Source organism: Candidatus Hartigia pinicola, assembly GCA_020541205.1.
In the GTDB taxonomy this organism is placed as follows: domain Bacteria; phylum Pseudomonadota; class Gammaproteobacteria; order Enterobacterales; family Enterobacteriaceae; genus Hartigia; species Hartigia pinicola.
The window spans coordinates 1,326,441-1,739,588 of sequence record CP048208.1 but is presented as its reverse complement, the minus strand read 5'-3'; the positions used below and the strand labels follow the sequence as shown (position 1 = coordinate 1,739,588).

At 26.1% G+C, this 413,148-nt stretch carries 138 protein-coding genes, 6 tRNA genes, 1 rRNA gene, 8 pseudogenes and 1 other annotated feature (2 of these 154 running past the window's edge); of the genes and pseudogenes, 93 read left to right on the top strand and 60 right to left on the bottom strand.

Features of this window, described 5'->3' with window-relative positions:
• Positions 1 to 362: a sequence feature (mutual gap in cmsearch alignment for this rRNA model is longer than 100), on the top strand; it begins 2,294 nt to the left of the window's first position.
• A gap of 120 nt (positions 363 to 482) precedes the next feature.
• A 5S ribosomal RNA gene (rrf, locus tag GFV14_RS03240) occupies positions 483 to 598 on the top strand.
• A gap of 2,405 nt (positions 599 to 3,003) precedes the next feature.
• Here the strand turns inward: rrf and GFV14_RS03235 are convergent.
• Positions 3,004 to 3,576, bottom strand: a complete 573-nt coding sequence (locus GFV14_RS03235; protein WP_457914235.1) for a UbiX family flavin prenyltransferase — start codon at positions 3,574 to 3,576, stop codon at positions 3,004 to 3,006.
• 4,152 nt (positions 3,577 to 7,728) lie between these two features.
• Here GFV14_RS03235 and GFV14_RS03230 point away from each other — a divergent pair.
• The 4 genes from GFV14_RS03230 to sbcB all read left to right on the top strand — a co-directional run bounded on the left by GFV14_RS03230 (position 7,729) and on the right by sbcB (position 34,024).
• The gene (locus GFV14_RS03230) at positions 7,729 to 8,118 is read left to right on the top strand and encodes a helix-turn-helix domain-containing protein (RefSeq protein ID WP_457914234.1); all 390 of its coding nucleotides are present in this window, start codon (positions 7,729 to 7,731) and stop codon (positions 8,116 to 8,118) included.
• Between the two features lie 1,903 nt (positions 8,119 to 10,021).
• On the top strand, positions 10,022 to 11,044 hold the full coding sequence (locus GFV14_RS03225; protein ID WP_457914233.1) for an FAD:protein FMN transferase: 1,023 nt from the start codon (positions 10,022 to 10,024) through the stop codon (positions 11,042 to 11,044).
• Between the two features lie 3,198 nt (positions 11,045 to 14,242).
• Positions 14,243 to 15,559: a glutamate/aspartate:proton symporter GltP gene (gene gltP, locus GFV14_RS03220; protein ID WP_457914232.1), complete on the top strand. Its 1,317-nt coding sequence runs from the start codon at positions 14,243 to 14,245 to the stop codon at positions 15,557 to 15,559.
• A 17,037-nt stretch (positions 15,560 to 32,596) separates the two neighbouring features.
• Complete coding sequence (gene sbcB, locus GFV14_RS03215; protein WP_457914231.1) at positions 32,597 to 34,024, top strand: exodeoxyribonuclease I; 1,428 nt, start codon at positions 32,597 to 32,599, stop codon at positions 34,022 to 34,024.
• A gap of 1,418 nt (positions 34,025 to 35,442) precedes the next feature.
• Here the strand turns inward: sbcB and ligA are convergent.
• Positions 35,443 to 37,458, bottom strand: coding sequence for an NAD-dependent DNA ligase LigA (gene ligA / locus GFV14_RS03210; RefSeq protein ID WP_457914230.1), 2,016 nt, complete (start codon positions 37,456 to 37,458; stop codon positions 35,443 to 35,445).
• Between the two features lie 7,874 nt (positions 37,459 to 45,332).
• Positions 45,333 to 46,922 carry a peptide chain release factor 3 gene (gene prfC / locus GFV14_RS03205; RefSeq protein ID WP_457914229.1) on the bottom strand — a complete coding sequence of 530 codons (1,590 nt, stop codon included), beginning with the start codon at positions 46,920 to 46,922 and terminating at the stop codon, positions 45,333 to 45,335.
• Positions 46,923 to 47,867: 945 nt separating this feature from the next.
• On the opposite strand from prfC, the gene ygfZ reads away from it, so the two are divergent.
• Positions 47,868 to 48,851, top strand: a complete 984-nt coding sequence (gene ygfZ / locus GFV14_RS03200) for a tRNA-modifying protein YgfZ (RefSeq protein ID WP_457914228.1) — start codon at positions 47,868 to 47,870, stop codon at positions 48,849 to 48,851.
• A 7,126-nt stretch (positions 48,852 to 55,977) separates the two neighbouring features.
• On the opposite strand, the gene arnT (GFV14_RS03195) is transcribed toward ygfZ, so the two are convergent.
• The 4 genes from arnT (GFV14_RS03195) to GFV14_RS03180 form a co-directional block, all read right to left on the bottom strand.
• Complete coding sequence (gene arnT / locus GFV14_RS03195) at positions 55,978 to 57,639, bottom strand: lipid IV(A) 4-amino-4-deoxy-L-arabinosyltransferase (RefSeq protein ID WP_457914227.1); 1,662 nt, start codon at positions 57,637 to 57,639, stop codon at positions 55,978 to 55,980.
• Positions 57,640 to 62,114: 4,475 nt separating this feature from the next.
• Entirely contained in the window at positions 62,115 to 65,729 is a 3,615-nt protein-coding gene (recB, locus tag GFV14_RS03190) for an exodeoxyribonuclease V subunit beta (protein WP_457914226.1), read from the bottom strand.
• Positions 65,730 to 70,426: 4,697 nt separating this feature from the next.
• Positions 70,427 to 73,801 (bottom strand): exodeoxyribonuclease V subunit gamma, encoded by a 3,375-nt coding sequence (gene recC, locus GFV14_RS03185; protein ID WP_457914225.1) that lies wholly within the window; start codon positions 73,799 to 73,801, stop codon positions 70,427 to 70,429.
• A gap of 1,193 nt (positions 73,802 to 74,994) precedes the next feature.
• Positions 74,995 to 75,216 carry a SlyX family protein gene (locus GFV14_RS03180; protein WP_457914224.1) on the bottom strand — a complete coding sequence of 74 codons (222 nt, stop codon included), beginning with the start codon at positions 75,214 to 75,216 and terminating at the stop codon, positions 74,995 to 74,997.
• Between the two features lie 3,038 nt (positions 75,217 to 78,254).
• Between GFV14_RS03180 and fkpA the strand changes: the two are divergent.
• A pseudogene (gene fkpA / locus GFV14_RS03175) lies at positions 78,255 to 79,003 on the top strand (FKBP-type peptidyl-prolyl cis-trans isomerase).
• Between the two features lie 7,204 nt (positions 79,004 to 86,207).
• On the opposite strand, the gene folE reads toward fkpA, so the two are convergent.
• Together folE and metG are read right to left on the bottom strand one after the other, a co-directional pair.
• The gene (gene folE, locus GFV14_RS03170; RefSeq protein ID WP_457914223.1) at positions 86,208 to 86,867 is read right to left on the bottom strand and encodes a GTP cyclohydrolase I FolE; all 660 of its coding nucleotides are present in this window, start codon (positions 86,865 to 86,867) and stop codon (positions 86,208 to 86,210) included.
• Positions 86,868 to 96,395: 9,528 nt separating this feature from the next.
• Positions 96,396 to 98,045 (bottom strand): annotated as a pseudogene (gene metG / locus GFV14_RS03165) (methionine--tRNA ligase); the annotation flags it as partial.
• Between the two features lie 1,120 nt (positions 98,046 to 99,165).
• Here metG and lgt point away from each other — a divergent pair.
• From lgt to GFV14_RS03105, 12 genes are all read left to right on the top strand, one after another.
• On the top strand, positions 99,166 to 100,065 hold the full coding sequence (gene lgt / locus GFV14_RS03160) for a prolipoprotein diacylglyceryl transferase (RefSeq protein WP_457914222.1): 900 nt from the start codon (positions 99,166 to 99,168) through the stop codon (positions 100,063 to 100,065).
• A 60-nt stretch (positions 100,066 to 100,125) separates the two neighbouring features.
• A complete protein-coding gene (locus GFV14_RS03155; RefSeq protein ID WP_457914221.1) occupies positions 100,126 to 100,977 on the top strand; it encodes a thymidylate synthase in 852 nt (283 codons plus the stop codon).
• Positions 100,978 to 106,990: 6,013 nt separating this feature from the next.
• The gene (pgm, locus tag GFV14_RS03150; RefSeq protein ID WP_457914220.1) at positions 106,991 to 108,625 is read left to right on the top strand and encodes a phosphoglucomutase (alpha-D-glucose-1,6-bisphosphate-dependent); all 1,635 of its coding nucleotides are present in this window, start codon (positions 106,991 to 106,993) and stop codon (positions 108,623 to 108,625) included.
• A 1,079-nt stretch (positions 108,626 to 109,704) separates the two neighbouring features.
• Entirely contained in the window at positions 109,705 to 110,793 is a 1,089-nt protein-coding gene (gene serC / locus GFV14_RS03145; RefSeq protein ID WP_457914219.1) for a 3-phosphoserine/phosphohydroxythreonine transaminase, read from the top strand.
• A 756-nt stretch (positions 110,794 to 111,549) separates the two neighbouring features.
• Positions 111,550 to 112,230 carry a (d)CMP kinase gene (gene cmk / locus GFV14_RS03140; protein WP_457914218.1) on the top strand — a complete coding sequence of 227 codons (681 nt, stop codon included), beginning with the start codon at positions 111,550 to 111,552 and terminating at the stop codon, positions 112,228 to 112,230.
• A gap of 173 nt (positions 112,231 to 112,403) precedes the next feature.
• Positions 112,404 to 114,077 (top strand): 30S ribosomal protein S1, encoded by a 1,674-nt coding sequence (gene rpsA / locus GFV14_RS03135; RefSeq protein WP_457914691.1) that lies wholly within the window; start codon positions 112,404 to 112,406, stop codon positions 114,075 to 114,077.
• A gap of 56 nt (positions 114,078 to 114,133) precedes the next feature.
• Positions 114,134 to 114,418 (top strand): integration host factor subunit beta, encoded by a 285-nt coding sequence (ihfB, locus tag GFV14_RS03130; protein WP_457914217.1) that lies wholly within the window; start codon positions 114,134 to 114,136, stop codon positions 114,416 to 114,418.
• Between the two features lie 3,806 nt (positions 114,419 to 118,224).
• Positions 118,225 to 119,970, top strand: coding sequence for a lipid A ABC transporter ATP-binding protein/permease MsbA (gene msbA, locus GFV14_RS03125; RefSeq protein WP_457914216.1), 1,746 nt, complete (start codon positions 118,225 to 118,227; stop codon positions 119,968 to 119,970).
• Positions 119,967 to 120,965, top strand: coding sequence for a tetraacyldisaccharide 4'-kinase (lpxK, locus tag GFV14_RS03120; protein WP_457914215.1), 999 nt, complete (start codon positions 119,967 to 119,969; stop codon positions 120,963 to 120,965). Before msbA ends, lpxK begins: the two co-directional genes overlap by 4 nt.
• Positions 120,966 to 121,668: 703 nt before the next feature.
• Complete coding sequence (locus tag GFV14_RS03115; protein WP_457914214.1) at positions 121,669 to 121,848, top strand: Trm112 family protein; 180 nt, start codon at positions 121,669 to 121,671, stop codon at positions 121,846 to 121,848.
• A 6-nt stretch (positions 121,849 to 121,854) separates the two neighbouring features.
• Positions 121,855 to 122,598 carry a 3-deoxy-manno-octulosonate cytidylyltransferase gene (kdsB, locus tag GFV14_RS03110; RefSeq protein WP_457914213.1) on the top strand — a complete coding sequence of 248 codons (744 nt, stop codon included), beginning with the start codon at positions 121,855 to 121,857 and terminating at the stop codon, positions 122,596 to 122,598.
• 4,437 nt (positions 122,599 to 127,035) lie between these two features.
• Positions 127,036 to 127,662, top strand: a complete 627-nt coding sequence (locus GFV14_RS03105; protein WP_457914212.1) for an MBL fold metallo-hydrolase — start codon at positions 127,036 to 127,038, stop codon at positions 127,660 to 127,662.
• A 917-nt stretch (positions 127,663 to 128,579) separates the two neighbouring features.
• Here the strand turns inward: GFV14_RS03105 and GFV14_RS03100 are convergent.
• Positions 128,580 to 129,770 carry an amino acid aminotransferase gene (locus GFV14_RS03100; RefSeq protein WP_457914211.1) on the bottom strand — a complete coding sequence of 397 codons (1,191 nt, stop codon included), beginning with the start codon at positions 129,768 to 129,770 and terminating at the stop codon, positions 128,580 to 128,582.
• A gap of 5,148 nt (positions 129,771 to 134,918) precedes the next feature.
• Between GFV14_RS03100 and asnS the strand changes: the two genes are divergently transcribed.
• The 5 genes from asnS to arnT (GFV14_RS03075) all read left to right on the top strand — a co-directional run bounded on the left by asnS (position 134,919) and on the right by arnT (GFV14_RS03075) (position 146,842).
• On the top strand, positions 134,919 to 136,319 hold the full coding sequence (asnS, locus tag GFV14_RS03095) for an asparagine--tRNA ligase (RefSeq protein ID WP_457914210.1): 1,401 nt from the start codon (positions 134,919 to 134,921) through the stop codon (positions 136,317 to 136,319).
• A gap of 4,998 nt (positions 136,320 to 141,317) precedes the next feature.
• Complete coding sequence (gene arnC / locus GFV14_RS03090; protein WP_457914690.1) at positions 141,318 to 142,301, top strand: undecaprenyl-phosphate 4-deoxy-4-formamido-L-arabinose transferase; 984 nt, start codon at positions 141,318 to 141,320, stop codon at positions 142,299 to 142,301.
• Entirely contained in the window at positions 142,301 to 144,283 is a 1,983-nt protein-coding gene (gene arnA, locus GFV14_RS03085) for a bifunctional UDP-4-amino-4-deoxy-L-arabinose formyltransferase/UDP-glucuronic acid oxidase ArnA (RefSeq protein WP_457914209.1), read from the top strand. Before arnC ends, arnA begins: the two co-directional genes overlap by 1 nt.
• Positions 144,283 to 145,182: a 4-deoxy-4-formamido-L-arabinose-phosphoundecaprenol deformylase gene (gene arnD / locus GFV14_RS03080; RefSeq protein ID WP_457914208.1), complete on the top strand. Its 900-nt coding sequence runs from the start codon at positions 144,283 to 144,285 to the stop codon at positions 145,180 to 145,182. The genes arnA and arnD overlap by 1 nt, the downstream gene beginning before the upstream one ends.
• A 1-nt stretch (position 145,183) precedes the next feature.
• A complete protein-coding gene (gene arnT, locus GFV14_RS03075) occupies positions 145,184 to 146,842 on the top strand; it encodes a lipid IV(A) 4-amino-4-deoxy-L-arabinosyltransferase (RefSeq protein ID WP_457914207.1) in 1,659 nt (552 codons plus the stop codon).
• A gap of 1,824 nt (positions 146,843 to 148,666) precedes the next feature.
• On the opposite strand, the gene GFV14_RS03070 is transcribed toward arnT (GFV14_RS03075), so the two are convergent.
• Positions 148,667 to 149,296, bottom strand: a complete 630-nt coding sequence (locus tag GFV14_RS03070) for a riboflavin synthase subunit alpha (protein WP_457914206.1) — start codon at positions 149,294 to 149,296, stop codon at positions 148,667 to 148,669.
• 405 nt (positions 149,297 to 149,701) lie between these two features.
• On the opposite strand from GFV14_RS03070, the gene GFV14_RS03065 reads away from it, so the two are divergent.
• Together GFV14_RS03065 and GFV14_RS03060 are read left to right on the top strand one after the other, a co-directional pair.
• Positions 149,702 to 151,075 (top strand): MATE family efflux transporter, encoded by a 1,374-nt coding sequence (locus tag GFV14_RS03065; RefSeq protein WP_457914205.1) that lies wholly within the window; start codon positions 149,702 to 149,704, stop codon positions 151,073 to 151,075.
• A 146-nt stretch (positions 151,076 to 151,221) separates the two neighbouring features.
• A tRNA-Val gene (locus GFV14_RS03060) sits at positions 151,222 to 151,298 on the top strand.
• 2,733 nt (positions 151,299 to 154,031) lie between these two features.
• Here the strand turns inward: GFV14_RS03060 and sufE are convergent.
• From sufE to sufA, 6 genes are all read right to left on the bottom strand, one after another.
• Complete coding sequence (gene sufE / locus GFV14_RS03055) at positions 154,032 to 154,448, bottom strand: cysteine desulfuration protein SufE (protein WP_457914204.1); 417 nt, start codon at positions 154,446 to 154,448, stop codon at positions 154,032 to 154,034.
• 387 nt (positions 154,449 to 154,835) lie between these two features.
• Complete coding sequence (locus GFV14_RS03050; protein ID WP_457914203.1) at positions 154,836 to 156,074, bottom strand: SufS family cysteine desulfurase; 1,239 nt, start codon at positions 156,072 to 156,074, stop codon at positions 154,836 to 154,838.
• A gap of 7 nt (positions 156,075 to 156,081) precedes the next feature.
• Positions 156,082 to 157,386, bottom strand: coding sequence for a Fe-S cluster assembly protein SufD (sufD, locus tag GFV14_RS03045; RefSeq protein WP_457914202.1), 1,305 nt, complete (start codon positions 157,384 to 157,386; stop codon positions 156,082 to 156,084).
• The gene (gene sufC / locus GFV14_RS03040; RefSeq protein WP_457914201.1) at positions 157,361 to 158,107 is read right to left on the bottom strand and encodes a Fe-S cluster assembly ATPase SufC; all 747 of its coding nucleotides are present in this window, start codon (positions 158,105 to 158,107) and stop codon (positions 157,361 to 157,363) included. The genes sufD and sufC overlap by 26 nt, the downstream gene beginning before the upstream one ends.
• 177 nt (positions 158,108 to 158,284) lie before the next feature.
• On the bottom strand, positions 158,285 to 159,787 hold the full coding sequence (gene sufB, locus GFV14_RS03035; RefSeq protein ID WP_457914200.1) for a Fe-S cluster assembly protein SufB: 1,503 nt from the start codon (positions 159,785 to 159,787) through the stop codon (positions 158,285 to 158,287).
• Positions 159,788 to 159,803: 16 nt separating this feature from the next.
• Positions 159,804 to 160,184 (bottom strand): Fe-S cluster assembly scaffold SufA, encoded by a 381-nt coding sequence (gene sufA, locus GFV14_RS03030; protein WP_457914199.1) that lies wholly within the window; start codon positions 160,182 to 160,184, stop codon positions 159,804 to 159,806.
• A gap of 3,714 nt (positions 160,185 to 163,898) precedes the next feature.
• Here sufA and ydiK point away from each other — a divergent pair.
• Entirely contained in the window at positions 163,899 to 165,014 is a 1,116-nt protein-coding gene (gene ydiK / locus GFV14_RS03025) for an AI-2E family transporter YdiK (RefSeq protein ID WP_457914198.1), read from the top strand.
• Between the two features lie 6,063 nt (positions 165,015 to 171,077).
• Here the strand turns inward: ydiK and epmB are convergent.
• Positions 171,078 to 172,094 (bottom strand): EF-P beta-lysylation protein EpmB, encoded by a 1,017-nt coding sequence (gene epmB, locus GFV14_RS03020; RefSeq protein ID WP_457914197.1) that lies wholly within the window; start codon positions 172,092 to 172,094, stop codon positions 171,078 to 171,080.
• A gap of 36 nt (positions 172,095 to 172,130) precedes the next feature.
• On the opposite strand from epmB, the gene efp reads away from it, so the two are divergent.
• Complete coding sequence (gene efp / locus GFV14_RS03015; protein WP_457914689.1) at positions 172,131 to 172,700, top strand: elongation factor P; 570 nt, start codon at positions 172,131 to 172,133, stop codon at positions 172,698 to 172,700.
• Positions 172,701 to 176,285: 3,585 nt separating this feature from the next.
• Here efp and gpsA read toward each other — a convergent pair.
• A complete protein-coding gene (gene gpsA, locus GFV14_RS03010; protein WP_457914196.1) occupies positions 176,286 to 177,293 on the bottom strand; it encodes an NAD(P)H-dependent glycerol-3-phosphate dehydrogenase in 1,008 nt (335 codons plus the stop codon).
• The gene (gene secB, locus GFV14_RS03005) at positions 177,293 to 177,766 is read right to left on the bottom strand and encodes a protein-export chaperone SecB (protein ID WP_457914688.1); all 474 of its coding nucleotides are present in this window, start codon (positions 177,764 to 177,766) and stop codon (positions 177,293 to 177,295) included. The genes gpsA and secB overlap by 1 nt, the downstream gene beginning before the upstream one ends.
• A gap of 8,013 nt (positions 177,767 to 185,779) precedes the next feature.
• On the opposite strand from secB, the gene GFV14_RS03000 reads away from it, so the two are divergent.
• Positions 185,780 to 185,856, top strand: a tRNA-Met gene (locus tag GFV14_RS03000).
• A gap of 2,366 nt (positions 185,857 to 188,222) precedes the next feature.
• On the opposite strand, the gene gyrB is transcribed toward GFV14_RS03000, so the two are convergent.
• The 3 genes from gyrB to dnaA all read right to left on the bottom strand — a co-directional run bounded on the left by gyrB (position 188,223) and on the right by dnaA (position 194,232).
• The gene (gene gyrB / locus GFV14_RS02995) at positions 188,223 to 190,637 is read right to left on the bottom strand and encodes a DNA topoisomerase (ATP-hydrolyzing) subunit B (protein ID WP_457914195.1); all 2,415 of its coding nucleotides are present in this window, start codon (positions 190,635 to 190,637) and stop codon (positions 188,223 to 188,225) included.
• Between the two features lie 1,094 nt (positions 190,638 to 191,731).
• Positions 191,732 to 192,832: a DNA polymerase III subunit beta gene (gene dnaN / locus GFV14_RS02990; RefSeq protein ID WP_457914194.1), complete on the bottom strand. Its 1,101-nt coding sequence runs from the start codon at positions 192,830 to 192,832 to the stop codon at positions 191,732 to 191,734.
• A gap of 5 nt (positions 192,833 to 192,837) precedes the next feature.
• Positions 192,838 to 194,232: a chromosomal replication initiator protein DnaA gene (gene dnaA / locus GFV14_RS02985; protein WP_457914193.1), complete on the bottom strand. Its 1,395-nt coding sequence runs from the start codon at positions 194,230 to 194,232 to the stop codon at positions 192,838 to 192,840.
• Positions 194,233 to 195,753: 1,521 nt separating this feature from the next.
• On the opposite strand from dnaA, the gene rpmH reads away from it, so the two are divergent.
• From rpmH to GFV14_RS02805, 36 genes and pseudogenes are all read left to right on the top strand, one after another.
• On the top strand, positions 195,754 to 195,897 hold the full coding sequence (rpmH, locus tag GFV14_RS02980) for a 50S ribosomal protein L34 (protein ID WP_457914192.1): 144 nt from the start codon (positions 195,754 to 195,756) through the stop codon (positions 195,895 to 195,897).
• Between the two features lie 22 nt (positions 195,898 to 195,919).
• Entirely contained in the window at positions 195,920 to 196,279 is a 360-nt protein-coding gene (gene rnpA / locus GFV14_RS02975; protein WP_457914687.1) for a ribonuclease P protein component, read from the top strand.
• Between the two features lie 225 nt (positions 196,280 to 196,504).
• Positions 196,505 to 198,166: a membrane protein insertase YidC gene (gene yidC, locus GFV14_RS02970; protein ID WP_457914191.1), complete on the top strand. Its 1,662-nt coding sequence runs from the start codon at positions 196,505 to 196,507 to the stop codon at positions 198,164 to 198,166.
• Between the two features lie 117 nt (positions 198,167 to 198,283).
• Positions 198,284 to 199,648, top strand: a complete 1,365-nt coding sequence (gene mnmE / locus GFV14_RS02965) for a tRNA uridine-5-carboxymethylaminomethyl(34) synthesis GTPase MnmE (RefSeq protein ID WP_457914190.1) — start codon at positions 198,284 to 198,286, stop codon at positions 199,646 to 199,648.
• A 1,274-nt stretch (positions 199,649 to 200,922) separates the two neighbouring features.
• Positions 200,923 to 201,234 (top strand): 30S ribosomal protein S10, encoded by a 312-nt coding sequence (gene rpsJ / locus GFV14_RS02960; protein WP_457914189.1) that lies wholly within the window; start codon positions 200,923 to 200,925, stop codon positions 201,232 to 201,234.
• A gap of 52 nt (positions 201,235 to 201,286) precedes the next feature.
• A complete protein-coding gene (gene rplC / locus GFV14_RS02955; RefSeq protein WP_457914188.1) occupies positions 201,287 to 201,916 on the top strand; it encodes a 50S ribosomal protein L3 in 630 nt (209 codons plus the stop codon).
• Positions 201,917 to 201,932: 16 nt separating this feature from the next.
• Complete coding sequence (gene rplD / locus GFV14_RS02950) at positions 201,933 to 202,538, top strand: 50S ribosomal protein L4 (protein ID WP_457914187.1); 606 nt, start codon at positions 201,933 to 201,935, stop codon at positions 202,536 to 202,538.
• On the top strand, positions 202,535 to 202,837 hold the full coding sequence (gene rplW / locus GFV14_RS02945; protein WP_457914186.1) for a 50S ribosomal protein L23: 303 nt from the start codon (positions 202,535 to 202,537) through the stop codon (positions 202,835 to 202,837). The genes rplD and rplW overlap by 4 nt, the downstream gene beginning before the upstream one ends.
• A 19-nt stretch (positions 202,838 to 202,856) precedes the next feature.
• The gene (rplB, locus tag GFV14_RS02940) at positions 202,857 to 203,681 is read left to right on the top strand and encodes a 50S ribosomal protein L2 (RefSeq protein ID WP_457914185.1); all 825 of its coding nucleotides are present in this window, start codon (positions 202,857 to 202,859) and stop codon (positions 203,679 to 203,681) included.
• Positions 203,682 to 203,695: 14 nt separating this feature from the next.
• Positions 203,696 to 203,974 (top strand): 30S ribosomal protein S19, encoded by a 279-nt coding sequence (gene rpsS / locus GFV14_RS02935; RefSeq protein WP_457914184.1) that lies wholly within the window; start codon positions 203,696 to 203,698, stop codon positions 203,972 to 203,974.
• 14 nt (positions 203,975 to 203,988) lie between these two features.
• Entirely contained in the window at positions 203,989 to 204,336 is a 348-nt protein-coding gene (rplV, locus tag GFV14_RS02930) for a 50S ribosomal protein L22 (protein WP_457914183.1), read from the top strand.
• A 2-nt stretch (positions 204,337 to 204,338) separates the two neighbouring features.
• The gene (gene rpsC / locus GFV14_RS02925) at positions 204,339 to 205,040 is read left to right on the top strand and encodes a 30S ribosomal protein S3 (RefSeq protein WP_457914182.1); all 702 of its coding nucleotides are present in this window, start codon (positions 204,339 to 204,341) and stop codon (positions 205,038 to 205,040) included.
• A gap of 12 nt (positions 205,041 to 205,052) precedes the next feature.
• A complete protein-coding gene (rplP, locus tag GFV14_RS02920; RefSeq protein WP_457914181.1) occupies positions 205,053 to 205,463 on the top strand; it encodes a 50S ribosomal protein L16 in 411 nt (136 codons plus the stop codon).
• Entirely contained in the window at positions 205,463 to 205,654 is a 192-nt protein-coding gene (gene rpmC, locus GFV14_RS02915; protein ID WP_457914180.1) for a 50S ribosomal protein L29, read from the top strand. Before rplP ends, rpmC begins: the two co-directional genes overlap by 1 nt.
• Positions 205,654 to 205,908 (top strand): 30S ribosomal protein S17, encoded by a 255-nt coding sequence (rpsQ, locus tag GFV14_RS02910; protein WP_457914178.1) that lies wholly within the window; start codon positions 205,654 to 205,656, stop codon positions 205,906 to 205,908. The genes rpmC and rpsQ overlap by 1 nt, the downstream gene beginning before the upstream one ends.
• Before the next feature lie 173 nt (positions 205,909 to 206,081).
• Positions 206,082 to 206,453 (top strand): 50S ribosomal protein L14, encoded by a 372-nt coding sequence (rplN, locus tag GFV14_RS02905; protein ID WP_457914177.1) that lies wholly within the window; start codon positions 206,082 to 206,084, stop codon positions 206,451 to 206,453.
• A 12-nt stretch (positions 206,454 to 206,465) separates the two neighbouring features.
• Complete coding sequence (rplX, locus tag GFV14_RS02900; RefSeq protein ID WP_457914176.1) at positions 206,466 to 206,780, top strand: 50S ribosomal protein L24; 315 nt, start codon at positions 206,466 to 206,468, stop codon at positions 206,778 to 206,780.
• A 14-nt stretch (positions 206,781 to 206,794) separates the two neighbouring features.
• The gene (gene rplE, locus GFV14_RS02895) at positions 206,795 to 207,334 is read left to right on the top strand and encodes a 50S ribosomal protein L5 (RefSeq protein WP_457914174.1); all 540 of its coding nucleotides are present in this window, start codon (positions 206,795 to 206,797) and stop codon (positions 207,332 to 207,334) included.
• Between the two features lie 12 nt (positions 207,335 to 207,346).
• Entirely contained in the window at positions 207,347 to 207,652 is a 306-nt protein-coding gene (gene rpsN / locus GFV14_RS02890; protein WP_457914173.1) for a 30S ribosomal protein S14, read from the top strand.
• Positions 207,653 to 207,686: 34 nt separating this feature from the next.
• A complete protein-coding gene (gene rpsH / locus GFV14_RS02885; protein WP_457914172.1) occupies positions 207,687 to 208,079 on the top strand; it encodes a 30S ribosomal protein S8 in 393 nt (130 codons plus the stop codon).
• A 14-nt stretch (positions 208,080 to 208,093) separates the two neighbouring features.
• Positions 208,094 to 208,627 (top strand): 50S ribosomal protein L6, encoded by a 534-nt coding sequence (rplF, locus tag GFV14_RS02880; protein ID WP_457914171.1) that lies wholly within the window; start codon positions 208,094 to 208,096, stop codon positions 208,625 to 208,627.
• Between the two features lie 9 nt (positions 208,628 to 208,636).
• The gene (gene rplR, locus GFV14_RS02875; RefSeq protein ID WP_457914170.1) at positions 208,637 to 208,990 is read left to right on the top strand and encodes a 50S ribosomal protein L18; all 354 of its coding nucleotides are present in this window, start codon (positions 208,637 to 208,639) and stop codon (positions 208,988 to 208,990) included.
• Positions 208,991 to 209,008: 18 nt separating this feature from the next.
• Positions 209,009 to 209,509 carry a 30S ribosomal protein S5 gene (rpsE, locus tag GFV14_RS02870; RefSeq protein WP_457914169.1) on the top strand — a complete coding sequence of 167 codons (501 nt, stop codon included), beginning with the start codon at positions 209,009 to 209,011 and terminating at the stop codon, positions 209,507 to 209,509.
• Positions 209,510 to 209,515: 6 nt separating this feature from the next.
• Positions 209,516 to 209,695 (top strand): 50S ribosomal protein L30, encoded by a 180-nt coding sequence (rpmD, locus tag GFV14_RS02865; RefSeq protein WP_457914168.1) that lies wholly within the window; start codon positions 209,516 to 209,518, stop codon positions 209,693 to 209,695.
• A gap of 3 nt (positions 209,696 to 209,698) precedes the next feature.
• Entirely contained in the window at positions 209,699 to 210,148 is a 450-nt protein-coding gene (gene rplO, locus GFV14_RS02860; protein ID WP_457914167.1) for a 50S ribosomal protein L15, read from the top strand.
• Entirely contained in the window at positions 210,141 to 211,466 is a 1,326-nt protein-coding gene (gene secY / locus GFV14_RS02855; RefSeq protein WP_457914166.1) for a preprotein translocase subunit SecY, read from the top strand. Before rplO ends, secY begins: the two co-directional genes overlap by 8 nt.
• Positions 211,467 to 211,515: 49 nt before the next feature.
• Positions 211,516 to 211,632, top strand: a complete 117-nt coding sequence (gene rpmJ, locus GFV14_RS02850; RefSeq protein ID WP_457914165.1) for a 50S ribosomal protein L36 — start codon at positions 211,516 to 211,518, stop codon at positions 211,630 to 211,632.
• A 146-nt stretch (positions 211,633 to 211,778) separates the two neighbouring features.
• Positions 211,779 to 212,135 (top strand): 30S ribosomal protein S13, encoded by a 357-nt coding sequence (rpsM, locus tag GFV14_RS02845; protein ID WP_457914164.1) that lies wholly within the window; start codon positions 211,779 to 211,781, stop codon positions 212,133 to 212,135.
• A gap of 19 nt (positions 212,136 to 212,154) precedes the next feature.
• Positions 212,155 to 212,547, top strand: a complete 393-nt coding sequence (rpsK, locus tag GFV14_RS02840) for a 30S ribosomal protein S11 (protein WP_457914163.1) — start codon at positions 212,155 to 212,157, stop codon at positions 212,545 to 212,547.
• A 32-nt stretch (positions 212,548 to 212,579) separates the two neighbouring features.
• The gene (gene rpsD, locus GFV14_RS02835) at positions 212,580 to 213,200 is read left to right on the top strand and encodes a 30S ribosomal protein S4 (protein ID WP_457914161.1); all 621 of its coding nucleotides are present in this window, start codon (positions 212,580 to 212,582) and stop codon (positions 213,198 to 213,200) included.
• Positions 213,201 to 213,226: 26 nt separating this feature from the next.
• On the top strand, positions 213,227 to 214,216 hold the full coding sequence (locus GFV14_RS02830) for a DNA-directed RNA polymerase subunit alpha (protein ID WP_457914160.1): 990 nt from the start codon (positions 213,227 to 213,229) through the stop codon (positions 214,214 to 214,216).
• Positions 214,217 to 214,256: 40 nt separating this feature from the next.
• Positions 214,257 to 214,631 carry a 50S ribosomal protein L17 gene (rplQ, locus tag GFV14_RS02825; protein ID WP_457914159.1) on the top strand — a complete coding sequence of 125 codons (375 nt, stop codon included), beginning with the start codon at positions 214,257 to 214,259 and terminating at the stop codon, positions 214,629 to 214,631.
• A gap of 3,608 nt (positions 214,632 to 218,239) precedes the next feature.
• Positions 218,240 to 220,135 carry a DNA topoisomerase IV subunit B gene (gene parE / locus GFV14_RS02820; protein ID WP_457914158.1) on the top strand — a complete coding sequence of 632 codons (1,896 nt, stop codon included), beginning with the start codon at positions 218,240 to 218,242 and terminating at the stop codon, positions 220,133 to 220,135.
• Positions 220,136 to 220,172: 37 nt separating this feature from the next.
• A complete protein-coding gene (gene parC / locus GFV14_RS02815) occupies positions 220,173 to 222,431 on the top strand; it encodes a DNA topoisomerase IV subunit A (protein ID WP_457914157.1) in 2,259 nt (752 codons plus the stop codon).
• 66 nt (positions 222,432 to 222,497) lie between these two features.
• Positions 222,498 to 223,228 (top strand): annotated as a pseudogene (locus tag GFV14_RS02810) (1-acylglycerol-3-phosphate O-acyltransferase).
• 661 nt (positions 223,229 to 223,889) lie between these two features.
• Complete coding sequence (locus GFV14_RS02805) at positions 223,890 to 224,939, top strand: multicopper oxidase domain-containing protein (RefSeq protein WP_457914156.1); 1,050 nt, start codon at positions 223,890 to 223,892, stop codon at positions 224,937 to 224,939.
• A gap of 6,532 nt (positions 224,940 to 231,471) precedes the next feature.
• Here the strand turns inward: GFV14_RS02805 and dapD are convergent.
• The 3 genes from dapD to pepA all read right to left on the bottom strand — a co-directional run bounded on the left by dapD (position 231,472) and on the right by pepA (position 238,350).
• The gene (gene dapD / locus GFV14_RS02800; RefSeq protein WP_457914155.1) at positions 231,472 to 232,296 is read right to left on the bottom strand and encodes a 2,3,4,5-tetrahydropyridine-2,6-dicarboxylate N-succinyltransferase; all 825 of its coding nucleotides are present in this window, start codon (positions 232,294 to 232,296) and stop codon (positions 231,472 to 231,474) included.
• Positions 232,297 to 235,169: 2,873 nt separating this feature from the next.
• On the bottom strand, positions 235,170 to 235,328 hold the full coding sequence (locus GFV14_RS02795; protein ID WP_457914154.1) for a hypothetical protein: 159 nt from the start codon (positions 235,326 to 235,328) through the stop codon (positions 235,170 to 235,172).
• Between the two features lie 1,507 nt (positions 235,329 to 236,835).
• The gene (pepA, locus tag GFV14_RS02790; RefSeq protein WP_457914153.1) at positions 236,836 to 238,350 is read right to left on the bottom strand and encodes a leucyl aminopeptidase; all 1,515 of its coding nucleotides are present in this window, start codon (positions 238,348 to 238,350) and stop codon (positions 236,836 to 236,838) included.
• A gap of 266 nt (positions 238,351 to 238,616) precedes the next feature.
• On the opposite strand from pepA, the gene lptF reads away from it, so the two are divergent.
• Complete coding sequence (lptF, locus tag GFV14_RS02785) at positions 238,617 to 239,714, top strand: LPS export ABC transporter permease LptF (RefSeq protein ID WP_457914152.1); 1,098 nt, start codon at positions 238,617 to 238,619, stop codon at positions 239,712 to 239,714.
• 4,493 nt (positions 239,715 to 244,207) lie between these two features.
• On the opposite strand, the gene map is transcribed toward lptF, so the two are convergent.
• The 13 genes and pseudogenes from map to GFV14_RS02720 form a co-directional block, all read right to left on the bottom strand.
• Complete coding sequence (map, locus tag GFV14_RS02780) at positions 244,208 to 245,005, bottom strand: type I methionyl aminopeptidase (RefSeq protein ID WP_457914151.1); 798 nt, start codon at positions 245,003 to 245,005, stop codon at positions 244,208 to 244,210.
• Between the two features lie 5,436 nt (positions 245,006 to 250,441).
• On the bottom strand, positions 250,442 to 251,740 hold the full coding sequence (locus GFV14_RS02775; protein ID WP_457914150.1) for an adenylosuccinate synthase: 1,299 nt from the start codon (positions 251,738 to 251,740) through the stop codon (positions 250,442 to 250,444).
• A gap of 196 nt (positions 251,741 to 251,936) precedes the next feature.
• Positions 251,937 to 252,947 (bottom strand): protease modulator HflC, encoded by a 1,011-nt coding sequence (hflC, locus tag GFV14_RS02770; RefSeq protein WP_457914149.1) that lies wholly within the window; start codon positions 252,945 to 252,947, stop codon positions 251,937 to 251,939.
• A gap of 2 nt (positions 252,948 to 252,949) precedes the next feature.
• Positions 252,950 to 254,149, bottom strand: coding sequence for an FtsH protease activity modulator HflK (hflK, locus tag GFV14_RS02765; protein ID WP_457914148.1), 1,200 nt, complete (start codon positions 254,147 to 254,149; stop codon positions 252,950 to 252,952).
• Between the two features lie 1,432 nt (positions 254,150 to 255,581).
• Positions 255,582 to 255,875: an RNA chaperone Hfq gene (gene hfq / locus GFV14_RS02760; protein ID WP_457914147.1), complete on the bottom strand. Its 294-nt coding sequence runs from the start codon at positions 255,873 to 255,875 to the stop codon at positions 255,582 to 255,584.
• 233 nt (positions 255,876 to 256,108) lie between these two features.
• Positions 256,109 to 257,068, bottom strand: a complete 960-nt coding sequence (gene miaA, locus GFV14_RS02755) for a tRNA (adenosine(37)-N6)-dimethylallyltransferase MiaA (protein WP_457914145.1) — start codon at positions 257,066 to 257,068, stop codon at positions 256,109 to 256,111.
• Positions 257,069 to 258,989: 1,921 nt separating this feature from the next.
• Positions 258,990 to 260,282 carry an N-acetylmuramoyl-L-alanine amidase gene (locus tag GFV14_RS02750; RefSeq protein ID WP_457914144.1) on the bottom strand — a complete coding sequence of 431 codons (1,293 nt, stop codon included), beginning with the start codon at positions 260,280 to 260,282 and terminating at the stop codon, positions 258,990 to 258,992.
• A 26-nt stretch (positions 260,283 to 260,308) separates the two neighbouring features.
• A pseudogene (gene tsaE / locus GFV14_RS02745) lies at positions 260,309 to 260,759 on the bottom strand (tRNA (adenosine(37)-N6)-threonylcarbamoyltransferase complex ATPase subunit type 1 TsaE).
• A gap of 1,933 nt (positions 260,760 to 262,692) precedes the next feature.
• Positions 262,693 to 265,488, bottom strand: coding sequence for a DNA polymerase I (gene polA, locus GFV14_RS02740; protein ID WP_457914143.1), 2,796 nt, complete (start codon positions 265,486 to 265,488; stop codon positions 262,693 to 262,695).
• A gap of 357 nt (positions 265,489 to 265,845) precedes the next feature.
• Positions 265,846 to 266,469, bottom strand: a complete 624-nt coding sequence (gene dsbA, locus GFV14_RS02735; protein WP_457914142.1) for a thiol:disulfide interchange protein DsbA — start codon at positions 266,467 to 266,469, stop codon at positions 265,846 to 265,848.
• Positions 266,470 to 276,977: 10,508 nt separating this feature from the next.
• A complete protein-coding gene (locus tag GFV14_RS02730; RefSeq protein WP_457914141.1) occupies positions 276,978 to 277,115 on the bottom strand; it encodes a hypothetical protein in 138 nt (45 codons plus the stop codon).
• Positions 277,116 to 280,809: 3,694 nt separating this feature from the next.
• A tRNA-Lys gene (locus GFV14_RS02725) sits at positions 280,810 to 280,885 on the bottom strand.
• A 26-nt stretch (positions 280,886 to 280,911) separates the two neighbouring features.
• Positions 280,912 to 280,987, bottom strand: a tRNA-Val gene (locus tag GFV14_RS02720).
• 560 nt (positions 280,988 to 281,547) lie between these two features.
• Here GFV14_RS02720 and gltX point away from each other — a divergent pair.
• The 3 genes from gltX to GFV14_RS02705 all read left to right on the top strand — a co-directional run bounded on the left by gltX (position 281,548) and on the right by GFV14_RS02705 (position 287,972).
• Positions 281,548 to 282,972, top strand: coding sequence for a glutamate--tRNA ligase (gltX, locus tag GFV14_RS02715; protein ID WP_457914139.1), 1,425 nt, complete (start codon positions 281,548 to 281,550; stop codon positions 282,970 to 282,972).
• Between the two features lie 331 nt (positions 282,973 to 283,303).
• Positions 283,304 to 283,376, top strand: a tRNA-Ala gene (locus GFV14_RS02710).
• 3,891 nt (positions 283,377 to 287,267) lie between these two features.
• Positions 287,268 to 287,972, top strand: coding sequence for a Bax inhibitor-1/YccA family protein (locus GFV14_RS02705; RefSeq protein ID WP_457914138.1), 705 nt, complete (start codon positions 287,268 to 287,270; stop codon positions 287,970 to 287,972).
• Positions 287,973 to 296,554: 8,582 nt separating this feature from the next.
• Here GFV14_RS02705 and ptsI read toward each other — a convergent pair.
• Together ptsI and ptsH are read right to left on the bottom strand one after the other, a co-directional pair.
• Positions 296,555 to 298,276: a phosphoenolpyruvate-protein phosphotransferase PtsI gene (gene ptsI, locus GFV14_RS02700; protein WP_457914137.1), complete on the bottom strand. Its 1,722-nt coding sequence runs from the start codon at positions 298,274 to 298,276 to the stop codon at positions 296,555 to 296,557.
• Positions 298,277 to 298,416: 140 nt separating this feature from the next.
• Positions 298,417 to 298,674 (bottom strand): phosphocarrier protein Hpr, encoded by a 258-nt coding sequence (ptsH, locus tag GFV14_RS02695; protein WP_457914135.1) that lies wholly within the window; start codon positions 298,672 to 298,674, stop codon positions 298,417 to 298,419.
• Between the two features lie 3,752 nt (positions 298,675 to 302,426).
• Here ptsH and sucA point away from each other — a divergent pair.
• Positions 302,427 to 305,234, top strand: a complete 2,808-nt coding sequence (gene sucA, locus GFV14_RS02690) for a 2-oxoglutarate dehydrogenase E1 component (RefSeq protein WP_457914134.1) — start codon at positions 302,427 to 302,429, stop codon at positions 305,232 to 305,234.
• 15 nt (positions 305,235 to 305,249) lie between these two features.
• Positions 305,250 to 306,458, top strand: a complete 1,209-nt coding sequence (gene sucB / locus GFV14_RS02685; RefSeq protein WP_457914133.1) for a dihydrolipoyllysine-residue succinyltransferase — start codon at positions 305,250 to 305,252, stop codon at positions 306,456 to 306,458.
• Between the two features lie 7,175 nt (positions 306,459 to 313,633).
• On the opposite strand, the gene GFV14_RS02680 is transcribed toward sucB, so the two are convergent.
• Positions 313,634 to 314,263 (bottom strand): lysoplasmalogenase, encoded by a 630-nt coding sequence (locus GFV14_RS02680; RefSeq protein WP_457914132.1) that lies wholly within the window; start codon positions 314,261 to 314,263, stop codon positions 313,634 to 313,636.
• An 838-nt stretch (positions 314,264 to 315,101) separates the two neighbouring features.
• Complete coding sequence (gene rsmD / locus GFV14_RS02675) at positions 315,102 to 315,695, bottom strand: 16S rRNA (guanine(966)-N(2))-methyltransferase RsmD (RefSeq protein WP_457914686.1); 594 nt, start codon at positions 315,693 to 315,695, stop codon at positions 315,102 to 315,104.
• Positions 315,696 to 316,048: 353 nt separating this feature from the next.
• On the opposite strand from rsmD, the gene ftsY reads away from it, so the two are divergent.
• The 3 genes from ftsY (at position 316,049) to GFV14_RS02660 (ending at position 324,355) form a co-directional block, all read left to right on the top strand.
• Positions 316,049 to 317,611: a signal recognition particle-docking protein FtsY gene (ftsY, locus tag GFV14_RS02670; RefSeq protein ID WP_457914131.1), complete on the top strand. Its 1,563-nt coding sequence runs from the start codon at positions 316,049 to 316,051 to the stop codon at positions 317,609 to 317,611.
• Between the two features lie 5,275 nt (positions 317,612 to 322,886).
• A complete protein-coding gene (livG, locus tag GFV14_RS02665) occupies positions 322,887 to 323,651 on the top strand; it encodes a high-affinity branched-chain amino acid ABC transporter ATP-binding protein LivG (RefSeq protein ID WP_457914130.1) in 765 nt (254 codons plus the stop codon).
• A 2-nt stretch (positions 323,652 to 323,653) separates the two neighbouring features.
• A complete protein-coding gene (locus GFV14_RS02660) occupies positions 323,654 to 324,355 on the top strand; it encodes an ATP-binding cassette domain-containing protein (protein WP_457914129.1) in 702 nt (233 codons plus the stop codon).
• A gap of 3,345 nt (positions 324,356 to 327,700) precedes the next feature.
• Here the strand turns inward: GFV14_RS02660 and pssA are convergent.
• The 3 genes from pssA to tal form a co-directional block, all read right to left on the bottom strand.
• Positions 327,701 to 329,056 (bottom strand): CDP-diacylglycerol--serine O-phosphatidyltransferase, encoded by a 1,356-nt coding sequence (gene pssA, locus GFV14_RS02655; protein ID WP_457914128.1) that lies wholly within the window; start codon positions 329,054 to 329,056, stop codon positions 327,701 to 327,703.
• Positions 329,057 to 333,021: 3,965 nt separating this feature from the next.
• A tRNA-Leu gene (locus GFV14_RS02650) sits at positions 333,022 to 333,103 on the bottom strand.
• Positions 333,104 to 336,783: 3,680 nt separating this feature from the next.
• Positions 336,784 to 337,737: a transaldolase gene (tal, locus tag GFV14_RS02645; RefSeq protein WP_457914127.1), complete on the bottom strand. Its 954-nt coding sequence runs from the start codon at positions 337,735 to 337,737 to the stop codon at positions 336,784 to 336,786.
• 2,670 nt (positions 337,738 to 340,407) lie between these two features.
• Here tal and dnaK point away from each other — a divergent pair.
• Positions 340,408 to 342,321: a molecular chaperone DnaK gene (gene dnaK / locus GFV14_RS02640; protein WP_457914126.1), complete on the top strand. Its 1,914-nt coding sequence runs from the start codon at positions 340,408 to 340,410 to the stop codon at positions 342,319 to 342,321.
• Between the two features lie 109 nt (positions 342,322 to 342,430).
• Positions 342,431 to 343,552, top strand: coding sequence for a molecular chaperone DnaJ (dnaJ, locus tag GFV14_RS02635; protein ID WP_457914125.1), 1,122 nt, complete (start codon positions 342,431 to 342,433; stop codon positions 343,550 to 343,552).
• A gap of 3,093 nt (positions 343,553 to 346,645) precedes the next feature.
• Here the strand turns inward: dnaJ and rpsT are convergent.
• Positions 346,646 to 346,906, bottom strand: coding sequence for a 30S ribosomal protein S20 (rpsT, locus tag GFV14_RS02630; RefSeq protein ID WP_457914124.1), 261 nt, complete (start codon positions 346,904 to 346,906; stop codon positions 346,646 to 346,648).
• A gap of 4,233 nt (positions 346,907 to 351,139) precedes the next feature.
• Here rpsT and GFV14_RS02625 point away from each other — a divergent pair.
• The 4 genes from GFV14_RS02625 (at position 351,140) to tyrS (ending at position 361,451) form a co-directional block, all read left to right on the top strand.
• Positions 351,140 to 351,586: a DNA polymerase III subunit chi gene (locus GFV14_RS02625; RefSeq protein WP_457914123.1), complete on the top strand. Its 447-nt coding sequence runs from the start codon at positions 351,140 to 351,142 to the stop codon at positions 351,584 to 351,586.
• 19 nt (positions 351,587 to 351,605) lie between these two features.
• Positions 351,606 to 354,500 (top strand): valine--tRNA ligase, encoded by a 2,895-nt coding sequence (locus GFV14_RS02620; protein WP_457914122.1) that lies wholly within the window; start codon positions 351,606 to 351,608, stop codon positions 354,498 to 354,500.
• A 4,866-nt stretch (positions 354,501 to 359,366) separates the two neighbouring features.
• Positions 359,367 to 360,020 carry a pyridoxamine 5'-phosphate oxidase gene (gene pdxH, locus GFV14_RS02615; protein WP_457914121.1) on the top strand — a complete coding sequence of 218 codons (654 nt, stop codon included), beginning with the start codon at positions 359,367 to 359,369 and terminating at the stop codon, positions 360,018 to 360,020.
• Positions 360,021 to 360,176: 156 nt separating this feature from the next.
• Positions 360,177 to 361,451, top strand: coding sequence for a tyrosine--tRNA ligase (tyrS, locus tag GFV14_RS02610; protein ID WP_457914120.1), 1,275 nt, complete (start codon positions 360,177 to 360,179; stop codon positions 361,449 to 361,451).
• An 11,075-nt stretch (positions 361,452 to 372,526) separates the two neighbouring features.
• On the opposite strand, the gene GFV14_RS02605 is transcribed toward tyrS, so the two are convergent.
• From GFV14_RS02605 to mnmA, 3 genes are all read right to left on the bottom strand, one after another.
• Positions 372,527 to 372,850, bottom strand: coding sequence for a hypothetical protein (locus tag GFV14_RS02605; protein WP_457914685.1), 324 nt, complete (start codon positions 372,848 to 372,850; stop codon positions 372,527 to 372,529).
• Positions 372,851 to 373,927: 1,077 nt separating this feature from the next.
• Entirely contained in the window at positions 373,928 to 375,298 is a 1,371-nt protein-coding gene (purB, locus tag GFV14_RS02600; protein WP_457914119.1) for an adenylosuccinate lyase, read from the bottom strand.
• 559 nt (positions 375,299 to 375,857) lie between these two features.
• Positions 375,858 to 376,964 carry a tRNA 2-thiouridine(34) synthase MnmA gene (gene mnmA, locus GFV14_RS02595; RefSeq protein WP_457914118.1) on the bottom strand — a complete coding sequence of 369 codons (1,107 nt, stop codon included), beginning with the start codon at positions 376,962 to 376,964 and terminating at the stop codon, positions 375,858 to 375,860.
• 2,339 nt (positions 376,965 to 379,303) lie between these two features.
• Here mnmA and GFV14_RS02590 point away from each other — a divergent pair.
• From GFV14_RS02590 to fabI, 5 genes and pseudogenes are all read left to right on the top strand, one after another.
• Positions 379,304 to 380,271, top strand: a pseudogene (locus GFV14_RS02590) (ABC transporter permease subunit).
• Positions 380,258 to 381,139: pseudogene (gene sapC, locus GFV14_RS02585) on the top strand (putrescine export ABC transporter permease SapC). The pseudogenes GFV14_RS02590 and sapC overlap by 14 nt, the downstream one beginning before the upstream one ends.
• Positions 381,117 to 382,113 (top strand): annotated as a pseudogene (locus tag GFV14_RS02580) (peptide ABC transporter ATP-binding protein). The pseudogenes sapC and GFV14_RS02580 overlap by 23 nt, the downstream one beginning before the upstream one ends.
• Positions 382,113 to 382,948, top strand: a pseudogene (locus tag GFV14_RS02575) (peptide ABC transporter ATP-binding protein). The pseudogenes GFV14_RS02580 and GFV14_RS02575 overlap by 1 nt, the downstream one beginning before the upstream one ends.
• A 949-nt stretch (positions 382,949 to 383,897) precedes the next feature.
• Positions 383,898 to 384,674: an enoyl-ACP reductase FabI gene (gene fabI, locus GFV14_RS02570; RefSeq protein WP_457914117.1), complete on the top strand. Its 777-nt coding sequence runs from the start codon at positions 383,898 to 383,900 to the stop codon at positions 384,672 to 384,674.
• A 418-nt stretch (positions 384,675 to 385,092) separates the two neighbouring features.
• Here fabI and rpsI read toward each other — a convergent pair whose 3' ends face one another.
• A complete protein-coding gene (rpsI, locus tag GFV14_RS02565) occupies positions 385,093 to 385,485 on the bottom strand; it encodes a 30S ribosomal protein S9 (RefSeq protein ID WP_457914116.1) in 393 nt (130 codons plus the stop codon).
• Positions 385,486 to 385,500: 15 nt separating this feature from the next.
• Positions 385,501 to 385,929, bottom strand: a complete 429-nt coding sequence (gene rplM / locus GFV14_RS02560; RefSeq protein ID WP_457914115.1) for a 50S ribosomal protein L13 — start codon at positions 385,927 to 385,929, stop codon at positions 385,501 to 385,503.
• Between the two features lie 2,914 nt (positions 385,930 to 388,843).
• On the opposite strand from rplM, the gene GFV14_RS02555 reads away from it, so the two are divergent.
• Together GFV14_RS02555 and GFV14_RS02550 are read left to right on the top strand one after the other, a co-directional pair.
• Positions 388,844 to 389,218 carry a ZapG family protein gene (locus tag GFV14_RS02555; protein WP_457914114.1) on the top strand — a complete coding sequence of 125 codons (375 nt, stop codon included), beginning with the start codon at positions 388,844 to 388,846 and terminating at the stop codon, positions 389,216 to 389,218.
• 515 nt (positions 389,219 to 389,733) lie between these two features.
• The gene (locus tag GFV14_RS02550) at positions 389,734 to 391,128 is read left to right on the top strand and encodes a Do family serine endopeptidase (protein ID WP_457914112.1); all 1,395 of its coding nucleotides are present in this window, start codon (positions 389,734 to 389,736) and stop codon (positions 391,126 to 391,128) included.
• Between the two features lie 1,664 nt (positions 391,129 to 392,792).
• Here GFV14_RS02550 and murA read toward each other — a convergent pair.
• From murA to mlaF, 7 genes are all read right to left on the bottom strand, one after another.
• Positions 392,793 to 394,055, bottom strand: coding sequence for a UDP-N-acetylglucosamine 1-carboxyvinyltransferase (gene murA, locus GFV14_RS02545; protein ID WP_457914111.1), 1,263 nt, complete (start codon positions 394,053 to 394,055; stop codon positions 392,793 to 392,795).
• 54 nt (positions 394,056 to 394,109) lie between these two features.
• A complete protein-coding gene (locus GFV14_RS02540; RefSeq protein WP_457914109.1) occupies positions 394,110 to 394,367 on the bottom strand; it encodes a BolA family protein in 258 nt (85 codons plus the stop codon).
• Between the two features lie 287 nt (positions 394,368 to 394,654).
• Entirely contained in the window at positions 394,655 to 394,945 is a 291-nt protein-coding gene (gene mlaB / locus GFV14_RS02535) for a lipid asymmetry maintenance protein MlaB (RefSeq protein ID WP_457914108.1), read from the bottom strand.
• A 4-nt stretch (positions 394,946 to 394,949) separates the two neighbouring features.
• Entirely contained in the window at positions 394,950 to 395,576 is a 627-nt protein-coding gene (mlaC, locus tag GFV14_RS02530) for a phospholipid-binding protein MlaC (RefSeq protein WP_457914107.1), read from the bottom strand.
• Between the two features lie 50 nt (positions 395,577 to 395,626).
• Entirely contained in the window at positions 395,627 to 396,109 is a 483-nt protein-coding gene (gene mlaD, locus GFV14_RS02525) for an outer membrane lipid asymmetry maintenance protein MlaD (RefSeq protein WP_457914106.1), read from the bottom strand.
• A 3-nt stretch (positions 396,110 to 396,112) separates the two neighbouring features.
• Positions 396,113 to 396,895 (bottom strand): lipid asymmetry maintenance ABC transporter permease subunit MlaE, encoded by a 783-nt coding sequence (gene mlaE / locus GFV14_RS02520; RefSeq protein ID WP_457914105.1) that lies wholly within the window; start codon positions 396,893 to 396,895, stop codon positions 396,113 to 396,115.
• A 6-nt stretch (positions 396,896 to 396,901) separates the two neighbouring features.
• The gene (gene mlaF, locus GFV14_RS02515) at positions 396,902 to 397,705 is read right to left on the bottom strand and encodes a phospholipid ABC transporter ATP-binding protein MlaF (protein WP_457914104.1); all 804 of its coding nucleotides are present in this window, start codon (positions 397,703 to 397,705) and stop codon (positions 396,902 to 396,904) included.
• A gap of 1,262 nt (positions 397,706 to 398,967) precedes the next feature.
• Between mlaF and kdsD the strand changes: the two genes are divergently transcribed.
• The 6 genes from kdsD to rapZ all read left to right on the top strand — a co-directional run bounded on the left by kdsD (position 398,968) and on the right by rapZ (position 406,532).
• Complete coding sequence (gene kdsD / locus GFV14_RS02510; protein WP_457914103.1) at positions 398,968 to 399,936, top strand: arabinose-5-phosphate isomerase KdsD; 969 nt, start codon at positions 398,968 to 398,970, stop codon at positions 399,934 to 399,936.
• Positions 399,937 to 399,952: 16 nt separating this feature from the next.
• Complete coding sequence (gene kdsC / locus GFV14_RS02505; RefSeq protein WP_457914101.1) at positions 399,953 to 400,492, top strand: 3-deoxy-manno-octulosonate-8-phosphatase KdsC; 540 nt, start codon at positions 399,953 to 399,955, stop codon at positions 400,490 to 400,492.
• 37 nt (positions 400,493 to 400,529) lie between these two features.
• Positions 400,530 to 401,111, top strand: coding sequence for an LPS export ABC transporter periplasmic protein LptC (gene lptC, locus GFV14_RS02500; RefSeq protein ID WP_457914100.1), 582 nt, complete (start codon positions 400,530 to 400,532; stop codon positions 401,109 to 401,111).
• A complete protein-coding gene (gene lptA, locus GFV14_RS02495; RefSeq protein ID WP_457914099.1) occupies positions 401,108 to 401,674 on the top strand; it encodes a lipopolysaccharide ABC transporter substrate-binding protein LptA in 567 nt (188 codons plus the stop codon). The genes lptC and lptA overlap by 4 nt, the downstream gene beginning before the upstream one ends.
• Positions 401,662 to 402,387, top strand: coding sequence for an LPS export ABC transporter ATP-binding protein (gene lptB / locus GFV14_RS02490; protein WP_457914098.1), 726 nt, complete (start codon positions 401,662 to 401,664; stop codon positions 402,385 to 402,387). The genes lptA and lptB overlap by 13 nt, the downstream gene beginning before the upstream one ends.
• Positions 402,388 to 405,680: 3,293 nt before the next feature.
• Positions 405,681 to 406,532, top strand: coding sequence for an RNase adapter RapZ (gene rapZ / locus GFV14_RS02485; protein ID WP_457914097.1), 852 nt, complete (start codon positions 405,681 to 405,683; stop codon positions 406,530 to 406,532).
• A gap of 6,202 nt (positions 406,533 to 412,734) precedes the next feature.
• Here the strand turns inward: rapZ and GFV14_RS02480 are convergent.
• Positions 412,735 to 413,148, bottom strand: partial view of a single-stranded DNA-binding protein gene (locus GFV14_RS02480; RefSeq protein ID WP_457914096.1) — the 3' portion only. Its footprint extends 108 nt past the window's final position; 414 of the gene's 522 nt are visible here — the last part of the coding sequence; the start codon falls outside the window, past its right edge — the gene reads right to left on this strand; the stop codon is at positions 412,735 to 412,737.

Below are 413,148 nucleotides of genomic sequence, written 5' to 3'. Positions count from 1 at the left end.
GGGTATGGCTGTTCGCCATTTAAAGTGGTACGCGAGCTGGGTTTAGAACGTCGTGAGACAGTTCGGTCCCTATCTGCCGTAGGCGTTGGAAGATTGAAAGGGGCTGCTCCTAGTACGAGAGGACCGGAGTGGACGCACCACTGGTGTTCGGGTTGTCATGCCAATGGCATTGCCCGGTAGCTATGTGCGGAAGAGATAACCGCTGAAAGCATCTAAGCGGGAAACTCGCCTTAAGATGAATCTTCCCTGACTCTTTAAGAGTCCTAAAGGAACGTTTAAGACTAAGACGTTGATAGGCTGGGTGTGTAAGCGTGGTAACACGTTGAGCTAACCAGTACTAATGAACCGTGAGGCTTAACCTAACAACACCAAAGATGTTTAATAGAGAAAAAGTTGTTTTAACATTAAAGAAACTTATAAAAATAAAAATTTAGTTTAGTACAAACATATAATGTTAAGTAAATAAAGATAAATAGAATTTGTCTGGCGGCAATAGCGCGGTGGTCCCACCTGACTCCATGCCGAACTCAGTAGTGAAACGCCGTAGCGCCGATGGTAGTGTGGGGTCTCCCCATGTGAGAGTAGGACACTGCCAGACATTACATTAGTAAAAAGCCACTAATTAAGTGGCTTTTTATGTTTAGAGAGAATTAATAATTATTTTATTTAAATAGAAAGTTTTATTATATTAGAATATCTTTGCAATAGCATCTCAATTGTCTTGCAACGTTACATAACTGGTTAAGTAAGTTTTATGTTAATTAGATTAGGTGATAAACTTTGTTTTTGTGATACTAAAAACAATAGTTAATTTGTTAATAATCTTTTTTTTAATTGTCTTTAGTGCGCTGAAGTCGACTGTCTTTGTCAATTTACTTTATTTTTCTATAATTTTCTACGTGATAAAATGAAAAGTTTCCTTTTAATAAAAATATTTTCAATATTCCATAGACATTAAATTAAGTTCTTGATATGGGTTAATTTTAGATTTATTTAAGCATTATTAAGCTCTATTACTTTTTTTAAAACAACAGTTAGACATTGAATCATGGACATAATTACTTTAATTTTGACTAGAAAAAAGTAATAATTAATGCAGTTTCATTAAGAAAACATTATTTCAAATAAATACTTATACTATATATAAGAATTAATAACTTTAAAAAATTGACATAAACTTTTCGTTAATTAATTGTTCAGTCAATCTAAGAGCGTTTTTATTTAAATAGAACAAATTTTAAAAGTATATTAAATAAGACAAAATAAACACTTAATAAAAAAAGCAGTTTGCCTAATATTTCCAGCTAAGCGAAATGATAAAACTCAAAATTTTCTCTGATAATTTCACATGGAATTAATAGATGAGTGTATAACATATGTAGATTCATTAGTTATTTCATTACATCAAATACACTAGGTCTAGTAATTAAAACTTATTTTAAATTAAGTTACACGGCATGTATATGTACAGTTAAGTAAGAAGATTAGATTTTGGTTAAATAAATTATTTTATAAAAAGAATACGGTTATTCTTATATAAAGTGTATGTTCTAAAATGCATATTTCTTGTATACTAGCATTATTGACTGCTAAATAATTAATCTACGTAAATTATTATTATTTTCACTAATTTTCGTATGATAATTATGTTGATTTACTTTTTTATCAAAGTGCGGTGATAATATGATGTTAGCGTCTGTAGTGTCAATCAAGATATTAAAATCATGTATATCAGATATGTATGAAATTTGTATCATTTAACCTAAAAAAATAAAGTGTAAGAAAAAAGTTTTAAAGTATATCGAAATATTATATTTTCTTGAGTAAGAAATCTAGGCTTTCAATATATTAAGTTCATAATAATGACAGTAAGAAAATTTTAGACGTTATTCAATAATTTTCATTACAATTATTTTAATACGAGTTTTTGTATTATTAAAACCATCTTAAGTAAGGTCATAAACTGTTTTTTTAACTAGTTTTATTCATGAACAACCAATATAAAAATTAATGTTTAGTTGAGTATCAGAAAGAATATTAGTATCTGGTTCAGTACAAACTAGCTATTTTAACTTTATTAGGATAATATTATAATAGTTTAACTTTATGGTTTGATAATAAAATGTACATGAAATAACATCAATTTTCCTTGTTAATTTTAGTTTCTGTGTAGTTAAGTATTGAAAATAATATAAATTATTATTTAAATTTTCACTGTGTTTTTGTGATAGTTTATAGTTAAAGTATAATTATTGTCGTATATATCTCATGAATAAATTGATAATGTAGATTAAAAGTGTTGAATATTAAACGATATTCTTTTCAAGAAATACTTCATTTTTATACAACAGAATTCATGAATAGTGATATCATGAATAGATACAACACTTTAGTAGTTATTAGTGAAAAAGATCATTAGAATATATGAGTATGTTAATAAATTGTGTTGATATTAGTGAAATATTTTAGCATATTAAATATGTTACACTCCAAAATTTGTCGTTAAGATAAATTCATGTAACGAACTCTGTGTTTTTAAAGTAATCTATAAATATAGTTGCATAAAAAGTAGATTATTATATTCAAAATAATCACTCAATCTAGAAAAATTACAAGATCGATTTAAATACCACTCTGTAGTTTATTTATGTATTATTTATTTTCTTATTTTTTTACGTACTAAAATATTTAATAAGTTCTTAGATAACTCTTATTAAAAATAAGAGCGAAAATATATTTTTCTTATAAAATAATTTAAGATTTTTTAAATTAAAAAATACATATGCTATTATATAATATGAACTAAATAAACATGCTATTAATGAATTATTAATGGATGTTTGAATATCAACACTAATGTTTAGTGTTTATATAAAATCTTATTATTAATCTTTATTGTAAAATTCATTTATATACAATATTAAAAAATTTTACCTAAAGAGTCAAATTTTATAGCATTGTAATTATTATTAATGAAAGCAATAATTATAAACAATGTAAATATTACCCTTCTCCCTTCCAACGGCAGAATAAATCTTTTTGTAGTTTAATATCAAACTGATCTAGGACGCGATTAATAGTTTGGTAAATAATATCTTGGATAGTTTTTGGTTTGTGGTAAAACGCTGGCATTGGTGGCATAATAACAGCGCCGATTTCTGCAGCTTGAACTAATAATCGTAAGTGTCCAAGGTGTAATGGTGTTTCTCTAACACCTAAGATGAGTCTTTTATTTTCTTTTAGAACTACATCTGCAGCGCGAGTCATGAGAGTATCAGTATAACTATGTGCAATTCCTGAGAGCGTTTTTATTGTACATGGCATAATTATCATACCTACTGTATGAAAAGAGCCAGAAGAAATAGCAGCAGAAATGTCACGATTATCATAAGTATAGTCTGCTAGTTTTTGGATATCTTGAACATTATAGCTCGTTTCTAATGATAAAGTTTGATAGGAAGAAGGACTCATTATTACATGAGTTTCTATATATTTTACTGATTGAAGTATTTCTAATATTTTAACACTATAGATAGCGCCACTTGCTCCAGTGAATCCAATGATTAGTTTTTTCATTTACCCCTCCATATTAATAAATTCTTTCTAGGTTAATGTGGTAATGATATTTTAAATTCTTGCTTTATATATTAAAATAAAATTATTATTGATATAGATAAGAACTATTGTAATGAGATCGTTCCTGAATTTATTAGTTAAAATTACAGCTATAGAAATATTTTAAGAATTTTTATTCTTAAAATTATTATGATATATTTAAAATTACTGGCTTTAATATTGTATTATAAATTCTTTATGTATCATTTTATACATCTATATCAAGAATACCATAACCTATGAATATCTTTGTGGTTTTATTAAGATCGTGTTGAATATTTACATTATCGACAATATTCTTTAAAAGAAAAAAGAATTTCAAGTTTAAATATTGTTATAATCTGTATTATATAAAATATTATCACTAATAAAAATTATAATAAATTTTTTATGGATCATCCTTTTAAAGTATATTATGAAAAGTTAATATGAATAAAAATTTGTGAGGAACTTTTTCTATCAAAAAATCATCATTAAGTAATAAAGAAGGTATATCTCCATACTCTAGAAAGTAATGTATTTATATTATAAATAGCTTATTTGATTTAATATACAATGTTACTGTTGCTATAATTTTCTTTAAAAGATATCGCAAATATTTTAGTATTTCGTATATAAAAGAATTTTTTATCATAGAGTGAGACAATCTAATCAATAAACATCGATCTTATAATATGTTTTTATTAGATATATTTGATATACAAATAAGAAACGAATTATAATTATTTGTTAAGTTATATGCAATTACTATGAATACAATATATATATCAATTATTTTAAGCATACTAATTTTATAATAAACCCGGTATATAGCTAAATGTAATATTGTCCTCATAAGAAAAAGATCGTTAAGATAATTATTCATTATTTGTTTTTCCCATTAAGGAAATAGATAATTGACAATTTCGTTTAAAATAATTATTAGAGAAATGCACTGCTATTTCTAATACTGACTTTATTAATTAAGAATGTGTGACATATTTATATATTTTAGAGCGTATTTAACATTTTCTGTGTAACAATAAAACAGTAAATAGTTCGTTTAACAAATGCTAAGTGAGTATTTACATTATCATTACTGTTCTTGCATATTTGGCGAAATTTTCTAATCAAAATCAGATTAAAAAACACAATCTCATTCTGAAGAGTGATCAAGACAGTCTTAAGTATATTATTTTGTATTTTAAATATAATATTTAGTATATAATTACAATCATTTAATGATCACAATCATTTCAAAATCTTTTTTTATAATCTTAATCTCCTAAGACGTTTTTAATGTAAAAAAGCGATCTAAAGTACTTTTAGGAAATGTTTTATTATTCTAATTTTATAAGACATGATTAGCATACCACTGATATATATTATTTGGTATTGTAATTATTTACGTATATCATGATTTTCATAATTTACGTTCGTATTATTCATTCGTCGCTTATTAATAAGCACTAAAATTGTATTAGAGTTATAACATTAGATCAGAAAATCTAACTAATAATATTTTATAAGGTTTTTCTATTTAATAGAAGGTGATTTCTTTTTAATAATTTTATTTTTAACAGTATATAATAAAGATCCGCGGTACATCTATGCTAGAGAAATCTTTTCGTGATTTATAATAGTAATCATTTTAAAGAATAGATAGAAAAATATTATAACGATTTAAGGTTTAGAATATCTACCTGTTAGGTGCTGAATAAAAAAGAATTGTATGTTTTGATATATTTCTCGATGAATATTAGTTTCGTTATGATCACGAATTTTATTTAATTATATAAAATAATTATATTTAAAATTTTAAATAAACTTTTATTCTTTTTTATGTAGATAAAAAATTTATTTTCTACTAAAAAAAGTTTTTTAGCTAATTAAGTCCATAATAATATATGACTATATTTATCATTGCAATATGATAATATTTTATGTATTATAATTAAGAACTTCATGATAACAATATAGAATCGGGATAATTAAAGATAATATTATGCATATTAAAATACATAGAAAAAACGAATAAAAGCATTAATATTTCTTTATTGTATAGCGTGACAAAAGTAATATGTTAAATACGTCAGTACTTATCACAGAATAGTGATTTACTTAATTGAAGTTTATGTTATATATAGAATAATGTTATTGTAAAAGTTGTTATGCAGTTTGAGCTGAAGTTATTCAGTAAATTAGCCATGGAAATAATAATAAAGCTTGATCTTATTAATATTTTAACTTTTCAGAAAACTGAAATGATTAGAAATATCAATAATTGCTAATTAGGAAATGTAATATTGAGTTTTTCAATATTAATTTATAGTTATTAAGGTTGTTTTAGCGACAGTATTGTTGATTTTTAGAGAATTATCATCATAAATATTACTGATTGTAATGTTAGTTAAATAAATCTTTGACAATTTCATTATGATCAAGTCATATCCAAAATTTTTTTTCGGTAATTATCGTTAAGACTTAGCGTTGCTATACTAACTCTTTCGTTACATGTTGTTGACCTTATAATTATTCTCTAACGTATATGTGTTTACCTTCATATAGCTGATGAATATTTCTTATATAATATTACAGAAAAAATCTCAAGATTTACTTGTTCAATATAAATGAAAATGAAATAAATTTTGTTGATTTAAATTTATACTTCAATAAAGCCTGAATACCATTATTTTGAACCACTTAGTTCATTTTTTTTGGGATATTTATTCCTAAATTATGACTCATTTTGAAATAATTTAATTATACATTAATAAGAGACAATGGTATTTTATTCACTTTCATAAAGCTATTAGAATAGACGATACAAATAGGATGCCCTTGTAAGATTTATATTGTATTTTAATGCACTTTCACTGTTTAAAAGTAGATAAAAATTGAAAACATAGTAATAATTTTAATAAAATTAATAAATAAAAATTATAATTAAATTGTATTATAGGAATATGTGTTAATTAAATTATATGGCGTTCAAAATAATAAATAAAATGGTAAAAGAAGCTAAAATATATAGTTCTAGTATTAACGATATGCATATTGTTTACTCCTGCCAGTGTAATCATTTTTAAGAAGAATAAGAATAAATCAATAGATTTATAAACAATACTTTTGTCTGTTTGATAAAATCTTAGAAAAAACAATAAAACTATATAATGTATGTTTTAATTGTATTAACAATCTGCTAATTAAATCGTTATTTCGATTCTAAAAATCACTTTGTACTATTGGGAGCTGTCTAGGAATTTCTAGAAAATACACTGAATATATCTTTTTAAAATTCACGATTTAATAATTTTTGTTTTTATTAGTACTTTATCTTTACTATATGATTGTGTTTTTCATAGATCTTTTAATATAAAAATAAATTTATAACTTTATTTGAAATTTATGATATACATTGCTTAAATCCTTATATTATTTTTATATTATTTTTATTTTATTTTATTTTGATGATACATCATTAATAATAAAAATTTTACAATTAGAGTCTGACATATTAAAAGAATAATGTTAAATAATAAAAATTTAATTGTTTCAAATCATATATAAAGATTATATCTTTATTGTTTTCTAAATGAAATATTTATTATATATATTTGAAGATACAACAATACAAGATAATAATAAAAAATTATCGTTTTTACTAGTAGTAAAAGATATCTCATATATATTTTAATTATTATTGAGTATTGAGTCGATAATAATTAAAACTTTAAGAGTTTTATCTATTATTTTTATCGATTATAATCATGACGTAGATCTTTGAAAATAAATGTTGTATAATTAAGTTATATATGCGTATTGTTTTTGATATCGAAATGTAATGATGTATATTATTAATTTTTAATTAGATAGTTATCTTTGAAGATAATATTTTTATAACAATTTAGATATATAAATGCTATATCACAACGTTAATAAATATACCCAATCTTTAGTGATTTATACTTAATTGAACTGATATGAGTTTGGTTAGAAGTGGTGTGATAGATTTTTAAAATTTATATTGAGAGTTCTTATTGAGTATAAGAAAATTTTTTCTTATACTCTATACTTCTCTTTTAAACAAAAATGTAAATTAAAAGTTTTAGTATACTCCAGTAATTAATTAAGATGCCACAAGATAACTATTTAGCACTTGTCTATGCTTTGAGTAAATTAATTGAAGAACATTTAGGTCGTGTGATTCTTTTAGAAGAGCTTGCTACTTATTCAGGGTATTCACTCTGGCATATGCAAAAAATTTTTAAATCAGTGACAGGAATGTCACTAGGAAAATACATTCGTCGACGTAGATTATCCAGTGCTGTTAACCTTTTAAGAAATAGCAATCGATCTATCTTTGATATAGCATTAGACTTTGGGTTTGGATCGCAATCACATTTTACTTATATGTTTCGTAAAGAATATGGTATCACACCATACGATTTTAGGCAGAATAATCAAAGTATTGATTTAGATATGAAAGAACCTCTACATGTAATTTTTTGTAATTCTGAATAATCTATAAAACTAAAAAGAAATGAGTTCCTCAACTATTTTTCAATTATCTAAGGGGAATATGTAAGAGAACAAGAATAAATTTTACATGGTTAAAATATTTTTTTACTTTATGCTTTTTATATGTTGAGTAAAGTTAATGTATAAAATTTTATTATTTAGAATCAATTTTAATGTGTATTCAACTAAGTAGGGAGAGATTGAAATTATATGTTACTTAAATATTAGAAATAAAATCTCCTGCTATCTAGGCAACAGATAGCTATGACTTAATAAATCATTATAGATTTTATGTTGTTTTTTAAATTTTTTTAGAGAATTATCTTTACTTTATGACCAATGAAACTAATTAAATGATACAGTGGTACTGTATTAGTAGTTATGATGGTATACATGCGTACGTTTCTAAAATAACACTATCAGTGCAGTGTATATATTTCATGTTTATAAAGAGATAATAATTTAAATTCTTACTCATCGTTATCGATTATATTAAATATTACAGGTGTTTGGATTTTATAATGTTTTTAAGATTCTATTGAAAGATGCTTTGTGTTTGAGGGTGCGTGTTACTTTCTGGTCAAGTTCAAGTAAAATTAGATATCAAAAAGAAATTATTAAATAAACAATATCTAGATCCTTTAATACAATAATTGTCTTATTAATACAGCTGTGGAAATTAACAATATTATTTTTTATAAAATGCCTATTAGTATTGCATTATATGAAAAGTAGAAATAAATACTATATTAACAATGCAATATGAAAAGATATTCAACTGATTTGAAAGTTATTTGTACGCAGTTATGTTTTTGTAACTCACATAATTTACGATTAAACTTCGTTTTGAGATTGTATTGAAATATAATAGTATATTCCTGTTACGCTGTTTCAAAATAGTTCTAAGCGTATATTTTGTATGATGTGTAAATGTTGTTATTTGTATTATTTCTATTGTTTTATATTATTTATTTAAGTAAGTAATTTTGTATTACTTACAAACTTATTAAAATTCTTTTTTGTTTTGGATACTTTTAGTTGTTTCTGCAATTATATTAAGTAAAACGTTACTATCTATAAAACATATTTTTAATCCTGAACGCTTGTAAAGAATATTATTTTTATCAGTTCTTTCTCTTGTTTATCCACATTTTTTATAATGAATGTATTATGTATTAATCATCAGGAAAGTTATTTTAATATTCTGATTTCTTCTAATATAAATTTCTACTAACGTTTGTAGTGTGATCATTTAAAAGTTTTGGTTTTATTTTAATAGGTTTATTTTTTAAATTGTGTATAGTAATATTACTTTTCTAGAAAATTATTCTAAATCAGTATCTTAGTATTTTTCATTGATAAACAATTTTTAGGATATACGAAAATATAAAAAAGATCTTATAGACAGCGATTGTATTTTAGAATTTGTGTTTTATATTTCTAAGTAATCAAGTTTTAATTTCTTAAAATATTTTGGACCACATTAACTTCCGTATGTGTTTATAGTGTTAATAATACATATACAATCATTACTTGTTAAAAAATACAAAAAGCTTGCAAGGTGAAATGTGCTGCACAAAAAATTGTAATCAACTTACTCTTGAAAATTTACTTGTCATGTTCTATTTTGTGATTGGATTTAAAAGAATCGTTGAGATAATTATAGATAAGTTTGTATGTAATGTTATATGAAATTATTTTAAAGATTATTCAAAACATAAAACATTGACTTACATAGGTATGATGTCTTGTTATAAACATTCTATTATTAAGATGTGTTAAGATTCTAATATAAAGGGAAAGATATTTATTTGAATACTTCAGTGGTTGAGTAAGTTCGATAGGTGTTTACTCATTTTTATATACAATGCTTCCTTATTACTGATGATGAATAACTGAGATAATAATGCTAAAAACAGTAATAATCCCAGTCATATTTTTTACGGCAATTTTTTTATTAGTTTCTTGTAGTGAACCTAAACAAGTCAACCTACAAGGACAGACTATGGGAACTTATTATTCTATTAAATATGTCACTAATTTTTTATCTCCTACTCAAGAATATATTAAATTAGAAATTAATAATCTCTTAAAAGAAATTAACCATCAAATGTCTACTTACCGTCAAGATTCTGAGCTCAGTCAATTTAATCAATTCAAAAAGGTGAACATTCCCTTCCCTGTTTCAGCAGCTACTGCAAAGGTTGTTAAAGAGTCAATTAAGATTAACAAACTTACTAATGGGGCATTAGATATAACAGTTGGGCATTTTGTTAATTTATGGGGTTTTGGTCCTGATGGTCGTATAACTAAAGTTCCTAGTCATGATAAATTAGCAAAGTGTCGCGCTTGGGTTGGTATTGAAAAACTTTCTGTTCAAAATAATAATTTGTTTAAAACAATTCCTCAGCTATATGTTGATCTTTCGTCTATAGCAAAGGGTTATAGTGTTGATGTTATTTCAGAATATTTAGAATCAATCAGTATTAATAATTATATGGTTAATCTAGGTGGAGAGGTTCGTACAAAAGGGAGAAACGGCCAAGATATTCCTTGGCGTATTGCAATTGAAAAACCAATATCATATGAATTATGTCAAATAGCACAAAAAGTTATTTCTCTTGGTGATATGTCTATTGCGACTTCAGGTGATTATCGTAATTATTTTGAGCAAGATGGCATACGTTTCTCTCATACTATTAACCCTCAAACAGGAATACCGATTAAACACAATTTAGCTTCTATCACTGTCATTGCTTCACAATGCATGATTGCTGATGGTTTATCCACAGCGTTTAATGTACTAGGAGCTGTTGATGCTGTTACGTTTGCTGAAAAAATGGATATTCCTATTTTTGTAATAGTAAGAACTGGAAATGGATTGAAAGAATATTACTCTAAAGCCTTCAAACAATTTTTAAAAAAATAAACTGTAATTCTAAAATACTAAGATATTGCATGTTGTTATTATGTATTTGGTATTTTATTTATATTCTGATTTTGAATGCGTATTGGTATTCAAAGGTTTCTATCACTGCATCATCTAGTGAAAATTGATTTTATTAAGTTTAATATAATACCTCAGATTTTCAGGATGGTGAAAACATTCTTTGGTTTTTTTAGGAATATTTAAATACATAGGAGAAATTATAGAAATTAATCTTATTCGTACAAAAGATTGCTAGAAAATAAAAAAATGTTAATGCGTATGGTAATCTATTTTTCAAGATAAAAGGGCGACATTTGGTTTTTTTTAAGTTTATCTAGTGATGCTTATGGTTCATTGAGTGATAGCTAAATAGTAGAATTATATTTTTTAAATTTAATAATTTTACGTGTTTTTTAAAAAGAAAGATGTTTATAGTAATGTAATAATATGTATCACAAAATATTTTAATAAATGTAATTTTTTATTTGAAAACTGAAAGTTTACATATGCGGACATGAATGTAAATAAGATTTTTATATTTCTGTATATATGTAAGTATTCAACAATCTCTAATTTAGTTGTCAAACTTCATTCGAATGATACTATATTTTATAAATAGGAATATTAGTATCTAATAAAAAGTCTAATATTAGACGAATATTTATATATAATACTTATAAATAAATTAATTTTGACATTTTAGTACAATGTAGATTAAAATGAGTATTTTTCTACTAGAAATAAAAATCTTATGTCATTTATTTCTCTCAAAGAGAGTTGCTTGTTATTTTTTAATTAATATTTGCATATCTTTAGGTAATCAACTTGTTATATAAAATTTATTTTTTAGAGAATTGGACTAGTTTTCTAAAGTCTTTCAGTTAAACAACTAAAACTAGCTGTATGTGATTTTATATTAATATATAGTTTTAGTAATGGATTCATTTTTGTTTGTGATAAAATCTAAAGTTCTATACATCTTTTTTCTTAAGTATATTGAATGTTCTTGACGTTATTTTCGCAGAAAAGATTAATTTATTTTCTGTAATCAACCTTGCCATACAATTTCAATCTTTTTAAAACGCGAAAAGTTTAATTGAATGCACTTGAATTGAAATTAGTTTTAATAGTTTTTAAAAACTACAATTAAACTATGTATATTACTAAATTTTAGCTATATTGATTATTATGACCTAATATTGAAAAGAATGAGTTTTATGATTTATTTTTAGCTTGAAAGTTCGATAATTCATTCTCATTTTATGTGATTTACTAGGATGGAATTTTTCATATGTTAAACTATTGATATAATATTAATAATATCGATAGATAATAATTCATTTAATTATAATATTGAATAATTAAAAGAAATATTCTTAGAGCTAACTAAGAAAATAGTATTTTCAATTAATGTTTCATACTAATACTAAATAAATAATACTTCTCAATAGCATTATTAGCTTTTATTAGAATAACATAATTGCAGTAAAGTAAAATATTTTCTATGTAAAATAACAGGTCTAAGATACATGTTAACAATTTTCAACGATCAATAATTTGTTTACAATTTATTAAATGGATTTATAAAAACTATAAATTTTTTTAGAAGTACATTATTTTGACTATATCATTTAGTGTACTACGTTTAATGTTATAAGAAATTTTAGCAACATTGCAATTATCTTAAAAAACATACGTGCATGTTTTATAATTTTACAAAATATTCTTGTTGTCATCGTAAAGTTATAAAACTTCACAGTAAAATCCTCATATTATTTAGATCATTAGTTTAATAATTACAAGTTTAATACTCTAATAAATGTATTACGGTAAAATTAGTATACATTTTTAAAATGTCGTTCTTTTTTCTCTAATGTAAAACATTATGGGTGAGAACATTGTATTTACCTATGGTATGTTGATTAACTTGATTCATATAGCTAAATATAAAATATGGATCATTTTATAGTGAATAGGAACGATTCACTAGTATAAGCAATTCTTTTCATGAATAAAATACAACAAAATGCTTTAATAAACTTACTACAATAGTATAGAATAATTTTCTATTACGCTTGATTTCATGAAAAGTTTGAAGTTAATTTTATTATTTAACTTATAGTGGTTAATTGCAGTGAATAGATCCCATTGCATGCACCAAATTTTTATACATTATAATATTGATTACTTATCGATAATTACTAAAGTTATAATAGTTTGAAATTAATAATTAAGAAGTTGTTTGAGAAAATATAGGTTTACAATTTTCTTAAAAATAAATAGACTGAAAAGAATAAGTATATAAAACTGAGTGAGATAAAAATCTTTATATGGTTATTGAATAAAAAATTTAGCATTTAATATAGACAATTAATAAAGATGACAAATAGATATGCTTGTTATAATTTGATAAAGTGTGTTAATTAATACGAAAATTAAGATGTTAGTATTATTGTAGTTGTTTTTTATTAAGGTTATAATTATTTGTTTCATTATCATTAATATGCCTTATCTGTCATAATAAATAGTAAAATAAATATCGATAACAATGTTAATAAATAAAAATATCAGTCATGCAATAAGGATTGTGAGTAAATATTTTTGATTTTTTAAAAGAATGCAGAATAGGAGTTAATTGTTATAGTTTTCTCATGAGTAGTATATGGAATAATATTAATTGCTACTATTGTTTTCCTAGCTGTTTAGAGAATTATTGAAGTAAATATCAGATCAGATGATAATTTATCAAATCTTTTTTAGAATATTGTATACGACATTCTTGAGTAAAGTTATATTAAAGGGTAGCGTTTTTACATGCATAATGTTTTTAGATTTTTATTTTATATTGTACTTTTTTACTAAACACTAATTTTTATTAAGTTATATAATATATTTATATTACAGTATTTATTTAATTCTCATGTTATTGTTAATGATTAAAGTACATAATACAAATAATCAATTAACAGTGATTGTTGAATTGTTATAGAACAATATCGCTTAAACTTCTAAGTTATGTTTGATAATTTTGTATCATTACTACATACAAAGCCAAAATACATAGTTTTATTCAGTCTGGACTTATAGAAACAATTTTAGTGTATTAAGCTAATAACTATAGTTTTAACAAATATTCGATATAAAATTTATGATATAAAAATACAAATATAAAATTATTAATACAAGAGAGATAGCATTATGACTGCAAACTATACTTCGACGAAGAAATTATTTAAGTTTGGCCTAGGCTGGCAAATATTATTAGCACTTATTTTAGGAGTTATTGTTGGTGGATGTCTTAATGAGAATGCTGAGTATAAAAATTGGTTAATATTAAATTTTTTGTCGCCTGCGGGTCAAATATTTATTCAGTTAATTAAAATGATCGTTATTCCAATTGTGATTTCAACACTTATTGTTGGAGTAGCTGGTGTAGGGAATACGAAGAAACTTGGATCGTTAGGTTTTAAAACTATTGTTTATTTTGAATTTATTACTACTATTGCTATAATTGTCGGGATTAGTTTTGCTAATATATTTCAGCCTGGCGTTGGTATTGATATGTCAAAACTAACACAGTTTAATATAGTACCATACGAAAAAATAAACCAAGAAGTTGAAAATCATCCTTCAGGAATTATTAATACTATTTTAACTATGGTTCCCAGTAATGTCTTTTCTGCCATGGTTAGTGGTGATATTTTACCTGTTATTTTTTTTGCTATCATATTTGGTTTAGGACTTTCTGCATTATCAAAAAATAAAAAACAACCATTGCTAGATATAATACAAGCATTTTCTGAAACCATGTTTCGTGTAACTAATATTATTATGATGTATGCGCCTATTGGAGTGTTTTCGTTAATCGCTCTTACTGTAGCAAATTTTGGTTTTGAATCATTAGTACCATTATTAAAATTAGTTTTCTTAGTTCATTGTGCTATTATTTTCTTTATAATCGTGGTACTAGGGCTTGTTGCACGCTACTTCACAATTAAGATTTTCACTTTAATGAAAATTTTGAAAGAAGAATTACTATTAGCTTATTCAACCGCAAGCTCCGAAACTGTATTACCTCGTATTATGGATAAAATGGAAAGATATGGAGCATCAAAATCAGTAACTAGCTTTGTAATTCCAATTGGTTATTCTTTTAATCTCGATGGTTCAACTTTGTATCAAAGTATCGCTGCAATCTTTATTGCACAACTATATAATATTGAATTGTCTATTTGGAGAGAGATAATTTTAGTATGTACTTTAATGATTACTTCCAAAGGGATTGCAGGAGTGCCTGGAGTATCTTTTATTGTTTTGCTTTCTACTTTAGATAGCGTAGGTATCCCACTTGAAGGATTAGCTTTTATTGCTGGAATTGACCGTATACTAGATATGGCACGTACTGCATTAAATGTTATTGGCAATGCTCTTGCAGTGTTAGTGATTGCTAAATGGGAGCGGAATTATGATGCTGAGAAAGCGCGTGCATATGAAAAACATTTTCATTGTTTATAAACTATAATTGCACTACCACATTAAGTAATGAATCGGATTGTATTTTAAATATTATTAAATAATAAATAAATATCAGTTCAGTTATTACATTTTTTAGAAGTAGAAAATAGTGAGTTACTACAATAAAGAATTAAGATAATTTAAAATTATAAAATGTTTTTAATAAAGAGAAAATTATATATTACTATCATAATGATACAATAAAATTAATGAATTATTAAGATTTAATAACTAATATTTAAAGCTTGTTTGATATTATTTCTATATTAATATCATTAATAGTGATGTGACTAACTGGAATAGAAAATAGACATATAGTGCAATGTATATGCTTAATAATACTTCTCTACAGTAAAATGCGTGAGCAATAATTAATCAAGTAAAAATATTTAAATTTACACTATTAAAAGTAACTGAATTTTTTTATTAATATATTGAAATTTTTTATAGGGACATTACTTCTGTCCACCGTATCTAAGTTATATTTATATGATAATGCCTTCTACTTTAAATATCTTAAAAAAATCAGCTAATCTTCATTATGTTTACTATACAGATGGCGCATGTCTAAATAAAAATCATTTATGATTTATTAAGACGTTGCTTATGTAAATTTTTATTTTTTATGCATACAGTTTTAGGATAAAAATCCTACAAATAATGAGAGAAATCTAAAAATATTTTAATAAATGAAACTATAATTATTTAGTTGCTAACAACGAATATGCTATTGCAAAACTAGTTTGTATGTACGCTTGTGTTTTATTACACAAAATTTGTGTTACTGAGAAAATTGATGTAGTAATTTTAAGTAATTCTAAAAAAAAGACTACAGAATATTATTATAAATTTTAAAAACAAAATTTAAAAATGAAATTCTTAAAATTCTCAGAAGAATAGTTAGGTCTGTTGTAGAAAAAATTCAAAGATTTAATTGTAGAAGTTAAAATTTAGTAGTCATGATAATGTTATTATAATTATTTTGATAGTTGAGATAAAAAATATTAACATATTGATATGATTCATGAAATAGAAGTGGATGTGGTTAAAAATATTTCTAGGATTATAAGAATAATCGGTGTGCGCTTAAAATCTTCGCCATATAGTGCTAGAAATTAACTGCTCAAATCAGCAAGAGAAAAATTTTAATAGTTTTTAGTCAATATAAAATAGCTTTTCTGTATGAAAAGGTATGTTACTAGATGGTGTTCTTATATGATTAAAACATTATGGATATTGTGCATCATGTACTGACTAAAATTATTAAGATAGATGAACGTAATAAATTTATATATTTGATATTTTTATAAGCAAGATTTATTGAACATGAATTCAGTCGTTAAAAATATCATGCATGTACTAAAACTGTCGAAAGCATTCAAATTTTTTCTTATATATATTTGTTGCTATATTGATGAGTTTGATTAAAAAAAGAGTACTCTGAATCAGTTTTTAGATACAGTGATTGTTTTAAATGATATATTTTATTTGAGACATAGCATAAAAAATTTTTGAAATGCATTTTATCTAAACTATTTAAACTCTTTATTAATACATTATCAATAATAAGACAAATATTTTCTTTCTATAAAACACCGTTTGTTGAATATTAGATCGATATATTCAAGTTATATTTCAAACCTAAAGGATGATATTAATAATACTGTCTTAGTAGAGACCTGCAAAATATGTTAATTTCTTTGTATTAGAAATAGGGAAAGATCTTTGTGTGACTAATGATAAAAAATTAACTAAAATAAGCATTTGTATTGACATCAGTTAGATGCTTTAAATATTTATCGATTGACTATTTTCTAATTACATCTCAGTGAATCAATCACAAAAAGTAAGTATTGTTTACGACCCGTATTAAAAATTGTCATGCATAAAAGATTATAGACTACCTGCAAATGCTCTATAATCTATACTTAAGTCATTTATAACACTTATCAAAGGTTGTGTGATTTTTTAGACAGCGTTAACCTTTTATCAATGTCTAGAGATAGTATTAACTTCAGTATTTACGTATGGTTAAACTAATAAAAATTAAGAATAACATTCACTTATTTTGATTATAATAAATAATGCAGTGTTGAATGTTGTATTCTCTCTATAATATTTTATTAACCTAAAATAGCATTTTCTGTGTTGTTATTATTCGCTAAAAGTTTTATATCTCTTCAGAACATGCAGTGACTCAGAATTCTATAGCCGTAGAAAAAACTTTTAATGCATTTCATTTATAATGATTGAATAATGAAGAAATTACTAACTTTTCTCATTGAGGTGAGAGCTGTGATTAACACACCTGACTGATCACTTAAATTTATTGAAATATAATCTATATTATAAGTTTATAAACTAGAGAGTTGAAAATTTATCACTTAATTATAGATGAGAAATTTATAGCTTTATAGCTATTTTTATCAATTAATTTTAGTATACGTTAAAGATTATAATATTGATGTACTTATGTGCGTTGTATTTTGGTTTCTTAAAATTTCATATATCAATCTTATTGAAGATTTTTGTATTTTCTAATATATAATACATTTATTTTAGGTAAATATTATCAAGAATATCTTATAGACAATAGAAAATATAAATTTACTTTATTATTAATATATGCGTGCTAGTAATTTAAAAATTAATTCTTTCATATAATGCGTGCAAACTTTAATTAAGAGTTTACTTAGTGAAATGGAATCATATCTTTCTAGAAAAGAGATTGATTCTTTATACTAAATTCAAAAATTATTTTTTAATTTTTATTCTTTATTTATTAAAATGATTACATTAGTATATGAAATAAAAATTATTATATTTAATACTAAAAGTGTATACAAATCAATTATGATAAGTGCTTATTATACTTCTATTCACGTTTCTTAAATATGAGACAACTGTAATAAAGCATCTCAATATAGTCACGTGTTAATTTTCATAGAAAACTCTATTAAAAAGTTTTACGAGAACAATAAAGCTATAATATCAGTTTGAAGTACTTGAGGTTAAAGAGGTAAAACAATAAATAGTTAGAAACAATGTGTTGTTTATCGTATCACAATGTTTTAATAACTTCAGAATTAATTTTAATTGAGCTAATTATTATTTTTCTTCAATATATATAGCTATAGTTGTTTATTTTCTTTTCTATTCTTGATCGTCTCATTGTTTTATTTACTAGATAAATCAAATCTTACAGAGTAACGGGTTATTTTAATTGGAAAATATAACTTTGTTTTTTATTTTTAGTATAATATAGGTCATAACATCATTATTTTAAACAGATAATCTTCACTGAGTAACACATTCAATTCAGGGTGATGCAGTATGAATATGATGAAATGTGCAACAATTAACATTACTTTAAAGAAATGAATAATCTGTAGATAGATACTTATAAAAGATTAAATTAAATTTGAACGTTATCTAGTAATATTATATTATCTTTTAAAGATAAGTATTTAAAGATATCTTACATTTTTTTATATTTTTGATATTTCTTTTAAAAATAAGAAATGTTTGATGAAAAACGATTAGATATAAAATCACATATATAGTATTTATTATCACCGTGTTATTTTAATAATTCGATTCTGTATACGTGATACAGACCATGCGTAGAATTTCATATATGACAATAGCTTTATTAAGATAATTTTTATTCGTAACATCATTTATTATGATGAGAATTGCATATTATAATCTCAAAAGTGTATCGTGATATGTGTTTCATGTCACAACCTTTTTTATTGGAATGATAAAATTTTTAATGACCATTATTTGTATTCTTAAAGTTTTATGTATTATTAACAATAAAAATATTATTTTATTTTAAGGGCTACTGATAGACACTGAACTCAGCATTGTCGTTAGATTTTTTTTCAGAAAATTTAGTTTTACTTCCGACTGTTTATGTCTTACGCTTAGAATAGTAATATACTTCACTCTTTCTAAAATTTTTTTTAAGAAACTTCTAATCAGAATATTTTATTGAAAATTACTTTTAAAAATATATCAAAGTAAAGAAAATTCTCCATATACATCATCTGTCTAATGATGTGAATATATTGCCCCTGAGAAATTACGTTTAATTTATTAAAATATTTTTATTAATATCAATAAGATCAATTTTTTTTAAAAGATATATAAAATAATAACATTGAAAATATATTCTGAAGAGCTTTTAAAATATTTCATTTAGTGATATTTTATTAGTGACATTATCATGGTATTAAGTCTAGATTTTATAAAGATTTTACCAAGAATAATCTCTGAAAAGTTGTTTTTATTAGCTAATAGTAATGAGTAATAGTGTACTAGTGATTACTCTAGTATGACATTAGGTATGGAGTATTCTCAAGGAATTTAAAAATATTGATATAAAATTTGTTGTATGATTTTAATAACAATAGCAGGGTAGATTTTTTTAAGATTGATGCTATAAATATTTGCAATTGGAAAAATTGTTTATATTTGTTTTTGAGCTATATTAAATGTAGTCTTCTATTTATGCATTAATATTATTGTAGGTAATTGTTTTCTTTATTACAATGATTATTTATCTTTTATATTGTTGATGAGATGTTATCTAGGATAATGGCAGACATGTACTTTAATGCGATATTCACTTTCATTTAGAAGCATTCTCTTTCTAATACTGCAACTAAAGATACGTTATATTAGTGTAGCTTATTTAAGCATGAATATAGTGATGTGTTCAAAAGCATACTCTACTGATTTGACCAGAGAAGAAACAGTATTTATGCCATTACTTAGTAGCATACATTTCAAGACGTAGGTATAGGTAAGAAGAATGTACTTTCGAAAAGATTAATTCATTTTTGAGGTAAGGATTCCCACGACTAGTATGTTTAAGTATTGATTATCTTTTAGGTAGTATCATTAACTCTCTCGAGTAAAGTAAACTTATAAGTTAGTTCCTAGTTGACTGTAGGATTAACATTCATTTTGAGGATGTCGTGTATTTGGTAAAGGTATATAATTTTCTTCTGATTTTTTAAAATATTTTATTGTATCTCTTGATTTTGTCTATTTAACATCATTAACAGTTTCTGAGCATATTTATTTTATCATGCTTAAAAGATAATTGATATACGATCTAGTTTCAGATAAATAGTATAAATAATCATATTCATCAATAGTTATTTGTCTTTTTTTTTGATGCTTAATTTTTCTTTTAACCTTTTGATGTTATTTTATTTTTTAATGATTATAGCTTTCCGTATGGGTATTCAGAAAATTGTTTTTACTCATTTAATAAATAAATAGTATTTCTGTGCATTATTAAAAAACGTTACTAGTTATTAGTACCGCTATAGTCAGATATGTTTTTCGATCTTGTGTTGAAATTAATGAATTACATTCTGAATTCACAGAGGGTATGTTCTTATTTATTTTTTTGATTAGATTAAGCATAGTTAAGTTAACATCTATTTAGATTTAACAAGTATAAATTCTATCAAATCTAGTTTATGAAATATGCAGAACAATATGTAAATAAAATTATGTTGATAAATTTCTTAATTTAGTTTTTTGTAAAATATTTTTGTAGAGATGATTTAAAAAATCTTAAAATAGATATTATATAATATATTGCAAATATTTGTAGTGTACCTGCATTAATATGAAAAATTTACTTAAGTAATGCAACGCTTAACATTTTTATTGGTTCTGGATATTGACTAAGCTATTTATTAATATTTTATCTATCTTTTTAACAATGTTACGTGATAAGTTACTATTTTAGAATCATTTTGACAATCGTAAGAGTATTAAAATTATTAATTATGAGGATTTTACTTGCTTTTAAGTTGTGTTGATATCTAGAACATTATATTAATATGGGTCCTAATAATGAAAGTCTATATTATATTTCTAACTATTATCGCGTAATTTTTTTTAGTTATTTTTAATAAAAGTGGCATCAGTTTAGTGACTACATAATGATTAATATATATAATTATAAGAGTGAATTAATCAGTTTATACCTGCTCGATAAATACTTATCTGTAGTTAATTTTTTTATTTTGACGCGTTTCTTTGTAGTGCTATGAATTAGTTTTTAAATATATTATCTAAGTGTTTGTTTAATTGAAATTTTCGTATTATTTTACTTAACTTAGTATTTGGATATACATTTAACATAATTTATTATCTTGAGAAGTAAATTTCTTTTCTATTCTGCGTCAATACTTTCTAGAAGCTGCTTTACTTGCAAGTAAAAAGTTTATTTGTTAGTTGTTTTTCGTTTATTTTGACTAGTAATAAATATCATCAAGTAGTGTTCACTTAGAGATATAGTTGTTTTATTTGTTAAGATCCTGAGACATATAATGTAATTAATTACATTTCTCATAAACAATGCAATTTTGATAATTACACTGTGATGTTTTTTAGTGTGGTAAAATAGTCATTTTAATATCTCCTTACTTTTGTAGTATTTTTTAGGTAGATGATAAAAGTGCTGACTAGTAATCTTATTGCAGGTACTTATCTGTTTTATGTATTTAGATTATGTTAATTAATATAGCAATCGTATCTGTTTTTTAATTTAAGTATTATCATTATTTAGCATTCTATTATTTATCAATATGATAGAATTTGCTTTCTAGGATCAGTGTTCTCACTATTTCTGGTGTAGTGAAGATTTATAATACTAAATTTAGTATCTTGTTAAAAAATACTAGTATCTTACCTGTTTATCTTAACAGGATACTCTTTCTTACGTTTAAGATAGATAATAAATTTTATTGTATTATATAATCCTTCAAGTGTTAAATGACAGGACATTTTCTAAGAAAGATGTTTTGTCATTTAACAGGAGATAAGTTAGGAGTTTGATGGTTATCTATTTATTAGTTACTACGTAATGCAATAAATGTGTACAAACTAATTTGATAAGCTTTGTTATTACTCGCCGCTTAGTAGGTTGAAGTTTTAAGTTTATAAATAGACAGATATATTTTATGCTGATATATTTTTAGTTAAATTTAGTTAGTGATCTTTTTTAGAGAGAACTTATATTTCCAATGACTATCGATCTTGTTTTAAAAAAATTTCATCATATAGCGATGGTTAATTTAACTAGATCGAATATTGCGTATGTCAGATAAATAAATTACTTAAAGTATCATTTAATACTACCTTCTACAGTTAACTTAAGAAGTAGGATAAATGATACTATCAGTGAATACAATTTGTATAACTAGTTTTTACTAAAGCATAAAGAGTAGCTTGTATTATATTTTAACAGATAGATTGAAAATATTGAATTATTTGCTTTTTTTAAAAGAAAGAGTGCCCTTATCAAGGATATTGTAATTGATAATATAGCTGAATATGATGAATATCAATTATGCATTTTAGTTTGTAGTTCAGAAGAAAATTAACAGTGTGCATTAAGTATTGTATTTAATACTTGTAATTATTTACTTACTTATTCTATGAGTTTATCAATTTTTTTAGTAATAGTGAGTTAGGATTAAAATCCTATTAGTTATAATGAGCGATTTTTTTATTTTATTACAGTTTGAATAAATAAAATTTTTCTAACATGCGTCTGAGCAGTTTTTATAATTTCCAATCTTTATTATTTTTTTATGATACTCATGATACGAATAATATTTAAAATATACTATTTTATCTATTAAGAAATTATAAAATCTCACACTAAATTATTATCTGAATAATGTTATTACTTACAATGTTAATGTGAGTTCATTAAAGTTTTATTGTATGGTTTAAATATTATAAAGAAACTGTTATTATGTTGATGATGTCATATGTTAATTCAAAGATATCAAGTAGTTTATAAAGGTATTTTTTTAACAATCAGTATGAGATATTAATTAAAAACTTTATTAAATAATATAATTCTATAAAGTTTATAAACAGCTCTTTCTTTAATACTAAAAATTAATGAAATTCTATACAGACTCGGTAGTGTAATTAATCCTATTGTATATATAAGGTAAAATTATTACTATAAAAATCTACGGATTATAAATAATGATAAACATGGGGTCATATTATCTTTAGGCGATGTTGTTAGAAATTATTTGTTAGGTAAATTTTTAATATTAATTTTAATGTGGAATTAAAATCAGAGCTGATAGTTATAATTTACTGAGGTTTGTGTAATTTAAATATTATTTACTTAACGTATTTTTTAGATACATGTCTTATTTCTTGTAGTTTACTTGATGTTTCACGATGTTCTTTAGAGTATTCTGTATTTTTATAACATAGTTATTAATACGATGATCGTGATTACTATATATATTCATAATAATTTCTTTAAGTTTTTCTATGAAAAGTCTAACTTACTGTGATGACTTCGGTTATGTAGTAAGAAAACTTATTTTGGTTATTCAGATCGTTTCATGATTAGGAATTTCACGATGGATTTTATTGCTATAATAAAAGATACGTATAAGTTCTAAGATCTTGTTGAAAAATTTCTTATTTATGTTTTCCATGTTTCACAGGTTTTGATTAGGGTTTTGATTAGAAGTATATAACTTATTGATTTATATATTTCAATAACTGAATTTGACATTCAGCATAAAGAGTAGTTATTTTTTAGAAAATTCCAGTAAGAATAAATAACGCTATAATTACAATAGTTAAGTGTAATATTTTGTTTAAAATATCATATATATAACTTAAAGTATGATGAGTGTACTTAATATTTTTAATACTAATATGTTATAAGTTTATTAAACATATTTATTAATTTAATAATAGAAATAATATGTTTTATTGATTATGTTCAATATTTAAAATATAATATGTCATTTAATATTTGTATTCAATTCATTCTTCAATTTTATGCATGTGTTTTTTTAGTTCTTGGGATAAATAATTATGCACTACAATGTTATTGATTGAATCGTTACGAAAATACAACAAGCATAAGATTATCATTAAAATAATAAATATTCGTATGCTCAAAAAGTATTAAGTAAATTGATTTTAATTATATACTTAATGAGGTAACAGAATAAAGATGCCATTAAATTATGTTGTACAATTAAACTAATAAGATAAGTACTAATGATTAACATTGAGAAAATTATAGTTATTAGATTGAAAATCTTATCATGATAAAACTTATTAATTCAATCAAATTAATAAGTTTTATAGTAAAAATTATTATTATACTTTTTATTAATATAGAAATTTTTACTTTAAGCCTTATCATTCTGTTAGAAAGTAGTAATTATTTTCGCATAATAAAATTAAAAATATTAGAAATTAAAAATATATTACTTTATAAAAGCACTTTTAATAAATTAATATATTTATAAATTTTATTAATTATTTTTTATTTTAATATTAAGAAGAAAATATATTATAATTAATAGACAAGGTAGAAATATGACGACTAATAAATAACATTAATACTGGAAGCTCTAGTAACATCAAGAGATGTAATGTTACTCTTAAGGATAAGATATGATCATTAATCATGTTAATAAATTTATTATCAAATTAAGAAAATATAACACAATAAACAGTTTCTTTAATTCAAGTATAGTTAGTATTAATATTTTTCTTTTAAAATATTACTATAGAAAAACTAAATACACTATATATTTTCCTTTAGTATATTTTAAAGTATTAAAGCTGATTAATATGTTTTATAAGATTTAAATAAACTAGTTTCTTTATATAAAATTATATTAATATATAGGCGGTGACTAGATTGTTTGTTAATATATTAAAGTATAATAGAGTATTGAACAATGAAAATAGCTCTAGAAATGTTAGTAAGATTAAAATAAATTAATAATAATTTTTGACGATAAAAAAATTTTGTAAAAATATATTAAATTTGTGTGTAAAAGTATTTATAAAAATACAATAATTATTTTTTATGACTTAGTCGCTCATTTGATAAATATTTAATATAAATTATAATACTGAAATATTAATCACTAAGAACATAATGGTATTACTCAATGTTGAGTAATGTGTTAAAGTCATTATTTTTATATGTAATCATGATTTTTATAAAGATTTTATAATAATCAATATTACTCATAGACTAGAATATTACTTTTAATGTCTAATATCAAATGCAACAGTTAATGTAAGAAATATTTTATATCATTAGTATTACCTAAAATAACGATTACAATAGCATGACATGAAAGATCTAAAGTCTCATTAGCCTTTCTGGTGATTTTTAGTTTTTTTAAAGTATATAAAGAATGAATATTTGAGTGTAGTTATATATTTGACACTAAAAAGTAATTATTGCTTCACATGTTTTTATGCACTTGTCAGATATCTCAAGTAGATAAAATATAAATTTTATTTTATAAAAAATATTGCATAAGTTAGTATCTTTAGTACATTAAGTTAATATTTTATTTTCATCAAAGAGGTTGCAGTTTTGTTACTGTATTAATAATTTTACTTTTACAATAAACGCATCAGTCGAGTAGAGGAGTACTTTTCTGCCTTCACACAATATAAAAATTTAAAAATCAATAAGTTTAGCAGGAGAAGTGTTAACAACTTAAGTTATTAAATGATTTTTTCTCTATTTTATATTATGTTAGATAAATATAGATGTAATAAAGTTTATTCAAAATTTTTTATAGATATTATAATTTTATATGTAATTCTTAAAATGATATCATTTTAACTGATCATTACTGTTTTCTTAAAATAGTTACAACATTATACTAAAAAGTACTGAATGTATATTTAGTTTTTTTATGAACTTACTGTATATTCTTTAAAGTGTTTATCATTAGAAGCATTATCTCAGTGATCTTCTGAGTAGAGTTGTTGCGTATCACGATTGTAAATTTTAAAAATAGAAAACGTTAGAAAGAAAACGTTTACTAGAATAGCTGTGAAAGTGTGTTGTTGAGATCTATGCTAGGAGTAATAATATCAAGATTGTATTTTTACTCTTCATTAATAAAGTGTGAAAATATAAATATATCTAGTGATGAGTCTGTAATTTAGTTAAAATTTTTAGCATTCAATTACATATCGTAGTAAATACTTAAATAGTTATTATTATATACTCATTAGTAAGATAGATAATTGTATAGACATAAAAACGTTATGCATATAACTATTATATATATAAAATATTTATAGATAAGCATATATTATATACTATTTAAAATTTTTGTAATAGCAATATATAATATACTTTAGGTTTTTAATATATTTACAAGTATTGTATTATTTAATGTGTATTTAATTAGTCAAAAAATATACTAAATTTATAAGAATGATGCAAAGATTTGAATATTAATTTATAGTCTATCAATTTAGCATTTGTGTTCTTTTTATTTTTTAAAAAAATACTGAAATCTTTCATAGTTTTTGCATGTTTTCCTATATTGTAGTTAAATACAGTAGATTATTACTCAACGCTTTAAGTTTAGTAAAAATAAAAATGTGATTAGTTTTATTTCTTTATTAATATTTTTTATTATAATTTTATTTTATTTTATTTTATTTTATTTTAGACATATAAATTTAAATCATTTAATGACGTGTTAGTTATCTAGATCCGATCAAAAATCTTGCAGGATAGAAAATTTTTAGACCATTTTAATCTGAGTTTTAGCAATAAACTTAATTAATATAATAAGTAATAGTAAGTTATTTTGATATTATTTAATTAGAAAAACATCAATATATTATAAATTCGTATTTTTGATAGCTCATACCTAACAAATGCAAAAATAATCTTATTTTAAATTTTTTAAGTAATATGCTTGTTGATACTTATGAGATAATTAGTAAGAGAGAATACTTCTGTTGTCTGTATATTAAAAAAATAGTCAATGAATTCACCTCAGGTATTAGTTAGTCATACTAATGTTTAGTTGCAAATATTAATGAATTTAATTTATTAAGTAATGACCGGAACTTTTATTGATTTAATATATTTAAATTTTAGCTGTCTAATTTTAATATATTTTATAATAGTTCAATATGATTAAAAGCTTTTGTACGCACTCTTCCGTTTCTTTAGTGAGAGAATTGTGATTTCAATAAATTTCTGATGTAGACATTTCTTAATGTGTTTCTTACGTTAAAAATGCAAAATTATTGCAGTTTAGTTGAATGTTAAGCAGTTAATAATTCTAATTATTACCTAAAAATTAGATCCAACGATCTTGTTAATTTTATTAATAACTATTATTCGTGATAAAAATAACTTTAAATTCATTAATGCGATAGGCTAAAATATCAGCGTTCATTGAGTATTTTTTTATATAATAGATAAATCAAATATTGTATTCACGATTTAAATTTGATTAGTTAAATATTTATAATTGCCTTTTCCACATTCAGAAATATTTTTTCAGATCAGTCAATGTAATTTTAGCGATGATACTCCTAAAAGAGACATTAAAATATATAATGGATTGTGTTTTTTATTTAAATAATTGCAATAAATATATTGTAGACATAATTTAAAATATTTAATCTACATAACTGAAATTTATTAACACTTGTTTTATGTATATTAGTAATATTTCAGATTAAAAGTATTCATTTGATTGTTTATTTGTTATATTACTTCTTATTGAGAATAGAAAAATTATGATTATTAAGTATTTAGTTTTATGCATTATTCAATGTTGGAAAGATTTTAATTGGAATTGTAGGTGTAAATAATAGTATCGATTATTTTAACGAGTTATTTATCTAATAGAGAAAAATTAATGTTGGTATTCTGAACATTGTTAATTCGGATTTTATTAACCGAATTCTTTAAATTTAGTTTGAGTAGCTTTATCTTTATTTCTGACGGTGTTTATTGTCAGAAGCTTAACATAGTTTTATAGAAGATTTTTAATGCAAAATCATTTCGGAGTATATTGCAATAAACATTGTTGTTATACTATATTATAGTATATGAATATTCTCATAGATTAATTTTTAGTAGTATATCTGCAACTGATTGGTAACAATTCTTTGATTTGTTCAAACGATTTTATACATGTAACTATTATAGTTGTGTATTATTTTAACAGAAAACGTGTAAAATAATATAACTTGAAAATATTTTTAACACCATCTAAGACTTAGTTTTTCTATTGTAATTAGTGTATTTAGCATTTTTGTTATAGTTCTATCTTTATAGATGAAATTTAATCATAGGTTTCAGCGTTAATCTTTCTCTGAATAACTATCATTTTTATTTATACATACACATAAGTTTTTAGTATATTGCTACTGACTTTTAATATTGTTAAAATTAAATGTATTTCATTTTTTATAAATTAACAAAATATTTACATATTTTATAGTAACTATGATACTTAATATTTTTAACTAACATAGTTTAATTAGAAATTATATTTTTGTTTTAAGTGTGTGAAGTGTGTGAGGAATTTAAGTATGATGATTTATGTCTTCGTAGTAATGAAAAGAGCGTTTCATATCACTATCTGAATCAGACTAGTTTTTTATGAATACTTTTAATTTCTGTAGATATTTATAATAATATTGATTTAGTTTATCATTGTATGGGTCATAATAAAGTCAATTTAAACTATGCATTGAGATTGTAAATTTTAGCGTGTTAGTAAAACAATTGTAGGCTGTTTATTATGTCGACTCAAAAGTTTTAGCTAAACTATAATATTATTTAGTCTTGTTCATAAGTGCTTATGTGACTTATTTATTTGAAGTATAAAATACTTAAGTTTATTAAGATTCATTTTTTAAATTTCAAGAAGATATTATTTTAGTGATATAGTCTTTTTATTTGAAATGCACTAATCTATTGAATGCACTATTTTTTTATAAGGTTATAGTACTATAGGTTTTCTTGTTAATATTATTGTCAGAATCTGTTATAATTTTTTTGTCTGATTAATGTTAAAAAGATTCTTCTGTAAGTAAAGTCTGCTGTAAGTTAAACGTTTAGATTAGTATTATTTTTTTGTTTTTTTAAAACTTTAATTTCTCACAGGAATATGAAACATTAATATTTAATTCTAATAATAAAAAGCGAGCTAAGATAAAATAATATAAATATCTTTATTTAGTTGACTGAAATGATTTAAATTTTTTTATTTTATAACATAAAAGTTATAAGTCTATAGTTATGTTAAAAGATATCAATTTTATTGAGATACTGATTTTAGAAAATCGATAAAGATTTATTTCCTGGTTTAATTTAAATCAGATCCGAGAGATTGTTTTGAATACTATTATTAATATATTTTCATATATTCAGTAAAACTAGAAATAAAGGAAATAATGCGTTGCGTGTTATATAAGATATAATTTCACTAGATTTAGTGATTTTACAGAATAATTTAAAGAAATTTACTGACGATTCAAGAAAGTTAATTTAATGTAATAACATGACTATGAAAATGCAGTTTGATTTAAAATACACACAGGAAGTGCTATTGAGAGTAATTGACGTTTTTAAGAATATATTGCTAGTAGTATAAAAAATTGATTATTATATATTTATTAACGTCTCAATAGTTATTGTTGACATTCGTTTGATCAATATTATGTAATATACAAAATGAGAATAAATATTTAGAGGGCATTATAAGACCTTTAAATAAATTAAGTACTATGTTAATACGTGTATTAAGAGTTAGATAAGGTATTTTGCGATTTACTAAAGAATATAGTGATATTTTTATAAAATTACTAATTAAAAATCGATTTAAATAGTTGAAATAGTATATCAAGCAAGATTATATGAGACATAATATAATAGTAACCAAAATATTATTTTATATAAATAGATGGATAAATTATTAGTAGCATTATTATACAATCATCGGTAAAAATTTCGCTAATGATAAACATCTAACTTGAAAATTATTAAAGTTTGATGAGGTAAGACTATATTTTAAAGTTAGTAGTATATTGATACTAATATGATTATTGATATATTTTATATTAAAATATAATAAAGAATAAGATAAATAAATATCAATATAAATATAAAAAATATTAAAATCAGCAGCATTGAGGTTAAAATTAAGGAATCAATAATATTTATATTGGAGTGAGTTATGATCGTATTGCAAGCAGCGTAATGTATTAAATGAAGGTAAAATTATACGTGTCAATTTTTTATCTATCTAATTAGTGTTCAAAAAAATTATAACATTTTTTATGTACAAAGTACTGGTTAAATATAATATATTTTTAGTTCATCGCTGGGTATTGAAAATAAAATTTATAAGAATTGTAACATCTAGCGATGAGTAGTACAGAGATAACGAATATGTGGTAATAGTTATCTTAATATTGAACTATGTTAAAAATTAAGTAGGCAGTCTAAAGGTATGCTAATGTTGTAGCTGAATCAAATATTACTAATATTATGACAAAATTCTATATTATTATCGATAGTAACAGTACTTTTGATCATAATTGACTATATAAGTTATTGTATATGTTTGACATGTTTTATAAAATCATGCATTCTATTAAACATGTTTATATTATATGATATTGAGTATAATTTTAAATCTACATTAGAATTCTTTAAAAAGAATAATTGTTTATATAAAGTTATTAGTATTGTATTATTAAAGTCAATGAGATTATCTCTATGTTTTTGATTGCGTCAATTTTATCAGAAATAGTAATAATACAAATCAGTTTATTTGAAGATTAATTTTTTAAAACACTATTTTCTATATGAAAAAACATCACTGAATAACAATCGATGTTAATCATTATTTTTTGAAAGCAGTAATAGAATTTCATTGCATAATTTCATTACTTATTATGAGCTCTTAAATATCCTTTTATTATAAAGGTTATATATATTATAAAAATTTGAGTTATGTAGATATATCAACCATTTTCATAAAATGAGTGTTTATGCTGTTATCAAAAAAACAATGTAATTTTAAATGCGCATGATTCATTTTCAACTAGTAAAAGTGATATAGAATATATTAAATTTAAATCAATATGATACTAGTACTAATATTGTATAGAATTAATATTCTATTACTAAAATAATTTATAGAGATATTTGAAGATAATAGTTTTATTTAATCATAACGATATCTCCAACAAGAATTAATAATCACTGCATTTAGTTATTGCAAATAACTTCTTGTATTACCTTGAACACTTTTCGTACAAAGTTAAATATTGTCTTCCATAATTTTTGTAGCTAACTTTAATATTAAATTAATTATTGCATACTTAGCAAAAATTTTTAGTGTAAATCGAGATATCTCGAATAAAATTACACGACTTTGTTCATTCTCTATACTTATGCTATCTTTTATTTTATATTATCTTATCTATAGTTTATTAGTTTATTAGTTTTTATGATAAATATAATTTATAAGATATAAAAAATAAATTCTAGTTGTATCTGAACTATCTTTGCTATTGTTTTATAATAAAATAATCAAGATAATTACTGATAGATAACAATAGAAAAGATATAAAGCGTTATCACTAAGTAGAAATGTTTGTATTTGTGTGTTAATTAAAATATTATTAAAGATATTATGTACGCGTAATTACTTTGATTTTTTGGAAAATTTTATCAGAAGTAATGACATGTGTTCAAATAAAAGATTATTTTAATAAAAAATATACTGAGTTTGAAAATGTTTGCATGAATTTTATAATAATGTACTTATCTTCATTCTAAAATATTTTTTAAAATATAATATATTTAAAATTTTTAAGTGTGTTTCATTGAATGAAAATTACATAAATTAGATCCAGAAAATATTAAATAAATATAAGTACAATATACTTTTCATGTCATGTTGTAGGTTATCCTCTTTATTGATTCAATTATGAAGAAAGATTAATAATCATCATATGTAATGAGTTTAGATTGTTTAATATATTAGATATAATTAAAATAAAGATTTTGTATTACGTAAAGTTACTTGAATAATGATATCTATAGAATATTTTTTGCTTTTATTTTACTTTAGTTATTTTATATTAAAGAATTATTAAAATGTCATTTATTTTATTAAAAATACTTTATGGAGAATCACGTTGGAATACACTAAAAATCACCCTACATTTTTTATTTATGATTACGAAACTTTTGGAAAATCCCCTACACTTGATCGTCCTGCACAGTTTGCAGGGGTTAGAACTGATCTGAATTTTAATATTCTGGAAGAACCTGAACTTTTTTACTGTACGCTTTCTGATGATTATCTACCACAACCTGAAGCAGTAATGATTACTGGTATTACCCCACAAATTGCGTTAAAGCATGGTGTTAATGAATCTGAATTTGCTAAACGCATTCAACATGTCTTTAGTCGACCTCATACCTGTATTATGGGTTATAACAATATTTCTTTTGATGATGAAGTTACTAGAAATATTTTTTATCGCAATTTTTATGATCCTTATGCTTATAGCTGGAAACAAGGAAACTCACGCTGGGATTTGCTCGATGTTTTAAGGGCTTATTTTGCTTTGCGTCCGGAAGGGATTAATTGGCCAAAAAATCAGGATGGACTACCTAGCATGCGTCTTGAACATATTACCAAGGCTAATGGTATTTCGCATGAAACTGCACATGATGCAATGTCTGATGTATTGGCGACTATTCACGTAGCTAAATTGCTAAAATCTACTCAACCACGCATGTTTGATTATTTTTATCAGTTGAGAAAGAAAACTAATATTAGTCAGTTAATTGATATTGTCGAGATAAACCCATTAATTTATGTGTCTAGTATGTTCGGAGCGGTGCGTTCTTATATTAGCTTAATAGCTCCTTTAGCATGGCACCCGTATAATGGTAATACATTGATTATTTGTGATTTATTTTCTGATCTTTCTCCTTTAATACATTTATCCACTCAAGAATTACGTGAACGCTTATACACTCCGAAGTTAAAATTAGTTAATATATCGCCTATTCCAATTAAATTAGTACATATCAATAAATGTCCTATTCTTGCGCCTGAGAAAACATTACGTATAGAAGACGCAGAACGTATTGGGGTTGACCGTGATCTTTGTTTATTTAATTTAGAAATGCTACGTAAACATCCTAATATTCGAAACAAAGTTATTAAAATTTTTTCAGATTCTTTTCATTTTGAAGAGCCTAAGGATGTAGATGAAAAAATTTATAATGGCTTTTTTAGCAACTCAGATCGTTTAAGTATGGACATTATTAAAGATACATTACCAGGACATCTTTCTGAACTCGAGTTAACGTTTCAAGACTCACGTATGCAAGAACTTTTTTTTCGTTATAAGGCGCGTAACTTCCCAAAGATTTTATCGCATGAAGAAAAACGGCGCTGGTTACAACATCGTAGAGATTATTTTACGGAAAGTCGATTAACGGAATACATGAAAAATATAGCGTTATTAATGATAAAGTATCAAGAAGATCCTGAGCGTTCTAACCAATTAAGAGAATTGATAAAGTATGCTACAGAATTATCTAGTTAATATTATTTAACAGCAATTATTACTAAAATATGTTATGTTTTTTTATTTCTCAATCGAAAATCTTACATGACTGCAAAAGAAAAAAATTTTTTATTTATAATAGTATTTTCTATCATCTCTATGTAAGATATGATGAAATAATTTATAGAAATAATAATCATAGCTATCAAGACTATCAATATAACCTATTTTCATTTTAAATTTTATTGGTGTAGTGATATTACAGTATCCAGTATTTTCTAAATCAGTCTCTTTATAAAAGAGCTTGCAATTGTAGTTTTGTATAAAAATAAAATTATTATATTTTTTTGAGTAAAGCTCATAGCACTGCTTTAGGAAAGTGTGAACTATATTTTTGTATATTATTTAGTATCGTAAAAGTTAGATTGAGACATTGAAGGTTTATATTTAAAGAGTTATCAGACTACCTCTGTATTTTCTAATCATTTTCTAGTTAGTTTTATGTAATTTTAATAATCATATATTTCAGATGATATTATAAGTATAGAATTTATTACTTTTAGCTATCTCAATGATCGAAAGTATATGGGAGATCTTGTCTAAAAGTATTGTATTTCTATAATTTGATATTTGATACAATATTTTTTAGGAAATCTACTGCATATTATACAATCTAATAGATATTAACGTATTTTGTATACGTGTAATATATTCTTTATAACTAAAAGTATATAATGTTACTTTTAAGTCCTTTATTTTAAGTTATGAGTGTATACGAAAGATTTTTATTTTTATTATAATCTTTTCATAATTTTATTCGTAGTTTAATTCTTGGTTTATTAATCATTACAAAGTGGGTATGATTTTTAATCAACGCGATTAGGAATTTCGATAATTATATTGTTTTATATAAAAAACTAAAAAAGCGTAACGTTCTTGCAATCTTTAAAAGTTTATAATAGTAATCTATATAAATAGATGTGTGTAATATTTTACTAAAATTAATTGTTGATATATGTAGCTGTGTAGATATATCAATATATATTGATTATCTTAAGGAAAATATTGATTGTAGCTAATGCATAATTAAGGTCCAATATGTTGAAATGTTTTTTGACTGATGTTACTATTTCGTATTTAATTATATTAATAGTATAGATAAAATTATTACTTATTACAATTATAGATAGATTCTAAAAAACTTATAGTGATCTTAAAATATTATAAACCAATCTTGATTGATTGTTTTGTAATATAACGACAATTTTATAACTTTATAAGGAAACATGCAATAAATAAATATAAAATAAAAATGTTATTTGATAAATAGTTATATATAATGAAAAACATTCACTAAAATATAATTTAATACAATTTATATACAAATAATATCTTTCACATCAATTAGTTATTTAGTATATTTCTAATATCAACAATGAATTAATTATAGTAAAAAATTAATATTCTAGGAAATGAATAAATGCCTCTTCATCCATTACTTGAATGCCAAATTGATGTGCTTTTATTAATTTATAGCCGGAAGATTTACCAGTAATTAGTATATCTGTTTTTTGAGAAATATGTCTAGAGACTTGTGCGCCAGCAGAAAGTAGCTTTCTTTTTGCTTCATCACGGGTTAATTTTTTCATAGAACCTGTTAATACTACTGTTTTTCCAGAAAATAATTTATTAGCACCAGTAATATTGACTGAAACAGCTTTCGGCCAATGAATTTTTACTTTGTCTACTAAATCTTGAATTATAGATAAGTTATGTGGTTTATTGAAAAAGTTAATAATATTTTTAGCTACTACATGGCCTATATCTTGTACTGTGTTTAGTGACTCTGAATTTGCTGTTATAACTGCGTCTAATGTTTTATAAGATAAAGCTAGATTAGATGCCTTTACTTCGCCGACTTCAGGAATCCCTAAGGAATAAATAAACCGGGAAAGTGTAGTAGATTTAGATTTTTCTAGTGCATCAATAAGATTTTGAGCTAACTTAGGTCCGATGTTATCTAACTTAGTTAAAATAGTAGCACTCAATTGATATAACTCTACTGGAGTATGTACGTATTTGTATTCCACTAGCTGATCAATAATTTTATTACCCATTCCATTGACATTCATGGCCTGACGTGAAACAAAATGTTTGAGAGCTTGTTTACGTTGAGCACTACATATTAAACCACCTGTGCAACGTATAATCGCGGAATGCTGAACACGTTCAACATCAGAACCACAAGCTGGACAAACAGTTGGAAAAACAATGTCACGGATATCAGAAGAGCGTTTTGAATTCATGACACTAACAATTTGTGGAATTACATCACCTGCACGACGAATAATAACAGTATCACCAACATGCAAACCTAAACGTTTAATTTCATTATAATTATGCAAAGTAGCATTACTCACTAACGCTCCTGCAATTTGAACTGGTTCTAATCGTGCAACGGGTGTAATTGCTCCTGTACGACCAACTTGAAATTCAACATCTTTTAAAATTGTTTTTTGTTCTTGAGCAGGAAATTTAAAGGCCGTAGCCCAACGAGGTGCGCGTGCAGCAAAGCCTAACTCTTCTTGTGTTGCAATTGAGTTTACTTTAATTACAATACCATCAATATCAAAGCCTAGTGTTGGACGTATTTGTTCTATTTTGTGATAAAAGTCTAAAACTGCTTGATGTCCAGTACATATCTCCACATACTTACTGACAGGCAAGCCCCAATTTTTAATTTTCATCAAACGCTCATAATGAGTTTTGGGCAGTGTGTTATCTTCTATAATCCCAATACCATAACAATAAAATGATAGTGATCTTGTTGCAGTTATACGAGGATCTAACTGTCGTAAAGAACCCGCAGCTGCATTTCGTGGGTTAGCAAAAACTGTACCGCTAGTACGACGAGCTATTTCATTGAAAGTATTAAACCTTTTTTGCGGCATAAATATTTCACCACGAATTTCTATGCGTGAAGGAATATTTTCACCAGTTAGTCGTAACGGAATAGTTCGAATAGTACGAACATTTGCAGTTATATTTTCACCACATGTACGATCACCACGGGTTGCTGCTTGAACTAACTCTCTATTTTGATACAACAAGCTTACTGCTACACCATCTAGTTTTAACTCACAACAAAATATCAGGTCTTCATGGTTTTTTAGTCTATCGCGAATACGTTGATCAAATGCAAGATAACTTTCTTTATTGAATACGCTATTAAGAGATAACATGGGAATTTGATGACGTACAGTAGAAAATTTTGTTAATGGTGTAGCTCCAACTCTTTGTGTAGGAGAATCAAGAGTTATCCATTCCGGATGTTCAGATTCAATTTTTTTTAGTTCTTCTATTAGTTTGTCATATTCTACATCAGGGATTTTTGGTGAATCCAATACGTGATATTGATATTCATGATGGCGTAATTGTTCTTTGAGTGTATTAAGATATTGTTTTTTAGTCATGGTGTTACCAATCAAGATACGAATCTTTAGTAAAAATGCATTAAAAGTATAAGAATACAAATCTAATAATATATATCACTAAGTTATAGTTTATCATATAAATGATAATGATAAGTTATTAGAGCTTGTCAGTGTGGATGATATATAGATATTTTCAGTAGATTGTATAGAATAACTTTATTTTAATAATTTAGAGAACATAATGATATATTATTTTTTAAAAATAGCTTATCTTATTATTTTAGACAGCATTAATATATACACTCTAGACTAATGATACAATTAGTGTAAACATATTTTTATAAAATTCATTTCATATTTTATATAATAGACAATAATCTATTTTAGATGAAGATACTTTAGATTAATATTCATGTATTCTCATGATTCTTCTATATTTTCAATAGATTTTTAGTTAGATTCACACGAATTATATAATTATTTTTAGGATTAAATTAAAATGATAGAGTTAATGATAACGCGTTATCTTCATGATAGTTGTAATGATATGGTATATATTATTTATAAATACCAATTTATATTAATATAATTTTACAATCTTTTTATTTATGAAAGTTATTTTCTAGAAATTTATAGCTATTAAGATGCTTTGTGTCTCCTAATACTACCTTGTATTATATTTTATACCATGAAAAGAACCTTGCCGTGTCTCATTTAATATATGATTGTATTCTGAAATTTTTTAATGCAATTATAAGTTTTTTCATAGATTGAATTCGTTTTTTAACGAATATATATAAAAGATTATAAAAGTACTGTTAGGTTCTTATGTTTTTTACACGTTTTCATTAAACAGATTTATTACAGTACTTTTTGAGTAGGTGTAGTTCGGTTAGTGATAATTGTATTTTTTTAAAATTATGCAATAGGATAATATAAAAATGTTTTCTAAAAAAATTAGTTGAAGCTATCAATACTCTTGATAATGATATTCAAAATACATAGTAATGTATGTGAGCTTTATTTATATTATCTTTTTTAGAGATATGTATTTTAGTTTTTTTGAGCAAAGAGATCTCAATTTATTGAAAGATTTTTTTATATTACTACGGAAATGTTAGATTGAAACAGAATTGAATATATATAAAATTATTATTTTTAAAAAAGATTGAAAATTAATGATTAGATTAGAAAAAAAGTTTTATATGCATTACTTATATCAGTTTACCTTAAGAAATAAATTACTTACATTCAATGAAGAGAAATACTACTTCATAATTAGATAGTGGTAAGTCAGTTATTAATTTATTTTTAATTTTCTGAAACTGTGTGAGATAATATATGGATTAGGTACTTAATTTTCCATATTATCACTTAATGGTTATAATGCACGACTCATATGAAATAAACATTATTCCTTCATAAGCAAGCTGATGAGAGATAATTTATTAATATTTATATTGAATTAATTGTTTGAAGAGGAAAGACGTTTATCTCTGTTTTAGATTATTGGAAATAATATTTTTAATTATTTATACTAATTAGTATCAAGAAAAATTTTTACGATTGTTATCGGTTAGATAATAATGCTAACTTCAATAATCTTGATTTATGTACTTAGCATTAATCTATTTAGATACATTCAAAAACAGATCTATTACTGAAATTTATAAATATATTCTATTTACTAACTTAATAGTATATATAGTATTATAATGTACTAGCAGTAATAAGATCACGATAACATTATGGAAATTTAACTAGGATGTATTACGTTTTTATTCAATCTTCTGATGGATATCACTCATACCTAAGTGATCGCTTATGTAATTTTATTTGACGTAACTTTTAAATATTCGAATAATTATTATGTTTCTGTTATTTGATTGAAAGAAGAAAAGGATGATATAAATACTAATGTTAGCTTTATAGGGTAGTGATTATGACTGTTATAGTTTAATTTGTAGACATAAATGCGTTTTACGGTGATTATTTTGTTTATAAATAATCAAATAGCTCCGAAAAATTTAAAATATTAAGAACATGAATTTTAAAGCGATGAGAGTGAAAAATAGTAAAAAACTGAATTTTTATCATTATCAATGTCATGATAGACTTAATGTACTTATTTTAATCTTGTAAAATTTTAAAATTCTTTTTTAATGATAGCCAAAAGTTCATCTTCACTATAAGCGTTAAATGATGTAGTAATAATCCTCACATATATATAGTTGATTCATCTTTTTCTAAAATGTTAATCTTAATAATATAATATAGATGAAGGTTTTCAAATCCTAAAAAGAGAAAAATTAATACATTTTGAAATATTAGTTAATTATTCAGACTTTCAATACTCTAAAATGAAAGGTTTTGTATTTCGTGAATTTAAGTTAATATAAAATTAGTTTGTTTTTAATATATAAATAAAAATATAAGATAAATTTTTTGCAGGTTATATGAATGATGCTATTTATTATTTATGATATTTTATAAAATGTCTATTATATGATTTCTGAAATGTACAACTTATTATGACGTATCTATGTAATGAAGTTATTTATAGAATATCTACTTTATCAAAAAAAATTACTAATAACAAAATATAGTTATGACGCACGTAATTCTAAAGAATATTTCAGTAATCATTTATAGTGGTTTAGTAAGAAACAATTAAACTGAATCTAAGAAGAGAATTTCAGAGCCAAAAGAAGGTGCAAAATATCATATATGCTAAATATTATAACAAATGCTCAAAGTAGTGTTTTTGATATTTTTTGAATGTATAAAATATATTTTCAACTCTTTCTCAAGAGGTAATCTGCTATTTAGTGTGATTATTTTCAATATTTAGAAAATTTTTCCTAAATACATCATGTAGTTATGAGATTAATTTTAATAAAATAGTAGATTGGATTTTGTCTAAGGAACTGCTAAATCATACCAACTTGTTGTATTGTTTTATAGTCACACATGTAAGTGCATTGAGTAACAATTAAGTGTTTATTATAATTTCTTTGAACTATTTTAAATGCCCTTCGGATTTTTTTTGAATACTATATCATGTTCTAATAGAACTCAATGCTTGTTCTAAGAGCTGTATCTTTTTATTTTTTTTAAACAGCACATTTAAATAAATTTTATTCTACACAAGTTTAGCATATTTCTGGAGTGATAAAGATAAATAATAGCATGATACAACTTACGAGATTATTGGTAAGTAAAGTATTTCCTTAATAATTATAAATGATTAAATTTAAAAAATTTTCAGACTAATTAGTTATCGGTACACTTATTAGATTAATGGAATATTCGCTATTATAAAATATTAAAATTTAATAGCTTGCTTAGTATTTTGTATATAAAATAGAAAGACGATGAATTTTAGAGTGATATAAATTTAGGTGGATATTTAAAGATTTTGAGAATTTATTTATAATTATTTATATATTATTATTTTTATGTATGTTATTAGTGAAAGTTAAAAATTAATAATAATATTAGTCAAGAAATATATTAATATAATTAACTTTATTTTAAGATTTGAAAACTTAACACCTCTGAAATTTCTATTTATATAAAATATTATATTACTTCTATATAAATAACAAAATTATTTGTAATAAAAAATTTTTTCTAAACATTTTTCCAGACAGAGTACTACGAACTATATTATTTCATATTTTAAAAAATGGAAAACGCTAAAAAATAAAGAAAAGCTTCCCGAAATAGATTTTAAATATCTCTGACTAGGTCTATATTATTACTGATGATAATGCATATATTATATTTATAATAATAAAGTCGAAAAACATAACAATACAAATATTTTCGTGATAATATTATTTTTTGATAAAAAAGTGTTTAGGATCAAATTAGATATTGCGGTAGACATGTAAGACTTATTCTATGAATGATAGTCAATATCATCAATAACAAACAGTACTGTTGTAGTTTTAGTTTGCATACAATGTTTAACATGAGTAAAATATATTAGCTGATGCAACTGTTATATAGGTGAAATATTGATGTATAGTATGTTATTATACATGTATTATAATTATCTAACATTGCACAAAATAATAAAGTTTATAATTTTATGTAATTCCAAATAACTTTGGTCTTTTAATGTATATATGGGTTGGCTGTAAAAATATTTATAAATTTAGAACACTACTTAAAATATTAAAATATTTAATTTTAGTCTATGAATTTAGTTTTTATTTGTTGATTATTCAAAAGTACTAAACAGACCGTTACATTACATTGAGATATTTTAGTTCTTTTTCTATAAGAGATTCATAAGATGGGGTAATCTTCTATAAAGTATATTTAATATAATGTATTCATTGTGTACTAATTGTTGGTTTTTAAAACCATATGTAGACTTTCTTTATGATAATTTAAGGTTATTGATATTTTATTATTAAGTGATTAAGTGATTAAGTGAGTAAGTGAGTAAGTTATTAAGTTATTAAGTTATTAAGTTATTAAGTTATTAAGTTATTAAGTTATTAAGTTATTAATATATAATATAATTTTAAATTCAAAAAGATACTATTATGTACTTTTATTACAATTACTTAAAATACACTCTTTATGTTAGTTTGTATTAAATATTTTGATACTTCTAAGCACAAAGTATTACCGAATTAATCATGCTAAATAAATGATGTAATGAAATAATTTCACTAAAATAATTGCAAGTAGTGTTTTATAAGTTCCTGGAATTGCATTAAGATGTATCAAAATAATGAAGGAGTTTATATTAATTAACTCCACTAAACACTCAATGCATATTATAGAATTTAAAAGTATGCACTGTTGTTGAGTGATAATCGGCAAGTTTATGACTTGGAAAAAGTTTTATTGAAAGTCTAATTTAGTGAGCTTAACTGTAGTGATCATATATTAATTATGTTGACTCAATTTGTGGATAGAATTAGATTGTGTCTTTATTTTTAGAAAAGTTCACTATGTCTGTTTATATAACGTGTTTAATGAGGTTGATTAATAGTCTTCTTGAAATGTGAATTTTCTAATAAGTTTTATTTATAAAGTATAGCTTTTGAAGCTTTACACGATGATTTATCAAATAGAGTGATTTTACATATTTTTTTTAGTGTAAATATTTTTGTTGTTTTGTTATGGGGTTTAACTTAGCCAGAGGATATTTAAGAACTGATTTTAAGTTTTTTGAGGTGTAATAATTTTATGTGTTTTTACTAAAAATTATTAAATTAGAAAAATTTAATATACACTTTTTATTTTTAATCTAATCACTACATATTTAGCAGTTAAATGTTAATTAAAGTTACAAAAAAGATGTCACGGAATATTTCATAGTCATAAAAAAAGTTAAACGTCTATTGTAAATTTTTACGCTATAATATGTTGTTTTATGTTTATATCATAACAATGATATAAATATGTTCTGATTAATTATTAGGTAATCCATTGATTGCAATTAATACAAGTAAAACATTAAATATTAAATATTTACTTTTAGTTGCGAAATTTAATTTTAGTACATAAATATGTTTTCTGTATAGTAATAAGTCTTGACAAATCTCTTTAATTAATTTCAATAAAAAAATTTTTAAAATTTTTGATTCAATACCACGAATACATTAAAAACATTATGTCTTGTTGTAAAATGAGAGGTGAAGATATTATAATTTTAATGCATCTTTCTTGGAACATAGAGATTATGTAATGTATTAATATGATTAAGAAACTTAAAAAAGTAAAATCGTTTTCTAAAATTAACTCGATACATATATCAGCGTATATGTACTTATTGTTATTGTATAAATTTTTATAGATAATTTTAAGAGTATTAAAATAATTAAAATTATTAGATAAAGTATCAACTTCACTAAGAAATGTTATACTTATAGTATATTAAGAAATATACACATTCTATTTTTTTTAATATCTCTCAATTTTTATTCTAAAGCGTTGCAATATTTCACTAAGTTTTGATAGGTTTTTTACAAGTAGTTCGCATGAATTGCATAATACATTATATACTTTCATGGAGCGAATAAACATTATTTATTATAATCAATTATTGTTTCGTATATAAAATTATAGTATAATTTTAGAATGAATTAGATAAAACATTCATAAGAAAATCTTGTATATTAGCGTATTTTAGCAGTGAATTAAGTATTTGTTGTATTGTGATTTCGGTTGCTAATAGATCGGATGACGTGTATTGTATCTAGTAAATTCTAGGTAATTATTATTATTATGCATTTATTAATAACTTACAAAGTTAGTCAATTGTTTTTTTGATGAAGTCAGAAAAAAAATTGCGCAATTTTGCGTCAAAAATTCATTCAAGTTAAATTAGTTAAAACAAAGAAAAGAGAGGTTTCTTAAAAAAAGTTTTTAGTTCTATATCGGAATGTTATACAGTATTGAGTATAAAAGCTAAATTTTAAATATAAAAACTTACTAAAGAATTCTGTCAGGAATAATCTTAAATGTTATTTCATAATATGAATTAATAGTTATTTGAATATTAGATGTTAGTGTTACTAACATGTTCTTTTAATAAAGCTATCAACTATTTTAATAAATGAAGTTATTAATTTTTTAGTTATGAATCTGAAGTGTGAATGGCAACATGTACTACATAGTGTATTTGTTTTTTAACCATATTATTAGGGTGAATTTTGAGCGGTAATTTTCATGAAATTATCATATCTGCAGCGTGAATGATATTAATCCAGACTATTACTTTTGTATCTATTTAGCTTTATTACTAAAAATAGGAAATAATGATCTAAATTATCTTCTTTTTTTTGAAGGATAGTATTAAATTTGTTTCAATAAAAGATTGCTAAATAATCGAATATATATAATTCATTAGCAATAGATAACTATAAAAATTAATTTATGATTATCAGTATGTATATTATATGTTTCAAGAAAAATCCATAAATAAGTCCTTCATAGTGTGATATAATGCTATTAATTTAAATAAATATTAATGCTTAAATACTAAAATTTTTCATGTATTAATTGAATGACTTACGTTAAATCATTCGAGACGCTTCTTAAATTATTCATTTTTAAGTACAGGTAACTCAAGAAAGGTTAAGGGTATATAAGGCAAATTTCAATTTCAACATAATCTTGAATTGAAACATTAACTATAAAATAGTTATTTATTTATTTTTATAAAACAGAATGGAATGTCTTATGCTGAACTGTTAGGGAAATAATAAATATACATGCATTAGTCATTTAAAAATACAAAATCTATCACTAAATAAATTATTTTGTTTGCTAGATAATTGTTTAAGAATTGAAGTTTTTAATGATTTAATGTTATTTATAACGTGAGATTTTTAATACATCGTAGAAATTTAACCGTCTATACTTGAATATTAGAGAAATAAAATAATTCCTATAACTATTTAAATAGAAAACATTGCAATCTATACAATTTGTTATGAATAGTTTATTATACATTATCAAAATAGATTCTCTGGAATTGTAAATTATGATATACATAGCTTGCTTTATTCTTTTTAAGTTAGAGATACTGGTTTTCTTTAATTCTACATCAATTTAGTTCAAAAAAAAATAAAAAATATTGAATTAATAACGATAATAGCATGTAAGCATATTTAATTTTTATAAATTTATTTTTTAATGTTTTAAGTGTTAATTTAATTTTATTATATTCTCTTCATATTTTAAGTTTTTTGTGTGTTTATATACTTGCAATTCGAATAATTTTAGGTGTGAGTTATAAAAGAATCATTCATTAAGCAGTAAAATGTAAAAGACTTGGTAATCTGTAGTTGTTAGATAAAATGTCAGAAAGTATTTAAAATTACAATTATCGCGATATCTTCTATTGAACACAATTATAAAAGCGTGTCAGTATAGAGAGAAAATTAATGTTCACGTATTTTACGGAATTTTACATCTGGGTAGCGTTCATTTGTTAAATTGAGATTGACTATAGTTGGCGCAAGATAAGATAAGTTATTGCCACTATCTAGTGCTAAATTTGATTTATTTTTATGTTTAAACTCTTCAAATTTTTTTATATCGTCGCACTCTACCCAGCGCGCAGTTGAAATATTAATGGTTTCATAAATTGCTTCTACGTTATACTCATTTTTCAGGCGAGCAACAACAACTTCAAACTGAAGTATCCCAATCGCTCCAAGGATCAAGTTATTATTTTCTAATGGACGGAATATCTGCACTGCACCTTCTTCTGATAATTGTATTAACCCTTTAATGAGTTGTTTTTGTTTCAATGGATCTCGGAGACGAATTAACCGGAACCATTCAGGAGAAAAGTTAGGTATACCTATAAATTTTAAATTTTCACCTTGTGTAAATGTATCACCAATTTGAATTGTACCATGGTTATACAATCCTATTATATCACCAGCAGAAGCATGTTTAACATGTGCACGATCTCCTGCCATAAAGGTTAACGCATCTGAAATCACAAGATCTTTTTTGATTCGAACTTGACGTAATTTCATATTTTTTTCATATTTTCCTGAAACAATACGCATAAATGCAATGCGATCACGGTGCTTTGGATCCATATTAGCTTGAATTTTAAATATAAAACCGGTAAATTTTTCTTCATTAGCTTTAACTTCGCGAACATTGGTTTGCCGAGGTTGTGGTGTTGGTGCCCATTTTACTAAACCGTCCAGTACATGATCAATACCAAAATTACCTAATGCAGTACCAAAGAAAACGGGTGTTAACTCACCTTTTAAGAAGGAAGTACAATTAAATTTATAAGAAGCGCCTTGCACTAATTCTAATTCGTTACGTAATTGCACTATTAATTCGTCATTAAATACTTGATCCATATCAAGAGTAGCTAACCCTTTAATGATATGAACTTTTTGGATCGTATGACCCTGTCCTGTTTGATACAAAATAGTTTCATTACGTAATAAATGATAAACACCCTTAAAAAATTTACCAGAACCGATAGGCCACGTGATTGGACAACAATGTATTTTTAGTTTATTTTCTATTTCGTCTATTAATTCTATTGGATTACGAATATCACGATCAAGTTTATTCATAAAAGTTAAAATCGGCGTGTTACGTAGGCGAGTAACGTTCATCAGTTTACGTGTTCTATCCTGAACTCCTTTACAGGCATCAATCACCATAAGACAACAATCTACTGCTGTCAATGTACGGTAAGTATCTTCTGAGAAGTCTTCATGTCCCGGAGTGTCAAGTAAATTAAACAAACAGCCATGATATGGAAATTGCATCACTGAGGTAGTAATTGAAATACCTCTCTGTTTTTCTATATCCATCCAGTCTGATTTAGCATGCTGATTTGAACCACGACCCTTTATAGTTCCAGCACGCTGGATAACCTCTCCAAATAATAAGACTTTTTCTGTAATAGTAGTTTTACCTGCATCAGGGTGAGAAATAATTGCAAACGTTCTGCGTGACTTTATTGCATGTAGGAAATTTTGATTTGTCATTTTTACATTTTCTTTTATATATAGATTGCTATATACATTATGAGATAGAATAAGTGACTACTAGCTCAGTAAAATTTGTTTTGTCAATTGTAATTAATAATTATTGTTACAAATGTTAAGGATGTAAATAATTAAAGTATTACATCAGCCAACTTTTATAGAGAGAAAATATTAACCAGATTAGTTAGGATGAATTTTATTTTAGTTAAAAAATATTATTTTATATTGTTATTTTAATAATGCGAGTTTACAATAGTGATATACTTTGAGAAATTTTGCAAGAAATTACCTATTTTGTTTAATGCTCACTAACACATGTTGTTAATATATTATCAATGTTTATGTATGATAAAATTTTTTAACAAAAAATACATCATTTTAATTCTGAAAACTTTTTACCGATACTATAAATTTTAATAAGCTTTACTCGTTTATTAATACTTAGTTAAATTTATCATTATGAAAATAGTGAATTGATATTATGATTATGAAGTGCTGAAGCGGATCTTATAAATTGTATTTCACCGTTTCTACAGAAAGCTTAGCTTTTTTTTGACAATAATTGTTTTAGAAATAACATAAAATTCTTTATTTAGGAGTAACAGGAAAGTACTGTGGTTTATATTATACTCTTAATTAATTTTAAGCATATATAGTGGCGTGAAACTCTAATATATATGAATTTTTTATAGGCGTATGCATTTTAACTATTAAGAAATAAGAATTCAATTTATTACAATATTTAGTAATTAATATTATTGATAAATATTCGTTTCATTGAATATAATAATATTATAGCATTATATATTTAAAAATAATGAATAGATTCTCAGTGTTAATATTATGATATTGAATCATACATATGCTGTGATAATAATTATTTATAACATTTTTAGTGTTTTTACCATACATTCCTTTTAATATGAAAGGATAGCAGGTGAAATTATGACAACTGCACTAGTTCATTCAGAATTACTTCCACTTGATTCTCAGTGTTTATCACTTACATCAATGTCATTAAATAATTGGGGAATAGTACATGTACATGGCTTTGATGCAGAGAAATACATTCAAGGGCAAGTTACTGCAGACGTTGTAGCATTGAAAGCGAATCAACATATATTAACGGCTCACTGTAATCCACTAGGGAGAATGTGGAGTAATTTGCGTTTATTTCATCATTTCGATGGATTTTCTTACATAGCAAGAAAAAGCTTGCTTCAATCTCAATTATTAGAACTTAAAAAATATGCTATTTTTTCTAATGTTACTTTTGAATATAAATCTGATCTGAAGTTACTTGGCATTGCTGGGAGCGGGGGTCGTGAAGCTTTATCTATGTTTTTTGGTATATTACCTGATTGCAATAACCAAGTTATTGTTGATGGTAAATCATGTTTATTACACTTTAATTTTCCTAATGAACGATTTTTAGTTATTACTAACAGTATAACGGCACAACAAATAATAAATATGTTGAATGTACCTCAAGTTTCAGATGAGCAATGGTTATCTTTAGATATCGAAGCTGGCTATCCAATTATTGATCAAATAAACAGCGCAAAACACTTCCCACAAGCAACTAACTTACAAGCATTACCTTTCAGTATAAATTTTAAAAAAGGATGTTATATCGGCCAGGAAATGGTAGCGCGTGCAAAATTCCGAGGAGTAAACAAACGTGCTATGTATTGGCTAAAGGGAACTGGTACGTTTATACCAGCTTTGGGTCATTCCGTTGAATATCAATTGAGCAATGCATGGCGTCGTACAGGGACTGTACTGTCTGCTGTAAAATTAGCTAACGGTGAAATAAACGTGCAGATTATTATGAATAACGATATAAAAAAAGATAGTATTTTTCGTATTATAGGGGAGAAAAAGAGTGAACTTATAATTCAATCTCTTCCATACTCTATTGAAAAATAAAATAATTTTGATTTTTATTTTATTTAGAATAATCTTCTTTGAAGCAGTATACTTGAGTGTGATTAATGAAGTTGTTTTTATTGTTATGAAGATAGATAAATTTAAAAGTATTTATCAAAAAATAAATTACTTCACGATGAAAGAGAATAAAAGATAATTAATGGATTTTTAAATGATCGATAAACTTTACGTACTAAGTTCAGTACGTACCTGTAAATAATAAAATAACTTAGATAACTATCTTATAGAGATTGATGCCTATCTCTATATTAGTTTACGTGATTAAAACGTGTAAGCACTCAGTCAGAAAGAAATCAGTCTTATTGTATGCATTTAGGATTACTTTTCTACTAAAACGAAATAATTTGAAGTGTTATTACATAAATATCATATTAGTAGAATTTTAAATTTCAAGTATGAAATTTTATTAAAAATCATGACTATATTGCTAAATACAGACAATTAAAACTAAGCTAAGTAAAAAGTAATATTTTAGAAAACAGTGATTAGTTTAAGTTAGTGTATCTATGTATTTTAAAATATATCTAATATCAGTTGATTGTAAGGATATTGTTACTTTTCATTAATGAGAAATAGTCTTAAGTATTGCCACTAAAAAGATGTCAGTAACAGACTGTATTAACATTATTTAAATGTTTAATAATGGGCTAATATTTATTTGATTGTGCTGTTTGTTTAAGAAAAGATGTCTTAACTTACCAGCAGTACACATCCTTAGATTACTTAAATAATATAATTTTTAAATATGTAGTGAATAAACGGGATTGTTTTCTAAAACTGATTTATCATTATTGATATTTTTAATATCACTAAAGCGTGTTAGTATAGCCTCCAGAAGTTGATTTATTTTAATAATCTTTCCTAACTTTTGAGTTAGATTATTAAACGAGTCGCTATAGCGAATAACATTATTTATATATAGACTTTATTGTTGATTAAAGATTTTGAAATCTGTAATATATGTAAATTTCTTCTTTTATTGATGAGGTATAAGTCAATAATTTTTTCATGTCATGTAGTTTGACAAGATTTTACAGGAGATTATACAGTCAATTTTTAATTGCAAAGATATAATACGCGTTTAAAATTATAAAATAAATTATACTACTTCAAATTTATTTAAAAAAAATCTTTTGCAATTGTAATGTTTTTGATATTTTAAACTACAATTTCTTGTTAATCAAACATTATCTGTATTCATTAAATCAATCTATATAAAATGTTTTTTATTTTTTTTATGTATCCGATAATCAGTTTTTAGTTAGAAATATTTAAAAAAGTTTTTACCGTGAAGAGTATTTTGCAATAGAAATTATCAGCAATGTTATCAAGCTTGTTAAATAAGAAGTTAAAAAAACATTAGCATATTTTGCTTTTATAATTTTAGATATATTCATATCAAAAGTATGAATAGATATTATAAAGCACTATATGACATGGTAAATATTTTATATGTTAAACAACATATTTTGCAAGATTCAAGTTATATTTTATATAACTTAACAGTAAAAACAGATATCTTACAAAAAGATAAGACATTTAATCTACTTAAGATTACACAAAAAAACCATTAATATCCATAAAGAATTTATGAGAAAATTATAGTAATGTTACTAGGAATATGTGAATAATTATACATTTTATAAACTTAAATACGATCGTCTAGATAGTAAAATATAATGAAGTTTAATATTTAAAATCGTTTAATACACGTAGAGTGAATTAGAGTAGTATTACTGAATATGAAATAACTGTGAAAGGTATTAAAATTTTCGTTTTAAGTTGATTATATTTAAAATTTATTGTTTTACTGTTTTTTAGTAAGTAAAAATACTGCATAAAATTTTAAGTTAAATTATGTTTCTAATATTCTTATAGAAACTTATATATTCTTAATGATGTTTTAAAATTAGTTTTATATAATAAGACGATATTAGGTTTCAGTGTTATTCTCTATATTTCTGTGTGTGAAAATTATATTTTGTGTGTTAAAATATTATAACCTACTTTATCATGAAGATTGTGATACACTGTAAAGATCTTCAGTAGAGTTACAAGTAGTTATATATTTTTTGTGATATGAATATATTTTAAAGTAAAATTTTTTTTGATCTTATCTCGATTGTATTATAAAATAATTAACACAATTACTAAGAAAATAAAATATGAGTATATAATGTAGTACATCTATCTTAATACTTATACGATTAATATAGATGATTTGTAAGATGTCGTGAATTGTAATTGTGGAGATAATGTATAGTCTATGCGCGTGACCTATAAATTAATATATTGGGTATTATATTAATCTCAATTAGTGCTTTGATAAATAGTGAGTATTTTATTTATTCAAACTAGTTTACGATATTATTTTATAATTTTGGTTATTTTGTCAGTGTTATGCAAATAGATATTTTAGATTATGAACTCTCATGAAACTAAATATTAACGTTAAAATAGTATTTGAAACTTGCTCTTTTGTCATGGTTTAATTAATGAAGCGTTTACAATATAATTAAATTTTTATTAATTATAATCGTGTTGAGATTATTGTGCGTGTAATAATATTTTTATAGACCTAGTGGTGTAATGTTGCAGTCATAATGAAAATTTTCTAGTATTCTACTATTAGACAGTAACCTTGATGATTAACAGGATTAATGAATAATTTGGAGGTATTAGAATCTATTGTGTTCTATTTTCATGTTTGTCATGCTAGATGAAATCTATATTAATGTTACTTTGATTTTAGGTTTAACAGTTTTATGTATAAATAAAGTACATTTGAGACTTATATTTTCCGTGATTTTTTCTGGTATTTTTGTGTTTAAAGTAATCTTGTTTTAATTAGATCATTTATTTTGAACTGAAAATAGAACACGAAAGGAAGTACCGAATATAGTAAAAAAATCTTTACTATTCTTTCTAACGAGCATATAAAAATGTTTTTTTTCTAAACATGTTTTTCAGTAGTATTATTATATCTTTTCATTAATCAGATAATTGATTTTCACTCATTTATAATTTATTAATTATCTTTAGTTTAAAATAAATATCTTTTTTTTAACAGCGATTAAATTATTATAATATGTTAAGATAAAATATATTGCATGGTGTTATTCTATAATTTCTAAAAACCGAAAGTACTTAAAAATTAGCATGCTGGATAAGATAACAAAGAGTTTTTTGAGAATTATCTAATATAATGAAAATAATCAGAACAGACAAGTTATATTATTGAATCTGATTTGTAAAAAAGTGTAGTTATGAAAAAGATAATAAAATTTTTTAGTTATTAGATTTTTTCAGTCTAATAAACATACTATTAATGTAGTAGTAATAAAATCTAAAATATCTAGATTGTAGATAACAATAAAAATGTAAAATACCAAGCATGTGAAAGTGTTTGTTGATGGTGATGATGATTATTTTAATGATAAAAATCCTATGAACAGGATATGAATAGTTAATTGTTTGAAAGAAAATACTGTAGGAGAGATATAAAAGTTTGTTTAATAATTTAATTTGTTAGTTGATAAAATCATATTAATTAATTCTAACGAAAACACTTTTTTTATTATGTGATTATATAATAATATTGAAAACTAAAATTTTGAATGCAGTTTTGCTTTTTATTATTTATAAAAGCATAAATTTTCTAATAAGTTTTCTATTAAAGTTTGTGAGTATAAACATAAAGATTACAAAACTAGCTGATATATTTGAAGTGTACAGCCTGGAAACATTTTCACTTTTCCTCGTATTAAAGTTATTGCAGAGAAAATTATTAAATATTTAAATGAAATTATTAGTAAATTACTGATTTGTTTTATCTTATCTCTGTCAATAAAGTGTGAGTTTATAAATATAAAAAAGTGAGAACTTAATCATCTAGCTCATGAGATTTACGTTATATTATCTTGTAATTCCAGAAAATGTTAAAATATAGAGTATATTATGTTTTATTATTTAGCAATTATTTTAGTATGTAATATATTAAAATCCAAAATATTTTACTTGTATAATCTAAAGTAATCGATATATTTATGTATACAAGTGATTTTATGCAGTCTCAAAGTTATTAAAGTATTTTTTGTTTATAATATTGCTCTTGTAACTGTAAGATTATAGGGTGACTTTGAGTATTGACTACGATATCCAATCTTTGATACGATAAGAATTTTACTATATTATAGTATATGGAATAAGCTGTATTCATTTTTTTTATGTTTCCTTATTGACCATTTAAAAAATTGTCTTTGTATTTTTGATTAGAATAGATATTAATCTTTTTTATTATATTTTTTAATGCTTATTATAAAATATTTTTTATTTTTACTATTTTTTATTGTTGATTTCAAAATAATAATTGAATTTTTTCTAAAGAAATGTATATAATTTGTCACCACGTTAATACTTAAGTTTATGATATATATCAGTAAATATTTTATTAATATTAATTTTGAATGCATTTAAAAAATATGTGTGGAATTTCTAAGAAATAAATTTCATTTGTGAAAACATTTTTTAATTTCTATATTCTAATATGTTTTTCATTTTATACGTGTATAAAAATAGCGAATTTTGAAAAAATTCTAAATTTGTTTTTTGTTTAATTACCTTTTATATTATTCTACATAGTAGTAGAGTTGTTAGAATATTTATGATGTTTACTTTAATGTTTTTTAATAGATATTAAATAATAATAAAAGTTTATATAATTTACATGAGAGATATAACGCTAAACTATAAAAATATTAATCTTGATTCAATCATTTGATAAATTAAGAATAGAATATAATTTTTGGGGTTTTGATAACAGGATAATATTATTGTTCAGTGATATTATTTAAATATTTAGCGATTATAACTAGAGATAAATTATTAAATTTTATCATTAATTATATAATATTTTAATAGTTTACCCTATAAATTTCTTATCAATTTTGCAATATCTCAGTTTTTATTAAACATTTATTTAAATAATTAAATAATAGTTAATACTTTATTATTACAATAGTTTTTAACTATTCTAATCTAAATCTAATTTAATTAGATCATATTATATAATTTTCTAATATTATTTAAAATCTTAATCAAGTGCTGACTTTTTCTTTGCTTACTTAGTTAGATTTCAATGCATATTCGATGTAGATGTATACAATAATTTTCTTGCTTGAAATAGGTTAACGTAACCAAGTTAGTTGACTATTAGTAATTAAAAATATTAATAATTAGTTAAAAATTAATCACTTTTAGAATTTGTGTTTCTTAGTTGGTAAGTTGTTAATAACACGATCCAATAACGTAATATGTACTATTATGATACTATTTATGTAGAGTGTTTACTTGATTGTACTATCATTGATTTATGTATAACTTATGATTTACTTTTCTAGTTCAGACAAAATATTTTAATATTAAATGATGTTTAATTACTACATAATAATTTTTATTGATAATAAATATAGCCTGTATATTTATAATATATCATGTTAATTTTTATAGATATTTGAAAGTGTTCTAAAAGCTTTGAGTTAAGTTTAATGCTCTTCATGACTGCAGCTATAGTACTGACATACATTCAAAGTATTTTTTAAATTTTAATTTTTAAAAAATTTACAAAGCAGGCTTAGAAGCATATTTATTATGCTAACTTAAATTCTTCAGATAGGTAATTTGATTATATATCTTTTTAAATATATTATTCGAAATTTTTTTACTTTATCTGGAAAAATGATTTGTGATACTAAAACTAAATTTTTTATTTTTAAACTGATATTCATATTTTAATGTTGCTATTGTTTGATTCAGTCCTAAAACTATCCTTGAATATACAACATTTATGATATGTTGAAAATAAAATGACTTTTTATTCATCTAAAATTATCAGAAAATTTATTATTATTGTTGTATTTCATGACTATTATTCTCATTATGTAATAGGCGATACAAGTACTGACGTTTCACCATTGATATCAGTATTACACGTTACATTTTTTGATTTTAAAAGAAGATATGAAATTACTTTTGTTTACTACTAAGTTTTAATAGTAGTTATATCGCTAATATTTAGTAACGTAAAATAGCATCACATACACTAAATTAAGGGTTTACACTATTTTCCAGTCGAAAATAGTTTAGTGACAATCTTTATTTTAAAATAATATTTGAATTTCATGATTACATCATGGGAAATATATCATATTCACTGAATGACTTAGTTAAAAAAATTAATAGTAATTATCGAAAGTCATTATTAGATTTTTGTATTTTTCTAGAAATTTTAATAAGGTAAATTTTTTGATCTATAGATAAAAATCAGATCGGATATAGTGAGTTTTGAGCTTGAAGCGATGAAATTACAGATTACTACATTAATCCTTTAAAGGTAAAATTAATGTAATATTTCAGTATATAAAGATGGATTGTTTTATGTAATGCTTTAATGTTGTTGAGTTTTTTCTGTCTTCGTAAAAGTTACTAAATATTTGATTGTTTTAAACGAAAATCTCAATATTATTTTTAGATATTTGAATATTTTATAAAATATACGTTAAGTGTTGATATTTTTGTGATGTCATAATATCTTTAAGTGAAGATAGTTTGTCACTCAGGAAACAAAATCACTTTATGTAATCAATGAAATGATTTTATCTATTTTTAATTCTATAATATGATATCTTGATAGTGTAGTTTGATAATTTGTTGCAATTCTATAAAATAATATATCAACGTTGACTGTTCTTAAAAATTATATAAATGTATTTTGTAATTTATATGATTATATTGATAATGTAATGAGCTTATTGATATTGTGATTGTAGTAGGTGTGTAAAAAATAGTTTTTGATACGTTTAGTTAATTACAAAAGTGCATTCGTCAGTATAGTATTTCTTTATACGTTATTAAAAAATCATTTATTTATTATTTTAAGAATTTATAATTTAATCATATAAATATTTAAGCGTAATACCCTTAGATATGGATTTTTTTTAAAAATATACAGAATCTTCATAAAAAAAAGACATGATACATTGTTATAAATAGCGGTAATTTTAATGAAAATTAAAGTACTGTAATAAGTAGTAATTTGATGATATGTTTATTTTTTATTTTTAAAACATTCAATCTTGTCATATAAAACAAATACTAAATTTCCTTCTGTAATAATTTTTGGCCTTCCAGGTAAAGTTGACAATATTCGGTCTTGAGATCTTTCCACTATCAGTGCTACATCTTGATAATTATGCTCCTCTAATAACGCAGGGAGTTGATTTAAACGATAAAAACGATTTGAAGAATCTGGGTATTTTAATCCATATCCCAGTTCACCAGTTTGATGCAACATATAAATATCACTACGTTTTAGTACCCAAGCCAATGCTGTGCCTAATCCAACATTATTTGTTAATAAGTAAGGTTTATCTAATAATTTAGATTGATATTTTTTAATTATTTTCTCTGGTGTGTTGTTGCTAATAATTTTTTCAGGGATTACATACCCAATACTTAAACTTAATATAAGGGTGCAAGCAGCAGTAAGCATCCAATATCGGCGACTCAATGAAATGATTCCAATTAATGCCCAAAAAATAAATGCGCTCATCGCTAATAATAGTTTATTGTTCTCATGAGCCTGATAGACATTCAGTATTTTAAAATTTTTTGAAAAAAATATCATCCCTGCTGTTAGCAGGCCAAAACTGATATTAATGAATGCATTAATACGAATGATGTTAACGTTTTTTTTTTCTAACGCTTCATCAAGATAAGTTGCTATTAAAATTGCTAAAGGTGAAATACATGGTAAAATATAAGTGAGCAGCTTCCCTTTTGCAATACTAAAGAAAAGGAATGGTATTAAAAACCACAATAAAAAATAGATATTTTGCCCTTTATTGCGAAAACTATTGATTAACGATGTAAGGAGATAGCCTAACCAAGGTAATACTGCAAGAATTAATATTGGGATGTAAAACCAAAATGGTGATTTATTTTGAGCATTATTAGACATAAAACGTTGTATATGTTCTATCCAGAAAAAATAATGCCAATAATCAGGTTCGCACTTTGCAATTATAATAGCCCAAGGCAAACATATGATACACATCACACATAATGAGATAAGAAAAAAAGGGAAAATTTTTTTAAATTGCTTGTAGTAAATCGAGTTAAAAAAAACAAGTAACATAAATAAAACTAAAACTAAAAAACCTTTTGTCATCAAACCCAAGCCGCAAGATATACCTAGAAGAGTAAAGGCGATTAGTTTTTTGAAAAATTTTTTAGTTTTCATCCCCCATTGCAAGAAGAACATAGTCATGGTAATAAATGATGTTACAATAGGGTCAAGGATATTATAAGTGCCTACAGTGAGTACTATTAACATAGAAAGATAAATGAATGCAGCATTAAATGCAATAATTGTTTTTTCCCACGCCATTTTTGCACTAAGATAAATAAATAATGCACTTGTTAGTGTACTAAAGACAACTCCAAGTCTTACAGAAATATTATTTTCACCAAATAGTATTTGGAAAAATGCATTTACCCAGTAACCAAAAATAGGTTTTTCAAAATAACGAACATTAAGAAGAGTAGGCACATTAAAGTTACAGCTTAAAATTAATTCTCGACTGATCTCAGCATAACGCAATTCATCAGGTTGCCAAAGAAGACGCCCATTAAGAGGTATAAAATAAGTTATTAACACAAAGATTAATAACAAGCACCACTTTAAATAAGTAATTTTATTATTTATCATAGTCAGTTTATCCTAATTCATGTTGTAATAAAAATTAATAATTAGAAATTCAACTGCATTTACGTGAAATTCCATATTACTCTCATAATTATTATGTTAGTCGAGTTAGAATTTTATAGTTTTCGTTTGGTTGTGAAAGCCGGTCTAACATCAATTGAAAGTATGTTGAAATTTTATATTATTTACAAAAAGTTAGCTGCATATTGATGAGTAAAAATTTTTTATTAATTAGCCATAATGATTTATATCTATATATCAATATAAAAGAGAAGGTATAAAAGAGTTGATTGTAATTGTAAGACTATACTCAACAGTTTATTATAAGATAATAATTATTAATTAAAAATGAACGTTCATATAAGATGAGTTATTTATAAATATAGTGCCGTATTAATTATTTATTAAGTTATAAATTTTGGTTGTCTATACTATAAAACTTAATAAAGAAAACCTAAAATCATCCATACATAGATAATGCTTACAATAACCTATAAGTATAATTTGTTTGTTTGTGATATTTTCATTCAACTTTTTTAAGAATTTAATGAATATGTAAGATATTTTGAGTGCGTATTTAATATTATTTATGCATAGTAGTTAGTAATATATACTAAATTAATGAATTAAATAAAGATATTTTAAAACTTATTGTAGTTTTTGATATTTAGTGAGATTTTTTTAGTAAATAAAGTTTACGTTATAAAAACTAATCATTGGAAATTATAATGACAGTATACAGTGTATTTGTATTTTTTTTATCTGAATGATCAAGCTTCATGTATTATACATGATATCTGAAAATATGAGATCATAATAATGATCAGATTATGAATTTCTCATACTTGTAAATAATTTTTAATATCAACGACATAATCAAATTGACTTTTTTTATAATATTTCGTTTTCAACGATTGTGAAAGAAGTTTGTTATTTTTTGATTAAGTTTTGGATTAATCACACCTGACTATTAATGACGATTGAAATTATGATGATACTTAATAAAGTTATTATACTTAAACAAAATCTTAACGCTCTAAAATTATTGCAAAGTACTTAATGTCGTTTCGTAAAAAGATGATTTGTTTTATATGGTAAAATTACTACATCACATTTTCACTTTAAAATATTTATACTAAATTTATTTAGTCCATCCTAGTATATTTTTTGAAATGTGCTTTATGATAAAGATTATTTTTTAAGATAACATTATTTTTGTAACTATAATAAATTAAGAAAAGATAGTTTAAATATCTTAAATTTATTGAAAATTATACTTTTATATGAGTAAATTTTAGCTTTATTAACTATTATTAGGATTTAATATTGAACATATCTTTATTTATTTTTAAAGGTAGAAAATATGATAATGAATAATTCATTCGTGCTTGTAATTTTATGTTGCTTATTACTTATTATATTGTATAAATTATTGTACATTTTTTCACAACATCACATTATAAAAAATGATGTTCTTGCGGTTTTATGCAGACAATATGTATGTAAGTAGTTTTTTGAGTTTAAAGAAAAAAGATAAAATCGCTATAATTAGTATGAAATTTTAATTGATAGATTGTATTAATACAAGAATTTTATTCTTGTAAGTTTAGTTAATAAATTTGTCATGTATTTTCAAGATGCTAAAATAAAATGCCTTTTTTAAAACTGCTGTTGTAATTTAACTTTAAAACAAACTTTCTTTCTACTTTTCTAAACATAAATTCTAAATATTATAACCTTCAATATACCTTTCTCGTCATGTGTTGAGGCATAAATTTTATTAATCTGATACAGAAATTTTGAAAGAATTAACACGGATCCTGAAGAATTAGTAATTATATATTACGAGTGTATCTGTGATGATTTTTGGTGGACTAAGTTTCAAGAAAATTCTTACTTTACTTAGGTATATAAGCGTAAGACTCACAGTCATAGGTATTTAAAAACTTCACAGACGTGGTTGTCATAAAATATGTGGATATACTCTTGTTCTGTCTTGAATTCGACGCATAAAAACTTAGGAATATTAAATTTAACTTTGTTAAATTAGTAAAATTATATTTTTATTATCCGAGTAATAAAGTTAAAATGATCTTTAAGCTCATGATAGATGTTTTCTTCTAGTGGAGATTTTTACTTAAGAGTATAAAAATATGGTACCAGAGAGCTGAAGAAATTAAATATATGCTATAAATTAATGCTTATTTTCAAGCAGTTTTACATTTCTCAGTATAAAGTTGGTCTTATCTTATACGTAATTATAAATTTAGTCACGTCATTTTTTAATTTGTTATTTTTTATAATTGTAATGGTTATTGATTTACTAGCGTTACTTAGTTTATAAGATTGTGATTTCTATTATGTTAATAAAAATTTAGGCATGTTTATATTAGAAATTTATTGAGACCTAATCATTTTCACTTCAATAAAACAATTAAGACACTTGTAAAGATTTGTTCTGTATTAGAAAAGTTTAGATGTGTTGAGTAATATAGTTATTATGCATATGTACAAGGTGATAATAATAGTAAAAAATTTGAGTATTATTAAAATAAAATAATTAATTTTTTCTATAAATGTATTTGTTAATGTTATTGTTCAGCTTTTGAGTTATAGTCATGAATCATCTAATAAATATATAGTTTAAATAACTTGTATATCTTAAAAATGATTTAACTATCTTTTGAAGAAAACATAAAAAATAATTAATAGACGAATCTGCACAACTAGATTAGGTCATTAATAAATGGAACATTAACATTTCACAATACTTCTTGATGTTCAATAAGTTTTGAATTTATTACATCATATAACGAAATTTTACATACTATAATCTTAGTATAGCGTAATCTTTTTTAAAACATTAATTCTATATTTATCTCTATTAATAATTTATTTTAGAAAGCAATTACTGTTTGAATCACTTTGCATAGTATGTTACAGTCAAATACAGAGATAATACCTTTTTTATTATTATAATATGTATAAAATAAATAATGATTTCAGAGGAATATATTTTTTAAACTAATATGTATAGATAATTTTTAAATTTTATAATGGACGTTTTTAAAAAATCATCTTTTTTATAAAAAACAAGATGTTGATTGCGCATCTCTTGTTGTAACATTAAAGATTAAAATGTGCTCGAATTGATCTTTATTATCAGTGACATGAGTCGTGATATCGTTCAATTTAAAAATCCTAATTAGTTATCATAACAGCAGATTGTAACACATTGATTGCAGAATATATTTATTAAATATTTTCTTAGAATATTATCTGATTTATTAAGTTAATTTTTAATTTTTTGTTTTATTTTCTGAGTTTACAAAGTCATTATACTAAATAGTGAATTAATGGTATTAATTAAATTTATATATCATTTCTTCAGATAGGGTATTAATTTCAATTTTCATGAATTATAATTTTAGAATTTTATGTTGTTTATTAAAACCTGAATATCATTATTTTTTAATATTTTAAAATAAGTATGCAGATTAATGGAGATATTAAATCTTAATAATTATTATCTTTAATTGATATTTTATCATTAAAGTAAACAATTAAATAATTAAATTGTTAATTGTTAAAGAAGACTAAAAATAATAATTTTAAATATATACAATATCTCTACTTAGTTCATCATTCTACAATCTCAACTCACTGAGTTGATAAGTTGTTCAATGAACAGGTTATTGAAGATTCTGCAAGAATGTCTCATATTTGTAAATTAACATATATCTCTGATGATATTATTTTTTACAGAAGTGACCTATTTTGATAAGCTATAAAAGATCAGTATTATATTAATAAGACATTTTTAACTATAAAATAATTTCTTATTTTCTCATTTTTTCGGATGCATTTATATAACATTATGACTTGATTAGGGAGAGTTTTAATTTTTCATTTGGTAATGATAATTAAATCAGATCGTTTCTTGAAATTCTATTAAATAATCTATATATTTACTTTTTTAGTAATAAATTAATTTTGATATGTTATTGTTGCTTATTATTGCTTTAATGAAAGTGAGTTATATTTGTTCAATGGAAGTGATTTTCTATAATTACACAGCTGAATGTTACAAATATTTAACTATCACTAACAACAAAATTAGTTATACGTTTTACGTATTCTATCATTATCAAGTAAGTAAAAATATTTAGAGACTATTTTCTTATCTTACTAAAAATATTTAATATATAAAGTTTATACTGCAACTGTTAATGTATAAAATAATATATTATATTTATTTCAAAAATTAAAATATTATTACTAATTTAAATAATGATTAGACAATTATTTTTCTGAATTAATATTAATTAATATCAAATATATATTAGTTTTTGTGTGTAAACTTGATAGCACCATCATAATAAAGGATGCTAAATTTTTATGTTTTTTGATATTGTAGGAAAATAGAAGAGAGAATCAAATAAACAAATATTATTTTATTGTTTTCTGAATAAGATTTTTCATAACTGTATACTATTGTTGTTAACAGTACGGAACAATTGATCAAATTTATCAAGAAATATTTCTGTAGGGCGATAAAAAAAAATACCGTTTTTTGATTGATTTTGTTCAATTCCGCGTAAGAAAAGATAATAAATACCACCAAAATGATTATCATAGCTATAATTCATTAACCGCTGGTTGAGGTAACGATGTATTGCTAATGAATACAGTTGGTATTGTAAATCATATCGATGGTTAATCATTGCTTCATACATAATTTCTTGAGTATAACTTTTTGCATCATCACCTAAATGATTAGATTTGTAGTCTAATATATAAAATTTATCATTCCATAAAAAAAATAAATCAATGAATCCCTTTAAGATTCCTTGAACCTTTTCAAATTTAAGAGGCTGACAAGATGCTGATAATGGATCATGATTATGCGTTATTTGATCAATAGATTGTGAATCTAAGAAAGGTGTAATAGGTATATGAAACTGCATTTCATGAAGTTTGTTATGAGGTTGTATCGCTGATAAGCATAATCCATTATTTGATAAAGGTGCTTGAAAAACATTTTTTAACCACTCCTGAAGCATTTTTGCCCATTTTGTATTTAGATTATTTTCTTGTAACTGTTGCACTAACCATTCGTTCGTAATTTCTTTTGAAAAATTAGTATTTTTTATCAAGTGATGTAAAAATATTCCTGAATCAGTTCCTTTTGGAAACTGATGTTGAGTAAAAATTAGTTCATCTATTTCTTGGGAAGTAACTGCGGTGCTAGGTACAATGTTTATATTTTGTGCGAGAAAACTGGAAACTTGCTCAGATGAGAGTGTTGAGTAATTATAACTATTGTCTCTACTACTATGACTTAGCTCTGAATAGCTAGTCACTCGCCAGTAGTCATTAAATACATGCGTAATCTGTCTTGCAGAAAGCTCGTTATTATCAGTATGATTAAAAGATAGCGGTTTTGAGTCTGTTAGTTTTACAATAATAAAATTAATAACCTTGCTATTGAGTGCTTTCAAATTATCATATAGAAGTGTGCTATTCCCTGCTTGACCCTTTTGAATTAAATAACCTAGTGCTGATAAATGTACATCTGTTTTGCCATTTTTCTTGCGATTCCCTCTAATTATTGGTGCAATTCCGACACTGCAGTGATATATAGCTCGAGTTAATGCGACATACAACAACCGTAGATCTTCAGCTAAACGCTCTTTATCAGCTAATGCTAAATTTTTCTCGTGATTTGTTAAATCTAGACAAAATTTATAATCTGTTCTGTTGTGATAAATTGCTTGTAATTGTGGTATAAAATTGCTAGCAAAAGGTAGCCAAACAATTTTATATTCAAGCCCTTTTGATTTATGGATAGTACTAATTTGCACTAGGTTTTTATCGTTTTCAAGACGAATTTTTTGTGTAGTTGATTGGTAATCAGGGTGCATGATTTGTTGTTTCAACCATTGTACCAATGTGCATTCTCCTTCTAATTGAAGCGATTTTTCTTGAAGTAGTTCGCTGATGTGCATTAAATCTATTAACCGACGTTGACCTTCTGAAATTGAAAGTAACTTTTTGGCAATGTTGCGTTTTCTCATAAATACCTTTATCATTGGCAGTATACCGTGTTGATGCCAGATTACTGAATATTCAGTGAATTCATCGACTAATTTTCCCCAAGATTTTTCGTTATAATTTAGTGTATCAATATCTTTCGCATGCAAGCTAAAGATACCTGATGCCAGTGCAGTACGTAAAGTTTGTGCTTTGTTAGGGGATAATATCGCTTGAAGGATCCATAAGAGATCTTTGGCTTCTTGTGTTTCAAAAACATTGTCTTTATTAGACAAGAATAAAGATGGAATATTTAGTTGATTTAGCGCATTTTTTATTAATTTTGCTTCACTTAAAGTTCTGACTAGTATGGTTATATCAGAAGCTGAGAGCAGAATACGTTCATCATCTATATGTTGAAAAAATGTGCTATTTTGAAAACCACTTTCTAGCCATTGGCTAATTTGTTCTGCACACTTTAAGGCCATGATTTTTTTATATTCTACCACTGAGATAACATCTTTATTGATTAGCCAAAATGTTATAGCTTCTACTTTTTTCTTATTATGAAAAAATGTTTTTCCTACATTTTTAGTTACACAATTGACGGGATGAAATGGTATTTGTTCAAAAATAAAAGGATTATTACAATGACTAAAGATACAATTCACTGCTTTAATCATATCTTCAGAAGAACGATAATTAGTGATTGATGTATAATGATTACGTACTTGTTTTTTAGCTTGAATATAAGTAAAAATATCTGCACCACGAAAAGCATAAATGGCTTGTTTAGGGTCACCGATAAATAATAAAGCGTTGTTTTTTCTTTGGTGATAGATACTGTGGAATATATGATACTGTTGCGTGTCTGTATCTTGAAATTCATCAATGATCGCCACTGGAAAACGTTGGCTAATAATCTTAGCTAAATAAGAGCAATTATCATCTTGTAATGCATTACGTAAGCAAGTTAATAAATCATCAAATCCCATTTCATTTCTGTTATATTTTTCATGCTTAATAGATTGCCTAAGTTCAGTAATTGCGAGAGGAATAATAAGATCTTTGATAGTGAATGATTGAGCAAGAAGTTCATCTATCTGTCTAAATACAATGCACTCAGGTCCTATACCATTTTTTGATTTTTCATTTAATACTCCCTGAGAGAACCGTTGTATTTCTTTTGGTAATTGATAATCTTGTGTATCTTTTTCTGCCCAGTTTAGAATTTTATCTAGCCAATTAGGCAAAAAATGTGAGCTATAGCTGCGTTTATCAACATTAGAACTAGTAATTAATTTTTCAAATTTACTGCATTTATTAAGCCAAGAAGATTTCACATTTTTTATTAACGAAATTAAGCGTTGATGACGTTCTTCAAATGTTTCTTTATTTTTATTGGTGTTAATATGCGGTATCTTACCTTGTAAAAAAGGTTTTACATCAGATAATAATGCTAATGGTTCGCTCCAATGTGATAATACAACTTTCGTCATTGAATAATTTAAAGGGTAAAAATGTCGTCGCCAAAAATCAGCGCAGGCTTGTTTTTGAATTGTGTATTCATCTTGGATAATTGTTTGTTCAAATAAAACGCCAGATTCAAATGCGTTATTCATTAATATCCTCTGGCAAAAACCATGAATAGTATAAATAGCTGCTTTATCCATCTGGCGTTCAGCGGTCAATAATAAACTTGCGGAAACCTCCAATTGTTCCTTTGTGTTAATTTGTTCAAGTAATGTTAAATATTCAGGGTCGATTTTAAAACCTAATCCTTTACGGATACAAACAAGACGCATGTTATGAATCCTTTCACGAATACGTCTGCGTAATTCATTTGTTGCAGCTTCTGTGAAAGTTACGACAAGAATATTTTCTACTTTGAGGGGTTTGGAGATAGCATTATTTCCTCCGAGCCCTAATAATAGACGTAAATAGAGAATCCCTATTGTATATGTTTTACCTGTACCTGCTGATGCTTCAATTAACCTTTGTCCTTGCAAAGGTAATAAAAAAGGATTTAGTATTTTAGAAGTTATTGGAATTTTATTCACTCAGTATATTCCTTTATGTGAAATTTTTTATCACTCAGAAGCTTGATGATAAATACCACTGTCACTTTGGTTTTTATCCTACTGTTTATTTACATATTGCCTTCTTCATATTAAAATATTTAGGCTAATATTTTATATTTCATTATTTTTTAATTCATGACAATTACTTATTAAAGACTTATTCTATGAAATAGAAATAATATTCTTAAATATATCAAAAACAAATTGTGATTGTTATTATGCGTCATGAGTAATGAATAATTTTTGATAGACAATAAGAAGCAATAGTTTGAGTTTAAAAATAATAAATTATTTATCTTTGCCTGAATAATTTCGTTAGTATTTTTTTAATTTATTTAAAATAGTATTATAAACTTTTGATAAAAAATATTAATATAATATATTTTAGAATTTTTTTAGCTAGAACCTAAATTTTCATTGATTATTTAAATTTACTTACATCAAGATCTGCATAGCTACATTGTTTATTATTTTTAAAGTTAAATAAAATGCACTAAAATTAACATTATTAGATAATATACTATATAGTGTAGTATATGCTATATAATGTATCTATTTTAGATAAAACTTTAGATAATATATTATTAGTATTTTATTTTTAAGAAAAATTAATTTAATAAGCCTTTCAGTGAATAAACAATCACTAGCCTATTTAAGGTTAACGATTATTTATTCAGTAAATTGTGCACATGTTAGATAATCTGCAATACTATCAAAAATATTTTTAATATAATTATTTTAAGAATGTTTTCCAAATTAGAAAAAGTTAAAGTAGTGACATCATTCTCAAATAATTTGAGAAATGAAAATTTTTTTATTGAGTTAAAATTAAAAGACCATTAATTATTAAGTTTAATTTAATACATAGTGTTTTTTGAGAGATATTGATAAGATATGATATAAGATAGTAATCACTAAATGTATATTGTAATATTTTTAATAGATGCATATTAATGCTAGTTATTGTAATGACTCTCAGTTATATCATTATCAGTGATCACTGCTGCGAATCATAAAAAACTAAAAAAAAGTTGAGGAAATGTAGAAAATTTTTCTTATATTTTCAAATATTAAAGTGCACTTTTAATATACTCAAATTATTAAATTTAATATGCTTTTAAGCACTGTACGGAAGATTGTCTGTAGTATTTTTTACAAAACTATTAAAATAGGTGAAATATGTTCTTATTGTAGTCTTATTGTAACGATGATTTTCTTTTCGGTTGTTTTGCTGCTTCATGCAATTAATTAATGTCTTTTCCTTATTTCTCTCTGGGTATTTATGAAATAAATCTATTCAGTGCAGCTTGGTTTATTTTTTTAGTAGGCTACATGATAAAGTGTAAATTTTTTTCTGATATACTAATAAATATTTTGATTGTTTCAGTACAGATATTTTCAATCAGTATAACTTATAGAAAATTAGGCTATTTATATTACTAATTTTAGTTAAATTAGCTATGATGACTATTTAATATTAAGCATACATAAGCGTATTAAGTATTGAAATGTTTAACAGCTTAAGGATTAGGTTGTTTTATGCTATTGATGTATAATATTTCTTGATAGATTATAGGAGCAATGTAAAATTAGAGAGATAGATAATCATAAATTTTATACTAATAGTTAACAACTGAAAGTTAGGATATTTTATCTGCATACATGAATATGATATTAAATGCATTATTTAATTATTAAATAGAATAATAATAACCCTAAATAATTAAGATAAATTTATTTAAAAATTTTAACATCATGAAAGATTGCGGTTTTTAAAATAGTGTGAAAGTGTTACAGTATTTTAAACTAAGCTGAATAGTAATATAATTTTCTAAAATGTTCTGATTATCTTAAACATGAACGCTTAAATGTAATACCTTTAATAATATCACATTGCGTTTGATTATGATAGTTTATAAATTATATGAATTTAATAAGAAAATTTCGTAAGTTATTGAACTATTTTTTAAAAATTTTTTGTTATATATGATGAATTTATATAAAATGCATTTTTTCCTGTAATTATAGATAGAAGTAAAGTAATATCTCATTTTATCGGATGACATCGTCGATGTATGCTCTTTAGAAGTTTAGACTATTTAAAATTTTTTTGATTGTGTCGTAATACAACATTAGATCTATAGATTTTTATTATTAAGTGAATATTTTAAAGTATCGTAGTCTTAAATTTAATCATTATATATTAGGAAATGGATATATATTTCTGATTGATTAAGTCAGGATTTTCTAAGAGAAAATGTAATATTATATACTGCTGAAGCTAATTATTTACTTAGATAAATAAGGGTGACAGTATTGAGTTCACTGGGTAAAAATATCATAAAGGAAATTTTATATATTAGTGAATTTTAGCATATTTACCTAGGTGTGATATTGTTTTGTCGATTATAAATAGATACATATAAGAATATATGTATGAGAAATTTATTAACATTTAATAAACCTAAATCACGACAAATCAGAGCGTGAAAAAAGGTGCAGACATGTTTAGAAATTTTATAAAATGAACTGAGAAAACTATGATGAAAATATGGGTTAGGTTTTACAATGATTACGATAAAAATCGTACAGGTTTTACTGCATGAGCTAAATTAAGAGTCTTTATTTTAATCAAGTTCATAGTGTTCTTATAGCTTATTTGGTAAATTTATTACTTTTTTGATTAACGAATAGTTTCAATACGTAATTTATATGAGTCATTACATGCTAAATATTAATAATACTATCACTGAATCAAAGGTTAGTCATTGTACTATATATCTAAGAAATTAGAGATGTCTAATCTTTGATGTGACCACTTATTAAGAAATAATGTGATAGGTTTGAATGATTGTTCATAATAATTATATTAAATTCCTATAATTATTTTTATTTTTTTTGATGAACTTACTGAAGCAAATATTCAATAATAATCTAAACAATTTTTCTATTAAATTATTTGTAATTAAATAATATGAAAACTCAATTTTTAAGCGTTTACATGAAAACTACTTTCTTTAATATTTAAGAATTTAGGCCGAACATATTTATGTTTTAAAAATAAGATTTTGATTTTGTTATTAATTAGATTACAATATAAACTAAACTTATTTAAGTAATTTCATTGCATTAATATACTAATATCATAAATAAAAACTATTAATCATAGAATAGGCATGTTTCCGAGTTAGATATTATATTGAAATGTCTTTATGGAGTGTTTAAGTGTTTGTGGTAGAAAGTTTCAGACAATTCAGTAGATATTTTAGTGAATCATTTTAACTGAATCACTTTAGTATGTAAGAATAAGTGTTATGTTATAAAATTAAACGAAGTTGTTTTTTTTAGGAACATTTAATATAGTTAAATTTTGTTGATAGTTAGTGCTAAAAGTGATAGAGTGAATCATAATTTAAAATATAAACAACATTGTTAATTAGTGTTGTTGCTTTTATATAAAATATATACTCAGTATTAGTGTATTTATTGAAAATTGTAGTATTTCTGCATAAAATTCGTTATATATTACAAATGAATTTAAATATTTAAATGGGTTCATTTAGTATTTAGATCTAAATTTAGTATATGATTAACAGGAATATTTATTATTAATTGAAACTGCATTCAATTTAGTTTATTTTTTACGTGAAATCCACTGTGAAAATAACAATGTAATGCTTCTCCTATTTCATTAAATAGTTTTTTTATTAATGTTGTTTTGTTTAATATATTCAAGTTTACGAAAATAGACAAAGCAATTTTCTTATGATATTAAAAACTTTATTTTTTAAACTAATATCTAATAAGGTATCTGTAGTAATTTTAGTTTGATGAGTCATCATAAATCATCAAATCTTGTTAAATAATTTTTTAAGATATTAGTAAATTTTTAAATATATCATAACTAGATTGTTATTAACTACTTAATATATTATTATATATCTTTCTTATTTTTAATTAGAGCTGAAATATTAGTTTTTAATGATTTTATTTGAAAAATTAAAAACCATTTTAATGTTCATCATAATTGTAGCGATATTACTAATTAATTAATTATAATAAATTATACGGTTCATTAAATTTTTAGAGTAGTAATATTTAAAAGTCTCATAAGTTTACTTTGGTAGCTTACTGTTTAATTTTTATTCTAAAATAAAAAATGATTTTATCAGAAAATAAAGCAGTATTTTCATAAAAATATATTTTGATTTTTTTGAATGATTATTTTTTCTCTGAAACGAACTTTTTTCAGTTGGTGTGAATAGGCTGATGTTTTTTATCAAGGAAACTTAGTGTGAGTTGCTTAACTAATAACATTAGTTAATCTATTGATTTCTATTTTTAAAATACTGTTTTAATTTAAAGACAGTAATTAGTTTGATGTACTGTAATAATTTTTTGACAGGGTAAATGTATATATTTATAAAAATTTTAATAAAGAATCTTGTTTAAGTACTTTTTTTTAGTGCCCTATTAAAATATTAAGTTATAAAAACTCTAGCTATTAAATTATTTTTTAACTTTTGATAAGAATTAATATTAATATTAATGATTATTTTGTTTTTAGCTAATTCTCCTATCGTGTCATGATTAGTTCGTTATTATTTTTTTATAATTTTTAATAAGATCTACAAAAGTGGTTTAACCAACATAGCAGATTTCAATATTTTTCTATTTTATTTTAAATATTTTACCATCGGTAAAAGGTAACGCCGAGTATTATGTAGGAGTGTTTGAATCAATGTTGTGTTAACATTACTATAAACACGTAATACATAATCATCTTGCATTTCCCCTCGCTTGTTTGAAGAGCCTTCAAGACTGTGTAGTAGAATAGATAGTGCTTTTTGTTGAGTTTCTTTAGAAATAAAATCATATTGTTTAGTGTTTTTATCAAAACACGCTGACAACCAATTCCAGCCGCTGTTATTTAACAACAACAAAGGTGAATTTTGTCCTTCACAATAACCTGATATTAACTGCTCGAGATACTTTAGCGCATCTTTTTGTGTTATAATAGAAAAACTCCATATGCTGTTATTACAGCCAAGTGTAGTACTTTCACCTTCACCAACTAATAAGTTAAACATTAAATGTTCTATCCATAACTGAATAGCATCATATACGGTTAAATTAGCAGGTCGATAATGCAATATGCCTTTTACATTCACATCTTTTATTATACCAGTTATCTTAATACCGATAATTTGAGTGTCAATAATATAATTATATGATTTCGTATAATGTTCTTTCACTTTTTCTGCAAGTGGTATTATTGCATTAATTTGTTGCTCCCAAATTAGCTGACCAAATTTCTTAGCAGGTAACTGTCCTGTAGTTCTTAATTTTTGATATAAAGGAGTCAAATCTTTATTATTCACTAACAGTGATAAAACTCGCTCATTTATTTTATAACGCTGACCTTTATCTAAAATAAAGGGTTCATCTTCTGGTAGTGCAGTTTCTTCTATATCAAAATAAACTTTTAAACGTTGTTGAAAAAAATTTCTAATGGGATGACGATAAAAATATAACATTTGTTCGATCGTTATTTTAGTTACAGGCTCACGAATATCTAGTACAGATAAAAATGGTGTTTTTTCTTTAAGTATTGTTTTTGCTACTGGTAGCCACTCACTTGAAAAACTTTGACAAGAAATATTAGGAGTAAAATTTTCTTTGGAAAATGGAACTCTACTATGTTGCATAACAATGTGATGTTTAATTCGTTGTGCACTTTTATCAATATTATATTGTATATCGCTCTCTAGACAGAAACTTTGGCAGATATAATTTAATAGTTCTGTTATAAGAACAGAAGGGTTGTATAGTTGATTATTTTGAATTGATAATCCAATATAACTGATATAGAGTTGTTGTGTTGCTGCATTTATTGCCTCTAAGAATATGTAGCAATCATCTTCTCTACGTATTCTATCTCCTTTCATTTTTTTTTCTGCCATTAAATCAAAACTTAATAAAGGAAGACTCCGAGGATATATACCGTCATTCATACCAAGCAAGCACACTACTTTAAAAGGAACTGAACGCATAAGTGTTGGTTTGCAGAAATTAACACCTCCTGTAAGAAAGTTTTGGCATATTTTTTTATTATTAAAACTCATAGCTAATTCATTACGAATTATATCTAAAGGTACTTCTTCATTATAACCTGAGTTAACTCCATTTTCAATAATTTTATTCCATTTTTTTAAAACAACAGAAAGGATTAATTCTGAATCATGATGAATTTTAAAAAAGCGAGTAATTAGCTCTTGACAGATCTCTTTCCATTCACTCAGTGAACGTTTAATTGTTAATTGAGCACGCCATTCCCTTAATGAATTTACTAAGCATGCTAGTTTTCCTACTAAGTGCGCTGCTAAGCCGCTACATTCATCATAAGGTAAAATATCCAGCCAAGGACCATATTGACTATTCATCGCATAACCTAGTAACATGCGGCTTAAACCAAATTTCCATGTATTTTGTCCTGTTACCGGAAATGACAATGAGCGGATATTGTCATCGTCTAGTCCCCAACGAATCCCGGATTCATTTATCCAACGTCGTAGTAACCCTAATTCGTTTCTATTAATTCCAAAACGATCAGAAAATGAAGATACTTCAAGTAATTTAATTATTTGCTCTGTTGAACAGCGACTATATTCTAAATCAAGTAAAAAAATACATGACTGAAAAATAGGATCTGTTTTTAAGACTTGTTGGTCTGAAATAGAAAAAGGGATATAATGTTTTGAATCTGTATGACCAAAGACAGATTGAATAAACGGTGTATAACTATCAATATCTGGAATTATTACAATAATGTCTTTTGGTGTTAATTCAGGATTTTTTTCGAATAATGCTAATAGCTTATCTTGTAAAACCTCAATTTCTCTTTGAGCACTATGACAGGAATGAAAAGTTATTGATTCATCTAGTAATAATAATGGACGTTTACCTAAGCTTGAATCATAATCTTTTAATGACCTTCCTAGTTTAGCGTTGTTCTCAAGATCTAAAATATCTTGTTGTAGATTTTGTAGTAAGTTATCTCGATTTGTATCTATAAATGCTGAAACTTCATGCGCGTTATCTATCTGAGAAATATAATAGAGGTTATCTTTTCCCAATTGACCATATGATGCAAGTAATGGGTTAATAATATTTTGTTCGCCATTAGTATTAAATAACTGTAAGATATGTTTATCTGTTTTAAAGCGAGATATTTTATGTTTATGAACATAATGAACTAATTTACGTTTTTGTAGTTTTTTAAGAAAGGAGTGACTATGGATATCTCCCCAATAGTAACGGCAAGGATTAATACACATAAAGTGAATGTTGCTATGTTGAGAAAGTGCGTGAAAAATTTGTATATATAAAGGAGGCAATGATGAAATTCCACAAATAAAAATACGTTTTGGTAATACTTTATGTGAATGAGTGCCATTTAATAACTTATTGATAAAATTTTTGTAGATATTTGATCGATTGTATGATGCTTGACCGAGTGTTTTTTCGTGGGCTACTAACCGTAGCCATAATTTTTTTTGCCATAATTGATTGATACCAAGTTCTGTAACCAGTTGGTTTTTTTGCCATGTTTCAATCCATTGAGGACGATACAGTAAGTATCGGTCAAATAATTCAGCAATACGTGCGGATAATTGATAAAATTTTCGTTTATCGAAATCTTTCTGAAGATAATGCTTTAATAATTTAAATTCTTTCTCATCAATAACTTCTGGTAAAATTTTCATTAACTTCCAAGTGGTAGCCTGTTTAGTATATACACTTTCGTTAGGAGCATTTGGTAGTATTTGATAAAGAATGTTCCAGATAAAAGTAGAGGGTAAAGGATAATCAATATTAGCTTCTATTCCAAAATATTTAGATAATTCAATTTTTAACCACTGGGACATGCCGGAATTTTTTACTAAAATTATCTCTTTTTCAAATGGATTATCGAGTGGTGTATGCTCCATTACATGAGCCATGAGATTTTTTAATAGTTCTAGTTTATTAGAATAATAAACTTGAAACATTATTGTCACCTATTTTGTAATATGAGTGATGTTAATAACATTTTTGAATTAATGTTGATAAAACAATAATTTATTTATAGCATTATCAGGGATAATAAATATCTAGAAGTGTATTTGTTTATAAAAATAAAAGATACTTAGTTTTCAGGTTTAATTTTGATTCTGAACATATTATATTCTATATGAAATTATAACTATGAAATTATTTTTGATTTTTGCAGCGTTTAATAAAAATATAATATTTTTATTAAAGCTGAATGAAGTGACTGGAAAGATAGCAAAGAAATTATGGTAATTATTTATTTTGTTAGTTAGAAGATTTTCTGTTAATTTTTTAACAAACTTTTTCTACTGGGACAATAAGTTAACTATTCTCTCTTACTTGATTGTTTTTGTATGTATGATATAATTTATACTGAGAAGTAATGATAATATAGTGTGACTGTCATATTTTTGTTGTCTTCATAAAATAAACAAAGCTTCTCTAATACTAACTCAGAATCTTTTTAAAATATAATAATTTTTATATAACACTGTACTGAAAAAAAATTATAATAGTGACATCAGTTGAAAAAATATTTTAATCTAACAAACACATTAGAAAAGCTGACGCTTGCTTTAAGTTAGAATTCAATATGTAGTTAACGAAGTTAATGTAAGCTTCTGTGTAAATGCAAAGATTATTTCTGTGATGATTAAAGAAAATGTTAATTATAAGATATAGCTAATAAAATAGTTATAATATGACTAAAAATGCTCTGGAATTAGATAAGATATCGTGATAAATATTTTATGTTTCCTTAGTTCTACTATATTGTAAATTAATAATGTCATGTTCAAAAAAAATGTTTGTGTGAAGTTATGCTACACAAAATTATTTTAGGCGTCAAGATGTGTCACTAGTACTTATTATATAAGTGTAATATTTATGAATGATGTCACATTATATACTTAGAAAGTATTAAAATAATGATATGGAATATACTGCATTTTTAATGAGATTTAAAAAATGTAATTATCTAACGTGTATGATCTCGGACCGAATTTAAAAAATAGTTATAAATGTTTTCATGTTATATTTTAGTTGATTAATTGTATGTATATTATGCTCTAATTGTATACACAATACTGAATATATCTTCAGTATGAAAATATATAAAAATTTTTTTGTTAACTAGTTCAGAAAGAAAAAATTAATAATGTGGTGGTAACTTTTCTTCTTCTTGTCTGGCAAGATCATAAATCTGAGATGCTGTCAATCGTTTAACTATAATACATATTTGTTCTTGTATTTTCATTAATAGCATTTCCTGCTTAGTAATAATCTGATTAAGTTGTTCGATCGTACGTTCTTGAAAAGCGGTTTTACTTTCTAATAGCTCAAGTCGTTGTTCAAAATCACTTGATACATTCACGTGGATACTCCTGTATGGTTTTATTATAAATAAACTATAACAATAACTGCATATTATAAATTAATAGTTAAATTTTAATTAAATAAACAGGTGTTAAATCTCTTTGTTAAAATAGATTAAATAATTATTATATGGGTGATTAGCGTAGTTATTGTGATAAGCATAGCTACTCAATAGTTAAGTATTTCAATAGAGTTAATGTTTATATAATTTAACGTATATACAATACACTATTTAAATAAAAGATTCATTTGCAAATAAAATTATGATAATACGTTATAATAAAAATTTAGCATGATAACATGCTAATCGAAGGTTAATGTAAGCCAGGGTATAAAATAATCAATTAATTAGTTGTCAATAAAAATTAAAGTCGAGAGCACGGTGAAATATATAAATAGAAAGAGGTTAGTCAATAAAAAATCTGCGCTATGATACAAAATGACACAAGACACTAGGTAAAACTTACAGGGAAAATAATATGATCGTTAATTATAAAATATACTAAGTTATAAGATTGAATGTGATAAGAAAATTTAAATATTAAGTTATTATTAACAGCTAGTCGAAAGCCAATTAATATAAACTAGTAGTAAATCTTTAGTCAAGGGTAAACTTATGCATTTATAGTATTTAGTTAAATGATTTTCAATCTTAAAAGTAAAATTAATCAATAATTGATTTTTATTAAATTATACTTTATTAATTTTACATGTTAAATGTAATAGTCTTGGACTGAATAGCAGTATAGAAAAATAAACGTATATCTATATCTGCAATGTAAAGTGGTCGTCATGATGTAGAATAATGCAGCTTCATTGATTAACTCAAGTTTTTAATTTTAGGGTATACAACTGTAATATAACAAGTTTGTTGAATAAACTAAGTCCAACAGTAACAATTAGCTTTTTACCTTTACAAAACATGTAGATATGTTTGAAGTTTATTTTATTTTCATTAACAATTATTAATTTAGTTATGAAAATTGTTACATTATTAATGTTTGTTTTAATATTAAAATTATGTGTTTGCTAATAGCAAAATAGTTTATAACATTGTGATTAATATTACGTAATAAGATCTTAAGTGCATCTATGTTGAAAATATATTACAACTTATCAGTTTACTCAAAGAGAAAGGTTATTGTATAAAAATAAACTCTAACCTATGTCGTCAAATCTTACGGTATTTAGTAAGAGAGATAGAATTTCAATATGGACAATGGATAATGATTATATTAATAAAATCTTCGTTAAGATTTAAAGATTGTGCAATTAATCACTACCTAAATTAAACTTGTAATATTAATAAAAAGTGTTTAGGTCAAATGAATTGATTATTTTACTGAACTAGTAACTTCAATGACTGATCTATATTAGTGACAGTCGACTGAGTATCGATAATAATTCTATTTCACTATATATTTATCTTTTATCACAGACAGGAACACATGTGGGAAAAGTTTATATTTTATAAATTTTTAGATTTAAGCATTTCATTGCAAATTTTTCTATTTTGATCATGCTTCATAAAGCAATATTGATATTTACTATTGTTTTGTATCTATTTAAAAAATTATTTAGATACATGAAAAATGAAAATCTTAACGAGTTTTATTTTGGATCTAGTATTTGTTCCTTCGATTTAGTAAAATATTAATAAATTATTAGTGTTTTATAGTTATACTATTTTCAATAGTTTATAGTCAAAACTAACAAGCTAAAAAACTATTAAATGATAAAAAAATTTTTATTTTCAATGTCAAGGCTTTCGTGTATAAAATCAACTAGCATGTATTCAGTGACTGAGTTTAAAAGAATATGAAAGTATCTGAGATGCTAGCGTATATTATTGTTTGAAATTTAAACAAATAACTCGTGAGAAATACTCTTATTTTACTTTAGCAGACATTCAAAATTTAGTTAATACATTTTGCACCTAAAGTAGTCTGTATACTAATCATGTTATGTGATTCTGAGTGTATAATACTATAATGCATACATCGTTAATCACAAAAATGTAGTATGTAAAAATACTGTCATTTCAGTAGCGGTTTTCTTAGATTAAATAATGGGTTACGGAAGAATATACTCAAAGTTTATTTATATACTATCAGTAAAATCGTAATATAATAAATAAATAAAGTATTGTTTATAATTTTTAATATTTAAAAAAATAAGTAAATATATAACTTATGTATTTTTAGAACATAGTTATGTATTCATAAAAATATTTTTATATTGTTATATTACATATCAATTTAAGTAATTAAGTAGTTTTATCTATTTTAATTTTTTAAAAAATAAATTTTACTATAAAAGAACAACTGATATTATATAGAATATCCTCATACAGTTTTTAAATCTAGTATTTATGGTCTCTCTATTGTATAAAAATACTGAATATATTTTAAATATTATAACATTAAAATAGGAAAATACTTTTTATTTTGTAAGTCCATGAAGATTAATGATTTGTTGGTGGTATTCTTTTTTATGGTTTTATAATATAAGATATTTGAAACATCTTGATGTTGTGAGCTAAAATATACACATGCACACTTGCATTGTTATTAATGGTATCTGTTGTGTTGGTGATGTTTTTGATTAAGTGAAGCAATAGAAACTTATTCATAAGATATTTTTTAATGCTGCAAATAATTGTTTAAAGTTACTTAATAAAGTTATTGTGATACTTCTCTATAGTTTGCATCATAAAACTATTATGATAATCAAATCTTATAAATTAATAGGTAAATTTTATCCAAAGAGACGGGTGTTATAATCTTTTTATTAATATTGACTGAGTCATTATTTTATTGCTTAGTATGTTTTATAATGAATATAATTTCATTTATATGTATGTAAATAATCATTTAGACTATTTAAATAGGCATATAGATTGAAGAAGTTTTAGCATCTTTTAGTCGCGTAATAAAAACTAGAAATTATATAATTTAACGTATAAAAGTACATGCTAAAAGCGATTATCTATAATACGACATTAGTTAATAACTTATAATAAAATTGGGGATTAAGATGAAATTACTGTTTAAAGCAAGTTTTTTAATAACAATATTAACAATGACTTTTCATACTTCAGAAGTTATAGCTACTACAATCACTAAAACAATACCAACAAGTAGCGCGTTTAAATCAGTGCAAGAACGTAATGCTTATGCATTAGGTATGTCTTTAGGTCGTTATATGAAAAACTTATTAGACGAACAAAAAACAATTGGTATTAATTTAGATAAAGTACAGTTATTAACTGAGATTCAGGAAGCGTTTAATACAACAAGTAAAATGACGGATGCAGAAGTTGAAGAGACAATACGTCAATTTGAGGTTGAGGTTAAAGAAGCTGTAGAAAAAAATGAAAGATGAATCTGCGGTGAATAAAAAAGTTGGTGCGGAATATCGTGAAAAATACGTAAAAGAACAAGGAGTTCTAAAAACTAAGTCTGGTTTATTATATGAAATCGTAAAAGAAGGGACTGGTATCAAACCTAAAGTAGAAGATACTGTTATTGTTTATTATAAAGGTATGCTGAGCGACAGCAGTGAATTCGATAACTCATATTTACGTAATATGCCATTGACTATTTCTTTAAATTCAGAAATTAAAGGATGGACTGAAGGTTTAGTGCATGCTAAAAGGTAGAAAAATTCAATTAGTAATTCCTGCTGAATTAGCTTACGGTCCTAACAATATTCCAGGTATTCCAACAAATTTAACGTTAGTGTTTGATATTGAATTATTAGATATCAAACTTGCTACAAAATAATTTTTACTTTTAAAATAAGAACTAGGTTGTTTAAGTTTGGTGTTGAAAGTATTTTAATTGTTATGTTAAAATGACTGAATAATTGATTTGACTAAAATGTATTTAATTAAAACATATCTAGCTTAGATTATTGTCTAATAAAATTATTTGTTATTTTATATATATCTCTTTCAGCTTACATGTGATTTTTTATTTCTATATTAATATTCTAAAGTCTTACAATATTCCCTGAGTCAAGAGATTTATTTTTAAAATCATGAATACTAGCGCCAACTGAATTTAGTAAAATAGCATCCAGTCAGTTTGATATATAAGTTTATAGTAATTATGAATGTAAATTGATTTTATTGTTATTAATAATTATTTACTAATCTGTGTAAATTTTGTGTAGATTACTTTCTGAGGTCAGTTTGTGATGATTATTTTACTAATTAATGACGATGTATTTGTGATGGCTTCAGATTTATTATATTAAAGATGGTAAAGAATATGTATGCTGGAAATTTATTAAAAGCTAGTAATACTAACTGAAGAAAAGTATGTACATAGAAAATCCCTAAATTATATTGGTATATCATGCAACTTTAAATCAGAAAATTAGTATTAATATATAGAAGTTTAACAATAATTATATTAATAAAATTTTAGTCGTTGCTTGATATGCGTTATTTATGTAATAAAATAAATAACTTGTAGTATTAATAAAATACCTTGAGTCAAAATGCAACTATTTGTTTAGTTCATAACTAAACGTGAATAACTTAAAATATTGATAAAATCATTTAGTGTCAATTACAATGTTACTAAATAAAATTGTCTATTTTTTAATGTAAGTTAAAAAAGAAATCTTTTCAATCTATGACAGGATTTTACTATCTTAAACTATAATTTGTGTAATTGAATCATGATTGATTTCTTTAAATTAAATACAAGATTTTAACACACGATCTTTTTGAGAAATATTTTAAATATAAGAATTTAATTAATAATAAACATTTTCCAGTGATTGATTAAAAATCTATTCTATTTGTATATTGTTTATCCGTAACACAAGTCTGTAAGTATCTTGATTTATCAGGATAAATTAAGATAAAAGCTTTCAGATATGATTTCTATTATTAATGATTTATGTGTCAGAAGCATCTCTGTTTTTTGAGATATCAAAGTAAAATCTAATACTATACATTCATTATAGTTTAACAAAACAATTAGAAAAACATAAATAACTATGTAATTAATTCACTTTGTTAATGCAATAATTTTTTAATCATTTTACTGACATAATCGTGTTTATTATATCAGCATCGAGTGAATTATTCTTTCAAATCGAATTCTTTCATGGTATTTTATAAAAAAGTCTCTTGATAGATTATGATATAAAATATTTTTATTCAAGATTTTTAAAACTAAAGACGATAAACCCTTACTGCTAATGAAGATTTTTTTAAAAATCATTATATTTAATACATTAAATTAGATTATAATTATATGTAATTAATAGTAATTAAGATATGCGTTTAAGAAATCATATTTTATTTTTAGAAACATACTAGACGCATATGTTTGTAGGTAATGTATATGTATAAACTATTCCGTGTTTTAATGTGTATTTTCAAAGTATTCAACAGTAAGAGATTCACTGTAGTATTGTTTAAAAAAATCACTATATCTTATGCAATATTAAATGATAGAAAAATTATAGAAATAAAATAATTCTTTAGTTTTTTGTTAGAAGTATTTTGAGGACGGATGGTGTTTTATGATTATTAATGTGTAAAATATTAATTTATAAATTTTTAATCGTATAAATATGGGTTTTGAAATATTATGATGGGAATAAAAATCTCTAAAATTACATAATATATCTTGATGGATATTTCAAGTGTTTTGTATTTTATTTTAGTCAAAATGTGTAGTATGATAAATAAACAAGCATTGTTATAACTGTTGTCCTGAATAACATTATTTTCATGTGTAATGTATGTGTTAGACACGATTATTTGCAGAGAGTATCTATCACAACACTAGACTTGATCTTCATGATAGTATTATGAAGATAAATTATATTGTGATATAGTATTTGATTATTATGTGCAATATAATTGAATTAATGAGAAAAATGTCGTTAAATATCGTAAAATAAAACAGAGTGATAGCTACTATAATATATGCTATAAATTTATTCATCTCGTATTTATTTTCTTTCTGTGAGGAAGAAAAGACTAATAAATTTAAGTTTTTAAGAATCAAAAAGAAAGTAAACATATTTTTTGTTATGTTTAACAATCATTCAAATGATTAATGGGGTGGTTGTATGAATTTGAATTAGTAGAATTTGTTCTTTAATAATAATTTTAGTTCAGTTTCTTGATAGTGAATTCTTAAAAATTTTTATTTTTATACATGCAAACTATTTTTTAAAAACTAGTGAGTAAATTTTTTGTTTTTCTGTATAGTTTAAGCATAACGATTATAATGTTTATTTAGTAGTTATAACGATAGCGAGAATATTTATCTAGATATTGTAGTTAATTACACTTATAATTTTTTTATCAGTTCAGATTGAGATATTATATTTACCTCTTTGAGGTTATCCAAAGATTTTTGATGATCTTTTGTATTCTTTCATAAAGACAATAAAAATTACTTATTTTAATAGTACCCGGTCGGCATTGGCTTGCTAACTATTCTAATTTTTTCAGAACTACTGTATACTTATTAATATTTTAAAAAAAACATTACTATCGTATCTAACGATCTGCTATTGTTGTTATATAAGTAACACGTTTAGAAATTTGGGTGTATTTAAACTGTTTTTAGTTGAAGGAGTTTAAATTAAAATTTTTTTATATTTTACATAATATTTTCTTAGAAGGCTTATCGCAGAAAAAGCTAGACTTTACTAAAATCTGTTAACGTCAAGTATATATAAACAAGTAAAGAAAAACTATTAATGAATTTATGTATATTTGTACAAAAAAGATATCAGTATATTGCTAAAATTACTATTAATATTAAAAGTGCATATAGTAATATATTCAGTTTTTTGACAGTAAATCTATAAATAATGAAATAAATACTCCAGTGTATAAAGTTAATGTTAACGAGTTAATTATGTAATAAAAGAGTTCTTTTTACTTCATAGAGAGAATTTTTTTATATTATTTTACAAGATCATTAATATTTTATTGAGAGTTGTTTTAATTTTTAATGACAATATTGTTTCAGTCAAAATAGTTATCGTTAATTCGATGTTGTAATTTTATTCAAAATCGGATTTAAACGTTAATATTATTCATAAGTTATTCTGATATTTTTAAGTACAATAAGAAGTGTGCATTTCATAGAATTTCATTATTAAGTGGTGTGAATTAGGATGATTACTTGATGACGATGAGAAGACTACGTGATTTTTAAAAAACGAAGTGACTAGATAGTATTACAGCTCTTAAAGAGAGGTGAAAATAAGAGAATTTTATTTAAATGAACTCTTTAAGTAATACTTTATATATTAGAAAATAATATAAGTACATGTATAATGTCACATCACATAATAAACTGGAAATATTATATTATAACAACATTTCAATTGATGCTTTTTCTATATTAATTTCCTCATACGCAGTTCTTGCTACATGTTAATATATAGAAAATAATAAAGTATTTTTAAAGCTAATTTCAAAAATGTAAATGGTAAAGATTTTTATAATCGCGTTAGAGTTATTACAAAATGTATAATCTATCGATGATTAATATTAAATATTTTATTTAAAATTGTTTCTATAAATTATTGAGATAGTCAATGTGACTATAACCATATTTCTCAGAATTTTCTATATTCTATTAGATCTTATTGTAGTGCATTCTGTATGCGTTTGACTATTTCATGTTTTAAAAATGTATTAAAATATAAAATTTAGTATTTTTTAATTGTATGATTAAGCTTAGTATACAATATTATGAATTTTTATTTATATAAAATTTTATCTGATAATATGTTCTTTAGGTATACTATTGTTGTTAAGCCACCATCTAGAAGATAAAATGTTTTGTTTTTACATTTCTTATTGTTACTGAACTTGCATGTCGTAATCCTAAATTTTGATTTAGATGTATTGTGTATGTTAGAAATCTGTTGACTGCCTTATAAATTTTCATGAGTAGCATTTTGTTCTAAACAATTTTGCATATTAAAAAATTATAAAAATTTATTATTGCTTCGATTACTGTTTATATGAATTTTCTTACTATACTTGTAAAATATGCTCGAGTAAATTAAGCTATATTTTTAAAAATTTCTTTTGTAATTATTAATAATATACACATAGTTTTTCTAGAAAGATTACTAAGAAATAGAGGATGCGAAAACTGAAAATTAGTTTTCAGTATATATAAGTAGTTTATAAAATACTATATATTCTGTAGGTTTCTGTCATTTTGATAAAATATATGAAAACTAGTATTGACGATTGAGAGTTAATTCATAGCACAGTAGTGATTATTTTTCTATTTAAGATAGTAATTTCATATAGATTTATGTTTTATATATTAATGTATGCAGTGATTTCAGTGTCGTTTGAATTTTTTCTGAATACTTATCTTGCTTATAAAAAATAGTTTAGATTTGACTTCATAGACTATAGTGTATCTAGATTTGATTTTTTAATAATTAGAGTTGTATATAAAAATAAAAAGCATGTATAACCAATATTTATTGCACACCGTAAAGGCATTAATCCTCCGTGTTGAATCATACTAATACTAAAATATTTACAGTGAGAGTTTTTGAGATTTTTACATGACTAAGTACATTTACTAATATGTATATATTGAATTGTAAACCATGATTTTTGGATAAGAATAAGTCTATTTTTGCATTTATAATGCAGATAGAATATATTACACAGTATCTTATTCTTTCTATTTAATAAAATGATTCAATGATGTTAAAATTTAAAATTAAGAGTTTTTTTTGAGGATATGATGAAATGAATTTATATTTTAACATAAACTAGTTTAGTTATCTATATCAAAATCATTTAATTGTTTTGTAAACATTATAATAATAGAAAAATAAATATTATTATCATATCAGTATAAAAATTTAAGTAATGTAATATATAAGAAGTTATTAAGATGTCTTAAGTCATAAGAATGTAATCAACATCAATATTAATAGTAAGTTATTATATACAATAATCTGCTTAGTACATTTTTAGATTTTAGTTATTGAATAATTTCAATACTTTCAATAATATGATAAATTCAAGATGTATACAATGTTATAATACTATAATTAGATTGTTAATAATATCATTAAGAATTATAGTAGAAAATTACTTAGATTTTACATATTTTGAACATAAAGAAATTTTTAATGAGTTAGAAAATCATAACATAGTTTCTATATGTAGATTGTGTTTTTAGTTTAAAATATGATGCTTATTTTATTTATAGGAATAATGAACTCTAACAAAGAACGTTAATACTGACTGTGTATATTATATAGCTAATAATATATCTTATTGATAGTGCTTTGTTTCAAAATAATATTACAGTTAGTAACTACCGCTATTTAGTATAAAAGATCAACGATCTTAAATTCATGTAAAAGTCTTATTTTTAGGTAAAATAATAGTTACTTGAATATAGTTCAGTCATTAAATGCACTTTATATATCGGAGTGTTTACTCAATTATCTAATGATCAATGTAATAAATAATAACTGGGATATCAAATAATGCTGTCACTCAACTGGAGATGTACTCTTTTACTATACGCTGATAAATTAGATGTTGTTAAAGTTCTGTGACAGATCTATTAAAATTCTTAATCTTTATGTTATAGTTATAACTGATTTCGCGAATAAAATTATTTTCTATTGTTAATTGTTACTCTTTTTGAAAGTATTACTGATTTTTTTAGATATATGATACCTTAATAATTTATTTTTTTAGAGTAAGGTGTTCCACTGAACTGAGTAAGCGCATGACTAGATCATTGCGAGCGTATGGATAAAAGCATATACATTATATGCAGTCTTGATTGAAGCGATATCTTTTGGTTACTCTACTAGAGATGCATTAGTAATAAGTGTAGTAACATTATTTATTAGTCAATAGAAATAAATACGGGATTTACTATAATTTTAGTACTATATTAAATATTCGCTCTTAATAAAAAAGAGAATATATTTAAAACACCCACATTAAAAATTGGTATTTTACATACTGCTTACAGTCTATTGATATTTAGTAATATTTTTTTAGGAAACTTAATTTGTTAATTTTATTAAATTTTTTCTTTTCATTATCACTCTTAGTATATCATATACGTTATCTACTAATATATATCTACGTATATAAGTAATTTTATTCAGGTTAAAATCTATATAAAGTTTTTCTATTTTTACAATATTTATCGTGACTGTAAGTATATAAAAGAAATGCTACATTTCTCTATTGTAATGTGTATTTTAGCTTTGGAAACTATTGATATTTTATTGTAAAACTTTTATCAGTGATATGCATATTTGTAATATTATTTACATCATGATTATGCTAGTTATATTAACGTTCTAGCTATTTTATATACAGATTGTTCTTAGTATACTTTAATAACTTCTTTAGTGCGTCGAACTATTTTTAATGATCTCTTTTTTGAATTTTAAAAGAGTGACTTATTAACTTACTGAGAAGTTATTGTGTAGTGTTTTTCATTAGAAATCACTTGTTGAAGATATAGAACAGAATATAAAAATTTTATGTGTATTATTCATACCTAGAGACATATATTGTAGATATGTAGTAATCATGAGCTTATATTTGAAATATTTCCTTCTTAAAGTATTATGATAGATTTTTTATTCTTAGAATATATATAAATAATTAGGACTAATAATATTCTAAGCAAAATAGGAAAAAAAATCAACTATCTAATACATATTTTATCATCGTTGATGCTTAATTAATAATTCTAATCTCATACTGAAAACAAATAGAAAAGACAAGAATTTAGCTTAACTCAATCATAATATCTTATAATTATACTTATAGCGAGTATATGTCAAGTTTACATCAATTATTTTCTAAAAAAAATCTAAACAACATTATCAATGAAATATATTCAGATTACTAAATGTTAGTTGAGTCATTCGTATAAATACAAATTTAAATTATATCGAAGATTACATAACTATTGTAAATTATTGATGCTGAATAGCGCGTAAGAATTCTTGTCGTGTATTTTGGCTAGATTTAAATAATCCTCCTAAAGAGGTGGTTGTTGTCGCACTTGTTGCATCATGAACACCCCTAGCTTTTACGCAGTAATGAACAGCATCAATCGAGACAGCTACATGGCGAGTATCTAGTATTGTTTGTAAAGCAACAAGTATTTGTTGTGTCAATCGTTCTTGTATTTGAGGGCGTCGAGAAAAAAATTGGACAATTCGATTTATCTTCGATAAACCGATCACTTTATTTTTTGGAATATAAGATACCATTGCTTTTCCATCAATAGTGACAAAATGATGTTCGCATATACTAGTTAACGTAATATTTCGTACAGAAACCATTTCATCAACATTCATTTTATTTTCAATAACAGTGATTTTTGGGAAATTAATATAATCAAGACCTGAAAAAATTTCATTAATATACATTTTAGCGATGCGTTTTGGTGTATCTATTAAACTATCGTCGGTAAGGTCTAAATTTAGTAGCTTCATGATTTTTATCATATGCTGCTCAATTAATTGTTTACGTTCTTCATCTGATTTTTGTTGAACATGTAACGGGGTTTCAAGCCCCTTAGTTTTTAAAGCTAGATGAACAAGCTCTGCTTCTGTGCTTAGAAATGACATTAAATTCTCCACAAAGATATATATTAAATAATAAATTTTTTATACTAAAATCATGCATTGTGCAACATCATATGTAGAGCATATTTTATAAAAAACAGATATGTTCTATGCTCTAAAATAGCCTATAAAGATAATACTGTGTTATATCCGTGGAATATGTAAAATTTTTAGATATATAAATATTTAATTTCTTAGTATAAATTTTGACATATATAATTAGATATATCATTATGTAATAATAATTAAAGCTATTATCTGTTTTTTATTTATCTATAACAAATGATGTTTCCATTATATTTCAAATCACTATGAATTTTAGTAAATATTTTTCAAACATATTCATCTATCTTTCATGGTGTCTTATTTGATTGATTTTTATTTTTAATTTTTTATATATAAAAACAAAAATAATATATACAACATATATTAGAGATAATTAATTTTAAATTTAAAATTAAAGTATAACGGGTTTATATAAAATAATAACAATTGATTTTTATGTTACTATTTTAGTAGATTGTATGTTGGTATTTTATATCAATCGTTTAATTAGAATTGTTTTATTCATTTTTATACAATGATTTATAGTTATTTCATTTCGTATCGTAATGTAGTGTTATATATAATATTTTCTGTATTAAAACAACAATATAAAAAATATAATAATAAATTTTTATTATATTTTAAAATAGCCTTCTCTTTGAGAAGAACTGAGAGAGCGCTTAAATATCTTTTTAAATCTAATAAATTTTATGTATTTTTAAAGAATAAACGTGGTTTACAATATTGATATCAGATGAAATATATTTTAACATATTCAGAATCTTATTCCTAATGTGTGGCAATATTACACTCTAGTGATTTTTTATTAAAAGTACTTTCTATTTTTATTTTAAACTTTTAAAAAAAGAAATCTAACGAGACATCTCTATTTCAGCTAGTAATGGTAAAGCTAATATAACTATTTCCATCATGCATGAATTAATAATGAAATATAAATATAACACGATTCGTGAAACAGTTTATTATGTGGTTAAAAGAGTTTTGTGATAAAACTATAGATCGTAGAAGATAGATTGAGGTATAATTTATAAAATTAAAATTATTATCATAATGTTTAAGGTAAAAGATCTCTAAATTTCTTGTAATCTACACTAAAATAACTGATAAACATAAATAATGTCTTATCAGAAATTAGTTGCATAAGTGAAAGATCTATAGCTAATTCATACTGAGTGTTAAGTGTTGTCAGTGAAATAATGTATGTAATTCACTTTATGTTTTGGTCTGATTGTAAAATATTCAGTTGTTGAAAGTAGATTTAATTAATGAAAAAAATTTTTAGAATATAAAAGAATTATAATAATTATTTAAATATTTAGAGTACGGTTGGGATTGTTAATTATTTTTAGTTGTGTAAAAATTGAATAGGAAGTCTTATAGCTTAAAGTGATTTAAAACTTATCATTGATTCTATTGAGTGATGACGTTCTCACTGTATTTATAATGACTTTTTATTTAGAGCGCATATGATGTCTAATAAAAATGTCAATAATGAGCGTGTATTTATGTAACGCTAACAAAAAATATGATTAATAGCGTTTTTTCGCTCAAGATTATATCTTGAGTTAATAACTATTACTGCTGGTAACGGTAGCACAAATTTAACGTTACTATATGAACACAGAAAGATACGGTTTCTAGTTTTGAGGTGAAACTTTACCTTGATATAATTAAGTTTTTAGATCTAATTTATTTTAATATATTTGAGTTATTTCAATATTGTTTAATATAAAAATTAAAATTAATCCAATAATCTTGCATATTAATGAATATTTTTAGTATTTGATATGATTTTACATATATCGAAATATGAAACTTTATTAACAGTTTTCCACTAATTATCTTCAATTTTGTTAAAATTATTTTTGTTTAGTGAAGTCATTCTTATCTTTTTTAATCAGATGAACGATAAAATTAATATTCTTTATTATCTATTGTGATAATTATAATTTTTCTCGAATCATCGTTAATTCTTAAAAGACAGTATCAATATTCTTATACTTACTAAAATCACACTATTTATATTATTAAAGTTCATTGATCCTTAATATGATTCAAAGTGAATATTCAGTATAAATAAGCTTATTTTCTTTAAGTAGGAAAAAAACTAATCATTAACAATAAACTGTATATTTACTTTATAATAATTTTATTCATGATACTGTTATCATAATGTTAATTACACAGAAAGATAATAATAGATTGTTTTGATATTATTGAATAGCTGAAATACAGTAGTATCTAAACTTTCTTAAAGATCAGTACATTAAATAATCATATAACACTTAAGAAAAATAATTATTCTCTATAAAATTAATATTAATTGTTAATTAAGAATATTAATTGTAATAACAATAAGAATTGTTCATATAAATCAGTTGGTTTACAGTACATTTGTTAGTAAGTGCTCATGAAAATAATCTGATTAAAACGTTAGACTAACTAGAGTAATGATAAATCTATATAGTATATTGAATAATATTAGAAGCGAAGTTTCAATATATATCTTGAATGTGTTTATTATGACTATATTATTTATATAATACATGAATGTATAAAGTAGAAATTTTAGAATAATTTGAATTATTTTAAAAACTATTGTAATATATTATATATAGAGAGATGTATACAAAATCTTTAATATATGCAGATCGTTCATGACAAGACTGATTGTTTTATAAAACAACTGATAAATGTGGTTAAGTAAAAAATATAGATCCACTAACAATTGAGTTCTAAGTGAGCATATTAATAAAATGTAATTTCGTACTGAGTGTTAATGTATGGATCAATAGGCATTTCACTTAGTTAGTCAGTGGGAGTGTTGGGAATTAAAGACAACGATGTAGTAAGCTGTTAAATACAATAGGTTAAATGGAATAAAGTTAGTGTTATTTATGGGTATTGTAGTATGATAAAAAGTTTGACATTCATTTCATTTTTATTTATAAAAATTTATCTAGGCTTTCTGGTTCTTGTGTCTACTAATTTTCAGAAATTATTCGGTGTTTTTATTTTTACGAAGTTTATGTGGTGACGAGACATTTATATATCCCAGATAACATCTCGGTATACAGACATCAGAATTTTATTTAAGTCAAGTAACTTATTCTGAAGAATAATAAGATGAGTATAAGATTTTTAAGTAATATTTATAATTTTTAGTTATTTAGTAAGATATTCAGTATTGAAATAAAGTAAAATAATAGTTACAAGAAGAACAATTTTAGATGTGACTCTATACATTTTATCAATAGACATTTTCAATAGCAACGTGTAGAATTTCTCAAAGTGCTTGCAGTACAAATTATAAACTTTTTTAAATAATAGTTACGCTAGTAACTGATTTGGTTTATAGTTAGTTGAATACTGATAGTCATGTCCTTAAACTAAATGTTCGTTACTTTATTCTATGTTAAAAATTACTCTTTCTTCATTGTATTACTAGAAAAATTTTAAATGTTAATCGTTAAAAAATTAGGCGTCAAATACTATATGGATTCTATGCACTCACTGCTATTTTTTTCATCTATTCAGTTAATTAAGAAGTGAATATCGAATAACAATCTACATAATTTTTTATTTAGAAAATATAAGACTACTATAAATAAGATTTAGCTGTACAACAAAGCCCGTGTATTTAATTTTATTAGCATTCTTATATTTTTATTGAGAGATGTTATTGCTATTGTATAGTGTAACTTTGATTTAATTGTTCATGGAGGTAAGAATCACGTGTTTCTATATTTTATCTGTAGTATTTCTTTATTATGAAGATAAAAAATTTTTAGATTATATGTTATTTTATTCATACGTTTTAAATTAATATACAATATTAAAATCAATAATTTGATTACTTAAGAAAATAAAAGTTTCCTTTAAGAAATAAAAGTAAAATATTATTTAAAATAAATAATCTATCAATCTCAACTAAATGACGTTAATTACCTATATTATCTTTGTAAGCCAACAATACCTACACTACTCAGATCAATTAATATATAAATTTTTATTACTAACTAAAATATCACTCTAACTATTACGTTCTAAATTAATGTTTTTAATATTTAAGGTATTAATACTGTAAAGTTAATATGTAGAGTTTTTTATTATAAATTTATTTTTTTAATAACACTCTATATGCTTGTTAAATATAGTTTTAAATTAACATTTAATAATATATTATTGCATATAATCATAATAGGAAAAATAAAACTCTCCTGAAAATTATACGAATAAATAATTTTTAAAATTGATATGATAATATTCAACAAAATGACGCATAATAGATTGAGAAATATGTTCAGTATTAAAAGAACTACATTAACACTTAGTACATTTCAGTGTTATTTCGTAGTAGTTAAAAATATAAAAGATAGGTAAATAACTAATAATTATTATTATATGTTAAATAAAATTATAATTAATATTGCCATTAATCAATATCTTATGCAGTGCATCGAATTTAAACTATACAAATTTAGCCAATATATTAATATATAGATAATTTATGGTCATATCTATTTCATAGATAGTATTTTAAAATAAATTCATTTATTGTACTTATTAATATTTTCAGAAATTCATAAATTGATTAAAGTAAAATATAACATAAAAGAGTGTACTTTACTATTTTTATAACTTAAACTTACTTGAATAATAAATATTATTTAATGTGTTTTACAATTTCTCTTAATTCTAGGTATTTGTTTACTTTACGATATATTTCTTTGAATGATAATATTTTAGTTATTTGTTAAATACGAAACTAATCTATTTTAAAATTTTTTATTAATCTTTATATGTTTATACGTAATGTTTTTCTTAACTTTATTGTATTACTGATTAGTATAATAGCAATATAAAATAGAGGATTAACGTGTATCAAAAAAATACTAACAATCTTATCTTTTTATAAATTAATCTTTATAAATATTAATTTATATTTATCTATTAAATTTATTAATGATATTCAATAGTATTTTGTGTATTAATATTTTTAATTATTTAAATTTATAATAGAAATTTATATTATTTAAAAATAATAAAATATCATAATAATGAAATATTAAAAATGTCGCATCTATCTATTGAAAAAAAATTTAAATTTTATTTTATTAACATTGGGTAATGTTCCTAGTAATCACTTATTATTAATTTTTAAAATAATTTAATTAACGAATTAATCTATTTTATTCATTATAATTCATTACTTTTAAAGTATAATTAGAAATCGTGAGATTAATATTATTAATATTTATTACGTGTTATTATATTTAAGATACTTTTTATATATATAAAACATAAAAACTATTTAGAATTTTAAACGTTGACAAGTATAACAGATAAATTAGTATTAGTTTTTATAAAATAGTAGACATGTTAATACTACTATTGTATGACAGCATTCATTTAAAAAGATTTTTATTGATATTTAAGAAATTAAATGATTTATATATTTTATTTTAGTAAGAAATCTATTTTAATTAAAATTAAAAAATAAATAGCATTATTATTTATTTTTGTTATTTATTTCGAATAAGACTAAAGTAAGATAATGATTTTTATTTATCTAATTTTTATAGTATGATGCATGATATTAAAATAAATAAGATCTTACTTATTCTTAGAAAGTGCATGTTTATATTCTTAAATTAATCTCTTAAAATTTTCAAAAAAAACATTTTAATAAATTCAAAAATTTTATTAAAAATATATTTAAAAAATTAGAAGATGAAACTCAGATATTACTAAATCATCGTAATAAAGTAATTCGCTCAAGGAATAAGAATATGCATAGTAAATGTACAGTAATGCACTCTTTTTAGTAAGAAATATTTTATTTTTAAATCACATGTATGATTTTTTTAAACGAAATTATTTTTATATTACACTATTAAAGTGAGAAAAGTTTACACTAACGGCATGAATCAAAAAATTTTTAATAAATGTACTGTTTTTGAGGTGATTCTTTGAAAATCTTCTTTCACACAAAGTGAATACATATAAGGTTTTATACTTGATTCTATATCTTAAAAAAGATTGCTAGTAGGCATACTTTAAATAGTTTTTACGAGAGTATTATATATTGCTATTTTAAATTTGGAAAATTGTTAAAAACATAGTGAAGTTTTTAGATGAAAAGTTAAAAAATCTAATTAATAAGGTTTATGTGAGTAATAGTGAGAACGTTAATATAAGCATTATAATAATTGATGTTAAAATAACGAATAAACGATCATGCTTATGAAAAGATTATTATATGAATCGATTAAGTGTTCAGCATTACATAATATATTATCATAGATAATAAAAATTTATTTCATAAAAAGAAATTTTGATAAGGTATTTGTTATAGAAAAAATACTTTAATAGTTTCAATTTACACCGAAATGACTTACATATATAACATATAGTTTAAAATATATTTATTATTATAAGCTTAATGCTTTATATAATCTATATTATATACTGTCTGTATATTTTTTAAAATAGTTACAATAATAAATTCTACGCCTTGAATGTAAGAAATATGAGAAAATTTAGATTTTTAAATGAATATCAAGTTGACTAAAACTATTATTGAATTTAGAAAAATTGTAAGATGTATTTACATACCTGATTTTATTTTTAGTTTAGTTTTTTATCTTTTGATTGCACAGAAGAATACTGAATAGGTTATGTTTATTGACATTTTAATACTTATAAGTTATTTCAACAATATACTATTATGTAAAATAGAATCTTATTCTTAATAGAAATTATTCTATTTAATAGTTTTTATATTTTCAATGATTCACTTTTTTGCATGTAACTCAAGATTCTTTGAAGAGAAGCCATGTTGGATTAAACTCTATTTATTTTTCATATTATCTTATAAAATATTCGTTTTTAATTACTATTTATTTTTTTGAATCAAACAGTTATGTGAAACTGTATATGAATCTCTTATTACCACTAAAATCACGCAGCATAACATCACCATCTTTCATAAAAAATTATCTCGTATTATAATGTTATGTGGTGTTTGTGTTTAGTTTGATAACACTGAAACTAAATATGGTTGATTTAATTGCTAGAATAGTACACAATGGTTTAGATTGAAGTTTTTAAAATGCATTGTAAGTTGTCATTTCTTATATAATTTATTTTAACTTAAAAAATATATTTATATGATGTATGTCACATAGTGAAATACACTAATTTTATTGGGTTGTTAATGTAAAGAGATCATTTCAGATTATTCCTTTGAATATTTTGAGTAAAGTAATTTTGCTAAACTTCGTGTGAACTTAAAGTAAGGTGTATGATTGATTTCACAAATAATTTTAACGAGATTACAATCTAAAATTTAATGATAGTTTAAGAAATAGTAAAATGTAATAGTATAATACGTAGTTTTTAATAGTTTTATAGAAAAGTTTTATTTGATTAGTGTCATGAGTGCGCAGCATTATTAGAAAATTTAGTTTGTCCATTATGACTCTAAATAAAGATATTCATTTTGTTAATTGAAAAACAAATGTACAAATTTCAACTTTAATACACAAATTGTTTTCTACTAATTTCATCATAAAACAGAAGACTACTCTTTTAATAAAAGAAATAAAATTATATGATTTATGCAATGAATATCCTGTAGATTTCATGTATATTTTAAAAGGATAGATATAAAAGTGTTTCTATGTAATAGCTAGTATTAGTTGTAGTTGAGTAGTTGTTTTATAACTAAATTTATAACTATCTAAATAATTATTTTATGCAGTTTCCATAAAAGTAATTCTATATACATGAGAATATTACACTATGATCATTAAAAAATTAATTTAAGATATTCAGCGTTTCTTTGAGATTAATATTAATCTTAAATTTTATAATTAGAAAAAATGTATAATGTAAGTAAAGAACGCATGATGTTACTAATGAAAATATAAAATAACATTAATGAATGAGATAAATTTTTTAGAACATGATGTCTTAAGGAGAAAATAATAAGTTTTTAAAATAGTGAGTTGTAGTGAAATGTGAATAGGAATCCATAAGGTATAAAATTGGGAATAGTAAAGTATTCTCTCTAATATTCTAGATATTAAAATATATTGGAACTTATAATAAAAATTCTTCAAATAAAATCAGTGATAGTGATTATTATGAAAATTCTGCCTTGCATGAGTAAAATTAGTGCTAAAATCTTAAGTATCACAATTAGTTATAGCAGTAATAGAAATGTTTTAAACATCATTATTGAGCTTTATTTAATGTGAAAGACTAAAAATATTTACATTGTGTGTCTTTAATATCTTTCTCGATACAATAAAGATATAAATCTAATTCTTTTAAACTGAAAGTAAATGATATTACATTGTATTACATAGTTATGTGTGTTGATAAAATTTTAGTATAATAATTCGCGGTATAATAATGGCAATAGTAATAAAGAATATTGCATTTAATAGTAATGATTAATTTATTTCATTATTGTGTGCTATAAAATATAGTAGATGTTAATAGTAATAACTCTTAAATATATTTTTAATATTGATCGTTTGTTTATTTGTTTTGATGTTTGTAAGTACGTTAATATTCTATTTTTAAGGAAAGAATCGTTGATCTAGCTGTGTGCATATGTATCGTTCTTGTTATGTATATAAGTGAGCGCTAAAAGTACTGATCATAACAATGAGACAACGCTGATACGAAACAAACGAGAATAGGAGAAAAAGGTTGATTAAACTATTTCTAGTACATTATACTATTAATACTAATTGATAGAAATAAATAGTATCATATTTATTTAGTAGCAATGTTTATAAGTATTTTCTGAATAAATGAAAGCAATCTATGAAGATAATAACAAAAAGGCTTAACATGTTAATTATCTTCACTAGAACAATAATATCGAGATAGCGTTAGTAATAAATATTAATGATGATATAAGTAATTAAATCATATAAAAGCAGATAAGTATTGCGATTTGATTATTATATCTTGAGCAATCTCTAGACTTTTGGTTACGAAAAATATATTTACGTTGTAATTAATTAGTTTTTTATCTTATAAACAATAAGATAACAGTTTTAAAAATAAAGAATGATGCCTTTTATATTTTTTATGAAATCATAAAAAATTCTGCTTATAAGTTTTGGTCAGTCTATTTTAGACACATATTTTATTATGTGTTATTATTAAGATAAGATAGAAGATGTTTTGTATAATATAAAATCGTTATTTTCATACCCAATCAACATTTTATGTTTTTTGATTGTGAGAGTATGTAGTGTATTTTTAGCATAAATTACACTTACGTTTCTGCTAATATCTAATTATAATTGAGGTATTTATTAGATTCTGCAAAATTAGTTTATTTAATAAGTCCAATGTAAAAGTTGATTGCAGAAGCATCATCAAATTATAATTTTTAAATTAAGTATTTAGAGATGGCGCTAATTAATACTCTTCTAGAGTAATGTTATTTTTTGATCTTTCAATAATAGCGTCTACATTAGCCATTTCGATACGCGTACATAATGTTTGAAATGATCTAATTGTATGATGAGTTAATGGGACTAATATCGAATCCCATGTTAACTCAACATTAAGAAATATTTCAGCACGTCTTACTAAATTCGGAAGGACTGGTTTCAAGTAAATCATAATTAAACGAAATAGATTGATACCCATTGAACAGATAGCTTGCAAATCTTGTTCTTTGTTTTTTTGTTTAGCAACAATCCACGGTGCTTTTTGATCGACATAACGATTAGCTAAATCTGCTAAAGTTATAATTTTACGCATTGCCTTACTATATTCTAGTTTGCTATAAGCATCACCGATGAATTGCGCAGCGTCAATAAACTTTTGATTAAGATCAATATCTTCTAATTGATCAGACAATTGACCAGAAAATCGTTTAGAAATAAAGCTTGCATTACGTGAAGCAAGGTTTACAACTTTATTCACGATATCACTATTAAATCGTTGAACAAAGTCTACTAAGTTTAGATCGATATCATCAATGCCTGATGATAGTTTAGTAGCATAGTAATAGCGTAAGCAGTCTGCATCAAGATGTTCAAGATATGATCTAGCAGTGATAAAAGTACCCCGTGATTTAGACATTTTAACACCATTAACAGTAAGGTGACCATGCACAACTAAATTAGTTGGCTTGCAATATTGACTGCCTTCAAGGATTGCTGGCCAAAATAAGCTGTGAAAATAAATAATATCTTTACCAATAAAATGATAAATATTAGTTTTTGAATTGTGATTCCAAAACTCATCAAAATTTAAGTCACTGCGTTTGTTACATAGATTTTTCAATGAACTCATATAACCTATAGGTGCGTCTAACCAAACATAAAAATACTTACCTGGAGCATCTGGAATTTTAAAGCCAAAATAGGGCGCATCACGTGTAATATCCCACTGCTGTAAACCAGATTCAAACCATTCTTGTAGTTTATTTACAACTTGTTCTTGTAAAGTTCCAGAACGAGTCCATGCATACAACATGTTGCTAAATATAGGTAGATCAAAGAAAAAATGTTCAGTATCGCGCATCTCAGGAGGAGTATCTGAGAGTACTGATCGTAAGTCAATTAACTCTATTGGGCTATAAATTGCACCACATACTTCACAATTATCACCGTATTGATCTTTGGATTTACAAGTTGGACAGGTACCTTTGATGAAACGATCAGGTAAAAAAATTTTTTTTTCAGGATCATAAAGTTGTGAAATTATACGATTTTTAATAAAACCATTTTTTTTGAGTGTATTATAAATATGTTCTAAAAATTCTTGATTTTCTTCACTATGTGTGGAATGATAATTGTCATAGCTAATAGTAAAGTCATTAAAATCTTTTTGATGCTCTTGCTTTACCGAGGTAATCATCTCTTCAGGTGAAATACCTAGTTTCTGAGCTTTAAGCATGATTGATGTGCCATGCGCATCATCCGCGCAGATAAAGTACACCTCCTTACGACGCATTCTGTGATAACGTACAAAAATATCAGCTTGAACATGTTCTAAAATATGACCAAGATGGATTGGTCCATTAGCATAAGGCAATGCGCATGTGACCAGTAATTTATTTTTGACTTGATACATAGTAATGATCTGAGTTCCATGATGAAAAAGAATTCATATCTTAACTGATCAAATCGTTCCTTGCTACAATAATTAAGGATGATTTAAGTGATTAATCATCATTGTATTTAGTTTTTCATATATTATCTACCTCATATCATGCGTTATGATTCTTAAAAAGTAAGAATGTTATGGTTTTGAGTCGTTTTTTAAAGAAAATCTTTACGATTTATTAAATTTTAAGCAAAAAATGTTGTATCTTAATAGCTGTCAAAGATTTTTTAATCTTAGTTATTTTTATGTATTATGTTTAAAATAAAAAGTTTACAGAATTGAGGTGAATTGAGCTATCTTCTAATAAATTATATCTTCGTTGCTAAATAAGTAACAAGTGCTCTTAAACATAGCATATAAGAGCAGTCTTTATGTTTTAAATATATTTAAAAGTGGTTTCTAGTGTCACATCTCACTTAGAGAGTATCTGAAAATCTCAGTAAGAAGATTTGATATACTACTTTTGAAATTTTAAAAGAAACCATTATAAATAAAGTTCAGTTTAGTATAAACTTATATAAGTAGCACTTAAAATTACAAGATAATTTGTCTCAATATTTCTTCTTAAAAGCATTAAACATATAGATATGTGTAATCAAAATATTATACAGTAAAATATTTCCAAAATTAAATGACCGATCAAATTCAAAACTCGATTAAGTATAACTATTAAAATTTCAGAAAAACAGATAACTGTTATGAACAGAAAATTATTCTAATATTTTTTTCTTATACAAAAATATTGTTTATGAATAAAAATATGTTAATAGATCTAGGTCATACCGGCATAATATTTTAGAACAGTATTTAATATAACATTAAGTTTAGTGATTGAGATCACAACGAGAAATAAAATTCATAGTTTTTATATAATATTGACGTTTGAAATGGTTCGTGCATTAATTTTAGTTAAAAAATTGCTGAATGAGAAACTTATAGTAGATATTAAAATATTATTTGCCTGCAATTTATGCATTTAGCTCTTATTGTTTTACTTTTTACAAAAAATCACAAGTTTTATACATTTATAAAAGATATATATTCTGATATATATTAATTTTATCTGAAAAATTAAAGAGGAGAACCAATGAGTAATAATTACTTGGCTTTTCCTAAAATTAATCCTGTAATGTTTTCAATTGGGCCAGTATCTCTACATTGGTATGGTTTCATGTATCTCATAGGGTTTCTTTTTGCGTTATGGCTAGGGGGCCGTCGCGCAAACAAACCTAATAGCGGCTGGAAAAAAAATGAAGTGGAAAACCTACTCTATTTTGGTTTTTTAGGTGTCCTGGTAGGAGGCAGGTTAGGTTATGTTTTTTTTTATAGCTTACCTTTATTTTTTGATCATCCCAGTTACTTATTCAAAATTTGGGATGGTGGTATGTCATTTCATGGCGGATTAATTGGTGTTATCATTGCTATGATGTGGTTTGCACGTCATACGCTTCGACGTTTTTTGCAAGTTTCTGATTTTGTTTCTCCTTTAATTCCTTTTTCGCTTGCTATAGGTCGTTTAGGCAATTTTATTAATGGTGAATTATGGGGGCGTGTCGTATTAGACATACCATGGGCTTTTTTATATCCTAATTCACGCAGTGAAGATATTCAAATTGTATCACAAAATACTTCATTAATACCTATTTTAAATCACTATGGAATGTTGCCTCGTCACCCATCGCAGCTTTATGAAATGTTTTTAGAAGGTGTGGTACTATTTTTTATTTTAAATGTATTTATACGAAAACCTCGTCCAATAGGAAGTGTATCGAGTCTATTTTTAATTGGTTATGGTGTATTTCGTATTATAGTTGAATGTTTTCGACAACCTGATCCTCAATTAGGTTTATTTTATGGTATTAGCATGGGACAAATTCTTTCAGTACCAATGATTGTTGTCGGTGTTTTTATAATTATTTGGTCATATAAATATGGTAAAGATATTTCTAAAAATCAATATGACAAAACGCAAAAATTTAGTAAGTAATTTAATATATTGAGATTATTGTTGTCATATATTTCTAGTTTATAGAGTAAGAGAGTATTTATGAAGCAGTATCTTCAGTTATGTAAAAGGATCATTAATGATGGAGAGTGGGATGAAAATAAACGCACTGGTGTTCGTTGTTTAACTGTGATTAATGCCGATTTTGAATATGATGTTGCTAATAACCAATTTCCTTTAATTACAACCCGAAAAAGTTTTTTTAAGTCTGCTATCGCTGAATTACTCGGGTATTTACGTGGTTATGATAATGCTGCTCAGTTTCGTCAAATTGGTTGTAATACTTGGAATGCTAATGCTAATGATAATCAAGCTTGGTTAAATAACCCTTATCGTAAAGGTAAGGATGATATGGGACGTGTATACGGTGTTCAGGGTCGTTCTTGGCAGAGACCTGATGGTTCATTTTTTAATCAATTTCAAAAAGTTGTGAATAACTTAAAACATGACATTGATGATCGTGCTGAAATTATCGCTTTTTATAATGCTGGTGAATGTGAAATGGGTTGTTTGCGTCCTTGTATGCACACTCATACATTTTCTTTATTACAAAATACGCTTTATCTAACATCTTACCAACGTAGTTGCGATGTTCCTCTTGGTTTAAACTTTAACCAAGTACAGTGTTTTGTTTTACTTGCGTTAATGGCTCGCATAACTAGTCATAAAGCAGGTAAAGTTTATCATAAAATTGTAAATGCTCATATTTATGAGAATCAGTTGCCACTTATGTGCGAGGTACAGTTAAAACGAGAACCTTTTCCTTTACCTTCATTGTTGATAAATAAGCGAATTAAAACATGGAAAGATATTGAGACCTGGGTGAGAACTGATGATTTTGCCTTGGAAGGGTATCAATATCACCCGGCTATTCAGTATCCCTTTACTACATAAACATAAGAGTGAAATTTATTTCATATGAGTTATTTATTATTATTTAAGGCACATATAATGTTGTAGTTACTTAAGATTGTTTGAGATCAGATAAGATAATATCAAAACTGAATATATGTTACTTTAGTAACACTAATAAGCGAAATAATAATAATCGTTTTATGATGAAACTGAAATTTAATGCATTTATTTCTACTGTTCACACTACAGATCAAGGATGTTAAATTAGCTAAAATTCTCTTGTATAGTTTTTATAACAACTAGTACGCCTTATACAGTTAATTTCTTATATGAATTATAAGATTTTAAGTATTTTAGTTTTCTAAAGTTTTTCTATTTCCTAGTAAATAACTGGTTAAATGTTTTTATATTAACGTTTAGATCGATACTTTGCGTTCTTTGTGATTGTACTAACATGCATAAATCAATTAATGATTTTTATTAACGTTTGTACTATGATTAAAAATAGAGCTTATTAGCGCATGCTGAGCATATCTTCCGCAATTACTTGAAGATGAAATTACACTATATATATGACTAACTGTTAGCTTCATTATCAGACATAGTATGTGTTATATACATAGGGCCTATTAGTTATTAATAGTTTTAAAATTATAACAGATGAATATTAATTTATATTTAAATTTACATCATTCTTTTTTCTTTCCAAGTTGGTTGGTAGTAGAAATAAAAAATATAATAATAGATTTATCTGAGAATTTTTAAAAAGAAAAGTGATGCTTTGATAACTGTATAAAGAAGTAAAGTAGTAGATTACATTAAAGATAGCGATAAAAATTAAGATTAACTGTTAGTTGAATAATTTTATTTTATTAAATTTAATTTTCTTGTCCCGTGCAATGAATAATCCTTGAAACAGTGTGTAATTATGTTAAACAAAATAGCTTATCTAAAATTAATGATTTACTCTAACACAAATTCTAGAATCTATAACTGACGTAATAAAATGTTTAATCTACAAAAAAACACTTTGCGTTTATATTAATATAACTTTTCGTTGATGTATTGTGTGAATGTGGAAGTTAACATTGTTTCGTAAAATCTAGTATCATATATAATGAGTGTAGAAAAATATAATTTTGTTATTCTACACATATAAAATGTCATAGTAAAAATTTATAGGTTTGAAACTATTAAGTATAATTTTTAATAGTTTATACCTCTTAAAACTTTTTTAACCCTCGTTATTAAAACATAACTGAATAAATCGTTATTATATTATAATAAATTGATATAACTCAAACCAGTGATATTAAAAACATTTTAATTTTAAATGAATGAATCTATGCATGTGTTATACTAAATAAAATTAGGTTTTTATAAAGAAAAATGAAATATGAAGAATAAATGTGTTCAGCAATCGTTTTAACAGAAAGATCAGTTGTATTTTTTAACAGTCTATTGTAAAAATGATTGTAATAGATCATCCTATTATTATTTAGGATTAGAAATTTAGTGCGTTCTATTGGTGTATTTACTAATTTAAGTGATGTTCGTAGTTACTGAATCACTAAGGGCTATACGGGATTATAAGATTTTAAGAGATTGAACATATCAATGTCGCAAGCATATCAAAAATTTTATACGACAGTATAAGATATAAGTAGAACGGAAAATTCTTAAGAGATGTCAAGATATTATATAGAATTACACTAGAAAGCGAGAATTGATATGTAGAAAATTACTAATGATACGATGATAAAAATCAAAAATATTATTGAGTATTGTGAACAATAATAAGACAATCTAAAATAGATAGATCTCGATAAGAGTAGTATTTATATATTTACATTTTTACATACCTAGAAATATTACTCTTATTTATTACTTTTATATTAAAATAATAATTAATATTTGAGAATATATTGAAACGTATGGAATTAGTTATATTTTATTACTTTCATAAGTGAATGGAGTATATAATATATATGTTTAAGATATTTTATCTATATCATAACTATTTATTAATGTATGCTTGATGTATTCAACTAAATATTGCGCAGTATAAAATCTTTTAAATTGTCTTTTTATTTGTAAAAGTGCTGATGTATTATTAAAGTATATGGAATCATACTTTGCGTATTTATAGTCAGATTATATGAGTTTATGTTTGATTTTTTTACTTATATCATAAAATTTTATGAGATTTATTAATGCTCTTCAATGTTTTATGTTAATAATTCTAAATATTCTATTAAGTGATCAACCATAACTTAGATAAATTGTTCTAACTATATTTTCTCTGTTTCAGCAGAATGAAATTTTTGAACTGTTTATCTTTTTGAGTTTTTGTGTTATTAGTATGTGTGATTTTAATAATTGACTATCAAGCAATATCTTATAGAAAAATATTTTTAATGACGCTGTTGTACCTCATATACATTAATTGCGTGAGTAATGTGCGTCGTAGTTGTTGAACTAATAAGAATTCCATTTTTTGAAATATTTCTTCAATAATATTACACTGCTATAAATATTATATTTCGAAAGAAATCTAACAAGTTAATTATATTTAAAAATCTAAATAATTTCTGATTAGTCACAGTAATTAGATTCGTGTTACTTTCATAACGCATATGGAAAAATGTTTTTCATATAGGCGATTATTATTGTAAATACAATACTGCTTTTTATAATTATAAAAGTGTTATTAATTAATATGATCATGCACTTATTGTCTTTAGTGAGTTGTGCGTACAGAAATTATTTCAACAGTTACTAACTTTATACGATAGTTTTAGTTCAAACTTGTATGAAAACTTGCAATTTTTTACAACTTATCAAAATATTTTTATTATATGCGGAATTAAATTTTTTATCATATTTATCATACTTTTTACACAAAAAGTAAAACCTGAAAGTGTGTACTGATAATAGGCATGTTTAGTAGTTTCCTTAATCTTTATTTTGAAATACATTCTTTATATCAAAGCGAAAGTAATGTATTTTAAAGATGCATAAATTAAAAAATCATCTTATATTTTTCTGGATCAGTCAAAATTATGATTTAGTCTCTAATTACTTTTAGATGCTAATCGTAGTATCTTCTAGAAAAATTCTTACTTGTTATCATGGTATAAAACGTTTATTGTTTGTCTTATTGAATCATATGCATATATACATTATAAAATATCATTAATTTAATATTGTTCATGACTAAAGGCGTATCTTTTTGATATTAGGTGGTATCTTTGGTCAGATTATTATTGTATTTTTAACCTATATTTATAGTAAGTAGCATTTAAATACAATCTTTTATGTGCTAGATGCATTTTGTCGTTGTGTACTTTTGACTGTCTTAACTATATAATTTTCTATTTTTCTAAGCATCTTTTTTTTAATAATTATTCAGTTTATTTTGAGATTCTTAAGTTTAAATTATTTAATAGTTTTCTAATTTGTATTTTCAGGGAGAAGCGCTTTTAATACGTGTTATCTTAATGGCTTAAAATATTATTTAACTTGAAATACTTTATAAAAGTTCATGCTCGTGTTAATTCGTTTTTACTACCTAGTTGCCATTTAATATAATACTTATTGTAAGTATATTATACTTCACTATAGTCATTTCAATTAATTTAGTTATTAATAAATCATTACTGGTTTATTTTATATCCCTCAATCTAAAATGAGATATAGATTATTCTCTGCAATACAATTCTATTAATTTGAAACGACTAAAAATTTTAATAGTAGCTACATAGATAGATATTTATTCATTCTATTATAAGTCATATTCTCATTGTGTACAATATTAAATTAATACAAATGTATTAAAGATCTATAAACTGCGTTATTTTTGTTTATTATAAAACAATACAAGTCAACTTATAGCTTTTGTAATATATTAGAGCACTCTATCTGAGTGTGTGGTTATCTAGTTTATTGATTACATGAAAAATGTGATAGTAGTAAGATTGTAATACAAAACTTAATGCTATTAAAAATAAGATAGGTGGAGATGTATACTACTAAATATGTCAGTTTAATATTATACTGATCACAATCAAAATAATTTAAGCAAAAGTAGTTTAAATGTATCAATTTTAATATTTCATTATGACCTAGAAATTAAATGTTTTAGCATACGTTTAAGATTTTCTATAAACAGTCTTAAAATTAGTTAGTAAATGTTCGTTTTCAGTAGTAAAGTTTTAATATATAGATGATTTTCATCAATATCACAATGAGATATAAAAGATAATGTTTTGTAACTAAAAATAATGTAATTTCAATTTGATATAATGATTGTAATAAATAATTAATATTTTATTTCACATAAGTTTGATTAATTTTTAATTACAGGAGTTATTTTAAAATCATGATATAAAAAATCAAATGTATTTTTTGAGTATATCTATTTTATATATGAGTAGTATTGTTGTATCTACTTATAAGATTACCATGCTTATTCTTTAATAATCAATGTTTACTAAAAAAACACTGATTATCATACTGCAGTGATCATAGTTTTTCTAATGATTTTTAATTTTCATCAATTCTTATACATTAAAAAGAATGGTTTATTAGATTTTTAATAGCCTACTAAAACTTTTCATATATTTTTAAAAGAAGAGCAATGAATTTCATAAAAATATTTGAACAAATTTAATGTTATCTCGTTCAGATAACAAAATATATATTTTATGAGTTCGTAATGTGCATGAGCTGTTTAGACTGTTTATATTAAATAGTGGTTTTTAGTAACACTTTCTTTTCAATAACGTTTCTAGAAAGAGTTACCTGAGAGTATTGTGTACTTTACAATGATAAAGTATCACAAAGAAAGATCAATTTATTTAGAAAAGATATAAACAAGTGTAGTTAGTGAGGTCTATATTAGTTGTGCTGATAATTTTCACATAACTTTTAACCTATAATATGAAAAGCGTTAAGAAAAGGAATACTAGTTGTAAAAAATCTATGTTGTAGTGAAGATTCGTGTAATAATAATTCGTAATATTTTGGATAGATAATAAGTCTTGAGAGTTTTCATCTTTAAGCAAAATTACTTTTCTGTTTGACATATGTTTCAAGCAATCTTTATTATATATTTATATTTTCTTTGAGAGAGGGAAATATAATGACCTTTATATTGTAAATATGATCGCTAAGAGTTGGTTTATTGAAGTTGAATGCGGTTATTTAGAATAATATTTTCTAATAAAGAGTAATTATGAGAGGTATCTAATATTCACTTTTAGTTTGTCAAGATATGATTTGTTATTTTTATATTTTATAAAAAATCCTTAAGCAGGTTTCGAAAGTTAATGCTAATTTATCACTGTTCTGATATTGCTATCTTATATAAAAATGAATAGAATAATCTTCACTTATTGAAAGATGAAGAGCTGTAACTGGTTTATATTTTAATATATTGAAATTTTATTTTTTAGGCAATCATCTTTTAATTTCAAAATAAGTTTTATCTCAACTGTTTAGACAAAAATGACAGTAGAGAAATTGATAAGAGGTTTGACTGTTGCATAACTATCGAAATATAGAATGTTAATAAAAGTATATCAGATGTTTTTTAGAACATGTTACATTTTAAATTGCGTCAATCAGTATAAAGACAATTTTTCAGAAAACGCATATAAAAATCTAGTAAAACACTGTTCTTTCTGACACGTATGAAGAAAACAGTAAAACATTTAATTATATAATATTTACCTCATAAACAATGTTATAGTTGATATACAATTATTTTGTTAAAATAATATATTCAATGAATGGTGATATTTATATTGATGTTATTAATGATTAATGAATATTATAAAATGTATGAAAGCAACTCGGTTTTCAGCATGTCCCAGTAGGTTATATTAGCGCATCACTAAAATAAATTCCAATTGAAAATGTAATATGTTTAATATCATTTTTTATAAAATGTCGTTTTTTATTAAGTGGGTTGAAAAAATTTATGACACTATCTAATAATTGAGGTAGTAGAGGTGTTAGTAATAAGATGCTAGTACTTTAGGGATAGTAAGTGACAATACATGAACGCGCAGGGCAGCTACCGTTTCAAACTGATTTGATTTATGTTGAAAAATTGAAAGCTCAATACTATCAACTACAACCATTGGCATATAATCTAAATCACTCTGTCAAGTTTGGTACCTCAGGGCATCGAGGTAGTGCGGCTCGAAAAAATTTTAACGAACATCATATTTTTGCTATTTCTCAAGCTATTGTTGATGTACGGAAAGAAACAGGGATAACAGGACCATGTTTTCTTGGTAAAGATACGCATGCACTTTCTGAATCTGCTTTTATGACAGTAATTGAAGTATTAACTGCTAATCATGTTAATGTTATTGTTCAAATGAATCATGGTTTTACACCCACTCCTTCTGTTTCTTATGCAATTCTTAATTACAATCAATCCCATCAAGATATGGCGGATGGGATTGTTATTACACCTTCGCATAATCCACCAGAAGATGGAGGAATTAAATATAATCCATCAAATGGTGGGCCAGCTGATATTGATCTGACATCAGTTGTGGAAAAAAATGCTAATCAGTTATTAGCTAATAATCTTGTCGGGGTTAATCGTATTGCTTTTGCAGATGCATTAGTAAGTGGCTATGTTACTGAAAAAGATCTTGTGATGCCCTATGTGATCGCGTTAGATGAAGTTATTAATATGAAGTCAATTCAAAAAGCTAGATTAAAAATTGGTGTAGATCCACTGGGTGGTTCAGGTATCGAATATTGGCGAAAAATTGCTGAATATTATCAACTAGACCTTGAGTTAGTGAACGATACAGTGGATCAAACTTTCTCTTTTATACCACTAGATCATGATGGTGTGATTCGTATGGATTGTTCATCTCATTGGGCGATGTCGGGTTTATTAAATATGAAAGAAAAATTTGATTTAGCTTTTGCTAATGACCCTGATTATGACCGACACGGAATTGTTACTCCAGAAGGATTGATGAATCCAAATCATTATCTTGCTGTAGCGATTGATTATTTATTTCAACATCGGCCTCAATGGGGTAAAGAAGTGATAGTAGGAAAAACACTAGTATCAAGTGCTATGATAGATCGTGTAGTGGCTGATTGTGGACGTAAGCTTTTGGAAGTCCCTGTTGGTTTTAAATGGTTTGTTAATGGTTTATTTGATGGTTCCTTGGGATTTGGTGGTGAAGAAAGTGCAGGAGCCTCTTTTTTAAAATTTGATGGGACACCATGGTCAACTGATAAAGATGGTATTATATTGTGTTTGCTTGCAGCTGAGATTACTGCTGTAACTGGTGAAAATCCTCAACAGCGTTATAATAAGCTAGCTGAAAAATTCGGTTCTCATGTTTATAGTCGTATTCAAGCAGCAGCAACTTATGAACAAAAAGTAAAATTAAGCAAGCTTTCTTCTGAAATGGTGTCTTCAAATACATTAGCAAATGATAAAATTACTCATTATTTAACTACGGCTCCAGGTAATGGTATTGCTATTGGTGGCTTAAAAATCATGACTGATCATGGCTGGTTTGCTGCCCGTCCATCAGGAACTGAAGAAGCTTATAAAATATATTGTGAAAGCTTTCGAGGTGAAGAGCATTTACAGAAAATTGAAAAAGAAGCTATTGAAATCGTAAGTAAGGTAATTTCTTGATTACTGATTGTGGATTTTTATTACTTGATTAGGATATATTTTAAAGCTAGCTTATAATGAACGTATTATAATAAAAAATTATCACTTTTTATTTATTTATTTATAATATTTAAGCATATCTAGTTAGTATAATTTGATTCACAACATTTTTTATTGTAAATATAATTTTGATATATCGTATTCTTGATTCAATTAATAAAATATATTGTAAACAATAGTGAGTGATACTACTGGAGCAGTTACTGCTAGTTAATTTATTTTATTTGCAAGATATCGTTATGGTTATGTGTTGTATCACAAATTCATATGATATTAACAACGGGGTGTAAGGTTTTTATGGTTTGTTTTATAATATATACAGCATATAATTTAGTACGATTTTTTTTAGAGATTTTTGAAAGACGATAACGTATATACCTCTGTTAAAATTTCTAAAGAAAAGCGCTTTAAAGTACTATACTTACTTGAATGATTTTTTGCAAATGTTATTAGCGAGGTCTTTTCCATTAATAGCGGAAAGATTAAAATAAATTTTTCGGTTATTAGTGTGTAAAAGTTTAAAATAGTGATGCTGGTTGTGAATAAGTGTATAATATGAGTAACAGTTTTTGCAATTAATGATAAATCGTGCTGATCTTAAGTTTTTCCTGTGTCATTTAGTAACGGATTAATAATATTTTAGATATATCATACATCTTTATAATTTGTAGCCGACACAAAACATTGATATAAGTAAAAGGCTTTGTTAGGAGATGGAGTGTATATGCATGCAATATTTTGAATGATATCTATAAGATTATGAGCATGTAATTGAAGTGGTAATCTATAATTAACTTATACTTTCAACGCAATGAGCAAGTTTTATACTATACTGATATATATTTTTTATTGGTAAGAATGTTACAAAATATATAAGAATGTTGAGATATATTTTAGTTTTAGTTTCTTAGTTTTATAAAGCTATTATTTATTATTATCATTGTGAAATATTAAAAATATTAAATATCTTCACAATATCTTTAAGTATTCAATATCTTCTAATTAACTTCATAGATAATATTAACAATATGGTGATGTTAATGAGTCAGGTTTATAATTTTAGTGCAGGTCCTGCAATGTTGCCTTTTGAAGTCATGCACCGTGCAAAACAAGAATTTCACAATTGGAATGGTTTAGGGGTGTCTGTTATAGAAGTTAGTCATCGTAGTAAGGATTTTATTGTTGTAGCAGAAGAAGCAGAAGCAAATTTACGTGATTTACTAAAGATTCCTCAAAATTATAAAGTATTATTTTGTCATGGGGGTGCTCGTGGTCATTTTTCTGCATTACCAATGAATTTATTAGGGAATAAAACAATGGCAGATTATGTCATTGGGGGGTATTGGTCAGTACTAGCAGAAAAAGAAGCGAAAAAATATTGTATACCAAATAGCATTCAAGCTAAACAAGAAAAAGAAGGTATAATTAGTATTAAGCCAATGAAAGAATGGGAATTACATCAAAATGCAGCTTATGTTCACTATTGTCCTAATGAAACTATTGATGGTCTAGCAATTCATGAAGTACCTGATTTTCCTAATGAAACAGTACTTGTTGCAGACTATTCATCTTCTATTCTCTCTCAACCTATTAACATTAAACACTATGGCGTAGTCTATGCGAGCGCTCAGAAAAATATTGGTCCAGCAGGTCTTACTATTGTGATTATTCGTGAAGATTTGTTAGGTAACGTATCAAAACAAACCCCTTCTGTTTTTGATTATACTGTCCTTGCTAAATATAATTCTATGTTTAACACACCATCTACATTCGCTTGGTATTTGTCAGGTATGGTTTTTAAATGGTTAAAATCATTAGGCGGATTACAAGAAATAGCGAAATGTAACTATGAAAAATCTCAGTTATTGTATAATGCAATTGATCATAGTAAGTTTTATATTAATCGTGTTTCCGTAACAAATCGTTCTTGGATGAATATACCATTTCAAACACAAACCCCGATGTTAGATGAAAAATTTATTCAAGAAGCTAAGGCAGAAGGTTTATTATCACTAAAAAACCATCGCATTTCCTCTGGTATGCGCGCATCTATTTATAATGCGATGCCTTTAGAAGGTGTGCAAACGTTAGTTAATTTTATGGAAGATTTTAAACGTCGGTACATATAAATTTTTATTTGTTCTATATTAATACTAATTTATTTAGTATTATTTTTTTGATACCACAATCATTTATCATATAGTATTGGAATATTAGTTATTAACCCGGATTTATAATATTATAAGTTATGTTTTATTGACGTTAACAGCAATAGTTTTCAAGTTGATACTTAATATTTTTATATTAAAATTAGCATAATAAACTCTGCAAGTCCCTTTCTTGTGACAATGAGAAAGGCTTCTGGAGTGCTGCTTTCTGTAGGAATAAGATAATATATAATATGTGGAATTATTGAGCAAAAGAGACTATTCAATTATATATTTCTGATTAAATTATGCAGGAAATTTTGAATAATATATTGCAGGATAGCAAAAGTGTAGTTATTTTTTAGATTTTATATAATGATGATATATAGAAATTTAAACTTTAATCCTCATTAAAATGCAATTTGTCTTCCATGAGCTTCATTGTGTGGTATCTATGTTATACTTTTAAAATCAAGTTTTGTGTATAATATTTTTAAGTTACTGCTCAGAATAGTATCGTATTTTGTATATTTTACATTTTCAAGTTAGCTAATATAAATATTTTTATAATAGTTAACTAAATAGTTTATAGTTTATGTTTTTTATAATTTTTACAATCAATATTGTATTGATTATATCAAAACGTATATAGTTAAACAACTGTTAGTAAATAGAGTATTAATCAAGAGTGTTATTGCAGGTAGCTCACTTCTTTTTTAGAAAAGGAAAATTTTTATTATGGATATTGCCCCTGTAATAAGTATTGATGGACCAAGTGGTTCTGGCAAAAGCACACTTTGCCAAGCACTGGCAACTAAATTTAAATGGAAAATTTTAGATTCTGGTGCAATTTATCGTGTTCTTACATTAGTCGCATTGCGTCATCATGTAGATATTAAATCTGAAGATGCTTTGGTTCCTCTTGTAGCTACATTAGATGTTTGTTTTGTGCTTAAAGAGAATCAATTACAGGTAATTTTAGAAAAGGAAAATGTCTCACATCACATTCGTACTGAAGTTATTGGTAATGCGGCTTCTAAAATAGCTACTTTTCCTCGTATAAGAAAGGCTTTATTATGGCGGCAACGTGATTTTCGAATTATGCCAGGATTAGTTGCAGATGGTCGAGATATGGGAACTGTCGTTTTTTTTGATGCACCTGTTAAAATTTTTCTTGATGCCTCAGCTGAAGACCGAGCTTATCGACGCATGAAACAATTACAAAATAAAGGGTTTGATCTTAATTTAAAACGCCTATTAATTGAAATACAAGAACGTGATAATCGAGATCGTTATCGTGCTATGGCACCTCTGATTCCTGCAAAGGATGCTTTAATGCTTGATTCGACAAATATGTCAATTAACAAAGTAATTGAAATAGCACAACTCTATGTAAAAAAAATTCTACAATTATCTTAATAATTAGTTGTATTTTAACTGATAATATAGATAGTATATATATTTACATGTTATGTTAACATTTATGTTATCATAGCTATACTTTATGATATAAATAATTGTAAAGCATGTGAAACAACCCCATTTAGCTGGAAGCTAAATAGATGTTAATTAAACTCTTGAAGATCATTAATATGACAGAATCTTTTTCTCAACTCTTTGAAGAATCCCTACAGAATATTGAAACCCGACCTGGTTCTATTGTCCGTGCTACAGTTGTTGCTATCGATAAAGATGTTGTTTTAGTTGATGCAGGTCTGAAGTCTGAATCTGCAATTCCAGTAGAACAATTTAAAAATGCTCAAGGTGAACTAGAAATCCAAGTTGGCGATACAATCGATGTAGCTTTAGATGCAGTAGAAGATGGTTTCGGTGAAACTATTCTTTCTCGTGAGAAAGCTAAACGTCATGAAGCTTGGCTAATGCTAGAAAAAGCTTACGAAGAAGTTAAAACTGTCACTGGCGTTATTAACGGTAAAGTGAAAGGTGGTTTCACAGTAGAATTGAATAGTATTCGTGCGTTTTTACCAGGTTCATTGGTTGATGTTCGTCCAGTTCGTGACACTACGCATTTAGAAGGTAAAGAGCTAGAATTTAAAGTGATTAAATTAGATCAGAAACGTAACAACGTTGTGGTTTCTCGTCGAGCTGTAATTGAATCTGAAAGTAGTGCAGAGCGGGATCAATTGTTAGAAAATTTACAAGAAGGTATGGAAGTTAGAGGGATCGTTAAAAATCTTACTGACTATGGTGCATTTGCTGATTTAGGTGGTGTTGATGGTCTTCTTCATATCACAGATATGGCTTGGAAACGTGTTAAACATCCAAGCGAAATCGTGAATGTTGGTGATGAAATTACAGTTAAAATTTTGAAATTCGACCGTGAACGTACTCGTGTTTCTCTTGGGCTGAAACAATTAGGTGAAGATCCTTGGGTAGCTATTTCTAAGCGTTATCCAGAAAGTACTAAACTCACTGGTCGCGTTACTAATCTAACTGATTATGGTTGTTTTGTAGAAATCGAGGAAGGTGTTGAAGGTCTAGTGCATGTTTCAGAAATGGATTGGACTAATAAAAATATTCACCCATCTAAAGTTGTTAATGTTGCTGATATTCTTGAAGTGATGGTTTTAGATATCGATGAAGAGCGTCGTCGTATATCTCTAGGCCTTAAACAGTGCAAATCTAATCCGTGGCAGCAATTTGCAAAAACTCACAATAAAGGCGACCGTGTTGAAGGAAAAATTAAGTCAATCACTGACTTTGGTATTTTTATTGGATTGAAAGGTGGGATTGATGGTTTAGTTCATTTGTCTGATATTTCATGGAATATTGCAGGCGAAGAAGTTGTTCGTGCATACAAAAAAGGTGATGAAATTCCAGCTGTTGTTCTTCAAGTTGATGCAGAACGCGAGCGTATTTCTCTAGGTATTAAGCAGTTAGAAGAGGATCCATTCAATAACTATTTAGCAACTATTAAGAAAGGTACAATTGTTACTGGTAAAGTGCTCTCGCTTGATGATAAAGGTGTGACAATTGACCTCAGTCTAGGCGTAGAAGGTTATCTTCGTTTGTCAGAACCTCCAAGTAGCCATAAAAACGATGCAGCTTTAATTATAAATGTTGGTGATAATATTGAAGTTAAATACGTTGGTGTTGATCGTAAAAACCGTCTTATTCATTTATCTATGCGTGAAAAAGATGAGACTAATGAAAAAGATGCTACCGCTACTGTGAAAAAACAAGAAGAAACTAATTTTAGTAATAATACAATGGTTGAAGCGTTTAAAGCAGCTAAAAGCGAATAATTTAGTTTAGGAATAATTAAACTTACTTTCTCGTAACTTTAATTTAGGGAGGTGTTATGACTAAGTCTGAATTAATAGAAAAGCTGACGACTCAGCAATCCCATATTTCCGCACAAGTTGTTGAGGCAGCTGTTAAAGAAATTCTTGAACATATGACTAATACACTGGCTAGTGGTGAACGTATAGAAGTTCGTGGATTCGGGAGTTTTTCTATTCACTACCGTTCTCCTCGTGTTGGGCGTAACCCAAAGACTGGTGAAACAGTAGAATTAGCAGGAAAGTATGTTCCTCACTTTAAGCCAGGAAAAGGATTACGTGAGCGTGTAAATATTTACGGTTAATCATTTGATTGTAAATTGTAATGATTATTTTAAACGGTGCTGATATTATACGGTACCGTTTTTTATTTTTTGTGCGTAAGTATTAAATTATTTAGTGAATTTTATTTAATTTAATCTCATACTTTCTTCTAAAGAAATGATAATTAGATCATCTTGATTTTATAATCTGATTAAATAGTTAACTATTTTATATAAGGTTGTTAGTGTATTTATAATTTTTTTTAAGCAGTTAGTAATATATATGATCAAGTAATAATTAATCTTTTATTATTATAATCTTCGATAATGTTTTGGCATGCAAATTTTTATTTTTTAATAAAATTCTGTATAATATTGCAATATTAATTACGTTTTTTAGACTTTTTAATTTTCCTTTGGTATAATGTTTATTTAGTGTTAATAAATTTTTGAGATGTATTGTATTTAAATATCTAGTTTTATATGATATAAGCGTTATACAGAGTGACTTATGTCAGTTATTATTTAAGTAATAATATTTATTATGATGAAAAAATAGTGAATGATGTTCATACGTTTTAGCGAGGTTTATATTATCTTCAATAAGGATAATATTAATTTTTCACTGACCTTTGTAATATTCTAATGTATTAGACTTATTTTTTAATTCGGTTGATTTAGTATTAATGATATATTTATATATGATTCTAAAATGCTATTTTAGCTAGCTGTATGTGTATAAGTTTTTTTGAAATACGTATTATTATCTGTTTAATATAGTACCATTTATTATCATTACTTAATGACATATAGTGATAAGTACATATAGGTATTTTATGAGATATTGTTAGGGATATTTTTAAGCAGTCTAAGATTGTTTTGGATAATATTACCAAATTAAGTATCATAATTTTAGTTATAATTTTTTATATTTTTTAGACTAATCGAGAGAGATATTTTGTATGTTAATAATGTCTTATATTATTTTGTCGGGATTATTTTAATTCTTTTTAGTTTGTTTACTATATAAGTATAGTGTGTAAAAGAAAAAGGATTTAGACTAAATGAAATAAAATTTCTGAATTGAAAATTACATATTGATTTTAGTTTCATTATTTCTTTTGAATGAAGGATTCAAGCTGTGTGTAAAAATTGTGGTTTAATAGATACTTAATAGTATTATTTTAAATTTGTGGCTTCATAAGGAAAATCAATTATGATTCCGTTTATTTTATTAATATCAGAGTATAAATATGTAAGATATAATAATACAAGTACAAAATATTAATCAATATGACTTAATATATTTTCATTTTTTAAAAACGACATAGCTTATTTATATTGTATATTTAGTTTTTTTGATTATAGATTAATAGATCTTAGATTTAGCAATAAAATTATATTATTTTATATGAGTTCAATTTCAGTCTAAAAGAATAAAATATAATACTTATTATCCGCTAAAGAGAGAAAAAATTTTTTTATAACATTGCTTAAAAAGATAAATTTTTTGTGATGTTTCACTTAATTTTACGTACATTTGAGATAATTAGCGACATACTATCAAGAGATTTTATCTATGTTATAGTCGAACTCGAAAAATACAAATTCTTCATATTGATATTATAATAAAATCTAAGTTAGTGAACGTTTCAGCTTTATGATATTGACTCTATAGGTAACTGAACGAATGCTTGCGAGAGTAAATGAAATGTAATTATTTGATTTCTTAAAGGTGAAGCGTTTTGTTTTAAAAAATAGAGTTAAAGCTTATTTTGAGTGATTTAATATCATTTGTATGTTGTTACTATTAATATAACTTATTAATTATTAAATAATTTTAAACTTAAAAAATATTACTGTTACTTTTTCATTAATATTTTAAATATATGAGATGAAGTATTAATGTTTTTAACAGATATTATAAGACCTTTTAGAAAAAAGATTTGATTACTTACATTTACTTGGATAATTAATTGGTATTATTCACGAAGTATGTATTCTTATATTTTGATTACTTACTATAATTTGACATTTAATAGCGTTTCTAATGATTTTTTGCATATACAGCACGTTATATCTATCATTATAAGATGGTAATAAAAATTATATTTTTAGAGTTATTTTCATACTATATTATAATATTATAATATGATAGTAATCATTTAAAGCATATTATTTTAATAAGAATAATATTATTATAATATTTACAATTATTTTGATAGAGATCAACTTATGTATAGCATATATAATATTAGAAATAATGTATTGGTAGCGTATTCATTCATCTAAATAATATTGTTTTTATGATAGTCAGAGATGTAAATATGTATAAATTTTATATTTTATTTTGTATGAAATGATAAAATCAATAATTAGTTAATAACTTGTTGTTAATAGTTAGATTACTGTACTACATTATTAAATTTTAAAAATTTAATTATTTAAAAATTAGCATTTCTAAATAATGATTATTAGTATCACGCTATTTATTTAATTAAATAAAAATATAAAATATAATTAGTAATATTTTAATATAAAGAGATCTATATATTATAATTTTATATATTAAATATTTAATATAATTTATTAAAACTATTTAATTTTTTAAATTAATAATGTAATTATTAAAGATTTTATATTTGTTACGTATAATTTTAATATTTAAATATATCATCTTACTAATAAATTTTGAATGTTATTTTAGGAAATAAGTTATAAAGTTTTATATTAAAATTATACTAACTATATTAGTAAATCGTTGATATTTTTAAAATAGATTATGATTATATTTTATATATAAATATATATAAAATATAATCATAATCTATTTTTTATTTTGTAAATTATTTAAAGAATTTATGATTAGTTAATAATTCTCTATTAATTTTAATATTTTATTATTTTTACTGAAATATATAAAATTTTATTTTAGAATTTTAATTGTGTGATAGATTATTTGATTTATTATATCATGTAATTGTAAATTAGATATAAATATTATGTTTTGGTAATATTTTTGTGTAAGTAATTAAAATTTTATAAAATACTCAAAAGAAATAAATTAGAATTTAATAGCAGTTTTTACTAAACATAAACGTTATATTTTTTAAACAAGAGAATTTAATACATATAATATTATGAATAATTAGGTTAAAAATAATGCTCAATAAAATTATTTATTCTTTAAACTAAAATGATATTACAATTATTAATATTATTTTAACTCACAACTATTTAATCATACAGTGGTATCTTTATTTTTATTCGATCAATGTACATAGCGTAAAGAAGATTGGTAGTATGAATAACACAGTTAAATTTTTTATTATAAAAATCAAGAAGAACTATAAAAATCTTAACATTAAAATATTCTAACTAAAAAATTTTGTTAAACTAGTAGATAAAAATAATTCTTATATATTTGAGGTGAGCTATAAATATGATAAATATTGATTATAAAATGCAGAAAAATAAGAAAAAATTCTATTATTGATTTGTATAAATCTCAATTTAAAAAATGTTTTCATTTTATTACCATTATAGTAGTTAGACTTTATTAAAATTATTATTTATTATAATGCTTGAATGAAAAATTACATTTTACTTTTTGAAGATTTAATTTCTGAGAGATTATTATCAAATAAAGTGTATTTTTGATATAAAAGCAGGAATATAAAATAAATGAATACAATTCAGTCATGTTATATAGCTATTTTCTTTAAAAAAAGAAAATATAAAATACTTTCGTTATAGAAATAAAATAAAACATCGTTAGTATCATCTCTGGATTGGTAATCTGCTACCCAGCAGAATAGCTTGTTTAAATTCAGTTTGGTAACAACAACATGAATGATAAAAATCTTTCGACACTACAAACATTTCGCCGCTTATTACCTACGATTGCACTTTTTAAAATAGGTTTAATTGTTGCTACTATTGCTTTAGTGATTAATGCAGCAGGTGATGCGTTTATGATTTCTTTATTAAAACCTTTACTTGATGAAGGTTTTGAGAAAGCTGATAATGATGTTCTAAAATGGCTTCCTCTTGCGTTGTTAAGTTTAATGATTATGCGTGGTTTATCTAGTTTTGTCTCAACTTATTGCATTTCATGGGTATCAGGGAAAGTCGTAATGAGTATGCGGTGTAAACTATTTAGTCATATGATTGGCATGCCTGTTAGTTTTTTTGATCAACAATCTACAGGGATACTACTGTCAAGAATTATCTATGATTCAGAACAAGTGGCTTCATCCTCCTCAAGTGCATTGATTACAATTATTCGTGAAAGTGCTTATATTATTGGTTTATTTTTAATGATGTTTTATTATAGCTGGCAATTATCTCTTATTTTGATTTTTATAGCGCCAATTGTGTCTATTACCGTTCGCATAGTCTCTAAACGTTTTCGCAAAATTAGTAAGAGTATGCAAACAGGAATGGGTCATGTGACTTCGAGTGCTGAGCAGATGTTAAAAGGTCATAAAGAGATCTTGATTTTTGGTGGAAAAAAAGTTGAAACTGAACGTTTTCATAAAGTTAGCAATCATATGCGTAGTCAGTCTATGAAGATGGTGACAGCTTCTGCGATTTCTGATCCTATTGTTCAATTAATTGCTTCATTTGCATTAGCATTCATATTATATGCGGTCAGTTTTCCTGAAATTCGTAATGAGTTGACATCGGGTACTACCGCAGTTGTTTTTTCATCTATGTTTGCTTTAATGCGACCATTAAAATCATTAACAAATGTGAACGCTCCTTTTCAACTTGGTATGTCTGCATGTCAGACATTGTTTACTATTTTAGATAGCGAACAAGAAAAAGATTTAGGGACAAGAGTATTATTGGAGATTAAAAGAGAAATTGAGTTTAAAAGTGTTACTTTTACTTATGCGACTAAAGAGCACCCTACCTTAAATAATATTTCATTCAAGTTACCTGCAGGAAAATCAGTAGCATTAGTAGGGCGTTCAGGTTCAGGTAAATCAACTATAGCTAATTTGATCACCCGTTTTTATGATATAGACAAAGGGAGTATTTGTATTGATGGTCATGATATTCGGGAATATACTCTTGAATCATTACGTAGTCAAGTGGCAGTAGTTTCACAATATGTTTATCTATTTAATGATACGATTGCAAATAATATTGCTTACGCAACTAATGGTTGTTATAACCGTCAGCAAATTGAAAAAGCAACAGAAATTGCTTATGCAATGGACTTTATTATTAAATTAGACAAAGGTTTAGATACTGTTATTGGTGAAAATGGTGTCATGTTATCTGGTGGACAACGTCAACGTATTGCTATTGCGCGAGCACTATTACGAAATTCACCTATTCTTATATTAGATGAAGCAACATCATCATTAGATACGGAATCAGAACGTGCTATTCAAGCTGCTTTATATGAATTGCAAAAGAATAGGACTTCTTTGGTAATTGCTCATCGATTGTCAACAATTGAAAATGCTGATGAAATTTTAGTAGTTCAAGATGGTAGTATTATTGAGCGAGGCAGTCATAAGTCATTACTTTCTGATCATGGGCCTTATGCTCAGTTATATAAGATACAATTTCGTCAATGATAGAGCGAATCTGGTCTGGGAATTCATGGTTGTATATTTTATTACTTCCTTTGTCATTCCTTTATGGTTTTAGTGTATTAGTTAGACGTATCAGTTATAAAATTGGATTATTTCGTTCGTGGAAAGCATCTGTTCCTGTTGTGATTGTTGGTAATTTAACAGTTGGCGGTAATGGAAAGACCCCTGTTGTCATTTGGATAGTGGAATCTTTGACGAAAGCAGGCTATCGAGTTGGTGTTGTATCTCGTGGATATGGTGGAACAGCAAAGCGATATCCCCTAGTTTTAACTCCAACGATAACAACTATTCAAGCAGGTGATGAGCCTGTTTTAATCTACAACAGAACTAAAGTACCAGTTGCTGTTGCACCTAAACGTACTGATGCTATTAAAATATTACTTAAAAATTATGCATTAGATGTAATTGTTTCAGATGATGGCTTGCAACATTATGCCCTTTCAAGGGATTATCAAATTATTGTGATTGATGGAAAACGTCGTTTTGGTAATGGTTGGTGGTTACCAGCAGGTCCTATGCGTGAGCGAGAAAAACGTCTTAAGACAGTGAATGCAGTGATTATTAATGATGGATCACCACGAAAAAATGAAATTCTTATGGTTCTTGAGGGCAATATTGCTGTTAATTTACTGAGTGGTTATAAAACTCCAGTTACTGAACTAAAAACTATAGTTGCTATGGCCGGAATTGGTTATCCATCTCGTTTTTTTACTGTATTAGAAAATAAAGGACTGCAACTTATTCAAACGTACGCTTTTTCTGATCATCAATCCTATCAAAGACAAAAACTTATTTTATTAACACCAAATAATGAGATTTTATTAATGACAGAAAAAGATGCAGTAAAATGCCAGTCTTTTGCTCAACCAAATTGGTGGTATTTACCTGTTCAAGCATCTTTAAATGTTTTTGATGAACAGAAGATATTAAGTGCAATTAAAAATATAATAAATAATTATAAAAATATTTGCCGTTAATTATTGATAATATTAATAATGTACTCAATGTAATATATATTGATTATATTTTATAGACGGATATAATATATTAATAAATTATTTTATTTTAGATTAAAATAACCAATGGTGATCTTGAGCTAAAATTTTATATTTTTAAAATTTTGAAATTATTTATTACATGTAATATCTTAATATCAATAATACTGTGAAGTTTAAGCAAACAATTAATATATAACAATTATATATAGCGTGTGAAATTTTTATAATAGTATGTCCAAATAGTACATATACTTACTTTTAAATTTTTGAATAATTTATAAAAATTATCATAAGATATTATGTATCAAAAGTAACAATATCACTATAAATAAGAATTATCATTATTTATAATAAAGGGAATTTTAAGATGCATTTTCAATTACATATGGGTCGAGTAAAATAATTAGATGTAAATAGAGATTATGGTTTATTTTAACCACCAATGGTGGTGATGATGTCTTTTTTATGCGTAAATTAATTGCAAATAAAAAATTAGATTATTCTTTGAAGGTTAAAACGTCGAGTTTTCTATTACTCAACATTCTTATGGTATCACGGCTGCTGATGTTATCAGCTTATGAATTTAAATAATAAACATGTTTATTTAAAAAATTAAAGTGAACGGTTGTATTTTCTTGTGGTACTCTTATCAAAAGTTAGTTAAATTCACTCAGGAGAAAATATGCATCACTGTTTACTTGAAATTATTGTTTGTCCTGTTTGCCATGGTAAATTAAATTATAATAAAGATAATTTTGAGCTTACTTGTAATTTTGATCATCTTGCTTATCCTATCCGTAATGGTATTCCTGTTTTATTAAAAAATGAAGCGCGTCAACTTCCATTAGATGATAGACAGTAATCATTGATGTTTATTGTTATTATTCCTGCTCGTTACGCGTCTACTCGTTTACCAGGTAAACCTCTCGCGGATATTCATGGTCAAATCATGATTGTGAGAGTGATGCGTCAAGCGATTAAATCAGGAGCATTTCGTGTAATCATCGCAACAGATCATAGAGATGTATTTTCTGCTATTGTTGAAGCTGGTGGTGAAGCCTGCATGACGAATGTAAATCATCAATCAGGCACAGAAAGGTTGGCTGAAGTTATTAATATATACGGTTTTTCTGATAATGAAATTATTGTTAATGTACAGGGTGATGAACCTTTAATTCCACCTGAGATTATTAGCCAAGTGGCTCATAATCTTCAAGTTAATAATGCTCAAATGGGTACATTAGCAGTAAAAATTCGTCATCCCTCGGAAATATTTGATCAGAATATTGTAAAAGTTGTTACAGATCATGCAGGGTATGCTTTATATTTTTCTCGTGCGACTATTCCATGGAATAGAGATGAATTTGTATTAAGGAAAAAAACTATCAGTAACTATTTTTTACGTCATATAGGTATTTATGCTTATCGTGCTGGTTTTATTCGTCGTTATGTAACTTGGAATGTAAGTCCTTTAGAAAAAATTGAAATGCTTGAACAATTAAGGGTGCTTTGGTATGGAGAAAAAATTCATGTAGATCTTGCTAAAAAAATACCAGGTATAGGTGTGAATACGTCTAAAGATCTTGATATAGTTCGGAAGTTATTTACCTAACTGTGGAGTAGATGTATTATTCACGAAGGTGTACTTTTATATAAGTTATATTTTGTCTCTATGATCTTTCAATGTTTTTTATAAAATATCTAATGTAAGTGTAGTTTATAGTTTGAATAAAATAACTATTAATATTTAAAAATTTTTAAAAATAGTTTATTAATTTATAACATGTATCGTCAACTATTGTTAGTTGTATATAATTCTATCTTATTCTTTTTGGGCTGTCATATGGGACTGTATATCATATTTAAATACACAACTGATTACAAACACTGTCAAAGATAACCGATCTATTTGATTCAATACGTATTCATTGTAATTTTTAGTAAAATGCAGAAAGAATATATCTACTTTATAATATAAATGCCTTAAAAGATCAATGTCTTAAATGTTCTATACTTTATTAGGGGAAAAATAGACTTGCATGCTTCTTCATGTAAACAATCTAATTTCTTTTGAAATGATTAAAAATCATTCGCTAATAATAAGAAAGTATTACTAAAAAATTGTTAATTACAAAAGTTTGATGTGGATATTCTCAGTTCATTTAAAGAGTATTTCTCTGCAGAGGACTCTTGAGTGCCTAAGGATATATTGACAAAAACTGCATCTTATTTGTAGTAATATTTTTATATTTTTAATAAAATAATTTTTACTGAGAAGGTATTTAATATATCAATATATTTATTTAGTTACCATCGGTAAAATCATTATACCAGTGGGATGGAAGTGGAGATTTTATAAATAAATAAAGTCCTGAAATAATACTAATAAAACTGAGTGTTAGTAGTCAATAGTTAACGTTAAAAAAACATTAATGTATTATTTTTTAAAAAATGAATACAAGCAATCTACTTCTTAACACATATTATCAATTAGTTTCTTAGTATTGTTTAGTATAATATCTGTATTAGCTTAAATTAAGCTATAATTTATTATGATGTTATAGTGAGTCACTTGAAGTATTTATAAGCCATTGCGTTTTTCATAACAAAGCATCATATAATTAGAGTAATAAAAAAAATAAAATTTCAATATTTCTTACATTGTCTTCTTGTTTGATTATATTGTTGAAACTGACAAGCATCTTTTCAGAGACTAAATATTTGTATAAGATATAAAGAATCTAAAAATATTTTAACTTGTATCATTGTTGTGTATTAAAATGTATGTTATAATTTCCTTTTTTATATAAGTTATATGCTTATTGATATATTTTTTTATTCATAAGATTATTAGTTTGCATTATTATCGTATAAGATTAATCTGAATTTTTTTCATGACATCTATTATTTAATTCTAGCGTTATTCTGATAATTTTTATTTAAATCATGGAACTTTTAAAATTAGTATCTGTATTTTTAATAGATGAAATATTAATATTAAAACATAATGCTGTCATTTTGTTATTACTTAACAAGAACTTTCACAACTATACTATTAAATATATATGTAGCAGAATTAGATTTGATTTTTAGGGTTTTTAAAATAATAAATATTAATATTAATATTAATAATTTTAAATTAAAAATATATATTATACCGTTAATTGTCTGTAATGATATTTTTCAGTAAAAATATTTTACACAGAGATTCTCATTTTTTTATTAATCGAAAAGGGTGTGATGTGTTTAATTTTTTAATTAATTCCAGTGTTTTAAGTTTTTTATTCTTCAAGGGTGCGTCAATCATTATGTTGAAAAAATTTTCAATACTGACCGTAACACGCTTTCTTAATTTCTTAATAATATACTTGAAATTATTTTAGATTTTCAGTTTACCGTTTAAAGATTATTTCAATTTTAAAATATTAAAAATTCAATTCTATACTGAAAATGAGTTTATTATAAATTAAGAAGTAGCATTATAATTAAGTTTATAATTATTGTAATAATAATATATTTTGATTATACATAGACTATGTTTAACACGGAAGATTATAAATATCTCATCTATAATACTGTAATGAATTATAATAGTAATTAAATAAAAATTAAATCAGTGATTTATATTTCATTACATATTAATTTATTTAATTTATTTATTTTTAATAAATAATATGTGATATTATTGTATAATTAATTGATGTTTATAAAACTTAATTACTTTATATGATTTTAAAATAATGAGTCAATTTATATGAATTTTTATAAATTTAAATAAAATAAATATATTTTGATACTTAAATTTTTAGTGCGATAGTAAATTATGAAAGAATAATATTTAGTATAATTAATAAATAAATAATTTTTATTTATTAATTAATTTAAGATAGATGATAATATTAAAATAGTAAAATTTTATAAATAACTATAAGTTCTTTCTTAATATGTTACAGGGTATTATTGTGAGTTTCAAATAACAATTATATAGCTTGATCCATCGTTTTTCTTCAGAAAAATTAATAATATTTATGCCAGGTATTGTGGAGTAGCAGGATAAACAGAAAGTCTATTTTAAATTACATGAGTTTAATAGTATTATTTAAATAATATTCTTTATACAATTTTTTAAATTTATGTCGATAAATATATGTAATGAATTTAAAAATATGAAATCTTTTTATATAATTTGTATCGAATTTAAATAAACTGACATAGTAGATATTTAACATACACTCAATGATTAGCGATGATTTATTAAAAATATTAAATGCATTAAATTAGTTCAATGTATCATTTTATTTTATTTTTATGTTTTAGACATAAATCTAATATTGTATAGAAGTGTTAATGAGTATTAACATTCATGATATCTAAAAGTAATTTACATATACTGGATTTAATAGAAGTAGACATAAAGTAATCACTAGAGTCTGTTATGGTCGATTGTCTCAGTGAATTTATAAGAGTTTTTTCATATCCACTGATGAATAGAGAAATTCTTAAAAACTAAAAAGTTCGACAGTAGAATTAGCGAAATTAATACTAAGCTTGAGTTATTTTAAGACTATCACCATGATACTTTGTAAAGTTTTGTATTAATAAAGAGCATTTAATTATATTAAAATTTATTGATATGTTGATTATAAAATAATAATCAATATGAAAAATTATAAAAGTATTTTACATAGTAATAAATGATTGAATGTATAAAATATAAATTAGAAGAATTGAAAGTATAATAAAAGTTAATAGTCAACTATTACGTATGATTTCAGGAATAAATAAAACTAGCATGCTATTTTATAGCTTTAGTAATTTATTAAATTTTTATTTGAATATTTAGTTAGTTTTAAAATTAAAAGTTATTGTTAATTATTTAGATAACAAGATTTATCATGAGTTATGTATGGTCATTATATATAACTCAATAAAATGCAGATTACGTTGAGTGGAATAAATGTAATACATTATTTTAAAATAAAACACACTATTTATTTTAACGTATAAGTTAAAAAAGTATATGTAATATGTGACAAAATTTATTTAAATTTGATCCATATCTGATGAATATTTTTATGATTCCTAAGTGAATTTTTGTATTAGCAATGTAACCCTAGGTAAAGATAGCAAGTTTTCTAAGTTATTATAATTTAAATGTTAAGTTCAGTGTATTGCAATGCATGAAGAAAACGTATTGATAAGTATTTTATTAAATGATGTATACTATTAATAAAAATATTGATAGTAAAATAAAAAATTGATAAAATATACGTATATCTCTAATAGTATTTTATTGATCTTTAATAGAACATCTCTGAAATGGATCAAGATTAATAAGATCAATATTAAGTCAATTTTTACCAGCGTGGTAAAATTACTGATAACACTACTGAAAAGTATACAATGTCTTTCTAGAAATAAAAAATTTCGTATGAATGACAAATGAGTTCATTAAAATTTAATTTCTCTGATTCTTATTGTGAGTTTTGTCAATATTTTCTAATTATTTTTAATGCTTTGTATGAGGAGAGTGAAGTATTAATGATTTTATATTTTTTGATTTAGTTAGGATATAATTATACTAATTTATATTTAGTTATAAAAATAAATATTTTCATTAAATATCATTATTTTTTTATTTAAATTACTTAAAACGAATTTATCATTGAGATATATATTTTATTAAAAGATCTCTTTCGTAATGATTATCATAATAAATTTTAAAATATTAAACCGGAGTTATTTGATTGAATGTGTTTATTATAGATAATAATAGCGTTAAATAAAACAGTGTAAGTGATTTTAGGTTATGATCTCATTAAACAAAAAATATATTTGCATTAGAAATAGTATTCACATTGTTAAAATATCACACTTGTATTATGCAATAGATATGTATATTAAATTTTTTAGTTTAATAATATTTAGAAAAATTTTTAAAAGTACACGCTAGTATTTACTAGCGAAAAAACTTTGTTTATGTTAATATAGATCAGTGAAAATATGAGCAGACTTATATAGATGATAAAGATTATGGAGTAATGTTTTAATGCAGTATATTATTATCCCAGTCACTACTTTTACCCAGAACTGTCATATTATTTGGGATGAAAGCTCAAGAAAAGCTGTAGTTGTTGATCCAGGTGGTGAACCTGAAAAATTGATTACAACCATTGAAGAGGGTAATTTTAAACTCACGAAAATTTTTCTAACACATGGACATTTTGATCATATCAATGCTTCCGCTATTCTTGCGAAATATTTTAATATACCTATTTATGGTCCGCAAAATGAAGATGATTTTTGGATTAAATCACTAGAAGAACAAAATAAAATATTTAATATTTTTGAATATTATAACTTTACTCCTGATTATTGGTTAGAAGAAGGAGATTCAGTGACTTGTGGTTCGATAAAATTTGATATTCTACATTGCCCAGGTCATACACCAGGCCATATCATTTTTGTTAATCATGCGGATAAATTTATTTCAATGGGTGATGTATTATTTAAAGGTAGCGTAGGTCGTAGTGATTTTCCTCGTGGGAATTATCAAACTTTAATTAGATCTATTAAAGATAAAATCTTACCTTTAGGAGATGAATATCAATTTATTCCTGGGCATGGCCCAATGTCAAACATTGGACACGAGCGTAAAAGTAACCCTTTTTTATAAAATTAGCAGAAGAAAGTCTGATAATTATGCTTGTTGCTCTAATTAATTATAATGATTTCAGTAAGTTTATCTGCGTGATTTACTCCACTTCTTTATATTCTAAAGAAGTGTTATGCATGTTATACAAGCTCAATTATTATTGAGTTTATTCAGTATTTTATATCCGTTTATACGAAAAGAAATTTTAGAATTAAAATTATAGGAAGATATGAAAATAACTTAGTATAGTTTTTTAGTATTTAAGTACGTTGTAAGGTTAATAAATATATATTGAGATATCTAAAATTTAATATATTTATTTATATAAGTGTCATTAATTCACTTACGCTTAGAACAAAAATAATTTTGCATAAGATTAAAATTATTAAAATTACTTTTGACTATATTCTTCCTAATATGTATTGTTACTGTATATGGTTAGATTCTCAATATCTATAAATAATAGTTTTTTATTACAGAAACAACTTTACTCATATTAAAAGTGCGTTTACTCTTTTGAATCTGCATGTACAATAATTAATATATATTAATTAAGTATGAAAATTGTTGTAAGGTTATTATGAATACTGACAAGTACTTTGCTAAACATATTTTTAATGTGATTATTGTCAGTATGGCCTTTATTTTTGATATTTTCTCTTTTCAAAGTTTGAAAAAGTAATATTGTGATATTTTTATTTGAAAGTCATAATTGAAGAGAGGACTATTTTATCAGGTGTTGTGAAAAATATTTAGTAGAAACATAAATACCTAATACATATTAACATCTAAAAACTTCTAAGTTTTTAATTACTAAAAAAATACAATATTATTTTATAAAAAATTTTAATTTCTATGAGTCTACTATCTTTTTATCCCTAGAAGATGCATGACAATTATGACGTGTTAATAATCATCATCAATAGATGATTAAGTGACTAGATCACTTCAATGATTGCTTCGCATAAAGGAAAGATATTTTTATAAGTTAATCCAGAAATGTTAATACGACCAGAGTTTATTGCATAAATTCCAAACTCGCTACGTAGACGCTCTACTTGTTTTTTTGTTAATCCACTAAAGGAAAACATACCATTTTGATTCTTTATGAAGCTAAAGTCCTGCTTAGCACCTTTTACTTCGAGAATATTTACCAAGAGATTTCGCATGCGTTTAATTCGTTCACGCATGGACGTAAGTTCTAGTAACCATTCAGTTTTTAGGGTTTTATCAGATAAAATTGTAGTGACTATTTCTGCCCCATGTGCTGGTGGGTTTGAGTAGGTTGCACGAATAATCGTTTCAAGTTGACTAAATGCACGTTCAGTATTATCAGCATCTTTAGTTATTATCGTGCATGCACCTACACGTTCATTGTATAAACTAAAGTTTTTTGAGTATGAATTTGCTATAATTATTTCTGGGTTTTCTTTAGTGAAAATTCGCAAGCTTTCAGTGTCTTCTTCTAAGCCTTTAGCGAAACCTTGATAAGCAAAATCAAAAACAGGTAGTAGATTTTTTTTAGCACATAGTACAGATAGCATCGCCCATTGTTTAAGTGTTGGATCAATTCCTGTTGGATTATGACAGCAACCATGCAAAACGATAACATCACCTGCCACTGCAGAAGATAAACTGTTTAATATGCTGTTAAAATTAATACTGTGATTAGCGGTATCATAGTAATTATAAGGTAGGATTGTAAAGCCAGATAATTTAAAGATATTTTGATGATTTGGCCAAGTTGGATCACTTATCCAAACACGTTTAGTGTTAGTCTGGTAAGCGATTAAGTCTGCAGCAATACGTAATGCAGCAGTTCCTCCGGGAACTTGTGCGGTACGTATGCGTTTAGAAGTAATAATTTCATGTTTTTTACCAAATAGTAATTCTTGAGTCACAAGATTAAATTCTGGTATACCTCTAATAGAAAGATAGTTTTTAGTATTTTCATTTTCCAGTAGAAATTTTTCTGCTTTCTTGACAGTGTTTAAAATAGGAGTTTTACCCGATTTATCTTTATAAACACCGATTCCAAGATTAATTTTATTTTTACGAGGATCTGCATGAAAACTATCAGTAAGATTTAAGATAGGATCAGGCAGGGCAGCGGTAATTTTTTCAAACATGTTATTAATTCCACAATGTAGTTTTCAGACTGAGGTATCCCCGATTAGATTAACGCGCAGAAAATAATTTGCCAATTTATTTCTTAGGTGTGAATTACGTACGTATTAAATATAGCATTTATTTGAGAAAATATTAGAATTAACTTTGAATAGTATTTATATGTAACTTGACATTCCTTATTAGCAGAAAATAATGTCTTCAGTAAGAGTAAAAGTTAATATATATAAGGTATTTACCGACTTAGTATATATCTTTAAAAAATTTTCTGGGATAGTATTTATTTTAGTTATCACTTTCAATAAAATAGAATAATATTATTATTGCAAATTTTGAAAAAAGAAATAGACAGAAATAGAAGAAACTGTGATAGTGTTCATATTCGAGCATGTGTTTAGCAAGATTTTGATTAAAATTTGTTATAACTTCAATATAACTTTCGACATAATAGATGCGTCAAATGTTTCGCATATAGATTCAGTTTGTTAAAATTTTTTTATACAGGTGAAATTTTTTCATTAAATAACCTATCTCTGTAATACTTTTTGAATTACTTGAATATGTAGTAATGATATATAATATGATATAAATAGTAAATCATAATTGATACTTTTGAGACTGCAAAAAAATACCTGTCTAAGTTAACGATATATTACTTAACGATTTTGACGCGAAAAAGTGATATATTAGTGAAAGATTTTAAATACTATATATGTAAATACTAGATATTTTTTGTAAAAGTAGAGTGTAACGGAAAGAATATTGCATTTGATGTCTAAGAGTTAAGTATTTAAATATACTGTTGTTAAATTGAAGGTATTTTAAAACCTAGAGTAAGTGCATGAAGTATTTCAATATCTGTTGCAGTATATAAAGCTAATATTTTTATTGACTATTCTTTTTTTTGGGAATCCCTTAAGTTTTTAACAAGCAGAAATATGAAACTACATTATTATATTGAACTAACATATTTTAATGGATCTCTCTTTTTCTATAACAATATTATAGTTATAATGATGCATATTATTTGACATCTTTCTATTATTATAATTATGTTAGTGCATATTATTGTCTGTGCTATTTTATAGAAAACAATACTGAAAGAATTATGAAACACAGTTTGGTGTATGTGAATATAAGATATTCAATCAAAATATTGTTTATTATTTTTCATATTTCTTCATTGAAATGTGTTTAAAGATAATATATTGTAATGTTTGTCAAATACTATAAAAGATGATATCTTGCGTTAGATGATATAATTGTCTTAATGCACAAGAATTTTAGTTTAATATTTAATGTAAAATCTTTCATGATTCTTCTTTAGTACTTGTAGGATCTTGTTAGTTAAATTTTCAAGTTGAATTAATTGAGTATTAAAATACGTTTATTAAGAGATAATAAATTTATATTTAAGATAGAATATAATTATGTGAGTTATAAAACTATACAAATAGATATATAGTATTATATTTTAGATGTATAGTTTTCTTTCTATTTTATTAAATAATATAGACAATCTTATGAGATCTATTCATGAAATAAATATACTAACATCTTTAATTATTAGAACACAAAAAAGTAAAGAGTTCAATATTTTTATTAGGGTAAGATAAATTTGTTTATAATATATCAAAATATTTTTAATATTTTTATTTAATGAGTGCTTAATAAGAATGCTAGGTAACTTCGTATTCGACATAACATCACAAATGCATTCATAATATCAAAAGTATTTAGTATAAATACTATCAGATGATTTAAAATTTGTATATTAATACAATGCTTAAGATAATAATTAACATTATTAGTTTAATTATTAGATGAAGAATTAATAATTGATTATATTATATTAATATCTTTAGTTTCTTTAAAAATACATTGCACAATTCTTTATTATTTTTAGACTGAAATTTATATGAATGGTGTTTTGAATAACAATAAATTCTTAATTAATTTAATTAAAATAATTCCCTACATATTTTTGAAATATTTTTACTTATATTGACATGTATTTGAAATTATTTTTTAGGTATTTGTTTTAAACGATCGTAGAAATTTAGATGTGTGATTTTAAAATTAACTGTAAATATATTACTTGTAGAATATTTTATTTTTTAAAATAAGATTTATTGAAATTATTGTATTGTTATCATTAATATTATACTCATTATCACTTGTATACTTTCTCTATATTTTATATAGGTTATAAAGGGTATAAAATAGAAAATGAAAGTTTAATACCCCGTCATTGAGTGTAAATGGTGTTAAATTGATAAAATCTTACCTCAAACATAATATAAATTGAATGGTTTCATGTTGTACTAAGAAAAATTATTTTTAGAAACATATGCTGGTTTTATTATTTAGAATTAATATTTTTAAAATATTATATTATGATAAAAAATTTAAATAAGATTACATATTATAGTATTTTAAAACTTCGTATAAGAGTAATTATACGCATTGTGTATTGAGAGTTTAAAGATTATGTAGTGATATTATAGTTTATTAAAATCCACTGGATTTAATTTTATTAATTTGTGGTTGTTCTTATTGATGCGATTATCTTTTTGTAGCATTATTACTGTTATTTATTCCTATACATGTATTGTTTTATTTTTTTGTGTTTATTTTATACTGTGATAACTGCTATCGTTCTAATAATCTTATTTTTATTTGTTAAAATTAGGTATTTAACATTAGCGAGATGTTTCTGTGTTTTTATAATGATATTATTTTATATGATATTCTAGATATATTCTGTTTATTAAGTATAGATAAATATTAATTTATTCTATAATCACATTAAATTATTGTTTCTGGATGGAAATTAATTTCTTTAGTAGTAAGAATTTAGCTGAAGTTTATTATTTGGTGTTTAATATTATTAAGCTTTAATTTTTTTTGATAGTAGAATATACTACTGTGTAGTATGATGATTTAATACATATTACTTAAAAATAGATTTTTAATCTAAGTGACTTTTTTTGATATTTATTAATGTGATGCTTTGTTTTTAGTATAAATCACTTAATTACTAATAACGCTTTAAATATTATGAGCTATACTAAACATTGGTTCTTTAAATTTTCAGTTGTCTCTATTTGTTTGTTTTAATTTATTTATTAGGTTTCTTCATTGGTTGTATAATTCTCTTTAAAATACAATTTTTGAATTAGTGATTCTGATATTGTTATTTTAACTGGTTTACTTGGAGTATGAGCTCATACTGCTAGTAGATGTTTAATGTCATATTTAGATAATGTAAAAGCAATATTGATTAATTTAATTATAATAGCAATTTTTTATTATCACCTTAATAAATACACAATATTATTTTAAATATTACCATCAGAACTATTCTGATGGATAAGGGGTCATGCTTAAATATTCACGATGATTTTGAAGATAGCTATTATCATAGTTAACAATACGATACATTGATCTTTTAGCTTATGTTGCAAATTACATAGGTTGGTGTATTGCGATATTTATTTTACAATTTATTATTCACATAAAATACTCAATAAGCGAAGTTTGAATGTATACGCTAAGATTTAACTTAATTATGAAGTAAAACTTTGTACATGTAATGAAAATTATTGTTGATATTTATAAAGATTAAAGTAGATTAAGTATTTAATAAAATTATAGAAAGAAGAAAATGCTAAGTAATCTATTTTTGTTTAAGTGTAGTACTTTATTATTAATAATTTATATAACTTAAAAAGTTATAAACAAGCATGTGATTGTAGTAAATGTATACATTTAAGCTAAATAGAAGTGGATGTATGAATTTTCATTCCAATATCTCAAGAATTAAATATTTTCTGCTAATAAAAGTATTAATTTTTACTGATTTTTGCATCTTAATGATTGTTTATTAGACAGGTGCTTTCTATAAAATCATTAATTTGAGATCTTCTTAGAAATGTTTATGAATATTGTTTAAATTGACAGGATGTTTTCCTTAATGACTAATAGATCAGTAAAGTCAGGTACTATAATGCACGTGGAGTATATAGATTTTTAAAACTTATGCACTTATTTCTTAAGATAAAAATATAAATAATGCTAGATGTAAAATCTAAAATAAATTATTTAAATATATTTATATTTTTCAAGATTCAGCAATATTTTATATCAACTCATTTTTATTATTTTAATGATAATTTCTAGTATACAATACATACAATTCATAAAGATTTTTTCACGTATTATCACTCCTCTTCTCACATATTTTATGAATTAAGTATATTTTATATAACCTAAACAATATTTTATTCGTGATATTACGTGTTTGACTAAAATTAAATAGGTAACTTTTAATAGTTACTTCAATGCGTAGTTTTATACTGAAAACTGTTTTAAGCTGTCTCTATTTTTTAAAATTGATATTAATGTTCAAGACTGTTACTGAATGGTTCTACTGAATATCTATTCTTTAACACCTTCTAACTAGTTTTGACTTATTGATCAATAAAAGGATTAAATTTTTAAAATACTTTTACACTACTATACTAACTCAACACTATGTATTCTAATATTCTCTATGAAAATAATTATATTTACACAAATAGTCCATGGCATCGAGATGTGAAAATCACTTGAGTTCTATGATTATTTTCATAAGTGTATAAATTTTATATTGAGCATTTCTATTTCATTCACTTGTAACATTGATGCAAGCATACACTTGAATATTATTTGACTTATTTAATATACACAGGACTTTATATTATAAAAGTTGCTTTCTAGATTAAGAAAGTAATGTATTAATATTACCAGTTAGCAATAATTAGGTAAAATGTGTGATCTATCAAAAATAGGAAAAGTATGTTAATTTCAACAGATTTTTTTTGCACATTAGGTGTAGTCATCTTGCGTGATGATAGAAGAAATACGTTTTGATTAATTTTGTATTTATTTCTAAAATGAGATTATAGAAAAGATCATTAGTTTATTATAGTTTTACAGTTATAATTTTTATTTATTTATTTTATTCGGAAATAAGATCAAAAGTTATTTTTAAAATGTAAAATATTAGAAAAGAACTATTTTATAAATCTTATTGACGCTTATGATCACTTATTAAAGTAGTGTATACAAAATCATTAATTATTATTAACATAACAGAGAGTGATTTTATGATTATAGCACCTGTGGTTAATATATTAAAAGGTCGAGTAACAGTTGGCTCTGAGGTCATTGTACAAGGCTGGGTACGTACAAGGAGAGATTCAAATTCTGGTTTTTCTTTTCTTTCTGTTAATGATGGCTCTTGCTTTCACCCATTACAAATTATTGTTAATAATACTTTATTAAATTATAATAATGAAATTTTACATCTGACGACAGGTTGCGCTATTAAAGTTACGGGTATAATAAAAGAGTCTCCAGGTAAAGGTCAATTTTTTGAACTGGATGCCATGGCAGTGAAGGTAATTGGTTGGGTTGCAGATCCCGATACTTATCCAATAGCTGCAAAACATCATACTGTTGAATACCTTCGTGATGCTGCACACCTTCGTCCACGAACAAGCTTAATTGGTGCAGTTAGCCGGGTGCGTCATACTTTAGCTCAATCACTACATCGTTTCTTTGATGAAGAAGGTTATTTTTGGGTTTCCACACCGATTATTACTACATCAGATACTGAAGGTGCAGGAGAAATGTTCCGTATTTCAACACTAGATTATAATGATCTTCCTCATAATGAAAAAGGTGAAGTCGATTTCAGTGCAGATTTCTTCGGTCGTGAAGCATTCTTAACTGTATCAGGTCAGTTAAATGGTGAAGCCTATGCAACTGCTTTGAGCAAGATATATGCTTTTGGTCCAACTTTTCGCGCTGAAAACTCAAATACTAGCCGTCATTTAGCTGAATTTTGGATGGTTGAACCTGAAGTGGCATTTGCAAATCTTAATGATATTTCGTACCTTGCAGAGAAAATGCTGAAGTATGTTTTTAAAGTTGTATTAGAAGAATGTGTTGATGACCTGATGTTCTTTGCTAAGCATTTTGATAAACAAGTTATTAAGCATTTAGAAAGTTTTATTAATTCTGATTTTGCTCAAGTTGATTATGCTCATGCAATTAAAATTCTTACAAATTGTAAAAAGAAATTTGAGAAGCCTTTATTTTTTGGTATTGATTTATCTTCTGAGCATGAGCGTTATTTAGCAGAAGAATACTTTAAAGCACCTGTAGTTATCCAAAATTATCCGAAAGACATTAAAGCTTTCTATATGCGTCTTAATAAAGACGGTAGAACTGTTGCTTCAATGGATGTTGTAGCTCCAGGTATCGGTGAAATAATTGGAGGTTCTGAACGTGAAGAGCGACTTGATAGATTAGATGTACGTTTTGAAGAAATGGGCATGAATAAAGAGGATTACTGGTGGTATCGTGATCTTCGTCGTTATGGAAGTGTACCCCACGCAGGCTTTGGCCTTGGTTTTGAGCGATTAGTTGCTTATGTAACTGGTGTAACCAATATTCGTGATGTTATTCCATTTCCACGTATACCAAAAAACGCAGCTTTTTAATATACCTAGAGCAATAAATATCGGATCTAAGTAGCGATCCGATCTTATTTGAAATCATACACTTATCATTGTGTGATTAGATATTTATTGTGTAGAATATTTATGCATGTAAAAATCTTTTGATTACTATATGAAAAACAATGTTTATTTTATTAAATATAATTTAAATAAGATTTATTTAGTATTTTTCATAACACCCAGAAAATTAATGTTAAAATAATAAATTTACGGCTATATCGAAATGTTATGTATTATTTTTCTATTTTTTTAATATTTCTTTGTTCATTGATATATAATTATCAATCTCATAATTTAAGATCATATTCAAGGTGTAATGTTTGTTGTTTTGATTTATCTCAGTGACTAAAATATATGTACTGATAAATAATCTGTAATATTTATTTTAGTCACTTACTATTCGTTAATAATGTGTTTATGTAAGTAATGATTGTGTATAATCTAAAACTATTCAAGCTATTTTCTATTGGTAATAATATCTACTATTAGTAAACCTGGATAGGTACAGTCTTATTTTTTATTTAATTTTAGTTTTAAATGTGAAAATGTTTTATTTGTATTATAGATTTGTGTGAGTCGCGTTTTAAATATGCTATGTATTAATATTAAGTAAATTATGTTTGGTGTATCGATCGTGCCTGACAAGGAACTTTGATAACTAAATTTTTACTACTATGTTAAAATATTATTCAAAATGTCTGAGTGTTGATCTCTTCATATTTTTGATGATAATATATAGTGCTCTATATTGCAAAAGAACTGATAGCATCGCTTACTCATAATTAATTTTAACGAGATCCTTCAACTCAATCCTCTAGTATTATTTGATGTAATAAGAGTTTCTCCCTGATTTTAGAGTATTAAATCGTTTAGAATATTGCGAAGTTTTGGTTATTTTCGTTAACTAAAGAGATGACAGTAGTGATAGCAGAAGTTATATCCACTACGATATATTGATATAGTCATTACTACTTAAATATCGATAACTTATAATGAAAATAATAGTTAATCATTAACTAAAATAAAAAATTCGTTCTACCGATAGTTTTGAAACAATTATTAATAGATTTTATCAGGTAACATTTGAAATTTTTATTGCTTGATTTTTATCTATATTGCGAATTTAATTTTTGATTATCTTGTTTAATACTATAGATATCTTGATATTTTTAGGAGCTCGCTTGTAATATCACCTTTTCTGAGAGAATCATTAAATTTTTAATAAATTTCTATTGTATGTTTGCTCAATATACTGATTGTGTAATGGATGTTAAAATATTATGATCTTTATAGATATTATAAGATAAATAATATGATAATTAAAGAATGAGTACATTACACTATTTAAAATTATTTTTAATACCTATAAAATGCAATAAGATAATTGGATGCTCACCATTTTGATATAGTCAAATATATAACTGACGTTGTATTATTATATCTAGTTTGTTTGATATTTTTAACGTAGTTTTATCCTTATAGGTAATAATTTTGATAATAAATAATTTTATTTTTACAATAATATCTACGCTATATCACCTAGTGATATATACTAGGTATAAATACTTTATGACCACTTCATGCAATATTTTACTTTTTATTATATTAATGTAAATATAAAGAATGTGCACAGACTTTATATTTATGTTGTTCGTAGTTAAAATAGTGTATGAACGACCTAAATTTTAGATTGTAATTCACTGCATAAATTTCATGAACATTTTTAGGAAAATATATCCTACAATGACGACAGGCGTATTTTTTACGATTGTAATATATCAAATTGTTTTTTATTAATAAATGTAATTATTCTGACATTTCTGTTTTACATAGATATAATACATAGAGGTTATAATTATCGTTTCGTCAATTGAAGATATTTGTTTTAATTTTAGGTTTAAAGGAGAAATAGAAAAGTTGTAACTGTTTTATTGCACTGCGCCAGACAACTTATTTAGATAAGATTATTGATTAGATTTTTTAGAGATTCCGTACAGAATTGGATTTTTCTGGAAAGTTCTAGGCTGTATTAAGATTAGTTGCGTAACTAAAGTTGATATTAATTTTAGATGATAATCTCTATCGTTTAAATTTTAAAAAATTGTTTTAAAAGACTATTATTGTGATGACGTTATTATAGAATCAATTTAATCATATGTGAGATTTTTAGTGAAATATTATTAATTTATTGATGTAGATTAATAAAAATGAAAAAATGTAAATTGCTTAGTCATGTATTAATATAAAAATATATTAAAACAAGTATTGTTGAATTGTTTGTACGGAACTATATGAAAATATTAACGAAATAATCTAGACACTGAAATGATTATCAAATTTTATTATCTAGATGCAAATGACAATTCTTAATACTGTAACACTTTTTTCTAGCTCTTCAAAGAGTTTGCATCCTTCAGATAACACTTAAGAAATAGAAATTTATTGACTTTAATATAATATGAGTAAAAAGTAACTATTGTTATTCACTGTTATTACTATTATGAGACTATTTGTGTTTTATGAGTATTTTTACTCAAGATAATAATATGTATTAAGTAGTAAAATAAGAAAATCTACTTATATTATATAGAAAATTATATGATATTTAGAAAGAAATCTGATATTGAAATACGTAAGGATAAATAAAAATTAAAACAACAGAAATTTTAGATGTGATTTGATAAGATCTATTAACAATTTCTTAAAATTATCAATATAACTCATATTATCGTGGTCAGTGATTCACTATTGTTTTTTATTAGAGCTCCATATAAACTAACCTATATTAGCGATGGTTAGTCTGAGCAAGAAGAATTATATTAATGTATAGAGTGATATTAACTTTGTGATTACAGAGCTCAAATAGATTTTTTACTTCCTTAGAAGTCCATTACTAGTGGTAACTTTAGATATTAGTGATGATTTCTTATATAAATGAGATGTGTTTCTGTCATTATAGATTTTATCTCTTTAGTTAACAAAAAATTATTAAATCTAAATAATATTCTGATAAGAATTTCCTTGCAATTTGTTTCTAGTAAGAAACGGTGCCAGTATTTTTCCAGTAAAATACTATATGTTATTACAAACTATAGCAAGCTAAACACTGAGTAATATTAAATAATTTTCTGGAGAGTCATTAAAATTTCGTTAATATTTTCTTTGCTAGAAACAGTCTGTATGTTAATGCTATTTTTTTTATTATTTGTGCAACAAGCTTAAAAAATATAGTTTATAAAACATTATGATACAGGAAGACAATTTCATCATTAAGGGATACATTACGATATATGTTTAATATTACTGTGTGCAATATTACTAATGATGCCATTCTTTATATATAGAAAAGTGTTTTAATTATTTTAGGTTATATACAGTGATGTTCATGAGTGAAGATTTGTTAGTGAAAAGTATTTGATGTAAATACAGTTTTTATATGTAGTTGCGTATCTTATATTAGACGGAACCATTGAGACAGTTAATTACAATAAACGTTATATTTTCATGTGAGATTCTTGAGTGATAGTTTATCAAACTGTATATTAATTAGTTAAAAACTACTACTAACTCTAGAAAACTGTAAAAGGTATTTTACGCCAGTGTAGTTTATTACTCTAAAATTTATTATATGTCTGTTGTATAGCTAAGATACTGAATAAGTTTTTCAGTAATTATGTGAGTGAGTGTGAATATTAACAATAAATTATGAGTCTAATTAATTTTAACGGCTAGTTGAAAAATTACTTTAATTCATCATTTATAAACATATAAGGTTTTAAGTATGATGTGAAGTTAAATAATTTTAATGATAATACCTAATTTCAATCTCATCATTACTTATAAACTATATAATATTTTATTTGAGTGTTTAAAACTGTTAATGATCATAAAGAGATCAAGGCAGTAAAGAATATGATGGATTTAGAACTAAATTATACAAGAGGTTTAAAATTATGAGTTCAAAACTAATCTTTGAGATATTACGGATATAAATATGCTTTAGCTTTTTTTGCTATAAAAGACATCATGTATTTTATATTTAATGAAGTGTGTATTGTTTTTGATGATACAGATGATCATTATCTTGATCAATTTGATATTTATAATAAATATAGTGAAATTGTTAGCTTTTATATTCTTCATAATAGATTTTAATAATGATATGATTATATATATGAATGAAAAATTCGTAAAATAAATTATTACTGATAAAAGCAAATTAATAATTTCTTCTTATGATATGGGTGCATTTTTAAACTTTAACACGTTATGTGTGTTTATGAAACTAAGGTATATTGTAAGTGACGGTTATTTCTTTAAACTTGGTTTCAATTATAAATATTGATATATCTATTAATATAGACATGCTAATTTTCCTATATAATTACAAAACGCTATTGCTGCTATAGTGGATTTAGTGATCAATACGAATAATTAGTTTAGCGCGTTTATATATTGAACCTTTGTTAAATTGAGTTAAGATCCTTCATAGTTAAACGCAAAATTATAAACGATTAACTAAATTTTTTAAAGAAGAATGAAAATATAATTCCTCTGATATTATGTACAATAGCTGTTATGCAACTATCTTACATTCATAAAATAAAATAATAGAATTATGAATAGCTGATTTTTTGTTATTTTTTCAAAAATGTAAGAGTAGATTGTACGGCTATTATTAATTTTTATGTATGAAGATATAGATTATAAATATTTTTTATTATGTGTTTATAAAAATGTATTATTTATTATTACAGATTCTTTTATAAGAACACTTAAAGCGAATAGCATTAATGCTGTTTGTGTTTTTGTGTCGTTCATATCACAATGTCATTGTGGAAACATTGAGTAGTCTCATGTTTGGAGAAAAAAAATGCTATAATACTTTGTTGATTACTTATTTGTTAAATATTTCTAATATAAATATTTGTTGGTTATAGAGGAAATACAAAATTTTTTGGAGTTAAAATAGTGTCATTTATAGATAAATGTGAAGAGATTAAAAAAGTTTCTGTGGTGATACCTGTTTATAATGAAGAACAAAGTTTGGTTCAGTTATTAGATCGCACGATTAGGTCTTGTAAACAATTAACACAGGATTATGAGTTAATTTTAGTTGATGATGGTAGTAGTGATCATTCAACAAGCATTTTAATAAAGGCAGCAGAAAATCTAGATAACAATGTTATTGTGATTATTTTAAATCGTAATTATGGACAACACTCCGCAATTATAGCTGGCTTTAATCAAGCAGATGGTAATCTAGTGATTACATTAGATGCAGATTTACAAAATCCACCAGAAGAAATTCCTCGTTTAGTCCAGACTGCATCAGAAGGTTATGATGTTGTAGGTACTTATCGTACTTATCGCCAAGACTCTTGGTTTCGAAAAAAAGCATCTAAAATAATTAATGCAATGATCACAAAAGTAACTGGGTGTTCAATGGGTGATTATGGCTGCATGTTACGTGCATATCGTCGCCATATTATTGATGCGATGCTGCAATGTAATGAGCGAAGCACATTTATTCCAATTTTAGCTAACATCTTTGCACAGCGTATTATTGAAATTGATGTGATTCATGCTGAGCGTAAGTTTGGTAACTCAAAATATAATTTGATGAATCTAATTAATTTAATGTATGACTTGTTGACTTGTTTAACTACAACACCTCTACGTTTGTTAAGTGTAGTTGGTGCCATGATTTCAGTCGGGGGTTTTTTACTAGCAGTATTGTTAATTGTTGTACGTTTGGTCTTTAATGTAACTTGGGCTGATAACGGTGTATTTACACTCTTTGCAATACTTTTTATGTTTATTGGTGCACAATTTTTTTCTATGGGCCTGTTAGGGGAATATATCGGCAGAATTTATAATGATGTACGTGCGAGACCCCGTTATTTTATTCAAAAAGTTATTAGTATAGGTATTAAAGACGACATAAAAAAGGAAGAAAAATAATGCAAACCATTGTTTTTTCATATCATGATATTGGTTGTGTTGGGTTGCAATCGCTTAAAAAAGCAGGTTTTAAGATTAAAGCTGTATTTACTCACATCGATGATATTAATGAAAACCGATTTTATTCTTCAGTAGCACGCCTTGGTGCAGAGATGCAACTGCCGGTTTTTGCTCCAGAAGATGTTAATCATCCACTATGGATTGAACGTATTCGGGCATTAAAACCTGATATAATTTTCTCATTTTACTACCGTAAGTTGTTAAGTAACACAATGCTCGATCTAGCGCCAAAAGGTGCATTTAACCTTCATAGTTCTTTATTACCAAAATATCGTGGTCGTGCATCAATTAACTGGGTGTTGCTTAATAATGAACGTGAAACAGGCGTGACCTTGCACAAAATGGTTGCTAAAGTAGATGCTGGCGACATCGTTGCTCAAGAGAAAATTATGATCAGTAATACTGATACTGCACTGACATTGCATATTAAAACATGTAAATCTGCAAAAGTGCTATTAGATAAAATACTCCCCTTAATTCAATTAGGTAGCTATAAGACTATCATTCAAAATGAAAGCCAAGCAAGTTATTTTGGTCGTCGTACTGCGGAAAACGGTTTGATTGATTGGAATCGTTCTGCAAAAGAAGTTGATTGTTTGATTCGAGCAGTTACCGAGCCTTATCCAGGTGCATTTACATATTTAGCTGAACGTAAAATGTTTATTTGGCGAGCTAGCATACTAGATGATAATAAGGGTAAAGACGCAGGAACTGTTTTGTCTAGTGATCCACTATCTATAGCTTGTCGTGAAGGAGCGATGAAAGTTATTAGTGGGCAAAGCGAAACTGGTCTATATTTGCAAGGAGCGCATCTTGCAACTGAAATGGGTATTGTAGTCGATGTTCGTGTTGGATCGAACCCTATCTCACTAATTAAGCATCGTACAAGTGTTCTGATTTTAGGTGTTAATGGTTTTATTGGTAATCATTTAACTGAGCGCTTATTACAAAATGAAAATTATGATATCTATGGTATGGATATTAGTTCTTCTGCTATTGATCGTTTTATTGGTAATATACATTTTCATTTTATTGAGGGTGATGTCAGTATTCATACTGAATGGATTGAATATCATATTAAAAAATGTGATGTAATATTGCCATTAGTAGCAATTGCAACACCTATTGAATACATCCGTAATCCATTGCGTGTATTTGAGTTAGATTTTGAAGAAAATTTAAAAATTGTTCGTTACTGTGTAAAATATAATAAACGTATTATTTTCCCTTCTACTTCAGAAGTTTATGGAATGTGCGATGCTATAGAGTTTGATGAAGATGAATCTCGCTTAATTGTTGGTCCAATTAACAAACAACGTTGGATCTACTCGGTATCTAAACAATTGCTTGACCGGGTTATTTGGGCATATGGTGCGAAAGAAAACTTGAAATTTACACTATTTCGTCCATTTAATTGGATCGGACCTCGTCTAGATAGTTTACAATCAGCGCGTATTGGTAGTTCTCGTGTAATTACTCAGTTAATCTTGAGCCTAGTTGAAGGTTCACCAATTCAGTTAGTTGACGGTGGTGAACAAAAACGTTGTTTTACTAATATTAAAGATGGTATTGAAGCATTATTTCGTATTATAGATGATAAAGAAAATAAATGTAATGGTCAAATTATTAATATTGGTAATCCAAATAATGAAGTAAGTATCCGTCAGTTAGCGGAGATGTTGCTTGAAAGCTTCGAAAATCACCCGTTACGTAGTTATTTTCCGCCATTTACAGGTTTTCGTGAAATTGAAAGTAGCAGTTATTATGGTAAAGGTTATCAAGATGTTGAGCATCGTAAGCCTAGTGTTAAAAATGCACGTCGTCTTCTTAAATGGTTACCAACAATTAATATGAAAGACACTATTGAAGAAACATTAAATTTTTTCTTGCAAGGTATAGTGGAAGAATTAGGTAAAAAATAATGCAAATAGTTGGTTTAAGAATTGATGTGGATACTTATCGAGGTACATTAAAAGGTGTGCCAAGGTTACTTAAACTAATTAAAAAGCATAACGTTCAGGCTAGTTTTTTTTTTAGTGTAGGACCTGATAACATTGGACGCCATTTGTGGCGTCTTTTTCGTCCTAAATTTTTAAAGAAAATTATAAGATCAAATGCTGCTTCTCTTTATGGATTAAATGTTTTATTGGCAGGAACATTTTGGTCTGGAAAAAAAATTGCTAAAGATTTAGGCTATGTAATGAAACAGACTGTAGATGCAGGTCATGAAGTAGGTTTGCATGCATGGGATCATCAAGGCTGGCAAGCAAAAGTAGCAAAATGGAGCGAAGATCAACTAATTGAACAGGTAAAATTAGGGGTAGATGCTTTAAAGCAAGCTATCGAACAACCTGTTTCGTGTTCAGCTGTTGCAGGTTGGCGTAGCGATAAACGTGTTCTTGAAGTGAAAGAAAAGTTTGGGTTTAGTTATAATAGTGATTGTCGTGGAAAATATCCGTTTAGACCAGTGTTACAAGATGGTTCTATAGGCACTGTTCAAATTCCGGTTACTTTACCAACTTACGATGAGGTAATTGGTACTGAAGTAAATGACTATAGCTTTAATGATTTTATTTTGCGAGCAATGAAAAATAATGATGGCATCCCTGTCTATACTATTCATAGTGAAGTTGAGGGGATGTCAAAATTAAAACAATTCTCAAAACTATTAGAAGCAGTTGAACAAGAAAAAATACAATTCTGTCGGTTGAGTGATTTATTACCAGAAAACATCAATAATCTTCCTATAGGAAGAGTAGTGAGAGGATTTGTTCCCGGTCGTGAAGGTTGGCTAGGCTGTCAAAAAGAGGAATCACATTAGTATGTTGTACAACCAAGCGAGAAAAATAAATATCTCTTTGCTGGTTCTTTTTTTTATTTTAACATATTTATTGCCATTGAATAGCAGATTATTATGGCAACCCGATGAAACGCGATACGCTGAAATTAGTCGAGAAATGTTACAGAGTGGTAATTGGATTGTTCCTTATATGCTTGATATTCGCTATTTTGAAAAGCCAGTTGCAGGCTATTGGATGAATAATATTAGCCAGATAGTTTTTGGACACACTAATTTTGCTGTTCGTTTTAGTTCAGTATTCTGCATGGTACTTAGTGTATTAGTTATTTATCGTATAGCAAAAAAAATGTGGAATAATAGCCATGTTGCTTACGTTGCTAGTTTTATCTATATGTCAATGTTCTTAGTATTTTCTGTGGGAACATATAATGTTCTGGACTCTATGTTATCTCTTTGGATAGCTGTGAGTATGTATTCTTGTATTTTGGCAATGAAAGCTAGAGGTATTAAAGAAAAACTGTCAACATGGGGAAGTGTCGGGTTCGCTTGTGGTATGGCATTCATGACAAAAGGTTTTTGTGCATTAGTTATCCCTGTCATTGTCATGCTTCCTGTGACACTTTATCAAAAGCGCTTTATTGAAATGCTAAAATATGGTCCAGTAGCCATTATTTGCGCAATGTTTATTAGTTTTCCTTGGGTGTTAGCTGTAGCACAGCAAGAGCCTGATTATTGGAGTTATTTTTTTTGGATAGAGCATATAAAACGTTTTGTATCCGATGATGCTCAGCACGTTGCACCCTTTTGGTATTATATACCAATTATTTTTTTAGGCAGTATTCCATGGGTAGGTTTATTGCCGGGGGCATTATTTAAGAATTTGAAAGAGTGTAAATCTAATGAAAATATGTTTTTTTTGATGTCTTGGTTTATCCTTCCTATATTCTTTTTTAGCATCTCTCGCGGAAAATTGCCAACATATATGCTACCATGCATGTCTCCACTAGCTTTGATTATAGCAAAGTATGGAGTAGATTGTGACTGCAATGGTAAAATGAAGGTATTAAAAATTAATAGTATTATTAATTTAACGATCGGGGTATTGGCTATCATTGCTATGATTATATTCGGTCTAGTAATTCAGAAACCTCTATATGAACGAGACGAATTGTCTAAAATAGCACTAGGGGTTTTTGTTTTTTGTATTTGGGTTATTGTTAGTTACTTATGCACTTTATTAAATGCTAAATATTGGCTTTGGGTAGCATTTTGTTCGTTACCAGTAAGTTTATGCGTTGGTAGTATAGTACCAAACAATACTGTTAACTCTAAACTTCCGCAACATTTTATTAATCAACATCATCATTTATTAATTAATAGCCGTTACTTAATGGCGAATAATGTTGGGATTGCCACAGCGCTAGCGTGGGAGGCTCAAAATTCAAATATTTATTTGTACAATACTACAGGTGAGCTTGCTTATGGTTTAGAATATTTAGATAGTCAATATCGTTTAGTGAGGTCAGAGCAATTCATAACTTGGTTGAGAAAAGTACGTAAAAAAGGGCAGGTTTTAGTATTTTTTTTACTAAGATATAAAACAGATTTACCTAATATCCCCAAACCGGATGAAATCATTAGTAATTCACGTATGGTTATCGCCGTTTATCATCAACAATGAGTATATAATTATTATTACTTTTAGTAGTCAGTGTACTTACTAGCATTGGATCAGTAGCTTAAAAAGCAATGGTAGTATGCTGGGACACTGATAAAAAATACAATGGTATTAGTTGATTTTTTTTTGGTTATTTTTAGCTGTGTTAATGCTGGAGTTAAGCATGTTATTGTGGTTAAAATTACTGATAAACATGGCGATAAGTGTTATTTATTAAATTCTTAGTATTAATTTTTTATTGGCAACGTTAACTAGACAGTGCATTGATCATGAAAAAACTAGATTTCATTATTGGCTTTCTGTTTCAGAAATACTGTTTGGTTTTTTTTAATAAGTGTTAGTGTATGAATAAAATTTATTTATAATCGCTTATCAGTGTATTTTTAGTGACTGTTGCGCAATTAAGTTTGCAAGGTGGTGTTTTCTCTAGGTTACCATTTTTGCAACTAAATTGCCAATGGATACAATATCATTGGTTACGATCTAATGTTGTTAGTTTAGTATAGTTTTTACTGGTTTAGTCTTTTATGTGTTATCTATGATATATTAAGCACTTGTATTAAGTTTAATTTTTTAAATAAATCGTATCCACTAGTTAGTGAAGTTGTGTATTTATTTATTGGCGGTAATATTGCCTTGGTTTTTTTTGAACTTGCAATATTGTTAACAATAAGCAGTATAATATTTATTATATTTCGTATTGTACTTATTGAGTATCTAGAATAAGAAAAATCTATCAAAAATACAATAAATTAACAGCAGTGTTATTTTTGTATTTTCCATCTTATGATAATTACTATATATAAAACAATATTTAAGATGTATATAAACGATAAATGCATATCATGTATATATGAAGGAAAATACAATGATACATGATGTATAAGTGTATTGATGAATTATTTTATATATATGATTTTATTAAAGCATAGTAAATTTATTCAAGTGAAAAATTTTAGTGTTTTATTTAAATAAAAGATTTTTTAATACCGAATGAGTAAAAACATTTTTATCGTTATTTGTATCAACTAATTATTTATAAGAAGAAAATATTACGAGTTTCTGATATAGTTATGTGATTTGATATAAGAACTATTGATGATACATCAAATATGATATAGTATAATAAGACTATCTTATTACCTTATAATCAGATAGGCTATTATACAGACAAACTTAAAATTATTATTCTTATCAGTATTAATTTCGCATTCGTACATATCAGTAAAAATACAAATTTTATTATTACCTCAAGTGCAATTATCTCATGACATAATAATAAAAAATAACATAGTTATTATGAAATAATAAGAATATTGCTTATCAAGTTTTTATACATATATTTAATAGCTATATTTCTATTTAAATACTATTCATCACTTATCATCAAACATGATAAGGCATGCAATTTAATACACTACATTTAATGTTTAGTAAAATGGTATTATTACAATAATTTTAAGTGTAATAGATGACATATAGTTTTTTCTGATACCGGTAATATATAAATTCATATTTTAATCAGGAAAAAGATTATTTTTTAATAAATAACATTGCTCAATGAAAAGCATTTTACTAGATATGTAATATCTGATATAATCAATTCCGTATTATTTTCGTATATGTTTAGTATTCCTAATAGAAAATCATGAATTTATTTATCTAATATTTTATTATATTACTATTTTTGTAAAAATCTATACTGAAGAGGTATTTAAAGTGTTTCTAAGTCCTACATCTATCAGATTTATTTTTTTAAATTATTGAATAATATAAATAATTTTTCTAAATTTCTTAATTTACGTCTTGATTATCTTGGTAAATCATTTATAAAATAACTAGTTTCTGTTCTTTCTGCAAGATAATTCGTTCCACTGTATTGACTATTATTTGAGTTTGTAAATCAATTTCAATATTTATTTGATCATTTAAACGTTTTTTGCCTAATGTTGTACTTGCTAAGGTCTCTGGTATGAGATTCACACAAAAATCATTATTAATCACATTTCCTATAGTGACACTAATACCATCTATCGTTATAAATCCTTTATGAAAAATATATTTCATCTGTGATTTATCATAGATAGATAGCCATAATTGATAATTATTTTCTGATGTAAAGATTTTACTTATCTTTGCGGTGGTCATAACATGACCAGAAACAATATGTCCGCCGATTTCATCACCATATTTTGCAGGTCTTTCAATGTTAACACTATCTCCAACTTGTAACATTCCAAGATTAGTTAACTTTAGTGTTTCTTTAATTAAATCAAAACTGACTTTCTCATTATCGATTTTTGTCACTGTTAAGCAACAACCATTATGCGCAACTGAAGCGCCTTTTTGTAATTTAACAAGAAGTTTTGGTGTAAACTGCATTATATGAGTACGAAAGTGAGTTCTTTCTATAATTGAAAGAATGATTGCTGTTTCTTGAACAATGCCTGTAAACATGTTGACTCTCAGTATAGTAATTTTATTACATTTAGTGTACTGAATTTTTTTTTAGAGATCTATCTAATGTAAGTAGTTTATTCAAGATAATTTCATAAGTAATTACAATAATAATCGGAGCCTTTGAAAGTATTAATATGTATTAATGTTGGCTAAAATTATCAAATAAGATACAATACAATATTACTAATAAGCATTTGATTTATCGAAAATTATTATTCTTTTCAATACTACAATTATCTGAGTGTTATGTAGTTGGAAAAGAACGACAGTTTAACCAGTATCGAAATATCATAACTGTAAATTCAAACTATGTTTGTATATGTTACTCAAGAGTAAACTAGAATATTTTCGGGTATATAGCTATTGTATTCAATATTAATTATTTATTTAAAAGGTGTATATGTGCAGAAATATTTTATAGAAGCACGTAGTTTGCTAGTTCTCGGTGTTCCGATAATTCTTGCTCAATTTTCACAAACAGTGATGGGTTTTGTCGATACAGTAATGGCAGGAAGTATCAGCGAAATTGAAATGTCAGCAGTTGCAATAGGATTTTCAATCTGGCTTCCTGCTATTCTTTTTTGTCAAGGAGTATTAATGGCTTTGACACCAATTGTTGCTCAGATGAATGGATCGGTGCGTCGTCATTTAATTGGTAATCAAATTCAACAGGGCTTATGGTTAGCATTCTTTTTATCACTTGGTGTGATTGTTATACTGTATAACAGTAAGTTAGTTATTGGTAACATGCTAGATATTCATGGAGAACTTACTGATAAATCAGTTCGTTTCTTACATGCTATTATGTGGGGTGCTCCGGGATATTTATTCTATCAAGTTTATCGTAGCCAATGTGAGGGACTATCAACAACAAAACCAGGAATGATAATTGGTTTTTTAGGACTAATGATTAATGTTCCAATTAATTATATCTTTATTTATGGACATTTTGGTGTCCCTGCCTTAGGAGGGGTTGGTTGCGGCGTTGCAACTGCATCTGTTTATTGGGTCATGTGCATAATGATACGTTGGTATATAAAAAGAACACAATCACAACAAGATATTTGTTCAAATCAACGATTGTATTTTTTTAATTTACTGATAATTAAACGTATTTTTATACTAGGGTTACCTATAGGGTTAGCCTTGTTTTTTGAAGTTACTTTATTTTCAATTGTAGCATTATTAGTGGCACCTCTTGGTATCACTGCTGTTGCAGGCCATCAAGTGGCTCTTAACTTTAGCTCTGTTATGTTTATGTTTCCATTATCGTTAGGTATTGCGGCAACAATTCGTGTTGGTTATAATCTCGGACGACAGTCTACAAAAGCCGCAAAAATATCGTCTTATACTAGCTTAGTTGTTGGTCTATTAATCTCTTGTATAACTGCGATACTAACAGCAACATACCGTGAATCTATCGCGCTAATGTATAATAAAAATCCAGAGGTTATTGTGTTATCTTCAAGTTTAATGCTATTCTCAGCTATCTATCAACTTTCAGACTCTGTTCAAGTTATTGGCGCAGGGATTTTGCGTGGTTATAAAGATACTCGTTCTATTTTCTTTATTACTTTTACCGCTTATTGGTTATTAGGGTTACCAGTTGGTTATATTTTAGCATTAACAAATTCCATTCTTCCTGCAATGGGGCCGAAAGGTTTCTGGATGGGTTTTATTATTGGTCTTAGCACTGCAGCTATTGGTATGGTGACTCGTATTTGGTGGATTCATAAACAACCTGATAGTATTGTTTTAATGCGTTCCATGCGTTAAGTCACGACAAACGGTGCAGTTAAACAGATTATATTGTGGTTTTATCGATTTAAATACAAAAACTTACATAAAAACACATATTACTTATTGTTAATATAATAAGAAAGAACAATTCTTTCTTTGTTTTAAAAAAAAGAGTTTAAAATGCGTTCGTAGCTCAGTTGGTTAGAGCGCCACCTTGACATGGTGGAGGTCGGTAGTTCGAGTCTACTCGGACGCACCATTGTGTTTTATAAATTTTTATTTATGTTTTTATAAAATTTGATATATCTCATATTGTTTTTTATGATAAAAAACGTCTTAAATAATTTTATTACACATTAATGAGCTAGATTAGATTTATAGATTAGATAATGGATAATAGCATTTATAATAAAATCAAATTATAATTTATTATAAAATTATATTAAACATGCTTGTATTTCTTTTTTTAATATTATATAGAATTGAAAAAACTTTATCTTAATAGTTTCTTTTAAAATAAAAAAAAGAATATGTGTAGATTTTATTTATTTATTGTAGATATATAATTGTAATAAATTAAAACTTTACTATATTCTTACATTAAAATAAGAAGAAAAATTAAGTTAAATAATTAATTTAAGTATAAATATTATTTATTTTAATTTTTCTTAAGATTACTATAACGAGTGTGATTACGTATTAAAATATTTATATAATCTATAGAAAAAACAAAAGAAAATATTATTATATTTGACAATCAATCACTCAAAATCAATTTAATAACATTTATGAGCGATAAATGTGTCTCTATTTTTTCTTATCTATTTTTTCTTTCAAACATACATATTTCTTCAATTAGCTATTAATATAAAATAATACTATCAAAGTTTAATTTCTCTCGTTTAACGATGCTTTTTTATGTAGAAAAGAGTGCTTATTTTATTCAAAAATATTTTATTATCTAGTTATTTAATCGAGATTAATTTAATTACATCTTAAATATTTCTTTGACGGAGGGAAGTATTTTTTTAGATTTATCATTGATGATGTTTTTTAATTTTACATAGAGAGAAGAAATAATATTAAATGCTGATATCATGCATGTGACAATTGATTATTGAACCGCAAAATTAATACTTGAATGATTCTTATCAAATATCAAAAACATAATATTTTTTTGATATTTCGGTACAATTTTAACATTCTATTAAATATAAATGACATATTTTACTAATTTTAGCTGTGATAGTTAAGAAAATAGTTAATAATTTTTACTGTAACTGTTTTACAGTTATACTGATGAATCAATAGTAAGTGTCTGTTCATATACAGGTTATTAAATGATGAATTGAGAGTATTAGTACTATAATTGTTAGTAATCTTCTATATTAAAATCTTAAGTTTTGTTTAATATCGTGAATTTTTTAGATATAACTTCAAATGCTTTAAGAAACTTTATTTTTTTGAAAGTTATTGGCTATGATACATATTAAATGCATATCTTTCTAAGATTTGCATTTTATTATTGATCTTCAAATATCATTTATCAAAAAATGTATGTATAAGTAACTAAACGTAATAATTATTTACAATTAGTTGATGTAATAATTTTTTAGTTCACTTGTTAGTATTTTAGGAGCAAAAAGATGAACGTTGATTAGTTTTTTTACGACATATTTTAATATACAATTTACTTTGTATATTATATTTGTTTGTTTAGTATTTTTTAATTTTTGTATTCTCCTAACGATGAGAAATACTTTTCGCATGATCATGATCTATCATGCTAACTTTGCTCAATATTTTGATTGTTATAATTGATGTTAAATATTTAATTTTAGTAAAAAATTCTATGAAGATGAGATTTTTATATAACTAATATAATTATAAACGGATTATAGATTTTAAAACTGTTTTTTTAATCAACAAAAGCTGAGTCAAAATGCATTAATATCTTACAAAGATGACTCCAATTTTATTGGAAAGAAAATTGAAAATGATACACTAAGATTCACTCAGTAAATTTACTGGAGTGAATAATTAAGACGAGCAGTAAAACTATTAATATATGTGTGTACAAAAGTATCACTAAAAATAAAGTGAATTTCTGAATTTTGCATAACTATAAAAGGAATGCGGATAATTTTTAATTGATTATAGCATTGTGTAGTACTTACGTACAACTATATATTATAAAGAAAGGTTAGTTTACTGAATCACTATTTTTAGTTAATGAATATAATAAACATGTATGACATTTCAGTTAAGTAGACTAACAATGCTGCATTGAAAATTTTATACAAACATAATGTTAATAAAAATCTCTAAGAACTTATTTATATATGTATCCTTTAATTATCAGGACATTTATAATAGAAGCTAGTGATAAATTAAATTCTAGTTACCTAAAAACTAAAAAGATCAATGTTACCAGGTAGTCGATATACATACTGTATTATAATGCATGAGTTTTATTTTAAACTGCTGGTGTTGGTAAAATATTTTTTCTAGTAATTTTTACTAAAAGAACATGGTATAAATTTAAAAAGATGAACTTGTCAGAAATAAAAATTAGTTTTTGAAGTTATTAAAAACAATAGTTGTTAAAGTGTTTTTTTGAAGTATCATGAAAATGCTAATCTATGATAACATATTAATATTTATCTTAACTATTAAATTATACATATATAATATAAGGTATATGACATATCTTTTATGCGTATTTAATATTTTCGATAGTACTAGTCATGACTCAATTTTAAATCCGTATATTTTAATCTATATTGATTATTTTATTCTTTGAGATCAATATTTTATATTTATAAAATAACATATGTTTCTAATAATTAAATATAGCATTTTGTTTTAAAAATGATCCATATTACTTGAAATATAATCAATGTACTTTTTAGTGAAATAAATAATGTAATATTAAAAAGTTGATAAAAATAAAATAACAATCATAAAATAATATTATTTTCTATTGGGGGATTTATTTCAGATCACTAGCTTTAACAAGAATAGATCTGATCATTGCATTTAAGCCTTGAGTGCGAGAAGGTGTTAAATGCTGTTCTAAAGCCAGCTTGGATAAGAAAGTATTTACATTTAACGATAATATTTGTTCAGCAGTTTTTCCTTGAAAAAAAATAATCACGATCGCTATGAGACCTTTAACAATTGCTGCATCGCTACTTCCGGAAAAAGTAATAGTCCCATCTGATTGCTTTTTCATATCAATCCAAACTTGGCTTTGGCAGCCTGAAATGAGATTACTTTGTTTAAGCTGTACTTCTGTTAATATTGATAAACGTTCACCAAGTTCTATTATATATAGATAACGTTCCTCCCAGTTTTGACAACGCGCGAAATTGTGCATTAATTTATGTTGATTTGGTAAATCTATCATGTTTATGTCCTTACTAAAGAAAATGCACCAAGACTTGTTAGATAAGTATTATTTTATTTTTATATGAGTTTTATTAGCTAATCTTTTATTGAAGTAGGTAATATTTATTCATGATTCTATCAGCTATTGATATTAACTGTGTTATAGTTTATTTACGTAAAATAATTATTTGTACCTGAGTTGTGATACGGTAGAATTTTTTAACTATTCCATCATCTAACTACAATTATTTTAATAAAAACTTCTTAATAAACGACGATATTAATTTAATTATTTTCATAGGTTTAATGAGTAATCTTAATAAATTAAGCAATATTAAATATTAATATCTATATTAGATTCATTTAATAAGTTTGATAAAATTAATAAGGTATTTTAAAAAAATATTTAGCCTAGCAATGTATTGATGCGCTTTAAGGCATTAAATAAGACATCGATATCATCTTGTGTTGTATATATACCGATAGAAGCTCGACACGCTGCAGATATATTTAGACGATTCATCAATGGTAAAGCACAGTGATGACCAGTGCGAATTGCGATCCCATATTGATCTAAAAATAATCCTACATCATAGGAATGATGTGTTCCTAAATTAAAAGAAATCACTCCTTTACGTTTATCATTTCCAAATAAGACTAGTGCAGGAATATCTTTTAATTTTTGTGTAGCATAAGTCATAATCTTTTCCTCATGAGAGAATGCTTTTTCTTGGCCAATTTCACTAAGATAATCAAATGCAGCACCGAGCCCAATAATGGCAGTGATATTTGGTGTTCCTGCTTCAAAACGCCATGGCGCATCAGCATAAGTAATACCATTTTTAAAGCTGACGTTCTGAATCATAGATCCACCACCTTCCCATGGAGGCATTTGGTCTAAGATCGTTTTTTTAGCATAAAGAATACCGATTCCTGTTGGTCCATATAATTTATGCCCTGAGAAAGCATAGAAGTCACAATCTAAATCTTGCATATTGACAATACTGTGCATTGCTCCTTGCGCACCATCTATTAAAACATGTAGTTCTGTACCATAAGATGCTGCTAGTGTTTTTGCTTGTTGAATGATTTCTTTAACTGGGTTAATTGTGCCGAGAACATTAGAAATATGAGTAAAACTGAGTAAACGAGTCTGAGCGTCAATCAGTTTATTTAGTTTTTCTAATTTTAATTTTCCAGTATCAGATATAGATAAGATTCTAATTTCAAAACCAATAACTTTTGATAACATATACCATGGAACAATATTAGCGTGATGTTCCATTTCAGTAATAATAATATTATCGTTTTTACCAATAAATTTTCGTCCAAAGCTGTTGGCAACTAAATTAATAGCTTCCGTTGTACCTTTAACAAATACAATTTCTTCTGCTGAGCTAGCATGAATAAAATTCGCTGCTTTTTGACGCACTTTTTCCATCATTGATGTTGCTTGTATGCTAAGCGTATGTATACCGCGATGCACAGCAGCATATTGATACAACGTAAATTCACTTTCTTTTTTAAAAACTTGTAATGGTTTTTGTGTGCTTGCTGCACTATCAAGGTAGACTAACGGATGGTTATTAACTTTTTGATGTAAACCAGGAAAATCTTGTCTAATTGATATAACATTGTAGAACATACAAGTATTAAACCTCTGTTAAGCGCTCGTGAATATTGATCATCACTGCTTGTTTCAGTTCTTTCGGTGAAATTACTTCAGTAAGTTCTGCTGTAAAAGCAATTATGATCATATATTTTGCAGTTTTATATTTGATACCTCTTGAGCGAAGATAAAAGATCTCTTCGTCATTAATGTGACCCACTGTAGCTCCATGTTTACATTTAACGTCATCGGTATAAATTTCTAATTGAGGCTTAGTATTAATTTCAGATTTATTACCTAATAACAAAGTGTTATTAGTCATTTGACTATTAGTTTTCAATGCATTTTTTGAAACTTTAATCATACCATTAAACACTGATATACTGCTATCCATACCAATAATTTTATGTAATTGATGGCTTTCACAGTTCCTTATATTATGTTCAAGGTAAGTTCGAACATCTATTATTTCAGTATTTTTTGGTGATAATAAGCTATTAAGTAATAAAGTAGAATTTTCACCTTCCATTTTTATACTAGTTTGATTTCTAGTTAACTTAGCACCTAATAAAAAGCTGTTACTTAAGACTTTACTATCACGACCAATCAAGATGTCATTATGTGAAAAATACTGAGCTTGGCTATTCTCATGATGTAATTTAACGTGTTGATATTTACTATTATTACCGACTTTAACTGTTAAACGGCTTCCTGTAAAATGAGCTTGATCATTCAGACTAACAAAGTGCTCAATAACTTGAGCTGTACTATTTGTATCTAACGTCATGTGATAACGATATTGACTGATATTCATTTCTTTACTATTATTGCCACTACTAATATTTAGAAGATAAAGTGGTTTTTTTGCGATTGTATTTTTTGGAAGATAGATAATAATTGGTTGTGTTGCTAAGCTTTCAGTAATGTGTAAAAATATTTCACTTTTAATTTCATATGGTAATATATCCTGATTCTCTAATAATGTAACTTGAAACGGCCCTGTATCAATCGAACTTAATATTGTATTATACCATCCATTAACAAGGACAATTCGATAAGCATCAATAGATAAAGCTAGCGATTTACACGTTGTTTCATTAATATTTTTTTTAGCAAAATTATACTGAGTCATGAGTAATGACTGTAATGGTGTATAGCGCCAATCTTCATGACGAAAAACAGGTAAGTTTACCTGTTTCGCTTTTTCCCAATGAATTGCTGCATGACGAGATTTAGACCCAGATCTTTTTTCAAAAAGTGTTGCAAAATGTGCCATGGCTTTCTCATTCAATGCAGAGAACTTAGCTTGTTGATTTTTTTTTTCATTGTTGGTTAATAAGCCAACCATAACCTTGTTCCTCCAGTTTTTTTGCTAAGCTAAAATCACCTGATTTGATTATTTTTCCTTGAGATAGCACGTGAACATAATCAGGTGTGACGTAGTCAAGTATACGCCGGTAATGTGTCACGATAATAAACGAACGTTCTGGGGAACGCATTAAATTTATGTTATTTGCGATAATTTTTAATGCATCGATATCTACACCGGAATCAGTTTCATCTAATATACATAACTGTGGTTCCAGTGCTGCCATTTGTAAAATATCATTACGTTTTTTTTCTCCACCTGAGAATCCTACATTCACGGAACGAGTTAATAAATCTTGTGGCATCTCTAGTAAATTAATTTTATTTTTAATAAAATCTTCAAAATCAAAACGATCTAAAATTTCTTGCTGACGATATTTACGTACCGCATTTACTGCGGTTTTTAGAAAAATTTGATTGCTGACTCCTGGAATTTCAACTGGATATTGAAATGCTAAGAAAATACCTTCACCAGCGCGTTCTTCAGGATTTAATTTAAAAAGATCTTTACCTTTAAAAATAATTGTACCACTATCAATTCTATAATCTTCACGACCTGCTAATGTTGCAGATAGTGTACTTTTTCCTGAACCATTTGGACCCATAATGGCATGTACTTCTCCGGGTTTGACTTTTAATGATAAACCTTGTAAGATTTTATTATTTTCTGCACTTACATGTAAATTCTTAATACTTAACATATCAGTATGCCTTTAGCGCATCTGCGCATATATAAAAATAATCTGCATTTCATGTAAGCAGGAAAGTTTAAATACTTAGAGGAAGATAAGTAATTATGTGAACTGAGTTACGGATTTTACCTATAGACAGAGCTAATTACAATTTTGAAGTATAATGGATATATATTCTAATCATATTCAACCCACACTATTCTCTAAGCTGATTGCTAATAATTTTTGTGCTTCTACTGCAAATTCTAATGGAAGCTTGGAGAAAACATCCTTACAAAAACCATTTACTATCATTGAAATGGCATCGTCTTCGTTCATCCCACGCTGGAAGCAGTAAAAAAGCTGATCTTCCCCGATGCGGGATGTTGTTGCCTCATGTTCGAGTTGTGCAGTCTTATTTTTTATTTCTATATATGGAAATGTATGTGCACCACACTGAGTACCTATTAACATTGATTCACATTGCGTAAAATTACGCCCATATTGAGCACTAGGTAATATTTTTACCAAGCCACGATAACTATTTTGGCTTTTTCCAGCAGAGATACCTTTAGAAATAATTGTTGATCGGGTATTTTTTCCAATATGGATCATTTTTGTTCCGGTGTCAGCTTGTTGGTTACCATTTGTCAAGGCAATAGAAAAAAATTCGCCTACAGAATTATCGCCTTTTAATATTACACTTGGATATTTCCAAGTAATAGCTGAGCCTGTTTCTGACTGGGTCCAAGACATTTTAGAATTTTTTCCTTCACAGAGAGCTCGTTTAGTTACAAAATTAAGAATACCTCCTGCTTCACTGTTTTCACCTGAAAACCAGTTCTGAATTGTAGAGTATTTTACTTCAGCATCTTTATGAATGATAACTTCAACAACGGCAGCATGCAGTTGGTAGCTATCACGAATCGGTGCAGAACATCCTTCAATATAGCTGACATAGCTATTTTCATCCGCAATTAAAATTGTACGTTCAAATTGTCCGGTTTTAGCCGAATTAATGCGGAAATATGTGGAGAGTTCCATGGGGCAATGTACTCCTTTAGGGATATATACAAAAGTTCCATCTGATGCAACCGCGGAATTTAGTGCAGCAAAGAAATTATCGTTACTAGGTATAACAGTACCTAAGTACTTTTTTATCATTTCAGGATATGTTTTTATAGCTTCGCTAAACGAGCAAAAAATAATACCATGTTTAGCAAGATCGTTACGGGATGTGGTGGAAACTGATACTGAATCAAAAATTGCATCAACCGCAATAGATTTTCCGTCACGGACAGGAATACCGAGTTGGTTAAAAGCTTCTTCAACTTTTTCTGTTAAATAGTGATTTGTTTCTGTAATACAATCGGTTTGTGTTGCTTTCGATTCTGCACTGCAAGTATGATTATTAGAACCACAAAAAGCAGGCGCTGAATAATAACTGTACTCTTGATAATTTAAATTAGGATAATGAGCTTTTAACCAATGTGGTTCTTGCATTTCCTTCCATTGATGATAAGCATTCATACGGAATTGTAGCATCCAATCAGGTTCTTTACGTTTTTCGGAAATAGCGCGAATAACATCTTCGTTTATTCCTTGTTGCATTTCATCTGTGGCTACATTAGTAAAAAAACCTTCTTTATAACGCCTCTGATCAAGCCAGAGTTGCACTGTATTGTCAATTTTCATATTACTTTGAGACATAAGCTAACTTCACATGTTAAACGCTGAAGCTTTCACCACACCCACAGGCGTGTTGGGCTTTAGGGTTGTTAAATTTAAACATACGATTAAGCCCTTCCTGGACATAATCAATAACTGTACCATCAATAAATGGCATTGATTCTTTTTGTATATAAAGATGCGCACCATTATGTTCGAAAAATAGATAGTTCTCTGTTGGGTTTTCTATCATGTCAAAAATATAACTAAAACCAGCACAACCTGACTGTTTAATACTTAGCGCAAGTCCTTGAGTGTTAGGGTATTGTTTCATTAATTTTTTAATTTGCTTTGCAGCGTTATCTGTTAAATTAGCGCCTTGCCAGGTATTTTGATCTAGAAAAGAAATTTTTAGACTATCACTTATTTTTTTAGTCATTTTTACACCACATTTTAAGAGATTTTTAGTTAGTTATTAGAAAATTGACTCAGTTTGTTTATATGTTATGATTATTATAAATTTTGTTGCTTAATTATTTTTTAATATGTGATATTTAGTATAATGCATTGATTTCTTCTATTGTACTTAATTACTCATGAAAACTAGAAAAGTTATGTTAAACGATCAACATGTTCATAACGGTATCAATAAAAAACAGAACAAATTAATAATAATATATATTATACAACTGAATTAAAATGGAAGTATTAAAATTAAAACGAAACAAATCAAACATTCTGAGCCACAAGTATTTCAAGATCGGAAATGTTAATCAAAAAATACAGTGTCATTAATTAATAGGTATGATGTTATTGTCTTTTAAAATAAAATATATCAATATATTAAAATATAATGCTTGGTTAGTACAAATTAGCTTCATAACAATATAATAATTCTTTTCGTTTCGGAATAAAAATATTTTTAATTTTAAGCTTAAGACATGTTGTTTATCTACATAATATAAAGATTGTAAAATTGAACGGAATGCTTTCATCAGGATAGTAAATTGCCTATAATGTTATTAATGCAGCACAAAGTTATTGTGTTTTCTTATTAATAGGCGTGCTGAATTTAAAATATTCATTACTAGATCCTGCTATGATCATGCTAATATGTTTGAAACTATATATTCTTTCGTAATTAATGCCAGCTTTTTAGGTGAAATTTATCTTAAAAATTATTGCGTAATTCTTGATATAGTTTTAAGTATTTGATTAATTTGTATATTTTATATATATTTGATTTTCGCTACTACAATTAGTTATCAGAGTCCTAACAAGTAAAATTGATTAGTTTTCTCTGTGTTAGATTTTTAAGATAAATTATAAATGTTTAAAGTGTTTTATATTAAGTACTAATGTATAAACAGATCTAAGGATGTTCTAATAATTTAGCTGAATTTTTTTGAAATGGCTATTTATAGTACTTAAATAAAATTGTCTACTGTGTATTATTATTTAATTAGTATGTTTATTTATGCATCATGATTAACACATTAAATGTGTTGTTTTAATTTAGCTGTGTTATTGTAATAGTTGTTAATCATTAATAGATAATATGTATGTGGTACACTGCTATTGTTAGTAATTACATCATTTATAGTATTTATTGATGTCAAGTAGGAATAAAGTGAGTGGATATTTCAACTATTAACTATTCTAGATTTATTTTTAGATGAGATAATTTGTGATTTTTATATTATTTTAGTAATGTGCACAAGAAAGTTTATAATATATTACGTGTTATTATGAAATAACAATAGTAATGATATATTTTATATTTAAATTTTTCAATCAATACAATAAAATTAGCAATTATTACTTTTTGTAATGATTAACAAACTAGCTATTTGTATTTTAAGGTTAAAGTTGAAATTATCTCATATCTATTATAGAAGTAATTTATTTTTTTAAATTTTGTATCTCAAACTATGATAAAGTAGTTTGACAATTATTATTTTTTAATCATAATAGGAAAGGTATATTAATTTCAGTATGTGGAATATAATAACAGATGCTTTTTAAGTAATAGTTATGTTACCTCATTAAATATTGAACTTTAAATGTAAGAATATTTATTTTTATTTAGTTTGTATTAATTATATTATACATACTCAAATATTAAAATTTATTTTTTAAATTTTATTGAGGCAATTATTATTTCTTTCTAAATATATTGCGTCAGTATTTTAGTATTAATCATCAATAATTTAATTGTGAACTTATTAAAAATTTTGTTTAAACTGAATAATGATTGATTTATTATTCTCAGAATAATGCAAATTTACTAAGTGTTATATATTGATATATATTTTAATAGATTAAACTTTTGTTGTGTAAATAGAAAATATATATATTATTTCTGGAAGTGAATATGTATAAATATTTTTATTTTTGTTGCATTTTTAAATATTAGCTTCTAATAAAAAAAGTTTTAGTAATTTTATCGTCAAGGTGAATCTTAGATTATTATTGTATTTTTTAGTAAAAGATATTATTTAGAAATAACAGTCACTTTTCTAAATCAGGTATTAACAATATGGTTACTAAAGTTCGTATGAGTGGTAGTTTAACAGCGTTAATACACATTGTATGATCTTTGATATATCAATTGTTAAAAAATGGGTGGTAGAGAATGTAAAAAATATATGTGCATAATAAAATGCAATTTTAAAGACATGTAACTAAAGTTAATTTATGTAATTGCAATCATAATTCAACAAGTATAGATAAAAAGATCTTGATAATTTTAACATATATGATAATTACTGTTATTTGTAAATAGTTTATTGCCGGATAACATAAATATATATGAAGTATTTTGGCTAGTGTATGCTTATACATAGTTGTAATTATTAAAAAATCCTAACGCGCTAAATTTTACATTTTTAATACAATTACTAAGAGTAAGGTCCACTAAGAGAGAGTTTATTTAATGTGTATTAAATTGATAGAAAATATCAAATCAATATAAGAGATATTTAAACATCTAGCATTATTTATCATAAAAAATGTATTGTTTTGTGATTATGTAGAAAATATTTAATACGCTTGAATGTTAAATAATAACTGAAAGATTTAATACAAGGAAGAGTTGATGCGTTTGAACCAGAAATTTTACTGAAAGTGCTTTTCTTTAAATAGTGACAGAGTTTGCAGATTTTTTTTGTTAAATTATAGTTGTGTATACGTTAATTAAAGTATTTTATTATATATTAAATATATTGCAGTGTGAATAACTCACTAAGAATCCTTTAAATTTCAATAATTAAAAATTTTGCATAATCAGTATTTTAATATTATATTATGATCATGAGTTAAATCTTTTAACACAATTATTTATACAATTCTAATAGGAATGACGTCGTATACTTATGAATTTGTTATTTATTTAATTAAGAGATTTTATAGTTATTATATCATAAAATATTTTATCATTATAGACTAAATAGATAGTTGTAATAACAAGTATTAGTGTTAATTATTTTATTTAATTTAGCTGGATTACTATTTATTAATTTTAGTGAAAATATATTTAAGATCTAATAAATTATTGAATTAATTTTAAATTAATACTAGTTTTAACTTTTAAGTTAGTTGTGTTCTCAATGATTTTTGAGAAAGCAATTAGTTTATATAACATATTAACGATAATGTTTTGTTAGATGACATTTCCTTATTTTTGCTAATCCACCTAGAAGGTACGAAAAAATCGTTTATAAACTATTTTAGTTGTGTAACATATGAAATCATTTATTTATCTTCATCGGATTGAAGAAATACAAAGCAATGAGATAAGACATAATAAATATTTAGCTCTTTTATTATGTTTACTATTCTAATTATTTAGATATATAATTTTGAGCTTATTTAAATAATATTTCTTCAATTACATGTAAAGCGCATTGTTAATGATGACTTTTTTTGTATAGTATTGATATTATTCGTTATATACTTTTAATTCAAGTAATATAATAGTGTGTAATGTTTTTACGAGAATTTAGGTTCAATACTTTATGTCCAAACGATCTATGAAAAAGAGTAAAAAGACTGATTATGTGATTAGCGAAAATTACATCACAGTATTATTTTTTTGCTTTTGAAAATATAACACATATATACAGTGTTATTGTTTATTAAGGAACATTTCTTGATGGAAAAATTGCAAAAACAGTTTGATTTACCGAAATTTATTTTCGGATTTTCTTTTATTATTTTAATGATAACAGTTTGCTTTTGGGTTTTACACCCTTTTATTTTAGGTTTTGTTTGGGCTGGTATGATAGTAATTGCAACTTGGCCTTTATTGCTAAGAATAGAGATAAGATTGTGGAATAAACGCTGGCTCTCTACTTTGATTATGGTATCTTTAATATTGTTATTGTTTGTAATACCACTGGGTCTTCTTATTGGCAGTGTCATTCAAAACAGTGCTCCGTTTATTGAATTAGTTAAATCTACTAATAGCGTATATTTACCAGATTTAGAATGGTTGAATAGTATCCCCCTTATAGGAGAAAAAAGTTATTATGCTTGGCATAAGTTAATCGCAAGTGGTGGTAACGCACTACTTGCAAAAGTTCAACCTTATTTTGGACAAGCTGTAGCCTGGTGTATTGCCCAAGCTATTAATGCAGGAAGATTTATGTTTCATTTAATGTTGATGTTACTATTTAGTGGATTACTTTATTTGAAAGGTGAATTTGTTATTTTAGGCATACGACATTTTGCTGTTCGTTTAGCTGGTATTCGTGGTGATGCTGCTGTGATTTTAGCTGCGCAATCAATTCGAGCTGTTGCTCTTGGAGTTGTTGTAACAGCACTAATCCAAGCGATTTTGGGAGGTATTGGTCTGGCTTTATCAGGACTTCATTATCCCGCTATCCTTACTATATTGTTATTTATTTGTTGTGTTGCACAACTTGGTCCATTGCTAATTATGGCATCCTCTGTTATTTGGCTTTTTTGGATAGGGAATACAATATGGGCTATTATCCTTGCACTGTGGACTGCAATTATTGTTACTATGGATGGTGTTTTACGCCCTTGGCTTATTAAAATGGGCGCAGATCTTCCTATGGTCCTGATTCTTTTTGGGGTAATTGGTGGAATTTTATCTTTTGGTATGATCGGTTTATTTATCGGTCCTGTTGTTTTAGCTGTTTCATATATTTTATTCAAAGCGTGGATGAATGAAGTTTCTGTGCCTGATGAAAGTCTTGAAGAAACACAACGCTTTCTTAAAGAGGAGTTTATGATTAAAAAATAAACGTAATATTAAACTTACTATTAACATGCTTAATGTTCAGTATATAAATAATAAATATCTCATGATATGTTTAAACATTTTTTTGAACAAAAATGATTCAACTTAGCTTTATTTTAATGTTACATTTTTATTAAAAATATTATCTTTAAGCAATCACAAGTAAGCATAGCATTAAATAATTATTATTTGAGATAATTATATATTCATATATATTAACGTTAATATAATTTATATTATAATATTGTTTTTGTTGCACTGTAAGGTGCTATTTTAAATAAATTTTTGTATTAATGTTAATATATTAGTTTATAAAATATTTTTAAATTTATTTTAATAAATATTTTATTGAATTTAATTTGTACATATATTTTATTTATTATTTGATGAAATGTTAATTATTAACAGGTAGTTATATAAATTTAGTTAATGGTAATCTAATAGTATAAATTAATGGTGTATAATAAAAAATAATATTTATCATTGTAATTTTTTAATAAATTAAATGTTTTATTTTAATATTTGAAAGAATTAATATAAAACATAGTAATTGCAACATGTTTTATAAGTAATGATAAATCTATATCATGTATGTTAAATTATTTATTTGTATTATCAGCTAATAGTCATTTAAAGTATGAATGGTATATAATTTATATATCATAAATGATATATAAATTTCTTACATTACTAGAAATTTTTTAAAATATATAATTTTATGAGTAGATTATAATTGTTAATTAGCTCTTTATAAATTTTGAAAATTCATATTTTCTTAAATCTTTTATCTTAAATTACCTATTGCAATATTATCAATTGAGTAATGATATATATATTATTAATGATAAGATCTTGGTTAAGAGTTAGGTTTTAATTCGTATTTTAACTCACCGGTATAAAATTTTTATTTTAATAATAGAGATTTTTATAAAGATAGTCAGATATTTTCTTTAATTTTTAAAGGGGGGTATTAATAGAAAATTTTTTTCGTTTTATTTTACAGGAGTTTTTGATGATAATATGCTAGGTTTATCTTGGGTTTTCTAATTATATCGTTAAATTTGAGAAGAATAGATATTTAAACTATTATTTTAATAAAAGTATTGGTATTTTTAATCTTTATTTATTAAAAGATGAGCGTTCAATCAATATTGAAGTACTTTTATTATGAGATTTATAAAACATTTCTAGCTATTATGTTAATGCAGTCATTTTTATTTTAATAGTTGTGACTTTAGGAAATAGCATAATTTGTTTATTAATTAGTTTAAATGGCTACTGATTATTTTAATAGTGATAAAAATAGTAATAGTAACAGTGATGTGCATTCAAGTTATTGTATAAATAGTATACTTAAAATGGTCTAATTATCCTTGCTATTGTATAATTTTGACCTTTTTAAGATATAGCATATCTATCTGTATCTTAAAATAAAAATATGAGATTGCAAATTTTCATACAAGAAAATAAAATAATAAAGTATTAATACATGCTTGGATTTATTAATAGTGTTTTTAAATGTTTATTTTAAAATGACCATTGCTACAATGACTACTAGTACAGAATATAGCTATTTTCATGTTTTTATGCTTAAGAATCTGATAATTCATAAGGGTTGCGATCTTCTTATGTTATTTACTAGGTCTAGTAAATATTTTAATAATAGTCCAATACAAGAAGAACCTGAGATAGGTAGTATATTTTTATATGTATACTATCAGCTCAATGATAGTAGCTAAAATAGATTCTGCAAAAAATCTTATAGATTTTTGATTAATACTAAAAGTAATTCTCGTATCTTTATTATAAACAATAAAGATGATTATACTTATTTGATGATAACTTTATCAGATATAATCAATTTTATACTTTACTGAAAATTGTACTAGATAATTTAGTTGTTGTTATTTTTTTATTATTTTCAGTATTTCTGAAAGCTATTTTGTTTTTATATGGATAGCGAAAAAGATTTTGATATTATAATTATATAAGTTATTTATGTTTTATTTTTTTATTATACAGTAAGTAATTTTAGAATATCAAGCTAAAATAAACCAATATTAAAAATTAACTCTATATGCTTAGTTAAATAAAATTAATAGAGTGGAAGCATTATTCTAACTTATTTTTGTCATATATTTAGATTAAATCAATAGGGCTATGAGTTGAATGTAGAGTTTATATATTGTAAACATAATATATGATATTAGTCATAGACTATATTAAAACAGTTAAAATTAATTAAAGTGATATGCAGTAAAATAAAGTAAAATATAGGATAATATAGTTATTTTGTAATTATCGTAATAAATTATTATCAATATATCTTTCTTAATTGTTAAACCACATTTCTTTACATGATAAAAAATTGTACATGTTAAAATAGCATGTAAATACCATTTATAGTTTTTCTACATTATGCAGATTGTTTTGGCTAATAATACATGTTCAATGAGTTAAGTTGTTAGGATCAATTTAAGAGTAGAGAACGCATTGAGTTTATTTGATTTATGACTTTATTTAGTAGAATAAATGGACTATTCTTTTTACTTGAGATCCCCTAAACATGCGAAAGGTTTTTATATAAGGATAATATTTCATAAGATGTTTTATGATGCTATTTTAACGTATTGGTATTTTATTAAAGTAAATTTTAGTGTTTACTAAAATATAGTCTTTAATATTTTACAAGTTTTCTTTTATCATATTTTCTGAATTATAACGATATTTTAAATCTTATTTTAAATTAGGCATCGTTTTATTTTTATAATTTCTTTTCTAAAACAATTTAGATAATAACATGATTATATTGAAGTTTTGAAAATTAACAAAGTGTATATTTTACGGGAAAGTATTTTTCACGGATATACAGTACATGTATAAAACATCTAATTAAGATTGATTTATTAGAAGAATTTATTTTTCAATCTCTAAATAATAAAGCTTATTTGATATTTAAGCACTTACATGTAAGTATCTTACTTATTTGAAGTTTGAAGTGCTGAATTTATTAAGAGAAGGTTAAAATTGGAATATTTAGAAAAACTATTGCTTGTATATACAGGATTTATAGTATAATGCATATTTATCATGATGAATTTTAAAATTATATTTTATTTATTATGTTTAATAAATTGTATTTTCTATAACGTAATGATAGCATGTAAGCATGCAGAGATTGTTAATGTATCACTTTATTTCAGTGTTATTTTTTTACTTTTCTAATAGATATTAAATTATCTGCTCACTTTTTAATAATTATATTAAATAATGTTATTAAATCTTCTGATGTATTCATTTTGAATATCATAGTTTTGTGCTTTATTTTTTTATTACAAATTAATTTAACTATGATTATAACTATATCCTATTTTGTAAGAGAATTTATAAAATTTCAATTTTATCTCATGGTACTATTTTATAGTGTTATGTTAAAATAGTTTGAGTTGTTATTATTCTCAAAGTAAGAAATGTTAGAAGTAAATAGATAAAAGTAATTATCTTAGTATTTGCATTTAACCATGGCTATATTATGTAAAATGGTATAGGTATATATGTAGAGTAATCATAGTAGATTATTATATATTATATTATAATTTAAAATTATTTCTGCGTGAATGTCAAAACATAAAGTAACATATTTATCTCATAGAAAATATATAGTTTATTAACAAGTGTTGTAGTAAAACTCAGTTGAATCATCGTTATATTTATATTATATAATGCATGTTCTTACTATGATTAGCATGATATTAAGTGAAAATTTCATTATTTACTTTAATTTAATGAGAAAGCTATATGATCATAATATTATAAATTTTATGATTTGAGTAGTAAGAAAGATCAAATTTTCTTCTTTAGTAATTTTTGAAAATTATTTTGAGGTCACTCAAGTATAGTTATTGAAATAACAGCTGATTTATTTAGATTCACATAAAGGAAAATTTAGTTACGCAGTTTTAATACTATATGAGCTTCAAGTAAAAAGTTCTGCAGTGTTTTTGTACAATATTAAGATTATATTGCTAGCTGGAGAAGTTGAAAACTAGCGTTCTAATACTTCGCATTATTATTTATATTTGTGATGCTGTATAATGTGTTTAATGCAGGCTTATAGATGTAATATTTAGTGATTGATATAAAATATTGAGCGTGTCGTGGTTTTATCTTAATTGTTTAACTCAGTACATAATCTTTGATGTCACTAAAAATTTATTAATTGTATAGTCTTTTTATTAACAGATTTTTTACTTATCTAAGTAATGTTTTGTTTATGCTCAAATCTATTAGATGTTTTTATTTCTATAATATTTTATATTTTATTATATTGCTTATATATATTAAATTGTAAGTATCTTTTTTGATATTTCTTATGATGCAAGAGGTTTGATTATTTTCAGTACAACTTTCAAGTTGTACTGATTTTTTTTAATTTTTTTTGAATCCATAATCGCATAAATATTATAATTTTAAGTAGTGCCAATATAAACATTTCTAATCAGAAGGTTGCTTTTTCTTCATTACACTGAACTCTATTTCAAAGTTTATCTTGCTAAAAATACTATAATTATACACGGTATCTTTATTAAAATTATTAATGAATGTAATTGTAAATATCTAAGTATGACTATGAAAGTAATGCTTCTTAAAAGTTCGCTTGTAATGATTATTATAAAACAACGCTTCAAATATATTACTATTTTAAGTGATATGATGTCCTTCTATAAAAGGAATAAATATAAAGATATTCATATGTTTCAGTCAAAAAAATGTATTGTGATTAATGAAGATATTATACTTAATATTTATAATATTGCTAAAAAGTTAAAAATTACTTATTGCGTAGCTTAAATTTTTCAAATTCTCACTAACGTAGATAATATAGTAAAATTATTTTTAATATTATTAAAGAAATTAAAAATTATTAATGCATTATATATTTTTGCAGTATTATGATTAAGATAATTATTGTTAATCTTACTAAATAACTTGTTTAATAGTATGATTTTAGTCTTGAGAGATGACTGTAATAATTTTGATTAAGATTATACTTCATCATCTCTTAAGATCACGTGACTTATATAGAGGTAAAAGTCAAGTATTTTTGAATAGAGAGGGAAGTTATTTAACTACTCTCTCGTTCATTCAGTTAAATCTATAAAATTAGATACTATTAGCATATATATTCTAATGCTTTCTATTTTTTACAACTAATGTAAATGTTTATTGTTATGAGTAGCAATAGAAAAATCTTTGATTGTTTATCTGTAAATATATATTTATCTGAGATAAAAAGTAAAAGAGTAGATTAAAGATTTTTATTTTTAGCTGTATTTTTTATAAAAAGATGATGTTACTAAGTTTTTAGTATACAAGAGAATGAGTTGATAAGGTATACATATGAAAATTATTCCTATAATTTTATGCAAAACTTTATCTTGCATAGCAAAGATCTTTATGTGTTTGTGCATATTTTAATTAATATTTCGAATATATATTGAATAAGATAGAGTATATACAATGTTTTTAAAATGTCTTCAAATCAGTCATAGTGTTATATATATTTTGTAATTATTGAGGTTAATGACACTTAATGTGACAAAATAGTATCTTCAATGTGAAAAGAATTAACAAATCCTCAAGTCACTATAATGCATTATAAAAATGAAAGAGCATATATAAAAATAAAATATTGTTGTGGTGTTGTGGTGTTGTTTATAGCGGATAATTTAAATAATTAGTCATTAAACAACTGAAGGTCGCAAGTGTTTTTATAAAAACCTGGTGTAATTACCAGGTTTTTAAGTGTCTAAAAGGAAAATAATTTTTCTGTTTGAATAATATTATACTGATTCAAAATTTATATGTAATACTGAAAAAAAATAATTTCTATCATAAAGAAAATGAAATAAATAGAATGTATTTTGCAGGGTAACTAGATTAAATAAAATATTATTTTGAGTTGTGTGATTAAAATACAATACTTAATGAGTTTTATTAACGTTCGTAAATAAATATTTAATGTATGTTTTGTGTTATTTTAATATTTAAATGTTAGCGCTCTTTTTAGTTTAAGTCGAGTAATGTTTTACTTGGTTTACCATAAATTTCTCTTACCAGCTTGGGGACTAAATAACCTGAGATTTTCCCTAATAATTCTTGTATTAATTTCTGAGCGTCTTGATCACTAACTAAGAAATGAGCAGCTCCTTGAACTGTATCTAAAACATGCAAATAGTAAGGTAAGATACCCACATCGAAAAGAATATTACTTAAGTTTGCCAAAGTTTGTGCATCATTATTTACACCACGTAAAAGCACACTTTGATTGAGTAATGTGATATTGTTCTTTTTTAATTTTTGTATTGCAGTCTTAAAAAGATCGTCAATCTCATTAGCATGATTAATATGCATAACCATAATAATCTTTAAGTGAGAGCGAGCTAGTCTTTCACATAATCTATTAGTAATACGTTCTGGTATTACAACAGGTAAACGAGAATGAATCCTTAAGCGTTTAATATGAGGGATAGATTCTAGCTTACCGATTAACCAGTCAAGCTCACTATCTTTTGCCATTAAAGGATCTCCTCCTGAAAATATCACTTCATTTAGTTCTCTGTGATTCTCTACATACTCTAAAGCCTTCAACCAATTTTTTTTATTTCCTTGGTTATATTTATATGGAAAGTGTCGACGAAAGCAGTAACGGCAGTGAATGGCGCAATCTCCTTTGATCAGTATTAATGCTCGGTTATGGTATTTATGTAATAAATTTGGGATCTGATTATTTTGTTCTTTTAATGGATCTGTAGAAAAATTTGGATAAATATCGCATTCTGCTTTTACGGTTAATACTTGCAACAGCAAAGGGTCTTGTGGATCACCTCTTTTCATGCGTGAAATAAATTGTTTTGGTACACGTAATGAAAATAATTTACGAGCTTCGTTGTCATATTGAAATGATAAGTTATTGTTTAGTCCCAGAATTTTTAGTAATTCATCTGGCTCAGTGATGACTTCAGACAGCTTCTGTATCCATATATGTCTGGATGAGACGTTATGAGTTACAATATCGACCATTTTGTTTATCTTATTGAGTATATGTTAGAGGTTGTTATGGCTATATATAGTATCAATGAATTTCGACCAGGTCTTAAAATTATATTAGATTGTGAGCCTTGTGTCATTCTTGACAGTGAATTTGTCAAACCAGGTAAAGGTCAGGCGTTTTCACGTGTTCGTCTTCGTAAATTAACTTCTAATCAACTGCTAGAAAAAACATTTAAGTCTATTGACGCTATTGAAGGTGCTGAAGATGTTATAGATATGAATTTAATTTATCTGTATAATCACAGTACATTTTGGTATTTTATGCATAACGAAACATTTGAGCAGTTTTCAGCTGACGAAAAGGCAGTTGGTGATAAAGCTAAATGGCTTATTGAACAATCTCAATGTATTTTAACGTTATGGAATAGTCGACCAATTTCTGTGACTCCACCTAACTTTGTTGAGTTAAAAATTATAGAAACTGATCCAGGTCTTAAAGGTGATACAACAGGTTCTGGTAGTAAGCCAGCTACGTTAAGTAATAGTGCAATTGTTAAGGTGCCTTTGTTTGTTCAAATTGGTGAAGTGATTAAAGTTGATACTCGTTCAGGAGTATATGTTTCACGTGTGAAGTAATAATCATTTTAGTAAGGTTTAAAACCGTAATTTATTAATTATTACGGTTTTTATAAGTTTTATATTAAAGTTACTATGACTATATCAGTAGTATTTCAACGATTATTCTTTTGATATTTTGTTTTTGATTTTCTTTAAAGATATTTTATGCGTCATGTGTATTTAATTAAATTGATTAACTGGTGTATATCAATATAGTAATTATGATTAGGTGTATGTTTGTTATTATTTTTAGATTCCTTAAGATTACGAGTATTATTATAGTAATAAGAAGCACTTTAACACTTTGATATATTTTATATTTTTAAGTGTAGAGCCCTTAACTTCATTGTCAAATTTTAGTTTATATACTTATATTCTTAGGGTTTTATTAATTTTCTATTTAGTTATATTCGAACTATTTCAAAGATTATCGTTCCTACTGATATAGCAAATTAAATAAAATATATTGTGTGGTTTTGAGGTGTCCAATTAATAATAATGTACATTAGGAGAGTAATATTCGAATCATTTCAACATGAATTAAACTCGTAATTTATTTTTTTAAATTTTAAAATGTTACTGATTTCAACTCAGTCAAAATAAAATAGCATAATGTAATTTAGAAGAATAATACAAAAATCTTTTATTTTATATCTAATCGGTGATTAAAGATTATTTTTTGTTAATGTTAATGCAATATATTGTGATGAAATATTTGTTTTATGAATTATAGATTGAATGCATTTTTATAATCTCAGTTGTTATTTATATTTTTTGAGAGATAGTGAGATTATACATATTAGATTTACACAGTGAAGATAGATCTTTAAAATTTTTATCATTTTCTATACTTGGAATTATTTTATAGAATCTTCTAATTCTTTTATGACCTTTTAAGGTATAGAGATGATATTGAAAGTATAGAGTTTATTGTATATATCTGTCTTAACAATTGTCGACAATACCTAGATAATACAATAATATTATCTAAAATGTTTTACATACCTCACTGTGATTTAATAACATATTGATGTATAAAATTGATTTTTTACGAGCTAAAATTAGCGTTATATTATTTTCTGCACTATTGCTCAACTAAATTTAATGACGAATCTAGGGTAAAGATTATTGATATTATCATTCTAGTTTTATGTTATATTATTTTAAATAAATAGAGGAAATCATTAGATAGGGATGAATATTATTTACCAGACAAGTTATCACTACCACTATTAAGATTAGTGATCGAAATATTTTGTGTACCACTGGTCTAAAACATGAAATTTTAACTCAAGCTTAAAAAGAAGAAATGTCACGTTAAGTAAGATTATTATTAATACTTACTCAATGATTACTGACATATATTATTAATTTTGAACAACTAGTCAAGTATGTCATTGATAAATTCATTATTAATTACGTGATAATAACTTTTTTAATTAAACAGTGATATAGCATATAAAGTAATAGATAAGATTTTTATTGTATATAATTTTATAGATCTTATGCATTTACATATTAGATTTTTTACTTAATATCATGTCATTGCTAAATATATCGTTGGCGTAATACATATCAAAGTATTATCATTTTTATATTTATTCGTATGTAGATAACTGATATAATAAATTAATAGACGTAATAACCTTTTTATCTCGGTTATTAATCGCACATAACTATAGTATTAATTTTACAGTACATCGTGATAATTTATTTTATATCATGAATAATTTTTATTTGATTTTTCTTTATATATGTATGTTTTACTATCAAAATAAGATGTTTGGTTGTAAATAATCTTGTATTTTTGTGTAATGATTTCAATTTTTACTTTTCTATAGGAAATGATGAAATCATATATTTTTTAGCTTAATGTTATAATGATTTAGTGTATTTATGTATGGATAGAGTGTTACTATATGTTAGTTACTATCGTAAATATTTCTAATTAGTTCATATTTCGTTAAAAATCAAATGATTTTATTTCACTATCATGAAGATTTTCTATTAGGATATATGTATTCATAATAAATAAGTATATTTTACATGATCATGTAAGTGTCATAATATTTTATAGATTATATTTAACTTTTTGTAGATTTTTATTCCATATCAATATAGTATATATATAAAACAAACACAGTAAAATACATTAAAGATGTATGTTTTATGACATGTTAAATGACGTTGCAGGACTTGTATATTATATAAGGAAAAGACTTAAAGTTTATTTATAATTTTATGTATGTTATTGGGATTTAAAAAGCATACAGAGTAATATTAATAGAAAAGTATTTAATGAATTTAAACTATTCTTATGTAGCATAAATACGATTTTCTAGAAAAGATCGCAGATATATGAAATTTTATGTGTATTGATGTATATCTTTACAAGAAGATATTAGTAAAATTAATTTTCAATATTTATTATAATAATAAGAATATATTATTGTGTTAAAATGTATAAATAACAACTGTCATAAAACAGCTAGCTTTGTTAAAGAAATATAGATAATGTGTTTAGTCGTGTTTATCTAGAAGTGTCAGAAACGATGTACAGTACTGTAAACAGTAAAATTATTTGATTTTTTATTTGTCTATAAAATAATTTTCCTTTTTTAAAGAATATGTTAGAAGAAAGGTTACATAGATAAAACATTTTTAAATACAGTATATGATATATTTCTCGTAATATTGAGATATAGTAAAATCTAATAGATTCTATACTTTGCATGTTAATCTAAAGACATGTTATTATTTCGCGTTCATTCAGTCTAGTTTTTGAACCTAGTATTTATTATCTTGCTGTTGTGTAAAAAAATATTAATAATCTTTAATTATGATATATATTGTTATATATGGTTGAGAAAATTTATTTTTATTAATGGATTCAACATTATAAACTATATTATTAAATTTTTAATTTGTGCAGTATAATATTGAATAGATGTTCACTTTACTAATAACTTTATAGGCATATCACATAAATTTCTATGTAGGTTAATTGCATACAAGATGATAAAGCCTATTTGAATTTTTCGTCGTAACTCAATTTTAACATTCCTAAAAAATGTAACGCTTGATCTGATCATCATACTTTACATGTCTTAACTGATTATTGTCATAATGAGTAGTTGTTTAAATATCCATGCGTAAAAACTGTGATTTAATTTTATAGATAAATCGCTAATGTTTTCTGTCTTTTGTCTGGTGGCAAGCATTCATTTTACATGTTTATAGTTTCAAAATAATTTTTAGATGCAAAGATAGATCTATTAGATATTTAGTAGTAAGCTAGTTAGAAACATAGTATGTACATTAATAGCATTAGAAAAGTTATTTTCTCTTGATGAGAATATATTTTTAAGATATTTTTTTACTTTTATTATAGTATAATATAATTGCTTATTTATTTGTAAAGATCTCGCTAAAATCAGGTGGAGAATTTTTATTACATATTATTGTATACAAACTAACTAGTAGTCTAGTGGAAATTTATAAATAATTTGTTTAGTTTAAATTAACTACTACATTTGATTTTTCTCTTTCAGTAACAATAACAACTGATGTAAAATTTATTTATTAGTTCTTCACATTATTATATTAACTATACTCATCTTTCACCGTACATTCTAATAAAGCGTTTGCTGCTTCTGACACATCTTTATGACAATAAAGTATTTGATAAATTTGTTCAATAATGGGCATCTTAACGCCAGAACGTGCAGCTAGCGCTTTTACTTCCTTCGCATTACGATAACCTTCCACTACTTGACCAATTAGTTTCTCTGCTTCTGTAATATTGATGCCGCGACCTAACATAATGCCAAAACGGCGATTGCGTGATTGGTTATCGGTACAGGTTAATATTAGATCACCCAAACCCGCCATACCCATAAAAGTAGCGGGATTGGCTCCTAAAGCTGAGCCAAGACAGATCATCTCAGTAAGACCTCGTATAATTAAGGCTATTCGAGCATTTTCGCCAAAACCTATGCCATCTGACAGACCTGCTCCAATTGCGATAACGTTTTTAACTGCGCCACCAAGTTGCACTCCCACCATATCGTCATTTTTATAGACCTGAAAACTTTTTCCGCAATCAAATAGTATTTGTAGTTCATTACTCAATTGACGATTTGTCGCCGCCACTGAAATGGAAGTTGGTAAGCCCGCTGCTAGTGCTTTAGCAAAAGTTGGGCCAGATAACACGGCAAGTGGAATTTTATCACCTAATATTTCACATGCTACATCTTGCAATAATCGTCCTGTATCTCTCTCGAGTCCTTTTGTCGCCCAAATAATACGTGAGCCCGCTTGAAGATAAGATTGAATTTTCTTGAGTACGTCACCAAAGACATGGCTAGGTACTACAATTAAGATATTAAGACTTGATTCTACAGCATATTTAAGATTTGTTTCAAGCGATAAGCTATCAGGAAAACAAACTCCAGATAAAAATTCTTGATTGCTACGTTTTTCTTTTAATTTATGCATGTGTGCAGGATTGTGTCCCCATAAGACTACTTTACGGCAGTTACGAGCTAAAGTGACTGCTAAAGCAGTACCATAAGAGCCTGCGCCGATCACGGTCATTTCAGCAGTATTCATTAAGCATCCTGTTGAGTGGTTTTTCTTTGATCTTGTTCATTTTGTTTCTGTAAATAGTTCATAAACAGAGCATCAAAATTTACTGGAGCTAGGTTTAGTTGAGGGAATGTTCCGCGCCATACAAGACTGGTTGTTAATTCACGAGCATATGGAAATAAAATATTTTGGCAATACACGCTATGGCAATGTACCATTTGAATACCTTTTATACCTTGAATAGAGAAAAGACCTGCTTGCTGAACCTCACACAAGAATGCGATATCTTCATTTAGTTTTGCTGTTGTTTTAACACGTAAAATAACTTCATAAAGATTTTCAGTTAACTGAGTAGAAGAAGTGTCCAAATCTAATTTTATCTCTGGTTCCCATTTCTTTTGAAACATATACGGAGCATTCGGTGCTTCAAATGAAACATCTTTTATATAGATCCGTTGGATTTGGAATACTATTTTTGAGTTATCTTTTTTTGATATCATTTCGCACCTGTTAACTTCCATATAAATTTTAGCTATCTGTCCTAATTGTATTTTAAATTGCTAATTAAAAAAATATCTAAGGAAATTGTTAATTGATATAATATATCTATGTTGACAGTAAAAATACTATTATCTGTTATATTTTTATACTTTAATCTAGCGTCTGCTTTATTTGAGTTCAGGAAAATATCTAACTCATATTTCTATATTAATATGTTTTACAATATTATCAGAATTCTGTTTATTTATAGTTTTCACTTTTTACATCTACATTAATATAATTTATTTCTAATATATTATATGTTGTATCTTAGATATATGACTTTTGTTATGAAATAATTGGTTAAATTTTCATTTAATTAGCTCGTCATGTCTTTTTTTGAGAATAAAAATTTTTAAAACTGCATGAGATTAAATTTTCGGAAGGATTATCTGATGCAATTTTTTATGTAAAAATAATGATAACTAAAGTGTATTGATAATGAGTTCAATTAAATAAATGATTATATTTTATTTTAGACGACGTTAAATTAATAGAATTAATAAAGCAATTAAACCTTAATTAAGAAGGTAGTCAAGAGCATATAACATATAATAACTACTTATTGTATTTGTTAATATCAATTGCATAAGATTGAGTAACGTCTTGTTAGAAAAAGATTGAAGTGTTCATTTATAGGTAATGCGATTAGTAGCGTAGTTTAAGTGAAATTTAATCACTATATTTAGCTCATGTGTTTCATAAATTTTTGTTATCAAGTGAAATTTTTAGTTTTATTAACATTTGTCTCAAACGAATTAAAATATATCTTTATATTGAAATTATTATAGCTAATTAGCTTAGGGTAAATTATCGATTTTAGCGTTATAATGTTAAAAATTGCTATTTTTTTTATAAAGTAGAGTTAATCAAGAGTTAATCATTTTAAATAAAATATATCTAAAATAATTTAGATTGTATATAAAAAGATAATCCAGGTACATTTGAAGATTATAGATGAACTATCTGACTTAGCTTGTTGAGTCAATTACTATGTTGATAGTATCGGTTGTATTATTAATAGGAGATAGAAATAAATGTAATTAATATTTCACAAAACAGTAATAATATAAAGAAAACTTGTCATTAATAAAATATTATAATATTTTATTTTATCATATAAAATTATGCCACATACTAGATACCTAATACAATTCAAGCATAATATGCATGAAAGTTAAATATTAAGCAAAACTATTTATCAAAAAATAGATGCTATCAGCATTTTTCAGATAGCATTTAAAAAGCTAGGTTATATTCAATTTATATATCTTCAATGGTAACGATATACATTAATAATGTATGAGTCAAGATAGATTTTATTTATCATTTTTTTCAAAAATACTAGTAATGGAGTGTAATAACTTAGTCTTTTAGGTAAAATAATTCACTTTTATATTTATTTAAAGTTTTGCATTAAAAAAGTTATCAAACATAACTTAATAAAATAATCTTTATTCGTCAGTCTATTGTTTAATACTATTTATTACTAGTATGAGTGCACTATTGTCTATTCAAACAGTAGCTGATAATAAAATTACTAAAAAATAAATATTACTACAATAACTTACCACAAAACATTATAGAAAAAAGAAGTGTAACAGTCTAGAAAAGCAAAAATCATTATTACTGACTTAGTTTGAAAAAGAAAAAATATTTTTACAACTTCACGCAGGTTGCGTGAAAATGACATTCAGCTTAAAAAATTTGATAATTTTTTGTTAACTAATAATATAAGTAAATTAAAAAAATAAAAACCTATATAAGAAATACGATTATTTAAATTCTGTGTTTAAATAAAGTGAATATCAAAATGTAGTATTTTTTAGAAGGTGAAAAATAACGTAAAGAATGAATCTTAGTCTAGCATAATTGTCTTAATCAAGATCGTGAAAAATTATTACAAAGATTATAATATAGCAACAGAGTTAAATTAAAAAACGTAACTAAAAAAAGAAATAGATTAAACAAAAATAGAAATTACTTATCAAAAACAAGATAGATAGAATCTAGATAATCAAAGGTTTTACTTAAAAACACTTACAGTACTTGAAAATACATCAAAAGAAAATCAAAAAAATCTCTTTAGTATCAAGTGGAATAAATCTAGATTGTGAAATAAAATCATTAGTCCTGAGTATGAAGCGAAGGACAGAGTGAAACTAAAAAACATCTAAACCTGCATGGATTCAGGCAAAAACTTTCAAAAAAAAGAATAACCAAAGTAAAGACGTTATATCTATACATTACTTCAACATGAGCGCTTGTTGATATCAGGAACTAGTCGTCTTAGTCTCTCTGTTCGCAAATAGTATAGTATGTTCGTGCAAAGACTCTGAATAATTATAGTGAATTAATTTCTACTAATTATGTCGGAAAAATATTGTGATTAGTGCTAATAAAAAACACACGTTATAGTTATCTCAGATGGTCGAGTATTATTTTCTCACTGGCTACACGGATTGTCTTTATTATCGTTGTTGTTGAACATGATAAAGGAGATTGGAATTTGTATGGCTATAATTAAAATACTCTGATTAATGTTAGGTAAGCGGGTTCGTGCGGAATATCTATTAGGTTAGTTAATAAGAATTGTGGAAAGCGTGAATTACCTGTACTTTTAGATGTGATAGAAAAGTAAATCTCTTAACCCTTTTATGTGGTTAGGTAAATTACTCACCATAACACAATAGAAAAATATTTATGTTTAAATACTAGTCTTTAAAAAAATATTTATTGGTTTATATTTGTTTATCATTCGTTTTAGACTAGTGCAGTAAAATCAGTCATCACCATTAATGATTTTAGTTATCACTCTAGAGAAGAAAAAGCAGATTTTTGTTTTGTCAATAAGCGTTATAATAGCAATCTTCTCTGATTATCCCTATGGTCAGTTATGTCTAAAAAAGTTTATTAATAAGGATGAGAAACTTTAATTTATATGCTAATAAAAGTCGATTAGTCAATAACGGTTAGAATAAATATACTAGCTGTATTAATGACCTTAGAAAAAATCGAATGAATAATTCCGAGAGTTAATAGTTAAGTTCTTTATGCAATAGGAATGAGTAACTATATAGACATTATAATAATATCTCATCTGAATAGGATGCGCTATTTTTAATTATGTCGTTGTTTTATCTAAAATTTTTATATAATGTTATTATTAGTAACGCTCAAATAAATAAGACGTTAGTAATGTTTAGCGTATTTTGTGTTTGTCAATATCTTTTCTTGATAATCATCAGTCTGAAAAAGAAACATTAGCGTAATTAAATAAAGAATTTTTTCTTTTGAGTATAAAAATGTTGTTTCTATTGGTCCATCATTGTATCAACTATATGTGTGCTATAAAATATTTACCGATACTTTTTGTATGAGATTCAATTCTTTATTTTGAGATTTTTATAAAATCACTATAAACAAGCTAAAGATAGATAATTAAAAAAATTACTATTAAACATACAATCTGAATGGTTTAGTAAATGCTAAATAATACAGTCATAATGTTTTCAAGCAGAACTCATAACTTATTTTATTTTAAAAGATCGTGCAGATTATTATACGGAATTTACTTGAGAGTGTATTGAAAAGAAAGTAAAGTTAATGGCACTATTTTAATATCATTTTCATATCATATTTATTTATTATCAAACGTTAACAATAGAGCTCATAATAGTTTTTAGAGAAATTAAAAATAGTTAATTTTTTAGATTTTTAGTTAAGGAAGAATGTTTCTATGAAGTAAAATTATTATTTATACTTATCTATCATTGATATAGATCGCTACTTTTACTATTAGCTAGATAAATATTTAATAATTTTATTTAAAATGTCTTTTACAATACTACTAGATCAGTTTGGTGTGATGATATATACAGATCATCAAGTAAATTTTAAGATGTTTTCTTTTAATCATTAATGGTTTTCGTTTTTAAATTTAAATTTAGGTTTTAAGCTAAGTATTTTACAACATCTTGATATAATGCAACAATTTTTGAAAAAAAATTTTATTTTTTTATTCAGCTTGTTTGAGATGTAGATAATGTTTAACATATATATGAATTCAGATTACTAATTATATAGTAGATATTATAGTATTGTAATTTTCATCGTTGAAAGTAAGTGGATAATTTTTATTCATGAATATATGTTATAAAAGAAATTGAAAACTCAGTGCTGTGATGTACACGCAGATAAGATTTATTTCGTTCTTTTTAGAATAATTTATACGGAATTTATACTGTTATTTATACTACAAGATAACTCTTATTGACGATATACTATGTTTTATTTACTTATATTATAATGTTAATTTTCCAATTTATACATTGTAATTAATATAATGTATTTTGAACTAATTTTAATACTTCTATATTGTAGAATATAAATTATTCAATAAAGCAAAACATTATATTCACATATTTTATGTTGATTACTTTAGTAAAAATATGTTATTATTTTAAATTTTAGGTATTACACTGCGTGATATTTTGTTGTTAAAAATTTCTATAAATTTTGCATACTGATAGTAATGGGTGGAATATTTTGTATTGTTATGGCGTAGCATTATTTAATAAGTATTTTAAAAAATTTTAAGGTTCTATGTTATACTACTTTAGTTTATAATTGCAACAATCACAGCGACGCGCATTTTAGATAGTAGTTTAAATTTTATATTACAAGCATGATTTTGAATGATTCTAGTTTATTTTTGCTAAGTAAGAATTTTAGCAGATTTTGTTCAGTGTTATTAAAAAAGATTTTAATCATACATAGAACATTCTTGATATTTAATACGATTTATTCTCTTATCTAAAATCTAATATTGATTTCTAGCGTTATTATTTTTTGTGTTTGAGTATAAATTTATTTTAATACATTATCATTATTACATAAATCGACGATAGTAGAATTCTCATGTTTTCAATCTTATTATGAGTCTTTGTTATGATCTTTTTTAATATGATCTCAAAAGCGTAATAAGAGTAAGAATCTTATGTATTAAAAATGCAGATCAGTATTAACTATTATATTTTTTTTGATATTCTACGACTTTATTAGCTTTTATTTTAAATATTCAGTTATAGTAATCGCTAAAATAACTGAGATTGAGTGAGATAATGAAACTAATGATTAGTGTGTTTGAACTGTTGTGATTATTTTCAGTGGACGATGTTTAATCTAACATCTATTTATATTTTAAATAAAATTTTTTATTTAGATATTGAATCTAAATATGAACTAGGGCTTACAAAGTTTTTCTACTTTAATAACATCTGCAATAATCAAAGAAAAGATATTTATGTATTTGTATTTCTTTTTGTTAATGAACATGAGATAAATCACTAAGTATAATGTTAAGATAACAACATCTTTAGTTAATTAATTTTTAGTAGAAAATTTGCATATAACTCAGAAGAGATTGAAAGTGATATATATAATATACACACTTAATTGTATAATTGTTTTTTGTGAGTTTTAACATCACTGAAATGCATCTAAAGTATTTCACCTAATTGAAATTTTTCTAATACTAGAAGTTTATTATTATAATATGATTTTGAATAGACAAAATGTTTAGCGTTAATTCACTTTATTGATATCATTACAGAATATAGGATTAGTATTTATTTTGTTTTTTTATTTAGTATAAAATCTCCTAGAGTAAAAGAAGTATGATTTTTTTTATATTTTATAATGAGAGTAAAGGATAAGTAATGACAGACTTATATATTATTGTATTAGTCTCAGTTGAAAATATAGATGATAAATCGTAAATATTTTGTTTGTAAAGATATTTTCAATAAATTTAGATTAAAGAATCTATTCAGGTAATACAGTCTTAGTAAGAGATAAATCTTTATTAAGGCTATCAGTATATAGTGAACGAAATAAATATAGTAAATAAAGAGATTGCGATTATTATAAGAAGTGGTAATTTTTAAGATTTTTCCTATTTTATTTTTAGAATCATGTTAATCGCATAAGCGACTGAACAACACTGAAATTGGTTTTGATAATCATCGTAGGAGTAATTATGAATCTAAAATTATTTTTTAAAATATCTGTTTTATATTTATATATGTAAATTAAATCATGACATATAGATATGTTAGTTATTTGTACAATATGCAAGTAATGCCTGATTTTTTTTAGTTGTTGTTTTTTTTGATATGAAAATTAAGTTTTAAATTCTTTTTTAATATAAATTTTGAAAGTTTTTGAATCATTTGAAAAAATTAACAATCTCAATCTAAGTTAAGTTGGTCTGCTAATTAGAATCAATTGTACTAGCAATAATAGAAATAAACATAGTATAACGTCAGAAAAATTGAGTAATATTGATTTTTGATAAAACTATCAATAATCACATTAGTAATATATTTTAGACTAATTTTTAGAATACATGATCTTGTGACATATTTATTTTTTTTGGGTACAAGATCAATCTTCGTGAATCTTATTAATAATTAGAAGCAGTCATATAAATATTATTTATATTAATAAAGTTGATAAGATCAATATCAACATGCGCTAAAGCGTATAGGAATAAAAGCAACAATAATACTAATAATGTAAATGCATATGTGAGAAAATAAAGGCTGTACTTTTTGAACATCAAGGGGTTTAAGTTTTATAAAATTCTATATTTATGAATTAAAAAGTGAAGTGTATATAAATATATGCACAACTTTAGTTAACATTATGAATGAATTAGTATTGCAATATGATTTTTTAAAAACCCATATTCTTTTCTAAGGGTTATAAAACCAGCTATTTTATCAACTTTATGATATATTTTATGGTAAGTACCATAAATAGTAACCATTAATTTTTCTAGACAAATTAAAAAATAATTATTGTATATATTTACAGTGTCCTGTAAATTGACTATGATACATTTAATATAATTACTACTTGCAAGTAGTGAAGATGCTTTTTAGTATCAGTGAGTGATCTGAGTTAACAGCAGTTTTTTGTAATTCATGGTATCGAACTAAATACTTTAACTGATATAAATTGTGAGGGTTTAAAAGAATAAAAAAGCATGTTCTTTTAATAATTAACGCATATTTTCTTTACGATGCTTATATAGTCAATTCAGGATTTCTTGTCAAAATATCTTTTCTAATAATACCGCATCACGATCTATTTATGGTTTGACTATACTAGTATAAGGATGTTTATTGTTACTTGGTTAACAAAAATGTAGTGCATTTTTATTACCCAAGTGCATACAATGACTGCTTTGTATTTTCATTATCAATTAATTAATAGTAGAATTACTATAAGTTAACATTTAAATATCATTTGAAGCTTCATTATAAATAATTTCTTGATTTAGTAAAACTGACATTGTAGTGGAATTTTGTAAGTTGGTAAGGCAATTTACCTTATTTTATGTGAGGAGCTGTAATAATAAAAGTATATGAACTTGTAAATTGCATGGGTTACTATGACTATCAGTACTTTTTATCTGGAACAGCTGTTAGATTGAAGTTAGGAAGACATGTAGAGTTAACACCAGACTCTTTACTTATTTTTAATTGAGTAGTAATTGTCATGCTGATTTTAATTGAATTAATTGAATGATTGATATCTTAGTATGTATTAAATTGTTTTGAATAGTTACTTACCTTTTTGAAAGGTATAAAATCAATTAAACATTTTGATATTGCTGTTTTCTGGTTCGATCAGACTGATGACTAATAAGAAAAAAACACATACATTAGCTGTATATCATTTCACGAGTTTATGTTATATTGTCTAGAATTATTCTAGAATTTTAGCATTATACAAACTTAAATTGATCATGAAAATTATAATATATAATTTATTATATTACTATTATTACTTATCATAATAATACATTAAGGAGAAAAAATTATTTATATATACTAAAATTAAAAAAAAGATAAAAAAAACTTGCAACAGATCTTATATCAAGTATAGTGCTTTCTATCGATCGCGGGGTGGAGCAGTTTGGTAGCTCGTCGGGCTCATAACCCGAAGGTCGTCGGTTCAAATCCGGCCCCCGCAACCATTTCTTTTTTTGAATTCCAAGAAAAGAAATGTAAAAAAGAGTTAAATTTTTTCTTTAATTAAAAATTATTTATAAAAATTTTAATTCATTTGATTTCTATTGACAGTTTCTTTGTATTGTTCACTATTATCATCATTATGATATTTTGTTATAATGATCATATTATATAATAATAATGTCAATTAAAAAAATACTGTAAAGATCTTTCACTCTTATAACTTGGTAGTAGAGAACGTATACGTTCTTAAAACATTTAATATGTATAATATGTTTTATTTATTGCTATATATTCTTAAAAGCATTTTTAAATGTTTATATATTTTTTAGAACTTGCTTTATAAGAAAAATGTCTATGATTATTTTGATTATCTAAAAAGAGAAAACTGTATTAATAAAATGCCAATCGCTAAAAATAGCATTAATATTATTAGTTAGATTTGTTCTCATAGTTATAAGAAAGATAACAGAAATTGTATCCTATCAATACATGCGGAAAAACGTTGAGAAAATAAATATATTTGGTGGAAAGGCTGTAAACGCAGTAATTAGATATTGAAGATTACTCGATATGATTTTAGTTATATATAGTAATATAACGGCACAATTTCTTGATGATTTTGAGTTTATACACAAGATGATTATAATGCTGTAAGGATATATTAATAAGAGAGTAAAGTGATATAGGTAAATATTTACGATCGCGTGTAGTATAAACTAAGTATCGTTTTAAACTAGAAAAATATAATGATGTTATAATACTATTAATATAGTCTACTAATTATAGTTCAATTAAAGTGAATTAAGTTAATTAGAAAATATTGTTAGATCTAGATAAACTTTAAATAGTATTATAATACCCATCTTTATTTTTTGATTAACTATTCGTTATTTTGACATTTTACAGAAAATATATCGAATAAGATTTTAAATTCTAATTAGTTTATTCATTTCTAATTTTTAATATTGACTACTGATAGTAGATAATGGAGCATTATTTTTAATATCAATCGCTTTGTTTCATTAGTTTTAAGTAAGTATCATTCACCTCGATTTAGATGACGATAAAAAACTAAAATTTATTAATATGTTCACAGAGTATTTAATGTTATAGCGATTGCGATTACAGAAAATTCAGTAGTATTTATTGAGTGAATGAATTTTAAATATATCCTGAGGCACAAATCCGAGAAAGAGTTTCAATCAATAAGTATATAAGATAAAACTAGATATGAGATGTTTTTCATTAGTCTATATGAAGAGAAAACTGTTATTATAGTATTTTGAGTGAAAATGTAGAGATAATTAATTAGATAGTATAAGAGGTAAGTTTAATATAAAAATGGTTTTATAAATAAAGACTATAGAAATGTAAACTATGTGATAAGTTTTTAGTTGAGTCAATCTTAATAAGATTTTTATTAATCACAAAACGATCATTATTCATCAGTTTGTTGAAACTAATAATAAAATATATATACAATATTAATATTTATTTATTAAATATTAAGTATTATGTTAAAAGCACTTAAGTTCTTATATGTTTATCTTTAGTTATTTTCTAGTCCTAGTTATTATTAAGATTTTATTTAATATTTTTATAAATATTAAAATAATAATAAATACTAAATTTATAAAATGATAGGGTGTATTAAAAAATTTTTATAATTCTTTCAACTTTGACAATATTTTTTTGTTAATCCCTAAGTGTATTTATTATCTTAATATGGTTAAATGATATTGCAATATAAACTTCGTATGGAATATTTTTATTTTCATAATTTGAATAGAGTACGTAATAGATAATCATGGCTGAAATTATTTTCTAGTGAAATTATTATATACAACACGTATTAAAAGTATGATAATTATGCTATCTTCAGGTTCAATAGAATTGAGTTGTTTGTTTTTTTTGGCTATATACTCCGTTTTAGTTATAATTGTATAATACTTTTTAGGTATTTATCTATTATCTATTATATGTTATTTTATGATTAAATTTTTATAATTTTATCATCGTCTTTTGCATTAGATATATGTATATTCTTAAAGTTTTCTCTATTTATGAAAGCAGAATTTTTATTGTCTTCACGGTAGATTTCATTTTTTCTCATGTTTTCTCTTTGCAAATATCGCAATAATAAATAGTTTTTCTTGCCAGAAAACTCACTGAACAGAATTAGTTAGTAAGGAGCATTTTTATAGATATATACTAGTCTACAAAATATTATAAATCGATTTTAAAGTGATAACATAAAAATAAACAATTAATTTTATGGAATCAGCTGACACACACTAGTATAATAAAAAAAATCAAACCTCTTTGTTTTGTAAGAGTTGTTATTTAAAATATAATTATGAACAATAACTTAGATATCAATATTGATAGATTTTAGAGCATTCTCTTCAATAAATGCTCTACGTGGTTCAACTGCATCGCCCATTAAAGTAGTAAACAGCAAGTCTGTTGCAATTGCATCTTTAATTGTAACACGCATCATACGCCGAGTATCTGGATTCATGGTAGTTTCCCATAATTGTTCAGGATTCATTTCACCAAGACCTTTATAGCGTTGTATAGATAAACCACGGTGTGATTCATTGGTTAGCCATGTTATTACTTCTTCAAAGTTTTCAATATTTTGACGTTGTTCGCCACGTTTGATATAAGCACCTTTTTTTATAAGGTTGGCAATCATATTATTCAACTGTGTGATATGACGGTATTCACTACCATGAATAAAGTCAAAATTTAAATTATAATCGGTATCAACGCCATGAGTACGAATATGAATGATAGGTTCAAATAGCTGACGTTCACGATTTTTTATGATTGTATAGTTGTAAATACTATTAAATTTCTCATTGTTTTCTAAACGGTTCACTAATTTTTTTGCCCATTCTTCAACCTGTATACAATTTTTCAGTGCATCTTCTGTTAAAATCGAATGGTAAATTAAGCTATTAAGTAGTGCTAGTGGATAAACTCGCTCAAGACGACGGATAATTTTATTTGCCGTATTATACTTAACAACTAATTGTTTTAACTCTTCAACTTTCATAACTGGTGCGTCAGCACTTAAGTGCAGTGCAGCACCATCAAGTGCAATAGATACCAGGTATTCATCCATTGCGTCGTCATCTTTAATGTATTTTTCTTGTTTACCTTTTTTGACTTTATATAGTGGTGGTTGCGCGATATAAACATGACCACGTTCAACAATTTCTGGCATTTGACGATAAAAAAAAGTTAGTAGGAGTGTACGAATATGAGAACCATCAACGTCAGCATCAGTCATGATGATAATGCTATGATAACGTAGTTTGTCTGGGTTATACTCATCACGACCAATGCCGCAGCCTAATGCAGTGATAAGTGTAGCTACTTCTTGTGAAGAGAGCATTTTGTCAAAACGTGCTTTCTCAACATTAAGAATTTTACCTTTCAGAGGTAAAATAGCTTGGTTTTTACGGTTTCGTCCTTGTTTTGCGGAGCCGCCTGCTGAGTCTCCTTCTACAAGATAAAGCTCAGAAAAAACTGGGTTTCGCTCTTGACAGTCAGCGAGTTTACCTGGTAGATCAGCAAGATCTAATGCGCTTTTACGGCGATTCATTTCACGTGCTTTACGTGCTGCTTCACGAGTACGTGCAGCAGCAATAATTTTGCCAACAACAATTTTAGCATCATTTGGATTTTCTAGGAGGTACTCAACTAATTTTTCATTCATTATAGTTTCAACTGCTGTTTTTACTTCTGAAGAGACTAATTTTTCTTTAGTTTGTGATGAGAATTTAGGATCAGGTACTTTAACTGAAATTACTGCAATTAAACCTTCACGTGCATCATCGCCAGTGGCATTAACTTTAGTTTTTTTCTGATAGCCTTCTTTATCCATGTAGTTATTTAGTGTGCGTGTCATAGCTGCACGGAAGCCTGCCAAATGCGTACCTCCATCCCGTTGTGGAATATTATTAGTATAGCAATAGACATTTTCTTGAAAGCCGTCATTCCATTGCATTGAAATTTCGACACTAATGCTATCTCTCTCAGTAGAGAAATAAAATATTGTTGGGTGAATTGGTGTTTTATTACGACTTAAGTATTTCACAAAAGCTTGAATACCTCCTGCGTAATGAAAGTAATCTTTTCTACCGTTACGTTTATCAAGTAATTTAATTGAAACGCCAGAGTTTAAAAATGAAAGATCACGAAGACGTTTAGCTAAAATATCATACTCAAATTCAATAATGCCTTTAAAAGTCTTTAAACTTGGCCAAAAACGTACATGCGTACCCGTTAAATCGGTTTCACCGATAGCAGTTAACGGTCCTTGAGGTTCACCATTGATGTAGATTTGTTCATTGACTTTACCATCACGACGGATAATCAGTTCTAGTTTTTCAGATAAGGCGTTAACAACAGAAACTCCAACTCCATGCAAACCTCCAGAAATTTTATAAGAGTTAACGTCAAATTTTCCACCAGCATGAAGAACAGTCATAATCACTTCTGCTGCTGATATGCCTTCTTCTTGATGGATATCAGTTGGAATTCCGCGACCATTGTCTTGAATAGAAACGGAGTTATCGATGTGGATTGTAATGATAATGTTATCACAATAACCGGCGAGAGTTTCATCGATAGCGTTGTCAACAACCTCAAAGACCATGTGATGAAGACCTGTACCATCATCGGTATTACCGATATACATTCCTGGACGTTTACGTACGGCATCTAGTCCTTTTAATACTTTAATGCTTGAAGAGTCATATATGTTTGACATCAACATTTCTCGCTATATTTATTCTTGTGGTTTAATTTCTATTTTTATGTTTGAAGTAAAATATTTTTCTGTTTATATGAATTACATCTTTTACTATCTTAGGTGTTATTGTATTCACAAAGATTTGAGTTATTTAGCTTTAAATTAGATTCCTCAGCACTAACAACAAATTAAAATCAAATACTAATGTATATTCTTTAATAGATTAAGACATATTAATCTAGCTGATAGGATAAATAATTCTATATTTATATTAATATATATTATAGGTTTTACCTCATTACATAAAAATACATTTTTAGTGAGATTCAATTTATTTTCATTTATTAATCTCGTCAAACATCGATGTAGGTGGACATATCTTTTTTTAAAATTCTAGCTCTAATAGCTTTAAATTATTAATTATTTTGTTTGAACTTTTTGAAAAGAAATCAAAATAAAAAAATTTAGGTAAAATAGTGAACTACTTTGTTGAATAGGCCTCAGAAATATTTATGATATATTTTATTATATCATGAGAGAGTTTATTTGGAGAAAAATATTACCTTTTATCCTGATAGAATTTTCTTTTATAGAGACGAGTATTTTTTAAGGCGACATCGTATTATTTTAAAGATTTTTTTAGATCTAATTGAATGAGAAAAATAGTGTATAATATAATTACTCTCAGTTAATATAAGATGGGTTGTTATTGAGGATAATCATTAAGTAATATAAATTTTTTATAGTTGATTAACGGTATCGGTATTAATTGTATTAGTTTTCTGACACTGTTGAGTTCTTTAGCTATCTATCCTAATAGGACTGGTCACACCAGTATCTCGTTTCTTACTTAAATATATTATAATATTATCGTAGCAAATCACAATACATTAATTTCTTGTTTAAAATGTGGGTTATTTGTTTTTTATAACGGAGGAATCTATTTTTTTGAATATTAAAATAATATAATAATGACTCATGTTATTATAATACCAAGCTGGTTAATATATTATTTATTTTTAAATTTATTTCATTATATTCAATAAGAGATTAGTACCTTTCGTGTTAAAAAGATCACATATTTATAAATGAAAAAAAATCATATAAAATAACTATAACCGCATTGGCATAATAACATAGATAGAAGTTTTGTTTGTGGAGGCGGTAATTTTCATACTTGATATTGGATCAGTTAAAAACAGTGTGACATTTTCACTCTTTAGTGCGTTCAATACATCTAAAATATAGCTAACGTTAAAGCTGATTTCTATTTCAGTTCCTTCATACTTAACATCAATAATTTCTTCTGATTCTTCCTGCTCAGGATTGTTAGCTGTGATGCATAGTTGATTCTCACTAAAATACAGACGGACGCCGTGGAATTTTTCATTTGATAAAATCGCAGCACGAGAGAAAGATTGTTTTAATAAATCGCAGCGTGCTTCTAATGTTTTATCTGAGTGTTTTGGTACGACACTACGATAATCTGGGAAATGACCATCTACTAATTTAGAGGTAAAAATAAAGTTACTAACATGTGCTCGTATGTTAGTTTTACCAATTTGTAATTGTAAAGGTGAATCCACATAATCTAAGAGGCGCATTAATTCAATCACACTTTTACGTGGTACAATTACAGAATGAGAAGGAAGATTTTGGGCAATATTCATGGAAGAAATTGCAAGCCGATGCCCATCAGTTGATACAGTTCTTAATAGTTGATCTTCTGTTTCAAATAACATACCGTTGAGATAGTAACGCACATCTTGGTGTGCCATTGAAAATTGTGTTGCTTCAATTAAGCGTTTGAGTACCGATTGTGAAAGATAAAATGACACTTCGCTTTTCCAATTATCTAAGTTTGGAAAATCTACTGCTGGTAATGTTGATAGAGAAAAGCGGCTACGACCTGAACGGACAATTAATCTGTTATCATCGAGTTCTACATGGATGTTAGAATCTGTTGGAAGCCCGCGCCAGATATCAAAAAATTTACGTGCTGGAACAGTGATTTCGCCAACTTCATGCTCTTGATGTAAAGAAACATTAGCCATCATTTCCATTTCTAAGTCTGTTCCTGTCAATAATAACATGCCTTCTTTTATTTGAATAAGAATGTTTCCTAAAATTGGTAGTGCAGGACGTCCACCTACTGGACCACTAACTTGTTGTAATGGTTTTAATAATTTTTCACGTGTAATAGTAAATTTCATAGCAATTAAGATGATAATATTTTGAGTAAGTTAGAAAAATCTTCTTTTATGTCATGGTTTTCTTCTCGTAATTTCTCAATTTTACGACAAGCATGCAATACTGTTGTGTGATCACGACTACCAAAAGCATTCCCTATTTCAGGTAAACTATGATTTGTTAGTTCTTTTGCTATAGCCATTGCCATTTGACGTGGACGAGCAATAGAACGCGAACGGCGTTTAGAAAGTAAGTCTGCAATTTTTATTTTATAGTACTCAGCTACAGTCTTCTGAATGTTATTAATAGTTACGAGTTTTTCTTGTAGTGTTAATAAATCTCGCAGTGCTTCACGCACAAAATCTATCGTAATAGCGCAGCCTGTAAAGTCTGCGTTTGCAATAACACGATTTAGGGCTCCTTCTAATTCACGAACATTAGAACGCAAGCGTTTTGCGATAAAACAAGCAACTTCACTTGGAAGTTGTATTTTATTTTCATCAGCTTTCTTCATTAAAATTGCAATGCGTGTTTCGAGCTCTGGAGGCTCTATTGCAACTGTTAACCCCCAACCAAAGCGAGATGTTAATCGATCTTCAACTCCGTTAATTTCTTTAGGGTAGCGATCAGATGTTAAAATAATTTGTTGATTACCTTCCAATAATGCATTAAAAGTATGAAAAAATTCTTCTTGAGAACGTTCTTTTTTTGCAAAAAATTGAATATCATCAATAAATAAAGCATCAACAGAACGATAGTAGCGTTTAAACTCTTCAATAGCGTTATTTTGTAAAGATTTAACCATATCTTGAACAAAGCGTTCAGAATTCATATATATTACACGTGCATTAGTTTTATATTGTATGATATGTTTGCCAACAGCATGTAATAAGTGTGTTTTACCTAAACCTGTTCCTCCGTAAAGAAATAAAGGATTATATGCACCGCCTAAATTTTCTGCAACTTGTTTCGCGGCAGCACGAGCAAGTTGATTTGATTTGCCTTCTACAAAGTTATCAAATGTATGATTATGGTTAACATTAGAACGGTAAGGAATATTAGGTAGTGCTTTAATGAAGCCATCCCAATTTGGTCGTATAGGTGTTGATGAGATCGTCAGAGCTGGTTCTTTATGGGCATAACAAGTAGACAATGTTTGTGTTGACGAAACAAGGAGGGGTTTATTGCCTATTTTGAAGTGTAATGACGGTGCATTAATACCACAAAAATTACTTAACAATTCATTGATATTACTAATATATTTATCTCTCACCCAATCAAGGACAAAACGATTAGGGGCATAAAGTGCCAGTGTATTATCGTTTAATTCAGCTTGAAGGGGACGTATCCACATATTGAATTCTGTGGCAGGTAGTTCATTCTGTAATCGGGCAAGACATTGCTGCCAAAGCAAAAGTGACACGGTGGGCTCCCCCAACAAACTTTATAAAATAATATGAAAAAGAAATATGAATTCAGAAAAAATATTTTGGCTTCTAATATAGGGAACCAGAGAAGTAAAAATAATTTATTTTAACTATCGTATTTTAAAATCTTTTAATCAGATATGTGATTGGGATTATACCGTAAAATTATTAAGAGATCTCCATTTCTTTTATACAGTTTTTATGTTTTTTATCCAGAGACAATTGTGTTATTGCGTCGATTTAAAAGGGTATCTTGAATCTTTTTTAATATTATGATTTATGTATTATCTCAGAATTTATAATAAGGAAATTTGGTAGTAGTAACATTACTCAAGAAATATTTCAACACATTGAGTTTTATTATTCAGAAATTAAAATTCATGTATAGCGAAGAAGTCAATGTGTATGTGCTTTTTGTGTACTACTACTGTATATTTGAAAAATTGATTGTCAATAATGATGTTTACACTAGTTATTTCTTTAGCAAAACTATTGTATATTACCGTTTGAATATCGTTTGAATACCGTTTTAAATTTTAGAAAGAGACGCGGTTTAAACGAAAATTCAATATACTTAAAACAGGGTTAAATATGTGATTAGTCAGCTTCCTATCGATATTAATCAAAGAACTATTAAGAATATTTTGTAATTAATTATAAGCAATATTTTAAGAAGATGAATATATTTCATGAAAAAGTCATAATACAGGTTTAGAAAATTTTTAGAATCAAACTTTAAAAGGTAGTAGATATTTAGTTTCTTTCTGTCTTGTGAAAATAAAAGTACAATAAATAGTATGATGGAAAAGTGTTTTGATAACTTTGAGTTTGTGAAGATTATTGTAATTTGTAAAACAGCGAGAATGTATTAACTATCTTTAATAGTACAATTAGAATATTTTCGTATGATGCTTGTCTTGTTGTTGTTATAATTGCTAAAATAGAAAAATGTAATAAACTCTATGTCTTTTATTTAACCTGTAAATATTAGGTCGTTAAGTGTATCTTGTGTTTTTTGGAAAACATTGTTAAATATAGAAACGTTATAATGGTATTTAAATATTTGATTTTATTGAGTTAATTTAATAATGATTTTTTTGTGATGTTGAAAAACAATACTCCATAGATGTTTAAATTTATGTATTAGAATACTTCTTAGCATTAAAGATATTTTTTAGATTTACTAATAATTCTTGTGCTTTAAAAGCTGATTTCATATTATTTTACACTTATTTCACATTGTGAATATAATTTTATTCGGAGTGATTCTAAGTTAGGTCTAAAGATGAACATAATATATATTAATTGTTATAGCAGATGTAGTCAAACCAGTTGTGACTAGTTGTAAATTTCAACATTTTGATTACGTTATTGAATTGACGTGACTCTTTATATTTTATTATAATTCTTTTTTCTTATATTGTTTTAATATAAAGAGACTGGTATATGTCAGTTTTCATTGCTTGTAACGTATTTACTAAATCAGTGATAAATTTTAAAATTAGGTATCAATCTTTATGAAACGCACTTTTCAACCATCTAGACTGAAGCGAAAACGTTCACATGGCTTTCGTGCTCGTATGACCACTAAAAATGGTCGACAGGTTTTGGCTCGTCGCCGTGCCAAAAATCGCTCTCGTCTAACTGTTTCATCTAAGTAATAAAGCTAACTTTATAATGCAAATAATTAAGTTTAATTTTACTAAGGAACTTCGTTTGCTAACTTCTAAACATTTCGATGCTGTCTTCAAGAAACCTCAAAGGGCACATGCCCCAGAAATCACAATCCTGGGTTTCCGAAATGAACTAGGACACCCCAGAATTGGTTTAGCTATTGCTAAAAAAAATGTCAAAAAAGCTCATCAGCGAAATCGTATCAAACGCTTAGCACGTGAATATTTTCGTTTGCATCAGCATGAATTACCTTCAATGGATTTTGTATTATTTGTGAGAAAAAGAGTGGAAAATCTAGATAATCAACAAATTACAGAATTATTAGATCAATTATGGCAGCGACACAATCAATTAGTCAAAAATTTTTAATTGAGTTGATGAGTAATGATTAGTCAATACTTAATCCCATTATTAGGAGGTTACTTCGGTATTATTCCAAATGGTTTATATTATGGTGCTAATGTTATTTGTGTAAGTCCAAAAAGTGTAGAAAGTACTAGGGTAATGGTACAATATATATTCAAATGCTACCATATATAATGGTAGTGATGATTCTTTTCCGCTTAAAAATGATAATAATAGAGAATTATGACGATGAATTCGCAACGCAATCTTCTACTCATAGCTTTGATATTCGTTGCGTTTTTAGTATGGCAGGGCTGGGAAAGTAAGAAAGCTACTCAGGACGCACAAACTGTCAAAACTACGCAACAGACTAATGTCTTAAGTACTAATAATACTCAAGATTTAAGAAGTGTTGGGCAAGATAAGCTAATCACAGTAAAAACTGATGTTTTAGATTTGCGTATTAATACACGTGGTGCTGATATTAATGAAGCTTACTTATTAGCATATCCATCAACTCTTCATTCAAAAGATCCTTTTCGTTTATTAGAAACTACATCAAGTTTTATCTATCAGGCTCAAAGTGGTTTAATTGGTCAACATGGCCCAGATAATCCGGCTAATAATAATGGCATGCGTCCTCTTTACTTAGTTAATGCAGAAAAATTTACGTTGCAGGATGGTCAAAATGAGCTTCGTATTCCAATGATCTTTACTAATAAAGATGGTATAAGTTATCAAAAAACCTACGTTCTAAAACGAGGTCATTATACTATTACTGTTGAGTATAATATTGAAAACCCAACACATCAGTCTTTAAATCTAGTGTTTTTTGGTCAATTAAAACAAACTATGCACTTGCCGAAAGAGCGAGACACTAGTAGTAATAACTTTGCATTAAATACTTATCTTGGTGCTGCATATTCTTCAAATGAAACAAACTATAAGAAATACAGTTTTACTGATATTGAAGATAAAAACCTGAATCTAACCACTACAGGTGGTTGGGTTGCTATGCTTCAGCAATATTTTGCGACTGCATGGGTTCCTTCCACTAATGAAAAAAGTACGTTTTACACCACTGCTCTTAATAAAATGTTTGTTATTATTGGTTATAAAAGTGAGCCTATGACTATTTCAGCTAATAGTAGTGGGAGATATTCATCTACGTTATGGATTGGCCCTGAAATACAGTTAGAAATGGCAGAGGTTGCTCCATACTTAGACTTAACTGTTGATTACGGTTGGTTATGGTTTATTTCTCAGCCATTATTTAAACTGTTAAACTTTATTCATGGTTTTGTTGGTAATTGGGGTGTAGCTATCATCATTATTACTTTTGTCGTTCGTGGTATCATGTATCCGCTAACTAAAGCGCAGTATACGTCGATGGCAAAAATGCGTTTACTGCAACCAAAGTTAGCCGCAATGCGTGAGCGAATCGGTGATGATAAACAGCGTATAAGCCAAGAAATGATAGCAATGTATAAAGCTGAAAAAGTAAATCCACTTGGTGGTTGTTTACCTTTATTAATACAAATGCCTATCTTTCTTGCACTTTATTATATGTTGATTGGCTCAGTGGAATTGCGTCATGCCCCATTTTTTGGTTGGATTCAAGACTTATCAGCACAAGATCCTTATTATGTTCAGCCAGTTTTACTAGGTCTGACAATGTTTATTATTCAGAATATCTCACCAACTGAAGTGACTGACCCAATGCAGAAGAAGATAATGATTTATATGCCTGTTATCTTTACTGTTTTTTTTCTGTGGTTCCCATCAGGTTTAGTATTGTACTATATTGTAAGTAATTTAGTAACGATCATTCAACAACAAATTATTTATCGTGGATTAGAAAAATGTGGACTCCATAGGCGTAAGAAAAAACAAAAAAAAGATTTAAAATAATAATAATGTTACATAAGCTTCATATTCTTTTTTTTGGAAAATATATTTAGAATATAGTATTATCGAAATCGAGTTAGAAAATCATATTGATTTTTATGAGATTAATAGAGAAACGTCATGAAAGATAACGATACAATCGTTGCACAGGTAACACCTCCTGGTCGTGGTGGTGTTGGTATTTTACGAATATCAGGTCCAAAATCGGTTCTAGTTGCTGAAGCGGTACTCGGTAAGCTACCAAAAACGCGTTATGCAGATTACCTACCTTTTCGTGATGTTGACAAGACAGTGCTTGAGAAAGGTATTGCAATTTTTTTTCAAGGGCCTTATTCGTTTACTGGAGAAGATGTTTTAGAGTTACAAGGACATGGTGGTCCTGTGATTCTTGATTTATTGTTAAGACGTATTTTAAGAATTGATGGAATCCGTATTGCGAATCCTGGTGAATTCTCTGAACGTGCGTTTTTAAACGATAAATTAGATCTTGCTCAAGCTGAGGCGATCGCTGATTTAATTGATGCCAGTTCAGAACAAGCCGCTCGTTTTGCGATGAATTCATTACAAGGTGATTTTTCTGTTCAGATCAATCAAATTAGTGAAGCGCTAACTAGATTACGTGTATATGTTGAGGCAGAAATAGATTTTCCGGATGAAGAAATTAATTTTTTGTCTAATTCTAAAATTAAAATTACCCTAGATGAGGTGGTTGCTAATTTAGCGCGAGTTCGTTCAGAAGCACGTCAAGGTAGCTTGTTACGGGAAGGAATGACGGTGGTCCTTGCTGGTCGACCGAATGCAGGTAAATCAAGTTTGCTAAATGTTTTAGTAGGACATGAGGTAGCTATTGTAACTGATATTGCCGGTACAACTCGTGATGTTTTACGTGAACATATTCATATTGATGGGATGCCATTACATCTTATTGATACAGCAGGTTTGTGTGTAGCAAATAATGAAGTTGAGCGTATTGGTGTGGATCGTGCATGGAAAGAGATTAAACAGGCTGATCGAGTCTTGTTGATAGTTGATAGCACCACTACAGATAGAATAGAACCTCAGGAAATTTGGCCTGAATTTATGGAACGCTTATCAGACACATTACGTATCACTGTTATTCGTAATAAAGTAGATCAAACTGGTGAGAAAATTGAATTTGTTAAAAATGGAAGATACCCGTTAATTCGTTTATCTGCACGTGAAGAACAAGGAATAGATTTGTTACGTGACCACCTTAAAGAAGTAATCGGTTTTAATAGCAACATCACAGGGAGATTTTTAGCTCGTCGTCGCCATCTTCAAGCATTAGATTCTGCCGCTATACATATCTCTCAAGGTTATGAACAATTAGTATTTTATCGTTCTTATGAATTACTCGCTGAAGAGTTACGTTTTGCACAGAAAAAATTAAGCGAAATTACAGGTGATGTGAGTTCTGATGAATTGCTGAACCGGATTTTTTCAAGTTTTTGTATCGGAAAGTAAAATGTGCTGTTACTAATTTAGAACATTTAAAACACAATCAATCTTTTACTGGTCTTGTGTTATTTTAAAAATTATATGGTAAATTCTCAAAATTTTAATAATATATTTAGGTAAATTAGTGGAATTTATACTCGATTCATGTTTTTTGTAACTCTGAATTATTTCGCATTGGTCTGATCTGAATAATAATATTAACAATATTAACATTATTTAATATGATATATTGAATCATATTAAACGCTCTTTCTATTAAATAGACAATGTGTATATCTTGTAATAGTTTTTAAATATTAGATATTTTTATATTATTTTGCGTTTTGCATATATTTAAAAGTATATTTTCATGATACAAGTATTACCAATACTTTTTAAGTAATACTAAATATATAAATATTTTCGCTTTAGATAGAAAGTGATGACTAATAAAGAAATACAGAAAAGCCTCGTAAGCAAGATATGTTTGTATGCGCAGTAGTTAGAATGTCAATAGCATTATTCGAGTTTATTGATGTGTTACAATATTTATGAATATAGATATAGTTTTTTAAAAAATAACATAGATGCAAACAGGTTTCAGCGTTAAATAGTGTAGTGTGCTACATATTTAAAGTTTATGTTGTGCGATTTGAGTAATTATAAGAAAGATTACTAATAAAAATAGAAAATAATTTTGGACAACTTGAATCTGCATAAAAATTACTTGCATAGATGAAGAATACATGAAGATATAGAAAAAATATCATTAAATATTTTTAAATGGTCTGTATTATATACTGCATATAAATATTAAGATAGTGCAGTGTCATATATTTGATATTTTAAATAATCACTAAATTTTAGTTGTAAAATATGTATGAGGTTTACTTCACTAAGATCGACAAATATGAAACTATTGTAATAAGTATTTAAATATCTTCATTCAGTTTGTTTATTTAATCTACCTTGTCTTATCATTATTTAGAATATTTAATATTGATATTAGATGATAAAATTTTAACTTTATTCTGTATTTGAATAAAAGAGAAAAATTTGCACATATTCCCTTCGATTACTTGCTTTTTAAATTCAGTTGCGTATAATACGAAGGTTTATTGGTCAGTAAACCCCCCCGTTAAATTTTAACGATCAGTTTTGAGTTAACGATTGTTGCTCATTAAGATAATGCTCTCAACTTGGGAGTGATATCAAGAACGATTACATTCCCTATCAATCGAAATAGATACGATGTGAGGAGTAATTATTTACATTTATAAAATCATTGGAGCTCTGGTCGCATGCAGAACCAAAGAATCCGTATCCGCCTGAAAGCTTTTGATCATCGTTTAATCGATCGATCAACTATGGAAATCGTAGAAACTGCTAAGCGCACAGGTGCACAAGTTCATGGTCCTATTCCGTTGCCGACACGGAAAGAGCGTTTTACCGTTTTGATTTCTCCGCACGTTAATAAAGATGCGCGTGATCAATACGAGATTCGTACTCACAAACGTCTGGTTGACATCGTTGAGCCAACTGAAAAAACCGTTGATGCTTTGATGCGTCTAGACCTCGCGTCTGGTGTAGATGTACAGATTAGTTTAGGTTAATCAAGTCGTTGTATGTCGTTAAACGATCGAGAGGTTATTAAGAGGTTAAACAATGATTGGATTAGTCGGTAAAAAAGTGGGAATGACTCGCATTTTCACTGAAGATGGTGTTTCTATTCCTGTAACTGTTATTGCCATTGAAAACAATCGCGTTACACAAGTTAAAACTTTAGAAACTGATGGTTATAATGCTATTCAGGTAACTACAGGTAGCAAAAAAATTAATCGTATAACTAAACCTGAAGCATTTCATTTTGTTAAATCTGGTGTTGAAGCTGGGCGTATTCTTCGTGAATTTCGTACTGAAAAAAGTATTGACTTTAATGTAGGTCAAAGTATTAGCATTGAACTTTTCGCTGATGTGCAAAAAGTTGATGTTACTGGCATATCTAAAGGTAAAGGTTTTTCTGGCACAGTGAAACGCTGGAATTTCCGTACTCAAGATGCTACTCATGGTAACTCTTTGTCTCATCGTGTTCCGGGTTCTATTGGTCAGAATCAGACTCCGGGTAAAGTATTTAAAGGTAAAAAAATGCCAGGCCAACTTGGTTGTGAGCGTGTCACCATTCAGAGTTTAGATGTGGTACGTGTTGATTCTGATCGAAAATTGTTACTGGTTAAAGGTCCTGTTCCAGGAGCAACGGGGAGTGATCTGATCGTAAAACCTGCTGTTAAGGTTTAACGTCAAGGAGAGAGGCATGGAATTAGTAATGAGAGATACACAAACCGTGCTAACTGTTTCTGAAACTACCTTCGCACGTGATTTTAATAAAGCACTTATTCACCAAGTAGTTGTTGCATATTCAGCTTATGCTCGTCAAGGAACTCGGGCTCAGAAAACTCGTGCTGAGGTTTCTGGTTCTGGCAAAAAACCGTGGCGTCAAAAAGGCACTGGTCGTGCACGTGCGGGTTCTATTAATAGCCCAATTTGGCGTTCTGGTGGTGTTAGTTTTGCTGCTAAACCACAAAAACATAGTCAAAAAGTTAATAAAAAAATGTATCGTAGCGCGTTAAAAAGTATATTGTCTCAATTAATACGTGAAGATCGATTAATTATTGTCGAAAAATTCTCTATAGAATTATCTAAAACTAAATTGTTAGTACAAAAATTAAAAGTTCTAGCTCTGGATAATGTATTAATTATTATTTCTGGATTAGATCAAAAATTATTTCTAGCTGCACGTAACTTATATCAAGTTGACGTGCGTGATGCATCGAGTATCAATCCAGTTAGTTTAATTAGCTTTGATAAGGTTATGATGACTAATGACGCTGTGAAGAAAATTGAGGAGATGCTAGCATGATATGTGAAGAGCGTCTTCTAAAAGTTTTGCGTGCTCCGCGTGTATCTGAAAAAGCTTCTACAGTGACAGAAAAAAATAATACTATTGTTTTTAAAGTTGCAAAAAACGCGACTAAAGCAGAAGTTAAAGCTGCTGTACAACGACTATTTTCAGTTGAAGTTAATAATGTTAACACATTGTTAGTAAAGGGTAAAAATAAACGCCATGGTCAGCGTGTCGGTCGTCGTAGCGACTGGAAAAAAGCTTACGTTACTTTGAAAGAAGGCCAAAATTTAGACTTAGTTGGCGGAGAAGAGTAAGTTGGAGGAGTAAATAACAATGACAATTGTTAAATGTAAACCTACGTCTCCAGGACGTCGCCATGTGGTTAAAGTAGTAAACCACGAATTGCATAAGGATGGGCCTTATGCTCCGCTTTTAGAAAAAAATAGTAAATCTGGTGGTCGTAATAATAATGGCCGTATTACTACTCGTCATATTGGTGGTGGTCATAAGCAACATTATCGTTTAGTTGATTTTAAGCGTAATAAAGATAATATTCCTGCTATTGTTGAACGTTTGGAATATGATCCGAATCGTTCAGCAAATATTGCACTGATTTTATATAAAGACGGTGAACGTCGTTATATTCTTGCATCTAAAACTATGGCAGTCGGTGATCGGCTTCAGTCTGGTATTAATTCAGGAATCACAACCGGTAACGCGTTGCCTATGCGCAACATTCCTGTTGGTTCTATAGTTCATAATATCGAATTAAAGCCCGGTAAAGGTGGTCAATTAGCGCGTTCTGCAGGTGCTTACGCTCAAATTGTCGCTCGTGATGGTGCTTATATTACTATACGTCTACGTTCAGGTGAAATGCGTAAAGTTCTAGCGGATTGTCGTGCAACTTTAGGTGAAGTTGGTAATGCGGAGCATATGTTACGCGTTCTTGGTAAAGCTGGAGCTAGTCGATGGCGTGGTATTCGACCTACCGTACGTGGTACAGCAATGAATCCAGTTGATCATCCACATGGTGGTGGCGAAGGTCGTAACTTTGGTAAACATCCTGTAACACCTTGGGGTGTGCAAACCAAAGGTAAGAAAACTCGTAGTAATAAGCGTACCAATCAATTTATTGTACGTCATCGTTCTAAAAAATAATTAGAGGATAAAACATGCCACGTTCTCTCAAGAAAGGTCCATTTATTGACCTGCACTTGCTGAAGAAGGTAGAGAAAGCGTTAGAAACCGGAGATAAAAAACCTCTTAAAACTTGGTCTCGGCGTTCAACGATCTTTCCTAATATGATCGGATTAACTATCGCTGTCCATAATGGTCGTCAGCATATTCCAATTTTTGTTACTGATGACATGGTCGGTCATAAACTGGGTGAATTCGTACTAACTCGTACTTATCGCGGCCACGCAGCTGATAAAAAAACTAAAAAACGTTAAGGTAAGAAGACAAGATGGAAATTTTAGCTATACATCGCTATGCTCGCTCTTCTGCCCAGAAGTTTCGTTTAGTAGCTGATATGATTCGCGGTAAGAAAGTTTCGTGCGCTCTGGAAATTCTAACTTATACGAACAAGAAAGCGTGTAGCTTAGTGAAGAAAGTACTTGAATCTGCGATTGCGAACGCAGAGCAAAATAATGGCGTTGATATTGATGATCTGAAAGTAGCAAAAATTTTCATTGATGAAGGTTCAACTATGAAACGAATTATGCCACGCGCGAAAGGTCGTGCGGATCGTATTTTTAAACGCACTAGCCATATTACTGTGGTGGTATCTGATCACGGAGACTCTGGAGACTAAAAATGGGTCAGAAAGTACATCCGAATGGTATTCGACTAGGCATTGTCAAACCTTGGAATTCTACTTGGTATGCAAATACAAATGAATTCGCTGATAATTTAAATAGCGATTACAAAGTACGTCAGTACTTAAATAAAGCATTAGCAAAAGCATCAATTTCACGCATAGGTATCGAACGTCCTGCAAAAAGCATCCGTGTTACTATTTATACTGCTCGTCCAGGTATCGTTATTGGTAAAAAAGGTGAGGATGTAGAAAAATTACGTAAAACAGTAGCAGATATTACTGGAATTCCTGCTCAAATTAATATTGCTGAAATTCGTAAACCGGAACTAGATGCTAAATTGGTTGCTGATAGCATTACCTCTCAGTTAGAACGTCGTGTTATGTTTCGTCGTGCTATGAAACGTGCGGTGCAAAATGCAATGCGTCTTGGCGCTAAAGGGATTAAAGTTGAAGTAAGTGGTCGTTTAGGGGGTGCTGAAATTGCTCGAACAGAGTGGTATCGTGAAGGCCGTGTGCCATTACACACATTACGCGCTGATATTGATTACAACACTTCAGAAGCGCATACCACTTACGGTGTTCTCGGGGTAAAAGTATGGATCTGCAAAGGAGAAATTCTAGGTGGCATGTTTGCAGTTGAACAAGCTGAAAAACCAGCTTCGCAACCTAAAAATCAGCAGCGTAAAGGCCGAAAGTAAGGAAAGTTTCTTATGTTACAACCAAAGCGTACAAAATTTCGTAAAGTACAGAAAGGTCGAAACCGCGGTCTTGCAAATGGTATGAATATTAGTTTAGGCACTTTCGGTTTAAAGTCTATTAGTCGTGGTCGTTTGACTGCCCGTCAGATTGAGTCAGCGCGTCGTGCTATGACTCGATCAGTGAAACGTCAAGGTAAAATTTGGATTCGAGTTTTTCCTGACAAACCAATTACTGAGAAGCCACTTGAAGTTCGTATGGGTAAAGGTAAAGGTAACGTTGAATATTGGGTTACTTTAATCCAACCTGGTAAAATTTTATATGAAATGGACGGTGTTTCAGAAGATCTGGCGCGTGAAGCGTTTTCTCTAGCAGCAGCAAAACTGCCTATCAAAACCACCTTTGTAACTAAGACGGTGATGTAATGAAAGTACAAGAGCTGCGCAAAAAAAACGTTGAAGAGTTACAATCTGAACTTTTAAACCTATTACGTGAGCAATTTAATTTTCGCATGCAGGTAGCAAATGGTCAGCTTAAACAGTTTCATCTGGTAAAACAAGTGCGTCGTAATATCGCGCGTGTGAAGACTTTACTAACTGAAAAACGGGTGCCGTAATGAAAGATAAAATCCGTACTTTGCAAGGTCGTGTGGTTAGCAATAAAATGGAAAAATCTATTGTTGTTTCTATCGAGCGTATGGTAAAACACTCTTTGTATGGTAAATTCATCCGTCGTACGACTCGCTTACACGTACATGATGAGAATAATGAATGTAAAATTGGTGACGTGGTAGCAATCCGAGAAACCCGTCCATTGTCTAAGACTAAATCTTGGGATTTAGTTCAGGTTATTGAAAAAGCTGTTTTGTAATAGGTTACCTGTTTGTAATTAATAAATTGTTCTTTCACTGAATTCTTTATTTTTTTCTATTCATAGCTAAGATGTTGTGTTATAATTCTCTTTCTGTGTAGTGTGAGATATAGAAAGATCTTATTTAACAATAGGATAGATCAGTAGTAATAAAGATTTAATGGGGCATGATAATGATCCAAGAACAAACTATGCTACACGTAGCTGATAATTCTGGCGCTCGTCGTGTAATGTGTATCAAGGTTTTAGGCGGATCACGTCGTCGATACGCAAGTGTTGGTAATATTATTAAAATTACTGTTAAAGAGGCTATTCCACGCGGAAAAGTGAAGAAAGGTGATGTTCTAAAGGCAGTAGTAGTACGTACGAAAAAAGGTATTCGTCGCTCGGACGGTTCTGTTATTCGCTTCGATAGAAATGCATGCGTTATTTTAAATAATAATAACGAGCAGGTAGTCGGTACGCGTATTTTTGGACCGGTAACTCGTGAGCTTCGTGATGAGAAGCTTATGAAAATTATCTCATTAGCACCTGAAGTACTCTAAGGAGTGGTAACTATGGGAGCTAAAATTCGTCGTAATGACGAAGTTATTGTGTTAACTGGTAAAGATAAAGGTAAACGCGGTCAAATAAAACAAGTTATTTCTACTGGTAAAGTCATTGTTGCGGGAATTAATTTAGTTCAAAAACATCAAAAACCTGTCCCAAATTTAAATCGACTAGGTGGTGTTATTAAAAAAGAAGCAGCTATTCAAGTTTCTAATGTTGCAATTTTTAACGCAGAAACTGGTAAGGCTGATCGTGTAGGTTTTAGATTTGAAGATGGAAAAAAAGTCCGTTTCTTTAAATCTAACAGTGAAACTATCAAATAAGTTTGGAGTATACGATGGCGAAACTGTATGATCATTATAAAGATAAAGTAACTAAGAAATTGATGACTCAGTTTAATTATACTTCTATTATGCAAGTCCCTCGGATCGAGAAGATCACCTTAAATATGGGTGTTGGTGAAGCTATTTCTGACAAAAAACTGCTAGATAATGCGGCAGCTAATTTGACGGCAATTTCTGGTCAAAAACCATTAATCACTAAAGCACGTAAATCTATTGCAGGCTTCAAAATTCGTCAGGGCTATCCAATTGGTTGTAAAGTAACCCTGCGTGGTAAATATATGTGGGAATTTCTTGAACGATTAATTTTTATTGCTGTACCACGCATCAGAGACTTCCGTGGCTTGTCTGGAAAATCATTTGATGGTCGTGGTAATTATAGCATGGGTATACGTGAGCAAATTATCTTTCCTGAAATCGATTACGATAAAGTAGATTGTGTACGTGGTTTAGATATTACTATTACGACTACTGCGAAATCAAATGATGAAGGTCGTGCGCTCTTATCGGCATTCCTTTTCCCTTTCCGCTCGTAAGGTAGCGTACTCATGGCTAAGAAATCTATGAAAGCGCGTGATCTTAAGCGTTTTAAATTAGCTGAGAAGTTTTTTACAAAGCGTCTTAAATTGAAGGTGATTATTTCTGATGTACAAGCATCTGATCAAGATCGCTGGGATGCTGTTCTTAAGCTGCAAACGTTTCCACGTGATTCAAGTCCTTCTCGACAGCGTAACCGATGTCGTCAAACTGGGCGTCCGCATGGATTTTTGCGGAAATTCGGTCTCAGCCGTATTAAAGTCCGTGAAGCCGCTATGCGCGGTGAAATTCCGGGTCTTAAAAAAGCTAGTTGGTAATTATTACTATATTGAATCATGGAAGTAAAAATAAATGAGCATGCAAGATCCTATAGCGGATATGTTGACCCGTGTTCGAAATGGTCAATCAGCGAATAAAGTTTCGGTTACTATGCCTTCTTCTAAGCTAAAAGTAGCAATTGCTAATGTATTAAAAGAAGAAGGTTATATTAAAAATTTTAACATTAAAAAAGACATTAAGCCTGAATTAGAGTTAATTTTACGTTATTTTCAAGGAAAAGCTGTTGTAGAAAGTATTCAGCGTATAAGCCGACCAAGTCTACGTATATATAAGAAAAAAAATTCATTGCCACAAGTGATGGCAGGATTAGGAATTGCTGTTATTTCTACATCTAAAGGTGTCATGACTGATCGCGCAGCTCGTCAAGCTGGTCTTGGTGGCGAGATTCTTTGTTACGTCACTTAATGCAGGAGGGGAGAATGTCTCGTGTAGCAAAAGCACCTGTCATCATTCCTGCTGGCGTAGAGGTAAAACTCAATGCTCAGGTTATTTCCATTAAAGGTAAAAACGGCGAACTTACTCGTACTATCCATAATGCAGTTGAGGTTCAATATAAAGATAACCATTTACTTTTCTTACCACGTAAAAGTTTTTCAGATGCTTGGGCGCAAGCAGGCACTACCCGTTCTCTAATTAACTCAATGGTTATTGGTGTTACAAAAGGTTTTATTAAAAAACTTCAACTAGTTGGTATTGGTTATCGTGCAGCGATTAAAGGTGATACAGTAAGTTTATCTCTCGGTTTTTCGCATCCGATAGAACATGTATTACCACCAAACATGACTGCTTCCTGCCCAACACAAACTGAAATCGTACTGAAAGGTATTAATAAACAAGTGATTGGTCAAGTAGCGGCAGAATTGCGTGCTTATCGTTGTCCTGAGCCTTATAAAGGCAAAGGCGTTCGTTACGCCGATGAAATCGTGCGTACTAAAGAAACTAAGAAAAAGTAAGCTAATATTATGGATAAGAAAGTAGCTCGTATTCGTCGTGCGACTCGCGCACGCCGAAAGATTCAAGAGTTAGGGGTGACTCGTTTAATGGTCCATCGCACGCTACGCCATATTTATGCGCAGGTTCTTGCTCCAAGCGGTTCTAAAACTTTAGTATCCGCTTCTACTACAGAAAAAACCATCATTGAACAAGTAAAATTCACTGGCAATAAAGATGCGGCAATAATTGTTGGTAATTACATTGCTAAACGTGCATTGAAAAAAAATATCACGGTTGTTGCTTTTGACCGTTCTGGTTTTCAATATCATGGTAGAGTTCAGGCATTGGCAGAGGCTGCTCGTAAAGCTGGCCTTCAATTCTAAAGTAGAGGTGTAAGATAGATGGTTCACATCGAGAAACAATCTGGTGAATTGCAAGAAAAACTCATCGCAGTAAACCGTGTAGCAAAAACTGTTAAAGGTGGCCGTATTTTTAGTTTTACAGCACTAACAGTTGTTGGTGATGGTAATGGCCGCGTTAGTTTTGGCTATGGAAAAGCGCGCGAAGTGCCAGCAGCGATCCAGAAGGCTATGGAAAAAGCCCGTCGTAGCATGAAAACTATTGCTTTAAATAATGGAACGCTCTTTCATTCTGTTCAAGGTGCGCACACTGGTTCTCGTGTATTTATGCAACCTGCTTATGAAGGTACAGGTATTATTGCCGGTGGTGCAATGCGTGCTATTTTAGAACTAGCTGGAGTTCGAAACGTATTAGCTAAAACTTATGGTTCTACAAATCCAGTCAACGTAGTACGTGCTACACTAGATGCTTTGAATGGCATGAACTCTCCGGAAATGGTCGCAGCTAAGCGTGGAAAATCCATTGAAGAAATTCTGAGATAATTAGCTATGACTAAAACTATTAAAATTACACAAGTTCGTAGTTCAATTGGTCGTCTACCTAAACACAAAGCAACGTTAATTGGTTTAGGTCTTCGTCGTATTGGTCATGCAGTAAAGCGTGAGGATACTGCTGCTATTCGTGGTATGATTCAGTTAGTTTCCTATATGGTTACAGTTGAGGAGTAAGGGATGCGGTTAAATACTTTATCTCCAGCTTCAGGTGCTAAACGCGCGCCTAAACGCGTGGGTCGTGGTATAGGTTCTGGACTAGGTAAAACTGGTGGTCGTGGTCATAAAGGTCAAAAATCTCGTTCTGGCGGTGGTATACGTCGTGGTTTTGAAGGCGGACAAATGCCATTATATCGTCGTTTGCCAAAATTTGGTTTTAATTCATCTAAATCTATGATTACTAAAGAGATTCGTCTCTCTGATTTTACTGCTATTGAAGGTAACATTATTGATCTAAAAGCATTGAAAGCAGCGAATATTGTTAACACCCGGATTAGATATGTAAAAATTATTTTGTCTGGCGACCTGCATCGTGCAGTTACTGTGCGTGGGATTCGTGTTACTAAAGGTGCTCGTAACGTGATTGAAGCCGCCGGTGGTAAAATTGAGGAATCAGTGATAGATGGTTAAAAAACAGGAATTTGATTTTCAAAGTGCCAAAAGTGGTATCGGTGAACTGCAGCGAAGACTATTTTTTGTGATCGGCGTACTAATTGTTTTCCGAGTTGGTTCTTTTATTCCGATTCCTGGTATTGATAGTAGTGTACTTGATAAATTACTTGAACAGCAACAAGGTACTATCCTTGACATGTTTAACATGTTTTCTGGTGGGGCTCTTAGCAGAGCTTCTATTTTTGCTTTAGGTATTATGCCGTATATTTCTGCATCAATCATTATACAATTGTTGTCTGTTCTTAATCCGAAATTAGCTGAGATTAAGAAAGAAGGTGAAGCAGGTCGCCGGAAAATAAATCAATATACTCGTTGGGGTACTTTAGTATTAGCAATATTTCAATCAGTTGGTATTGCAGTGGGTCTTCCAAATATGCCAGGGATACAAAAATTAGTGATTCATCCTGGTCTCTCGTTTTACTTCATGGCTATTATTAGTTTAGTTACTGGAACTATGTTCCTAATGTGGTTGGGTGAGCAAATAACTGAAAGAGGTATTGGTAATGGTATTTCAATCATTATTTTTTCTGGTATTGTAGCTGGTCTTCCACCAGCGATTGGACATACTATTGAACAAGCTCGACAAGGAGACTTACATTTTTTGCTATTGCTATTAGTTGGAGTACTCATATTTTCAGTAACTTTTTTTGTAATATTTATGGAACGCGGTCAACGTCGTATTGTTGTAAATTATGCTAAACGGCAACAAGGACGCCGTGTTTATTCTGCACAAAGTACACATTTACCGTTAAAAGTAAATATGGCGGGTGTTATTCCCGCAATTTTTGCTTCGAGCATTATATTGTTTCCAGGTACGATAGCTTCTTGGTTTGGCGGTGGAACTGGTTGGGGCTGGTTGACTACGATTGCTATCTATTTACAGCCTGGTCAACCATTATATGTATTACTTTATGCTGCTGCGATTATCTTTTTCTGTTTCTTTTATACAGCGTTAGTTTTTAACGCAAGAGAAACAGCAGATAATTTGAAGAAGTCTGGTGCATTTGTTCCAGGAATTCGTCCGGGAGAGAAAACGGCTAAATACATTAATAAAGTAACAATGCGATTAACTTTAGTTGGTTCTCTTTATATTACTTTTATTTGCCTAATCCCAGAGTGTATGCGTAATGTTATGAAAGTACCTTTTTATTTTGGCGGCACGTCCCTTTTAATCGTAGTTGTTGTGATTATGGACTTTATGGCTCAACTACAAACTCTAATGATGTCAACTCAATATGATTCCGTATTGAAAAAAGCAAATCTTAAAAGTAAATAGTTATTAAATTTTATTATAGTGTGTTTAAGAAGTTACGGAGAACAAAAAAATGAAAGTTCGTGCTTCCGTTAAGAAATTATGTCGTAATTGTAAAATTATTTGTCGTAATAGTCGTGTTCGTGTAATTTGTAGCACTGAACCAAAGCATAAACAACGTCAAGGTTAAGAAAAAACATTTTTTTCTTGCAAAGTTGAGTTGAGCTAGCTAAATTAATCATCCAGTCTATCGTATTAAAGATACATTACTGCTTCAGTATCTTAAAAACATGTTTTAGTATAGTAGTAATATATATTTTCACTTAGGAGTGCATAGTGGCCCGTATAGCAGGCATTAATATTCCTGATCATAAACATACTGCAATAGCGTTAACATCGATTTACGGTATAGGAAAAACACGTTCACAAACTATCTGTGAGGTAGTTGGTATTGCTGAACATGTTAAGATCAATGAACTGTCTGAAGAACAAATCGACAAGCTGCGCGATGAAGTTGCCAAATATGCTGTAGAAGGTGATTTACGTCGTGAAGTTACCCTGAGCATCAAGCGTTTAATGGACCTTGGATGTTACCGCGGTTTACGTCATCGTCGTGGGTTGCCTGTGCGTGGTCAGCGTACTAAGACTAACGCTCGTACTCGTAAGGGTCCGCGTAAGCCGATCAAGAAATAAGTTGGGGTTATTAAAGTAAATGGCAAAAGTACCGCCTATTCGGGCACGTAAGCGTGTAAGAAAACAAGTCTTAGATGGAGTGGCTCATATCCACGCTTCTTTTAACAATACAATTGTTACCATTACTGATCGTCAAGGTAATGCGTTAGCTTGGGCTACTGCCGGTGGTTCTGGTTTTCGTGGTTCTCGAAAATCTACTCCGTTTGCCGCTCAAGTTGCAGCAGAGCGTTGTGCAGAATCCGTAAAAGAATACGGTATTAATAATCTAGAAGTTATGGTGAAGGGACCGGGTCCGGGCCGCGAATCAACTATTCGTGCTTTAAATGCGGCAGGTTTTCGCATCACTAATATTACTGATGTGACTCCTATCCCTCATAACGGTTGTCGATCACCAAAGAAACGTCGTGTTTAATATGTGTCGTTTTTAGGACTGTTGGAGAAAAAATGGCTAGATATTTGGGTCCTAAACTAAAACTGAGCCGTCGCGAAGGAACAGATCTCTTCCTGAAGTCTGGTGTTCGTTCGATCGACACAAAGTGTAAATTAGAACAGGCGCCTGGTCAGCACGGAGCGCGTAAACCGCGTCTTTCTGATTATGGTGTACAGTTACGTGAAAAACAAAAAGTTCGTCGTATTTACGGTATTCTAGAGCGTCAATTCCGTAACTATTATAAAGAAGCAACGCGCCTGAAAGGTAATGCAGGTGAAAACTTACTGACCTTGCTCGAAAGCCGTCTTGATAACGTTGTTTATCGTATGGGTTTTGGTTCAACTCGTGCAGAAGCGCGTCAAATAGTCAGTCATAAGGCTACTATGGTAAATGGTCGCGTAGTTAATATTGCTTCTTGTCGAGTTTTTCCGAATGATGTTATTAGTGTTCGTGAAAAAGCAAAAAATCAGTCTCGTATTAAGGCTGCTTTAGAACTTGCTGAACAACGTGAAAAGGCAATTTGGCTGGAAGTAGATATTGTTAAAATGGAAGGTATGTTTAAATATATTCCTGAACGTACTGACTTGTCTTCGGATATTAACGAACATCTGATCATCGAGCTTTACTCTAAGTAAAAGTTTACTATCAAAGAGAGGATACAATGTATAGTTCTGTGACAGAGTTTCTAAAACCGCGTTTAGTAGATATTGAGCAAATAAGTTTAACACACGCCAAGGTTACGCTTGAGCCTTTAGAGCGTGGATTTGGTCATACTCTTGGTAATGCATTGCGGCGTATTCTACTTTCGTCTATGCCGGGTTGTGCAGTGACAGAAGTTGAAATTGATGGTGTATTGCATGAGTACAGCGCAAAAGAAGGTGTACAGGAAGATATTCTGGAGATTCTTTTAAACTTAAAAGATATGTCTGTAAAAGTTCACGGTAAAGATGAAGTGATTTTAACCTTAAATAAATCTGGTATTGGCCCCGTAACTGCAGCTGATATCGTTCATGATGGCGATGTTGAAATTGTCAAGCCTCAGCATATGATCTGTCACTTAACTGACGAAAGCGCATCTATTAATATGCGGATTAAAGTTCAGCGTGGTCGTGGGTATGTACCGGCTTCTACGCGAGTATGCGCGGAAAATGATGAGCGTCAAATCGGTCGTTTATTAGTCGATGCTTGCTATAGTCCTGTAGAACGTATCGCCTATAATGTTGAAGCGGCTCGTGTTGAGCAGCGCACTGATTTGGACAAGTTAGTCATCGACATGGAAACAAATGCTACAATTGATCCTGAAGAGGCGATTCGTCGTGCAGCAACTATTTTAGCTGAACAACTTGAAGCTTTTATTGACTTACGAGATATTCGTCAACCTGAAGTAAAAGAAGAAAAACCAGAATTTGATCCAATCTTATTGCGTCCAGTGGATGATCTAGAATTAACTGTCCGCTCTGCTAACTGTCTTAAAGCAGAAGCTATTCATTATATTGGTGATTTGGTACAGCGTACTGAAGTTGAGTTGCTTAAAACACCTAACCTTGGTAAAAAATCTCTTACTGAAATTAAGGATGTCTTAGCATCTCGTAGCCTTTCTCTAGGTATGCGTCTAGAAAACTGGCCACCATCAAGCATTGCTGATGATTAAGATTACAAGGTTTAGGGGTCTTTAAGAAAAGGATAAGTACATGCGCCATCGTAAGAGTGGTCGTCAATTGAACCGTAATAGTAGTCACCGTCAAGCTATGTTTCGTAATATGGCAAGTTCTTTAGTTTTGCATGAAATAATTAAAACGACTTTACCTAAAGCAAAAGAGCTGCGTCGCGTTATTGAATCGCTAATTACTCTTGCTAAGATTGATATTGTAGCTAATCGTCGTTTGGCATTTGCTCGTATTCGTAATAACGAGATCGTGGCAAAATTATTTAATGATCTTGGATCTCGCTTCGCAGTTCGTTCTGGTGGTTATACTCGCATTATTAAATGTGGCTTTCGTACTGGTGACAACGCTCCAATGGCTTATATCGAGCTTCTTGGCCGTGCTATTGAGTCTAAAAAATAACGGAAGAGTAATCTGCCCGGTTTTTAAAAAACCGGGTAATATTTTCAGTTTTTATATCTACTATTCTAGTATTTATTTGTCTCTAGTTTAATTGATTAAATTTTCTTATACGTTTAATACAGAGTATTTAATAAAATTAAACCAATTGCATATTTTGAATATATCATCTTTAATATAATTAATTTTATGAAAGAGTAAATTTACAATACGATATAAATTAAAAGTAGATCTAAATTATTTAAATAGTTAATTTCTTGGAAATTATCTTGTATGTATCATATACAGTAATTAGGTTATATATTAAATCAATGATATAATCAATATCTATTCTAGTCATTCTCTTGGTATTTGTAGTGCTAAGATTCTCAATAAAGTATTGATTATTATTTATATGAAATAAGATATCATAACTTTGCATGTGTTATGAATAAAAATATTTAGTTTTTATATTTATAGGTTATAGTGAAAGATATAAGAATAGTCTGAACTATAATGTTTTTAAAAGTATCTATATAAGATATTTTAATTTAATTATATTATTAATATATTGAATTGATAATAAATATATATAACGTTATTGAAATTTAAAATAGTATTACATATATCTTTTATATGATAATTGGTAAAAATAATACTCAGTCTTCCTATTTATTTCTATTAAGTTTTAGTGATGACTTTATTTTCTTTGTGTGAAAAACCTTAATTCTTTTTTTGATATTTCACTGAACTAGATCGGATACTGTATTACAGCAAATATCAGTTTAGATGATTATTTCGTGTTTATTTTGCTAACTTTCAAGATAAATATTATAAAAAATAGTATATAATTATAATATTATTTATGCAGAACCTTGTTATTAGCCTGTCCAGGTAGTACTAGTAATCGTTTTGATAGATAAAGAAGTAATCTAATTGTAGATTTCTAGTAAAGAAGTTAGTATTGATTCAATAAGATTTTATTGATATGTAAAACGAATATTACTGATTATGAGATTACATACTTCTCTGATTGATTAAGTAAGAAAAGAATAGATGTTATAGATATAATACTTTTTGTTAATACTAATAGTTAGATTTTAAATAATTAATTAATATCGTTTATATAAATAATATCTTAGGTTGATATTGTGTCATTATTATTTATTATCTGTGTTGACATGTTAATTTTTAAATTAATGCTTTACAATACTCTAATGTTATTTATTATTTTTTTATTTATCTTATTCAATATCTTGCTTCAGTTATATTTTATTACTTTATTTCGATGTATTGTTAATATCAAAGCACTTAAAATTTTATTTATATAATGGAGATTAAAGTATCGTAACTTAACTTCACTTAATACACTTAAATGTCATTAAGTGAATAATCATAATGATTACTTTAAAGTCATTACGTAAAGCACATTTTATAGATTTATAATTATTAATGATGATAAAGATATACTTTAAACTTGTTATTGTTTTTATAATTAATTTTACTTTATTTTGTAGTTATATAGTGCTAGTTCGTGCATGTAGTGTGTATGAGTGTAATTGTACATTACTGATAAATTAGTTATACATATACATGTTGATGTTATGAATATTTTTCACATTTCTGGACATTCTCAATTATAGGAATTATAATTCCTGAGTTTAGGTATAGTTAATATTTTATAATGTTTTTATATTAACACGGACAATAGGATATTATATATATTAATAACATATAATCTTCATTTTACTGAGAACATAAAATTATTGACTGAACTATAAAGGCTAGATGTTAAAATTTATTTATATGCATATGGGAAAAATAAATATTTTTTAATCGTTAATGATGTGTAGTATATAATCTAAATTACAAAAAGATTTGTATATATATTATTAATTATAAATAAGATTATATATACCTAAAAAATGCATGGACAATACGGAACCTGTAATAATTACGTAATAAAAAACTTAATTATTAAAATCTTCACGTAATAATTAATACTATTTTAAATTTAATTGCTCTAACTCATTATGTGTTATTTAGCAGAGACGCACGGAATGTTAATAAACTTTAAAGAATAAGTCTATCAAGGAAAAAATAATGTTATGTGAGAAAGGAAAGAAAGGAAAATTTTTATACGGCTCATATAAGGTTGATTTTAACCTTAAATATAATAAAGGTTTTATAATATACTAATCAATATTTTTCTCTGATACAGAAAAAACTGTATCAGAAATAATGTTTATCAAATCCATAATGCGGTTCTTGATAAGAATAGCAGCATTAACTTGTTAATACTATAATTGTAATAATAGAATATCTTGTTTAAGATAACTTATCTGAAATGTATTACAAGTTTCTCATGAAATTAAAGAGAGCTTAAGTGTTAGTATAAAGTAGTATAATTATGACCATCAAACCGTAATCGTTGGGTGATTAAATATTCAAGATGTTTTTCACTAAGTCATATTTGATTGATTATGAATCGAAAATCTTATTGCGTGATGTTAGATACAAAATCTTTTAGATTAAAAACTATTAGAGCTCTAAATTAATTTCATATAAAAGCGTTTAAGGTAATTCGTTACAAGATATTACTGCATGTTTATTTCATATAAAATCAAGCTTGACTAGTATCGCATTTGCTATCTTTACATATTTTATTAGACTATCTAAAAAATTATTCTATACTATAATAATTATCTATGTATATAAATATCGCGTAACTAATAATGTGATTACAGATAGAATTTAATTTATTTACTTCCTACGACAGTGACGAGTGTGTAGTTTACATTTTATTATATATGTTTTCTTACGATAGATATATTTATTATCTATCAATTTCCTCTAATATTACTATCGATAGCAATAAAAAACTATATATTAGTACACAATTTTATTGCCTACATATTTAAAATTTTTAAACTTTAATTTAGATTTAAATAGTTCATAATCTCAACGCTATTTTATCTCTCTTGGTTTCATAACTTATTTTTATTAATTGAAGGCTAAATGAATAAATAGTAGATTAAAACAGCTGTATCTGTAGATTAGTATGTTTACGATGTAAATATTCTCATTATTTAAAATAATCTCAAAATACTAGGAAAAATTTTTACAGTATTAAGATACCATTGTAAAATGTTAGTAAATATATCTTGGGGTTATTTGATTCTATAAGCGTTTTTCATTATTAGCTATCATAGCTAGCTTTATTGTATATTCTGATATATTACAAAATTATCTTGGTGAAAATATCAATTTTATCAATTTTTATTGTGATTTACACTATATTTTAAAATTTAAACATATGTATAAATTTACATATTAGATCATGAAAAAAATTATGATTTACCTATATTGATCTATTTTTTATATACAATCAGTTATGCAGTACTTGATTATCAACAGGAATTCCCCTATCTTTCTGGATGAAAATACAACATTTTACTATACGATTATTATATCTTTATTAGTTTCATATTCTACTTTCCTTAGATATTTTTTCTGAGATTGACAGAGAAATAATATTAAAATTAATATACACTGTTATTTTTAATAATAAATAAATTATTTCATATGGTTTAATTTGTTTAATTAATTACTTATTATCGCAGAATGACAATATGACTCAATTTAGTTATAACGCAGAGGCTATTGAAGTCCTCAGTGGATTGGAGCCAGTGCGTCGTCGTCCTGGAATGTATACAGACACCAGTCGACCAAATCATTTAGCACAAGAACTGATTGATAACAGCGTTGATGAAGTATTAGCAGGACATGCAAAACATATCGAAGTTGTACTATATCTCGATCAATCCATTGAAGTTATTGATGATGGAAGAGGAATGCCTGTGGATATACATCCAGAAATGAAAATGTCAGCTGTAGAATTAATTTTAGGTCATTTGCATGCTGGAGGTAAGTTTTCAAATAAACACTATCAATTCTCAGGTGGCTTACACGGTGTCGGCATTGCTGTTGTTAATGCTTTATCTAAGCGTATTGAGGTGACAGTTCGTCGTAATAGGCAAATTTATCAGATTGTTTTTGAGCATGGAAATAAGGTTGAAGATCTTCATGTGATCGGTCGTTGTCGTAAAAATAATACAGGTACGAGTGTGCATTTTTGGCCAGATCAAAGTTATTTTGATTGTCCGAGCTTTTCTGTTTCTAGACTTTCTCATAATTTAAAAGCAAAAGCAGTGTTATGTCCTGGCGTGAAAATTACTTTTAAGGATGAGCGTCATAATACTGAAAAAAATTGGTGTTATAACAATGGGTTAACTGACTATTTAATGGAATTTGTTAATGGGTTAAATTGTTTACCAAAAAAACCTTTTACAAGTGAGTTTTCCACTGAAACAGACAGTGCGGAGTGGTCTTTATTATGGTTACCCAATGGTGGTGAGTTACTTACTGAAAGTTATGTTAACTTAATTCCAACAGTACAAGGCGGTACTCACGTCAATGGGCTGCGTCAAGGGTTATTAGATGCAATGCGTGAATTTTGTGAATTTCACAACATTCTTCCTCGTGGTGTAAAATTGTCAGCAGATGATATCTGTGAACGTTGTTCTTATGTTCTGTCAGTCAAGATGCAAAATCCTCAATTTTCTGGACAAACAAAAGAGCGACTGTCTTCTCGTCAGTCTTCTACTTTGATTTCGGGTATCATGAAAAATAGTTTTAATTTATGGTTAAATCAAAATATTCAAACAGCTGAACAGTTAGCCAACATAGTAATTTCTAGCGCACAACGTCGTATGCGTGCTGGTAAAAAAGTAGTGCGTAAAAAATTAACAAGTGGTCCTGCACTACCTGGTAAATTAGCAGATTGCAGTTCTCAAGATTTAACAATGACAGAATTATTTTTAGTTGAAGGAGATTCTGCAGGTGGTTCTGCAAAACAAGCACGAGACCGTGAATATCAAGCGATCATGCCGCTACGTGGAAAAATTTTAAATACTTGGGAAATCTCTTCTGATGATATATTAGCTTCACAAGAAGTACATGATATTTCTATTGCGATCGGGATTGATCCTGATAGTGACGATTTAAGTAAACTCCGTTACGGAAAAATTTGTATTCTTTCAGATGCTGACGCAGATGGTTTACATATTGCAACACTATTATGCGCATTATTTATTCGTCATTTTTTTTCGTTAGTTAATGCGGGTCATGTTTATATGGCAATGCCACCACTTTATCGTATTGATTTAGGAAAAGAGACTATATACGCACTGGATGAAAATGAAAAAAATACAGTACTTTATACCCTGGATCCTAAAATAGGAAAAGCAAACGTACAACGCTTTAAAGGTTTGGGGGAAATGAATCCAATTCAGTTACGAGAAACAACATTAGATCCAAACACTCGTCGTCTTGTTCAGTTAACTATTAATCATAATAATTATCAAGAGACATTTTCTGTTATGGATATGCTCCTAGCAAAAAAACGTTCAGAAGACCGTCGTAATTGGTTACAACAAAAAGGTGATATGTTTAATATTGAAGTTTAATATTTGTAACGTTCTTAAAAGATCAGGGAAATATTGAATGAGTGAAATTGTGCGTGACGGTGTAGAGAAATTACATCTTTATGAGTTTACTGAAAGCGCTTACCTAAATTACTCGATGTATGTTATTATGGATAGGGCTTTGCCATTTATTGGTGATGGATTAAAGCCAGTTCAGCGTCGTATTATCTATGCAATGTTTGAGTTAGGGTTGAGTAATACGGCTAAATATAAAAAATCTGCAAGAACTGTCGGAGACGTGCTTGGTAAATATCATCCTCATGGAGATAGTGCTTGCTATGAAGCCATGGTTTTGATGGCTCAGCCTTTTTCTTATCGTTATCCATTAATAGATGGACAAGGGAACTGGGGTGCACCAGATAATCCGAAATCTTTTGCAGCAATGCGTTATACTGAGTCACGTTTGTCTAAATATGCAGAAGTCTTACTAAATGAATTAGGGCATGGTACGGTTGATTGGGTTCCTAATTTTGATAGTTCGTTGAATGAACCTAAAATGTTGCCAGCTCGTTTACCGAATATTTTATTAAATGGTACAACAGGGATTGCAGTGGGTATGACAACAGATATTCCACCGCATAATACACGTGAAGTTGCTAAAGCCTTAGTGGCTTTGCTGGAAAAACCTGGACTTTCTCTTGATGATATTATGGAATTTATTCCAGGCCCTGATTTTCCAACAGAATCTGAAATTGTCTCTTCTAAAGAGGAAATCCGTCAAATCTATCAAAATGGTCGTGGTTCAGTGCGCATGCGTGCTATCTGGAAAAAAGAAGATGGTAACGCTGTCATAACTGCACTTCCTCATCAGGTTTCAGGAGAAAAAGTTCTTGAGCAGATCGCAAGCCAGATGCGTGCTAAAAAATTACCAATGGTAGAGGATTTACGAGATGAATCCAATCACGAAAATCCAACACGTCTAGTGATAGTTCCACGCAATAATCGTATTGATCTTGAGCAAGTAATTATTCATCTGTTTGCAATGACAGATTTAGAAAAAAGCTATCGGATCAATCTTAATATGATTGGGCTGAATAATCGTCCTGCGGTTAAAGGATTGTTAGAAATTCTTAATGAGTGGAATATTTATCGTCGACAAACTGTGCGAAATCGCCTGAATAATCGTTTAGAAAAAGTTTTTAGACAGTTACATATTTTAGATGGGTTACTGATTACTTATTTAAATATTGATGCAGTTATTAAGATCATTCAGGAAAAAGATGAACCAAAATCTCACTTCATATCTTTATTGAGTATTTCAAATATACAAGCAGAAGCTATTCTTAATCTAAAATTACGACACCTAGCAAAACTTGAAGAGATAAAAATTCGTGAGGAACAGTATCAGTTAGTTAAAGAGCGTGATGAACTACAAAGTATTTTAGGATCAGAGCTTAGATTGAATACATTGATTAAAAAAGAAATTCAAGCAGATGCGAAAATGTATGGTGATACACGTCGCTCACCGCTTCAAGAACGTGAAGAAGCAAAATCTTTGAGTAATTATGAAATATTTCCATCAGAATTAATAACTGTAATACTATCTGAAATGGGTTGGGTGCGCCGTGCAAAAGGTCATGATGTGCAGTCTATGAATTTAAATTATAAATCGGGTGATAACCTTAAAAGCATAGCGTGTGGTAAAACAAATCAGCCTGTTGTATTTCTTGATACAACTGGGCGTAGTTATTCTATTGATCCGTTAGAGCTTCCTTCTACTCGCAGTCAAGGTGAGGCATTAACAGGGTGGTTATCACTTCCACCAGGTGCGATGATTGAGCATATCTTAATGGCAGAAGAAAAGCAAAAATATTTAATAGCATCTAATGCAGGTTATGGTTTTATTTGTGTTTTTAATAATCTTGTTACAAAAAATAAAACAGGTAAGGGATTTCTTACCTTACCTAATAATGCAAAAATATTGCCACCTATTAATATTAATAATGAGTTGAATGATTTATTATTAGTAATTAGTAAATCTGGTCGTATGTTGATCTTTCCTGTATCTGACTTACCTCAGTTATCGAGAGGGAAAGGTAATAAACTTATTAATATCACGAGTGATCAAGCAGAAAAAGGTGAAGATTCATTAGCGTGGTTATTAGTACTACCTATTAAATCAGGAATTATACTTTATTTTAGTAAGCTAAAACTAAAATTTAAAGCAGAAAAATTAAAAAAATATCACGCTAAACGTGGTGGAAAAGGAATGTTTTTACCGCGTAGATTACATAATATTGAGCGAATAGAAATTGAATCTACTGATGAAGAAAAGTAATAATGTTTCAGTTCATTAGAATCTTTATAATTCATTTATTGTTGATATAAAATTTAAAGGTTAATTATGTTAGCGTTTTTTCGTGGAATTATTGTAATTATTTATACGCTAGTAGTTTGTATTTGTGGTGGAGTGTATTGTTTCTTCAGCCCACGCAATCCAAAACATATGATGACTTTTGGTCATCTATTTGGAAAATTATCAATGGTGTTCGGTATTACAATAATTAATCGAGTGTCTAAAGAAATTCAAAAATGTGGTCCGAGTATTTATATTGGTAATCATCAAAATAATTTTGATATGGTGACCATCTCGAACGTTGTTCAACCTAAAACAGTGATGGTTGGAAAAAAAAACTTAGTACTAATCCCATTCTTTGGCTTTTTATATTGGGTAACTGGAAATATTTTAATTGATCGTTCTAATCGTTTAAAATCGTATAATACTATTTTACAAGTATCCGATCAGATAAAAAAAAACAGATCTCTGTTTGGATATTTCCAGAAGGAACTCGTAATCGTGGTCGTGGTTTGTTACCGTTTAAATCTGGTGCTTTTCATGCTGCAATTGCAGCAGGTGTTCCTATTGTGCCAGTATGTGTTTCTAATATTCAAGACAAGATTAAACTAAATCGTTGGAATAACGGGTATGTAATTATTGAAATGTTAGATCCGATTGACACTAAAAATTATACGCGAAACAAAGTGAAAGAACTTTCTAAATATTGTTATAATTTAATGGATATCACAATTAAAAATCTTAATAAAGAGGTTGAAAAGCTAGAAAAGAATAAATAATCTCGACTTTATAAAATTTAAAAATTCTTTCTTTAAGTTCTTTTTAGATTATTAGCAATTATTTTCTATCTATTTTCAATCATTAACTTCACTTCTAGTCATTAATTTTTAGAAAGGAAGTATCATGTTATTTTATTTTTTCACTTAAAAAGTAAATATTTTAATGATTGATTTTTAAAGAGATTTTTGGATTGTATTTTTTGTGCGATATTATTAAAGTTTAATGTTAATATAATTATAGTAATAGATTTAGCTATATCTCTGTTAAAAATTATTAATTGTTTATCTTGACAGATAAAAGTAATAAAATTATTAAACTGCATATTTATCTTAATTCAAGTTAAAATAACATAATTACATTGTTATTCATGATTAGATAACAGTTGTTTTTTGTAATTAAAATACGATAATGTTAAATAAAATTAATTGTAAAAAGAAGTATTTTTACAACTCGCTTACAAGTTTATTATTTTATACTTAAAATAATATTATTAATATGTATTTAATCCATACATTTATTTTAACAAAATACATTAAGAAGATATTAATAATATTGTAATTTTCAGATGTTATTTTTATACTCAAAAAAATTAGCGTGTAGCATAAGAATTACAAATAGTTAGAATGAATAATGCTTAATTGTTAGTTTAGCGGAGAATTTATGTCATTGAGTCGGTCTGAATTTTTCTTTGTTATGGGGTTAATTTGGTTTTTGGTAGGGGTATTAAATAGCGCATTCTCAAATGGAAATAGTAAAACTTTGCTTCCTATACCTCCATTATTAGAATCCAGATTTGGACAACCAATATTTTTGACATTACAAGAAATACATAGATCATTTAATGGTAAATATTCAACGGATATATTGAGTATAAATGGTTCTTATCCAGGTCCCACGGTAAAGGTCAAAGATAGACAGGATATTAAGCTTATTTATAGTAATAGATTACAAGAATCTGTTTCTATGACAGTGAGTGGGTTAAAAGTGCTAGGAAAAAAAATAGAAGGTATTAAAAGAACAATTCTTTCTGGGGCTAAGTGGTCACCAGTTATCTCTATTCGCCAACCAGAAGCAACTCTTTGGTATAATGCACATACTAAAGAAAAAATGTACACACAGTTTTATAATGGGTTATTAGGTATGTTGATTATTGAAGATATGAACACTCAAAATTTACACATACCTAATCATTATGGTATTGATGATTTTCCCATTATTATTCAAGATAATCTTTTAAATAATTTTTATTATCCTATATCTAAATTAGATAGAGATCATTTTTTAGGAGGTACTTTGATTATGAATGGTGTTCAAAATCCCTATATTGAAGTTTCTCGAGGTTGGATCCGTTTAAGATTACTGAATTCTTCAAATTCAAAACGTTATATAATGAAAATTAGTGATGGACGATCATTTTGCATGATAGCTTCCAATCAAGGTTTATTAGCTACTCCAATCAGTATATCTGAGTTATCACTTTCTCCAGGTGAACGTCGTGAAGTGTTAATTGATATGGTAAAAACAGCTAAGTTGACAATTACTGTGGGTATATCTGCTTCTTTTATAGATCACATAAAAAGTATTTTTAAACCATCAGTATCTGTGGTATCACAAAATATGCTTACAATTAAAGCAACAGGGTTAATGTCATTGTGCGTTGAGGATTTACCGACTCAATTAGTAAAAGATAGACGTAACTTACTTCATTAATTTGTAAATATAATCTTCACTTCTATGAACCTTACAGTGTGAACAATATCACAAAATATATATTTTATCATAATATTTCAAGTCATTCAAGTCATTGGTAACGTAGGCAGTGATAAGATATGTATTTTAATCTTTTTATATTAAGGTGTGAGATTGAAAGTTATACACCATAATTATGAAAAATATCACTAGAGAATTTTATTCGAAAATATAAAAAATAGATTAAAAATACAAGAAAACTATTAGCAAAGCTGATTTAGTTTTTTATCAATATTGCTTGTGGTGTATTTTATAGCGATAATGCTTAAAAATATGATATTAGGTTAGTTAAATAATTTGTTGTTGTATTATTAGTGTTTTATTATTTAGTTCGAGTATTATTTCACTGGATCTTATAAAGATATTGAAAGAAAGTAAATTATGCAGATCATAATTCTGAGTATGAATGTAGTACTTTACTAAAACAGATAACAGTCATTTTGTGTTTTTCATTAATATTATTTAGTTATCAAGATTATATTTAAGTTATAATCTTTAAGATTTCTTAAGATATTATAAAATTGAATAAAAATATCGAAACTAGCGGGATATGATAAATAATACTAAAAAAATGCACAATAGTTACTTTTATGTTGTAAATAATATTCATTAATATCAAAGTATTTTATGCGATATTGTAAAGTAATAATGAATATTTAAATATCTGTCTATAGTATTTCTACATAAGTGATATTTATTAAGGTAATTAGCACTGTGCATTTAATTATATTATATTGTAAGGATTGCAATGACAGTTTAAGTATGTATGATATAATTGTAATCTTAAGAATTTTGTTAAGTATATTGATACATATCTAAAAGTTTTAATGTGTAGCATATTTATCTAATGATATATTTTACATATATAGATAATTGTGTATAGATTAAAAGTTATCAAAGATATATTGTTTAGTTATTATATTTTGTTCGTTCGTATAATTTATTTAATTTATTTTTATTTTTTTATCCAATTTTTTATTTCTATTCTGGAAATTTTTACTTGTATTATAGTTTTTTTAGAAATTATTTCTTTGTTTTTAATGTTAAATACATGAATCATTATATCATTTTAATCTTTCTAAGATTATTAAGAGGAATTTTCTTTCATGTTTTATGCATAAAATTTAATTCTATTTATTATTGTTTCTATTTCAAATTGTCAATTTTTAACATACAATACTCTTTTTATTCAATTACGAGTCAGAGACACAGTATTAGTATATCAATTTCTTAAGGCGTTTAGATTTTTGTATTTATTGCAAAAAAATATTTATTAAAATTATTTATTGATTGATGTTATTTTTATAAAATTTTATTCTGATACAATGATTAGAATAATGAAAGTTATAAAAGATTTTGAATAAGATTAAAGTATAAAAAAATTTTAAGTAAGATTGAACGATTTTTAAAAATTAGAAATGTCTCTGTTTCTACTTAAAACTAGATTTTAGGTATAGTGATAGATAGTCGATAAAGATTTTTTAAGTATTAGTTCTAATCTTGATAATACTTATCGGATCAAAAGAGTGTACAACACGAAAATTATTAATGGCAGTCGTGAAAATAGTACGTTTATTAATATACAGTAATGTTAGAAGTAATTAGTGAATTAATACATGTAATAGAAAAATGGTCTAACGTAGCTATTACAGATTTATATTTAATTATGATTAACTGTTTATGTTAAGTAGATCAGTATTGGTAATGAAGATTTTTTTAGTAAAAAATAAAACTGATAAGCTTCTTTACTAATACTATATTTTATTTAAAACTTACTGCACTAGACAAATGTTTAAGTATATATTTTATTCATTTATTTTAAATAATCTAGTTTACATCTGTTTGCAATCATTGTATAATTATTTATTTATATCGATTATATTATTAATAAGATACTACAATTTTAGAGATATATTTCTAAATATTTACTTGAATAATTTTTATATATGTTGTGCTTTACTTAGTTATGTCATTCTCTGAATCGATATTTCTCTTAAAGTAGTTTAATTTATTAGTTATATGTCACTGATATTATTTTAAATACAGTATGAGCGTTGTATAATATATTGTTGATAAGTTTTTCATATTATAGAAGAAATAAGAGGAAAATTATGAAGCGTACTATCTCCGAGAGAAAAAACTTGAAGAATCAAGAAATTTTTCACATTTGATGAACATCAAGCGATTTAGAATAATGACACAATAAATTTTATTTTACGTTTTCATGTATTCATTACAAATATTGCACTTAATGATTTTATATTTTTTATTTAGAAGTAGTATATAAAAAAAGATTCTATGACCTATTATGAAATTTTTTCAAGGTTTAGATATTTTTAAATTTTTATTTTTATAAATAATTCATAATATTATAGATTATTAATCAACATTTATGAATTTTGTCTGAATAGATGAATTAGAACATTGGTGTACTCTACTTAGTTAAAGTAAGTAGCGTGATGTAAAAGCTGCATTAACTTTCTTTAGTGATTAAGATTAGTTGAAGTTATAATTTTAATTTATTTTCCTGTAGCATATTATTTAGTAATATATTAATAATATCAAAACCATCATTCAGTATTGATTACTAAATCAGAAAAAAATCAGTTAATAGTAATTTTTTATTTTAAAGATAATATTTTAGTGAGTGATTTATAGTATAATAAAAATATATTAGTCAAGGGTAGATTACTCAAAAACCTAAAAATAAGAATTTTCATTTGAAGCAATTTAATATATTAAGTACTACTTTCTAATGTATTGCATTACTTTCCTAAACTTTCTAAAAAATATTGAAACACTAGCTTGAATATCTTTCTATGTTAATGAAAAAATCAGTGATTTAACTCTTTTTTGTTTAGCTATGTACTAATATCTTTTGATAAACATTTCTTTACTTATTTTAAGTATGTTCGATAGGTTTTGTTTAGTAATATTTAATATATTTTCTATAATTTATATTCTAAGATCAGATCAATCTTTGTAGAGTAATGAGTTTTTACTGAAGAACAGCGTATATAGTGTGAAAATATTAAAATATAGTTTATTGATATCGCTATCTTTCAGATTTATTAGGCATTTATTAAAAAGTACATTAAGTATACATATGCTAAATATTAAATAAAAGATAGAAAATTTTCTCTTTAATACTGATTCATATTTTACTTAATAATTTTTATTAATTATACTGTTGCTATGATATTTTTAACAAAAAAATAATAATACATTATTATCAATTATGTAGAGTAATTGCAATTCACGTCTATTCTAGATTGATAAAAAGTAGTTTATTAAATTAGGAATGTGATACTCATACAAAAAATAGAATCTTGCTTAAACAATCAATATTAATTCTTGGTGGATTAATGAATTTTAGTATCTGTAGTATCTGTAGTATTTTTCAGCTAAAATTTTTTGGAAATTTTTAGAAATATACATTAACGAGACTCAATAATAAAATAATTTTTTAAACTTTTCTAATTTTTGTATCATAGATAGACTGACAGTCCTCTTTGATGTAATTTAACAGAAAATTTAAATGTATATCTTATAGGCATACTGCTATATACCTTTTATAGTCATGAACTTTATTGATCTAAAGCAATTCTCTCTGAGAGATAATATTATTTATTAAAAGTTAATTTTAAATCATCAGGTGCAAAAGAAAAATATTTCTCAATATGAAGTATATAAAGTTTTATAAGATTATTTTCACGATACTTACATCATCAGAGTGCGCCATTAATATTCAATTGAAGTAAGGAATATTATATTGCTAGTGAGCAAAAAATATTTAGATGCATGGAAATTTTATCGTTTAGTCTCGGTATAAAGTGCTGATTATTTTAAAATAAATATTAGGTAATTTACTAATATAAGCATGCAGAAATGACTTTTATAGTGAAAATTACGGTAAAACCTTGAAGTTAAATATACAATACTAAAAAGAAACAGTCTATCTTAGCATATTTTAGAGATAAGTTTGAAACGCATTCTTATTGTATTTATAATGAGTACACGAGTTATCAAAGTTATTGCATTTAGCATCTATAGTTATTAGATCGTTATCTACTGATTGATAATTATTGGAGTCATGACATTTGAATATTGCTTACGAGAGAATAGAATATCAGCTATATCCATATTGGAATTTGTTTAAAACTCCAGTAAGTGTAACTGAAAGTAGGTAAAAGCGTGAAAAAATTATTAATGATTTTGAAAAATACTAGAATATTTAGTAAAAAGTGTAATGTAAATGTCATGCTTAAGAATGATCACTCTAATAAAATTTGAACCTGTGCTTATAAGTGACATTAGTAGTTACTTTAAATTAAACAATTAGTTTTACCAAAAAAGTTTTATATTAATTTTCTAATGATTAATGAAGTCAATCAATAAAATTAGTCAATAATGAATTATGATCTAAACAACATTGCTTTATAGATAATGAGGTATTATTTCAGCAAAGAAAAACTTTATTTAATAATTAGTTACTGAAAATAGATTAAGTTTCGTCAATATAATCGGGAAAAAGAAAATTATTCAGCTGGGCAGAATATTAAATGGTATAGTATGACTTGTCATTTATCTTTTGAATTAATCTTAAGGATTGAATAAAAAATTTTAAAGATTAAATGTAATCTAATGGCTGAACATTATAAATATATGATATAGTTTTTCAAAACTACAAAATTTTTATAATACTTTAATCATACCGGTGTTTTAATAGAAAATATTCCTAACTATTTTATGATTTTAATCACACAATATTAATTATTAACTAATTTTATTAGTATTGTGAAAATATGCTAAGTATTCATCTGCATGTTTTTATTAGATTTCATGATATATTGAAGGAAATCAGTAGTATCTTTTAGGATAGATTTGTATAATTAACTTAGTCAAAAATACAGTTCTTAAACAAAGTATATTTTTATGTAAGTATTTTATGACTATGTATTTATATTTATTTGTTCCATTTACTTATATTGATGGATCAATATCTAATATTAAATTATTTTGATTATAGACTAATGTAAAATTTTTTTTAATGTTACAATGATTAGATATAACAGTTTATCATCTAATTATGTGTTCTTATGTTAAAAAAATACAAATAATTTATAATTTTTTAACAATAAGATCAAATAGCAAATCAGTTTTAATGTGCAGATGTATGTTACAAGAGTACAGGATGTATTTTACACTATGTTATAATGAGTAAATTTAATATTGGAACATGTTGTACTTTAATAACTTGATTCAATTCATTAGAGTTTATTAGAGAACTGTTTATAAACATCAATTACAACGTCATATGTTTATATGTGCAATCTAATTATTAGTGATAAGACGATGTAAAATGTACATTAAAATCTTATGAAGAGCTAAAATTTTAGCAGTTTACTCCTTATTTTCTATGCAAAGATATGGATTATAAGTAAGATGATAGTGGAAAGTATATTTTTATGGAGAAATGAAATATATTACAATAAAGATTGATAAATTATGCTACTGAAACTAGATCACATAATAGTTGAGGTAGCTACATTTATAATATGACATTCTATAATAGAATAGATACATATTTAAAATTTGGCGAAAGTATTAGTTACAATTGAGTTAATTAAAAAATTTATATTTAATATTAGTATTTTATTAGTATATATCTATAAATATCCTCTCTGAATTTCTGCATCTGATAAGAAAATTTTAAAGAAAGTAGTTATAAGTTTTTTGTTTTTATATGCTGATATGACGTGATTTTTAGCGAAATAATAATTTTAAAAATGTTGTATTAAGTATTGTCTTATCACTATGACAAAGAGGTTTGTCTAAAATAATAGCAGATTTCTTCATAGTTTACGTTTTTGTTATGTTAGTAAAAGTTTTATCTTTAATAATTCATGATATATTTACTGATACAAGAGTTTTATTTTTTAAAAGATATGTATATTTATGCTTTAAATAAAAATGTACATTGTTTTTACGAAGATAGATCTTTAGATCTTGTAATTCACTCCTTGATGTAAGCTGTAACTATTTTAAATTGATTTATATTGAAGATTGTTAATTAAAGAATAAAAATATTTTTCATGTTTAAGAGATACTATATATATCTTTAATATATTAATTTTTTAAAATATTTAGTTGTATATTTGATTGATGCTTTGAAAAAATTGTTTATTTATTATTTTCATTGCAATGAGAATTATTTTATATATAAAATCTTATTGTGTCTACCCAGTGAAAAACTTAGTTAATATTGACATGAAATAATATTAATTTATTTATGTATAATATACGAAGTATATTGTTTTAAGAGAAATAAAATTATATGGTTTATATTTTTAGTTATAGATTACTTATATTATATAAAAATAATATTATTCGTCAAGTATAAAATTAATAAATCCTTTCATAAGAAAGTTTGTTAATGTTTATAATGCAGAGAACAAGAAATATTCTTTAATTTGATTAAATGTCAGTAATATTAATTAACATTTCTTAATAATTCATTTATACCTATTTTCCTGCGGGTATTCTTGTCTACTTGTTTGACGATTACAGCACAGTAGAGGCTATATTTATTGTCTTGAGACATCAGATTTCCGGAGACAACAACTGAGCCCGCTGGTACGCGTCCATAGTGAATTTGACCAGTGTCTCGGTCATAAATCTTAGTACTTTGACTAATATATACGCCCATTGAAATAACAGAGCCTTCTTCTATAATGACACCGTCTACAATTTCAGAACGAGCACCGATAAAACAGTCATCTTCAATTATTGTAGGAGTTTTTTGTAGTGGTTCAAGTACACCACCAATACCTACACCACCAGATATATGAACATTTTTACCAATTTGTGCGCATGAACCCACTGTTGCCCAAGTATCGATCATTGTTCCCTCATCAACATAAGCTCCTATATTGACATAAGATGGCATCAATACACTATTTTTAGCGATATAAGCACCTTGGCGTACAGCGGCTGGAGGAACAATTCGGATACCTTCTCGTTCAAAACGAGCTTGGTTATAATTGGAAAATTTCATAGATAGTTTATCAAAATAACAGCTTTCTGCACCATTAATTAATCGATTATGATGAATAAGGAATGAAAGTAAGATGGCTTTTTGTAGCCACTCATAAGTTACCCAAACACCTGAAATTTTTTTTGAAACACGTAATGTACCATTGTCGAGTAAGTAAATTGTTTCATGAACCGCTTCGAGAATAGTAGGAGTGACAGTATATGGCGTAAGTGAGGCTCTTTCTTTAAATGCTTCTTCAATAATGATTTGTAAATCTTGCATTGATTGTTCTTCCGATGTAATGAAATAAAATTATTATTTTATAATAATAAGTTTAAAAATTTAGGAGATATTATATTCTATTCTTCGTATTGAGAGCTTTTATTAACCTGTTCTAATAAGTTTTTACTATATGTTTTATTGAGCATGTTATAATTTTATTTATCAGGATAAACAAAATTTAAACTTTATTATTAAACTTTATCATCAATGTTAATTATCTTTTCATATTATGTAGTGATCTTGTTATCTGAAAGTCTATTCAGTATTTTTATTTTTACACGTAAAGTAATGAAGACCAAGTTAAAAATTTTAAGGTGATTATTTAAGTATATTTTAACTTCTATAAAATTTTGATATATTTTCCTATTAATTGATATAAATTACATTTTTTAATTTAATTTTACTGTAAAGTATAAAATGTCTTGTATTTTATTTTAATAATTGAGCTTAGTGCATGATAAAAACTATCGACAAAGGTTTAATTTCTATATTCGTATATTCGAAATTTTATAAGATATTTTTACACATATCAATTGTGTGTGACGAAGACTAACATTTGTCTAGGCAATTTTCTATTCGTGATATTACGTATTTTTATTAGAACTATATGAGTATATTTTATTTTCTCGTAATATATTACTTGCATGTTAAAATTTGTATTCTTATAATATTTTTTCAAGCAATGTTTCTTTTTTTTGAATATTTTGATAATAGTAATAATAGCACGTTATGACATATTTAATATTTTTAGAAGATATAGATTTTATTTTAAAAGTTTACATTTCTAAAGTTTGAAATATTAATACATGTTACTTTACTGTGAGATTACGATACTGCATGTCAATAATAATCAGCGCTATTGAAAACATATAGCATGTATAAATATTTTATATACATTCATTTTTCTATATGTTATTTGTTTGTGTATTTTAAAATAAAGGTTTTATTTTTTTGATATTACTTTTAATTAATATTTCTAAATTTAAATTTTTATTATTTTTATACAATACGTGAAGAAATATTTTTTTTAAAGTAGATTGAAAAGAAGTATTAAAATTTAAGATTTTTATATTTAAAATTACTCAAATTATAGGTAGGTAACAAATCAATAAGATGTGAGTAGTATAAATAATGACATAACGAAAATGTTATCAGCATAGACAGTAAGAATAAGAATTAAAAGTTACAGATATATAATTTTAAAAGAAAAATTTTCATTACTACCAATAATTAATGGGTGGAAAAATTTATAAGGATTTCATATGATTAGTAACTTAATAATTATTTCCTAGGTTTGAATTTACTTTTTCTTCAATCTTTTCAGTGTAGTACTGATATTTTTTTGATCATAATATCAGGTAAAGAGTTAATAACATGTAATTCAATAAGCTTTATTAAATAAAATCAATCTATCTTTTTATCAAGATAGCATGCACTGTAGTGTTTGGTCTTCACTGAATTTCAAATTAAGATTGTAGAATCATTGATCAATTCAGTCTATTTTATAATGAATAAGAATTGTTATGTGTACACATGCGCAAGTGATTAAAGAAAACGTTCATTGTTTAGTGGAATAAAAATTACACCTTTTCTGTGCTATCTAAAGTGATGTCAATTATTTACTAAAGTGCATAGTTATTTTATGTGCATATTATAAATTGAGATGATTATTTTTATCTATTCCAAATTACTTGACTTGAATGTATTTATTTCGCAACATGAAGTTTAGGGTATGATTGTAGTATCATGATATTTTAAATGAGTATTATTAATAATTTTCAATTACTACAAATGTTTTAAGTACAACTCAATAATTAAATCTATAAAATGTAATCAGTTTTTTTTATTATTATTGTTGGAATGTAGCTATTTGAGTGAATTTAAATTTTACAACTATTATATTGTGAGGAATGAGTTTAGCTAACTTAAGATATATAGTAATAAGATTTATTTACATTTAATTACATAAAATTCTTAGATTAATATCACAACAATACATATCGAGTGTGATTAATAATATTTTAGTATTAGATTGAATCGTGTAATAATACGTTTATCAAAATATGAACAGTTGATTTATTTAAAAATTTTACTAGAGTTTTTATTTGATATATTATAAATACAATCTATTGATTATATTATAGTTTTTATAGATCTTATAGTCGCTAAAAAGTATCTCACATCCTACATTATGCATATTATGAGTGTAGATGAGATAAGATAAATTCCAGTTTAGAGTCAGTATTGTGTATTGTATTCAATCTATTCTCGATACTATTTTTTTTAGCTTTAAGTATTTTTAGCTACATAGTACCTGAATTATATTATTAGTACGTTTTTAGTAGAACATATAGTAAAATCCAGTAAACTATATAGAGTGTATGAATTACAATTTTTAGTAAAAACAAAGCTTTTATAGATTAGATGTCAATAGAAATCTTCTTCAAGTATACTGAATGTTTTTTTAATGTATATTGTTATCAGTATGATTATCTCGATTGCCCAAAAAATAATATAAAAATTGCTTCAATTAATATTGATTCAACCTTAATTTTCAATAATTTTTATTTTTTACCTTACTGTTCTTCCAAAATATCTGTAAATTAGAATAGAACCAAGCGTTCAATTTCAATTATTATAATATAAGGTAACATCAGAACTGAGTTTATTTTTTATAACAAACTTTATTCTTATGCTAAGAAGTATAAATGTGCCTCTATTTTTATACTATGCAGTAAGTATAGTTTCCTGATGCTAGTTGTTGAGAAATGTATGAGTCGTAAATTTTTCCTTATCTCAAAGTGGTATATGATTTTATATTAATGATTAATAAACTGAAGATTGTATGTTTAACTAATTGTATTGCATATGAGTTAATAGCTTAATGTACTGATAAAAGTATTAGTTATAAGTCGTTTAATAATAGTATTAAAATTATTATAAGCAAAATTAGATCGTGCGATCGGATTTTCTGTTTGTAATAAGTAAGCGAGTTTATTCAAATGAATAGACTCACTATTTATGTAAGTCACAACGTTCTACTCCGTGATAAAATTTAATGATTTCATCAAGTGTAGTATACTAATGAGTTTTATCAGTATCAAAGTTTTTTTATTTTCCTACAGAAAAGACTGTTTATCTTAATATATTTATCAAGAGAAAATAAGTATTACGTAGTATGGTTTTTAAGAAAATAGTTTTAAGAATAATGCAGATTTTATTTTTTCTATATTGCATTAAAAATTAGGTAGTGTAAATGTACTACATTTAATTGTGATTATATTAGTTTTAATTTTAAATACAGAAGTTTTAGGGTGGAGTGTTGATTTTAGTTGACTCGGAATTTTATGATAGGATTCAATAATCTTTATCAAAATTACGTCTAAATTTTTTAATTTTTTTTGATAGATTGTATTCTATGATAAAATGTTCATAATTTTAAATAAACTGAGTTATTGAAGTACTATACTCGTTTCGAAATTATATTTTATGAGATCTGAGTTTGTGCTGATGAATTTTTTAATAAAAAATTATTAACATAATTGTAGTAAGTTTTACCCGTCTTTAGTAAAAAAAGATCTACTTTACCATAATGTGTATAGTTGATATCTAGGTAGATGGTATTTATTTTTAATTAAATATTTTCCTTGCATACATTTATATTAAAATATTCTTCTCTATTATAATGTTTAGAATATGTGATTTATATATACATTAGTGGTGATATTTTGGAGAGATCATAAGCAGTAGCTTTTTTATTGAAATTACTATGATGCTTAAATTAAAGACTTACTACAGTGAAATACAGTTGTTGCTTAATAAGCATAAAATTATAGATTTCATTAAGTAAAATTTTAGAAATACCTTTACCAAAATTTTTGTTTTAATATTATATTCCGCGAGTTGTTAAAGAAGCTATAGTTATATTGAAAATAATATTATCATACATTTTATACTAATTATATAACAGTGCTGCATTGAATTTTATTAATAAAATATTCTATTATGTCATAGAAAATGTTGGTAAAATTTAAAAAATAGATTTGGATTTTAATAATTATATCTTTCTAAGATATTAATTTTCATTAAGTTGGAACAGTCAATAGATATCACATTATAAATGACTTATAGGAGTTAGTATGATAAATGTATTCAGTAAATAAAATAGCGCGTTTTTATATACATCTATATACTTATTGCATTTTAATTTCTATCTAGATTGATTAGTTAGTAAAATTAAATATTTATTAATATTTGTATTGTTTTTCTCCGGCTATTACTTAAAGAATTTATTGAATATAATTTAATTATTGTATAGTATGAACAGGCGCATTTTTTTACTTCAATCTTGACGATATAAATAATAGTGTTTTTAGATTTTTTGTGATAGATATCCTCTGTTTTTAGGACAGTAGTAAAAACTGTTTAGCTGAAAATCTAGATATGATCTAAATTATTTTGTATAAAAGAATTAATTTCATTCAATAGTAAAATCGATGATTAATTTAAAATGCACCTAATAAAGAAAATTAGTGAATATCACTCATGATAATTAAGGCCAGTATAATTTAGCAAAAACTGTGATAACATTGCAACAGGACGACCTGTTGCGCCTTTTTCTTTACCTGAATGCCATGCAGTACCTGCGATATCTAAGTGAGCCCAAGTATATTTAGTTGCGAAATGTGATAGAAAACAACCAGCGGTGATAGCACCACCACCTAGATCTCCACCTATATTCGCTAAATCAGCAAAATTAGAATTTATTTGGTTATAATATTCTTCTGCTAACGGTAAGCGCCATACACGGTCGCCTGTTTGCTCTGATGCTTTAAGTAGTTCACGAGCAAGAGAGTTATTATTAGACATTAATCCGGTGTAGTGCTTTCCTAAAGCAACAACACATGCACCTGTCAAAGTTGCAATATCAATAACTAATTCAGGCTTAAAACGCTCAACAAAAGTAAGAGTATCGCAAAGAACCAAACGACCTTCAGCATCAGTATTAAGGACTTCAACAGTTTTTCCTGACATAGTCGTTAGAATATCACCTGGACGAAAAGCGCGACTACCTGGCATATTTTCGCAGCCTGCGAGAATACCCACTACATTAATTGGTAATTTTAGTTGAGTAACAACGCGCATTACACCACAAACAGTTGCTGCACCACACATATCATATTTCATTTCATCCATATTATTGGCAGGTTTAATAGAAATGCCACCTGAATCAAAAGTTAGACCTTTGCCTAATAATACAATGGGTTTTGCTTTAGAGTCTGGATGACCTTGATATTCCATAATAGACATCATTGACTCATTTTGTGAACCTTGTCCAACAGCAAGGTAAGCATGCATACCTATTTCTTTCATTTGTTTTTCACCAATAACTCGTGTTACTAGTTTATTTTCTGGTATGTCAGCTAATTGACAGGCGTGAGACGCTAAATAATTAGCATTACAAATATTTGGTGGCATGTTACTAAGATCTTTAGCAGTTTTAACACCGGCTGCAATTGCAAGAGCATGAGAAATAGCACGTTCACCACTAGTTATTTTATAGCGGGTTGAGACATTGAAGACTAACTTACATAGTAAATGACAATTTTTAGTTTTATTGCTTTTGAGTTGATCAAATACATAGAGTGATTCTTTTACTATTTCGACAGCTTGACGCACTTTCCAGTAATTATTACGGCCTTTAACATGTAATTCAGTTAAGAAACAGACCGCTTCTATTGAACCTGTATCATTTAGAGCTTTAATAGTTTTATAAATAATTTGTTTAAACTGATGTTCATTTAATTCCTTTTCTTTACCACAACCGACAAGTAGAACACGTTCAGAAAGAACATTTGGTACATGATAAAGTAGTAAAATCTGTCCTAATTGACCTTCTAATTCCCCTCGGTTCAGCAAATTACTAATATATCCTGTACTTATTTTATCTATTTGTTCAGCTGTATTAGATAAACAGCGTGGCTCAAAGACCCCGACAATCATACATTCACTGTGTAGTTTTTTCGGGCTATTATTTTTTACACTAAAATCCATGAGAACTCCTAAATTTTAAAGATAAAAGTCTATATTTCAGCTAAATTAGTACTTTAAATTTAACTCATAGTGAATAAATTCACTATATTTAATTAAGAAAATATATTTTTAATAAAATTAAACATGTTTTAATTAGGCGATTAGTATAAAGAATGATTTTATATCATGTTAGTTATATAATGTACAAGAGTATACGTTAAAATAGTATATATTAAAATAACTTGGTAATTTTGCACTAAAAAAGAAATTTTCATAGGCATATAAACGTGATTATTATTAGATATTTAGTACGAGAAACTCTGAAAAGTCAGTTAGCTATCTTATTTGTGCTGATGTTGATTTTTTTTAGTCAGAAATCTATCGATATTCTTGGAGCTGCAGTACAAGGAAGCATTCCTTCAAACTTAGTATTACCTTTATTGGGACTTGGAATACCTGAAATGGCTCAGCTGGTTTTGCCGTTGAGTTTGTTTTTAGGGGTGTTAATGACATATAGTAAACTTTACACTGAAAGTGAAATTACTGTAATGTATGCTTGCGGCTTAGGAAACAGTGTGATGATAAAAGCGGCCTTAGTTTTAGCTATACTAACTTCATTAGTCGCGGTAGTGAATATTACATGGATGCTACCTTGGTCATCGCAATATCAAGAAGAAGTTCTGGCTGATGCAAAAGCTAATCCTGGTCTTGCGGCAATAGTAGAAGGGAAATTTAAAGCCACAAAAGATCACAATATTGTACTTTATATTAGTGAAGTAAAAGGTAATAATTTTAAACATATTTTTCTTGCTCAGTTACGTCCGATTAATGAGCAGCGCCCATCAATTATTATAGCAGATAGTGGGTGCATGACAGAAGATTCTGAAGGTCGTCAAGTTGTCGTACTAGACAAAGGAACTCGTTATGAGGGAACGGCATTATTACGTGATTTCAAGATCACTCATTTTATTAACTATCAAGCCGTCATTAATCATAAAAATAGTGAGAAAAGACAAGATAGGATTGAACAGAAAAATATGTTTGAGTTATGGGAGGCGAGTGATTCTGTTTCAAATACAGAATTTCACTGGCGTTTAACAATTGTATACTCTGTAGTAGTCATGGCGTTAATCGTCGTACCACTGAGTGAAGTTAACCCCCGTCAAGGGAGAGTATTCAGTGCACTTCCTGCTATGTTATTATATTTGATTTTTTTTCTGTTACAAATTACATTGCGTAACAGTGCAGAAAACGAGGCTATTGATGCGAAATATGCATTATGGTCTGTAAATTTAGGTTATTTAGTATTAGCGATTTTTCTTAATATGTGGAATACAGTATTGATACGTCGTTTACGGGTTAAGTATAATAGCAAAGTGAACTAATTTTGTGTATTTTTAATGATGCTTATTATACTGTACGTGATTACATATATTGACCGTGTTGAGAATCTACTCAAAGATATTAATATTTTTTATTGATAGCATGAATTAGATATTTTAGTATTTTCCGTGGAAGTATTATTTGCACTAGTGAAGATGTAAATTTTATGTTATTAATATATTTTATAAATTGCGCTTCCGAAATAAAAATGACTATTTTATTTCTAGTATTAGTATGTTAATTCATAAGTTAGCTATCCTATTTTTATAAAATCATAGTTAGCTCAAAAAGACTGTTTCCAGAAGATTATCTCTAATTAATACGTTATAATTAATAAAAATTGTATGAAAATAAACATTACTTTATATATATAAATATATTATACAATATTACATTAATTGAAAGTGATTTTATTTATTATCTTGATTGATAAAATGAAAAAAAATGTAAGATCTTCTTTTGTAAGAAAATTTATCATAAAAGTAATTCTGAATCAATTGTTATGTTCAAACTCTATGCTAAATATTTGATGAATGTTTGATAATTATTACAATCCGCTTAAGGATATAGCGCTATTTTATTTTAAGATATTGACTATAATTTTATAAAAATAACTATATTAAATGATTTTTTTTGAATTAATACAAACTAAATGATTTTACAACAGTGATTCCACATTTAAAATTATATCATAGTGAATTATTATTAGTTATTAGTGATAAAATTTCAACGAGATTAAATATTTACATAGAGTTTTTATATTATTTTAATACAAAATGTTTATATTCTACAGTGTGTATATGAAATTTATACTTGAGACTATTTAGCTTAGTTTCTAAAACATTCTGAACTCTAAAAATAATGACATAAGCAAACTTTTCTCATATTAATATTTTACTAGGTAATTTCATATTATTTCTAGTCGTACTAATATGCAGAAAGTTATTAATAGTTTATTAGTAGCAATTTTAGATATGAAAAAATAGATCTGTATAGTTAAGCATTATTTATTTTTTTTAGAATCGCTCTCTTGAGATAATCAAAATGATTTTAAGATACTCATGAATTTTTAATTTCATTATTTTTAATTAGAGAAATATAGTTTTAATTGATGCTATCTTATTATAAGTATTTCGTTTATATGATTATAATTTTAAATTAATTACTTATGATTATGTCTTAATATAAGTAAAAATAAATAAATTAGTTTTAAAAAAGTTTAAAAAGTTTAAGAAATTTGACAATTGATAGTAATTTGTATATTTTTATTTGAGTTATTGTTATAGTAGTCGCAGTATTTCTATAAGATTTATGATAAAGACAAGATAATGATAGATTTTGTAATGATTTTAAATAATTTTAATACTATACTCAATTAGATTTTATAGTTATATCAAAGAGAATATATTACTAAAAAGTAATAGACACTTTAAATTAAAGTGCTAAACCTTAATATATCTTTTTTCTAAAAAATTAAATAAACTTAGGAAAGGATTTCAAATAAGTCTGAACAATAAAATAGCTTATTTAAATTTTCTGAATTAGTGCAATACAAAGACTGAAAATTTCTCCTTCCGTTCTTAAAAATCAACTATATACATTTTATCAATACAGCACAGACACTTCGGGAGAATTTAAAATTATTCTAAATGAGTATGATATATAATAGGTATAACAATATTTTTTATTAATTCGAGCATATATAGTTTCATGGTAAAATCTTTTCGGTACTAAAATTTTAAAAATATAACCTGCAAAAGTCCAGGTTACCAAACATTATCGCTTATATAATTGCTAAATATATTTAGATTGTATTGTACTTTATTATTCAGTCAATATTATAAAACATATTAATATTTTATGCACGTATAGTGAGTTTTCAGCTAGTACAGAGATAATGTACTGGGTAAGTTTTTATTAGGTAAATAAACTCATCTTTTATTATCAAATGAATAAGATGACATAATATAAGTTAAGTTTTTATATATATCTCTCGTATCAGTGATACGTAAATTCTATGTTATTTGTTTCTGATGTTTATTAATTAAGCATGATATATTTATATATTTGTAAACTATTATCAGATTTATTTAATTTAAGAGATATTTCTTTAAGTTATGTATAGTGTTGTTCTCATTATCAATGCAATGTTAAAGATATGCAGATCAGAAATATATTGACATTATATTATACTAAAAAATAATGCTCAGTAAAGTGTTCAATGAGTATGAAAAATTATAAATTCTTAAAAAATAATCTAAAATTTTCATATAATAAATAAATTATTATAGCATTCATTATAATAAAAGCTGAATTGTTATTTAATAAATTGGATTAATAGTAAATTTCAAGGTCAGTAGGCAGAAAACTTTAAAAGTATCTCGTGATACAGTTTTAACTATTTTTATTAACTACAAGAAAACATTATTACTCTTGAGTCAGTGATGAATATCTAAATATTGATAAGAATATCAAAGAATAGAAACTTGTTTTTATAAAAATCTAATATGAGATATTTGCCTACTTTATTAAAAGTAGCGAACTACAATATTAATCTTTGTAATTGAGCAGTAACCTGATATGCGAAAATATTCAATTATACTATTGATCCCAGTATGCATTTTAGTGAATAACTTAAATTAATATTGGATAATCATTGTAAGAATTTTTGTATTAGATTATAAAATGAAATTTATTGGAGTAAATATTACTTAATAATTAAGTGCTTATATATAGTATCGTGACCTTTATTGAGTATAGGTCATTAAAACTATTGTTCAATTAATATGATGATACTAAAATTTATTAGTTTCTTAAAAAGTTTTATGATTTTATTGTAATATCAATTCAAAAAACAGATATTAATAGATTTATATATCATCTATATAACTAAAGATAAGATAACATCTGAATTAGACTTAGAGTTTAAAAAAATGTATTAAGTTAATTTTAGTACTATAAATGATAAATTTTCAAAAAACTGAATGAATTCTCAGATACTGATTTGAATTTCATAAGTTTTCTATATAAAATAAAATTATTTTTTTCAAAAATTACAAGAAATAACTATAATTTCTTTGAAATTACGTTTATCTTTATCTCTATTCGTTAGAATATCTCTGATTAAGATATAATCTTTCAAAAAATATTTACTTTCAACCCAGTATATTGATAAATGTGTTGAAAATATATGATTAGTAGTACATTTTGTTATTAACAATTAGGATGGTAAGAGAAAAAGTAAAACTATTTTCAGAATGAATCTAGGCAATTAGATTACGTTAATTGAGCAATTATATATTGACTGAGTGATTTTTTGACGTTACTAATAAATTTTTTATTTATATAAACTGTTTATACTAGATCTACCAAAATGACTCATTAGAGTAGACATTATTATTCAGACTCTATGTAATTTTTTAAAGAAACATAGAAATACATGCTATAAGTGAGAAACTTAAGATAAGTATTCAAATACTGTCACATTTTTATCTTCACTACATTTTTTGTTGCTCGTAATATATAGTTAACAAAATAATATTGTTAATTGTACTTAAGAAGTATAAAAATTTATTTTATTTTTCTATCTCAATATTTTTTCTAGCATGTTAGATACGCTATCTGAATATATTTTACTCGTTTAATATGTATCTTGCAACATCTTTTTAAGTAGAATAGTAATTGTTTATCTAATCTAGAAGTAGTAGAATCTTTTTATTTATGTTTTGATCTATTTGTTATTATACTTAAATTAGATACACTTGAAATATCTATAGTAATGTTATGATACTTATTTATATTATTAATATTTATATATCTATGATGATAAACATTATTTTAGCTTTTTAAGTCATTCTAAGATCGTTAGTGTTAACTATATAGTTTATTACTTAACCCATAGTGAGGTTGATTTTGTTTATAACGGTTATTTTATAGGGTAAATAGTAATATAATATGATCTTTTTAGGAAAGTATTAGACAATATGTTAACAAAAACTAATTTTTTCAGGGTGAATTACAAAGTGAATGAATATTTCACTATTATAGACTCGTCTCATCTTAAGATGAATACATTAAAATAATTACATTTAGAAAGTGCTGAATTAATTTCTTCATCTTTAATTTATTTTTATCTACCTGGAACTATAATTTTTGGGAATTTTCTGTTTATTTTAATCGAGGAGATTTAACATTTATGCATATATTATGAATATAATATTGTATTTATTGTTTTATAGATCTAATGATGTATATATATCGATTTATTTTGTTTATATCTAGAGAAAACTTAAATTATTTTCTGTATATTTGCCTAGAAATTTGTTAGTTCAATGATAATTAATATGATGAAACTGATTTTAATATTCATTAAATTCTAACTATTTTATATATATTTAATTTCAATAGGATAGGATAAAATAACTGAATACAAAAGAAAGATTGTTTTAACTATTTTAAATTTAAAATGTAAATTATTGCATTAATTCTATTTTAACTATTCATTTATTAAAATTGCAGAGATAAATTTCTCTTCTTCTTTTCGTAATGTCATTATTTCACAACCATTTTTTGTTACAACTACTGTATGTTCATATTGCGCAGACCAACTTCTATCTTTAGTTTTTACTGTCCATCCGTCATTCATTGTACGAATATGGTAATCACCGATATTTACCATAGGTTCAATAGTAAATGCCATGCCTTTTTGTAATATAATTCCATGATCATCTGCATCATAGTGAAGTATTTGTGGTTCTTCATGAAAGTTTTTACCAATACCATGACCACAATATTCACGGACAACAGAAAAATTATTCCTCTCAATAAATTCTTGAATGGTTTTACCTAGTGTACGTAAGCGAATACCTGGTTTAACGATACGCAGAGCTAAATAAAGACTTTCTTGTGTTATTCGGCATAGACGTTTATTTTGAATAGTATGTTTGCCAAGAATAAACATAGTAGATGTATCACCATGAAAAGCTTCTTTAATTACTGTGACATCAATGTTTACAATATCACCATCTTTGAGAATTTTATTATTGCTAGGAATTCCATGACAGATAACATCATTCACTGAAATACAAACAGATTTAGGAAAGCCATGATAGTTTAAGCAAGCTGGTATTGCATGTTGTACTTCAACAATATACCGATGACAGAGACGATCAAGTTCCCCGGTACTGACGCCAGGTTTTACGTTTGGAGCAATCATTTCCAACACTTCAGCTGCTAGGTGTCCAGCAGCACGCATTTTTTGAATATCTTCTTCAGTTTTGATTATAATACCCATGAGTTTAGTCCATTGATGTAAAAATGTTTGTGTGATAAAGTAAAAAATAATAAAACTAATGAATAAGTAATAAAATTGTTTGTACAGTATTTATTAATACTCATGGTATCAGTTCACCGCATTTCATACTAACTACGTATTAATGTCATTCTTTAAATCTAGGTAATATATGCAAGTATTCCAATGCATATATAATATATGTGTTTAAGTATTTGAGTAAATTTTAATAACAATAAAGTTAGACTGGTTATACTTATCATTAAGATGTGTTTAGTTTTAAAGAATGTATTTTAAATCTTTTAAAACATAATGATTGTATTTATCATCTCAAAATTAAAATTACTATATTAGTAAATATATATAGATGTTTATATACTTTTATATCCTTATAAGCGTCGAAACATAAGATATCTTTTATTGTGTAATTTCCTTCAAAAAAGTAAGGTAGATTATTACCTTAAACTTAATAAGAAAAATTCTTAAAAAAAGTATAGTGTTTAGGATTATTAAAATAGTAATAAATGTTATGTTAATAGTGCTTAAATATCAATACTATGTTGTTATAACAAATACAAAAAGCGTTAAGAGAAAATACAGCTCCTGGATAATGTTATCATCTAGGTAAAATTTCTATCAGACAACACGTTTTGATAGACACTGAAAATAGTTTAATATAATTACAGTAATGATAGTTACTATTATGAATAAAAATGTTAAATAGTATAGAATGTTCATAAAATATTAGTATTGATAAATCATATTTTCTAATGGAGGTTATATAATTTATATATTTACAGATAAAAACTATGATATACTAAGTTCCATTATTAAAATTTTAAAACTGAATCAAGACTGTACTCTTACACAGTATTTCTAAATATTAATTTGTTAAATACTTATTTAGTTAGAAAATGGAAATATCATTAAATATCAACAATGTAAATGCACAATAATTAAGAAATCTTTACTGAATCAGATTTCACAACCTATTTTAAAGGTATAGATCGTTTAGGTGTTTATATAGTGTTGTATGTATCATATACTAAAGTAACAGATAAAGTCATATTAGTAGAGTATGACATTATTAATATGTAATCTCATCATTAAATCGTAAAGATCATAATTCAGAGTGATTTGTCAGATACATGAGAAAATATTAAATTGTTAATTTACGTTAAAGTAATAAACATTTAGTTTGATGTATTGTTTTAAATACTTACTTAATTATTAATGAATATTAATTAATAATTTTTAATTATTCATTCAATTATTAATTGATGACTGTACTTTAATTACAATTAATAATATTAACAACTTGCGTTAAAATATTATTAATTTAGCTGATTACATCACACTGAATTTTTTATTATTATTGTTTATTTTCTGTATTGATACTCTTGTTTTTCTCTACACCGTGTACAGTGGAAGTATAGTTTATGGCTGGATTTGTGTTTTATTTTTTATTGCAGTTTATTAAATTTTAATAACTTTATGATAGTATGTGTTTAATATCCGGTTGTTATTGATTTACAATAAGATATAATAATTTTTATTGATATCAGGAAGTTAAGTTAGTAAATAACTCTAAGTACGTGCGCCTTAGTTGATCATTGTCAATGATGACACAATTAATTGTAAGTTAACTTACGATACATTTAGAGATATAAGATTCATTTTTTTCTAGTTAATCTAGAAAAATACGTTGATTTTAATCTTGTTAGATAATAGATCACTCCATAATAGATCACTCTAGTAAATTATGTTTCATAAACATTTTTATTGTGTTACTTAGCGCGAATTACAAGTGTATTGAATATATTTTTACTTAATTTAATAGTGCTACCCTTTAGCATATGAATTTAACGATAAATTATGCATAAAGATCATGTTTGACAGTAAAAATCTTTAGAATATTTCAGTCATTTAGATTGTAGAAGCTCTCATATTTAAACAGTATAGATATTAAGTTAGAAGTTTTTTATAAATTTTATATACTGGCAATGAAGATAAAAATATTTTATATTAGTAATTATATACTATAACTTTTTTAAGTTAATACTAGATCTACTGTATTTTTATACAGTATTAATTCATTTTATTCACTTAATAGTATATAACTATATGAATTTAAAGCATAAAGTTTATGAATACACATGTAAGTTTGCACAAGTGAGCAAGAAGTCAGTTTGTTATTGAATTACATTGCAAGTTATAGATCAGCGATTATATCATTGAATGTAAATTAAAATAGATTTCAAGATTTATCTACTGTGCGAAAAAGAAGAATTAAATGTATTGTGACTATATTTTGTAACTTAAAGTTAAAATTAATTTTTTAGTTTCATAATACTCTTTGTTAGTAGTATCAAAATCTTAATTTTATCTACTGTTTCCTTAATGCACTTATAATAACATTGTGTTTGGTTATGTTTACATTATTATAAAATTATCATTATTTTCTTGCGAAGGATAAATGTTATAATGACACTATCATAACTTAAACAGTTTAGAAAGTAAAAAGAAAAATATTAGTTTCAAAAATATAAATACCTAAGTAATTATATATATTTTAGTAAAAATTAATTTTATCGTTGATTGTTAAGTAATTCTTAAAAAAATTTTCTAGTCAGTAGTTTTACTTCTGACGATATAAGCTTGGTAATATTCATTCTTTTATAAAATTCTTTTTCATTTTTTAAATCATAGTTTACCTTAAAGATAATTAAGTTATTTTATATTAAATTTTCCTCTGGAAAATCATCTTAAAGATTTGCATATTTACTAAATTAAGATTCAAGTTACTTGAATACACATCTGATGTTAGTGTTATTTTGTTGTCTATCTTATCTCCGTTGATATGGAGACATGTAATTGTGTTTATAGTTATTTCTTGATTTTTTTAGATAAATTGAAAGTTGCCTCATCGAGTAAAATGGAGTGATTTTCTACTATCTTTTGTCTAATAGAATAAAATTCTTTTTGATATCCAAAGGGTTGTTAGTTTGAAACATTTTCTATTAAAATAGTTTAGATAATTTACATTAAAAGGAATTTATGTTTTTTCATAAAGATCTTCGTTTGATTAATGATTGTTAATAGTTAATATTGAGTATGAAAATTTTAACTCTTAAAGTCAAAACATGTATTAGTTGATACTGATTTATATTTTTAGTTTGCATCATCTTCTTTCTATGCAACTGTTTTTATTGTATGAGGTAGCGATGATAGAGATGATAGTGTATTCTAATACAATAGAACTATTTAAAATAATACAGTGGAATATTGATTCAGAGAATAGTTCATTCAATGTGACTTGTGATATTCTAATGAAAGAATATTGCAAGTCAAAACATTAATTTTACTTTTAGTTCAGAAATTTAATCTCAGTACATTTAACTGTTTTACGTATAAATACTAAATATATATATAGTTAAAATGAAGTTAATGACGCAATGGTCTGGTTGTAACGTTTCACTGAAAGTAATATCAAGATCGTATAAGTTTTTAAAAATATTTAATTTAATGTTTACATATATATCTTGAATATATTTTTTTGAATAAAAAACTTCAGAAGAATTAAAATGATCTTATAAAACAATTGAATATATCATAGACATATAAAGAATAATTCTTATTACGATATTTCAATACAAAGCTGATAAAACATTTTAATAGTGTGTGATTCATTAGGTCATAGTTTATTGCGATATGTTCAAATGCACTATTTATTATCTTTCTAAATCGATAGCACTAAAATTTTACAATATTAATTTTAGGAATAGTAGACTAATTAGCTAGTATATACAATTAGATTATACAAGAAAGATTATTGTAAAAAGTAAAGTGTTTTTATTGACTAATCTCCTATTTCTTAGGATAATATTATAGTATGGTAGTGGTGCTCAAATAACTTAGTAAAAATTAGAAAGTAAGTTTTATAAAATCTTTAGTTATACCTGTAGGATAAGGGGGAAGAACGTTTTGAGATTATGCATGAATTATTTATGGATTATGAATTGATCTGCATACTATGTGTTATCTATAAATTTTTAGATAACTATTGTATGATTGTTATCGTAAAATATGGGATTAGATTTAATTGAAGAATGTTTGACTAGATCATAAAATATGATAAACGTATAAATAAATTTATTTGTATTTATCAAACTATTTATTAGTCAATACTCGTGTAGTGAAAATTTATTAGTATTATAAAGATGACTTTATTTAATTATTTCATTTGTTAAAAAATACAATCAACTTTCTTGAATCTTTTTTTGCAACTATATTTAAGAAAATACTAACAACGGTTATGCATAAATTGTCTCAAGTAAAGAGTATCAGAATAAAGTGAATTTCTAAAATTTATATCACAGTAAAAATCGTATTTAGATTATTTTTCATTTTTTTATATTAAGATCAGTAGGTTACTGAGTCAATATTTTCATAAGCTAAGTTTAAAGTGAATGATTTTTTAACATCATAAGAAGCATATGGTAGTGACATGTAACGCAAGAAAGACTTTATTGATTATACCTAGAAAAATATCTGATTAAAATATACTTTTAAAATTATAAAATAGTTACTATCTATTGAAATGATTTATATATATTTAAAATATACATCTAGTGTTAGTATATTGTATTAGAGAGAATTTAATTTCTAACTAAAAATATTATCCTTTAAACATAGTGCGAGCACTAAGTAAGATTTATTAATCATTTATAGAATTAGCATGAGTAGTGTTTGAATATCTTTTTTGAGTTAATTAACTTTAGTATTTTATTTTTCTATTGCAAAATAAATGAATATACTTTTAAAATTCTATATAACTTAATACTAACATAATATTTGTAGTGAAATAATGCATATTGTATTATAATGTAGTGTACTATCTATATTTAGAGATAGTGAATTTTAGGATCTTTATTAAATACTTTTCATTGAGCAGTATATAAATTAAAATAACATTTTTCTTTTTTTTGAGAGACTGTAAAAATAGAAGAGCAGTCTTTGTATAAAATAATCTTAAATTTTATTTATAATAAAAAGTTCATTAATTAAACTAAAAACAATATATTTTTTAAAAATATAAAACATGCGGAAGTTCAAAAATGAACAATAGACTACAGAATAATTAATTTTTAGATGTTTTATACATATACTCTGAATGAGATTAAAACATGCAAAATATTATACTAAATATGCATTTAGTAGAGAGAGTAATGTTTGATGTTTACCAAACATAAGGTTTACTTGTTCAGCTTTATTACTTTAAATGTTCTAAAATATAATTTAGAACATTTAAAGTGCATACTAAATAGTTATGAATTATCTATCTAGCGTTACTGAGCTTGTAAAACTATGGTCAATAAATATAAAGAAACGTTGAGAAAATCTATATTGTCATTTTTTTCAATTTATTTAAGATCATGATTAAATATCAAATGGGTCGCGAAGAATTATAGTTTCAGCACGGTCCGGGCCTGTTGATATAATGTCAATAGGCACATCTGTCAGGGCTTCAACTCGTTTGATATAATTTAAAGCTGCTGACGGTAATAGAGCTTTGTTTTTAATACCTCGTGTGATTTCATTCCAACCGGGTAAAATCTCATAGATTGGCTTTAAACCAATCCATTTCTCTTCTGTTAATGGTGTTGTTTTCAGAATTTTACCATCTGAGCGTGTATAACCAACACAGATTTTTATTTCTTTCAGACTATCTAAAACATCTAGTTTAGTCATACAAAAACCTGATAATGAATTAATTTGAACAGATCGGTTAATAGCTACTATATCTAACCAGCCAGTACGGCGTTTACGACCTGTAGTTGTACCAAATTCTTGACCTTTCTCTAGTAAAAACTGACCTGTTTCATCAAAGAGTTCTGTTGGAAATGGGCCAGAACCAACACGGGTAGAATAAGCTTTAATAATACCTAATACATAGTTTACATAGCGTGGACCTAAACCTGAACCGGTTGCAACACCACCAGCTGTAGTATTGGAAGAGGTCACGTAAGGATAAGTACCATGATCAATATCTAATAATGTGCCTTGTGCACCTTCAAACATTACTAATTCTTTCTTTTGATTTGCTTGATACAGTAAATCAGAAACGTCAATTACCATTCCAGTAAGAACATCAGCTACTGCCATGATATCATCATATGTTTTTTGATAATTAATTGCTGGCTCGTTATAGAATTTAACTAGTTGAAAATTATGATATTCAACAATTTCTGTGAGTTTTTGAGAAAAAGTTTTTTTATTGAACAGATCACCAACACGTAAACCACGTCGAGCAACTTTATCTTCATAAGCAGGACCAATACCGCGACCTGTTGTTCCGATAGCTTTTGTGCCTCTTGCTTTTTCACGCGCATTATCTAATGCAACATGATAATTTAAAATGAGTGGGCATAATTCAGAAATATATAAGCGTCCTCGGACAGAAACACCACGATTTTCTAATTCTTTCATCTCTTTTATTAAAGCATCAGGTGCAAGCACAACTCCATTAGCAATAATTCCGATAACATGTTTATGAAGAATACCAGATGGAATTAAGTGAAGAATAGTTTTTTTACCATTTACAACAAGAGTATGACCAGCATTATGACCACCTTGATAGCGCACTACATATTTAGCACGCTCTGTTATTAAGTCAACTATCTTTCCTTTTCCTTCATCACCCCATTGGGTGCCTAATATAACAACGTTTTTACCCATTTTACAGTACACTCTGTTTCTTAAAAGTGAATGATATTATTTGAAATAAATTATTACTGCTATTTTAATACAAAACATTTTTTTAGAGAAAAAGTAAATTGATATTTTGATTTCTTTATTAAAGCTTCATTACGTAAGTGGTAATAGTGTGAATTTAAACATTCAAAACTTAAAATAAAATTTTTTACTTATATTTTCAGGTATTTTTATTAGTTTTAAGTGGATTATTTGGGGCTTGCATAAATCGAAAGAAATCAGTATCTGGGCTTAACACCATTACATCATTACCACTTTTGAAGCTTTTTTCGTATGCATGCAAACTACGAATAAAAACATAAAACTCAGGATCTTGATTAAAAGCATCAGAAAATAGTTTTATTGCCATTGCATCACCTTCACCGCGATAGGTTAGTTTAATACGCTCAGCTTTTGCTAGTATTTCTGTGACTGTTTTATCGGCTACAGCACGAATTTTTGTTGCTTTTTCTTGCCCTTCTGAACGATGTTGACGAGCAATAGCTTCACGTTCTTCACGCATGTTTGCATAGATAGCTTTAGAAATTTCGCTGGGTAATTCAATGCGCTTAATCCGAACATCAATGACTTCAATACCTAACGCTGCCATGCTGTTTGTTTTCATAGCTTTCGATATCAAATCTATGTCTTGTGTAACAAGATCAGCGACAGAGGTGATAGTAGCACTAGTTTTTTGTATTTTTTCATGTGTTTCCGTTCTTTTATTTAGTGAATTACGAATGTCAACGGTTAAACGACTACGTAAATTAGTAATGATATCTTTTACATTAAGATGACTAAATGTAGAACGTAAATGATCATTAAACTTACGTTTTAACAGTATCTGAGTTTGATATAAGTTACCACCACCTGTTGCTGCATAGTAGCGGCTAAAGTTAGTGACACGCCATTTTAGATATGAGTCTACTATTAAGTCTTTATTTTCATTTGTTAGATAACGATCTGTTTGAATTTCTAACGTTTGAATGCGTGCATCTAAAAATTTAATTGTTTCAAGAAACGGAATCTTAAAATGCAAACCAGGATTACAAATAATCGGTTGATTTTTAGAGTTGCGCAGTACTTTACCAAAACGCAAAACAATGCCGCGTTCAGTTTGAGGAATAATAAAGATAGATGTGTAAGTGAGAAATAAAATGGAAATAATACTAATAATTAGTGATTTTCGCATGATTATTCTCGTCCCACTCTAATGGCGTTAACACGTATACCACGTTTTTTCTGTACTTCTATTGCGTTATATGATGATGAATTATTTGTGTTTGAATTTATTATTTTTGATGGTAACTCCTTTTGTTTTTCACTGTTGTTATGACGAGTATGTATAAGTTTTTCTAATTGAAGTACTAAAATACCTTGATTTTTGTCATGGGCAATAATTTTGTGTGTATTACTGAAAATACGTTCCATTGTATTAATATAGAGACATTCTCTGGTAATGGTAGGTGAGGAGCGATATTCTGATAATATTTTAGATAAACTTTCAACTTCACCTTTTGTTTTTAAAATAATACTAATTTTATCAGCTTTTGCCTCTTCGATGATTTTTTGTGCGTTACCTTTTGCTAATGGTAAAACTTCGTTACGGTATGCGTGAGCTTGACGAATTTTTTTTTGTTTTTCTTCTCTTGCGGAAATTACATCATCAAATGCAGCCTTAACATCTTCAGGTGGACGAGCAGACTGGAAGTTAACATCAAGTATAGTAATACCCATTTTATATAATGAAATTGTTTCTTCAAGATCTTTTTGTGTCATATCTCGAATAAAAGTACGATTTGTCGTCAATATTTGTTCCATAGCTAATTGACCAATGACACCACGTACTGCACTATCAAGTGCTTGGCGCAAACTGTTGTCAGGATTTTTAACATTAAATAGATATTCAGCAGGATTAGTAATACTATATTGAACATTCATTTCAACGAGGATTATATTTCCATCTGATGTTAATATCATGCCATTAGTCGCTTGTTCTCGAATTGTTTCAACATTGACCGGAGTAATATGATCAATCATGGTTGGCTTCCAGTGTAAACCAGGCCCTACAACATCATTATATTCACCAAAGCGCAATATGACACCACGGTCACTTTCCATAATAATATAAAAACCTGATCCAAACCATACAATTATAACTACAGCAATAATTAATATGTTAATACGCCAACTGATTTGAGATGATTGTTTATTATTGCCACCACTATTACATTTTTGATTACGAAACTTATTACTCAGATCACTCAAGAGATTGTCGAGATTAAAACTTTTACGTTTGCGATTATTTTTTTTTCCGCTAGAGTTGCCACTCTTATTGCTGCTCCCCCACGGATCGCGGTCTTGTCCGTCATTACCGGGCTGATTCCACGTCATGTGTTAGCTCCATATCTTTATGGTTAATGTTAAGTGAAGAGAAATAAATGACTGTTAATATCAATGTCATTTCTATCGTCATTTTAAAATGACATAACTACCTAATTAGTTGTTCCTTTTTATAAAAATATTACTAATTTAACTGTGAGTATGTATCTCAAGATTGATTAAATTTTTATCTTACTTTCTCATATAAATGTTAAAAGGTTTTAGATGAATAAAATTGGTATTTCAGATAATTGTTACTCGATAGTAAAATGTAATGCAATATATGTTTTTAATTTAAAAAGGTTGATTAATATTTGCAGAAATCACGGTATTAATATATTTTTCGCACATATTTAAACATGAAATATTTTTTGTTCCTAATTTATGTGAATAATTAGGGCAAAATTCTTTAGAATATTGCCTTAATTAACAATCAATAGTATTAAAAATTTATTATCTGAAATGTTTGTGCAATACTTTCAATCATGTCAATCGTTTGATCAAACAGTCATCTTCTAGATTAGTAATCTATAGTAATTATATTTCTTTACGAGTGTCTCGAAGAAGTTCCTTGCATTCAGAAAACTAATTATGTGTTAAATAGTGAATAAATTCAACTGTATATAAAAAATGTTCTTAGATTGTTTCTGTTAATTTATTTCAGTGTCTGTTACAAGTAGTTGATTAGTGGTTGAAATATCAGTAGTCGTGATTTAGGTTAAATAAATTTAATTTACTTAATGAATGTTACATATAACTAGTAACTACAGCTATTGGAATCTTGAGTGATTTCTCGATAAATAGTTTACCTTGAATTTTTAAATTTTATTGTGATGTAACATATACTGATTAATCTATTTTTAATAAAAAATAGTTTTATTTTTAATATTAGTATTTACTATAATTACCTAGCCTGTTTCTATCTTGTAATTATTTAAGATATGTGAATTCATTAACTCAGAAAATAGATAAAACAATCTAATTTTTTATTTGAACTTATAATTGCATGGTATGAATACACGTAATTTTAGAAAATGTATTTAAGCATATCTGTGCGTCAATAATATTGAATTAGAAAAATTTTTAAAATGACGATTTGATTTTGATCTTGAGAGTATTAGCAAATAACACGATTTTCATACCATTTTCTTAGATAATATTAATTATTTATTTAAATTTACTTTTCTAATATAATGTTTTAATAAAGACATTTATAATTGTTTTTTACTATTTTTAGTTATTCTATATTAAAAACTTACCGAGTACTTATGTTCTTCTAGATTTTATCTTTCGTTCCTTGAAAAATATATATTAAGACAATTATTTTTTATATTAATCTTATTAAATAAAGATATAATTTCTTAGGTTGTAAATGAATATACAAAGAAAAACACAGATAAATTCTCCTACCTATGTTTTCTTCAATTTTACTGTGCAAGCTGAATTACTCAGTAGGTTCGTGATGTTGCTGAGTAAAAGTGTTAATATGATAGTTGCTATTATTTTTACCACTTGCACCACCACTATGATGAGAAATAGGGCGAGCAGGAACTACAGTAGAAATCGCGTGCTTATAAAGCATCTGGCTCACCGTGTTTTTTAGTAAAATAACAAACTGGTCAAAAGATTCGATCTGTCCTTGTAATTTTATACCATTTACTAAATAAATTGATACAGGAACCTTTTCACGACGTAATGCATTCAGAAATGGATCTTGCAAAGATTGCCCCTTAGCCATTTTGTGTTTTCCTTATTTTATTATTTTTAAATAAGACCTTTATAATTTTAAAAAATTAGTTATTTAAAACATTGTACTGAAGGTTTTTAATTACATACATAAGTAATATTTTATATAGTAATACACTACTGATACTTTAAGTTATAATGGATATTACCATTATTTAGTTACTATTTAGTCACTTAAGTTACGTCAGTTTTTATATTATTCCTAAGATTATTTTAGGTTTTTATTTAAATGCGATTTGAATTATTGAAAGTGATAGTTTGCATAACAACTTTAAGTGCTTTCTTTGATTGTTCATTATCTAACCAATGAATGTTACCCCAGTTTCTTAACCAGGTCATTTGTCGTTTAGCTAGTTGTCGTGTTGCACAAAGTCCCTGATAAATCATCTCATTATACTGTATGTTTCCTTCTAAATATGACCACATTTGCCGGTATCCGACACAACGAATAGAGGGTAAATTAATATGTAAATCACTACGCTTATGAAGAGCACGAACTTCTTCCTCAAAACCTGAATCGAGCATATGATAAAAGCGTTTCTCAATACGTTGATGTAGAATTTTACGATTTTCAAGTGTTATAGCAAACTGAAAAACATTATAAGGTAATTTTTCACCCGTTATTTTCGTCATTTCAGTTAAAGTTTTTCCTGAAATGAGATACACCCCTAAAGCACGAGATAATTTTTGTGAATTATTAGGATGAATTCTAGCGGCGGCTAGTGGGTCGACTAATCCTAAACGTCGATGAATTTCAGACCATCCTTGTTTTTTTGCTATTAATTCAATCTCGGCATGAATATCAGGATCAGTAGAAGGTAACGGTGATAGTCCTTCTAGCAATACCTTGAAATAAAGCATTGTACCGCCTACCAGTAATGGAATTTTATCTTTAGCGATAATTTCATTCATTTCTTGTAATACATCTTGTCGAAAGTTAGCAGCAGAATAAGGTACTGAGGGATCAAGAATATCAATCAAGCGATGAGGAGTTTGGGTAAGTTCCTCTGATGTTGGCTTCGCTGTACCAATGTCCATACCACGGTAGATCAATGCAGAATCGACACTGATCACCTCTACTGGTAAGTATTGATATAAGGTGATTGCTAATGCAGTCTTACCTGAGGCTGTAGGCCCCATTAAGAATATGACATCCGGTTTTTTTGGAGTTACTAAAGTACTCATGCGTTAATATAGCTACTAGAGATTATCAATGAATGAACGATAATAATTTTAGTGAAGGTTTTTAATAAGTTGATAGAAAAGCAGGTTAAGTTCTTTGAACAACTGCACCACTTTTGCTTAACTTTAATTTTTTTATCATTCTCCTAGTGAAAGTTTGTACATGAATTATTTAATAAGATTAAAATAAATAATTATTTTTTTTCTGAGAAACAATCGAGAAAATTAGAAAAATTCAGAATAAATTTTAGATTTTTAATGGAAACGAGATTACATAAGTAATTGCCTCTTTATGAGAGCATCGTGTCTTTAATATTAAATAATGTCAACAGTTTATTGTTTTTCTTAACAATTATTATTCTAGTAGACTTAAGTGAGAACTGAAGCGGAGTTAATGACGTTTAAAATTTTAATATCTTACAATTAGACGAGAATTTCAGTAACCTCAAGAGGTAATGTGATTTTATTAAGGATAAGAAGATGAATTTTAATTAGGATTCAATTTATGTTATTTTTTTAAATAACGCGTGAAAATTTCTCTAAATAAGTAATTATTGATCTTTTTAGTCACTGATTAAAAAGAAATTATTGAGAGTTTAGCATTTCTTTCGTTAGAAATAAAAATTTATATTATTTATTTTTTAATAGAAAAACATTCATCTTTGATGGAGTAGTTCTTTTCCTCGATTATAATTTAACTAATAAAAGTTGAAATGAGTTTTTTTTGGATTTAAAGTTATTATTGTTTTGTTATGACTTTACAGTAATGGATAAAATTGAATCAGGTTATTTATATCTAGAAAAAAATATTAACTTTTATGTCTATGTGCATTTTTATGTAATGTGTATAGACGGTTATTATTTTTGGGGTGTAAACAAAATAGTTATTACTTAAAGAAGCATGATTGTTAGTGTATATATTATAAGCTTCATTTTTTTGAATTACTCGGTACAATTATATACTTAAATATGTTTTATACCTTGATACATAAACTAATATATTTGTTTTTAGATAAGAGAAGTTCCGCGTGTTTTATAGAGTAGACATTGAGATTAATTTATTGAAAATTAATAGTCCAATAGATTATATATTCTGCTTGTTATTTACTATGAAAGTGATTTTCATAATTTCGTTGAATGATTTCGTTAATTCACTGATTATAGCATAATGAGTCTATTTATATAATAATATTACATATTATTAATGGAGTTATTTAAAAACAATATTCTAGTATTTTAATAAATATATTAGTATTTTACCAAGAGCTCACTAGTATTTTTGTATAAACTTAATAGCACATTTGTAGCTTAATCAAGTTTAATTCTTTGTTTTATCATGAGGTGTACAAGTATTATTTAAATTCATCGTAATATTCAGAGGAGCAAGTGCTATATGTCAGATAATTTCATTAATATGACTAAATTTCATTTTCAGTTCGTATAAATATACTATGTATTGGTATATTATAAAATATATCAAGTATCTAAACTTGTGTATAGGTGAGAGAAGACATTGTTTTTACAACCACTGTCATATTTCATTTTTCAGTGAAGAGTTTCTATATGTATTACCTTATTGCATTGATTTTGAGGTCAAAAGAAAATAAGAAACAGAACTAATCTATTTACTAACGTTTTTTTATGAAACTCAGTGATTATAATAGCTTCAAAATTATCGATCGGTATTATTGTACTTGTAGTATGCCGATTTAAAGTATCTCACTTATTATTTTTTCACACTATTTTATTGTTTCGAATAGGAATTAATTTCATATTACTATCTTGAATATTAATTACTCTAACATTGATTCTATTTCAGTTAGTTTTTAATACGGATAATAAGATCTTGCGATGAATTCACTGGCCTAAATTTGATGGGCTAGTTGAGTCGATAATATCTATATTAACCTTCTTACCTTATCTTTTAATTTAGATAAGTTTGTAAAGGATTAGCAAGGAAATATTCTCTTAATCCTTGATGAATTGCTTCAACTATTTTTTTTTGATAACGGTTAGATTTTAGCAGTTTTTCTTCTATAGCATTACTAATAAAACCTATTTCAATAAGAAACGATGGAATATCAGGTGAACGTAATACGCCTAGACTAGCATGTTCCGGGCTACTTTTGTGAATATTTCCGATTTTCTTAAGTTGTTGAATAACTTTGAGGGCCATATTATAACCAACACGCTGAGAATGACCAAATTGCAGATCTAGCATAACTTTACTTAAATAAGGATCAGTTCTACTTAATACTTCTCCTACGCCTCCTAGTAGTTCAGATTGTTTTTTATGTTGTGTGAGCCAGTTACCTAATTCATTGTGAGCTCTACGATTAGAGAGTACCCAAATAGAAGCTCCACGAACGTTCCTGTTTGGTGCAGAGTCTGCATGGATAGAAATTAGCATATTAGCATCTTTCTTACGTGCGACATCAGAACGCTTTCTTACTGAAATAAAATAGTCACCATTGCGTGTTAGGACTGGTTTAAACATTGGATTTAACGCAAGATTTTTATATAATTTTCTAGCGATACTTAATGTAACATTTTTTTCAGAATAGCCATGATTACCAATTGCACCAGGATCTTTACCTCCATGTCCTGCATCAATAGCAATTATCACTTTTTTAGAACTCTGTAATGTTTTTTTATTTGTTTTAATTGGTGATAGTGCTACTGTTGACATTTTTATTTTAAGTAATTTATTTTGTGTTGATGGTAATGCATTTTTTTTAATAGCTCGCATTGATTTAGCTTTTTTATTTAAAGATACTGATTTTTTTTTAGTGGAAAAAAGACTAAATACAACTCGATATTGTCCAGAAACTTGTTTAAGAGAAGCTTGTATCTTTGCTGATTTGGATAATTCCAATACGATTCGTTTATTATTTTTATTCGGGGATTGACTAGTGCGTACTACTTTAACTAGATTTCCTGATGGTATTTTTATTGGTAATTTAATAATCTTAACATTTTGTTTGATGTCAATGACAAGTCGTTCTGGTGAATGTAAAGAAAAATATTTATAATCAGGCCTACCATTTGAGATAGTTAATGTGATCTGTGCTTTTGAAAGATGATAATCAACGTGAATATCTGCTCTAGTAGTAGCTTGCACTACTTGAGATAGAAAGCATAAAGATAAAGTTATTAAAATACATAAGAAGGAAAATATACTTTTTTTTATGATATTCATTGCTAATGTGTTCATCATGAGTAAAAGTTTCCTTAAATTACTTGTCATTTTTCTAACAACGATTCTTCGTTTTTAGAGAAAGCAATCAATTCAGCTTGACGTCCTTCATATTGGCAAGTAAGGTAAATCTCAAGATCTGCTTTGGGTAAAAAACTTTGACCGTTCTGCGGCCATTCTATTAACCAGATAGATTCTTGTGAAGAATAGTCTCTGATTCCAATAAAATCTAGCTCTTCTGGAACGACTAAGCAATAAAGATCAAAATGAAAGATATTCTTATCAAGAAAGTAATAAGATTCAACTAATGTATATGTTGGACTTTTAACATGCCCTTCATAACCTAATTTTTGTAAAAAACCACGGCTAAATGTTGTTTCCCTGTTCCTAGATCGCTATATAAATTAATAATAGCTTTTTTTTACAGAAACTTGCAATCATTTTACCTAGCGAAACAGTTTTCTCTTCACTTTCGAGTTGTAAAATCAGTTTTTTCATGGATTATGTAATTAAATTAATAAGAAAATAGATCAACGATATTATTAGAAATAATAGCAATCTATAATTGTTATATTTTTTTGTTTATGTTATAGAATTCTTTAAACGGAGACGTAGAATAAATAACATATATTTAATATCATTTAAGATAAATTATATTAAATAAGTAATAAATAAAGTATGATTATCAATCGATAATAATAAAATAAATATCAATATCAATTAGATAACTAAAATATTTAATCTTTCCTTAATAATTAATTATAGAGAGATTAAAGTATTAGGGTATATATATTAAGAGTACTTATGATAATTCAATAAGATATAATAGTATTCTTGCTTACTGTAAATTTTTTAAAAAATTTCATCAAAAGGCTTCTAGGAATTCATTTTCTTGTAAAAATTAATGTCTGCAATGGAGGCTTTTTATTTGAAGAACCTATACTTTACAATTTTATTACATAAATATCACCATAGTGATATAGAATAAGTATATCGACATGGTATATTAAGATCTAGAATTAATGAATAATATTTTAGAACTTGATATGTCATTAATATGTGTATGAATGATTGTGATACAAAAGTATACATTTCCAGAAGGATAATTAACCTTAACATAAGCCGCCTTAATTTTATATACTAAGCTGATGATATTTTTAAAAAATATGAAAAATCTGAACGATCATATTTACGTATGTTCTTAGAACATACTTTTTTAAAATTTTATTTTATTATGTGAATTATTCTTAAATTTAGCATGTTATTTCATTGCAAAAAAGATAATTAAGGAGACAATAGCTATGTTAATTTTAATCAGTTCAGTTACATTGTGATTTTTTTAAAAATTATTGAATATTTGTTCCACGCTATAAACACAATAAATTCTAGATTGACAATTTAAAGATTATATGAAAAATTTTTTAAATTCTTCCGTATTTAGTAATATTTTCAGCTAAGTTAATCCACAGTTGATGGCTTTATCCCGAAAGTAGTCTAACATTGATGAGATAGCATTCATTATGTTTTGTTATTGTAGTAAAAATAATTATACCTAGTATACAATATACATTTTTGAAAATGTTTTATTGATACAATTGTTATTTCAACATATTTGTTACGTATGAAAGGAATGTTGATATAGTCTCATTAGCTAGTTAGTTGTTTGTTTGTATTTTAGTTTTTTCTGACTATAGTGCTCTATATTCAATTAGTAATTGTTATCACAATTTATCATTTAATATCAAAACTTTTTATCTATATTATATAATAATCTTTTATGAGTTTATATAGGGGTTTAAACTCTTGCGTTTATTAATCATTACTACAGTTTTATAAGCATGCTGATCTGTTACAAATAAAATATCTCATCATATTAATACTTGTTGTAATAGGTTTGACTTCATTGTTAATGATGTTTTAAAGTATATAATATTTTACTATTATTATTTACTTGTTTTGTAAACAATACCATTTAGTCAGTTTGAATCAAAACTGTTTATAGGGTAAATAAATACAAAACCTACAAATATATGACAATATTTAATTTTCTAATAGTAAGTGTATTTGCGACCTGTAAGTATTTACTATTTCACTATTTCATGATTTCATTTATTTAATACTTCTCAATATATGTAATTTTTGTAGATATATGTTAATAGAATATATGAAAAGAATTACGTTTGAAGTAAGATTTTAAATAACTCCTATTATGATGTTTAAGAGTGAAAAAATTTTCTTGTAATTATGTTTGTGATACTCAGTATAGTTATTATGTATTTTTAATAAAGGACGTGAAGTTTATTATTCAATCTATAGTAGTTAAGACTCTTATTAGAATTACTAAATCTGTCATTGAGATTATATTAGTATTATTAAATAATCAAATATGTTCAATTTAAATAAATATTAATCATGAACATATTAACAGATTTTAATGCGCTTCATCCCAGTTATTTCCGACATATGCATTAACTTTTAATGGTACATCAAGTTTTATGGTTTGCTTCATTAATTCACAAACTTTTTGTGTAACTTTATCAATTTCAGATTCTTTTACTTCAAAAACCAATTCATCGTGCACCTGCATCAACATATCAGTTTCAAGTTTTTCTGCCTTTAACCAGTTTTCTATTGCTATCATTGCTTTTTTGATAATATCTGCTGCAGTACCTTGTATTGGTGCATTGATGGCTTCTCGTTCTGCAGTGTTGTAATGTATTCGATTGGTAGATGTAATGTTTGCAATATATAATCGACGACCTTCTAAAGTTTCAACATAACCTTTTTCAGAAGCTTGATTACTTGTATTTTTCATATAACTTAGTACACCGGGGTAACGTTCAAAATAGAGATCTATATAACGTTTTGCTTCACAACGTGCAATAGATAACTGGCGAGATAATCCAAAAGCACTCATGCCATAAATTAAACCAAAATTAATTATTTTTGCACTATGTCGTTGTTCATTAGTTACATCATTAATTGACAGATCAAAGATCTCAGCAGCAGTAATTTTATGAATGTCTTTATCTTCAGAAAATGCATGTAACAACCCTATATCTTGTGATAAATGTGCTATAATGCGAAGTTCGATTTGAGAATAGTCTGCGGACATAATTTTATATCCTTTACGGGCGATAAAGGCTTGGCGAATCTGGCGTCCTGCTTCTGTTCTGATTGGAATGTTTTGTAAGTTAGGATCACGTGAAGATAAGCGGCCGGTTACAGTAACAGCTTGCTTATAAGAAGTATGTACACGCTGGGTTTTTGAATTGATCATTAACGGCAATTTATCTATGTAGGTTGATTTTAGTTTTGAAAGATTACGGTATTTTAACAATAATTTAGGCAATGTATGGTACAGTGCAAGTTGCTCAAGAACGTTTTCATTAGTTGAAGGTCGCCCAGTTGGCATTATCTTTATAATAGGCAATTTTAGTTTTGTAAATAAAATGGTCTGTAATTGTTGTGGTGACCCAAGATTAAATTTTCCCCCTGCCAATTCAAAGGCTTCTTGTTCTAGTTTCATTAAACTCTTCTGAATTTCTTTAGATTGTGAGGCTAAAAGAGTAGCATCAATTAATACGCCTTTACGTTCCATTTTTATTAATATAGGTACTAATAGCATTTCAATATTTCGGAAGATTTTAGCTAGCTTTGGCTTTGCTTCAAGCTTAGGGAAAAGAATTTTATGTAGTAATAAAGTTACAGCGGTATTTTCTGCTGCATAATTTGCAGCTTTTTCAAGGGTAATTTTGTTAAATGTTAGTTGTATTTTATTCTTTCCCGCGATGTCTTCAAGAGAGGTTGTTTTATAATTCAAATGACGTTTAGCAAGAATACTAATATTATCATGCTCCATAACTGCTAGATTGCTTAATATGTAGGACTCTAGCATAATATCAAATTCAATACCTTGAAGTTTAATGTTATAGTTTTCTAAAATTTTTGCATGATTTTTTAAATTTTGACCAATTTTTAATATTTGTCTGTTTTCCAGTATTGGCTTTATTGCAGTCATCACTTTATCTATAGGTAGCTGAACAGGTGCATTAATATAGTCATGACCTATTGGTAGATAGGCTGCATGACCTGGCTTTATGGAAAATGATATCCCAACTAAACGCGCTTCTTGTCTGCTTAGACTATCTATTTCAGTATTAAAAGAAAACATTGGAGCTGACGCTAGCTTTTCTAACCAACGCTCAAAATCTATGTTTTTTAAAATTATTTCATAATTTTTTGTATTTAGTGTTGGTTGAGTGATAACAGTGGATTGGATATTTTTTTCAACAGTATTTTCTAGTAGAGTCGTACTATTGTTTCGTGTGCTATTCATCCAAATTCCACTTTCAATATTTGTTAGTAAGCGTTTGAATTCATAACGACTAAATAATTGATAAAGTTTATGAGTATTTAATTCTTTTACCGCAAGTTCTTTATAGCTTTTTTTAAGATGAATATCTGTTTTAATAGTTGCAAGTTGATAAGAAAGAAATGCTAATTCACGATTTTTTTTCATTTTTAGAGCTAAGGTTTTTGAACCTCTAAACTTTAAAGCTGCAATATTATCCAAAGAGTTATAGATTTTTTCTAAATTTCCAATTCCTTTCAATAGTGACAATGCTGTTTTTTGACCAATTCCCGGAACACCTGGAATATTATCTGAAGAATCGCCCATTAATGCAAAAAAATCAATGATTAACTCAGGTGGAACACTATATTTTTTTTCAACTTCTTTAGGGTCTAGGATTGTATTATTCATTGTGTTAATTAAAGTAATATGTGGATCAACCAGTTGCGCCATATCTTTGTCATTCGTGCTGATTAATACGGGTATATTTTTTAGACTAACTTGTTGTGCAAGTGTACCGATTACATCGTCAGCTTCGACACCTGAAACTACTAGCAATGGTAGTCCCATTGCTTTAATTATTTTATGTAAGGGCGCTACTTGTTCTTGGAGATCATTAGGCATGGGAGGGCGATGGGATTTATAACCATGAAACAGTTTATCACGAAAGGTTTTACCCTTTGCATCAAAAACAACAGCCATATGACTTGGTTTGTATTGTACAAGTAAGCTACGTAGCATGTTGATCACGCCATACATTGCTCCGGTTGATTCACCAGCAGTATTAGTCATTAATGGACATGCATGATAAGCACGGTATAGATAAGATGAACCATCTACTAAAATAAATGGGTTTTCTGCTATTTTAGTCATAATCTCTCATCATCATTGTGATTGGAATGAATATTGATAGCATGCCATAATATATATTTAGATACACGTGTTCTTTATATTTTATTATTTATTTTAGTTTAAAATTTTAATTCGTAAAATATATTATTTATGTTTCGAAAGAAGTGGTTTTTAGACAATTTTTTAATAACTCCGTAGTTAAAATAGTATTATATCTTTTATTAAACAAAGAAAAGATATAAATAATTTAAATATAATAAACAAATTAAATATACATAAAATTCATCTGAGGAAAATCTGTTTAATTGTTTGTAGATCTTGATTATCTTAAAAAGGATCGTGAAAGATGACGGCGAATCACGCCGCCATAAGTTTAAACTATTTTTTGTTAATCAAGTAGTTTACAATATTTGAGAATTCTTTACCATAATCAGTATCGTGTTTAACTTCAATACTGTTGTTACAAATTTGGTATTTACCATTAACAAACACAGTTGGAACGGCGCGTAATTTTAATTTTTTTGCTGCATTTTTTTGTTTAACTACTAAGGACTTAACAATAAAACTATTTAATGCTGCATCGTATTCTTCACCGCTAATACCTAATGTCATAAAAGTGTTACGGATATCTTCAGGAGTATTAATTAGTTGAGTTTTTTGAATCTTTTCTAATAAGATTGGAAGGATTTTTTGTTCTATTTTTAATGCTATCGCAACTGCCCAAGCTTGTGTTAAGTAAGGACCTAGTGGTCCTAAGGAATCAATGTGATAACGTTCTACCTTTATGCCTTCAGGTAAGTTTTTTTCTACTGTTTTCGGTATTTTATAGATATTTTCAAATTGATAACATTGTGAACAGTAAAAAGAAAAAAATTCTAAGACCTGTGGTAGACTTTTTTCTGACGGTTGAATTTTAGCATACTCTTTTCCTTCTAAATAATTGCCTGAAGATGCTAAAAATGACATAGTTATACCTATTATAGCTAATATAATTTTTTTCATATATAATATTCTCCAAAAAAATAAAATTACTTTTTATCAAAAGTATTTATTGCATTGAACATCGACTGTTGTTTGATGTTATATTGCATTAATATAAAATATATTCATTTTTTTTAAAACCATTCATTAAATTAACTTTTATGAAACATTTTTAGGAAAATAAGGATCTTATTAAAAATCATAATTTATTATAAACAGTGAACATTTTGATTTTTTTAGCATTGCAATGAGTTTGAGCTGTTTATATCAAAATTATAATATGCATTATAGACTTAAGTAAAATATGAAAGTATATTATTTTTTATGCAAGATATTAAATAATATTTATACATTTCATAGTTGGTCCAGTACCTGCATCAAAAAAGACTCTAAAGTAAAACTTATCCTGAACAAAAAAACTTTCCAAGGTGATAATCTCTATTTCATTATCATCAGAATACAATCAATTTTCAAACGATTTAAAAATTTTTTTTGTATTGTGATTATTGTAATCTGCGTCATAAGTTTCTATTCTAATTAAAGGATTCCATCGTACTAATATAAAATAAAAACTAAAAGTATTTCTTTTCGTATTTGACAGTTAAAGTCTCATCAAAAATTAACGATTCGTTAATTAAAATATTTATTTTATATTGTACTCTATCTTTTAATTCGAAAATATACATAAATAAAATTAATTAACTTGAATAGTTTTACAGAAAATAAAAACAAGAAATAGAATAACGAGTCATTTAGTGCTCTACAACTTAAAAGTAAATTATACTTTTCTTTAAATGTTTGATTATTCTAACTTTTTAAGTGATAAAAATTTAGTATAAATAATTCATGTTTATTGTACTGATATCAGAAGTGGTTAATTTTATTATCGCTAAATTTAATTTTCCTATTTTTTAAATAAAGAATATATTTTTTTGATACTATTTAGTAATAGTATTAAGCGGGATTTTATAAATAATGAATACTAAAATGTTTAATTTTATTTATCCTTACTTTATCTTTTGCAAAGTATGAGTATTATTGCATTGCAGTTTTAAAATTATCGTGTTATTCTCGTTTAAATGGAATAAAAGTTGTATTTAGCATGAGCAAAGGTAACTTATTTAAGTTCGTATAAAAATAAACATTTATAAAATATAAAGTTTATCATAAATTTTTATTAATCTTAGTTGATTTTATTGTAAAGCTAAAGTTAATATAAGATTTTTTAAATATAATTACTTATGTCTCTTGATTAATGTAAGAACACCTCTAATAGTATGATTAGTTTAGAAATATTTTAATAAAACAATTAATAAAAAATAAGTTGGTTAGTTAATACGTTTCAAACGTATATCTTTCGGAAAGTGGATGTGTATAGAATATTTTGTGCAACTATAATATCTATAAACTATTTAATAGAAAAATGTCTTCTTTATTCATTTTTAGAGAAAACTACAACATATTTGTACTTTACAATATGAACTCTATGAAAAAACATGTTCAACTTTCTCGAGCTAGCATTAACATGTGTTTAGTGAATTTTGTTTTTTAAAGTTGAGAAAATTAATATTATTTTTATTATCATTAATATGAATAGCGTGAATAATATTGATATAATTTATAGTTTGAGCAAAAGTTTCTGAGATCAAACGATACTATTTTGGTAGATTTAAAGGTTTAATTATATTAATTTAATATTTAGTATTTTTACTATGTAGAAAAATACAAAACAGAATAAGATCTCATGCAAGAAAATATTATGTAGTTTTGTTGTATGATTAAGAGAATTAACTATGTAACATTTTTATTACCATTGCATACTTAATTACTCATACACACTTTTAAGAAAGAAAAGATTATGTATTGTTTTATTTACAATGAAAGGTCAATATGAGCACCTAGTAAAGGGTATAATACTTAATGTGATTTTTTTACTGGCTAGTCAAGATCGAGTTTCTGCATGAAAGTGCACTTGCTTTATTAAAATGTAGTATTTTCTAATTTAGAAGTGCTTATTTTAGTATTTTTTTAGATTCAAGTGAACTGAATTACAGGTGATTAGTTATCACTGTCATTTACTAGTAGTTTTAAAGTTGTTTTTACAAGCAGAGTGAAACCGATATTAATTAGTAGTTTCTGGTGGAGCGTATGGCTAATACAGCTGTACATAAATTATTAATAAATAGATTTGTATTAAGCATTCTAGTTCATATTTATCATAAATCTTTTTCTAAGAGATGTGAACGTATACATGCTTTTCAATATTTTTATAAGACTTAGAACTGTGTTATCGATACTAGAAAACATGATAGACAAGATTGCATATTATTAGCACTGCTAACGCATGTTCACTTTCTATTAAAAGATAACGGATGATGTGTAATATTATTATTTTAATAAAAATAAGTTCATTAACTTTAGCTTCGAACTTAAAAGAAAATAACCTCTTATCGCTCTAATAACATTACTTACCTCTGTTTAACAAAAATTTATTTTTATACAATCAATAATCGCTATCGTCAAAGCAGGAAACAGTATAAACATTAAAACTAAAAATGAACTTTTTATATCATATAATATTTAATAAGTGAGAAAATGGAATCACGTGTACTAGAAAATGAATAATTTATATGAGCTCTTGACTTATTTATATATTGCTTGATTCATTTCTAGTGAAAAGTTCAGTTAAGTATAAAATGTTTTTCTGCTTGCATCAAAATTACTAATATATTTAATATGTAATATATGACGTTATGTGGAAAGCAGCGAAAATTCTATATGTTACGTGATGTTTAATACCTATTGCAATGTACTTTTTTAGTGAAAGTACAAAACGTATTATAGTAAGGAGTTAATTTACTCTTATTTAAGAATAGTATTGATATCGCTAAGTAGATAGCATTGACCTTCTTCTAATTCAGATTATGCTTAAGGTGTCAAGAACACTTGCATAAGCTAGGTGTTATCTGGAATTTTTTAAATTTCTAAATAGTTAAGAAGAGCTAAAATGGATAAATCTAATTGCCAGGTCTTTCAGTAAAAAATTTCCATATTTTATACTACAACAGAATAATCTAGTTACTCTGCACAGAATATCGTAACGAAGGTTAGATTCACTAGTCAAGCGGTAGAATATGATAAAAGAAGTTTCAGGGAATTTATAGAAAATTATTCAAAGTTAAAAATTTTTTAATATTCTCGTACCTTTCTGAAATGTGATTATGCTTAGCTATTCCTCTGCAGCTAATAGTTGCACCATATTAAGACAAAGTAACTTGGTGGTAAGTGTGATGTAGTTAATCGTCAGGTAATTTTCTACGAACATTATCAATCAAAGACGAAAAATGAGAAATGTAAATAGGAATGCTTTATTAATATAATTTTAAAAAAGCAACACATAAAGATAATTTAATTTTTATTCAAAAATTAGACAGTAAATTACTATAGAAATAAACTGTTAGTATCGAAAGTGCGTTTGTGTCTTATGTCTTTACAGGTGATTCTGCGGGTTAAAAATATTTTTTAAGTATTTCAGAAAGTTAATGAATGGTAATGTTTATACTAGTTCAATTTTAAACTATAACTCATGTATATTTAATTAAGAAAACCCTTCGAAAATCAATCAATAAAATGAACCGAAAGTAGAAAGGGATGTTTAAACTCTCAAAACACAATCATCAATAATACTATTAATACAAGCTTCTCAGTGAGCACCTTGACTTTATATCAATTATTATTTCTTTGATTATACGGTTTTTAAATTATTTATTGGTATTTTATGTAGACTAATGACGAGATAGAGATGTTTTTGATAAAAAGTGAAGTATAAAACAACATCAGGAGACAAGAAATATAATACTCTCTTTACCGTTCGTAAATAGCAATACTTTGAGTGAATTAGATCTTTTTTTGTATGATCCTTAAAAATTAGAAAGCTTAACAAAATAGTAATAAATATATTATTTATACTGAATACGCTCTGGTAGGAAATATTATTATTCGTAAATATGTGCATGTTATATTGTTGTATTTTCCGGATAATATATAATATAATGAATAGTAAGTAATGTATTTCAAGTCAAACTTGTGTACAGTATATTTGAACTTTAGAAATTTTTACTGTACATCAAAAAATTACTAGGATAGCTAAGTAAACTTATAGATTAAAATATTGTATTTTTAATACATATTTTACCTTCATTATTTCTTTAGTGTATGGATAACCTGGAGAATTTTTATATATAATAATAGTGGCTTCCAGATTAATATTATATTGCTTTCTCATTACTTATCACTGAGATAGAAAATAACAATGAAAATATCTTCTCACAGTGATGACACAAGATTAAGCACATAACGTATTTGAAGATGTAAAATATAATTAAATAATTTAGAGTAACACTTAGTCAATACTTTAATATTAACACGTTAGCTTTTTATCAAGAATCTTCTAACTTACGTTTTTAAAGATTTTTATTTAAGAGAGCGATCTGATCACGCTCTAGAAACTGGGATTAATATGAGCTGGAAATCACTATTTTTTAGTATCATGCAGAATGATTAAACAAGGCAAGCATTTATTATAAACTGCGAGAGCATATGATTAAGCGTGTGAGAGCTTTACAATAGAAAGGTGTAAGATGCTATTAAGAATAATATATGTTAGTTATTATTTATACACTGCATGATAATTATGATGTATGTAATACAACCGTCTAGAATTTAGTTTTTTATCAGCTATAAGCCTTAAAATACTGCTACAAATTTTGTAGGCTGATTTATTCTTGAAACTCCGTCTATTGAAACTTTTAAAAGCATTAGGAAGTGAATTGACTTTTATTTGAAATAATGAAAATGGTAATCTATTAATATTGTTAGTTGTTAGTGATAAAACACTACTAGACTGCATCTCAAGTAAAAAATATTTTATTTGTGATATGGAACAGAGTATTAGTAAGTGTTTTTGGTAGATACATTCTTACTCAACGTTCTGTTGATAACGATCACTTCAGGTGAACGATGCTAACAGTAATCTGATCCAGAATTAAGGATATCAAAATTACCTTACCGTCATTTACAGCATGTATCGAAAAAATTTAGTAAATGCAACTGAGGAAGTCAGTGTGTAGAGCATGTAGTATATCTGAAGCTAAGTAGAGATTATTGAGAACTAAAAATCAGCTAATATAGTTAAAATTTAGCTGATAAGATAAAGATAGTCTGTGAAATGCTAATCAGCACGTAATTGTACTTGATGTCTATTTTAAGTTTTAATAATTGTACATTCCTCATTTAGTTCGGTTTTTTATACTTATGATAGGAGTTTATACGTTATGCGAATTACCTTCTTTACTAGAACCTAATTATATTACACTAATTGAGCGTGTCAGACGCAGAGTAGGATTAAGAACAGATATGTGTATAGTTTTGAGAAATCAGAAAACTCTATATATCATAAATATTCTTAATAAAAAATTTATTAATATTCGTTTTGACTTACTGATAAGCATCTTTAAGGTAGATGTTACTATCAGTTATTCCTTTTAAAATAACATTATTTTTTTTATTAAGTAGGAGATTTTATTAATGAAAATTCTGTAGCTATTCTGGAAGTATAGTTTATTGCGTCTATGGTCAAAAATCGTTGTGTAAGTAGTAAAATATAAATAATACTGTTGTTTACCAGAAAATAGATATGTTATTAGCAGTAAGTGCAACCAATATGGAGTAGAATATCTGGAAGCTTACGGGTACTTTTACAATGTATTCTAGGTCGGAAGGGTTGTAATGCTCTTCTTTAGTTGTATTGCTCGCATAACATATTAATGAGTCTTTCTAATCGGTGTTACCAAATCAACAGGACTAACGGCGAGGTGGCGCTGTGCACAAATACCGGCATAGTAAATTGACTCAAACGTAAATAATTAATAGAATTTACTAAAGACGTTTTTATTATCTATATTAAACAAGATAGTGTTGGACATATAATAACTATACACTCTAAGAAAAATCATTACGGTGTAACCATCATTATCACAGATAGACTTAGAGTATACATTCGCCTGATTAAGTGAAATATGGTAGTATCAATTACCATAATCGAAAAGATGATAGTTTCTAGAGTGATATTGAAACTACATAAACAGATTTAAATAATATTTTAATAAAAAGAAGTTAATATGCTTTTTCCGGTCAGGGAAGGTTCAAGCGTACAATAATGCTATTTTTTTACTTTAACGATGTGTTACATATAAATAATAAACAATGATATATTATTTTGGACAGTAGTACAGTCCTTGACTGATGATACAAAAACGATCAAATTAGTTTTTAATTTCATTGTTTAAATGCACACTTTCACTATTAAATAAGTATACAAGGCGAAAAGAACATATAACTAAATGTTCAACGAGATGATAAACGACGGTATCGTATTTGAGTTGACATTAATATAGATTAATAAATTAATCAAAACCATCAACTGTCTTTTTCTAAAAAACATAAAAATATTAATATTTTATATATAATAATGTATATAAAATATTTATTTGTCTTGATGCTTTTATAACTAAAAGATATGATTTTTGATTATTATTTTATGCGATTTAATGAAGATTGCGTTTTTTACTGTTTCGATACTTAAATTTATATAAGCCTAGAATTTTCTGATTATGTAAACCTCTGTGTATCTATATTTATCATTTAGGAAGTGCATATCTCATGGATTTAGTTGTAAGGAAGATGTAAATACTCTCTCTATTCAGTCTGATACTGTTATTTAGTAAGATAATAACAAATCTAAATTAAACTATTTTAATAGCATTACAAAATTATATATTTATGTTCCAGTTTTTCAAAAAGGTCAGACTAGTAATCTCTGAGACAGTTATATACACTGTATCTAGCTACCTGGATAATGGGAGTGTCAGTCCGCGGATACTCTGATAATAACAAAACGGATACTAATATGAAAATTAGATAGTTTGCGACAATGTATTATGGTTTACTTATACTATATGCATTAAGCGGTGTAGATAGTAATGACGTTTCCTGGGCTCAAGAAGTGCTTGGAAATAAAGCGCGTAAGATAAATCGATATAAGAACGGCGTTAGTATATTGGCATTATGATTGTCAATAATGATCTCTAGATTATTCGGTTCTTATACAGAAAATTTTAACTAAAATAAGGAAGCATACGTTACTTCTTACCTATTTTGAAAATAGTTTAATCATTTTTTCGGTTACCATAAAAATTGGTGTGTCATAAAAATCTAATCAACTAACATGCTAGACATTATACAGTAGCCTCTATAGAAACTCAAGACTTTTGTAGTGTTCAAGAAAAGCCAGTAAGAAAATTGTTTTGTAATACCTTCTGAAATAATTAGTCTTTCGACAAATGAAGTCACCTATCATTTTATTACGCTCATAGTAGATATTTAAGAAATCAATAAGGATATATGATTCTGATCTTATTTTATACAACTCTGGATGAATAATATATTCAATCATGGTGAATGTAATGATTGTTCCTATTGTATCTATTGTATTAAATAAAGAACATTCGTCGATTAAAATGTAGCCCTTTTTAGAAAAAAACTAATTAAGACACAGGGCCTGATGATTGACTATTAACTTTAAATAATTTGTTAAATGTATTTATTGCTACGAAATCATATCAGTGCCTAAATTAATATCTCACCGTGAGAAAAATGTTAGAAAAGCATTTAGGTAGTTGTTGGTAATACATTAAATAGTACTGAAAGTATTAATGCATTTTTAAAAGCCGATGGAAATATTAGGGTAATCTATAGTAATAACAAAATAATTTCAATAGCTTGATAGTATGCAAGAACTGACCCAGGGCAATAAATATTGCCATTAATGGTTAGTAAATATTCTTTATAAAGATCATGGGTGCTGGATTTAATATACTAGTTTTGCATTAATCTATTTGAAGAAGTGATAGTACAGTGCAATATGTTTTAGTGTCAATGTTTTTCCCATATTAAGTGTTAGTCCTATGTTAAAGGAGAACGTAATGCATAAAATTGACACTTCATCATACAAAATAAACTTAGTCAGGAGACGAGTAGATTACCAACGAAAATTAGTTACTAAAATATAGTTAATAAACTTAAATAATAATATTACAATACATGACTAAATGAGTGTATTATGGTTAAGTGATAAGATGTTTATCTACATAAAGGATAAAATGACAAGCTTTATTAAGCAGTAAGACGTTAATATCAGGCAAAATTAAATAAATAAAAACAAACTGATTAATATCGATTTTGTAGTTTTAAATACGCTAAGAAAAGTTTTAAAAAGATTTTTCATTAAGCTAAAATATTGAGAAATAGTGACTAAGTTATTCAATTAAAAATCATTTAAAAAAAATAACACAGATCTTTTAGATAAAATTTTTTCTAAAACCTTAGTATAATACAAACAGAAAATTATGCAAGATATACAATAAATAAACGTATTGGTAGAGTAGTTAGTGTAGAGATTGTTTCACTTGACAGAAATATCATTAAAGTCTATAGAAAAACATATTTTCTTGCAAGAGTAAGGTTAATGTGATGTTTTATTAAATTAATGAAAAATAACGACAATAGAGATTAGGAAGTCAATAAAAACGGGTATTTTATTTTCCATGGCGTACTATGGATCATAGGAATTTTTTGTTCAAAAGATAATAATACCTATAAGCATTTTTGAATGAACGTTTTACGGCTGTTTTATGATCAGGTGAATAGTTGCCACTTGAGATGACGTGAATAGATCATATTAGTGCTGAATCTCAAGATTAAGTAATTTGGAAAGTATAGCTGCATGAAATAGATTTGGATATTATAATCATAATAGTTATGTTTTAATGGGTGCAAGTGATTTTAAATTATAATTGCTATATTAATATACTTTACTAATGACTTTTATAACAATATTAATAGTTAGACTAAATGAATGTTTGGAGTATTTAATAACGCTAAAACATATGAAATATTTTAAATTAGCAAAAACCAGAAATGCCTAAAGAGACAATATTGAATAAAATCATTATATTGTTTTTATCTTTTCTGATTTAAAAAAGATTAGTATCATTCTAAAGTAAAATGCAAATCCGATAACATAATATGAATATATTATAATAATGATGTGATTTTGAAATTGTAAACCTGATACCAGTAATGCAACTGATGCATTAGTTTTCCATCAAAATAGTATTGTTAAACTGATCTCTGTTCTAGATAAAGCGGATATAAATAAAAATTAGATTTTTAATGGTACAAATAATATTTTGCTTGATTTTTAATCATAAAAAGAGATGATTCGGAAGAAAAATGCTATTAATAAATTAGGTAGATTAAGCAATCACTCTACTTCGAGCATACTTTGAGTCTCAATGAGTAAGAGAAGAAAATTATATTGATTCATCTGAAAAGATTATGTAGTGAACTTAATGAATTTTGAGATTCATACTTCCCTTATATAAATTCTCCACACACCATCTTTGGTATGTTGGTATTTAGTGTTAAAAAAGCAAAATAAGTATATAGCTGTTTTTGATTACTGCAATAATTGTCAGTTCGATATATTTATGCAAAATATAATAAGAAAGTACAGAAGTTTTAACAGATAGCATTTATTAAAAATGCTATTTAAATCAATTATAGTAAGAAGGTTAAGTATGTTTTATTATTGTGATGCTAATAGGAGTATCTAATAAGATAAAGAGAGAAAATATTGCTCAAAATAACTGATGTTTTAAAAATTAATCTTTGATAGTATCAGTTCTTTCTATGTTAAGGTAGAAAAATATACTGATTATTAAAGTAGTAGGTGAATATTTAATACTACTAATATTTTTAGTATATACACTGAAAATAATATATATTAAAAATCGATATTTTAGAGAAAATTCGAGACTAACAGACAAGACGTCTATATGTCACGTTTTTATCCATATGTATAAAGATTGAATCATCTCATTCATCTAACAGCTAAGAAAAAAGTTTAATAGAAGATGATAAGATAGGGTCTGATCTAAATCATCTTACTGACTAGATCTTAAGACAAAACAATCTAAAAAGAAATAATTTACTTTTAGTGCTCCTCAGTATAAAAGCATTATCAACCTGAAAATTAATTAGGAGGTGTAGTATAAAACAAAAGACAGTAAACTTTATAATTGAGGGCTATTATATATCTTAATATTATCGACGTGAATACGGTCCTACCTTTATATTATAGATTGTAAAAGTAAGTGGAATAATCAAACTTGTATTTTTTGAGTAATGAATAGTGCTGATAACACCTTTGACGAGGAAAGTGATGAGTCATTTCAAGTAGTAAACAGGTATAATGTGTGCGGTGAAATTTATCAAAGATTATCGTGAAGATATAAAATCTTGTTGATAGCGTGCAATTAATAAACTATGATAAATCTACTAATTACAAAGAATCTATCCACTTTAATTTTTCCCGAGACCAAATAGTTTATTCTATATTTTAAAGTTGTTTACGTCATTTTTACATAAGTAGAAGCGGTAGTAAAATAACAGCAATCAAATAGTACCGTGACATTATTCAGCGTATGGAGAGTATCAAAATTTTTATCCATGTCATCATCGATTGCGCCTTTTATATAACTAATCATAATATCTTAATTCTATTAAGTTAGGCTATCTTATAGACAAGTGAATGATAGTTATTATAATACAACTGCAAGTCTGTTATAGTCTCCGTGTCAATAATATAAGCTATTAAATTTCTATTGTATTTGTCTGTGTATTTTATATATTGTTTTTATGATTATCATACTAAAAAGATATCCTTATGCTGGGTAGAAAAAATTTTTTTCATGATCAAATCAACGTTCCATTATAGGTTTATTTATTGATATTCTACGGAGATTAATTTCTTTAAATGTATTGTTAAGTGTATTGTATACTATTTTGTTCTTTCGGAGAGAAACCCCTCGTTTATATATAGAAAAACTTAGTTTCTTTTTATGGAGCACATTAATATATGTCTGAGAAAAAATTTTTGAAATGTTAAAGTGATATTTTAAAAAAGTAAACACAGGCTGTTCGTCGGGAATTGTACATTGTTACCTCATATTTAGCACGAACGTAAGATATATCTAAGTAAGAAGATCGTGCATTTTAAAATTAAGTATGATGATCCACTCTGGTATGAATAGGAATCAATTGATAGATAACTAATTGTAGAATAATGCAAAAATAAAATTTTTTAATATAGAAAATTATTCTCGAGGTTTTCATGTCTTCCCTACACTGCGTCAGGGATACAGAACATACATATGAATCTCTGATTAAAAGATTTTAATGCTTGGAGAATTCCAGGATCTTCCCCGCTTAATAACAAGAAAGCGTCAGTGTGGAACAATTACACTATTTATATGGTGTTCATCAAGATAAACTTCCTGCAATTAGCGTGTACTGTAATTTTTAATTTTCGTGCTTTGTGTTGTCAGTAGTGAGTGCTTATTTTAAAATAGGTTTAAGTGTATGGTAAATATTTTAAGTATAAATTTTATACAGTATCGATGATTTATTAGTATTACTAATATTAATTAGATACTGTAATTTTACATTAACGTACATTCTTGCTAATGGCGACTGATTATAGTACTGACAGATCACGGAGGTCTACTTCGAAGAGAAATATTGTATCTGTAGATACTGACTGAATATTGCTTTGATTCGAGTTCATTTAATTTCCGTAAAGTATTCTTTGGATAACTCTATCGAAGTCAAAGGTAATTTCTTCCCGGTTTTAGCATTATGGCTCTAGCTCGTCTGTGGTCTCTCCATATATGTTAGGCTTAAACTATTAGCTGCACATCTAAATGTTAACGGTGTATTTCTAATCATCGACTGCAGAAGAGCAGGCTTTGTAGCAGACTTTCTAGTATACTATTTACGATTTTCAGTGTAAGAGGAAAATTGCATAGTCGAATACCGACTAATGACTACCTCTTAAGAGTTGTTGAAATATATAAACTGAAAATATTTCCGACTCTGCTTAAAGGTAAGTATTAAGGGAAATGAAGTTAAAAGTTTTCTCTAAAAAGTAGTTAAAAAATTTTAACTTATAGGTAATTACTGTTCCGTGTATTTTAGCATGAATAGAATAGATGACACTTATTTTGGGATGAAGTTATCTTTTAAGTACTAACAACTTTTGTGAGTGAAACACAGCACAAGTTTGACGGTAGCTTTTAGTTGAGAATTCATTATAAAGTAGTAATACAACTGGTCAGATTGTCGTTTGTGGAATGCAGAGAAAACGCATTTTACTAACTTCATTAAGTCATAAAAAACGATAAGATTTATAGGTGAAAATACAGTTGGTTTTGGGCATAGAGTATTGTTTATTCTTTCAGAAGATAATCTCTACATTGATGAAAGAAGAGCAGGAAACTTGTTAGGGAGTTATAAAACTGAAATATTTAACCTAACGAGGAGGTTCTTATTCTTAAAGACATCAGTGATCTTCCGATGATCGAGAGGAAGTAAATCTGTTCTTCTGCCTTTTGAGTTATTTTTAAGAAAAGGTAAGAATAGTTCTGACGTAAAATAAAAAATTCACCGATTGGACGATATGTTTTTATCGATAACTTGTTGTTTATTAAAATTTTAGATAGATTTCTGAATGACTCAATAACATTGAGTATCAAAGGACGAGGTTCTTGATTGAGTAATTAACGACAAGAAAACGTCTTGACTAACAATCTAGTTCCAAACAACAAAACAGTATCATTAGGAAAATATTAGTCTGTTTGATGAAATACGGACATGAAAATAGTAAGAAGAAGTAAGATATCATAGTATTGATAACATCATATTAATAAAATGAACTTATGATTTATTGAACTGGTTAGTTTCAAATGCCGCTGAGTATAATCATGTATAGAATATTCAATTAGTTGTAACTACCGATACAAATATTAAATAGGTTAAGATATTCAGTTAAAGAAATTATTAAAGCTATGTTATTTCTATTTTAGCCCCTTACAAAAATCTTCATATTTATGATATAATATTACTTAACCGATCTTCATCATGATAATATGGAAGTATTAAATTTCTTTTATTAGAGACGATCATAATACTTATTATATTCAGTGATTACATATATAACTGTTCCAATGCAGCCTAATTTCTTAACGATCTCCCTGAATGGTACGAAAATTATTCCAAAACGATTTCGTATGAGTAACTTTAGAGATGATAGTATGATAGTTTGAGATGTTGAAGTGTTCCTGTTTTGAATATGTATACTATCAATCATATCATCAGGTCGTAAGTATAGAAGATACTATTCAGAAAAAAATCTAAGTAATAACCAAGGAATGTTATGAAAATTAGTGTTGTGACTTCCTTGAATTTACTAGAAATAATAGATGTTTCTTAATGCAACATACAAAAAGAAAGTGAAATAATTTTATGATAATTTAAAATTATAAGTGTAATGAATTAGCGTGTTAGAATGCAATCTCCTTCACAGTTTTGATTAAGTTTTCTCGATTTGATTAAAACCAAAGTAACATAAGCGAATCATCGATAAAGATAAAATATAAAAGGTAAAGTTTATTGCTTATAAGTAATATTAAAGCAATTCTAACTTTTTTTATTTGTATTATACTGAAATAGCTGCAAAGTAATGAAGATAGTTGAGATACATTATATAACAGTGTTACCTTTTAAATAACTTTAGAATATATTAAATAAAAATAGCAAGTTAATGATTACATTAACAATGTATTTAATTATTTAAAGTTAATAATGAGATTTATTTATCTGCTAATTTAAGAAGATAATACTCTAGAATTAGAATAATCGCAGGTTGATCTGGCGAGTCCTATAACTTGGTTGACTTTAATTGATCGAATAATTTTTGAGTAATAAGCGTTTTGTTTAATAGCATCAAACTTATCATATGATTCGTACTTAGATAGAGTAATGCAAGAAATGTGTTGTTATTAAAGAGTAAAATAACACGGTATGATTTATGTGATATTAACGAGAACTAATGCTAATAAAGCATTTTAAGTTTATCATAATGAAAAAGATGATCGAAGGATTTTGATTTCATAATCCGATGTATATTTGGGTGGTTAGTTAATCTAGTCTTAACCTACTTCTATTGGTATTTGAAAAAATAGATAGTAGAAAAGCATGAAGATGATAAAAGTATGTTCATTTCTGTCTTTACAAATTTGCACAAAACACTAAAAATATTGATGTTTTACTCAAATTTTATATTACTAATAGAGTATTCAAGAAACTTATATAAAGTTTATTAATTGTCACGTTTTTGTTGAATGGTGGGTCGTGCAGGATTCGAACCTGCGACCAATTGATTAAAAGTCAACTGCTCTACCATCTGAGCTAACGACCCTTATGATATATATATAACTGATAAAATGGTGGGCGATACCGGGTTCGAACCAGTGACCCCCTCCTTGTAAGGGAGGTGCTCTACCAACTGAGCTAATCGCCCTGACGTCAATGAAAGTAAATTATAGTGATCCTTTAGTCGGAGTCAATGATTTTTGAATAGATTTTTTCTATTTGATGTAAAAATAAACAATATTTTGTATTGATTATAAAAATTTCCTTTAACTAGCCATTATAACAGTATACTCATTTTTTTATAAAATTTAAATAAAACATTTTTATACCTATATAGTTATTTTATACCTGATTTATTTATCTACTGTATCGAGAACATGATGAAGATATTAATTATAATGTGATCAATGAGAATAAGATCGTTATCCATAATAATTTCAATAGTATTAATACATTATAAATGTAATTATTTTCTCGATTATTTGAAACATTATTACATTTTTATCATCAGTGATGTATTTATATATACTTTAAGGGTATTGTAATATGTTGACTAATGTTCCGTAGTGTATACTTAAAAAATATCATAATACTACACTTTGTATTATCATGACAATATAACTTGTATGACACATTTCATTATATAGCGTTCATTAAATTTTAAATTGCAACATGTTAAAATAATGTATCATAATTAAGGTCCTTTTGATGAGTAAAATTAAAACTCGCTTCGCACCTAGTCCAACTGGTTCTTTACATATTGGTGGGGTGCGTACTGCTCTTTATTCTTGGTTATATAGCCGTCATAATCAAGGTAACTTTATTCTGCGTATTGAAGATACTGATTTGAAACGTTCTAATCGGGAAGCTATAGATGCTATCATAGATGGCATGAACTGGTTAAATTTAAATTGGGATGAATCTCTATACTATCAAACAAAACGTTTTGAGCGTTACAGCGCTGTTATTGATACAATGGTTAATTCAGGTACAGCTTATCGCTGTTATTGTTCCATAGAGCGCTTAGATAACTTACGTCATCAGCAAATAGAAACAGGTAAGAAACCACGATACGATGGATTTTGTCGTGATCATACTTATTGTAATACACGATCTGAACCTTATGTTATTCGTTTTCGTAATCCACAAGACGGTTCAGTAATTTTTAATGACAGCATTCGTGGTCCAATTAAATTTAGAAACCAAGAGTTAGATGATCTTATAATATGTCGCAATGATGGAACTCCAACATATAACTTTTGTGTTGTAATCGATGACTGGGATATGGAAATTACTCATGTTATACGTGGTGAAGATCATATTAATAATACACCTCGGCAAATTAATATGTTAAAAGCATTAAACGCGCCTATTCCTGAGTATGCTCATGTTGCAATGATTGTCGGAGCTGATGGTAAAAAACTATCTAAGCGCTACGGTGCATTAAGTATTATGGAATATCGTAATAACGGTTATTTACCAGAAGCATTACTAAACTATTTAGTCAAACTTGGTTGGTCGCATGGTAATCAAGAAATATTTTCTCGTGAAGAAATGATAAAATATTTCAGATTAAGTAATATCAGTAAATCTGCAAGTGCATTTAATGCAAATAAGCTATTGTGGTTAAATCATTATTATATTAATCATTTACCAGCTGAACAAGTCGCCGCTCATCTCTCATGGCACATGGAACAGCAAGGCATTAATATTGAAACTGGTCCTCATTTAACTGATTTAGTTAAATTACTAGGTAAGCGTTGTAAAACATTAAAGGAAATCGCCGAGTCATGTCATTATTTTTATAAAGATTTTTGTGAATTTGATGAAGATTCCGCGAAACAATATTTACGTTTTATTGCTATTCAACCATTGGAGATGATTCAACAAAAATTAACTTCTATTCATGAGTGGACGGTAGAAAACATTCATGAAGCCATTAAACACACAGCGACAGAATTATGCATTAGTATAAATACAATAGGTATGCCCTTGCGTGTTGCTGTTACTGGCGCTAGCCAATCAGCAGCATTAGATATTACCATTCATGCAATTGGACAAGTACGTTCTCTTTCTCGTATTAGTAAAGCGCTTACTTTTATTACTGAACGTGAAACCTCTGTCGCGTCATGATTAATTATATCGGTTTTATGATCTTATATTAATACAAAGTTCATTGAAGTTTTTAATACATGTGCTATGTTATTTATATTACTCGGATATTTCTTAGTGATTTAAAATCGTTGAGTGCGTTTATTGTATTTATCAAATACTTCACTTCTCGTTAATGAGCTTAGTTAAGTTATTTCGAATGATACACAAACTTGTTTTTAAAATAAAAACTGAAAATAAAAATTTTCTATGCTTTTGACTTAAGATATTGTAACATATTAAGTCACATTTAATATTGATATTATCTGATTGACACTTTAAAATTATTTTAATGTTATTAGTATAACTTTTTGGGGTTATAGCTCAGCTGGGAGAGCGCTTGCATGGCATGCAAGAGGTCAGCGGTTCGATCCCGCTTAGCTCCAACCAGAATTTATTCTGATTGTTAGCTTTCATATGAGTCGTGTTGTTGATTTGTATTTGCATGGAGCATTTCTCACTGTTTGTATGATAATATTCTTTTGTATTAAATTACCTGAATAAATTAAAATAATTAAATTACTTTATTGAAATTTTTTATAAAGTATCTGTATATTGATGGTTAAATGCTAAAAAATAATAATAGCTAAGAATTTATTCAGAATATTTTAAAATGTAATTATTTTCATCTATTTAATTACAACAAATAAAAATTATAGTATCGATCTCAGTCGAGGAAGATTTTAAAAACATTGTACTTTTTTGCATCAAAATACATATGTTCTTTGGAGTGCTAATATGAATGCGTGGTTTATATACTTTTGTATTTTATGAATATACATCCCCAGTGGGAACATATATTTGATGATTTTATGAATATTAGTATTGCATATAATTGTTTTAAATTTTAGACAAAATTAGTCGTTCAAAAAATAACTAATGTATTGGGTAAAGCGTGAAATAATTAGCAAGATCTATATCAATGATCTTGAAAAACGAATAGAATTGTCATGAAAATGAAACATAATTCTTTTGTAAGAAAGATGCATTGTGAAAAGTTATGAAAGTGAATTAAAGTTTCTAAAATCATATAATGTATTGGGATAAACGCTTATCGTTTATTACTTACAATCGTAGTTATTACTAAAATTTCTTACTAATAGATCAAATTATTAATAGTTTTAAGCTTGAATTAAAATCCTTAGTACGCATAAATGATGTATTAGAAAGATGTAGTGTTACAGGAAAGAATTTTTAAATGATGTATATTATATACTGAGCATGATTATTCAAATCGTAAAACGTGATAAACTTTATACATTCTATAATGACTAAGTAGTTTTAAATATATTATTTGAACTTTAAACATCTCACTGAATCTAAAAACTGTGAGATATATTCGAATCGAATGGAGATTTTAGTTTTTTAAATATAACAGTTATTATCTTTTTATTTTCCAGAAAATTTGTTAAATAAGCGATGAATTGTTAATTCAACAAGTTTATTTCATACTATGAAGTTCATTATGAGATTAAATATTAGGTAATATTTCTGTGGGAAATTTTATAAACTATTCTGAGTAACATTCAGAATTTTTTGAACAAGTTCCTGTAGTTATTATCAAAGAATTGATATAGTATTGAATAGTTAAATTAGAACTTAAATAAGGAAATTGAATCATAATAATTAGTAATAAAACTTTAGACTTTATTTAATGCGTCATATTAATATCATTATTTAAAACTGATTTATTAGTATCCAAAATATGTTTTGAGTAGAATTATTAGTTATTTATTTCATTAATGTGAGCATCATATGAGCTCTGTTAGTAAATTAGTTCAGTATTGGTCATAATACTTGCTAAATTAGATAGTTTCTATTTTACCACATACTTTAAAAGTATATATATTCTGAATATTTTCTCAGTTGTTTGAAGCTATCTAGCCTGATTATTTTTATAGTTTATTCATATTCTTCTACGTAAGTAATATGCACTTTTTTAAATAATCTTCATTTTTTATTTACTATTACTTGTATTGTATATGTAGAAAGATTACCAAAGTGAATATTGTATGATGATATTAATGATCAATTGTTTAGATATAGAATAAACTTTTTTAATAAAGCTTTTCTTTGAAATTAAGTGCTTATATTGCTTAAATAACCAAAAATTAATTAATAAAAATTATAGTATAATAACTGTTTATCATATGTTTCGTAAAGTGTAAGAATAGACAATGTATTGGTAAGTGTTATTTACTGAAGTATAAAATGAATTTAGCATACTTTATAGTTATTATTCTTTAAAATAAATTTTTTAATTTATTAAAAATTAATGAAGATGTTAATTAGAGTTGTTAAAAAGTTAAAGTGAATTCTGTTTGAGAAAAATAATGATATTAGTAAGAGATTTTACTAAATTTCAGATTATCTAATTTAGTTATGCTTTATTAAATTATTTTTATTAAAAAATAAGAGAAATTTATTTACTTTTACTGTATTTCTACTTATAGAATTGATAATTGATTAATTTTAAAAACATTTCATTGATATAATAAGTCAACTGTGTTGACTTGATGATTGAATTACGTTTTATCTATCTGAGTTACTAAGGGAGTAGTTTTCATCATGCTATATAAAAGATTCTTTCTAAAATGTAATCACCGGAAAGTGACTTTTAGGTGATTGTTCCTAATGTTAATTTAATAAAATATTTTCTTATTTTGTGATTTATTACCTGACAATAGCTCAAACCAAGTCTTTAGATTACGAATATACAGTAGTTACAATATCAGTATAATGCTCATTTGATATATACGAATAGTAGAAGAACTATTAGTTACTTAGTTATAAATAAAAAGTCAATAATCTTTTGTTTTTCAGAAGAGATTATATTCTCATTAATGTGCAGTAATATGTTTGATGAATATTGCATGTTTGATATATTGTTAAAATGCAAGTGTAAGAAAAATAAAAGAAAAATTTTCTTATGATGAAAAAAGGAATTTTACTGCTAAGAAACTTAAAAACTTTCAAAGTTTATTTTTCTACTACGTATCTTATCAATGTTTAAATTAAGAAAAACACACATTACTCATTGTTTTTATAATATAATATCATTCAATATCGCTGAGCTAATTTTTAAAACATGTACTACAGATAATTAATGGCGTATTAACTGTTACTGTTGTTAACAGGTAAACGATGTTCAAATGAAATTTCTCTTGACCGTTTTAGTTGTTGTTTGAACTATTCTTGATACGTATGACTGCGTTAACAAAGTGGTACATAGTCGGCCTATGAAATTATTAAGAAATTAGTGGTATGTTAAAGCATTTTCAGGTAAAAATATAATTAAATAACTTTTTATGATTATGTCAGTTTTTTAGGTAAGTGTATTAAACATTTTAAAATTATTATGATGTAAGTTGTTGTGTTAGGAGCTATATTGAACTAAGTATAAACTAAAAAGAGTATTAGAGGATAAAATAATTAACAGCCTTGAATGAATATTTTTAAGAATAGATTGTGTATTAATTTAAGCTAATATCATAGATTTTAAATTGTCACAGATAATAATTAAAATGTTAATCTTAGATTTTAATACCATTCAGTCGAGTTTAATAAAAATAATTTATTGTAACATGTATTGGAAATATGAAAAACTATTATTTAAGTAAAAACGTCGCTGTATTGAAATTAGAATAACATGCGCAGATGATAAAAAAGAATCAGGTAATTTATATAGTATTAAAGGGTAATGACTACAGTTATTAAGAGCGAGTATTTTGTGTTAGAATATTAAAATTAAGTGATTAGACTGTGTTTAAGTTATAATAAGAAACTTATTATAGTAGTAAATTTTAAGTGACAAATGTATTATAATGTAGTTAAACAATATAAAATATTTTTAGAGTAAAGCAAAATTCTTTGATAACTAATATGCATTCGAAGTAAAAAATTAATAAAATCTCTATAACTTATGAGTATATCAATTTCTACTATTAACATAATTTTGTTACAGCGTACTAAAAAAAAGAATTTTTGTTATCACGTAGTAGAATATGAAACTATCTTGATAAATTTATATTTATAGATAATTCGTAACGTAAAACGAAATTCAGCGCTAATTAATAAAAACAATCTTTATAATTAGAAATTATTATCATGTAATTATTTAGTGTTTATTTAAGTTTATTTAAAGCAAAAATATTGTATTAGTAGTGATTTATTGTTTTCCATTATAGCTAAATTAAGATAATCTTCATATGAAGAAATCAATCTGACTACACTGTGTTATTGTAGTTAACGTTATTTACAAATAAAAGGTAACCATCATGGATCGTTTTGATCAACGTAATGATTCTCTTGTCCGAAATTCCTCCAGTGTACAGATATTTATGTCTCAGGTTTATGGCTGGATGACAGCTGGTCTTTTATTGACTGCATGTGTAGCGTGGTATACGCTAAATTTGTTGTTGAGTGGTAAAATATTTCTTTCCCAAAGTATCAGTATTGGATTGCTGGTTGCGCAAATTAGTGTAGTACTTGGTTTATCATTTTTACTACCTAAGATTAGCGGAGCAGTCGCAACGGGCATGTTTATGTTCTACTCAATGCTGACGGGTGTAACATTCTCTATGATTCTTGCGATGTATACGCAAGAATCAGTGGTTGGTACTTTTATTATTACGGCAGTTATGTTTAGTGCACTTAGTTTTTATGGATATACTACTAAGCGTAGTTTAAACAATATAAGTAGCTTCTTGTTTATGGGGCTAATTGGTTTAATTATTACATCTCTAGTAAATATTTGGATGCAAAGCTCTGCTATGTATTGGATTATTACTTGTTCAGGAGTACTAATTTTTTCTGGTTTAACGGCTTACGATACTCAAAAATTAATAAAAATGGGCGCACAAATTAATATCGCAGATAAAGATAATATGCGTAAATTTTCTATTTTAGGTGCATTAAATTTATATCTTGATTTTATTAATGTGTTTCTGATGCTTATTCGTATTTTTAGCAATCGTCGTTAATTTTTTAAAAATAATTCATGCATAGGTTGTTTTTAAATTTTATAACAGGATAGTATATTTGGTAAAGAAGTAAGTATGGTATAAAATACGTGTTAATTTTATTATTCATAATACTCAAAAAGTTTTGTATAGGTGAAGATGATTATGTCTTTAATGAATCATACGTAAAGAAATTAGTGATGATTTTTCTTATTATAACTAATAAAATATATTAGCTTATGCTACCTTATTCCAAACTATGCATCGTGAAAAATATTTTTTTATGATCTTGTGTAGTAATGAATCAATCTCAATCAATGAATAGTTTAGCTACGTGAGCATATTTTCGATGGTAGAGAAAGAATCTAAAATAATATTAACAGTATTTTAAATATTTGAATACATTAAATAAAAAGTTATTTTTGAATTGTTATATAACTAAGATTGTAAGTTTAAAGCTGTTTGGTGACAAGCTAAACAAAGATTATTATATAGAATAAAAGTAGAAAATCTGAGAAAATAGTTTTTATTATTACTAAAAGCATTTCTTTAATGGTTCTAATAATTACCTAAAAGCATGTCTTTAATTAAAAAATAATTAAACTTTGATCGAAAAAGACAAAAAAGTTAATCAATAATATTGTGCTTACTTTCAGAAGTGATATAAAGAGCGCAATCCTTATCATTATAATCACAATGATAATTAGCACAAGCAATGAAGACAAAATACACTGTTTATAGTCTCAGTTTGAATTGTGCTAATTACATATAATTTATATTAATGTGTTATTGCTGGTTGATCATTCTTTTGTTATAAATTTTCTCAAGATGATCTGATCATGTATATCATTTATTTACTACTAATTTGTACTTTGTTAAATTTACTTTTTATAAGAGATATTATAATATATAATCTATATAAAGTTTTGATATGAATACTAAAAATTTTCATAAAATGTAAAATTAATAAATATTATTAATTATTTAAAGATTTAAAATATTCATATTTGTTTTTATTGGAATACTTTTAAAAACACTTCAGATATTGACAGATTTTCTACCTACTCTATAAAATATTACTACTATCTTGATTTTAAGTATCAGAAATCATTGTATTAGTTAGCTTCAATAGCATATTTAAATTTTTTAAAATTTATTATTTTTATTTATATTCATTAAACTTAATAAAAAATTACACTTAATAGGTTTTAATCTTAAAAGATTGAAGCAGTTAAAATTCTTTCATTCCTGTTCAATTAATGTGTATAAGGTATTTTATAAACTGTTATGTATTTTTCTTAATTGTTTCTAATAGAATATATATTCTATTAATTTTTTCAAAATAGTGCTTATATATTATTATCTTAAACGTTAAAAAGAATAATCATTAAAAACAATAAAAACGTTTTATTGTTTTTGTGTTAAAACGCGTATCTACTGAATGAAGTCTTTTTATTATTATTAATCAGGATTAGTGTTAATACATACTGAGATGATGACTCGTAAAATGTTTTAATGTAGGTAAAAAAAGTTTTGCATGAAATGACACACTGAAAATCAAGATTTAAAATTTATTTTTTATAATTGCAGTTAGGATGCAGAATTTTCAAGTATAAAATGCTGCAATTATTTTTTATATAGAATCAACTAGTACATTACGTGTAATCTAGAAGAATTTTAAAATCTGTTAATTCAATATAAGTCTTTAGTATATAAATCTGATATTTATTTTTTGTCTATTTTACAGAGAAAGTGGCGTGAGTTAAAAATACTTTTTATTAATTAGGAAAGGGTTATTTAACCACGTTAAGTCATTCATTAAAAATTAGTGAAGTCTTTTTTCTATTATTAACTGATAGTATATTTGATAGTATATTAAATTTAGAGGTAAATAAATATTTTTCACTAGAAAATATTCTGCATAGAGTATGTTTTTTTATAATCTTCTATATCTTTCGTTAAACTATTATTACGTTGTATTAAAAAGTAATGTTAAGATTTTTCTATCTATTAAAATAAGATATTATCTTACTGATAATATAGTTGTTTAATTTGTTAATAAAACATTTAAAAATATTTAGAATATTAGACTTGTGGTAAGTTATTTATTATATTTTGTTTTTATTGAGTAATACTAAATGCTGATTTGATTTAACTCTTATATTAAATTATGCATAGAACATAAAAATATTTTATGTTAAAAATATATCATGATATGTAATAAAAAACAGTAATAATTACGTATATTTTAAAACAAATCACAATATAGCGTAATAATAGAACTTTACGTTTAACACGTTACTATATTTCATATTTTAGTATTGATAACTAAACGCTGAATGACGAAAATTATTAAAAAGAGTATTTTATTTTTTGAAAATAAGATTGTAATTTTTTTATGATGAAGTGATGATGTAAGTTTATTCTTTGGAGAATATGTAATTTCCTATATATTTTTTTAAAAAAATGAAAATGATCTGAATATATTCATCAGATTGATAACTATTTAATGAAACGTAGCTTGCTATTACTATTTTTTATTAAAACATAAGTCAATAAAATACTGCATAATAATTTGAAGCATGAATTGTCTTGAAATATATTATTATATTTAGTTAGTTAAAGTTTTATAAGATAATAAAATGCTGATAAATGTAGAATAGATTTGATTTATTTTTTTGTTTAATGCATTAATATTTTAATATAATGATTATTTTGTTATTTTAATGAAGTGTATTTTATTACATTTATTTTAAAAGAGGTGTAGATAATAAAATCTATACAAAGTCATAATACATGACATTAAATAAACAAGAAAACACTAATTTAGTAAGACATTAAGATATAATATGACGTTATTGAGCTAAGATTGAAATAATTGACATAATAAAAATACCACGAAAAGCTACGTGGTAGATATCATTATTTTCCTGTTTCATTGAGAATACATAGAGGTATATTTAAAGCATAATTACATTTTTTACAAAAAACTTATGCTAATTACAAAGAATTTATGTTAAAGACTAATGATATAATATAAATTATTTTGATGACTATATAAAAATATTTAATAAAAAAATACATTATACATATCATCTTTAGTTATAAGAAGCTGTGTTTTTAGATATTTTATTGAGTGTATTCTAACTCATGTAGGATAGACTGCGATCTTCTGAAGTGCAGAAATTGATGTTTATCGTGAAGAATCACGTCTCCTAAATCAGAGGTAATATTTTATACTATTTTCAACATTAACATAAAATTTTCTTGTATCATTATAAGACAATACTTTTATAAATATAGATATTCTTGGAAGATCTTAATTTAGATATTATCTTGAGGTTAAATAATTCGAGTGTAAGCGTATTAGTGAGGTTAGAGAGCACTCGTCCGATTCCTGATGACGTACACATCAAAGGCAAAGATACATTGCACCAAATTAAAATTTCCGCTTGAAGAGCATTTTCAACAGTACCTTGATTCTTTGTCGTGGTTTCCTCTAAAACTAAAAATATGAAACATTAAAATGCTTTTTTCGTTGTTAATTTGTATTGACTTTCAGTGGTTAAAATTTAATATTAACGCCTGTCTGTTGTTGTGCGTGGGGTATTGTTTATAATTTTTTGTTTTCATGAATGTTATAAATAGATTCGGGTTGTTTCGTATATAATCAAGATATATCGTTAAGCGCTTGGTAATGTATGGTATAATAGATTTGTTGATTTTATTCTAATATAAGACGTTTCATTAATACGTTCTGCTGTCTTAAGTTTAACTACTCAGAATATTATTCTATGATATTTAAACTGAGTTGTATTGCACCTAGTAGAACATATGAATAGTGATCGTACAGTCTCTACAAGCTGCTTTGTCTGATAAATAGACTCAGATATAGCAGGTTTAGAAACAAGAGATGCTATCGTTTTATTTTCTATGCATAATCTAAAATCATCATCAGATAATTTATTATGGTCATTATGTTTTGATATTTTACGGGCTCATTATATAATAATCTTGATTGTTTTTTCGGATAGTATACAAACTATACAGTAATAAACTTGTTATAGTGATTGTACCTACAAGTAATAATATTAGACGAAAATCTTGTCTCACGCTATCTCTATTTGTTAATTAATAATATCATTAAGGCAGGAATTTTCTTAATGATATTATCCAAATAATTTGAACATCAATATTTTAATGATGTTTCTTATAAAAATATTGTCGCTTGTATTTTGATTTTTTTTTAAGTGAAGATTAACAGATTTACTATCGTTCTTATTTATAAAGTAGACTATCAACATAGTTAACCGAAAAAGAGAACATGCAGAATATGATTAAGTCTTTTTCTTGTAAAAACTGCTCTGGTTTTTTTACGATATTTTAAAAAATTATCCTTGTAACGCGTATAGCTATTAAGCGTTTTTGTTATATGATTTTTTTAGCTCACTGAAATCTTAATTATAAGTATTGTTTGGTTGTCTAGAAAAATAAAAGGTGAAACTGATTAAATTATTAGCTGCATTTTTATTGGTTACAATAGCTGAGTCATTTTATCTGGTTACGCACTGTTATTTCAATTATTGTAATACTTACCTCTTTTTAGTATAGCAGTGAATACTATTGCCACTCTTATCAATAATTGACTATCTGAAACCACTTGAATTTAATTTTATTTTTACTTCTACATCTCTAGATATGATGGCAATGTATCGGATTGTCTCAAAGATGTTAGTTGTATACTGAAACAAAATTTATCAAAATTCAATATTACTTCCTTCACCCCCGTTGTTATATTCATACTGTTTTTGATACTGGAAATTAGTTAATCTATTGTATGTATACTCTAGTTTGTATTTAGTTCTTAGATAATGTCGATACAATATCGTGATTATTTTTTGACAATGATCTTGTAGATTTAAATAAAAATGTATGAGGTATTTTCAGAAAAATATGTAAAATATTTAATTTAGTAGTATTTTACTTGTTCATAATTCTGTTAAACATTAATTTATTTATTATACCAGTTATTATTTGTGATACAACGCTGATGTGAGTTCATTTCTATTGTGCTGATTAAATCCTGAATAAATTTTATCTCTTTCCGTCTATTGATTTCTTATCTTATTGATTCTCTGTCTGATTTTACTGAGAATATTTTTATATAAAATAATTACTTGTAATCTACAGAGTATAAAAATCTTTTTTAAATGTTCTTATATTATATATTTTTATCATGAAACAATCCTACAGTAGCGGCATAACTTTAATAATGTTTTAATTAATTAAACTATATTGTTGAGCAGTTAAAGATGTACATGCCTAAAAAAGATACACATGTATAATGTGTTTTATTCTTTTCTGTATATTTTAAAAATAGTTTATTAATAAGACATATGACGTGTTAAGAATCTAAGATAGATTAAGTGTATATTACTTTTTATAATATAGTTAGTGAAGTGTGAATCAACTGTCTTAAGAATGTAATATGAATTTAGTGATTATAGATGCTATAAAATATAAAGATAGAGTTTATTAACAGTCTTACAATATAAATAAAAAGATTTTTGATATTAAATTATACAATTATGATTGACGTCTAAGATTTAGATAAGGAAAATTTTAGTAACAGTAAATCATCTCATTAGTAAAAAGTGACTGTATATCTTATAGAGTACTCGGAAAAGTTACTTTAATATATTAAAATTGTTATAAATGATTATTATACATGTAAAAGATTTTAGATATTTTTATATATTTAGTTAAATTCTTGTTATATTAAAATTCTATGAACTTTATATATTTAATGTAATTTCTAATTTTAGATTGTTAGACATAGGTTGAGTGTTCTAAAAAATATTATTCAATGTGAAGTAGCTGTAGACATTATTAAAATAGTTGCTTTTGTATTGACTGTGCATTAATGGGGTTGATCTTTTGCATAAAATTACTAAATAATTTATTAGACTGACTCTAGAATATTTTAATTCATTTCTCTAAAATTGGCATCATAGTCTTATCTAAGTAAGAGAAGCTATGCGATCACTGAATGATAGTTATTTCTTTATAATATAACCTAATGTAGGATGTAGCTCTGTATTTATATTTTGTTAATTTTACTTGAATGACTGTAAGTCTTTTATCTTTTAGTATTTTGACTTAATAATAGAGTTTAAACGGTATGTTTAGAAATTTTCGGTTATAGTGGCTATAAAAGTTTCTGGTCAGCTTAGTTTTTAAGGATCAACTTAAGCAGTTTCAATACCTTAAGAATTTTTTGAATTTGTATATACCCTTAATAATCATAGGAATATTTTTACGTTGATTGTATATCAATAATAGCTGTGTACTTTTTATTACAGTAGTCTTGCATTTGTGTTCAATAGTATCATGTATGTGTATAGAGGATTTCAATTACCATTAGCAGAGAGAATGAGGTAGATAATTTTCTTAATTGTTTTATTAAAGATATTTTTAGGATGTGTCATATTGTATGAAAATATAGATGTACTAAAATTAAGTTAATTCACTAAAGGTTGTGTTCATATTTAGTATTTTAATCTTCCTTCTTTTTTTAAGTTGAAAACCATTGCTTTAATACATGATTACATTTGATTAATTTATGATAAGATTATTTTTTAGTTATGTAATATTATAAGAAAAATCTATCATTAGTGATTATTAAAATTATGTCGATAGCGCAATAATAAAATTAGATTGTATCAGTTATAAAATAGTTTGAGTATTAAGTCATATTTTTTACTATGTAAAGCGTTTATGAAATTTTCTCTATTGAATATTGTATCTTAATAATATTCATAAAGTTAAGATATTTAAAATATAATTAGTGTGTTTTGATATGTGTATATTATACAGATTTCCTCGTTTATTGTAATTGAAAAATAAATGTTTATTATTTTAAAATGAGCAGATATTTAGCAGTTTTAGTTGTTTTATCAAAGAGTCTACAAATAATTTAAAGGGTGATTGATAGCGGAAATTTAATGCAATAATGTAATTATGTTAATCTGCAGGATTTGTTCTAAAATAAATAGACAGTGTTGTATCTGATGGTTAATATTGTTTAGTTGTTTTATTAGTATTAGTAAGTATTATTGCTAATTGTGATGTGATGTTTGTTGAAGAAATAATCACTATTCGTTTAATATATTTTATTGTATGAAATATATGTATAATATTAGATTTTATAATACCTTGTAATATTCCTTAGTTACAAATATTATACTCTGCGTAAAGTTTCATAATTATGCATCATATATTCATTTCTGACGATTAAATCTAGCTTGATGCTGATTGAAAGTCTGAGCGGTAAAAAATTACATTGGCGATAATGTTCGTGGTTAATATAATTATTACTTAAAATTCCCGAGTCCTAAAAGTATACTTCAAGAGGGTAACGTGTTACATAAGTACATGTTGTTTAGTGAATGCGATCAGTAAGTTACTCGTTATTAAAATAGAAACTTTTAGAGAGTGCTGTAAAATAGATACATACGGAAAAATCTTCGATTAATTTAATGATTTTGATAAGTGATGAGACAATTTTATAATAACTAGATTTGCAATTATGGAATGTACTAAATATTTTATAATTCATTTAATTTTTACTATTTTAATAATAGGTATTATTATAAATCTTAGTCGTTATTAAACATATTTTTTTAAAAAGTAAAAATAATTTATGTAAATTTGTAGCAAAACTATATCTTAGGTATTTAATCTTTATCTCTAGGGTATTAATTAGAGATTCTTAATTAAAAACGCATAAATATTATGTTGAATATAAAAAAACAAGAAATGTAAGACGTGATAATAATACTTATGAATTAAATAATATTTTTTTCTCTAAATTTGTATAGTAACTTTCAGAAGTATGAAGAATTAATAAATATAATCTCAATGTTGTTGTTTGTAAAAAATTTCTATTTCTCTGTAGAGAGAAATCAGTAACATTTAATTGAAAATAATAAAACCATCAGGGATCCCTTAATTGCGTCTGATGGTTTTATATTTCTATTAAAAAGTAACTAGTATTTCTTAACTCGAATTATAACTGTTTCACTAACAATTGCTATATCAGTCAGTATAATAAGTTCTTTAATTTTATCTATATCAGAAATAACAACAGGGGTTAAAACTGATTTTTTCTAAAAAAAAGGGTAAGTTCAACTCAATAACAAAATTACTTTTTTAACTGATTGAGCTTCTTGAATTATATCTTTAAACTTTGTCATTTAAATTCTATAGTATTAATACCGAAATGAATAAAAGCTCACTATTATTATAGATGTATAGAACATGCATAATGAGTTTTTAAAATTTTACTAATATTTCTATCTATTGGAGCGACGTTTTTATTACCAGAAAAATGAATAGCAATGTTTCTACAAAGCTCTCTCCTTGTGAATAATCTCAGGAATATTTTCAATACTGATAATGTTTCTTGATAAATGTGCAATAATTTTAATAAAATTACTGTTGTTTTTATCATTTAAAACTAGACATTTAAATTTATTTAATAAGTTCATCAATTTTTTCCTAAACCTTGAAAATGTAACCAAACTAATATGTTGTTTTTAGTATCATGTTTTTTCTTGGAGAAAAGTATCAACAAGTTTCATTAATTCATATGAAGTAGATTGAGCAAGCGCTTCTTTAGCTAACGCTTGAGTATCTATAAAATTTGTATTACGAATTAATTTTTTAATACGTGGAATAGAAATTGAGCTCATACTAAATTCGTCTAAACCCATACCAACTAACAATAGAGTTGCACGTTCGTCACTTGCTAATTCACCACACATTCCAGTCCATTTACCTTCTGCATGTGATGCATCAATAACTTGTTTAATAAGCTTCAGGACTGCGGGTGACATTGGATTGTAGAGGTGTGAAATTAGTTCATTTCCTCTGTCAACAGCTAATGTATATTGAGTAAGATCGTTTGTCCCAATACTAAAAAAATCAACTTCTTTTGCTAGATGATTCGCAATTACTGCCGCAGAAGGTGTCTCTATCATAACACCAACTTCTATAGATTGATCGAAGGATTCACCTTCTTTATATAATTGCTCTTTTAGCATTTTGAGTTCTTCTTGTAGTTTACGAACTTCTTCGACGGAAATAATCATCGGGAACATAATACGCAATTTACCAAAACTTGAACTTCTTAAAATAGCTCTTAATTGAGAATGCAGAATTTCTGTGCGATCAAGACAAATACGAATAGCGCGCCACCCTAAGAAGGGATTTTCTTCTTTTGGTAAATTCATATATGGTAAATTTTTATCACCGCCAATATCTATGGTACGTACAATTATAGTTTGGTTATTCATTGCTTTTGCAACAGATTTATAAGCTTCAAATTGCTCTTCTTCAGTAGGTAGAGAATCCCTATCCATAAACAGAAATTCAGTACGGTATAAGCCAATTCCTTCAGCACCATTGCGTTTGGCTCCTAAGATATCACGTACGGTACTAATGTTTGCACACACTTTAACTTGGTGCCCATCAAGTGTAGTAGCCGGTAAATCTTTCAGCTTAGTAAGTGCATTTTTTTCTTTTTGATATTCTTCATCAGATTTTTTTAAGTTGTCTATTTCATTTTTACTAGGATTTAGATAGATATAATTTTTTATCCCATCTAGAATAATGTAATCACCATTTTTAATTTTACTGGTTGCATTAGATGTACCAACAATCGCCGGAAGTTCAAGTGAACGTGCCATAATTGAGGTATGTGATGTACGACCCCCTAAATCTGTAATAAAACCTAAAACTTTATCGAGATTTAATTGTGCAGTTTCAGATGGTGTAAGATCTTCGGCAACTAATATAACTTTTTTATCAATAGCACTTAGATCAATAATTGGAATTTTGAGAATATTTTTTAATAAGCGTTTACCGATATCACGAATGTCGGATGCACGTTCTTTTAAATATTCATCATCTAGTGATTCAAGAGCTTGAGCGTGGTTTTCAATAACGTAATACACTGCAGCATCTGCTGTTTTTTTATCATTTTTGATGAGGGAAATAATTTCTTGTTCAAGCTCTTCATCTTCTAGTAACATAATATGCCCTTCAAAGATTTTAGCTTTTTCTAGGCCAAGATTTTTTTCGGCTGTTTCTTTAATAAGGCTCAGTTGTTTAGTTGCGCTCTGTCGCCCATTGATAAAATGTTGAATTTCTTTTTCTATCTGGTCATCAGTAATTATTTTTTTGCTAACAATAATAGGATCTTCTTTAAAGATTAAAGCTTGACCAAAAGCAAAACCGGGGGATACTAAAATTCCTGTAATCATGTTATTACCTTAATACTGCGGATAGGTGTTCTGATATTTAAAATAAAAGCAAAATTTGATTAGTGGCTAAATTATTATCCCTGAATCATTATGCTTGGGATGTAAAATAGAGTTAGGAATATTTATTATTTTTTGTAAAACTATTCCAAATTACTGATAAGTTGAACTAAATGTTCAACTGCTTGTTTTTCATCTTCACCTTCGGCATAGATTGTTACAATAGCACCTTGAGTTAAGCCTAAAGTTTGTAACTTAAATAGGCTTTTTGCGCTCGCAGATTTACCACCAGAAATCAAACTAATATTAGAAGTGAATGTCTTTGCTTCTTTCACAAATTGAGCGGCTGGACGAATGTGTAAGCCATTTGGTGCTGTGATTGTGACTTCTTGCTGGAACATATGAATTTCCTCAATAACTTTAGTTTTTTATAATAACTTAGTCTATTTTAAATTAAATAGTCTAGGTTTACGTATCTTTTATTTAGATTTCTAGTAACCATTAAATTAAATCTAGCTGCTTTTGTCACATAGCTATTTATATTCTCCTTATTTGTTTATAGGAAAACTTTCGGTTAATGTCTATATGAAACTGCAATTATTTTGTATATGTTAAGTTATTAAATATTGAAGTATATTCTATTTTTTTAATATATTATCATATTGATAATATTTATCAGTTTAAATTATACTTGATTTTTAATAAATTCATCTTACGAGAAGTGAAAGCGGCACTATAAATTAAGTTAATTTTTAGTTTGAAACGATCAGCATGTTAAATATTAAATTTTTAATTATAAATCATTTTTTATCCGTATTAAAGCTTGATCTATACTACAAAATTATTAAATAAGTGTTTGTTTTTTTTAATTAATTTCTAATACTTTTAAAGTATTTTTTATATGTGCGAGAAAGAAAATGGTTGATAGCTAGTGCTTACTTGATTAAGTTAAGTTTAGAATGATAATGTTATATTTAGATTAGGTTCATGATTTACATGTGAAATGATAATAGTGACTCTAGAAAAAATGTGTAAAATATTTTCTTCTGATTAAGAAACTTGCTATTTGTATTGTATGGTAATTATTTATTTTAACAATCTTACTAGATTTACGATGCATTTAAGTTATTTAAAATTTAAACCAGCACTTTTTACATTTTATACGAGTAGAGTTTGATATTTTCATTAGGAGGGGTAAAGGATTAAGATTATTTCTTGAGGTTAAATAAAATGATAAGAATATTTTATTTTAAAAGTTTCTATAATTATTTATTTTTGTTTAACGAATGTATTATAAAAGATTAATTAAAAACGTGAATTTAAATATTTTAATGTTATTCATCTTTTATATTAGCTGATTTTTAATTGATTTAATATATAATGGGTGATAAATATTTTTTGGAATATAAACGTAAAGACATAAACATAAAAATTATTTTTTATAATCTAAATCATTTCCCTAGAAATTGTATATTTTTTTAAAAATATCTTTTAGTAATATTAACGTCATTTTCTAAAAATGATTTTTATACATGCTAGTAACTTTTGTATAGGATAAACATTATTAAAGCATACTGTTGATCTGTTATAGAATCTGTAATTATTAGAATTTTATTCTATACTCTTTAAGTGCTAAGGATCATGCGTCGTCTTATTTAGAAAACTTTATTTATATTGCGTTTAAAAGGGGCATGCACCTTAATAAGAAATAAATTTATTAAAATTTTTCTCCTGCACTTTCTGAGTGTAGATTTCATTATTTTCACAAAAGATATAGAATAATTATGTTTGCAAAGATTGTAAATCAGTTTTTTATTAAAAGTATTTTTAATCATTGTATCTTAATTTTAGTAAATTGTTTATAAAAATTTTTTTGATTAATTATTTTAAAATATTTTGCTTAAAATAAAATGATATAGTTTACAACTATGATTAAATTTAACTTCAATAATATTGATAAACATTTTTAAAATACTTAATACTTAAGAAATGAAACTTTGTAAAAACTTGTTAATAATATAAATTAAATAATAATACTAAAGTTTAGTGTTATAATTATTTAATTATCAGCATTTAAATAAATATGTATGTGAATAAAAACATATTAATTACTACAGTCGTTTTTATAATGTTTAAAATTTTACAACATAATTATTTATAATATTTAAAATCAATCAATACCAAAAAAAGTATTTTTACTTTCAGGATTTTTATTTATAAAACTAAAATGATTACATGAATCTAATATAATCATAAATATAAATAGTGTACGTTTCTGCATTATAACTGAAGAATAGAAAATATTATAATGCGAATAAGAAATGATATAATAATCATGAATTAATGATAATAAAAGATAAATAAAATTATTTATTTATGAAAGATGCTAAAAATTATTTAATATTTTCATTTCTTTTATCAAAATAATCAAAAAAAACTAGAACAAGCTATTAACGAACAAATTTTTTCATAGATCAGTTTTTATTTTTTTAGAAAATACATAATGTAGATATTCTTAAAAATTAATGTGTATTTAGTTATATATATTGTATACTCCTGAATCTAATTAAAAGTATTTTTTAGTCTCAACTGACTCCTGAGTATTTTTTTTTGAAGAAAGAGTGCTGAATATTTGCACTCCAACTTTAGAAAGGTAAAATGTTAAAAACATAGTTAAATCTATTAATATAAGTATTAAGATTTAGTTAAAGAAAAACATATTATTTATTCTTAAAATTTCAATACTGATTTTGTGATGTTATATAAAGAAATTTTTGACTAAATAGATATGTGGTGTGAAAGATCATAATATAAAATAAAGTATTTTCAAAATCAAAAAAAAGAGTTTATTAAATAATAGTCACACTAGATCATATGACATTTCAGCACTGACAGGAAATATTACGAACAAAAATAAAACTGAACAGTTGAAATTCATTTATTAATATTAAATATTTTAATTAATATCATAGTTATTTTCACAACATGTGCCTGTATTTTTGAATGTTTTTAAAATTAAGGATCATAGAAGTATTGCTGGATTACGATCCATAACTGATACATTTCTTACTAAGGATATGTTTTAATACGAGTTAGTAAAAATCTAGCTCTTTTTTATCGTTTTCTTTCTCAAGTGTAACATAGTAATATATGTGTGGTACTTTTCTCAAAAATATTCTGGAGAAATATGACAGTGGTAACTAATTTTTAAAATATATAGTATTGCATAAGACATTTCATACACATTGATTTTCAAAGGGTGTTTAAGCTTTTAATTGTTTAGCAATAAGAATTGCTTTTTAAAATATTAGCTTTGTTAATAGTTACTACTGTAGGTTATTTAAAATTCTGAGTAGGTATGTGAAGCAATGATTAAATTTGCAAAAGTTTTGTAAGAGTTTGACGCCGTACTAGAATAAGAAGTTATTTATTTATTATTAAATTTATCAGTAATTTGTTTGTTGATTATTAACATTATTTAATTGATATTTAATATCAAATATTTTTTATAGCATTATGAATGATTATAGAAATATACTTATGTGAATATTACAGTCAGGAGAAAAATTTAAAAAGTAAGAAATTATATGAATGTATTTTATGAATGTTTTAAGTGATTTGATATTTTTAGTAAAATTTAGCTAAATATATTAGTTTAGTGAATCTCTTAGTAATGTCAAAATGGATTATTAATAGTAAAGAATATATAACACAATTTTTAATGAGATTGTTTAAGTGATTATTTTATCGGTTTTTGCTCTTGAAAAAAGATAAGTGGTGTTAGTGTTCATGTGTTAAATGTTATCATCTAGAGAAAGATGTTAATTTTATGTACTGAATTTTCTTACAACATGAGTGAATAAAATTACTATTTTATAGTACAAAAATAATCTTTTGTTAAAAAATTTAAAAAAGATAATTCTTCAGTAAAAATTGTAATTATGCATTAAACTGAAATGTGCTAGTAACTTAATCAATTCTTTAAAAAAACTACAGTTAGTTTTTAAAATTTCCTCAGAAATATTATAAAATAATAACAATAAACTTAAAGTGATGACATATATAAATCGCTTTCAGAAAACTATATTAAGTATATTTAAGTATGATAATTAATTATAAGGAAAATTTAACCTTAATGACTTAAGGGATCATAATGCAGAATAGTGTAATAAAAGATTGGCTATATTTGAGCTATTTATCGGGTGAAAACCAGATTTATATAGAACAGCTTTATAAAAATTATTTAATTGATCCTACTTCTGTGGATACTGACTGGCAATCTATTTTCCAAGCATTATCTGAAGCAGATATTAAAACTAAGAAATTTCATTCGAAAGCATGTGAACATATTTTTTTCTTAACTAAAAATTTCACTCGTGATAATACCTCTGTTGTTAACTCCAGTATTCACGTAAAACAAGTGCAAGTCTTTCAGTTAATTAATGCGTTCCGTTTACGTGGTTATCAAAACGCAAATCTTGATCCATTAGGCTTATCGACACATAAAGCTCTTCCTGATTTAGATCCAGGATTCTATAATTTAACAAAAGAAGATTTTAATAATACATTTAACGTGGGTTCTTTTTCTATAAACAATGCAACCATGACACTTAATGATTTGTATAATGAATTAAAACGTGTTTATTGCAGTTCTATTGGTGCAGAATATATGCACATTACAAATACTGATGAAAAACGTTGGATCCAGAATCGTCTTGAATCTTCAAATTTTGTTAAAAAGTTCTCTAAAGAAGAAAAACGTCGTTTTTTAGTTGCATTAACAGCAGCGGAAGGATTGGAACGTTATTTAGATGTTAAATTTCCAGGTGTTAAACGTTTCTCATTAGAAGGAAGTGATTCATTAATTCCCATGTTAAAAGATTTAATTCATTATGCAGGAAAAAAAAATATATCTGCAATTGTTATGGGTATGGCTCATCGAGGCCGTCTGAACGTATTAATTAATATATTAGGTAAAAAACCAACTGAGTTATTTTCTGAGTTTAGAGGTCAGAATAAACAACACACAAGTTCAGGAGATGTAAAATATCATCAAGGTTTTTCTGCAGACTTTAAAACTAAAGATTCATGTGTGCACTTATCATTAGTTTTTAATCCATCTCACCTTGAAATTATCAACCCAGTAGTTATGGGATCGGTCCGTGCTCGTCGTGACCGTCTTGATCAGTTTTGCACTGATACGATTCTGCCAATTACGATTCATGGTGATGCAGCAATAATAGGTCAAGGTGTAGTGCAGGAGACACTTAACATGTCTCAGGTACGTGGTTATGAAGTTGGTGGTACAGTACGTATCGTTATCAATAACCAAATTGGTTTTACTACTTCTAATTTACAAGATATTCGCTCAACAGAATATTGTACAGATATTATGAAGATAATTCAAGCTCCCATCTTTCATGTTAATGCTGATGACCCAGAAGCAGTTGTATTTATTACTCGTATAGCTTTGGATTTTCGTAATAAATTTAAACGTGATGTTATGATTGATCTTGTGTGTTATCGTCGTCATGGTCATAACGAAGCTGATGAGCCACATGTAACTCAGCCAATGATGTACCAAAAAATTTACAAACATCCAACTGCACGTAAAATCTATGCAGATCGCTTAATTTCAGATGGCGTTCTTACAGTAGCGCAAGCCACTTCAATGGTTAATTTGTACCGTAATAAATTAAATACAGGAGACTGTATAGTTGAGGAGTGTCGTGAAATTGGTTTATATTCCAATGAATGCAACACTCACTTCAATCATGACTGGAATGAGGAGTATAAGTCTACATATAATTTTAAACGTTTACAAAAACTAGCCATAAAAATTAGTACAATTCCTGATGCATTTATTGCTCATGCTCGCGTAAAAAAAATTTACTCAGACCGCACAGATATGGCGAAATGCAAAAAATTATTTGATTGGGGTGCGGCAGAAATGTTGGCTTATGCAACATTAGTGAATGAGGGGGTGTCAGTACGTCTTTCTGGTGAAGATGTGAGTCGTGGTACTTTTTTTCATCGTCATGCTGTTATTCATAATCAGATAAATGGTTCAGTTTATGTGCCATTGAAAAATATTCATAACAGACAAGGCATTTTTAATGTTTGGGATTCTGTGCTAACTGAAAATGCAATACTAGCATTTGAATATGGTTATGCAATGACAGAGCATAATACTCTAACTATTTGGGAAGCGCAATTTGGTGATTTTGCTAATTGTGCGCAAGTAGTTATTGACCAGTTTATTAGTTCAGGTGAGCAAAAATGGGGTTTAATGTGTGGTTTAGTTATGTTGTTACCTCATGGTTATGAAGGACAGGGCCCAGAACATTCATCTGCACGTTTAGAGCGATACTTACAGCTTTGTGCAAACAAAAATATACAAGTATGTATACCTTCTACACCGGCTCAAGTTTACCATATGCTTCGTCGTCAGTTTTTGCGTGTTATGCGTCGTCCTTTAATTGTGATATCACCTAAATCTTTACTTCGTCATCCATTAGCAGTCTCTAGTTTAGAAGAATTGGTAAATGGAAAATTCCAAGTAGTGATTGGTGAAATAGATGCCATTGATTCAAAAAACTTAAAGCGCGTTATTATGTGTTCAGGTAAAGTCTACTATGATCTGTTAAATCAGCGTCGTAAGAATAAACAAATCAATGTGGCTATTGTGCGTATTGAGCAACTGTATCCATTCCCGCATGAAGATCTTCAAGAAATATTATCACAATATGCACATGTGAAAGAGTTCATTTGGTGTCAGGAGGAACCTGTAAACTATGGTGCTTGGTCTTATAGCCAACATAATTTCCGTACAGCTCTTCCAGAAAAGGGAATTTTACTTTATATAGGTCGTAATGCTTCTTCATCTCCAGCTGTTGGGTATACTTCAGTTCACCAGGAACAGCAATGGTCTTTGCTTAATAATGCTTTAAATATTAAATAAATTCAAGGATATAAGATGAGTGATCTAGAAATTATTGTTCCAGATCTGCCTGAATCTGTTGCTAATGCTACAGTTGCTAGATGGCATAAAAAACCAGGTGATAATGTTAAGCATGATGAAGTACTGGTTGAAATTGAAACTGACAAAGTAATTTTAGAAGTCTATGCACGTGAACAAGGTGTCTTGGAAACTATTATAGAGGATGAAGGCGCAATAGTAATATCTAAACAATTACTAGGTCGTATTTATGTATATGATAGTACGAGTATTCCAGAAGTAATTCAATCTGTAGAGGTAAAAACACTTGAATACTACCAAGCTGAAAGCTTAGAAGAAAAAAATAACAATATACTAACACCAGATACTTGTTGCTCAGTGTCTGAAGATGACCTGAATTCAGTAGATATTAGAGAGGCTGTAGTGAATAGTAGATTAACTAGTCAATATACTGCAAAATACTTAGTAGAAAACAACAGAGAATCGTCAGTTCAATCAGATGCAGAACTAAAATCTTCCACGGATCATCGCAGTAAAAAACATATACCAATGACACGATTACGTCAATGTATTTCTGAACGTTTATTAAAAGCTCAAAATAGCATGGCAACGTTAACAACTTTTAATGAAGTTAACATGCAACCTATTAAGGATTTTCGTAAAAAATACAATGAAATTTTTGAAAAACAACATGATGTACGTTTAGGTTTTATGTCTTTTTACGTTAAAGCTGCCGTTGAAGCATTAAAACGTTATCCAGAAGTGAATGCATCAATTGATGGTTCTGATATTGTTTATCATAATTACTTCGATATTAGCATAGCTATTTCAACAAGTCGTGGTTTAGTAACACCAGTATTACGTGATGTTGATATAAGTAACATGGGTGACATTGAAAAAAAAATTAAAGAATTTACTCTTAAAGGACAAGCGAATCAATTAACTATTGAAGATTTAAGTGGTGGTAACTTTACTATTACTAATGGTGGCGTATTTGGTTCTCTGATGTCTACGCCTATTATTAACCCACCACAGAGTGCAATCTTAGGCATGCATGTTATTCAAGATCGTCCTATGGCGGTTAATAATAAGGTTGAAATTCTTCCAATGATGTATCTTGCATTATCTTATGACCATCGCTTGATCGATGGTAGTGATTCAATTAAGTTCTTAATTGTTATTAAAGAATTACTAGAAGATCCAACTCGGTTATTGTTAAAAATATAACTATATCAGAAAATAGGTGAAAAATGTGTTTAGTCTTAAAAAACTGATTTAATTGGTTTTATTAATTTTTAGATTAGTGATACTTTTAAGAAGTAAATCAAGACTCTACATACTCAATGATGAACATAGCGTTGATTAATTTATGGGAGTATCACATCATGCTGTTTTTGAATGTTATAGTCTGGCCATGATAATAGGTTATGCCTATTTAATATTAGAAAAATGAATCTAGAATCTAAAATGGTTATGAATTATATATTAGTAACTAATTAGATGAATGTTAGTAGATATTCTAAAAGGAGGTACAATGAGGTAAAATTACAATGACTAGTAATGTTAATAACATGAGTACAGGTTCTAAGAATATTTAAAATATAATTTTAGCAATTAATTAAATGAATAAAACAATTCACTTATTCATTATGTTATATGTTAACTATGCGATTGGTTTTTTTGTTAAAATGTCTATGTTGACTAATTCATGGTAGTACTATTAGTATAATATTTATGATTAAATAGAATATGATATTACAATTAAGCACGTTATTAAAACGCTAGAACTAATTTATAAATTCATTCTTTATTTATTAATGAGCTCCTTGTTTTTTAAGGACATAAGTAAGTACTTGAATACAGTGTTAGTGATAAAAATGAGTTCATTTTATACATGTATAGCTTTTAACTATTTTCTTAGATAGATCACTTTAAATTAGTTTCAATTAAGTTATTAGTAGTTAAATTTATTTATATATCAATTAGATTTTAATAAAAAGGTTTTTATTATTAATTAGAAATATTAAATATGCGTGATATAATAAAAAATGTACATGAATCTCAAACAAGATAATAAAAACTGCGCTCCGTTTCTTTTTATGAAAATATTATGTATATAATAAACGGTACAGATCTTTTTTTTGGGAAATGAATATAATTTCATTATATAGTATTATGCTATGCAAATTTTTTGCATACAAATGGTAGTACAATAATAAGATCTATAATTTTAGACTTTAAAGTTATCTTTTTGATAAAAATGTGAAAAATACTTTTTTTATTACTATTTCTAGTGAGATTTTTGACTAAAATTTAATTATACAAGACATTATTAAGGCATATACAAGACATTAATGTAAAAGAGATTAGTTACTGATATGTGTAGAAGGTTAAATCATAATGGATTTTAATTAATCAAAAATTATATTAATTTACTAAAATTTTATTTACTATTTCTCAATGTACTGTTCATTCAGAACAAGCAAGAATGTACAGTATAAAAATCTTGAGGTTGAGTACTAAGAGAAAAAATCTATTTATCTACTACTGCTAGTGCACTTCATTCTTTCTGTGAAATAGTAAGATAATAATTTCAATTTCTTCTGTGATTTATATTCTTGTGTTTGTTATAAAATATGATTTTAAAATTTCTTAATACAAGTATTAAAATGAATCATTGCTATTATTTAAACGTATTTTGATACTAGCTGATATTAATAGTTCAAATGAATATATTTCAGACTAGTGTGCTTATGATTACTTCTAGCTTTCCATGTGGCACTAATCCTAATGAGTCTGAAGAAGATGTGTTATACTATGTTATATTCATTTGTTAGGTAATATCCGTGTTGTTTTATGTTCAGTCGCGCTAATTGTACAGTGATTAAATAAACGATAAATATAGAATTTATTTAATTCATTCCTATGGATATTGAGGGTGATATAGTTTTAAATTCAAGTTGTCTTGGTACTCTAAAACTAAATCTAAACAGATTTATAAATAAAAATAGTTATCATAAATAGTTAAATGCAGTTAATTAGTAATTTACTGAATTAAAAATGGTTCACGTATACGTTATACACAATTTGATAAAGATCATTGATTGTATTGAATTCTTATAAACCTAATCAATCTTGTTGTACGAGATAAAATAAAATATACTTTCATTTTGTGCTAAGTATTTTTAGTCAAAGCATAATTTTAACATAAATATATTTTACATGCAACCTGCATAATGATTTTTTTTCACTGAAAATACAATGTAAGAGAACACTCAATATATAATTAATGACCAGTATAATTACAAGAGATTGAGTGAACTATATTAGTTTTAGTATTATAGCATTAAGTGTTTAACTTATTTCGCTGTGAAAATGATTTTCAGAGACTGTTGTTTATTTAAATAATTATATTATAGCAAGATTAAATTTATTTTATATTAATGCATAGTGCTGTTTTATTAGATCACAATACAATTACATGTTAAAAAATAATAAGTGAGTCTTATGAGTAATAATATTTTTCGAGATGTTAAGTAAATGATTAATTTTTGCTTTTTTTCAAAACAAGAAAACAGAAAAAATTATTAATCGTATTAACTTAATGCGTTAAATGATTATGAATAAATGACAAAAGCTTTATCCTCTGTAAAGCATGTATTATCAGAGAACTATATTAGAAGTCAAATATTTTCTGATAGTATATATTATATACTAAACTTTATCTTTAAGATAGATCCATACTGAGCTTTTTATTTTGATATAATATAAGAATATGAGTTCATAGAACATAATTTTAAGTTTCTTAGAAATCATATCGCTGATATTTAAAAGAGTTATTAAAGTATTTTCGACATCTTGTAAAATGTGTTCATCTAACATTGATTGTTTTTTCTGATTGAAAACATTCTATATAATATGCTAACATTTTTTCTCAAATATTAACGATGATTAGATATCGTGTGTTATTGTTCACCTTTACTTAAAAATAAATGTAATATCTATTGTATACACTTTAGTGAGTTGATCTATATCAGTAATACTACGGTTTTATTTATAACACTATATAAAGATTTGATAAATAAATAATTAAATATTAGATCACCTATTGAAACAATGCTACCAAACGTCATGATTTTATCCCCTTGAATCACGTACTAATATTTTTATTTAATATTAATAGTGATCTAGACATTGCTTCAAATCTACGAAGCATATTCAAGTTTATAGTTACCATCAATAATTGTGCTACGACAATTAGATAAAATATTTTCTTTTTTGAGAGATGAATTAGTGCTGTATTAGTTAAGAATAAATTTGTGTCTACAGAAAATTCATACTATAGTTATTTTTTATTTGTTGTGTTACGGAAACTATGAGTAATATACTCTTTTAGAGAAAAGGGTAATATTAATAGAATTATCGCTAAGTGATAAATACGTTTTAACATTTTAGAACTTGTAAATAAAATAAAGAAAATTTATTGGATGATTATTTTAAAGTTTCTGCTAGAATACACTCATAAAGAATGCGAAACTATATAAAACTTTACATAGAAGTATGATATTGAGGTTATTAATAAGTTGAATAAAATACTTAAATTTTAAAATGTATTTTTTCATTTATAGATATTTTTAGAACAACGTTGTGATTGAATAAATCATTTTTTAGTATTTATTCTGCATCAATATTTCAACTTTTGAATTATAGTATAATTGAAATAAATAATACTATATTATAGATAGCAAGGTTAGTCTAGTTACTATTAGATGCAATTCAGGGTGAGAAACAATAACATTCTCATTAATTTTGTGTGTTATATTTTCAATATGATAAATTAATTTTTTAGATTATTAACAATTCTATAGGATAGAGGCAATAAGTTATTACTATATGTTTACATTTTAATATATTTTAATTAAAATATAAATAATTTAATTTGTTTAAAATTTGGAATCAGAATATCAAGATTATTGAGTGATGAATTAAGTCAATTACTAAAAAATTTTTAGGCAGTCTAATCTACTAAGATTTATTTTAATTTAGATTATTAAATGTATTTAAATTCAATAGGTTAGAAAGATGTATGCCTGATAATACTATTAGTAAATAGTGCGTGCAACTAATAGTGTAAACATTATTAATTATGTAAAATTTTTTCTTTTAAGAAAGATAAAAAGACATATAATAGAGGAACTCAATTAATATCATTTTAAATTTGTATTGTACGATTTGAGAGTATACAATTTTCTGGAATTTTATCTGTACTTACATAAGTACGTATCAATGTTGTTAGTGCAATAATTTTATCAAAAAATTAATAACTAGTATGAATATAGTATCAGTTAGGAAGTAAACTCCTGATTAAATTTTAATTAGATTCTAAAAACCTCTATGTTTTTGAAGATAACATCAACACTTTTATCGTTTAGTGCGTTATATTTAGCTTCATTCATTTTCTGTCTTTGTGTTTAGAAGATTATTTAAATGATGATATGGTATTTACTTTCGTAATCTTTAAATAGATAGTAGAAATAAAGTAGTATATAAAAATATCATTTGCAGAACATGTTATTTCACAGTATGAAATTTTTCATTGCAATAGTTCTCATAATGTATCACGAGATGAATGTATTATCTTATAGTATATTTCGTGACGTTATTATCGATACTGCACCAATCATTACTGTTCTAGCTACTAATTATAGTTATCAGTTTTATCAAATGTTGACGCTTATACTAAAAACTATCTAGTAATATAAATAACTAGATTTTAAATAGCCGTTGAAATACCTAGTTAGATTCATAGTTAATATTTTGTTACGGTAAATATTGCTCTGAACTGCGATATTAAAATTTAAACTTTCTTATTTAAGAATTTAAAATTTTTCGATATGAATCAGGAATTTTTAGTATTTCATTATGTATTTAAATAGTTTTAATGAGACTTTAATAAATTTTACATAGATTATTTAATATTCCGATTACATGATGAAATCTAAAGTATTGTAATATATATCCCTGTGAATATCAGTAACTGCATAATTGCAATGATTTCTTAAAATTTGACAGATACTGTAATCTTTTTTTGTTTTGACTCGTAATCATCAATAATTGTAAGATGTATTGCAAGATTTTTTTTAAAAATACTATATATATAGTATTGTCTATAATGTTTTATCTAGTTTTTAATGCATATACTGTGTTTTTGTATGTAGATAAATAAAAAACTAATAATAATATATAATTTTTATGATTTTTATAATAGCTCTATTTTATTACTTAGTTTTACATACGAGTTAAATAATATAGTCTCGATTAGTCTAATCTTGTCATATTGTCGGATATAAATTGAACCACATATTAGTAGCGCATCCAGTTATTGTATACTAACTACAGGGGTGAATATTGTAGGTACTGTAAGATTTAGTTATTATATTTATTCATTTAAATGTTATTAAGATTGTTTTTTTAATCTTTGTATATGCATCGTAACGATAAAAATAGTGAGATATATTAAAAATGTTATTTTAGACTTTTATTTTACGTAGTAAAATGTTTTTCTGTACTAAGATTACCTGTCTTAACTCAAAGTAGAGATTGATTTTGAGCAATTGTATCTTTGTAGTTGAAGTAGATAAAGCTTTCTTTAAGATAATTTTAAAGTGCTTGGAAGAGCATTTCTTTAAGTATTTAATGCTATTACAATATTGTTATTATTATATTTAATAAAGATTATGTTGACAGTCTAATATAAAAAATATATCAGTGAATATACAGATTAATATGAACATTCACGTTTTTTTATTTAAGATCTGTTAAGATTTTTATATTGAATTACTAGTTTTAATAATATTTAATTTTTCTGAGATTTTTGATATAATTTAGGTTATTCAAAATTTTTTAAAGGATATAATAAAATCTATAACTTACTAGCATCTTTAAAACGTTTTTATTTTTTTAAAGAAGATGACAGACAATAAAGTAAATTTTTGTTAAGTAGTTCTATATTACATATATTTCAAGTTTAAGTACATTCAAAACATCAGTCATGTTTATTAGTAACTTTATTTATTTCAGCATAATTAATAACAAAGTCTGTCTCTAAGTTAATGTGCACATTAAAACTGATTTAGCTACTTTTTAGTTTTTAATGTAAAAAATTTTTAAATAATTAAATAAGAAATTTAATAGAATTAGTTTAGTCGGAGAAACTATACCATATAAAGGTAAAAGATTATTTGATAAAACAATAAAAAAATTTTCTAGGGGTTATGTCGTGAAACTTTAAATATATAACTAGTAAAAATTATTAACTGAAATATAATTGTGTATGAAAATATGTACCTTATATAAGCATTTTTATACCATCATTAAATGTTTTGAGTAAGAGAATTATTATGTTTGCAGATAATGGTTTTATAAGCAGGTGAGGTGAGTTAAGTGCTGAAAGATTATGCTTTTAATTTATGAGTACTATAGTGTTATTACTTGTCCTAGTAAGGCTTTAACATTATAGTTCGCATTAATAGAAAAATAATTATTTTAGTTTTTAGTATAGTGAAGAAATATTCCTGATATCAGAAAATATCATTATAATAAGAATAAAATATAATATAGTTTACAAAAGTATCGTAAAATAGAAAAGTATTATAATATTAAAAAGAATGTTTTTTATTCTAGAATTCTATATTTTAATATTTCAGTAAAATGCTATCAAAATAATGTAAACAATAACTTTTTTCATCGCTCAGTAGATTTTATACTAGAGTGATAATTGTTATTTTATTAATATTTAGGCATACATAACCTAATATTTTCATGATTAAATACATAAAATATCAATGCGAATTGTAATCTTAAAACAGAATATTATTCTAGGTAATCTGTATAATTGTTTAATAATATTTTAATTTTTAAAAAAATTGAGTGAATGTTTTTAATGAATCATCAAGTTAAAATTATTGTTTTATTAGTTCTGTATTTTTTTCAGTATCATCAAATAAGAGTTAGATATTTCATATTTCTTTTTCTAACTTTAATACTTATAATTGTGCGTCAAGCTAGTTTTAAATTTATATTTAAATTAGATTATTTATTATTAGTATTAATTTATAAAATTTGTATTATGACAAGAATACGATTTAATAATTATTATTTCACTTCTTGCAATTAAGTCGATACATCACTTTTACTATAGCAACAATATTTCGTATACTTATCTTGTAATATTATGATTATTTTCGTGAATATAAAAAATACTGGTGTCAATTTTCATTATATTAATAATGTGAATTTATGAATTTATGTGAAATTTTAGTTCAATTTAGAGTAAAATAGTAATGAGGCGCCAATTGATAAAATATTATTAGAGAATTTTATCAATAGGAAAAATTTTCTAATTATAATTGAATGGCTCGAATAATAAAGAATTTTCCAAAAAAATAGAGTGTGGCCACAATAGCTTTTGATGCTTTAAATGAAAAAGTAAATCTTGAAATCAGCCAAACACAATTAGAGATAAATAATAAAAATGCTCCGATCATAATTGAGAAGTTATAATCATGACTAAGACTAAAAAATTGTTCACCTGCCACCCAAGACATAATCATACTCATCATAACTAAAGAAAAAATAATTGTCTGTCTATCTTTAAGTTTAGACCAGATGATAGCTAAAGTAATTGTTGCAATGATCAAAGATAGCAATATCCAAGGAAGATATAAACTAAACTTAAGCTGTATACTAAAACTAATAGTGTAAAGAAGATGACTAACAAACATTAAATATACAGGAGTGATTGAGTGTTCACGTAATAGCATCATTTGTATATCAGAAAGTAATGATATTATTAGCGCAGTGAGGCTAAAATAGTCTTTTGTGGCTAAAAAATCAGCGCTCCATCCCCAAAGAAATAACAATAGTAATGTAATAGGACGAAAGAACCAACGTTTCCAATTAGGACCGCGATAAGCTGCATCAATATACAACCAACCAGAGAACAGTATTGTTAGAAATGGCCAATTAATCATAAACATATCCTTATAAATTTAAATAAATGAGATAATTATACTGATGTTCCTTTAAGATAAATGACGCTAATTATATTGTAAATTTCATTTTTTTTGATAATAATTAACTATTTGGCTTACTTTACTTATCATCTAGATGTAAATTGAGTAATTTAAGATGTATATGCAGATTCTTTCTAAATACTATTTTAAATACTGTTTAAAACTTGTGAATCATTTAATGTTATTTATGATAATTATTGTCACTATAGTAGTGTTAGAAAATAAACATTTTAAATTAATGTAATTAAAATAAGATTGATAAAATACTTTATCTTTCAGTTCTTTTTTAGTTATTAAAATAAAAAAATTCATTAAAAATGAGTGATCTTGTTTATACAATAGGTCTTAAGAAATTTTTTAAATGATAAGACGACTCATGCTTTATTAAAGAAGTTGTTAATAAAAATAGTATTAATTCACTAACTAAGTTAATTGGGTGCATTTATTACATACAAGGTCCTAATGTTATTCTTTTAGATCTTAACAGATCAAGTATAAAGAATTTTAAAAATGTTATCTAAAACCTACTTTTATTAATTCTAAATTATAAACGCCTTAAAGACATTAAAAAAGATATATATATTTAGTATCTTCACAAAGAATTGTTATTCTTTTATTTTCTACAGAGTATTATTGAAAATCTACTTTTCAGTAGATGCATCAAAATATAAATATTATTATGCTTTTATAAAATAATGTACAAATTATTTCAAAAAGAATGTATGACATGACATTTAATATGATAAATATTTTAATATATATTATTAACGTTTATTGTGTATTCACTACAATAGTGTTATTTTAAAATTAAATAACGAATAAATAAACGACAAGCAATATGTTTAGTTATATTTTCACGATGTAGTTTCCAATTGAATGGAATATCAATTCGTGATAACTCCGCTTCTGATTCAATATAAATCCAGCTTTCATTAGATAACCATTGATTTTTTTCTAATAAATGTATTGTTTTATTGATTAAACCTTTACGGAAAGGTGGATCAATAAACACTACATCAAAACAAGTGCCTATTTTACTCAATTCTACCAAGCTATCATTATTTATTATAGAAGCTTTATGAGCTTGTAAACGTGCTTTATTTTTGAAGAGTAACTCTGAATTTTGTGTGTTTACTTCGATGAAGGTTACATTATTAGCAGAGCGAGATAAAGCCTCAAAACCTAATGCTCCACTTCCCGCAAAGCAATCAAGGCAGCTAGATTCATAAAGAATAGGTAACAACCAATTAAATAAGGTTTCTTTGACTCGATTAGTTGTGGGACGTAATCCGTCACTATTACGAACAGGTAGTTTTCGTCCACGCCATTTTCCGCTAATGATACGTATCTGACCGAAAGAAGTGTTTTGTTTTTTTTTACCATAACATATTATTAATATAATCTTTAGGCGTGTTTATAAAAAAATCATAACTGATAATTTTGAAGGTTTCACTTAGAAAGTTAAAAATAATTATTGTAATTTTTATTTTAGATATGTGTTTTACGTAATAAAATGATATACTTAATATAATTTGATAATAACTTACACGCAAAATAATACGAGTTTAATTTAGGCTAATATTCTAAATTTTTTCGATAAAAATAGTATAAGCATACATCATTTGTGATTAAGATTAATAAGAATAACTAATATATACTGTTCTTACACACCACTTTGAAGCATGATAAGTGTCATGTTAAGTGTTTAAAAACAATATTTTATTGCGAGGAATTTACTAACTTATGGCGAAAAATAAGAAAAAAAATTTTTTCTCGTGGCTTGGTATTGGCCGTAAAGATAAATACCAAACTCAACAGAAAGAAATGGAACAACAAAAAATAGATGAGAAAAAAAAGATAGATCTAAAAAAAACAGTAGATAAGACTCCTGTTAAGATTTCACAGAAAGAGACTTCATGCCAAGATCATCTTAAAAAAATACAAAATCAACCAATAATGAAAGGAGTAAAAACAAAATTTAATCATCTGTTTAATGAATCACAAACAACTATTCATATTCCTCAAGTAAAGACTGAAAACCCGTACCAAATAAAAAAATCAACAATCAAATCGGAAGTATTAGAAACTCATTTTCAAAAACATCAATCTACACGTTCTTCTATTTTAAGGTTTAAAAATAAAATACAACGTGAAGAAGAGCAATCTGATGAGTGTGTAAAAGAAAAAATTGCATCTCAACAGAAAAAAAAATTAACTGCGATAAAATCGGTAGACAAAAAAAAAGAGCAGACTCAGTGTCAAGAAAAAGTAATTTGTTTTTCAGAACAACAACAAGTTGAACCAAAAAGTATTTTGGAATACCGTTATAACATCTGGAATCAGAAAGACGAAGAACTTAAGACAATTGAAGAAGATAAACTGAAAAAGCGACAATTCATTAGTCGCTTGAAGAAAGGATTAATAAAAACGCGTCAAAACATCGGTTCAAGTTTTTTCAGTTTTTTGTCTGGAAAAAAAATAGATGCTTACCTCTTCGAGAGGTTAGAAGAACAATTACTTGTTGCTGATGTTGGTGTTGAAACGACACGTAAAATTATTAATAACCTAATAGCTCATACTAGCTGTAAGGATTTAAAAAACGCAGAGCTCTTATATTCTCGATTACGGGAAGAAATGACTAATATTTTAGTCTGTGTAGATAAACCGCTCATCATTAAAGATGACAAAACTTATGTTATTCTTATAGTTGGAGTTAATGGTGTAGGGAAGACTACTACTGTTGGAAAATTAGCTCGTCAATATCAATTAGCAGGTAAGTCTGTGATGTTAGCAGCAGGAGATACCTTTCGTGTTGCCGCTATTGAACAATTACAAGTCTGGGGAGAACGTAATAAAATTCCTGTTATTTCACAGCATAGAGGGGCTGATCCAGCATCTGTTATTTTTGATGCATTACAATTAGCTCAAGCAAAAAAAATTTCTATCTTGATAGCTGATACTGCTGGACGTTTACAAAATAAAACGCACTTAATGGAAGAATTAAAAAAAATTGTTCGTGTAATGAAAAAAGTAGATCCACACGCTCCGCATGAAATTATGTTAACCTTAGATGCAAATACTGGATTAAATGCAGTTAGTCAGGCAAAAGTTTTTCATGAAGCTGTAGGTGTAACTGGTATAATATTAACGAAACTCGATGGTACAGCAAAAGGTGGAGTAATTTTTTCTATTTCTGATCAATTGAGCATTCCTATTCGTTATATTGGGATTGGTGAAGGTATTGAAGATTTACGTCCATTTAAATCTAATGACTTTATCGAAGCGTTATTTGCACGAGAGGAATAGTTTTAATGATTTTCTTTAAATGTGTGAGGAAAGTCTATTTCGGTAGTCGATAATCTTTTCAAAATTTAGATGTTCTTCTTAAATTTGGATAAATTATATTCTTAATAGGTCATTCTGGTGCTAGTAACAGTATATTACTAAAACTGATTTCTGGTATTTAGCAATCAAGTACAGGTTAGATAATTGCGATGGACATAATATTACTGTTTGAAAAATAAGATATTTTTACGTAGTAAAATTGAAATTATTTTTAGAAACATTATTTTTTATTTGATAGAATAATTTATAATAGTGTGGGGTACCATTAAGCATATTATCTACAAGTTCGGGAAAGATCCGGAGGAAAGTTTCTATATTTTTGGATCAAGTTACTTCTCTTGATAAAGCTAAAAATATTTTAATATCATTATCAGTTATCAGGTAGTGCGCAAAAACATGTTAGGTATTGTGCGACAATTGTTAATAATCCGATAATGTTGCTCATCGATGAGCTAATAAGTAATTTTGATAGAGACGGGTTAGAAAAGGATGATACAGTGATTTGAAGAATCTAATTGTGTTAATATAATGGTTGTAATAAAGCATTCATAATATTATGTGCTTTCATAATAAGAGTTTCATATACTTACTTTGAGTCAAGAAAAATGATTAGAGGTTAAGATAATTAAAATTTTTATAAAGAACAGTGTGTCCGTGTTGTATGTAATAAAAGTAAGAAGTGAAAAGTATATGGTGTGAATAATGCTGTTATATTTACTTAATATATTATAATTTATATATTAAGTCTAATCTTTAGATACTCTTTTCATGTCAATGATCTACTTATATTTAACTCTATACAAAAAATACGTAATTTAGATAAATTTTTAGAACTTATTTAGCATTCTTCTATGTAATAGAAGTAGTTATTAACTTTAGATAAAAATCTAAATACACATATGAAAATATTTTTATCGTTTTTATATTTAGAAATCTTTTTCTACATAACTGAATGTTTACTTAATAATCTTTAATCTTAGGGATTACATTGAAACTATAAAATGAATTATTGTTTACTATCTTAAAAATTACGTATACTTTATAATATATATTATTCGAAAATTTTCACTCATATAATTAAAAACCTGCTTTAACGCTTTCATCTAGGAAATTAATTTTGTATATTCTGAGTTGTGTCTAGTTGTTTTTTCTGTTTTTATATTGTTTATTATTCTTTTTATTTGTGAAAGAAACCCTCAGTTAATACTATTTCTATATGTCGCATAATTCCGTAATATTTTACTTGTATTATGATTTTTCTACGGACTATATCTGTACTCTTGATGTTTTCACCATAATAAAAACGTAAGTGACATTTAAATTTAATCATTGCTAATAGATACTTGAAAAGTATATTTTAACGTATATTGAAATAGTCTTTATTTTTTAGCAATTTTTTGAAAGCTTTAAGTAAGTTATATGTTTTTTATACGTATACGAAGAAAATTAATAGAGATCGCATGTTAACAGAAATGGTTTGTAAAACATTTAGCATTTTTACTTGAAATTTTAGATGGATTAATTGCCTAGTGGTATCTGTCTTTTAGTTATCATCAATAAAATTTTAATATTTTGAAAGTTTTTTTTGACTATTTTCAGTAGTATAGGACTTCTCTTAAAATAGACATATTAAATTATTATCTTTAAAAAAAGATTTAAAATAATATTGTAGAAATTAAAATATTAATGTATAATTTCAATATGTAGTGATCTTAAATACTAACAAATATAACTCATCGTTTCATCTTAGTTAATAAAATTTTTATTTTTATCAAGTAGCCTATCATTTATTAGATGCATTATTCTTCCGCTCAAAAGTAGTAAATAAATCTTAATTGTATTTTATATAGAGTTATGTAAACAACAATATTATTTTTAGTGAAATGAAGGTGAAATCAAAGGAATAACATTAAGTATCTTAATAATTTGATCTGTTATTTTTATGTTCTAGTTTGTGCATGCTGATAATCAGCAATCTGTGACTAGTTTTGATACGAAAGAACAATATTTTTAGATACATTTTTTAATTATTTACATTTCTTTAAATTTATTAAAATATAAAATCAGTATTTACTTAATTTCTGTTGAATAATATTAGAATTTTTAATTATTATTTTCTAATTTTTTTATTTATTTGATATTTATAGTATTTAATAGGATAAATATATAGTAATATGGACGATAGAATCAAATATTAAGCATTAATAATATTAAATATAACAATATACTATCAATTCAATAAAAATAATGAAATTTATAAAAATCTCAAGAGAGATGAAAAAATAAAATAAAAAATGATTTTAGCATAATTATTAAAATTTTTTAAATTATTTAGTTTATGAGTATGTAATGATGTGTTAAGTACAGAAAACTATACACGTTAACATTCTTGCAAATTATTTTGTGTAATACAAATAATATAGACCATACAAGATTACTTCAGAACATTGTTTTAAGTAATAGTAAAATAATATTAATAGCGTAATACTTATTTTTCAAAGTAATAATTTTAATGACTCGATACTTAAGTATAGATTTTAAAAATATATTAATGAATAAATAGTATTATTATGTGATTAAAAACTTATTTTTCTATATAAATATTTGATATTTATGAATATAAAATAAGATATGATGATAGCAAAACTTTCTCTAATACATTTATATTGTACTATATTGTAGTATATTCTACTACTAAATAGTTGTACGTAATCAAGATTGTTCATTTCAATTGAATAACTTAATGAAGAAAAGTAGATTTCTAAGAAAATTATATTTAAACATGTTATTATGCGTATATATAAATAGTAGTTAAGTACAAGAATTGGCGCTGAAAGATACGTAAAATATTTATTGTGTGTATTTAAGTGAGTTTATTAGTATAATTTAAAAAAATTCGTGATAAATAAAATGACTTTATTAAAGTATTTATTTTTTAGTAAATGAAAGTTTTTAGTTAACCGTTCTTTTTAAGAATATACATGATAAGAAATATTGCAATTCATATTCATTGTTCTATATCATTGTTAAGTTTCAGTAATAGAAACAACTAATTATACATATAAATAAATAATGGACAAATATATAGACGTAGCTTAAGTGTATTTTATTTGAATCGTTTAGTATCTCTATTCAGAGAATAATAACAAACTATAGAGCATACGCAGTATCTTGAGGTAATATTTAGAAAAGATCTGAAATCGAGTTCAGTTAAACTTGTATGAAAATATTAGCTTGTTAATTTCATGCTAAACTAAATAGTTTTTATTTTACATATTACGAAATAAAACAAGAGTGTGATTTCTAACTTTTATTTTATTTCTATTAAAAGATATGAATATAAAATATTTTTATGTTGAATATATGTTATTTTATTACGAATTTATTTATAGTGACATCTTAGTCAATACATATGTAATAATTTTTTTGTTTAATATATTAAATGCACGCATTATAAAAATGCATTACTGATAATATGAAAATTAAGATAATCTCTCGCTATATTGTTATTATCATCTCTTAGATAATGACATTAAATATTCATCCAGAATAAACGCTAATTTTTTTGTCTTTTTGGCAGAGATTGTGATGTTTAGTATTAAATATATTACTTATCGATTTATTTTTTAATATAATAAAAGTGATGATTCTGATTTTAAAAATTAATATATTCATTTCTTATAAAATGATATAATTTTGACAAAGATTGCACAATATAGATACTAATTTCATAATGATTTTTTTTAGTTGTTTTGGTATTGAGATTATTTATTGATCATTTTCATATGAGAATACAGTGTAGTTTACCTGTGTAGCAAATTTAAGATAATAAGTGTACTTAATATTTATGTTATTCAAGTTATTTTATTTACTTCTATGGTTGATACGAAAATCATAACTGTCGCAAGATGTGTTGAGATAATTGATATAATACTATAGTTCTTTAAATTTATTTAATAGTAGTACGTGGTGAAAGTTATTATAAATATTAGAAGCTATATTAAATAAATTCATTTTAGGCTATAGTAAAATCATGATATCCAGATTATTTCAGTACACAATATTAAAATATTATATCATTGAATATATGAATAAATAGGTTATGAATTATCTCACTTAGTATACGAAAGCAATGAAGATCAAAAAATATTAGAAAAGAAAATTACATTTGTTCTGCTATTGTTTATATTCTTTATCTTTTCTTTTGTTACTGTTTGTACAAGATTAGATTGTGACTGAGAAAAAGCAATGTAAAGTCAGTGGTCTTAAGTAGAGATGTTATTTTTGTCATTTAACTTTTGAGAATTTATAGTTATTTCTATTGGTTAATTAACAATATTATTATTTTCTTGTGTTTAATAATAAATGCTAAAAATCATCAAAAATCCTTGATGTACCCATGAACTCTTAAACAAGAAAGCTCGATTGTTTGATTAGCAGTCTAATTGTGAATATTTTGGTTTTTATATTTTTAAATCAATATGAAAATTCTTCTTTAGATAAGTTTATGTAATATTTGGGTTAGGAAAATGATTGTGTAATAGTTTTCATATTGACTTTGAGTTAAAGTATGTTGTTACTAAACAGTATAGAAATCATAAGCTAGTGATATAAGATTAGTCTGAGGTTAGATCATTACTTAAATCGAATTTTTTGATTTAGAAGTTCGCCTTGTAGAAAAAAAGAGATAAAATACTTTCTATGTTTTTTACAGACCATAATAAATATAAAAAAATTGCTTTTATTTTGTAGTATTGATTCTTTAATATTATTTCTATAGTGATTGCATATGCTAGTGTGAGTGCATATAGAGTATGAAAAATTATTTTATAACTTGTTGTTTTCTTTGATTTTTTTAATATCTACTAAGGTTATTGCATTTATTATGCATGCTATTTTATTTTTTTAAAATAGTTATTTTAACTCATCAAAGTGTTTTTAGTTTAGAAACGTTTATTTTTAGGTGAGCATATCAATTATGCTAGAATTGTTATTAGTTGTGTAAGCTAAAATATTAATGAATATAGTTATAACTACATTAATCCTTATAAGTAAAATAATTCATGATCTTAAAGCTTGTAATGTATTTATTGGGTATAGTGATAATTCTAATCATGATTAAATGTCATAAAATTTTATCATAAATAAAAGTACTTTAGATAAAGTTGAAAAACACACATATATCGTATACACTATTATGAGCGAATCAGGTAGAGAAAAGATGAGTATACTACACATGACCCCTTTGTTGCAAGTAAGTGGTTTAAGTATGCGTTTTGGCGGTTTATTGGCAGTGAACAATTTTGAACTTACATTAAATCAAGGTGAAATTATTTCATTAATTGGTCCTAACGGAGGAGGGAAAACTACAATATTTAATTGCCTTACAGGGTTTTACACACCCACTAATGGGAAAATTATATATTATAAACAGCGTTTAGAAGGTTTGTCAGAACATGTAATTGCTCGTTTAGGGGTACTCCGTACTTTTCAGCATGTCCGTTTATTTAAAGAGATGACAGTAATTGAGAATTTATTAGTTGCTCAGCATAAACATTTTAAAAGTGGTATTTTTTCAGGGTTATTGAATATATCTTCTTTTCGAAAAACAGAATCTAGAGCAATTGATAATGCAGTGAAATGGCTAGAAAGATTTGATTTATTAAAATTTGCTAATTACCAAGCTGGGACTTTGACTTATGGTCAGCAACGTTACTTAGAAATTTCTCGTTGCATGGTTACTCGTCCGAAGATTTTAATGTTGGATGAACCATCTGCTGGGTTGAATCGAAAAGAAACTAACAAATTAGATAACTTAATTTCGGACATACGTTCTCAGTATCATGTTTCTATTTTATTGATTGAACATAATATGAAGTTAGTCATGGGAATCTCCGATAGAATCTATGTAGTAAATGAAGGAACGCAACTTACAAATGGTACACCTAATCAAATCCGTCAGAATCCCGATGTAATTAATGCTTATTTAGGAGAGGCGTAATAATGTTAGAATTTAAACAAGTATCTGTTTTTTATGGAAAAATTCAAGCATTATATAAGATTAGTATAAATATTCAACAAGGGGAAATAGTTACTTTAATCGGTGCAAATGGTGCAGGTAAGACAACTTTATTGAATACTTTGTGTGGGAATCCCCGCGCTTCAGAAGGAAAAATTCTATGCCGAAATGTAGATATTACAGCACTTCCTACAGCTAAAATTATGCGTGAAAATATTGCTATTGTACCCGAAGGTCGATGTGTATTTTCTCGCATGACTGTTGAAGAGAATTTAGCTATTGGCGGTTTTTTTTCTAATAGCGAGAAATATCAAAAACGTCTTGAACGTGTATATGTATTATTTCCTTGTTTATACGAGCGTCGTGCCCAACGTTCAGGTACCATGTCAGGCGGTGAACAACAAATGCTTGCTATTGGCCGAGCATTAATGAGTCAACCAGAATTACTTTTACTTGATGAACCTTCTTTAGGTTTAGCGCCAACGATTATTATACAAATTTTTGAGATTATTCAAAAATTAAAAAAAGAGGGTATGACTATTCTCCTTGCAGAGGAAAATGCAAGGCAGACATTGAGACTTGCAGATCGTGGCTATGTACTCGAAAATGGGCGTATTGTATTAGAAGATAGTGGAAAGGCATTACTAAAAAATAAAGCGGTTTATAATGCTTATTTTGGTGGATGATTATTTAATAAATAGAAAATATTAATAAACTCAAATGAGTTCTGTTTGTTATTATAAATAAATTTATTCTATTATTATTTATTAATATATCATATTAATTTAAATACGTTGAATATCATATAAAATATGATTAAATGAATTTTAACATACTGTTATGAGAAATTATTTACTTACATTTAAGAATACTTTTATATTAAGATTATTTATTATTTTTTAAATATTCTATTGATTTGAGTTATTAATTAAAATAAAACACATAATATTTAGTTTAATATAAAATACTTTTCTAAATTGTTAAATAAACTTCCGTATATTTTAAGAATAATTATGATAATTAAACTTCGAAATTTATTCTTAATATTATACTGATTTTGAAATTTATCTTTTAATCGATGTTTCTATGAATTATTTTATGTTGATTTTATTAATTAATAGTTAGAGTGTAATATAAATTAAATGTAAATTTTTATTTAGTCTAATACTTAAATATATTATTAAGTCTGATATAATCTTAGATATTTTTTTATTAAAATTATTTTAACTATATATATCTTATAAAATAATAAAGTTAAATTTATATACAATATAGATTATAATCTATGATCACTAAGTAATCTTTTATATATTAATTACTTAAATAACTTAGTAATAATATAATTACTAATTATTCGTAAATAGTAATTTAAAATTGTTAATTAATATTATAGAAAATTTTATAAGTATTACTATATTTAAAAATAAATTGAAAATATCTTTGACTATAATATATATTATTATTTTAAAGAAAATTTATTATCTTAAAATATATTATATAGTGTTTTTACAATTTTATTGAAACGAAATAATAAGTATTTATTTTCAGTTACATTTATATAATTATATAATACTGTACATTACATAAATATACAATTATTAAAACGTTTAGGATTGTTAATAAATCTAATAGATGAAAAAATTAATTCAATAAGATATAAAAATTAAAATATAATATTTATAATTATTCAAGAAGTCATTGTTAATATCTAAAAATATAAAAATTTATTCATGTTTCAAATAAATCAATATCATAATTAAATATTTATTTTTTAATTGATATATAAGTATCGAATGATCTAGTGCGTGATTATTTAATTGTATTTAATACTATATTAAAACTATACAATTGTTTAGATTATCGTCAGTATACTTTGTAGATTTTACCTAATAGAGAATAAAGGGTAATAATAAGCATGGATATTATATGCTTAACATGTCATGATCAATCTCTAAAAATTAGTGTTTGTTATGATTCAGTTCTCTTAAAGATATAGGAACATATTGTGTTCATACCTGTAGTAAAAAGGTAAATATTTTGTTTAGTGATGTTTTTTAATAACTAAACGATTATGATTGATACACATTATGACTTGCAGGTATTATTTTAATAATTATTTTATTTATTTATTAAATTTTATGTTTAATAATATTAACAGTTATAAATTTTAGCAAACATTATTGTAGATTATTTAATAAAAATTAATATTTTATTCATATAATGATCGTTAAACTTTTTGTATTTAAATCTCGGTTTTCTAGTTTGATGCTGTAATATATTTTTAATATTATTTAAGTATTTTATTTTCTTTTTTGTATTCTATTTTACTTGGTAATTTTTTAGTGAATGTTTAATATGCATCTTTCAAGAATTATCACCTAAGCTTTAGACTTTAAGTATTTTTATTTATTTAGTTATCGGCAACTAAAAATTATAAATATTCTCTAAAATTACTATATGTATCAATGTGTTAGGTTAGATTGATAATTGTAAAATGACAGTTAACTGAAATGTAAATTTATTGATATAATACAGTAATATGTAATAAGTAAATTTTATTTAGTTTGACATAATGCAGTCAGTAGTTTGAAGTAAAGTATTTTATTATTTATTTTGTTAATAATCTGCGCGACATATGTGATATTTTGTGTTTAAAACACTTAGAATTATTAAAATGTAGTTTCTTCATTAAACGTTAATTTTAATTTAGAAAAATTATTTTTTTCTTTTAAAATTAAAGGTTTGTTTTCATGAATAATTTATGCATATATTACAAACAAAATCTTTTTAGTTATTGAAACTTTATTAAAAAGGTTGGTTAACATTGTTCTTATTATGAATATTATAATGTGAGAATGATAGATAAGGAGTATAGTCTAAAATAAAATTTAGAGTAATTATTAATAGTGGGATTTTTAAGGCTTAATAAGTGTTGTGTATATTCAATACTAATTTCTGACAATAATAACTAACACAACTAAAATATAATAATATCAAAAGGAAATATTTACTTGATTTAAGTGATTTAAACTGTTTTTGTGTACAGTTTTAAGTATTATTAATTAATATATTAAAAAGATTTTTATCTTATCACGAGGGAAATTATAGAAAACAAATTAAGTTTCACTGAGTTGTGACATTCTAAATATATTTTAGATTTTTAGTCAGAGATTATCAATAGATTTAGTCACTTTTAATTTTTTTTGAGATAGCAGATCTATAGGTAATAGAATAACAATTCTAAAAATAAATGTAATATAATAATCTGATTGTGTCAGAGTAAACTGCATTGTGAAAAACGATAGGAAGTATTTTTTGATGATTATATTTTATTGATATTTTAATTATTAGCAAGATAAGTTATGACTTATTCTATAATTTGAGATGTAAAAATGATTATTGTTAGTGACTTTTGTAGTCTTATGAAACATATCTTTCCTGTGAAAGTTTTATTAGATATTATTACATTATTCTAGTAATAATAATGCTACTGTTGAAAATAGTTTGTAATAGCTAGTTTAGAATAAATTAAGAAAAATAAATTTCTTCACAGTTTGAAGAACGTTGTTGAATATTTTAATCTTATCATAACCCTATTATGATAAGAGGTTTTAAAGTTGTAATTTTATATTTATTAAATTCAATACCTTATTTTGCTATTTTGTGAAGTGTATTTAGGTAATTTTAAAATTGTCTAAATTATAATGTAAGAAAATAGAAAACGATCTTATTGTTTAGAATACAAATATTAATATAGTGAGTCTTCATAGGATATTGATAAAATTGATTGTTAGATATATTTATAATATTTATATATATATTTCTATATATCCCCAAGTGTTAGCTAAATTAAATAAACTTATTTTATAGATTTTGATATAAACAGTAAGAGTTACTTTTGTGTTTTGTATAAGAGTTAGTTATCAGTAAAAACTGGTAATTTTCATTGTTTCTGTGAATTAGTAGCTATACTTGCGACTTATATATAAGATAGGAGAACTCTTTTATATAGAATTTAAATAAAAATTTTATTATAATATATGACTGATTAATCTATCTACTCGTGTGCGTAGTAGACTACGAATGAGTTTTTTAACTTTTATTGGATAAGCTTCAATATTATCTAATTCACAATGGTGAGTAATTATTTTGGTATGTTTACGAATACACTCAAGTTCATAATGACGTTGTTCTTGCATTTCTTGATCTGGATCATGGATAAGTACAGCATTTTCTAGATCGAGTGTCCAAGCACGAGGATTTAAGTTGTTTCCTGTGATTAATTGCCAAATGTTATCTATCCATAGACCTTTCAAGTGATAAGTGTTGTTGTTATTTTTCCAGAGACGAATAATTAATTGTTTATTATCAATATATTTTTGAAATTGACTAATAAAACGGCGTAAATTAATTTCATTAAGATAAGGTAAAGCCCCAATAATTTTAAATGGTTCTTCAGGGGGTATATAGAAATCATTAGCAGTTTTGTCACCAATAATAATTTCTATTTTCTTATTTTTTCGGAGTAAGTGACTAATAATTCTAACTAATACTACTGGTAGGTTAAAATAAGGTGTACAAATAGTTAGTTTCTTTTCAGTTGCGCTCATTAAATGAGTAATAGTACAATTAAGTTCATTTCTTTTACCTAGACCAACTAGTGGTGTAACTGCAAGTTCACTGTTAGATGCATTACCTGTAAAAATATATGCACTCTCTCTTAATGAGAGTCGGAATGGCTTGATAGTCGTTTTAAACTCGGCAGTTTTTGGTCTGTTGTAAATGTTTAAACGGTGAATAGCGTTAGATTTTAATAATGAATTATCAATATAATATTTCATAGAAGTAGTTAATTTTTCATTTTTAATAAGTTGATATCTATCATATCGGTATTTATTATGACGTTGCAGATAAACATCATTAATGCTTGCACCACTATAGAGTAATGTATCATCAAATATAAAACCTTTTAGATGTAATACACCTAGAGCTTCTCTTGTATTCACGGGAATGCCATAAACTGGAATATCTAAACTAGGATACTGTTGTGAAACATTATAATACCAATCTGCGTTAGTTAAATTAACTACTGACCCAATTCTGCCTCGTTGGGCACGATGCCAATCAACAAGAATTTTAATTTCTAATAATGGATTAGCTTGTTTTGCTGTATATAATGCATGAAAAATATCTTTTCCTGCATCGTCTTTCTCTAAATATAAGGCCGTGATATAGATAGTATGTTTAGCAATAGAAATTTGTTCAAGAAGAGCATTACGAAAATCCTCTGTCTTATATAACGTTTTAACATCAGAAATAGATAATGATAATTTAGGTAAATTAGCTAAATATTGCTGATGTGTTGCTTGTTTGAATTTTAATAACATTACAGTGTGAATTATCTCTTATGAGTGCAATGGTGAATTACTTTATGTGCATCGATGAATAAGTTATGCATATTAACAGATTTAGTCTAACTATTAGAATGAATTAAATTTTATTATCTTTTTAAAAGTGTAGATTGTTGATTTCTTATAAATATAGTAATATGTTACCAATCTATTTTAAATCGAAAATTGATGTTATATTCATATTTAAACTAAATTTCTCATATTATGATATTCAAGCGTGGTTGTTACATTAAGATTCTTGATCTTAATAAGAGTCAGTATAATCTAGTAATTTATTCATTAATTCATAACTAAAAATTAATCTGATAATTTTAAAAATTACAAAAACCGAATATTTCATTTCTTAATTACTATTATTTAAGATCATACGTGTTATATTGACATTGTCAAAACCATTTTTGATTTTAAAAATTAGTATTTTACTATATAGAATTTATAATTAATTTAGATTATTTTCGTAAGATTATTATATCAGTTAACTTAAGAATTATACTTTAGTCTGAAGAGAGATAATACATATTTTTTAGTCATTCGAACAAGAAACGATTTTGATAGCGATTTATATTCTAGTTATATTGACTGCAGTAAATGATCCAGATCACTGTCAAATATATTTTCTTTTTAAACCTATATGTATGATATTAAAATAATCAATCTTAGATTTCATTTTAAGTTATATTTAAGTTTTAAGAATGTTGTTAAGATTTTGAATAAAATAATTTTTTCATAAAAATAAGTAAGATATATATATTTAAAAATGCAATATTTGCGTAAATAATATAAAGCCAGACATTTTAAAAGGGAATTTTGTTAAATGTAAAATATTTAAAGGTGATTATGTGCTTTGTAATTAAATTTTACATTTTTGAATAGTGTCAATCATAAGACATTAGCTTAATATTAAATAAGTTAGTGATAAGTATAAAGTTGTTTTAATTTTCTTTCGATATTATATACTACATTTTTAATAAAAAAATTAACATATATTAACAATACAATTTTATTCAATTATGATTCATGATTCTTGTACTATAAATAAACTATGATGTTTTGAATCAGTAAGGGGTTTACATTAATCTACTTAAGATGTTACTGAATATTTTTCTATAATCGTTGCAGTAACTTTATTTACTTATTTGTTATTACACAAGAAATGCGTAACATCTTTAATTATAGATGTTACTTAATATTAGTATACTGTAATTTTAAAGAAATAGGATGTAAAAAATATTTTTTGAGATACTTATAGGTTTTTCTTAAATATTGTTAACTACAAAAACGTTTCAATAATTTAGAGGGACTAAGTATTTTATATATTAATCAACGTTAAATATGTGTCTATTTTTGGATTTAAAAACTTAGTATGTAGATTGATTAGCAATTAAAATTTCGAAAAGAGAGCGTCTTTAGTATTATTCAGTATTTTGACTTGTACAATATTTTTTGTTTGTTGTCGTATTTAAATAACATTAATTAGAGTAAGATAGATTAGAATAAACTTTCTTATGATATTGATACACTAAGTTATTCTGTTTTTAGCCTTATAAAAATAATAAATTTATTATAACAGGGATTTAAGACCTGTATGTAAAATACAATTGTATTAAAATTACTATAATTTTTTTTGAATCATGTAAGGTTCAAAACCGTCAAAAACTCTTTTAAACATTATTATGTTTATGTATATACGTAAAATAAAAGTATATAATGATTATCTCAGTAAAAATATATTGCAAAAATTAAATTTTTTGTTACTCAAAAAGATGAAAATACATGCGACTTTAATTACTTATTTATAATATGTTTATAATTTTTTATCACTGTAAATATAGTGGCTAACAAAACGAACTCTAGTATTTGATATAAATTTTAAAATCTTAAAAAAGACATTAGAAGCTAATTCAAGCCCGTTAAAGTTTGTATATAAAACATCATTAGTAAGATCATTTTTAAAATGTATGAGCAAGTTGTGATGATTGTTACAACTATTAATTTGAAAAAATTTAAAAGTATGTAAACCGTTTGAAAATGTGTGATGATATAATTGAAATTAACGATATTAAATTTTATATAAGATGAAATTTAATATAAAAATTTTATCATAATCAATTAAATATTACAATGAGAAATATTGAAATTTAATAGTTGATAGTTTACATAAATATTATTTATATATATGAATAAATCTGCTATTAAATAATAGTTATACTGTGTAATGCTTTTAGATTAATATATATTATTCAGCACTGTCAATATAATCCTTTATAAGTTATTTTATTATATCTACATTTAGTTAACTGCACAATAGTACGAAATCTGTCAATAACTGTGACAATTTTTTAAATACTTGCATTCAATTTGCGAAACTAATACTGATTGTTTTTCTGTTATGCAGTAAGAGTGTTAAATAAGTTTTAAAAAATATATGTGTTTAAGATTTAATATCACTTTATGTAGCCTATTGATTATGATAAATTTTATTATTTATATTGTGCTTAGTATAATAACTAAGCACGTCGAGTTTTACTAAATAATACAAAATCTTAATTATAAGATACTGTAAACGTAATAATATTGAAAAATTTTATAATACTCTACTATTTAAACTTATTTAAGAAAGTATTCAGTTTTAAATTTAGTTATATAATACTATTAGGAATAGTAAAATGCTATTATCCTTGAGGTTCTTAGTTGCGTAGTAAATGTTTTTTGTTTATTTTAATTTTTTTATGTTAATGACGATCGGTATTGTTTGGAGTAATAATTCTGCTCACTCTTTTGTTATGTCACGTTTTTCCATTTTTTTTGTGCTGAAATAAATATCGTTAGTAATAAGATTCCTTATTTTAATTTTTTTATAAATATTCGTAAGATACATATTAAGATATCAGGTAATTTTACTACTTTCTCTTTAAAAGCACATAGGTATGTTTAGTCGAAAATTTTCATTAATGGGTGTTTGTTAACAAATACGAGCCATAATACACTGTTCATTAATGCATGAGATTTATTTAGATGTGTGATATTCTTAACTGCAGTATCAGTGAGAGGTTTTATTTTTTTAAGAGATATTTAAAATAGATATCAGTTTAATTAATGCACTGAATATTCAAAGATTACCTTTTGTTATCTAAGATTTTAAAATATTTTTAGATAAGTATATAGATAGTTCATAAATTATCTATTTAAATATGAAATAAAGAGCATTAAGTCTATTGGGATTTCGAGATTTAAATGACTTTTTTTAGTATATAATACATATTAATTTAAAATAAAAAATTTGTATAACGCCATGTAATAAAATAGTATTTACGTAAGTCATTGATATTTTCATAAGCTGATAGCATCAAGATTTGTTATAAAGTTATCCGTTAAAGTTATACTTATAGGATTGCATTCACTTTTCTTATCTATCGTGATGTTCTATTTCATTCTGTCAGATTTTGAGCTGCATCATAACTTTTAGTGAGAATATTTATATCCCTAATTATTTCAGTTGTCTGCGATCGTGATAATTATGTAAGAATTTTGATTATTTTAATATGAGCTAAGTTATTTATATTTTTATGATTTAGCAGTCTTTTGCTATTTTTGATTACTTTTTTTAAAATTTTAGAAGAGTAGTATTCTAGTACTTGTAGGTAAAAATTAATAGATAGTTTATCCTATTAGTTACTAACTTTACATTTTATAGAAAAAGTTATTAAGGTCTTGTGAGTTTTCGTTTTTTGAGTCAAGTGCAATTTATGAGAATATTTTAAGTAATATATATAATAATGTTTGAAGGCATTTGAAAATCACTATAAAAATTATAATTGATCTTTTTTAGTATAGATTCTTCCGTCATAGAGATTTATTGATATTAGTCTTTTTAAGACTGATTAGTGGGGACGACTTTGCAGAATTATGATAGCAAATATAAACATATTCATTATTTTTTATGCCGAAGGCCGGACTCGAACCGGCACACTCGAAAGTGGTTGATTTTGAATCAACTGCGTCTACCTATTTCGCCACTTCGGCATAAAAAATGATTATTTATTAAATAATGTGTGATTATATTCATCTATCTGAGATTAGCAATATATATCTTAAAAATTAGCTTTTAAATTATTAATAATATGAATAAAAATTTCATATTGAATGTTGAACTATTTTTTAATCTACAGAATATATTTATATTATTATAAAGATGTGCTGAGTTAAGTGGGTCACTGATTGTAAACTTATAAACTATATAGTAGTTATTTTTTAGTGCATATCTATTTTGATAAGATATCAAAATAGATAAGATATTGATACTAAATTTCTCTAAAGCTAGTGAGTAGAAATTAGAAATTTTACTTTTATTAATGTTTGATCTGAAATTTTATTTAGAAATTTTAAATATTATTGTGCATACATTATATCATGATGATGATCAGCTTATAGTAGTGATCTAAGTTTAGATATGTTTGAATATATTTCCTTCTTCTTTAAGAAGAAAATATACACATCTTCGATCAGTTAAGACATTTATGAAGTGTTGTCTAATATTCTATCATTGTAAAACGGTTGTCAGTGGTACTCGCGATCAAGTGCATTGCTTAGTGTGAGTGATCGTATATTAACTTTAAGTTTTAGAAAGACAATCCCGTTAGAAACAAAGTTTACCTTACTGTAGTAAGCACGAAAATATAGTTCTCACAGGTTTAATGTTAACACTAATTAAAAGATTCACATAATTACTGTGATTATTTATAAAGAAAATTAATAAATATATTTCTTAAAAAGATTACGATATCATGAATTAAAATTTTAGTATATTAATGTTCTATAACAGGACATACTTTAAAATTGACCTTATGTAATCTAAATAGTAATAAATAATATCAAGGATAAAACTATGTTGTGATAATTTTAGACCGTATGGCAATCACTTATTTTCGTAATGCATTTTATAGCGAATAATAGTAATATAAGTAAAAAAAATAAAGAGACTATTGGTTATATTTTAATTTTCTCTTTAATGTAGACGCGTCTAATATATTTATATATTTTAATGTAATTTTGAAGCATGAAGTTTTTGAATGTAGGAATTAATTTTCAGAAAAATATCGTTATATTTTAAATGCTAGTAAAATTTTAAATTGTCGGTTTAGTTTATTGTTTTAATATTTTTTCTGATAAATAAGAATTCTTAAACATGTTCTTAGTACTTTTTATTAAAAAGTAACATAGTATTATGACAATTCTATCTACTAACAGATAAAGTAGGTATAGATTATTAATAAATAAATGTTTAGTAAATAATTTAGAATTATTTCTAAAATATAAATATCTTATTTTTTAACTACATCTTTAACTTGAAGTAAATGAAAGTTTAATAAACGTGTTGTTAAATAAAAGTATAAATATTTAATTACAATATAAAATCTCATATTTTTATTACAATGAATAGTTGTGAATCTTGATGTTCAACCTCTTAACCGGAATAGGAATAATTTTTTCAATTTTACTCCTGTTATTCAATATTTACTAGTGAGTAAGAAATACATCAAGTACTGCACTAGTTTTTCTATTAACATTTATATGTGAATTAACGACATAAATTATACAATCAGTACAAATAATGTGTATAGAATGATCTAGATATTGCTAAAATTATTAGTGATGTTACTGATCTGAAGTACTAAACATTTTTCACAAAAAACTAATATATTATTTTTGTGACTATCTCTTGAGTTTTTTAAGATATTAAAGAAGAGAGCTTTAACTATCGTACAGTCAAAAGTTCTTATTTTGATGAAACTGATCATATATTATTTGTAAAAGTTATTAAAATTATATTGAAATTACTTTAGAGATAACTGCGTTTTATAAGCAACTCATATTATTGTACTATGTTAAAATATGTTGCTCTCTGACTTTACGGAGTGCATTTTAAAACATTCTATTGAAATGGAGAAATGGATATAGAATGCTTTCCTTGTGAATGTAAAAAAATTAATAATTTTATTATCGGTTAAAGATTTAGTATATAAAAAATCGTATTCTATTATCTAATAGAATAGGATGATAATATTTAATCATGTATGTACGTAAATACAATCGTTTTCGTGAAGTGATAAAATTATGCTGTGATGCAGCTATCGAGCTGTGTTATTTTGAAGATGCAGTTATTGATAGTCAAATGCTATATACTGTGCTGGTAATTAGAAAAGTAAAAGTTTATATCGTAACTTATATTATATCATATTTTAGATATTTAACAATATTAGCTATATTTCAATTTTCATCTACTATATATTAGTGATGTTTTTCGTCATCATGTTGAGTGATGTAAATCTACATCGGTTAAATAGCCAGTAAAATTTTACTGATTTCATCACATGTTTGTCCTTTATTTATAAAATTATGCGTTACACCGAAAATCTCATGAAAATTCGTATTGTTGATTCTCTTAGTTTAAATACTATATTCTTTGCTGAATCTCAGATGAATAAATTAAGATTATCAACACGACCATGTAAAAACGCAAAGAAAAGAAAAATAAGATGAAAAGAAATTTAAAATTCGTTATCAAGATAAGAAAACATTGGTAAGCGGCGTACACCTTTAAAATTTAAGATAATAATAAGCTAGTATAATTTTTTACTTATACGTTTAGTTTATGACTATATTATTTCAATTATTTGTTAATTATTTATTATTATTTTCTTTGTTAGTAAGGATTCATTAATATAAATCGTAAAGTTTAATATTGTACGGTAGGTATAATTTTAATAAAATTTAATAAGTACAATGGTTCTTTGGCTACGTTATATTCTATGTTTAAGAGTATTTGTGTATCAATTTTTTTGAAATCATTTTACTAAAATATTAGTGTAATTTATTATATAACTATTTTATAGTAATATATGTAATTTTACTATTTTCGCGTTTTTATGCTGATGTACGTACAATACGTTTTAATATGATTTAAATAATTTTTATCTTCTTTATGTAATGTGAATTATTAGTCTCACTATAAACTGACTATGTAATAGTTTACAATTAGTAGTTTAAAACATACTAAAATTGACTAGTTTATGGACTTATCTTCTTGATAACAAACATTTATCTATTTTCTTGTGATTATATTTATTTATAATAACTCTATCATTTTTTTGAATGAGGTTTTAAAGACAAGGTACATGGTAAATGGAATATTCTCATTGTTAAAATAGTGATAATTAATTAAATTTTAATAAATTTTAGATGTCAAGTAAGTTCTCATTTAAAAAAGTTTTATATTATATAAGTAATAAATTTAGCCAAAATTAATTCATAACTAATTTTTTTAAAAATTTATATTACTATAATATAGCGATATTGTTTTACTGTGCAACATAGGTAAAATAAGTAATTACTAAATCTAGTAAATATAACTTATCATAATGAATAATAAAAATATAAATTGGATATAATGTTAGTAGTTTGTTTTAATTTATGTATTGTTTATATTCATTGATTGATTAAATATTCCATCATCCAGTAACTTTTTACTGGATGATTAAGTTATTATATTTAGAATGTAATGTTATATCTATATCATAAAAATAAAAAGAAATTTTTATCTCAGTTATGATATGAAAGCGCTAGATTTTCAATTTGGCAATTAATAGCAATTGATAGTATTGTATATATTATAAATTTTTGGAAATTAGTAATGCTAATAACAACTATAAAAGTTCTGAAAATATCTTTTCTAGTTTGGCTTGGTCACGTGCAAATTTACAAATACCATTAGCCAAATTATCAACTGCCATTGGATCCTCATTATGCTGCCAATAAAACTGAGCGTCTGTCAATTTATCTTTAGGTTTTTTTACATTATTAGGGTAGGTTAATTTACGAATAATTTCACCTCGTGATTTAGACAATTCTTGAAGCAATTCTGGGGAGATAGTTAGGCGGTCACAACCTGCTAATTCTAAAATTTCGCCAATATTGCGAAAACTTGCACCCATAACAATTGTTTTATATCCATGTGATTTGTAATAATTATAAATTTTCGTGACTGAAATTACACCTGGATCTTTTTGCGGAGAAAACTCTTTTTTATTGGTATGTAATTTATACCAATCTAGGATACGGCCAACAAAAGGAGAGATAAGGAAAACGCCTGCATCAGCACATGCACGCGCTTGAGCAAAAGAAAATACTAAAGTTAGGTTACAATGAATACCTTCTTTTTCTAGAGTTTCTGCTGCGCGAATACCCTGCCAAGTTGAAGCTAGTTTGATTAGAAGACGATCATTTTTGATACCAGCGTCGTTATACAGTCTGATCAGATGGCGAGCTTTGGTGATGCACGCCTCTTGGTCATAAGATAAACGTGCATCAATTTCAGTAGAAATACGGCCAGGAATTAATTTTAAGATCTCTAAACCGATGTTAACTGCCAATTTGTCACAGCCAGTTATTATTTTCTGTTCAAGATTACTGGTTGTCTTACGTGCCGACTCAATTGCTTCATTAATCAATGTACAATATTCAGGGTTTTTGGCTGCATTTAAAATTAAAGAAGGGTTAGTTGTTGCGTCTTGTGGTTTATAAAGTTTTATAGCTTCAATATCACTAGTGTCAGCTACAATGGTGGTTAGATTACGTAAAGCACTTAATTTATCAGTCATTTCTTGAATCTCGTTATCATAAAGGAATGTAGGTAAAAGTTGCTCCGTATAATAATAGTATCGTGCATTTAAGTTATTGCAAGAAATTACAATTTATTCATAAGAAATTAATTAATATTTGATCGTTTTACTTTTTAAATTTAAATTGCATTTTTTAAATTGAATTTTAGTTTGAAAATATTATACTGGTATGGATATATAATCATTTTATTTATTAGTGTTGATATTACATTCAGTCGCCACATAACATGCTCATACATAAATTTTATGATATTTAAATCATTTCGATAACTGAGTTATATTACTACATTAAGAATATCAATTGTATTATTTTAAGTTTAAAATATAAAAATATTTTTTTTATAAAATACTATGAATTATTTGAATGAAGATTATATTGTGAAATTTACTATTTTACTTTTTTAAAAAATCAATAATAAATAATTTATTTATCTTTGATAAAAAATGAAGTTTAGATATTCTTCAGCACTGAATACATAAAAATAATTTATTTATGCTTCTATAATTTTTAGACACAAAATAATATTCTTAATCTCTTAAATATTAGGAATAAGTTCGCAGAAAAATTAACGCTATTGTGTATAGAAATACTTATATTTCTATTTTAGAAAAGTAGGTTCGGCTTTTGAGTATTAAAAGATAATATTTAACGATATGCATGATAATAAGAAAAATATTTTTCGTTGAAAATGTTAAATTTCCATACTAATGCTTACTGACTCTGCTAAAATTCCATGGATTATTTATTGAATGTCATTAAATCCTATGGTCGCGAATAAATCTCGTTTCATTAATTCGAATGGTAAAGATTATCTATGAAGTTCTGTAAGATCTTCTTCAAGATTTAATTAATAACGTTTTAGTAACTAAATCTAACTATACTCTCGTGAATTTTGTATCAGATGCGTATTTTAAATCTATTAATAAAATGCCAAAACTTAATAGTATAATGCAATATTTCTTGAGCTTAATAAAAAATATAAAAGATGACAAAATCATTAAGTTTTATATAACAATCTTGTTGATTGGCTCACTGTATTATGATTTAAAATAAATTCATTAAAGTTTATTTATTATTTATTTTAAATTTTTTAGGCGATTAATATCGATTGATAGTGCATTGTAAGTAACGATCGAATGTCCTCTAGTTTTAGATAGTATCTGTTTTGTATGTATCTATTAAGTTATAAAGAAAAGCAAACTATATCTATTTGAATAGATACATGATATTGCTGTTTATTAATTGTTATTCTTATGTTTTTTAAAAATTTTAACTTACATCAAGCATTGAAATTATGTATCCTAGAATGTTTTTTCATGTATCCTAATACTCTTTATTGTTTCTTGCATATCATATAGAGCTAAGTTGATTTTAGATTATAAATATTCATTAGTTACACTAATATGAAATACTACAACTTTAGATTACAACGAGTAAAAGTGTTCTTTTATTTTCTGGATCTTTAAGATATTAAAATGATAAAAAAATGTAAAATTATGTTGAAATTTTTCTAATAGATATTTTAATTGCAGAATTATTAATGACGATCTCATTTATTACTACCGCCTCCATTTCATCAAAAATTATTTTTTTCATACTTTTGTAGGGTTTTATACTTTATTAAAATCGTTATTTTAAGAGGTGTTTTAGTATTTTTCGTCACGTCATAGAAAATAATTCATGTTAAATTGAAAAAATGAAAACAGATATTTAAATAAATATTACTGTTTTTTATATTTTAGTGATATTTGAGTCTATTTAATGTGTGTTACGTCTGTAATATACTTAATGCATATACGCAAAGTGTAGAGTACATAGAATATTAATATTTTGATATTATCAGTAATATAGCACGTATTATGCGACAATGTTTTATTTTTTCAACTAATCATTTTAAATAGATTTTCATTTAGATAAGTATTATTTGATGCAAAATTAAAGATAGCAATGTACTTTATATGCTATTTTTTATTAAACACATCCTGTGTCTAATGCTACGTGTATGTTATTTTAGTAAGTGTTGTATTCATATTATAGTTTTTCAGAAGCTACAATAGTATTAAAAATAATTGCTTATTAATGATTATAATATTTATATTAACATGTTAATTAATGAAAATGTTATCTGTGAAAATATTTTAATGTCTACATTTAGAAAATCTTTCTTTTATTTTTTTTAAATAGTTTTACATAACTTAAAATAATAATATGTGAGGTATTTTGTTGGAAATGCTAGAAGAGAATTAATTCTATTAACAATTTATTTAAAAACAGAGATTAGTGCATAAAAACTTTATACACATTTTCTTTCCTAATTATATAGTATCTTTAGTAAAATATTAACATTTAAATTGATATAGAGTTGTAGACTTTTTTCATTTAAGTTGTTAGAAAATTTTCCGTAGTATGTCTTAATGCAATTGTCATTTCAAGACAATTGTTTTTAAAAAATATAAAAATTTTAAACTATTGCATGTATGAATGAAATGATTCTCTAATTTTTAACCTATTCTTCGTTATAAATGAAAATTATTGTATAAAGCAAAAATATTTTTATCTAGCACTAAAACTCCCTTGAAAATGAAATATTAAGCCTCATATAGATTGGTATTGAAATTGAATAAAAAATTCCTTTGGAGGCGGTTTAGATGGGTAAAATTATTGGTATCGACCTAGGCACAACAAACTCATGCGTTGCGATTATGGATGGTAATACTGCGCGTGTTCTTGAAAACAGTGAAGGTGATCGTACAACTCCTTCCATCATAGCATATACACAAGATGGTGAGATTCTGATTGGTCAACCTGCTAAACGTCAGGCAGTGACTAATCCAGAAAATACATTGTTTGCGATTAAACGCTTGATTGGCCGTCGCTTCCAAGATGAAGAAGTGCAGCGTGACGTTGCTATTATGCCATATAAAATAATTGAAGCAGGTAATGGTGATGTTTGGTTAGATGTGAAAAATAAAAAAATGGCTCCACCACAAGTTTCAGCTGAAGTGCTAAAAAAAATGAAGAAGACAGCAGAAGATTACTTGGGTGAGTCGATAACAGAAGCAGTTATTACTGTTCCTGCTTATTTCAATGATGCTCAGCGTCAAGCAACAAAAGATGCAGGGCGTATCGCTGGTTTAGATGTTAAGCGTATTATTAATGAACCAACCGCAGCAGCTTTGGCTTATGGGCTAGATAAAGAAACAGGTAATCGTACTATTGCGGTTTATGATTTGGGTGGTGGTACATTCGATCTATCAATTATTGAAATTGATGAAGTGAATGGAGAAAAAACATATGAAGTGTTAGCAACTAATGGTGATACGCATTTAGGTGGTGAAGATTTTGATAATCGTTTAATCAACTATTTAGTGGATGAGTTTAAGAAAAATCAAGGTGTGGATCTGCGTAATGATCCACTTGCAATGCAACGACTGAAAGAATCAGCTGAAAAAGCAAAGATCGAGCTTTCTTCTGCTCAACAAACAGATGTTAATCTACCATATATTAGTGCTGATGCTATAGGCCCTAAGCATATGAATATTAAAGTGACTCGTGCAAAACTAGAGTCTTTAGTCGAAGATTTAATTAAACGTACTATGGAGCCTGTAAAAGTTGCTTTGCAGGACGCAGGTTTAAAAGTAGGTGATATTGACGATGTAATTTTAGTTGGTGGACAAATTCGCATGCCTATGGTTCAAAAAGTAGTTGCTGATTTTTTTGGTAAAGAACCACGTAAAGACGTTAATCCAGATGAAACTGTTGCAATAGGCGCGGCTGTTCAAGGTGGCGTATTATCTGGTGATGTTAAAGATGTTTTGTTACTTGATGTAACTCCGTTATCTTTAGGCATTGAAACAATGGGTGGTGTGATGACTTCGTTAATCACGAAGAATACAACTATTCCAACTAAACATAGTCAAGTATTTTCAACAGCAGATGATAATCAATCTGCTGTGACTATTCACGTTCTGCAAGGTGAACGTAAACGTTCAAGTGATAATAAATCATTGGGGCAATTTAACTTAGATGGTATCCAACCTGCACCACGTGGCATGCCACAAATTGAAGTGACATTTGATATCGATGCTGATGGTATTTTGCATGTTTCTGCAAAAGACAAGCATAGTGGTCGTGAACAAAAGATCACTATTAAAGCTTCCTCAGGTTTAACTGATAAAGAAATTGAAAACATGGTGCATGACGCAGAAGCAAACTCAGAAGCTGATCGTGTATTTGAAGAGTTAGTACAAGTTCGCAACCAAACTGATCAATTGATTCATGGTACACGTAAGCAAATGAAAGAAGCTGGCGATAAGCTACTCTCGGAAGATAAAACTAACATCGAAAAAGCAATATCTGAACTTGAAGAAGCAAATAAAAGTGAAGATAAAACCGATATTGAAGCTAAGATCCGTGCTTTAGTTACTGCTTCAGCTAAACTTCTGGATATTTCACAGCAACAAGCTCAAGCTAGTACTTCTGATGCAAGTATAAAAGCAAAAAAAGATGACGATGTTGTTGATGCTGAGTTCGAGGAAGTGAACGATAAAGCCAAAAAATAATGGCTTGCGCGGCTGCAGCGACCTTGCTAATGGTTATTAATGATTACTGATACCCGACATAGGCGTCGGGTGGTTTCTACGCCTGTGTCGGCATGTTAAGGTACAATCAATGGCAAAACGAGATTTTTATGAGGTTTTATCCCTCCCAAAAAATGCTTCTACAAAAGAGGTCAAACGCGCATATAAGCGTTTAGCAATGCAATATCATCCTGATCGTAATCAGAATAATAAAGATGCATCAGAAGCGAAGTTTAAAGAAATCAAAGAAGCATATGAAGTACTTTCTGATGAAAAAAAGCGTGCTGCATATGATCAGTATGGTCATACCGCCTTCGAACAAAGCGGAGCAGGTAGTGGTGCTGATTTTAGTGATATCTTTGGAGATGTTTTCGGTGATATTTTTGGAAATGGTCGAAGACAACAACGCTCAAACCGTGGTTCTGATCTACAGTATAACATGGATTTAACTCTTGAAGAAGCTGTTCGTGGAGTAACAAAAGAGATCCGTATCCCGACATTAGAAGCTTGTGATATTTGTTATGGAAGTGGTGCAAAACCAGGTACTAGTGCTGATAAGTGTTTGACTTGTAATGGTATAGGGCAAGTTCATATGCGTCAGGGTTTTTTTTCTGTACAACAACCTTGTCCAACTTGTCATGGTCGAGGTAAGGTGATCAAAACCTTATGTAATAAATGTCATGGACATGGTCGTGTTAAATGCTACAAAACCTTATCTGTTAAAATTCCTGCTGGAATTGATACAGGGGATCGAGTGCGTTTATCTGGCGAAGGTGAAATGGGAGAAAAAGGTTCGCAATCAGGCGATATCTTTGTCCAAATACAAGTACTACCACATAACATCTTTGAGCGTGATGGCAATAATTTACATTGTGAAATACCGATTAATTTCACAATTGCTGCGCTAGGGGGTGAAATGGAAGTTCCCACTCTTCATGGTCGAGTAAAACTTACAATTCCTCCTGAAACTCAAACAGGTAAGATTTTCCGCATAAAATGTAAAGGCGTAAAATCTATTCGTGGTGGTTTGCAGGGAGATTTAATGTGTCATACTGTTGTTGAAACGCCAGTAAAACTTAATGAAAAACAAAAGAAATTACTCAAAGAGTTTGGTGAATCATTAGGCGGCACAAGTGGTGAAAAAAATAGTCCTCGCTCTAAAAGTTTTTTAGATGGTGTGAAAAAATTTTTTGATGATTTAACTAATAAATAATAAAGATGAATTAGGAAATACCTACTGAATTAGTAGGTATTTTTTCTAAAAACGATCTTTATTAACATCTTTGATTGCTTTGCATCTATGTTGTAGTGTTAATAAGCTATTGTAGATTTGACGCGATCTTTATTAATATTGTATCAATGTAATTGACTGTTAATCGAATATTCGAAATATTAAAGAATAAAATCACTTAATCTAAAATAGATAATTTTATTATTTTTTTATTATATCGTATTTTTTAATAACTGATTTAATGTTTAAATATGACTATTTTCATAGATTCTATTTTAATAGAATAAAGTTTATAATATTAATGTTATGAAGAAAATATAAAAGATGAAGCTTTTAAGCTTTTTTGTTTAGACAACGAAAATATATATGTTAACAAAAAATAATTTATATTTACTTGTTATATATACTTGCGTGTATATTCAAGCGTGCTTATTAATAATAATGTTATCCTAACTGTTTCTAAAAAGAATTTTGCATATTAGTATTATAAACTTTTGAAAAGAAAAATCATTAGAAATAATAGTTAAGTAAGCAAGATCAGGTGTTAAAATACAGTTATCAATATGCTTCGTAAGAGGTGTGAGAATACTAATATTCTTTAGCGATCCTTAGTGCCTGCAAAAAATAAAAATTCAAATAAAGTTCATGAAAATCTTGTAATGTAAATAAAACAATTTTCAGTATGTAATGATATGTTGCAGTAAAAACTAGTTATCTAAATTATATCATTATAATTACAATCAGATTGTATTGTAGATAAGAAGGTGAATTTGTATAATTTAGTGTATACGAATAATCATTGTACTATCTGAATGAGTATATAAATAACCACAGAGTATTCAAGTAAAAACATGTTCGATTGTGTTTATTATATACTAGATGTGAATATTGAAATAGCAAAACTTAATCAATATATTTAAGACGTTTATTAAGTATTCAGTTTTTTAATATGTCTTACATTAATTAAGAAAGTCCGTTATATAGAGGAACCTTAGAGACTACTTGAATATCTGCTATTAGTTTATTGCATTAATGTTGATTATTTTATTATTGCGAACAATATTCAAAAAGTGCTAATAACTTAGAAAATGCTTTTATCTTTAATATTAAGTTTTTATGATCACTAATAAAGTTAAAGTTTAGTGATATTAATAGTAAAATTTTCAATGAGCTTACACTCTGTAAACTTTTTAGACACAGATAGTAAAATACATTTATTCTATTTCAAAAAAATTCTTAGTTTTTCATGAAGTCGATTTGAGAAAATAGATTTTTTACTTAGTTTGTTTTAAAGTACATTTAAGATAATCAGAAAAGCATATTAATATATTGATATGTTTTGGTGTTACTTTAGTAGTAAAAAAAATCGTATTTAGTATTAATATAAAAGCACTTTTACTTTATGTTACGTTACTAATTTCGAGATATATCTAAATGTATTTTTATCAATGTTCCGGCATAGTTTTACAAAAGCCATCATACGTATTGTATAAATTTATTTAATATCGTAAAAATTTTACGAATAGTATAAATTTAATAACTATAATACCTTTTAAATATAAAGGTACTGTTGTTAATTTACTTATCAATATAATGAAAATATTAGTTTAATATTAATTTTTTATTATATTTAATTTTTGTTTATAGGTAGTAAAATACTATATTCTGAATATAGATTTATGACCATATATAATGAATACACTACATAAATTTCTCATTTCACAGTTTAGAATAGTAATATACGACATTTTTTCTGAGAAAATTATTTTTAAAGCTCTTGTACTATCAATGGCTTTTGAGTATATATAAGTTTACACAATATATCTCATATATATAAAATTATTAAAAAAATGATATGTTTTTTAGATCCCAGAAACAGGGTTAGTATTTCAATATTTATTGATTTATCTTGATATGATAAGCGAATTTAATTCTGAGAGGATATGTGATCAGAATGACCGGTTAAAACATGTTTTACATGGGTTTTGATTATAATTAAATAAAAGTAATAGCTATTGAAACTTTTAGTTTTATAAAAATGAATTATATATTTTAAGGTGTATTATCTATTATATGAGCATAATATTTACTATTTAGTATTTGATACATATTCATATAATAAGTCTGACATAAAAGCATACACTTATTATATTATAAATTTTAGATTGATTATATATACTCTCAATACAAAGTGTGTGCTGATTAGATTTTTTGGTTGGTTAGTTATATATAATTTCAGTTATTTAAGTATTAAGAAATGGTATAGTTAATCTGTGATGTTGTTGACATGTTCAAAAATGAAGTTCAAAAAAGAATAAAATTTTAGTTTTTCGATCTTAATTGTAATTCTCTTTATTCTATTTAGAATACCTATAAATAAAATATTTTTAGTTATCCGAAATAAAATCTTTACCTCTAAAATAATTATAATCAATATACAATATTAACAATAAGATTAGATGATCAATGAATTTAAGTAAGAATAGCTTAATTTATTCTATTTTGTTAGTTTTTAATTTATGAATAAAATGCTATTACAATGCCGCAATGACTATAGACGTAGTTTAATCTTATAATCATAAGATAATTTTTTAGATTTATTACAGTAAGAATGTTTTTAATGAAATAATCTAGTGTTAATTTTTGTTAGTCATCGTCTAAATAATCTGTGACTAAAATGTTGAGAATAATGTTATTTATTAATTTTAATAACATGTTGTTTTAGTGTAAAACGTACTTACTTGGATCTGAAATATAATTTATGATGTAATAGCCTAAAAATAGAATAAGAATAAAGGAATTTCGTGCATAGTATATATGCAATTCCTTTTATTGTATTACTGTATACAGTAAATATATTTAAAGCAGAGAAGTACGTTAAAGTTTAGCTACGAGATTGTGTTAAAGAAAAACATTATGTAATTTTTAAAGCGTATTATTTACTTTATAAAAATTTAGAGTTTTGTAATAGAGAGCTTTCGAATTTATTTTCAGTACTATTTAAATACTTCACTAGAAAAATTAACAGATAAAAACCGGCATAAACCGGTTTTTAAACTAAATCAAAAATCAAAATTACATTACTTTAATTTGAGTAGATAAGTTAGCTTTATGACGTGCAGCTTTATTTTTATGAATTAGACCTTTAGTAGCATGACGATCAATAATAGGTTGCATGACTTTAAATGCTCTCTGGGCCTCTTCCTTGTCGCCATTAAAGATAGCAAGGTAAACTTTCTTGATAAAAGTACGTACCATAGAACGACGACTGGCGTTGTGCTGACGACGTTTTTCAGATTGTATAGCACGTTTCTTAGCTGATTTGATATTAGCCAAGGTCTAGACTCCTAAATTATATTTTATTAAGTATCATTTAAAGACTGAGGGGTATGAATCTTCAGTCTTTATGTATCAATAAATTGGCGTTAAGTAACGTTTATGTACTGCAGCGTAGATAGATGTCTAAATAGTATTAGCATATTTATTACTGATAAGCCAGAAGAATAAAGATTTTTTTACTACAGGAAAAGCTGTTCGTTTAAGATAAAATATCTTTTTGAATATAAAATTTAGTTAAAATCATGATATCATATTACAATATGAGTAATCATTTTTAATTAGAATCTGATAATAATTTGTCTTGATTTATTGATGACAGGTGGGAATAGTGAGACTTTTTCGAGAAAACAGAAAATTTATTACACTAATAATCTATTGTTTATTAAAAATTTCCAATTTTTAATATGTTTATCGGGATGTATGCCGATAACATAAAATGTTTTTTGTAAAATGATTTTCATTTACACATATAGTCATAATCTAAAGTATTAATCGCTTTATTGTGCATTGCTACTAAAATCTATTTAATGTTTCTATAAAAATACTTTAAAATGATTTTTATTGGGCGACAGTTTTTCTAAACATTCATATCAATAAGGCCGTTAAGACATTCGGCGTATACCTCAGTACTTTTATTTACAGGAAAATTCATTAATGATTTTTATTTATGAAAACTCTATCGTTGCTAAAATTATAAAGATAACATCTTTCATCTCTAGTACAATTTCTGGTTTTTATATCAAACACTTTACTCGAATCATTATTTTTCACGAAGTGTATTCGCACTTTGAATGCTTTTTAAATCTATGAGTATAAAAATTACGTTTATGTTGCGAATATAACTAACGATAAATTTCTAATTATATTATTTTTTAATACCTGAATCAGTAGGTTTAACTAAATTTTATGGTTTTTTAACATTGTCAATTATGCAAAACGACTTACTTACACATTCTTTTCAGAGAAGTCTCTAGAGATATATGCATCACTGTGATTTAATGTTTATATTATCAACTCAGTCTACAAAATACTTTATACGCATTTAATTGATTAACATCTGTATGCTTTAAGTTTTTAAGGAGCTAATATGTAATTTTTTGAAATATTGTCTACTATTACCTAGTGATATAGGTTTTTATGCCTATATAATACATGAAAAATTATACTTTAAAAAGTATAAATATTTTTCAGCGTTAATGATTGCGATGTTTCTCTTGTGTATAACTGTCGATAAAAGGAATCAAAGAAGTATAAATAAAATACATAGATCGAGATCATGTTAAGAGAATGCGATAGTTTTCAGTTCATATTTTACTTAACTTTTAAAAAAGATGATAGTCTATTTTTTAGTGAAACAATAAGAATATAATTAATAATCATATCTATAATAAAAACTTAGGATAAGATTAGTTAGTTTGTGCAGAAAAACTATATAAGGTAGTTATTAAAAATAATTTTTTAATTTATTATTATTATTTTAATTAATCATGTTGCTACGTTTCTAATATGTTAACAAGTTATCACTAAACTAATAAATCTAAAGAATTTATAAAAAAAACATCATGAAAATTATAGCATAATTAATTATGGAAAATCTTGATACATTGGTTCAACACATGGTTATTATTCATAATAAATAGCAATTTAATAATTGAGATAATTTTTCAAGAATTAATATATTTATACTTTCTTGTAGTTGAGAGATTAGAGTGGTATTTATTGATTATCATCTTAATTAAATGTTTATTAAATTTTACCAAAAGATATTTGAATAACTTAATATTGAAAAATGTTTAAGATATATCATCCTGATATTTCTAATATATTTATGAGGTATATTATTATACTTTTGAGGTTTTGCGAACTATGAGACACAAAGATACTGATTTTCTTAAAATGTTTAGAATAATATTTGCAAGCATCTTATTTTATATCAAGATTTTTAAGTAAGCATGAATTTAGAGAATATATGTTTCTTTTTTTAAAAAATGTATACTAAATTTCTATCTCGTTAACAAACGAATAAGTCTCATGTTGATAATAAGTTTTTCTTTGTTTGCAGAATACTGTAACAGTATTATTTTTATTTTTAAAAATTATATTGTATAATACAATTAAAATAACACAAGCCTAAAAAGGTTAAAGTTAAAAATAAAATGTATGAGTATTTAACTTAAGAACTGTCATCTACGCATATACAGTCATAACCTAGAAGCCAGTATAATGTTCTTCAGCTGGATAATGATTTTTCATAAGTCTTCTTTCTTGATCTCTTAAAATTAAATGCGTTATCAATAATAGATTCCCATTACTGAAGTTTTACTCTACTAGATGATAAAAATGAAGAATAAATTTTTTTACTATTATATATTTCGCAGAAATACTGAAATTAACTGAAGAAATATATAATAGACTTATTAAGTTATATATTTAAGAGTAATCTTTAATGAGTTATTATTTAATGATTTTATTCATTCTATAATATTCCAAAATTAATCTACGTAAAATTTAATATTCAAAAAGATTGTTTTTTGATTTCATCATTTTAAAATCTTTAGTCTGTTATTATAGATAAAAATAAACGATTTTTATAGTTTTCATAACTATAATTATATTAAATAATATAATTTATTTATAAATGATAAATCAAGATATTTTTTGGTAGAATGGTAAATAAATACCTAGATTTAAGGGGGGTATGATTTCAGTATTATATTTATAATAGGCATTAAAAGGTAATGTGTGATAAGTGCATATCATCAAATTAATTTATGTATCTTAAAATGAACGTATTGTTGCAATGATATCTTTAAAATATTTATCAAATCTTAAATTTAACCAAACAAAGATCTAGTTGCGTTAAAAAAAAGTAGCTAACGTGTTTTATTGAAAAATATCATAATTATTTATGAGTATATTTAAAATCGTTTTTAAACATAATGGTTATATGTATTTTCTCAGAATAAAAAATTTTGCAATAGTGCCCGTGTGTCAAAAAATATTTTTTGAAAGTAACTGTTGTTCCTTATAAGCTTAAAAGTATATTTCTCTTTTCTTGCAGTTAATTTGTATCAGATATTTTATTTATTGCGGTATAGATGTAAAAATAATTATGAGTTAGAAATATTAATATTGATGGTTTTGAAAAAAGTTCCGAATATTATTGTGCGCACTTTTAAAAAAATGCACTATAAGAAATAAAGTTTATTTTTATTTAGTCGGAATTAAAACTATATTTAGTAAAATCTTTTTATTATGTATTAGAATATTGACATTACTTTATGGTTATTGATTAAAAATCCTTTAGAATGTTGATATGAGATTCTAAATAAGATGATCAACTTCAAATTCAATGAGTACTTATGATCGAAAAGAACAGTTTATTTTATGCAATAATTATAACAATAAATCATATAATAGAACGAAAAGTTGCTGTCATTATTTTAGTTTCTGAAAATATTTATATTAGTAAAGAATGTTTTAGCATATCGGTGACATGAGGAAATGTTTTAGATGGCATACGCTATATACTAAATGAAATGATATGAATGTAGAGAAGTGTAATAAATTCAATATTTTTAATTGAATTTCTTAATATCATAGTGATTAAATATACTAGATCGTTGTCAATATGTTTTTAAATATAAAATAATAGTGAAAATATTTAAATAACTGGATTGAATTAATTTAACATTTCTTTTTTCTATTTCGTAAAATATTAAAGAGCTCTTTTAGATAGTTAGAATATATTATTATAGTATTTAAGTAATATAAAATATACAACAATTTTTCTTATAATAATACTGTTGCGTTTTTTTACTGAACTATTCTGATTTTTATAGTTATAATTAACATATACTTGTATTATACCTCATGATGAGAGAGATTTTAAATTAATCACGAATTGTATAACTCTGTTATTTAAGATACTATTTTATATAAAATAATTGAAAATTTATGTGAAGTGTAAGCGGTAAGTTGTTTTTCTGCTTATTTAAAAATAAAATTTATTAGTAGGAATGTAGAATTTACTACAACTGAAAGTAGTAACAGTGTACATTATTTTTTCAAAAAATATATACTAGTATGTATAGCATAAAATAATTGAATTATATACTATAAATAATTCAGAACGTTTTTACGTGAGAATAAGAGCAATACAAAAAGTATATAATTCGGCAATTAGAAAATCTCATACTACATTTTAGTATAACAGATATATAAATATACATGAAAAATGTAACGTTCTATTTATTGGATACTAATTTTACGCACACAGGAGTAGAAGCTCATGAGTTGCTTGCTTGTGAGATTGCGTCGAAAATGTGGCGGAATGGAAAGCGAGTCTTGCTAGCATGTGATACTTCTGAGCAAGCAGAAAAACTAGATGAAGCACTCTGGGCAAGAGAGCCTCATCGGTTTATTCCTCATAACTTAGTTGGTCAAGGACCCATTCATGGGGCACCGATCGTACTTTGCTGGCCTAATCAACGGGATAATACTCAGAGAGATATACTGATTAGTCTTCAAAGTCAGTTTTCGGATTTGTCTACAGTTTTTTATGAAGTCATAGACTTTGTTCCGCTTGATCAAACTTTAAGACAGTTGGCGCGTGAACGATATAAATTTTACCGTAGCATTGGCTTTAATGTAACTATGGCAACTTGCGCCGACTAATTGAATACGATAATTACAAATGAAAAAAAAAATTAATAATGCTATTTTTGAGCTTTTGTTAGAAAAAAGCTATAACCCTGCAAAAATTGAGGAATTATTATACTCTTACTGGGAAAAAAGTGGTTATTTTAAACCTCATGGCGATACTAGTCATGATAGTTTCTGTATTGTTATGCCACCACCAAACATTACAGGTAATTTGCATATGGGTCATGCTTTCCAACACACAATTATGGATATTATGATTCGTTATAAGCGTATGCAAGGTAAAAATACGTTATGGCAAACAGGAACTGACCACGCAGGCATCGCCACGCAAATGCTAGTTGAGCGTAAAATTGCCTCTGAAGAAAGTAAAACTCGTGATGATTATGGTCGTGATTTATTTTTTGATAAAATTTTGCAGTGGACAGAAGAAGCAAGAGAGACTATCTCTCGACAAATTCGTCGTTTAGGTAATTCTGTTGATTGGGATCGTGAATGTTTTACAATGGATGAACGTTTATCAAAATCAGTTACAGAAGCTTTTTTGCGCTTATATAAAGATAACTTAATTTACCGTGGTAAACGTTTAGTGAACTGGGATGTAAAATTGCATACCGCGATTTCTGATCTTGAAGTTGAAAACCGAGAAATCAAGGGATCAATGTGGTATCTATGCTACCGACTTGCTGATGGAGAAAAAACAGTAGAAGGTAGAGACCATCTTGTAGTGGCAACTACTCGCCCAGAAACTATGTTGGGTGACACTGCTGTTGCTGTTCACCCAAAAGATCTTCGCTATAATAATTTGATAGGTAAAAAAATTGTTGTACCTTTAGTTAATCGTTATATCCCAATTATTGGTGATGAATATGTTGATATAACAAAAGGAACGGGTTGTGTTAAGATTACTCCCGCTCATGATTTTAATGATTATGAAATCGCTAAACGTCATAAGCTGCCAATCATCAACGTACTAGATTTAAACGGACATATTCTTAGAAAAGCAGAAGTCTTTGATACCAAAGGAAATCCATCAAAAATTTATACTACAAAACTGCCTGAAGTTTATCATGGCATGGAACGTTTTTCTGCACGTAAAATAATAGTCAAAACATTTAAACAACTTGGTCTTTTAGTCGAAGTGAAACCTTACGTTTTGACTGTGCCTTATGGTGATCGTAGTGGTGGTATCATTGAACCGATGCTAACTAATCAATGGTATCTTCGTACTAAAATACTGTCTGAAAATGCAATTAAAGCAGTTGAAGATGAAAGTATTAAGTTTGTTCCTAGTCAATATAAAAACATGTACTACTCTTGGATGCGTAATATTCAAGACTGGTGTATTTCGCGTCAGTTATGGTGGGGTCACCGAATTCCTGCATGGTATGACGACCAAGGAAACATTTATGTTGGACGTGATGAAGATGACGTGCGCTGTGAAAATCATCTTAATGATGATATCATTTTGCGGCAAGATGATGATGTGCTAGATACTTGGTTTTCTTCTAGTTTATGGACGTTTTCGACACAAGGCTGGCCTGATAATACAGAAGAATTAAAAATTTTTCATCCCACAGATGTTTTATTAAGTGGTTTTGATATTATTTTCTTTTGGATCGCCCGCATGGTTATGCTGACTATGTATTTTATTAAAGATCAAAACGGTGTACCTCAAGTACCATTTAAGACTGTCTACGTAACTGGCCTTATTTGTGATGAAGAAGGCCAAAAAATGTCGAAATCTAAAGGAAATGTTATTGATCCACTAGACATGATTGATGGCATTTCACTGAAAGATTTATTGCAAAAGCGTACTGAAAATATGATGCAACAACAATTAGCTGAAAAAATTGTTCGACGTACTAAAAAAGAGTACCCAGAAGGCATTAAAGCACATGGTACTGATGCGTTGCGCTTTACCTTGACTGCTCTAGCTTCAACGAGTCGTAACATTAACTGGAATATGAAGCGTCTTTCTGGTTATCGTCACTTTTGTAATAAACTATGGCATGCTAGTCGATTTGTTTTAATGCATACAGAAAACAAAGATTGTGGTCAAAATAGTGGTAAGATAAGTTTCTCATTAGCTGATCGTTGGATTCTAACACAACTCAATCAAACAGTAAAAGCATATCGTGAAGCGCTTGATACTTATCGTTATGACATTGCTTCAGGTATTATATATGATTTTATATGGAACCAATTTTGTGATTGGTATCTTGAACTAGTTAAACCAGTTATTTATAAAGGCAGTGAAACTCAACTTCGTGCAATTCGTTTCACTCTAATTGAAGTATTAGAAAGTCTACTACGTCTTGCGCATCCCATTATTCCGTTTATTACTGAAAGTATCTGGCAGCGTGTAAAAGTGCTTAAAGGAATTAATGCAGATACCATTATGCTGCAACCATTCCCTACATTTGATAGTGCGATAATAGATGAGTTAGCGTTAAGTGATATGTCATGGATAAAAGAAGTGATTATTGCTATTCGTAACCTCCGCACGGAAAGTAATATCGCACCTGGACAATTAATTGATGTGAAATTACGTAGCACATCAAAAAATGTAAAACGTTGTGTTTCTGAAAATCAAAACCTTATTCAGTCAATGGCGCGTCTTGAAAGTATTACAATACTCACTAATACTGAAACAGCTCCTATCTCAGTGAGTAAGTTAGTCCATGATTGTGAAGTATTAATCCCAATAGCTGGTCGGGTTAATAAAGAGAATGAGTTAGCTCGCCTTAATAAAAATTTACAAAGAATAAGTAAAGAAATTGCTTCTATTGAAGACAAACTCTTAAATGAAAGATTTATTAACTGTGCGCCCATTGATGTAGTTAAAAAAAAACGTAAAAACTTAGCTGAAAAAATTACAGCTAAAAGTAAATTAGAAGCGCAGAAAGTAGCTATTACCTTAATATAATGTTTTTATGATAAGTATCTTTAAACATTTTATTTAAAGCTCATTAATCATGTAACACATCTTTTATTTTTATTATTAAGATTAGAGAGATTTTTGTTTAAAATTTGTAGTGTTATTAATTGCGCCAGTGCTTATTCATAGTGATATGATAATTGACTTTTTATAGCTTTATAACTTACTTTCTAACTGTCAATTTAAATGATTTTGAGCATAAAAATTAATAATCTTAGAAAATATTTGAATATCCTTAAGAAAGGATGTATTACAGTTGTATCTTGATGTTTCTTTTTAATTTTCTATTTATTGGATAATAAAATACAATAAAAGAATTTGACACAGAAAGAAAGTAACTAAAATAATTAATATAATTTAATATTATATCCTTTTATATTGGTTATAAATTGTATAGTATATTTATACATTATACTAAGTGTATAGGTGATAGTTTTACGTTATTAGTGTCTGTGAGTAATAATATAGCTGAGTTAGAATAATCTATTTTGTCTACTTTAAATATTTATTTCATTTAAAAATTTTTATAAATATTATGATTTAATGTATTATTTTTGGTATAAGACGTTCAATGTAATATTGAGCATAGTCGAGAAACATTTAATTAATTAAAATCTTGTTGCTTAGAAATTTCCAATGTTATTTTTACAAGAATGTGGATGTGTATAAGGTGTTTTATATATTATTGTTTTTCTAAAAAAACATGCATCAGTGGAATATTCTTTTTAACCACTCTTTTAAAAAGAGTTCTATATATTAGCAATGGTAATCTTTCAGAAAGAAAAACTATTCATAATATCACTAAACGTACTTAAAAATATTAACAATGATGATTGTTGACAGTATAGATCAATACTTATCAAAATTTGATCATATACTTGAATGTTATATCTAAAATGTTCATGAACGTTTGTATAGATCTTAAAATATCTATTATTTTAGTAAAATTTTGAAGCATTGAAGAATACATTAGAGTAGAGATTTAAGATCTACCTCATATAATTACAGAAAACGACAGATAGCATCAGAGACAAAAAAGAAATTTTAATAATTTTAAACCTTTTAAAAATAATTTTTATTTTTGAATAATATATTCAAGTAAATGAATAATATTATATAAGTGATCAATGTTTTTAATATTGTTTCACATATCCTGTGTATCATCTTAATTTATTAAGATGAAAAAAATAATATATTCAATATATTAGATATCATTCTTAAGTTTTTTGGGTTGTTAAATTTATATTAGATTTATTGAAAATCCTTCTTAATATAAAAAGAAGTTGAGAAATATATAAATATTTTGTTTCAGTTTGGTACTTTAATTTTATATTATTATTGTGTAGAAAATATTTGAAAGCTACTTTGAGTAAGTAGTAAAAAAGAATAGAAAATAAAGTAATAATTATTTTTATGCTTACCTATAAAATACATGCATCTCTAATAGTATATTAAGATTTAGTTGTATTTTAAAATATATTTCTAATAGTTTGAATAAATAAGCTACTTTCCAATATTAATCTTAGTTCAGTACGATGATAGAAATATTTTAATGAAACTATTAAAATAGATATAATGATTTCTGCTGAGACTAAACTGATTATTAGTTTATATTATTTTCATTTGTGAATAAGTTAGAAGTTGAATTACACTTCAATGTGTTTGTAATGATTTAAATTTATAATAGACATGATCATTAGTTTTACTAGAATTATAAACAATACAATATATTAAATTAAATTTTACTAAATTTTATAGCATTTAATTCTAAATTCTATTATATTTACTTAACAAAGTAAAATAATTTGAATATTTCATTTAAAGGGATAATAAATTTATATTTAAAGTATATGATAATGGAATTAGTCTTCTTAATCTCATAATTTAAATAAAACATTACAATAGATATGTAGATAAAGAATAAGATTAATAAACTTCTATCTTTATACTTTTTATTTTGGTACTTCTTTTTTAAAGAAAATACATTTAATTGTCAATAAAGTAAGAATTATTATTCATTATATATTTTAATATCTTATTTTTTTTGAAAATTTTGGATTAAATATACTAGCAGAGCATGCAGTGTTTAAAAATTTAGAGAATACGATTTGTATAATATGTAACTCGTATAAATGTTTTAGTTATTAAGATAAAATTTTATGTTATTAGCTATTTAATTTTTTCACATGATGAGATGAGTATTGTATTTTAGTTTAATAAGCATATTAAGTATCTTTTTTAAACGAAAGTGTTCTATATTAAAAAATGATAGGTTATATAAGTACATGGAGTTAGTTGTTTTGCAAGTAAATTACTTAGTATTGTTTTTCGTAATAAAAATATAATAAAAGTTAGATTAATGTACTAAAATATATATGAAAATGTTTTTTTGATTGTCTGATATTTGGTTATATTTTTACTTAACTCAAAAATGAGTTTGTTAATTGAATATTTTAAGGATAAGATTGAAAGTATATAATTGATTGTATTTACTTTGAAAGTGTTTTTATTATTTTTTGATAGAACCGTGATTTATTAGTCATAGTACTGTGTAAACTATTCGCGTTTACTCTGATTTAGTATCATGTCATACTATAAGTATTTTTACTAGAATTATTGTTTTTTAATGAGTTATCTATGCATGTCTAATAGTTTTTACATAAATAATGATCTAATAGTATATTATTATTTTGATTTATACTGATATATATACACTCAATTATATTTTAAAAGTTTTTTAAATAAGTCAAGCTATATTTTAATGAGTTTATTTCTAAAGTTTATACTGCTAGTATAAAATGATTTTGCTAGGAAAATAATGGGACATATGTGTCATTGTGTATGTGTTTATGAATATATTTTAGTGCTAGTAGATTGTAGCGTCCAGCGTTAAATTTATCTAAATATCATTGACAATGATTAAATTAACTTGTTTTTATTATTATTTTTTCTTGACGCGATGTGGAATCACTACTATCAACTTTATTATCCTATTAAAATTTTAAGTATATATATTTTAATAATTTATTAAATTTTCACAAACGTAATTGAAGATAAAGACAAAGATTATAAAAAAATTTAATTTTTATTAAGAAATTATGTGTCGATAACTGAGAAAGCTAAAATGTAAATCTTTCACATAAGAATAATAACAAAAAATTAAAAGTCTTTTTTATTGGTTTTATATATAACTCATTCAAACTAAATAGTTAATTTTACTAAAAAGTGTTTTTAATAAAGAGTTATAAATTATTTTTAAGTGATCCTTACAATTAGTAACCTATGTTAACAATTGTTTATAGAACATCTATAAACATGTTGTTGAATAAAAGACTGGTATTTTAGTGTAGATTGTAAAAAATAAATTATTGTACATTAGCCTTCATGATGTTGTTATTGGTAATCTTTATAGTGTATTAGTAATCTCTTTTTGAGAGTAATATTAAGTTTACGATTTTCGAAAAAAATCTATATATTAAATTTTATTCACGTCATAATATATGATCGTTTGAATGATTATGTATAAAAATATATTTCATTATTTTCTAGTTTTTTTAGACGAAAATTGATAGATTAGCGAACTAATTTAGATTCTAGAAAATAATTTTAATATCGGCATGTGTCAATGTATAATTGAGCGTTCTTTTTACATAACTATAGAAAATAATCATTAAGATTAGTAAGTAATATTAATTTTTATCGTTCGTAATAGAAATTACTAATTCCAATATTACTCTAAAATATTATAATTATTAATTTAATTTATTTTTCTGTATGGTATTTATTAATCATTGTCTTTAAACAAACTCAAAACAATCATTATCTTTAATAATTAGTACAAATTATCATTATTAATAATATTCTGAATGTACATAATAAATTATTTATAATAATGATGCTATAAACTATATATTAAATAGAATATTTATTAGTTTTTATAAATATTACTTCTATTTATATTAAAAAAACTCACAATATTAGTATAGATTATCAATGATCATGATTTATTAATCAGTCTGAAATTATAATACATAGCTGATTGTATTACTATTAAAGAAAAATTTTTAACATTCTAACTTATATAATGATTATGTATTTTAAAGTAAGAGTACTATTGTACTAATTTAGATAGAATCGCACGGTTTCTTTCTACGATAAGCAATAAGTTTTTATAAACGTAGTAAAAGTTTTATATTTTTATTAAGTTAAAACAGTTTGAATATCTATCAATTTTAACAATTCCAATAAATAACTTTTTATAAATTTAAAAAAATTAATCGAGAATTCATTGTTCTTTATTCATAAGCTATTGATCACTTTCGCTATCAACAAACCTATATAAAAGATATAATTATCGATTATCATAGACAGAATAGTTAGCATAAATTTATGAACAAAAAACAATGATCGTCAAAAAAATATTATTTACAATTTTTATATAGGATATGCGTATTATAATATTTAATAATATCATTAGCATTTGTATAATTTGGTATGTATTTTATCTAATTATATTCAATAAATTTTATATGAATTCATGATAGGTTTAAGAGCTGAAGAAATTTTTAGTGTTTTTTTTGAGTATCTAAGTATATTTTGATGATGTGATGAAAATGTATTCTTGATCGTAGAATAAATAAGAGTTTATTTTAAAAAAAATGAAAGTAGTGATAATTATAGTTTAAGTATTAATGATATGAAAATACTAGAATTTTTATGGATCTCTGTTTGTGCTATTTGTAATTAAATGGTAATTTTCTTGCTATAATAAGTTGTTAATGCAAAGCGATGTTATCTCATGATTTACTTTATTAAAAACAACAAGAATAATTGCATAAAGGAAGTTCGTTAATAATGAACATTGCACAAGACATGAATTTATCTGTATTACATCGTGAATACAACAAAGATAGATTAAGGCGAGTTGATTTAACACCTGAACCAGTTACATTATTTGCGTCATGGTTAAAACAGGCTTTTGATGCCAATGTAAGTGATCCGACAGCAATGTCTGTTGCAACAGTGGATAAAACAGGACAGCCTTATCAGAGAGCTGTATTGTTAAAATTTTTTGATGAAAAAGGATTAATTTTTTACACTAACATGATGAGTCGTAAGGCTCAGCATTTATATAAAAATAATAAAATTAGTGTTCATTTTTCATGGTATGAACTAGAACGTCAAGTGAATTTTTTAGGTGTAGTTGAATGTTTAAACTCGATTGAAGTCATAAAATATTTTCATAGTCGCCCAAGAGATAACCAAATCGCAGCTTGGGCTTCGCAACAATCACTCAAGATCTCAGATCGTAGTATTTTAGAAGGAAAATTTTTAGAATTTAAACAAATATTTCATAATAAAAAAATTCCTCTTCCAAGTTTTTGGGGAGGTTTCCGTATAGTATTTAATAACGTTGAATTTTGGCAAGGTAGAGCAACTCGATTACATGACCGTTTCGTTTATCAACGTGAAAAATATGGTTGGAAAATAGATAGATTAGCACCTTAATAAACTACGTTTCACTGGTTTTTCATTACTATATGTTTTATTTTTTTTAAGTTAATTTACAATAATTAATAATTTATAGGTATAATATTAGTCATTTTGAAACCTCAGAATAGTCTAGATAAAATAAATAAAGAATATCAACTGATGGAGTTATTAATGTCTAGTAATAATCTAATGAAAACATTAAGAGAGCGTGGTCTTATTGAACAGATAACAAATGAGAATGTATTATCAGAAAGATTAACACAAGGTCCCATTGCTCTCTATTGCGGATTTGATCCCACTTCTGATAGTTTGCATTTAGGACATTTGGTTCCTTTGTTGTGTTTAAAGCGATTTCAGCTAGCTGGTCATCACCCTGTAGCATTAGTCGGAGGTGCAACAGGTCTAATTGGTGATCCTAGTTTTAAAGCTTCTGAGCGTAAATTAAATACTGTAGATATTACTCAAAAGTGGGTAGTAAAAATCTGTAATCAAATTTTGTTTTTTTTAAGTGTTGATGATAGTGACAGTAGCGCAAAACTTGTTAACAACTACGATTGGTTTAAACAAATGGATATGCTGACTTTTTTACGTGATATTGGTAAGCATGTTTCTGTTAAAAATATGATCAATAAAGAAGCCATTAAACAACGTTTGAATCGTGATGATTTAGGGATTTCTTTCACTGAGTTTTCTTATAATCTTCTACAAAGCTATGATTTCGTCAATCTTAATAAAAAACATAAGGTTGAATTACAAATTGGTGGTTCAGATCAATGGGGTAACATCATTTCAGGTATAGACCTTACTAGGCGTTTAAATCAAAATCAAGTATTTGGCATGACTCTTCCTCTTATTACTACAACAGATGGAAAAAAATTTGGTAAAACAGAGAGTGGGACGGTATGGCTTGATCCTAAGAAAACAAGCCCATATAAATTTTATCAATTTTGGATTAACACTGCCGATTCTGACGTGTATCGTTTTTTAAAATTCTTTACTTTTATGGAAGTGACTGATATTAATAAGCTAGAACAAGAAGATAAAAAAAGAGATAAAGCTCCGCTTGCAAAATATATATTAGCTGAAAATGTAACTCGTTTAGTTCATCGAGATGAAGGTTTAGCTGCAGCACGTCGTATTACTGACAGCTTATTTTTTAGTGACATTTCTCATTTAAGAGAGTCAGATTTCGAGCAGCTTATACAAGATGGCATGCCATACATTATCTTAGAAGAGAAGGCAGATTTACAAGAAGCACTAGTTATTTCTAAATTAACTCCGTCTCGTGGTCAAGCAAGAACAGCGATCATTTCTAATGCTGTGTCAGTTAATGGTCAAAAAAAAAATGAGCCAAGCTATGTATTTAATAATAAAGATCGTTTGTTTCACCGTTTTACATTAGTTCGTCGCGGTAAAAAAGATTATTGTTTGATTAATTGGAGATAATTTTAATAACTACTATAAATATTAATAAACCTTTTTATATGGTTGTTAGTATTTATAACGATTGTTGAGGTGAGTAATTATTTAGGTGTTTTATTAACTGATATTATAATTTCTTAGTTTTTGCATAAGAAGTCTTCTATTAATATATTTTATATTTTTGAAGTATATAGAAAAAGAAGTGCTAGTATATTTTTTATATTATTGAGGCTTATATTTTAATGTTTAACACTTTTTTAATTTTTGAATTTTAAATGGTATTTCTAAGTTGGACAAGAATTTTTTCTTCTGCGTATTATTTAATAATACATTATTAGTATATGAGTAGAGGTAATAAATGCAGACTGTATAATACAGTATAATGTGATGATATTAATTTTGTCTGTAGAAGGAAATGAGAGTTTTTCGATTTGTAGCAAATAAACTTTATATTTTAAGAAACTTCTTTTTTTGTAATCTTTTTATAAAATAATATCAAGATCTATGTTTTTAGTACACAATATTTCTAAATTATTTTATCATTAGAGCTATAAAGTATTCATCTAATTATGTTAAATTTACTAGTATGAGTAACACTCTCTAGTGAAAAGTATTCTAACTTTTGAAAATAGTATAATCTTCACATGTTAATTATATTATGACAAGTTTAAGATTATTTAGTATTTGCATTGAAAATGTGTATGTTTAAAGAATGATTAATTTGAAATGATGTGAGTCATTTAATGATACGTTTAGCAGATATAATATGTTCTAGTAGATTGTAGTAAAAATTAGTGTATGTATTATAATGTAATGATTAGTTTTGTGTTAGTTAACTTTTCGTGCATTTATTGAGTATTTCTTTTCTAAAAATAACAAGATTAAATATTATTTAATAAAATGTAAGAGGGTATATAAATAATTTTTGAGCAATTTTTCACATATGAAGTATGTTCTTCTTATTGAATATAATTGAGATAATTCATACATAAAAAATGAAAGAAATTAAAATATTCAATGAATTAAGCATTGTTATTTTGAAAATTTCGCTAAATGTATAATGTACGCTCATATTAAAATATTTTATTAATAATATATACATACCCCTCAGTCTCTAATTGACGCTGTATATAGATAATTTATTTTATATATGCTAAAAGTTATTTCTACCTTTGGATATGTAGTTTTACTTAAAAGTATCTAAGTTCTTAATGATGTATTAAATAGTAGTTAATTAGATCTAATCTTGTATGCTAAAAAGTATATCAGTTAAATTATTATTTACATATATTTCAGTTATTAGTTTAATTGGTATAATTTACACGATAGTTGATTAGTAAAACACCAAGATTATAAATACCAATTATTCTTGGATAGGTTAGGGAATGATGAAAGTTTGAGTAAAAGGCTATATTTTGTTTAATAATGTTATTTATTGAGTTTGAACGGACAATTTCTAATTTGACAGTGAATACATTTTTGACTATGAATGAAACTTTATTTAATTCTTTTTTTGAATAATTTTGATAATTTAATTTTGAATAGTGATTGATAAAAATTATTAAGCAATAGATAAATTTTATTATTATTACCCTAACTAAGTTTTTGGATTTAAATTTTATTTTATTTCTTAATGCCGGATATTTTTTAATATCATTTGGGTTTTTTTAAAACGTTCCATTTAATATTCAATGACGCTTATTAGTTGGAATAAGTTTCAATATGTATTTCTTATATATTATTTAGATAATGCATATTAAGTTATTATAGTCTGTCTAGATATTCTTAAATAGATGATTGCAATCATGATTTAAACATTGATACATGTTCTAACAAATGTAAGTTTATGTATAATTATAAATAACGATAAGATAAACTGCACGCTAATCGTTATAATACATTCACATATAAAATTGATTTTTATTGTTTAAAATATTCTAAATTAGAACTTGCATTATAATTTTATGGTTTCTGGAATAATCGCCAGTGAGCAACTCAGTTCTACATAGTAGTTAATAGATGTATTATGGTTAAGTTTTGTATAAGTATACTTTAGTATATTAATCTAGTAATTTATCATAAATGTATTCAAATATTATAATACTCACTATATTTTAAAGTTTTTAGTTACCCTAAATTTTAAGGGTATGATGTATTTTTAGTTTAGTTTTCGTGAAGGTTTTGACATAAAAGTTTTTTATTCAGGGTAACTATAAAATATTTTGTATATTTATGATTGAAAACCATATAGTTACATGTATTCAAGTAATATTTTTAAATTTTACGTTGCATATGAGGGATAAATAATATATTAAGTTTTTTATTTAGTTAAATGAGAAATATTAAGTTTAGTCTTTGTTTTATTTGATTTTGTTAAAAATATTTTTTAACTTATTAATTTTCGTTGCGAATTCTTAGTCTTTTATTAAGATTTAGATGCGTAACTAAAAACTAATATGGAATTTTTAATAATATTATTTATTTTTATTATTTAAAAATAGTATTTTAAAATGATATTTTGTGAATTAATGTGCATGTGCAAGAACATTACGTTTAGTTTTTAAGTATATCAAAAAAAATTACTGTCTTTTATTCATTAAATAGATCTTGTATATACTATCAAACAAATATTAAAGATTAAAAATCTTGGGTAGTATTAGTAGTGATATTTTAAATTTTTAAAAGTATGCTCGGTTTTCTGAGATTGAATATTTATTTCTGATAATCGCTTATAGATCTGAAATATAGTAATATAATAACTAGTTTAGTGTGCAGTACGCCTAGGATAATTTAAATGATTTTAAGTTTATCGATATAGTTAATATCTATCAATATCTTAAAAGATTTTTACTTACATCTTAAGGTCTTCTTTTAGAAGACAAATTCAAACTTCATTATTTTAATCTATTGTAAATGCATGAGTGATGTTCAGAAAAGTTAAGAAATAAATGTATATATGTTAGTGTAATAAAAAAATAAAATACAGTAAAAACCTAAGTATTAACATCATAGCACGTAAAAAATTTGTTGTGAGTTTTTAGGGAAATGTATTAACAGGAAATTTATTGATACTCCTCTAAAAGTAAATTTAACGTAGGAACTAAACTATGTCACATCATACATAAAACTTATGTTTTCACAACATAGTAGGCGCCTTCTTAGGCGATTTTATTTTATCATATTTTAATTTTAGTAATAGAAATGAGCTATAGTATAATACTTTTTTAAAGTAAAATTATTACTATAAATTTTATTGTATCAATAGTATATAAAAATCGCTGAGTATTTATTGTATGTTGAATATAAATACACCTTTGAGTAAAAGAAATATTACACTCCTAAAATGGAACGTCATCACTAAGTAGAATTATTAAAACACTGACGTAAAATATAATATTATAAAGAAAAAATTTCTATAATAAATTTTAGTTGACATATATATCACTTATCTGCATAAAATATATTAGTAGATTACATTTTATGTAAAATATATTAAATTATGTGTATCATGATACTTAGAGAAATCATTATATATATACGTATCATGAAACCTATATATTTATATTTAAATTTATTTAATCTACATTTAATACATTTGAAAAATAATCACTTGCATGGAAAAAACTATAAGAGATATTTGAATATCGGTTCAATATGTCTATCTCGAGTTGATTATTGTATTATTGCATAAAATACTGAATAGTTTTTAAGAGACGATTCATTATGTCATAATTTAATTTTATATCTTTAGTATACAATAAATTATTTTTATAAATTAAATGTTTTATAAATTAAATAATTATGTTAATTAAAATATGATAATCAATTCTTTACATATTTTTATATATACATTCATAAATAAATGATTACTTATTTTGATCTTTAAAATATTTTATTTGTTAGAACATCTCAGTATAAAATTATCTATTTATAAAAATAAAATAATTTTATTCTTCTAATGAGAATGATTAATCTTAATGCTATATTATATACATGATCAATATCACTTTTAGTACGTAAATAGTAATATTATATATTGTTTATTATCTTATTAATATTTATAAAAGTAATTTTAAAAAGAAAATATACTTTCATGTATATAAAATAAAAAGGTATATTTTTGATATCTTTTATATGAGAGAATAAATTATTTACTGCTCTATAAATATTATAAATATATTTAATAAATTTTAAAATTTACAATAAATTTATTTATTATCATTATATTAGTTTTTCTTAAAAAAATAATAAAAATGTTTAAAAAATTAATCAAGTTTTAACAATAAATAAAAAATACAGATTTTTTCTTATTTTAGCGTATTTCTTAAAATTTATTTTGTATTTTTATGTTATTTGGTAATAATGATTTTTAGTTTAAATAAAAATGCACTAAATATAGCGAAGTTAATCTAGATAATATTTAACTTATAGTATTCAGAATATTTATATTTATGGTTTATTAGAATAATGAACTTTTCTTTAAAACCTTTTGTTTTATTAATAGATATAACAATATATTTTATATATGATTATAATTAGTTATTTTAGTTTTAACAAAAATTCACAATTAGCTTCTTAACCTCAGTTAATCTTAGACATTATAGTTTAGATAATGGATGCATGAGTTTTATATATATTGAGGTAATACCCGAAAAAAGATTTCGCATTTATAATATATGAATTAATACTTAATTACTTTATTTGAAATATACGAAATGTTTTAAACCAAAAATATTCGATATGTATAATACTATACATTTAATTTTATTGAAAAATATAAAAGATCATTAGGTTGACGGGCATTTAAAAAATTATAAATAAAATACTTCGATTAACCTCAATAGAAAATTATATTATTATTTTCTATACTATAGTATAAGATTTTTTAAAATATACATGAATTATGGAAGTCATTAAGAAATATTGCGTATGACTTATTAAAGTGATAAATTAAAGTATGTTAAGTTTTTGTTCTTGAAATATTGTGATATAATGATCTTGGTATTGTTTTGACATTTGTTGATAGGAGATAGCTTGAGCTTTATGCTTGTGTCCTTGATCTTGTATACTTAAGCGTGATGTATATAAAACTTCAGTATTTTTTGTAGTTTAGTAGAGTTTTGAACTATACTTGTAAAGTAAAAAGGTTGCATTATTTTTATTACCTGAAATGTACTTAAGTTACACTAATTAATAGTGAGAATTTTATTGATAATGTGCTTTAGGATAGATTTTAATAAATTTCTGTAATGCAACTATTACTGCATTTGTTTATAATTTTGATTTATTTTTTTTCTTGCAAGTGAAACTATAGAATTATATTTTTCCATACTAGTGGATGCTATGAGTTCAGGCGATACAGTGATAATAAATAAGCGGTAAGTTACACTCTTTGGATTTGATAGTTGAAGTACAGTTTCGAGGAAGATACATTTTTAGTTATTTTATTTTTTCTCTAGCTACTATAATTTATATTTTTTATTGTTTTAATCTTAGTATCTTTGTATAGAATTTAACTTTTGATTTTAATGCGGGATTAGATGTTATAATGTTAGTTTTTTAGTTTGTAACACAGTTTTTCTATTATTTTTCTATAATTAATTTTTTTTGTGTAGTATTCGTTTTTTATAGACTTTTGTTATTTTGTGTATGTCTTTTACTTGTTTAGTAAAATTACTCGTTTTTTCTCTTGTACTAATATATTCAGATATGTTTCTTCTTTGATTTTCTTGTCTTTCGTTTCAGCAGTGTGTTGATGTTTTTCTCTTTTGATAATTTTAATCATTTATTTTGCTTTATTTTTTGTTATTGCATATCATCACATCGTTCAAGCATACCAGAAGAATCAATTATTATCACATTAATAATAGATCTTTGTATCTTCCGTCATTAGATTTCACGATGGACACAAAGAACCAAATTATGACTACAAAAAAATTGATAAGACGTGTAATATAATTGACTTTAGAAGAAGAAATTTTAAATTGTTTTTCTATTGTTTTTCTATTGTTTTTCTATTGTTTTTCTCACAATTATTTTTTAAAAAAATGTTACTAATTTAAATTATATATGTGGAGTCATTAAACCGATAGATTTTGTTCCTGTTTGATTTGAAAATTCAAAGCTTTAATACTTTCATTGTAAAAAATATTTTACATCACTAATAAGAAAAGTTTTTTCTGGTTTTTTAGCTGTGTTTGTTTATTTTTCTAGAAAATTTTTCTGGTAGAAAAAAAATGTACATTCTCAGCGTGAATTAACATATTATATTTGCTTATATCTGTAATTTCTAAAATAATAAGTAGATTATCATTTGATCATGTTATTAGAGTATCTATGGTATTTAAAAGATTCACTTCTATTATTTGAAATAATATCGGTATTGTTGTTATAAAACTTTGTAACAATACTAATAATATATCCAATACTGGAATAAAGTCACTTTCGAATTGTAGTTCATTTTTACGAATACTATGCGTTATGCGTTATGCGTTATGCGCTATGCGCTTATCTTTTTTATTTATTTAGAGAATGTTAGACAATATAAAATGCCTAGAAAGCTTTTCTATAAAATTAATATACGTTTTCTGTAATTAATTCAGTCTACAATCAAAGCAATTGAATCTTATAACTTTTGGTATAGAAGTGTATAATCCATTATTATTACTATTAACGTTTCCGCGATATTGAGTATAATCATCTAAAGCGTAGCGTGGTTAATAGATCTGAATACAATAGATGTGTGCACAAGTCTACAAACGCTAGCAAGTAAATTTAATATATGGATTAATTGCACCAACTTTTCCAAAAAAAATGAAATATAGGTTTCACTTGATTCTAGTTTACGGTTCATAGATATATATCTTGCAGAAGATGTGCTGTGCACGATTAAATCTGCATCATAAATATTCGCTTGATGCAAACGCATACATTCTTTAAATCTAGAACAAAAAATTTGTTTTGTACTACCACATTTTATTCTACGGGATTGACCGTCTTTATATAAGTGTGATAACTAAAGATTTGACAAAAAACTTATTCTTAAATATTTCTGCTTCATGCATAGCTATGTTTAAAATTTTCTTCTCTGCACAAGAAGAGCTCATGAAAATAGAACAACAGATTAAAATAAATATAATAATCTGAGATAGTAAACTGTCTTTTAAACATAAATCTAGAATATGTATGTTAGTTATTATTTAAATTTTTTAACAATAAAATTAAAGCGTCTTGTCGGCTTCATTTTTGAGATATTTACAGAAATGCTTAGGGTGTATAGCTTTACGAAACAGATCATATTGTGAATGAATAATTTTATTAAAAATTTAAAGAGAGACATTTTATTTTAATGAGTTTGTCTTTATTCCTAATAAATAATCTAGACGAGAAAATGTAATAAAATTAGTAGAAATATTCCGTATAAAAATTTAAAGATTGTATTTAATAAACTTTATAAGTTAATATCTTTTGTTTTAGAAATATTTAGTCCTATTTTGTTTTAAAAAACATTAAGATAAAATATATAATAAACTATAATGTAAGTATTAATATTGTTATAATACATATAAATAATACATACAAATATATTAGTGAAATAACTTTGAAGGAAAATTATAATATAAATTATATTCTAATGAATCTATTATGCAAATCTAAATTAATTAAAGATTTTCTTCAGTCTCACAATAAAACACAGTATCGGAGAAATATGAAAATATTATTCAATTCATTTATGAAGTCAAAATTAAATATTAAAAATTACGTTTCTACACAAATTTAAAATAAAATATTTTATTAATTTAAAGAGGTACCTTAGTTTTATATATTATATTCAATTTCAGATAATGATTTTAGTAATTAGCAAAACTAATGTAAAAACGCATACTTTATTGACTCTATATACAAGAATTATTAGTACAATTAATTTTTATTACTATTGATAAAATTTTTATTTTAAAAATAAATATTATATATTAATCAATGCATTATATAATATAAAAAGATTTTAACATCAATAGTAGTAAGAGTCGTGATACGTTTTAGAGTTAATAAATGATTGATGTAATATTATATTGCATGACTACTCTTATGTAATATTAAATAATATTTGATGATATAGTTAATGAGAATGTCTCTATGCTTATGTCAACATAATACATATAATAATTTTCATGTATTAATAAAATTTAAATTCTATTTATCTTTGTCATCAAATAAAATTATTCATAATAAAAATACTATATTAAATATAGAAAAATATTAAAATTCTAAGTAATTTTAAAATTAGTTAATGATACACAAAACATGATTTACTTTTTTCTTTAATGAATGTATTTGTATGATTAATTATTAATCGTTAATATTACAATATAACTGTCAACCTAAATAGTAGCACTTGTGAAAGTCTACTAAAATTAGTAGACTACTTCAAGTAGATTTATACGATCTATATAAGAATATTTTAATTTTTTGTAAATCCTTATCATTCAACTTCATCTTAGCTAATGCAAAAACTGCCTATATTTCAAAATTTTTATTTATCTAACCCAGATAAAATCCACAATAGTAGGTTCCTGAATGTAGCACTAAAATAACTTATAATGACGAAAATCATAAATAAAAAACTGATAATTTATATTCCTAATATTACAATATGTTTAATTTTCTATATTAGAGATTATGTAATGTTTTATACGATATTAATAAAATAAATAATCAGTTTAATAAACTGCATGTTAGAATTTTGATTTTTTTATAATTCTTCTTGATTTTTTAAACTTGCCTGAGCTAAATAAATATAACTTTTTTTTGACTATGTAATCTATAAAATAGATTAAAAGTATCTGGTATATTATTTTTATCTTAACGATTATAATGAACATGTAAACAGGTTATCTAAGGATTTTCAACGATACACAACTAACTCACTAATAAAATGTCACGCATGTGAATTATTTTTATAGACTACAAACCTTATAGGTATTTGTATTATTCGTTATATTATCCGTCGTGATTACATTGACATTAAGTACACTGAAAGTTTTTATAGTAATGTATTATCTGATTTTGAAAATATTTTACATTTATCACTTCTTTTTTAATAATTAATATTTTCGCGTTTGCTAATAGTTAACAAAATAATGTTATTGTTTTTATTGAATCTAATATGGATCTTTAATTCACGAGCTCATTTAGTTACTCACTTTGGTGAGCTGATTTTTTTCTGACTCTTGTTCTTTCAAAAAGTTTAAAAAAAGTAATATATATTATTATACTTTTAGAAAATTAATTATAAGGAATATTATTGCTCATAACTGTTTTGAATAGTATTATAGCACAATATATAAATATATTATATATATTAATTTAATAAAAGAATTAGTAGTCTATTGACTTAGAAAGTAACAAGTGCGATTTTTTAAAAAAATTTTTACTAGATTTAATATTGTAAGTTTTCCTTATTCTGATAAGATATATAAAAAATCATTAGGTTTATAGAAAAATACTTAAATAGTTTTTAGAGATCAAATAATCAATACAATTACTCATGAGTTTAAGCGTATTTAGTGAGCATATATTAATAGAATAATTTTATTAAAATACTATTATCATCTTCAATAATGAAGATATTATATTTCTATAAACTATATTAATTTCTATTATAAAATAAAAGATCATTAAATGATCTATGTGTGACTAAGAAAGCATTTTATATAATTTCATTTTAATGAAATCCGATTCGAGATGATAAAAGTAATTAATAGTTTGAACTAATATTGACTATCTTTTTTATCTAATTTTTTTATCAAAAAAATAAAGACATTTCTCTAAAAACTATTTTTTACTTAATAATATAATTGTTAATTTTTATCTGTAGTTCAGAGATATCAACATATGAAGTATAACGTATAAAATTATTTATAATTAAGTATAGAACATTGATGTTATCATTATTTAAAAATTTTTGTTACTAAAAACTTACTTTATAATCTATATTATTTTCTACTGTATATCTTGATTAACAGTATGTTCAATATGATGACAAATACAGCGTCGAGAACACTTGTAATCACAAATAACTTATCTTAATTAATTAGTTTTTGACGGAAGGTGATTAACAGATTCACTACTATATTTATTGATGCTTTTAACAATGATAAAATATCAAATTTTTGATTTGTGTAATGATTTTTATTAATTATCTTTTGTAGAAATCAAGTTAGATCAGGTTACAAGTTGTTTTAGATCGATTTGAATCATCAATAGTGATCATAGAATAATTAAGTTAACAGTATCCATTACTTTAGATATTTTCAAGTAATACTTACAGGTATTGACTATATTATTTGTAATTTCAATAAAATTATTAGGCTATCTTAATGAAAAAATGCAAGGAAAATTTTATAGTCATAGAGATTCTGTATATTTTGATAGATTTTATATAAAGTACTGATAAGTTTATTTACTAAGATAGGTGTTGAAGGTCTTTCTCGAAATATTTAGTTATTTTCGCTTTTAAAAGATGCAAGATGTAGATAATAATTCATTTATTTAATAAATAAAAACAATTTGTTCAATCATAATAAGTTTAGTTTGATTATTAGTTATTTGTTGATTGCTGTTCAATTACTCTTATTTTATTTCTTCAAAAGTGAGAGGTACTACAATCTGTCTGTTAAGTGTAAAACATAATGTAATACTTGTTGTAACATTTATTAGATTAGTAAACAGATGATTTAAATTATGAACTAAACTACGTAATTCACGCGGAAGATTTTTATTTATTATTTCTCGTTTACTTTTTCATACTACTAATTTTAAAAACTAAAAATCTATTGGACGCCTACTTTAGTAGATAGAAACTGTAAAAAATATGGAATAAATCTAGATTAGATTAGCAATAATCTCATATATTTAAATTATTTTTAAACTCAGTGAGTTTTTTTAAATTTTTGTAACAAAGTGTTAACAATAACAAAAGTTAGTGAAGTAGGGCGCTTTGAGTTATAACATTAGTGAATAGATATAGTATATATTAGAAAAATATTGTTATGATCAATATAGTCAATTTTACTATTCAGGCTGAGATATGTATTTTATTACTTGATAATAAGGTTACTAATATTAATATATAATTTTTTATACGTCTTTCTGTTTAACGAGTTTTGACGTATTTGATGCTCTGTCTCGGATTTATGTTGTTGATCACAAAAACTTTGTGGATTGTTAGTATAAAAGATTATAAAAAATAAATTATTTATTGTTACATTACATGTAATATACAGATTACCCTTATTATCTATCCACTGGATTTTGCTATATAAACAGATTGTTTTATCTATTTGAAATGATATAAGTATTTTATTAAAAATAATAAAATAGTTTTGCATTGATAATCTACCAAAGAAATGCTTCGGACGAATATTATAACGGAAGTGGCATAGAAAACGAGCTCTTAGTAATAATAGTTTCAGTTTAACTACATATTAAATTTTTATATCAAAACTATAGTTTGATTTTGAATAAGCATTATCATATCCCTACTGTGAAGTTGCAATATTTTTTCATAAATAACCTATAATAACATTAATAGTATAAACTTCATAAAGTCTACTATCTTAATGCAGCTGATGCATTAATAATTCTTTACTGATCACTTTGTCGGTTATGACTTAATCAGGTTTTGATAATGATATAGTTGAATATAATGTATTGAATTAGTCAGTTTTTGATTATTAATTTTTAATGAATTAATAAAAATATTATTCTAATTTTATAATCTAAGAGTGAAGATTATTTTTGTTATGCACTAAAATTTATATTCATATGAGAATTTCTTCAATATGACTGGGTTTAGTTATTGCAATCATCAGGATCATTATTTAAAATTATGAACTTTTTGCCAGATTTCGCATGCAGTTAATCTTTGTATGAGAATATTTATTTTTACATTATTCTATCATGTCATGATAGATACACTATCTTCGTGAGGTAAAGTAAAATCAAGTATAGTAATATTGAATCAGCGATAGATAAATAGTAATTAGTTTTCTTTTCTTTAGTTGGTTCTATCAACTCATAATCTAGTTTTGTAAATTAGATGATTGAATAATAACAAATAGGAAAAGAAAAGTATTGTCTTGGACGGTAGAGATACATATCATTAAATCTCATGATGAATAATAGATACTGTAGCAGTATAATAGGAAATAATGTTAAAGTTATTGTGATAATATAAAAGTTTTTATAGCGAGTTATTAAGTTATAGTCCAAATGATTAAATGAGATAAATTCTAGTACATTGCACGTTTTTTTAGGTTATATGTAAACATTTATGGTCAGTTATTGAGAGAACATATTTCTACTTATTTAGAGATTTGTTTATTAGACTATTTTCTGAGCTATTCTATAAAAACTAAAATATTTTTGGTATTTGAACACGTTCTCATATAATAAAAGAAAAAATGACTTCATGAGCTGTTTTCAATAATAGTAAGATATTATTTTAAATGATTAAGAAAAGTAATAGCATAACCAAGGTAATTAGCAGGGGTCATTGCTTCTAATTTATTTTTTTGTTCTTTAGGTATGTCTAAACTATTGATGAATTCTTTTATATCTCCTGCAGAGAGATGTTTGCCACGTGTTAAGTTTTTAAGTTTTTCATAGGGTTGTGTAATCTTATAACGACGCATAACAGTTTGAATAGGTTCAGCTAAAATTTCCCAATTTTGATCTAACTCAGTTAGTAAATTCTGCTTGTTTACCTCTAGCTTATTTAAACCTTTTAAAGTAGACTGATAAGCGATTAGTGAATAACCAAGACCAATACCAAGATTACGCAACACGGTTGAATCTGTTAGGTCACGTTGCCAGCGTGAAATAGGTAGTTTATTTGCTAAGTGATGTAATATAGCGTTTGCTAATCCTAGATTACCTTCTGAATTTTCAAAGTCAATTGGGTTTACCTTATGTGGCATTGTTGAAGAACCGACTTCATCTTCTACAGTTTTTTGTTTAAAGTGATTTAGTGCAATATATCCCCATAGATCACGATTAAAATCTATTAAAATAGTATTAAAACGTGCAATACAATTAAAGAGTTCTGCAATATAATCATGTGGTTCAATTTGTGTGGTAAAGGGGTTCCAAGTCACTCCTAATGAAGTCACAAAGGATTCACTAAATTCATGCCAATTGATTTCAGGGTATGCAGCAATATGCGCATTATAGTTACCTACTGCGCCATTAATTTTACCTAGTATTTCAACTTGCTCTAATTGATAATATTGACGTTCCATACGGTAAGCGACATTTGCAAATTCTTTACCAATAGTTGATGGTGTTGCTGGTTGTCCATGAGTACGTGAAAGTAAAGGTAATCGGCGATACTTATGTGCTAAAGTTTTTATGCTATCAATTATTTGACGCCATTCTAATAGTAATACAGATTCTTTTGCTGTTTTTAGCATGATAGCATATGATAGATTATTGATATCCTCTGAAGTACAAGCAAAGTGAATGAATTCAGAGACAGCATGTAGTCCAGAAATTTGTTCTACTTTTTCTTTTAAGAAATATTCAACAGCTTTAACATCATGATTCGTTATACGCTCAATTTCTTTAATACGTAAGGCATCTTTTTCATTAAAATTTTTAATAATTTTATTCAGGTAAGTGGTTTCATCAGCATTAAATAATGGAATTTCTTTGATTTTAGATGTTTCTGAGAGTTTTTGTAACCAACAAATTTCAATCTGTATGCGATGTTTCAATAAGCCAAATTCACTAAAAATAGTACGCAGTATATTGACTTTATCACTGTAACGTCCGTCAATTGGGGATATAGCAGTTAATGAAGATAACATCATTGATAGAAACTCCATATTTTAAAAAGTAAGAGAAAATATATTACGTATGTTTAATGAATTGTCTTCGAGTAAATAGTAATTTTATATAGATTTCTCCTTACTGTCTGATAAAGAACAACACTGAGAATACCGCTCAGTAAAAGTGTATTAGAGTATGCTGAAACCAGTGAGCTTTTAAAATTTTAGGTGATCCTGTTACTTGAATATGTAGTTCAAGTGAATGAATTTTATCGATATAAATGTTAGATGAATCATAAAAAGTGCCTTTAGACATTAGTTAAAAATAATTTTCTTGGCGTTCGAATTGTTCAACATATTGACTTAGTTGACTGTTCTTTATTTATTTTTGTTCACGTGGTGCTTAAGGACTTTCATATTAAGCATATAGCGAGTGACTGCAGTAGAGAAACTTGTATTACTCTATTCTGTCTAGACACTATAGGTTAGTATATAATATTAAGACTTGTTTGTAAGTTTTTTGTGAATCATTGCTATCAATATCAAGAGTAGATAATAGATGCCTGACGGTGACAGCGTGATATTAAAACAATTTTAGCTACTATTGCTTTTGAACACGAGATTCAATAACTCCACCACCAAGGCAAATTGCATTAATATAAAACACTGCTGATTGACCTGGGGTAACTGCTTGAACTGGATAGTCAAAGATTACTTTTACTTTTTTTTCATTCAGTGGAATCACTGTACAAGCAATATCTTCTTGACGATAACGTGTTTTAACAACACAACGCAAAACTTGCGTGAGTGGTATTCTATTAACCCAGTCCAATGGTTGGGCAATAAGGCCTGTTGAGATTAGTCTAGTATTATCACGCCCTTGTGCTACAATCAAGACATTAGTGGAAACATTTTTATCAACTACATACCAAGGCTTATTAGAACTATATTTGATTCCACCAATACGGAGTCCTTTACGTTGATTAAGTGTGTGATACATCAAACCTTCATGTTGACCAATGATTTTTCCATCAATAGTTATAATCGGACCTGGTTGAGCAGGTAAATAGCGACTAAGAAAATCACGAAACTTTCGTTTACCAATAAAACAAATGCCAGTTGAGTCTTTTTTCTTTGCAGTTATTAGGCCTACTTCCTCAGCAATGCATCGTACATCAGATTTGTTGAGTCGTCCTAACGGGAATAAACTTTTACTGATTTGTTTATAACTAAGAGTATGTAGAAAATAACTTTGATCTTTATTGGTATCTATCCCGCGTAGTAGTTGGCTTTTACCATTAAGATCACGACGACGAACGTAATGACCAGTTGCAATATAATTTGCGTTAAGTTCTTCAATCGCGAATTCAAGAAAAGCTTTAAATTTAATTTCTTTATTGCAAAGAATATCTGGATTAGGAGTCCGACCTGCTTTGTATTCAGATAAAAAGTGTTTAAAGACATTATCCCAATATTCTGTAGCAAAGTTTATAGTATGAAGTTCAATAGATAGTTTTTTGCAAACCGCTTGAGCGTCAGAGAGATCTTTTGCAGAAGCACAATATTTTTCGTTGTCATCTTCTTCCCAATTTTTCATGAATAGCCCCACAACGCGATAGCCTTGTTTCTGAAGCAAATAAGCCGAAACAGAGGAGTCAACACCACCGGACATACCAACGACGACTATTTTTCTCTTGTTATCTGACATAGTATACTCTCATTGCTTAAAAATGAACCACTATACTTTACCATATTTTATTTTTATTACACTAGACTCAGAATAAAAATATTCTCTATTCAAACCATTAAAAGCTATTGAGATTTTCTTTAAAATTTTTATAATTTTTATTTTTAATATTTAGAAAATGTATAAAGTAGATAGAAAACCAATAATTATTTGCGTTCAGTAGTGAGAGTAAACAATCTCTTTAAATTGCAAACAGAATATAAATGAATAAAAAATATTATAATGCTTTGATATAAATAATTGTTAGAAGTATTATATTGGGTCTAAAAAAGATTTTTTTACAGTGAACAGTGACAAGCTATTAATTAATATTTACATGTAGTTTGCGAAAAGAGGTAAATAACAACATAAAAATATAACGTTAATTTAACAAATAATTGAACTGTGAATTTTACTACATTTTAAAATGATAGGACAGTAGAGACTAAATAGTAGATATATAACAATACTAGAAATCATATGATTAATATTATATCTTAATTAAACAGCAATTATTTTATGAATAATAAAATAATATAAATAGTTAATATTATTAATATTTTTAGACAAGTCAATATATATCTTTTACATGAATAATTCATCGAAAGTTATGATATTTTATTTACTTATGAGTTAAATGTGTTTTTTCACTATAGTGATTGTAAAAATAAATAAATTTTTTATATTGAAAATGATTATAATGAAGATGTCGCAGTAAATATAGATAGATATATAATGTAGATTATTTAATATTATTTTAAAACTCACGTAATTATAATTATAAGTATATATTAAACTAGTCATTTTACATCATATGATATTATTTTAACTTAATGAAATAATATCATATTTTGCTTAATCATTCATTATTTTATTTTTTTTTGATTTTGTAATTACTAATTCAGGTTCTGAGTTGTAATGTATCGTATAATTATGAAGATAATAATATTCTAAAAAGATATATAAAACAGTATTATTTCTTATATGAATAGTACTATTATGATATTTAATTGTTCAATTAATGAGTAATAGATTTTACTGTTTTTTTAGGTAAGTGTATCATTTGATAATTGCTTGTTAGATATTGACTCTTGTATTTATTGTTTATTTTTAGAAGTAGATTTTAATTGGAACATATTGAGTAATGCTACAATTTATCTCTTATCAATACGAACAGGCATTAAATTTTAAAATATATTATTTTATATTAATATAAAATATAAAGACTGAGATGTTATTTTTTAGTTGTTTTTTAAATATTTGAAACAAATTACCTTTAATCATGACATGAATAATAATCGTGATCCTTATGTTATATTTTTATAATTTGTGATAATGTATAGATGTTTATAAAACAAATAATTGTATTATTGAATCTTGTGTTAGTTTACTAAATACTTTATTTGTATGGCATGTACCTATTCACTATGTATTAATATTATTAGTGGAATACAGTATTTTTATCTTTATCATATTAATTGTCAAGAAATAATTAATTGTCGTTCTGTAAAAATAATTTATTTCGTTTTAAAATTATTAAGTAAATCAATGTGTTGTTACCATACGCAACAACAATTACTAAAAATATGAACTTGAATATAAGATATGTGATCGATATAAGCATTGCTAGATATGTTTAAGAATGAACACAGATTCTGCAGATTTTGATATAAGAAAATCTACTGTTAGATCAACTGCAAGTCAGGATAATTTTTTATGTTATTAACAATCAAGTATACATGATTGATTTAAATTTAGAATTATTAAGGTAGATGTTATAAGAGACGAGATTAAAAAATCTTTAATGCGATTTTGAGGTTGAGTTTTTTTACAATTTTATAATCTTAGCTTATTGAAAATCTATGAGTTAATTTAAAAATCTTGAGTGAAAGTTGGATTGTGATAAATATAGGACTATGTCAAAGTGCTTTAAAAAGAGAAAATTAGTAGCTTTAATTATGACATGATACGCGAGTATTGAAGAACATATAATAATTTTATTAATAGTTTTGTTCAGTGATTATTAAACTATAAAAAATTGTCTCAAACTATTTGAAGTTATTAGTGTTGTTTTTTTGTAATACAAATTGAATCACGCATTGCTAATTTAGAAAATATCAGATCGTATTAATTATCATAATCAAACAACACGGATATTCAGTGAGTGCTTGTTTTAACTCTTATTTATTCTTTAAGTTTTCACGTTGATCAGCGTTATATAAAAGTCTTATGAGTAGAAATTATTATCAATACATTATTTTAGGCATTTATTGGAGATGTTACAGATGATAATAAAAAAATAACAATAAAAAGGCGCTAAAATGATTGTTTATTTTTTGCGTCGATTATTACTAACTTTAGTTACCTTATGTTTTTTATCATTTGTTAGTTTTAGCCTTAGTTACTTGACTCCTCAGTCGACTTTAAGTAGGGCATCATTAATAAATGCTTATGTATTTTATTTTAACGGCTTATTACACCTTGACTTTGGTGTTTCAAGTACTAATGGTCAATCTGTTATTGAACAGCTTAAAGATACTTTTCCGGCTACTGTGGAGTTATCTGTTTTTTGCATTTATATTGTCCTTAGTTTTTGGGATGCCCATTGGGATAGTAAAAGTTTTTTGGCGGAAAAAATCGGTTGATATTGCTATCAACATTTTTATATTACTTGGTTCTTCTCTCCTTGTATGTGCATTAGCTATTATACTTATACTATTTTTTTTCATTACAACTTGGTTGGCTATCAGTCTTTGGTCGATTCGATATTCTCTATAACTTAGAATCCATTACAGGATTTTCTGTAATTGATATTTGGTTTGTTCACTCACTTTTTCATAAACATATGATTATCAACGTCTTTTCACATATGGTATTGCCTGTAATCGCTCTCGAAACCTCTCCCACAACTGAAGTAATTCGTTTAGTGCGACATAGTACAGAAAATATTTCTAATGCCAATTATATTCAAGCCGCGATAATACGAGGTTTTTCGTTATTAACTATTGTGCGTTATCATATTATTCATAACGTTATCGTTCCGATTGTTCCAATATTAAGTTTACAATTTTCTACTCTTCTAACACTAACAATGGGAATAGAAGTAGTCTTTAATTGGCCTGGATTAGGGCAGTTATTAGTTACTTCATTACGTCAACAAGACTATTCTGTAATTTCAGGGGGTGTGATATTAATTGGCGCATTAGTTATTACAATTAACATGCTGTCTGATGTTTTAGGGGTAATGATGAATTCTTTAAAATATAAGGATAGATATGTCTTTAGATAATTTTTATAATAAACAAAAAATCTCATCGTCAACTTGAGTTATATGGAATATTTTTCATCAGATATTATTTCAATGGTAGGATTTTATGGTGTTCTATTTTTGTTACTCCTCTCTTTATCTGGCTTTTATATTGCACCTTATTCTATTAATCAACAATTTTTAGGTTATCAATTATTACCACCGTCATGGTTACATGACGGCAACGTAGCTTTTTTAGGGACTGATGACTTAGGTCGTGATATACTGAGTCGCCTAATTCTTGGAACAAACTCTACTTTTGGTGCTGCATTATTGGTGACATTTATTTCTACTATTATAGGTTTTGTATTAGGTTCTTTTGCAGGAATGACTCAAGGTTTAAAATCAGTAATTTTCAACCACATATTAGATATATTTTTATCTATTCCTTCGTTTGTGCTTGCTATTATCGTCGTTGTATTCATGGGTAAAGGTTTGCACAATGCAATGTTTGCTATTTGCCTATCAATGATTCCAAGGATATTGAGAATTATTTATATTGCAATTCATAATGAATTAAATAAAGAATATATTGTATCAGAAAGATTAGATGGAGTATCTAATATTTTTATATTATGGTATACTGTGTTTCCTAATATTATTCTAATTTTTATAGCTGAATTAACTCGTTCTCTTTCTATTGCTATTTTAGATATTGCAACTTTCTTCATCAGAATGGGGGTCAATGTTAGGTGATACTATGGATCTGATTTATATTGCGCCTTGGACTATAATTTTACCTGGCATAGCGATTATGATAAGTGTCCTCTGTGTGAACTTACTAGGTGATGGATTACATCGTTCTATTCATGCGAGGGTTTTAAAGAATGCCACTTTTAGATATTCGTAATTTAACTGTTAAATTTATGACAGAAAATGGTTTCATTGAGGCAGTAGATCGTGTTTCAATAACTCTATTGGAGGGTGAAATCTTACGGATTGATCGGCGAATCAGGCTCTGGTAAAAGTTTAATTGCTAAAGCAATGTGTGGTGTCATAAAAGAAAATATGCATATTACTGCTGATTGCTTCCGTTTTCATGATATCGATCTTCTCAAACTAAGTCCTAGAAAACGTCGAAAACTTATTGGTCATAATATTTCATGATCTTTCAGGATCCACAATCTTGTTTAGATCCAACGGAAGATATAGGAAATTAGCTAGTCAAAGCAATACCAAACTGGACCTCTAAAGGTCATTGGTGGAAGCGTTTTTATTAATGTAAACGTCGTGTAATCGAATTATTGCATCGTGTTGGTATCAAAGATTACAAAAATATTATGCATAGTTATCCTTGTGAACTGACTAACGGCGAATGTCAAAAAATAATGATTGCTATTGCGATTGCTAATCAACCTCGTTTGCTTATTGCAGATGAACCAACTAATACGATAGAATCCACAACACAAGCGCAAATTTTTCGATTATTTAATAACCTTAATCAAAATCATAACATGTCTATTTTTCTTATAAGTCATGATATAGAAATAATATCTCAGCTAGTAGATAAAATTAATGTGCTGTATTGTGGTCAAATCGTAGAAAGCAGTAACTCCAGAAGATATATTCAAACGCCCTTACCATCCTTATACAGCGTCTCTGATCAGATCTGTTCATGATTTTCAAATCTCTCTTCCACATAAAAGTCGTTTACATACCTTACCAGGAACGACTCCATTATTAGAGCACTTATCCTATTAATTGTCGTCTAGGCCTCGTTGTCAATATGCTCAACGAACTTGTAGCATAACACCGCCTGTACGGAAGGTTAAAAATCATCTATTTTATTATCATTATCCGATTAATATGAACGAGTCTTCCTAATGGCGGTCTTGATTAAAGTATGTAATCTTAAGAAAACCTTCCGTTTTCGTGAAGGGTTATTTCGGCGTTATGAGTTAGAAGCAGTGCAAGCTGTAAGCTTTAATTTACTAACAGGACAAACGTTGGCTATTATTGGTACTAATGGTTCGGGGAAATCAACACTTGTGTGTATGCTATCAGGTGTGATTAAACCAACTTCAGGTGAAATATTCTTTACGGACATCATCTTAAGTATGACGATTATATTTATCGTAGTAAGCACATTCGTATGATATTTCAAAATCCAAGTACTTCACTAAATCCTCGTCAATGTATTGGTCGGATACTTGAATTACCTTTAAAACTTAATACTAAGCTTACCGGAATTGAACGAGAAAAAGAAGTAATACAGACTCTTCGTCAAGTTGGTTTACTAAGGGAGCACGCCGAATATTATCCACATATGTTAGCTTTAAGACAAAAACAGCGAGTAGCACTTTCTCGTGCTTTAATTTTACGACCAAAAATTATTATTGCTGATGAGATATTGACTTCATTAGATGTATCTATGCGATCACAAATCATTAACTTGATGCTTGAATTGCAAGCTAAACAAGATATTGCGTATATTTACGTAATGCAACCTCTTAGTATAGTGAAACATATCAGTGATAAAATATTAGTAATGAATAAAGGTGTTGTGGTTGAGAGTGGTAATACTGCGGAAGTACTAGATTCACCATTACATGATGTTATCCGTCGTTTGATTCAAAATCATTTTATGGCACGTTATTCTTTTAAAATTAGCGGAAAAGCGTGCAATTTATCTAAGAATAGTAGAGAAAATCTTATTTGAAAACTTGTTCAAAATGTTTTAAATGTCATGATTGTATGTAAGCTTTCAGAATTAAAAATTTAAAAATAGTTTATATCAGTCGAGAAGTATTTTGATTCATTGAATTGTGCTTAATAAAAAACTAAAAACCCTTATATATGTGAGTGATGTATGGATTAAATGTTTTCTTACTTATATATTAAAAAATTAGTTGCTATTGCGATAGGCCTTTTAGTAATGTCTCTAAAAATATTGTATATTATTATTTTAATAATTTACAAGGTGTGAAGCTATTAAAAAAAATTACTCTGTCAGAGTGAGTTTTAAATGTCTTTTTCCGGTTTGCGTCTGTATTAATTATAGCACAAATACAATGTGATGATCATTGATGCGATAAGTGTTAATGAATAGGGATGTAGATTCTGTAAAACACATGATAAAAATAAAATATTTCTAGTATACAACGATCATTGAAGTACATGTTGAAATTTTACATCATATAATCATTATTAATAATTGCAATATCAAGAACAAAAAATTGCTTGAAATGATTTTAATGTATGTAAAAAATCACTTGAAGATATTTTAGTGATTGACAATTATATTTTATTACATATGTATGGATCATATTTTGTTGTATACTGTATAACAGTATTAAATAGAATGTAATGTAACGCACTTTATGCTTGTTATCGAATTTTAAGAGATGAAACATTAAATATGTATTAAAGTGATCTGGTAAAATGCTATCAAAATAAAATAATTTTAATAAGTATTTTGAATATGTCTTTTCAAAATTTATCACACTAGTATTAATACTTTTCCTTTGTAGAAAAAATACTGAATTAGCTATTAGAAAATATATTATAAATGTATATAATACATTAATAAAAATGCAAAAATTCTCTAAGACACAATGTCTTTTGTTATACTCGCAGTATTTATTATTATCATAAACAAGGATAATACAATGGGATTTTTAATTGGAAAACGTATTTTAATCACCGGTGTTGCAAGTAAATTATCAATTGCATATGGTATTGCTAATGCAATGCATAAACAAGGTTCAGAGTTAGCATTTACGTATCAGAATAACAAATTGAAACCTCGTGTTGAAGAATTTGCAGCATCCTTAGACTCTAATATTGTTATTGAGTGTGATGTGAGCAATGATGGGAGCATTATATCTTTATTTTCTGAATTACAAAAAACTTGGTCTAAATTTGACGGATTTGTTCATGCAATTGGCTTTGCTCCGACAGATCAATTAAATGGTGATTATATTGATGCGGTGACTCGTGATGGTTTTCGTATTGCTCATGAAGTTAGCTCATATAGCTTTGTTGCAATGGCAAAATCATGCCGTGAAATGCTTAATAAAAATGCATCACTACTAACTCTTACTTATTTAGGTGCGGAGCGTGCTGTCCCTAATTATAATGTAATGGGTCTTGCTAAAGCTTCTTTAGAGGCTAATGTTCGTTATATGGCTAATGCAATGGGTCCTCAAGGTATTCGTGTTAATGCTATTTCTGCTGGTCCAATTCGAACTTTAGCTGCATCTGGTATTAAGAATTTCCGTAAAATGCTTGCTCATTATGATGTAGTAACCCCAATTCGACGTGCCATCAATATTCATGATATTGGTAATAGTGCTGCATTTCTATGTTCTAATCTTGCAGCAGGTATTACTGGTGAAATCATTCATGTTGATGGTGGTTTTAGTATTGCAGTAATGAGCGAGTAAGTATTAAATATATTTTATTTTTTATTAGAAATTGTTGAGAGGCAGTATTGTACTATTTATGACGCAAGATCATATTTATCAATATATCATAAGAAATAAAATACTTAACGTTATCCTATGAGGTTCTTTGTAATATGTTTACAATGCACTAGAATAATACAGGTAGTAATTCTTTATAATGATTATACATCTTATTGTATTTTTATTGAAGTTACACAAAACAAATAATATGCATTATGAAGCGCATGAAGAATAATATATAAATTATTAGATTCATGCTTATAATTATAACAATAACATTGTAGATTGGAAGAAAATAACATGACATGTCTAAAATTTTATTTTTATATTGTTATTTAGTCAATAAAACCCGCTATAAAGACGGGTTTTATTGACGTCATATTTATAAAGTAATAAATTAACGTTTGGAAAATTGTGGACGGCGACGTGCTTTACGTAAGCCTACTTTTTTACGCTCAACAGAACGTGCATCACGAGTAACAAAGCCAGCTTTCCGCAGATCAGAACGAAGAGTCTCATCATAATCTATCAATGCACGAGTCATACCATGACGGATGGCACCAGCCTGACCAGATATACCGCCACCTTTAACAGTGATATATAGGTCTAATTTTTCTAACATATCAACTAATTCTAGTGGCTGACGTACAACCATACGGGCCGTTTCACGAACAAAGTATTTTTCCAGTGTTTGCCGATTAATCGTAATGTTACCGCTGCCTTGTTTAATAAAGACACGAGCAGAAGAGCTTTTTCGGCGCCCAGTGCCGTAGTATTGATTTTCAGCCATTACCTATAATCTCAATTAAATGTTAAGGATGTGCGGTTGTTGTGCTACGTGACTGTGCTTGTTACCCTTGTAAACTTTGAGCTTACGATACATTGCGCGACCCAGTATCCCTCTTGGTAACATTCCTTTAACCGCGATTTCAATTACACGCGTAGGGTTGCGTGTAATCATTTCTTTAAATGTCGTTTGTTTAATTCCACCTACGTGACCTGTATGGCGATAGTAGATTTTATCTTCGCGTTTACGACCAGTAACGTTAATTTTTTCTGCATTAAGAACGATTATATAATCACCTGTATCGATATGTGGAGTATATTCTGACTTATGCTTACCTCGCAGACGTCGTGCTATTTCAGTTGCGAGACGGCCTAAAGTTTTTCCTTCTGCATTAACAACATACCAGTCATGCTTGACGATTTGTGGTGTCGCTGTAAAAGTTTTCATTAAAGCTTACCCAATATTGAAGTTACATGTTGGTGAAGATTTACGTTCATAAGTTTTAGCCTAGTGAGGTTCACACGACTCTTTTTTAGCTAAACTTACCCCTTCGAGAAGATTAGCTAACTAGCATATCATATTTATGAAAAATAAAATATTACTAGGATGCAGGAATGTGAAATTATAAAGAAGTGGGCAATAAAAATCGATCTCAAAATAATACTTATGTAATACAATAAATATTCATGCATATTCAGTATGGTTTTAAAACAAAATTATTTTATATATCTACTCTGAATAAGATAATTTTATGTTGACTGTGATCAGTATACAAGCATTTTCATAAATGATACTTTTCTTACTTAGTGGAGCATGAAGGTAATGGCAGTAGAAGTTCGATGTGTTTAGGACGTTTATATTTTCTGTATCTTTTAAACAACATTTTTTGTAGTATATCTTAATCAGCGGTTACCTAAAATTATTGTATATTACTTTTTTAAGAATTAGTAAGAAATATTTTTATAAATATAGAAAGTTTTTTAAAGATAACTTTAAAATGTTTAAAAAGTTTTATATTAGTTTTAAGAGTGAAGATAAGAGAATTTTATAAATTCTAATAAACATAACGTGAACAATAAGGAGATGTTTTATAAATGATTTTTATGGGTAAAAATATTTTCATAATCAAAGAAGTATCAAGATAAATAATCAACGTTAATTCTGTGAAATTATATTCATAGTAGTAGTCTTATACATAAAAACTTTAATAATTTTAGTTTTCAAAAATTAATTTGTATGTATTATAAATCTATGAGTGAGTGGTGGTAACGTGAGTAAAATATTTTCATATTATGAATATAATATACTAAATACCATTTAAATTTTTGAGAAAAGTGTAACCGAATATAAAAATGTGAAAGGTATTTAAAACTCACCTTTAGTTTGGTTATATAGTATTGAATACTTTATGATTGCATATAAAATAGTGAATCAATATAAGAAATATGAGTAGAGTTTTCTAATTGCACTTTATATATGCTACAGCATATGATAGGAAGAGTATGGTAACAAATGGAAAGATTGCTATAATTATTTTACTTTTAGAATATCTTAAAAATTATTTCGAATCTAATTTCTAATACATTTCAGTTAAATAAATAAGCTGCATTTTAAAATTGTCAATTTCTAATATGGGTTTCTGTTAGGTTAACTGAATTATTACAATTATAAAATTTTGATCAAAGTATTGATGGTTTTTATGATGAATTATAAATTAAACAAGAGAAATTTAAAGAAGTGTTTGAAAGTATTAGCTACTCTTGTGTTTATTGCGTTACAATATTTTTATGTTACTCAGGTTGAAGACAACGTAAATCCATTAAAGACTTTTATCATATAACTTATCAGGGATGATATTAACTTTTATAATTAAGATTCATATTATATTTTTTAAAAACACAACTTTTCAAGAGGTGTGCATAAATTTATGATATTTGTAATACAATGAATTAATCACTTTATTTAAACAAATAACATTACTCTTCTTTAAAATTTATTAGCAATTATACGCTATGGTTTTTGATATTATTCTACTATTTTATAGTTTTCAATTTTTTATAAATTGATAAAAATACGATTAAAGTGTTTTTTTGTTTTTAGATTTCTTAAAATATATTATAAAATAAGTTTGATTTTTCTTAAGATATCCATCAATATAAGCAATTTTTTTTACAAGTAATGATTAGCTTCTAACAGCAGTATTTTCAAAGATACGTCCTTTTAGCTAATACTGCATTGAGGAAGCATTTATTATCTTGCAAAATAATAAAAAACTCAATACTAGTAAAATTATTTTAACTATTATAAAGCATTTTTTGTACGTCATCATATTAATAATTTAGTGAAAAAATTTTGATAATTTATATTCTAGTTCTTTTTGATATTAATTTAAGAATGTATTCAGCATGTCCTCTAAGAAATAGAAAGACAATGAATTCCGTAGTGACAAACTGCAGTTAACATATAGATATCTTTTATAGTTTTTGTATTCGATGATCTTGTTTTTAAAAAAAATAAATAGATAGTTGATGAACTAACGATTGGTGAATAGATTGAAAATATAAAATACATTATGTTTTACTATCTCAATAGTAATTTTAGTATATAATAGTTTATATGTTAAAATTTTTCCTTATATCGCTTTTAATTTTTTGACATATTATAAAACATGTAAGTAATTTTTTATAGACAAATACATGTTAAAAGATTTGGTCTTTTTGAAAATATTACTTTTTGTTAATGTAATTTGACAGGAGTGAACATTTAGTTGTTTGCTAACTATATGTTATTTTGATATTAAAGTGATAAACTATATTATAGTATACTATTAACAGTATATTTTTTTAACGTTTTACGTATAACAATTTACGAAAATTTTGTTAGTATTACATTTAGCGTTAATAAAAATCTCTTTAGCTATTTATTTAATACTGTTTTAATAATGCCTGTTCTGTGTATGATAAACTGTCTTGCTAATTTTTAAAAGAGCATAATACACGGTAAGCTTATTAAATATTTTTTAATTAGCACATTCTATACGGAAAATCGATTTTAATCGATATTTCACCAACGAAAAAACTGCATATATCTTTAGTTTTTAAGTAAATAGTTGTGTGTTTTAATATCTAAGAAAAGAGCGTGATGCATGAAGTAATTTTTGATTGATATCAATCTTGTAATTTTTCATTGCATGAAATAGTTAACTTTTATACATAAATGTAATTTTTTATCTAAAGTTTTATGAACTCATATGAAAAGAATAAATAATGCACCTTGTTTATACTACTCTCTAGTGAGATTTAATTATAGATAGATAGAGAAGGTTAATTTCTAGGAACAGTAAGTCAACAAAGGAATTAGTATGACATGGGAGTATACGCTCATTGGATTAGTTATTGGTTTTATTGCAGGAGTATTAGTTTTTCGTTATGGTAACTTAAAACTTTGTCAACAAAAAACAGAACAATCTGTATTAGATAAAAAAAATATAGAGTTAGAAGAATATAGAAAGGAGCTTCTCGAGCACTTTTCTCGCAGTGCAAAGTTATTTGATAATATGGCTTATGATTATCGGCAGCTTCATCATCACATGGTACACAGTTCTTCTGAATTAATGCCAAATATGTTAGCGCAGCGTAGTTTGTTTAATGATCACTTAACTGAGTCTGAAGCAGATAACGATCAAGCCCCAATAAAAATACCGCAGAGATATTACTCTAAAGACGTATCTAATTGATTTAATTTATATTACAGGAAAAAAGAAAGACAATAGTTTTTCTTTTATTCAGTAGAAAACTGAGTTTATTAATATATTCTAAATGAATATCTATTATATGTTTAAAATATATTGTTGTTTGCTATTCTACTTTACGTAAAATAGATTCTCTTATATATTTCCAGTTATATATTTATAGATTTAATTTGTTTAAATGATTTAGACTTTTTTAGGAAAAATAATACATAATCTTCTGATAAAAGAATTCTTTAAATATCTTCAACTAAATATTCAGTTATTTAAAATATTTCTTTTTACTTTAAAAGTGTATATAAAGTAAGTTCTAATCTACATTAGATTTCAACAAATGTAAATACATGGTTACATGCTTACTATTGTAGAAATTTTTTAACATAATAGATAGTCATAATTATTAGTAATAATCATAACTGATATCAGCCACACACCCTATTTCCTGTAGCTATTATAGCCATTGTTACAGTCTAGTAAATTTTATTCTTAAGAGAATCTATAAAATGATGAAAAGAAAAAAATTTTTTCTCACTGCAGCAGTAAGTCTCAGTTTATCCTTTTTAGCGTTACCTTTAATTAGTAGTGCGAAATCGCTTCCTTTATTATCGGAAGACGAAAAAAACAAAAATATATCAAGTTTAGCCCCAATGCTTGAAAAAGTATTACCTGCAGTAGTTAATATTCATGTTTCTGGTACTCGTGTGCAAAATCAACAAATTCCAGAAGAGTTCAGATTCTTTTTTGGACCAAATATACCTTCACCACAACAGAGTGTTAGATCATTTGAAGTCTTAGGTTCAGGAGTTATCATTGATGAGAAAAAAGGCTACATATTGACTAATAATCACGTGATTGACGGTGCAGATCAGATTCAAATTCAGCTTAATGATGGTCGTGAAATTAATGTTAAACTAATTGGTAAGGATTCACAAACTGATATTGCGTTATTAAAAATTACTCGTGAAAAAGATATTAAAAATCTCACCGCAGTAAGTATAGCAGACTCAGATAAATTACGTGTCGGTGATTTTGCTGTAGCAGTTGGTAATCCATTTGGCCTTGGTCAAACAGCTACCTCTGGTATTATATCAGCTCTAGGTCGTAGTGGTTTAAATCTTGAAGGGTTAGAGAATTTTATTCAAACAGATGCTTCTATTAACCGTGGTAATTCAGGTGGAGCATTAGTCAATCTTAATGGTGAATTGATTGGCATTAATACTGCGATTTTAGCGCCTGGAGGAGGTAATATCGGTATTGGTTTTGCTATTCCAAGTAATATGGCAAAAAATCTGAGTGAACAATTGATTAAACACGGAGAAGTAAAACATGGTATTTTAGGTATTAAAGGTACGGAAATGAATTCTGATATCGCGAAAGCATTTAATATTGATGCTCAACGCGGTGCATTTGTGAATGAAGTATTACCTAAATCTCCTGCTGCTAGGGCTGGTATTAAATCCGGTGACATATTGGTTTCTGTTAGTGGTAAACGTATTAATAGTTTTTCTGAACTGAGAGCTAAAATTGGAACCACTCAAGTTGGTCAAGAAATTATTATTGGTGTCATTCGTTCTGGTAAATTAATAAATTTTAAAGTTACTCTAGGCAATGATGAAAGTGGAAAAACTACAGCTGAAAAACTAAGTGCATCATTACTTGGGGCAACACTTTCTAATGCAATCGTCATGAATATTAAAGGTATTCAAGTTGATAATGTTACTCCTCAATCACCAGCTGCAGCAGTTGGGTTAGTAAAAGGCGACTTAATCTTTGGTGTAAATAATGTTCGTATTGAAAATATTAATCAATTACGTAAAATAATTTCTAGTCATCCTCCAGTTCTAGCTATGAAGGTATTACGTCGTGGCGAAATATTATATCTACTTATGCAACGATAATATCTAGAATAACTATAAGCACGTGATGAGAATGTCTAATATAGTCTTTACACAACTGTGAAATGAGATATCAAGATATAAAAATAAACGAGTATAGAAGAAAGTTCTGTACTCGTTTTGTAATATGTTTATATGACTCTTAATTAACAAGTTAAACATTCAATACTTTATAATTAAAAGTTTATTTTATTAGAGATTCTGTGTGTATTAATCTAAATAATTATTATTATTCTAGTTCCTTATTTACGACTGAAATAGTGAGAAAATTTGCTTTATAAAAAATAGATAATGAAGTTGTAAGTTATTATAAAACCGTTTGTTAACTACTTCTTAAAGTGACTAAGGTTTTTAATGGTTTTACAGATTATTTTTGCTAATCTAGTAGTGCAATTAAATCTCTTGGTTCAAAAATGATTATAAACGATAATTGGTATATCATAACAAATAAACATATTGTCAATAATTTTGATAAAATATTAGTTGCATTATAAAACAGTGCTATTTTTATGTATTATTAGTTGGTTTATATATATGTACTGATCGATCAGTACTAAAATTGATGCAAAAAATTTTCCTATAATATTAATCAATTATGTACGTATTATTTGAATGCGTGATGTCGTCTTTGTTATTGGTAGCTCATATAATATTAGGTAAACCGTGACTTCAGGTATCATTAGCGTAAAAAAAGGTTATGTTATTAGCTGAAGCACCACCCATAGACAGAGTTTTTTATAAACAGATATTTCGATCAACTCAGGAAATTAAGGTGATGTACTAGTTAATATTAAAAGTAAATTTATTGAAATGAGTACATGCTTTTTCTTGCAAAAAATGGTTGGTTTTTAAGGATTAGATTTTTTAATTTTTTTAGTTCTTTCTGTTAAAATGATCAATAAACTAATTCAAGAAAATAGGTAATCCGTGGTTATATGGGAATTACTACACGTGAATTATAAAAAATTAAAATGAATAATAACAAGATTAGTCTAAATTTAAGGGCGGTAAATTTCTCAAGTAGTTTGAAATTCTTTTGTTGCTGCATTTAGTATTCTTCCAGGTGATCTCATCTTTTTCATTAACGGAAAACTTGAGATTTTTATTATTTATTTTATGGATCTCACTCATTGTAAGTCATCCGTTCAAATAACGATTTTTTTTGTAAATATTTTACAATTATGAACTAAAAGGTTGTAATGTTCTTATTGAAAAACTTGTTGAATAGAAACTAATTCAAATTCGCTATGTATATTAATTATTGAATATCTTAAGTGATTTGAATGATATCTAAAAAAATAAAGTAGTGAAAATATGTCGAAAGGATTTGTAAAAATTTTGAAATACATCATCAAATATCTCCTGAATAATTTTTCGACAATATTTAGAATTATTAATAATAATAATTAAGGATGCAACTTACTTGATTGCAGATTTTAAAATCACTTACAGAATTGTTCTTATTAATAGATTAAGTTTATATCTTGATTTAACTAATAAAATTAGAAAGAATTCTGATTATTTATACGTAAATTATTAAAGAGTAAAGTATATATTAAGTGATAGATTAATGTTAATATTCTGTTAATTCATTAGTATGTAAAACATTTATTGTAATAGATTATTTACTGTAAAAATAGAAAACTATATATGGCTATACAAAGCACTTAATCTTCTGATTTAATGCGTTCAATATTAGCACCTAAACCACATAGTTTATCTTGTATGCCTTCATATCCACGGTCAATATGATAAATACGATCAATTATTGTTGTGCCTTCTGCTATGCAGCCTGCGATTACTAAACTAGCTGATGCACGTAAATCTGTAGCCATAACTTTTGCACCTATTAATTTTTTAACACCATGACATAATACAATATTTTTTTCTATTTCAGCATGAGCTCCCATACGGATTAATTCAGGGATATGCATAAAACGATTTTCGAAAATATTTTCAGTAATCATGCTAGTACCTTTAGAAATTAAATTTAGAAGACTAAATTGTGCTTGCATGTCTGTAGGAAAGCCTGGATGTGGAGCTGTAGATAAAGTCACGGATTTAGGTCGTTTCCCTTCCATGTCAAGACTCACCCAATCTTCACCAACTTCAATTTTACCTCCTGCTTCTTTTAACTTGTCTAGGACAGTTTTAAGTGTGGCAGGGCAAGCATTACGGCAAGTTATTTTACCTTTTGATACTGCTGCTGCGATAAGGAAAGTCCCTGTTTCAATACGGTCAGGCAAAATACGATACGTTCCACCAGTTAAACGTTTAACACCTTCAATTACAATACAATTAGTGCCTGCGCCCGTAATTTTTGCACCTAAAGTATTTAAAAAATTGGCAGTGTCTTCAATTTCTGGTTCACGAGCCGTATTTTTAATAACTGTTATATCTTTAGCAAGTGTTGCTGCAGTCATAATTGTTAGTGTTGCCCCTACACTAACTTTATCCATAACTATATTTCCTCCTTTTAAACGACCGTCAACCGTTGCTTGAACATAACCATTTTTTAATATAATATGAGCACCGAGTTGTTCTAATCCAGAAAGATGTAAATCAACAGGACGAGCACCGATAGCACATCCTCCAGGTAAAGCGACTTTCCCACAACCAAAGCGTGCAACCAAAGGTCCAAGAGCCCAAATAGAAGCACGCATTGTTTTAACAAGATTATAAGGGGCGCAACATTCCGTGACATGCCTAGCATCAATATAAATTGAGCCATTACGCTTCACTTTAATTCCTAGTTGATTTAATAATTTAATAGTCGTATCAATATCTTTAAGTTTAGGAACATTTTGTATTTCTACTAGCTCTTCAGCTAGTAGTGTGGCAAATAGAATTGGTAGTGCAGAATTTTTTGCACCAGATATTGTCACTTCGCCTACTAAATTAGTAGGTCCTTGAACTAGAAATTTATCCACTCAGTGAGTCTCTTGTCTTGTCTTTGAGCTTTTAAATACAATTAGTATAGGTTATTAACTAAAACTATTTATCGTGCAATCACGCGACCATTCCTCAGGAGTGTATACCTTAATTGAAAGCGCATGAATACGGTTATCTTCAATATACTTCGTTAATGGCCCATAAATAGCTTGTTGCTGTTTAACTGTATTCATATTTTCAAACATAGCACCGATAGCAATAATATGGAAATGGTTGCCATTACTATTAACTATCACTTCATCTAAAGATAATTTGTTCATCAATATTTGTTTTATTTCGTTAGTGTCCATAGTTTCTAATTTTTATGATTAATCATGATAAGTACAAATATATGTCTAATATATTCTCGTTGATATTATTTATCTTATCTCACCTGGATAACTCAGTTATTTTATGAGCACATAAAAAGTTTCTGGCTCAGTAAGAGATCTGAAAGGCGAGTTTCTCTAAATATACGATTAATAATAACTAGAACTATAATGTCAATACCCTACATAACACAACTCGATTCTCAAACCAAAGAAATGTTTCAAATATATTACAAGATATAGACATGTTATTTTTATAAATTAACAATTTAACTTATTAATAATGATTCAAGGCCATACAGCTTGATTAAGGTCGTAAAATTATCATTTATACCTATAATGTTTAGTGAACAGGTCTTAGACTCAAATTCGCCTTTAAGGCGAACTAACATAGCAACTCCTGTTGAATCAATATATTTTAATCCGGAAATATCAATTTTTTTAACGTGCCGCAATAGTAGAGCTCTGTTTTTCCATAGTTTGACCAGGGATTCACTATTGAGAGTGCCAGATAGTAAGAGTGTTGTATTAGATTGTTTATACAATAGTACATTATTCATGTTATTATTTTTTGTCTATAGTAATTCTTGTGTTTGCACTGATACATAATTGCCTAGTTAAGGCATTAATACCTTGTTTACGCAGAATATCGCTCCATTCATTTTGCTTTGTTGTGATCATACTCACGCCCTCTGCAATCATGTCATACGCTTGCCAGTAACCAGTTTTACTATTTTTCCGCCATTGGAAATCAAGACGAACAGGCGTTTGCTCATTAGATTCAAAAATAGTTACGCGGATAGCTACAATATTTTTATCTTTGAGTGGTTGTTCAGGTGCAATTTGATATGTTTGTCCTTTATACATTGCTAATGCTTGACCATAAACTTGCTCAAGATAGGCTTTAAAAGCAGTAAAATATGCATCACGTTGAGTAGGTGACGTATTTTTATAGTAAGTTCCTAAAACTAATGCGCCTGCATATTTAATTTGTACATAAGGTAATAATTCTTCACGCACAATGATATGTAGGTAGTTAGGATCTTTTCTGATTTGTATTTGTTCATTCTTAAGTCTGGTGAATGTTTTCTCAATTGCTTCATTCATCAATTTATATGGGTTATTTTGATTAATAGCTAGTGCATTAGTTGTTATTACTAGCATGACTATCATTATTAAATACTTCAACATAATGTATTCCCTGTAAATTAATATTTAATGTTGAATAACTATGTTTTAGATTAAGCTTTGTAGCTCTCACCGCTTTTAAACAAAAACTGACCAATAAGGTCTTCTAAAACTATTGCTGGTTTAGTATCTTCGAGTCGCCCCCCATTTTTTAAAGTTGCAATACCTAGTTCTTCACTGTAGTGCCCAATATTCATTGAAATATACTGCTCACCTAATAAACCGGATGTACGAATTGATAATGAGCTTGAGTCTGGGATGTTGTCATATTGACTCCATAAATCAATGTGTACGTCAGGAATATAGTTGTCTTTTTTTAACGTAATACTGGCAACTCGACCTACCACTACACCACCTATTTTAACTGGAGAGCCTTCTTTCAAGCTGCCTATATTTTCAAAAGATGCTGATATCTGATAAGTTGATTGGTTACCAATTGATTTTAAATTAGCAACTTTTAGACACAGAAAAAGCATTGCGATGATTGCTAAAAACATAAAACAACCTACCCATATTTCATTTTTTTTACTTTGCATGACTTATTGCCCACACATTAGTGCTGTAAGTATAAAATCTAATCCTAAAACTGATAATGACGCATTAATAACAGTTTGTGTAGTAGCTCGGCCAATTCCCTCCGCAGTAGGAATTGAATTATAACCATTGAATAATGCAATCCAAGTGATCGTAATAGAAAAAATTAAACTTTTTATAAAGCAGTTGATAATATCTACACGCCAATTAATAGAGGTTTCTATGGAAGCCCAGAAAAAACCTTCATCAATCCCTTTCCAGTCTACAGCAACCAATGATCCACCGAAGATACCTATAGAAATAAATATTAGCGATAATAATGGCATGCTAATAAAAGCAGCCCAAAAACGAGGTTTGATTACTCGTCTCAGTGGGTCAATAGCCATCATTTCAAGACTGGAAATTTGTTCAGTTGTTTTCATTAAACCAATTTCTGCAGTTAGTGTAGAGCCCGCGCATCCTGCAAATAATAAAGCAGTAACAACAGGACCGAGTTCACGCAGTAATGACAATGCGACCATCATACCTAAACTCGCCTCTGCGCTAAAAGTTCTTAGAACTAAATATCCTTGTAATCCTATTACCATGCCAATAAATAACCCTGAAACAGTGATAATTAATAATGATTTTACACCAACTGCATATAGTTGTTTAATTAACAATGGCCATTGTTTGAAAAATTCAGGTGTACCAATTAATGCCCAAAATAGCATATAGCCAGCTTGTCCAAGTCCTTCGAAAATTTTTATCCATCGATGCCCAAAATAAGCGAGTGCCTTTAATATCATCTTATTTTATCCTAATAAATCAGACCAATAATTATTGGCAGAAAAATAAAACGGTATAGGACCAGATGCAGCGCCATCTAAAAATTGTCTCACATGAGGGTCTTGGTGATTATAGATCTGATCGCTAGTACCTTCGGCAAGCACATATTTTTGGGAAATTATATAAGATTTATCAGCAATACTTAGCGCTTCAGGGACATCATGTGAGACTACCACACAAGTAACGCCAAGCGCTTCGTTGAGTTTATCAATCAATTTCACTAAAATTCCCATAGTGATAGGATCTTGCCCAACAAAAGGTTCATCAAACATAATCAGGCTTGGATCAAGCGCAATTGCACGAGCTAATGCTATACGTCTTGCCATTCCACCTGATAATTCAGAGGGCATTAGTTTTGCGGCACCACGTAGTCCAACTGCTTCTAGTTTCATCATTACCGTTGTATGGATTAATCTTCTAGGCAGATTAGTATGTTCACGTAAAGGAAATGCAATATTATTGAATACATTCATGTCAGTAAATAATGCGCCTGATTGGAATAACATACTCATTTTTTTACGAGATTGATAAAGCTTCGAATGTGATAATGCAGGTATATTTTCTCCATCAAACCAAATTTCACCTTGATCTGGACGAAGAAGTCCGCCAATGAGTCTTAATAATGTAGTTTTACCAGCCCCTGATGGTCCCATAATTGCTGTGATTTTTTTTCGTGGAATTGTTAAGTTAATGTTTTTAAATATTGTACTGGTACCACGAGTAAAAGACATATCGCGTACTTCAACTAGATTATCTATTTTTGTTTGCATTTTATTTGATAGCTCATGAAATTATGTAGTGTGATACTTTATAAATATATGTAAATAAAATACTTTACAGAAGTATATGACTTAGATACTTTAAGTGATATGGTAGGTAGTACATGTAATATAATTATTTACATTAAAATAATCTATTTTATGATTACAATAAAGAATGCAAGTATTATTAACTATAATTATTTTCCTAATTATAGCGGAGAACGCTTAGATTTATTTGATTTTTATGTAATATAAAAGATAGATAATGTTTCTTTGAGATATTAAATATGATATTAAAATAGTTTCATGGTTTTTGTAGATTTAGTAGTACTTCCAGTTAATATAATGTGAATTTAATGATATAACAATTAGGAATTAATATTAAAATATAGCAATTTTATTGCATATTACTATCTTAGATAGTAGTAACGTATATATGATAAATAACATCTGAAATCTTTTACTCGCATTACACTTCTCTTCTACTATATACTTTGCATATTACGGTAATTTTGTATACAGGGGTTATAAGCCATTAAGCCGTTTTGTCTATAAAATTTCTTGCTTTTTAGTGCGGTTCTATCTAGTAAATCTTGAGTATTTATCACGATGTATGATTCTTACTACTAAAATTTTTTACTTATATTATAGTCTTTTCAGGAGATACATGAATTTTTTAAAGCTGTGTAGATTTATCATTATCAAAACATAATAATATTCTTTGTCTGATTATCACTAACACAGACTTTCATCATATTTTAAAATATCACGATAGTAGTATACGTTATTTTTAGATAATGATTTAAGAGAATGTATTTAACTGGAACACTGTTTTTGAGCATATATAGTAATGTATAAATATATATATTAATTTCTATTTGGATATATGGTTTTAGTATATAGAGTAAGAACAGTTTTATTAATTAAAATATTTTTCAACTTATTTTATTACCATAATAGCGTATCATACTAATAAGGTAAATAAAAATGATATTTAAAAATCTAAATAGTTTTTTGAAAACAACTTATCATTATTTTTTAAAAAATATAAATGTTTATTATTTTATTTGTGTATACGATGAATCTAATACTAAACCGTATGTTTTTCAGTTTTACTTCAGTTTTACTTCATTACATTCAGTGATCTTTTAAATAACACTGAACCATTAATGTTCATTGGAGTTAATGCAGTACTTACGAATAGTATGTATTCATTATATAATTTATGATTTCTAATGTAATTAGCTAAAAATCTAAGTATGGAATAGATAATGTCAAATATTAATTTTCAACAAATAGGTCAAGAAGTTCTGCATATTGAAAGTGAAGGTTTAAAAAATTTAAAACAATATATCAACGATGATTTTAATCGTGCTTGTCAGCAGATGTTTGTGTGTCAAGGAAAAATTATTGTAATGGGTATGGGAAAGTCCGGACATATTGGGCGAAAAATTGCAGCAACATTTTCAGGCACAGGAACCTCTTCATTTTTTGTTCATCCTGGAGAAGCTAGTCATGGTGACCTAGGCATGATAACGAATAAAGATACTGTACTAGCTATTTCAAATTCAGGTGAAGCACCTGAAATTCTTGCTCTTTTACCTCTTTTAAAGCGTATTGAAGTCCCATTAATTTGTATGACAAATAATCCTAAGAGTAATATGGGTAAAAATGCAGATATTCATTTGTGTATTAAGGTTCCAAAAGAGGCTTGTCCATTAGGGCTAGCGCCAACAACAAGTACTACAGCAACACTCGTTATGGGAGACGCATTAGCTATTGCTCTTCTTACTGCAAGGGGGTTTACTTACACAGATTTCGCTTTAGCTCATCCTGGTGGTGTACTGGGTCGTAAACTTTTACTTGTAGTACGTGATTTAATGACTATAGGTGATGATATTCCAAATATTGCTCAAACAGCAACATTACCTGAGGCTTTACTTGAAATGACTCGAAAAAAAATGGGCATGACAGTAATTTGTGATCATCAAAGGAATATTGTTGGCATTTTTACTGACGGAGATTTACGTCGTATTTTTGATATGGGCATTGATTTTAATAATGTAAAAATTTCGGATGTTATGACTTCTGGTGGCATTCAAGTTACTGCTAACATTCTTGCTGTAGAAGCGATGAATCTTATGAAGTCTAAACACGTAACTTCACTAATAGTATCAGAAAATAATAAGCTAGTTGGTGTATTACATATGCATAATATTCTAGATATTGGCGTTGTATAAAAAAAGAGGAATTATAATGGATTCTTATTATCGATACACTTGTTATAGTCTTGTTACTCAAGCTGTTTTAAAAAAAGCTGCTAAGATTAAATTATTAATATCTGATGTTGATGGTGTCATGTCAGATGGGTTAATTTATATAGGAAATAATGGCGAAGAATTACAAGCGTTTAATACTCGAGACGGTTACGGTATTCGTTGTTTACTTACATCAAACATTGAAATTGCTATTATCACGGCTAGGACAGCACCATTAATAGATAAGCGTGCAAAGACATTAGGTATTACATACCTTTATCAAGGACAAAGTAATAAGCTTTTGGCATATAACGAATTATTAGAGAAGCTCAAGTTAACTCAAGAAGACACTGCTTATATTGGAGATGATTTAATTGACTTGCCTGTAATGGAAAAAGTGGGTCTCTCTGTCGCAGTTGCGGATGCTCATCCATTACTCTTACAAAAAGCAGATTACAAAACTTGCATGCTCGGCGGAAAAGGAGCTGTTCGTGAACTCTGTGACCTTATTCTTTTTTCACAGCATAAAAAACAATAAAGCTACAAATTTATCGATTTAAAAAATAGAGATCTTCATGAGAAATACTAAAAAATGGTTAGTAATCTTAATGTCTTTTGGAATGCTTGGTTTGATTGGTTGGAATTTATCTGGTTATAATACTGAAACATTTACAGATCATGTAATAAATAAAAGGGAGCCTAATTATCATACTGATAATGCTGTGACTTTTATCTACAACCCATTTGGTGAGTTATCGTATCAACTTGTGTCAGATAATATTGATAATTATACAACAGAAAAAGTGACTTGGTTTACTAATCCAGTACTAACAATTTATAATAATGTAGGTATTCCTGCTTGGATAATGAAATCACGAAAAGCTAAGTTAATGAATAATAAAGTACTTTATTTATATAATAATGTACAAGTTGATAACTTAGGTGCAGAGTTGCAAATTCAACGAATTTTAACACAAAATGCTATAATCAATTTAATTACACAAGATATTTTATCAGATGATAAAGTCACTATTATTGGACAGGGATTAAATTCTACTGGTTTAAAAATGCGTGGTAATTTTCGCACGCGAAGCACGGAGTTAATTGAAGATATTAAGACTTATTATGTGCTACAAAAAAAAAGAGAAAAAAAATGAATCCAGTACACAACAAATATTTTATGCAAGTAACTATTGTTTGTATGATTTTTGTTTTTAGCATGCCTGCCTTAGCCTTAAAATCTGACATGCAACAGCCAGTGACCATTACTTCTGTTAAGCAATCCATTTATTTAGAAAAAAACATCACTACGTTTACTGATGATGTTGTTATTAGACAAGGTTCTATTGATATCAGAGCTAATACAGTTATTGTCACACGTTTCAGTAAAAACGTCGGTAAAATTATCATAGAAGCTTTTGGCGCACCAGTTACTTTTTATCAGTTACAAGATAATGATAAACCTGTCAACGGTTATTCGACAAAAGTGCGTTATGAAGTTGATAAAGAACTTCTGACGTTAACAGGTAATGTTTACCTTGAGCAGTTAGAGTGTAATATAAAAAGTGATAAGATCATTTATATTATCTCAACACAACAAATGCAAGCTTTTAGTAACAAAGGAAAGCGTGTAACTACTGTATTATTACCATCACAGTTGCAGGACAAAGATTTAAAAGAAACAAATAAAAAGAGTAAGCAAACATTATGGCTACATTAACCGTAGAAAATTTAGCAAAATCATATAAAAAACGTCTAGTGGTCAAAGACGTCAGTCTTGAAGTTAAATCTGGTGAAATTATTGGTCTTTTAGGCCCAAATGGTGCCGGAAAAACTACCACATTTTATATGGTAGTCGGGATTGTTCAACGAGATTCAGGAAAAATATTAATTGATGGTGAAGATGTTATTTTATTGCCACTTCATGAGCGTGCACGCCGTGGTATTGGTTATCTCCCTCAAGAAGCTTCAATTTTCCGTCGCCTTAGTGTCTGTGAGAATCTTATGGCAGTATTAGAAATTCGTAATGACTTGAACTTAGAACAGCGTAAAAAACGTGCTGAAGAGCTAATGAAGGAATTTAGTATTATTCATCTACGTGATAATATTGGGCAATCATTATCAGGTGGAGAGCGTCGTCGTGTTGAGATTGCTCGAGCATTAGCTGCAAATCCTAAATTTATTTTATTAGATGAGCCTTTTGCAGGCGTTGATCCTATTTCAGTTTTAGATATTAAAAAAATTATTCAACACTTGCGTGATTATGGCTTAGGTATTTTAATTACTGATCATAACGTACGTGAAACGTTGGATGTTTGTGAAAGAGCTTATATTGTTAGTCAAGGACGTCTTATTGCATATGGCACTCCAGAAAAAATTCTTGAAAATAAGCAAGTTAAACGTGTTTATTTAGGAGAAGGTTTTAGATTATAATTTACCTATTATGTTTTTGATTAAAATGAAATAAAGTATATTTATGAAATAAAGTTTTTAAATTAGAATCAGTCTGAAATTTATAAGACACTCTTTATTACAGAAAATTATTCATTTTATTAAAATTGTTCTATAATTTTTAAGAAAATAAAAGATTAAATTATTAGTTAGAAGTAACCTGTTATTTAGACAGAAAAAAATTTTAAAATTAAGTTTTTATAATACTTATCAATATACTTAACAGTAGTAAAATTAGATATTAATTACGCACTCAATATACACATAAATAAGTGCTATTTTTTAATAAACTGATTTAAGGTTAATGAGCACTAGATTTATACTACAAAAATCTTATACCAAACTAGGAATAATCATAGTTTTGATTGGTGATGTTTAAATCAAGATTACTGCACATAAATACTTGAAGGTTATTTAGTTTATCAATTTATACAACTGAGAGTATAATATAAAAAGATTTACTTATTATCATAGTGAGCATCGATTAATTTCACAAGTCAGGTTATTTGACTATATATATTAAATATATTTATAAAAGGATTAATAGTAGAGAAATGCAGTGTGAAGAGTGATATTTATTGCTTCAATTATATCTTTATCTAACAAGTATACTGAAAGTTTAGTAGAAGTATTTATTATCTTAATTACAAAATTAAAATATTAATTAATTATTACTTTCATTTCCTAAGGAAATTAATTGATGTAAAAATTAGAATTTTTAAAAATAGATACTTATTTAATCTTCATATTAAATATATAATCTATTTATTGTATCAATATTTGAGAGGTTTTATAGATCATATATAATGTTATTATGAAAATAGCGGAGTACTGACTAAAAAAATTGTATTAAATGTAGATGACGGTCTTAGATTAAGTGTTAAAGTTCTTAGAAATTCTTAAGATAATATTTAATAAACGAGTAAGGATTTGAAATATATTTTTGTAGTTTACAGGGTATAAAAGTTAATAAGAGTTCTAAAAAGTTATAATAAAACGTGCTTTGAAAATTCTTTGTATTTTAAGAAAGAATAAATATCTTTTGAACTTTTTTATATAAAAATGTATGACTAATACTGTTATAGATATTACCTTTTAGGTAAAATATGTATAAATTCAGTCTTTTCTAGTTACTTTATTACTGATAAAGGTAAAAAATTTTTAGTGAGTAACAAGTGCGTTAATTAAAAAAATTAGTTTTTTCAATATTTAGAGTAAATATTAAGTGACAGTAAATTCATGAATACGCTAATTGCGCAGCATGGAAAAACTGCATGTTCATTTGTAGGATAATATTGTTTAATTATGATTTGTTCTAATATAAAAGATATATTTATTTGATTAAATTGATAAAATAAGAAGAATTGATGACATTAAAGATAATCAGATATTACATAAAATTGTTTTAAAAATTAGAAGAATATAATAGTTATTTATTCTTACCTGGAGCATTTAAGTGCTTTTTAAGTTGCAAAGTATAACAGATTATTGACATTACCTTACGGTTTAGTAGTACTGTATCTATGCACTTATAAAATAAAATGATATATATTTTACTATAGTAAAAGTAGTTAATAAAGTGATTTTTATATTGATTTACTATCAAGAAAATAAGATAAAATTTATATACATTATTATAAATAAATTGAGTTATATCTTGCAGATAAGTGAAATGATTTTAATGGACATATATCAGTATTTAATTTGAATAGTTTCTAATATTAAAGACACAAGATTTAAGTTAGGACGAGAATTAATATCAAATTATGTGATTACTCTAATTAACTTGGTTTTTAGTTCTAACTACAATATAAAATAAATAGCGTGATCTAAAGGTTTTAATAAAATCTTTATTTTTTAACTTATACATGTAATAAATTGATTTGAAAAAATAAAAATGTGTATTTCAAATAACTCAAGAGTTGTTAGACGTAAAGTTAAAAGTTACTTAGAAATAAGATATTTAAGTATTTCTAACAAGAGAACAGTGGGAATAAAAAATTTTGAAAAAAGAATTTTAATTGTCACGTAGAATTTTATTAACAATCAGACGCATTCTAGTTGTTTTGTATTTTAAATCTGGAAGAACCAATTATATTTTATATGGTTGATGACTAACCTATTGAGTGTTTATTCTCATCTCTTGTTCTTACGGATTAGTATAAGATATATTTTATATTTGATTCCTATTTTTTAAAAAATTATCAGATGTATTATTTTATAAGAAATTTCAATATAAATAAAAAATTATGATTTATCTAGTATACTACGCTAAGTAGATGATACTAAAATTAATTTAATCTCTCATGGAGAGATGTTTGTGAAATTTTTATGTTTTTAATAAAAATCTTGCAATGTGCGTATAGATTTTAGTCAGAATTTTTTAAACATGATGACCATGTATATTGTGTGAGAATGTAAAAGCCTTACAGTAGTGAAATAATTCTAGATATATTTCAATAAAGTTGACTTTTGTTTCTGAGAAATTAAAAATTAACATAAAACTGAGCAGTTAATATGTGTAAAAGTATTTTTGTATTTTGTATATTTTTAAAATAGTTATTTGTGGTATATACAACTGATAATTTTCTTAGTTAGAAACGTATATATTACTATATAAAATTTAAGAATAAACGTAACCTGTTAATAACAGGGATACGTTTGTTGAATTTACGTGAAAAACAGATCTCAAGGTTAATGTCTTTTGTAGTCGTAAAACAGAACGTTATTTTTTATCATGTATGCGATTAAATTAAGAATATAGATATGGACAATTAATAAGATGATGAATACAAATAACAATTTTCAGAAGTAAGTAATATATTTCGTATAATAAGCATTTAAGGTTTACTTAACGAAATTATAGCTCTAATAATTTATACCACAAATAGAAATGGTTTGATGCTGTATAATTGGTACAAAAATATCATTAGTATATATGAATGTTAGTCTAGTAGATAGTGGCTGCATAAGTAAAGTATTTATTGATGGTATATATTGTATTCTATATTCAATAATTAAACAGTACAATGTAATTAACTCGATATGTTAACGTAATTTCAAAAATGTCAGTCGTCATAAATATATTGATTTAGATAGGAAAGTTGTGTTGTATCTGGAAGAATGGTGACGAAATTTAAAAATTTGAGTTCATTTTATTAACCTTGTATTTTTTTTCGTAAAAAACTGAATAATGTCTAATTTTCGATCAATAATAAACAGAGACTTATTAGGAAAATTGTGATTAAATAATAATTTAAAAAGGGAGTGAGCTCATGGTGCTGATGATCGTCAGCGGCCGTTCCGGTTCAGGAAAATCTGTTGCCTTACGTGCTCTGGAAGATATGAATTTCTATTGTGTAGATAATCTGCCAGTTGTACTGCTTCCTAAGCTTGCAATTTCACTAGCGGATCGTAATATTTCAGCTGCTGTGAGTATTGACGTGCGTAATATGCCTGATAATCCAGATATTTTTGAAGAAGCGCTGGATCGATTACCCTCACTCTTTTCTCCACAACTATTATTTTTAGATGCTGATCGTAATACGTTAATTCGTCGTTATAGTGATACACGGAGATTACACCCTCTTTCAAGTAAAAACCTATCGCTTGAAAATGCTATTGATGAAGAAAGTAAAATCTTAGAACTACTTCGATCACGTGCTGATTTAGTGATTGATACCTCTGAAATGTCAGTCCATGAATTAGCAGAAATGCTAAGAACACGATTATTAGGTAAGCGTGAGCGTGAACTGACAATAGTATTTGAATCTTTTGGTTTTAAACATGGCATTCCTATAGATGCGGACTATGTTTTTGATGTGCGTTTTTTGCCTAATCCACACTGGGATCCAAAATTACGTCCTATGACAGGTTTGGATCGTTCTGTTTCTATATTTTTGGATAGACATATTGAAGTGCGTAATTTTATTTATCAGACTCGTGGTTACCTTGAGCTGTGGTTACCAATGTTAGAAATTAATAATCGTAGCTATTTAACTATTGCAATAGGTTGTACAGGTGGCAAACATCGTTCGGTTTATGTAGCTGAACAATTAGCAGATTACTTTCGTTCTCGCGGAAAAAACGTTCAATCCCGTCATAGAACGTTAGACAAACTCAAGTGATGTAAGTGAAAATTATTACAATAAATAATTATCTTAACATCTATATGAAGTGCACTATATTATTTAATTAAATTTTTATTGATTGCATTAGACGAAGTAATTGTTTTTTTATAATTTTATTACTGTCTGATATTACACACATCAATATTATTAATAATTTAGGTGTAGAATATCTTAACGTATTGATAAAATAAGCTATTTCTTTAGTTTTTAGTTTTTAGTTTTTATTGTATGAAGTATTAAATGATACATTTAAAAATATGCGAAATGGCATGTGATTTATTAGTATAACTAAATTATACTATGATATTATTAGCGTTGTTTTGATTATGTAAACAGCATTATTCACTGGGTAATATTTATTGGATAGCTTGGAGTAATGTTTTCGTGTATTTTGTTATATGAAAGATTAATAGTAATAATTTACTTCCGGTATCTTTCCTGGTTATTATTGCTGCTATTTTTTATGAATGGAGATTAGATGGGTTCTAGTTTTGATAGTTTTATAAAATTACAATTTTATTTACTTACGCAGTTTAGAGTATAATTCTGTTTTAACAGGAGATATAGTATGATTTAATGAAATATAGTAAAACTGCGTGTATATTATTACTTCACATTTAATTAACCAAGTTAATAATAGCTGTTCATCTTATTAAAATCATCTAGCGCTTAGTTATTTTTACTATTATTAAAAATTTACCATATTAAATAACTAAGAGGATAATGTGCGTACTGTTCAAAATGAGAGTTAGTTTTGAGATAGTTTATTGATTATATTGAATATCTCTTCTAGAATGTGTGTTTAATTACTTTTAGATTAATTATTAAAATAGTAAACAATTAGCTAAATAATGCTTATATATTTATTCTCAAGATTAATTATTTATTTTATTTGTTGCTAACACTTATACTTTATTGATAATGTTTATTTTCTATCTTCGATTTGATTAAAATGATTTTATTTAGTAACATTATTGTATTTTTTCCTATGTACTTTAAGAAAAAATAAATATCTTTTTAGGATGCTTATATGTTTTGAATTGATTATTTTTAATTGTATTGTAATAAATATATATTTTATAGAGTCAAGATTTTAATTTTTAATTATCTTGATGAAGTGTAATATATGAATATTACTTAACAAGATACATATTACAGATTTATTTCCTGGATAAAATATGGCGTATTTTCTTGTTTCTTAAAGTAAGATACAAGCATCATGTAAATTTGAGGAGATAATGGATGTGACCAGAACTATTGGCTATAAAATTATATTATATTGTTGCATGGATGAAATTTTAAATCAAAATTAAATTATATTCATTAAAGTATACAAATAAGCTTATAATTACTTAAAATATCAAAATTTATTATTTTATTTATATATAAATTTTTATACTAATAAAACTATTCAAATAAAAATAATAATGCATGCATACAATTATAAATTATAATCTTTATTATATAATTAATGTTTAAATAAATTATCATATAATATAGAAAATAATAGTATTAGTATAATACTTTAAATGATTTTTGTTATATGATAATGTTATTTATAAAAATAAAATTTTATAAATTGTTACTTTTTGTAATATATAAATATTATTATTTATGATATATAAATTAAAAATTAATTTTAAAATAAACATTTATTATATATAGCTTATTTTTTTATTTATCTATATTAGAAATAATAATTTTTTAAACATAATATATTATAAATATATATGTTACATGATCATATCAAGACATTTAATTTAATAAAATTATAATATATTTAAATTTACAATTATGATTTTTATATTTTAAAATATGAAATATAATATTTTAATTTTTTTTAAATAAAATTAACTTATTAGTATAATGAATTTATTTTCTTTTATATTTATACAACATGAATATGGTCACTATTGATTATGAGTTTATAATTTTTATAAAAACTTTACAGGGCTTAGAAAATGTATATGTAAAATAAAAAAATTTTAGATAAAAAATAAATAAAATCTATCGTCGCTACTAATTTATAATATCTACTTTATATATTAACATGATAACATATGTAATGATTAAAATATCTGTACTTCTTACAACAGTTAATCTAATTACAAATCTTATTTAGAATTTTATAAATAAAATAATTTTCTCATATCCTATCAATATAAGAAAAATTTAAAATATGAGAATTATATAATAAGCTTTTCGATAAATTGAACTATTATTTTTTAAGAATTCAACATATATATTTCCTTAAAAGTAATGCAGTAAATATTTTATGTGATATTATATCTCTTTAAAATTAACCGACAATGATCTATACTTTTAACGATTTTTTTTAGAAATATTATTAATGTATTATTATTTTAAATGTTAGAAAATATATCTAGCAGAAATAGACTCTAGCATCCTAGATGTAGGTATTAAAATAATTTAGTTGACGATATCTGTATTAACCTTAGTTACAATGCTAACATTTATTTTTATTATCATAGATAATAAGATCATTAAAAACATAAATGTTGTTTATGAGAAAGACTATCATGTATTACAAGTGTAAATATTAAAATATATAACAGTCGATATGTAAGTTTTTCTTGAAAAAATTCAGAAATAACGAATAATATTATAATAAATAATACATATTAATTATTTTTATCTGCATACAATTTAATGAATTTATAAAAATATATTAAGTAGATACTATATGGGTGAAGTATTTTTAGATAGTGTCTTTTCAGATTAAGCATAATAATTTAGATAGATAATGTAATAAATTCTATATCTTCAATATAATTTATTAATTAGAAAATTATACTCGATGCAAAGAAATAGCGAAAATTATTTAAATTTAGTTTATAAATTTAGTATTGATTGTCTTTCCACTATTGAAAATAGTGAATAGTTTTTAGTTAATTAGAATCATGAAATTAAATATAAAATTGATGAGATTGAAAATGATGTTTATTTATTTTCACATCAATTAAAAAATTTTGATATGATAATATATTATAGAGATAAATATCAATATTTATATATTAGAATCTACATAAAGATCTTTATATAAAATAGTAATGATTTGAAATGAAAATAAGAATTTTAAGTTAAAAATACATTTAAAATTTAGCTGCATCAAGTAAAATTTTTATTAGTGTATTTGATCATAAAAAATAAACAGGATACTAAAATAGTGGTGAATTAATTGATTATATTTTTCTGTTAACTGTTTATTCGATAATGTATTTATTTAGTAGAATAATAAAAAATTATTCATTTCATTATATTTGTTATTCTGAAATCTTTAATCAAATAACAGTATTGTAATTAACTAAAAATATTTTATTTTTAGATCATTATTAGATAGTTATTATAGTTGTTTATATTTTTAGATACTGTTTCATATTTTAATATTTATCTAAAATATTATGAAAATAATGATATATTATGCATAATATTAAATATAATATGTAAGTTTTAAATATGTAATGAATTTTAATTTATTCGATCCAAGACGACATTATTGATAACCATACCTATAGAATATAATGCATTATTTTTTAGTATTATTTTCTATAGAAAAAGTAAAATAAAATAATTCTAAGATTATGATAAAGGAAAGTTATTATTTAGCTATAAAATAACACTTATGTAAGCTTTTATAACGCATTAGGAAGATATTAAATTTTTGAATTGATTAGTTTGACGTAAGGTGATTTTTTTAGAAATACTGATAGTTCGGTTTTTTTAGTAGTGAGTAATAATACTGATTAAGTCATAGATGAAGTTTTTGTTAGTATAATTATTAGCAATATTCTAAATTGAAATTTTATTTTTCTTAATACTATATCATGTTCTAATATAACTTAAGACTTTTAGTACGATTTTTGATACTGTTTCTTTATTGATCTTGTTTAGTTTTAATAAATTTTTCATGTGTATGTGCGTATTCACCTGTCTCTGTAATAAAATTTAAGGTGTTATAATCTTGCGTAGCTATTTAATTATTTGGTCAGTGTGACCATAACCATGCAGTAGTATATATCAAAACATTTGTAACTAATAAATTTATTTCTTCAATTTATCTCAATATATGAGACTCTGTCTTTTTTGTTGTGATTCTTCTAATTTAGAATATTATTGTAATTTTATTTCTGTAGATAAGAGGTTTATATCAAAAATAATAATCTTTCGTTTTACAGTCGTTTTAATTCTTTACTTATTGAATGTGCTCAATAGGCGTACATCATAACTAGGTTGAATATAGTCTCGTGATTTGTTATTTCGATTTAGAGATAGAACAAAAATGAGTACATGTATTTTTTTTAATCACGTGCGAAAGGATTTAGGTTAGATGTAATTTTTAAAGAGTATTTTGAGTTGTTATAGGTACTGTGAAGCATTTTCTCTATATTTTACTTTTAACCGTAAGAATAGCATTATTTCTTCAATGATCTAGTATCATATTATTTTTAAAATCTTTTAAAGTTAAAAATTGCATGGCACACTAATAGATCATGTGAGTGTCTTAATTGTAGTGAAGTGTTTTGAAATTAGAAATAAATATGTGTCTTTTTTTTACTTTTAGTGAGAAAGTTTAATTGAACTATTTGTTCTTTAGCTATATTTCAGTAAGTTGTTTAATGAATAGTTGCATTCTTTTTTTTCATTATTATTTTTTGCTTTAGAGTCCTTATGTTTGCTTTAATGAATTGCTCTCATAATATAATTTTAATCAACATTTTTTAGTTGTTTAGTATTTTTAGTAAATTTTTTTATTAATTTGATTTCACATGAATTTAATTGTAGCAGTGTAATAGAAACAGATCGTTTAAATAAAATTATAAATAAGTATTAATTATTACATTTTTAGTTTTTTAAGAGTTGACAAGTTTATGTATATTCAAAAAAATAAGCGCTAATAATATTTTATGGAATAAAAGTTTTTTATATTAATATTTTTGATTGTTCCTCAGTGAACTATAGTTGAGTAAAAGATGACTATTTTAAGAATGAATTATTGACTTTTGTTACGAGCCTAATGTCAAGAAATATACAGACTTATAGTGGACTGAATGATTAAAAATTTATCTAAGACAATCTTTGAAAGATAACTAATAAATTTTCTAATATTGGTATTAATAACAACGCAGTACATTGTTGATCTGGAATTCACATTAAAGCATGTTGAATTAGTTTTCAATTTATGGATGTAGAGAAATGTTATGTAACTAACTAAACTTTCTATAAAAAATATTTAATCTTAACATTTTTATATGTAAAGAATGTGTAGTGTTTTATTAACTATAGAAAAGCGTTTTTTATGATGTTAATGTAATTTTATGAAGATTTTATTGTTATTAATAAAAATTAATAATTTTAAGATACTGTTTTCAATGAAAAAATTATTGTTAATTTATTTTATATTATGTAAGATACCCATCTAGTATTAATATTTTTATTGAACGTAATGATATTATTAAAGTGATACAAGCACTGCACTCTAAAATAAACTTAATAAGTAGATAAAGTTTATTTACCACTAATAGTGGTATTAGAAAATTTTATATTTATGACCCAACAAGTTGGGTCTGAGATTTCGATGTTACAGCTATTAATATTGATAAAGATACAAATTATATGAATCTTTTAAAAAGTCCAGAAACATGAGTTTTGTGAAAAAGTATTTTATACTTATGAAGTGAAATGATAATTACAAAGATGTTTCTGAAGAATTAATAATTTTTTATTTGAACTCTTCAGAAACAGTAATTTATTTTCTATTAGATATAGATAATATCTTATATATTTAGTAATATTCATTTTATAAAATGAATTCTAATAAAATTCACGCATTCTTTTATGAGGCTCTTGCGATAAATTATAGAATTGAACACCAATCAACCCGCTAAGCAACTTTTTAAGATAACATCTTTCTTGAAGAAAGTGTAGAGAATTTTACAGTTTTACTCATCTATAATCAATGTAGTGAATGGATAAAGTAAATAAATGCGACTAAGTATCATAACTTGGAATGCAATAGTAACTAAGTAGTATTGTTGAGTCATATTGTCAACCCTATAAATTCATGATTGATTTTTAATATATTGTATAACTAAAATTTTATAAAAAGATATTACAGTTTACAAACAAGCTAACATTATTGAGCTAATAGATTAAAAGTTTTAAAAAGTTCTATGATATTTTAGAATGGAATATCGTCATCAATGTTGACTAATAGTTCATGATCTTGTTGAGATGGTTTTTGTAAACGTGTCTGTGTACTATGAAGATTAAATTCTTGTGTTGTGTCTGGTTTTTGAGGTTGTAAAAATTTTTTTTTCCCACTACCGTGGTTTTCTCCTAAAGAGTCACCACTACGACTACCTAACATTTGCATTGAGCCACCAATTTTAACTACTACTTCTGTAGTGTAGCGATCTTGGTTATTTTGATCTTGCCACTTACGGGTTTGTAGAGAACCTTCTATATAAATTTGTGAGCCTTTTTTTAAATACTCACCTGCAACTTCAGCTAATTTTCCAAAGATTACAATGCGGTGCCATTCTGTTTTTTCACGCATTTCACCAGTTTGCTTATCACGCCAGTTTTCAGAGGT

What these genes read in the sequence shown, in the direction of transcription:
- GFV14_RS03235 (WP_457914235.1), bottom strand. Translation starts at nt 3,576, where the DNA reads ATGAAAAAACTAATCATTGGATTCACTGGAGCAAGTGGCGCTATCTAT.
- GFV14_RS03230 (WP_457914234.1), top strand. Translation starts at nt 7,729, where the DNA reads ATGCCACAAGATAACTATTTAGCACTTGTCTATGCTTTGAGTAAATTA.
- GFV14_RS03225 (WP_457914233.1), top strand. Translation starts at nt 10,022, where the DNA reads ATGCTAAAAACAGTAATAATCCCAGTCATATTTTTTACGGCAATTTTT.
- gltP (WP_457914232.1), top strand. Translation starts at nt 14,243, where the DNA reads ATGACTGCAAACTATACTTCGACGAAGAAATTATTTAAGTTTGGCCTA.
- ligA (WP_457914230.1), bottom strand. Translation starts at nt 37,458, where the DNA reads ATGACTAAAAAACAATATCTTAATACACTCAAAGAACAATTACGCCAT.
- prfC (WP_457914229.1), bottom strand. Translation starts at nt 46,922, where the DNA reads ATGACAAATCAAAATTTCCTACATGCAATAAAGTCACGCAGAACGTTT.
- ygfZ (WP_457914228.1), top strand. Translation starts at nt 47,868, where the DNA reads ATGACAACTGCACTAGTTCATTCAGAATTACTTCCACTTGATTCTCAG.
- arnT (WP_457914227.1), bottom strand. Translation starts at nt 57,639, where the DNA reads ATGATAAATAATAAAATTACTTATTTAAAGTGGTGCTTGTTATTAATC.
- recC (WP_457914225.1), bottom strand. Translation starts at nt 73,801, where the DNA reads ATGTTTCAAGTTTATTATTCTAATAAACTAGAACTATTAAAAAATCTC.
- folE (WP_457914223.1), bottom strand. Translation starts at nt 86,867, where the DNA reads ATGTCATTTCTAAGCACAGAAGCAGAGCTTGTTCATCTAGCTTTAAAA.
- lgt (WP_457914222.1), top strand. Translation starts at nt 99,166, where the DNA reads ATGAGTAATAATTACTTGGCTTTTCCTAAAATTAATCCTGTAATGTTT.
- GFV14_RS03155 (WP_457914221.1), top strand. Translation starts at nt 100,126, where the DNA reads ATGAAGCAGTATCTTCAGTTATGTAAAAGGATCATTAATGATGGAGAG.
- serC (WP_457914219.1), top strand. Translation starts at nt 109,705, where the DNA reads ATGAGTCAGGTTTATAATTTTAGTGCAGGTCCTGCAATGTTGCCTTTT.
- cmk (WP_457914218.1), top strand. Translation starts at nt 111,550, where the DNA reads ATGGATATTGCCCCTGTAATAAGTATTGATGGACCAAGTGGTTCTGGC.
- rpsA (WP_457914691.1), top strand. Translation starts at nt 112,404, where the DNA reads ATGACAGAATCTTTTTCTCAACTCTTTGAAGAATCCCTACAGAATATT.
- ihfB (WP_457914217.1), top strand. Translation starts at nt 114,134, where the DNA reads ATGACTAAGTCTGAATTAATAGAAAAGCTGACGACTCAGCAATCCCAT.
- msbA (WP_457914216.1), top strand. Translation starts at nt 118,225, where the DNA reads ATGAATGATAAAAATCTTTCGACACTACAAACATTTCGCCGCTTATTA.
- lpxK (WP_457914215.1), top strand. Translation starts at nt 119,967, where the DNA reads ATGATAGAGCGAATCTGGTCTGGGAATTCATGGTTGTATATTTTATTA.
- GFV14_RS03115 (WP_457914214.1), top strand. Translation starts at nt 121,669, where the DNA reads ATGCATCACTGTTTACTTGAAATTATTGTTTGTCCTGTTTGCCATGGT.
- kdsB (WP_457914213.1), top strand. Translation starts at nt 121,855, where the DNA reads ATGTTTATTGTTATTATTCCTGCTCGTTACGCGTCTACTCGTTTACCA.
- GFV14_RS03105 (WP_457914212.1), top strand. Translation starts at nt 127,036, where the DNA reads ATGCAGTATATTATTATCCCAGTCACTACTTTTACCCAGAACTGTCAT.
- GFV14_RS03100 (WP_457914211.1), bottom strand. Translation starts at nt 129,770, where the DNA reads ATGTTTGAAAAAATTACCGCTGCCCTGCCTGATCCTATCTTAAATCTT.
- asnS (WP_457914210.1), top strand. Translation starts at nt 134,919, where the DNA reads ATGATTATAGCACCTGTGGTTAATATATTAAAAGGTCGAGTAACAGTT.
- arnA (WP_457914209.1), top strand. Translation starts at nt 142,301, where the DNA reads ATGCAAACCATTGTTTTTTCATATCATGATATTGGTTGTGTTGGGTTG.
- arnD (WP_457914208.1), top strand. Translation starts at nt 144,283, where the DNA reads ATGCAAATAGTTGGTTTAAGAATTGATGTGGATACTTATCGAGGTACA.
- arnT (WP_457914207.1), top strand. Translation starts at nt 145,184, where the DNA reads ATGTTGTACAACCAAGCGAGAAAAATAAATATCTCTTTGCTGGTTCTT.
- GFV14_RS03070 (WP_457914206.1), bottom strand. Translation starts at nt 149,296, where the DNA reads ATGTTTACAGGCATTGTTCAAGAAACAGCAATCATTCTTTCAATTATA.
- sufE (WP_457914204.1), bottom strand. Translation starts at nt 154,448, where the DNA reads ATGATAGATTTACCAAATCAACATAAATTAATGCACAATTTCGCGCGT.
- GFV14_RS03050 (WP_457914203.1), bottom strand. Translation starts at nt 156,074, where the DNA reads ATGTTCTACAATGTTATATCAATTAGACAAGATTTTCCTGGTTTACAT.
- sufD (WP_457914202.1), bottom strand. Translation starts at nt 157,386, where the DNA reads ATGGTTGGCTTATTAACCAACAATGAAAAAAAAAATCAACAAGCTAAG.
- sufC (WP_457914201.1), bottom strand. Translation starts at nt 158,107, where the DNA reads ATGTTAAGTATTAAGAATTTACATGTAAGTGCAGAAAATAATAAAATC.
- sufB (WP_457914200.1), bottom strand. Translation starts at nt 159,787, where the DNA reads ATGTCTCAAAGTAATATGAAAATTGACAATACAGTGCAACTCTGGCTT.
- sufA (WP_457914199.1), bottom strand. Translation starts at nt 160,184, where the DNA reads ATGACTAAAAAAATAAGTGATAGTCTAAAAATTTCTTTTCTAGATCAA.
- ydiK (WP_457914198.1), top strand. Translation starts at nt 163,899, where the DNA reads ATGGAAAAATTGCAAAAACAGTTTGATTTACCGAAATTTATTTTCGGA.
- epmB (WP_457914197.1), bottom strand. Translation starts at nt 172,094, where the DNA reads ATGGTCGATATTGTAACTCATAACGTCTCATCCAGACATATATGGATA.
- efp (WP_457914689.1), top strand. Translation starts at nt 172,131, where the DNA reads ATGGCTATATATAGTATCAATGAATTTCGACCAGGTCTTAAAATTATA.
- gpsA (WP_457914196.1), bottom strand. Translation starts at nt 177,293, where the DNA reads ATGAATACTGCTGAAATGACCGTGATCGGCGCAGGCTCTTATGGTACT.
- gyrB (WP_457914195.1), bottom strand. Translation starts at nt 190,637, where the DNA reads ATGTCAAACATATATGACTCTTCAAGCATTAAAGTATTAAAAGGACTA.
- dnaN (WP_457914194.1), bottom strand. Translation starts at nt 192,832, where the DNA reads ATGAAATTTACTATTACACGTGAAAAATTATTAAAACCATTACAACAA.
- rpmH (WP_457914192.1), top strand. Translation starts at nt 195,754, where the DNA reads ATGAAACGCACTTTTCAACCATCTAGACTGAAGCGAAAACGTTCACAT.
- yidC (WP_457914191.1), top strand. Translation starts at nt 196,505, where the DNA reads ATGAATTCGCAACGCAATCTTCTACTCATAGCTTTGATATTCGTTGCG.
- mnmE (WP_457914190.1), top strand. Translation starts at nt 198,284, where the DNA reads ATGAAAGATAACGATACAATCGTTGCACAGGTAACACCTCCTGGTCGT.
- rpsJ (WP_457914189.1), top strand. Translation starts at nt 200,923, where the DNA reads ATGCAGAACCAAAGAATCCGTATCCGCCTGAAAGCTTTTGATCATCGT.
- rplC (WP_457914188.1), top strand. Translation starts at nt 201,287, where the DNA reads ATGATTGGATTAGTCGGTAAAAAAGTGGGAATGACTCGCATTTTCACT.
- rplD (WP_457914187.1), top strand. Translation starts at nt 201,933, where the DNA reads ATGGAATTAGTAATGAGAGATACACAAACCGTGCTAACTGTTTCTGAA.
- rplW (WP_457914186.1), top strand. Translation starts at nt 202,535, where the DNA reads ATGATATGTGAAGAGCGTCTTCTAAAAGTTTTGCGTGCTCCGCGTGTA.
- rplB (WP_457914185.1), top strand. Translation starts at nt 202,857, where the DNA reads ATGACAATTGTTAAATGTAAACCTACGTCTCCAGGACGTCGCCATGTG.
- rpsS (WP_457914184.1), top strand. Translation starts at nt 203,696, where the DNA reads ATGCCACGTTCTCTCAAGAAAGGTCCATTTATTGACCTGCACTTGCTG.
- rplV (WP_457914183.1), top strand. Translation starts at nt 203,989, where the DNA reads ATGGAAATTTTAGCTATACATCGCTATGCTCGCTCTTCTGCCCAGAAG.
- rpsC (WP_457914182.1), top strand. Translation starts at nt 204,339, where the DNA reads ATGGGTCAGAAAGTACATCCGAATGGTATTCGACTAGGCATTGTCAAA.
- rplP (WP_457914181.1), top strand. Translation starts at nt 205,053, where the DNA reads ATGTTACAACCAAAGCGTACAAAATTTCGTAAAGTACAGAAAGGTCGA.
- rpmC (WP_457914180.1), top strand. Translation starts at nt 205,463, where the DNA reads ATGAAAGTACAAGAGCTGCGCAAAAAAAACGTTGAAGAGTTACAATCT.
- rpsQ (WP_457914178.1), top strand. Translation starts at nt 205,654, where the DNA reads ATGAAAGATAAAATCCGTACTTTGCAAGGTCGTGTGGTTAGCAATAAA.
- rplN (WP_457914177.1), top strand. Translation starts at nt 206,082, where the DNA reads ATGATCCAAGAACAAACTATGCTACACGTAGCTGATAATTCTGGCGCT.
- rplX (WP_457914176.1), top strand. Translation starts at nt 206,466, where the DNA reads ATGGGAGCTAAAATTCGTCGTAATGACGAAGTTATTGTGTTAACTGGT.
- rplE (WP_457914174.1), top strand. Translation starts at nt 206,795, where the DNA reads ATGGCGAAACTGTATGATCATTATAAAGATAAAGTAACTAAGAAATTG.
- rpsN (WP_457914173.1), top strand. Translation starts at nt 207,347, where the DNA reads ATGGCTAAGAAATCTATGAAAGCGCGTGATCTTAAGCGTTTTAAATTA.
- rpsH (WP_457914172.1), top strand. Translation starts at nt 207,687, where the DNA reads ATGAGCATGCAAGATCCTATAGCGGATATGTTGACCCGTGTTCGAAAT.
- rplF (WP_457914171.1), top strand. Translation starts at nt 208,094, where the DNA reads ATGTCTCGTGTAGCAAAAGCACCTGTCATCATTCCTGCTGGCGTAGAG.
- rplR (WP_457914170.1), top strand. Translation starts at nt 208,637, where the DNA reads ATGGATAAGAAAGTAGCTCGTATTCGTCGTGCGACTCGCGCACGCCGA.
- rpsE (WP_457914169.1), top strand. Translation starts at nt 209,009, where the DNA reads ATGGTTCACATCGAGAAACAATCTGGTGAATTGCAAGAAAAACTCATC.
- rpmD (WP_457914168.1), top strand. Translation starts at nt 209,516, where the DNA reads ATGACTAAAACTATTAAAATTACACAAGTTCGTAGTTCAATTGGTCGT.
- rplO (WP_457914167.1), top strand. Translation starts at nt 209,699, where the DNA reads ATGCGGTTAAATACTTTATCTCCAGCTTCAGGTGCTAAACGCGCGCCT.
- secY (WP_457914166.1), top strand. Translation starts at nt 210,141, where the DNA reads ATGGTTAAAAAACAGGAATTTGATTTTCAAAGTGCCAAAAGTGGTATC.
- rpmJ (WP_457914165.1), top strand. Translation starts at nt 211,516, where the DNA reads ATGAAAGTTCGTGCTTCCGTTAAGAAATTATGTCGTAATTGTAAAATT.
- rpsK (WP_457914163.1), top strand. Translation starts at nt 212,155, where the DNA reads ATGGCAAAAGTACCGCCTATTCGGGCACGTAAGCGTGTAAGAAAACAA.
- rpsD (WP_457914161.1), top strand. Translation starts at nt 212,580, where the DNA reads ATGGCTAGATATTTGGGTCCTAAACTAAAACTGAGCCGTCGCGAAGGA.
- GFV14_RS02830 (WP_457914160.1), top strand. Translation starts at nt 213,227, where the DNA reads ATGTATAGTTCTGTGACAGAGTTTCTAAAACCGCGTTTAGTAGATATT.
- rplQ (WP_457914159.1), top strand. Translation starts at nt 214,257, where the DNA reads ATGCGCCATCGTAAGAGTGGTCGTCAATTGAACCGTAATAGTAGTCAC.
- parE (WP_457914158.1), top strand. Translation starts at nt 218,240, where the DNA reads ATGACTCAATTTAGTTATAACGCAGAGGCTATTGAAGTCCTCAGTGGA.
- parC (WP_457914157.1), top strand. Translation starts at nt 220,173, where the DNA reads ATGAGTGAAATTGTGCGTGACGGTGTAGAGAAATTACATCTTTATGAG.
- GFV14_RS02805 (WP_457914156.1), top strand. Translation starts at nt 223,890, where the DNA reads ATGTCATTGAGTCGGTCTGAATTTTTCTTTGTTATGGGGTTAATTTGG.
- dapD (WP_457914155.1), bottom strand. Translation starts at nt 232,296, where the DNA reads ATGCAAGATTTACAAATCATTATTGAAGAAGCATTTAAAGAAAGAGCC.
- pepA (WP_457914153.1), bottom strand. Translation starts at nt 238,350, where the DNA reads ATGGATTTTAGTGTAAAAAATAATAGCCCGAAAAAACTACACAGTGAA.
- map (WP_457914151.1), bottom strand. Translation starts at nt 245,005, where the DNA reads ATGGGTATTATAATCAAAACTGAAGAAGATATTCAAAAAATGCGTGCT.
- GFV14_RS02775 (WP_457914150.1), bottom strand. Translation starts at nt 251,740, where the DNA reads ATGGGTAAAAACGTTGTTATATTAGGCACCCAATGGGGTGATGAAGGA.
- hflC (WP_457914149.1), bottom strand. Translation starts at nt 252,947, where the DNA reads ATGCGAAAATCACTAATTATTAGTATTATTTCCATTTTATTTCTCACT.
- hflK (WP_457914148.1), bottom strand. Translation starts at nt 254,149, where the DNA reads ATGACGTGGAATCAGCCCGGTAATGACGGACAAGACCGCGATCCGTGG.
- hfq (WP_457914147.1), bottom strand. Translation starts at nt 255,875, where the DNA reads ATGGCTAAGGGGCAATCTTTGCAAGATCCATTTCTGAATGCATTACGT.
- miaA (WP_457914145.1), bottom strand. Translation starts at nt 257,068, where the DNA reads ATGAGTACTTTAGTAACTCCAAAAAAACCGGATGTCATATTCTTAATG.
- GFV14_RS02750 (WP_457914144.1), bottom strand. Translation starts at nt 260,282, where the DNA reads ATGATGAACACATTAGCAATGAATATCATAAAAAAAAGTATATTTTCC.
- polA (WP_457914143.1), bottom strand. Translation starts at nt 265,488, where the DNA reads ATGACTAAAATAGCAGAAAACCCATTTATTTTAGTAGATGGTTCATCT.
- dsbA (WP_457914142.1), bottom strand. Translation starts at nt 266,469, where the DNA reads ATGAAAAAAATTATATTAGCTATAATAGGTATAACTATGTCATTTTTA.
- GFV14_RS02730 (WP_457914141.1), bottom strand. Translation starts at nt 277,115, where the DNA reads ATGATTAGTTATATAAAAGGCGCAATCGATGATGACATGGATAAAAAT.
- gltX (WP_457914139.1), top strand. Translation starts at nt 281,548, where the DNA reads ATGAGTAAAATTAAAACTCGCTTCGCACCTAGTCCAACTGGTTCTTTA.
- GFV14_RS02705 (WP_457914138.1), top strand. Translation starts at nt 287,268, where the DNA reads ATGGATCGTTTTGATCAACGTAATGATTCTCTTGTCCGAAATTCCTCC.
- ptsI (WP_457914137.1), bottom strand. Translation starts at nt 298,276, where the DNA reads ATGATTACAGGAATTTTAGTATCCCCCGGTTTTGCTTTTGGTCAAGCT.
- ptsH (WP_457914135.1), bottom strand. Translation starts at nt 298,674, where the DNA reads ATGTTCCAGCAAGAAGTCACAATCACAGCACCAAATGGCTTACACATT.
- sucA (WP_457914134.1), top strand. Translation starts at nt 302,427, where the DNA reads ATGCAGAATAGTGTAATAAAAGATTGGCTATATTTGAGCTATTTATCG.
- sucB (WP_457914133.1), top strand. Translation starts at nt 305,250, where the DNA reads ATGAGTGATCTAGAAATTATTGTTCCAGATCTGCCTGAATCTGTTGCT.
- GFV14_RS02680 (WP_457914132.1), bottom strand. Translation starts at nt 314,263, where the DNA reads ATGATTAATTGGCCATTTCTAACAATACTGTTCTCTGGTTGGTTGTAT.
- ftsY (WP_457914131.1), top strand. Translation starts at nt 316,049, where the DNA reads ATGGCGAAAAATAAGAAAAAAAATTTTTTCTCGTGGCTTGGTATTGGC.
- livG (WP_457914130.1), top strand. Translation starts at nt 322,887, where the DNA reads ATGACCCCTTTGTTGCAAGTAAGTGGTTTAAGTATGCGTTTTGGCGGT.
- GFV14_RS02660 (WP_457914129.1), top strand. Translation starts at nt 323,654, where the DNA reads ATGTTAGAATTTAAACAAGTATCTGTTTTTTATGGAAAAATTCAAGCA.
- pssA (WP_457914128.1), bottom strand. Translation starts at nt 329,056, where the DNA reads ATGTTATTAAAATTCAAACAAGCAACACATCAGCAATATTTAGCTAAT.
- tal (WP_457914127.1), bottom strand. Translation starts at nt 337,737, where the DNA reads ATGACTGATAAATTAAGTGCTTTACGTAATCTAACCACCATTGTAGCT.
- dnaK (WP_457914126.1), top strand. Translation starts at nt 340,408, where the DNA reads ATGGGTAAAATTATTGGTATCGACCTAGGCACAACAAACTCATGCGTT.
- dnaJ (WP_457914125.1), top strand. Translation starts at nt 342,431, where the DNA reads ATGGCAAAACGAGATTTTTATGAGGTTTTATCCCTCCCAAAAAATGCT.
- GFV14_RS02625 (WP_457914123.1), top strand. Translation starts at nt 351,140, where the DNA reads ATGAAAAATGTAACGTTCTATTTATTGGATACTAATTTTACGCACACA.
- GFV14_RS02620 (WP_457914122.1), top strand. Translation starts at nt 351,606, where the DNA reads ATGAAAAAAAAAATTAATAATGCTATTTTTGAGCTTTTGTTAGAAAAA.
- pdxH (WP_457914121.1), top strand. Translation starts at nt 359,367, where the DNA reads ATGAACATTGCACAAGACATGAATTTATCTGTATTACATCGTGAATAC.
- tyrS (WP_457914120.1), top strand. Translation starts at nt 360,177, where the DNA reads ATGTCTAGTAATAATCTAATGAAAACATTAAGAGAGCGTGGTCTTATT.
- purB (WP_457914119.1), bottom strand. Translation starts at nt 375,298, where the DNA reads ATGATGTTATCTTCATTAACTGCTATATCCCCAATTGACGGACGTTAC.
- mnmA (WP_457914118.1), bottom strand. Translation starts at nt 376,964, where the DNA reads ATGTCAGATAACAAGAGAAAAATAGTCGTCGTTGGTATGTCCGGTGGT.
- fabI (WP_457914117.1), top strand. Translation starts at nt 383,898, where the DNA reads ATGGGATTTTTAATTGGAAAACGTATTTTAATCACCGGTGTTGCAAGT.
- rpsI (WP_457914116.1), bottom strand. Translation starts at nt 385,485, where the DNA reads ATGGCTGAAAATCAATACTACGGCACTGGGCGCCGAAAAAGCTCTTCT.
- rplM (WP_457914115.1), bottom strand. Translation starts at nt 385,929, where the DNA reads ATGAAAACTTTTACAGCGACACCACAAATCGTCAAGCATGACTGGTAT.
- GFV14_RS02555 (WP_457914114.1), top strand. Translation starts at nt 388,844, where the DNA reads ATGACATGGGAGTATACGCTCATTGGATTAGTTATTGGTTTTATTGCA.
- GFV14_RS02550 (WP_457914112.1), top strand. Translation starts at nt 389,734, where the DNA reads ATGATGAAAAGAAAAAAATTTTTTCTCACTGCAGCAGTAAGTCTCAGT.
- GFV14_RS02540 (WP_457914109.1), bottom strand. Translation starts at nt 394,367, where the DNA reads ATGGACACTAACGAAATAAAACAAATATTGATGAACAAATTATCTTTA.
- mlaB (WP_457914108.1), bottom strand. Translation starts at nt 394,945, where the DNA reads ATGAATAATGTACTATTGTATAAACAATCTAATACAACACTCTTACTA.
- mlaC (WP_457914107.1), bottom strand. Translation starts at nt 395,576, where the DNA reads ATGTTGAAGTATTTAATAATGATAGTCATGCTAGTAATAACAACTAAT.
- mlaD (WP_457914106.1), bottom strand. Translation starts at nt 396,109, where the DNA reads ATGCAAAGTAAAAAAAATGAAATATGGGTAGGTTGTTTTATGTTTTTA.
- mlaE (WP_457914105.1), bottom strand. Translation starts at nt 396,895, where the DNA reads ATGATATTAAAGGCACTCGCTTATTTTGGGCATCGATGGATAAAAATT.
- mlaF (WP_457914104.1), bottom strand. Translation starts at nt 397,705, where the DNA reads ATGCAAACAAAAATAGATAATCTAGTTGAAGTACGCGATATGTCTTTT.
- kdsD (WP_457914103.1), top strand. Translation starts at nt 398,968, where the DNA reads ATGTCAAATATTAATTTTCAACAAATAGGTCAAGAAGTTCTGCATATT.
- kdsC (WP_457914101.1), top strand. Translation starts at nt 399,953, where the DNA reads ATGGATTCTTATTATCGATACACTTGTTATAGTCTTGTTACTCAAGCT.
- lptC (WP_457914100.1), top strand. Translation starts at nt 400,530, where the DNA reads ATGAGAAATACTAAAAAATGGTTAGTAATCTTAATGTCTTTTGGAATG.
- lptA (WP_457914099.1), top strand. Translation starts at nt 401,108, where the DNA reads ATGAATCCAGTACACAACAAATATTTTATGCAAGTAACTATTGTTTGT.
- lptB (WP_457914098.1), top strand. Translation starts at nt 401,662, where the DNA reads ATGGCTACATTAACCGTAGAAAATTTAGCAAAATCATATAAAAAACGT.
- rapZ (WP_457914097.1), top strand. Translation starts at nt 405,681, where the DNA reads ATGGTGCTGATGATCGTCAGCGGCCGTTCCGGTTCAGGAAAATCTGTT.